This is a genomic window from Nostoc sp. DSM 114159 (assembly GCF_053470285.1).
Genome location: NZ_JBPFEH010000001.1, coordinates 4,615,302 through 5,076,674, shown reverse-complemented (window position 1 = coordinate 5,076,674; position 461,373 = coordinate 4,615,302). Strand labels below are relative to the sequence as shown.

General features: G+C 41.7%; 384 protein-coding genes, 1 tRNA gene and 5 pseudogenes (2 of these 390 running past the window's edge). 193 read left to right on the top strand and 197 right to left on the bottom strand.

What is annotated here, in order from left to right; translation table 11 throughout:
* The 7 genes from ureC to ACR5KR_RS21000 form a co-directional block, all read right to left on the bottom strand.
* Nucleotides 1-1,675: the 5' portion of an urease subunit alpha gene (ureC, locus tag ACR5KR_RS21030; protein ID WP_448267877.1), read on the bottom strand. The gene continues 41 nt to the left of window position 1, outside the view; the window shows 1,675 of its 1,716 coding nt (coding positions 1-1,675); its start codon is at nucleotides 1,673-1,675; the stop codon falls past the left edge of the window.
* Between the two features lie 63 nt (nucleotides 1,676-1,738).
* Nucleotides 1,739-2,044, bottom strand: coding sequence for an urease subunit beta (locus tag ACR5KR_RS21025; RefSeq protein ID WP_445630656.1), 306 nt, complete (start codon nucleotides 2,042-2,044; stop codon nucleotides 1,739-1,741).
* Between the two features lie 21 nt (nucleotides 2,045-2,065).
* Nucleotides 2,066-2,368 carry an urease subunit gamma gene (ureA, locus tag ACR5KR_RS21020; protein WP_445630657.1) on the bottom strand — a complete coding sequence of 101 codons (303 nt, stop codon included), beginning with the start codon at nucleotides 2,366-2,368 and terminating at the stop codon, nucleotides 2,066-2,068.
* A gap of 42 nt (nucleotides 2,369-2,410) precedes the next feature.
* The gene (locus ACR5KR_RS21015) at nucleotides 2,411-3,250 is read right to left on the bottom strand and encodes an urease accessory protein UreD (protein ID WP_448267876.1); all 840 of its coding nucleotides are present in this window, start codon (nucleotides 3,248-3,250) and stop codon (nucleotides 2,411-2,413) included.
* Nucleotides 3,251-3,323: 73 nt separating this feature from the next.
* A complete protein-coding gene (locus ACR5KR_RS21010) occupies nucleotides 3,324-4,610 on the bottom strand; it encodes a photosystem II assembly protein (protein ID WP_448267875.1) in 1,287 nt (428 codons plus the stop codon).
* Nucleotides 4,603-5,541 carry a radical SAM protein gene (locus ACR5KR_RS21005; RefSeq protein ID WP_448267874.1) on the bottom strand — a complete coding sequence of 313 codons (939 nt, stop codon included), beginning with the start codon at nucleotides 5,539-5,541 and terminating at the stop codon, nucleotides 4,603-4,605. The genes ACR5KR_RS21010 and ACR5KR_RS21005 overlap by 8 nt, the downstream gene beginning before the upstream one ends.
* A 60-nt stretch (nucleotides 5,542-5,601) precedes the next feature.
* Nucleotides 5,602-6,387, bottom strand: a complete 786-nt coding sequence (locus ACR5KR_RS21000; RefSeq protein WP_445630661.1) for a methyltransferase domain-containing protein — start codon at nucleotides 6,385-6,387, stop codon at nucleotides 5,602-5,604.
* Between the two features lie 118 nt (nucleotides 6,388-6,505).
* On the opposite strand from ACR5KR_RS21000, the gene ACR5KR_RS20995 reads away from it, so the two are divergent.
* A complete protein-coding gene (locus tag ACR5KR_RS20995; protein WP_445630662.1) occupies nucleotides 6,506-6,688 on the top strand; it encodes a DUF1902 domain-containing protein in 183 nt (60 codons plus the stop codon).
* A 75-nt stretch (nucleotides 6,689-6,763) separates the two neighbouring features.
* Here ACR5KR_RS20995 and ACR5KR_RS20990 read toward each other — a convergent pair whose 3' ends face one another.
* The 4 genes from ACR5KR_RS20990 to groES form a co-directional block, all read right to left on the bottom strand.
* Entirely contained in the window at nucleotides 6,764-8,740 is a 1,977-nt protein-coding gene (locus ACR5KR_RS20990; protein ID WP_448267873.1) for a 3'-5' exonuclease, read from the bottom strand.
* A gap of 15 nt (nucleotides 8,741-8,755) precedes the next feature.
* Nucleotides 8,756-9,571: an Rpn family recombination-promoting nuclease/putative transposase gene (locus tag ACR5KR_RS20985; RefSeq protein ID WP_445630664.1), complete on the bottom strand. Its 816-nt coding sequence runs from the start codon at nucleotides 9,569-9,571 to the stop codon at nucleotides 8,756-8,758.
* 81 nt (nucleotides 9,572-9,652) lie between these two features.
* The gene (gene groL / locus ACR5KR_RS20980; RefSeq protein WP_448267872.1) at nucleotides 9,653-11,287 is read right to left on the bottom strand and encodes a chaperonin GroEL; all 1,635 of its coding nucleotides are present in this window, start codon (nucleotides 11,285-11,287) and stop codon (nucleotides 9,653-9,655) included.
* A gap of 95 nt (nucleotides 11,288-11,382) precedes the next feature.
* Nucleotides 11,383-11,694: a co-chaperone GroES gene (gene groES / locus ACR5KR_RS20975; protein ID WP_335185436.1), complete on the bottom strand. Its 312-nt coding sequence runs from the start codon at nucleotides 11,692-11,694 to the stop codon at nucleotides 11,383-11,385.
* A 1,144-nt stretch (nucleotides 11,695-12,838) separates the two neighbouring features.
* Between groES and ACR5KR_RS20970 the strand changes: the two genes are divergently transcribed.
* On the top strand, nucleotides 12,839-13,516 hold the full coding sequence (locus ACR5KR_RS20970) for a response regulator transcription factor (protein WP_012407592.1): 678 nt from the start codon (nucleotides 12,839-12,841) through the stop codon (nucleotides 13,514-13,516).
* A 76-nt stretch (nucleotides 13,517-13,592) separates the two neighbouring features.
* Here ACR5KR_RS20970 and ACR5KR_RS20965 read toward each other — a convergent pair whose 3' ends face one another.
* The 3 genes from ACR5KR_RS20965 to cheB form a co-directional block, all read right to left on the bottom strand.
* Nucleotides 13,593-13,901, bottom strand: a complete 309-nt coding sequence (locus tag ACR5KR_RS20965; protein WP_448267871.1) for an NIL domain-containing protein — start codon at nucleotides 13,899-13,901, stop codon at nucleotides 13,593-13,595.
* Between the two features lie 258 nt (nucleotides 13,902-14,159).
* Entirely contained in the window at nucleotides 14,160-15,554 is a 1,395-nt protein-coding gene (locus ACR5KR_RS20960; RefSeq protein ID WP_448267870.1) for an ATP-binding protein, read from the bottom strand.
* Nucleotides 15,555-15,743: 189 nt separating this feature from the next.
* Nucleotides 15,744-16,727 (bottom strand): chemotaxis-specific protein-glutamate methyltransferase CheB, encoded by a 984-nt coding sequence (cheB, locus tag ACR5KR_RS20955; RefSeq protein WP_448267869.1) that lies wholly within the window; start codon nucleotides 16,725-16,727, stop codon nucleotides 15,744-15,746.
* 271 nt (nucleotides 16,728-16,998) lie between these two features.
* Between cheB and ACR5KR_RS20950 the strand changes: the two genes are divergently transcribed.
* Nucleotides 16,999-17,400 (top strand): hypothetical protein, encoded by a 402-nt coding sequence (locus ACR5KR_RS20950; RefSeq protein ID WP_448267868.1) that lies wholly within the window; start codon nucleotides 16,999-17,001, stop codon nucleotides 17,398-17,400.
* Nucleotides 17,401-17,639: 239 nt separating this feature from the next.
* Here the strand turns inward: ACR5KR_RS20950 and ACR5KR_RS20945 are convergent, their stop codons facing one another.
* The 7 genes and pseudogenes from ACR5KR_RS20945 to ACR5KR_RS20915 form a co-directional block, all read right to left on the bottom strand.
* Nucleotides 17,640-19,898, bottom strand: a complete 2,259-nt coding sequence (locus ACR5KR_RS20945) for a hybrid sensor histidine kinase/response regulator (protein ID WP_448267867.1) — start codon at nucleotides 19,896-19,898, stop codon at nucleotides 17,640-17,642.
* A gap of 378 nt (nucleotides 19,899-20,276) precedes the next feature.
* Nucleotides 20,277-21,020: a chemotaxis protein CheW gene (locus tag ACR5KR_RS20940; RefSeq protein WP_448267866.1), complete on the bottom strand. Its 744-nt coding sequence runs from the start codon at nucleotides 21,018-21,020 to the stop codon at nucleotides 20,277-20,279.
* 9 nt (nucleotides 21,021-21,029) lie between these two features.
* Nucleotides 21,030-22,796, bottom strand: a complete 1,767-nt coding sequence (locus ACR5KR_RS20935; RefSeq protein WP_448267865.1) for a HAMP domain-containing methyl-accepting chemotaxis protein — start codon at nucleotides 22,794-22,796, stop codon at nucleotides 21,030-21,032.
* Nucleotides 22,797-22,983: 187 nt separating this feature from the next.
* The gene (locus ACR5KR_RS20930) at nucleotides 22,984-24,645 is read right to left on the bottom strand and encodes a methyl-accepting chemotaxis protein (protein ID WP_448267864.1); all 1,662 of its coding nucleotides are present in this window, start codon (nucleotides 24,643-24,645) and stop codon (nucleotides 22,984-22,986) included.
* Between the two features lie 22 nt (nucleotides 24,646-24,667).
* Nucleotides 24,668-26,333, bottom strand: a pseudogene (locus ACR5KR_RS20925) (methyl-accepting chemotaxis protein).
* Between the two features lie 444 nt (nucleotides 26,334-26,777).
* Nucleotides 26,778-28,049 carry a CheR family methyltransferase gene (locus ACR5KR_RS20920; protein ID WP_445630675.1) on the bottom strand — a complete coding sequence of 424 codons (1,272 nt, stop codon included), beginning with the start codon at nucleotides 28,047-28,049 and terminating at the stop codon, nucleotides 26,778-26,780.
* Nucleotides 28,050-28,070: 21 nt separating this feature from the next.
* Nucleotides 28,071-28,547, bottom strand: a complete 477-nt coding sequence (locus ACR5KR_RS20915) for a chemotaxis protein CheW (RefSeq protein WP_445630676.1) — start codon at nucleotides 28,545-28,547, stop codon at nucleotides 28,071-28,073.
* A gap of 142 nt (nucleotides 28,548-28,689) precedes the next feature.
* Between ACR5KR_RS20915 and ACR5KR_RS20910 the strand changes: the two genes are divergently transcribed.
* The gene (locus ACR5KR_RS20910; RefSeq protein WP_448267863.1) at nucleotides 28,690-29,982 is read left to right on the top strand and encodes a WD40 repeat domain-containing protein; all 1,293 of its coding nucleotides are present in this window, start codon (nucleotides 28,690-28,692) and stop codon (nucleotides 29,980-29,982) included.
* 313 nt (nucleotides 29,983-30,295) lie between these two features.
* A complete protein-coding gene (locus ACR5KR_RS20905; RefSeq protein WP_448267862.1) occupies nucleotides 30,296-30,493 on the top strand; it encodes a hypothetical protein in 198 nt (65 codons plus the stop codon).
* A 281-nt stretch (nucleotides 30,494-30,774) separates the two neighbouring features.
* Here ACR5KR_RS20905 and asnS read toward each other — a convergent pair whose 3' ends face one another.
* Both asnS and ACR5KR_RS20895 read right to left on the bottom strand, forming a co-directional pair.
* Nucleotides 30,775-32,166 carry an asparagine--tRNA ligase gene (gene asnS / locus ACR5KR_RS20900; protein WP_448267861.1) on the bottom strand — a complete coding sequence of 464 codons (1,392 nt, stop codon included), beginning with the start codon at nucleotides 32,164-32,166 and terminating at the stop codon, nucleotides 30,775-30,777.
* A gap of 2 nt (nucleotides 32,167-32,168) precedes the next feature.
* Entirely contained in the window at nucleotides 32,169-32,531 is a 363-nt protein-coding gene (locus tag ACR5KR_RS20895; RefSeq protein WP_190729982.1) for a hypothetical protein, read from the bottom strand.
* A 44-nt stretch (nucleotides 32,532-32,575) separates the two neighbouring features.
* On the opposite strand from ACR5KR_RS20895, the gene ACR5KR_RS20890 reads away from it, so the two are divergent.
* Nucleotides 32,576-32,854, top strand: coding sequence for a DUF6439 family protein (locus ACR5KR_RS20890; protein WP_094328229.1), 279 nt, complete (start codon nucleotides 32,576-32,578; stop codon nucleotides 32,852-32,854).
* A gap of 83 nt (nucleotides 32,855-32,937) precedes the next feature.
* Here the strand turns inward: ACR5KR_RS20890 and ACR5KR_RS20885 are convergent, their stop codons facing one another.
* Complete coding sequence (locus tag ACR5KR_RS20885) at nucleotides 32,938-33,387, bottom strand: ATP-binding protein (protein WP_322669713.1); 450 nt, start codon at nucleotides 33,385-33,387, stop codon at nucleotides 32,938-32,940.
* Between the two features lie 427 nt (nucleotides 33,388-33,814).
* Entirely contained in the window at nucleotides 33,815-35,185 is a 1,371-nt protein-coding gene (rlmD, locus tag ACR5KR_RS20880) for a 23S rRNA (uracil(1939)-C(5))-methyltransferase RlmD (protein WP_448267860.1), read from the bottom strand.
* Nucleotides 35,186-35,408: 223 nt separating this feature from the next.
* Between rlmD and ACR5KR_RS20875 the strand changes: the two genes are divergently transcribed.
* Complete coding sequence (locus tag ACR5KR_RS20875) at nucleotides 35,409-35,894, top strand: allophycocyanin (RefSeq protein ID WP_445630682.1); 486 nt, start codon at nucleotides 35,409-35,411, stop codon at nucleotides 35,892-35,894.
* 878 nt (nucleotides 35,895-36,772) lie between these two features.
* Here ACR5KR_RS20875 and ACR5KR_RS20870 read toward each other — a convergent pair.
* From ACR5KR_RS20870 to ACR5KR_RS20860, 3 genes are all read right to left on the bottom strand, one after another.
* Entirely contained in the window at nucleotides 36,773-36,925 is a 153-nt protein-coding gene (locus ACR5KR_RS20870) for a hypothetical protein (RefSeq protein WP_448265190.1), read from the bottom strand.
* Between the two features lie 122 nt (nucleotides 36,926-37,047).
* Entirely contained in the window at nucleotides 37,048-37,311 is a 264-nt protein-coding gene (locus ACR5KR_RS20865) for a hypothetical protein (RefSeq protein ID WP_448270282.1), read from the bottom strand.
* 5 nt (nucleotides 37,312-37,316) lie between these two features.
* Nucleotides 37,317-37,613 (bottom strand): transposase, encoded by a 297-nt coding sequence (locus ACR5KR_RS20860; RefSeq protein ID WP_448265191.1) that lies wholly within the window; start codon nucleotides 37,611-37,613, stop codon nucleotides 37,317-37,319.
* Nucleotides 37,614-37,830: 217 nt separating this feature from the next.
* Between ACR5KR_RS20860 and ACR5KR_RS20855 the strand changes: the two genes are divergently transcribed.
* From ACR5KR_RS20855 to purF, 4 genes are all read left to right on the top strand, one after another.
* Nucleotides 37,831-38,145: a hypothetical protein gene (locus ACR5KR_RS20855; protein WP_448267859.1), complete on the top strand. Its 315-nt coding sequence runs from the start codon at nucleotides 37,831-37,833 to the stop codon at nucleotides 38,143-38,145.
* Nucleotides 38,132-38,524 carry a type II toxin-antitoxin system death-on-curing family toxin gene (locus ACR5KR_RS20850; RefSeq protein WP_448267858.1) on the top strand — a complete coding sequence of 131 codons (393 nt, stop codon included), beginning with the start codon at nucleotides 38,132-38,134 and terminating at the stop codon, nucleotides 38,522-38,524. Before ACR5KR_RS20855 ends, ACR5KR_RS20850 begins: the two co-directional genes overlap by 14 nt.
* Nucleotides 38,525-38,567: 43 nt before the next feature.
* The gene (purL, locus tag ACR5KR_RS20845; protein WP_448267857.1) at nucleotides 38,568-40,973 is read left to right on the top strand and encodes a phosphoribosylformylglycinamidine synthase subunit PurL; all 2,406 of its coding nucleotides are present in this window, start codon (nucleotides 38,568-38,570) and stop codon (nucleotides 40,971-40,973) included.
* 499 nt (nucleotides 40,974-41,472) lie between these two features.
* On the top strand, nucleotides 41,473-42,972 hold the full coding sequence (gene purF / locus ACR5KR_RS20840; protein ID WP_448267856.1) for an amidophosphoribosyltransferase: 1,500 nt from the start codon (nucleotides 41,473-41,475) through the stop codon (nucleotides 42,970-42,972).
* 341 nt (nucleotides 42,973-43,313) lie between these two features.
* Here purF and lysS read toward each other — a convergent pair whose 3' ends face one another.
* On the bottom strand, nucleotides 43,314-44,999 hold the full coding sequence (gene lysS, locus ACR5KR_RS20835; RefSeq protein ID WP_448267855.1) for a lysine--tRNA ligase: 1,686 nt from the start codon (nucleotides 44,997-44,999) through the stop codon (nucleotides 43,314-43,316).
* A 122-nt stretch (nucleotides 45,000-45,121) separates the two neighbouring features.
* Here lysS and ACR5KR_RS20830 point away from each other — a divergent pair, with 122 nt between their 5' ends.
* Nucleotides 45,122-45,679: a Uma2 family endonuclease gene (locus ACR5KR_RS20830; RefSeq protein WP_445630688.1), complete on the top strand. Its 558-nt coding sequence runs from the start codon at nucleotides 45,122-45,124 to the stop codon at nucleotides 45,677-45,679.
* A 247-nt stretch (nucleotides 45,680-45,926) separates the two neighbouring features.
* Here the strand turns inward: ACR5KR_RS20830 and ACR5KR_RS20825 are convergent, their stop codons facing one another.
* The 5 genes from ACR5KR_RS20825 to ACR5KR_RS20805 all read right to left on the bottom strand — a co-directional run bounded on the left by ACR5KR_RS20825 (nucleotide 45,927) and on the right by ACR5KR_RS20805 (nucleotide 49,611).
* Complete coding sequence (locus ACR5KR_RS20825; protein WP_445630689.1) at nucleotides 45,927-46,352, bottom strand: hypothetical protein; 426 nt, start codon at nucleotides 46,350-46,352, stop codon at nucleotides 45,927-45,929.
* Nucleotides 46,353-46,406: 54 nt separating this feature from the next.
* Nucleotides 46,407-47,528: a geranylgeranyl reductase family protein gene (locus tag ACR5KR_RS20820; RefSeq protein ID WP_448267854.1), complete on the bottom strand. Its 1,122-nt coding sequence runs from the start codon at nucleotides 47,526-47,528 to the stop codon at nucleotides 46,407-46,409.
* A 193-nt stretch (nucleotides 47,529-47,721) separates the two neighbouring features.
* On the bottom strand, nucleotides 47,722-48,270 hold the full coding sequence (gene frr / locus ACR5KR_RS20815) for a ribosome recycling factor (protein ID WP_445630691.1): 549 nt from the start codon (nucleotides 48,268-48,270) through the stop codon (nucleotides 47,722-47,724).
* Nucleotides 48,257-48,985, bottom strand: a complete 729-nt coding sequence (pyrH, locus tag ACR5KR_RS20810; protein ID WP_322669722.1) for a UMP kinase — start codon at nucleotides 48,983-48,985, stop codon at nucleotides 48,257-48,259. The genes frr and pyrH overlap by 14 nt, the downstream gene beginning before the upstream one ends.
* A 71-nt stretch (nucleotides 48,986-49,056) precedes the next feature.
* Complete coding sequence (locus ACR5KR_RS20805) at nucleotides 49,057-49,611, bottom strand: thioredoxin family protein (RefSeq protein ID WP_445630692.1); 555 nt, start codon at nucleotides 49,609-49,611, stop codon at nucleotides 49,057-49,059.
* 448 nt (nucleotides 49,612-50,059) lie between these two features.
* Between ACR5KR_RS20805 and ACR5KR_RS20800 the strand changes: the two genes are divergently transcribed.
* Nucleotides 50,060-50,959, top strand: coding sequence for an alpha/beta fold hydrolase (locus tag ACR5KR_RS20800; protein WP_448267853.1), 900 nt, complete (start codon nucleotides 50,060-50,062; stop codon nucleotides 50,957-50,959).
* 243 nt (nucleotides 50,960-51,202) lie between these two features.
* Here the strand turns inward: ACR5KR_RS20800 and ACR5KR_RS20795 are convergent, their stop codons facing one another.
* Both ACR5KR_RS20795 and ACR5KR_RS20790 read right to left on the bottom strand, forming a co-directional pair.
* A complete protein-coding gene (locus ACR5KR_RS20795) occupies nucleotides 51,203-51,682 on the bottom strand; it encodes a pentapeptide repeat-containing protein (protein ID WP_448267852.1) in 480 nt (159 codons plus the stop codon).
* Between the two features lie 221 nt (nucleotides 51,683-51,903).
* On the bottom strand, nucleotides 51,904-52,605 hold the full coding sequence (locus ACR5KR_RS20790) for a diacylglycerol/polyprenol kinase family protein (protein WP_448267851.1): 702 nt from the start codon (nucleotides 52,603-52,605) through the stop codon (nucleotides 51,904-51,906).
* 60 nt (nucleotides 52,606-52,665) lie between these two features.
* Between ACR5KR_RS20790 and yidD the strand changes: the two genes are divergently transcribed.
* The 3 genes from yidD (at nucleotide 52,666) to ychF (ending at nucleotide 54,423) form a co-directional block, all read left to right on the top strand.
* Nucleotides 52,666-52,902, top strand: coding sequence for a membrane protein insertion efficiency factor YidD (gene yidD / locus ACR5KR_RS20785; RefSeq protein WP_012412579.1), 237 nt, complete (start codon nucleotides 52,666-52,668; stop codon nucleotides 52,900-52,902).
* Nucleotides 52,903-53,085: 183 nt separating this feature from the next.
* The gene (locus tag ACR5KR_RS20780; RefSeq protein WP_448267850.1) at nucleotides 53,086-53,286 is read left to right on the top strand and encodes a hypothetical protein; all 201 of its coding nucleotides are present in this window, start codon (nucleotides 53,086-53,088) and stop codon (nucleotides 53,284-53,286) included.
* A gap of 45 nt (nucleotides 53,287-53,331) precedes the next feature.
* Nucleotides 53,332-54,423, top strand: coding sequence for a redox-regulated ATPase YchF (gene ychF / locus ACR5KR_RS20775; protein WP_448267849.1), 1,092 nt, complete (start codon nucleotides 53,332-53,334; stop codon nucleotides 54,421-54,423).
* Between the two features lie 276 nt (nucleotides 54,424-54,699).
* On the opposite strand, the gene ACR5KR_RS20770 is transcribed toward ychF, so the two are convergent.
* From ACR5KR_RS20770 to ACR5KR_RS20760, 3 genes are read right to left on the bottom strand one after another with little or no spacing between them, the layout of a single operon-like run.
* Nucleotides 54,700-56,982, bottom strand: coding sequence for a response regulator (locus ACR5KR_RS20770; protein WP_448270280.1), 2,283 nt, complete (start codon nucleotides 56,980-56,982; stop codon nucleotides 54,700-54,702).
* A gap of 5 nt (nucleotides 56,983-56,987) precedes the next feature.
* A complete protein-coding gene (locus ACR5KR_RS20765) occupies nucleotides 56,988-57,437 on the bottom strand; it encodes a response regulator (RefSeq protein WP_445630698.1) in 450 nt (149 codons plus the stop codon).
* A complete protein-coding gene (locus ACR5KR_RS20760) occupies nucleotides 57,431-59,992 on the bottom strand; it encodes a GAF domain-containing protein (RefSeq protein ID WP_448267848.1) in 2,562 nt (853 codons plus the stop codon). The genes ACR5KR_RS20765 and ACR5KR_RS20760 overlap by 7 nt, the downstream gene beginning before the upstream one ends.
* Before the next feature lie 1,133 nt (nucleotides 59,993-61,125).
* Between ACR5KR_RS20760 and ACR5KR_RS20755 the strand changes: the two genes are divergently transcribed.
* Nucleotides 61,126-64,023, top strand: coding sequence for a hypothetical protein (locus tag ACR5KR_RS20755; RefSeq protein ID WP_448267847.1), 2,898 nt, complete (start codon nucleotides 61,126-61,128; stop codon nucleotides 64,021-64,023).
* A gap of 69 nt (nucleotides 64,024-64,092) precedes the next feature.
* Here the strand turns inward: ACR5KR_RS20755 and ACR5KR_RS20750 are convergent, their stop codons facing one another.
* Together ACR5KR_RS20750 and ACR5KR_RS20745 are read right to left on the bottom strand one after the other, a co-directional pair.
* Nucleotides 64,093-64,524, bottom strand: a complete 432-nt coding sequence (locus tag ACR5KR_RS20750; protein ID WP_448267846.1) for a hypothetical protein — start codon at nucleotides 64,522-64,524, stop codon at nucleotides 64,093-64,095.
* 515 nt (nucleotides 64,525-65,039) lie between these two features.
* The gene (locus ACR5KR_RS20745; RefSeq protein ID WP_448267845.1) at nucleotides 65,040-65,534 is read right to left on the bottom strand and encodes a hypothetical protein; all 495 of its coding nucleotides are present in this window, start codon (nucleotides 65,532-65,534) and stop codon (nucleotides 65,040-65,042) included.
* Nucleotides 65,535-66,324: 790 nt separating this feature from the next.
* Here ACR5KR_RS20745 and ppk1 point away from each other — a divergent pair.
* Nucleotides 66,325-68,496, top strand: a complete 2,172-nt coding sequence (ppk1, locus tag ACR5KR_RS20740; RefSeq protein ID WP_448267844.1) for a polyphosphate kinase 1 — start codon at nucleotides 66,325-66,327, stop codon at nucleotides 68,494-68,496.
* 199 nt (nucleotides 68,497-68,695) lie between these two features.
* On the top strand, nucleotides 68,696-69,097 hold the full coding sequence (locus tag ACR5KR_RS20735) for a response regulator (protein ID WP_448267843.1): 402 nt from the start codon (nucleotides 68,696-68,698) through the stop codon (nucleotides 69,095-69,097).
* A gap of 117 nt (nucleotides 69,098-69,214) precedes the next feature.
* Here ACR5KR_RS20735 and ACR5KR_RS20730 read toward each other — a convergent pair whose 3' ends face one another.
* The 5 genes from ACR5KR_RS20730 to ACR5KR_RS20710 all read right to left on the bottom strand — a co-directional run bounded on the left by ACR5KR_RS20730 (nucleotide 69,215) and on the right by ACR5KR_RS20710 (nucleotide 70,851).
* Nucleotides 69,215-69,388: a hypothetical protein gene (locus ACR5KR_RS20730; protein WP_292732096.1), complete on the bottom strand. Its 174-nt coding sequence runs from the start codon at nucleotides 69,386-69,388 to the stop codon at nucleotides 69,215-69,217.
* 187 nt (nucleotides 69,389-69,575) lie between these two features.
* On the bottom strand, nucleotides 69,576-69,722 hold the full coding sequence (locus ACR5KR_RS20725; RefSeq protein WP_448267842.1) for a hypothetical protein: 147 nt from the start codon (nucleotides 69,720-69,722) through the stop codon (nucleotides 69,576-69,578).
* A 151-nt stretch (nucleotides 69,723-69,873) separates the two neighbouring features.
* Nucleotides 69,874-70,035, bottom strand: coding sequence for a transposase (locus ACR5KR_RS20720; protein ID WP_448267841.1), 162 nt, complete (start codon nucleotides 70,033-70,035; stop codon nucleotides 69,874-69,876).
* Between the two features lie 25 nt (nucleotides 70,036-70,060).
* Entirely contained in the window at nucleotides 70,061-70,285 is a 225-nt protein-coding gene (locus ACR5KR_RS20715; RefSeq protein WP_448267840.1) for a hypothetical protein, read from the bottom strand.
* Nucleotides 70,286-70,329: 44 nt separating this feature from the next.
* Nucleotides 70,330-70,851 (bottom strand): helix-turn-helix domain-containing protein, encoded by a 522-nt coding sequence (locus ACR5KR_RS20710; RefSeq protein WP_448267839.1) that lies wholly within the window; start codon nucleotides 70,849-70,851, stop codon nucleotides 70,330-70,332.
* Between the two features lie 105 nt (nucleotides 70,852-70,956).
* Here ACR5KR_RS20710 and ACR5KR_RS20705 point away from each other — a divergent pair, with 105 nt between their 5' ends.
* Complete coding sequence (locus ACR5KR_RS20705; protein WP_445630704.1) at nucleotides 70,957-71,526, top strand: DUF2854 domain-containing protein; 570 nt, start codon at nucleotides 70,957-70,959, stop codon at nucleotides 71,524-71,526.
* 329 nt (nucleotides 71,527-71,855) lie between these two features.
* Here ACR5KR_RS20705 and ACR5KR_RS20700 read toward each other — a convergent pair whose 3' ends face one another.
* A complete protein-coding gene (locus ACR5KR_RS20700; RefSeq protein ID WP_445630705.1) occupies nucleotides 71,856-72,116 on the bottom strand; it encodes a chlororespiratory reduction protein 7 in 261 nt (86 codons plus the stop codon).
* Nucleotides 72,117-72,754: 638 nt separating this feature from the next.
* On the opposite strand from ACR5KR_RS20700, the gene ACR5KR_RS20695 reads away from it, so the two are divergent.
* Nucleotides 72,755-73,780: a diguanylate cyclase domain-containing protein gene (locus ACR5KR_RS20695; protein WP_448270278.1), complete on the top strand. Its 1,026-nt coding sequence runs from the start codon at nucleotides 72,755-72,757 to the stop codon at nucleotides 73,778-73,780.
* Between the two features lie 45 nt (nucleotides 73,781-73,825).
* Here the strand turns inward: ACR5KR_RS20695 and ACR5KR_RS20690 are convergent, their stop codons facing one another.
* Entirely contained in the window at nucleotides 73,826-75,031 is a 1,206-nt protein-coding gene (locus ACR5KR_RS20690; protein ID WP_322669737.1) for a histidine kinase, read from the bottom strand.
* 1,632 nt (nucleotides 75,032-76,663) lie between these two features.
* On the opposite strand from ACR5KR_RS20690, the gene ACR5KR_RS20685 reads away from it, so the two are divergent.
* The 3 genes from ACR5KR_RS20685 (at nucleotide 76,664) to ACR5KR_RS20675 (ending at nucleotide 80,486) form a co-directional block, all read left to right on the top strand.
* On the top strand, nucleotides 76,664-78,055 hold the full coding sequence (locus tag ACR5KR_RS20685) for an S-layer homology domain-containing protein (RefSeq protein WP_448267838.1): 1,392 nt from the start codon (nucleotides 76,664-76,666) through the stop codon (nucleotides 78,053-78,055).
* A gap of 318 nt (nucleotides 78,056-78,373) precedes the next feature.
* Nucleotides 78,374-79,402: an SGNH/GDSL hydrolase family protein gene (locus tag ACR5KR_RS20680; RefSeq protein ID WP_448267837.1), complete on the top strand. Its 1,029-nt coding sequence runs from the start codon at nucleotides 78,374-78,376 to the stop codon at nucleotides 79,400-79,402.
* Between the two features lie 13 nt (nucleotides 79,403-79,415).
* Nucleotides 79,416-80,486, top strand: a complete 1,071-nt coding sequence (locus tag ACR5KR_RS20675; protein ID WP_448270276.1) for a M42 family metallopeptidase — start codon at nucleotides 79,416-79,418, stop codon at nucleotides 80,484-80,486.
* Between the two features lie 57 nt (nucleotides 80,487-80,543).
* On the opposite strand, the gene ACR5KR_RS20670 is transcribed toward ACR5KR_RS20675, so the two are convergent.
* From ACR5KR_RS20670 to ACR5KR_RS20650, 5 genes are all read right to left on the bottom strand, one after another.
* Nucleotides 80,544-80,894, bottom strand: a complete 351-nt coding sequence (locus ACR5KR_RS20670) for a type II toxin-antitoxin system PemK/MazF family toxin (RefSeq protein ID WP_448267836.1) — start codon at nucleotides 80,892-80,894, stop codon at nucleotides 80,544-80,546.
* Nucleotides 80,869-81,078, bottom strand: coding sequence for a toxin-antitoxin system, antitoxin component, Xre family protein (locus ACR5KR_RS20665; RefSeq protein WP_448267835.1), 210 nt, complete (start codon nucleotides 81,076-81,078; stop codon nucleotides 80,869-80,871). The genes ACR5KR_RS20670 and ACR5KR_RS20665 overlap by 26 nt, the downstream gene beginning before the upstream one ends.
* Before the next feature lie 165 nt (nucleotides 81,079-81,243).
* On the bottom strand, nucleotides 81,244-81,612 hold the full coding sequence (locus tag ACR5KR_RS20660) for a hypothetical protein (RefSeq protein ID WP_448267834.1): 369 nt from the start codon (nucleotides 81,610-81,612) through the stop codon (nucleotides 81,244-81,246).
* Between the two features lie 67 nt (nucleotides 81,613-81,679).
* A complete protein-coding gene (locus tag ACR5KR_RS20655; RefSeq protein ID WP_448267833.1) occupies nucleotides 81,680-81,910 on the bottom strand; it encodes a DUF5615 family PIN-like protein in 231 nt (76 codons plus the stop codon).
* Nucleotides 81,903-82,301, bottom strand: coding sequence for a DUF433 domain-containing protein (locus ACR5KR_RS20650; RefSeq protein ID WP_448267832.1), 399 nt, complete (start codon nucleotides 82,299-82,301; stop codon nucleotides 81,903-81,905). The genes ACR5KR_RS20655 and ACR5KR_RS20650 overlap by 8 nt, the downstream gene beginning before the upstream one ends.
* 548 nt (nucleotides 82,302-82,849) lie before the next feature.
* Here ACR5KR_RS20650 and ACR5KR_RS20645 point away from each other — a divergent pair.
* Nucleotides 82,850-83,287 carry a hypothetical protein gene (locus tag ACR5KR_RS20645; RefSeq protein ID WP_448267830.1) on the top strand — a complete coding sequence of 146 codons (438 nt, stop codon included), beginning with the start codon at nucleotides 82,850-82,852 and terminating at the stop codon, nucleotides 83,285-83,287.
* A 155-nt stretch (nucleotides 83,288-83,442) separates the two neighbouring features.
* Here the strand turns inward: ACR5KR_RS20645 and ACR5KR_RS20640 are convergent.
* Nucleotides 83,443-83,514: transfer RNA gene (locus tag ACR5KR_RS20640), tRNA-Thr, on the bottom strand.
* Between the two features lie 33 nt (nucleotides 83,515-83,547).
* Here ACR5KR_RS20640 and ACR5KR_RS20635 point away from each other — a divergent pair.
* On the top strand, nucleotides 83,548-83,841 hold the full coding sequence (locus ACR5KR_RS20635) for a DUF3493 domain-containing protein (RefSeq protein ID WP_445630710.1): 294 nt from the start codon (nucleotides 83,548-83,550) through the stop codon (nucleotides 83,839-83,841).
* A gap of 346 nt (nucleotides 83,842-84,187) precedes the next feature.
* On the opposite strand, the gene ACR5KR_RS20630 is transcribed toward ACR5KR_RS20635, so the two are convergent.
* Nucleotides 84,188-85,882, bottom strand: coding sequence for a DUF1565 domain-containing protein (locus tag ACR5KR_RS20630; protein ID WP_448267828.1), 1,695 nt, complete (start codon nucleotides 85,880-85,882; stop codon nucleotides 84,188-84,190).
* A 294-nt stretch (nucleotides 85,883-86,176) separates the two neighbouring features.
* On the opposite strand from ACR5KR_RS20630, the gene ACR5KR_RS20625 reads away from it, so the two are divergent.
* On the top strand, nucleotides 86,177-86,716 hold the full coding sequence (locus ACR5KR_RS20625; RefSeq protein WP_448267827.1) for an alpha/beta hydrolase: 540 nt from the start codon (nucleotides 86,177-86,179) through the stop codon (nucleotides 86,714-86,716).
* On the opposite strand, the gene ACR5KR_RS20620 is transcribed toward ACR5KR_RS20625, so the two are convergent.
* From ACR5KR_RS20620 to ACR5KR_RS20590, 7 genes are all read right to left on the bottom strand, one after another.
* Nucleotides 86,713-86,910, bottom strand: coding sequence for a hypothetical protein (locus tag ACR5KR_RS20620; RefSeq protein WP_322660560.1), 198 nt, complete (start codon nucleotides 86,908-86,910; stop codon nucleotides 86,713-86,715). The two genes, ACR5KR_RS20625 and ACR5KR_RS20620, sit on opposite strands and share 4 nt — an antisense overlap.
* Before the next feature lie 345 nt (nucleotides 86,911-87,255).
* The gene (locus ACR5KR_RS20615) at nucleotides 87,256-87,876 is read right to left on the bottom strand and encodes a low-complexity tail membrane protein (RefSeq protein WP_445630713.1); all 621 of its coding nucleotides are present in this window, start codon (nucleotides 87,874-87,876) and stop codon (nucleotides 87,256-87,258) included.
* A 105-nt stretch (nucleotides 87,877-87,981) separates the two neighbouring features.
* A complete protein-coding gene (gene infB / locus ACR5KR_RS20610; RefSeq protein WP_448267825.1) occupies nucleotides 87,982-91,146 on the bottom strand; it encodes a translation initiation factor IF-2 in 3,165 nt (1,054 codons plus the stop codon).
* Between the two features lie 479 nt (nucleotides 91,147-91,625).
* Entirely contained in the window at nucleotides 91,626-91,895 is a 270-nt protein-coding gene (locus tag ACR5KR_RS20605) for a YlxR family protein (protein ID WP_322669753.1), read from the bottom strand.
* A 137-nt stretch (nucleotides 91,896-92,032) separates the two neighbouring features.
* Entirely contained in the window at nucleotides 92,033-93,313 is a 1,281-nt protein-coding gene (gene nusA / locus ACR5KR_RS20600; RefSeq protein ID WP_448267823.1) for a transcription termination factor NusA, read from the bottom strand.
* Nucleotides 93,314-93,530: 217 nt separating this feature from the next.
* Nucleotides 93,531-93,992, bottom strand: a complete 462-nt coding sequence (gene rimP / locus ACR5KR_RS20595; protein WP_322697628.1) for a ribosome maturation factor RimP — start codon at nucleotides 93,990-93,992, stop codon at nucleotides 93,531-93,533.
* A 348-nt stretch (nucleotides 93,993-94,340) separates the two neighbouring features.
* Nucleotides 94,341-95,789, bottom strand: a complete 1,449-nt coding sequence (locus ACR5KR_RS20590; RefSeq protein WP_448267821.1) for a hypothetical protein — start codon at nucleotides 95,787-95,789, stop codon at nucleotides 94,341-94,343.
* A 645-nt stretch (nucleotides 95,790-96,434) separates the two neighbouring features.
* Between ACR5KR_RS20590 and ACR5KR_RS20585 the strand changes: the two genes are divergently transcribed.
* Nucleotides 96,435-97,142, top strand: a complete 708-nt coding sequence (locus tag ACR5KR_RS20585) for a peptidoglycan-binding domain-containing protein (RefSeq protein ID WP_448267820.1) — start codon at nucleotides 96,435-96,437, stop codon at nucleotides 97,140-97,142.
* A 31-nt stretch (nucleotides 97,143-97,173) separates the two neighbouring features.
* On the opposite strand, the gene ACR5KR_RS20580 is transcribed toward ACR5KR_RS20585, so the two are convergent.
* Together ACR5KR_RS20580 and ACR5KR_RS20575 are read right to left on the bottom strand one after the other, a co-directional pair.
* On the bottom strand, nucleotides 97,174-98,067 hold the full coding sequence (locus tag ACR5KR_RS20580) for an SDH family Clp fold serine proteinase (protein WP_445630718.1): 894 nt from the start codon (nucleotides 98,065-98,067) through the stop codon (nucleotides 97,174-97,176).
* 98 nt (nucleotides 98,068-98,165) lie between these two features.
* The gene (locus ACR5KR_RS20575; protein ID WP_448267819.1) at nucleotides 98,166-100,067 is read right to left on the bottom strand and encodes a protein kinase domain-containing protein; all 1,902 of its coding nucleotides are present in this window, start codon (nucleotides 100,065-100,067) and stop codon (nucleotides 98,166-98,168) included.
* 295 nt (nucleotides 100,068-100,362) lie between these two features.
* Between ACR5KR_RS20575 and ACR5KR_RS20570 the strand changes: the two genes are divergently transcribed.
* Nucleotides 100,363-101,283 (top strand): c-type heme family protein, encoded by a 921-nt coding sequence (locus tag ACR5KR_RS20570; protein WP_445630720.1) that lies wholly within the window; start codon nucleotides 100,363-100,365, stop codon nucleotides 101,281-101,283.
* Between the two features lie 177 nt (nucleotides 101,284-101,460).
* On the opposite strand, the gene ACR5KR_RS20565 is transcribed toward ACR5KR_RS20570, so the two are convergent.
* Both ACR5KR_RS20565 and ACR5KR_RS20560 read right to left on the bottom strand, forming a co-directional pair.
* Complete coding sequence (locus ACR5KR_RS20565) at nucleotides 101,461-102,708, bottom strand: protein kinase domain-containing protein (protein WP_448267818.1); 1,248 nt, start codon at nucleotides 102,706-102,708, stop codon at nucleotides 101,461-101,463.
* 579 nt (nucleotides 102,709-103,287) lie between these two features.
* The gene (locus tag ACR5KR_RS20560; protein WP_448267817.1) at nucleotides 103,288-104,151 is read right to left on the bottom strand and encodes a Uma2 family endonuclease; all 864 of its coding nucleotides are present in this window, start codon (nucleotides 104,149-104,151) and stop codon (nucleotides 103,288-103,290) included.
* A 471-nt stretch (nucleotides 104,152-104,622) separates the two neighbouring features.
* On the opposite strand from ACR5KR_RS20560, the gene ACR5KR_RS20555 reads away from it, so the two are divergent.
* Complete coding sequence (locus ACR5KR_RS20555) at nucleotides 104,623-105,090, top strand: hypothetical protein (RefSeq protein ID WP_448267816.1); 468 nt, start codon at nucleotides 104,623-104,625, stop codon at nucleotides 105,088-105,090.
* A 383-nt stretch (nucleotides 105,091-105,473) separates the two neighbouring features.
* On the opposite strand, the gene ACR5KR_RS20550 is transcribed toward ACR5KR_RS20555, so the two are convergent.
* The 7 genes from ACR5KR_RS20550 to ACR5KR_RS20520 all read right to left on the bottom strand — a co-directional run bounded on the left by ACR5KR_RS20550 (nucleotide 105,474) and on the right by ACR5KR_RS20520 (nucleotide 110,121).
* A complete protein-coding gene (locus ACR5KR_RS20550; RefSeq protein WP_445630724.1) occupies nucleotides 105,474-105,923 on the bottom strand; it encodes an HNH endonuclease in 450 nt (149 codons plus the stop codon).
* Complete coding sequence (locus ACR5KR_RS20545; protein ID WP_190948550.1) at nucleotides 105,916-106,155, bottom strand: hypothetical protein; 240 nt, start codon at nucleotides 106,153-106,155, stop codon at nucleotides 105,916-105,918. The genes ACR5KR_RS20550 and ACR5KR_RS20545 overlap by 8 nt, the downstream gene beginning before the upstream one ends.
* Nucleotides 106,156-106,367: 212 nt before the next feature.
* A complete protein-coding gene (locus ACR5KR_RS20540; RefSeq protein WP_448267815.1) occupies nucleotides 106,368-106,466 on the bottom strand; it encodes a DUF433 domain-containing protein in 99 nt (32 codons plus the stop codon).
* Nucleotides 106,467-106,687: 221 nt separating this feature from the next.
* On the bottom strand, nucleotides 106,688-107,014 hold the full coding sequence (locus ACR5KR_RS20535; RefSeq protein WP_448267814.1) for a DUF3368 domain-containing protein: 327 nt from the start codon (nucleotides 107,012-107,014) through the stop codon (nucleotides 106,688-106,690).
* A 3-nt stretch (nucleotides 107,015-107,017) separates the two neighbouring features.
* Complete coding sequence (locus tag ACR5KR_RS20530; protein WP_448267813.1) at nucleotides 107,018-107,176, bottom strand: hypothetical protein; 159 nt, start codon at nucleotides 107,174-107,176, stop codon at nucleotides 107,018-107,020.
* Nucleotides 107,173-107,421: a UPF0175 family protein gene (locus ACR5KR_RS20525; protein WP_448267812.1), complete on the bottom strand. Its 249-nt coding sequence runs from the start codon at nucleotides 107,419-107,421 to the stop codon at nucleotides 107,173-107,175. Before ACR5KR_RS20525 ends, ACR5KR_RS20530 begins: the two co-directional genes overlap by 4 nt.
* Before the next feature lie 42 nt (nucleotides 107,422-107,463).
* The gene (locus ACR5KR_RS20520; RefSeq protein ID WP_448267811.1) at nucleotides 107,464-110,121 is read right to left on the bottom strand and encodes a protein kinase domain-containing protein; all 2,658 of its coding nucleotides are present in this window, start codon (nucleotides 110,119-110,121) and stop codon (nucleotides 107,464-107,466) included.
* Between the two features lie 173 nt (nucleotides 110,122-110,294).
* Between ACR5KR_RS20520 and ACR5KR_RS20515 the strand changes: the two genes are divergently transcribed.
* Entirely contained in the window at nucleotides 110,295-110,579 is a 285-nt protein-coding gene (locus ACR5KR_RS20515; RefSeq protein ID WP_448267810.1) for a hypothetical protein, read from the top strand.
* A gap of 66 nt (nucleotides 110,580-110,645) precedes the next feature.
* Here ACR5KR_RS20515 and ACR5KR_RS20510 read toward each other — a convergent pair whose 3' ends face one another.
* Nucleotides 110,646-110,921, bottom strand: coding sequence for a hypothetical protein (locus ACR5KR_RS20510; RefSeq protein ID WP_448267809.1), 276 nt, complete (start codon nucleotides 110,919-110,921; stop codon nucleotides 110,646-110,648).
* A 344-nt stretch (nucleotides 110,922-111,265) separates the two neighbouring features.
* Nucleotides 111,266-112,792 (bottom strand): DNA repair protein RadA, encoded by a 1,527-nt coding sequence (radA, locus tag ACR5KR_RS20505; protein WP_448267807.1) that lies wholly within the window; start codon nucleotides 112,790-112,792, stop codon nucleotides 111,266-111,268.
* Between the two features lie 171 nt (nucleotides 112,793-112,963).
* On the opposite strand from radA, the gene rpaB reads away from it, so the two are divergent.
* Both rpaB and ACR5KR_RS20495 read left to right on the top strand, forming a co-directional pair.
* Nucleotides 112,964-113,692, top strand: a complete 729-nt coding sequence (rpaB, locus tag ACR5KR_RS20500; protein WP_292866575.1) for a response regulator transcription factor RpaB — start codon at nucleotides 112,964-112,966, stop codon at nucleotides 113,690-113,692.
* Between the two features lie 214 nt (nucleotides 113,693-113,906).
* Nucleotides 113,907-114,548, top strand: coding sequence for a cofactor assembly of complex C subunit B (locus ACR5KR_RS20495; RefSeq protein ID WP_445630735.1), 642 nt, complete (start codon nucleotides 113,907-113,909; stop codon nucleotides 114,546-114,548).
* A gap of 200 nt (nucleotides 114,549-114,748) precedes the next feature.
* Here ACR5KR_RS20495 and ACR5KR_RS20490 read toward each other — a convergent pair whose 3' ends face one another.
* Complete coding sequence (locus ACR5KR_RS20490) at nucleotides 114,749-115,663, bottom strand: M48 family metallopeptidase (protein WP_448267805.1); 915 nt, start codon at nucleotides 115,661-115,663, stop codon at nucleotides 114,749-114,751.
* Nucleotides 115,664-115,818: 155 nt separating this feature from the next.
* Between ACR5KR_RS20490 and ACR5KR_RS20485 the strand changes: the two genes are divergently transcribed.
* Nucleotides 115,819-116,337: a DUF456 domain-containing protein gene (locus tag ACR5KR_RS20485; protein ID WP_448267804.1), complete on the top strand. Its 519-nt coding sequence runs from the start codon at nucleotides 115,819-115,821 to the stop codon at nucleotides 116,335-116,337.
* A 548-nt stretch (nucleotides 116,338-116,885) separates the two neighbouring features.
* Nucleotides 116,886-117,566: a PEP-CTERM sorting domain-containing protein gene (locus ACR5KR_RS20480; RefSeq protein WP_445630738.1), complete on the top strand. Its 681-nt coding sequence runs from the start codon at nucleotides 116,886-116,888 to the stop codon at nucleotides 117,564-117,566.
* A 265-nt stretch (nucleotides 117,567-117,831) separates the two neighbouring features.
* Here the strand turns inward: ACR5KR_RS20480 and nblB are convergent, their stop codons facing one another.
* The 7 genes from nblB to dpsA form a co-directional block, all read right to left on the bottom strand.
* On the bottom strand, nucleotides 117,832-118,497 hold the full coding sequence (gene nblB, locus ACR5KR_RS20475; protein WP_445630739.1) for a phycobilisome degradation protein NblB: 666 nt from the start codon (nucleotides 118,495-118,497) through the stop codon (nucleotides 117,832-117,834).
* Between the two features lie 64 nt (nucleotides 118,498-118,561).
* On the bottom strand, nucleotides 118,562-119,026 hold the full coding sequence (locus tag ACR5KR_RS20470) for a CBS domain-containing protein (RefSeq protein ID WP_334853474.1): 465 nt from the start codon (nucleotides 119,024-119,026) through the stop codon (nucleotides 118,562-118,564).
* Between the two features lie 269 nt (nucleotides 119,027-119,295).
* Entirely contained in the window at nucleotides 119,296-119,712 is a 417-nt protein-coding gene (gene mutT / locus ACR5KR_RS20465) for an 8-oxo-dGTP diphosphatase MutT (protein WP_448267803.1), read from the bottom strand.
* Between the two features lie 542 nt (nucleotides 119,713-120,254).
* Nucleotides 120,255-120,599: a DUF760 domain-containing protein gene (locus ACR5KR_RS20460; protein WP_322698271.1), complete on the bottom strand. Its 345-nt coding sequence runs from the start codon at nucleotides 120,597-120,599 to the stop codon at nucleotides 120,255-120,257.
* Nucleotides 120,600-120,836: 237 nt separating this feature from the next.
* A complete protein-coding gene (locus ACR5KR_RS20455) occupies nucleotides 120,837-121,793 on the bottom strand; it encodes an RNA polymerase sigma factor, RpoD/SigA family (protein WP_322686662.1) in 957 nt (318 codons plus the stop codon).
* Between the two features lie 634 nt (nucleotides 121,794-122,427).
* Entirely contained in the window at nucleotides 122,428-125,709 is a 3,282-nt protein-coding gene (gene carB, locus ACR5KR_RS20450; protein ID WP_448267801.1) for a carbamoyl-phosphate synthase large subunit, read from the bottom strand.
* Nucleotides 125,710-126,298: 589 nt separating this feature from the next.
* On the bottom strand, nucleotides 126,299-126,853 hold the full coding sequence (gene dpsA, locus ACR5KR_RS20445) for a DNA starvation/stress protection protein DpsA (RefSeq protein ID WP_448267800.1): 555 nt from the start codon (nucleotides 126,851-126,853) through the stop codon (nucleotides 126,299-126,301).
* Between the two features lie 455 nt (nucleotides 126,854-127,308).
* Between dpsA and ACR5KR_RS20440 the strand changes: the two genes are divergently transcribed.
* The 3 genes from ACR5KR_RS20440 (at nucleotide 127,309) to ACR5KR_RS20430 (ending at nucleotide 129,015) form a co-directional block, all read left to right on the top strand.
* The gene (locus tag ACR5KR_RS20440) at nucleotides 127,309-127,566 is read left to right on the top strand and encodes an Asr1405/Asl0597 family protein (RefSeq protein ID WP_445630743.1); all 258 of its coding nucleotides are present in this window, start codon (nucleotides 127,309-127,311) and stop codon (nucleotides 127,564-127,566) included.
* A 63-nt stretch (nucleotides 127,567-127,629) separates the two neighbouring features.
* Nucleotides 127,630-128,301: a (2Fe-2S) ferredoxin domain-containing protein gene (locus ACR5KR_RS20435; RefSeq protein WP_448267799.1), complete on the top strand. Its 672-nt coding sequence runs from the start codon at nucleotides 127,630-127,632 to the stop codon at nucleotides 128,299-128,301.
* Between the two features lie 348 nt (nucleotides 128,302-128,649).
* The gene (locus ACR5KR_RS20430; protein WP_445630745.1) at nucleotides 128,650-129,015 is read left to right on the top strand and encodes a hypothetical protein; all 366 of its coding nucleotides are present in this window, start codon (nucleotides 128,650-128,652) and stop codon (nucleotides 129,013-129,015) included.
* 419 nt (nucleotides 129,016-129,434) lie between these two features.
* Here the strand turns inward: ACR5KR_RS20430 and ACR5KR_RS20425 are convergent, their stop codons facing one another.
* From ACR5KR_RS20425 to ACR5KR_RS20405, 5 genes are all read right to left on the bottom strand, one after another.
* Nucleotides 129,435-131,408 (bottom strand): hypothetical protein, encoded by a 1,974-nt coding sequence (locus ACR5KR_RS20425; protein ID WP_448267797.1) that lies wholly within the window; start codon nucleotides 131,406-131,408, stop codon nucleotides 129,435-129,437.
* Between the two features lie 932 nt (nucleotides 131,409-132,340).
* Entirely contained in the window at nucleotides 132,341-132,811 is a 471-nt protein-coding gene (locus ACR5KR_RS20420; protein ID WP_448270274.1) for a hypothetical protein, read from the bottom strand.
* A gap of 115 nt (nucleotides 132,812-132,926) precedes the next feature.
* On the bottom strand, nucleotides 132,927-134,177 hold the full coding sequence (locus ACR5KR_RS20415) for a Rid family detoxifying hydrolase (protein ID WP_448267796.1): 1,251 nt from the start codon (nucleotides 134,175-134,177) through the stop codon (nucleotides 132,927-132,929).
* A 109-nt stretch (nucleotides 134,178-134,286) separates the two neighbouring features.
* Nucleotides 134,287-134,718, bottom strand: a complete 432-nt coding sequence (locus ACR5KR_RS20410) for an NUDIX domain-containing protein (RefSeq protein WP_448267795.1) — start codon at nucleotides 134,716-134,718, stop codon at nucleotides 134,287-134,289.
* A 13-nt stretch (nucleotides 134,719-134,731) separates the two neighbouring features.
* Nucleotides 134,732-134,890 (bottom strand): hypothetical protein, encoded by a 159-nt coding sequence (locus ACR5KR_RS20405; RefSeq protein WP_448267794.1) that lies wholly within the window; start codon nucleotides 134,888-134,890, stop codon nucleotides 134,732-134,734.
* A 14-nt stretch (nucleotides 134,891-134,904) separates the two neighbouring features.
* Between ACR5KR_RS20405 and malQ the strand changes: the two genes are divergently transcribed.
* The gene (gene malQ / locus ACR5KR_RS20400) at nucleotides 134,905-136,419 is read left to right on the top strand and encodes a 4-alpha-glucanotransferase (protein ID WP_448267793.1); all 1,515 of its coding nucleotides are present in this window, start codon (nucleotides 134,905-134,907) and stop codon (nucleotides 136,417-136,419) included.
* Between the two features lie 155 nt (nucleotides 136,420-136,574).
* On the opposite strand, the gene ACR5KR_RS20395 is transcribed toward malQ, so the two are convergent.
* Nucleotides 136,575-137,387, bottom strand: a complete 813-nt coding sequence (locus ACR5KR_RS20395; RefSeq protein WP_445630752.1) for a helix-turn-helix domain-containing protein — start codon at nucleotides 137,385-137,387, stop codon at nucleotides 136,575-136,577.
* 29 nt (nucleotides 137,388-137,416) lie between these two features.
* Nucleotides 137,417-138,175 (bottom strand): pseudouridine synthase, encoded by a 759-nt coding sequence (locus tag ACR5KR_RS20390; protein WP_445630753.1) that lies wholly within the window; start codon nucleotides 138,173-138,175, stop codon nucleotides 137,417-137,419.
* Nucleotides 138,176-138,309: 134 nt separating this feature from the next.
* Between ACR5KR_RS20390 and ACR5KR_RS20385 the strand changes: the two genes are divergently transcribed.
* Nucleotides 138,310-139,023, top strand: a complete 714-nt coding sequence (locus ACR5KR_RS20385; RefSeq protein ID WP_445630754.1) for an LmeA family phospholipid-binding protein — start codon at nucleotides 138,310-138,312, stop codon at nucleotides 139,021-139,023.
* A 792-nt stretch (nucleotides 139,024-139,815) separates the two neighbouring features.
* On the opposite strand, the gene ACR5KR_RS20380 is transcribed toward ACR5KR_RS20385, so the two are convergent.
* Both ACR5KR_RS20380 and cbiT read right to left on the bottom strand, forming a co-directional pair.
* The gene (locus ACR5KR_RS20380) at nucleotides 139,816-140,703 is read right to left on the bottom strand and encodes a phosphatidate cytidylyltransferase (protein WP_445630755.1); all 888 of its coding nucleotides are present in this window, start codon (nucleotides 140,701-140,703) and stop codon (nucleotides 139,816-139,818) included.
* Nucleotides 140,704-141,220: 517 nt separating this feature from the next.
* Nucleotides 141,221-141,823: a precorrin-6Y C5,15-methyltransferase subunit CbiT gene (cbiT, locus tag ACR5KR_RS20375; RefSeq protein WP_322669798.1), complete on the bottom strand. Its 603-nt coding sequence runs from the start codon at nucleotides 141,821-141,823 to the stop codon at nucleotides 141,221-141,223.
* Nucleotides 141,824-141,916: 93 nt separating this feature from the next.
* On the opposite strand from cbiT, the gene ACR5KR_RS20370 reads away from it, so the two are divergent.
* From ACR5KR_RS20370 to tatA, 3 genes are all read left to right on the top strand, one after another.
* Entirely contained in the window at nucleotides 141,917-143,308 is a 1,392-nt protein-coding gene (locus tag ACR5KR_RS20370; protein WP_448267792.1) for a serine/threonine protein kinase, read from the top strand.
* A gap of 50 nt (nucleotides 143,309-143,358) precedes the next feature.
* Complete coding sequence (locus ACR5KR_RS20365) at nucleotides 143,359-144,753, top strand: serine/threonine protein kinase (protein ID WP_448267790.1); 1,395 nt, start codon at nucleotides 143,359-143,361, stop codon at nucleotides 144,751-144,753.
* 170 nt (nucleotides 144,754-144,923) lie between these two features.
* Nucleotides 144,924-145,097: a twin-arginine translocase TatA/TatE family subunit gene (tatA, locus tag ACR5KR_RS20360; protein ID WP_094348761.1), complete on the top strand. Its 174-nt coding sequence runs from the start codon at nucleotides 144,924-144,926 to the stop codon at nucleotides 145,095-145,097.
* Nucleotides 145,098-145,145: 48 nt separating this feature from the next.
* Here tatA and cphA read toward each other — a convergent pair whose 3' ends face one another.
* Together cphA and ACR5KR_RS20350 are read right to left on the bottom strand one after the other, a co-directional pair.
* Nucleotides 145,146-147,851, bottom strand: coding sequence for a cyanophycin synthetase (gene cphA, locus ACR5KR_RS20355; protein WP_448267789.1), 2,706 nt, complete (start codon nucleotides 147,849-147,851; stop codon nucleotides 145,146-145,148).
* A gap of 174 nt (nucleotides 147,852-148,025) precedes the next feature.
* Nucleotides 148,026-148,889 (bottom strand): cyanophycinase, encoded by an 864-nt coding sequence (locus tag ACR5KR_RS20350; RefSeq protein WP_322739152.1) that lies wholly within the window; start codon nucleotides 148,887-148,889, stop codon nucleotides 148,026-148,028.
* 654 nt (nucleotides 148,890-149,543) lie between these two features.
* Between ACR5KR_RS20350 and trmD the strand changes: the two genes are divergently transcribed.
* The 6 genes from trmD (at nucleotide 149,544) to argH (ending at nucleotide 155,703) form a co-directional block, all read left to right on the top strand.
* A complete protein-coding gene (gene trmD, locus ACR5KR_RS20345) occupies nucleotides 149,544-150,257 on the top strand; it encodes a tRNA (guanosine(37)-N1)-methyltransferase TrmD (RefSeq protein WP_448267788.1) in 714 nt (237 codons plus the stop codon).
* Nucleotides 150,258-150,458: 201 nt separating this feature from the next.
* Nucleotides 150,459-150,944 carry a 2-C-methyl-D-erythritol 2,4-cyclodiphosphate synthase gene (gene ispF, locus ACR5KR_RS20340; protein ID WP_445632060.1) on the top strand — a complete coding sequence of 162 codons (486 nt, stop codon included), beginning with the start codon at nucleotides 150,459-150,461 and terminating at the stop codon, nucleotides 150,942-150,944.
* A gap of 62 nt (nucleotides 150,945-151,006) precedes the next feature.
* On the top strand, nucleotides 151,007-152,788 hold the full coding sequence (locus tag ACR5KR_RS20335; protein WP_448267787.1) for an ABC transporter substrate-binding protein: 1,782 nt from the start codon (nucleotides 151,007-151,009) through the stop codon (nucleotides 152,786-152,788).
* A gap of 108 nt (nucleotides 152,789-152,896) precedes the next feature.
* Entirely contained in the window at nucleotides 152,897-153,685 is a 789-nt protein-coding gene (gene larB, locus ACR5KR_RS20330; protein WP_448267786.1) for a nickel pincer cofactor biosynthesis protein LarB, read from the top strand.
* Nucleotides 153,686-154,028: 343 nt separating this feature from the next.
* On the top strand, nucleotides 154,029-154,235 hold the full coding sequence (locus ACR5KR_RS20325) for a hypothetical protein (protein ID WP_094348493.1): 207 nt from the start codon (nucleotides 154,029-154,031) through the stop codon (nucleotides 154,233-154,235).
* Between the two features lie 82 nt (nucleotides 154,236-154,317).
* Nucleotides 154,318-155,703, top strand: a complete 1,386-nt coding sequence (gene argH, locus ACR5KR_RS20320; RefSeq protein WP_448267784.1) for an argininosuccinate lyase — start codon at nucleotides 154,318-154,320, stop codon at nucleotides 155,701-155,703.
* A 243-nt stretch (nucleotides 155,704-155,946) separates the two neighbouring features.
* Here the strand turns inward: argH and ACR5KR_RS20315 are convergent, their stop codons facing one another.
* A complete protein-coding gene (locus ACR5KR_RS20315; protein WP_167407613.1) occupies nucleotides 155,947-156,111 on the bottom strand; it encodes a hypothetical protein in 165 nt (54 codons plus the stop codon).
* A gap of 843 nt (nucleotides 156,112-156,954) precedes the next feature.
* Between ACR5KR_RS20315 and ACR5KR_RS20310 the strand changes: the two genes are divergently transcribed.
* Both ACR5KR_RS20310 and ACR5KR_RS20305 read left to right on the top strand, forming a co-directional pair.
* A complete protein-coding gene (locus ACR5KR_RS20310; RefSeq protein ID WP_335004540.1) occupies nucleotides 156,955-157,449 on the top strand; it encodes an NUDIX hydrolase in 495 nt (164 codons plus the stop codon).
* A 203-nt stretch (nucleotides 157,450-157,652) separates the two neighbouring features.
* Complete coding sequence (locus tag ACR5KR_RS20305) at nucleotides 157,653-158,495, top strand: alpha/beta fold hydrolase (protein WP_445630759.1); 843 nt, start codon at nucleotides 157,653-157,655, stop codon at nucleotides 158,493-158,495.
* A gap of 1 nt (nucleotide 158,496) precedes the next feature.
* On the opposite strand, the gene ACR5KR_RS20300 is transcribed toward ACR5KR_RS20305, so the two are convergent.
* On the bottom strand, nucleotides 158,497-159,348 hold the full coding sequence (locus tag ACR5KR_RS20300; protein ID WP_448267781.1) for a pantothenate kinase: 852 nt from the start codon (nucleotides 159,346-159,348) through the stop codon (nucleotides 158,497-158,499).
* A 109-nt stretch (nucleotides 159,349-159,457) separates the two neighbouring features.
* Between ACR5KR_RS20300 and ACR5KR_RS20295 the strand changes: the two genes are divergently transcribed.
* A complete protein-coding gene (locus tag ACR5KR_RS20295; RefSeq protein WP_448267780.1) occupies nucleotides 159,458-161,182 on the top strand; it encodes a diflavin flavoprotein in 1,725 nt (574 codons plus the stop codon).
* A gap of 160 nt (nucleotides 161,183-161,342) precedes the next feature.
* Nucleotides 161,343-163,055 (top strand): diflavin flavoprotein, encoded by a 1,713-nt coding sequence (locus ACR5KR_RS20290; RefSeq protein WP_448267778.1) that lies wholly within the window; start codon nucleotides 161,343-161,345, stop codon nucleotides 163,053-163,055.
* Between the two features lie 79 nt (nucleotides 163,056-163,134).
* On the opposite strand, the gene ACR5KR_RS20285 is transcribed toward ACR5KR_RS20290, so the two are convergent.
* Complete coding sequence (locus tag ACR5KR_RS20285; RefSeq protein ID WP_448267777.1) at nucleotides 163,135-165,054, bottom strand: M48 family metalloprotease; 1,920 nt, start codon at nucleotides 165,052-165,054, stop codon at nucleotides 163,135-163,137.
* A gap of 127 nt (nucleotides 165,055-165,181) precedes the next feature.
* Between ACR5KR_RS20285 and ACR5KR_RS20280 the strand changes: the two genes are divergently transcribed.
* Nucleotides 165,182-165,346, top strand: a complete 165-nt coding sequence (locus ACR5KR_RS20280; RefSeq protein ID WP_448267776.1) for a hypothetical protein — start codon at nucleotides 165,182-165,184, stop codon at nucleotides 165,344-165,346.
* A gap of 27 nt (nucleotides 165,347-165,373) precedes the next feature.
* Here the strand turns inward: ACR5KR_RS20280 and ribBA are convergent, their stop codons facing one another.
* A complete protein-coding gene (gene ribBA / locus ACR5KR_RS20275) occupies nucleotides 165,374-167,047 on the bottom strand; it encodes a bifunctional 3,4-dihydroxy-2-butanone-4-phosphate synthase/GTP cyclohydrolase II (protein WP_448267775.1) in 1,674 nt (557 codons plus the stop codon).
* 317 nt (nucleotides 167,048-167,364) lie between these two features.
* Here ribBA and argC point away from each other — a divergent pair, with 317 nt between their 5' ends.
* Nucleotides 167,365-168,423: an N-acetyl-gamma-glutamyl-phosphate reductase gene (argC, locus tag ACR5KR_RS20270; RefSeq protein WP_445630771.1), complete on the top strand. Its 1,059-nt coding sequence runs from the start codon at nucleotides 167,365-167,367 to the stop codon at nucleotides 168,421-168,423.
* Between the two features lie 87 nt (nucleotides 168,424-168,510).
* Here argC and eno read toward each other — a convergent pair whose 3' ends face one another.
* A complete protein-coding gene (eno, locus tag ACR5KR_RS20265) occupies nucleotides 168,511-169,800 on the bottom strand; it encodes a phosphopyruvate hydratase (protein ID WP_445630772.1) in 1,290 nt (429 codons plus the stop codon).
* Nucleotides 169,801-170,069: 269 nt separating this feature from the next.
* On the opposite strand from eno, the gene gloA reads away from it, so the two are divergent.
* The 12 genes from gloA to ACR5KR_RS20205 all read left to right on the top strand — a co-directional run bounded on the left by gloA (nucleotide 170,070) and on the right by ACR5KR_RS20205 (nucleotide 188,327).
* Complete coding sequence (gene gloA, locus ACR5KR_RS20260; RefSeq protein WP_322669818.1) at nucleotides 170,070-170,504, top strand: lactoylglutathione lyase; 435 nt, start codon at nucleotides 170,070-170,072, stop codon at nucleotides 170,502-170,504.
* A 598-nt stretch (nucleotides 170,505-171,102) separates the two neighbouring features.
* Nucleotides 171,103-173,745, top strand: a complete 2,643-nt coding sequence (gene clpB / locus ACR5KR_RS20255; RefSeq protein ID WP_448267773.1) for an ATP-dependent chaperone ClpB — start codon at nucleotides 171,103-171,105, stop codon at nucleotides 173,743-173,745.
* 771 nt (nucleotides 173,746-174,516) lie between these two features.
* A complete protein-coding gene (gene hpsA, locus ACR5KR_RS20250; protein WP_448267772.1) occupies nucleotides 174,517-179,463 on the top strand; it encodes a hormogonium polysaccharide biosynthesis protein HpsA in 4,947 nt (1,648 codons plus the stop codon).
* A 394-nt stretch (nucleotides 179,464-179,857) separates the two neighbouring features.
* Nucleotides 179,858-181,186 (top strand): IS4 family transposase, encoded by a 1,329-nt coding sequence (locus ACR5KR_RS20245; protein WP_448270096.1) that lies wholly within the window; start codon nucleotides 179,858-179,860, stop codon nucleotides 181,184-181,186.
* Between the two features lie 91 nt (nucleotides 181,187-181,277).
* Nucleotides 181,278-181,994, top strand: coding sequence for a hormogonium polysaccharide secretion pseudopilin HpsB (hpsB, locus tag ACR5KR_RS20240; RefSeq protein ID WP_448267771.1), 717 nt, complete (start codon nucleotides 181,278-181,280; stop codon nucleotides 181,992-181,994).
* Nucleotides 181,995-182,068: 74 nt separating this feature from the next.
* On the top strand, nucleotides 182,069-183,091 hold the full coding sequence (hpsC, locus tag ACR5KR_RS20235; protein WP_448267770.1) for a hormogonium polysaccharide secretion pseudopilin HpsC: 1,023 nt from the start codon (nucleotides 182,069-182,071) through the stop codon (nucleotides 183,089-183,091).
* A 38-nt stretch (nucleotides 183,092-183,129) separates the two neighbouring features.
* Nucleotides 183,130-183,807 carry a prepilin-type N-terminal cleavage/methylation domain-containing protein gene (locus tag ACR5KR_RS20230; protein WP_448267769.1) on the top strand — a complete coding sequence of 226 codons (678 nt, stop codon included), beginning with the start codon at nucleotides 183,130-183,132 and terminating at the stop codon, nucleotides 183,805-183,807.
* A 188-nt stretch (nucleotides 183,808-183,995) separates the two neighbouring features.
* The gene (gene hpsE / locus ACR5KR_RS20225) at nucleotides 183,996-184,955 is read left to right on the top strand and encodes a hormogonium polysaccharide biosynthesis glycosyltransferase HpsE (protein ID WP_448267767.1); all 960 of its coding nucleotides are present in this window, start codon (nucleotides 183,996-183,998) and stop codon (nucleotides 184,953-184,955) included.
* Nucleotides 184,956-184,976: 21 nt separating this feature from the next.
* A complete protein-coding gene (gene hpsE, locus ACR5KR_RS20220) occupies nucleotides 184,977-185,969 on the top strand; it encodes a hormogonium polysaccharide biosynthesis glycosyltransferase HpsE (protein ID WP_448267765.1) in 993 nt (330 codons plus the stop codon).
* Nucleotides 185,970-185,974: 5 nt separating this feature from the next.
* Entirely contained in the window at nucleotides 185,975-187,027 is a 1,053-nt protein-coding gene (locus tag ACR5KR_RS20215; protein WP_448267764.1) for a glycosyltransferase, read from the top strand.
* Complete coding sequence (locus ACR5KR_RS20210; RefSeq protein WP_448267763.1) at nucleotides 186,993-187,643, top strand: pilus assembly FimT family protein; 651 nt, start codon at nucleotides 186,993-186,995, stop codon at nucleotides 187,641-187,643. The genes ACR5KR_RS20215 and ACR5KR_RS20210 overlap by 35 nt, the downstream gene beginning before the upstream one ends.
* A gap of 30 nt (nucleotides 187,644-187,673) precedes the next feature.
* The gene (locus tag ACR5KR_RS20205) at nucleotides 187,674-188,327 is read left to right on the top strand and encodes a TIGR04282 family arsenosugar biosynthesis glycosyltransferase (protein WP_448267762.1); all 654 of its coding nucleotides are present in this window, start codon (nucleotides 187,674-187,676) and stop codon (nucleotides 188,325-188,327) included.
* 287 nt (nucleotides 188,328-188,614) lie between these two features.
* Here the strand turns inward: ACR5KR_RS20205 and ACR5KR_RS20200 are convergent, their stop codons facing one another.
* Complete coding sequence (locus ACR5KR_RS20200) at nucleotides 188,615-189,271, bottom strand: NAD(P)H-binding protein (protein ID WP_448267761.1); 657 nt, start codon at nucleotides 189,269-189,271, stop codon at nucleotides 188,615-188,617.
* Between the two features lie 178 nt (nucleotides 189,272-189,449).
* On the opposite strand from ACR5KR_RS20200, the gene ACR5KR_RS20195 reads away from it, so the two are divergent.
* Nucleotides 189,450-190,121: a DUF1997 domain-containing protein gene (locus ACR5KR_RS20195; RefSeq protein WP_448267760.1), complete on the top strand. Its 672-nt coding sequence runs from the start codon at nucleotides 189,450-189,452 to the stop codon at nucleotides 190,119-190,121.
* 81 nt (nucleotides 190,122-190,202) lie between these two features.
* On the opposite strand, the gene ACR5KR_RS20190 is transcribed toward ACR5KR_RS20195, so the two are convergent.
* The gene (locus ACR5KR_RS20190; RefSeq protein ID WP_448267759.1) at nucleotides 190,203-190,673 is read right to left on the bottom strand and encodes a DUF4079 domain-containing protein; all 471 of its coding nucleotides are present in this window, start codon (nucleotides 190,671-190,673) and stop codon (nucleotides 190,203-190,205) included.
* Nucleotides 190,674-190,859: 186 nt separating this feature from the next.
* Between ACR5KR_RS20190 and ACR5KR_RS20185 the strand changes: the two genes are divergently transcribed.
* The gene (locus tag ACR5KR_RS20185) at nucleotides 190,860-192,143 is read left to right on the top strand and encodes an ankyrin repeat domain-containing protein (protein WP_448267758.1); all 1,284 of its coding nucleotides are present in this window, start codon (nucleotides 190,860-190,862) and stop codon (nucleotides 192,141-192,143) included.
* Nucleotides 192,144-192,693: 550 nt separating this feature from the next.
* Here the strand turns inward: ACR5KR_RS20185 and ACR5KR_RS20180 are convergent.
* The 6 genes from ACR5KR_RS20180 to hpsJ-B form a co-directional block, all read right to left on the bottom strand.
* Complete coding sequence (locus ACR5KR_RS20180) at nucleotides 192,694-194,085, bottom strand: PP2C family protein-serine/threonine phosphatase (protein ID WP_445630788.1); 1,392 nt, start codon at nucleotides 194,083-194,085, stop codon at nucleotides 192,694-192,696.
* A gap of 1,356 nt (nucleotides 194,086-195,441) precedes the next feature.
* Entirely contained in the window at nucleotides 195,442-197,103 is a 1,662-nt protein-coding gene (gene ftsY, locus ACR5KR_RS20175; RefSeq protein ID WP_448267757.1) for a signal recognition particle-docking protein FtsY, read from the bottom strand.
* A 254-nt stretch (nucleotides 197,104-197,357) separates the two neighbouring features.
* Nucleotides 197,358-197,999, bottom strand: coding sequence for a transcription antitermination factor NusB (nusB, locus tag ACR5KR_RS20170; protein ID WP_445630790.1), 642 nt, complete (start codon nucleotides 197,997-197,999; stop codon nucleotides 197,358-197,360).
* Between the two features lie 271 nt (nucleotides 198,000-198,270).
* The gene (locus ACR5KR_RS20165; RefSeq protein WP_335004592.1) at nucleotides 198,271-199,035 is read right to left on the bottom strand and encodes a DUF502 domain-containing protein; all 765 of its coding nucleotides are present in this window, start codon (nucleotides 199,033-199,035) and stop codon (nucleotides 198,271-198,273) included.
* A gap of 639 nt (nucleotides 199,036-199,674) precedes the next feature.
* The gene (locus ACR5KR_RS20160) at nucleotides 199,675-200,583 is read right to left on the bottom strand and encodes a glycosyltransferase family 2 protein (protein WP_448267756.1); all 909 of its coding nucleotides are present in this window, start codon (nucleotides 200,581-200,583) and stop codon (nucleotides 199,675-199,677) included.
* Between the two features lie 127 nt (nucleotides 200,584-200,710).
* Complete coding sequence (gene hpsJ-B, locus ACR5KR_RS20155) at nucleotides 200,711-201,553, bottom strand: hormogonium polysaccharide biosynthesis protein HpsJ (RefSeq protein ID WP_448267754.1); 843 nt, start codon at nucleotides 201,551-201,553, stop codon at nucleotides 200,711-200,713.
* A gap of 787 nt (nucleotides 201,554-202,340) precedes the next feature.
* Here hpsJ-B and ACR5KR_RS20150 point away from each other — a divergent pair.
* Nucleotides 202,341-202,985: a glycoside hydrolase family 24 protein gene (locus tag ACR5KR_RS20150; protein ID WP_448267753.1), complete on the top strand. Its 645-nt coding sequence runs from the start codon at nucleotides 202,341-202,343 to the stop codon at nucleotides 202,983-202,985.
* A gap of 17 nt (nucleotides 202,986-203,002) precedes the next feature.
* Here the strand turns inward: ACR5KR_RS20150 and menH are convergent, their stop codons facing one another.
* The 5 genes from menH to metG all read right to left on the bottom strand — a co-directional run bounded on the left by menH (nucleotide 203,003) and on the right by metG (nucleotide 208,172).
* Nucleotides 203,003-203,821: a 2-succinyl-6-hydroxy-2,4-cyclohexadiene-1-carboxylate synthase gene (gene menH, locus ACR5KR_RS20145; RefSeq protein ID WP_448267752.1), complete on the bottom strand. Its 819-nt coding sequence runs from the start codon at nucleotides 203,819-203,821 to the stop codon at nucleotides 203,003-203,005.
* A 228-nt stretch (nucleotides 203,822-204,049) separates the two neighbouring features.
* A complete protein-coding gene (locus ACR5KR_RS20140) occupies nucleotides 204,050-204,451 on the bottom strand; it encodes a metal-sensing transcriptional repressor (RefSeq protein WP_448267751.1) in 402 nt (133 codons plus the stop codon).
* A gap of 93 nt (nucleotides 204,452-204,544) precedes the next feature.
* Nucleotides 204,545-205,756, bottom strand: a complete 1,212-nt coding sequence (gene lptC / locus ACR5KR_RS20135; RefSeq protein ID WP_448267750.1) for an LPS export ABC transporter periplasmic protein LptC — start codon at nucleotides 205,754-205,756, stop codon at nucleotides 204,545-204,547.
* Complete coding sequence (locus ACR5KR_RS20130) at nucleotides 205,756-206,385, bottom strand: LabA-like NYN domain-containing protein (RefSeq protein ID WP_094348455.1); 630 nt, start codon at nucleotides 206,383-206,385, stop codon at nucleotides 205,756-205,758. The genes lptC and ACR5KR_RS20130 overlap by 1 nt, the downstream gene beginning before the upstream one ends.
* Before the next feature lie 167 nt (nucleotides 206,386-206,552).
* Nucleotides 206,553-208,172 carry a methionine--tRNA ligase gene (gene metG / locus ACR5KR_RS20125; RefSeq protein WP_445630798.1) on the bottom strand — a complete coding sequence of 540 codons (1,620 nt, stop codon included), beginning with the start codon at nucleotides 208,170-208,172 and terminating at the stop codon, nucleotides 206,553-206,555.
* Between the two features lie 375 nt (nucleotides 208,173-208,547).
* On the opposite strand from metG, the gene ACR5KR_RS20120 reads away from it, so the two are divergent.
* The 12 genes from ACR5KR_RS20120 (at nucleotide 208,548) to ACR5KR_RS20065 (ending at nucleotide 222,901) form a co-directional block, all read left to right on the top strand.
* Nucleotides 208,548-209,273, top strand: coding sequence for a lysophospholipid acyltransferase family protein (locus ACR5KR_RS20120; protein ID WP_445630799.1), 726 nt, complete (start codon nucleotides 208,548-208,550; stop codon nucleotides 209,271-209,273).
* A gap of 158 nt (nucleotides 209,274-209,431) precedes the next feature.
* The gene (locus tag ACR5KR_RS20115) at nucleotides 209,432-210,217 is read left to right on the top strand and encodes an alpha/beta fold hydrolase (RefSeq protein ID WP_448267749.1); all 786 of its coding nucleotides are present in this window, start codon (nucleotides 209,432-209,434) and stop codon (nucleotides 210,215-210,217) included.
* Nucleotides 210,218-210,428: 211 nt separating this feature from the next.
* Entirely contained in the window at nucleotides 210,429-210,608 is a 180-nt protein-coding gene (locus ACR5KR_RS20110) for a type II toxin-antitoxin system PemK/MazF family toxin (protein ID WP_445630801.1), read from the top strand.
* Nucleotides 210,609-210,760: 152 nt separating this feature from the next.
* Nucleotides 210,761-211,927: an EcsC family protein gene (locus tag ACR5KR_RS20105; RefSeq protein WP_445632062.1), complete on the top strand. Its 1,167-nt coding sequence runs from the start codon at nucleotides 210,761-210,763 to the stop codon at nucleotides 211,925-211,927.
* A gap of 527 nt (nucleotides 211,928-212,454) precedes the next feature.
* On the top strand, nucleotides 212,455-213,936 hold the full coding sequence (locus ACR5KR_RS20100; protein ID WP_448267748.1) for a leucyl aminopeptidase: 1,482 nt from the start codon (nucleotides 212,455-212,457) through the stop codon (nucleotides 213,934-213,936).
* Between the two features lie 272 nt (nucleotides 213,937-214,208).
* Nucleotides 214,209-215,231 carry a phosphate acyltransferase PlsX gene (plsX, locus tag ACR5KR_RS20095; RefSeq protein WP_445630803.1) on the top strand — a complete coding sequence of 341 codons (1,023 nt, stop codon included), beginning with the start codon at nucleotides 214,209-214,211 and terminating at the stop codon, nucleotides 215,229-215,231.
* A gap of 220 nt (nucleotides 215,232-215,451) precedes the next feature.
* Nucleotides 215,452-216,444, top strand: coding sequence for a beta-ketoacyl-ACP synthase 3 (locus ACR5KR_RS20090; protein ID WP_448267747.1), 993 nt, complete (start codon nucleotides 215,452-215,454; stop codon nucleotides 216,442-216,444).
* A 101-nt stretch (nucleotides 216,445-216,545) separates the two neighbouring features.
* Entirely contained in the window at nucleotides 216,546-217,427 is an 882-nt protein-coding gene (fabD, locus tag ACR5KR_RS20085) for an ACP S-malonyltransferase (RefSeq protein WP_448267746.1), read from the top strand.
* Between the two features lie 491 nt (nucleotides 217,428-217,918).
* The gene (locus tag ACR5KR_RS20080) at nucleotides 217,919-218,557 is read left to right on the top strand and encodes a lysophospholipid acyltransferase family protein (protein WP_448267745.1); all 639 of its coding nucleotides are present in this window, start codon (nucleotides 217,919-217,921) and stop codon (nucleotides 218,555-218,557) included.
* Nucleotides 218,558-218,763: 206 nt separating this feature from the next.
* Nucleotides 218,764-219,801: an AI-2E family transporter gene (locus ACR5KR_RS20075; RefSeq protein ID WP_448267744.1), complete on the top strand. Its 1,038-nt coding sequence runs from the start codon at nucleotides 218,764-218,766 to the stop codon at nucleotides 219,799-219,801.
* A gap of 84 nt (nucleotides 219,802-219,885) precedes the next feature.
* Nucleotides 219,886-220,182, top strand: coding sequence for a DUF2288 domain-containing protein (locus ACR5KR_RS20070; protein WP_448267743.1), 297 nt, complete (start codon nucleotides 219,886-219,888; stop codon nucleotides 220,180-220,182).
* Between the two features lie 196 nt (nucleotides 220,183-220,378).
* Entirely contained in the window at nucleotides 220,379-222,901 is a 2,523-nt protein-coding gene (locus ACR5KR_RS20065; RefSeq protein ID WP_448267742.1) for an endonuclease MutS2, read from the top strand.
* A 154-nt stretch (nucleotides 222,902-223,055) separates the two neighbouring features.
* On the opposite strand, the gene ACR5KR_RS20060 is transcribed toward ACR5KR_RS20065, so the two are convergent.
* Complete coding sequence (locus ACR5KR_RS20060) at nucleotides 223,056-225,923, bottom strand: beta strand repeat-containing protein (protein WP_448267741.1); 2,868 nt, start codon at nucleotides 225,921-225,923, stop codon at nucleotides 223,056-223,058.
* A gap of 727 nt (nucleotides 225,924-226,650) precedes the next feature.
* On the opposite strand from ACR5KR_RS20060, the gene ACR5KR_RS20055 reads away from it, so the two are divergent.
* The 4 genes and pseudogenes from ACR5KR_RS20055 to ACR5KR_RS20040 all read left to right on the top strand — a co-directional run bounded on the left by ACR5KR_RS20055 (nucleotide 226,651) and on the right by ACR5KR_RS20040 (nucleotide 230,572).
* Entirely contained in the window at nucleotides 226,651-227,256 is a 606-nt protein-coding gene (locus ACR5KR_RS20055) for a DUF3038 domain-containing protein (protein ID WP_445630812.1), read from the top strand.
* A gap of 249 nt (nucleotides 227,257-227,505) precedes the next feature.
* Complete coding sequence (locus ACR5KR_RS20050) at nucleotides 227,506-229,116, top strand: DUF4335 domain-containing protein (RefSeq protein ID WP_448267740.1); 1,611 nt, start codon at nucleotides 227,506-227,508, stop codon at nucleotides 229,114-229,116.
* Nucleotides 229,117-229,185: 69 nt separating this feature from the next.
* Nucleotides 229,186-229,489 (top strand): annotated as a pseudogene (locus ACR5KR_RS20045) (IS1634 family transposase); the annotation flags it as partial.
* Between the two features lie 291 nt (nucleotides 229,490-229,780).
* Complete coding sequence (locus ACR5KR_RS20040) at nucleotides 229,781-230,572, top strand: IS5 family transposase (protein WP_448265250.1); 792 nt, start codon at nucleotides 229,781-229,783, stop codon at nucleotides 230,570-230,572.
* 57 nt (nucleotides 230,573-230,629) lie between these two features.
* Here the strand turns inward: ACR5KR_RS20040 and ACR5KR_RS20035 are convergent, their stop codons facing one another.
* From ACR5KR_RS20035 to ACR5KR_RS20025, 3 genes are read right to left on the bottom strand one after another with little or no spacing between them, the layout of a single operon-like run.
* Nucleotides 230,630-231,091 (bottom strand): ferredoxin, encoded by a 462-nt coding sequence (locus ACR5KR_RS20035; protein ID WP_322695179.1) that lies wholly within the window; start codon nucleotides 231,089-231,091, stop codon nucleotides 230,630-230,632.
* Nucleotides 231,091-231,477, bottom strand: coding sequence for a DUF1257 domain-containing protein (locus tag ACR5KR_RS20030; protein WP_445630813.1), 387 nt, complete (start codon nucleotides 231,475-231,477; stop codon nucleotides 231,091-231,093). The genes ACR5KR_RS20035 and ACR5KR_RS20030 overlap by 1 nt, the downstream gene beginning before the upstream one ends.
* 39 nt (nucleotides 231,478-231,516) lie before the next feature.
* Entirely contained in the window at nucleotides 231,517-231,726 is a 210-nt protein-coding gene (locus tag ACR5KR_RS20025; RefSeq protein ID WP_322673334.1) for a DUF2997 domain-containing protein, read from the bottom strand.
* 556 nt (nucleotides 231,727-232,282) lie between these two features.
* Between ACR5KR_RS20025 and ACR5KR_RS20020 the strand changes: the two genes are divergently transcribed.
* Both ACR5KR_RS20020 and ACR5KR_RS20015 read left to right on the top strand, forming a co-directional pair.
* Nucleotides 232,283-232,828 carry a protein-tyrosine phosphatase family protein gene (locus ACR5KR_RS20020; RefSeq protein ID WP_448267739.1) on the top strand — a complete coding sequence of 182 codons (546 nt, stop codon included), beginning with the start codon at nucleotides 232,283-232,285 and terminating at the stop codon, nucleotides 232,826-232,828.
* A gap of 45 nt (nucleotides 232,829-232,873) precedes the next feature.
* Nucleotides 232,874-233,578 carry an SAM-dependent methyltransferase gene (locus ACR5KR_RS20015; protein ID WP_448267738.1) on the top strand — a complete coding sequence of 235 codons (705 nt, stop codon included), beginning with the start codon at nucleotides 232,874-232,876 and terminating at the stop codon, nucleotides 233,576-233,578.
* A gap of 123 nt (nucleotides 233,579-233,701) precedes the next feature.
* Here the strand turns inward: ACR5KR_RS20015 and ACR5KR_RS20010 are convergent, their stop codons facing one another.
* Together ACR5KR_RS20010 and ACR5KR_RS20005 are read right to left on the bottom strand one after the other, a co-directional pair.
* A complete protein-coding gene (locus ACR5KR_RS20010) occupies nucleotides 233,702-233,887 on the bottom strand; it encodes a hypothetical protein (RefSeq protein WP_448267737.1) in 186 nt (61 codons plus the stop codon).
* Between the two features lie 84 nt (nucleotides 233,888-233,971).
* A complete protein-coding gene (locus tag ACR5KR_RS20005; protein WP_448267736.1) occupies nucleotides 233,972-234,799 on the bottom strand; it encodes a hypothetical protein in 828 nt (275 codons plus the stop codon).
* A gap of 529 nt (nucleotides 234,800-235,328) precedes the next feature.
* On the opposite strand from ACR5KR_RS20005, the gene ACR5KR_RS20000 reads away from it, so the two are divergent.
* The 4 genes from ACR5KR_RS20000 to ACR5KR_RS19985 are packed head-to-tail and all read left to right on the top strand — an operon-like array spanning nucleotide 235,329 to nucleotide 238,718.
* Nucleotides 235,329-236,180, top strand: a complete 852-nt coding sequence (locus ACR5KR_RS20000) for an ABC transporter ATP-binding protein (protein ID WP_448267735.1) — start codon at nucleotides 235,329-235,331, stop codon at nucleotides 236,178-236,180.
* Nucleotides 236,137-236,991, top strand: coding sequence for an ABC transporter permease (locus tag ACR5KR_RS19995; protein WP_448267734.1), 855 nt, complete (start codon nucleotides 236,137-236,139; stop codon nucleotides 236,989-236,991). The genes ACR5KR_RS20000 and ACR5KR_RS19995 overlap by 44 nt, the downstream gene beginning before the upstream one ends.
* A 19-nt stretch (nucleotides 236,992-237,010) precedes the next feature.
* On the top strand, nucleotides 237,011-237,484 hold the full coding sequence (locus ACR5KR_RS19990) for a MarR family winged helix-turn-helix transcriptional regulator (protein ID WP_100902601.1): 474 nt from the start codon (nucleotides 237,011-237,013) through the stop codon (nucleotides 237,482-237,484).
* Nucleotides 237,450-238,718, top strand: a complete 1,269-nt coding sequence (locus ACR5KR_RS19985; protein WP_445630819.1) for an MFS transporter — start codon at nucleotides 237,450-237,452, stop codon at nucleotides 238,716-238,718. The genes ACR5KR_RS19990 and ACR5KR_RS19985 overlap by 35 nt, the downstream gene beginning before the upstream one ends.
* Nucleotides 238,719-238,934: 216 nt before the next feature.
* On the opposite strand, the gene ACR5KR_RS19980 is transcribed toward ACR5KR_RS19985, so the two are convergent.
* Nucleotides 238,935-239,396 (bottom strand): hypothetical protein, encoded by a 462-nt coding sequence (locus tag ACR5KR_RS19980; protein ID WP_448267733.1) that lies wholly within the window; start codon nucleotides 239,394-239,396, stop codon nucleotides 238,935-238,937.
* 695 nt (nucleotides 239,397-240,091) lie between these two features.
* Here ACR5KR_RS19980 and ACR5KR_RS19975 point away from each other — a divergent pair.
* Nucleotides 240,092-240,766, top strand: coding sequence for a VOC family protein (locus tag ACR5KR_RS19975; RefSeq protein WP_445630821.1), 675 nt, complete (start codon nucleotides 240,092-240,094; stop codon nucleotides 240,764-240,766).
* A 37-nt stretch (nucleotides 240,767-240,803) separates the two neighbouring features.
* Here ACR5KR_RS19975 and recN read toward each other — a convergent pair whose 3' ends face one another.
* Complete coding sequence (recN, locus tag ACR5KR_RS19970) at nucleotides 240,804-242,552, bottom strand: DNA repair protein RecN (RefSeq protein WP_448270272.1); 1,749 nt, start codon at nucleotides 242,550-242,552, stop codon at nucleotides 240,804-240,806.
* Nucleotides 242,553-242,885: 333 nt separating this feature from the next.
* On the opposite strand from recN, the gene ACR5KR_RS19965 reads away from it, so the two are divergent.
* Nucleotides 242,886-244,877, top strand: a complete 1,992-nt coding sequence (locus ACR5KR_RS19965) for an ABC1 kinase family protein (protein WP_448267732.1) — start codon at nucleotides 242,886-242,888, stop codon at nucleotides 244,875-244,877.
* Between the two features lie 47 nt (nucleotides 244,878-244,924).
* On the opposite strand, the gene cysC is transcribed toward ACR5KR_RS19965, so the two are convergent.
* Nucleotides 244,925-245,491, bottom strand: a complete 567-nt coding sequence (gene cysC, locus ACR5KR_RS19960) for an adenylyl-sulfate kinase (protein ID WP_448270271.1) — start codon at nucleotides 245,489-245,491, stop codon at nucleotides 244,925-244,927.
* A 969-nt stretch (nucleotides 245,492-246,460) separates the two neighbouring features.
* Between cysC and ACR5KR_RS19955 the strand changes: the two genes are divergently transcribed.
* Both ACR5KR_RS19955 and ACR5KR_RS19950 read left to right on the top strand, forming a co-directional pair.
* Nucleotides 246,461-247,564: a TIGR03032 family protein gene (locus ACR5KR_RS19955; protein WP_448267731.1), complete on the top strand. Its 1,104-nt coding sequence runs from the start codon at nucleotides 246,461-246,463 to the stop codon at nucleotides 247,562-247,564.
* A gap of 64 nt (nucleotides 247,565-247,628) precedes the next feature.
* Nucleotides 247,629-252,359 carry a beta strand repeat-containing protein gene (locus ACR5KR_RS19950; RefSeq protein WP_448267730.1) on the top strand — a complete coding sequence of 1,577 codons (4,731 nt, stop codon included), beginning with the start codon at nucleotides 247,629-247,631 and terminating at the stop codon, nucleotides 252,357-252,359.
* Nucleotides 252,360-252,465: 106 nt separating this feature from the next.
* Here the strand turns inward: ACR5KR_RS19950 and ACR5KR_RS19945 are convergent, their stop codons facing one another.
* Nucleotides 252,466-252,900, bottom strand: a complete 435-nt coding sequence (locus ACR5KR_RS19945) for a hypothetical protein (RefSeq protein ID WP_094348415.1) — start codon at nucleotides 252,898-252,900, stop codon at nucleotides 252,466-252,468.
* A 163-nt stretch (nucleotides 252,901-253,063) separates the two neighbouring features.
* Entirely contained in the window at nucleotides 253,064-256,048 is a 2,985-nt protein-coding gene (locus tag ACR5KR_RS19940; RefSeq protein WP_448267729.1) for a valine--tRNA ligase, read from the bottom strand.
* A gap of 193 nt (nucleotides 256,049-256,241) precedes the next feature.
* On the opposite strand from ACR5KR_RS19940, the gene ACR5KR_RS19935 reads away from it, so the two are divergent.
* From ACR5KR_RS19935 to ACR5KR_RS19915, 5 genes are all read left to right on the top strand, one after another.
* A complete protein-coding gene (locus tag ACR5KR_RS19935) occupies nucleotides 256,242-256,553 on the top strand; it encodes a hypothetical protein (protein ID WP_448267728.1) in 312 nt (103 codons plus the stop codon).
* A 7-nt stretch (nucleotides 256,554-256,560) separates the two neighbouring features.
* A complete protein-coding gene (locus ACR5KR_RS19930; protein ID WP_448267727.1) occupies nucleotides 256,561-257,823 on the top strand; it encodes a glutathionylspermidine synthase family protein in 1,263 nt (420 codons plus the stop codon).
* Between the two features lie 30 nt (nucleotides 257,824-257,853).
* On the top strand, nucleotides 257,854-259,125 hold the full coding sequence (locus ACR5KR_RS19925; RefSeq protein ID WP_448267726.1) for an MFS transporter: 1,272 nt from the start codon (nucleotides 257,854-257,856) through the stop codon (nucleotides 259,123-259,125).
* A gap of 14 nt (nucleotides 259,126-259,139) precedes the next feature.
* Nucleotides 259,140-260,093 (top strand): N-acetylglucosamine kinase, encoded by a 954-nt coding sequence (locus tag ACR5KR_RS19920; protein ID WP_448267725.1) that lies wholly within the window; start codon nucleotides 259,140-259,142, stop codon nucleotides 260,091-260,093.
* 834 nt (nucleotides 260,094-260,927) lie between these two features.
* Nucleotides 260,928-261,173, top strand: coding sequence for a hypothetical protein (locus ACR5KR_RS19915; protein ID WP_448267724.1), 246 nt, complete (start codon nucleotides 260,928-260,930; stop codon nucleotides 261,171-261,173).
* Between the two features lie 190 nt (nucleotides 261,174-261,363).
* Here ACR5KR_RS19915 and ACR5KR_RS19910 read toward each other — a convergent pair whose 3' ends face one another.
* On the bottom strand, nucleotides 261,364-262,104 hold the full coding sequence (locus ACR5KR_RS19910) for a dienelactone hydrolase family protein (protein ID WP_448267723.1): 741 nt from the start codon (nucleotides 262,102-262,104) through the stop codon (nucleotides 261,364-261,366).
* A gap of 378 nt (nucleotides 262,105-262,482) precedes the next feature.
* A complete protein-coding gene (mnmA, locus tag ACR5KR_RS19905; RefSeq protein WP_448267722.1) occupies nucleotides 262,483-263,538 on the bottom strand; it encodes a tRNA 2-thiouridine(34) synthase MnmA in 1,056 nt (351 codons plus the stop codon).
* Between the two features lie 297 nt (nucleotides 263,539-263,835).
* Between mnmA and ACR5KR_RS19900 the strand changes: the two genes are divergently transcribed.
* The 4 genes from ACR5KR_RS19900 (at nucleotide 263,836) to ACR5KR_RS19885 (ending at nucleotide 267,470) form a co-directional block, all read left to right on the top strand.
* Complete coding sequence (locus ACR5KR_RS19900) at nucleotides 263,836-264,786, top strand: hypothetical protein (RefSeq protein WP_448267721.1); 951 nt, start codon at nucleotides 263,836-263,838, stop codon at nucleotides 264,784-264,786.
* A 146-nt stretch (nucleotides 264,787-264,932) separates the two neighbouring features.
* Entirely contained in the window at nucleotides 264,933-265,907 is a 975-nt protein-coding gene (locus ACR5KR_RS19895; protein ID WP_448267720.1) for a cysteine synthase A, read from the top strand.
* A 163-nt stretch (nucleotides 265,908-266,070) separates the two neighbouring features.
* Nucleotides 266,071-266,394 (top strand): (2Fe-2S) ferredoxin domain-containing protein, encoded by a 324-nt coding sequence (locus tag ACR5KR_RS19890; protein ID WP_445632066.1) that lies wholly within the window; start codon nucleotides 266,071-266,073, stop codon nucleotides 266,392-266,394.
* A 152-nt stretch (nucleotides 266,395-266,546) separates the two neighbouring features.
* Nucleotides 266,547-267,470, top strand: coding sequence for a DUF5331 domain-containing protein (locus ACR5KR_RS19885; protein WP_448267719.1), 924 nt, complete (start codon nucleotides 266,547-266,549; stop codon nucleotides 267,468-267,470).
* Between the two features lie 5 nt (nucleotides 267,471-267,475).
* Here ACR5KR_RS19885 and ygfZ read toward each other — a convergent pair whose 3' ends face one another.
* The 3 genes from ygfZ to ACR5KR_RS19870 all read right to left on the bottom strand — a co-directional run bounded on the left by ygfZ (nucleotide 267,476) and on the right by ACR5KR_RS19870 (nucleotide 269,918).
* The gene (gene ygfZ, locus ACR5KR_RS19880) at nucleotides 267,476-268,471 is read right to left on the bottom strand and encodes a CAF17-like 4Fe-4S cluster assembly/insertion protein YgfZ (RefSeq protein WP_448267717.1); all 996 of its coding nucleotides are present in this window, start codon (nucleotides 268,469-268,471) and stop codon (nucleotides 267,476-267,478) included.
* A gap of 444 nt (nucleotides 268,472-268,915) precedes the next feature.
* Nucleotides 268,916-269,686: an HNH endonuclease gene (locus ACR5KR_RS19875; protein WP_448267715.1), complete on the bottom strand. Its 771-nt coding sequence runs from the start codon at nucleotides 269,684-269,686 to the stop codon at nucleotides 268,916-268,918.
* The gene (locus ACR5KR_RS19870; protein WP_448267714.1) at nucleotides 269,679-269,918 is read right to left on the bottom strand and encodes a helix-turn-helix domain-containing protein; all 240 of its coding nucleotides are present in this window, start codon (nucleotides 269,916-269,918) and stop codon (nucleotides 269,679-269,681) included. The genes ACR5KR_RS19875 and ACR5KR_RS19870 overlap by 8 nt, the downstream gene beginning before the upstream one ends.
* Nucleotides 269,919-270,048: 130 nt before the next feature.
* On the opposite strand from ACR5KR_RS19870, the gene ACR5KR_RS19865 reads away from it, so the two are divergent.
* Complete coding sequence (locus ACR5KR_RS19865; protein WP_448267712.1) at nucleotides 270,049-270,960, top strand: DNA cytosine methyltransferase; 912 nt, start codon at nucleotides 270,049-270,051, stop codon at nucleotides 270,958-270,960.
* A 279-nt stretch (nucleotides 270,961-271,239) separates the two neighbouring features.
* Here ACR5KR_RS19865 and ACR5KR_RS19860 read toward each other — a convergent pair whose 3' ends face one another.
* Entirely contained in the window at nucleotides 271,240-271,728 is a 489-nt protein-coding gene (locus tag ACR5KR_RS19860) for a hypothetical protein (protein WP_445630841.1), read from the bottom strand.
* Nucleotides 271,729-271,891: 163 nt separating this feature from the next.
* On the opposite strand from ACR5KR_RS19860, the gene ACR5KR_RS19855 reads away from it, so the two are divergent.
* Nucleotides 271,892-273,820, top strand: coding sequence for a protein kinase domain-containing protein (locus ACR5KR_RS19855; RefSeq protein ID WP_448267711.1), 1,929 nt, complete (start codon nucleotides 271,892-271,894; stop codon nucleotides 273,818-273,820).
* 98 nt (nucleotides 273,821-273,918) lie between these two features.
* Here ACR5KR_RS19855 and ACR5KR_RS19850 read toward each other — a convergent pair whose 3' ends face one another.
* From ACR5KR_RS19850 to ndhL, 5 genes are all read right to left on the bottom strand, one after another.
* Nucleotides 273,919-275,460, bottom strand: a complete 1,542-nt coding sequence (locus ACR5KR_RS19850) for a tetratricopeptide repeat protein (protein WP_445630843.1) — start codon at nucleotides 275,458-275,460, stop codon at nucleotides 273,919-273,921.
* Nucleotides 275,461-275,574: 114 nt separating this feature from the next.
* Nucleotides 275,575-276,240, bottom strand: coding sequence for a heterocyst differentiation related protein (locus ACR5KR_RS19845; protein ID WP_445630844.1), 666 nt, complete (start codon nucleotides 276,238-276,240; stop codon nucleotides 275,575-275,577).
* Nucleotides 276,241-276,476: 236 nt separating this feature from the next.
* Nucleotides 276,477-277,304: a tryptophan synthase subunit alpha gene (gene trpA / locus ACR5KR_RS19840; protein WP_448267709.1), complete on the bottom strand. Its 828-nt coding sequence runs from the start codon at nucleotides 277,302-277,304 to the stop codon at nucleotides 276,477-276,479.
* 280 nt (nucleotides 277,305-277,584) lie between these two features.
* Nucleotides 277,585-277,896, bottom strand: a complete 312-nt coding sequence (locus ACR5KR_RS19835; RefSeq protein WP_322695024.1) for a DUF3007 family protein — start codon at nucleotides 277,894-277,896, stop codon at nucleotides 277,585-277,587.
* A gap of 24 nt (nucleotides 277,897-277,920) precedes the next feature.
* Nucleotides 277,921-278,133, bottom strand: a complete 213-nt coding sequence (ndhL, locus tag ACR5KR_RS19830) for an NAD(P)H-quinone oxidoreductase subunit L (RefSeq protein WP_445630846.1) — start codon at nucleotides 278,131-278,133, stop codon at nucleotides 277,921-277,923.
* A 1,056-nt stretch (nucleotides 278,134-279,189) separates the two neighbouring features.
* Between ndhL and ACR5KR_RS19825 the strand changes: the two genes are divergently transcribed.
* Complete coding sequence (locus tag ACR5KR_RS19825) at nucleotides 279,190-280,503, top strand: hypothetical protein (protein ID WP_448267708.1); 1,314 nt, start codon at nucleotides 279,190-279,192, stop codon at nucleotides 280,501-280,503.
* A gap of 18 nt (nucleotides 280,504-280,521) precedes the next feature.
* Here the strand turns inward: ACR5KR_RS19825 and ACR5KR_RS19820 are convergent, their stop codons facing one another.
* Nucleotides 280,522-281,442 (bottom strand): lysylphosphatidylglycerol synthase domain-containing protein, encoded by a 921-nt coding sequence (locus ACR5KR_RS19820; RefSeq protein WP_448267707.1) that lies wholly within the window; start codon nucleotides 281,440-281,442, stop codon nucleotides 280,522-280,524.
* A 342-nt stretch (nucleotides 281,443-281,784) separates the two neighbouring features.
* Here ACR5KR_RS19820 and ACR5KR_RS19815 point away from each other — a divergent pair, with 342 nt between their 5' ends.
* The 3 genes from ACR5KR_RS19815 (at nucleotide 281,785) to ACR5KR_RS19805 (ending at nucleotide 284,839) form a co-directional block, all read left to right on the top strand.
* Nucleotides 281,785-282,351, top strand: a complete 567-nt coding sequence (locus ACR5KR_RS19815) for a DUF6658 family protein (RefSeq protein WP_445630849.1) — start codon at nucleotides 281,785-281,787, stop codon at nucleotides 282,349-282,351.
* A 99-nt stretch (nucleotides 282,352-282,450) separates the two neighbouring features.
* Nucleotides 282,451-283,041, top strand: a complete 591-nt coding sequence (locus tag ACR5KR_RS19810; protein ID WP_445630850.1) for a hypothetical protein — start codon at nucleotides 282,451-282,453, stop codon at nucleotides 283,039-283,041.
* 469 nt (nucleotides 283,042-283,510) lie between these two features.
* On the top strand, nucleotides 283,511-284,839 hold the full coding sequence (locus ACR5KR_RS19805; protein ID WP_448270096.1) for an IS4 family transposase: 1,329 nt from the start codon (nucleotides 283,511-283,513) through the stop codon (nucleotides 284,837-284,839).
* An 83-nt stretch (nucleotides 284,840-284,922) separates the two neighbouring features.
* Here ACR5KR_RS19805 and ACR5KR_RS19800 read toward each other — a convergent pair whose 3' ends face one another.
* Complete coding sequence (locus tag ACR5KR_RS19800; RefSeq protein WP_445630851.1) at nucleotides 284,923-285,795, bottom strand: S-methyl-5'-thioadenosine phosphorylase; 873 nt, start codon at nucleotides 285,793-285,795, stop codon at nucleotides 284,923-284,925.
* A 423-nt stretch (nucleotides 285,796-286,218) separates the two neighbouring features.
* Between ACR5KR_RS19800 and ACR5KR_RS19795 the strand changes: the two genes are divergently transcribed.
* Together ACR5KR_RS19795 and ACR5KR_RS19790 are read left to right on the top strand one after the other, a co-directional pair.
* A complete protein-coding gene (locus ACR5KR_RS19795; RefSeq protein ID WP_445630852.1) occupies nucleotides 286,219-287,346 on the top strand; it encodes a metallophosphoesterase family protein in 1,128 nt (375 codons plus the stop codon).
* A 2-nt stretch (nucleotides 287,347-287,348) separates the two neighbouring features.
* The gene (locus ACR5KR_RS19790) at nucleotides 287,349-287,552 is read left to right on the top strand and encodes a hypothetical protein (RefSeq protein WP_448267706.1); all 204 of its coding nucleotides are present in this window, start codon (nucleotides 287,349-287,351) and stop codon (nucleotides 287,550-287,552) included.
* Between the two features lie 89 nt (nucleotides 287,553-287,641).
* Here the strand turns inward: ACR5KR_RS19790 and ACR5KR_RS19785 are convergent, their stop codons facing one another.
* Together ACR5KR_RS19785 and ACR5KR_RS19780 are read right to left on the bottom strand one after the other, a co-directional pair.
* Complete coding sequence (locus ACR5KR_RS19785) at nucleotides 287,642-287,836, bottom strand: hypothetical protein (protein WP_448267705.1); 195 nt, start codon at nucleotides 287,834-287,836, stop codon at nucleotides 287,642-287,644.
* Complete coding sequence (locus ACR5KR_RS19780; RefSeq protein WP_448267704.1) at nucleotides 287,818-289,050, bottom strand: FIST signal transduction protein; 1,233 nt, start codon at nucleotides 289,048-289,050, stop codon at nucleotides 287,818-287,820. Before ACR5KR_RS19780 ends, ACR5KR_RS19785 begins: the two co-directional genes overlap by 19 nt.
* 363 nt (nucleotides 289,051-289,413) lie before the next feature.
* Between ACR5KR_RS19780 and ACR5KR_RS19775 the strand changes: the two genes are divergently transcribed.
* From ACR5KR_RS19775 to ACR5KR_RS19730, 10 genes are all read left to right on the top strand, one after another.
* On the top strand, nucleotides 289,414-289,659 hold the full coding sequence (locus tag ACR5KR_RS19775; protein ID WP_445630854.1) for a Calvin cycle protein CP12: 246 nt from the start codon (nucleotides 289,414-289,416) through the stop codon (nucleotides 289,657-289,659).
* A 477-nt stretch (nucleotides 289,660-290,136) separates the two neighbouring features.
* The gene (locus ACR5KR_RS19770; protein ID WP_322673383.1) at nucleotides 290,137-290,733 is read left to right on the top strand and encodes a DUF3177 family protein; all 597 of its coding nucleotides are present in this window, start codon (nucleotides 290,137-290,139) and stop codon (nucleotides 290,731-290,733) included.
* Nucleotides 290,734-290,769: 36 nt separating this feature from the next.
* Entirely contained in the window at nucleotides 290,770-291,066 is a 297-nt protein-coding gene (locus ACR5KR_RS19765; RefSeq protein WP_448267703.1) for a DUF7734 family protein, read from the top strand.
* A 191-nt stretch (nucleotides 291,067-291,257) separates the two neighbouring features.
* Nucleotides 291,258-292,163, top strand: a complete 906-nt coding sequence (locus ACR5KR_RS19760) for a hypothetical protein (RefSeq protein WP_448267702.1) — start codon at nucleotides 291,258-291,260, stop codon at nucleotides 292,161-292,163.
* 90 nt (nucleotides 292,164-292,253) lie between these two features.
* Entirely contained in the window at nucleotides 292,254-292,592 is a 339-nt protein-coding gene (locus tag ACR5KR_RS19755; RefSeq protein ID WP_448267701.1) for a DUF433 domain-containing protein, read from the top strand.
* Nucleotides 292,586-292,936: a DUF5615 family PIN-like protein gene (locus ACR5KR_RS19750; RefSeq protein WP_448267699.1), complete on the top strand. Its 351-nt coding sequence runs from the start codon at nucleotides 292,586-292,588 to the stop codon at nucleotides 292,934-292,936. The genes ACR5KR_RS19755 and ACR5KR_RS19750 overlap by 7 nt, the downstream gene beginning before the upstream one ends.
* A gap of 157 nt (nucleotides 292,937-293,093) precedes the next feature.
* Nucleotides 293,094-294,209 (top strand): cobalt-precorrin-5B (C(1))-methyltransferase CbiD, encoded by a 1,116-nt coding sequence (gene cbiD / locus ACR5KR_RS19745; RefSeq protein ID WP_448267698.1) that lies wholly within the window; start codon nucleotides 293,094-293,096, stop codon nucleotides 294,207-294,209.
* A 223-nt stretch (nucleotides 294,210-294,432) separates the two neighbouring features.
* Nucleotides 294,433-296,052: a glutamine-hydrolyzing GMP synthase gene (guaA, locus tag ACR5KR_RS19740; protein WP_445630862.1), complete on the top strand. Its 1,620-nt coding sequence runs from the start codon at nucleotides 294,433-294,435 to the stop codon at nucleotides 296,050-296,052.
* 778 nt (nucleotides 296,053-296,830) lie between these two features.
* Nucleotides 296,831-297,235 carry a response regulator gene (locus ACR5KR_RS19735; RefSeq protein WP_448267697.1) on the top strand — a complete coding sequence of 135 codons (405 nt, stop codon included), beginning with the start codon at nucleotides 296,831-296,833 and terminating at the stop codon, nucleotides 297,233-297,235.
* A gap of 303 nt (nucleotides 297,236-297,538) precedes the next feature.
* A complete protein-coding gene (locus ACR5KR_RS19730; RefSeq protein WP_448267696.1) occupies nucleotides 297,539-298,372 on the top strand; it encodes a class I SAM-dependent methyltransferase in 834 nt (277 codons plus the stop codon).
* A gap of 201 nt (nucleotides 298,373-298,573) precedes the next feature.
* Here ACR5KR_RS19730 and ACR5KR_RS19725 read toward each other — a convergent pair.
* Together ACR5KR_RS19725 and ACR5KR_RS19720 are read right to left on the bottom strand one after the other, a co-directional pair.
* Nucleotides 298,574-298,843 (bottom strand): annotated as a pseudogene (locus ACR5KR_RS19725) (cation transporter dimerization domain-containing protein); the annotation flags it as partial.
* A 114-nt stretch (nucleotides 298,844-298,957) separates the two neighbouring features.
* Nucleotides 298,958-299,572, bottom strand: a complete 615-nt coding sequence (locus ACR5KR_RS19720; RefSeq protein WP_448267695.1) for a TetR/AcrR family transcriptional regulator — start codon at nucleotides 299,570-299,572, stop codon at nucleotides 298,958-298,960.
* 84 nt (nucleotides 299,573-299,656) lie between these two features.
* Here ACR5KR_RS19720 and ACR5KR_RS19715 point away from each other — a divergent pair, with 84 nt between their 5' ends.
* Together ACR5KR_RS19715 and ACR5KR_RS19710 are read left to right on the top strand one after the other, a co-directional pair.
* Entirely contained in the window at nucleotides 299,657-300,424 is a 768-nt protein-coding gene (locus ACR5KR_RS19715) for a 3-oxoacyl-ACP reductase family protein (RefSeq protein ID WP_448267694.1), read from the top strand.
* Nucleotides 300,425-300,749: 325 nt separating this feature from the next.
* Nucleotides 300,750-301,103 carry a hypothetical protein gene (locus tag ACR5KR_RS19710; protein WP_322682320.1) on the top strand — a complete coding sequence of 118 codons (354 nt, stop codon included), beginning with the start codon at nucleotides 300,750-300,752 and terminating at the stop codon, nucleotides 301,101-301,103.
* Between the two features lie 673 nt (nucleotides 301,104-301,776).
* On the opposite strand, the gene ACR5KR_RS19705 is transcribed toward ACR5KR_RS19710, so the two are convergent.
* The 3 genes from ACR5KR_RS19705 to ACR5KR_RS19695 form a co-directional block, all read right to left on the bottom strand.
* Nucleotides 301,777-302,013, bottom strand: a complete 237-nt coding sequence (locus ACR5KR_RS19705) for a DUF4327 family protein (protein ID WP_094347157.1) — start codon at nucleotides 302,011-302,013, stop codon at nucleotides 301,777-301,779.
* A gap of 929 nt (nucleotides 302,014-302,942) precedes the next feature.
* Nucleotides 302,943-303,362, bottom strand: coding sequence for a 30S ribosome-binding factor RbfA (gene rbfA / locus ACR5KR_RS19700; protein WP_445630866.1), 420 nt, complete (start codon nucleotides 303,360-303,362; stop codon nucleotides 302,943-302,945).
* A gap of 112 nt (nucleotides 303,363-303,474) precedes the next feature.
* Complete coding sequence (locus tag ACR5KR_RS19695) at nucleotides 303,475-303,681, bottom strand: DUF751 family protein (protein ID WP_335001152.1); 207 nt, start codon at nucleotides 303,679-303,681, stop codon at nucleotides 303,475-303,477.
* Between the two features lie 165 nt (nucleotides 303,682-303,846).
* Between ACR5KR_RS19695 and ACR5KR_RS19690 the strand changes: the two genes are divergently transcribed.
* Nucleotides 303,847-304,704, top strand: a complete 858-nt coding sequence (locus ACR5KR_RS19690; RefSeq protein WP_448267693.1) for a DNA adenine methylase — start codon at nucleotides 303,847-303,849, stop codon at nucleotides 304,702-304,704.
* Here ACR5KR_RS19690 and ACR5KR_RS19685 read toward each other — a convergent pair.
* The 3 genes from ACR5KR_RS19685 to ACR5KR_RS19675 form a co-directional block, all read right to left on the bottom strand.
* The gene (locus ACR5KR_RS19685; protein ID WP_445630868.1) at nucleotides 304,676-305,152 is read right to left on the bottom strand and encodes a PD-(D/E)XK nuclease superfamily protein; all 477 of its coding nucleotides are present in this window, start codon (nucleotides 305,150-305,152) and stop codon (nucleotides 304,676-304,678) included. The two genes, ACR5KR_RS19690 and ACR5KR_RS19685, sit on opposite strands and share 29 nt — an antisense overlap.
* Before the next feature lie 410 nt (nucleotides 305,153-305,562).
* Entirely contained in the window at nucleotides 305,563-306,780 is a 1,218-nt protein-coding gene (locus ACR5KR_RS19680; protein ID WP_445630869.1) for a HetZ-related protein, read from the bottom strand.
* Between the two features lie 405 nt (nucleotides 306,781-307,185).
* The gene (locus ACR5KR_RS19675) at nucleotides 307,186-307,845 is read right to left on the bottom strand and encodes an L-threonylcarbamoyladenylate synthase (RefSeq protein ID WP_322694998.1); all 660 of its coding nucleotides are present in this window, start codon (nucleotides 307,843-307,845) and stop codon (nucleotides 307,186-307,188) included.
* A gap of 186 nt (nucleotides 307,846-308,031) precedes the next feature.
* Here ACR5KR_RS19675 and larC point away from each other — a divergent pair, with 186 nt between their 5' ends.
* On the top strand, nucleotides 308,032-309,318 hold the full coding sequence (gene larC, locus ACR5KR_RS19670) for a nickel pincer cofactor biosynthesis protein LarC (protein ID WP_448270269.1): 1,287 nt from the start codon (nucleotides 308,032-308,034) through the stop codon (nucleotides 309,316-309,318).
* A 54-nt stretch (nucleotides 309,319-309,372) separates the two neighbouring features.
* Here larC and ACR5KR_RS19665 read toward each other — a convergent pair whose 3' ends face one another.
* The 5 genes from ACR5KR_RS19665 to ACR5KR_RS19645 all read right to left on the bottom strand — a co-directional run bounded on the left by ACR5KR_RS19665 (nucleotide 309,373) and on the right by ACR5KR_RS19645 (nucleotide 317,259).
* Nucleotides 309,373-309,906, bottom strand: coding sequence for an REP-associated tyrosine transposase (locus ACR5KR_RS19665; RefSeq protein WP_448267692.1), 534 nt, complete (start codon nucleotides 309,904-309,906; stop codon nucleotides 309,373-309,375).
* Between the two features lie 72 nt (nucleotides 309,907-309,978).
* The gene (locus ACR5KR_RS19660; RefSeq protein WP_448267691.1) at nucleotides 309,979-311,535 is read right to left on the bottom strand and encodes an NAD(P)H-hydrate dehydratase; all 1,557 of its coding nucleotides are present in this window, start codon (nucleotides 311,533-311,535) and stop codon (nucleotides 309,979-309,981) included.
* Nucleotides 311,536-311,612: 77 nt separating this feature from the next.
* Complete coding sequence (locus tag ACR5KR_RS19655; RefSeq protein ID WP_448267690.1) at nucleotides 311,613-313,019, bottom strand: family 2B encapsulin nanocompartment shell protein; 1,407 nt, start codon at nucleotides 313,017-313,019, stop codon at nucleotides 311,613-311,615.
* A 290-nt stretch (nucleotides 313,020-313,309) separates the two neighbouring features.
* A complete protein-coding gene (locus ACR5KR_RS19650) occupies nucleotides 313,310-314,719 on the bottom strand; it encodes a family 2B encapsulin nanocompartment shell protein (protein WP_448267689.1) in 1,410 nt (469 codons plus the stop codon).
* Between the two features lie 215 nt (nucleotides 314,720-314,934).
* A complete protein-coding gene (locus ACR5KR_RS19645) occupies nucleotides 314,935-317,259 on the bottom strand; it encodes a family 2 encapsulin nanocompartment cargo protein terpene cyclase (protein WP_448267688.1) in 2,325 nt (774 codons plus the stop codon).
* A 142-nt stretch (nucleotides 317,260-317,401) separates the two neighbouring features.
* Here ACR5KR_RS19645 and ACR5KR_RS19640 point away from each other — a divergent pair, with 142 nt between their 5' ends.
* Nucleotides 317,402-317,533, top strand: a complete 132-nt coding sequence (locus tag ACR5KR_RS19640; RefSeq protein WP_448267687.1) for a hypothetical protein — start codon at nucleotides 317,402-317,404, stop codon at nucleotides 317,531-317,533.
* Between the two features lie 560 nt (nucleotides 317,534-318,093).
* Nucleotides 318,094-319,269, top strand: coding sequence for a homospermidine biosynthesis protein (locus ACR5KR_RS19635; RefSeq protein ID WP_322682330.1), 1,176 nt, complete (start codon nucleotides 318,094-318,096; stop codon nucleotides 319,267-319,269).
* 114 nt (nucleotides 319,270-319,383) lie between these two features.
* On the opposite strand, the gene ACR5KR_RS19630 is transcribed toward ACR5KR_RS19635, so the two are convergent.
* Together ACR5KR_RS19630 and ACR5KR_RS19625 are read right to left on the bottom strand one after the other, a co-directional pair.
* Nucleotides 319,384-321,288: an adenylate/guanylate cyclase domain-containing protein gene (locus ACR5KR_RS19630; RefSeq protein WP_448267686.1), complete on the bottom strand. Its 1,905-nt coding sequence runs from the start codon at nucleotides 321,286-321,288 to the stop codon at nucleotides 319,384-319,386.
* A gap of 399 nt (nucleotides 321,289-321,687) precedes the next feature.
* Nucleotides 321,688-322,554 carry a hypothetical protein gene (locus tag ACR5KR_RS19625; RefSeq protein WP_448267685.1) on the bottom strand — a complete coding sequence of 289 codons (867 nt, stop codon included), beginning with the start codon at nucleotides 322,552-322,554 and terminating at the stop codon, nucleotides 321,688-321,690.
* Between the two features lie 435 nt (nucleotides 322,555-322,989).
* Between ACR5KR_RS19625 and ACR5KR_RS19620 the strand changes: the two genes are divergently transcribed.
* The gene (locus tag ACR5KR_RS19620) at nucleotides 322,990-323,217 is read left to right on the top strand and encodes a hypothetical protein (RefSeq protein WP_448267684.1); all 228 of its coding nucleotides are present in this window, start codon (nucleotides 322,990-322,992) and stop codon (nucleotides 323,215-323,217) included.
* A 151-nt stretch (nucleotides 323,218-323,368) separates the two neighbouring features.
* On the opposite strand, the gene ACR5KR_RS19615 is transcribed toward ACR5KR_RS19620, so the two are convergent.
* On the bottom strand, nucleotides 323,369-324,466 hold the full coding sequence (locus tag ACR5KR_RS19615) for a tetratricopeptide repeat protein (protein WP_448267682.1): 1,098 nt from the start codon (nucleotides 324,464-324,466) through the stop codon (nucleotides 323,369-323,371).
* Nucleotides 324,467-324,495: 29 nt separating this feature from the next.
* Nucleotides 324,496-325,239, bottom strand: coding sequence for a toll/interleukin-1 receptor domain-containing protein (locus ACR5KR_RS19610; protein ID WP_448267681.1), 744 nt, complete (start codon nucleotides 325,237-325,239; stop codon nucleotides 324,496-324,498).
* 260 nt (nucleotides 325,240-325,499) lie between these two features.
* Here ACR5KR_RS19610 and ACR5KR_RS19605 point away from each other — a divergent pair, with 260 nt between their 5' ends.
* Complete coding sequence (locus tag ACR5KR_RS19605; protein ID WP_448267680.1) at nucleotides 325,500-325,943, top strand: hypothetical protein; 444 nt, start codon at nucleotides 325,500-325,502, stop codon at nucleotides 325,941-325,943.
* A gap of 37 nt (nucleotides 325,944-325,980) precedes the next feature.
* Here ACR5KR_RS19605 and speB read toward each other — a convergent pair whose 3' ends face one another.
* Both speB and ACR5KR_RS19595 read right to left on the bottom strand, forming a co-directional pair.
* Entirely contained in the window at nucleotides 325,981-327,024 is a 1,044-nt protein-coding gene (gene speB, locus ACR5KR_RS19600; RefSeq protein ID WP_448267679.1) for an agmatinase SpeB, read from the bottom strand.
* 361 nt (nucleotides 327,025-327,385) lie between these two features.
* The gene (locus ACR5KR_RS19595) at nucleotides 327,386-327,688 is read right to left on the bottom strand and encodes an acylphosphatase (protein WP_445630884.1); all 303 of its coding nucleotides are present in this window, start codon (nucleotides 327,686-327,688) and stop codon (nucleotides 327,386-327,388) included.
* 240 nt (nucleotides 327,689-327,928) lie between these two features.
* Here ACR5KR_RS19595 and ACR5KR_RS19590 point away from each other — a divergent pair, with 240 nt between their 5' ends.
* On the top strand, nucleotides 327,929-328,303 hold the full coding sequence (locus tag ACR5KR_RS19590; protein ID WP_448267678.1) for a DUF1823 family protein: 375 nt from the start codon (nucleotides 327,929-327,931) through the stop codon (nucleotides 328,301-328,303).
* 482 nt (nucleotides 328,304-328,785) lie between these two features.
* Here the strand turns inward: ACR5KR_RS19590 and ACR5KR_RS19585 are convergent, their stop codons facing one another.
* Nucleotides 328,786-330,045 (bottom strand): ISAs1 family transposase, encoded by a 1,260-nt coding sequence (locus tag ACR5KR_RS19585; protein WP_448265261.1) that lies wholly within the window; start codon nucleotides 330,043-330,045, stop codon nucleotides 328,786-328,788.
* A gap of 185 nt (nucleotides 330,046-330,230) precedes the next feature.
* On the opposite strand from ACR5KR_RS19585, the gene ACR5KR_RS19580 reads away from it, so the two are divergent.
* The 4 genes from ACR5KR_RS19580 to ACR5KR_RS19565 all read left to right on the top strand — a co-directional run bounded on the left by ACR5KR_RS19580 (nucleotide 330,231) and on the right by ACR5KR_RS19565 (nucleotide 337,798).
* On the top strand, nucleotides 330,231-331,889 hold the full coding sequence (locus ACR5KR_RS19580; protein ID WP_448267677.1) for an alpha-amylase family glycosyl hydrolase: 1,659 nt from the start codon (nucleotides 330,231-330,233) through the stop codon (nucleotides 331,887-331,889).
* A 199-nt stretch (nucleotides 331,890-332,088) separates the two neighbouring features.
* Entirely contained in the window at nucleotides 332,089-333,147 is a 1,059-nt protein-coding gene (locus ACR5KR_RS19575; protein WP_445630887.1) for a 3-deoxy-7-phosphoheptulonate synthase, read from the top strand.
* 586 nt (nucleotides 333,148-333,733) lie between these two features.
* On the top strand, nucleotides 333,734-335,926 hold the full coding sequence (locus ACR5KR_RS19570) for a lytic transglycosylase domain-containing protein (RefSeq protein ID WP_448267676.1): 2,193 nt from the start codon (nucleotides 333,734-333,736) through the stop codon (nucleotides 335,924-335,926).
* A 495-nt stretch (nucleotides 335,927-336,421) separates the two neighbouring features.
* Nucleotides 336,422-337,798 (top strand): MATE family efflux transporter, encoded by a 1,377-nt coding sequence (locus ACR5KR_RS19565; protein WP_448267675.1) that lies wholly within the window; start codon nucleotides 336,422-336,424, stop codon nucleotides 337,796-337,798.
* Nucleotides 337,799-338,070: 272 nt separating this feature from the next.
* Here the strand turns inward: ACR5KR_RS19565 and ACR5KR_RS19560 are convergent, their stop codons facing one another.
* The gene (locus tag ACR5KR_RS19560) at nucleotides 338,071-340,461 is read right to left on the bottom strand and encodes a transglycosylase domain-containing protein (RefSeq protein ID WP_448270266.1); all 2,391 of its coding nucleotides are present in this window, start codon (nucleotides 340,459-340,461) and stop codon (nucleotides 338,071-338,073) included.
* 250 nt (nucleotides 340,462-340,711) lie between these two features.
* Here ACR5KR_RS19560 and folK point away from each other — a divergent pair, with 250 nt between their 5' ends.
* The 14 genes from folK (at nucleotide 340,712) to ACR5KR_RS19490 (ending at nucleotide 356,543) form a co-directional block, all read left to right on the top strand.
* Nucleotides 340,712-341,227 (top strand): 2-amino-4-hydroxy-6-hydroxymethyldihydropteridine diphosphokinase, encoded by a 516-nt coding sequence (gene folK / locus ACR5KR_RS19555; RefSeq protein WP_448267674.1) that lies wholly within the window; start codon nucleotides 340,712-340,714, stop codon nucleotides 341,225-341,227.
* Nucleotides 341,228-341,295: 68 nt separating this feature from the next.
* Nucleotides 341,296-341,844, top strand: a complete 549-nt coding sequence (locus ACR5KR_RS19550; protein ID WP_445630891.1) for an NUDIX hydrolase — start codon at nucleotides 341,296-341,298, stop codon at nucleotides 341,842-341,844.
* Nucleotides 341,845-341,856: 12 nt separating this feature from the next.
* Nucleotides 341,857-342,702, top strand: a complete 846-nt coding sequence (locus tag ACR5KR_RS19545) for an ADP-ribosylglycohydrolase family protein (protein ID WP_448267673.1) — start codon at nucleotides 341,857-341,859, stop codon at nucleotides 342,700-342,702.
* 146 nt (nucleotides 342,703-342,848) lie between these two features.
* The gene (locus ACR5KR_RS19540) at nucleotides 342,849-343,400 is read left to right on the top strand and encodes a hypothetical protein (protein WP_448267672.1); all 552 of its coding nucleotides are present in this window, start codon (nucleotides 342,849-342,851) and stop codon (nucleotides 343,398-343,400) included.
* Between the two features lie 171 nt (nucleotides 343,401-343,571).
* The gene (locus ACR5KR_RS19535) at nucleotides 343,572-343,703 is read left to right on the top strand and encodes a hypothetical protein (protein WP_448267671.1); all 132 of its coding nucleotides are present in this window, start codon (nucleotides 343,572-343,574) and stop codon (nucleotides 343,701-343,703) included.
* Between the two features lie 230 nt (nucleotides 343,704-343,933).
* Nucleotides 343,934-345,679, top strand: a complete 1,746-nt coding sequence (gene kdpA / locus ACR5KR_RS19530) for a potassium-transporting ATPase subunit KdpA (RefSeq protein ID WP_448267670.1) — start codon at nucleotides 343,934-343,936, stop codon at nucleotides 345,677-345,679.
* A 373-nt stretch (nucleotides 345,680-346,052) separates the two neighbouring features.
* A complete protein-coding gene (kdpB, locus tag ACR5KR_RS19525) occupies nucleotides 346,053-348,194 on the top strand; it encodes a potassium-transporting ATPase subunit KdpB (RefSeq protein ID WP_448267669.1) in 2,142 nt (713 codons plus the stop codon).
* A gap of 6 nt (nucleotides 348,195-348,200) precedes the next feature.
* Nucleotides 348,201-348,470 carry a potassium-transporting ATPase subunit F gene (locus ACR5KR_RS19520; RefSeq protein WP_445630897.1) on the top strand — a complete coding sequence of 90 codons (270 nt, stop codon included), beginning with the start codon at nucleotides 348,201-348,203 and terminating at the stop codon, nucleotides 348,468-348,470.
* Nucleotides 348,470-349,108 (top strand): K(+)-transporting ATPase subunit C, encoded by a 639-nt coding sequence (gene kdpC, locus ACR5KR_RS19515; RefSeq protein WP_448267668.1) that lies wholly within the window; start codon nucleotides 348,470-348,472, stop codon nucleotides 349,106-349,108. The genes ACR5KR_RS19520 and kdpC overlap by 1 nt, the downstream gene beginning before the upstream one ends.
* A 303-nt stretch (nucleotides 349,109-349,411) precedes the next feature.
* Entirely contained in the window at nucleotides 349,412-349,777 is a 366-nt protein-coding gene (locus ACR5KR_RS19510) for a TrkA C-terminal domain-containing protein (RefSeq protein ID WP_448267667.1), read from the top strand.
* Between the two features lie 129 nt (nucleotides 349,778-349,906).
* On the top strand, nucleotides 349,907-350,305 hold the full coding sequence (locus tag ACR5KR_RS19505) for a hypothetical protein (protein ID WP_448267666.1): 399 nt from the start codon (nucleotides 349,907-349,909) through the stop codon (nucleotides 350,303-350,305).
* 96 nt (nucleotides 350,306-350,401) lie between these two features.
* Nucleotides 350,402-351,862: a hypothetical protein gene (locus ACR5KR_RS19500; protein WP_448267665.1), complete on the top strand. Its 1,461-nt coding sequence runs from the start codon at nucleotides 350,402-350,404 to the stop codon at nucleotides 351,860-351,862.
* 175 nt (nucleotides 351,863-352,037) lie between these two features.
* Nucleotides 352,038-354,236, top strand: a complete 2,199-nt coding sequence (pabB, locus tag ACR5KR_RS19495; protein WP_448267664.1) for an aminodeoxychorismate synthase component I — start codon at nucleotides 352,038-352,040, stop codon at nucleotides 354,234-354,236.
* 522 nt (nucleotides 354,237-354,758) lie between these two features.
* Nucleotides 354,759-356,543: an iron uptake porin gene (locus ACR5KR_RS19490; protein ID WP_448267663.1), complete on the top strand. Its 1,785-nt coding sequence runs from the start codon at nucleotides 354,759-354,761 to the stop codon at nucleotides 356,541-356,543.
* A 255-nt stretch (nucleotides 356,544-356,798) separates the two neighbouring features.
* Here ACR5KR_RS19490 and ACR5KR_RS19485 read toward each other — a convergent pair whose 3' ends face one another.
* Complete coding sequence (locus tag ACR5KR_RS19485; RefSeq protein WP_448267662.1) at nucleotides 356,799-357,773, bottom strand: 2-hydroxyacid dehydrogenase; 975 nt, start codon at nucleotides 357,771-357,773, stop codon at nucleotides 356,799-356,801.
* Nucleotides 357,774-357,888: 115 nt separating this feature from the next.
* Between ACR5KR_RS19485 and ACR5KR_RS19480 the strand changes: the two genes are divergently transcribed.
* Nucleotides 357,889-360,471: a BsuBI/PstI family type II restriction endonuclease gene (locus ACR5KR_RS19480; RefSeq protein WP_448270264.1), complete on the top strand. Its 2,583-nt coding sequence runs from the start codon at nucleotides 357,889-357,891 to the stop codon at nucleotides 360,469-360,471.
* 272 nt (nucleotides 360,472-360,743) lie between these two features.
* Here ACR5KR_RS19480 and katG read toward each other — a convergent pair whose 3' ends face one another.
* Nucleotides 360,744-363,026 (bottom strand): catalase/peroxidase HPI, encoded by a 2,283-nt coding sequence (gene katG / locus ACR5KR_RS19475; protein WP_448267661.1) that lies wholly within the window; start codon nucleotides 363,024-363,026, stop codon nucleotides 360,744-360,746.
* 358 nt (nucleotides 363,027-363,384) lie between these two features.
* Between katG and ACR5KR_RS19470 the strand changes: the two are divergent.
* The 4 genes and pseudogenes from ACR5KR_RS19470 to ACR5KR_RS19455 form a co-directional block, all read left to right on the top strand.
* Nucleotides 363,385-363,592 (top strand): annotated as a pseudogene (locus tag ACR5KR_RS19470) (IS66 family transposase); the annotation flags it as partial.
* A 155-nt stretch (nucleotides 363,593-363,747) separates the two neighbouring features.
* Nucleotides 363,748-364,803 carry a glutathione S-transferase family protein gene (locus ACR5KR_RS19465; protein ID WP_448267660.1) on the top strand — a complete coding sequence of 352 codons (1,056 nt, stop codon included), beginning with the start codon at nucleotides 363,748-363,750 and terminating at the stop codon, nucleotides 364,801-364,803.
* A complete protein-coding gene (locus ACR5KR_RS19460) occupies nucleotides 364,800-365,684 on the top strand; it encodes an aspartoacylase (protein ID WP_448267659.1) in 885 nt (294 codons plus the stop codon). The genes ACR5KR_RS19465 and ACR5KR_RS19460 overlap by 4 nt, the downstream gene beginning before the upstream one ends.
* 465 nt (nucleotides 365,685-366,149) lie before the next feature.
* On the top strand, nucleotides 366,150-367,133 hold the full coding sequence (locus tag ACR5KR_RS19455) for a polysaccharide deacetylase family protein (RefSeq protein WP_448267658.1): 984 nt from the start codon (nucleotides 366,150-366,152) through the stop codon (nucleotides 367,131-367,133).
* A 183-nt stretch (nucleotides 367,134-367,316) separates the two neighbouring features.
* Here the strand turns inward: ACR5KR_RS19455 and ACR5KR_RS19450 are convergent.
* Nucleotides 367,317-368,705: pseudogene (locus ACR5KR_RS19450) on the bottom strand (hypothetical protein); the annotation flags it as partial.
* A gap of 221 nt (nucleotides 368,706-368,926) precedes the next feature.
* Here ACR5KR_RS19450 and ACR5KR_RS19445 point away from each other — a divergent pair.
* The 4 genes from ACR5KR_RS19445 to ACR5KR_RS19430 all read left to right on the top strand — a co-directional run bounded on the left by ACR5KR_RS19445 (nucleotide 368,927) and on the right by ACR5KR_RS19430 (nucleotide 375,774).
* Nucleotides 368,927-371,368: a dynamin family protein gene (locus ACR5KR_RS19445; protein WP_448267657.1), complete on the top strand. Its 2,442-nt coding sequence runs from the start codon at nucleotides 368,927-368,929 to the stop codon at nucleotides 371,366-371,368.
* Between the two features lie 116 nt (nucleotides 371,369-371,484).
* Nucleotides 371,485-372,510, top strand: a complete 1,026-nt coding sequence (locus tag ACR5KR_RS19440) for a S66 peptidase family protein (RefSeq protein ID WP_448267656.1) — start codon at nucleotides 371,485-371,487, stop codon at nucleotides 372,508-372,510.
* Nucleotides 372,511-372,710: 200 nt separating this feature from the next.
* Nucleotides 372,711-374,321, top strand: coding sequence for an NAD(P)/FAD-dependent oxidoreductase (locus tag ACR5KR_RS19435; protein WP_448267655.1), 1,611 nt, complete (start codon nucleotides 372,711-372,713; stop codon nucleotides 374,319-374,321).
* A 568-nt stretch (nucleotides 374,322-374,889) separates the two neighbouring features.
* Nucleotides 374,890-375,774, top strand: a complete 885-nt coding sequence (locus ACR5KR_RS19430; RefSeq protein WP_448267654.1) for a hypothetical protein — start codon at nucleotides 374,890-374,892, stop codon at nucleotides 375,772-375,774.
* Nucleotides 375,775-376,065: 291 nt separating this feature from the next.
* Here ACR5KR_RS19430 and ACR5KR_RS19425 read toward each other — a convergent pair whose 3' ends face one another.
* The 3 genes from ACR5KR_RS19425 to ACR5KR_RS19415 all read right to left on the bottom strand — a co-directional run bounded on the left by ACR5KR_RS19425 (nucleotide 376,066) and on the right by ACR5KR_RS19415 (nucleotide 378,719).
* Entirely contained in the window at nucleotides 376,066-376,332 is a 267-nt protein-coding gene (locus ACR5KR_RS19425; protein ID WP_179067371.1) for a hypothetical protein, read from the bottom strand.
* Nucleotides 376,333-376,766: 434 nt separating this feature from the next.
* Nucleotides 376,767-377,033, bottom strand: a complete 267-nt coding sequence (locus ACR5KR_RS19420; protein ID WP_445630915.1) for a hypothetical protein — start codon at nucleotides 377,031-377,033, stop codon at nucleotides 376,767-376,769.
* Between the two features lie 561 nt (nucleotides 377,034-377,594).
* On the bottom strand, nucleotides 377,595-378,719 hold the full coding sequence (locus ACR5KR_RS19415; protein WP_448267653.1) for a THUMP domain-containing class I SAM-dependent RNA methyltransferase: 1,125 nt from the start codon (nucleotides 378,717-378,719) through the stop codon (nucleotides 377,595-377,597).
* Between the two features lie 274 nt (nucleotides 378,720-378,993).
* On the opposite strand from ACR5KR_RS19415, the gene ACR5KR_RS19410 reads away from it, so the two are divergent.
* On the top strand, nucleotides 378,994-380,388 hold the full coding sequence (locus ACR5KR_RS19410) for a hypothetical protein (RefSeq protein ID WP_448267652.1): 1,395 nt from the start codon (nucleotides 378,994-378,996) through the stop codon (nucleotides 380,386-380,388).
* Nucleotides 380,389-380,541: 153 nt separating this feature from the next.
* On the opposite strand, the gene ACR5KR_RS19405 is transcribed toward ACR5KR_RS19410, so the two are convergent.
* Together ACR5KR_RS19405 and hemW are read right to left on the bottom strand one after the other, a co-directional pair.
* A complete protein-coding gene (locus ACR5KR_RS19405) occupies nucleotides 380,542-381,429 on the bottom strand; it encodes a sugar phosphate nucleotidyltransferase (protein WP_448267651.1) in 888 nt (295 codons plus the stop codon).
* Nucleotides 381,430-381,439: 10 nt separating this feature from the next.
* The gene (gene hemW / locus ACR5KR_RS19400; protein WP_448267650.1) at nucleotides 381,440-382,621 is read right to left on the bottom strand and encodes a radical SAM family heme chaperone HemW; all 1,182 of its coding nucleotides are present in this window, start codon (nucleotides 382,619-382,621) and stop codon (nucleotides 381,440-381,442) included.
* A gap of 429 nt (nucleotides 382,622-383,050) precedes the next feature.
* Here hemW and ACR5KR_RS19395 point away from each other — a divergent pair, with 429 nt between their 5' ends.
* Complete coding sequence (locus ACR5KR_RS19395) at nucleotides 383,051-384,127, top strand: PIN/TRAM domain-containing protein (protein ID WP_322714619.1); 1,077 nt, start codon at nucleotides 383,051-383,053, stop codon at nucleotides 384,125-384,127.
* Between the two features lie 60 nt (nucleotides 384,128-384,187).
* Here the strand turns inward: ACR5KR_RS19395 and ACR5KR_RS19390 are convergent, their stop codons facing one another.
* Nucleotides 384,188-385,006 carry an Rpn family recombination-promoting nuclease/putative transposase gene (locus ACR5KR_RS19390; protein ID WP_448267649.1) on the bottom strand — a complete coding sequence of 273 codons (819 nt, stop codon included), beginning with the start codon at nucleotides 385,004-385,006 and terminating at the stop codon, nucleotides 384,188-384,190.
* 518 nt (nucleotides 385,007-385,524) lie between these two features.
* Between ACR5KR_RS19390 and ACR5KR_RS19385 the strand changes: the two genes are divergently transcribed.
* From ACR5KR_RS19385 to ACR5KR_RS19375, 3 genes are all read left to right on the top strand, one after another.
* A complete protein-coding gene (locus tag ACR5KR_RS19385) occupies nucleotides 385,525-387,471 on the top strand; it encodes an amino acid transporter (RefSeq protein WP_445630922.1) in 1,947 nt (648 codons plus the stop codon).
* 410 nt (nucleotides 387,472-387,881) lie between these two features.
* Complete coding sequence (locus ACR5KR_RS19380) at nucleotides 387,882-391,124, top strand: PAS domain-containing protein (RefSeq protein ID WP_448267648.1); 3,243 nt, start codon at nucleotides 387,882-387,884, stop codon at nucleotides 391,122-391,124.
* 97 nt (nucleotides 391,125-391,221) lie between these two features.
* Nucleotides 391,222-391,794, top strand: coding sequence for a prolyl hydroxylase family protein (locus ACR5KR_RS19375; protein WP_448267646.1), 573 nt, complete (start codon nucleotides 391,222-391,224; stop codon nucleotides 391,792-391,794).
* A gap of 35 nt (nucleotides 391,795-391,829) precedes the next feature.
* Here the strand turns inward: ACR5KR_RS19375 and recR are convergent, their stop codons facing one another.
* Nucleotides 391,830-392,387 carry a recombination mediator RecR gene (recR, locus tag ACR5KR_RS19370; protein ID WP_322638705.1) on the bottom strand — a complete coding sequence of 186 codons (558 nt, stop codon included), beginning with the start codon at nucleotides 392,385-392,387 and terminating at the stop codon, nucleotides 391,830-391,832.
* Nucleotides 392,388-392,613: 226 nt separating this feature from the next.
* A complete protein-coding gene (locus ACR5KR_RS19365) occupies nucleotides 392,614-393,651 on the bottom strand; it encodes an aldo/keto reductase (RefSeq protein WP_445630925.1) in 1,038 nt (345 codons plus the stop codon).
* Between the two features lie 730 nt (nucleotides 393,652-394,381).
* On the opposite strand from ACR5KR_RS19365, the gene ACR5KR_RS19360 reads away from it, so the two are divergent.
* The 3 genes from ACR5KR_RS19360 to ACR5KR_RS19350 all read left to right on the top strand — a co-directional run bounded on the left by ACR5KR_RS19360 (nucleotide 394,382) and on the right by ACR5KR_RS19350 (nucleotide 398,461).
* A complete protein-coding gene (locus tag ACR5KR_RS19360) occupies nucleotides 394,382-396,274 on the top strand; it encodes a lipoxygenase family protein (protein WP_448267645.1) in 1,893 nt (630 codons plus the stop codon).
* A 51-nt stretch (nucleotides 396,275-396,325) separates the two neighbouring features.
* Nucleotides 396,326-397,675 carry a cytochrome P450 gene (locus ACR5KR_RS19355; RefSeq protein WP_448267644.1) on the top strand — a complete coding sequence of 450 codons (1,350 nt, stop codon included), beginning with the start codon at nucleotides 396,326-396,328 and terminating at the stop codon, nucleotides 397,673-397,675.
* 225 nt (nucleotides 397,676-397,900) lie between these two features.
* Nucleotides 397,901-398,461: a hypothetical protein gene (locus tag ACR5KR_RS19350; protein ID WP_448267643.1), complete on the top strand. Its 561-nt coding sequence runs from the start codon at nucleotides 397,901-397,903 to the stop codon at nucleotides 398,459-398,461.
* Between the two features lie 251 nt (nucleotides 398,462-398,712).
* On the opposite strand, the gene ACR5KR_RS19345 is transcribed toward ACR5KR_RS19350, so the two are convergent.
* Nucleotides 398,713-399,210 (bottom strand): N-acetyltransferase family protein, encoded by a 498-nt coding sequence (locus ACR5KR_RS19345; protein ID WP_448267642.1) that lies wholly within the window; start codon nucleotides 399,208-399,210, stop codon nucleotides 398,713-398,715.
* A 159-nt stretch (nucleotides 399,211-399,369) separates the two neighbouring features.
* On the opposite strand from ACR5KR_RS19345, the gene ACR5KR_RS19340 reads away from it, so the two are divergent.
* The 3 genes from ACR5KR_RS19340 to ACR5KR_RS19330 all read left to right on the top strand — a co-directional run bounded on the left by ACR5KR_RS19340 (nucleotide 399,370) and on the right by ACR5KR_RS19330 (nucleotide 402,756).
* Complete coding sequence (locus ACR5KR_RS19340; RefSeq protein ID WP_445630930.1) at nucleotides 399,370-399,960, top strand: flavodoxin family protein; 591 nt, start codon at nucleotides 399,370-399,372, stop codon at nucleotides 399,958-399,960.
* A gap of 248 nt (nucleotides 399,961-400,208) precedes the next feature.
* Nucleotides 400,209-401,570, top strand: a complete 1,362-nt coding sequence (locus ACR5KR_RS19335; RefSeq protein ID WP_448267641.1) for a protein kinase domain-containing protein — start codon at nucleotides 400,209-400,211, stop codon at nucleotides 401,568-401,570.
* Between the two features lie 166 nt (nucleotides 401,571-401,736).
* Nucleotides 401,737-402,756, top strand: coding sequence for a tRNA-dihydrouridine synthase family protein (locus ACR5KR_RS19330; protein WP_448267640.1), 1,020 nt, complete (start codon nucleotides 401,737-401,739; stop codon nucleotides 402,754-402,756).
* 331 nt (nucleotides 402,757-403,087) lie between these two features.
* Here ACR5KR_RS19330 and dpdE read toward each other — a convergent pair whose 3' ends face one another.
* Nucleotides 403,088-406,396, bottom strand: coding sequence for a protein DpdE (gene dpdE / locus ACR5KR_RS19325; protein ID WP_448267639.1), 3,309 nt, complete (start codon nucleotides 406,394-406,396; stop codon nucleotides 403,088-403,090).
* A gap of 300 nt (nucleotides 406,397-406,696) precedes the next feature.
* On the opposite strand from dpdE, the gene ACR5KR_RS19320 reads away from it, so the two are divergent.
* The 9 genes from ACR5KR_RS19320 (at nucleotide 406,697) to ACR5KR_RS19280 (ending at nucleotide 412,664) form a co-directional block, all read left to right on the top strand.
* Complete coding sequence (locus tag ACR5KR_RS19320; protein ID WP_448267638.1) at nucleotides 406,697-406,957, top strand: hypothetical protein; 261 nt, start codon at nucleotides 406,697-406,699, stop codon at nucleotides 406,955-406,957.
* 79 nt (nucleotides 406,958-407,036) lie between these two features.
* Nucleotides 407,037-407,291, top strand: a complete 255-nt coding sequence (locus ACR5KR_RS19315; RefSeq protein ID WP_322638696.1) for an RNA-binding S4 domain-containing protein — start codon at nucleotides 407,037-407,039, stop codon at nucleotides 407,289-407,291.
* A 47-nt stretch (nucleotides 407,292-407,338) separates the two neighbouring features.
* Nucleotides 407,339-407,755, top strand: a complete 417-nt coding sequence (gene arfB, locus ACR5KR_RS19310; protein ID WP_448267637.1) for an alternative ribosome rescue aminoacyl-tRNA hydrolase ArfB — start codon at nucleotides 407,339-407,341, stop codon at nucleotides 407,753-407,755.
* Between the two features lie 178 nt (nucleotides 407,756-407,933).
* A complete protein-coding gene (locus tag ACR5KR_RS19305) occupies nucleotides 407,934-408,110 on the top strand; it encodes a hypothetical protein (protein WP_335007267.1) in 177 nt (58 codons plus the stop codon).
* Between the two features lie 619 nt (nucleotides 408,111-408,729).
* Complete coding sequence (locus ACR5KR_RS19300; protein ID WP_445630936.1) at nucleotides 408,730-409,614, top strand: lipid kinase; 885 nt, start codon at nucleotides 408,730-408,732, stop codon at nucleotides 409,612-409,614.
* Between the two features lie 124 nt (nucleotides 409,615-409,738).
* On the top strand, nucleotides 409,739-410,344 hold the full coding sequence (locus ACR5KR_RS19295; protein WP_445630937.1) for an exopolysaccharide biosynthesis protein: 606 nt from the start codon (nucleotides 409,739-409,741) through the stop codon (nucleotides 410,342-410,344).
* A 630-nt stretch (nucleotides 410,345-410,974) separates the two neighbouring features.
* Complete coding sequence (locus ACR5KR_RS19290) at nucleotides 410,975-411,532, top strand: hypothetical protein (RefSeq protein WP_448267636.1); 558 nt, start codon at nucleotides 410,975-410,977, stop codon at nucleotides 411,530-411,532.
* Nucleotides 411,533-411,555: 23 nt separating this feature from the next.
* Nucleotides 411,556-411,768 carry a hypothetical protein gene (locus ACR5KR_RS19285; protein WP_445630939.1) on the top strand — a complete coding sequence of 71 codons (213 nt, stop codon included), beginning with the start codon at nucleotides 411,556-411,558 and terminating at the stop codon, nucleotides 411,766-411,768.
* A gap of 119 nt (nucleotides 411,769-411,887) precedes the next feature.
* Complete coding sequence (locus ACR5KR_RS19280) at nucleotides 411,888-412,664, top strand: SDR family NAD(P)-dependent oxidoreductase (RefSeq protein ID WP_445630940.1); 777 nt, start codon at nucleotides 411,888-411,890, stop codon at nucleotides 412,662-412,664.
* Between the two features lie 117 nt (nucleotides 412,665-412,781).
* Here ACR5KR_RS19280 and ACR5KR_RS19275 read toward each other — a convergent pair whose 3' ends face one another.
* The 3 genes from ACR5KR_RS19275 to ACR5KR_RS19265 form a co-directional block, all read right to left on the bottom strand.
* Nucleotides 412,782-413,561: a photosystem II S4 domain protein gene (locus ACR5KR_RS19275; RefSeq protein ID WP_445630941.1), complete on the bottom strand. Its 780-nt coding sequence runs from the start codon at nucleotides 413,559-413,561 to the stop codon at nucleotides 412,782-412,784.
* Between the two features lie 207 nt (nucleotides 413,562-413,768).
* Nucleotides 413,769-414,278: a hypothetical protein gene (locus ACR5KR_RS19270; protein ID WP_445630942.1), complete on the bottom strand. Its 510-nt coding sequence runs from the start codon at nucleotides 414,276-414,278 to the stop codon at nucleotides 413,769-413,771.
* Between the two features lie 459 nt (nucleotides 414,279-414,737).
* Nucleotides 414,738-415,115, bottom strand: a complete 378-nt coding sequence (locus ACR5KR_RS19265) for a hypothetical protein (protein ID WP_445630943.1) — start codon at nucleotides 415,113-415,115, stop codon at nucleotides 414,738-414,740.
* A 646-nt stretch (nucleotides 415,116-415,761) separates the two neighbouring features.
* Here ACR5KR_RS19265 and ACR5KR_RS19260 point away from each other — a divergent pair.
* On the top strand, nucleotides 415,762-416,541 hold the full coding sequence (locus ACR5KR_RS19260; protein ID WP_448267634.1) for an FkbM family methyltransferase: 780 nt from the start codon (nucleotides 415,762-415,764) through the stop codon (nucleotides 416,539-416,541).
* 247 nt (nucleotides 416,542-416,788) lie between these two features.
* Here the strand turns inward: ACR5KR_RS19260 and ACR5KR_RS19255 are convergent, their stop codons facing one another.
* The 4 genes from ACR5KR_RS19255 to ACR5KR_RS19240 all read right to left on the bottom strand — a co-directional run bounded on the left by ACR5KR_RS19255 (nucleotide 416,789) and on the right by ACR5KR_RS19240 (nucleotide 421,817).
* Nucleotides 416,789-419,056, bottom strand: coding sequence for a TolC family protein (locus ACR5KR_RS19255; RefSeq protein WP_448267633.1), 2,268 nt, complete (start codon nucleotides 419,054-419,056; stop codon nucleotides 416,789-416,791).
* A 103-nt stretch (nucleotides 419,057-419,159) separates the two neighbouring features.
* The gene (gene kaiC, locus ACR5KR_RS19250; RefSeq protein WP_448267632.1) at nucleotides 419,160-420,722 is read right to left on the bottom strand and encodes a circadian clock protein KaiC; all 1,563 of its coding nucleotides are present in this window, start codon (nucleotides 420,720-420,722) and stop codon (nucleotides 419,160-419,162) included.
* A gap of 76 nt (nucleotides 420,723-420,798) precedes the next feature.
* Nucleotides 420,799-421,113, bottom strand: a complete 315-nt coding sequence (gene kaiB, locus ACR5KR_RS19245) for a circadian clock protein KaiB (RefSeq protein ID WP_099099291.1) — start codon at nucleotides 421,111-421,113, stop codon at nucleotides 420,799-420,801.
* Nucleotides 421,114-421,226: 113 nt separating this feature from the next.
* Nucleotides 421,227-421,817 (bottom strand): KaiA family protein, encoded by a 591-nt coding sequence (locus ACR5KR_RS19240; protein ID WP_448267631.1) that lies wholly within the window; start codon nucleotides 421,815-421,817, stop codon nucleotides 421,227-421,229.
* A gap of 663 nt (nucleotides 421,818-422,480) precedes the next feature.
* Between ACR5KR_RS19240 and ACR5KR_RS19235 the strand changes: the two genes are divergently transcribed.
* On the top strand, nucleotides 422,481-425,711 hold the full coding sequence (locus ACR5KR_RS19235; RefSeq protein ID WP_448270262.1) for an ATP-binding response regulator: 3,231 nt from the start codon (nucleotides 422,481-422,483) through the stop codon (nucleotides 425,709-425,711).
* 86 nt (nucleotides 425,712-425,797) lie between these two features.
* Here the strand turns inward: ACR5KR_RS19235 and ACR5KR_RS19230 are convergent, their stop codons facing one another.
* Nucleotides 425,798-427,801, bottom strand: coding sequence for an ArnT family glycosyltransferase (locus ACR5KR_RS19230; RefSeq protein ID WP_448267629.1), 2,004 nt, complete (start codon nucleotides 427,799-427,801; stop codon nucleotides 425,798-425,800).
* Nucleotides 427,802-428,082: 281 nt separating this feature from the next.
* Nucleotides 428,083-428,721, bottom strand: coding sequence for a hypothetical protein (locus ACR5KR_RS19225; RefSeq protein WP_445630949.1), 639 nt, complete (start codon nucleotides 428,719-428,721; stop codon nucleotides 428,083-428,085).
* A gap of 725 nt (nucleotides 428,722-429,446) precedes the next feature.
* Between ACR5KR_RS19225 and ACR5KR_RS19220 the strand changes: the two genes are divergently transcribed.
* The 3 genes from ACR5KR_RS19220 to ACR5KR_RS19210 all read left to right on the top strand — a co-directional run bounded on the left by ACR5KR_RS19220 (nucleotide 429,447) and on the right by ACR5KR_RS19210 (nucleotide 432,105).
* Entirely contained in the window at nucleotides 429,447-429,779 is a 333-nt protein-coding gene (locus ACR5KR_RS19220; RefSeq protein WP_445630950.1) for a DUF565 domain-containing protein, read from the top strand.
* A gap of 15 nt (nucleotides 429,780-429,794) precedes the next feature.
* A complete protein-coding gene (locus ACR5KR_RS19215) occupies nucleotides 429,795-430,838 on the top strand; it encodes a glycerate kinase (RefSeq protein ID WP_448267628.1) in 1,044 nt (347 codons plus the stop codon).
* A 79-nt stretch (nucleotides 430,839-430,917) separates the two neighbouring features.
* Nucleotides 430,918-432,105 (top strand): GUN4 domain-containing protein, encoded by a 1,188-nt coding sequence (locus tag ACR5KR_RS19210; RefSeq protein WP_448267627.1) that lies wholly within the window; start codon nucleotides 430,918-430,920, stop codon nucleotides 432,103-432,105.
* Nucleotides 432,106-432,376: 271 nt separating this feature from the next.
* On the opposite strand, the gene ACR5KR_RS19205 is transcribed toward ACR5KR_RS19210, so the two are convergent.
* The 4 genes from ACR5KR_RS19205 to ACR5KR_RS19190 form a co-directional block, all read right to left on the bottom strand.
* Nucleotides 432,377-433,000: a Uma2 family endonuclease gene (locus ACR5KR_RS19205; protein ID WP_448267626.1), complete on the bottom strand. Its 624-nt coding sequence runs from the start codon at nucleotides 432,998-433,000 to the stop codon at nucleotides 432,377-432,379.
* Nucleotides 433,001-433,044: 44 nt separating this feature from the next.
* A complete protein-coding gene (locus ACR5KR_RS19200; RefSeq protein ID WP_448267625.1) occupies nucleotides 433,045-433,680 on the bottom strand; it encodes a restriction endonuclease subunit R in 636 nt (211 codons plus the stop codon).
* A gap of 149 nt (nucleotides 433,681-433,829) precedes the next feature.
* Nucleotides 433,830-435,353 carry a SulP family inorganic anion transporter gene (locus tag ACR5KR_RS19195; RefSeq protein ID WP_448267624.1) on the bottom strand — a complete coding sequence of 508 codons (1,524 nt, stop codon included), beginning with the start codon at nucleotides 435,351-435,353 and terminating at the stop codon, nucleotides 433,830-433,832.
* Nucleotides 435,354-435,815: 462 nt separating this feature from the next.
* Nucleotides 435,816-437,315, bottom strand: a complete 1,500-nt coding sequence (locus ACR5KR_RS19190; protein ID WP_448267623.1) for an ABC transporter permease subunit — start codon at nucleotides 437,313-437,315, stop codon at nucleotides 435,816-435,818.
* 76 nt (nucleotides 437,316-437,391) lie between these two features.
* Between ACR5KR_RS19190 and ACR5KR_RS19185 the strand changes: the two genes are divergently transcribed.
* Entirely contained in the window at nucleotides 437,392-438,147 is a 756-nt protein-coding gene (locus ACR5KR_RS19185; RefSeq protein ID WP_322692691.1) for an amino acid ABC transporter ATP-binding protein, read from the top strand.
* 92 nt (nucleotides 438,148-438,239) lie between these two features.
* Here the strand turns inward: ACR5KR_RS19185 and ACR5KR_RS19180 are convergent, their stop codons facing one another.
* Nucleotides 438,240-438,440 (bottom strand): hypothetical protein, encoded by a 201-nt coding sequence (locus ACR5KR_RS19180; protein WP_445630957.1) that lies wholly within the window; start codon nucleotides 438,438-438,440, stop codon nucleotides 438,240-438,242.
* A gap of 252 nt (nucleotides 438,441-438,692) precedes the next feature.
* Complete coding sequence (gene lipB, locus ACR5KR_RS19175; RefSeq protein ID WP_448267622.1) at nucleotides 438,693-439,397, bottom strand: lipoyl(octanoyl) transferase LipB; 705 nt, start codon at nucleotides 439,395-439,397, stop codon at nucleotides 438,693-438,695.
* A 620-nt stretch (nucleotides 439,398-440,017) separates the two neighbouring features.
* Here lipB and hpf point away from each other — a divergent pair.
* Both hpf and ACR5KR_RS19165 read left to right on the top strand, forming a co-directional pair.
* Nucleotides 440,018-440,665, top strand: coding sequence for a ribosome hibernation-promoting factor, HPF/YfiA family (hpf, locus tag ACR5KR_RS19170; RefSeq protein WP_445630959.1), 648 nt, complete (start codon nucleotides 440,018-440,020; stop codon nucleotides 440,663-440,665).
* Nucleotides 440,666-441,310: 645 nt separating this feature from the next.
* On the top strand, nucleotides 441,311-441,502 hold the full coding sequence (locus tag ACR5KR_RS19165) for a hypothetical protein (RefSeq protein WP_292860261.1): 192 nt from the start codon (nucleotides 441,311-441,313) through the stop codon (nucleotides 441,500-441,502).
* A gap of 40 nt (nucleotides 441,503-441,542) precedes the next feature.
* Here ACR5KR_RS19165 and ACR5KR_RS19160 read toward each other — a convergent pair whose 3' ends face one another.
* Nucleotides 441,543-442,400: a sulfurtransferase gene (locus ACR5KR_RS19160; RefSeq protein WP_448267620.1), complete on the bottom strand. Its 858-nt coding sequence runs from the start codon at nucleotides 442,398-442,400 to the stop codon at nucleotides 441,543-441,545.
* A gap of 440 nt (nucleotides 442,401-442,840) precedes the next feature.
* Nucleotides 442,841-444,415: an adenosine deaminase gene (locus tag ACR5KR_RS19155; protein WP_448267619.1), complete on the bottom strand. Its 1,575-nt coding sequence runs from the start codon at nucleotides 444,413-444,415 to the stop codon at nucleotides 442,841-442,843.
* 710 nt (nucleotides 444,416-445,125) lie between these two features.
* On the opposite strand from ACR5KR_RS19155, the gene acs reads away from it, so the two are divergent.
* From acs to ACR5KR_RS19140, 3 genes are all read left to right on the top strand, one after another.
* The gene (acs, locus tag ACR5KR_RS19150; RefSeq protein WP_448267618.1) at nucleotides 445,126-447,099 is read left to right on the top strand and encodes an acetate--CoA ligase; all 1,974 of its coding nucleotides are present in this window, start codon (nucleotides 445,126-445,128) and stop codon (nucleotides 447,097-447,099) included.
* A gap of 265 nt (nucleotides 447,100-447,364) precedes the next feature.
* Nucleotides 447,365-448,045, top strand: a complete 681-nt coding sequence (locus ACR5KR_RS19145) for a tetratricopeptide repeat protein (RefSeq protein ID WP_448267617.1) — start codon at nucleotides 447,365-447,367, stop codon at nucleotides 448,043-448,045.
* Between the two features lie 542 nt (nucleotides 448,046-448,587).
* Nucleotides 448,588-449,367 (top strand): Uma2 family endonuclease, encoded by a 780-nt coding sequence (locus ACR5KR_RS19140; RefSeq protein WP_448267616.1) that lies wholly within the window; start codon nucleotides 448,588-448,590, stop codon nucleotides 449,365-449,367.
* Here ACR5KR_RS19140 and ACR5KR_RS19135 read toward each other — a convergent pair.
* From ACR5KR_RS19135 to ACR5KR_RS19110, 6 genes are all read right to left on the bottom strand, one after another.
* Nucleotides 449,364-449,945 (bottom strand): Uma2 family endonuclease, encoded by a 582-nt coding sequence (locus tag ACR5KR_RS19135; RefSeq protein WP_448267615.1) that lies wholly within the window; start codon nucleotides 449,943-449,945, stop codon nucleotides 449,364-449,366. The two genes, ACR5KR_RS19140 and ACR5KR_RS19135, sit on opposite strands and share 4 nt — an antisense overlap.
* Before the next feature lie 48 nt (nucleotides 449,946-449,993).
* Nucleotides 449,994-451,589: a DHA2 family efflux MFS transporter permease subunit gene (locus tag ACR5KR_RS19130; RefSeq protein ID WP_448267613.1), complete on the bottom strand. Its 1,596-nt coding sequence runs from the start codon at nucleotides 451,587-451,589 to the stop codon at nucleotides 449,994-449,996.
* Nucleotides 451,590-451,771: 182 nt separating this feature from the next.
* Entirely contained in the window at nucleotides 451,772-453,031 is a 1,260-nt protein-coding gene (locus ACR5KR_RS19125) for an MFS transporter (protein ID WP_448267612.1), read from the bottom strand.
* Between the two features lie 559 nt (nucleotides 453,032-453,590).
* The gene (locus ACR5KR_RS19120) at nucleotides 453,591-455,057 is read right to left on the bottom strand and encodes an HlyD family secretion protein (RefSeq protein WP_448267611.1); all 1,467 of its coding nucleotides are present in this window, start codon (nucleotides 455,055-455,057) and stop codon (nucleotides 453,591-453,593) included.
* A gap of 159 nt (nucleotides 455,058-455,216) precedes the next feature.
* A complete protein-coding gene (locus ACR5KR_RS19115) occupies nucleotides 455,217-455,684 on the bottom strand; it encodes a MarR family winged helix-turn-helix transcriptional regulator (protein ID WP_445630971.1) in 468 nt (155 codons plus the stop codon).
* Nucleotides 455,685-455,761: 77 nt separating this feature from the next.
* Nucleotides 455,762-455,956, bottom strand: coding sequence for a hypothetical protein (locus ACR5KR_RS19110; protein ID WP_448267610.1), 195 nt, complete (start codon nucleotides 455,954-455,956; stop codon nucleotides 455,762-455,764).
* A 386-nt stretch (nucleotides 455,957-456,342) separates the two neighbouring features.
* Here ACR5KR_RS19110 and ACR5KR_RS19105 point away from each other — a divergent pair, with 386 nt between their 5' ends.
* Nucleotides 456,343-458,001, top strand: a complete 1,659-nt coding sequence (locus ACR5KR_RS19105; protein ID WP_448267609.1) for a hypothetical protein — start codon at nucleotides 456,343-456,345, stop codon at nucleotides 457,999-458,001.
* A gap of 10 nt (nucleotides 458,002-458,011) precedes the next feature.
* On the opposite strand, the gene ACR5KR_RS19100 is transcribed toward ACR5KR_RS19105, so the two are convergent.
* On the bottom strand, nucleotides 458,012-459,670 hold the full coding sequence (locus ACR5KR_RS19100) for an ArnT family glycosyltransferase (protein ID WP_448267607.1): 1,659 nt from the start codon (nucleotides 459,668-459,670) through the stop codon (nucleotides 458,012-458,014).
* A 128-nt stretch (nucleotides 459,671-459,798) separates the two neighbouring features.
* On the opposite strand from ACR5KR_RS19100, the gene ACR5KR_RS19095 reads away from it, so the two are divergent.
* Both ACR5KR_RS19095 and ACR5KR_RS19090 read left to right on the top strand, forming a co-directional pair.
* On the top strand, nucleotides 459,799-460,443 hold the full coding sequence (locus tag ACR5KR_RS19095; protein WP_445630974.1) for a class I SAM-dependent methyltransferase: 645 nt from the start codon (nucleotides 459,799-459,801) through the stop codon (nucleotides 460,441-460,443).
* Between the two features lie 134 nt (nucleotides 460,444-460,577).
* Nucleotides 460,578-461,033, top strand: coding sequence for an EVE domain-containing protein (locus tag ACR5KR_RS19090; protein WP_448267606.1), 456 nt, complete (start codon nucleotides 460,578-460,580; stop codon nucleotides 461,031-461,033).
* A gap of 59 nt (nucleotides 461,034-461,092) precedes the next feature.
* Here ACR5KR_RS19090 and ACR5KR_RS19085 read toward each other — a convergent pair whose 3' ends face one another.
* Nucleotides 461,093-461,373 carry the 3' end of a M90 family metallopeptidase gene (locus ACR5KR_RS19085; RefSeq protein ID WP_448267605.1) on the bottom strand. The gene runs 544 nt beyond the window's last position, so the window shows 281 of its 825 coding nt (coding positions 545-825); its start codon lies off the right edge, out of view — the gene reads right to left on this strand; it ends in the stop codon at nucleotides 461,093-461,095.

Genomic DNA, 461,373 nt, shown 5'->3' with positions numbered 1-461,373 from the left:
CAGGTTCACAAATCAGTAACTCACCATCTGCCCTAACTTGGTATGTTTCTGGATCAACTTCAATGTGGGGTAGTGCATCATTTAGCTTCATATCCCGTTTACTTAATTGGCGTGTTCCAGAAACTGCAACTGCTGCCTTTTGTAAACCTAGCTGGCTGGGAATTTCTTTCTCTAAAGCTGCTTGCGAAACAAAAGTTAATGATGTGGCATGACGCGCCCCTGCAAAACTACCAAACATCGGTCGCATATACACTGGTTGGGGTGTGGGAATACTGGCGTTAGCATCGCCCATTTGCGACCATGCAATCATTCCGCCTTTAATCACTATTTCTGGCTTCACGCCAAAAAATGCAGGACGCCACAAACATAAATCTGCTAATTTTCCCTCTTCTACTGAACCCACATATTGAGCAATTCCGTGAGCGATCGCAGGATTTATAGTATATTTAGCAACATATCTTTTTACTCTAAAATTGTCTGCTTGTTGCTCACTTCCTTGTGGATTAAGACTTCCCCGTTGCACCTTCATTTTGTGAGATGTCTGCCAGGTGCGAATTATCACTTCGCCTACCCTTCCCATTGCCTGGGAATCAGAAGAAATCATGCTAAATGCGCCTAAGTCGTGCAAAATGTCTTCAGCAGCAATGGTTTCCCGACGGATGCGAGATTCGGCAAAAGCGACATCTTCAGCGATCGCAGGATCGAGGTGATGGCATACCATCAGCATATCTAGGTGTTCATCTAAGGTGTTGAGGGTGTAAGGACGTGTGGGATTTGTGGAAGAAGGAAGAACATTCGCTTGTCCGCAAACTTTGATGATATCTGGCGCGTGTCCGCCGCCTGCGCCTTCGGTGTGGTAGGTGTGGATGACACGATTCTTGAAAGCTGCGATCGTATCTTCGACAAATCCGGCTTCGTTCAGGGTATCAGTATGAATCGCTACTTGCACGTCATAAGCATCGGCAACGCTGAGGCAAGTATCAATTGCTGCGGGTGTGGTTCCCCAGTCTTCATGCAGTTTTAACCCCATTGCACCGGCGGCTACTTGTTCTACAAGTCCTTGGGATTGACTGGCGTTACCTTTGCCCAAAAATCCTAAGTTGACAGGAAAAGCATCAGCAGCTTGCAGCATCCGGTAAATGTTCCAAGGGCCGGGGGTGCAGGTAGTGGCATTTGTACCCGTAGCGGGGCCAGTACCACCGCCAATCATAGTGGTAATCCCGGAAGCGATCGCCACTTCAATTTGTTGGGGACAAATAAAATGAATGTGGGCATCGATACCGCCAGCAGTGAGAATCATTCCTTCACCAGCTAAGGCTTCGGTTCCGGGGCCGATAATAATATCTATATTATTTTGAATATAAGGATTCCCGGCTTTACCAATTTTGAAAATCTTGCCATCTTTAATGCCAATATCTGCTTTGACAATACCCCACCAATCGAGAATTAAGGCATTAGTAATTACTAAATCTACAGCACCATCGGCGTTAGAAATAGGGGATTGCCCCATTCCGTCTCTGATAACTTTACCGCCGCCGAATTTTACTTCATCGCCGTAGGTAGTGAAATCTTGTTCAACTTCAATAAATAATTCTGTGTCTGCAAGTCGGATGCGATCGCCTACTGTTGGGCCATAGGTTTCGGCGTAGGCGCGGCGATCCATTCTGTAAGGCATATAAAATCCTTTTTTTTAACGCAAAGGGACGCTGAGGGAAGCGCAGAGGTACGCGGAGGGTTTTTAGAGGTTTCCGTTAATTTTGGCGTTGAAGCCGTAGATTTGGCGAGTACCAACGAGGGGGATTAGAGTTATTTCTTTTTCGTCGCCTGGTTCAAAGCGAACTGCGGTTCCGGCGGGGATATCGAGGCGCATTCCTCGCGCTTGTTCTCTGTCAAAGTTTAAGGCGGTGTTGACTTCATAAAAGTGATAGTGGGAACCAACTTGTATGGGGCGATCGCCTGTATTTGAAACTTGCAATTTTATAGTTGGACGACCAACATTTAGTTCAATTTCACCTGCTGGTGTGATAATTTCTCCAGGAATCATAATAAATTAAAATTTACAAAATTAACGAATTGGATTATGTACTGTCACTAACTTTGTTCCATCAGGAAAAGTAGCTTCTACTTGCACTTCATGCACCATTTCTGATATTCCTTCTATGACATCATCCCGCGTCAATAGAGTTGTACCATAACTCATCAATTCAGCTACAGTTTGCCCATCCCTTGCACCTTCTAAAATGGCAGCAGAAATATAAGCAACTGCTTCAGGATAATTCAGTTTTAAACCCCTTCCTTTCCGTCTTTCTGCTAATAAAGCAGCAGTAAAAATTAATAGCTTATCTTTTTCCTGCGGCGTAAGTTGCATTCTTGCCTTTTCCTTCGCGTCCTTCGCGCCTTCGTGGTTCGTTCAAAGCTGCCACACTCTTGGTATACAATTACCACGATTCAAAAAAGAAACTCGCAGCAATTGCCAAACATCAATAAACCAGTTTCTCACCTCAGATGTAGAAGCACCGCGATATCGACACAATAATCCATGTTGTAATCGACTAACACCCGCTTCACCTTCCCCGCCCCATAAATTTCGCGTTTTTTCGACAATCTCTGCTGAAACTGCACCACCAACCCAAACTAGACTACCTACTATTGGTTTTCCAGCCAAGCCGTGGGGACTGTGAAAAGTTTCTTCACTACCCCATAACCATTGCCGATCGATCCATAAGGGAATACCTTGTTGCCATATTTCCGTGTGCGATCGCCATTCTCCTTGCAAGAATTTTTCTCCTCTAGCACTGCGACCAAATCGGGTAATTTCCCAGCCTAAAAAGCTAGCCCCGGTTGCTAATTCTACCCGTAAATCTTGCCGATAAATCGCGTCGTTAAATAAAATTGTCTCTTGCGGCAACCACTCCAAACAAGCACCAGCATCAACTTCCATTTGGATGATTTGTCTGGCTTGTAAGCCATTGCTGCGATATATCTTGCTTGCAGCAGCTGTAGTGATTAGGGTTTGGGCTTGGGTTTGGAGGTGGATGTTAGAGGATAAGCGATCGCCTCCCACCATTCCCCCAGCTGTGTGTAAAATGACGCTATGACAAACTTTTCCCCCTTCTGGGTAAAATGGGCGCTGTACCTTTAGGGGTGCTTGATGGCGATCGTAAATTAACTGGGTTGTGTCCTGGCGATCGGCATAGACTAAATTAAGTTTGCCATGCCAACCTTCTGCTATTTGTGAGTTGCAGGTCATTTATAAATTCAAGGTTCAAGTTCAGATATCTTATATTTTTTTAATGCATTCTTTACTCTTTACTTGCAATTTATTATGACTTTTTCGCCAAAATTATATAATCATCTAATGTATAGTGTAACTGATGCTTTTGACCCAAATACTTTTTGAGTATTGGACTCATATACAGTTGTTTTGGTAACTTTTCTCGAGCAAATTTACCAAATTCAGCAATGGGCAAAGGTGTTCTTAAACCTGTTGAGGTTAGATATCTATACCACACAAACTCTAATCCCAATTCTGCCAGAAATTTATTCACTACGTTTTTTTCTTGCTCTTGGTTTTCAACTTGGTGAACATCGTAAATTTTAAATAACTTTTTATCTTGCACAATTAGTAGAATATAACCTGAACTTTTTAAGCTTGTGGCAAATATTTGCTTGTACGTATTATTAGCCTCAACCCTCTTAGCTGGATCTATAAAGAAGCAGTGGGAAATTACTATAAAGTCGAAAAAGTCTTTGGGTAGATTATTAGATTGAGTTTTCCAATTAAAAATATCAGTAGTAACAAAACGGAAATAAGCATTTACTGCGGTTAGGCGCGACTCTATATATCGTCGCCAAAACTGAAGTCCCCGAAACTGGAAAGCATCTTGTTTTTCTAAAGAGTAGTAAGATATGTGCATTTGTGGTATATCAAAAAAACCACTACTACTTTGAAGAAATAAAGCTAAACCATAAGCAACTGTTCCTGGGCCTGCTGCAATATCAAGGATATTAACCTTACTTAGTAGTAAAGCATCTTGGTAAATGAGAAACCAAGCTAAATATATACAATATACATTTTCTAAAAAATACTTCATAAAGTAGACATGAGGAGTTAGACTAAAACGATAGTCTGGATCTTGTCCATTTTTTAAGTTATTAATATCCTCAAGAGCGTCTTCTAACTTAATAAATAACTGTTTATCAGGAATTTTACTAAATTCTTCTTTGAGATATTCAACTAGCCTTGATTCAAAATCATCAAATATCCGTTCATCAATAGCAGTAGATTGCAGTTTATATTCATCATGCTGAATTAAATTAAAAACTTTATGGATATATTTAACAAATTCTTCATCTGGCATTAAGATGAAATTATCTTTTTGCTGAGACGTTTCTGTTAGTTGTTTAGTTAAAGTTTCTGTTTGTAATTTGTACTCTTGGGAATAACGTTCAAGTTGAAGTTTATCCCTAAATAGTTTTTCTAACCATGAGAATCTTGCACCTGATTTTTGAATCTCTTGTAAGAGTTTGACTGCACGTCGGACATCTCCACGTTTTAAAGATAATTTGAACTGTTGACTTCGCCACCAATTGACGATAGGATTATTCATAACCAAATCCCTGTTTACCTTCCATAATTTCTACACCTTGAAGCTGAGAAACTAACTTTTCCTTAAATTGCATATAGCTTAATTTCTCATTTTCATACCACCAAGCGTATTTTTGCTTAATTTCTTCAGCTTCTTTACGAGTTGAGGCGATGAGAGAACGGCGATCGCTAGAATGAAAAGCTTGAATTACAATCCTATCGGCGATGGCTAGTTTATCAATAAAAGCAGCTTCATCTGTTGGTAAAGTAGGAAGTAGAGGGGTAATTGTGATAGAAATTTTAGGAAGAAAACCTTTATAATAATCAATACTTTGTTTAATTTTAGTGATAGCATTTAGTCTAGCTTTAATACTAGGCGATCGCAATTCAAAATCTTTCCTCACTAATTCGCTACCAGTGGGAATGCTCATATTAATTCGCAATCGTTTAAATCGTTGTAAATAATCAATATCTCTAGTAATAATTGGGCTACGAGTTTGAATCACCAAAGTTGGAGTAGGATAACCGTCAATCCCCACATCAAGCATTACTTCTAACAATCGACGAGTCAATTGATGTTTAGACTCAAGTGGTTGATAAGGATCGGTAACGCTACTCATGTATATACTAGGAGGATTTTGGGGATTTTTTTCATACCACTTTTTTAATTCTTTCGCTAAAACTTCAGCAGAATTTTCCTTAAAAATTACCCATTTACCCCAATCTTCGCGCATTTGAGCATTAGGGGTAAATGCAGCAGCATAGCAATAGCTACAACCGTATTGACATCCCCTGTAAGGATTTAGAGTAAAATCATAATTACCAATAAAACCAGTAGCTTTTGTTAAGAGCGATTTCGCATTTTGTGCAAAAACATTAACATCTCCAAACTTTTCTTTGACTAATTTGGTAGGAATGCATTCACAATAACCTTCATATTTTGGTTGTGCCATATGAATCCTGATATTTATTGAGAGTGAATTAACGCACCCTACTTATTATGATTCTCATTTTTATTTTGAAATTACTTCACCAAGGTGTACGCTAGTACGATAGACCATATAGATAAAACCATCTCGATCGCGAAAGCGCTGATATAATTCTTGAAAATTATCAATAAGCTGTTCATATCCCAAGCCTTCACGCGGAAGGTAAGAAACACTCATTGCTCGGCCAATAAGTCCAGTTAAATCTAACTGTTGTCTATAAGTAAAATTATATTCACGGATGTTAATAAAATAGGGAGTTACTAACAATGGCTCTACCGACTGCATTCGAGATTCTGCTGGATGATTATTAGATGCTTCGCGGACTATTCGGCTATATTCTGTAGTTAATGCATCTTCTTTATCGCGATTATTCCACACCACAGCCAAGCGTGCTGATGGTTTTAAAATGCGGTGAAATTCCAACAAAGTTGGTTCGGGATTGAACCAGTGGAAAGCTTGAAAACAAGTAACTAAATCAACTGAATTATCAGGTAGTTGGGTAAATTCTGCTGTTCCATCACGGAACTCAATCAAAGAATGTGGTTTAGCAGCTTCTCGCATCGCCGCGTTTGGTTCTATGGCGATGACATTAACTCCCCGTTCAGCTAACAATCTTGAAGCAATTCCTGTACCTGCACCAATATCTGCTGCTACGAGTTGTGAATTTTCACCTAATCCTTTCAAGATAATATCAATTGCATCTGCGGGGTAACTTGGTCGATATTTTACATAATCCTCTGCTCTGTCAGAAAATCGATTGAGTGGGTTTAACGTATGTAAGGGGGTTGTTTCAGGATTAATTTGGCTCATGGGTTTTGATGTAAAAGTAGAAGTGCGTAGGCATAGCCCGTCCTATACATCGCTGTAGTTCATAAAAGCGATATCATAACAACTAAACAGCTCTAAACAGTAACATCTACATACGATAATGGAAAAACTCTTAAACATCCATATTGAAAAATTGCCTGAAGGCGTTTATTTAGTAACATCTGATGAGCTTCAAGGTTTAGTAGCTCAAAGACAGACTGTTGCTGAAACTTTAGAAATTGCTCGTGATGTAGCGATTAAATTAATGGAAGCACAGGATGGTAATTGTAAATTACCTGGGTGAAATTTTGGCGATCAGCATACATTAGGTTAAGTTTGCTATGCCAACTAGTAGAAATTTCTGGTTCTAGCTGAATGCTCATGCTTGTTTAACTGTAAAATTTCCACTGTACTGCAATTGTTGAAGTAACTTGGAGTTTCCAGAACCAAAAATGTATAGTACATTTTGGGCACGAGTCATAGCAACATACAGTCTTTTACAAGTCAAAATATCACTTTCTGAATGTGGAGGTATACTAAAATCCCAGTCTTGAACCCAGAGTATTAAAACGACTTTAAATTCTAAACCCAATGCACCAAGCGTATTAATAATTTTAATACCAGAATTTTTAATGTTATATTTTTTCTCAGACTCTCTATTTTCACTAACCCAATCTGTTTCAATTCCTACACTTTGCAATTTTTTAATCAAAGATTTTAATAATACCTTTTTTTGGTCATCTGCCATTCTATATAAAATAGCAATATCATTTAGTGGATAACCTAATCTTGCTAAATCTTTAACTTCATTAATGACAGATTCTACTTCATAAATTTCTGATGTTTCAATATGTAGAATTGGATTTACACCACGACATACAGCGTCTGTAGGCTTAACAATATCGAATGTTAAATTTTCTCCATCAATAACGTTACTAAATAAACTCCAGCCTGCTGCTAATATTTCCTGAGTATTTCTATAGTTTTTGTCAAGTTTTAATTTTTTGTTACTTGTCCGTCCAACTGCTTTGACTCCAACAGAATTCCAAGTAAAATTATTACGTTTATAAACGGATTGACGACCATCTGCCACAATCATAAGATTGCCATGTTCTGGGTCTTTTAACGCAGCTACACAACATTTAAACCACATAGGATCAAATGTTTGTCCTTCATCAACTAAAACTGCATCATATTTATGTTTGATCGGAGTATTTTCAAGTTGCTTTAGTAGTATTTCCCCTAAAATTCCATCATAATATTCTGTAGTAAAACCTAAAGGTGCTGGGATTTTTCTTATAAGCGAACTTACCCAAGCATAAAATGTCAACACCTCTATTTTGCTAGTGGAATTATACTGATTGGAATATTCATATATTAAAGACTTGAGATAAGCAGCAAGACTTCTGTTGAAACAAAGAATTAAGACTTTTTGATGAAGATTTTGTTTAACTAACAATTTAGCATGAGATAAGAGTATTAAAGTTTTTCCCGATCCAGCTACACCATAAATTATTCTATGTCCATCACCAATTGCTCTAACTATACATTCTTGACGATGATCTAACGTTTTAAATACATAACTTTCATTTTTTAATTCAATACCATTAGGAACACTGTGCAGAGATGCTGGTACAAGTTTAATAGCTATTTCTGGAAAAATAATAGCTTTTATAGTGTCAATTTGCTCATTAGTAAGATGAGGAAAACTAAAAGTATTAGTAAATATTTTTATCAATCTATTTACTAATTCATCACTACTAATACTCTGACTATAAAATAATTCATTACGATATATAATTTTTGATATAGATAATAATTTATCAATATTTTTTTCCTCTGCTTGCTCTGCGGTAATATTAGAAAAAAATAGACCATAGTTACAAGGGAATGCTAATTTTTGTTGATTATCTCCATTAAATTGAGTGAGTATTGGATATTTTTGTAATTTCACTAATAATTGATCTATCAACTCTTGATATGGATTTGTCCATACTGAAAAAGTATCTTCTTCCTCATTTATCTCTATAGAACGCTTACGAGTTCGTCTTCCCGGAATATCTGGACATGAAGGAGAATTTTTTAATTCTATTTTTTGATTTTTTTGTGGATAATTAAATAATTTAATTTTGTTAATATCAGTACTTTTAATTTGCGATGGATACCAAGTAATAACTTGAATTATCAATAGTCCAAAATTAGGTGCAATAATCAAGAAATCAATATAATTACTTTCAACAACTTGCTTATACCAAACCAAAAAGTCATCTGGCAATTTTTCCCGAAGTATTTTATATAAAATTTGTTCGCCTTGACTAGCAGATGATGATATAGATTCGGGAACCATTAAAGCCATAGTTTAATACCTATCTTATTTTTCTTCTTTCTGCTGCTCTAACCAAGCTATCAAATCAGCAACTTCAGAAAAATCAAGCAAATCTTCTCCCAACTCCTCTAACTGTTCAGCAGATAAACTCCGAACCTGTTCAACTAATGATGCATCAATATCACCAAAGCGCCGTTTAAGCTGACGACTAATCAATTTAAACGCTTCCTTTTGAACGATATCTTGATAAATTACAGACTCTTTCATAATATCCTCCCGTAAAAATTGCCGAACCAAATACTTTTCAAACCGCAAACCCGCCAGAATTTCTACACAACCCGCGATATTTTGTCGCTGCTCTCTATCTGAAATTGTAGCGACTTGTTCAGCTACTTGTGCCAGTAAAGTTTGCGGCGAATTAGTTCGCGTCAAACTTGCTAATGGTAACAGCGCCAGATTAACTAAAAATAGTGTTGAATCTTGCTTCCAAAGACGAACAACCTGATATTGGTGAATCGTTGTGTTGTCCCGATATTCTTCAGTAAAAGCCATTTCGTTAGTAGTTTCCTGCAAAAAGATTAGCACTTGCACTACAGAACAACGGTATTGACGCTTCAATCTCACAGAATAATCAAGCATTCGGAAATTAAGCGCCGGATTAGATTTCGCCAAAGTTTGAAATTCAATGTGCAAAATTTGGTTAGCTGCTTGCAAAAATGTCACCGAATCGGCGCGAATTGGCTCAAGCGTGAGTTCCGTTTTTAAGACTTCAATTTGTTGCACCTCTATCCCAAGCAACCAACGCACAAACTCGGCTGGGTACTGTTCAGCTAAATATTTACAAACGTTGTCGTAACTCACTATTTTCCTCTTCTCTTGACACAAAAAAACAGCCGCCTCCACAAGGGAAGCAGCCGTTTTAACAAATTATCTAACTACGTATTAGTAATCGAAGTCGCCGCCGCCAGCGCCAGCGCCAGCAGGAGCGGCATCTTTAGGCTCAGGCTTGTCAACGATGATACATTCAGTTGTCAACACCATACCAGCGATGGAAGCAGCGTTTTGCAGAGCAGAACGAGTCACTTTAGCAGGGTCAACAATACCAGCAGCTAACAAATCAACAAACTCGTTGGTTGCAGCGTTGTAGCCAATGCTGAAATCCTTCTCTTTGACGCGTTCAGCAATCACAGCACCATTCTGACCAGCGTTTTCAGCAATCCGCTTCAGAGGTGCGGGTAAGGCGCGAACCACAATCAAAGCACCAATCAACTCTTCATCCTTAAGGTTGCTCTTTGCCCAGTCTTCCAAGTCGGGAGCCAAGTGAGCCAGAGTTGTACCACCACCAGGAACGATACCTTCTTCTACAGCAGCTTTGGTGGCGTTGATAGCGTCTTCTAGGCGCAGTTTCTTGTCTTTCATTTCGGTTTCGGTCGCTGCACCCACTTTCACCACAGCGACACCACCAGAGAGTTTAGCAAGACGCTCTTGCAGTTTCTCTTTGTCGTAAGAAGATTCGGTTTCATCGATTTGACGACGAATCTGTTCGACACGAGCCTTAACAGCAGCTTCGTTACCTTCAGCAACAATTGTGGTGTTGTCCTTGGTGATGGTGATCCGGCGAGCTTTACCCAGGCTATCCAGCTTGGTGTTATCTAGCTTCAAACCAGCATCTTCGGTAACTAGTTGACCGCCAGTTAAAACAGCGATGTCTTCTAGCATAGCTTTGCGGCGATCGCCAAAGCCAGGAGCCTTAACAGCAGCCACGTTAAGTACACCGCGTAAACGATTTACTACCAAGGTTGCCAAAGCTTCTTTTTCAATATCTTCGGCGATAATTACCAAAGGACGACCAGCACGAGCTACTTGCTCTAACACTGGTACTAGGTCTTGTACCAAAGCGATTTTCTTATCAGTTAGCAGTAGGAAAGGTTCATCAAAAACCGCTTCCATCCGTTCAGCATCGGTAGCGAAATAAGGAGAGATGTAGCCTTTATCAAAGCGCATCCCTTCAGTGATTTCCAACTCGGTGAACATAGATTTCCCTTCTTCTAGGGAAATTACGCCTTCCTTGCCCACCTTGTCCATTGCTTGGGCAATCATCTGACCAACTTCTTCGTCGTTACCAGCCGAGATCGCACCAACTTGGGCAATGGCTTTGGAATCTTCCACTGGACGGGCGTGTTGAGCAATTTTGTCTACAAGGAAGCCAGTAGCTTTGTCAATACCACGCTTGAGGGAAATTGCGTTAGCACCAGCTGCAACGTTCCGCAAGCCTTCTTTGACGATCGCATGAGCTAAAACGGTAGCGGTGGTAGTACCATCGCCCGCTGCATCATTGGTCTTAGAAGCAGCTTGACGAATCAGAGCTACACCAGTGTTTTCAATGTGGTCTTCTAATTCGATTTCTTTGGCGATCGTTACACCATCATTGACGATTTGCGGTGCGCCAAATTTCTTTTCTAAGACTACGTTACGACCTTTAGGGCCAAGGGTAACAGCTACAGACTCAGCCAGGATGTCAATGCCTCGCTCTAGGGCGCGACGGGCGTTTTCGTTGTAGATAATGCGCTTTGCCATATTATTTGTCCTTTGTCATTTGTCCTTTGTCCTTTGTCCTTTGTCTTTTGTCCTTTGTCATTGGCTAATGACTAATGACCAGTGACTAATGACAATTAGATCACAACTGCTAAAATATCTTTTTCAGAAAGCAGTACATATTCTTCAGTGCCGAGCTTGATGTCAGTGCCAGCGTACTTAGAGTACAGCACCTTATCGCCGACTTTAATTTCCAATTCCTGACGGTTTCCATCGTCATTGCGCTTGCCAGGGCCAAGAGCCACTACTTCCCCTACTTGGGGCTTTTCCTTGGCGGTATCGGGCAAATACAGACCACCTGCGGTCTTTTCCTCAGAGGCGCTCACTTTTATAAAAACGCGATCGCCTAAAGGTTTAACTGTAGAAACGCTTAGAGATAAAGCTGCCATAATTATTTTCTCCTCTCCAGAGTTTAGCACTCTCAACTCCTGAGTGCTAATTTACCGAAAACTGGCGTCCAATGGCAAGAATGCCTTGAGTACGGGTTCCCGAACTAGAAAGTCATAGATGTACTTAAGTATAAATGCTTAATTATTTATACCTTGCGGGTTTTGTTCTGTAAGTTACGAAGAGAGTAGGGGGTGGGGAGTTAGGAGTAGAGACGCGATTAATCGCGTCTGTACAGGAGTTAGGAGTTAGGAGTTATAAGAATTTTTCCCCATTCCCCTTCTCAGTCAACTTTATTTGCAAAGCTTGCAAATTGTTATAGAACTGTAATCAGGGAGCCGCTTGATGAGTAACAATACAGTGATAGCGATCCAGTCCAACCATCAAATTCCTAAAAAACTCAATCTTTGGAACATAAGACCCTAAGTAATTGTGTAGAAAGTTTAGGACTTGCAAAAATTCAGCGAGACATTTTTATTTGCGCTGACCAGGCAATTGCTGCTCAAAACGAGCTAGTCTGGAATTCTGGAATTACTTAAAAAAGCGACTTAAAGATTTAAAACTCGATGAGCCGTACTAAAGTTATTCTATTTGCGTCTATAAAACTAAAGCCAACTGCTTGCGTGTTTCTGGTTCTAGATCCATAATGGTGATTTACCCTGATGGTGTCTGGTATCGCCAAGCAAACCCGGAAGTTACTCTGCGGATCGTCCGAGAACACTGAATAGGTAATAAGGTGGTAGAAGAATATGCGTTTTCAATCCATCTTTTGCCTGAAACTTCCTTAGTTTCTTGTGAACACCTCATAGAGGCTTAACAACGAAAGGATATGGTATAGCAGTAGGCTTTAAGAAAGTGCGGGTTGGTTTTGAGGTAGGGTCATCTTTAAGCCAATACTTACTTGTGAGTCCGAAAGATTATTATTTAATCAGTGTTTTTTACCCCGCCCCTTTCAAAGCGATATATAATAGCGCATTATAGATACTACTGCTATACGTATCCTTGCTGGACTTTTGCTATCGAGCTACTAGTCTATTGAAAGTGCTCGGCATTTTTGAGACTTCGAGACAGCAAAGGCAAGTTAAGTAGGAAAAAGGACAACATCTCGAATAACCCACCATACGAGGATAAATATTCAAGACTTTGATGGACCGAAGCGCGACAAGTGCCACTGCTATGAAAGAGCCCAGCATGAAAGATCACAAACGACTTCTATTGATTGATGATGACCCTAACCTCATCTTGCTGGTGAAGGATTACTTAGAATTCCGGGGATATGAAGTCATCACCGCTGAAAATGGACGTGAAGCTCTGGAAATTTTAGAGCAAGATGTTCCAGACATGATCATCTGCGATGTGATGATGCCGGAAATGGACGGATATACTTTTGTGGAACAAGTCCGGCAAAACGAACGCACCAGCTGGATTCCGGTTCTTTTCCTTTCAGCTAAGGGACAAAGTGCAGACCGAGTTAAAGGTCTGAACAAAGGTGCTGATGTTTATATGGTCAAGCCCTTTGAACCAGAAGAACTCGTAGCGCAAGTTGAGTCCTCGCTGAAACAAACTATCCGTTGGAAAGAACACCAAGCAAAAGGAGGCGAAAACGGTTCCCGTATCCAGGTTCCCTTCGATGTGCAATTAACCCCAACCGAACTGAAAGTAGTTCAGTTTGTTGCTAGGGGTTTAGCTAACCGTGAAATTGCTGAAGAACTCAATGTTAGTCAGCGCACGGTTGAAAGCCATGTGTCCAATATGTTGGGCAAAACCAATCTCCACAATCGCACTGAACTAGCGCGGTGGGCGATTGAAAATCAAATGGCTTAAACAAAGTTAAAAGTTAAAAGTTAGGAGTTATAAGTTATTAATTTTTTAACTCCTAACTCAATACTCCTAACTAAATCTACCAACCATCTTCTTCAGGGCTGGATTGGTGCAAAACTTCTAAATCCAGTTCATCCAGGTAAGTCAAGGCACTTTCAATCTGGGAAACAGTGCCCCGTAGTTCCAGCTCAAAACAGCTATATTGTGGCACGTTTGCGCTTATCTCCGCAGTAGCAATAATGACTGTGATACCATAGTGAGAAACCAGTCGTGAAATGACTGGTTCCTCATGCAAATCTTTAGGAATACGAACCTGGATGCGAGTTTGGGTGCGTCTATTATCTAAAATATCAATATTAGATTTTACTTGTTTATTTGGAATTGCCATTCTAGCTTCCTATTCGACTTCTGGGATGAGGGTTTGGCTTTGGACGACTTCTTTTAACACTAGCGTTACTCATCCTATGCAGGCAAACGGTAGCAAATGATTCATAATTCATCATCAAGATTCGATGAGATGAATTATAGATTACTATAAAAAAGTGCGATCGCATTTAAGTGAATTATAAACTTATTAACTTATAAGTTAACTTTGTTGAAAAATGAATAAACACTTTGGAGAATAATTTTCCGGTGAAATCTTAATTCAAGTGTTGCTTTTATGATTAACAGGTAATGCTATTGGAATTTCGATCGTAAATTCCGTTCCACGAGCAAGTTCAGACTTTAGCTGGATATTTCCCTGATGTTTCTCAATAATTTGATGGCTAATTGCTAAACCTAGTCCCGTTCCTTTGTTAATAGGTTTAGTTGTAAAAAAAGGATCGAATATCTTGCTTTGAATCTCGGAATCTATTCCATTACCGTTATCTCTAAATGTAATTATGACTGTTTCTAATTTAGTTACTTCAGTTTGAATTACAATTTGTTTTTGCATCTGATTATCCAGATCTAGTAACGCATCAATGCCATTACTAAGGATATTCATGAATACTTGATTTAGTTGTGCTGGATAACATTGAACTGGTGGGAGATTTCCATATTTTTTAATAATCTCAATTTTCGGTTGTAGCCGATGATTTAAAAGTAATAAAGTACTTTCAATTCCTTCATGAATATTAACAGCTTTTTTATCTGACTGGTCGAGTCTAGAAAAGTTTTTTAGGGACAGCACAATATCACGAATCCGGTCGGTTCCTATCCTCATAGATGAAAGAATTTTTGGTAAATCATCGCTGATGAAATCAATATTAAAGTCGCCAAATTTTTCTTCAAATAAAGAATAGGAATCTGGATGTTCTTGTTGATATAGTTGGATTAAATTTAAAAGACAGTTTACATGGTTATTCAGATGATTAAAATTACCGTGAATAAAATTAACAGGATTATTAATTTCGTGGGCTACACCTGCAACCATCCGACCCAAGCTAGACATTTTCTCTGTCTGGATCAATTGAACTTGGGTAGTTTGTAATTCTCGTAAGGTATTTTCTAACTGTTGTGCTTGAAGTTGGGCAGTAGCAGTTGCAGTAGTGAGTGCTTTGAGGTTACTGTAAGCTTTGGAATGATAACGAATGCGGGCAATTAACTCAACTGGATCTGGTAATTTGATTAGATAGTCATTAGCGCCTTCAGTAAAAGCTTCTGCTTTGAGCTTTGCTTCTTCTTTACTGGATAACATGACTATTGGTACATCACGAGTTACTGGATGAGAGCGAAACCAACGCAGCAACATTAATCCATCGATATCTGGCATGATCATATCCAAGAAGATTACCGTTGGTTCTATGGCGATCGCATCTTGAATCGCTTTAGCTGGATTGCTTGTGTAGTGAAGGGAAATATCTGTTTCTGTCGCAACTATCCGACGGAAGGCTTCGCTGATAATTACTTGATCGTCAATTAGCAAAAGCCTGACTGTGGATATTTTAGTATCCAGAATAAATGGCGCAGCTTGTGGAGTTTGTGGTTGACTCCAGTTTGGTGATAATCTTGCTGTCTTTGGAGATATTTCTAAGAGTGCTGTTTCTTGCAGGTTCATTTAGCACCTCTAAATAGGTCTTTGTTTTCAATACTACAAACTACTAAGTTAAATATACTAGTTTGCAATTGTCGCAATTATATCTCAGTAATTAAAAAGGTTGGTATTTTGCAATACTTCGTAAAGGTGTTTTAAGTATCTGCTTTCATATACACATTTTTATAGAAGTATAATAAAGTACTAATTAATTCAGCATTTTGCCGTAAATTTGATGCAGACTGATGCGATCGCCTCAATTGGCAAAACCTCTACCGCAGCTTTTAATTCCACTGCTACTTTCGGCATACCATAAACAACGCAAGTTTTGCAGTCTTGAGCAATAGTATGCCAACCTGCTTCGCGCAATTGTTTTAAGCCTTGAGCGCCATCTCCACCCATCCCCGTCAGCAACGCCCCAATTCCCTTTCCAGTCCAATTTTTAGCCACACTCTTGAAGAAAACATCAATTGATGGACGATAGAAAAAATGTAGTGGTTCTTTGTCATAGCCAAAGGTGAGGTCGGGACGCATCACTAAATGAAGATTTGTGCCAGCAAGCAGAACTTTACCAGGCTGTGGTGTAGAACCTGCGATCGCTAGTTGCATAGGCAGAGGAATTTGCTCATTCAACCAGGCGGCAAAACCTTGGACAAATTGGGCATCTATATGTTGAACAATAACCACAGCCGCAGGAAAGTCTTGGGGAAATTGGCAGAGAATAGTTTTCAATGCCTGGGGGCCACCCGTGGAAGCCCCGATAACGATTAGAGGTGGAAGTGATTTTGAGTGATGGACAGGCGGCGATCGCCGATATGAAGATTTACCAATTAAGCGGGCGATCGTGGCAATTTTATTTAGTAGCCCATCATCACCTAAAATAGGCGTATTGATGGCATCCAAGGCTCCATAGCCCATTGCTTCAAAAATCTTGGCTGCATAGCGATTAACACTAGCAGTTACCATCACAATCGCGCAGGGAGATTGCCTCATAATGTGCCGTGTAGCTTCTACTCCATCCATACTGGGCATCAGCACATCCATCAAAATCAAGTCAGGAGTATCAGCCGCACATTTACTCACAGCTTCCGCACCATCGTAGGCAACCCACGCCAGCTTGTAACCTGGGATTTTTACCACAGCTCGCCGCAGTACCTCTACAGCCATGAACATATCGTTAGCGATCGCAATTCTCACAAATTATGGCATTTCTCCAAAATAACGCGACAAATACAACAGATAGAAACCCAGATTAAATCTAGGATCGGCCCTTTCAAGGTGGTGAAATTTAAAACGAAAATTGCTAATTTCAACATTCAAAAAGCCCAAAATCTGAGCGGAGGATTCAAAATGGTAGCACTGAAACAACGTATCTTTGTTCGTCACCTTGAAAGGGCTAGTCCTATATAATTTAGATGCCTTTGCCATATAGTCTAAACTCCAGTTTATAAAGCATAAAGAGTAACCAATGAAGCACTTTACCCTATTTACTTTTCTGTATCTAGCAGCGGGAGCTTGCCTAACAGCGATCTTCTTTGGAAATTCTGACATCGCTCCAAACCTTAAAACAATTCTGCTAATTAATGCTGGACTGTTATACCTTACCTCTGTCCTAAGTACTTTTCCATTTTGGCGTAATCGCGTACTACGAAGCGAAGCCAGACTGCGCGATCAACCTGCTTGGGATCGGAATATTGTCATGATTCTACCAATCTTCATCATTGTATTGATGCTTGTTATAACCATCCCCGACCTGGTGAATCACAACTGGACAACTCCGGCAATCGCCAGAGCATCTATAGGGCTACTAGTCATCCTACTTAATGCAGAACAACTTTTTATCAGAAACCAAATTCGGCAAGAATCCTGATTACTAGACAGACAGTACAGGGAGATGGATGAAATTTTTTGTCAATGCCTAAGTCCTAGATTCAGCCCTTTCAAGGTGGTGAAACTTAAAACGAAAATTGGTAATTTCAACATTCAAAAAGCCCAAAATATGAGCGGAGGATTCAAAATGGCAGCACTGAAACAACGTATCTTCGTTCGTCATCTTGAAAGTGCTAGTCCTAAAATCTTACTTTCTTAATTACGAATTACAAATTATTATCAAGCCTCTCCAATTAAATCAATCACCGCCTTTAATAGAGTGTCATCATGAAAGCTGCTCTTAGTTAAGTAGTAGTCTGCACCTGCTTCTAACCCTTGTAGTCGGTCTTCTTCCCGGTCTTTGTAAGAAACGATAATCACAGGTGTTTGCTTCAACTTGGCATGAGTTTTGATCTGGCTAGTGAGTTCAAAGCCGTTCATTCGGGGCATATCAATATCTGTCACTACCAAGTCATAATCGCCGCTGCGGATTGCATTCCAACCATCAATGCCATTAACCGCCACTTCAGCTTTGTAACCATTGTTTTCCAAAAGTTTGCGCTCCATTTCGCGCACAGTGATCGAATCATCTACTACTAAAACTCGCTTGTAAGTTTTGGTAACTGCCTGATGAGCAGACTGATTTACCTGAGAAAGTTGTCCGCTAGAAAACACCTTAGCAATGGAACGTACCAAATCTTCGACATCGACAATCAACACCGGGGAACCATCATCCATCAAGGCGGCGGCACTAATGTTGGCGACTTTACCAAGGCGGGGATCTAGGGGGCGGACAACCAAATTGCACTCACCCAAAAACCGATCTACAACTAATCCATAACGGTTGAGGCGATCGCTAATCACAATCACTGATAACGATTCTATATTTACCGCAGGCGAGGCTAACTCTAAAACTTGACTTGCTAAAATCAACTCTACAGGTTGATTATTGCTCGTGAAAAATGGGCGATTTTCCGATACAGCAATCTTAGACTTCGGTAATATTAACACCTGTTCAATGCGCGTTAGCCCAAAAGCATAGGGTTCGCCAGCAATTTCTACCAACAAAGTGCGAATCACAGATAGCGTCAGGGGTAACTGCAAGTGAAAGGTCATACCCCTTCCCAACACAGAAACCGCCCGCAGCGTCCCGCCAACTTCCCGCACTGTGCTATGGGCGATATCCAGCCCCACACCTCTACCGGAAATTTCGGTGACAGTTTGGGTTGTGGAGAAACCAGGTAAAAACAAGAATTCCATCAACTCAACTTCAGTAAGTTGAGCTGCCATTTCCGGGTTTGTCAGTTGTTTGCCGATCACAACTTGGCGCAAAAACTCGATATCGATTCCCCGTCCATCATCTGCAACGCTGATAAACAGCATTCCGGCGCGATGGGTAACTTCAATCCGAATAATTCCTTCTTCTGGCTTTCCTGCTGCTAGACGTTCCTGGGGTAGTTCAATGCCATGATCGATCGCATTCCGCAAGATATGAGTCAAGGGAGCTTCCAAACGTTCTAGAATATCTCGATCTACCAAAGTAGACTTACCAACGATTTCCAGTTTCACCCGTTTACTCAATTGTCTAGCTAAGTCGCGCACCATTCGCGGAAATCCCTGTCCCCCATCGGCAAAGGAACACATTCGAGTAGCAATAACTTCCTGATATAAGCGATGGGCAAGATTAGCAGAACGCTGAGAAAATTGTTCTAGTTCGTTTTGGCGATCGCTTATCATCTGGTAACATTCGTGAGCTTTTTGATGAGTTGCACTCAAGGTTTCTTTAATTTGCCCATTCAGATGATAGTTGCCCAATAACTCTTGTAACTTCTCCAGCAGGTTGGACAATTCCCCTTGATTGCTTCTCAGTTTCAGCAAAGAGTTCGCAAATGGTTCTAATAAATTCGCTTCAACTAAAGACTCTCCTGCTAAACCCATCAAGCGATTCAAATTTTCAGTACTCATTCGCACCGCCCGATTTTGGGTGATGCCCAGTTCTTCTAATGGGGATGGGGAAATAAGGGTTGTCTGTTGGTTGTCTTCTAACTGTGCTGTTGTTATTAGGGGGTGAATTTCTTTTGAGGTTGGCTGTGGAGTTAGGATATTAGCGATCGCACTCACCAACGATTGAATGCCCAAATCTTCTAACATCTGCAAATTTGGGTTGGCTGTAACCCTTTGAGCGATACGCAAGAGCATATCTACCCCTTGCAGCAACACATCAATGCGATCGGCAGTTAAGGTAACTTTTTCCTCTTGAGCCGCCACAAAGCAGTCTTCCATGATGTGAGCAAGGTTGACAGCCGGATCGATTTGAACAATTCGCGCAGCGCCTTTGATGCAATGGGCTGCCCGCATTAAAGCTGCCAGTTCTGGTTGGGGATCGGGCTTCGTCTCCAGTGCCAACAGGCAATCGTTCAATACCACAACTTGAGCTTTGACTTCCATGTTGAATAAATCAAGCAAGGAAAGATTGCTGACATCAAATTCTTCTAACATTACTACACCTTCCTAGAACACCGATTCATTAATCTTGGAAGAACCTTTCCCCCAACCCATCTCCTACGAGGCTACGGTGTACACACAAGTCTCTCGATCTGCACCTTTGATGCATCGCCCTGCACGTTTGTTGTATCGACTCGCACCTTTGTTGCATCGACACCCACCCTACGTTCCGCAGCAACTTTAAAAGACTTGTGTGTACACCGTAGCTTCCCTACAAGGGAAGGGGTTGGGGGATTAGGTCTTTAGACTTCTTGCAGAAGTCGGGAAAAGGGGAAGGGGAAAGGGGGAAAGGTTTGGTATTTTCCCTTTCCCCTTTAACCTTTTCCCTTTTCCCACAAGAGTGCAAAAAGCACTTTTGCAAGAGGTCTTTGATTACAGCACCTTCCTAGCTAAGGTGGTGAATAACAATTCATCATCTAAATAACTGACACTGTGCGTTAGCGAAGCGCTGCCGCCAGAGGCAGATCGCTCCATTGGTGACACGCTAGGTTGCCAGTGAAATAATCCTTTAGTATAAGTTTGAGTCAGACTCTTGGGCGGATCTTGTAACTCATCCCGGTGAAATCGGTGTACTCCATAAAGTTCATCGACACCAAACACCCAAGTTTTATCTGTCTTTTCCAACACCACCATGCGCGAATACACTACTGGACTGAGGGTTTGTACTGCTGTATCGGCAGTTTCCAGATTCAAAAGATCGCTCAAAGATATACACAATAGTAATTCGCCTCGGATACTTACCAATCCCCGCAAGATTTGATTGCTGCGATGCGGTATGGTATGAACCACACTTGCAGGAGAAATTTCTTTGAAGATTTGGGCAGAAAGTGCCAGCCATTCCCGTTGCAAACGAAAAATCACAACCGTGATTTGAGTGGTGGCTAAAGTATGGGATATCTGGGAATTTTCATCAGTCCTAGATTTAGCCAGTAACTCAGTCCACTGATGGCGATAATCTTCAGGTATGGAGCGCTCTAGCAAATAGCGTCCAGCAGTAGAGTAAACGGGGCAATTGCGGCAATGGGTATAAGTGGCTAATTGCGGACAGGAGCGATCGCCCTCAATACCGATAAAATTCCAACAACGTTCAATATTTAATGGTGTAGCGGGGTTCATAAGGGCTGCTCAAGAGAATTGGTGCAGGGGTATAACGTCTTCTGCTTCCACCTGAAAGCGGGCAATCTCTTGACGCAATCCCTGCGCCACCTGGTTAAGTTGGGCTATGGCATGATTAATTTCTCGCAAAGAATCCGTACTTTGCACTGAAGTACTGCTCAACTGCACCATCGTCTCACTAATTTGTTGCGCTCCCACTGATTGGGTTTCCATACCCTGGTTAACAAACTCAAATCGCGGATTCAGGTCTTGCACTTGCTGGATAATTTGCCCAACCTGTGTACTAATACTGGCAACATCTTCTATATTTCGCCCAACTTCTGCGGCAAACTTGTCCATCTCCATCACACCTGTAGAGACTGACGATTGCATCTGCTTCACCATCTGCTCAATATCGAGAGTAGCAACAGCAGTTTGATCTGCTAGTCGCCGAATTTCTCTAGCAACCACAGCAAAGCCCAAGCCATACTCTCCAGCTTTTTCGGCTTCGATCGCCGCATTTAATGACAGCAGATTCGTTTGGTCTGCCACCTTGGTAATTGTGACGACGATAGTATTAATGCTATTTGCCTTTTGGCTAATTACTCCCAATCGGGCAGCGATCGCATTAGTGGCTTCTGCTAACTGCCGCATAGTGGTTTCCATCCGCACTATATCTTTTTGGCTATCATTGGCTGCTGTCGTTGTGATTTGGGAAATGGTTGCAACTTGTTCCATTGCACTTACTAATTCTCTAGAGGTGGCAGAAATTTGTTTGGTAGCGGCAGCTACCTCATTAGTAGAAGCTACTTGCTCAACCAGCGTCCCTTCTAATTGTTTACCCGAAGCTGCTATTTGAGTAGCTGAAGAAGTAACCTGGATGCCTGAATGCTGTACCTGACGAATCAGAGTGTTCAGATTCTGAGTCATAGTTTGGAAAGCAGTTAAAAGTCTATTCATTTCATCTTTGCTGTTCGAGTCAGTCGCAATTTTAGTTGTTAAGTTTCCCAGAGAAATTTGCTCTGCAACTCTAATCACACTAAAAATCTGAGAAGTAATTTGTCGAGCGATTACAAACCCAAGAGTAATCGCAGTTATGGGGCCAATGGCAATTCCTACAGAAATCCAGAAAATACTGCGACCCACATTCTGTTCGACTTCTTTTTGTGTATCTGATATAAAATTTTCATTGAATTTTACAACTTTGTTTGCTTGTTGTATAGTTGTTTTAAATAATGCTTCTTCCTGCTTTTTTATCTCAGAATCAATTTTATTGCGTAACTCCAACCTCTTTTGAATATTAGCTGGAATAGTTTCTGGTTGTCCTTGAAGAATTAATTCAAGCTGTTTTTTCCAAGGGTTATTAATTCCATCTTGATTTATTTTTTGTTCAATTTCTAATAATTTTTTATGGACTTTTTCCCAGTCTCCCAAGTTTTCTTTAAGTAAGTTATACTCTTTTAATTCTTCTTCAGTGGATGGAGTTGCGTCGTACTGTGCAATACCTTCGTTAATCTGTTTCCAAGCGTTCTGGATTTCAGCGATCGCACTCTCTCTTTCACTAACAGTAATTTCAGGATTAAATAATAATCGTTGTGCGGATTGAATTTGTATCTGTCCTTCCTTAATCTTCCATACCCCAGACAAGCTGGGGATGTCATTCAAGGTTAGTGAGTTAATTGACTGATTTAACTCGTTGGTAACAAACCATGCCACCAAGGCCATTACGAATACAATCAGTCCTATGAATAAAAATGAACTGATCAACCGTGTTTGCAAGGTGATGTTCTTGAACATTGAATATCCTACTGTTCCTCTGCTGCTGGAAAATGTATTCGTCTCTTAGAATTCCCAAATCACAAACAAGATGAACAGTTTGTATTTTTATTTTTAAACAAATTATTAAGTAGGCAGTTTAGTTCAGATACTAGATTTTACTGATGATGTAGAAGTCTTGAAATATTTCCTTAATTGTTGATTAGATTTATTGCTGACGAATTAAATCGGAATATTCTTTTTTCACTTGAAAGCGGGCAATCTCTTGACGTAATCCAAGAGCCACTTGATTGAGTTGAGCTATGGCATGATTAATTTCTCGCAGAGAATCGGCTGTTTGCACTGAAGTGCTACTCAACTGCACCATCGCATCACTAATTTGTTGCGCTCCCACCGACTGGATTTCTGTACCTTGATTTACTGCTTCAAAACGTGGTGCTAAATATTGTACTTGGTCGATAATTTGACCAACTTGAGTACTAATATTGGCAACGTCTTCTACACTCCGTCCAACTTCCGCAGTAAACTTATCCATTTCCATTACGCCTGTAGAAACGGAGGATTGCATCTGCTTTACCATCTGCTCAATATCTAAGGTAGCGACGGCAGTTTGGTCTGCTAGTCGGCGAATTTCTCTAGCTACTACAGCAAAACCCAAGCCATATTCTCCAGCTTTTTCCGCTTCAATCGCAGCATTTAAAGACAACAAATTAGTTTGGTCTGCCACTTTCGTAATTGTGACAACAATATTGTTAATATTGTTAGCTTTTTCACTAATTACCCCAAGTCTGACAGCTATAGAATTGGTGGCTTCTACTAGTTGGCGCATGGTAGCTTCCATCCGTAGTAAATCTTTTTGACTATCACTAGCTGCTCTAGTTGTGGCTTGTGACATTCCTGCCACTTCTTCCATCGTTTTCACCAGTTCTTTAGAAGTCACAAAAATTTCCTTAGCAGCTGCTGTAACTTCATTAGTAGAAGCTAATTGCTCAGTAATTGTAGCTTCCAATTGTTTGCCTGATGCTGCTATTTGAGTTGCTGAAGAAGTTACTTGTATGCCAGAGTGTTGTACTTGACGGATCAGTTTATTCAAGCTCTGGATCATATTTTGAAAGGCTTTGAGAAGTTGACCAATCTCCTCTTTAGTATTAGTCGTATCTTCAATAACTGTTTGTGTTAAATCACCAACAGAAATTTTGTTTGCTACTTCTACAGCTTTCCCAATTTTTTTACCCAAAACTTGGGCAATGAAAAAAGTAGCGGACAACCCAATTGCTAATGATAATAGTGATGCAATTACAGTTAATGAACTCAGAAAGAACAAAGCATATTTAGTTGAGCTTATACTTTGTTCCATAATTTGATTTTCATTCACTTCAAATTCATTACTTATTTTTTCAAATTCCTCAAGAATCGTCTTAGTTTTTTGTAAGAAAGCTTGTTGAATGACATTATTTTTATCTATTATGGCTTGCGGTTCGTTAACAAAATCATCTTTAAGTTTATTGTAATCAATATAAAATTGGTACATATTTTTTAGTCTTTCTTTTTGTTTGAGGTTCTCTATAGTTTTATTTACTAACTCGAATGCCTCTTGAAAGTCACGTTCATCTTTGTTATATAGTTCTAAAGCATCCTTATTTATTTGAGAGTCAAGTGCATATCTGCGAATTCTGCGATCCATATTGATCAGATCGATATACATCCGACTTTTCCCAGTGAGAGCAGTTTGTGAAATACCTACTTGTCTAAATGTCAGTGATATTTGATTAGAAGTTGTATACACCATGACACTAAAACCAATCATTAAAACTGTTGGAATAGAAAAACCAAGCAAAGTTAGGTCTTTGATTTTCCAATTAGTAAACATCTTATCTTTCCTTAATTGTTGATTAGATTGATTGCTGAGGAGTTAAAGTAGAATATTCTGTTTTCACCTGAAAGCGGGCAATCTCTTGACGTAATCCAAGAGCCACTTGATTGAGTTGAGCTATGGCATGATTAATTTCTCGTAGAGAATCGGCTGTTTGCACTGAAGTGCTACTCAACTGCACCATCGCATCACTAATTTGTTGCGCTCCCACCGACTGGATTTCCATACCTTGGTTCACAGACTCAAAGTGAGGGGCCATGTCTTGCACTTGCTGGATAATTTGCCCAACTTGAGAACTAATGCTGGCAACATCTTCTACACTTCGTCCAACTTCAGCAGCAAATTTGTCCATCTCCATCACACCTGTAGAGACTGACGATTGCATCTGTTTTACCATCTGTTCAATGTCGAGAGTAGCAACAGCAGTTTGAATCTGCCAGTCGGCGGATTTCTCTAGCAACAACCGCAAAACCCAAACCATATTCTCCAGCTTTTTCAGCTTCAATCGCTGCATTTAACGACAGCAGATTTGTCTGATCTGCCACTTTCGTAATTGTGACAACAATGTTGTTAATGTTATTTGCCTTTTCGCTAATTACTCCCAGTCGAGCAGCAATGGCATTGGTAGCTTCTACCAACTGCCGCATAGTGGCTTCCATGCGAACCAAATCTTTTTGGCTAGTGCTAGCGGCCGTCGTCGTGATTTGTGAGGTAGTCGCAACTTGTTCCATAGTATTTAGCAGTTCCCTGGAAGTTGCAGCAATTTCTTTAGCAGTAGCAGTTACCTCATTCGTAGAGGCTACTTGTTCAGAAATTGTCGCTTCTAATTGTTTACCCGAAGCCGCTATTTGAGTAGCCGAAGTAGTTACCTGAATCCCTGAATTCTGCACCTGACGCACGAGGGTATTGAGGTTAGCAATCATGTTTTTCAATGCAGCCATTAACTTGCCAATTTCATCATCTGAGGTAACTTCAACCTGGGTTGTCAAATCACCGGCAGAAACCTGCTCTGCTAGACTAAATGCTGACTGCAAAGAGCGACTCAAGGAAAGACTGAGAATGCGGACAATAATCACTGATACAATAAATGCAACAATCATAATACAGAAGAAAGTAGCTAAATTAACGGAGTTTGCAAATGCCTGAAATTGACTTGCTTGCTTTTGCCTCTCATCTAAAAGCTGCTCTTCGGTTTGCAGCATCTCATTAAGCTTTTGTCTGATTGCATCCATAATATTTTTACCTTTATCTGAAAGAATCAGAGCTACTAGTTCTTGCTCTTTACCAGCTTTTTTCAGAGAAATTGTTGTTTCTAGCTCACTCATCTTTTGTTGGGATAATTCCTCAAACTTATCTAAGTTCTGGACTTGTGTTGGATTATCTAAAATCTTCTGTCTTAAATCTTTGAATTTATCTTTTAGATTATTTTTAGCAATTTCATAAGGTTCTAAGTATTGTGGTTTGTTTGTAATAACAAATCCTCTTTGTCCAGTTTCAGCATCAACCAAGATTTTTTCAAGTTCTTTTAAATCCAATTTAACTGAATAGGTGTGCGTTATTAAAGTAGCGGAATTAGCTAGAGAATCGTTGGCTGATTTGGCGACAAAACTAGCAATGCCTGTTAATATTACAATAATTCCAAATCCACCCATGACAAATTGATTAATTCTGATTCCTTGTTGCATATAATTTTTAGATTTGAATTTTTCCAAATAGGTATATTAGAGAAAATGCAGTAGCCAGCTTTTTAAATTAGATGGACTCCACCTTCCCCTTTTCCCTAAAACCAGACAAGTATTGGAGTTATATGGGTAGGCTCATACAGATATACGCCTTTATGAGTGATTCATTTGTCGTAAAGATGTAAGAATTCAGTCCTTCTGAATTTGGAAGGACTGAATAGTTAAAGGATCGAAAGAACATTTGATGAATAAATATACCAATTATTCTAGATTCCTGAAAAATTCTGGCTTCTGACTCCTGAATGCTGAATTCTTACGTAAAGATTTTTGAACATGATGTCAAAAGTCTTTTGAAACACTTGCAATTCCTAGAGTTCCCAGATCGGAAACGAGATTAACAGTTTACATCTTCAATTTTGAAACAAATTATTAAGCAATATTCTGATTTCACTTCTTCTTTAGTCGGTGAATTCGCTGCCAAAGGATATTTGCGCTAGCAGTATTTCCTTGATGTTCTCTGAGTAATGCCAAATGAATAAGTGCCTCTTCATGAGTAGGTTGCAGGTAGATCGCTTTTTGAAAAGATTGTTCCGCCTGCTCATTTTGTGACATTGCTTGCTGTACCTGACCAAGTAGAAGATACGCTTCAATACTGACCTGATTTTGGTTCAGATAGTCGTTGCATAATTTAGCAGCCTCATTCAACTGACCTTGATTAGCTAAGTTTCTGGCTGTTTCTAACAAATTTTCCTTCAGGTCTTTTGGTAATATAAGGTTTTGAGAAGGAAGATTCAATCTCGCTTGTGCGGCAAACTTGGAATGGTTTTTGTTCGGTAGTTGTCGCTTGTTGAGAACATCGATATTTTTGCTTGTAAAGTCTTGTTTCTGAAGATTGGGACAATGATTTTTGCGAATATTCTCGCACGTTGGGGACTTTCGATGAGTAACTACTGAATCTTGACGAACTGAAACAAATTCAGTTTTCGATAGTAACCAAGCTTCAGCATGTCCAACAAATAGCAAACCTTGCGGGTTTACCAACCTTTTTAGAACTCTAATAGTATGTATTTTGGTGGCACTATCAAAGTAAATCAGCAGGTTACGGCAAAAGACAATATCATAGGGCGGCGTACCCAATAAAAAATCAGTATCTACTAAGTTACTGTTCAGAAAATTCACCATACATCTTACCCGTTCGCACAGGCGATATCCGGCCTCAGTTGCCTGAAAATAGCGCTCTTGAAACGATTGGCTATTGCCGCGAAACGAGTATTGATGGTAGATTGCTCGTTGAGCTTTTAGTAGGCATTGTTTGCTAATATCTACAGCATCGATGTGAATGTTTGTTGAATTTAATCCTGCTTCCAAAAGAGCGATCGCAATGGAATATGGTTCTTCACCCGTTGCACAGGGTACACTCAAAACCCGCAGTACACTTTGGGGATTTTTTGGCAACCATTCAGATAATACGTAATGCTTCAGAAATGCAAAAGACTCTGGTTCTCGAAAAAACCAAGTTTCTGGAACAATTACGCTGTCAATCAGTGCTTCCCATTCCTGGGTAGATACCTGTAACTTCCCCAGATAGTGAGCAATATCCGTGATGCCGCAATCTGCCATACGTTGATAAATTGCACTAGCGATCGCATCAGCACCAATAGAATTTGCATCCAAACCAATCTTGCTTTTTAGTAAAGCTTCAATAACAGATTGTGCCATTTATAGAGTCTTCAGACCAATCTAAAATCTAGTATTGTGATGACTTTCTGGCAAGAGATTGACTTGCTGTGCTTCTGACAACAAGTACTCAATGCGAAGACACTGAATCATCCCTCGATCATCTACAATCATTTTGCCCAAATATGGCGCTGTATCTATCTGGATGTTGGGATTAACAAATTCAGACTCAGACTGGTGTAATGTTTCTACAACTTGTTCTGTCATCAAACCCAAAATATGGGGAGCCTGAAGTTCTGTATTATTACTCCCCCAATAATTGACTAATACAATTCTAGTACTCAGGTACTCACTGGAAGGTTTACCACGCATCAACTGGCATAAATCGATTACTGGTACAATGCGTCCCCGATAATTAAAAACACCAGCGATATGCTCAGGCTGGTGGGGCAAAGTTTTGAGTACAACAAGTGGTATTACTTCTATAACCTGTCGGCTTTCTATGGCATATCGCTCATTCCCAATATTGAGAAGTAACATTAACACTAATTTACATCTCCAGTGCTAGCTTTTGTATTCCTTGTTGGCTTTGCAAGACATCTATTCTAGGGTCATTAGAAATTCATTGCAGGCATATTTTAAAAACTATATGCTACTTTGTCAGAGTTTTAGTGTTTGCGAGATGATTTCTGAAAAGCCCACAGATAATAGTAACGTGATGAGAGAACACGACCTAGTTTCTTCTTCTAGTCCAGCAATACAGGGATTAGAGGGCATTAGATATCGTTTGCGTGGTGCTTCTACAAAAGAAAAAGTGGATGCTCTTTTAGAAGCATTTCAATATGGGCACAAAGGAATTGATTTAGTAATCCAGGCATTGGGCGATGGCGTCAGAGAAGTGCGGGAATCAGCTTTGCTGTTATTGTCCTACAGCAGCGAAGCTACTGCTGAACAAGCCCTATGGAATTATCTGCCCTTTGCAAAAATGCAATGCCTGCATACCTTGACGAAATTTAATCTCGATTGTTACAAACCTGAACAACATCATCCATATTATTTTGCGATCGCCGACTACAATAACACCCTTATTTGCTATTGGGATCTGTCTTATAAGCAATCTTTCGTTAATATTTGGCATTTGGAAACAGGTCAAAGTAAGAAAGATTTTGATCTGGCGATGGCTCACGAATTTGGTTTAGGCAAAAGCGGGAAGGTGTGTATCATTAGCTTTCAGGACATTCTCTGGCCATTAGATACAGAAACACAAGAGCCGATTGGCACTTATCCCGATTACCTGATGAATACTGTTCAAACCGCTCCCCATTGCTTGGCTGTCTGCTCAACAAAGCAGCCATTACTTGCCACTGGCTATACTGTGGGGAAAACAGGAGAGCTAGAGATTTGGGATTATGAAACCTCTACTCGTCACTTCCATCATCAATTTCAGGATTGGGCTTTAGTACCTCTTGGGAATTTGCCTTTGGGTAACTATATATCACCCCTTCTCTTCACTCTTGATGGAAAACTATTGGTTGCATATTTTAAACAGAGATTGCAGAATAAGCTACACCTCTGGAATACCGAAACAGGAGAACTTATTCAAACATTGGATAATCTACCTGCTATGACAGTCAATGGACTTGCAAATCGCTTTGATGGGCAAATTTTGGCTTGCGGAATCCGGGAAAAAAAGGTGTGTGTTTGGGAATTGATCGGCGATCGCATTCTCTATACATCTTCGGGTGTTGCTCCTTGCCTTATGAGTTCAGATGGTAGAGTTTTAATCTACTGTACAGACAACTACGAAATAGTTGTTTGGGATTTGGCAATGAACAGAAAATTATGTACATTGCAGGGGCATACAGCGCCAATTGGTTATCTTGCCATGAGTAGCGATCGTAATTTCATTGCTAGTTATAGCATTGATAGGACAATTAAAATTTGGGGAGTGCCAGAGTCCCTTAAATACTTGTAGCGGCCTGTAAATAACGTCCGAAGTGAGAACACATTATTTACAAATAACTGATAGTTTAAGTTAAAAAATGCCATGAAGCACGCGCAAGAGTTGAACAGCAAGAACAGAATCGATGTAGACAAGAAGTACTTAGTAATTAGATGATATTTAAAATAGTGATATATCAACAGTAGGTTGGGTTGAAGCAATTAGCGTAGGCGTAGCCCGCCGCAGGCATCGCCAGCTACAGAGAAATATAGCTGCTGCCAGTGGCATTCTAGCAGGTCTAGTATTAAAGAAGGATGTAATTAAGAAGATTTTTAGGAGTGAGATTATGCGCGAATCAGTCATTTATCAAGAAATCCTAGAAGAAGGCGAAGCCAAAGATAAAGCAGAAGGTAAAGCAGAAACAACAAGAAAATTGGCTTTAAATTTGTTGCGAATTGGCATGAGTTTAGACCAAATTGCTCAAGTTACTGAATTATCTATTGAGCAAATTCAAGTTTTACAACAGGAGATTCAAAATCCTTAATTTTAATTAATTGCTTTAGAAAATACGTGCCTATACAAGCAAAACCCGCGAATGCGGGTTTTGGAGTTTTTATGAGTCAGTGCAGACGCAATACGGTTCGATGAGGGCTTTTTGATTAAAATTATAAATCACAAAGACGCGATAAATCGGCGTCTCTACAATAATCAATCCTTCGTCTTGACGGCGATTTATCGCGTCTCTTGGCTTAACCGAACCGTATTGAGCGCAGACGGGCTTGGTTTTTGTAGACGCGATTTTTTTAATCCCCTTATTTAATCAAACTAAAACTCAGCACTTTGTGGTGTACGCGGGAAAGGAATTACATCACGAATATTTCCCATACCTGTCATAAATTGCACTAGTCGTTCAAAACCTAGCCCGAAACCAGCGTGGGGAACAGTGCCATAACGACGCAAATCGAGATACCACCACAAATCTTCTGGCTTTAACCCCTGCGCTAACACACGGCGTTCTAAAACTTCTAAACGTTCTTCCCGTTGAGAACCGCCGACAATCTCGCCAATTTTGGGTGCAAGAATATCCATTGCCCGAACGGTTTTTTCATCGTCATTCAAGCGCATATAAAAGGCTTTGATTTGCGCTGGGTAATCTGTAACAATTACTGGCTTTTTAAACTGTTGTTCAGCTAAGTAGCGTTCGTGTTCTGATTGTAAATCTAAACCCCAACTTACTGGATATTCAAATTTAACATCAGCTTTTTCTAAAAGTGCGATCGCTTCTGTATAAGTTAACCGTTCAAACTGATTATTAATAATATTTTCGGCTGTTGCCAACACAGATTTATCAATGCGTTCATTGAAAAATTCCATATCTTCTGGGCACGTTTCCAATACATATTTAAAAATGTGTTTGAGAAACGCCTCAGCTAAATCCATATCGCCTTCTAAATCGCAAAAAGCCATTTCTGGCTCAACCATCCAAAATTCTGCTAAGTGGCGGGAGGTGTTGGAATTTTCTGCACGGAAGGTAGGGCCAAAGGTATAGACGTTAGAAAACGCCATCGCCATAACTTCCGCTTCTAACTGGCCGCTAACTGTTAAATATGTGGGTTTAGCAAAAAAGTCTTGGCTGTAATCTACTGCTTGATTATCTGTGCGGGGAATATTCTTTAAATCTAAACTAGTAACGCTAAACAGTTCGCCCGCGCCTTCGCAATCGCTAGCAGTGATGATGGGTGTGTGTACCCACAAAAAGCCCCTTTCTTGGAAGAATTGATGAATTGCTGTCGAACAAGCATTCCTGACGCGAAAAACTGCACCAAAGGAATTGGTACGCGATCGCAAATGTCCAATGGTTCGCAGAAACTCAAAGGAATGACGTTTCTTTTGCAGGGGATACGTATCGGGATCGGCTTCTCCGTAAACTTTCACGGACTCGGCTTTCAACTCAATCCGTTGTCCTTTACCAAGAGAAGCTACTAGTAACCCTGTCGAAACGACAGCAGCACCCGTATTTAATTTTTTCAATATAGCTTCGTAATCTGGCAAATCCTGATTAATGACGACTTGCAAATTAGCTAGTGATGAGCCGTCATTGACTTCAATAAAAGCAAACCCTTTGGACTCGCGCTTTGTTCGCACCCAGCCTTGCACTTGGAGGGACTCATCAGGTTGGCCACTTCGCAATATTTCTGCAATCCGTCGATTTACCATATTTACCCAGCATAAGACTTTAATATCCAGCCTATGATAACGCCCATTCCACCAAAGCGGACGACTTGCCAGAAAGGTTTTTTGAGGCTACGCCAAGAAAATAACTGGCTTTCTAAGTTCACTTCTAGCATTTCCAACTGCTGTTGAATGTGCCGTAACTCTGCTTTGATTTCTGGTGTTTGAGATTTATTATGCTTTAGTTGATCCCGGCGCTGTTGCCATTGTGCCTGTTGTTGGCGATCGCGTTGCACTTGATCGTAACGTTCTTTTAAGGATAGGAGCGATCGCTCTACTTCCTCTAGTTCTTGTTCAAAATCTGGTTCTGGATTTTCTGCTGACGGCTGTGATTGTTTTGGCGGCTTCATTTACAAGTAGTAAAGTAGAAGTAAATGCAAATGTGCCAATAGTTATGTCCCAATCTACCCAGCTGCCGAAAACCAGTCAACTGAATGAACTTAGTACTCTGGAACTAGCTCAAGCCCTCATGGAAAGACTAAGCATTTCCCCTAACGATTGGCATCGCCTCAAGTCTAACCGCAATTCTCGCGCTAATGAACAAGTGGCAGCAGCGATTGTGTATCTTTTAAAGAATCAGCCACAAGAAGCTCAAGCTAGATTAGAACAGGCAATTGGTTGGTTAGATCGCTCCATTTCTGCCCCTCCCTGTCCAACTCACGGAAAAAGTTAGAAGTGATGAGTAAAATTAGGAGTGATAAGTGATGAGTTAAAAGTTTTAAATTATTAACTCCTAACTCCTAACTCCTAACTACCCTACCGCCGCAAAGATAATCCCCGGCGATTTTCCATTTGTTTACAAAGCCTTAATTCTGTGCCTTTACGGTTCCACTCTACCCGATCAAAAATTTGATGCAGAAGACATAAACCACGACCATTTTCCGATTCATCTGGTGGAAGATAGTCTGTTGGTTCTTCATTACTAGTAGATGAAGGAGTAAAGCCACTACCTTGGTCTGATATTATCCACCAATATTGATTATCGATTACGGAAAAACGAACTACAACTGTTTTACTCGGATCGAGATTATTACCATGTTTAGCTGCGTTTACTAGGGCTTCTTGAAGTCCTAGCCGCAGTTCTGCTTGTAATCTTGCTGGAATTTCTGCCAACAATAAGTCTAAGATGGGACAAAGGTAGAGGGTTGAGGCAAAACTAATAGTGCCCCAATAACGTCCAACTGGACGGAGTGAAATAGTAATCACAAGAGAAACCCCATAGCTTTCAGTTAGCTAGACATCAGTTTGCTATTACAGTCACCCTGATAAAACTTGAGGTGGTCATGCTGCCTTCAAACTTGCGTCTTTAAAACTAAATTTTGAAAATGCTAGGGAGCATTGGCTCTATAGTTCTGAATTGGGATTGTTTCGGTATATATCGGCTGGAATAAATTTGATAATGAACTCAGCAAATTAAAAATATGCTGTTAATTTTAGAGAGTATTGGCATACTCTAATTAGTTGCCGATTTATAATTCACACAATCTTCTTCATGTTTTTCAGAACCTATGCTACTTGAATTTATTTAAACAAAATGGATTTTTATTTTTCGCTTAATTCAATTTTAGCATCTTTAGTATGCACTACACTAAAAATTTCAAATTTCAGTTTTTTGAAGGAATTACTAACCTTGTCAACAATGTGATAGCACAAGAAAGGCGGCAGCTTCAACATGAGCAGTTTGAGGAAAAAAATCAGCAGGTTGCACCCGTGTGATGGTATATTGCCCATCTTGACAAAGCAATTTCAGGTCGCGGGCGAGGGTAGCTACTTTACAGCTGACGTAAACGATCCGAGATGGTTTCAATTGCCGTAAAGTATCTATGACTGCACGATCGCACCCCTTACGTGGCGGATCGAGTATTACTACTTCTGGTATTGTGCCCATTTGGGGAAGCAATTTCTCTACTGCCCCGACAAGGAAAGTCACATTATCAATTCCGTTGCGGTGGGCATTCAAAATTGCCTGTTCTACTGCTGCTGGTTGCACTTCTAATCCTGTAGCAATACGTACTTTTTTGGCAAGGGGTAAAGTTAAAGTCCCAATACCACAGTAGGCATCAACTAGGAACTCATGCCCTTGAAGATTGAGTTCTGATTGAATTACCTGCAATAGTGCCTCTGCCGTTTCTGTATACACTTGGAAAAATGTATCTGGGCGTACTTGAAATTCCAGTCCAGCAAAATATTCATGCAGGTGGGGGACTCCAGCAATGCAACGGGTTTCTGATCCAAAGATAGCATTTGTGCGATCGCCATTGCGATTGAGCGACACTCCCACTAAGTGCGGATAGCGCTTTAACCATTCCTGGGCTTGAGTTTCAATTCCTGATAAATTCCAGTCCTTTACCACCACAGTCAGCAACATTTCCCCTGTGTGTCGGCCAATGCGTAAACCGAGATGGCGAATTTTTCCTTGGTGGCGGTGTTCGTCGTAAATTTGCCAACCTTGCTGTTGAATATCCTGCTTAACTTCGGCAAGTAAGGGATTTAATCGCGCATCTTGGACTGGACATTGATTTAAATTAATTAATTGGTGGCTACCTTTTTGATAGTAACCAGCTTGTACTTGTCCTGTTGCCGATAGCGAGAGAGGATATGTAGATTTATTACGGTAGCCGAAAGCAGAAGGGGCAGCAAGTACCGGATCTACCGGTGGTTGGATAAAACCACCAATGCGCTCCAAAGCTTGAATAACTTGATTTTGCTTGGCTACTAGCTGGTAATCATAATTAATATGCTGCCACTGGCAACCACCGCACTTATCCGCCACAATACAACTGGGCCGAACACGGTGGGGGGATGGTGACAATAGCTGTTGCAGCTTCCCGTGGGCGTATTTTGGTTTAACGTGTACTAAACGGACAATAGCGCGATCGCCTGGGACGGTATCTGGGACAAACACTACACGCTCATCAGCACGTCCCACACCATCGCCTGTATCGCTCAGATTAGCGATCGTCACTTCAATTAATTTACCCTGTTGCCAAATTATTTTTGTCATTGGTCATTAGTCATTAGTCATTGGTCATTGGGATTAGGGGAGAGGTAATAGGTGACAGATGACAGGGAATAATCTATACCCTGTAACCTGTCACCTATTCCTTTCTTCACTCTCCACTCTCCTGAAATAGATAAATTCAATACATAAGTAGCTCCTATCCCTTCACTTGTGTACCTCCAACTCGCTAAACTAACAGATAATATTTCAGGTGATTTCAATAATCATGACTGTAATTAGCCAAGTTATTCTCAAAGCCGACGACGAACTGCGTTATCCCAGCAGTGGCGAACTTAAAAATATCAAAGACTTTTTGCAAACCGGCGTACAACGGACGCGGATTGCGGCTACCTTAGCCGAAAACGAAAAGAAGATAGTTCAAGAAGCAACTAAACAACTGTGGCAGAAACGTCCTGACTTTATCTCCCCTGGAGGTAATGCTTACGGCGAACGCCAACGCTCTCTATGTATCCGTGATTTTGGCTGGTACTTACGCCTAATTACTTATGGTGTACTTGCCGGTGATAAAGAGCCAATCGAAAAAATCGGTTTGATTGGTGTGCGGGAAATGTACAATTCATTGGGCGTTCCCGTGCCTGGAATGGTAGAAGCGATTAATTCCCTCAAAACAGCCTCTATTAGCTTACTGAGTGCGGAAGACGCAGCCGAAGCAGCACCTTACTTTGATTACATCATTCAAGCGATGTCTTAAGACAAAGTGTGTGCTGGTTCTAGGAATATACTTTCGGTCTACTAGAGTGAGTGCGAGGTATTAGCACTCGATAGGCATAAGATACCCAATTTGATCGTACCTTCCCCACATTTGGTAGTGGCTGTGGCAAAATCTCTGTCAAGTTACCAACCAGTTGTGGGGAAATTTTATGGATATGGGTATGGGGCATTGGGCATTTGACCAATGACTAATGACTAATGACTAAGGACAAATACAAAAAACCGACAGTCCTTGATTAAGGCTGTCGGCTATTAAGTGTGTTCCCTATTAATGACTCGGCTAGAGTTCAGTTGTCATTAATTATGCCTAGTTACCAATCGCTGGGAGACGATCCTAATCATCAATATGTGTGATTCTCGTCACTTGATTGTTACATCTAAACTGCATATACCCGAATAATCTCTGAGTGAGGCTAGACTCACGTAAGTAAAGGAGCTAGAAATTTCACCAAGATTAAAAAATAAAGTTATCTTTATAGACTAAAGCATTTTGTATGCTAATGAGCTTTATCTTGTCTAGTTCATGGTCGGAATAATCCTGTTGAGTACATTCTGGGGTTGCACTACTCTTCCATCCAAGAAACAAGTTTGCTTGTAATAAAGGCTGCACAGGCATCTACTGCCAATATTTATCAAGATGGAAATACAGGTATTTAGAGCTAATTCGTAAACGAGAGTAAAGTATTTGTTTCGTTAGGGTTTCAGGAATTTGAGTCAATCAAGAGTTAATTCTCTGAAAGTCATGCCCAGCAATAAATGGGGTATCCTTAAGATTTTCTTTACGAATTAGCTCTTAGTTAAAGTTTAATTGAAGAGCGATCGCGCTTCAATCTATAGAACCCATTTGAGATCTTTTTGCTAGCTAGCAGCTAATCGTTTGAGCATCAATCGGATAAAACAAAGTTTGAGCTTGGCATTGGCACGAGCGAGTGTCCGGTCAAAGTTTTTGACTAAACTTTTACATCGCTCTACCCAAGCATTGGATCTCTCTATCACCCATCTCGCAGACACCGGAACAAATCCGGATTGACATGCAGGCTTCCTTTTCAGCTTTTGATGGCTTGGCAGAGAGTTCAAATTGGATTTTGGTCATGATCTGGGGATAAATTTGCTCCAAGGCCGGGATAATTTTTTCAGGATGATAGCCATGATCTACCAAGATAGTTGTTTTGGGCAATTCCAGTGGAATAGAATTGGAAATAATCGATATTTTGTGAGAGCATTTCAATCAACCCCTGGTCATCAGATACGTTGGCGGTGGTGCAGTGAGTGAAGAAAGGGAAACCCAATATATCCACTGCTAGATGTCTTTTAATCCCGTTGGTCGCTTTGTAAAAACAAAACCCTTTCGACTCAACACTGGCATTACAAGTATTTTTGACCGCTTGTGAATCAATCAGGATCAGGGTTGTCCACTGTGGGTTTTTTTTACTTTTTTACGCACTCCCTCATGTAAATTAGCCATAATTGAGTCCAGGACGCCATCTTCACACCACTGCTTGTAATGCCAGAACACAGTAGAATAGGGCGGCAAATCTCTGGGTAAGTCTGCCCAGTTGCAACCATTCTTAAGTTGATAAAATATCCCGTTCAATATTTGCCTCTTTGTCCACACAGGAGGTCTTGTTTTCTTCTTGGTCGGCAATAACGGCTCGATAATTTCCCATTCCAAGTCTGTCACGTCGCTTGAATATCCCATTTTTCGCCCTGACCTGATTCTATTCCACTGTTTCTGCCGATTTTACTTGTTCACCTCAAAGATCTCAAATGGGTTCTATAGGAAGTAAAAGTGCGTAGCTTGGCGCCGTAAGCATCGTGTTTTGCAACATAATGAGAGTCAATCACAATAGCGCGATAAGCTAAAGTTAGCAGCAGAAGTGATTCACAACTGGCAAAAAACCTAGCTTGGGGTAACGATGGCAACAGAACAAAAGCACAGCAATTATTTATCAGAAGCCGAAAGCCGTTTGCGTCAACTTTCTCTTGAGAAGTTGCGAGTAGTAGTTGCAATTATTGCTTATCTACAAAAAACAGAAGAAAACGAAGTTACTGAAAAATTATTATTAAATATTCCTGATTTTGCCCAATCGTTCCGTGAGATTGAACAAAATGAAGAAAAATTAGAAAATACTGCCTCAAATCAGATTGCCTCAGATGAAGAAGTATGGCAGGCTTACTTAGCAGTTGAAAAAAAATGGGAAGAGGTATTCCTTCAGCTTGCAGACTCCTAAATTTCTCACTATTTCTCAAGTCTTAAATATTCACCAACGCCAAATTCAAAGATTTGGTGGAACATCAGGTGTTAGAGACGAAGGTTTGCTAGATTCAGCACTGGCACAACCTCAAGCTACTTTTGGCGGTGAACTTCTCCATCCAACAATTCACGAGCAAGCAGCAGCGTACCTCTACCATTTAGCAATGAACCATCCGTTTATTGATGGCAATAAGCGTACCGCTTTCGCTGTTATGCTTACTTTTTTGAGCTTAAATGGCTACACTCTCAACCTATCTCAAGAGCAAGCTTACAACTTGGTGATTCAAGTAGTTCAGAAAGAAATATCCAAAGAAGAATTATCTGCATTTCTGGAACTGCACTTAGAGCACAAGTAAATCGATAGAATAATGCTCTGTCCCCCCAGAGTGCATTACTTCCATGACTGCAACCTCAAAACCAGCCTTTTCCCCCCAAGAAATTGCTGCTGAAGGTCTTAAACCAGAAGAATACGCAGAAATTGTCCGTCGGCTAGGCCGTCATCCCAACAAAGCTGAACTGGGAATGTTTGGCGTTATGTGGTCTGAGCATTGCTGTTACAAAAATTCTCGACCTTTACTCAAACAATTTCCCACCGATGGCCCCCGCATCTTGGTGGGGCCTGGTGAAAATGCTGGTGTTGTAGACTTGGGTGATGGACTCCAACTAGCTTTTAAGATTGAATCTCACAACCATCCCTCAGCAGTCGAACCCTTTCAAGGAGCTGCAACGGGAGTCGGAGGTATTCTCAGAGATATTTTTACAATGGGTGCGCGTCCCATTGCCCTATTAAACTCGTTACGCTTTGGTTCTTTAGAAGATGCCAAAACCCAACGACTGTTTAGCGGTGTGGTGGCAGGAATCTCTCATTATGGTAACTGTGTGGGAGTACCCACCGTTGGCGGCGAAGTTTACTTTGACTCTGCTTACTCTGGTAATCCTCTAGTGAACGTTATGGCATTGGGGTTGATGGAAACCTCAGAAATCGTCAAATCTGGAGCATCTGGTTTAGGCAACCCCGTGCTGTATGTTGGTTCCACCACTGGGCGCGACGGTATGGGAGGCGCGAGTTTTGCTAGTGCAGAATTGAGCGATCAATCCATAGACGATCGACCTGCTGTACAAGTGGGCGATCCCTTTTTAGAAAAGTCGTTGATTGAAGCTTGTCTGGAGGCGTTTAAGACGGGTGCAGTTGTCGCCGCCCAAGATATGGGAGCTGCGGGAATCACCTGTTCTACCTCAGAGATGGCGGCAAAAGGCGGTGTGGGAATTGAACTAGATTTAGATAAGATTCCCGTCAGAGAAATAGGGATGGTTCCTTATGAATATCTGCTTTCGGAATCTCAAGAACGAATGCTGTTTGTTGCTCATAAAGGGCGCGAGCAAGAATTAATTGACATTTTCCATCGGTGGGGACTTCAAGCCGTTGTTGCTGGGACAGTTATCGCCGATCCGATTGTGCGAATTCTCTTTCAGGGTGAAGTAGCAGCAGAAATTCCCGCTGAAGCTTTGGCGGAAAATACCCCACTGTATAATCGGGAGTTGTTGGCAGAAGCACCAGAATATGCGCGTCAAGCTTGGGAATGGACTGCTGACTCCCTACCTGCTTCCACAACTGCTGGAATAGAACTTCCAGGAGGACTGCAAAGTTGGAATGATATTCTCTTAACTTTGCTCGATACACCCACGATCGCTTCTAAAAATTGGGTATATCGTCAGTATGACCATCAGGTACAAAATAATACAATAATACTTCCAGGTGGTGCAGATGCAGCTGTTATCCGCTTGCGCCCCTTGGAAGAGGACAAGGGGACAAGGGGACAAAGAGGACAAGGAGACAAGGAAACCCTCAATGCCCAAAGTGGTGTGGCGGCCACTGTAGATTGCAATCCTCGTTATGTATATCTTGACCCCTACGAGGGAGCTAAGGCAGTGGTGGCAGAAGCTACACGCAATCTTAGCTGTGTGGGTGCAGAACCTCTGGCAGTGACGGATAACCTCAATTTTGGCTCTCCAGAAAAACCCATTGGTTACTGGCAATTGGCAGAAGCTTGTCGCGGTTTGGCGGAAGGTTGCCGAGAATTGGCAACACCAGTTACGGGTGGAAATGTCTCTTTGTACAATGAAACTCTTGATTCTCAAGGCATCCCCCAACCGATTTATCCCACTCCTGTTGTCGGAATGGTGGGCTTAATTCCTGATATCACCAAAATTTGTGGTCAAGGTTGGCAAGCATCCGGTGATGTGATTTATCTTCTGGGATTGCCTTTAGCATCCCAAATCAGTTTGGGAGCATCTGAGTATTTAGCCACCATCCACAATACTGTTGCCGGAAAACCACCACGGGTTGATTTTGACTTGGAACGCCGCGTCCAGAAAGTTTGTCGTGAAGGAATTCGTAATGGTTGGGTACGTTCAGCTCACGATTCTGCTGAGGGGGGAGTGGCGATCGCACTAGCCGAATGTTGTCTTGCTGGCAACCTTGGTGCTGAAATCAATTTAGAAATAGCACCTACACAGTTAAACCGCTTGGATGAGGTGTTGTTTGCCGAAGGTGGTGCCAGAATTTTAGTTTCTGTAGCATCAGCACAACAAGAAATTTGGGAATCATATTTACAGGAACATCTGAGTCAAGAATGGCAAAAACTGGGTGTAGTTGGTAATTTTGAGACGGGTTTGGGGGTTTTCACCACTGATAACCAAACCTTAATCAAAGTTAGTATCGAAGATATGAACGATCGCTATTTCCATGCGATCGCCAAACGTCTCGCCATCCATACCACTACTTCTGAAGAAGTTAGGAGTTGAAAGTGAGGAGTTAGGAATAAAATGCATAACTCCTAACCCCTCACTCCTAATTCCTCACTCTTTTATTAGCGTCTCTGAGCAAAATTAGGGTACTGTTTTAATGGATGGTTAAAGATTTGTTAAGAACTCCCCAGCCATCTATATAATCCCAGTGACTGACTACCAATTTGAGATTTTGAATTTTAGATTTTGGATTAGGGGCGTTGCTTCTAGTTCATATCTTGCTCTTACTGGGCAAAAAATCTGAAATAGCCATTCTTAAATCCCAAGCCGCATCTTTACTACGGTGCGATCGATCCAAAAAACGCTCTCTACAAGACGCTGCGCGTAGCTTGCAACTCTTACAGAGTACGCGGACTCGCTCTAAGCGAAGCCATGCCGTTGGCGCAGCCTCTCGTAGAGAAGGCTTTACGCTCCGCTATCGTCAATCGTTCGACTGAGCGTAGCTGAAGTCTCAAATCCAAAATTGATTGACCCCCCCATCAGGAGCAAAGCTAGCATGATTTCTATTCATTCTGTCACTTCGGATGAATACCCCGACCAGACCAACAACCCAATCAATAGTCATGAAAATCAGTCTGACAAGCCAGAAGAAGCTTGCGGTGTTTTTGGGATCTACGCCCCAGGAGAAAACGTTGCTAAACTGACCTACTTTGGATTGTATGCCCTCCAGCATCGGGGTCAAGAATCAGCTGGTATTGCCACCTTTGAGGGAACTCAAGTACATCTCCACAAAGATATGGGCTTGGTGTCTCAAGTTTTCAATGAATCTGTTTTGGATCAATTGCCCGGTAGTCTTGCTGTTGGTCACACTCGTTATTCCACCACAGGTTCTAGCCGCAAAGTTAATGCCCAACCCGCAGTACTAGAAACCCGTTTAGGTTCAATAGCGCTAGCACACAATGGTAATTTGGTCAATACCATACAACTACGTCAAGAGTTGCTTGAAAATAAATGTAACTTAGTCACCACAACAGACTCAGAAATGATCGCTTTTGCGATCGCCGAAGCCATAGATACGGGCGCTGATTGGCTAGAAGGTGGAATTCAGGCATTTCGACGTTGCCAAGGAGCCTTTAGTTTAGTTATTGGCACTCCCGTCGGCGTTATGGGTGTCCGCGACCCTAATGGAATCCGCCCCTTAGTAATCGGCACTTTGGCTGGTAATCCAGTCCGTTACGTTTTGGCTTCCGAGACTTGTGGTTTAGACATCATTGGAGCCGAATACCTACGAGACGTAGAACCAGGTGAATTAGTTTGGATTACAGAAGAAGGTTTAGCTTCTTATCATTGGAGTCAACTGTCCGAGCGGAAATTGTGTATCTTTGAAATGATTTACTTTGCTCGCCCTGATAGCGTCATGCACAACGAGAGTTTGTACAGCTATCGAATGCGATTAGGACACCAGCTAGCTAAAGAATCTTTTGTAGATGCCGATATTGTCTTTGGTGTTCCTGATTCTGGTATACCTGCTGCTATTGGATTTTCCCAAGCGTCTGGTGTCGCTTACGGCGAAGGACTGATTAAAAATCGCTATGTTGGGCGAACCTTCATTCAACCAACCCAAACCATGCGGGAATCGGGTCTGCGGATGAAACTCAACCCCCTCAAAGATGTGCTGGTAGGTAAACGAGTAATTATTGTAGATGATTCGATTGTACGGGGTACTACCAGCCGTAAATTAGTCAAAACTTTGCGTGAAGCAGGTGCAGTAGAGGTACACATGCGAATTTCGTCTCCGCCTGTAACTCATCCCTGCTTCTATGGCATTGATACCGATTCTCAGGATCAGCTAATTGCTGCTACCAAGTCAGTAGCAGAAATTGCCAAGCAACTGGAAGTAGACAGCCTCGCCTATCTAAGTTGGGAAGGAATGCTAGAAGCGACACGAGAAGATACTAATAGTTTCTGCTCTGCCTGCTTTACTGGAGATTATCCCGTGGTTATTCCTGAGCAAGTCAAGCGTTCTAAGCTGATTTTGGAAAAAGTAGTGGTGTAGGGGTTGGGGGGATTAGAGAGATGAGGAGACAAGCCCGCACTCAGACTTTTCGCTCCTGCTCTTGAGAGGCTTTGAATTCTCCTCCTTCTCTTGTCTACGGTGTACACACAAGTCCTAAAATCCTTGCTTGGTAAGATACAAGCCTTTCCTCGTTCCTATGCTCCGTATGAGAATACATTCTTCATGTGGCTGCTGACTCAATGTCTGATTGTAGGCAGAGCCTCTAATCAGCCATTCCCATGCTCTGCATGGGAACGAGAGACACTCCAGGCGAAACTCTTACCAAATCCGAATAAATTTGATGAATAGGGCAAGTCATTGCCCCATCTACCTTTGCTAACTCAACTTAATTGTTCAAACTTAAATTTCCCTTTAATAAACTTGTTAAAGTGTTGACCTATAGACGGTGCATTGTCTAAGTCTTCCTTGACACCAGGAGGTACTTTGAAATACTCGTAAACACTGCCACTGTCAAATTCAATAGTCAGTGTTTGAGTTGTTGGCTCATAGCGAAATTCCTTAATGAAACTGCCTTCAGGCTTGAGTAAGGGGAAGGCGATCGCATCCCGAATACTGGCACAATCGGTTAATAACATCACCAATCTATCAATCCCAATCCCTAATCCACCTGTAGGCGGCATACCATATTCCAAAGCTGTCAGAAAGTCTTCATCCACACCTTGGGCTTCTAAGTCACCAGCAGCTTTTCGCGCTGCTTGAGTTTCTAAACGCTCTCTTTGATCGATGGGATCGGTAAGTTCTGAGAAGCTGTTCGCTGTTTCTCGCCCGACTATAAATAACTCAAATCTTTCCACCAAACCAGGTTGAGAACGATGGGGTTTTGCTAAGGGCGAAATTTCTACAGGGTAATCAATTACAAAGGTAGGTTGAATTAAATTAGCTTCTACTTTCTCTTCAAAGGCTAAATTTAATAACTTACCAATTGATTGGGCTTCATCTATACCAGGGATAGCAGCATTTTTACTTGCTGTTTTTGCTTCTTCCAAGCTTTGGAACGAATTAAAATCCAAGCCTGTAAATTCTTTAACTAAATCGTGCATTGTCACCCGTCGCCAAGGTGGTGTTAAATCTATCGGTTCCCCTTGGTAGGTGATTTGCAATGTGCCGAGTACATCTTGTGCAACAGTAGTAATAATGCCTTCAGTCAGCGCCATCATATCGTTGTAGTCGGCGTAGGCTTGGTAAACTTCAATCGTCGTAAATTCGGGATTGTGTCGAGTCGAAATTCCCTCATTGCGGAAAATCCGTCCCAATTCAAACACCTTTTCAAAACCACCTACAATCAACCGTTTGAGATGGAGTTCTGTGGCAATTCGCAGATACAATTCCATTTCTAAAGTGTTGTGGTGGGTGATAAATGGACGTGCATCTGCACCCCCAGCTTCACTTTGCAAAACGGGCGTTTCAATTTCTAGAAAATCTCGTTCTTCTAAATAACGGCGAATCCCAGCAGTAATTTGAGCGCGACGGCGAAAAGTTTGCCGCACTTCTGGGTTTACAATCAAGTCAACGTAGCGCTGACGGTAGCGCTTGGCAACATCCGTTAATCCATGCCACTTGTCGGGTAGAGGCAACAGGGATTTAGTAAGGATAGTATATTGTTTAACGTAGACAGATAACTCGCCCTTTTCAGTCCGTTTAATAGTACCTTTAACTCCCAGGATATCGCCTGCATCTGTGAGTTGTTTTAAATGATTGAAGGCATCAGCATCAATATCTGCCATACCTTCTTGGATGCGATTTTTATCCAAATAAAGCTGAATCGTACCGGTTTCATCTTGCAAGGTGAAAAAAGCCAATTTACCAAAAACGCGACGCGCCATAATGCGTCCGGCTATGGCAACTTCCAAATCGACTTCTTCACCACTCGATAAATTGGCAAACTTTTCTTGCAACTGCGCTGCATGATGGGTGGATTCCCAACGATAGGCATAAGGGTTAGTCCCTAGCTGCTTGAGCTGTTCTACTTTCTCCAGCCTTGCGGCTCGGATATCTTCTTCCGACATGGTAACGAACTAAATAGGGCAAGATTAATTATAGATGCTGCCAAAGTTGAGAGTAAAAGATAATCGCCTAAAAGTGATGTGCGTAGGCGTAGCCCACTGTAGGTATCGCTAAAGGAAATACAATGACACAAACTAGAGTGCGCCTGTGGACTGTAAACGAATATCACCGGATGTTTGAAACGGGTATTATTACAGACGATGAACGGGTAGAACTGATTAATGGGCAAGTTATCCCGATGAGCGCCAAAAATCCTCCCCATGCAGCGACAACGCTGTGTGCATCTGATTATCTCAAGCGACTGCTAGCAAAAGTTGCCCTAGTTCGGGTAAAAGATCCCATTCAGTTGAGCGAATACTCGGAACCTGAGCCAGATATTGCTGTTGTTCAGATTGATGGGCGAAAGTATATCGATCGTCATCCTGCACCGAATGAAATCTTTTTATTAATTGAGGTAGCGGATACAACACTAGAAGCAGACCGTAAACACAAAGCGCCTCTTTATGCGAAAGCAGGAATTAATGATTACTGGATTTTAGATGTGAATCAGCGTCAGGTTTATGTTTTTCGCGAACCAAGCTTGAAAGGTTACAATCTTGAATTTATTTTGCAGGAGGACGCAACATTATCCTTGATTGCATTTCCAGAAATTGAAGTTATGATTAATCAACTATTTCCATAAGTCTCTCAGACTGTGGGGTATAGGAATAATAAAAGTGGGATTCTAAGAATAAGTTGTACATCGCATTAATAATTAAAATAATTAAGTTAAATAAAGTAACATAGCATTTCCTAAATTAGTTGCTTCTATGTAGTAAACAATTATCTCTTTGCCGTATTTCTTGATCGAATTGGTATGAGACAGCTAAAATAAAAATTGCTGGCGATCGCTACTAAAAAATTATTAGGCGATCGCTTCTTTTAAGCCTTTAATTATGTCCTATTTTTAGCAAATGCCTAGATGAAATAGCCTTCATTTTCAAGTTAGTAAATTGTACGATCGCCTTTACAAAATCTTGCTGTTCTGGTTGCAAATTTAGTTTTTCTAGGGCTTGCTTGATATTATTACCAGCCCGGAGATTGTGATTAAGTTGGGCACGCTGGGCTGAGTTTAATACTGCCTCAATTTCCCTGTTTCTTCTCTGACGCACAGCCTGAAGTTCTTGCCGTTGTAGGGGAGTCAGGTTAATCTCCGGCGAGGTGGAGTAGCTTACAGTTTTAGTAGTTTGGGCGAAAATAATACCAGAAGTAGTATTGATTTGAAGGGGTGCAGCTAAGGCAATTCCCGGCATAAAGAGGACAAGAGCAAGAATATTAGCGAACACAGATAGCCGTTTTGTCAAGTAAATTGCCATATTGAGAAATATCTAGTACACTGCGGCGGAAGTTTGCTTACTTTAACAAGTTGCTCAAGTTCCAAAACCAGGAATTAAACGCTTGATGGCACGACCGGCAACGTCGCCATAGCGCAGTTCTCCACACAGAATCTTACCCATGATTTTCGCACCGGAAGGACGCTTAACACCAACTTTGTAGCCAATGCTAGGAAAGCGATAAAATGCCCCACCTAATTTTTGTGCCCAAGCCATTTCAGTACCCCATTCTTCATTAATGGCTTCGCTATATTTTTCTAAAGCATTGATATCACCAGAAAGAGCCTCATTTATGGCTCCTGCTGCAATCAAACCGCTAAAAATTGACGGACGAATGCCTTCTGCTGTCATGGGATCGACTACACAAGCAGCTTCCCCAGCTAAAACTGCATTTTGAGTATGCAACTTTTGGTTGCCATCCCACAAGCAAAGAGGATAACCATATTGTTTGCCAGTTTTGATATCTACATTAAACGATCGCGCGTACTCATCTAAAATTTTCTTAAAATCCTGGGGTTTGCCGCCGACAAATGTACCGACACCAATGGAATAACCGTCCGCCTTCGGGAAGTTCCAAATGTAGCCGTTTTTCACCAAGCCAAACTCGAAGTGAATTGTAGATTTATCCTTGACCTCCGCGGCCACTTCTGCTTCTAAAGCTCCTGCTAAACGGCGTTTACGGTCTTTGAAGCCTAGCCATTTTGCCATTGGCCCTTTGACACCATCAGCCGCGATTAAGTAGCGACCTGTAACTGGGCCATTAGCTGTGTTAACTTGCCAGTAGTCGCTTTGAAACTCAATACCCGTTACTTCCGTATTATCTCGTAGTTCAGATCCTTGCTTTTGCCCTTGCTGCACTAGGAAATGGTCAAAAATATCTCGTCGTACCATCCAGACTGGTTCTTTTGTGGCGATTTTTGCTTCTACGGGGTCGCCCAAATTCCAGGTAAAGCGAAGGGAGTCGGCTTTTACAGAAATTACTGGGCTAAAATCAAAGTCGAACCATTGAGCGATCGCTGGAGATACACCACCACCACAAGGTTTATATCTTGGCAAAGATTCTTTTTCCAACACTAATACTGAGCGACCTTGTTTGGCTAAATGATATGCAGCTGTTCCACCAGCTGGCCCAGCGCCGACGATGATGCAGTCGTACATATTGAATTTTTGCTCCAGAATTAGTTTATTTTCTATTGAGAGGGGCAATTTAGGAATTGTTCCTACTTTAATTATTCATGTCTACTTACTTACTCGATCAATTTTTCTAGGATTTATGCAATAACTTAAGAAATGATAAAGGCTGAAGAATTTATCCATTATCCTTCAGCCTTTATACTTAAGACTTGAGACTTTAAACAGTCGTGATGTCTTTTTCTTTTTCTGCTAACAGCGAGTCTATTTTGGCAGTATACTCATTTGTCAGTTTTTGCAAGCTGTCTTGTTGGTCTTTTGATTCATCTTTGGAGATTTCAGAGGCTTTCTCCTGTTTACGAATGGCGTCTATGGCATCGCGGCGAATGTTGCGAATAGCAACACGACCCTCTTCGGCATACTTGGATGCCATTTTGACGAATTCTTTACGGCGTTCGCTCGTTAAGGGCGGAATATTCAACCGGATTACAGAACCGTCGTTACTGGGTGTTAAACCCACATCTGAGAGGGAAATAGCCTTCTCAATGATGTTTAGGGTGTTGCGCTCGTAGGGTTGAATTAAGATCGTCGTAGCATCCGGCGTGCTAATATTTGCCAGTGATTTCAAGGAAGTAGGCGAACCGTAATAGTCCACCAATACCTTATCTAATAGACTCGCATTGGCGCGACCAGTGCGAATCGAGTTAAAAGCTCGTTGAGTTGCCTCAACGGTTTTTTGCATCGTACTTTCAGCTTCAGCTAATTTCACAAGAACCTCCCACAAGGGTGCCGATGGATTCTCCCAAGACTGCTCGGTGGATATTTCCTCGCACCGTTAGGTCAAATACCAGAATTGGGATATTATTTTCTTTACACAAGGCGATCGCAGTACTATCCATCACCCGCAAATCTTGGGCTAAAACGTGCGCGTAGGTTAAGCTATTGTAACGCTTGGCGTCAGGATAAATATGAGGATCGGCATCATATACTCCATCTACTTTGGTGGCTTTAAAAATCACCTCAGCATCGATTTCTGCTGCTCTTAATGCCGCAGTCGTATCTGTAGTAAAAAAGGGATTTCCAGAACCAGCACCAAAAATTACCACCCGTCCTTTTTCAAGATGACGGATGGCACGACGACGGATATATGGTTCTGCTAATTCTTGCATAGCGATCGCGGTTTGCACCCGCGTCTGTACTCCTATGTGTTCTAGCGAATCTTGCAGCGTCATGGCATTCATTACCGTGGCAATCATCCCGATATAGTCAGCTGTTGCCCTGTCCATCCCCGCCGACGCTGCTTTGACGCCACGAAAAATATTGCCGCCGCCAACAACTATGGCGATTTGAGTACCAGTGGCTATCACTTCTGCTAATTCTTGTGCTATTCCTTTGACCACTTCTGGATCAATACCATAGCCCATGTTTCCCATTAAGGCTTCACCGCTCAGTTTGAGTAAAACCCGTCGGTAATTCGTTCCCATGAAGTTACGCTTTATCAAAAAAGTTGCAATTGCCTCCAATTTAAGATAGCAGTTACAGGGACTATCTATGTCTAGTTACGCCAAATCAATGTAGTCCCAACTGGTTCTGTTTGTGGTATGGCTATTTCTTCACCTTTAAACAGAGAAGCGATCGCAGTTCTCAAATAATCCTCTCCCACTGATAATGGATCTTGGGGATGATTATCAATTTTACCTTTGTAACGGACTATACCATTAGTATCTATGAGAAAGGCTGTTGGTGTTTTTGTTGCACCGAAACTACCGGTCACATCTTGGGTTGAGTCCCACAGGTAGGGGAAGTTCAACTGGTGATGTCGGGCAAAAGCTTTCATATTTTCAAAGCTTGACCTAGTGTCGTAGTCAACATTACTACCATTGAGTCCAATTAGTGTGAAGCTTTTTGGGGCAAATTCGGCTTGAATGTTTTTTAATCTGCCTAAATACCGATCGACATAAGGGCAGTGGTTACACATAGAAATAACGCCGACTGCTCGGAACTTCTCAAGATAACGCCTGAGATGGTGTACTTGACCATCAATTCCTGGCAATTCAAAATCTGGTGCGTAGCTCCCAACGGGAGTATCAATTGTTTCTAGTAGATTCATGATTTCTGGCTCGCAGAACTAGGAACAAGAAAAATATTGTTAAATTCAGCGTCAGTTTCCAGTTGCAAACCACCCCTTAGCCGATGCCTCATATTCGCCAATCTTATAGACCAAATTTGCGATCGTAAATTGTGAAACTACTGAATCTAGCACTGATGCTAATTCACTCACATCTAAAAAATAGCCCAAATATTACTCATATTAGAAACGTTATGATTTTTAATACTGACATAATCTCAGTTATGAGTAAATTACCTCTATCAATAAGATGAAAACTCTTTAGACTGGATAAAACTATTAGCTTAGAAGCTTTTGTGGTATATGTATAAGCTATCACTAGAGCCAAGGATTTATTTTGAAAATCTGATAAATTTTCTGCAAATTCAAAACAATTTTATTTGTACCTTGCTACTAAAAAGCTTTTAGGATTCTTTACGTAAAATTTACCATGACAACCTCAAGTTCAAAAACAGCACTTAACTTTACAAAAACCTGGATTTGGCAAGATTTTCCGATATGTTACCAAACCCAAGGAACTACTGGACCAGCTGTTGTCCTGGTTCATGGATTTGGTGCTTCTTGGTGGCATTGGCGAAAAAATATTCCCGTATTAGCGGAAAATTGCCGAGTTTTTGCTATTGATTTGATTGGTTTTGGTGGTTCCGCAAAACCTCAACCTGGTGAAAAAATTACCTACACATTAGAAACTTGGGGACAGCAAGTAGCAGATTTTTGCCGTGAAGTTGTCGGTGAGCCAGCTTTTTTAGTCGGAAATTCCATTGGCTGTATTGTCGCCATGCAAGCAGCAGCCAGCAACCCAGATATTGCCTTAGGAGTTGCTTTGCTCAACTGTTCTTTACGGCTGTTGCACGATCGCAAACGGGTAACTTTACCTTTATCTCGTCGTTATGGAGCGCCTTTACTGCAACGCCTGTTATCTATCAAACCAGTTGGTAATTTCTTTTTCAATCAACTCGCCAAACCAAAAACAGTACGGAAGATTCTTCTACAGGCATACTCGAATCCTGAGATGGTGACAGATGAGTTGGTGGATATTCTCATGTCACCAGCAAGCGATCCGGGGGCTGGGGCTGTGTTCCTTGCCTTTACTTCTTATTCTACAGGGCCATTACCAGAAGACCTTTTGCCACTATTACAATGTCCAGCGATTATCTTATGGGGAACAGCCGATCCGTGGGAACCAATTAAGTTAGGGAGAGAATTAGCTGACTTTCCACAGGTAGAAAAGTTTATTCCTTTAGAGGGAGTGGGGCATTGTCCGCAGGATGAAGCGCCGGAGTTAGTCAATCCGATTTTACTCGATTGGATTTTGGAGCGATCGCGGTAATAGACTCGGCTCAATTTTCACGTAATGGATGGTATTGAATATATTCAAAAAGATTTATTTTTTGTTGATTGAGCCGATACAAAAAATTGGCGGTTGACTGTGAATAAACTTGAAAATTTGACAGGAATAGACTTCTTTTCAAATATTCCTGAAGATATTCAAGAACATATTGAAGATTATTTGAGTCCTGTTCCAATACCAATCACTTCATTTCTCCTAGCCGATACAGAATCATTAGCTTACTCACTCAGTATCAAGGAACTCAGTTCTAACAGTACCATCTGGCATGATAGTGTTGCATAAAGTCAGGTATCTGACATTACCAGTAAGACTACCACCAGTCAAATCGGCATTAGTCAAGTCAGCTCCATACAATATGACGGAACTAAGATGGGCACTACGCAGATTGGCATTGATTAGTTTAGCACCTTCGAGATCAGTACAATCAAAATCCGCATCCCTCAAATCAGCATTAGTCAGGTTAGCAGAAGTCAAGGTAGCACGTCCCAGATAAGCACCACTGAGATTAGCACCACTCAAGTTGACGCATATCATGTTGGTTCTAGTCAAATTAGCACTACTCAAATTAATGCCGCTAAGATTATTCCTAGTGGGGTCGTATTCATCGAGTCTAGCAATGTTAAGGTTGACATAGCTCAAGTCAACACCAGAGAAATCTCTCTCCCCAGAAGCATAGCGCCTGTACAACTCTTCAGCATCCATAACCCAACCCTCACATTAACTAATACATATACTTTTTATTTCTTTCTTTGTGTACTTTGCGCCCTTTGCGGTTCGTTCCTCATCTGATTTGGAGCATCTTTATACAGAATTGGTATTACCCGTATTGGAATCAGATGAGAAGCGCTATATTTATTAACTAATAATAAATTTTTGGCATTATCTCTTGTTTGCTCAATTAGGAATAGTACTCAAGGCAATTACTAATTCAAAACTAACTGACTTAAAAAGAAGGCAAGGGCTGCACTGCCCAAAGGAACTGTCAAATTGTCAATACCCAAAAATGAAACAGCTTCTAAAGCAGTAGCTATAACTGCTACCACAAGTGATACTGCCCAAGTTTGCCAACTGTTTCCTTGAGTTCCAACTAAAATCAAACTACTGACGACATAGCTAACGAGCATCATAGTTAGGGAGCCTTCCCAACTTTTTTCTATCCCAAAAACTTTATACTTGTGTGTACCAAAACGTTGCCCAATTAAAGCTGCTAGTCCATCTCCCCAAGTCATCACCAAAATTCCAAGTGCTGCGTACTGGGGTTGTTGTAAATACCAGAACCAGGCAACTAAAATACCGAAACTGACAGAGTAAAAAAATGTCCCTAAGCTTTGCCGTCCAACGCTATTAATACCAGGAAGAATTGGTAATCGGTAGGATAATAAGGTGATTGCACTCGCTAAAATAGAAGCTGTAATCCCTACGCTAGCAGGAATATTTAGCCACCAAGCGATTAAAATCACATTACCAGTGCCAATATGAACTATCTTCCGCACGATTTCTGGCTCATCGGCGAAGCGGTTTACCACCCATGCAATCAGGAGGATGAGTAAAACCCAAATTGCAGCCGACGCAATTTGCAGCCAGAAAATCGGAATTGAGGTGAAGTCAGAAAATGTAATTAACAAAGATACGACAAATGAAAAGTTTTACCCTTGTTACTAATTTATAAGATTTGGGTAGCTGCAATGAAATTATTATTTATTTGGCTGATTCGGGGCTACCGAATGTTTATCTCGCCGTTGTTTCTCCCGACTTGTCGCTTTCAACCAACTTGTTCGATGTATGCTATTGAAGCTATTGAACGATTCGGAGTATTACGTGGTAGCTGGATGGCAACTCGGCGGATTTTGCGCTGTCATCCGTTTCATCCAGGCGGTTACGATCCAGTGCCAGAGGTGGTAGAAAAGGTGAAGGAGGAGTAGTTTGAGGATTAGAGTTTAAACGCAAAGGGGCGCAAAGGGAAGCGCAGAGGGACGCAGAGAATGAAAGGAGCGGTAAATTATTAAAGGATGTGTTCGTGGGTATAGATAGCTATTTGGGGAGATGTCAACAGATGAGGTTGTCATCTAGCGTGGGAAGGTTGAATAATTTAATTTGGACTTACGATGATTAAGCCTACTGCGATTTCTATACCTGAACCACAAATTCCTACTCCTGGGCCGAGTCCACTACCTAGTCCCAATCCTGAGCCGAATCCGTTACCTAGTCCCGAACCAGTACCGGGGCCTGTACCAGAACCAGTACCTGCTCCCATTCCTCAGACGGTTCCAGGGACAATTCCCCAAACCATACCGGAACCTGTTTAGATTACCTTGGTAATGTAATCCAAAATCTCAAATCTAAAATCCAAAATGCTAAGAGCCGGAATTGTCGGACTTCCCAACGTCGGAAAATCTACTTTATTTAATGCTGTAGTTGCTAATGCTAAAGCTGAAGCAGCTAACTTCCCTTTTTGCACGATTGAACCGAATGTCGGCGTTGTCGCAGTACCGGATGAACGGTTAAATGTTCTTGCTAAAATTGCCAGTTCGGCACAAATCATCCCGGCGCGGGTGGAATTTGTGGATATTGCCGGTTTAGTTAAAGGTGCTAGTCAGGGTGAGGGACTAGGAAATCAATTCCTGTCCCACATCCGGGAAGTTGATGCGATCGTCCATGTGGTACGTTGTTTTGAGAATGACGATATTATCCATGTTGCTGGTTCTGTCGATCCAGCGCGAGATATTGAAATCATTAATATAGAGTTGGGTTTATCAGATTTAGCACAAATTGAGCGGCGAATTGACCGTACTCGTAAACTAGCTCGTACCAGCAAAGATGCACAGTTTGAAATCACAGTTTTAGAAAAATTAGCTGCGGCTTTAAATGAAGGTAAATCGGTGCGTCAGGTAAGCTTGAATGAAGAGGAAGAAGTAATTATTAAAGGGCTAGATTTGCTCACTTATAAACCGATTATCTACGCCGCGAATGTATCTGAGGATGAGTTGGCAACTGGTAATCATTTTGTGGAAACAGTACGGCAAATTGCAGCAACAGAAAATGCCCAAGTTGTGATAGTTTCGGCTCAAGTTGAAGCTGAATTAGTGGAATTACCAGAAGAAGATAAAGCTGATTTTCTCGCGTCTTTAGGTGTGGAAGAAGGCGGTTTGAAATCGTTGATTCGAGCAACTTACACGCTTTTAGGTTTGCGGACATATTTTACTTGCGGTCCCAAAGAAACCCGCGCTTGGACAATTAATGCGGGAATGTCTGCACCTCAAGCTGCTGGTGTAATTCACAGTGATTTTGAGCGGGGATTTATTCGCGCCGAAACTGTTGCTTATAAAGATTTGGTAACAACTGGTTCGATGAATGCTGCGAAGGAAAAAGGGTTGGTTCGCAGTGAAGGGAAAGAGTATGTTGTGCAGGAAGGGGATGTAATGCTGTTTCGATTTAATGTGTAGATGTAATTAATAAGTGGCCGTTATCGATAAGATAATGGTCAACTTACACCAAGTTGCGTAGGCTTTGCCCGCACTTCGACAAAGCTCAGTGACCACCGTAGGCATCGCGATAAATAAATTGACAAATATTCTCTAATGTGCGTAAAAATATGCAAGGCGATCGCAAATAAACCAGCAATCCTCAAAATCTAGTAGCTACTTCCACCCACAATACAGCCAAGCTGTGAGTATTTTGTTGTAATCCAAAATACTAGTATACTTACGTAAGTATTTGATTCATGATAGTACTTTCTGCAAAGAAAGCAATAATTCATTGACAGTATAGGGCTTTGACAAAAACGTATTGACACCAATAGCTGCTACTGCACTGAGCTTCTTGTCGGACATAAGTCCACTGCTGGCAATAATTTTGACTTGGGGGTTGATTTTTTGCAAGGTACGTATGGCTGTTAAACCATCCAGTGAGGGCAGCATAATATCCATGAGGACGGCACTAATTTTGTCTCTATTTTGAGCATATAGCGCGATCGCCTCAATGCCATCACTGGCAACTAAGATTTTGTAGTTGTGAGCTTCTAGTGATGTTATCGTAATCTCTTGAATGGCTGCTTCATCATCCACAACTAAAATCAATTCTCCATGTCCTGTCTGTGGTGGCAAATCTTCGGGGCTAATTGTTTCTATTCCGCCCACTGCTGGCAAGTAAACCTGAAAGCTAGTGACACTTTCCGGTTCACTATACACGTTCACAAAACCTCCGTGACTTTTAACGATCCCCAATACTGTGGAAAGCCCTAAACCAGTGCCTTGTCCGACATCTTTTGTAGTAAAGAATGGCTCGAAAATTCTATCTAGCATTTGTTTTGGAATCCCAATTCCAGTATCGGAGACAGTAATCACTATGTAAGGCCCCTCTTTAGCTTCTAGGTTCATGCGGGCATAATTTGCGTCAATCAACATATTTTCGGCAGACATACTCAAAGTACCACCGTTGGACATAGCATCGCGGGCGTTAACGCAGAGGTTCATCAGCACTTGATGCAGTTGAGTACTATCTCCAGAAACCATCCACAAATCTTGCGGTACATTAGTGCTGATTTCTATCGATTTGGGAAAGGTTTCTTTCAGAATCTTGGCAATTTCTACAATTATATGTTTGAGTTGCAAAGTGATGTGCTTCCCTTCTACACCCCGTGCAAAGGATAGTACCTGTTTAACTAAATCAGCACCGCGTCTAGCGTTAATTTCTAAAATTTCTAGGAGATGACGAGTCCGCTCATCTACATTGGGAAATTTCAGCGGTAGCAGTTGCGCTCCTGCCAAAATCGGTGTCAGGATGTTGTTGAGGTCGTGAGCGATACCACTAGCTAAAGTGCCAATACTTTCCAAGCGTTGAGCGCGAAATAATTGGGCTTCTAGATGCTTTTTCTCGGTAATATCTGTGTCAACGGTGAGAATTGATTTTGGTTTTCCTTGTTCATCGCATACCAGAGTCCAGCGACTAGCCACAAGGACTTCTTTGTTCATTTTAGTAAGTTTTGTTAACTCTCCCTGCCACTTACCTTGACTAATAGCTTGCAATAGAGCCGCTTCAATTTCCGGTGAAGGTTCGTCATCCAAAAGTTCGCTAGCATTTTTACCGCAAGCCTCTGTAGCTTGCCAGCCGTAAAGTGTTTCTGCGCCTTTGTTCCAGAAGATAATTTGATTGTTTAAATCTCGGACGCAAATAGCATCTGTGGTGACATCTAGTAATGCTGCTTGTTCGCGAATTTTTTCTTCTGCTAGCTTGCGATCGCGTAGCGCAGCTTGTCGTTCGCTAATATCTATACTGGCGCATGTCACCCCGATAATTTCTTGGGTTTGATTCCGTAGTGGCTCGACAGTTAAATCGTAATATCGCGTTGTATCTTTGATGGTAATTGATACTTCCTCTCGCGTTCCGATGCCTGTAGTCAGCACTCTACGTTTAATTGCGATCAGATGTTGAGCATCTTCTACTGGGATGATATCTAAGTCTTGCTTGCCCAATATTTTCTCAACTGTCAATCCAGATGGGGGATTGTAAACCCAGGTGTACCGTAAATCTTTATCCTGGTTGTAGACAAAAATTGGAGAGTTTTTGAGAGCAACCCGAAATCGCTCCTCACTCTGCCGTAGTGCGTTGTCTGCCCGTTGACGTTCAATGGCATAACGCATAGATCGCACCAGCAAGTCACCAGTTACTTGTCCTTTCACTAAATAATCTTGCGCTCCTTGTTGCATTGCGCTAGTTGCTAGGGTTTCATCATTTATACCCGTCAGCACAATGATTGGAGTTGCTTTTGCCTGATTGTGAGCAATGACAAAGGTTTGTAATCCCTGGCTATCTGGCAGCGAGAGGTCTAATAAAATCACATCAAAAGTTTCGTTTGTTAGGTAGTTGACTGCTTCATAAAGCCGTTCAACGGGCATCAACTCAACTACAACTGCGATCACTTCCTTAAATAACTCTTGTAACAATAAGACATCACCAGGGTTGTCTTCTACTAACAAAACTTTAATAATATTTTCACCTGCCATTTCCACTACTCCGGTGGCAGTTTTACGATCGCAAACCAAAAATTTTCTATTGATTGGACAATTTTAACGAACCGATCGAAATCTACTGGCTTAGTTATATAACAGTTAGCAAAAAGGTTATAGGCTTTGAGGATATCTTCTTCAGCCTGGGAAGTAGTCAAAACTACTACAGGAATTCGTTTGAGGTTTTCATCTCCTTTTATTTCTGCTAATACCTCTCGTCCATCTTTTTTCGGAAGGTTAAAATCGAGCAGTACGATATCTGGATGAGGTAATTTAGCATATTTTCCCTGTTTTCGCAAGTATGCCATTGCCTCTACACCATCCTCGACTACGTTTAAGTGAATTGAGATTTTACTATCTTCTAGGGCGATGCGTGTAAGTTGGACATCGCCAGGATTATCCTCTACTAACAAAACCTCAATAGGCATAATCGCTGTTATGGTGTTTACCATTGCTTACCTGCTCTATCTGGAATTGTGAAGTAGAAAGTCGAGCCTTGACCCGGTTTCGACTCAACCCAAATCCGGCCCCCGTGGCGTTGGATAATTTTCTTACAAATTGCCAGACCAATTCCAGTACCTGGATACTTGTCTCTTGCGTGCAAGCGCTGAAAGATTATAAAAATACGTTCAGTATATTGGGATTCCAAACCAATTCCATTATCACGCACCCAGAACAACCATTCATCCTCTGAGGGGATAAAATTTAAATTTTTTCCATCTGATATATTTGTATCTCTCTTACTTACTCCAATGTGAATTAATGGCTGTTGACGATCGCAAAATTTGATCGCGTTGGCAATCAGGTTTTGAAATACTTGTGTCAATTGGGTAGCATCAGCCATCACTTGAGGTAGAGTATCGTAGGTGACTACTGCCTTTCGATCTGCGATCGCCACTTGAAGATTAGCAAGCACCTGTTCTAAGACAACACTACAATCAACTGGCACAAAAGGCTGTCCACGGGTGCTGACGCGGGAATAGTTTAACAAATCATTGATTAGGGTTTGCATCCGGCTGGCCCCATCTACTGCATAGGCAATAAACTGATCCGCATTGATATCCAGTTGGTTTTTGTATCTCCGCTCCAGCAGTTGTAAATAACTAGTTACCATCCGCAACGGCTCTTGCAAATCATGGGAAGCTACGTAGGCAAACTGTTCTAATTCCGCATTAGAACGAGTAAGTTCCTGACTTTGCTGGGTTTCTTTTTCTAATAGTTGTGCCTGAGATAAAGCAATCCCAATTTGGTTCGCTAATTGCTGTAACAAATCCATCTCAAACTGATTCCACTGTCGAGGTGCGCTACACTGATGAGCTAGCAATAAGCCCCAAATATCGTCCCTGACAAGAATCGGCACTACCAGATTAGCCTTAACAGCAAACTGCTGAAGAAATTCTCGATGGCATGGTTGGATATGAGCAGCTTCAATGTCTTCAATGGCACTTACTCTTCCCTGGCGATATCTCTCTATATATTCTTCTTTAAAGCAGGGGTCAAAAATATTTTCTCCTAGAATTACCGGCCAACCAGGCAGAACTGCTTCTTGTACAACTGTTCCCGAACCGTCTGGTTCCAGTCGAAAAATCAACACTCGGTCGGCTTGCAGTAGTTTTTGTACCTCTGTGACAGTGGTTTGAAGAATTTCATCTATTTGTAAAGATTCTCGAATTTTCAGGGTGATTTCGGCAAATAATTGCGATCGCAGATTTTGCCGCTTTAATTCTTCATCTGCCCGCTTCCGATCTGTGATATCAGTATAAGAACCAACCATCCGTACTATATCACCCAATGCGTCCCAAAGTGCCTGTCCTCGATCTAGAATCCATTTATAGCTGCCGTCTTGGCATTGGACTCGATATTCACAGACGTAAAACGGTGTTTTCTTGGCAAAGTGGTCTTGGAAAGCCTGAATTACCCAATCTCGCTCATCGGGATGGATTCGTCTTATCCATTCATCCCAATGGTTGGAAACTTCGTAGTCTTTATAGCCGAGCATTTCCTTCCATCGAGTTGAGAAGAACACTTCATTAGTCTTGAGGTTCCAATCCCAAATACCATCATTATTACCATGTAATGCTAATTGCCAACGTTCTTCACTTTCTCGTAGTGCTTCTGCTGTTTTCCGTCGTTCAGTAACATCTTGAAAATAGACAGACAAGCCGTCTTTTGCTGGATAGGCGTGGACTTTAAGCCACTGCTGTGGCAGATACAATTCCTCAAATTCGACACTAACCTGTTCTAAGATTGCCCTGCGATATTCACAATCAAATGTTGTGCCGATAATTTCTGGAAACACCTCCCAGATGTTTTTACCCAAAAGCTCATTGTGAGTTTTTTGCAACAGCCGTTCTGCTTGACTATTAATATAGGTGAATTGCCACTTTTGATCCAGGGCAAAAAAACCATCAGTGATACTTTCAAGAAGATTGGTAATGCGGGTTTTGGCGGCTTCAGATTGGGCACGGGCTGCTTGCTCGTGTGCCACTAATTTCTCAGTAACTTTAGATACCTCACTTACATGACGCCTGAGTTCGAGTTGGTCAATTACCAGGCGACTCAAACCCACAAATGCCTCCACTTGTTTTTGGCTTAGTTGTCGTGGAACTTGGTCAATCGCGCACAGAGTTCCCAGCATATCTCCCTGCGGAGTAATTAAGGGTACACCTGCATAAAACCGTATATATGGATAGCCAGTTACTACCGGATTACTTGCCAACTTCTCATCAACAAGGGTGTCAGGAATCACCACAACATGACGCTGCTCTTGGCAAAGATAAGATAACCCAACACTACGGGGCATTTCTGATACATCTAAACCTATTTTTGCCTTAAACCATTGACGGTTTTCATCAATAAAATTTACCAAGGATATGGGTGTGCCACAAATAAAGGCCGCTAACTGAGCAAGATTGTCATAGGCTTCTTCGGGTTCTGTGTCAAGAATTTGATACTGGCGGAGGGCTTCTAACCTCGCTACTTCTGTATCAATCTGTCTAGGTTTCATTAACTTTTTTTAATAAATCTAAATGTGATATCGAGTCATCAGTGTGATTATCTGAAAAAGAGCTTAACGTTTTTTAATAATTGTTAGCCCTTTCCTCACCTTTGGCTGTTCAGGAAAGTCTGTTAAAAGCGATTCTTAAAGGATGTTTGAAAAGTATTTTTCATCGCATCTAAGCCTTAGAAACTTAACTCTCTCAGCTCTCTTCCCCTACAAGAGAATGACTGTTTCAAAGCCTCTCTCCGTTTCAGGGAGAAGTTTGAATAAGGGTTTTGAGTATACTTTACAACTTTTTCAACAAACTATTATCAGCCACTGCCTGTTTACGCCGCAAAGTTATTGTCTAGGTCTAGCCCGCACTTCGACAAGCTCAGTGACCATCGTAGACATCGCCATAATCCTAGTGTAGACAAGTTTAGGACTGAGATTATTTACTATGCATGATTAGATTTAGTTATTAGACATAAGAGATTTAGTGATTTGACCAGAGTAATTTACTAGTCGGACTAAACCATTCTAGGTCGATGCGATCGTCTTCTACTGTGTCGAAATTCTCAGAAAAACTGGCTTTTACATTAATGCGAAATTTATCTACATCAGCATCGATGCACGGCGGCTGATTGTGAGATATGGCTCTAGTATTTCCAATACATGGCTAAGGGTATCCTCAATTAGCTCAATCAGTCTACTCCGGATGTATAAATAAACTCTACTAAAAAGCAGCAAATGTATCAAATTTGCCGACGAGAGCGAGTAGCCTGAAGTATATTTTTACTCCATTTTTTAAGTTAATAGTCTTTACTTACGTATTTATACGGCTAAATAATAGCTGAATTTTTGAGTTGTGGTGATTTTGCTGAGGTTGAATTTTTGCTCAAGAATTACACTCTTGTTGCAGTAAATCTGCTTAATCCTATTTTATTATTTGCCGACAGGATAAGAAAGAAAACTTTTTTGACTAACTATATTTACTGAAACACTGTTGAATCCATCCATCAAATCAAATAAATCAAAGACTAAGTATTAAATAATGGTTAATTTTCGACATTAGCCAATGCTCAAAAGTTTGAATAGCCAAAAAAATTATTTTGAAAACATTGAAAAATTCAAATCGAAGAACTATCAATATCTCCCTAATGAGATTCAGAAAAAGTATCAAGATTCTTGGTATCTGTTTGTTATTTTCAACAATTTTATACAAAATTGTATTTATTAAATTATCTGCGATCGCTCTAAGCATAGACAGGAATAATATTGATTTAATCGCTAATCATAACAAGTCATTACTAAATTCCGCTCGAAAAATAAATAACTTGCAAAACCAAGAACTGTTAAAACAGGCTTTAAGAAAGTCTAACTCTAACTTAGAGAAACCAAAACAGTTACGCAAATTCACTATTGCTGACGTTATCCCAATTGAAGAATACAAAGAAAAGCCTCCCCAGCTACCTGAAGAAGATCGAGAAAAGCCTCAACCAAATACAATTCAACCATCAAATTCAAATCCGTCCAAACCATACACACCCCAACAACAAATACTAATCGAAAAACTACGCCGAACAAAAAAGCAACCACAAGCAATCCAAAAGACAATAATTCTTGATGCCTTAACATTTAGTGCTAATAAGTATCCTTGGATTGTTAATCCTACAGATAATCTTACTTTTTCCACAGAATTATTTAAGCCAAATAAAAATGAAAATTATATAGATACTGATCTAAGAGTAAGATTTTCTGGAGAGAATCAGATTATTGATAAGTTCACTTATGCCAAATTTCCCAAGGCTGACCAGTTTTACTGGGTTTTAGATGGCAATAGAATAGTAGTTGAAACGAAAGGCTCCCAAGCCGGTATCATCTATCAAGGAAGACAAACTAATACTTATATTACCCAAAATGTTACTTCACAACAGGCATTTTGGGGATTGCAAAGTCTATTTGCTATACCGACAGATTTTCGAGAGTTAGCTGGAGAAGTTGATACTAATAACTTTTCTGTAACTTCAATAGCCGGACAATTGATAAATCCTGAAGGGATACCTGCTGGCAGAGTTATTATTAACAGTGGAATTGACTCAAACAATCCTAATGTTACAGTTCTAAAAAACCCTATTCCAGCTATTGGTAGTGGCTCTACTTTGAGTGTTGATGGTGGGCAAGCTTTATTTCAAGTTTTAGATGCTACTAATGCTCCCAAAATTCTACAAGGCTTTCCAACGACAAATATACAACCTTTGCTAGACGATGGAAACGTCAGGCTCCAAGAAGGCGAAATCATTCCTAATAGTGCCTTAGAAGCTGCTGGCATCTTTTGGGGAGATGTCTTAACGGGAAAAGGTTTTGGTTTTACTGCTCCTGTCTCTTCCTTTCCAGGTATTAAAGTTGCTCAACTTGGAAAATTTGATAACTTTGATTTGTTAAATGTAGCAGTCAATCCTTTTCTTTCTCAACCCGAAAAAGATTTTCATTATCTTAACTCTTTACAGTGGCTATCTTTAGGAAGAAGAGATCCTGTATTTGAGACACTATCTCAAACTCAAGAAAGTTCTGATTGGCACAGACTGTATGTTAGCCATCCTCATAATCGAAGCTTAATTCAATACGATCCAGTTGCCAGCAAAGCTACTTATTCTAATATTTTTTCTGCTCCAGGATTATCTCTAACAGCTAAATTTAGTGATGCCAGTATTGATGCTATCCAATCAGTAAATTCTACGTTAGGTTTGCTATTCGGTGGAATTTTTGAAGCTATTAAAATTGATAAGATTCAACAAGGTTTAGAAGAAGCTAGACAAAAACTAAAGAATGGGGAAGGTTTTGTTCCTTTAAATACATCTGTTACGGCTGAACAAAGAAGACAAATTAATAACAGGCTGAATCGCACTTTATCTTATGCCAATGCATCTAGTGGGTTAGAGCAGGTATCTGGAACTTACACATTTCCCAGTCAAGTCACTCCTAATAACTCTAATATCTTGCAAGTAAGAACAGGAAACCACAAACGAGCAGTTCAGTTTCTTGGAAGAAATATTTCTATTCTAGATGAAGGTGATACATTTTTTTCCGATCTCAGGCTCTCTAATGAAAAATTTGGCCCTCTAACATATATTGGGATTCCAATTCCTTTAAATGGTACTTCCATCGATCCGATTAACGAAGCCTCTGCTGTAGAAGTCATTTTAACAAACCCTCAAGGGCAAAGATTTGTACAAAAATTTAATTCAGCAGATTCAACGCTAGTACCACTGCAAATAAGAGCAGCCGATTTAGCATTCGATTATATGGAACTCACTAGAGTTAGCAAAATAGGTGTTGATTTTAATAGCTTTAACGGTTATCTATCTCTACCAACAGTTGAATTGCTAGCAGCAGGTTCTTCTGGAAATTTTAACTATAGTGCTAATTTAGGAACGTGGTTTAATATAGATGCTAACTCAGCACCAGGTGTTTCTAATAATAATTTAGGAACGGAAGAACCAACATTAGGTTTATATAGTAATATACTTCTCAATTATATTAAAACTGATATACGGTTAAATTCAGCCAAAAGACCTGTAGCTATCAATACTCACGTACCCTACTTGAGAGTTGATTGGAATAGTGCCTCTAATAAAAATAATCCTTTTTCTACTTATTTAAGTTATTTATATCAACACCAAGAAAGAAATTTTGGTTTTTCTTTAGCTCCTGGCATCGCTTTTATTGAGAACAATAGCAATGGGGAATTTTTGGGTCTTTTCAATGGGGAGTTTAGCACTAGTCATGGTTTGAATCTCAAGACAAATTTAGAGATGGGTAAAGAGTTCTTCTTTGAATTTCAGGGTTTACACAGAGTTAGTAAAAATATTTCTGCTGGTGTTTATCTAAAAAATTATGCTATTAATAATCTGGGCTTGAGTAGCCGAGTTTCTGGCTTTAATTATGGAGTCATTGTAAGGCACAATTTTCCTGATAATAGTGTGTTTATAGAAACTCAAATTGGTACAGGTGAGAATGGATTTGACTTAAAACTTCAAGGTGGTTATCGATTTTGACCTGACGATCAAATATCCCCAAATTTTCAAAAATTCGGGGATCTAAGATTTTTAATTTGCCAATTCTGTCTAATCTAAAGCACCTAAACCATTATTACCAGCACCTGCTTGGATTATAGATGTTAAATCTTCAACAGAATTACTATTATTTAATAAATTCGCTGCTGTATCAATAAATGGGTTTGGGTTAGAGATGATAGTAGTTTGAGCTACTCCTGGGCTTATAGTCAGACTAGTTATGGTTTCGTTATTTCCACCTGCTATACCTCCATAGGTAGGAGAAATTGTTAAACCTCCTTCATAGTAAGAGCCAGAAGGTAAAGTTACTTCGCCAGTGACACTGAGAAAAGTACCAGAAGGTCTAATAATAGTAACAGCGCCACGAGCAGTAGCTTGTTGTGCATTTGCCGGTGCTACTAAAAAATATTCTCCACTTACCAAACCTAATAAACAGATACTTCCTCGAATAATTACAGATAATTTTTTAGATAAAGTATTCATGTTTTATAAACTCCTCATATTGTTGTCTTAAGTTGTTTCCAGATTTTGCTTGAAAATGCAGAATATGCATCGGTCAGCAGAAATCGAGGCAGAATCTTTTGTTATCTAGCTTTTATTCTTTCAGTGTATAAAAAAATAAAACCTTTGTTGGGAGCGTTTTGTGAAAAATGGACATTTTCAAGCTTCGTATTTTTACGCAAGCTCTCTATTCAATATTCAGTCAGAGTTTCAGGGTTTATATTGATATCACTAAAGTTATGTAAAGTGATGATGAGGAGTTACATAGCAAATAATTTAGGCACAAGATGAAAAACCTATATAAAAAGATTCCCGACTTCTTAGAGAAGTCGGGAATCTGAGCCACAAAGAAGCGTCATACTATATATACAAATATAAATATAGGGAACAGATATAGCATTGCTATTTCTCCTCCCTACGATCTATTGATTTATTCAACTGTTCTGTCAGTTGCTAAAAATTTTGTAATTACTTACGAGTTAAAGCAAAAACTTAATCTATTCTAAACCGCCTAAGCCATTAGAACCAGCACCAGCCCGAATGATAGCTGCTTGTGCGCCAATGTCGTTAGCAGTTACAGCTGCGTCTAAGGCTGCTGCTGCTGAAGCAACGAAAGGATTGCTGCTAGTAGAGAGGTTTGTAACGTTAGGTGTGCCTGCGTCTACAGTTAAAACAGTTACAATTTCACTGTCTGCTTTTGGATCACCAGTAATGGTAGGTGTAATGGTTAAAATCTGATCGTAGTATGCGTTATTGGGCAAAGTTAATTCACCACTAACACTAATAGAAGCGCCTGAAGCTCTAACAATAGTTACAGCGCCACGGGCTGCTGCTTGACCTGCATTTGCTGGTGCAGCCAGGATATTACTAACACCAACCAAACCCAACAAGCAGATGCCGCCTTTAACGATCGCAGAAATTTTCATGATTAACAAACTCCCCGTGTTGTTTTTCTTTACGTTATCAATATAACCATTGTCTGCCAGAAACATCTCAGAGATTGTACTGAAGTTTTAAAAAATTGCAGAGGTCATAAATTAAAAAAACTAATAGATGGAAGTATTGGTGTAGCTCTGAATAAAAGCTTCAAATACCTCATAAAAATGGAGTTGCAGTAAGGCTTATGCCTACTAAATGCCTGTATAAGGATTGTAGTAATGATTACTCAATTTTGGGTTTGATAAAACCAAATCCATCAAGTCTTGGAGGTAAGCCTTTAGACTGCTTCCAATGTCCCAATACCCTGTAAACACTGCTTAATAATTCGTTAAAACTTGTTAGATATGACATAGCCATATCTTTGCTAAATCTTAAGTGCATCTTTATAGGTAATATGCTGTGGGCAACGATTTGAATCCCAGTCCGATCGCAGTTATTGTATGGATGCAATATTTTGAAAGGGCAGATAACTATACGCTAACACCATATTCCATAAAATTGAAAATGGCTATAAAATCTAGTTATAGGTTGGGTGGCTAGGGTGATTATCTGGAAGATAGCCAAGGCGATATCTACGACGGGCTATGCCTACGCGCAAAGCACCCAAAAATTTCTTAGGAATGTTGGCTTTCGTGCCTACACAAGTTAATTTTTGAGTCTTTGACTACAGTTATTTAAATACAAATAGATTTTTAAAATTCTGATGTCTGTCTTTTACCAGTAGTGAGCTAGATAATAAGCACAGCAAAAAATTGCCTCAGCGTTTTGCTCAAGCACCATTTAACCTACTATATTTATTGTCCCCCAGTTGAATGGGCTACATCTGCCTGGCATTAGGTCATTATGGCAAAATCTAAGAAAAGCGCTACCCCCATCAATCTCAGCGATCCACAATATTATCTTAACCGAGAGTTAAGCTGGTTAGAATTTAATGCCAGGGTATTACATGAAGCTTGTGACGATCGCACCCCACTTCTGGAACGTCTTAAGTTTTTGGGAATATTTAACTCTAATTTAGATGAGTTTTTTATGGTGCGCGTTGCTGGCTTAAAGCAACAAGTAGAGGCAAAAGTTAGCCTGTTAACTCCCGATGGTCGCACACCACAACAACAGCTAGACGATATTAGGTCTACCCTCATTCCCCATGTCAACAAACAGCACCAACATTTTGAGCAAGTGCTTCGTCCTCTACTAGTAAATCATGGCATTCATATTCTGAATTACATAGATTTAAATCAAAAGCAGCGGACTCATCTCAACAGCTATTTTGAAGAACAAATCTTTCCAGTTTTGACTCCTCTGGCTGTCGATCCTAGTCATCCCTTTCCGTTTATTTCTAATCTCAGTTTAAATCTGGCTGTTGTGGTCAAGAACCCAGACACCGAAGAAGAATTTTTTGCCAGAATCAAAGTCCCTAGCGTTCTACCACGATTTTTACCAATACCGCCTGAGTTGGGAGATCAGAATAGCGAAAAACCTGCCCATTGGACTGGAGTACCTTTAGAACAGGCGATCGCTCATAACTTGGAATCACTATTTCCAGGGATGAACATTCAAGAATATCATCCGTTCCGCATTACCCGTGATGCCGATTTGGTCTTAGAAGAAGATGAAGCAGATGATTTGTTGTTAGCGATCGAACAGGAATTGCGAAAACGGCGCCTGGGTGGTAGTCCAGTCCGGCTAGAAATTCAATCCCAGACTCCGGAAATAGTGCGATCGCGATTATTACATGATTTGGAATTAGCAGAAAGTGATGTTTACGAGGTAGATGGTCTTTTGGGACTGCGGGATTTAATGTACTTTATGTCCTTACCATTGCCGGAACTCAAAGATCCACCACGCCAATCTGTTGTACCATTACGCCTGCAAAGGCTGAGAGAACCGAGTTTAGACCCAGATGCGCTGGAGACGGACGAAGGAAAAGACTTTTTTGCTGTAATTCGGGAAAAGGATTTACTAGTACACCATCCCTATCAATCTTTTTCGGCTACAGTAGTGCGCTTTATTACCCATGCTGCCTACGATTCAAATGTGTTAGCCATCAAGATGACCCTTTACCGGACTTCTGGTGACTCGCCCATCGTCAACGCCTTGATTGCTGCTGCTGAAAATGGCAAGCAGGTATCTGTGCTGGTGGAATTAAAGGCGCGATTTGATGAGGAGAATAATATTTACTGGGCAAAACGACTAGAAAGAGTTGGAGTTCATGTTGTCTATGGTTTAGTTGGGCTAAAAACCCATAGTAAAACCGTCATGGTGGTACGGCGCGAAAAAGACCGGATACGTCGCTACGTACATATTGGGACTGGTAACTATAATCCTAAAACAGCACGACTGTATACAGATTTGGGATTGTTTAGTTGTCGTGAAGAGTTGGGTGCTGACATTACAGATTTATTTAATTTCTTAACCGGATACTCTCTGCAAAAATCTTATCGAGAGTTGCTGGTTGCGCCTGTGAATATGCGCGATCGCTTTTTGGCATTAATTCACCGCGAAATCGAAAATGTTCAAAATGGATTTTCTGGACGGATTGTCGCCAAAATGAATTCCCTAGTCGATCCAGAAATTATCGCCACTTTATATGAAGCTTCCCGCGCCGGAGTGCAAATCGACTTAATTGTTAGGGGTGTTTGTTGTTTACGCCCAGGAATCAAAGACATTAGTGAAAATATTCGCATCATCAGTATTGTCGGTCGCTTTTTAGAACACTCTCGGATTTATTATTTTCATAACAATGCCCAGGAGGAAATCTATATTGGCAGTGCTGACTGGATGCGCCGCAACTTGGATCGCCGAGTCGAAGTAATTACCCCAGTCAAAGACCCAGATATTGCTAAAGATTTGCAAGAAATTATGGGAATTATGCTCGCAGATAATCGCCAAGCTTGGGAATTACAAGCTGATGGTAGTTACATTCAACGGCGTCCTTATGATGATTCTCCAGAAGCTAATTCACAAAAAATTCTCATAAACATGGCATTACGCTCAACTGGTGTAGTCCCAACCTGATTGATAAAAAATAAGTTACTTATACCTTGACAACTAGCTCAACTTAGTTTTTTTTGGGAAAAATTGAATTTTTTGAGCAGTTGTCTAAGTTGTTTATCATAGGTTCACACAAGTTATTCAACCATAGGATAGAGTCAGTGCTGGCACTTGTTCTCATAAACTGGAGAGGTTATTCTGAATAAACTTGTCTTTCCCCTCAATGTTAATGTTATCCTGCGAGCTGTCTACCTTGCGTGTTTTAGTAGTTGACGATCACGAACTGACTCGTTTAACCTTACAATTAGTTTTTTCTTGCCAGGAAAATATTCAAGTAGTAGGTTTAGCCAGTAATGGTGAAGAAGCTATAGAAATGGTTAAACGTTGCCATCCTGACGTAATTGTTCTAGATTTACAGATGCCAGTCATGGATGGCTGGAGTGCGTCCAGTCACATTAAAGCTATATCTCCAAACACCCAGATACTTGCTTACTCCTCAGTGGAAGACGTAAATTTTCATGGGCAAAAGGCAATGTCTAGCTTTGATAACGTTTGCAAGAAAGATGTACCTACAAGCGAACTTATTGCCTTGGTTAGGCAGTTAGGTCAGCGTGCAGGAGATTGATTATCGCTTCGCCAACTCAAGCATAGTTCAATTTTGGGGATTTGAAGACATGATACTACTAAAAAACGTCGGTCTAGCCGGAAATTGAGGTTAAACCGACGTAAATTTTAATAAATTTTACTCTACCGGAATGGTGCGTGTAAATTCATCAATTAATTCATCCAGTTCTTCCAAAGCCTGATTTACATCTATTCTCAAAGTTCCCAGGTTTGGTTGCTCCAGTAAGCTTAATAGGTAATCGCGTTTATTTTGAACTGCGACAATTCGTTCTTTTATAGTCTGTAGGTCCATTATTTTTTTCCTATCTTTAACTACCTTTAAATTTAAAGTTAACTCAAAATCTAATATTCTGGGACACTATACACCTTATTAGTCAACTTAGTGCCACTTGCCTTCTGTGCGTGATGCTGCGCGAATATAGACTAAGGATAAATTGAGTGTTTGAAAACCACAAAGACGAAGGTGGGTAAAGTCTCGTTTAAACGAAGCCAGTGTTTTGAGCGACAATGCCTGATTTATTCGCTCTTGGTATGTTCCCTTCCCATTCATGAGCAACTGGCGTGCGGTTTCTAACCATCTTAATATGGCAATTTAGGGTTAGTTGAATACTAGCACCTGGAGACAATGTTTTTTCCTAATTTGTTGCTCATAGCCGATGATAATAAAACTAATACCAATTCTCTATGAAGATGCATAGAATAAAGCTTCATGAAAGAGAGTTTCGAGGATAAAATCATAACTTGTCAAAGAGGAGATTAATTTACAAGACATTTGAGCTAACTCATGTAGAATTCGTTGGCGCAGTTCTTGTAAATTAGAGAAACTTTCCCCTTGAACTGGCGTTTAATAAACTGCCACAATCGCTCAATTGGATTGAGTTGAGGACTATGAGCAGGTTGAAAGATAGGAATGAGATTTTCTGGCCAAGACAGTCCCAAGGCTTGATGTGCAGATGCTTGAACCCTAAAGCATTAGCGCCATATCATCACCCAGTTCTTGGGATAGAAAATTAAGGAATTTCTGAAAATTCTCACTGTCCAAATGAGGATATTCCTGGCAAAAATGCCATCCTATTAATGGTTCAACTACTCCATATAGCCAGAATGCCTCTCTTGGCCACTGCACAGTGACTATGGGTTTGATGCCACGAGCCGTAATCACTCGCCCAGTTTCCGTTTTCAACCCCAATCTGGTCTCATCTTGGCACAAATAACGCAGTCGCTTTCCTTGACCTAAGAGGTTTTGCAGAGTGACAAAGGCGTGGGGAATGTTTTTTTAAACAAATTCACAGCCTTTTCATCTTGTTGTTTGCTCACGGGTCGAGGAATTTTAAGTTTCGCTTGAAACTGATCGCGTACTACACGATAAACTGTCTTATATTTGACTTCTACATTCCATTCCTGTTTTAGCCACTCTACAATTTCCCCGTAGCTGCTAAATCCCTGCGGACATTGCAGTTTCTCCACAAGACTTTGCCGCACCTCTCCTTGAATTTTTGCGATCGCTCCTGGGGAAGTTTTTACCTCTAGTAGTTTTTCTAGTCCTCCTTGTCGATATCTTTGTAACCACCGTGTTACAGTTGAGCCATTTCTACCTAGTCTTTGGCTCAATTCTTGATGCTGTGTTACTTGTCCTGTTTTGACCCACCACAGAAGCAGCAATCGTTCTTTTTCCGCAGATGTCCGAGCCTTGCTCAGACTTTTGGACAAATACTCAACACTCTCCGATATTTCTAGATTGAATGGGCGTGCCATTGTTTGTTTCTGGTTTTGAGTCTTTCTCGCTCTCTATTCTACAGTTCTATGCAGCCTCACATAGAATTGGTATAAGGTATTCAGACTTTATCCTAATTTAAGCTCATGCTACGCCAAATCTCTTTGGGAACACTCGGTCTAACTATCGGCAGCATATTAACCATCATTGGCTTTGTCGCCTATGCTGATAATAATGCCACACTCAATCTTGTCGGATTTTTTTACGGAATTCCTCTACTATTGGGAGGACTGGCACTAAAAGCGAATGAACTTAAGCCAGTACCATTTACCCAAACTACGTCACCATCAGCATTGAAACTGCGCCAGCAGCAAGCAACTGAGACGCAAAATAAAATTCGCAAAGACATCACCCGATATTGCTACGGTCAAGATGCTCATCTAGATACAACACTTTCTTTTCTGGGTTTGAGTCCCACTGACCAAGAACGGCCAACAGTGACAGGGTTACGAGAAACGGAAGTTAATGGGAGCTATGCCCTAATTTTAGAATTTGATTCACCGCTAATACCGATTGATGTGTGGCAAAAAAAGCATGAAAAAATGACCAATTATTTTGGCCCTGGTTTGGAAATTCAAATAACGCAGCCATCTGAAAATACAATTGAGCTAGCGCTAATCAATACTCAAAAAGAATCACTAGTCAGTAGTCAATAGTCAAGAGTAAAAATTATCGTTACCCAAATTTCATCCCTTTATGACTTGTTGTTACCCATATTTTGGCAACAGTCAAAATAATTAATAGTTCATAATTATAATTAGTGGTATCTGTAGGCTCCATGCTCTTATTAACTACCAAATTTTTGATGAGCAGTGTGGATTAGTATACAGTGTCTTGAACTATGAATTATGAATTAGTAATTATCCTTTTTGGAGAATTCCCTTGACCAAGATTTAACTCCCCAACTTTTTGAAAAAGTCGGGGAGGTAGTCAGAAATTTTTTGTTAAGATTTTTTTGGGATTCTCTTAAGCATTTACCAAAAAGTTACTTTTCTAAACGAACTGCGTACCACTGTAAATATTTTCCCGGACCAATATCTAATTCGCAACTAGTGTCAATTAGATATTGGGCTTGAGTTTCCACAGTATTAAACTTTTGTAAGTCAGGCGGTAAATCTTGAATTATGATTTGCTGAAGAGTTATTTTGAGCTTTTCTAATAGCTCTGATGATGTCATGAATTGTTCTGGTTGGTTTGTTTCTAGAACAACAAAATTATCCTGCTGGTACATTAATGAGTCTGGCATTTTAAAGATTTAGCGAATGTCAATAGGTTTGGATGGTTTTTAGAATAACTTTTGCTTATTTGTGTAGTCAACTTTAGTTGTGGACAGTTTATGGCTAGAACGAAAGAGTTATGAAGTCACTTGAAAATAAAGTTTGGCACTAAGTTCTATCTCAATCTTATGTAATTATACTAAACCTCAACAAGCCTTGTCGGACAGAGTAAATAAATTTCAGTCATTAGTATTTAGTATTAGCTATCTTCTGAAGAGACTTTGGCGATTGCTTTTACTTGTCTCACTGGGTTTATAAACTAACTACATAATTAAATAATTAGGGTGTGTATTTGTAATTCTCAAAAAAATTGTAATTTGACTTTAACAATAGGGAAATATAAAAGTAACATTTTCTCCCATAACCATCGTTGAACAAAAAGGCAGCAATTGCCTTCGTGTTCAAATTACAGATTGTCTATGCAACTTATCTATCTACCGCTTGCTTGGCCCAACAACATTGGGCAGTCCATTGTCAAAAAACAGTTGATTGTGAAGCTAGACACGCCTTTGCCGCAAATCCTGGCATTGATGAAAATAGCGATCGCCCCCATGCGATTGAGTTGCACAGTCTTTTTCAGGATAGTCCTGCAAGTGGAAGGCAACTCATGTCAGGCATAAGCCCATTTTCTGTTTCTAAGCAACCACCACTGATTCTAGTGGCTGATGATGACAAGACCATCCGGGTATTGTTGCGTAAAGCAATGGAACAAGAAGGTTATCGAGTGGTCGAGGTTAATGATGGTAAGCAATGTTTAGATGCTTACGAGACTATCAAACCGGATATAGTTTTGCTAGATGCTGTAATGCCTGTGATGGATGGCTTTACCTGCTGTAAGCACTTGCTCCAGATGGCTAGGAATAATTTAATCTCAGCCCTTGCCACCTTTGATACTGACTCGACTCTTAACAATACGGTCATGTCTAAGATATGGGAACGCACTCCCATCTTGATGATTACATGCTTGGACGATGAGGAATCTGTAAACCGTGCTTTTGAAGCGGGAGCGACTGATTATGTCACTAAGCCAATTCACTGGCCTGTATTACGCCAGCGGTTGCGTCGACTGCTACAGCAAGCACAAGTATACAAACAGTTAGAGGCGGCAAACGAAGCTTTGTATCACCTTGCCAATGTAGATGGCTTAACTGAGTTAGCTAATCGTCGCCGCTTTGACGATTATCTCAATACTCAATGGATAAATCTCGCACAAGAGGGATTTCCTTTGTCAATGATTTTGTGTGATATCGACTTTTTTAAATTTTATAATGATAAATATGGCCATCCAGCAGGGGATGTATGTTTACAAAAGGTGGGTGCTGTCTTAAGCCTTAAGGCACAAAAACATCAGGATTTAGTAGCGCGTTATGGTGGCGAAGAATTTGCTGTGATTATGCCATACACTCCTGCATCTGGCGCACTTCACGTAGCCGCCGCAATTCGAGCGGGAATCAAAGATTTGCAAATTGTTCATGACGGTTCTGCGGTGAGTCAGCACGTCACTCTCAGCATGGGGGTGGCAACTGTTGTCCCGACTTGGGAATCTTCACCTTCAGAGTTGATCGTGCTGGCAGATAAAGCACTCTATCAAGCAAAGGCCGGGGGACGCGATCGCTTTGTCTCAAGTTCTTAATTGTCATTTGTCATTAGTCATTGGTTATTTGTCAATACCCATTACCTAAGAAGGATAAACTGGCAGTGTGAAGTGAAACCATGCTCCATTATTGGGGGCAGAGTCTACCCAAATTTGGCCATAGTGTGCCAGAACAATGCGTTGGCATAGACAAAGACCAATGCCGTAACCTTCTGTACCTTCATCCCGTTGCAGGCGGAAGTGGTTTTCAAAGATGCGATCGCGATTCTCCACAGGAATACCAGGCCCAGTATCGCCAATACTAAACTGAACTTTTTGGGTAGTGCGGTGTAATCCGGCGATGCTAATTTTGCCACCTTCTGGGGTGTATTTGATCGCATTATCCAACAGATTCACTAGCACTTGCCGGATGCGTTCTGGGTCAGCATATACATAAGGTAAGTCATTGGGAATATCTGTTTCGACCTCTTGGGATTTAGCGGTGTAGCGATCGCACAATTCTTCTAGTACATCTAAGCACAGTTTACCTAGCTGTAATTTTTGTGGTAAAATCGGAAACTCAGTATCTTTCCCCCGACCTACCTGCAAAAGGTCGGCAATCATCCGATCGATGATCTTAGTTTGATTGCGGGCTTGTTTTAATAGATGCGCCGTTAAGGATGGTTTAAGGCGCTGAAATTGACCTGTTTCTAAATTGTAGTTAGATTGGAGAGTTTCGATGGCGATCGCGGCGGCAGTTAGGGGATTGCGGAGATCGTGTGCCAGCATCGAAATCACCCGATCTTTAAACTGTAGCTGCTCTTGGAGGTTATCTTTTTCCTGTTTTAAGCGAAAAATTTCGTCTGAGAGTCGGATCAGTTCGGCAGAAACAGCAACTGAACGAATAGTGGATTTGGGTAATGTCACCCTAGCATTATCGTCTATCCGTTCTTGTAAGTCTTCCTGTAATTTCAAATAGGCGTCTACAGCGGCTTGCCAGCGAGGCCACCAGTTTTTCAATTGCGCGATGATATTACTTCCAGCCAAAACCTGCCGTGGTTCCGGGTGAATTTTAATTAAAGCTGGCGTTGCTACCAATTTAAAGTGTTCTGCTAAGTAAGGTTGTTGACCAACATCAATAGTTTGAAGTTCAAAACTATACTCAACCTGCAACTCTTTTAAGTAAGCACGTATTCGCTGCACCTGTTGACGGGACTTGGGACGTCCATCGACAAACAGTAACAGCTGGAGTGGAGCCTCAGAATAAATAGGCTGATCCTGGGAAACTTGCATGTAATCGTGTTTCAGCACTGGTAACAACCCGGTGACGCTTTACAGAAAGTAAAAAGGACTGACGGTTGTCGATGGTCGTTGTTTTTTCTTCTTAATATCTATTTTAGATTTTCATACTCCTATCCGATCTGCGTTTTTGACATCAAACGTGTCTTTTTCAGCCTTTTGCTCCCTTTTGGTGAACTTCATCTCCAATAAACACCTAAGCCCCTTGAATATAAGTCTTAATTTGCCCAGAATCAAAAATTTTCGTCAGAGCCAGCAGGTGAAAGGTTTAATACTATGTCAAATTGGCTAGTCCAGCACCATGTCAATTTGAATATTTGCTTTGAGCAAGCGATGTCTACGACGGGCTACGCCTACGCCCAAGAAAACACAGATGCTAATTGTATCTAATCTATCAGGAAGGTGTTAACTGTTCAGACCAAGTTTGTAGAGGTTTTTTCAACCACCAGTGCATTTGATGAAGTGTCTTTTTCGCCTCAAGCCAATCATTAACTAGGATTGGGAAAAACAGCCAAAGCCAACTATGTACTATTTCTATAACTTGCGAAGCGCACCTTCCAGCTTTCCTAAAAGAAGCACAGCCCTATCCAAGAATAACAGGGGATGGGTTGATTGAGGGAAAGTTTTGGATAACATAAAGGCGATGCCCTTCTCTACGAGACGCTCCGCGTAGCTTGCTTCCACGAAGTGGTACGACAGGCTCAGGGTAAGACCTACGGCGGTAAACTACGCACTTTTAGAGAAAGCACTCACTGCTTTCTAGGCTGTCAATAATTTCTTGACTACAGCACAAGTAGCACTTTCTCCAGAAAATCAATTTAGAGATACTAAGGAAACTGCTGCGACACTTGACTGCTTTACTGATTACCCCAATCGTCAAGAATAACGAACTTACGCTAAGTTACTGGAATTGTTTAACACTGGCATTTTTCAGCTATTGCCCGACTCACATTATCATCGTCAGATGAATAATTTTCAGAATCGATTGTTAGCCAGTGTTAGTGAACTCGCTCTATTCCCCTCTTTGGGTGAAGCTAAGGGGAGCTTTATTCTAAGTCTATCACTTCAGTTGCTTGGCGTAGGCATCGCGTTACAACTAGTGCATCTGGAAGTAGATTCAAGCTTTTGCTGGCTAAAATGTTTTTTGACCAGTTATCAATCAGTTATCTGCTCTACAACTTGGATGTTTAGATAACTCTCTAAAAGCTTGGTTCACAATCTAGTATCGCTCGGTTTGTAGTTGGTGACTCTCATCATAAATACTAAAGTCCTGACTACGAACTCTGAAATTATAAAACTCTTATCTAGCAATGATTTCAGGTTTATTTATATTTTTTTCCAAAAATGTTAGTTTTCCAGAATTTTAGGGAACTCTATAAATAAGCATAGGAATTATCAAAACCTAATGGCTGTAAAACGAAGACAATACGGTAGCTTTTGCTACCGTTTACTCATTTTTAGAGATATCATCACCAAAATAGACATTTACGAAGAAGACGTAGTGAGTCGGTAGTGTTTTTGGGTGATATAGAGAGTCAGAAAAGAGCAGGGGAATAAAGGAGAATAACCATGTCCCATGCCTCATTCCCATTTAATGGACAGTCTGCGCTAGGGTAGGAATTGAAACTCAATTTGTGATTTCCTGTGCTTCCCTGTAAACGTCCAGCTGTATTTCTCATTTGTGCTGTTATACTCACTTCGTTAACAGCTTGTGCTAATAGTCCAGTCGCCAAAAATCTTGAGGAATCTTTGGCGGCAGATCCACAACTGCAAAGCAATCCAGTTGTTTTTGGAGAATCTCAGAGTAACCAACCGCAAGCACAGCAAAACGAATCAACTGTTCAGTTACCAGTTGATTTTCCTAAAGATATCCCACTATATTCCAATGCCAAGCTACAGGAAGTTACCCCTGCTAGCGGCTCAGAAAACAAAATCTCAACTCGTTGGTTAAGTTCTGACCCCAGTAATTTTATTGCTAGTTTTTATCGCAGCCAGTTTCAAACAAATAACTGGCAGATTTTACAACAGCCAACAGATGATGCCGGAGGGGCTTTTGAGGCACGTCGCAACGATTTGCTGTTGAAGGTTTCCATTCAGCCCAAATCAGTTACTAACGCCACACCCAATCAACCCCAAACAGCGACTGAATTACTGATTGATTACGTACCGAATAGTACTGCAACAGCACAACCTACTTCAACTACAAATCCTAACGAAACTGCTAACGCTGTTCCTCAACCGGGAAATTCACAGTTCATTGGGCCAATACCACCGACAAACTCGGCAGCACAGCCACCAAGCACAGCTAATAACCAAACAATCCCTACAACCACCTCTAAATCTCAGGTATTCAACGATTTGAATAAGGCACCACAAGAATGGCAGCAACATATCCAGGACTTGGCTGCATTAGGTGTTTTATCTATAGAAACAAAGACAACTAAGAGCAATACTACTACAACTAATCAGTTTGAACCCAGTAAAATCGTTACACATCGAGAATATGCCCGTTGGCTGATTGCTGCTAACAATGCTGTATATACGAACAATCCAGCTAAACAGATTCGTTTGGCATCAGAAAGTACTCAACCAGCTTTTAGTGATGTGTCAGCAAAAGACCCTGATTTTCCTGCAATTCAGGGATTAGCTGAAGCTGGCTTAATTCCTAGTCCTTTGTCTGGAGATTCTACAGTAGTTTTATTTCGTCCTGATGCACCTCTAACGCGGGAACAATTGCTGCTGTGGAAATTACCCTTAGATACTCGCCAAGCTTTACCCTCTGCTAACTTAGATGCGGTTAAACAAACCTGGGGTTTCCAAGACGTAGCGAAAATTGACTCTAAGGCTTTAAGAGCAGTGTTGGCTGATTATCAGAATGGCGAACAATCGAATATTCGCCGGGTGTTTGGTTATACGACTCTGTTTCAACCCAAAAAACCAGTAACTCGTGCTGAGGCTGCTACGGCTTTGTGGTATTTCGGCAGTCAAGGTGAGGGTGTATCGGCTACTGAGGCTTTGAAATTAAAGCAAGGTTAAAGCTATGTCTACGACGGTCTACCTAATTTAGTTGCGGTTAGTCCAGCATCAGCATAAAAGTGAGCAATTCTGCCCTTTAGTATACAAATTTTGTTATTTCTTTGTAATATACCTATTTTTCATCAAGAAAATGTAAATCTAAGTGTTTTAAGCGTTTTTACCTGTGTTTCATAAATTTTTGAGGCATAGTTAAGTAAAACAACGTAAATTAACTCAATAGACGTACTTAGTTTTGAAGTATCTCAAAAGAGTAAGTTGTCAAACTATCGCCCTTTCATTGTTTTTAAACAAATTAAAAAGACCACAGGTAAAACAAATATGAAAAAACAAGCTGTAGCAGCAGGATTTGTTCTTCTATCTTTCATGTTGCCGACCAAAGCCTCGGCTGTGAGTTTCGATCGACTTTATGTATTTGGCGATAGTCTTTCCGATACAGGCAATATATACAATGCTACTGGGAAAACATTCCCTCAAAGCCCACCTTACTTTGAAGGACGTTTTTCCGATGGGCCGCTCTGGGTAGATTATCTCGGAGATCGGCTAGGGTTAAAGCCTACTTTATTCACTACTCTTCCTTCCACACCTGCTACTCAAGGGATAAACTTCGCTTTCGGTGGTGCTAGCTCTGGTTCAGGTAACGCTGTCGTTCCTAATCCAAATTTACCGGGAGTACTCAAACAAGTCCTTGGTTTTGCTGGAACTCTGCAAGCAAATAATCAAACTGCTGACCCAAATGCACTTTATACATTGTGGGGAGGTGGGAATGATTTCCTTTTTCTTAACCCCGAAGACTCTACCACGCCAATCAGTAATATATCCCTGGCGTTGAATACTCTGGTAGGAGTCGGCGCGAAAAATATTTTGGTGTTTAACTTGTCAGATTTGGGAAAGATCCCAGCAGCTACAATTGACGATCGCAACCCTGCAACCCTTAGTAAATCGACGAGTGAGTTTAACTTGGGTTTAGCAAAAACTGTGAGCGCTTTGAGTCAAAACCCAAATCTCAACATCATCTCTGTTGATACTTATTCTTTATTCAATCAGACAAGTGCATTAGGTTTTACGAATGTAACCGAGTCTTGTTTATCTAGGCTAGATATATGTAATCCAGGTAACAACAAGTTTCTCTTCTGGGACGATTTTCACCCAACGACTGCTGCTCATAAGTTAGTAGCAGACGCTGCACTAGCGGCGATTGATGCTAAGTCTGTTCCTGAACCTGCGACCGACTTGGGGATTTTAGCTCTTGGTGCTTTTGGTGCGGTAGGAGTGTTGAAGCGTCAACAAAAAAGGTCAGCAGGTCGGGTTTTTGATGCACAATTGTCTCATACAACAGTTGAAAACTAAACTAACTGTATTGATGTGGGATTACGATCGCTTATTTGAAATTATTGAAGAATTGGTTATGCACCATTCTCCGAGTGGTGCAGAAGCTGAGATTAACCAGTTGTTGATGAAACGATTTGCGGCGCTGGGTGTGGAAGTCTGGTGCGATCGCGCCGATAATATTATTGCCAAGATTCCAGGAAAAAATCAAGACCGAGCGATGTCTAACGACAAGCCGCTTCCCGTCTACGCCATCACAGCACATAAAGACGAAATTGGTGCAATTGTCAAGAGTCTCGGTGATGAAGGTCGTGTGGAAGTCCGCAAACTCGGCGGTTCTTTCCCGTGGGTTTACGGTGAAGGCGTTGTCGATTTACTCGGAGATAACGAAACCATTCACGGTATTCTCAGCTTTGGTTCCCGCCACGTTTCTCATGAATCGCCGCAAAAAGTCCAGCAGGAAGATACTACTGTGAAGTGGGAAAATGCCTGGATTGAAACGAAGCTGACATCTGCTGAATTAGAAGCAGCTGGTATTCGACCTGGAACTAGAATGGTAATCGGCAAACATCGCAAGTGTCCAATTCGGTTAAAGGATCATATTGCTGGTTACACTTTGGATAACAAAGCTTCTGTGGCGATTTTGCTAGCTTTGGCTGAAAACCTGAAACAGCCAGCAGTTGATGTTTATTTAGTAGCGTCGGCGAAAGAAGAAGTGGGAGCAATTGGGGCACTATTTTTCACTCAAAATCAGCGTTTGGATGCCTTGATTGCTTTAGAAATTTGTCCCTTATCTGAGGAATATCCTGTTAAAGATGGTAAAAGTCCTGTACTTTTATCTCAAGATGCCTATGGAATATATGATGAGGGACTAAATGGCCAATTGCGCCATAGTGCCAAGCAACTCGATATGCCGATACAATTTACAACTCTAAGTGGATTTGGTAGCGATGCTTCAATTGCGATGAAATTTGGTCATGTTGGGCGTGCTGCTTGTTTGGCGTTTCCTACCCAAAATACCCACGGTTATGAAATTGCTCATTTAGGAGCGATCGCTAATTGTATCGATTTGTTAAAAGCTTTTTGCGAAACGGAGTTTGAGTGATATGTAGAGGCTTTAATTTGAAGGAGCGATGTCTACGACGGGCTACGCCTACGCATATCAACCCAAAATAGCCAGAAAAAGGTTTTGCAAAGTCTGAAGGTCTGGTTCCTCAAGTCGTCCTAACTTTTTAATTACTAGCCCTTTATCTATGGTAGTCAAAACTGGTTTAATAATTGAAGGCTTGAGAAGACCAGCTACTCGCCATCCAGCAATTGTGATTTCACCAAAGGAAGTTGCTGGATTTGCTTGACTAGTAATGGCTATTAATATTAAATCCGAACGCTCACGTTGATAGCTATTAGAACTCACAACTACTGCTGGACGTTTTTTAGTTGTAGTCTGGTCAGTAAAGGGAAACGGGACTAAAATAACATCACCAAATTCATAGTGTGTCATATTCTGCATCATCAGGGTTATCCCAGATTTTGAGCAGAACTGGTTCAGAAAGTTTTGCTGCTGCAAAGGTAAGGCTATGATCTGTACCTTGCTGATCCAAAGAATCAATAAAATCTTCAACTAGCAAAACTTGTTCGGGAGGTAACTGGCGAATTTTTTGAAGTAACCTTTGCTTTGAAATGCTATCAGCCTGCATTGTTTAGATTCTCCTAATCTTGCCTATCTATGATTGGTTGCTTTATGCATTCATTATAGTTTTTGGTTGTCTCTAGCGATGAAGGCGATCGCTAATTGTATCGATTTGTTAAAAACTGATAACTGCTTAAAAGTTGTTTATCTAGGGTATTTGAAGAAATTTAAATTAGCTTTCATTTACAGAAAAGGCGTAGTTACCATCTGGAAATCGGATAACTGGAACCCAGAAAGGCACTCCATCCCAACCACCTTGAGGATCAACCTCACCTTTTAATCTAGTCATTAATAATGCGGGATAGTTGCGGTCAACTCCATAAGGTATTGTTCCCGCATCACCAGGTAAAACACTGCCAAGCTGAGTATAGTTTCTACTAGCGCTTTTCTTGAGATTAGAATCTAAATTGACAATTACTAATGTAGCCGTATTTTGGTATATCGGCTGATCTTTCAGGGCATTAACAGCTTGCAGTATCAAATCATCTTTCCACGCACCACTTGCTCCGGGTGTCCCATACTGAAAACTAACAATCTCCAAAAGATCATCAATTGTTATTGTGTATGGTTGTTTTAAATTTGGATACTTGGTATTAGACAGCAAATTATTAAGCTCTTGGGTTTGATTTCCCAAAATATAAGGACAAGAAATCTTTGATGTTGAAGGTAAAAATACACCGTCCGTTATCTGTGGCTTTCAGCAATTGCATTTCATCGCTAGCATCTTCTGGCATCCATTCATTGGGAGTGCGAGTCACATCATGACCACGAGCAACTAGAGCCGTATGCAATGCTTTAATGGAGGTGTCTGCATCTAAATGCAGCAGGAGTTTAGACACCAGCAGTTTCAATCGCTTGTTCTGTAGCGATCGCTTCATCAATCTCGGTACGATGGGCAGTGTAAAAACCCAGTGCATCATTGATCTGAGCTTTAGTAATACCATACTGTTGGACAATTTGCTCGCAAGACCAGCCCCACTGATGAGCAGCAATCGCTAGAGTTTGCACTCGAATTCCTGTACCACTAACAACGGGAACTTTTTGGCCACTGCTTCCAATGCGATAGCTAATCAAGGGAAAGGAGGGGTCGTTCAGTTGATGGCGAAGGGAGGCAACTTTTTCTGTTACTGCCCACAAAATAAATTGATCGAGGGAAATTCCTTGGCTAGTTGCCCATTGCTCTATCTCTTGCTGTAGTTGAACAGGTAAATTGACCAAGTACGAAGGCATTTGCTGAAGCTCAATGAATTTACTTTTCATTACTTGCTTTATTCTAAGCGATCGCCCCGTAGCAGTTTCAATTTATCGTTTGTGATTTTGGCGATGCCTGGGTTGGGCTACTCCAACGCATTTATCGATTTGGAGTACGCAATTGCTATTTCGGAGTACGCAATTGCTATTTCGGAGTACCCAATTGCTATTTCGGAGTATCCAATTGCTATTTCGGAGTACCCAATTGCTATTTCGGAGTACCCAATTGCTATTTCGGAGTATCCAATTGCTATTTCGGAGTATCCAATTGCTATTTCGGAGTACCCAATTGCTATTTCGGAGTACCCAATTGCTATTTCGGAGTACCCAATTGCTATTTCGGAGTACCCAATTGCTAATTGTATTTATTCTCAAACAAGAAATTGATATAAAAAATGAGTAAAAACACAGGGAAACTCGTAATTATTTCGTTTAACTTGTAATGAAATAAATCCACAAAACTACCCATCTCAGGCAAAAGGATACTCCACTATGTTGAGAAAGGAGTTATTAAAAAAGGATGTGTTATGTCTTTAAAAACTCGTGGATCTGCTGCTATTGACAAAGCCCAACTTCGTCTCGCCTTACTTAAATCTATTGATGAGAATCTGGATTTAGGACATGGGTTAACCATTGAAGCTTACAGTCAGTTAATCAACTCTACCCGTGCGATGCTAGAAGCTAATAATACACTGGTTTCCAATCTGGAAGAATCGCGTAAAACAGTAACCCAGATGGATAAAGCCCTTTCCGAAATGTCTGAACGAATGCTAAGTGGAGTTGCAAGTGTCTACGGCAGAAACAGTATAGAGTATTCCAAGGCTGGCGGCTCTAATCGAAGACGAAGTAAACAATCTAGTTCAAAAGTTACTCCACTTGTAGCGGTTCTTACTACTCAACCTACTGAAGCTGCAATTGCCAATGCCTCAACTAACGGTAATGGCACAACTTCTTTGCTGCAATAATTACATATCCAGTAGCAGCGATCGCCAGCATTGCTATAAAATCTACCAATGGCAGTAGTTTGTCACAACGAGATCGATGTGTCACCGACGACAGATAATTAATCACTGTACATGATTTATGTCAAACTCTAAATATTGAGGAATACTTTCATCAAAGCCGATGATGGGATTTGAACCCACGGCCTGCTGATTACGAATCAGCTGCTCTACCACTGAGCCACATCGGCGTACACAATCTAAAAGTATAACACGATTTAATCATGGTAGATCAAAATCCCAAAAATCGTCTTAATCCTGAACAGTATGCCAGTCTGAAAGCAGAAATAGCTGCTCCCTATCGCGGCTTCCGACAATTTTTTTACATTGCTTTCGGCGCTTCTGGCTTACTCGGTGCATTCGTCTTTTTCTTCCAAGTGCTTGCCGGACGCAATGTTGAGAGTGCAATACCAAGTTTAGCTCTCCAAGTCGGAATAGTTGCTTTAATGGTTTTCCTCTGGCGTTGGGAACAGCGTCAGCAACAACGCCCCAATTCGGGTAAAAATCCTAATTCTTAAAGGGGGAAATCTGAGCTAGTTAATTTTTGACTACTTTCTTTTGATATATCTTTTCTTCAAATTTATTCATGCTTTTATGAAGATTAAAATATCCAGAAAGAAAAAATAAAAAAATTATTAGGAAATCCCAAAAAGCAAAAATTTCTGTGAAAATAGAAATGATTGAAACGGGGTCAGCCAATATAAAGACCCTGACCATAAACCCAATCACATTCAAATGGGGTCAGCTATATTTAAAGACCCCAAATTTTATGATTCAAAAACCCTAAAATTAAAAAACCACTATATTGAAAGCGCCAGACTGATAATTTATTAGTCTGGCGCTTCCAATTTGCTAACTAGACATTTACTGAACTGTTACCAAATAAGATGAAGGAATTGGTTGGGCACGTCCAGCATTGACAAGTGCCTGATAAACAAAAGCAGCAACTTCGGCTCTAGTCGCTTCACGATTAGGATTGAGTTGCTTGGCTGTAGGATAGTTGATTACTAGTTGTCGTGCAGTTGCGGCGGCAACTGGTGCGATCGCATAATTAGGAATCTGAGCAGCATCGGTGTAAAAGGAAACGACATTTTGATTACTTGCAGTTAAGCCCAAACCATTAGCTAAAGAGACTAACGCCTGCACTCTGGGAATTTGCTGCTGTGGCTTAAAAGTGCCATCGGGATAACCAGAAACAAATTGACTCTGGTAAGCAGATTGAATGGCAGCGTAAGCCCAGAAATTGCTTGCTACATCCTTAAATTTAATTGCTGGGCGTTTAACTGCTGGCGTTAAAGCTTTAGTGACAATAGTGGCGAATTGAGCGCGAGTTACAGGTTCATTGGGTTTAAAGCTGCCATCAGGAAAGCCCGCAATAATATTTTGGGAGGCTAGAGCTTCGATGTAGCTTTTTGCCCAGTAATTTGCTGGTACATCTTTAAAGGCAACAGCTCCTCCAGGCGGTACATCAACACTGGCGGCAACAAAATCTACAGAGCCAAAAATCTTTTTCTGATCGATATCGTTGCCAACAGCGACAATTTTACTGGTTTTAGTGGCGTTGTTCACATCATAACGAGTGTTATTGCGAATAAGATTGCCACCAGGATTTTCGTTGGTGCCAAGGTCGGGTGAAGCGTTGACAGTTGCTACTACTCCATCCCGCTTATTATTTTGAATGACATTTTTACGCAATACGGGCTTCGCTGACTCTGAGATAAAAAGACCGTCTTGGTTTTCGATAATTTGGTTTTCTACAACTAGAGGTGTGGAAGTGCCACCGATCGCCAGACCAAAACCAGTATCCTGAAATAAGTTACTCCGAATTTCTCCTTGAGCAGCTTTAGCAATTGAAATCCCATTGCCTTTGTTTTGTACAAAGAGGTTACTTTCAATTTTGGGATTGCCTGTACCCGTGACAAAAACACCTTCTCTGACACTGTTAGTAAAAGTACTGTTTTTGATAGTCGGATTAGTTGACTCCACCCACACAGCCGTACCCCGGCTATTTGGGTTGGTGACGGTGACACCAGCGATCGTGGTATCTTGCTCGGCCAGGATGGTAATGTCTTGTCTGGCAAAGGTGCGACTAGTGTAGAAGCCTCCACCTGTAATCAATATCGCCTGACCTTTAGTAGCTTCATCACCCCGCAGTGTCACCCCTGGTTTAAGTAAAAGCGGGAAGGTTTCACCACTTTCTTGGTTATAGTTACCAGGTGCTAATTGAATAACTGCACCTGCTTGGGCTTGACTGAGAGCAAAACTTATGCTTTTGTAGGGTGCTGCCGAGGTGGCACCAGCACCAGCCCTATCTGCACCAGTTGCTGGATTAACGTAAATCGCTGCGGCAGTTGCAGGAGCTTGGGCTGTGCGAGTTGGGGCGATATTTTCTGGATGAGTCGCACCAGCATTAACCTCACTAGATAGTAGTATCGATCCACTAGAAACAACAAGTATTGCCGTTAGTCCGGCTCCTACGCCTAAAGTGTATCTCAGATGACTGCTGGAAAGAAGGCGAAAATTTTTCGCCAGAGTAATGTTAAAACCCCGATATTTCATTTTTTGAGTCTGTGATGTGCTGAATTACAGTATGTCGAACAAGGTTAAAGATAACAGCGTTGTAGCTGCTCTAAAACCCATGCAAAACTATACTGGATGATTAGCACTGATTCAGCTAAATTTACTAGAGAGGTTACAGAACTTATACATTAGTTATATTGGGTTATTCAGAAAAATTTCTTAGGGGCACTATGGGGATGAGGCGATTTTTAGTATTCCCTAAAGCTAGATGCTGCAACTAATTCTGCTGGAATATCATCACAAAAAAAGCAAACTTATTGGAAATCGAGAGAAATGCATTTTTATTTTTTATGGCTGCATCGCGTCTTAGTTTTAGTAAGCATTATCTGTCTTCTGTTTTTGTCCACTCCTGCTGCCTTTGCGGCAGAACGAGTAGTGCTGAAGTATGGTATTTTCCGTGAATCACTTTCTGTAGAGGAAATATCCACCTTTGCCCAAACAGGTGAACTCTCAGGTTTACTAAAAGTTAATGTAGCTTTGGCGCGACAAGACCCCAAAGCCATTCGTCAGTATTTAACACAGCCAATAAAGGTAAACTCTGAATTTTTAGATAAAGTGCTCAATAGCCAGATTGGTAATATTATTTTGGATCGAGTTAGTCAAGTTATTTCTACACCGTCTCAAAGAGCAAATCGGCAAGCTTTACGAGCCGCTTTGGTACTTGCTGCGAATCAAGACGGGCAAGTGTCGCTGATTGAAATTATTAAGAATTATCCCACAAATGAAGTGGAAGTTGATGGCGATCGCTTGCAGGGTGCATACCGTCAACTTCGCCGCTTGCAAACAAACCTACAAGATTTATTTGGTCTTTAGTAAGCTAAAGTTTCTAAAGTTTCTCTTAAATACCGTTGTACCTGATGTTCCAAGCGAATTCCCTCTAATTGAGCATCGCGTTCTAGTTGCCAGCGTTGAAAACCGGAACTAGTGGAGATCGCACATTTGAGGCTATACCAAATTTCAGTATCGGCAGAAAATTGGCGATCGCTAGAAGCTGGAATTTGAGCCATAGTTCCTCATTCCTTTGTTTTTCTTCAACGGTAACTGGATATTGGTAATGGGGCTTGGGCGTTAGGAGTGCTGTTAGCGTCAGCTCGGCGTTGAGCCAGTGCTGAGTTAAGAGTTAGTAGAGACGCGATTAATCGCGTCTGTACAAGAGTTAAGAGTTTTGTTTATCTCCTTGTCCCCTCACTCCCTCATCTCCCCGCTCCTCGTTCACTGAGCGTAGCCGTACCTCTCCGGGGAAGCAAGCTACGCGCAGCGTCTCGTAGAGAAGTGCTGCACCCCTGCATCTTCTGATTCTTCTGATACTTATTTGTAGCCCTTTAAAGTTAAATAATATACTTTACGGGCTGCTACGAATCTGTATTTATCTTAAACAAGGATTGTAATAATCGAGGCACGATTTGATTAACTCGCACCCCTAAAATTGTGAAATCTTGCTTAATCTTTTCTAAAGATAATGGTTCTATGCCAGCAAATTCTGTGTCATTCGTCACCAAAACTCGCATTACACTCACAGGTACTTGTAAAAATAGATTGCCACCCAAAAATGCTAATCCCGCCAGCACTAGTGCAAGACTGCGCCATTGTGGGAGAAATTTAGCTGAATCTGCTACTAATGGGGCAATTTGGTAAAGATACCACAGTATCAAAACCGACAAGGCTGCTGCCACCAATGCCAGAATCCGATTTACCTTTGTATTAATTAAACAGAGAATTTTTCGCTGCCGCTCAGTCAGATTTTCTGGTTTTTGGGCTATTCCTAAAAGAGCAAATATATAAAAGGGGCGACGCAACTGCATCCATAGCAGGGGGAGAACACCAATAGCGGCAACTAAGAATAGCTCCATCCAAACTGGTAAAAATGGCTCGCCTACAGACAAGAACAATAAGCAGAGTACTAAAAAAACAGGCAACGTCGCTAATCCAGCGACGTGAATCCACAAAATAGGTTCAGAGCGAAATGAATGCATATTTTAAAAAGTTATGAGTTAAGAGTTAGGAGTTGGGAATTAGCAGTCTTTAACTCCTAACTCTTAATTTATTACTCCTAACTTCTAACCATTTTACCCTGAACACTATCTCGTTAAGGTAAGAGTGCGGCGCTTCGTAACCATCTGATAGGCTTCGATGATATCACCATCAACCCAATCATTGAATTTATCGATACCAACACCGCATTCATAACCGGCGTTGACCTCACGAGCATCTTCTTTCATCCGTTTTAGGGAGTCAAGAACGCCTTCATAGATCACCTTACCGCCGCGTCGCACCCTGACTTTGCAGTTACGAACTAGCTTGCCAGATTGAACGTAGCAACCGGCAACCGCACCACGACCGACTGGGAAGACGGCACGGACTTCGGTTTGACCCAAGGGTTCTTCCACCAACTCTGGCTCCAAAAGACCTTCCAAGGCATCTTGGATATCTTCTAGGAGTTTGTAAATCACGTTGTATTCCCGGACATCAACACCTGCTTCATCGGCGGCTTGTCTAGCACCACTGGCAAAGGTGGTGTTGAAGCCGATAATTACAGCGTTACTGGCAGCTGCTAAGTCGATATCTGTTTCGGTGATTTCTCCAGCAGTAGCCAACAACATCCGAATTTGGACTTCGTTTTGCGGGATTTGCTTGAGCGCTCCCACAATGGCTTCTACCGAACCTTGTACATCTCCTTTCAAGATCAAGTTGAGTTCTTTCAACTCGCCTTCTTGTGCTTGAGCCGAGAGCGTTGTCAGGGTAACACGACCCTGTAACAAACGGGATAGGCGTTGTCTGTCGGCGCGATCGCTAGCAAGCGTTCTGGCTTCTTTTTCGTTCTCGAAGACCTCGAACTCGTCGCCGGCTGCTGGCACATCACTTAAACCTAGTACCTCGACGGCAAATGAAGGAGAAGCAATCTCTACTCTCTTGCCTCTGTCATCTACCATTGCCCGAACTTTACCGAAAGCCGAGCCAGCTACCAAGATATCTCCCACATGCAGGGTACCATTCTGAATTAGCAATGTAGCAACTGCTCCCTTAGCTTTATCCAGATGTGCTTCAATCACAGTTCCTTTGGCGGTACGATCTGGGTTGGCAGATAGTTCTGCAACCTCTGCTACTAAGAGAATCATCTCTAAGAGCGTATCCAGGTTTTCACCTCTGATGGCGCTCACGGGAACCATGATCGTATCACCACCCCAGTCTTCTGAGGTCAGACCATACTGAGTAAGTTCTTGTTTAACGCGTTCTGGCTGTGCCCCTTCTTTGTCAATTTTGTTAATTGCAACAACAATTGGCACTCCCGCAGCTTGGGCGTGGCTAATGGCTTCAATGGTTTGAGGACGGACACCATCATCGGCAGCTACTACCAACACGGCAATGTCTGTTACCCGCGCTCCTCTGGCCCGCATTGCTGTAAAGGCTTCGTGACCAGGAGTATCCAGGAAGACTATCTGCTGTGGTTTGCCCTCATGTACTACATCCACATGGTATGCACCAATGTGTTGAGTGATCCCACCAGCTTCGCCAGCAGCCACTTTGGTTTTGCGAATTGAGTCGAGCAGGGTTGTTTTTCCGTGGTCTACGTGACCCATGATTGTCACGACAGGCGGACGGCGGTGGAGATGTTCTAGGTCTTCTGCACCGACCATTTCCGTAATTTTCCGAGCTTCTGCTTCTCGTTCGGCGGTTTCGACTTCTATTTCTAGTTCTTTTCCTACCAGGGTAATTGTCGGAATATCCAGATTTTGAGTGATACTCACCGCCATACCTTTAAGGAACAGGATTTTCACAATCTCTGTATCGGGAACGGCTAATACGTCAGCCAGTTCTTGCACAGTCAACGGCCCTGTGATCGTCACTTTTTCGGGGCGTTCGCGCTTTGTCTCGCCTTCTTGGCGACGGTTTTGGTGATTGTCGCGTCCAGAACCAGACTTGGAACCAGACCTAGAACCAGACTTTTTGGCTCTTGCAGTTGGGGCGCTAGCAAGGGTTGCACCTGGTATCTGTACAGGTCGAGTCGCTTTCGGTTTGGGAGGACGAGCGATAGAAAGGCTGACTTGGACTGTGGCTGGTGAGTCGATATCGTCATCATCCAGCAAATCTTCTTCAAACTCATCATCCAGTATCGGCTTGATTCGCTTACCTTTGACGCCAGCTTTTGACTTCTCTTTAACTTCGTCAATTATTTCCTCTTCTACCCACTTTTTGCCGCCTTTGGTCGGTCGAGGTGGACTTGGGCGTTTCAAATCGAGGAGATCGGGTGTGACTGGTTCATCACCCAATCCTTGAGATTTGCTCGCTATGCCTGACATCTGCCTGGGGGGAGTAGCGATCGGCATTGCGGCTGCTACTGCTTCACTTGGACGTGCCGGTCTGGGTCGTTGCCCCTCTCCCAGTTGTGATGGAGCAGATGGTCTATTAGCTCTCTGCTCTGGTCTGCTGGGTGCAGGGGTGGGACGACTTGCCCTTTGTGGCGCACTTGGTGGAGACTGGTCTGTTGGCAGTTTAGCGACTCTCGGCTTAATTTGTTCGCGATCGCCTTCTGTGGGTCGTTGCCGTTGGTCGCGCTTGAGGATCGGTTTATCTGCCTGAGATACTGGCGGCTCATCTACCACCTGGGCTTCTTCTGCAGCAGGTCTGGCTGGAGGAGCAACTAGTTGTGGTTTGATCGGTTTTTCCGATTTTGGTCTAGGTGGAACTATTTTTTCCGGTTTTTGGGATGCTATTTTTTCCGGTGCCGGACTTGGATTAGGCGTTTGTTCCAAGTTAGCGATCGAAGGTTGCTCTTGAGTCTCAGATTGAGTCCGGGGCACAGGTCGAGTTGGTGCTGCCGGTTTTTGGGGTGAGACTGGTGTAGCGAAAGGCCGTGGCGGAGAGGGAGGATTAGCTTCAGACAAGGCAGCTTGGGTATTGTTAGCAAGTGACGCCTCTGGGGCGTTGGGAGTAGTATTTCTCAATATTTTGGGTTTGCGTATTTCCAAAATTTGCTGTTTGTGGGGTGCAGCAGGTCGGTTACGTCCGCCGTTGGGTGGTGAATTTGGTTTATGGCTGGTTGTACCTAGTTCCTTTTTGGCTGACACATTCGTGGCTGCTAGCTTTTCTGCTGCCGCCCGGATGCTTTCTGCCTCGGATTCTGAAATCGTGCTGCTATGACTTTTGACCGCAATATCGAGCTGGTCGCAAATTGCTAGTAGCTCTTTGTTATCCAAATTCAATTCCTTTGATAATTCATAAATTCTAACTTTGCCGTTGTTCATCCACTCTTCCCCTTTAATTTACAGTTTTAGCGGATGGTTGCCTGGTTTGCGACATCTCCATCCTTGGATTACTGTTTTTAGACTGCCGTTCAGTTTTTGCCGGTGCCTCCAATCAGGAAAGAGAGATGTTTCGGTTTAATAATGGCATCCCCACCAGGAATGATGGTTGAGGGATACCCATAAAAATTTCTTAAATAAAAGATTTTTATAGGAATCCTTGACGCCGAACTGCGCCTGAGCGCTACCAGGTTGCCATTTTGTAGTTTCTTGTTTTGTTGATTCTGAGTCTTCCACAACACAATCGATTACATTTTATTCTGGGAATGTTGCCTCGCCCCTCGTTATTGGAGAGCCGAATGCCTTTTACACCCATTTACTATTTTGGCACTAACCTTAACGATCGATAGGGAGTGTGATGAAAGCGCGACTTCGGCTTTTGACACAATTCCTTTAATGATTACGTCACAAAGTTGTTCCAATTAAATTTGGTTTTGGGTATTACTGCGCGCTAGACGTTGCGACAAGCTTTGGTACAGTGCTTCTGGCACTGATGCATGTAGCGATCGCCCTAGTCGATTTTTTTTTTGAGCCGCTTGTAAGCAACTCGTTTCTGGACAAATATAGGCAGAACGCCCCATGCCCTGATCCAATTGTACCTTTCCCGATGGAAAGACGCGGACAATCCGCCAAAACTGATCTTTTGAGCTTACTTTCCGGCAGCTAATACAGCGCCGATAATTTGGTTTCATCGGTTCTTTGCCATCTCAGTCCAGGATAATGGAAGTAAAAATAAGTTTATTATTACTATTTTTTACTTATACCAAGTAGCTTTTGAGACTAAGACTACAATCTTACACTATCAAAACTTTACAAAATTAATCAATTATTAATCATCGTTATTGTCAAAACTATCTTCCTCTTCTAATTCGTTCTGATTTTCATCCTCGAATTCTTCTTCAAAGTCCGGGTCGTCTTCTGATTCCTCTGATTGATATTTTGTTCTGACGGCTGCAAATTTGGTATCCTCTGCTGCATAGTCATACTTAGCTTTGTCTTTAATGTCTATTTTCCAACCAGTCAGACGGGCTGCCAAACGGACGTTTTGTCCTTCTTTCCCAATAGCCAAACTCAATTGATCTTCAGCTACAAGTACGTGAGTTTGCCGTGATTCAGGGTCCATCAAGCGTACTTCATCTACCCGTGCTGGACTTAAGGCATTAGCAATGTATGTTGCTGGGTCTGGCGACCAGCGAATTACATCTATTTTTTCACCGCGTAATTCGTTGACTACCACTTGAATTCGCGATCCCCTAGCTCCAATACAAGCGCCTACTGGGTCTACATCGCGATCGAGAGTATCTACTGCTATTTTAGTTCGGGGGCCGACATAACGGGAAGGGGGGTTTGCCTCCCTAGCTACGGCAACAATCCGTACCACTTCATCTTCAATTTCTGGGACTTCGTTGGCGAAAAGATAAACTACCAAACCAGCATCAGCACGAGACACAAGCAACTGTGGCCCTCGTTGCTGACCTTGGGAGACTTTTTTCAGATATACCTTGAAGGTGGCATTTGCCCGATAATTATCGTTAGGCAACTGTTCCCGCTTCGGTAATTCGGCTTCTACTTCTGGTTGACCAAAGCCGCTGCTAACTGCTAGAACCACTGATTGCCGTTCAAACCGCAGGACTCTTGCTTGGAGAACAGTTCCTTCTAAATCTTGAAACTCTTCTTGCACCATCTGGCGCTGTTGATCCCGTAATTTTTGCGCCAATACTTGCTTAGTTTGCATTGCCGCCATCCGACCAAATTCTCCTTGGTCGGGGGTAACATCCAGCACTACAGAGTCCCCTAACTGTGCTTCGGGAGCGACTTGTTGAACTTCGTCTAGAGAAATTTGGTGATCTGTATTATCTACTTCTTCAACAATGGTTTTGGTAGAAAGAACGCGAAATCCTTCTCCTTCAATATCGAGTTCTACTTCAAAATTTTCAAAATAATCTTCGTCAAACTGTTTGCGCTCTAAATTTTGGGCGCGGCGATAACGTTCATAGCCTTTAAGTAGTGCTTCTCTTATAGCTGATTGAACCGCAAGCCGGGGTAAATTCCGTTCGCGACTTATACTTTCAATTAATTCTTTTAATCCAGATAAAGTAACCATTGACATAAGCAATCTCCTTTAAAAATTAGGAACTAGAGACTGGGTGTTGGGCATTAGCATTGGGCATAGGGAAGAGGACAAGGGGACAAGGAGAATTAGGGACAAGGGGAAAAACTTGTTGCAAGTTCTCACCTCTTGTCACCTTGTCACCTTGTCTCCCTTGCTTCTCTGCTCCTCTGCCCCTCCAATACCTAGTCCCTAGCCTCTAGCCTTAGTAACTTGTTTATCGGCGCTCCTCTAACTGCACCTTAGTAATTAGGGAGCGGGGAATTTCGACTACACGACCTTTTTGATTTAAATAAAGTGCTGTCTCATCCCGACGAATCAACTGACCAATCCACTCTTGTTGTCCGTCGTAGGGTGGCGTTGTGGAGATAATAACAGGAAATCCTTTAAAGGAAATAAACTCCCTGTCTGTTACCAATTGCCGCGAAATACCAGGACTAGACACTTCCAAGACGTATGTATCTGGAACGATTTCCGCAGCATCTAAGGAGGCTTCTAAAGCACGGCTCATCCTCTCACAATCGTTCAACCCAGTGTCTTGCTCAGGATTGCGAATGTCTACCCGCAACACTGGTGGACTTTGGTTAGTATGAAAAACCACGCCAACCACTTCCAATCCCAGTTCTTCTGCAACTGGTGTCGCCAAATCAATAATTTGTGGAACTAAAGGATGAGCCATGAGAGAATTCAATAAAAAAAGTGGGCATCGACCCACTTCCTGCGATAGGTGTATCTTCCAAGAAGTCTTGTGACGAACCAAATTATGATTCGCCTAATTCGAGTTTAGCGCATTTCTTTTATAGTCGTGTATTGGGGATTGGGCATTAGACCTCTTGCAAAAGTAACTTTTGCACTCTTGCGGAAAAGGGGAAAGGTTAAAGGGGAAAGGTTTTTTATTCCTTTTCCCTTTTCCCTACTTCTGCAAGAAGTCTATTGGAAAAGAGGAGGCAGAAGGCAGAAGGCAGAAGTTCTTGAATTTTGAATGCGTGAATTTTGAATTGATTTCTCCCCTGCCCCTCTGCTCTCCCTACCCTTCCCGTATTTTTGGGAGAGTAGCACCTTTATCCACTACCACCGGAACTGATACTTGTGTTCTTAGCTGCCGGGTTTGCTCGATAATTTGGTCTATGTCTTCTTGGGATAAACGCTGGACGTAGTTGAGTTTGATTTCTTCTAAGAAGTCAAAAAGTAAACTCTGAATTTCTGAGAGTACATGTTTTTCCTTGATTTGAGATCCTAAGACCTTGGTGAAGCTTTCTAGTAATTGACTGGTGAGTTGTGCTCCTACAGGGTCTTCAACAGCGCCAACTAAAGTTTTGTAAAGATTAGTTGTGATTTGAGTCGCCAGTTGTTCGCTGAACTGGGTTTGAGCCTGTCCCACGCCAGGAAGATTCTGGAGGTTGCGGTAGACGGGGACTTGATGGAAGACGGTTTCGATGTTGTGGCGCAGAATGGCAACGATCGCAGGTTGGATATCAGGTAGCACTTGGTAGACAATTGTTTTTACCAAAAGACCTGCGATCGCTTCCACTTCATTCACATTATTAATATCTATGTAGGGACGTAAATTTTCTTGTTGCGAGAGCCAGTTTGTTAACTCACCCCGCTGAATTGAACCCTGAACCTGATTAATCACCCTCACCACGACAATTTCTGTCAGTTCTTCGGCAAAATTGGCAACAATCCCCTGATTAAGTTGCTTTCGCACTGGATGCAGATTCAATAACTGCGCTTGATCGAGGCGAATTAATACAGGTATGATTCGCAACCCTCGCCAAAATGGCAGTAGTAAAAATAAATCGTACCAACGCCACAATAGTGCTTCTAACCAGCTAAAACCGGGATGTTGGCGTCTGAGCCAGAAGGTGCGCCCCAGCAATTCTACGCCAAATAAAATCAGAAAAGGTAAGTCAATAAGCCAGAATTTATCAATAAAATCGCCATTTTCCCCGATTTGGCGGTAGTAGTTACTGGCGATCAAAGGGCGAATGCTTTTGTTAAAAAAATTAATTTCTTCAAGCCAGTCATTTTGTGATAAGTATGGCTGACTCCAAAAAGTAGCAAAGGATTGTTTTGCAGATTCTTTACCGATGTGCGATCGCATCCTTTGTTTGATTTTCTCCAGCGTCCCACTCTTATTCGCTCCTGCAAACGGATTACTGTCAATCATCTCGCTACTAAGACGACTTATTTGTATTAACCTGCTATTTACCTGAGGCGACTGTAACCCTGTTTGCCTAACTTGTTCCTCTAATGCGTCTACTGTTTCTAGATAACTTTTTGTGTCTCGATGACTTTCAATACCTTTAATTGGGTCATAAATCTTAGTAATTTGAGGAAGTTTTCGCAAGTAGATATCTCGCCAAGGTACGTAACTTAAATCAAACAACACTAAACCTAAATTTACTGTCGCAGCAATTGCCATAAATCTTTCAAACCAAAGATTACGCTGCTTATAAGATTTTATATTTTTCATTTCTTGTAATATATGATACTTATTGAGGTATTTAAAACATAAATTTTTTCATTTATTAATTTTTTGCTCTTTCTAACCAATTACAGCAATTTCCAGTCGAGTAGACCCCAGTAGAAGTACACATCTGTCATGGGTATCAACTTCAGCCCAAAACAAAACTCCTTTAAAACCTCTTTTCCAGTCATAGGCTGAAAATCCTCCTCATTGCAGCACAGCCACAGGTAAAGAGACTAGACTTCTTGGCATTTGTGGGGAATTGGGTTTGGGGTAAAGGGGAAGGGGACTTTTGCAGAACCTTTTCCCCTTCCCCTCGCCCCTTATCCCCTTCTTGGGGCCTCACTTTCCTCTTTTCCCGACAAATGCCAAGAAGTCTAATGCACAGATGTGATTTTCTAACGCAGTTTTGGGTTAAAAGGGTGGGTATATTCGCTTCAAATGATAACCACTGTATCTTTGCTAATACAAGATACTTCTTTTGATGGATGACAGAAATTGTTGTTTAAACATCTAGCTAAATTTAACAAAAAAAAATCACAATTTGTTCAAAATTCATTAAATAATCGTGAAAAAAGTTATTAAACAAACTTAAAATGCAGCTGTTAACGTTTATGATCCTGCTGATTTGACCCAAAGGAGTTTTTAAGTATGTGGTGTGGGTTTGGAAAATCAAGCGCAACCTTTGCTGTTACTTGCCTGATGACTGCTAGTTTGGTAATTGCAGACACAGGTTTTGCAGCCCCTCAAAAAAGTTATACGCCCCAGCAATTCCGTGAAGTATTGCGGGGATTAGGCTATAACGTCAAGGTAACAAACACCGCTTTGACAGACGAGGAAACTAAAAAGGCAATTCGAGAATTTCAGACTGGTTATAAGCTAAAACCAGTTGATGGCATCGCAGGGCCAAAAACCCAAAATTTCGCTGCTAACATCGTTCAAATTTTGCACATAAATTTAAATGCAGTGGTGAAGCCAAATCCTCCCCTACCGCGCGATCATTTTTATGGTTCCCGCACGGAAGAAGTGGTGAAGGAGTATCAGAAGAAATATCAGTTGCAAGAAACTGGAATTGCTAATTTAGCACTCCGCCAAAAGCTGAATGAAGAAGCAAAGACACTCTTCAGCCAGCCGACAACTAAACCAACAACTAAACCGACAACTAAACCAACACCAAGAGCAACACCGAGAGCAACACCGAGAGCAACACCGACAGCGACACCAACGGCTACGCCAACGGCTACGCCAACGGCTACGCCAACAGCGACGCCAACAGCGACACCGACAGCGACACCGACAGCGACACCGACAGCTACGCCAACAGCTACACCAACAGCTACACCAACAGCGACACCCTAGTTGCCAGAAAAAACTCCTACCCCAAAGCCGCTCAAGCGATCTGATTTGGTTCTTCTAAGGGTCTGCCCTTTGGTGTAGGTAGAATTGGACGGCGGTCATTGTAAGGCATAGGAATATACTGCACGCTGGGTCGTCCTCCTTGTGGCTGTGGGTACAGATCCATGAGATCATAAATAGAATGGGGCAGTCCGACGGTTACGGGCAGCCCCATTTCTGTTGCTTCTTCAATAGTGATGGGATAGTCATGGGTGACGCGTCCAGTTGTCAAGGCTTCAATAATCGGTTCGATATTTTCTGGCAAAACTTTTTGCTTAGGTATACTGTCTTTTAGCAAAGTTCGTACAAACCGCTGTACCTGCCCAATTGCTTTGCGTGATAGGTCGGCCATAATTAGGGTTTGGTCATCAATCTCACTGATGGGTTTATCTTCAACCACTTTCAGGATACTGGCTGCGGGGTAATTACCCAATTGGGGATCAACTGGCCCCAAGACAGCGTTAGCATCCATAATAATTTCATCAGAGGCGAGGGCAAGCATTGTACCGCCACTCATAGCATAGTGAGGTACAAAAACTGTGACTTTTGCTTGGTGGCGAATTAATGCTCTGGCGATTTGTTCCGTAGCCAAAACTAAACCACCAGGAGTGTGCAAAATTAAGTCAATCGGCACTTCTGGGGGTGTGAGGCGAATTGCTCGCAATATTTGTTCTGAGTCTTCGATAGTAATGTAGCGAGATAGGGGAATTCCCAAAAAGCTAATGGACTCTTGACGGTGAATCAGTAAAATCACCCGACTTTTGCGTTCCTGCTGAAATTCTTGCAAAGCACGCAAGCGCCGATATTCAATTTGACGTTTTTGCCAAAGGGGTTGCAAAGAAGTCAGAAGGAGAAAGATCCAGAATAAATCACCAATACCAAAGCCCATATAATTTATTTTTGTTCAAAAATAACGGTTGCCGTCATTATTGTCACAAATTTGGGGCGATCGCAGTTCTATCTGTAGATTTATAGAAAAATTACGAATTATTTACTACCCCTTCGCCAAATTTTAATCGTATCGTCATCACTACCGCTAACTAAGGTTTGGCCATCGGGACTGAAGGCGACACATCTAACATAGTTGGAATGCCCTGTAAGTGTGCTGATTTCTCTGCCACTGTGTATGTGCCACAGTTTGATTGTGTTATCCCAACTGCCACTAGCCAGAAATTGTCCATCCTGGCTAAAGGCGACTGACCAAACTGAATCAGAATGACCAATGAGAGTACGAATTTCTCTGCCTGTATTTACATGCCACAGTTTAATCGTGTTGTCACCACTGCCACTGGCGATAATTTCCCCATTTTTGCTGAAGGCAATACAGTTGACAAAGAAAGAATGGCCTGTGAATGTGTAAATGTTCCTGCCTGTATATACTTGCCACAATTTAATTGTGTAATCATTACTGCCACTAGCCACCAGTTGTCTATCCTGGCTATTGGTTGTAAACGTTCTCGGAGAGTAGGCGACTGACGAAACTGGGTCGGAATGACCTGTGAAAGTTTGGATTTCTATGCCTGTGTTTACCTGCCACAGTTTGATTGTGCAGTCAGCGCTGCCACTAGCCAAAAACTTGCCATCTGGACTAAAAGTAACGGAATTTACCCAATTAGCATGACCAGTGAGAGTACGAATTTCTTTACCCGTGTTGACATCCCACAATTTGATTGTATTATCCCAACTCCCGCTAGCTAAAATTCCCCGATTTAGGTCTGCAACTCCCGCAGATTTGCCGGATTCGCCTTGATAAGAAAGGTTTGAAGAGATTGGGATTGGGCTAAAGGCGACGGAATGAACCATACTGGAATGACTAGAATACCAACGACCCAGTTGACGCACTAGCTTGCCAGTGTTCACTTGCCAAAGTTTGATGGTCTTGTCATTACTGCCACTAGCAATAAATTGTCCGTCTGGGCTAATGGCGATCGCATGAACCATACTAGAATGACCTTTGAGGGTCTGTACGCATTTCCAGTTCTGCCGATCTAATACAATAGGTACAGGTAGTTGCTGCTTAGGGCTTATCACTAGAGTAGATGATGTTTTTGTTACATACCCCTCTGTCTCAGAGCCTAATAAATCCAACCACTCTTGCACAGATTGGGGACGATACGTTGACTCCAGATCCATACCGCACATAATAGCTTGATTTACCCTGTTGCTGATGTTGGGATTAAAATATTGTGGTGGTTCTAAATTGATATTGTGTCGTCTATCATCTGCACTAGTTGGTACAACTGCGGTAAGCAAGTTATACAAAGTAGCAGCTAGGGCGTAAATATCAATGTATTCTCCTCGCGGCGCTTCTGATTCATACTGTTCAGGTGGAGCAAAACCAGGAGTACGATACACTGTATGCCTTTGAATCGTATTAGGAATAAATTCTCTAGCGATGCCAAAGTCTATCAGCACTGCTTCTAATTTATCAATGCGGATCATGATGTTGCGTGGTTTGAGATCCCGATGCAACAGTCCTTTAGAATGGATTAGGGTCAAAGCATCGCCAATTTGCCGGATGTAAAGTAGTGCTTCTGCTTCTGATAGCACCCCTGTTCGCCTTAAGCGCTGTGCTAAGTCTTCCCCTTCGATGTAATCCATCACCATGCAGGGCAAATTCCCTTCATCAAAGATGGTTTCTATCTGTACTATATGAGGGTGGTGGCACACAGCCAGCCGAACTGCTTCATCACGAAAGTCTTGCCTTAACTTGTTTCGGTGGAGTATCCAGGCGGGGTGATTCAGGATTTCTTCTTTGAGGGTTTTAATCACTCGCTGTTGATTTCGTTGATTTCTGGCAAGATAAGTAATGCCAATTCCGCCTTCACCTAGTTGGCTTTCAATAATGTAGCGTCCCCCGAATAAAGACTTTCCTGCATTCCACACCATTAGTAATATTTGACAATTGCTGGTATTTATTTTGGCACGGTATCAGAACAGCCAACACGAATTTTTAGGAATTCCATTTGAATTGCTGTTGTAGCTTTTGAGAACTTAGTTACTTAGATAACATTTTGATTAACCTCAATAATTACTAATAGTATAAAGTTTGAATATACCCTCATAGTTTTGCCTAAACTATGCCCTTATACGAAAATATGAAACTTGATTGCTCATGCTAGAGTAAACAGTAACTTTAGATATATTTGTTCATAATAATTTGACTTGTAGGTAATCTAAAATTATGCTAAAGAATTTAAATTTGAAACAAAAATTTACAATTCTGCTACTAGTAATTTTGACATTTGGTTTGAGCTTGAGTGGATTTACTCTTTCTTCTCTACTGAGGGAGAATGCTAAACAAGATATTAGCTCCACTGGTCTCATGCTCATTCAAACAATGAGTTCTGTTCGTAAATATACCAGTACTCAAGTAAATCCAGAGCTAGTTGATAAATTGGCTACTGAATTTTTGCCGCAAACCGTTCCTGGATACTCAGCACGAGAAGTGTTTGAAATTTTACGGAAAACAACAGACTACCGTGATTTCTTTTATAAAGAAGCAACTCTCAATCCCACAAATCTTCGGGATAAGGCTGACGGTTTTGAGACGGAAATTGTAGAACAGTTCAGAAATAAATCAGACCTTAAAGAAGTTAGTGGATTTCGCTCAATTCCTGGTGGGGATATCTTTTATATTGCTCGTCCCTTAGCAGTGTCTGAACAAAGCTGTCTGGCCTGTCATAGCGTACCTGAAGCTGCACCTCAAAGTATGATTAGTCTTTATGGTGCTGCTAATGGATTTGGGTGGAAACTTAATGAAATTGTTGGCGCTCAGATTATATCAGTACCCGCCAAGAATGTCATTAATAAAGCAAATCAGTCTTCTTTACTAATTATCTTGATTGTATCAGCTATATTTATAGCGACTATCCTATTAGTCAACTTGTTCTTGAATCGACAAGTTGTAATTCCTCTCAAACGCATGACTCGTATAGCCGAAGAAGTTAGTACGGGACATATGGAAGTTGAATTTGAGCAGATGTCTAATGATGAAATCGGTAATTTAGCTAGAGCCTTTAAACGGATGCAGTTAAGTTTAGAAATGGCAATGAAAAGAATCAAACGTACTCAAGGAGGTACAGGCGATTACAATAATTCATAATGATGCTCTCTACGAGAGGCTACATTTAGCTTGCTTCTTTGCAAAGGTACGTGAACTATCTACTGCTACGCTAATGCAATGACTTCTGTAGAAGACCTTGCGTGTAGCTTTGCTAAAAAACCTTGTTACTTTTATGAAATCTCTTGACTTAAACTTACTTTCATAATGTCTATATCTCTATGAAAATAAGCTTTTTTTGAATTCAAAAGCTGCTTGAAAGTTAGGAATTTCCTTAGTTACAAGTTCAATGAATTGGTCAGCTGAAATATAAGGATTGTGAGCTAGTATTTCTTCTATAATCAGATTTGCCATTGGTCCGATGTGATAGGCTAATTCTTGCTGACAATGTTTGATAAATGCTGGTTGGAGTAAAGATTGTTGCTGTTGTTCAATTTTTCGCCCATTTTGTGGACTAGTAGGTGAATTAAAAATTGTTTCTTCAGGTTGGTTATATGACTGCGATATGGCTGACATAGCCTGAAATTCAGGGTTAAATACTGTAGCCGGCAAATCATCAACCATGAATGCAGAAGATATTGCTATTTCTGGTTCTCCAATACGTTCTAAATCTCCAAGAACTTCACTGGCTGTTTGGTATCGCTTGTTAGGTCTATCTTCCAACATACAATCAAGCACTTGAGCAAACTCATCAGTAACATAGGTATAATTACGCCAGTTCCATTCAAGTGAGTATTGATCCATTAATAAAGATGGATCTCTAGCTGTGAGTAATACAATAGCAGTTACACCCAAAGCATAAAGGTCACTGGAGGGCGAACATAAACCCAAACTAATCTGTTCGCGGGGAGCATATCCAACTTTGCCGACAAGGGACATTTTGCCAACAAACGTTACCTGGTGGTTGGAACTTCTTCCTTCGTTAATATCAGCAATTTGCTTGCCTACCCCGAAATCAATCAGCACTGGCAGATCCTTGCCATCGGGTAACATGATGTTGTCTGGAGAAATATCTCGATGGATAATGTTGTGCTGGTGAACATATTCCAAAACAGGCAGCAGATTCTTTAGCCACTGGATAACTTCGTCTTCAGAAAAATTTCTTCCTTGACGTTGCAGTTCTCCTAGCAGTCTTGAATATGTTTTACCGTCAACATACTCTTGTACTAGGAATAGCCGACCATCTCCTTCAAAGCAAGCCAAAAACTTAGGAATTTGAGGATGTTGCAATTGATGAAGAATTTTTGCCTCTCTTTTAAATAAGTTCCGATATTGTTCCAGTCCACTTTCGCCTGTGCCAATGGGTGCAAATTCTTTGAGAACACAGGCTTCATTAAACCGACGAGTGTCAAATGCTAAGTAAGTTCGTCCCAATCCTCCCTGTCCTAGAAGTTTTTGGATAATATAGCGGTTATCGATTAGAGTTCCAGCAGCTATTTCTGGTCTTGTCATAGGGGACTGTGACATCATCATCGCACTCCTAGCGATTTTGTTATTGATAAATTATCTAATTTGCTGAAAGTCAGAACTCTAGCAGATAAGGGCTGATAACATCCTTTAAATTGAGGTTAGCACCACTATCAAGCCAAGGAAATACACTTTTCTACAATTTTCTGATGGTCTTGTGTTACCAAATAGACGATTTTAACTTGAGTAATTCGATCGTAATACTAATACTTAAGTATTTTAGCCGCTGCAACATAATCAGTGTCTGCGGTAATATCTGCAAATGTTCAGGGCATCGCCTTTGAGATTTGCTGCTGAACCTTATCCCCATAGTTACCCAATTGAAACTGGGTTGAGGAACAGTAAGGATATAGCGTGACATCATAGTTTTTCATAAAAAATGAGGTTGCTATAGACTTGCTGAAAGAAATATTATATGTATTTCAAGTGCTAAATATGCGATCGCTCTCAAAAATTAATCTTTCTGAGAGCTAATATCATTATCAGATAGCGGCTTCGGTATCAGCTATCAAAGTTTTCATTACAAGTGATTCCTCAAAAGCAGAAAATGATGCTGCGTATCAGAAAAGACTCCTGAAGCTACAATAATTCATTTAGTTCGTCAGGATTCACGCCTAACTGACGCAAACGTTCTGCTAATTGTTCAGCTTTTCGTTTGGCTTGAGCAGCTTCTTGTTTCGCTTCTGTAGCTTCTTGTCTAGCTTCTGTAGCTTCTTGTTCAGCAATTATAGCTCGTTCAGTTGCAGCAGCAGCTTCCTCTGTGGGTGCGGGAATTAATTCTCCTGTCAAAGTGAACCACCTTAACCACAACTTTTCAATATCTCGAAATGAACCTTGCCATAAGCCTAAACTTAAATCTATCTCTGGCATTAGTAAGCGCCCTTCCGTCAAATTCATCGGTTCATAGTGACCGCCGACTAACTGAAAAGCCCGAAGTTCATTAGTGTAGCGACTAAAAACAATATAGTAGGGAATCCGCAAAATTCGCTCATAAACTTCCCATTTGCTAGGAGGTTTATCTGCTGCACTTTCTCTTCTTGTGCCTAAATCTTCGTCTTCCGTACCTGGAGATAATAACTCAACAACTACAAAGGGATTTGCTGGTTCTTGCCAAGTGACATAACTTAACCGCAAGTCTTGGCCTTTATACCCTTTATATAATTTTCCTACACCTACTACACCAAACCAATCTGGGCGTTTATACCACAAAGGATGCTGTAAATCATAATAGAGATTAAGGTCAGCCGCACTGTAAACTAGTTCGGGATTCCAGTTCATGGGCTGAAAAGTTAAGTATAAAAGTAAGGGTTGTAAAAAGTGGAAATCGTCTGGCAAGCCTGGTTCCTCTGGGTTGTCACTTGGTAAATCATACATTGTTGGTAGGGTTTCCCAAGGAGGAAGCGGTGGGTCAGATTGAGGGATGTAATGGGGAGAAGAAGTCATATTAAAAATTCAAAATTCAAAACTTGTACTGAGCGTAGCCGAAGTATTCACGCATTCAAAATTAATGTTATTCCACAACTAGCTGCGAAGTGTTCATGCACCGCTCTGCTAACGCCAAATTTGAAGATTACCTTTGCTACTATTATCTCTAAATGTTCGGCTTCCTTGGGTAAAATGCCACTCAATACTTTTCGGATAAGCCTAACAATCTCTCTTTTGGTCTGGGAAAAGGTTAAAGGGCAAAGGGGAAAAGGTAAATTCAAACCCTTTCCCTTTCCCCTTTCCCCCAAAACCCGAAAAGTATTGAAATGCCACTGAACTCTAATCGTGAAACTTGCTCAAGGTTGGTAATTAGCAAGATATCACTTATTTAAAGGTAAAAAAAATTTTCTTAATTGCTTATAAATAACTATTACTTTCTAAATTACTTGGGGAATACTGAAATTTAGTCCCATTAAAGGTGTATGAAAAATGGCAGATAATAAAGTCAGTGCAAAACTTTCCTCCGCAGACAGGGAAGCCGTGATGCAAGCTATTACTACTATCCGCGAAAAGTTACCGTTCTTGATTGATTTGACAACCGAGGAACGTAAAGCTTTACCCAAGCTGGGCGATAAGAGTCGGGCGTTTGTGAGTAAAGCTTTGGAAATCGCCACACAAAACCCTGACTTTTTACCGCGTTCTTTTGACTTGAATGAAATGCGTCAGGATATCGAACTATTTGAAGCCCTGTACCCCATTATGCTGTCGTTGACGCAACTGCAAGGACTGGTGGATGATACATCTGTGGCTGTTGGTAGCGAAGCTTATGCGGCGGGTTTGATGGTATATAACTATGCCAAAGTTAGTGGTAAAGGCGCGGGTTTAGAGCCAATGGTTGATGATTTAGGGCGAAGATTTGCGCGGAAAGCTAAAAAAGCGCAACCACAAACGTCGTAAGTCGAGAAATTAACTCGACGCTTGTACCTAAAAACATAAAACTTGCTGCTCTGAGCTTGGGTGTTTTCGTTTAAAGTGAGACACTCCGAGTTCAGAGCATTAATATTTTAGTTTCAAGTGAGAATGTTTTGGGTTGAAACGAGAACATTTCGGTTTCAAGTGAGAATGTTTTGGGTTGAAACGAGAAATTTTCGATTTGAAGTGAGAATGTTTTGGGTTGAAACGAGAAATTTTCGGTTTGAAGTGAGAACGTTCTGGTTTAAAACGAGAACATTGTGGTTTGAAGTGAGAATATTTTCGTTTAAAGTTAAAATTTTTGTGTTTAGAGCTAAATAGTAGTAGGTTCAAGAGCAATACGCTTCAGCTAAAGAGAATTATAGCGACTAGGTTTTTCGGCGATCTTCACTAGGAGGATGCAACCCAGCTTGAAACCAAAAACCTCGCGCACTCTGAATTGAGTCATCTTCTGGATAGCGTTCATCGTTCATATCAAGTCGCTTGCAGGTTGCTCTACCAGTGGGTGTAATTCCGATAATTGTCCTACCATCTGCTGACCAGAGAAAATGCTCTGACCAAATTTGTTGACGAGGATTAAAGAGGGGTACTACTGCTTGAGTCTCTGAGTCATATCCCGCGATAAAGTTGTAGCGACGTTCGTTACAACGGCGACAAGCCAAGGCTAAATTATTAATTTCATCATCACCACCAATAGACTTTGGTATCAAATGGTCTACTGTAAATCTTGTTGTAGAAATGCGTTCTGGAGAATGGCAATACTCGCACAAATAATTGGCGCGTTTTCGGACAATTTCTTTAGTAGCATCATCAATCATCTTTTTGAGCTACCAGCATCGCATTAATATGGGTAAAAATTCTATCTAGTTCTCCAATTTCTTCAAGTTCGATAACTTCTTCTGGAGTTAGTAAATCAGCTTTTTTGCGTTCTAAAAGTTCTTCCATCCGTGCTTGCAGTTCATCATTAAATTTGAACAGATTAAATTTATCCAGCTTTTCTATTCTGATACTGCCAATCAAGGATGAAGGTCTAGCGATTACGGTTGTCATAGTTAGGGCGATATAATTTATTGATATGTGCTTTTATTTTAGTGTTTTAATAGCTTGCTTCATAGGAAGTTAGGACATAATAGCCTAACTGGCGCAGTTCTCTGACTATATCCATTGGAAAATTCTCATTAGAGTAAAGCTTAACCATCATCATCCTCAGCGAACGTGATGATTGCTCGATTTAATTGTTCTTGGTGCTGTTCATAATAAGTCTAGGCAGCTTTTAGATCGTCATGGGTTAGGGTAGGGTAGTTTCGCAGTAACTCTTCCTCATTTGCTCCCTGTTGGCGAAAAGCCACCAACGTCCACACAGGGATGCGCGTATTGCGAATGCGTGGCTGTCCCCCGCAGACACCGACGTTACTTGAATTGGCTGGCTGCTTAGTCGCTGTTGCAGAAAAATGCGTTCTTCTGGGGTGAGGGATTCGATGATTTGTACCAGCGAATCGACTAATCGCGTATTCATTTCCGTTTTCTAAAATTATCCGTCCACAAGTGTTGCTCGTCTTGCATTGCTTAAACGGTATCTATGTTACTCTGCTACAGTATTTAAAATACGAGCGTAGAGATCGTCAGCAACTCTAAACTCCGCGTTAGCAATTAGCTCATCAAGTAGAGGTTTAACAGCTAAAATAAATCCCTTTTGTTTGGCTTCGATGAGAACACCTAACAACCCTGTAATCCGCAATCCTAAGCTATCAGCTTTTGCTCTACCTCGACGTTCATCAATAAGTAGCAATTCTGCCTTGAGTTCAATCGCAAGTGTAATTGCTTCGCATTCACCTTCATCCAATTGCTGTCGTAAAAGGGTTGTGACTAGGGAGCGATTTGTTACTTGGCGCATCTCAATCCATTTCAACGTTTACACTTCAATTGCACCAGGTACAGGTACACCTGTAGCTGTTAGTTCTTGATAAACAGCTTTCGGAATCAGGATTGTATTGTATAGTTGCCTAAGTAAGTCTAATTGACCTATTGCAGCTAGGTTGGTGATTGGCGAGGTATCACTAATTACAATCACAACCTGCCTAACTCTCGCAAGTTTTTTAAATCGAGTTCAAAATCTTCTATATCATAAGAGTAAAGCGGAATTTTGCGCTCTTTGAGCAGCTGTCGAAACTGTACTTTATCCATTTCTGCTAGCTTGCTGGCGTGTCCTAAAGGCAATTTACCAGACTGAAACAATAGCAATGCAATTTCCTGCTTAAATTCGGCTGCGGTCATCCCACAGGCATTTAAGGTTTCATCGGATATAATGACGCTCATATATATTAATTGTTTGCAAGTTCTAATATTATTGTGACGCTGTTATTCCACAACTAGCTGCGATCGCCATATTTTGATATTTCCGCTATTGTCTCCAGCAGCAAGCCAATTTTCATCGGGGCTAAAGGCGACGGAATTAACTGAGTCAAAATGACTGAGGGTAAGAATTTCTCTACCTGTTGCGACTGACCACAGTTTGATAGTTTTATCAGCACTACCACTAGCCAAGATTTGCCCATCACTACTAATGGCGACGGAATTAACCGAGTTAGAATGACCAGTTAGAGTACAAATTTCTTTACCTGTTGTGACTGACCACAATTTGATAGTGTTGTCAGCACTACCACTAGCCAGTATTTGCCCATCGCTACTTATGGCTACGGACATAACATGCCAAGAATGACCAGTTAGGGTAGAAATTTCTTTACCTGTTACCACTGACCACAATTTGATAGTGTTGTCAGCACTACCACTAGCCAGTATTTGCCTATCGCTACTCATGGCTACAGACATAACATACGATGAATGACTAGTTAAGGTGTGAATTTCTTGACCTGTTACCACTGACCACAGCTTGATAGTGTTGTCCGTACTAGCGCTAGCCAGAATTTGCCCATCACTACTAATGGCGATGGAAAAAAGTGATTTAGAATGACCAGTTAGAGTGCGAATTTCTCTACCTGTTGCAACTTCCCACAATTTGATAGTTTTGTCAGCACTACCACTAGCCAGAATTTGCCCATCCCTACTTATGACGACGGAATTAACCGAGTTAGAATGGCCACTCAAAATGAGAATTTCTCTGCCTGTGGCGACTGACCGCAGTTTGATAGTTTTATCAGCACTACCACTAGCCAGGATTTGCCCATCACTACTGATGGCGACGGAATTAACCGAGTTAGAATGACCAGTCAGGGTGTAAATTTCTTTGCCTGTGACTACTTCCCATAGTTTGATACTCCCATCCCGACTACCACTAGCCAGCATTTGACCATCACTACTGATGGCGACGGACAAAACCAAATCAGAATAGCCACTCAGAGTGCGAATTTCTCTACCTGTTGGGATTGACCACAGTTTGATAGTCTTGTCCCAACTACCGCTAGCCAGAATTTGTCCGTCACCAGTGATGGTTACGGGATAAACCCCGTCAGAATGACCAGTCAACGTGCGAATTTCTGTAACCTTGATCTTTTGCAGCCAATTTTTTGAGAGTTCCCACAGTTTGATGGTTTTGTCAGCACTACCGCTAGCCAGTATTCGCCCATCACTACTCATGGCTACAGAAAAAACATAGTGGGAATGACCAGTCAGTGTTTGAATTTCTCTACCTGTTGCCACCGACCACAATTTGATAGTCTTGTCCACACTACCACTAGCGACAATTTGCCCATCAGTACTGATGGCGACGGAAAAAACTGATTCGGTATGACCGGTCAGGGTACGAATTTCTTTACCTGTGGCGACTGACCACAATTTGATAGTTTTATCAGCACTAGCACTGGCTAGTATTTTACCATCATTACTAATGGCAACGGAATTAACAGCGTGGGAGTGACCAATGAAAGTGCAAATTTCTCTACCTGTTGCGACTGACCACAGTTTGATGGTTTTGTCTTCACTACCACTAGCCAGCATTTGCCCATCACTACTGATGGCTACGCCTGCGAAACCAACCAATTCGGAATGACCAGTTAGGGTGCGGATAAGTTCACCTGTAGTTGATGAAAACAAGTGAATAACTGAACCTGGCATACTTGCTAGGATATCTCCCTTGGGACTAAGGGCTATTCCAGAAATACCTGGGATGATGTGGACGCATTCCCAAGATAGGGGTGTTTGAGGAGAAGATATTACTGGTTGTGTTGGCGGTATGGGACTTGCACCCAGCAAATCCAACCACTCCTGTACTGACTGGGGGCGAAACTTGTAATTTAACGCCATCCCCCGCATAATTGCCTCATTCACCCGATCGCCCACACTCGAATTCAATTCTTTAGGCGATCGCATGGTAAAATTTTGCAGTCTGACTGGTACTGGCATCGGCAACTCTCCAGTCAGCAAAGAATATAACGTGGCGGCTAAGGCGTAAACATCAATATATTCTCCCCGTTCTGCATCAGGTAAATACTGCTCTGGTGGTGCATAACCAGGGGTAAGATTTTGTGTGTGTTGTTGAACTCCACCGGGAATAAATTGTCTGGCAATACCAAAGTCAATTAGCACTGCCTCTGGTTTACCCACACGCATCATAATATTACCCGGCTTTAAATCCCGATGCAGTAAGCCTTTGTCGTGAACCAGTATCAAAGCTTCACCAATTTGCCTGATATATTGCAGTGCTTCGGCTTCTGGTAAAGCCCCTTTTTCGGTTATTCGCTTTCCCAAATCTTCGCCTTCGATATACTCCATCACCATGCAGGGAAAATAACCTTCATCAAAAACGTTTTCTACCTGCACAATATGAGGATGGCGACACAAAGCCAGTCGCAAAGCTTCATCCCGGAAGTCATGCCGTAATTTATCTTGATGTGGTATCCAGTCAGGATGATTGAGGATTTGTTCTCTGAGGGTTTTGATGACTCGCAACTCGCCGCGTCGATTTTTTGCCAGATAGGTAATACCAACTCCACCCTCGCCTAATTTTCTCTCAATGATGTAGCGTCCACCAAACAACTGCTGCCCAGAATTCCACGCCATTAGTCAAAACCGTAGTTTCACTGATATTTTATTTTGGCACATCATAAATATCAGTTTTTGCCAAATATCTCGACATAGCAGCCAATAGCTGACTTGGCGTTGTTTAGGAAGATAAATTTAAGGCGATTCTCATGGAACTTACAATAAGCAGTGTATTTGATCGTAATCAACTTATGACACCACTAGTAATCAAACCTTCATCCTGGCTAGAGAATGGTATTCAACTTCAAAAAGTCAATAAACTTTATCTGTTTAAAATTACAGATGAAATGTCAGATCGAATGCAAGAACTTGTTGATAAAAAAACTGCTGATTCTGAAACACCAGAAGAAGCTGCTGAACTGGAAGCAATTGGAGAATTAGCGATAATTGTTAGCTACATCAATGGCATGATTGCTAATGAAGCACAAAAATCTAATGAAACAGGAAACCAGGAAGAAGGATTGGATAGGAACTAATCAGAATTCAGAATTCTGGATTCAGAAAAATTAGAGACGTTGCATTGCAACGTCTCTACATTTGGGTTATTGGATCGGGATTTGCCGGATTAGAATACTCATTACTTCATCTGGACTTCCCGTTGGTACCAGTGGACTCCAATCTCCTACGCTAGCGTAGCCAATTATTTGCAAATGGTGAATGGTACTGGTAACGGTTTCAAGAGAACCTATCAATATATGCTTGATAGGTTTTCTTTTGGGAAATGGGCTTTGAGTAAATTCTTTGGGAGCAGGTGTATTTAAATATTCACCTAAGAACTGTTCTAACTTTGACTGGGCGGAATCTTCGTGTTGTGCCATGATTGTATTTATCTCCTGATAAGGGGGCCGATAAGGGCGATCGCATTCATCTTTTGCGGGATTGGGCGATCGCCTTTATCATGGTTTTATACTAATGTATAAAATTATACTTTGTCAACTATGAATTCAAAAATTTCTATCAATAATTCCCAATTTTTAATGAGAATAAATTATGTCTAATTCGAGTTATTTAAAATTTTATTGCTATAAAAAAAAGCTAGATTTAGCAAATTTTTAACTAAATCTAGCAATCCTAAATTATTTACAAAAAGTCTAATTTTCAGGTTCAATTCCCGCAGCCCTGCCCCCTGCCTCATCTCCCTCATCTCCCTAGTACCCAGTAGTTACTCATCTTCATCGGGTTCTAAATCGTCGGCTGTCAATTCTTGATGCGGGATGGCGGCGATAATTGCATCTATTACTTTGGCAACGGGTAAAATCTCGATATCAAGATCGGGGAATTTTTGTCCTTTAGGGACGATCGCTCTTTTAAATCCCAACTTAGCAGCTTCTTTCAACCGCAGTTCCATTTGGGAAACCGATCGCACTTGTCCGCCTAACCCAACTTCACCGATTAATACTGTACCGGGATCGACGATGCGATCGCGGAAACTAGCGACAATTGCGATCGCAATTCCTAAATCTACCGCCGGTTCTTCCACATTCAACCCACCCGCAGAAGCAACGTAGGAATCCAACTTGGACATGGGAATTCCCACCCGTTTTTCTAAAACGGCGAGAATTTGCACCAAGCGGTTGTAATCTACGCCAGTTCCAGCACGACGGGGTGAGGGGTAGCTAGTGGGACTCACCAAAGCTTGCAATTCTACAACGATCGGGCGAGTGCCTTCACAAGCAACCACAATCGCAGTACCGGGTGCGGGATCGTCACGGTTGCCTAAAAATAGCTCTGAGGGGTTGGAGACTTCTCGCAATCCATCTGTCACCATTTCAAAGATGCCGATTTCGTGAGTTGCGCCGAAGCGGTTTTTGACTGTCCGTAATAACCGATGGGAAGCAAAGCGATCGCCTTCAAAATACAATACTGTATCGACTAAATGTTCTAAAACTTTTGGCCCAGCGATCGCTCCTTCTTTGGTGACGTGTCCCACAATCAGCATGGTGATATCTTCGTGCTTCGCCACTTTCATCAGTGCTGCGGTACATTCTCGTACCTGAGCTACTGAACCTGGTGCAGAAGTCAGCGCTGGAAAAAACACTGTTTGGATACTATCAATTACCGCCACATTTGGTTTGAGAGAGTCTATTTCTCGTAAAATTTCTTCTAAATCTGTTTCTGGCAGTACATATAAATCTGCACCTATACTGTCAGGGTCTATAGAAATCGTAGTATCTACTACTACTGTTACCTTCTCCTCATTTACCATACTTAGGGGTTTTGATACTCCCAACCGAGAAGCTCGTAATTTTACCTGCTGTCCTGATTCTTCACCAGTTACGTAAAGGATGCGATATTTCTGTGCTAATTGATTAGATACTTGCAACAATAAAGTCGATTTACCAATACCTGGATCGCCACCAATCAGCACCATCGAGCCAGGGACAACCCCACCTCCAAGTACTCGATCTAATTCTCCATAACCAGACTCCCAGCGAGCGATTTGGCGATCGGTAATTTGGTTAAATGTTAAGGAGGCTCGCGCTTTAGCTGGTTTAGCGTGAGATTTGCCATTGCCTTGAGTTGATTGCCAACCACTCACTCCTCCCCGACTGGGTACATCTACTGAGGATTGAATCGAAATTTGTTCTTCTAGAGAGTTGTAAGTACCGCAAGCTGGACACTTACCAAACCATTGGGGCGATTCTGCTCCACATTCATTACAAACAAAAAAGGTTTTTGGCTTTGCCATTCTTAAATCTTATTAAATAATCTTAATATTTACTTAATTCTTGAAAAAAACTAAAAACTAATAATATGTGGTATTTAGAGCTTTTTCCAAATCAATTCATGGAATGATATCTTAATATTATGGTATTAAAAATTAATCATGTAAATTTTTAGTCAAGGAGCCTAGAGAAACTTGGAAAGCCATAAAGAAAAAATCTTGGTGGTAGACGACGAAGCCAGCATTCGCCGGATTTTGGAAACACGCCTTTCCATGATTGGCTACGATGTAGTGACCGCTGGCGACGGGGAAGAAGCTTTGGATACTTTTCGCAAAACTGAGCCTGACCTGGTAGTTTTAGATGTAATGATGCCAAAGCTAGACGGCTATGGTGTATGTCAAGAATTACGAAAAGAATCAGATGTCCCCATTATTATGCTAACAGCTTTGGGTGATGTCGCCGATCGCATCACCGGGTTAGAATTGGGTGCTGATGACTATGTAGTTAAACCATTTTCCCCCAAGGAACTAGAAGCCCGGATTCGCTCGGTGCTGCGGCGAGTAGATAAAAACGGTGCTTCTGGTATTCCCAGCTCTGGGGTAATTCATGTCGCGAATATTAAAATTGATACGAATAAGCGACAAGTCTACAAAGGCGATGAGCGGATTCGATTGACGGGTATGGAGTTCAGCTTGTTAGAGTTGTTAGTCAGTCGCTCTGGAGAAGCTTTTTCTCGTTCGGAAATTTTGCAGGAAGTATGGGGTTATACACCAGAACGTCATGTAGATACCCGCGTAGTAGATGTGCATATATCGCGTTTGCGGGCAAAATTAGAAGACGATCCTAGCAACCCAGAATTGATTCTCACCGCGCGGGGTACTGGTTATCTTTTCCAGCGGATTATTGAACCAGGAGAGGAGTGAGGAGATGAGGCAGGGGGCAGGGAGCAGGGGAGCAGGGGAGCAGGTGGTCACTGAGCGTAGCCGAAGTGGGAGCAGGGGGAGAATAACTCCTAACTCATTACTCATTACTCAGCACTCCTAACGCCCAATGCCCCATGACGGCAGTTGCTCCACTTGGGGAGACCCCAAGACCGCACTGCCTCCCCAATGACAAATGACAAATGACAAATGACAAATGACTAAACCCGATCCTAATCGAGTTTTGCGGCGTCTGCCCATTGTTGTGGGTGGGCTAGGCGCTGTACTTTTATTGATTAACCGTTTATTAACACCGGAATTAACCCAGTCTCAATCGCGTGGTGATGTAGTGGGCGTGATTTTGAGTGCGGTGTTAATTTTGACAGGTTTAATTTGGCAGCAAGTTCAGCCGCGATCGCCTGATACTGTAGAACTAATTGGAGAAGAAGGTTTTGTACTCGCACCAGATTTACCCGAAACCGTGAAAACAGAGCTAGCCTGGGCATCTCATTTATTGTTGACTAATACAGTAACGCGATCGCTTGTGGTTTTTTATCAAGGTAAAGTTTTGTTGCGTCGCGGGATTCTGGGTACTAAATCTGAAGTTGTGCCAGGAGTAATCTTAAAACAGGTACTCGAAAAACAAAAACCGATTTATCTAGTTGCTCTAAAAATATATCCAGGTAGGCTTGAATTTGATTATTTACCAGAAAATACTCAAGGTGTAATTTGTCAACCTATTGGCAACCAAGGTGCATTAATTTTGGGAGCGAATGCTCCTCGAAGTTACACCAAACAAGATGAAAACTGGATTGCAGGAATTGCTGATAAGTTAGCCGTTACTCTTAGTTCGATTTGATCCAACCAAGTAACCTAACCTAGAATTGGGTCGATCGTCTGTCAGAATAACTCGTAATTTGTAATTATTAACTCAAATTAACTTACTTCTATCTATAGTTAATTACGAATTACGAACTTGTACTGAGCGTCTTGCCCTGAGCGAAGTCGTTGGCACAGCCTCTCGTAGAGAAGGGAGCCGAAGTATTACGAATTATTAACTCACCAAGAAGTCAAAAAATTCCACCCTTCCTTTTCTTCTAGTGTCTTTGCTTCTTTTTCTTCTAGTTCTGCCGCTGTCTTTAAATTTGTCTGTTGAATTAAATTATCATAAGCTCCTGAATCAACCCATTTTAATAATTCGCCAGCCCGCATAACTATCCAAGAAAGCCCAGGCTCTGTATAGCTTAATATTTTAGTGACTTTATCCACGCTATCAAAGTTATTGGATGCAAACTCACGGGCTTGAACGAGGAAATCTTCAATTACAGCACTAGTCAAGTACTCATCTGGTAAACCCGCAAGTTTCATCAGTGTAGTAGTTGCTACGTCAATATCCTGACAAGCTAGCATTGCAGCCCGATCGGCAGTGAACCTAGCCATCATCCGCCAATTATACAAACCTAATTCCATTCCACCAGCTACCAAGCCACCAACTCCCAGTGTGGTACTGCTCAACAAATTTTTCAAAGTTGGCATAACAATTGCCATTTGGTGATAAACCATATGCTGACTCTTGATTCGAGCAACTTCGTGTCCGAAAACATAAAGCAATTCATCTACGCCAAGCCACTCCATTGCATCTAAATTGATACCGACAATGGGTTTTTCCACGCCAACAATGTAGCTTTGAATGTGACCTGTGCCTCGAAATAGATACAATTCAGGAAGTGGAGCAACATCAAGAATTTGGCAGGTTTCTACAAATGCTTGATGTAATTCGGGAAAATTACGGGGCGAAATTCTGATTTCACTACCAAGACTTTGCAATCTAAGTAGGCGATCGATACCGTATTCGTTAATTTTTTTGAGTAGTAGTGAGACACCGGGCATATTTTGTAAAGAAGCCAAGGCCTTGCGATCGAAGGGGTGTTCGTAGGCTTCCGAACTTAGTCCAGTTAATATTTTTCTCGTCATAGGTTTTGAGCTTTTTAATAGCAGTTTAGAAGCATTAGGCAAACTTACACCACAGTGTACTAGGCATTTTTCGCTATCTTACCCAGATAGAATAAACAGTAGGGGCGCACGGACGTGCGTCTTTATGAGAAAATTTGGAAATTTACAATTAATCTATGCAAATTATTTATTGGCTATTAGTTGCTGTAATGCTTGTGGGTATTATTGGTGCTGTAGTTCCAGCCATTCCTGGTAGCAGCTTAATTTTAATTGCAATTATTGTCTGGGGCATTGTTAGTAGTTCCTTTGCAGCTATCAAGATTCCACTAATTGTGACAATTATAGTTTTACTGCTCAGTGTCGGAGTAGATTTTTTAGCTAGCTATGTAGGAGCAAAACAAGCTGGAGCTAGCAAGTGGGGGCAAATTGGCGCAATTGTTGGTTTAGTGGTAGGATTTTTGGGATTATTGCCAACTTTACCTTTTGGGGGGCCATTGTTAGGAATTTTACTAGGCCCGCTTTTGGGAGCAATTATTGGTGAGTACCTTTACCGACGTGAATTTGGATTGGCGATTAAAGCAGGTACAGGAATTGTAGTTGGGTCTTTGGTTGGAAATTTGATTCAAGGGTTGTTAGCGATCGCCGCAGTTGTAGTTTTTGTTATAACAACCTGGCCACAGGTATATGGCTCTTAGCATTTAAAAAATCTGACAGATTTGAGAACAGAGATAATAGCTAGCAACTAGCTGTTTGTTACAAAGATTCAAAAAGACTATTTATAGTAAACAAATACAGAGGTTCCTCCCATTTCTTCTATGAGAGGAACCGTTTCACTAAATATTTAGTAACTAGAAAGATTATAAATACACTTCATACTCCATTTATCTAAAATAGAGTTTAGCCGCTAATAGTATTTTTATATATTATTATAAGTATATTTACGTAAATACTTTTTCTTGAAGTTGGAGCTATTGCCAATAATTTCAACCCTAGAGAGTAAGAGATATACGAAGTGCAGATATGTAAGAAATTAAAATTTTATGAAGACTATTTGTTAATTGAAGATGTGATGAAGACCACTCAGTAAATATTGCAGGTTCTAAGTCTATGTGATTTTATGGAGATAAGAAATACATCACGCAAGTTTAGCTTTCACTGACAGTATTTTAAATAGATTACTGATAGTAAAAGTCAAGCAATTAATTTCTCTGTTCCAGGTTATTATTAGGACTCTCAAACACTCATGATTAATTTTAAATCTAAATTAGTAAACGCGACTTTGGCTGCTAGTTTTGCAATCCCCTTGACTACCGCTGGGATTTTCACATCTGCTAGTTCGGCTCAAGCTGTAACCCTGAACGGGAGTATTGGTCTTAATGGTACATCTATCGTTCCTAGTGATGGAATCAATCCAGCTAAGACTACCATTAAATTTGTCGATGTTGATGGTGTTGACACTGATGGTGATTTTAAATTCTTCTCACCAAATTTAAACCCAGGCGCAGGTATTACCATTAACCCTCTAACTTTAACCAAGATAGCTAATCTACCATCAAGCGGAACAACCACAAAAGCTACATACTCTACAGGGGTTTACACTCCATTCATTAATTTCGGATCGCGAACCCTGGGTTCTACTACTGCACTTCTTACCTTTGATCTAGATGATTCTGTAGTTACCAGAATTCGGAAATCGGCTACTGACATTAATGACGTAATATTGGATGGGATTACAGGGAACTTTAATTTCAATGGAAAAACTATTGCGAGTGGCAATTTGGGTGCTTCTCTTTCTGGAGCTACAAGCACTTACCACTTAACTCTCGAAGCAGTTAGCGTTCCTGAGCCAACCACAATGCTAGGTTTAGGTTTAGTTGGTGCTGGCATGATTATGTCTCGTCGTCGCAAAAGTGTCATTCAATAGTCCTATCCTAAATATAAAAAAGTTACTTTTAATTGCTAAAAGTAACTCTAATTAATCTATTTCGATCTGGCTGGAATGCAAAATTCTCCCAACCAGGTCGAATTTTTTATACTGCCAGATAAATCTATATGAATGCTGAATTTTCTTAACCTTATACCAATTCAATTAATGATTGCAACACATTCTTGGATAAAGACACGATTCATCGCATCTCTACAAATGGTCTATTTGTCGCATTCTTTTTTCAAATTGGTATTAGATAGACTTAAACAGACTGCAAAGATTGTTTCGCTTCGCTTGCGATCGCTTCTACTTCATCATTCGCCAGAGTTTCTAATATAGATTTAGCTTCTGGATTACCCAAACGAGCCAAAGCTTGTACAAGTCTGTAACGAATTTGCCAATCTGGGTTGGTAGCATAGGGAGCCAAGAGAGGAATTGCTTGTACATCTCCCAAGTCACCCAAAGAACTAATAGCAGCAGTTTGGACTAACTCGTTTTCTGATGAGAGTGCCTCTTTGAGTAGTTCAAAGGCTCGCGGATCGCCCAACTCTCCTAATGTAGCAACTATACTGAATTGTATTAGCCATTCACTGGTTGTATGATAAAGCTGCTGTAAATCTTCAAAAGCTTCGCTTAACTTGAGAGCGCCCAAACAGTCTGCTGCTGCTGCTTGTACATCTACTTCGGAGTCATGAAGCAAGCGATCGCGCAAGATATCCAAGGATATCTGTAAATCTTGGGTTCCGAGTGTATCCATTTGACTCACTGCTGAGTAACGAACACGGGAATTGCGATCGCCAATAGCACTTTGAATTAATTCAAAGCCAACCGCAGGTTCCAATTCGCGGATTTGATTTACAGCACGTAAGCGATCGCCTAAATCCTCAGAACTGAGCAATTGCTTAACAGACTCCGGAGTAATACTCATTTAGTTATCCTTGATTTTCAAATGTATAAAAGACAAACGCGATGAATCGCGTCTCTATTTTTGACTAATCTTGACTAGCAGCCATAGCCCGAATAACATCACCACGAGTCAGGATACCAATTACTTGGTCTGTACTATCAAGTACTGGCAAGCGGTGAACGCTGCGATCGTGCATGATTGTAGCTGCTTCTTTTAAAGTTTTATCAGGGGAAATAGCGATCGGGTTTTTACTCATCACCTCCCCAACGGTTTGCCCTAGAGCCTTGTGCAAATCACGGTCATACGTAGCAGGATTTTTTAAATAGATAACACTATCAAGAAACATAATGTAGGCAGGTGGAGTAACACCAGTTTCTTGCCACATCAAATCTGTTTCCGAGATAATGCCTACCAATTTACCGAGATCGTCCACAACAGGTAGTCCGCTGATATGGCGTTCTGCGAGAATTTGGATAGCTTCCTTGAGTGGAGTTTCCTCCCGGACAACAATAGGATCGCGGCTCATCACATCGGCAACGGTTTTAGGCATTTATTTGCTGACACCTTAAATCAAAGTCCCTGCGCCTATTGTAGAAAATTGCGGGACTCAACCTGATGCAATTAATAGATTGTTACGGGATTGGTTATTTGTCATTTGTCATTTGTCATTTGTCATTGGGTATGGGGCATGGAAAAGAGACAAGGTAGACAAGGAAGAGGGGGAAGACTTGGGAGAGATTTGTTCAATAATTCCCCCTTGTCCCCCTTGTCCCCCTTGTCCCCTGTGCTCCCTGCACCCTTTCTCCCTCTGCTTCTTTCCTAGCCCTCAGTCCCTTTTAATGCAGCAATAATTTGAGTATTTGCTTTCGGAAAAGTAAAATGCTCCAGTTCTTCCAAACTTACCCAGCGAATTTCATCGGATTCTAAAGGTTGGGGGACACCTGTAAGATGGCGGCAATGATGTACTATGAGGGTAACGCGCAAGTTTGTATAACTGTGGTCAATAGTAATCAGATGCTCTCCCACTTCAATTACTATTCCTAGTTCTTCAGAAATTTCCCGTTGGATACATTCTTGGATGGTTTCACCAGGCTCTATTTTACCACCAGGAAACTCCCACAAACCACCCATTGCTCCTTCTGGACGACGGCGGTCAATTAAAATTTGGTTTTGGTCATTCCAAATTACTGCAACACCAATGATTTTATGGGGTGGGAAAGAACTGGTTTCACTCATAGTTGAATAGGGAGATAAGAGATACTAACTTCTAATAACAAAACTCGGCAGATTAGTTGTAACTCTGCCGAGTTTAGATTTATTGCAAAGGTCATTTGGCACTATTCCTTTATCCACAAATGTGCATTAATCATTTATAAATAAGCCTTTATCTAATATCGTGTCCGGTTAAAGACTTATTATTCAGAGACCGCAGAAACTTAGAGGGAAGGAATTTTTATGCTTTCTGCATAGGTTCGCAAGTTATAACTAACTAGCCTGACATCATATAATTGATTGAATTAATCAAAAAATTACAGGAGTTCACAGAGAAGCGAAATCAAAGACTCCGCGTTCCTCTGCGTCAACTTCCGCGTTCCTCTGCGTTGAAATTTCAACCTGAATTCGTCACTATTTGGATATTTTCAAAAAACTTAGCTAATGCATGATTGAGAATTAGCGGCAAAGATTTCGCAGAGACTTATTTTCAATTCGTATTGCCGTAACTATGACTAGCTCTTGACTAGCTATCAACCCAACAATATTGAATTTATTTTACATTTCTAGTCAATTTCGCTGTTGTCAGTTTCAGATCCTTGTAAAGCCATTTCAAAGTTCATTCTCTGTTCGGCGTTACGTAAGAAATAACCACTAATCATCGCAGAAGCAAGAAGCCTACCTAGATTTTCCCGATTTGTGGTGACAGTAACACCAAAATGTTCTGAAGGTAGATTACCTAATAGTCCTGTAATATTCCGTTCCATCACCTGAAAGACTTCGGCAGACGTGGGTTTGGATAGCTGGGTAACTGTCTCTGGACTCAAGGATTTAACGTACTGCCATAGTAAATCGTTAGTTTCTGCTTCGCTATTAAAAAATTCTGAGACACGATTGGATGGGTTACTCATTTTTTAGCTCCTTAACTACCACTATTAGCTGCGGTGCTTGTGATTTGAATATTAAATGTTTGTTTTGGATTTGACTTAGTTATTTTGTCTTCCTGTCAACTAATGTAACAGCCTAGCGTCAGAGTGGAAGTAGGTGTAACCGTACCAAAGTCAGCGTATTTTCTCACAAATTGGTCAGTAGTCATTGGTCTTTAGTCTTTTGTTAATAACTAATGACAAATGACTAATGACAAATGACTAACTTGCCAAATATTCATCCATGTTGGCTTTAGACTTGCGAAGTTTGCTTAAGGCTTCGCGCTCAATTTGTCGAACTCGTTCTCGACTGATGTTCAATATTTCACCAATTCTAGCCAGAGTCAGGGCTTGCCCATCAGTTAAGCCAAAGCGCAGTGTGATTACTTCCCTCTGTTGTGGCGTGAGATCGCCCATCAGACGATCTAAGTCATAAGATAGAGAAGATTGCATCACAAACTCTTCGGGAGAAGCTCCTGGATCTTCCAGCATTTCTCCGAGTTCGGTGTCGTAGTTATCACCCAGCCGCAAATCCAAGGAAAGAGGCAAACGCGCCTTTTCTAAATACTCTCGCACTTGTTTGGGCGTCAATTCTAATTCTTGAGCTAGCTCCCCAGCCGTAGGAGCACGTCCCAACTTTTGAGACAATTGGCGCTGTGCCTTTTTAATCTTATTTAATTTTTCGGTAATATGGATCGGCAACCGAATGGTACGAGCTTTTTCAGCTATAGCACGAGTAATAGCTTGTCGAATCCACCAATAGGCATAAGTAGAAAATCTGTACCCTTTGGTGGGGTCAAACTTTTCTACGCCCCGTTGCATACCAATGCTACCTTCTTGGATCAAGTCCAATAAATCGACGTTGCGTTTGATGTATTTTTTGGCAACGGAGACTACCAGCCGCAAATTGGCTTCTACCATCTTACGCTTGGCAATCTCACCATCAGCGATCGCTTCGTTTAACTCTGCTGGTTCTAGGTTTGTTGCTTTGGCCCACTCTTCTAGAGTCGGTTGATAACCTAGCTGGGTGGCAAGAGATTCTCTTGATTCGTGCAAAGCGCAGGAACGTTGCACTTGTTTACCATAGAAAATCTCTTCCTCGTGGGTTAAAAGTGGCACGCGGCCAATCTCACGCAGGTAAGTCCGCACGAGGTCTGTGGCTGTCTGAGCGGTCTTCATGGCGCTACTCTTTGGTAATGATGGGGTTGGCGGTAGGGTCATTAAGGGATAGATGCTTTCTTTATTTATTAGGGTGCTACCCAGTCAGACTGGGAACCCATGCTATGGTTTGCAACTTACGCGCCTGAGAAACTCGGCTGCTCATAATAATCAAATTTAGGCTTCTTAACTGCTAAAACTACAGTTATTTTCTATTTTTCACAAGTATCTACAGTTAGATAAAAAGTTGCTTTTTAAACATTTTTTATGAAACTCCTATTAACAATTGTAACATTTATGAGAAGATTTTGGCTAGATGGCGACATGAAATTTCCTGGTTATTCCAGTTCATCGAATGTTGGCCTCTATCTTAAGGCTGACTAAAAGTTAATTTAAGAAAATATCTAATTCAAATAATTTTCCTCATATTTGTTAAAGTATCTCAATGAGAACTATATTCATTCTCTTCTAACAATTGTTTAATTTTTCTGGGAATTGTAAATCGGGAATTGTGTATGGGGCATGGGGCGTTAGGAGTGCTGAGTAATGAGTAATGAGTAATGAGTTAGGAGTTTTGTTTATCTCCTTGTCCCCTCATCTCCTCATCTCTCCTGCTCCCCTGCCCCCTGCCCCCTGCCCCCTGCCCCCCTACTTCCTAAAGAGGGCAATACTCTTGAATAGTTTTTACATCCAAAGTAGTATTTTGTAAGGAACGGATGGCGGCGACGGTAGCTTTTGCGCCAGCGATGGTAGTAATGATGGGAATTTTGTAAGCTAAAGCTGTGCGGCGGATTAACCTAGCATCAGTCTGGGCTTCTTCCCCGGAAGGTGTGTTGATAATAAGTTGGATTTTCTGGTTTTTGATCGCATCAAGAACGTGGGGACGACCTTCATGGAGTTTTAACACTAATTCAACATTTAACCCATGTTCCAGAAGAACTCGACGTGTACCAAGGGTAGCCATCACTGTAAAGCCCAAATCGATAAATTCTTTCACCACACCACTTGCAGCAGCTTTATCGCGATCGCTCATTGATACAAATACAGTTCCCGTTAACGGTAAACGCTCCCCAGCACCCATCTCCGCTTTGGCAAAGGCACGGCCAAAGTCGCTATCAATCCCCATCACCTCACCAGTGGATCTCATTTCTGGGCCCAATATTGTATCAGTTCCTGGGAATTTATTAAAGGGTAATACAGCTTCTTTTACAGCAATATGTATAGGAATGACTTCCTCTGTAAAATTTAGCTCCTCTAAGGTTTTACCCGACATAATTAAGGATGCTAGTTTCGCTAGCTGTACGCCCGTAGCTTTAGATACAAATGGCACTGTGCGAGAAGCACGGGGATTGGCTTCTAAAATGTAAACTTGGGGAGAATAACTGCTTGCACCGACAACGGCAAATTGAATATTCATCAACCCTACGACTGACAATGCTTGTGCTAGCTGTATCGTCCAAGTACGAATCTGATTGAGAACTGCTGGTGATAGGGAAATGGAAGGTAAGGAACAAGCAGAATCTCCTGAGTGAATTCCAGCTTGCTCAATGTGTTCCATAATACCACCAATTACCACTCTTCCTGTATGGTCGGCGATCGCATCGACATCGACTTCAATCGCGTTTTCCAAAAACTTATCAATTAAAATCGGATGTTCTGGTTCTACGAGTACCGCAAAGGTCATGTAGCGTTCCAACTCAGAATCGGAATAAACGATTTCCATCGCCCGTCCCCCCAACACATAACTGGGACGCACCACCACTGGATAGCCAATACGTTTGGCGACAACCAGCGCATCTTCATAACTCCGTGCAATACCATTAGGTGGTTGGGCAATATTCAACTGTTGGAGAATCTTTTCAAACCGCTCCCGGTTTTCTGCCATATCTATGGAATCTGGCGATGTACCCCAAATTTGAGTGCTGTTAGCGTCAGCGGGGCGTTTAGCCCGTGCTGAGTCCTGAGTGCTGAGAAACTGCTGGAGTGGGATAGCCAACTTTAGGGGGGTTTGTCCGCCAAACTGGATAATTACCCCGACTGGATTTTCAGTTTCGATGATGTTAAGGACATCTTCTTTTGTTAACGGCTCAAAGTAAAGGCGATCGCTGGTATCGTAATCTGTCGAAACTGTCTCTGGGTTAGAGTTAACCATAATCGTCTCATACCCCGCATCCTTCAAAGCATAGGCGGCATGACAACAACAATAGTCAAACTCAATTCCTTGTCCAATGCGGTTGGGACCTCCACCCAAAATCAACACTTTTGGTTTGGTTGCGGGCATTACCTCTGTTTCTTCTTCGTAGGTAGAATAGTAGTAGGGGGTAAAGGCTTCAAACTCAGCCGCGCAGGTATCTACGGTTTTATAAACTGGGATAATTCCTAGTGACTTGCGGTAGGCGCGAACTTCATCTTCAGTGGTTTTGGTGGCATAGGCAATCTGGCGATCGCTATATCCATCGCGCTTCACTTCATAAAGTTGCTCTTTTGTCAATTGCTGTAAAGTTGTCCGCTTCAGGAATTTTTCGATATCTAATAGTTGCTGAAATTTATCTAGGAACCACGGGTCAATACCAGTCAGTTCATATATTTCCTCAGCACTAATTCCTAGTTGCAAGGCATGGCGCACGGAGAAAATGCGATCGGGGTTAGGTGTCCGCAGTTGGGCGCGAATTTGTTCGCCACTGGGTAATTTTTCGGCTCCATCGCAACCCCAACCAGCACGTCCGGTTTCGAGCGATCGCAGTGCCTTTTGAAAGGATTCGTTGAATGTCCGCCCAATTGCCATTGCTTCCCCCACAGACTTCATTTGGGTTGTCAGCACTGGGTCGGAGCCAGGGAATTTCTCAAAGGCGAAGCGGGGGATTTTTGTTACCACATAGTCAATTGTCGGCTCAAAGGATGCGGGAGTTTTCTTGGTGATGTCATTTTTAATTTCATCCAAGGTATAACCTACAGCCAATTTTGCGGCCATTTTGGCAATGGGGAAACCCGTAGCTTTGGAAGACAAAGCTGAACTGCGGGAAACCCGCGGATTCATCTCAATTACAACCACATCGCCATTCAGCGGATTGATGGCAAATTGAATATTAGAACCACCAGTTTCCACACCGATTTCGCGGATGATTTTAATTGCCATATCCCGCAGCCTTTGATATTCTTTATCAGTGAGGGTTTGCGCGGGAGCGACGGTAATTGAGTCTCCGGTGTGAATGCCCATCGGGTCAAGGTTTTCGATGGAGCAGATAATCACCACGTTATCTGCCAAGTCACGCATCACTTCGAGTTCATATTCTTTCCAGCCGAGTAAAGACTGGTCAATGAGAATTTGCGAAACAGGACTGGCATCTATACCTACTTGTGCCATTTCTTCAAATTCTTCTTGGTTGTAGGCAATGCCGCCGCCACTTCCACCCATTGTGAAAGCTGGACGAATAATTAGGGGATAACTACCAATTTGGCGGGCAACAGCTTTGGCTTCTTCTAAAGATTCGGCTGTGTCGCTAGGACACACAGCTACTCCGATCTTTGCCATTGCTTCACCAAACAGCTTTCGATCTTCAGCTTTTTCGATCGCTGGGAGTTTAGCGCCGATTAATTCAACGCTGTACTTTTCCAACACCCCATTTTTGGCTAAAGCAACAGCGATGTTGAGGGCGGTTTGTCCTCCCATCGTTGGTAAAAGAGCATCAGGGCGTTCTTTTTCGATGACTTTTTCGACCAATTCCGGTGTCAACGGCTCAATGTAAGTGCGATCGGCCGTTTCCGGATCGGTCATAATCGTTGCAGGGTTGGAGTTGACCAAAACCACTTCATAGCCTTCTTCTCGGAGCGCTTTGCAGGCTTGAGTGCCAGAGTAGTCAAACTCACAGGCTTGTCCGATCACAATTGGACCAGAACCTAACAGCAGAATCTTCTGGAGGTCGTCACGGCGGGGCATAGTCGTTGCCTTGGAATACGAAAATAGAAATCCTGATCATTTTAAGGGTCTTTACCCCCTCTGGTGCTTTTTATTATTAAGTTTTCTAAGTTTGATGACAGGGAGGAGTGGGGAACGGGGACAAGGGGGACAAGGGGGACAAGGGGGACAAGGGGGACAAGGGGGACAAGGGAGACAACAGGACAAGTCTCTCCCTTGTCTCCCCCGTCTTCCTTGTCTACCTTGTCTCTTTCTCCATGCCCAATGATTATTTTGTATTTTTAATTTTATTTAATTATGATGCTCAAATTTCTAAAGCTTTTGCGAATCTTTATTATTTAATCTGATGAATTTTGTGATAAACGATCGTTTATTTTGGTATATATCTGTCTGCTTATTTATGCACAAATAGATTATTTAGATAAAAATTTATTTTAACTAGCTAATTGCTAAATATTTTCAACGTTAAATATTATATAAATATGTTTACTTAAATTAAAAATGGCAGAGAATAGGGATACTATTCTCTGCCATTTTTTATCTTATTTTAATAGTTGGTGCTGCCAAGTTTTTTTTCAGTCTAGGTAGACAAATCTAGATTATGAGAATTTTAGCTTTGAGCTGCTTGGACAAACCCTAAAGTTAAGCTGTCTTTGGCGAGGAAGTGAGATAAATGATAGGCACGTTCCTCAGTTTTCAACAAAATCTTTTCGTACAGATAGCGTGTGCCCCGATCGCCTAAACTCTCTGCCTGAGCAGCTTGGCGGCGAATTACGCCAATGATTGCTTGTTCGGCAGCTAGATCGTTTTCCACCATTTGGCGAGAGGAATATACGCCTTCAGATTCTTGCTCAAAACAGGTTAATTCTGCTAGTTTGCTGAAGGTAGCTACTGGTACACCACCCAGTCCATCTAAACGTTCTCCAATTTCATGAACGTGGTCTTGTACTTCGTTGTAGCTTGCGTTAAAAAACTCATGCAGAGAGTAAAATTCTGAGCCTTCAACTACAAAATGATGCTTTTGGTACTGCAAGTACAGTGCCTGGAAACTAGCTAATATAACGTTAAATCCTTCTGTAACTGGAGCAGTTACACTGCGATCCAGCAATACAGGATTGTCATATACATGACCAAAATTCCGTAACAAAGTTTGCGTTTCAGACATTGTTCTCCTCGCTATTTAGCAATTATAGATTTTAACTGCTTATTCTTTACATATTAACATTTTCACAATCAGAGCAAGCCAATTTGCCATTACAAGATTTTGTATTTTTGTTTACTAAAATTCTTAAGTTTATTGTTTGCTGGATTATGGCACGCTCATCGAGTTGTGTATCTTTCTCATTACTATTGACATGAACAGTTAAGTGTGTATACCTCCTGAGGGGAGTGAGGGGAGATAAAGGAGTAAATGCCTTCTCGTCCTAATACTCCTTGTCATTTACCGGATCTCTCTCATGGGATGATTGCAAGAATTTTATTTTTTTTGCAAAATTAATGAGAATTGTTTGCACTTAAGGTATGCTGGTTTTAAGAGGCTAGATTACTAAGATTTTCAAAAAGCAGGAAGTTAAATGGCCGTAGTTACTACAAGTTTGTTGCACTTTGAGGGCAATTCTCTTGAAATCGTATAGTTCAGAAATAGAAATAAACCACCTTGTAGAGGTGAATTGGGTAGACCGCTGGCAAGTCTATCAACGCTTAGAGGAGTTAGACATTCCTTGTATTTGTGCGGCTAACCAGCCATTAAAAGTTGAAATTAGCAATCCGACTGCGGCTGTTCAACTTTGGAGTGTAGTACGGCGATTTACAGCCTCTCGTCAAGACCAAATTTGGACTCTTGAGTGTTGCTGGAAAAGTCGTTATCAACAGTTCTAATTTTTTGCTACTGCTGAGAATATCTCGCTTGACAGCTTGTATTAGTTAAAAGGAGGTTAAAAAATGGGTGCATCTCACAATCTGGAAGTATCAAAATTTTGCCTTGAGGGCAGATTTATAGATTTTGTTATAAAAGACGGCTATAAGCTGAAAGGTTTACTGCTAAGTACTCATGAGGGTGAATGCTACGTTAAACTCGCTAAACACTTACGGGCTGCTTTTGATTTGCGGCTACCAGCAGGTACTTGGCTACAAGTTGTTGGTTATAAAGAATACGATATAAAAAAAGACAAAGTTACACTCAAAGCTGAACGTGTGATGGCGGCGCGTTCTGAAACAGCAACGATTCAAACGATCGCAGCACCAGTCCAAGAACCCCCATCTATTGATAATGTCAAGGTAAAACCAGCTAAGACTAAGGCCACGATTTTGGTGTGTCAAAAGTCTGATTGTATGAAACGCGGTGGTAAAGCAGTTTGTCAGGCGTTGGAGGCAGCTTTAAGCGATCGCGGTTTAGAAGACCAAGTTACAATCAAGGGCACTGGTTGTATGAAGAACTGTAAAGCTGGGCCGAATTTAGTAATGCCAGATAAAACCCGCCATAGCCGAATTCAAGCTGCACAGGTTCCAGCCTTGATGAATCAGCATTTTGGCGACAAAAATTTAGAATCACAGCCTGAGAATTTAAGGGAAGTAGCGATATCTAATGGCAAACTTTGGGGAAGTAGTTCATAAAATCTTGACATTTCGATGAGAAAGCTTAATAATATCTTCTCAAGTGTGTTCCGTTAATACTCGGCCGTAAAGCCCGCTAGAAGTTTGCAATCAAATCAAAAAACTGGCTTTAATTAAGGCCAGTTTTTTGAATGAAAAGGATTTTTATTAAGCAATTTTTGACTGGGATGCTTCGATAATTTAAAAAGATTCAAGGGAATGTGGTTGATTGATGAATACGTAGACGCACTGAGGCTTGTTGTTAGACATCGCTTACAGTGGAAGCGTCAATCATCAATGACTTAAAAGCAAATGCCACACACCCCGCAGTGGATATACATCGTTTTTTTCCCACTTAGCACGATAGTCATGATTTTTGTATTCCGTCATGACTGGAATCGCCTCGCTAAACTCTACAGCACTCAAGAAGCGCCGCCACAAAACTTCTCCCGAATGCAAAGCGGTTCTGTGGGTTTGGCGTATTACAAAGGAACTTTAAACGTTGGTACAAATTCTCAAGGGATTTATTTGAGTATTTTCCCGTTGTTTAGCTTTGGACTTACGCCGTTGTTGATTCCCTGGAGTGCCATTAGGAAAATTGAACCTGCTAACGAACTATTTATTGAGCGTTTTCGTTTGTATGTTAGTTCGCCAAAAGTCAAACTGATTTTAAGTAAAGATATTTTGGAACCAGCTAAAGAATTTTTAGCCACACAGGGATTTGAGTGGATTTAGACAAATCGCGTTTTTAGGGAACTCCAAAAAATAAATTGTCCAATTTTTGGAATCAAAACAACTTTTCCTCCCCCTGCCCCCTGCCCCCTGCCCCCTGCCCCCTCTGCCCTAAAAGCGATGGAATATTTTTTTATTTGGAAATCCCTTAGCTGGCTGATATCATTTTGAATTTTAAATTTTGGATTGTGTCTCTTACGGTGAAGCAAGCTATGCGTAGTGTCTCATTTAGATACAGAATTAGATTGAGCGATCGCAACACTTTTTCATGAGAAAGGAAAAACCGCTTCATATTTTTGTGTAATTGCGTTCAGCCGCCAGTCTCTCGAATGCAACTTAGCTGAGATATTGCGCTTACCCGTTTCTGTGCCAGAGGTGGAAATCCCAGGCTCATAATGCAAGTCCACTCAAATGGACTTGCATTATGAGAGAGGAAATTGATTAGCAGTTTGTTGTTGGGATTTGTGGGTTTCCTGGAGAGTAGGTTGCAAATTACATGACTTCGTTAGACAAAACAGCAACATCTGTCGGATGGATGTAGCTTGCAGATGGTCAGGGAAGAGAATTAAAAAGTTATTGAGGTCTTGGATAGCTTTACCAATAGATTCTGAAGAAGCACCCTCTGATAAGGCATGGCGATATAAGCGGTTTGCTTGTTGAGTGTATTGAGCAGCCAAATAGTAAAGGGCTAAATTAAAGGTATTACTCCAGTCTTTGGGATCTTTTTGACAATGCTCTGTAGCAAGCTTGATAGCAGGCACTATCACAGCCCGTGCTTTGTCTGATTGTTTAAGAGCTAAGTAGACTAAAGCACGATTATACACAGCATCTTCATAACGTTTTTCCTCATAAGCTTTTAACCCATTTACTAATTGCTTACCCCAACGTTGAACTTCAGCAGAATCCGCATCTTTACCAGCCTGAAGCATGATTTTTGCATATTGTTGAGCAAAAGTGGGTTGATTTTTGACCAGAGCAAGAAATTCATTAAGAGCTAGAAGTAAATTCTTTTGCGGTGACTGACATAATTTATGGTAGAAAATATTTAATGTGTGACTTTGCCAGCTAGGATCGCGCTGTTTCTGATCTTCCTCTAATTGCAAATCGTTTCGCAGGCTGTCATAATATTGAGCCAACTTACCATGTATATCAGCCCAACTCTGCGGTGATGAAAGGCGTTTGTGGCATAACATTTGGGCTTTGACGACATCATGATAAACCCAGCCGTTGCTACGTTCGTTGATAAAAGATGTTTCTTTGAGCCAAGTAAATAGCTCATCAGCTTCTTCTTCTGTTCTTAACTTGGCTATAACATCCCGGTTCAAGCACCGAGGAATGGCAGCATCAAGCACCACTTGTCGCCGTTTGGGATCGTCAATCCATCTTAAAAAGCTTTTTACAGCACTGCTGCTAGGCTCAATTATCTGGTTGGGGTGATTGGGATGAGCATCTGCTAACATTTCCATTAGCAGGGGTAAGTTTCCAGAAACGTTTAAAATTACTTCAACAATCCGACTGTCCGTAATGCCTTTGTGAGTTAGATATTGTTTGGCTTCTTCTTCTGTAAACGGTTCTAGAGGCAAACGAGCTATTAATCCTTCGTAGGATGCCCAGTCATTTTTATCTAATTCTTGCCGACTGGCAACAATCATTAATATATTGGCAGATACTTTACCGTGTTGATTCTCAAAAATTTCCCGTAGCCAGTTCTCTAGGAATTCTGCGGTGCGTTCTGAGGTATCGAAAAACAGGATAACAGTAGTTTTATCAGCAATTTTAGAAATATCTTGCAAAAATAGCGGGGTCAGAACTTCTTTAGGTTCTTTAACTAAATGCACCTCATCTTTATTGGTTATTTTCTTAGCAACATAAGATGCCCATTCTCCGGCTTGGGTGGCTAAAGCATCTTCATCTACAAAGTCAAATACAGCGCCGCCAACGGGAACTTGACGCGCCAGATGCACACCAGTTTTTACCATAGTTTTCCCAACAAAAGCGGAAAAACCTTGAGGAGCATCTGGATCTGTTTCTAATTCTTGGCACTTTTGGCAGTAGACTTTGTAGCGATCGCTAAACTGCGTTAGTTTGTAACCTTGCTGTTCTAACTCCTCAGCTATATGACCCATAACCTCTGGTATAGTTTTTTCAGCTTCATCAATGCAAGCCGAAATCATTTTTGCTTCATCAGCAATTTTCCGAAACTGCCGCAGCAAGGTAGTTTTACCAACTCCGCCTTGACCACAAACGTTAAACAGAAAACAATGGCGATCGTCTTCTACTGGTAATGTTAAATTTTGGCGAAATCGGTTTATTTGGTCTTCACGACCGACAAAATTTGATTGTTGACGTTGTTTAACAATATCTTGTAAACTCTTAGGCTTGTCTTGGGTATTCATAACAAGATTTAATTTTGAGGCGTTAATGTCTATAAACAGAACTACCAAATATACAAAGTGTATTTCGGAGTTTACTAAACTTTTTCGAGATAATTTTTATGTGTTGACCTTCTGAGGCTCGACGTTGACCTTCTGAGGCTCAATGTTGACCTTCTGAGGCTCAACTTTGACCTTCTGAGGCTCGACGTTGACCTTCTGAGGCTCGACGTTGACCTTCTGAGGCTCGACGTTGACCTTCTGAGGCTCAACTTTGACCTTCTGAGGCTCAACTTTGACCTTCTGAGGCTCAACTTTGACCTTCTGAGGCTCAACTTTGACCTTCTGAGGCTCAAAAATGCCTTGACGACTTAGCGCTTATCGATGGAGTCTAATATAGACCTAACCCCCAGCCCCTTCCCTACAAGGGAAGGGGAGTAAGATTTAAAGCCTTCCCCTTGTAGGGGCTACGGTGTACACACAAGTCTTTTACCCCACCCTAACCCTCCCCTTATAAAGGCTACGGTGTACACACAAGTGGTATCTGCAAGGGTTTCAGGCGTTATAGACCCCTTGAATTGTCATTACGAGCGGAGCGAAGTAATCGCATAATCCCGTAGTTAAAGCGATTGCTTCGTCGTTCCTCCTCGCAATTACAGGCTTTCGGAGCGATCGCACAATCCTATTGCTAGAGGACGAAACCAAGTGTCAGGTAGAATTTCACGACTTGTGTGTACACCGTAGCTTGTAGGGGAGAGGTTTGGAGAGAGGTCAAAGTGTATTTTAGATTAACGAGATGCACTATAGAAATCGCGGCTACACGAGACTTTACCCACCTGCGCGGGTTTCAAAAATCTTTAGATATAAAACGCGAAAAGGGCATAACAATGTTATGCCCCTACAAATGACGTGTATTTTACCAAGTTGACAACTGGTATAATTGCCTGTTTCAAGTTTTAGCTAACTGGGACTTCGGATTGCTTCTTCTTAGAACGGCGGTTAAACCTGCGTCCCATCTCATCAATTACTGCATCTAAACCTGCGACATCACCGCTAGCTTTGGCGTAGCTATATGCTAATGCTGCTGCGTATGCTTCACTAGCAGCAGCTATACAGGTATCATCCACCAATTCTTGCAGTTGCGTTAGAGACAACAGCACCGGATACAAGTCCTCATATATTTCTAAGTCCCGGCGCATTTCTTCTAAATCAAAGTAACGAGGCAAAAAGTTAGGGTTTTGTGTTGCCACTTGTAAAGCTTTGCTGACAAAAGCCCGACTTTTATCTCCCATTTTCAGCATTGTTCGCCGATCTTCAGGGGTCAAATCAACCAAAAACGGTAACTTTTCTCTAATTGTAGCGATCGCCTGCATGACTGCTTCTTTGTCTGCTGGGTCTAGGCTGGCACTGATACGATTTTCTGCCATTTTTAATACTCCTTTAGGGTACTTAATTTCAGTATTCCCAAAGTTGTAAAGGCGATCGCATTCATCAGAAGCGAACACTCAAAAATACTTACAATTGTCAATTGTTCTATTTTTCCTAACCGCCAATCACAGCGATCGCATCAATCTCTACCAACACATCTTTCGGTAAGCGCGATACTTGCACACAAGCCCGCGCTGGGGCTGTATCTTCCGGGAAATATTTAGCATAAACGGCATTCACCGCCGCGAAATCATTCATATCAGCTAAAAATACAGTGGTTTTCACCACATCTTGAAAAGTCGCACCAGCTGCTGTGAGGATGGCTTCAAGATTAGCTAATACCTGCTCAGTTTGTTTTTTGACATCATCAGTGTAGACGACATTACCAAGGCGGGGATCGATGGCAATTTGTCCAGCTATAAATACAAATTGACCAGAAGCTGCGATCGCTTGATTATAAGGGCCGACTGGTGCGGGTGCGTTATCAGTATTAATTACTTTACGGGTCATAGATATTACTTTCTCTAGCGATGTTTCCTGTTTATCGATTTCTACCTGAGAAGCGATCGGCTTGTAGACTTCTCCATCTGGCATTATCGCACCAGTCAGGTCTGCATCTTGCAGATTAGCTCCGTAAAGATTTGCTCCAGTTAAGTCAGCTTTTCTAAGATTTGCTCCGTTCAAATTTGCTTTCATTAAATCCGCTTGTTGTAAATCCGCTCTCTCTAAATTTGCCCCTTTTAGACAGGCTTTTCTGAAATTTACGCCTCTAAGATTTGCTGCACCTAGATCAGCTTCAGCCAGATTCATGCTTGATAAATCTTTTTGAGATAAATTAACACCCCGAATCTTGACTCCCTGCAAATTAGCATCTTTGAGTATCACACGTGTTAGGTTTGCTTGACTAAAATCAGCTTCAAACAAGTTAGCCCCACTTAAATTTGCATTACTAAGGTTAGCTCTCACGAGATTTGTTTCTTTCAAAGAAGCTTCAGTTAGATTGGCAGAACTTAGCGTAGCATCACTAAAGTTGGCATTATCTAGGTTGGCATTACTTAAATTAGCGCTATTTAAAGTTGCTCCACTAAAGTTGGCACTAGTTAGCTCTGCCCAACTCAAATTTAAATGAGAGCTTTCGACTAAACCACTAAAATTTGCACCTGTCAAAGATACTCTGGTAAAATTTGTGCTTTGAAGACATGCCTTACTCAGATTGGCATTATTTAAATCCGCTCCTGTCAAATCTGCACTTGTTAGGTCTATCCCACTCAGATTTGCACTTTTGAGGTCTACTCCTCTCAGATTTACTGAATGAAACTTTCGTTGACCTTGTGCATATTGTTTTAAAACTTCCTCAGCATCCATAATGCACCCTTAAATACCCTGACACAGTATAATCACAAAAACTTTGTGTCACAGATATTCCTCTCCCCTCTTCCCTTTGCGCCCTTGGCGTCTTGGCGGTTCGTCCCTCTTACCCTAACCTCGGACGTATCCCATAATGCCGATATCGCCAATAATCCCGCAGAATGCGATCGTGGTCAAAACATAAATTACCAGGGACACGCCAATACTCAAAAATGCCTACGCCCTTAGCATCATCTCCAGCCACCGGTTCCCCCGTAGCTGTCGCCAAAAACACAATGCTAATCGTATGCTGACGCGGATCGCGATTTGGGTCAGAATATACCAGTAATTGTTCAACTAATTCCACCTGTAAACCCGTCTCTTCCTGAGCTTCGCGCCGGGCCGCCACTTCCACCGCTTCGCCATAATCTACAAAACCACCAGGAATAGCCCAACCTAAAGGTAGATTATGTCTCTCAATTAACACTATTGGCCGATGAGGTCGATCTACTAGTTCAATAATGATATCAACTGTCGGTGTAGGATTTCGGTAAGTCATACAATTTTGGATTTTAGATTTTGGATTTTGGATTAATTAGGTGAGCATTGGGCATTAACCAAGAACAAATGACAAATGACAAATGACAAATGACTTTCCCCTGCAAATACCGTTCCGTGATAAATTCGATGCGATCGCCTAGCGTTTCCATCAGACAATTGCTCCCTCTCATAATTCAGGTTACTTATGCCTTTTCCTAGATCCAGTGGCATTTTGCTGCATCCTACCTCCTTTCCCAGTCGATTTGGCATTGGGGATTTAGGCTTAGAAGCCTATCGCTTCATTGATTTTCTTAAAGAAAGCCATCAACAATATTGGCAAGTTTTACCACTGGGCCCCACTGGATACGGCAATTCTCCGTATATGTGCTACTCAGCAATGGCAGGAAATCCTCTGTTAGTTAGCCCAGAAAAGCTTTTAGAAGAAGGTTTACTATCTGAGGAAGACTTTGCTAATTTACCAGAATTCCCGGTAGAAAAGGTCGATTTCGAGCAGGTTGTGCCGATTAAGATTGCGCTACTCAAAAAAGCCTGTGACAACTTTAGAGCCAATGCTACGCCCATTCAGCAAAAAGAGTTTGCAGGTTTTTGCGACAGTAAAGCTTATTGGCTAGATAATTACGCCTTATTTATGGCGCTGAAAGATGCCAACGACAATGCAAACTGGCACTCATGGAAACCAGAATTTGTCAAGCGCGACCCACAAGCATTGGAGCAAGTACAGCATCGGCTCAACGGAGAGATTTATTATTACAAATTCGTCCAATTTGAGTTTTTCCGCCAGTGGTCAGAACTAAAAAGTTACGCTAATATGCGCGGCATTAGTATTATTGGCGATATCCCCATCTACGTATCTCATGATAGTGCCGACGTGTGGGCGCATCCCAACATGTTTTGTTTAGATCCAGAGACAGGAGCTGCTGCCCTAATGGCAGGAGTTCCACCAGATTACTTTAGCGCCACCGGTCAATTGTGGGGCAACCCGGTTTATAACTGGGAGGAATTGCAAAAACAAGACTTTAAGTGGTGGGTACAGCGCTTTGAGGCAATGCTGGATTATGTAGATATAATTCGTATTGACCACTTCCGCGGCTTCGAGGCTTATTGGGCTGTGCCGCAAGGTGAAAAAACTGCCATAAATGGTAAATGGGTGGAAGCGCCTGGAGATGCTTTCTTTGAAGTGATTCGGCAAAAGTTGGGCAAGCTACCCGTCTTAGCAGAAGATTTAGGAGTAATTACACCAGGGGTAGAAGCGCTGCGAGACAAGTATGAATTTCCGGGGATGAAAATTTTGCAATTTGCCTTTAGTGCTGATTCCGCTAATCCATTTTTACCATTCAATTATCCGCACAATGCTGTAGTTTATACCGGAACTCACGATAATGATACAACTATAGGCTGGTTCAATACAGCTGAGGACGAGGAAAAGCAAAACTTGTTGCTTTATTTAGGTTCTATCAGCCCTGATGGCATTCACTGGGATTTAATTCGCCTAGCTTTGAGTTCTGTAGCCAACCAAGCGATTATTCCTTTGCAAGATATTTTGGGATTAGGAAACGAAGCACGGATGAATTTTCCCAGTGTTGCTGAGGGGAACTGGGAGTGGCGCTATCGAGCAGGAGCGATAACAGACGAATTGCGCGATCGCTTGAAAGCTCTTACTAAACTCAATGGACGCGCTCCGGAAGATCAAGTCCAGTAAGGAGTGGGGCTGAGTGAGCAGGGGAGCAAGGGAGCAGGGGAGCAGGGGGACAAGGAGATAAACAAAACTCCTAACTCTTAACTCTTAACTCTTAACTCCTAACTCCTAACTCCTAACTCAGCACTCCTAACACCCCATGCCCCATGCCTCATATTTTAAAACTTAGGCTTGGCAGCAATCCTAACTTCTTCCTCTTTCCCTGGCTCTCCCATTTCCTTGGCTTTCTCTTGATTGACGCTCACCAACACCCCACCAGCATTATCAGTTTTCACTGTCAGTTGCTCTTGGGCTTTCCAAACTCGGTGAGTTCCCTCTGGCAGAATACCCTCAAACTCGGTTTTACCATCGGCTACTATACGAATCCAAGATGAGGCTTTCAAAGTTACACCAACCTGTACAACCTGTCTCTTTTGGACACCGCTCAGGGTATCGCTGACAGGTTGTACCTGTGTTGACTCTTTTAGTTGAGCTATTTCTGGTTTAACAACAGACTTTTGTTTTGGATATTGCTGGTTTGGGCTATTACTTGCTTGTAGTAAGGCGTTATTTAATAACTGAGATAACCCATTTACAGAGCATACTATTAGGAATATGTAAAGAAAGTAAAGATGAATCGGACGCAGTTGAGCTAGGGGTGAAGTATTCCCCCTACTTAGAGGACTAACTTGTGCAGAACTGATCGGAAAAGTGCCAGAAAATTCTACTCCATTCAAGCCTAGTGCATCGGCAAATTGTCTGATCAAACCCTGAATATAGACTGGTTCTGGTAGATCGTTTAAATTACCTTCTTCGATCGCCTGCAATAATCGTCGGGGAATCCTGGTCAATGCAACCACTTGCTCTAGAGATAAACCCTGTTCTTGACGCAAAGCCCAAAGTTGAGCGCCTAATTCTGCCAACTTTTCGGCTCGTTGTTCCTCTAATGAAAGTGATGGCTGGTGCTTATTCTTCTTTCTTAGCCATTTCATGCCTACTGACACTCCTTAACTCCACTGAATCAATAATTAGGTTGCGCGATCTGATCTTGCAAAAAGTGAATTTCATAATCTTTGAGGGAACGATATTTACCCTCTGACAAAAAGGGTTCTTTTGGAGTTTGTAATTGAATTGGGCCGATAGCAGTCCGATGCAGCTTGATTACTGGGTATCCTAACTGTTGAGCTATCCGGCGAATTTGACGATTTCTTCCCTCCTGCAATACTATTTCTAAAACGCTTTCCTCGGTACGACGTTTTATGAGGCATACCTTAGCGGCTCTGGTTTTTCTACCCTCCAACATCACACCTTGACGCCACATCTGTAGTACCGTTTCTGGAGGATGTCCTTTGACCAAAACATGATATGTCTTGGAAATACTGTGACGTGGATGGGTTAGTCCAAATGTCAGTTCTCCGTCATTAGTCAGGATTAATGCTCCTGTAGAGTCTGCATCTAGACGACCAACTGGGTGAATACCTGAACCCTCCCGTAATTCTTTCGGTAGTAGATCCAGGACTGTTGGTCTGCGATGAGGGTCGTAGCAAGTAGAAACCACTCCCGCAGGTTTGTGCAGCAATAGATATATTAAAGCCGGACGCTGCTTTTGGGATACAGGCTGACCATCAACTGCGATCGCATCTTTTTCGGGATCGACTTTTTGACCTAAATGTGCCAATACTCCATTAATCCGCACCCGTGATTGCCTAATCATTTCTTCGGCTTCACGACGTGAGGCGATACCCCATTGAGCAAGAATTTTTTGTAACCGTACCTCCATGTGGAAATTGCTTATTTATTGTTATCAATTAAATGATATTTGCATTTTGTAGCGAGTAGGCATAAATGTTACATTTAAAGCTTATTTAATTTCGGTTCGGTTGTTGAGCAAATACTCTTAAACAAATTGGTTAAATGCCAGAGCAAAATTCCCAAACAACAAGTGGAAATAAAATCCGCATAATTACGCAGGTACTCACAACAGCAGTCAAGCTCTGGTTGAGATCGCAGACCAGCCAAATCTCTGAACTAGAAGTGGAGATTAAAGCTAGCGATCGCCAACTTTTCTCTGGACGCATTCCTTCGGTATCTGTTTTTGCTACTCATGCAGTTTATCAAGGTCTCCTAATTACGCAAATTCAATTAATAGCAGAAAATATTCGGATCAATCTCGGCTCCGTACTCAAGGGAAAACCCCTGCGATTGTTAGAGACAGTACCAGTGGTTGGCGATTTGATTGTAGATGAGAAGGATCTTAATGCTTCTCTCTCATCAGACTTATTATCGACTGCATTGAGCGATCTATTGGTTAAGGTTTTACCAACAAATTACCCCGAGTCACAACCAATCAAGTGGCAAGAAATTATCCTTGGGAACAACCAAATTATACTGCGAGGTTTGAGAGTCACCAATAGTGAAACAACGCCTCTAGAGATTTGTTTGGGCTTACAATTACTTAGTGGACATGAGTTGCAACTGGTACATATCCCAATCAAGCCAGACCAAGGAGATATATTAAAAAATAATTATGAGTACAATCTCGATCTTGGCTCAGATGTCGATATCCAAGAATTAACGCTGATCCCAGGAAAGCTGGTGTGTCGTGGGCGGATTAATGTTAACCCTTGACGGATCTCACAAATTAAAAAATATTAATACCCTATTTTAACGTGAGTTGGACAAGTATTATTTGACCTCTCCCCCAACCCCTCTTGGACACGGAGAGGAGAGCAAAAGTTGAATTTTTCATTGCTCCTGTCTTTGGGTTTTAAAGAGGAAGGCTGGGAAGGAGAGGTTTGTCGAACTCACGTTATTTTAAACGATCTGGCCCAATACAACTCTTAGAGAGGCTGCACTTCGACTCATTTCGGCTACGCGGTAATTGAGCGTAGTCGAAATTCAATGACCAACGCTCTGTTACCACGCCAACGACTTGGCGGTAGTTGAATCTCAACTTACTTCGACTACGCGGTAGTTGAATCTCGACTTACTTCGACTACGCGGTAGTTGAGCGCAGTCGAAACTCAGTACAAGTCGCTCGATTACCGCGCAGCGATGCACTGAGCGCAGTCGAAGTGTCGAAACTCAGTAAAAGTCGCTCGATTACCGCGCAGCGATGCACTGAGCGCAGTCGAAGTGTCGAAACTCAGTACAAGTCGCTCGATTACCGCACAGTCGAAACTCAGTATAAGTGCGCAATGACGGCAGTTGACGGCAGTTGCTCCACTTGGGGAGACCCCATCGCCCTTGGCGTCTCCCCAAGTGGAGAAGACCGCACTGCCTCCTCCCCTTGGGGAGACCCCAGACGCTTGTACCTCGCTTGCCACCGGCGCTATGCGCTAAAGCGTCTCCCCTTCTCCCATTCGTGAGAGGCTAGCGCCAAGGAAGAAGACCGCACTGCCTCCCCAATGCCCAACTTACCTATTTACTAAGTAGTGGCAAAAGTAATGTCACAAAATAGTAAACCAAAGGTGCTGTGAAAATATAACTATCGGTACGGTCTAAAATACCACCATGACCGGGGATTAATTGCCCAGAATCTTTAACTCCAGCATCCCGTTTGAGCATAGATTCAGTAAGATCCCCTAAAAGACTAGCAATGCCAATCAGCAAACCCAATGCTAAACCTGTGAAAGGAGATTTGGGCAAGTGGAGATAATAGGCTCCTGCTATGGCTACGGCAACACTTGAAGTAATACCAAAGACAGCGCCTTCAACAGTTTTTTTCGGGCTAATGTCAGATAGACGCGTTTTCCCAAAGAATTTGCCAATGGTGTACGCACCGATATCAGCTGCCCAAATACACAAAAAAGTTAGTAATGTGGCTGTAAAACCTTGTGCTAAAGAAGCGGAATTTGCTTTTTCCCAGAAATCTGTCCAGGTTGTGGGCCAGTAACCCCCCAAAGGGAGATTGCTAAAAGCAGCGCTATCAATTGCTCGTAATCGCACCCAGTAACTTGGTAAATAACCGACGTAAAATAGCCCCATAATAGAAGCGGAAACATCAGCGATCGTCGCAAATTTGGGTTGAAACAGCAGGTAAAAACAAATAAGAGTGCCAGCTATTGGCATCACAGCGTCAGCTAAACTGCCATCAAGGGTGCAAATCACCAGCAATACTTGGCTGACAGCCATAGTGGTTTTAGCGGCAGGAGCGATGCCTCTAGCTCGCACCAAATTAAAATATTCCTGTTGACCCAAAAAGATGATAACCGCAAAGATGATGGTAAAGTACCAACCCCCAAAAAGGGTTGCCCAAAGAGCAAGAGCGATCGCAACAATTCCACTAATAATCCGAGACCAAGGCATAGAAGTATTAAATATTGGGAATGGGGCATTAGGCATTGAGCATGGGGGATGGGGCATGGGGGATGGGGCATGGGGGATGGGGCAGAGAGGTAGAGAGGTAGAAGTTCTAAAATTTTTGAATGCGTGAATTTTGAATGCGTGAATTTTGAATTCATTTCTCCCCTGCTCCCCTGCTCCCCGGTCACTGAGCGTAGTCGTTCGCGCAGCGTCTCGTAGAGAAGGGCTGCTCCCCCTACTTCCTCATCTTTGTTTTCCTCCTTCCCTTGCCGCCTCTTTCAATGCCCTATGACGCCACTTGACGGCAGTTGACGGCAGTTGCTCCACTTGGGGAGACCCCATCGCCCTTGGCGTCTCCCCTTGGGAGAAGACCGCACTGCCTCCTCCACTTGGGGAGACCCCAGACGCTTGCGGACTCGCTTGCCGCCGACGCTATGCGCTAAAGCGTCTCCCCTTCTCCCATTCGTGAGAGGCTAGCGCCAAGGGAGAAGACCGCAGTGGCTCCCCTATGCCCCATTTCCTAATCCAGTTTCTCACCACTGAGGATAAAAATGGGATCGACGGCGGTAAAGGTTTGAGAAAAGCCGCGTGTCTCTAGGCGGTTAACCGCAGATTGGACGACTTCGATATTTCTAGCCCTTAATAGGGAAAAGCTTTGGGAAATAGCATACAGACTTTCTAGATTAGCAGCTGTGGCTACAACCCGACCGGATGGCGGCAAATAATGCCAAGCTGCTTGCAGTATTTCCTGAATGGGGCGACCTCCCTCAATACAAACGCGATGAGGGGTAATTTTCAGGTCATGTAAACATTCTGGGGCGCTGCCTTCAACAACTTCGACATTTTTCACATCAAAGCGATCGCAGTTACGCTTGATCAGACTAGCTACTTCTTCATCCCTTTCGATAGCGATAATCTGTCCGCCTGGACACAATAGCCCCACCTCTACCGGAATTGTACCCGTCCCTGCACCAATATCCCACAACACGGAATCTGATTTCAGCCGCAATTGGGCAATCAATAGTAGTCGGACTTCTCGCTGGCTCAGAGGAATTCCTGGCAAATGCTCGAATAATTCATCGGGAATACCGGGGGTAATATAAGGCCAAAGTTGGGAGGGCATAGAATTACGCAATTATACTAAAGATATCGATTTGCCAAATTGAAAAGCTATCAGTTATACAACTTTTCAACGGTAGCATTATAAGAAAACATAATGATTGGTGAAATATTAGGCGATCGCTACGAAGTTCAGCAGCTATTAGGAAAAAAAGCAGGGCGACGGACGCTATTAGCTCGTGATTTGCAAACTCAAAAATTAGTTGTCATTAAATTACTCTCTTTTAGTAGTGACTTTGAGTGGGATTCACTCAAGTTGTTTGAGCGAGAAGCTGAAACTTTAAAAAACCTAGCACATCCCTCAATTCCTGGCTATTTAAACTATTTTGAGGTAAATTTACCAACCATCAAAGGATTTGCTCTAGTCCAAACTTATATTCCTGCACAAACCTTAGAGCAATGTTTACAGACTGGGCGGATTTTTACCGAAGCTGAAGTCAAACAGATAGCCAAAGCACTTTTAGAGATTCTTGTTTACCTACATGAACTACATCCGCCTATAATTCATCGTGATATTAAGCCTAGCAATATTTTATTGGGGGAGCGTTCTGGAAATAGTGTCGGTCAAGTTTATTTGGTAGATTTTGGCTCAGTGCAAACAGTCTTGGCCAGCGAAACCGGGACAAGAACTGTGGTGGGAACCTATGGCTATATGCCACCAGAGCAATTTGGCGGACGCACTGTTGCAGCATCAGACCTTTATAATTTAGGCGCAACTTTAATTTACTTGGTGACAGGTACTCACCCAGCCGATTTACCCCAAAAAGATTTTCGCATTCAGTTTGAACAACTAGCTAATCTCAGTCCCAGCTTTAGCAATTGGTTAAAGTGGATGATTGAGCCTAATTTAGAACGGCGTTTGAGTTCTGCTGACCAAGCGATCGCAGCTTTAGAGAAACCACAACCAATAAACTTGCCGACTTTGGTTGTTGGCAAACCAGATGGGAGTAATATTCAACTAACCAAAAATGGGGATTCTCTAGAAATTATCGTTCCACCATCTGGTTTTGATTCATCAATAATATTTACAGGTTTGTTTGCGATCGTCTGGAATTCATTTATTCTCTTTTGGACAATTGGCGCACTTTCAGCACCTTTTCCTGTCAACATCCCCTTTGCGATGTTTTCACTTCCATTTTGGGGTGCTGGCTTGATGATGGTGTATAAATTTTTCTTTCATTTTTTTGGACGCATCTGCTTACGCCTGAATTCCAAACAAATTTCCCTAAGCTGGGAGTTGTTTTCTGGAAAATTTTCTCGTCATCGTGCATCGCCAAGACAAAGTATTAATAAGTTAGTTTATATTCCCAAACATTTTACTAAAGATTCTGAAGGCACGAGAATTGCCGTCCCCGCACAATTGGATATTTGGGTAGGAGTAAAAAAATATCAACTTGGTGGTAGTGATGGTGCAATTAAATCGGAAGCGGAACTGGAATGGCTAGCTCAAGAATTAAGTGATTGGTTACGTATGGATATTACCAAGTAGTATTTTATGTAATAGTTTTAAATATAATTAGCTAGATTGCAGTGCTGATTATGATTGGTCAAATATTCAGCGATCGCTACGAAGTTCAGCAGCTATTAGGTAAAAAAGCTGGGCGTAGAACTTTGCTAGCTCGTGACTTAAAAACTCAGGAATTAGTCGTCATCAAGTTACTCTCTTTTGGTAGTGACTCTGAATGGGACGATTTCAAGCTGTTTGAGCGGGAAGCCAAAATTTTAAAAAACCTAGCACATCCCTGTATACCTCGCTATTTAGACTATTTTGAGGTAAATTCACCAACCATCAAAGGATTTGCCTTAGTACAAACTTATATTCCAGCACAAACTTTAGAGCAATACTTACAAAGTGGGCGGACTTTTACCGAAGCTGAAATCAAACAGATAGCCAAAGCACTTTTAGAAATTCTGATTTATTTACATGGGTTGCATCCGCCTGTAATCCATCGTGATATTAAGCCTAGCAATATTTTATTGGGCGATCGCTCTGGTAATAGTGTCGGTGAAGTTTATCTGATTGATTTTGGTTCGGTGCAAACTGTCCTGGCCACAGAAACTGGGACTAGGACTGTGGTAGGAACCTATGGCTATATGCCACAGGAGCAATTTGGCGGGCGTACCGTTCCCGCTTCTGACCTTTATAGTTTAGGTGCAACTTTAATTTATTTAGTGACAGGTACACACCCAGCTGATTTACCCCAAAAAGATTTTCGCATTCAGTTTGAGGTAGCGGCTAATCTTAGCCCCAGCTTTAGCAATTGGTTAAAGTGGATGGTTGAACCCAGTTTAGAAAAGCGTTTGAATTCTGCTGCTGCTGCAATCGCAGCCTTAGAGAAACCACAGTCAATAAATTTACCTACTTTGGTTGTTGGCAAACCAGATGGCAGTAAGATTCAATTAACCAAAAATCAGGATTCTCTAGAAATTATCGTTCCACCAGCTGGTTTTAATCTATCAACAATATTCATGGGTTTATTGGCGATCGCCTACAATTCATTCTGGCTTTTTTGGATAATTTGCTCACTCTTGTTTTCTTCTAAGTGGTTAGCCTTGTTTTTTCTTCTCTTTTTGGGTCTTGGCTGTTGGTTGATATATGACGTTCTTCTCTTTAAGTTGTTTGGACGCACCTGTTTACGCCTGAATTCAGAACAAATTACCTTAACCTGGGAATTTTTTATTTGGAAATTTTATTGGCCGCGTCCGTCATCGAGACAAAGTATCAATAAGCTGATTTACATTCCAAAATACTTTCCTAAAGACTATCTAAGTAATAGAATTGCCGTTCCAGCACTATATATTTGGTCAGGAGGACAAAAATATCAGGTTGGTGCGAACGATGGCGGTATTAAATCTGAAGCAGAACTTGAATGGTTAGCTCATGAATTAAGTGAGTGGTTAGGTTTGCCAATTACTAATCCAATGGGAAGTTAGTTGCGCTGATTATTGACGAATTGATATCAATTCGATATCAGTTGTCTGTTGGAGCGATCGCCCTTATACCCTGTTTTTACAAAAGGGTCGAGCACTTATCAGTGGCGAACTTATCGGATTTGAGCCATCAATGTCTATATTTAATTACAGATGCCTTAGAGGAAATTTATATGTTTGGACTGGGATGGCCAGAAATAGCTGTAATTAGCATAGTCGCTATTCTAATTTTCGGCCCAAAAAAAATTCCCGAACTGGGGACTGCACTGGGCAAAACCCTACGAGGTTTTAAGGAGGAAATGAAAACTCCTAGCGAAGAAACCAATCAGGAAGAAGAAAAACAGTAATTAAAGGAGTCAGGAGAAGCCAGCGCCCTGCTTCCTCCTGATTCCTGACTACAGCAAGGTATTAACAACAGAAGAAGGTATGATTCCATTTTGGGAATCGATAACAGTTGTGCCGGGATTTTGTTGGTGTGTCTCTTCCTTGGCTAAACCACGCAGCTTAATTAACTTAATAGCCCTACTAACACTTTCTGGCAAAATGACCACTAGGCTGTTATCAGGAGCCATATCTAAGCCTTTATTGATTGCTTGGGTTTCATCCAGAATTGATTCATAGCGGCTATCAGGCTTAACTTCTGTGATGCCTTGAATAATCAACTGGGCGGCTGAACCCCGTAGGCGTCCGCGTGTATCATCGTCTTCTTTGATAATGATGTAATCAAAAATTTGCGCTGCTAATTTACCCAAAGTAACAAAATCTTCGTCGCGGCGATCGCCTGGTCCACCAATTACGCCAATTCGTTGTCCTGTAGTCCAGTTCCGCACAAAGGAACCTACCGCTTCGTAACTGGCTGCGTTGTGGGCATAGTCTACTAAAGCATGGTAGTTGCCCAAATTAAATAGATTCATTCGTCCTGGTGTTTGGCTAACTGAAGCTCGGAAGGTCTTCAAACCAGCACGAATCTGCTCAATTGTGACGTTTTGCACAAACGCTGCCAAACTTGCTGCTAAAGCGTTGGCAATCATAAACGGCGCACGTCCGCCCATTGTTAAAGGTATATTTTCTGCTCTTTCTATGCGGTGTGTCCAATCACCTTTAACAATTGACAAATAGCCATTTTCATATACTGCTGCTACTCCACCCTTTTGGATATGCTTCCGCACTAATTCCGAATCGGGGTTCATGGTGAAGTAAGCAATATTAGCTTTAGTTTTTTCTGACATAGCGGCGACGCGGCGATCGTCGGCATTGAGTACCGCATAGCCATCAGGGAATACAGCTTCTGCCACTACACTTTTGAGGTTAGCTAACTGCTCAATGGTATCTATATCGCCTATTCCTAAGTGGTCGGCCGCTACATTCAATACTACCCCTACATTTGCGGCTTCAAAGCCCAATCCAGAGCGGAGAATGCCACCGCGAGCCGTTTCTAGTACTGCTACTTCTACCGTAGGATCTTGGAGGATGACATAGGCACTTTGAGGACCTGTATTATCGCCAGCTTCTACTAAGTAATCACCGATATATGTTCCGTCGGTAGTAGTATAACCTACTACTTTACCAGTCTGTTTATAAATATGTGCTAGTAGTCGAGTAGTGGTGGTTTTGCCATTAGTACCCGTGATGCTGAGGATGGGAATTTGGCTAGATTGCTCGTTAGGAAACAGCATATCTATCACTGCACCAGCGACATTGCGGGGAATACCTACGCTTGGGGCAACGTGCATCCGAAAACCGGGAGCAGCGTTAACTTCGACAATCACGCCATCCACTTCCCGCAGAGGACGGCTAATATCTGTGGTGACGATATCGAGTCCGGCGATATCCAAACCGATTATCTTGACTACTCGTTGTGCCAACCACAGATTTTCTGGGTGAATTTCATCGGTACGATCGACGGCACTACCACCTGTACTCAAGTTGGCTGTTGCCCTGAGATAACAAATAGTGCCCTTGGGTGGCACGCTATTCAAGGTGTAACCTTGCCTTTCTAGCAGCTGGTAGCTGGTGCGGTCTAGTTCAATCTTGGTCAGGACGTTATCATGTCCTTCACCGCGATTTGGATCGAGGTTTGTTTCTTCAATCAGTTCGGCAATGGTGGATCTGCCGTTGCCAATGACATGAGCTGGGACACGTTCGGCTACTGCTACTACTTTGCCATTTACCACCAGTACCCTGTGGTCGCGCCCAACGTAATATCTTTCGACAATAATTGACCGAGAAACCTGTCTAGCAGCTTCATAAGCAGCCTCTGCTTCTTCCCAACTTCTGATATCAATGGTGATCCCACGTCCGTGATTGCCATCTAAGGGCTTGATGACGATGGGATAGCCGCCAACGAATTCAATGGCTTGTTCTAAATCGTCTAAGAAGTTGATTACTGTACCTCTGGGTACTGGCGCACCAGCAGCAGCAAGGATACGTTTAGTGGCTTCTTTATCGCAAGCTAGTTCTACGCCCAGAATGCTGGTGTTGTCCGTCATTGTCGCCTGCATCCGCTTCTGGTTCACGCCATAGCCTAGCTGAATCAAAAAGCGGGCTTCCAGCGCCATCCAGGGAATACCTCTTTTTTCTGCTTCTTTGACGATCGCTTCCGTAGAAGGTCCCAAGGAAGCATCACGGGAAAAATCTTTCAGGTCTTGGATATCTTGCTCGAGTTCTGCCATGGGATAACGGCCTCGATCGACGATACTCTGGCACAGCCGTACTGCGGCTCGTCCAGCGTAGCGTCCCGCTTCCTCATTCAGGTACTCAATTACTACTTGGTAAATTCCGGGTGTGGCAGTTTCGCGGGTGCGACCAAAGCCGACATGCATCCCAGCTAATTCTTGGAGTTCTAAGGCTACGTGTTCCACTATGTGGCCCATCATAGTGCCTTCTTTGACTCGCATCAGAAAACCACCACGACAGCCAGGCGAACAATAGTGGCCCTCCAGACTTGGCAGCGCCTCAACTAATCCTTCATAAAAGCCAGGGATTTCATTCGAGGGCGTCTCGCCAAGGTTTTCTAAATCGAGGCGCATGACGATCAGTTTGTGGCGTCGAATGCTCCAATAGTTTGGGCCGCGTAATGTCTGGATCTTGAGGATTCTCATGGGAATAGGTAGATGGAGATTCGGAACCAAAATTCTAGTTTCTTACTGGAATTGACCGCTAAACTGTTCACTAAAAACAGTTTTTTCTTTTTACATGGTATTCTTATCATTTTTCTACGGTAAGAAATAATAAATGTGCGGTCAACTCAGTGTAACCTCAGATACTCTATCCCGTCAGCTGGAGATTCGGTGTACAGCAGGCAATACAGTCCGCTGGTACAAGTGGAAGCGATCGCCTAAGCTGAGGATATGGAGACGTAAATTATGTACGGTTAAAGGTTCATTAGCACCGACATGGGGTTCGTTAGTATGGGTCAGTTCGGTGGGATCGACAATGGTGACACTGCCTTTGCCCATAACTTGTAGCCAACCATCACGTTCAAACACTGCACAAGTATCTTCGTCAATGCCAATACCTAAGCGATCAGGATGAGCTGAGATCGCACTAATCAGTCGCCCCATCCGATTCCGGTTGTGAAAGTGTTGGTCAACGATTACTTCGGGAATAAATCCCAAACCCGTTGCCATATCCACTAGGGAACGATTGGGCGTCTCTCCACTCCCGCCGCCAGCAATCATGTGATGCCCCATCACCGCCGCTCCTGCACTGGTGCCTGCTAACGTCAGTTGCCCCGCCCTCACCCGCTGACGAATAATTTCCATCGCTGGCGTATCTGCCAATACACCACAAAGACGTAGCTGGTCTCCTCCTGTCAAAAATACCCCACTACAGGCTTCTAAGGATGCTTTGATCTGGGAGGCTTCACACTGTTCTCGTTCGCGGATGTCTAAAATCTCTACCTTCTGGGCACCCATTTCTTCAAAAATGCGAATATACCGACCACCGATGATGGCAGGTTCGCGAGAGGCAGATGGAATAATTGTAATATAAGCCTTACTAGCACCGGCGCGTCCAAAAAAAGTTCGTAGGATTTCGCGCCCATGAACTTTATCTTCTGCACCTCCGATAACCAGAACGGCGGTTTTAGTTGCTTGGGGTGTCCTCATTTCTAGCGATTTAGCTTGTAATTGCGGCATTTTGGTTCTCCTGTCAACAACTTCAGGAGCCATCGCCTTGGTGTTCGCATAGCGTCTCCGTCAGGAGAGGCAGTCGCTCAGAGGGGGTTTCCCCCATGAACGACTGCCGTGCATGGTTCCCCGGCTTGTGGCGAATGGCGTGTGAATTCAACAAGGTTCAGTTGCTGATAATTTTTGCGCTTTGCAACTTTTGAGAGGACACTTTTTGGAAGTTTGGAACTGGGGAAAGCCACTCTCCAAATTCTCGCTTCACGCTCGCATTGCCTCAGTCTAAACGTGTTTGTTCCCATTCCTCTCTGGCAAGCGCCTTGTTTTTCACCTGTCCACTTGCAGCAGGGCAAAATAGTCTTTGAGTAGCTAGATTCCCCCTTTAGAGTTGGGGAAAAGCAGTTAAGACTACGCTTTTTTCTGAGGCTGGCTCGATGCATCCTGGAAGTTGTTAACTTGATATGATTATTAATTTAAATGTAGTTGTGACAACATTTAAACATAAATTAAGTAATTAGAAAAACTTTTGATCCCATCTAAAATCCAGGAGGTCTGGTAGTTTTAGATACTATTGATAAAGTTTAACTGGAGTTGAACCCGACCTTGGCTTGCTGGTGTTTGCTAGACATTCACTCTTTAGATTAGTGTCCTCGAATACGAATAACTGTGCGCTTTGATATAGTTACGCTTTTTCCTGACTGTTTTAACTCTGTTCTCAATTCTGGGCTGCTAGGTAAAGCCTTAGCCAAACAGATTGCCGAAGTGCATCTGATTAATCCACGGGACTTTACCACTGATAAACACCGAAAGGTAGACGATGAACCCTACGGCGGCGGCGTTGGGATGCTAATGAAGCCAGAACCTATTTTTACCGCTGTGGAGTCGCTGCCGATTCTACCCCGAAGAGAAGTAATTTTGATGAGTCCACAGGGTCAAACAATTAATCAACCTCTTTTGAAAGAATTGGCGACAAATTATGACCAGTTAGTAGTTATTTGCGGGCATTACGAAGGAGTGGATGAGAGAGTGCTGCATTTGGTAACTCGTGAAGTATCTTTAGGCGATTTTATTCTGACCGGTGGAGAAATTCCAGCTATGGCCTTAATTAATGGTGTAGTGCGGCTAATACCAGGGACTGTGGCCAAAACGGAGTCCCTGACAGCAGAAAGTTTTGAAGAGGGGTTATTGGATTATCCCCAATATACTCGTCCTGCGAATTTTCGCGGTTTGAAAGTGCCAGATGTCTTGCTCAGTGGAAATCACGCCGCGATCGCTCGATGGCGTTACGAACAACAAATTCAAAGAACCCGCGATCGTCGCCCCGATCTCCTAGAGAAATTGCAGGAAGGGGAGCAGGGGGGCAGGGAAGCAAGGGAGTAGAGGAGTAGGGAAGCAGAGGAGCAGGGGAGTGAGAGAGTGAGGGAGTGAGGAGACAAGGGGACAAGGGGACAAGCAGATAAACAAAACTCCTAACTCCTAACTCAGCACGGGCTAAACGCCCCGCTTCCGCTAACAGCACTCAGCACTCCCAATGCCCAATGACAAATGACAAATCACAAATCACAAATCACAACTGAACAAATGACTAAAATTCGTATTGGTAATGGCTACGATATTCATCAACTAGTGAGCGATCGCCCTTTGATTTTAGGTGGAATTCAAATTCCTCATGAACTGGGTTTATTGGGACACAGTGATGCTGATGTGTTAACGCACGCGATTATGGATGCCATGCTTGGGGCATTATCCTTGGGGGATATTGGTTATTATTTTCCGCCTAGCGATCCCCAATGGGCGGGAGCAAATAGTTTAGTACTATTAACTCAAGTACATCAATTGATTCGCGATCGAGGTTGGCAAATCGGAAATATTGACTCGGTGGTAGTAGCAGAACGTCCAAAATTAAAACCACATATTCACAACATGCGCGACAAACTAGCGGCAGTTTTAGAATTAGAACCAAATCAAATTGGCATTAAAGCTACTACTAACGAAAAATTAGGCCCTGTTGGACGTGAAGAAGGTATATGTGCTTATGCTGTCGTCTTGCTAGGTGCTTCAGAATAACTTTCTTTTAGCCTTTAATAAAGATATTCAAGACTGATTAGGATGGAAATAGATTAGTAATTATGAACTTTTTTAGAAAAATATTTTTGGCAATTAAACATTTATGGTTGCCAATAATTTTTACTTCAGCCATAACACTTACAGTTACTGCCTGCAACCCAGCTAATTTCAAAAGCCCTGCGGCTCAAGTACCACAATTGGTCAGTAGTATTCTCAGCGATCCTAAAACTTTTAACTACCCTTTGAGTCAAGAGTTTCCCAATGTTTTTCCTCTAATTTACGAGGGGTTAATCACCCAAAATCCAATCACTGCAAAAATCGAACCAGCATTAGCTGAATCCTGGCAAATTTCTGATGATAAATTAAAGATTGTTTTTACTCTACGCGAAAGCTTGAAATGGTCTGATGGTCAGCCACTAACAGTAGATGATGTAGTGTTTACCTACAATGATATTTACTTAAACGAAGCAATTCCTACTGATGTGAGAGATGGTTTGAGAATTGGTGAGAGTAGGAAGCTACCTACTGTGCGAAAAGTGGATGAACGTCGGGTTGAGTTTATCGTACCGGAACCCTTTAGACCTTTTCTACTAAGTACAGGTTCGCCAATTTTGCCCGCACACATATTGCAACAATCGGTAAAAACCAAAGACCAAAATGGGAGTCCGATTTTTCTGACAAAATGGGGTGTTGATACTCCTCCGAACGAAATTATTGTCAACGGCCCTTACAAAATAGAGCGCTATGACACGAGCCAGCGTGTGGTCTTCCGGCGCAATCCCTACTACTGGCGCAAGGATGCTCAAGGTAATTCCCAGCCTTATATTGAACGAGTAATTTGGCAAATTGTAGAATCAACAGATACCTCCTTGCTGCAATTTCGTTCTGGCGGGTTAGATACTGTAGGAGTATCGCCAGATTATTTTTCTTTGCTAAAAGTGCAAGAAAAGCAGGGTAATTTCACAATTTATAATGGTGGGCCAACATCGAGTACATCGTTTGTTTGGTTCAATCTCAATAAAGGTAAAAGGGACGGAAAACCACTAGTAGATCCAGTTAAATCTCGGTGGTTCAATAATGTAGAATTTCGGCAAGCTATAGCTTATGCAATTGACCGCCAAACGATGATTAATAACACTTTTCGCGGCTTAGGCGTGCCACAAGATTCACCGATTTCTGTACAAAGCCCTTATTATCTTTCCCCGAAAGAAGGGTTAAAAGTTTACGATTATAATCAGCAAAAAGCGAAGGAATTACTGCTAAAAGCAGGATTTAAGTACAACAACAATCAGTTAGTAGACGATCGCGGAAATCGTGTCCGTTTCTCTTTGCTTACCAATGCTGGAAATAAAATCCGTGAGGCAATGGGATCGCAGATTAAACAAGACTTGAGCAAAATCGGTATTCAAGTTGATTTCACTCCATTGGCATGGAATACTTTTACTGATAAAACTTCTAACTCGTTAGATTGGGAAGCTTCTTTGATGGGTTTGACTGGTGGATTAGAACCGAATGACGGTGCTAATGTCTGGGCACCTGAAGGCGGATTGCACATGTTTAATCAGAAACCCCAAGCAGGACAAAAACCTATTCAGGGTTGGGAGATTGCTCCTTGGGAAGCAGAAATAGGGAATCTTTACATTCAAGCTGCAAGAGAATTGGACGAAGCTAAAGTGAAAGCGATTTATGCCGAAACACAGCGGATTACTCAGGAAAATTTACCTTTTATTTACCTGGTTAATCCTTATTCAATGTCAGCGGTGCGTAATCGTTTTGAAGGAATTAAATTCTCTGCTCTGGGTGGCGCATTCTGGAATATTGAACAAATTAAAGTAACAGATTAGTCATTAGTCATTAGTCAATAGTCATTAGTTAGTAATTAGTGGTATCTAACAACTGACAACTGACAACTGACAACTGACAACTGATAAGTAACAAAGGACAAATGACCAATGACAAATGACAAAACTTTGCGATCGCTCCTAGAATCGGTTGCCAATGGTAAAGTTACGCCAGATACGGCATTAGACTCACTCAAAGACTTAACTTATGAATCTGTAGGTGAATTTGCCAAAATTGATCACCATCGCCAACTCAGAACTGGTTTCCCAGAGGTGATTTGGGGCCCTGGTAAAACTCCCGATCAAATTGCTCAAATTATCGAGGTGATGCGCCTCCGTAATCCTGTAGTCATGGCAACCCGCATTGAACCAGCAGTTTATACCACACTGCAATCAAAAGTTAACGGTTTGCGATATTATGAATCGGCGCGAATTTGTGCGATCGCTCCCCCTACCATCGAACCACAATTTCAGGGTGAAATTGGCATTCTTTCTGCTGGTACCGCCGATTTACCCGTTGCTGAAGAAGCGGCTGTCACTGCTGAACTTTCTGGTTTTAAGGTACAGCGCCTCTGGGATGTTGGTGTTGCTGGGATTCACCGCTTATTAAGTAACCGCCACCTGATTGAGTCAGCATCAGTGTTGATTGTCGTGGCGGGGATGGAAGGCGCTTTACCTAGCGTTGTTGCGGGTTTAGCGAGTTGTCCGGTGATTGCCGTACCCACCAGCATTGGTTATGGCGCAAGTTTTGGTGGTTTAGCACCACTATTGACAATGCTTAACTCTTGTGCTGCGGGAGTAGGCGTAGTAAATATCGATAATGGTTTTGGTGCAGCAGTGTTGGCGGGACAGATTTTGCGGACTGCCGAGAAATTGCGGTTGGCATCGGCTGCATCTTGAGTTAAGACATTGAAGTTACATCCAATATTTCAGTAAATATCAGTAATTAATATGAAGAAGGGGAAAGGGGAAAGGTGAAAGGGGAAAGGGAACCCCATACTTCAAAGCAGGGGTTTTAAATAAAGACGCTGATTTTTCTCTCTAAGAGAAGCCAAGGGCAACGCACTACGTGTCTCAAAATCTTCTTTTTTGTTCAACCTATTTAAAAATAGGGGCTTTGTACCTTGTGGGGAAAAGTTCTTTATTCCTGCCCTTTCCCCCTTTCCCTTTCCCCTTTTCCCCTTCTTGGTAAATAATAAACTGATGCTGAAATTTGCCACCCCTAACTTCTTAATCACCAAAGATGAGCAATTACAGCGATTTGACATCTCAGTTACTTTGGCATTTGCCTGTAAATTTGACAGCATTAGCACAAACAATCACCGATCCAAACGTTATGGGTCAGATGCAAAAAGCTTGGAGCCACTTTATACAAACAGGTCAAGTCTGGGCATTGTTGATTGGTTTAGTCATTGGCTATATGATTCGGAATCTAACTAGCTACGGTTAAAGTAATTTTAGATTTTAGATTTTGGATTTTAGATTGATGATTAATCTAAAATCCAAAATTGATGCCCACTTCCCTCATATTTATGACCAAAGAAGAAACTTGGAGCCAGCGGTTTGAATCAGCGTTACATCCAGCGATCGCTCGTTTTAATGCCAGTATAAGTTTTGATATTGAATTAATCGAATATGACCTCACTGGTTCTCAAGCTCATGCCAAAATGCTTGCTCACACGGGCATTATCTCCCCAGAAGAAGGAGAGCAACTGGTTGCCGGTTTAGAACAAATTCGCCAAGAGTACCGCCAGGGAAAATTTCAGCCTGGTATCGATGCTGAAGATGTACATTTTGCAGTTGAACGCCGACTGACAGAAATTGTTGGCGATGTAGGTAAGAAGGTGCATACAGCGCGATCGCGTAATGACCAAGTTGGTACTGATACCAGACTCTACCTCCGCGACCAAATCCAACAAATCAAAAGCGAATTGCGAGAATTTCAAGGTGTTTTGCTGGATATAGCCGAAAAGCACGTTGAAACCCTGATTCCTGGTTATACCCACCTCCAACGTGCCCAACCCGTGAGTTTAGCTCATCACCTCTTGGCATACTTTCAAATGGCCCAACGTGACTGGGAACGTTTAGGAGATGTTTCTCGCCGCGTGAATATTTCACCTTTGGGATGTGGTGCTTTAGCGGGAACAACTTTCCCCATTGACCGCCACTACACAGCCAAACTCTTGAATTTTGACGATATTTATGCTAATAGCCTCGATGGAGTGAGCGATCGCGATTTTGCGATCGAATTTTTGTGTGCTGCTAGCTTGATTATGGTTCACCTCAGCCGCCTTGCAGAAGAAGTCATTCTTTGGTCATCTGAAGAATTTCGCTTTGTCACCCTCAAAGATAGCTGTGCTACGGGTTCCAGCATCATGCCCCAAAAGAAAAACCCCGATGTCCCAGAATTGGTGCGGGGGAAAACAGGACGTGTATTCGGTCATCTCCAGGCGATGTTAGTGATTATGAAGGGGCTACCTCTGGCATATAACAAAGACTTACAAGAAGATAAAGAAGGTTTATTTGATAGCGTTAACACAGTCAAAGCCTCTCTAGAAGCAATGACGATTTTGCTCAGGGAAGGCTTAGAATTTCGTACCCAGCGGTTAGCATCAGCTGTGGCGGAGGATTTTTCTAATGCCACCGATGTAGCAGATTATTTGGCAGCACGGGGCGTTCCTTTTCGGGAAGCTTATAACCTTGTGGGTAAGGTGGTAAAAACTAGTATTGCCGCAGGCAAACTCCTAAAAGATTTGAAATTGGAAGAGTGGCAACAACTACACCCAGCATTTGCAGCAGATATTTATGAGGCTATTTCCCCCCGTCAAGTTGTTGCTGCGCGTAACAGTTACGGTGGCACTGGTTTTGCACAGGTAAACAAAGCACTCACAGCCGCCCGTGCTCAAATTGCTCAATAGAGGCATTGGGGAAGGTGAGGTCTCCTCTGGGGATAAGGGGTAATGGGGACTGGAAAGCAGGGGAGCAGGGGAGCAAGGGAGAATTATTGAACAAGTCTCTCCTTTGTCTCTTTTCCATGCCCAATGCCCAATGCCCAGTGCCCCATGCCCAATGCCCAATGCACAAAAATAAATAAGGGCGTACAAATAAATGTGCGCCCTAAAAGGTAAATAACCCAAACAATAAGGATTTAGGCAGGCAACTTATTCAGTGTCAGCTGCTGCTGCGCCTTCTTCTTCCTCACTCTTTGGTGGTCTTTGTTGGAACCTTCTCTGCATTCTTCCTGTCGTAGTCCGTTTACGAAACTTTCTGGCATACGCCTGGTTACGTAGCGCCTTTTCTTTTTTCGGGTTACGGCGCTTGGCCATGTTCACCTCTATTAATAAACAACAAAAAAGTAGCAACTAGGCATCACGTAGGCAATATTAGCTACCAATGTTATTGATATAATTTTAGCCTAGTGCAGCAATGAATACGCTTTAAACAGTGTACTAGTCTATCGCATTATATCTAAGTTTGTCAATAAAATTCTGAATTATCCTCGCCAGTAAGATGAAAAATATCTTTTCTGAGATTTCAATCTGTCAACTGATTGTAAATTAGCTCATTAGTTGTTGTTTTTGAAACTAACCAATATTATCAAAAAATAATTCAGGAGTGGGTTATAAAAACTCAAGAAGCATAGGTAAGTTTAAGCATAGAGTATAATTTTTGATTTAGTGGTCTTTAATTAATTGTAGGTTTTAAATCCTACTTAAGTGCCTATTATAAATTCAGAATTCCGAATTTGGAATTTTGACTTATTATTTATATTATTTTTTTGTTTCAGCAATACTAATGCTATAGCAGTCCTAAATCAATTGTGAAAACTTCTCTTTCTTTTCTTGGCGCTCTTGGCGTCTTCTCTACGAGACGCTTTGAGTTGGCAAAAGCCTATCGTAGAGAAAGCGGTTCGTTAATTTTCACAACTCAAATAGGATTGCTATAGCTATAAACTGCAAATTTACCTGCTTCAAGAAATATCATGTATATATAAATACAGTGCTTCTCATTAAACTTGATGTTAGAATTGATAATATTCTACGTAAATCGTGAGAATAAAATCTCAATCCACAAACATTTTTGTATAAAACAAAACTCAATAAAATTTTTATTAGTTGAGCTTATGTAAGTGGTAGGGAACTATAGAATACAACACAAAACTTTGAAGATTGAACGTTATTGCTTTTTTTCCGGCAGCTGTAGAGTCCACACGTAGCTTATGGCGTCTTGGACAAACAGTATTGGGTATAATATTTCGTCATCCCATTACTGGCACTAGTATCATCCCAATTTTACCCGATGGTCGGATTGTACTGATCCGACGGCGCGACAATGGTCTTTGGTCATTGCCTGGAGGGATTGTAGATTGGGGAGAAGATATTCCCAATACAGTGCGCCGGGAATTAATGGAGGAAACCGGGCTAGAATTGGTGAAAATTAACCGTTTAGTAGGAGTTTACTCTGCACCAGACCGCGATCCCAGAATTCATTCAATTTGTATTGTGGTTGAAGCCGAGGTGCATGGGACAATGGAGATTCAAGACACTTTAGAAGTTATGGAAATCCAAGCTTTCTCTCCCAGTTTACTACCTTCAGGAAAGATGTCTCACGACCATACTCGGCAGTTGCAAGACTACTTGAATGGCTTGACAACACTGGCTTAATAATATTTTGTCATTTGTCATTTGTCATTGGTTATTTGCCACCAAAGTTATATTTAAGGAATCCTTTCTTCTCTACGAGAGGCTTCCCCAAGGAGACGCTAAACGAATCGCACCACACCTTTGTGTTTGTAATTTAACTAATGACTAATGACTAATGACTAATCACTATTTATTATGATGCTAAAAGTTAACTACTAAATAAAATGGATACACTATTCCGTAACTCCCGGAGAAAGCTCTCTCAAGGGCTATTATTCTGGCGTGAAGTCGGTGAAAAAACTCCTATAATTTTTTTACATGGTGCTTGGAATGAGAGCAGTCAATGGTTATCTGTGATGGAATCTCTTGCACAAGATTTTCATTGTTTTGCACTCGATTTATTAGGATTTGGTGAATCAGAAAATCCTAATATCCATCATTCGATAGATTTACAAGTTGAGTGTTTAGCTGAATTTTTGCAAGCTGTGAAGCTAGAAAAAGTATATTTAGTGGGGCATTCTCTTGGGGGTTGGATTGCTGCTAGCTATGCTTTAAAGTATCCAGAGAAAGTTGATGGTGTGGTACTGCTAGCACCAGAGGGCGTAGAGATAGCAGGGCAAGAAGAGTATTGCCAGAAGATGCGGCGATTATTGAATTATCCACCACTAATAGTTAAATTTTTGCGATCGCTAACTCCCTTGACTAAAATCCTGGGTTGGCATGAAAAAATTGCACAAGACTTGCAGTTGCGTCAATCGCTATTGCCGTATCCTATAGGTTGCCAGTTACTTTTCAAACGGCGACAAGTAGAAATTGAGGCGGAATTACTGCAAAAGCAGCTTTATATGATCGATGTCCCAGCTTTGATTTTACAAGGTGGGCAAGATACACCAGATGCTTTAGCCAGAAGCCGTGTTTATGCTCAACTGATACCGAAAGTCGAGTTGAAAATGATTGCCCATGCCGGAAATGACTTGCCAGAAGCTTGTGCTGAGGTTGTGGCAAGCGAAATTCGGGAGTTTATTCAAGGTATTTTAAAAAGTCATAATTTCAATGAATTAAACTAGCTCATTCTGTGCTATCACCCATTACTATTTCGCGCATTCCCCAAAAAATCAAATTTGCTTCCACAACTAAACGTTCTACAATTTCAGGATATAAAGCTTGCAAATAGTTAATTAATAAAGTGCGATCGCCCCCTTTAATCGCAATTTTTCCATCAGGAAATAAATCCCACCACGCATTAATAAAATCTTTGATTCCAGCTAATACTGTGTAAATTACTCCGCTTTTAATTGCTTCTTGAGTATTGAGAGCAAAACGTGCTGGTAGAGACGGAAAATTTTGCATTTCTACTAATGGTAATTGTCCTGTTTGTTGACCGAGAGTTGCAAATTGCAAACCTAATCCCGGCAAAATTGCACCTCCAACTAGATACTCATTAGTATCCACAGCCGTGAAAGTTAACGCTGTCCCAGCATCAATTACCAACATCGGAAAACCCCAAGTTTTCGCCGCACCCCATAAAGCTAAAGCGCGGTCAATTCCCAATGTGGGATACACGCCTTTGAGTGGTATTTGCTCTAAGGTAATAACGCGAACGTTTGGGTAAGTTTGCCAAATAGCAGTTTGGCTGGGAACTACCGAGGCAAGGAGAAGAGGGCACGGAGGCAGAGAGACAAAAGCGCAAAGGGGTGGAGTATTTGTGAGAAAATTACTTTGTTGATGGCTTGGAGAAATTGCCGATAATAAATCATTTAGGGTTTGACATTCAGCTAGATGTCGGATGACAGACTCAGAAAAATAGTCGGTATCCCAAGCTGAGTAAAGTGTCTCGCCAATAAACAATGCCCAATGCAGCCGCGAATTACCAATTTCTAAGGCTAGCCAAATTTCCTCTCTGTGGCTCTGTGGTTTCACACTTTTAACTTTTTTAAGTCAACTATAGATTTTTTAATAAAAATTAACATTAAAGCCGTGTAACAATAAAAGAAGAGGAAGAAATACTCATTGTGTCAAGGAGGGAGTTATGGTAGCACTCACCGAAAAAACTGAAAAACGGCTCACCATACAGACTGTAGAGATTGCTCAAGAGACTACGGCTATTCGCTCTTTGGATTGGGATCGCGATCGCTTCGATATTGAGTTTGGTCTGCAAAACGGTACTACTTATAACTCGTTTCTCATTCGCGGGGAGCAGACTGCCTTAGTTGATACCTCCCATGAAAAGTTTCGTCAACTATACTTTGATACGCTTACTGGACTAATTAATCCAACAGAGATTGATTATTTAATTATCAGCCACACCGAGCCAGACCATAGCGGTTTAGTTAAAGATTTGCTGCAAATGGCTCCAGAAATAACCGTTGTCGGTTCTAAAGTGGCGATTCAGTTTCTTGAGGATTTGGTACATCAGCCATTTAAACGGCGGATTGTGAAAAATGGCGATCGCTTAGATTTGGGCAATGGTCATGAATTTGAATTCGTGATTGCTCCAAATTTACATTGGCCGGATACCATTTTCAGCTTCGACCACAAAACCAAAACTCTCTACACCTGCGATGCTTTTGGGCTGCACTATTGCTCAGATAGCACCTTTGATGAAGACTTAGCAGCGATCGAAGAAGACTTTCATTACTACTACGATTGCTTGATGGGGCCGAATGCCCGATCGGTTCTTTCTGCCCTGAAGCGGATGGCGGAACTGAAAACCATCGACACGATCGCTACAGGGCACGGGCCATTATTATCTCACAATGTTGAAGAACTAGTTGGACGTTACCGCACTTGGAGCCAAAGCCAAACCAAGGCAGAAACAACAATTGGGATATTTTACGTTTCTGAATACGGATATAGCGATCGCCTCGCGCAAGCAATTGCCAACGGTATCAGTAAAACTGGTGTCGCCGTGGAAATTGTCGATTTGGGATCTGAAGTCGATTTACAAGAACTGCGAGAACTAGTTAGCCGTTGTGCTGGACTAATCGTTGGATTACCTCCGGCTTCTGGTGCTGCGAATATCCAAGCTGCACTCAGCACAGTTTTAGGATCTGTCAAAGAAAAGCAAGCTATCGGCGTATTTGAAACCGGTGGTGGCGATGATGAGCCAATAGATCCTTTGGTGAGTAAGTTCCGTAATTTGGGTTTGACAACAGTTTTTCCACCAATTCGGATTAAACAAACACCCACAGAAAATACCTACAAGTTGTGTGAAGAAGCAGGTACAGACTTAGCTCAATGGGTAACACGCGATCGCAACATCAAAGCGATGAAATCCCTTGGTGCTGACTTAGATAAAGCACTAGGTAGACTTAGCGGCGGGTTATATATTATTACTGCGAAAAAAGGCGATGTATCCAGTGCCATGCTAGCCTCTTGGGTTGCTCAAGCTAGCTTCAAACCATTGGGATTCTCCATTGCAGTCGCCAAAGATCGGGCAATTGAATCACTCATGCAAGTAGGCGATCGCTTTGTTCTCAACGTTTTAGAAGAAGGCAATTTCCAACCATTAATGAAACACTTTTTGAAACGGTTCGCCCCTGGCGCAGATCGTTTTGAAGGTGTGAGAACTCAGCCAGCCGAAAATGGTGCGCCTATCCTCAACGATGCCCTCGCCTACATGGAGTGCGAAGTCATCAGCAGAATGGACTGCGGCGACCATTGGGCAGTATATAGCACAGTCTACGCCGGAGGGGTTTCTAAGCCAGATGCTTTGACTGCTGTGCATCACCGTAAAGTTGGCAACCACTATTAATTTTGGATTTTGGATTTTGGAATTTAGATTAATAATCCAAAATCCATAACCACTCAATAAAGCATTTGTTTAGTATACCCATGCCTACTTAATATCCAGAATTTGGATCTTTAATTAACAATCCAAAATCTAAAATCTAAAATCTAAAATTGTTTTACCTATGTCAAAAAATAAACCCCGTGACGTTCAAGTTTTTCCGATTGCTACAGATACAAGAGTACTGCGATCGCGCAGTTGGTCAAGGCTGAGATTTGAAATTGAATATGCTCTTGCTAAGGGTACAACTGCTAATTCTTATTTAATCGAAAGTGAGAAAACCGCGATAATCGATCCTCCAGGGGAAACCTTTACGCAAATTTATTTAGAAGCTTTGCAGCAACGTTTCCATCTTGAAGATTTAGATTATGTAATTTTGGGACACGTAAATCCTAACCGTGTTGCAACTTTAAAAGCTTTGTTAGAAATTGCCCCGCAAATCACCTTTGTGTGTTCTAATCCAGGAGCGAGAAATTTACGTGCGGCGCTGGAAAATTCAGATTTGCAAATTCTTGTGATGCGCGGCGAAGAAACTCTAGATTTGGGTAATGGGCATAATTTACAATTTATTCCCACTCCTAATCCTCGCTATGCAGATCAACTTTGTACCTACGACCCGCAAACAGAAATTCTCTACACAAATAAGTTATTTGGGGCGCACGTTTGTGGAGATCAGGTATTTGATGAAGGTTGGGAAGTATATAACGAGGATCGGCGCTATTATTTTGATTGCCTGATGGCTCCCCACGCTCGTCAAGTTGAAACAGCGCTGGAGAAATTAGCTGATTTCCCCGTGCGAATGTATGCCACTGGACACGGCCCTCTGGTACGCTATGGCTTAATCGACCTGACCAAAGCTTATCGAGAATGGAGTCAACAGCAAACTTCTGCTGACTTGACAGTAGCGTTGATTTATGCATCAGCTTATGGAAATACAGCCACATTAGCCCAAGCGATCGCTCGTGGCATTACAAAAGCTGGCGTTGCCGTAGAATCGATTAACTGCGAGTTTACTGAACCAGAAGAAATCCGGGCGGCTGTGGAAAAAGCCGGTGGTTTCATCATCGGTTCTCCTACTCTCGGTGGTCATGCACCGACACCTGTACAAACAGCTTTAGGAATTGTCCTATCCACCGCCACTAACAATAAACTCGCTGGTGCTTTTGGTTCCTTTGGCTGGAGTGGAGAAGCGGTTGATTTAATTGAAAGTAAATTAAAAGATGCTGGCTATCGATTTGGTTTTGATACAATCCGCGTCAAATTCAAACCCGACGATGCTACCTTACAATTGTGTGAAGAAGCTGGAACCGACTTTGCCCAAGCACTCAAAAAAGCTAGAAAAGTGCGATCGCCAAGTCAACCTGCAACAAATGTAGAACAAGCAGTTGGTCGGATTGTCGGTTCTCTTTGCGTTCTCACAGCCAAAGAAGGCGATCGCTCCAGTGCCATGTTAGCTTCTTGGGTGTCTCAAGCTAGCTTTAGTCCACCTGGTTTAACCATCGCCGTCGCCAAAGACCGCGCAGTAGAAACACTGACCCATACAGGAAACAAATTTGTCCTGAATATTCTTAAAGAAGGGAATCACTTGGGATTGATGAAGCACTTCCTCAAACCTTTTGGCCCAGGACAAGACCGATTTACTGATGTCGCCGCCGAAGAAGCTGAAAGCGGTTCTCCCATACTTACGGATGCTCTAGCATATCTCGAATGTTCCGTACAAAACCGAATGGAATCTGGCGACCACTGGCTAGTTTATGCGACAGTTGAGAGTGGCAAATTGCTAGATACAGATGGCGTTACAGCTGTGCATCATCGCAAGTCAGCAACTCATTATTAATTCAGCGTTTTGGATTTTGGATGAATTGATGAATTATTTAAAATCTAAAATCCAAAACAGTAATTTTAATCTCGCAAAATTACTGTTTGTAATAAATAAGAGATTGTTTTATTTGTTGCATCTTTTTGATAACTTTTGAATTGCCATTAGCCATGACTATAATCTCCCAATTGTGCTGAATGTTGAGTTTCTTTTTTAAAATTGTTGTTAGCTCTAAATCAGCATCACTAGACTCTAGTCGAAGGAAGCTTGAGTGGCGAACAATTCCCAGAACAAAAAAAGGTATATTCGAGAAGTGATTCATAACTTTTTGCACTAAGAAAGCTTTTTTAACTTGAGGACATTGGGATATCAAAGTGCAAATTTTGCGTATTTCAGTTTTTTCTAATCCGTGCTGACAGAAAGTGTCTTGATGACTCACAGCAGAACGTTCCTTCTTAGCTTTGCTCAATTGCTCATTAAAAGCATCTAGCCTATCCCGATAATAGTTATATTTTTTTACTTCACCACGTTGCCAAAACAATTCACACAGAATTTGTAGACAATGATTTGTTAAACTAACATCTTGGCTTAAAGCCGTTTCTAGGTGCTGTACTCCATCCAAATTATCTTGTTTGAGCAAAATCTGTCCTAGCAAGTAATGTACGCTCACATTATCCGAATCCACGATCAATAACTGATATAGCCTTTGCATAGCTAATTCTTCTTTGTTTACTTCTAAATTCAAATTAGCTAACTTCCAGATATCTTCTAAACTTAAATTATCCTGAGTTTCCTTTTCTTCCAAGATTTTGATTTCTTGCAAAACTTCTTGTACAACTGCATAACGTTGTCTCCAGTAACTCTCTATTTGCTGTTTCCAAACCTTATCTAAATCAAGGGTAAATTCTTGCAATGCCTGTTTACCCAATAGCACTTCTGCGGCATTTTCTTGAAGCACAAAACACTGTGAAAGAAGTTTCTGAGAAACTGAAGTAAAACCTAGTATTTTCAAACGTTCATTCAGACAAGGATGGGTATCTATATTATTGGTTTTGCGAGCTAAAGCTTGTTTAATAAACTTATAACTTTCCTGTAAGTTATTGGGTTGGAATAAAGCTGTTAGTAGTTTGGTGTATGCATCAGCAGGTGGTTGTGGTTTATGTTCTACCTGCTGGTATAGATTAGGCCAAAAAGTATGTAATGCAAATCCACCTGTTAACTGCATTTTAATAAGTGACACAGCACAAGTTTTAGATCCTGCTAACTTAAGAGCGCACTTGTCAGCATCATACTCATTAATTCGAGCAAGTACAAACGAATAAGCATTAAAAAACGGAATGTACCATTTAACAAAAGGTGTAATGAAGATAGAGGGATGTCCTTCATTGACTTGCTGCATGTGTTTAACAGTATCTGCTAAAGTTTGTCGCAACAAATAAATCCATCTATCAAATTGAGAATGATTTCCTGACAAATGTGCTAATTCATGAATCAAAACAGCCTTTAATTCATCGCACGATAGAGATGCCATTAAAGGAAGCCCCAAAATAAGATAATTATCATACCAACCAAATATCCCTAGTCTAGGAGCTTGTATAACAGAAGCATTAAATTCCGCCGTCAGTAAAACTTTCTTTAAGGAAGTAACTTTGACTTTGATTTGTAATTCATCAATCAAGCTAAATAGTTTTGGAAACTGGGAGCAACTTAGACATTTTCCATAAATTGGCGAACTATTTCTCAACAGAGCTGGTAGAGTTCCTATAGCAAACTGAACTCCAGGAAAACTAATAATAATTACATAAAACCATGCCCAAATATTGAAAGGCTGCTTGAGTATCACCAACCCAAGTACTAAAATTGCTGGTGATAGTAAAAAGACAAGCATAAACAGTAGATATCCATAACCCAGAAGGGCGAACAGAGCTACTTGTAATCTATATAAATTGGGATGCTTTCGAGCAAATATCTCTGTACGCTCAATCAAACTATCGAACTGAGCTGTATTCCAAAGCATTTTAGACGACTCCCTGTTAAACAAATTTCTTTGTTTAGAATTCCCTAAATCGGATACGATCTGGTCATGGAGTTCGAGTGGGATAAATCAAAAGTAGTCGCAAATTTGAAGAAGCACGGTATCAGCCTTGAAGAAGCCGAAACTGTATTTCAGCAATTCTCTGGCAGTCATCTTTGATGATGAAGTACACTCTATAAATTATTATTGGCTAACAACCCCGTTGCATCAAGCGATCGCAAGCGGCGCATTTTTTGATGTAGTTTGTCACGAAAAATATGACATGAGCGCCTAATGCACCGCTAGATAATATAATCTGTGGCTATTTGCTAAAGCTGTAAATTTGTTGCGTCTCCAAGCGATCGCTAATTGAAGAAGGCAGTGTACCATCCGCGAATGTCTGCCGATCTAGTTGGACTTGTAAATTACTCAAAGGATCGCAACCAGAAGAAATTAGAAATTCTAGTTTCTGGATGTAAGGCACGATTGCTAGGTTATCCAGAATTTGGAAGATTGCCTGTATGTAAGGATGACCACTCTGCTGATACCAATCACAGCTAGCAACTTTTGCCTGATCGAAACCCAAGTGTACTGTTAAAGATGGCTCGTCAAATATAGCGATCGCCAAGGGACGCGCTTCTTCCTGTAACAATAGATCGTTACTTCTGGCTAAGTGTCGCAGTTTTTCTAAGCGTTCATAACGTTCCGTCACAGCTTCCGGGTCATCTTGCCAGTGGATTGCCACTGTCACCAGATAAGTTTGTAACAGCATGTGACCCAGCTTTTTCGCCTTTGTCGCCAGATAATAGGAATTGTAGTCGTTTGCCTCAATTAACAATGGCACGCGATCGACTACTTCCAGCCCATAACCCTTGACACCTGCAATTTTGCGGGGATTATTGGTGATCAGACGAATCTTTTTAATGCCCAAATCCATGAGCATTTGTGCCCCCATACCGTAGTCTCGCAAGTCAGCAGGAAATCCCAAACGCTCATTTGCTTCTACTGTATCTAGTCCCATATCCTGCAAAGAGTAGGCTTTGAGTTTGTTAATCAAGCCGATTCCCCGCCCTTCTTGACGCAGGTATACAACTACACCTTGACCAGCAGACTCAATCATTTTCAGTGCAGCTACAAGCTGCATCCGACAGTCGCAGCGTAAAGAACCCAAAGCGTCACCAGTTAAACATTCTGAGTGCATCCGCACCATCACTGGCTCATCTTTGAAATTAGCTGGATCGCCCTTGACAATTGCAACGTGTTCTGTATTATCCAGAGTATGGCGATAGGCGTAAATTTCAAACTGACCGAATTGACTAGGCAGTTTGGTAATTACCTCACGATACACTAGGCGATCGTGCTGTAGGCGATAGCTGATTAAATCCGCAATGCTAATAATTTTTAAATTGTGACGTTTTGCGTATTCAACTAACTGCTGCAACCGCGCCATTGAACCATCGGAGTTTTGAATTTCACAAATTACACCCGCCGGGTATAGCCCTGCTAATCTCGCTAAGTCAACAGCCGCTTCCGTATGTCCTGCGCGTTTGAGTACGCCTCCAGCTTTAGCCCGAATCGGAAAAATATGACCAGGACGACGCAAATCGGTAGGTTTTGTGGCTGGATTGAGAGTAACCTGGATAGTGCGGGCGCGGTCTTCTGCTGAAATGCCTGTAGTGACACCTAATTCTGGTCCGGCATCAATACTGACAGTAAAAGCAGTTTGGTTAGTATCTGTAATGTTGCTTACCATCAAGGGTAAGTCTAGCTCGTCTAAGCGATCGCCTGTCATTGCCAAACAAATGAGTCCTCTTGCTTCCACCGCCATAAAATTAATCATGTCGGGTGTAGCAAATTGGGCAGCACAAATTAAGTCGCCTTCATTTTCTCTATTTTCATCATCTACCACTACAATGACGCGACCAGCTTTTAGGTCTGCTAAAGCGGCATCAATCGAATCAAATTTAAAAGCTTGGGTAGGATTAGGCTGTGACACAGAAGATTTCCAGCTATAAACGTAAATTTTTTTAACAATTTCTTCTTTTAGATTGTAGCTCCTTTATAAGGCAGAGAAGTAGACTAGCAATGATTTGATAACGGAGCAAAAATTTTTGCCATTAAAAATGGCGATAAAGTGCAGCGACAGTAAAGTACGAAGGAGATGAGGAAGCATAATAATCATTTGTTTGCTCCCCCATCTTCTAAAGAACAAAGTAGAGGGGTTTAAGACCTTTTGTGCGCTGCGCGTCTGGTCGCTGATATTGTTGATAGCTGAGAACGAATTAACCATTCATGGGATAAGGATTTGGGATCATGGGCAAATTTAGACGCGTACCCGTTGGGATTGTTGGCGCGTCGGGCTATGGTGGAGTGCAGTTAGTACGACTACTGATGGATCACCCAGAAGTCGAAATGGTTTATTTAGGAGGTGAGACTAGTATTGGGAAATCCTTTGGGGATCTCTACCCGCATCTGGCTCATGCAACTAACCTGCTAATAGAGGCAGTAGAACCAGAAATAATTGCTCACCGCTGTGAAGTAGTTTTCCTGTCTTTACCAAATGGTCTGGCTTGCCAAATCGCACCCAAACTTTTGGAAAAAGGATGTAAAGTACTAGATTTGAGTGCAGACTATCGGTTTAGTGATTTGACAACTTATACCAATTGGTATGGTACAGAGAGAAGCGATCGCACAATCGCAGCCACAGCAGTTTATGGATTACCAGAACTTTATCGCGATCGCATTGCCGAAGCTCAACTTATTGGCTGTCCCGGTTCCTATGCCACTGCTAGTCTTCTTGCACTTTCGCCACTTTTAAAGCAAGGCTTAATCAGACCAGAAACAGCTATTATCGATGCCAAGTCTGGCACATCTAGCAGCGGACGGCAGGCTCAAACCAACTTATTACTAGCTGAAGCCGACAACTCCATAACAGCTTTTAATGTTGCTCGTCACCGTCATACCCCAGAAATTGAGCAAATTTGCAGTGACTTAGCTGGTCACGAACTTATGATTCAATTTACACCGCACCTTATCCCAATGGTACGCGGTATTTTGGCAACAGTATATGCCACAATGAGCGACCCTGGTCTAGTACGAGATGATTTAATCACAATTTTCTCAGCCTTCTACCGCAACTCTCCTTGGGTAAAAGTCTGCGGTAGCGGCGTTTACCCTCAAACCAAGTGGGCTAACGGCAGCAATCTTTGTTACATCGGTGTAGAAGTTGACCCACGCACGGGTCGCGTAATTGTCATGTCAGCAATTGACAATCTAATTAAAGGACAGGCGGGCCAAGCTATTCAGTGTCTGAACCTGATGATGGGCTGGGATGAAACCTTGGGGTTGCCCAAGTTGGGGTTTTATCCTTGATTAGGGGAAAGGGAAAGGGAAAAGGGGACAGAGGACAGGGGACAGAAAATACCTATTCCCTGTAACCTGTAACCTATTCCCTATTCCCTACTTCGGCCCTAACCCCACAGCACCAGCATAAACGGCGCGATCGCCTAGTTCATCTTCAATTCGCAGCAAGCGATTATATTTTGCTACGCGTTCGCTGCGACACAGGGAACCTGTTTTAATTTGACCGGCACGGGTGGCTACAGCTAAATCAGCGATCGTTGTATCTTCTGTTTCACCGGAACGATGGCTAATTACTGAACGGATACTGTTGCGAGTTGCCAAATCAATTGTTTCCAAGGTTTCGGTGAGAGAACCAATTTGATTGAGTTTAATCAAAATGGCATTAGCGGCTTTTTCTTGGATGCCTCTTTGCAAGCGCGTAGCATTCGTTACAAACAAGTCATCCCCTACCAACTGCACCCGCGAACCTAACTTCTGGGTCAGTAATTGCCAACTTTGCCAATCTTCTTCGTGTAAGCCATCCTCAATTGACACAATTGGGTATTGGTCAACTAGTTGTCCTAAATAATCAATAAATTCAGCTGGGGCGTGAGGTTTACCATCGTAAACATACTGACCATTCTTGTAAAACTCGCTAGCCGCCACATCCAGCGCCAAAGCTACTTGTTCGCCTGGCTTGTAACCAGCTTTCTGAATGGCAGCAACCAGCAATTCCAAAGCCACCTGATTAGATTCTAGGTTAGGAGCAAAGCCACCTTCATCACCCACACCAGTAAGCAAACCTTTTTCATCTAATACTTGACTGAGAGTAGCAAACACCTCTGCACCCCAGCGCAATGCTTCTCGGAAGGAAGTTGCACCAATTGGGACAATCATAAACTCTTGAAAATCCACGTTGTTTGATGCGTGTGCGCCACCGTTAATCACGTTCATCAACGGTACTGGGAGCAAATTCGCTAAAGGGCCACCCAAATAGCGATATAGAGGAATTTCTAGAGACTCAGCACCAGCTTTAGCAGCTGCTAAGGAAACCCCCAAAATTGCATTAGCCCCCAAATTGGATTTGTTAGTAGAACCATCGATCGCAATCATTGTGCGGTCTAGCAGTTCTTGATTTAGGACATCCAAGCCTAACAATTGTGGTGCAAATGCTTCTTTGACGTTTTGTACTGCCTTGAGTACGCCTTTGCCCCCATAACGGCTTTTATCGCCATCACGCAGTTCGTGAGCCTCAAAACTGCCAGTAGAAGCACCACTAGGAACTTGCGCCAATCCGACAACACCGTTAGCTAAATGCACTTCGGCTTCAATTGTCGGTCTACCGCGTGAATCAAGAATTTCACGAGCTGCGATCGCCTCAATGGCAGTATCTAGAAATTTACTCATCTGTACTTTATCCTTTATTCGAGTGTGTTACGCATCCAGTCCAGTTGCCTAACCCAATCGCTAGCATAGGTGGTTAAGAGACTTTCTCGGCTGAGATTAAAGAAGATTTCCATTATAGGGATAGGGAGCAATGCCCAGAATGGGTAATTGTTTATTCTGTCCTCTCGGCTTTTAATTCTTTCTGTGACAGCATTTTTACCTTAAGACTTTGAGCTAGGTAAAATGTTTGCAGAGAATAACACTAAATCAATTACAGAGAAAAGGTCAATATGCGATTACTACACACAATGCTGCGGGTGGGCAACCTTGAAGAATCTTTAAAGTTCTACTGTGAAATTCTCAAAATGAAACTGCTGCGCCGAAAAGATTATCCAGGTGGAGAATTTACCTTGGCTTTTGTTGGCTATGGTGACGAAAGCGACAACTCGGTAATCGAACTAACCTACAACTGGGGTGTGGAAAAGTACGAATTAGGTAATGCTTACGGTCACATTGCCCTTGGCGTTGATGATATTTACGCTACGTGTGAAGAAATTCGCACTCAGGGCGGTAAAGTCGTGCGCGAACCAGGAGCAATGAAACATGGTTCGACGGTAATTGCTTTTGTGGAAGATCCTGATGGGTATAAAATTGAACTGATTCAATTGGGAACTCAAGGTTCGGCAGTCAAACAGGAATCACAAGAGCAACTTGTGAGTCAATAATTCGATCGGGGATTTCCAAAAAATTAATTATCCAGTAGGGTGGAATGTCATTTATCTAAGCTGGATTCAGATTCCCGACTTCTTTAAGGAGTCGGGAATCTGGGCAGTAATTTGTGCTTAAGAGCCATAGGAAAATCCACAGTGATGCCTTAAAAAGTTGAGCTAGAGAGAGATTGATTTTTCCTGCACACTGTCGTCTTGTGTCAGTAAACCCAGATGCACGAGACTTTTCCCTTTTTAGGCGGGTTAGGGGATCTCCTCTACGTAAATCCTATTTGTATTACTCCAATATTGCCCTTGATGAGCAACAGTAATAGCGACGCCGAATATCCCGTAGTAGACATCGCTCCAATAACACCATCGGGGAAAGTCTGCTCATAACAGTATTTTCGTTTTAAATTAGGAAATAGGCAATGGATTAAACTATCATCAATTGCCAATCCCAAATTGCCACCGGAGATACACGCGGATATCCGCCCAGAATGTTTGGATAATTATCTGGGTATTAAGGAGTAGGGTTACAACCACTTCCCACTCCCTACTCCCTTTAATAATCCCCAATCCTTAAACTAAAAATCCAAATTCTAAAATTCTAAAGATGCAACCTACAGATCCAAATAAATTTACTGATAAAGCCTGGGAAGCAATTGTTAAATCTCAGGATATAGTCCGTGCTTATCAACAACAGCAACTAGATGTTGAACATTTAATTATTGCCCTATTAGAAGAACCCACTAGTCTAGCAATACGTATCCTAGCTCGATCTGAGGTCGATCCAATCCGCTTGCAACAGCAGCTAGAAGCCTTTACCCAACGCCAGCCGAAAGTTGGTAAAAGCGATCAGCTTTACCTTAGCCGCAGTTTAGATATTTTACTAGACCGAGCCGAGGAAGCTAGAGCTAGGATGAAAGATTCCTACATTTCTGTGGAACACATACTTTTGGCCTTTGCTGAAGACGATCGCATTGGACGAAAAATACTCAAAGGCTTTAATGCGGATGCACCTAAACTCGAAGCTACGATCAAAACTATTCGCGGTAGCCAAAAAGTCACAGATCAAACCCCAGAATCCCGCTATGACGCCTTACAAAAATTTGGCAGAGATTTGACAGAACAGGCAAAAGCGGGAAAACTCGACCCAGTAATTGGGCGAGATGACGAAATTCGACGGGTAATTCAAGTATTGTCTCGTCGTAGCAAAAATAACCCCGTACTCATTGGCGAACCTGGGGTAGGTAAAACAGCGATCGCCGAAGCATTAGCACAACGGATGGTAAACGGTGATGTTCCAGAATCTCTGAAAAACCGCCAACTCATTTCTTTAGATATCGGTAGTTTAATTGCTGGGGCAAAATTGCGAGGAGAATTTGAAGAACGCCTAAAAGCTGTCCTCAAAGAAGTTACGGAATCTAACGGTCAAATTGTCTTGTTTATTGACGAACTACATACCGTAGTCGGTACAGGTTCTAGCCAACAAGGGGCAATGGATGCCGGAAATTTGCTCAAACCAATGCTGGCGCGGGGAGAATTGCGTTGTATTGGCGCAACTACCCTCGATGAGTTCCGCAAACACATTGAGAAAGATGCTGCCCTAGAACGCCGCTTTCAACAAGTATTTGTCGATCAGCCAAGTGTGGAAAATACTATTTCCATTCTGCGGGGGTTGAAAGAACGCTATGAAGTGCATCACAACGTCAAAATTTCTGATTCGGCGTTGGTAGCAGCAGCAACCTTGTCAGCACGTTATATTAGCGATCGCTTTTTACCAGATAAAGCTATTGACTTAGTAGATGAAGCAGCAGCACAGTTGAAAATGGAGATTACCTCCAAACCAGCCGAATTGGAAACCATCGATCGCCGCCTCATGCAGTTAGAAATGGAAAAGCTGTCATTAGCTGGCGAAGAAAAGGGTACTCCCCAAACGAAAGAACGTTTGCAGCGCATTGAACAAGAAATCGCCAATTTAACGGAAAAACAGCAAATATTTAATGAGCAATGGCAAGGCGAAAAGCAGTTATTGGAGGCGATAAGCGCCTTAAAGAAAGAAGAAGATGCGCTGCGAGTGCAAATTGAACAGGCGGAACGCGCCTACGATCTAAATAAAGCTGCCCAACTAAAGTATGGCAAATTGGAGGGAGTGCAGCACGAGCGTGAAGCTAAAGAAACGAGTCTTTTAGAAATTCAAAACCAAGGTTCCACGTTGCTGCGAGAACAAGTTACCGAAGCCGATATTGCCGAAATCGTCGCTAAGTGGACAGGAATTCCCGTCAATCGCCTGTTGGAATCGGAACGACAAAAATTACTGCAATTAGAAAGTCATTTGCATCAAAGAGTCATTGGGCAAGAAGAGGCTGTAGAAGCAGTAGCAGCCGCAATTCGCCGCGCCCGTGCGGGGATGAAAGATCCCTCTCGTCCCATTGGTTCATTTTTGTTCATGGGCCCCACAGGTGTGGGTAAAACCGAACTCGCCCGTGCTTTAGCTCAGTTTCTCTTTGATTCTGATGATGCATTGGTGCGCTTGGATATGTCTGAGTATATGGAAAAACACTCAGTTTCTCGCTTAGTGGGTGCGCCTCCAGGATACATAGGATATGAAGAAGGCGGTCAACTTTCCGAGGCGATTCGCCGCCGTCCTTATTCAGTGGTGCTGTTGGATGAAGTGGAAAAGGCGCACCCCGATGTGTTCAACATTTTATTGCAGGTGTTGGATGATGGGAGAGTTACTGACTCTCAAGGAAGGACGGTAGATTTTCGTAACACCGTCATTGTGATGACCAGTAACATTGGTAGCGAACATATTTTGGATATATCTGGTGATGATTCCAAGTATGAAACGATGCAAAAGCGGGTAATGGATGCTTTGCGATCGCATTTCCGCCCAGAATTTCTCACCCGCCTTGATGATATTATTCTCTTCCATGCCCTCAGTCGCACGGAAATGCGGCAGATCATCCGCATTCAACTCAAGCGAGTAGAAAATCTCCTGCGCGAGCAAAAAATCTTCTTTGAGATATCTCAATCAGCTTGCGATTATCTTGTTGAATCAGGCTATGACCCAGTTTATGGTGCGCGTCCACTCAAACGGGCAATTCAGCGAGAAGTAGAAAACCCCCTCGCCACCAAGTTATTGGAAAATACTTTTATCTCTGGAGACACGATTATCATCGACAAAAATGAAAACGGTCTATCTTTTAGCAAAAAAGTGCTGGTGAAGGTGTCAGTACCACAGATTGCTACATAGCACCTAGCGTCTCCCCTTCACTCAACGGTACGTACCTAAAGGGCTGTAGGGAGAAGACCAAACTGGCTTGGATACACAAACAAAATCTAAGAATAATTGAGGGTTTGAAACCCACAGATGTGAGTAAACCCCGTATAGTTGCGGTTTCTAACCATCCTTTTAACATTAATGTAACTGCGTGTTGCATCTATGATGCCTAGTAGCTTCTGCCACAGGGTACTAATTTTGCTGTATCTTGTGGCAGAAGCTTGCTTGTATTTAAAGATGGTAGTGGGATTTACGCCAAGGTGTACTAATGAGTAATTAGTAATTAATCAAAGCAATGTCAACAACAATATTCCCTACTTCTTTAATTAAAAAGTCGGGAATCTAAGCCGCACATCTGATTATTTTGCGCCTAACTGATATCTTTCCTTTAACAGATGGGTATTATAAGCCTACTCTGCTGACAACATCTTCATAAATTTGTCTTCAAATAAAACACATTTACGCAATTCTACTGTGAACTAATGCTCTTATTATTTATCAGACTGGAACTAAATAATTCTGAAAAAATCAGTGTTTACCGGAGCAAATGAACAATTCATAAATGATATAACTTTAATAAATTATCTTTTTTATAGCTACTTTAGTTTGGAAGTTAGTAAAACAAAATGTAGTCATTAGATAAATATCGTCTCATGCCATGCCTGTAACAATACTTGATAGGCATGACTTAAAACTTTGAAAAAATAGAAAATTCGCTATAATCCACTTGACCAGGAAGCAGATATGTCTAGAAAACGTCAGCTATTCAAGGTAATTCAAAAAACCTTCAGACAAATTAGCAAGCAGCTTTTATCTGCAATTAATAGACAACTTATATGGCTTTTGCGAACTATCTCTGGTACTCAAAGAAGACGCAGTTCGGTTAACTCTGGCTTTGTATTGCCAACAGTAGCGATGGTAGTTTTGGTAGTCGTACTGTTAACAACTGCAATTTTATTTCGGTCTTTTGAGCGTTCTAAAAATGCTAGTAATGTCCGCGTGAATGAAGCGACAATGCAAGCCGCCACCCCTGCTTTAGACAGGGCTAAAGCCAAAATAAGTGCATTGTTTGCTGACCCGACTCTACCACGTTCTGTCCCATCAAATCTAACCCTATACAATACCTTAGTTAATAAACTTTCTATCTATACATTCGGTGATGAAACTCCTATAACCCTGGCTTATAACCTTAATAAAAGTACTTCAAGTCCGATGATTGAAGCAAGTAGTAGTATGGCTTTAGAAAATCAAGAAAGCATACAAACAGCCTGGAAATTTCCTGCCGATACAGATAATAACGGTAAATTTGATAGCTTTATTCTCTATGGTATCTACTTCCGTACTCCCCCCCAAACTGGTACACTCCGAAGTAGAAGTCCATTAGATGCTAGAACCCCTCCGATGCTACTAGCTAAGGCAGGTGGAGCTTGTGATGTAGCTGGTGATACTAGTGCCAGCTTAGTAGGTAGTTCGGGTTGGTATAAACTACCAACTGGCGAATTGAAAAAAAGCTTTTTCGTATATGCAGTAACGGTTCCCATTAGTGATATTGCTCAAGCTACTTCTCTTGATACGACCAAATATGAGAAGTATCGAGGTAATAAGGGCTTTTCCGCATTAGAAATGCAACAAGATCGTAGCCAAGTTTCTATTACTAATAATGCCGTTGTTTATGAAGATGACTTAGATATTACACCAGGGCCGAGATTCCGTCTCAATGGACGCATCTTTACCAACAGTAACTTATTTACTGCTAAAACTAGTCAAGATATAACCCTATTTCAGGTCAGTAGTAGGTATTCATGTTACTACGAACGAGAAAATAGCAAGATAGTTGTTGGCGGCAATATTGCAACTAGTAGTCCAATCAGTACAAGTAATACAGGTGGAACATACGTAGATTTATTTGTAGAAAATGGTGCGCCTACTACAAATAAAACTTTAGCATCTACTAATAAAACTACCTCAAATAACTCAAATGACATTGCCTATAACACTCAGGCTTATGCTCAACGCATAGACTTGTTAGTGAAGGCACAACTTAACAATGCTACTACTACTGATCCTCAAGACATCAGAACTAATATAACCAACCGGATTCTAAACGATCCAAGTTTAGATGCGACTAAAGTACGCAAGGAAGAATTAGAAAACTGGTTCCGTAAACGTACTAGGCGTGTACCATTTCTAGAAGTTCCTTATGGTACTTCTGCTATTATAAAAACTGGCACTACTGAGTACGACTATATAACAGATGCAGCAACCTTTATGAAAGGTTCTGTTAATACGCTACGTCCAATGGATGCCTGGATTTATCCAACAGATACTAATACAACACTAACACTAAATACGGCACAACTACCTACTAGAGATCCAGACGTTGTAGATAATACTCCCGTAATAGAAACAGAGTTAGGCGATCGCATCGTAGTAGGCAACAACCTGCCTGAACTTATATGGGACAATACAAAAGGAGACTTTGTAGGAGACGATGAACCTCAAGCCATCACTCCTGCTGTGAAGTGGACAAGTAGCACTACCAAAGATCGAACTCGTACCACTCGCGTCAGACAGTTATCAGATTTAGGGGTAACAGGACGTGATGGTTTTTGGGAAATTTCAGCCGCTTCACCCCGATCTAATCCCCTTGATGTAGTTGGTGGACTGAGGGTGATTACAGGTGCAGGAGTATATACACCTACAGGTTCTGGACTAAGAACACTCGTCCAACCTACTCTTCCAACACGAGGAGGAAAGCCAGAACTGGTTGACGATCCTAGCACGTCGGGAATCAACGAAAGTTATGGCACTGTAGTGTGGCCTGATACTATGCCTATGGTTGTATCCGATCCGACCGATCCACTGAATGCGAGTAAACAAAAACGTGGTGATTTGGTAATGCGTGCCACGGTAGTGTATCACTACAAGTTTGATTCCTATAGTCCTCAGGCGAGTACACCAGACGATTATCAAACACCCATGGCCTGTGTAAGTAGCTACTACAACCCTACTAATCAGACAACAGCAACTACAAACACCTATAATCCCCTTGATTCGACAACAGTAGCAGCATCTAACAATGGGCTTGTTTATGCTGCTCCCGCTACTGCATCTGATGGTATAACTAGAGGACAAACAGTAGATGCCAATGGTTTTTTTACACCTGCGGCTAATGCTGATGATGTGACTAACACTGGTGTAAGTTTGCTAAATCGCTTGAAATATCAAGCTAACTTGGTATTTCCCAATGGCCGCCTTGTGAATCCTCTACTACGGCAAGCACTGGCAAAAGCAACTACCAGTAAACTCACTCTCTCTGAGCAATCAGCAATTGACTCTACTATCTGTGCAATACAGATTGCTGATGGCACTCTGAGTCGGAGTACTACCTACATTCCTGATGGCGTAATCAAAGAAATTACATTTCTTGATGCCCGACAAATTAAGGCTATAGATAAAGGTGGTACATTAACTGGAAACTACAATTTAGAAGTTGAACAGCGTCAGCCTCTAGAAATTCGTGCTACTACCATAGATTTAGGTCAGCTTCGCACACAAGCAATTGGCGCTGCATCGGATAACGAATATCTATTGCCCAATAGCGGCATTATCTATGCCTCCCGTGATGATGCTCAAAAAGATCGCAGTAACCCAACTAGTGAAAATATCAGCGCTAGTGACTACAATCTCGATCCAGAACGGCGACCTAACGCCATTATGTTGATTAATGGCACTAACTTGAGTCGCCAGACTAATTACAGAGCAGAAGAAAAAGGCTTAATTTTAGCAACTGAGCTACCAGTGTATGTTAAAGGCGATTTTAATCTGCACACTAAACAAGAATTCAAAACCCCGGATCTTTTACCTGCTCCCAGCGCTGCTAACTACGATACTAAATTTTACACTCGTGCTGCGGCAAATCGCGATCCTGACTTTGCTTGTCGGCCTAGTGACCCTAGACTACCCAATTGCACAACAGGCGAAACTTGGCGACCAGCATCAGTAATTGCCGATGCTGTTACCTTGCTCTCTGGTAACTTCCGTGAAGGTTTCCGCAATGAGGGTGATTACGATTTACGAAATAACCAAGGGAGCGATCCTAACGTCGTACTCAGCCGACTGAAGGTAGGTTTCTGGAATAACAACTTTCTCACTTCATCTAAATTCTTGACTGACTCTGGTGGTGATACCTACTATACAGGTACTCCCGCTGCTGCCGACTCAGTAAACAATAACAGTTCTTATGTGAACAACTTCGTCACGCCCATTCAGCGTCGAGGAAGTTTTCCAGAGTATGTAATGGAGATGTGCTTCAAAATACCAGTTTCAGAGTGTCAACCGGGTGACTGGTATGTGGGTTTAGATAGCGATCCTACTACAACCCATACTTTTGACCTAAACACAGAAATCCTAAAAAGGTCTAGTGATGTAGTTGGTGTAGCTCCCAACAGACTATTAGCTGGTACAACTGCGCGATCGCCAAGGGCTGATTTTGCTCAATTTGCTCGTAGGGTTGCGTTCAAACGGAAATACACACCAACGGGTGATGTTGATTTTGGTAAGCTTGCTAATACTAGTAACAACGCCATAAATTATACTAGTGCTAATCCCATTCCACTAGGTATTAAATTAGGTGTAGTAAGAGAATTGCCGCTAAATTTCATAAGTGGTGTGTTAGACCCGCTTAGTATACCTGACATAGCAACTAATGCTCTATGGTTTGCAACCACAACAAATACTAGTTCTCCTAATAGCCCACCACCATCGACACTGAGCGAGATCAAATACAACAACACCGATCGTGTATTCTACAGATACCCCAAACTACCGGCTTCTGGTTCGCTTAGGGATTTTCCTGGAGCCACAGACGCATCACTATTCAACCCTGCTTCACCCGCCAGAGATGCGACATACCAGCCTCTATTTGAACCTGTATTGCAATTACAAGTAACAACCTCAACACTACCTAATACTCTAAATTACGCCGCTTTAGCAGGAGCGTCTAGTGTCGTTAAAAACACTAGATGGTTGTCTCAGGCAAGTGCAACCAATTTTAATCTAGTAGTTGCGGGTGGTGATACTCCGGCTCGTGTGAGTTCAAGTACCTACGAAATCAATGGGGGTTTGCATAACTTTGTGCGCTTCTTAGAAAACTGGGATGGGATTGATGCCAATATCAACGGTTCATTCATCCAATTTAAACGCAGTATCTATGCTACTGCACCATTCCAAGCTCTTGTCAGACCAGGGCCAACAACTCCTCCTGCAACCACTTCTGACCCTAATGATACTACCGCTGCTAACATTGCTAAGAATAACAGTATCTTTTTCAGAGTTCTGAATTCTGCAAGACCTGGTTACACATCAGATAGTACTTACATTACTACTCCTAGTGGTGAAGCGCCTTATTATATGCCTCCTAACCGTAACTGGGGTTTTGATGTGGCATTATTGGCGCAAAACCCCGACTTGTTTGCCCAGCGCTTTGTAACTCCAGCAGCAGATCCCCCGAATGAATACTTCCGAGAAGTAGGTCGCGATGACCTTTGGGTAAAAACTCTGTTATGTGGTGTACAAACTCAAACATCGGACGGATTTGAGACTGCAGACACTAGTTACTTTGGCAGTGGTTTCAAATTTGCGCTACCTGCAACTGAACGTCCTACTAGCTGCCAACTCCAACCATCCTAAAGTGTTTAAATGAGAGTTTTTACATCACTTTTCGGGTGAATAGACCACGTTAACAGACCTAACTCCCTAGCCCCCTTCCCTAATAGGGAAGGAGGAAAATTCAAAGCCTCTCCCCTTGTAGGGGCTACGGTGTACACACAAGTCTGAAGTCGTTGATAAATATCGGTTTTACCCCACCCTAACCCTCCCCTTGCAAAGGGGAGGGAACCAGATTTCTTATTTCCCCCCAATGCATCCTACGGTGTACACACAAGTCCAAGTAAAGTAATAAGGGAAGGAGTTGTGGGGAGAAAAAGGTGATGGAAAATCCAATCAAAAGACACGCGCAAGCAGTTGAGGGAAAAGCATTTGGAGACCCGCGACTCTCTAAAAGGGGGCAGCATTGTACGAAGCTTTGGGAAAAAATCAATCAGTGAGCATTCGCCAAATAAGTAAAAATAGAGCCGAACAAGTAGGATACTATCGGTTTTTGGAGAATGAGAATGTGACAGTAGGGGAATTAGTGCGAAGCCTATCAGACGAATGCGTAACTCATGTAGAAGGAAAGCATATATTAGCTATCAGTGATACAAGCGAAATTAACTTGCAGTCTCATGTAGGCAGGTTGAAAGCAAAGGGTGTCGGTGTAGTCGGAAACAACACGGATGTAGGATTTTATATTCATCCAACACTAGTATTAGATGCAGCAAATGGATTTCCCTTGGGGATAAGTACAGTACAACTGTGGACGAGAGATATTAACCATCAGGATAAGCATGAGCGCAATTACAGCCGATTACCAATAGAAAAGAAAGAATCATACAAGTGGCTACGTTCTGCCGAAGAAACGCAAAGATGTTTAACTATTGGCAATGCCAAAATAGTGACTCACATCGCCGACCGCGAAAGCGATATGTATGAGGAATTTGCTACAGTCCCAAATCAAGACAATCATGTGTTGGTGAGAGCGCGCATTGACCGTCGCCTTGTGGGAAAAACCCAATCACTTTATACATACTTAAATGAACAGCCCAGTGAGGGTACTTATACAGTCAATGTGCCGTCAGATGCACGCCAAAGTAGAACAGCAAGGGAGGCATTATTAATTGTTCGCCGTGCGGTAGTGAAAATTCAACGTCCAGATAAGTTGAATGGGCAAGATTATCCCCCTAGTGTGACACTTTACGCAGTGGAAGCAGTTGAAGTCAACCCACCATCAGGTCAAGCACCGATTCATTGGCGATTACTCACTACCCACCAAGTCGTTTGTTTAGAACAAGCACTACAGGTGATTCGATGGTACACATGGCGATGGCGAATTGAACAACTGTTTGCCACACTCAAAACTGCCGGATTAAATCTCGAAGCCACCCAATTAGAGTCGGTTACCGCCATTCAACGATTAACTATATTAGCCTTGTCTGTTGCTGTGCGAATTTTACAACTGATTGGTGGACGGGATCATCCTGATTTACCGGCAAATATTGCTTTTTCTCATGAGCAACAGCAATATTTATCTACTATTGCTCCTACTTTAGAAGGTAAAACTCGACTGCAACAAAATCCCTATCCTCCTTCAACTCTTGCTTGGGCGACTTGGATTATCGCTCGGCTTGGTGGTTGGTCTGGTTACAAATCCCAAAAACCTCCCGGTATTACTACTTTGAGCCGCGGACTTGAGCAATTTGAATCCACCTTTTTTGGCTGGAAGCTCGCTCTGGGCAAACTTGTGTGTACACCGTAGCCTTGTAGGGGAGAGGTTTGGAGAGAGGTTACGAGAGTATTACACCCGATCGCAAATTACTTTAAAACATAGCCTTATTAAGAAATCGAGTATGAACCCACGCCAACTACAAGAATTATCTGCTCAATCTAACGATTCTGGTTTTACGATCGTTGAGTCGCTTGTGGCAATCCTCGTAGTTGCCATTTTGCTAGTAGCGATCGCACCTGTTCTAGTAATGTCAACAGCAACTCGCGTGCAAGCTAAACGGGTGGAATTGGCAACAGGAGCGGCTAAAGCCTTCATTGATGCTATTAAGTCTAAAACAATCTCAGAAGATCAAGTATCAAATACTACTTCACTTAGTGCTGCAACTGCTGCTGCACCTAGAACAGTATCAAGCTCAACTACCAGTGGCGACTATTTAATTAGTAGTGCGGCTGTTCCTGCAGACGCAACTAGTTTGTATTGCTTTCACAATGATGGCAAAATAAATCTACCAAGCGACTGTACAACCTACAAAACAACCAGTCCAGTTCAGTTTTACATCCAGGCTTTTGGCAATGCAGTTGGAACTATCAGCACAAGTAGCGCTCAAATTGATAGCGGTCAAAGCTATCGTTTGGGAGTTCGGGTATACCGTTCAGATGCTTTCATCGGTACTGGTAGCTTGAAAAAAAGTAGTGATAGCAATGGAAAAACAGCAGCAACATTCACCGGGGGACTAGGCGATCGCAAAGCACCCCTAGTAGAAATGACAACTGAAATTGTTAGGGGTCAAAGCTCCTATAACGCTTTGTGCGATCGCCTTGGTGGTTGTCAACCATAATTAACTCGGTAAACATAAATAATTTAAATAATTTCATGACTCAGTATCGGTAACTAAGGAAAACCTGTAGCAAAATGAATATATTAAGGTGGCTGTTAGGTACTCAGCTAAAACCCTCTCACAAGCAAAATAAAAATAGTGGTTTTACCCTGATTGAATTATTGGTGGCTATGCTCATTGCATTTTTAGTAATTACGCCGTTACTAAGTTTTATGATCGGTATTTTAAACACCGATGGTCAGGAACAAGCCAAAGCAACCTCTGAGCAAGAAATTAAAGCTGCGCTAGATTATATTACTCGCGATCTCCAACAAGCGATATATATATATGATGCTACTGGAATTGCTTGTCTAAGCGGTACTGTTGATGCTAGTACCGATAACACTTGCCCAAATGCAGGTACAACTGGGAATCAACTACCTAACGGAACAGATAAAGTTCCTGTGCTTGTTTTTTGGAAACGAGAATTAATTAATCAAGCAATTACAATTACAGGCACTCAAAAAGATGATACTTTTGTTTACTCATTAGTTGCCTACTATTTAATTAAAGATACTAATACTACTTGGTCTAACGCTGCACGCATCGCCAGATGGGAAATTAAAGATGGCGTTCCAAATAGTACTAGTAGTGCTAGAACTGATTGTCCTGGATTTACTACAGCCGACAAATATCTCCCATGTCCAGATAAAGGTTTTAAACCATTTGACTTGTCACAAAAAGGCATAACATTACAAGCAAAAATGAATAGTTGGGCAGGAGGGGGGAGTTACGATCAAGTTCCTGTGGTGTTGGTTGATTTTATAGATCAAACAACAACAGCACAGGAAACCCCAACAGCTACAGCAACTGTGACTTGTTCTACTGGCTTTAGCCAAGTTCCAGCAGTCGCAAACCTTGCTAGAAGAGGCTTTTATGCTTGTGTAGATTCAGTTAGCGCAGATAATAGGAGTGCTGCGGAAGTTTATTTAAGAGGTAATGCACAAGCTCGTTTAATACAAGATGAAACTAAAGCACGTTACGCGCAGAGTAAATCTAGTTATTTTCCGAGTGCAAACATTAAGGTTCAAGGAAGTAGCTTTATCTTTACCAAATAGCTTCTATCTTTGACAAATATTACTAAAAGCAGGATAGTATGGCGAATATTCTTAGTTTAAGATTATTAAATTATTTCCAGTTGCACAGCCAAAAAACAAAGCTAAAACAGCAATATTTAGCAAATCGACCCTCTACCGATGGCTATAATCAACAAGATGCTGGATTTAGTCTTATAGAGTTAATAGTAGTACTGCTGCTAGTAGGAATTTTAGCAGCGATCGCAGCTCCTGGTTGGGCTGCCTTTGTAAATCGGCAACGGATAAATAAGTTTAACGACACCGTTTTCGCCGCACTTCAAGAAGCACAGCGCGAAGCTAAAAACAAAAAACTTAGCTACAGTGTCAGTTTTCGGAAAAATAGCACAACCCAAGAGGTTGCTATTTATCGTACCGATATTGGAATCAGCACATGGAAGCCTTTAGGAACGGATGTAGGGGTCAGCTCTGATAAATTTTTGCTAGGTACAAATCTAAATAGCACTACTGAAAACACTGCCGATTCTACTGTATCCTATTCTTTAAATGCATCAGCAAAAATTACTTTTGACTATATGGGAACTTTACCCAATGCAAGCCTTGGAACATCTGGATTACAAATAGTGGTAGCTGTACCAAGCTCTGCAAATCCTGCATCGGCTAGTAGCGTAAAGCGATGCGTCATTGTGAAAACTCTCTTAGGCTCAATGGTGACAGCAAAAGATAATAATTGCAGTTAAGTGATTTGAATACCAAGATTTGTTTAAAAATACGTAATATTGCTGAACATAAAACTGCACGTTGATAGCAAAATTGAAACATCATGTGCAGTTTTAATATTTGATAGAGTTATTTAAGAGCCATTGATAAATTAGCCATTGCCTGAACATAATAAAAAGCGTCATCATCAAAATATACTTTTCGGAAAATGACTGAGAACCTTGACTTTACTGTAGCTATCCCAACTTATAACGGTGAAAGTCGTTTGCCTGAACTACTAGAACGACTAAAAAACCAACTTCACACCGAAAATTTATCTTGGGAAATTATAGTTGTAGACAATAACAGCACTGATAATACAGCTAAAGTTGTTCAAACCTATCAAAAAGATTGGCGATGTCCTTATCCTTTAAAGTATTGCTTTGAAGCAAAACAAGGCGCAGCTTATGCTCGAAAAAAGGCAGTTGCAGAAGCTAAAGGTAAATTCATAGGTTTTCTAGATGATGACAACTACCCAGTATCAAATTGGGTAGTCGCAGCTTATGCTTTTGGTGAAAAATATCCTCAAGCTGGAGCTTATGGCAGCCAAATTCACCCAGACTGGGAAGTAGAACCACCGGAAAACTTTAAGCGAATTGCTCCATTCTTAGCAATTACAGAACGGGGAAATCTACCGCTATTATATGAAGCATCTAAAAAATTGCTACCCCCTTCTGCCGGACTTGTTGTCCGTAAACAAGCATGGTTAGAAAGTGTACCAGATAAGTCGATTTTAACTGGTAGAGTTAAAGGCAATATGCTTACCAGTGAAGATTTAGAAATGTTATCTTACATCCAAAAATCAGGATGGCAAATCTGGTACAATCCAGAAATGGAAATATCACACAAAATACCCAAATTGCGTTTGCAAAAAGATTATTTGATTCCATTTTTTCGAGGAATTGGACTTAGCCGGTGTGTAACTAGAATGGTAAATATTAAACAAATATATAGACCATTTGCTCTTTTATCTTATATGCTAAATGACTTACGTAGAATTACGTTGCACTTACTAAAATATCGAACTAATCTAAAAGATGATTTGGTAGCTGCTTGCGAAATGGAACTTTTTTTAAGTAGTTTCATTAGTCCTTTTTATCTTTGGAAAAATGGATACTTTAAAAAATAAATTATTAAAACATTAGATATTATGACTGAATTAACAGCCGAAAATTTAGATATTAGCGTAGCCATTCCTGCATACAATGGGGCAACCCGTTTACCTAAAATTTTGGATAAGCTATTAACCCAGACAGGAGTAGAGCAACTTAGCTGGGAAATAATTATTGTGGATAATAATAGTTCTGATAATACATTTGAAATTATCCATAATTACCAAAAAATATATAATGGAAACTGTCATTTAAGATATTTTTTAGAAACCGAACAGGGAGCAGCTTTTGCGAGATTGCGAGCAGTACGTGAAGCCAAAGGGCAGCTAATAGCATTTTTAGATGATGATAATTTACCTGCACCTGATTGGTTATCAGAAGCATATAACTTTGGATTAGAGCATCCTCAAGCAGGTGCTTGGAGTGGACAGATTCATGGTGATTTTGAAGTAAATCCACCAGAAAATTTTGAAAGAATTCAAGCTTTTTTAGCTATTAGAGAGCATGGTTCAAATCCATATTTGTTTGACGCAGATAATTTAAGACTTCCTCCTGGTGCGGCGCTTGTTGTTCGGAAACAGGTATGGCGTGAAAATGTACCACAGCGGCCTAATTTAAGTGGGAAGTTGCCTGGTATTTTGGTACAGGGTGATGACTATGAACCATTGCTTTACATACATTATGCAGGCTGGCAGATTTGGTATAATCCTGCCATGCATACTTATCATCAAATACCACGCTGGCGACTTGAGAAAGATTATCTCTTAACTCTGGCACGCGGTTGTGGCTTGTGTATTTTCCAGTTAAGCTTGATAAATACTAAAAATTGGCAAAAACCAATAGTATTTATAAGAACTATTTTAGGTAATTTCCGCCGAGCATTAAAACACCTAATTCACTATAGAGGGCAATTTCAAAGTAATTTAATTGCTCTTTTCGAGATGGAGTTTTACTTGGCTAGCATGATGAGTCCTCTCTACTACTTAAAATGCCGTCTAGATAGAGTATTAAAAAACAAATTAGCCCTCTAAAAGCGATGAAAACCAGCAAACCAATACCAAAAATTTCTGTAATCATTCCCACTTATAACAATGAAAAGACTATTAAGAATACAATTCAATCTGTTTTAAATCAAACTTTTACTGACCTAGAATTAATTGTAATTAATGATGGCTCAGAAGACTCAACTCTAGAAGTTGTAACAAAAATCCAAGATTCAAGAATAAAAGTATTTTCCTATTCCAACGCTGGCGGAAACGTCAGTCGTAACCGAGGACTACATCATGCAGTTGGTGAATTTGTTAGTTTTTTAGATGCGGACGATCTTTGGACATCTGATAAACTTCAATCTCAGTTAAAAGCTCTACAAGAAAACGTTACTGCAAAAGTTGCTTATAGTTGGACTGATTATATTGACGAAAATGATCGATTTTTACTTTCAGGTAAGCGGATTAATGTAAATGGAAATGCTTATGAAAAACTGTTATTAAATAACTTTCTAGAAAATGGTTCCAATCCCTTAATTTCTAAAGAAGCTTTAATTACATTAAATGGCTTTGATGAATCTCTAAGTGCGGCTCAGGATTGGGATATGTGGCTGCGATTAGCCTCTAAGTTTGATTTTATATGTGTACCATCTGTACAAATCTTATATCGCATAAGCGCTAATTCAGTTTCTTCCAATCTTGTCAGGCAGGAAAAAACCTGCTTGCAAGTACTTAATAGAGCGTATAAGGAAAAACCTTCGACACTTAAGCAGAGTTGGAATATAAGCCTAGCAAATTTATATAAATATCTAACCTGCAAAGCTTTACAAAAACCATTCAATCGGCAAAAAAATCTAGCCGCTGTTAGATTTCTATGGAAGTATTTTCTTAACGATCCTGCAAGACTTCAAAATATAAATTTCACCCTAAAATTGTTCTTGAAAATTGTCATAATTTTTACTTTGCCCGCCTTGCTTTACAGTATTATTAATCAGCGCGAAGTCAGAAGCGAAGAAGCTGAAATGTTGCTTAACATCTGGGTAGTTGAAAATCGACCAGTAAGCAAAAATGGATATCCAGGTGCATTTACGATCTCTAGTTAATGCAAAAAATCTCTTAAGGAATAATCATTATAACAGTGGTTTTACCTTACCAGAGATGTTAGTAGTGATTGTATTAATTGGTATATTAGCTACGCTTGGAATATCCAATTGGCTGGCTTTTGTTGAGACTCGTCGTCTCAACACTACTCAAAATGAGGTTTATTATGCTATGCGCCAAGCGCAAAGCCAAGCCACTAAAGATAAATTAACCAGGCAAACCAGTTTTCGCATACAAAATGGTGTCGTGCAATGGGCAGTTCATCAAGCAGAGGCAGGACAATTCATTCCTGATACTGTTAAAAACAATGGCAACATATGGCATAATCTTGAGCCAAACATTCGCATTGATGAAGAGGAAAACAATAAAGGAAAAAAAGAGACAACTTTACTAAAACACCCTTCACAGCAAATGTGGCGAGTTTTATTTAACTATCACGGTTGTCCAATCTCTGAAATAGGAAATCAGTGTACTGTAGGCAGATTAGGACAGATAACCTTCTACAGCTTGAATGGTGGTAAAGCTAGACGTTGTGTCTATGTTTCTACTATTTTGGGGGCTATGCGGACTGGAAAAGATCATGCTAGAGCCAACGAAAACGACAAGTATTGCTATTAAGATATTTTTAGTTGTTAAACAAGGTATTGTGTGCTGAACTTACCAGCAAGCCCAAAACAGCACCTGATTATTTTTACTCGCTATCCAGAACCAGGTAAGACAAAAACCCGATTGATACCTGCTTTGGGAAATGTTGGTGCTGCCAATCTTCAACGGGAAATGACAGAACATACAATATTTCAGGTTCAAGAATTGCAAAAAGCCATTGACATATCTGTAGAAGTGCGTTTTGCAGGTGGCGATTTGCAACTTATGCAAGATTGGCTGGGGTTGGATTTGATTTACCAGTCTCAAGGTGAAGGGGATCTAGGTTTGCGGATGGCGCGATCGCTTTTTGATGCTTTTCAATCTGGTGCAGAAAAAGTAATTATCATTGGTACAGATTGTCCTGGAGTGAATGCCCAGATTTTAGCAACAGCCTTTGACAAGTTACACGCCTTTGACCTCGTACTTGGCCCTGCGATCGATGGTGGATATTACTTAATTGGTTTGCGCCAATTCATCCCGGAGCTATTCGTTAACATTGAGTGGGGAACTGCTCAAGTATTCCAGAAAACCGTGGATATTGCCCAGAAACTTAATTTATCATACGTGGACTTGTTGCCCTTAGCTGATGTTGACCGACCGGAGGATCTGCCAATTTGGGAACAAGCCCTTGCAGAGGAGATGGAGCGATCGCTTTAAGGAGCAAAATCAAGGGGCGAATTGAAAAAGTGTGTAGGTAGAGCCATAGGAATCACTAGACTTCTTGGCATTTGTCGGGAAAAGGGGAAGGCGGGGTCCCAACAAGGGGATAAGGGGCAGGGGGAAAGGGTAAAGGTTTTGTACTGTCCCCTTCCGCTTTAACCTTTTTCCTTTTCCCAACTCTTGCAAAAAACACTTTTGCAAGAGGTCTACTTTTCCATAAAGATGTGAGCCGACGATCTTGGGATGAGAATTAAGAGACAGAAGCAATAAAATCCTCTGCAATATTAGCACTGCTGAAATAACTCCTTAAAGCTTTTTGAGGCTGCTTCAGGTTTGGCAATAATTTCGACAATTTTATTGCGTGCATCTGCTTCAAACAGCGCCTCAACAGCAACTTGGGCAACTTTCTGTCTGGGAATACTACCATCAAATAGTGTATCTGCACTCTGCATTACGATACGGTCGGAGTTATCTTCATTCTTCAACCCACCAGGCCGAACAATCGTATAAGTAAGACCACTTTTCTGAATATACTCTTCAGCTTGTTTTTTCCACAACAAAATTAACCAAAACAAGTTCAGCGGATGGAAAAGCCGGGAAGTACATAAAGAAGAAACTAAGATGAGATGCTCAATTCCCTTTGCCTTAGCAACATCTACTAAATTTTTAGTCCCTTCAAAATCTACTTTATAGGGGCCAGTGGGGTCAAAGCTAGGTTTTGCCCCAGTCGCAACCAATAGAACTGTGCTATCTCCCAACGCAGCAGTTAAAGTTTCTGGTTGTAACACATCGCCTACGACTAATTCGGCTTCAGGAGACAGAATACCCCTAGCTTTCTCTATATCCCGCACCAAGGCTCGGACGGGAATATTCCGTGCGATCAATTCTTGCACAATTCGGCGACCTGTTTCACCTGTTGCCCCTGCTACAAATGCTTTCATGATAAATGCTATCCTGGGAAACTATTGTGTGCTTGTTCAGTTCTTTATTTTAGTAATTCTATGGAGTTACTCGCAGATTAATGAGGTTTCGGTCAAAATGGGATCTGAATGCGAAATGACCCAGGTGTGTGGGGAATCATTAATATAGACCAACGCCAAAATATAGAGTAATGCATTTATGCTTTCAAGAAAAGGCGAATATAAATCCTGGGAAATAACAGAAGCTGTTTTACCTGTAGTGTCCACTCAAGAAGCCGAGGACACATTAACAGAACCAAATGTAGCGACGCTGACAAAATTTTACGGTCGTTATCAAGATTTTATGGAAATGGCTGCCCCAGTAGAGAAGGTTGCTGAGTATCTCAATTCTCACGCCTCATGGTTTTCGCGCTGCGCTGAACCCATGAAGGTACAATCACTTGGGGAAAATGGCTATGCTTTAACAATTGGTCGTTTTGGTTCTTTTGGTTATGAAGTAGAACCGAAAATAGGTTTGGAATTGTTGCCTCCAGAGGAGGGTATTTACCGCATCCGTACAATTCCCATTCCTGACTACCAACCGCCTGGTTATGACGTAGATTATCGGGCATCTCTAGAGTTAAAAGAAACCGATGTTTCCACTAGCATTGACAAGGTTACAAGAGTTGAATGGGAATTGGATTTGATCGTTTATCTTCACTTTCCCCGGTTTATTCAGCGATTACCCAAGTCTATAATTCAATCTACAGGCGATCGCTTACTTAATCAAATTGTCCGCCAAGTCTCCCGCCGCTTAACTCGCAAAGTTCAGGAAGATTTCCATAAATCTTTGGGAATACCGTTTCCTGCTAATTTTAAGCAAAAGTGTTGATAGGGATTTTTAAAAAATCAATAATTCTAAATTATTTGTACGTTTGTAGGGTAGCACAGCTGTGCTACCCTACAAGGCTAACTATGCTTGAGTGAGAATTTTTTGGACAATTTGCACGCCAGTAACAGCCTGCCAAGCAAAAAGTCCCAAAAGGGTGAAATTTATTAAAATATGAGTTGCGCGCGCCCAATTTGCCCCTTTTTGCATATAAGGGGACAAGGCAGCAGAAAATGCAATCAAACTTGTCATACCCAGTCCTGCTAGTAGGTGAGGCCCGACAAATAACTTTTGGTTATTAATGTAAGTGACAGCCATCCCTCCGATCGCACCTGCTACCATCAAAGCTAGGAGTATAGACCCGATTTGGTAATGTCTGACGTTATATCTACCTTTAATCAATTCTTTTTTTTCTTCCCCCTGAGCATTTCTAGTACGCTGCAATTGCAGTCCTAAATAGGCAGCATAAATTGAGAGTACTAATAGCGCCCACATGAGCACCGGATGGAAGAAGTTTAGCCAATATTTCACCGACGTAGAAAGTTCCAGACTCATCGTGTTCTCGCCTAATAATTAAATCTTCATAAAAATTAGCATAACTCTATTTTCTGTGCTTAAATTTGCACAAATTAAAAGAGACTCCCCCGACTATTTTCCTTTACCCTCTTGCCAAAGTGGATAAACAATCTCAGACTAAATTTTGAGGGTAGACGAACAAAACCCCCTGTGTGGGTCTCATCCATGACTGAAAACAACGATACTTTGCTGCTCAAAGCTGCTAAAAGTGGTGATATTAAGGGTCTGTGTACGCTATTGGCTGCTGGTGCAAGGGTGGACGCGTGCGATCGCCAAGGTACCACGGCGTTAATGTTTGCTGCCAATTTAGGTTACACCGAAATTGTGCGATCGCTGCTTGATGCCGGGGCAAATATCAACTTGCCCAGAAAACTCTATGGTTTGACGGCTTTGATGTTGGCGGCTAGTGCCAAACAGCTTGACATTTTGCAACTTTTATTATCTAAAGGTGCAGATGTCAATGCCACTAATGAAGATGGCAGTACAGCATTAATGGCAGCAGTCCTCAAAGGTTATATCGATGTAGTGCGAGTTTTATTGGCTGCTGGTGCCCAAGTTAATATTGCTGATAAAGATAATGATACGGCGTTGAAACTTGCCGTTAAGCAGGGAAAAATAGAAGTTTTACAAGCAATTCTCCAAACTGGTGTCGATGTCAATATCCCAGATGAGGAGGGGGAGACACTTTTAATGCTAGCGGCAGATTTGAGACATCTGGAGATTGTGGAAGCACTGCTAGCAGCAGGAGCTGATGTGAATGTGAAAAACGCAGATGGTGGAACTGCCCTATCGGCAGCAGCAGCGGCTGGACACAGTGCGATCGTAGCAGCTTTACTAGATGGAGGTGCCGAGATTAATCTTCAAGATCGAGATGGTGAAACTGCCTTACACCTTGCCGTTGTGGAAGGCTACATTGATGTCGTGCAAATCTTACTTAACAAGGGTGCAGATGTCCAAATTAGCAACCACCTGGGCGATACACCACTGCTTGTAGCATCATTGCAGGGACATAGCCAAATTGTCGAGGCACTGGTACGTTCTGGCGGAGATATAAATGGGAAAAGTCTTGGTGAAGTACCTTTGACGTTGGCTGCATCACAAGGACACACCCAAACGGTGCAAGTGTTGTTAGATTATGGTGCTGATGTGAATATTCCAGGGGATGATGGCAAAACTGCTTTGATCAAGGCAACCGAACGCCAACACAAAGAGATCGTACATTTGCTGCTAGCAAAGGGGGCAGATGTGAATTTTCAAGACTCAGCAAGGGCCACATCATTGATGTGGGCTGCTTCAGCAGGTTATGGTGAAATTGTGCAGTTATTACTCCAAGCTGGGGCAGATGTGAATTTGAAAAACCGGGGCGGTTATACTGCTTTGATGATTGCAGAATTTAATGGTTATAAAAATGTGGTGCGGAGTCTACAAAAAGCTGGGGCGCAAGAATAGCAATCTCAATTCTTCATCTAAAAATATTTTCAGAAATATCTTGACAAATCATTAAAGGAAGTTTAAAAAAACCAAATCTGGGACGAAGAAACTAAGAAAGCAAAACTCCGTCGTAGCTGTTGTGAACTTGCTACGGCGGAGAAAGGAAAAATTAAAACGCCAAAAGGGAGCAGACCAAATGCTTGCGTCACAAGGATAGAAAGAAAGCAAAAATGAAGAAGTAAATTTACCTTTTACTTTTTACCTTGTACATTTTACCTTTTACCTGCTCTCCCCCTTGGCGTTTCCTACTGTGCTAGATGTGCAAAATATATAGTTTTTAATTGAACAGAAAAGTATTCTAAGGATCATTTTTTATGTATTATCCTAAAGGCTAAATACAAACAAGTTATCAAAAAAGGTTGATGTGCAACCATTTGGGCGATCGCTACGAAAATTAAAAGAAAAATAAATAAAAAATTAAATTTAGTGTAATCACTGTGGTAAATCCTCTCTCACCATAAACGCAAGCATTGATCAATGGACTCGATCGAGTATAAATAGCCAATGATTATAAGATTTGCAGAACAACTAGTGTCATATCATCAGTGTTTTGTTTATCAGCACCGATGAATTGCTGAACTTGGTCAAATAGGTAATCTACAATCTCCTCTGGCCCATTGCAGTATTTACAAGCAGTATTGAAGCCAGTAACAAAATTATCTTCATCGAAGCGATCGCCACCAGCAGCAGCGGCATCAGTTAAGCCATCTGTATAGTAAATAATTGTATCTCCAGGCTCTAACTGTGCCTGGGCATCTTCATATTGGCTATTAGCATCCAAACCGATTAACATTCCCAAAGTATCTAAACGGGTAACAGTTTTTGTCGCTGCGTGCCACCATAAAGGAGGATTGTGTGCCGCATTGCTATAAGACAGAATTCGGCTGTGGGGGTTATATTCTGAGTAAAATAGTGTTACAAAGCGATGGGAATTTTCCAAATCCGCATACATAACTCTATTTAAGTTTTGTAGAATTCCAGCTGGAGAATTACCATGTAGCACTTCTCCCCGTAGCATTCCCCGCATCATCGTCATAATCAGCCCAGCAGGGACACCTTTGCCCATGACATCTCCAATAACCAAACCCCAGCGACTAGTTTCGCTGCCACCTTTAATCTTGGGCTGAATCTTATTATGATTGGTAGCAATAAAGTCGTAGTAGTCTCCGCCGACGCGATTGGCAGGTTTACAGCGTGCAGCCAGAACTGCACCGGGAATTGTAGGGCATTGACGTGGTAGAAGTCGCCGTTGAATTTCTGCACCAATTTCTAATTCTTGGTCTAAGCGTTCTTTTTTTCTTAGTTCTACAGCTAGTTCATCGTTTTCGATCGCTACTGCTGTTTGGTCTGCCACTAACCTAACTAACTTTTGCCTGGTTTCTGTCCAACTATATTCTGGATCGCGGCTCAAGACATAGAGCCATCCCCGTTCTGTATGCTTTACCAGAATCGCCGTACCAAAGATTTGCACATCTGGCCCCAAATAACGATGCATCTGGTCATCTAAAATCCCCGTGGCATTCGCTAGGGGGGCAGTATTGGGTAAAAGCGTGATTTGACTACTGGCTATTTCTAGCGCTTTGCGGATATTCTTGCGCTGGCCACTATCTTGCCAATGTAACTGTTCTAACCTGACTTGACCATTAGGTTTGTAGAGAAACAGGGCGCTACCGTCTGCATCTGTCACTCTTGTTGCCATCAGCGGAATCAGTTCTAAAAACTGATTCAAATTATTGAAACTTCTCAGGGCAAATCCTAAAGAACTTAGCAAATCTTGAATTTTGTTCTGTTCCCGGTGCAACCTTGCCACGAGTTCTTTGAGTGCCACGACTGGTGTGACATCCGTCGCGGCACTACTACTATTATCAGTGGGTTGAGAGGGCAGTTGAGACACAGGCACGGGTATTATTGCACTTTATATTGGCAGATTTTAGATTATTTATAAATCTTTTGGCTTTGGCATTGCTAAACCATATTTAGACAAGACTTGCCATTTTAGCAAGAGTATAAAGACGTAACAGGCAAAATTTATAAGTATTTTATTTGCTTATTGTATTTTTGATGGACTATTAGTAATTTCAAATCATGTATTTTTAGTCCAAATTCTACCCGTAAAAATGACTAGTTTTGCTGATATATTAGAAAGTTTTTCATTTTTTCATAACTTAATTACCAAAGCATATCTCTAAAGTTAGAAAAATACTTTATTCAAAGAATAATTTCTAACGCTCTCAGAGGTACTGTTTGGGCAGAAGCAACTAGAACACTAGTAGTTTTTTGAGTAAAAACCTCTATAAGCGCTCAAATCGAGCTTGATTTGCTCAAAAACAGAACTACACTAGTTCCCAAACCTGAGAATATGTTAATAAGTTTCAAATACTTAATTTGTATGCCATAAATGCTTGGATAATCGCCAAGATTGAGCTTTTCCATTTTTAATTTCTCGTTTTGTGAATTTTGAGTTGCTGAATACGCAAAATTTAAATCCATCAAAACTGGATAAAAGTGAAGTAACTCTACCTTCTTAGTCAGAGGTAACAGAGTTAAACCATTAGCCTGTAATTTATTCTAGGGGTGAGTCATTTGGTAAGTGTAAGATATGAATAGAAGAGATGACACTAAAAATAGAAGAAATATCTTCTAAGAACTTTAAGTCAAAAGTCAGAAAGAGTCTTTTCATTTAACCATCAGAGTTTCAACCTTTCGATAGACGTTGCACGAGTAAGTCGCCATAGGCAACAGCAAACACCTACGGAGGAATAAACCTCCCGCAGCGCTGAAATCACTCGCGCTAGTTCCCCAACGTACTGCTCACCATTGGGACTGCTGTATCCCACAATAGAGCTGTATTTGTGGGGATGAGCGTCTCGATTGCCTTTTCAATTGCTGCAAGATGAAAATCTAGGGGATTTTGTATGTCGCAACTAAATACCGTGCTGCTACATTTAAAAAGCCCATTTCAGACCTCAAAAAGGGCATTAGCTAGAAATTTTAGCAAAAGTCACCTATTTATTGTGACAAATTCATAATTTTAGGACTTGAACTGTTTCTAGTTAGTTCAAGTGATAATACCAGATCGGTCATCCCTAAATTTATCAGTTTTAAGACTTACGCAAAAATAACTAAAAAGCTTAATTTATTGAACCTCCTTCTCTGTCAGAGACTGACGCCAACGCGCAGTGTCTCCCAGAGAATAATACAATATTGCGTAAGTCCTAAGTTTGGTAAGAAAAATTTTTAACTCGAAATTTTTCAATTAACCACTCAAAAGAGCTTCGACAAACTCATAGCTCGAAAAGGGGCGTAGGTCTTCAATTCCTTCGCCAGCACCAATAAAGCGAATGGGTAAACCTAGCTGCTGTACAACGGCAAGGGCAACGCCGCCTTTAGCAGTGCCATCTAGCTTGGTTAAGACAACACCACTGAGTTGGGCAGCTTGGGAAAAAACTTCAGCTTGCCGCAGTCCATTTTGACCTAAAGTTGCATCTAGAACCAAAAGAGATTCTACTTTGGCATCTGGGGCTTTTTTGTCGATAATTCGCCGGATTTTACCGAGTTCGTCCATTAAATTTTTTTTGTTTTGCAGTCGCCCAGCTGTATCTACCAGAAGTAATTCGGTTTGACGCGCTTGGGCGGCTGCGATCGCATCAAATACAACTGCTGCCGGATCTGTATTTTTTCCCGGATTGGCAATTACATCGACGCCACTTCTACTACCCCAAACCTTCACCTGTTCCACGGCGGCGGCGCGGAAGGTGTCTGCTGCGCCAATCAAGCATTTATAGCCAGATTTTTGTCCCAGATGGGCGATTTTGCCAATAGTTGTAGTTTTACCAGCACCATTTACCCCAGTGATTAACCAAATATTTAAGGTTTCTTTTTCTGGGGTAAAGGTAGTTTTGTGAGATGCAATGCTTGGTGCATCTAGCATATCTCGAAGGATTTTTTTCAGGAAAGCGATCGCTTCTTCAGGTGCGGTAACTTCTTCTCGCAGTTTTGTCTGTAGGGCATTGATAATAAAGTCTGTCGCCTCTACACCAACATCAGCTTGCAAAAGCAATGCCTCAATTTCCGTTACAGCAGCTTGGTTTAGCGGCCCTTGACCAACGATCGCCTTCAGTTGATTGAGAATACTACGGCGAGTTTTGTCTAATCCTTGCCGGAGCTTTTTCAGCCAGGTAATTTCTTCAATAGAAACGTCTTCTGCACTTCTACCTTGAGCTGCTAGAACTTTCGCCGACCAGACAAACCCATCATCAAATAGCAATCCGGGAATTTCCTCTCCTGTTTCTGAGGTTGTCGCTACTGGCTGTACTACCTCCGGTTCTGGAACTTCAATGGCGGTGGCTATTAGTTGTTCTAGCTTGGCTTGCCGTTCTGCCGCTGCTCGTTCTAAAAAGGATAAGTTAGCTGGTGCTATTGGCTGTGTTGCCTCTGGTGTAGCTAGTGGTTCGATGGGTGTTAGTTCAACTTCACTTGCCGTGAGTTCTGTGCTAGAAACATCTGGCTGTTCAGCAATTGCTGCCACTGAGGAATCTTCTGTAATTTCTTCCTCACTAGCAGCTTGGATAACTTCTGGCTGTGTAGTTTCTACGGTTGTATTAGCAGCTTCTGGTTCAGTGATTTCCGCAGTTACCGTTTCTGCGGTTTCAGGTTGTATTGCTGGTGCTACGGTATCTGCTGAATCGGGTGGGGTTTCTACTACCTCGACTTGCTGTTTTTGCTGAATATTTTTGTAGGCAGCTTTCGCAAATGCCAATAAATCTGCCGTTGTGTCTGGTGCAGTTTCAGCAGTTGGTGTTGAGGTTTCGGCTGGCTCTGGTTGGGGTTCTTTTGCAGGAGGAGTTTCTTCCTGTTTCTTATCAGAGGGAGTGTTAGAGGAATCGTTATGTTGACGACGGAACCAATTAAAAACCATTGCAGCAGTATTAGTTATATGAGTTATTAAGTTATAAATTATGAGTTTAATTTAACTTTGTACTTTTTCTTGGGGTGAAAACTTCCGGGTTATCCTCACCTTTCAACGCCAGTTGAAACAAAATCGTTATAATAAGAGGTTTCTTCTGTTTGCGCAGCATCTCCCTTTGGAAGAGGTTCCGCTTGGAGGAAGCCGCACAAGGGCTACAGACTTTTTTCTACGGCAGTAAAGAAATTATGAATTCCGCGGCAGTACTACGCAGTTTTTTTCTGCTCAGTGACTCGGCGCAAAACACCATTAATAAACCGATGACCATCGTCTCCACTGTAGCGTTTGGCTAGCTCCACAGCTTCGTTGATGGCGATACTGTCTGGTACTCCTAAGAACTTCATTTCTGCCACGGCGATTTGCAAGATATCGCGGTCAATTTGGGCGAGGCGAGTTACTTGCCAATCTACTAAGGCAGCAGAAATGAGTTCATCTATAATGTGTCGATTTTCGTTGACGGTAATCACCAGCTCTTTAGCGTAATTCCGAACTCCCTTATCCTGATTAGCTAACTGAATCAATACTGGGAAATCAACTGCTGTACCCAACTGATTGATTGCTGTCTGGGTACAGGCGATCGCTTCTTGAAGCATTGTTCTGGCAGTATTGAGGTCGGAGGCCCGAGTTTGGCTACTTAAGAGGCGATCGTTACTGCGTTGCAGCTCACCTGCGGCATTATCGAGGGTATCTTGTACTTCTGAGGTCAGAGTGCGTACTGCTCCTAGCACCAACTTGGATACTAGTTGGTCGTCTTCCAATTTCTCTAATTTCTTTGGGTTGACTGGCAATTGGCTAAGGCTTAAAAGCGCCAATTCACGAGCAATTTGCTGGGGTTTACGAGGTTGCATAAAACTGAGGGATGATTGTGCAAGAACTGAATTAACTAGGCAAGACAAACTTATAAGCCTATCAATTTTGGCACAGTTAAACAACATTACGCATTTGCTTGTGACTACTATGCCAGATTGATTCCAGAGAGGCAGAAGGCAGGAGGCAGGAGAAATAAGCTGTTACATATTTAAAGTTGCACATCAACTGGTGAGATTGTCATTTGTCATTTGTCCTTGGTAAACACAAATGACAAATGACTAATGACTAATATTGAACCTCCTGCCTTCTTCACGTTTCTTCAACGGGAATAACCTGCTGCTTAATCTCTTCGTGTTTCACTTCCAATGTGGACTCTTTGGGGAAAACCAAAGGCGTATTGGAGGCGACAATGCCACCTGATACAACTATTTTAAAGGCGTCTTCAATCGACATGGAGAGATTCACCACCTCGTCTTCAGGAACGACTGCGTACCATCCGGTAGTCGGATTTGGAGTGGTGGGGATAAAAACACTTAGTACAGGGCGAGACATCTGGGCTTGGATATCACTGCTGATTGCACCAGTAACAAAAGCGATCGCCCAAATTCCTCGGCGAGGATACTCCACCAAAATTACCCGGCGAAACTTGCCATTAGAATCTTTCAGTATTGTTTCTAAAAGCTGTTTGAGAGTTTTGTATACCTGTCCTGCTAAAGGAATTGCTTGTAATAATCGCTCACCAAAATCTAACAACCACCGCCCAGCTATATTTCGAGCCATCAAGCCCATCAGCAATATACTTAGTAGTGGTACGGCTAAACCTACTAATAAATTAAGTATATTTACCAAAAATGGGTTTAACCCATCAAAGGGATTTAATTGTTTGGGAATTTGGGTGAGAAAGTTGATTACCCAACTTGCAATGGTAATTGTCAGCCAGATAGTGGTTGCTAGGGGAATGATTACCAACAAACCAGCAATTAGGTCGTTTTTTAAGTCCTGTTTTAGGCGATCGATTACCAAGCCCCGATTCTCCTGTTTTAAGCTAGAGGAACTTTTGTTATTCGTATCCATACCAGCAGATTCGTCAAATTCCGAAGGCTTTAACTTTGGCAGATTCTGCCGCAAGTAACTGTCTACAACGCTAGCAAGTTGCCTGCTGCTGGAAATCAGCTATTTTCCTATAAGCATACACATAGACATTAACCAATCCGATGGCGACTGGTTATTCTTAGAGGATGTTACTTTTATTTATAAGATTTATAAAAATTTGTTGCAAATTCTTAGGTATTATTAATCTATCGGGCTTAATCAAAAACTGCTCATGATTGTGAAAGTACTACAGGATAAACTAATAAATTATTTTATCTGGTCAGTCACTCACATTTGAGTAAGGGTGGCTTTTATGAAAATATTCTGTTACAAATATTAATTTATTAGGGATTCTCAAGAAATAAATTATCCATCTTGTGGGGTGAGTATTCTCCCCACCCTGAATATAGAAGAGATGGGGACACCCGTCCCACAAAAGAATTTGGGATGTTTTTTATTTAAAAGTCTCTTTTATCTAGTCTTGAATTATGAAAAACAAGATCCCCGACAACTTTTACGAAGTCAGGGATTTGTGTAGCACATCTGTATGCCCTATGATTTTGCGTAGTTTACCGCCGTAGGCATCGCCATACAAGAAATCCTTCTAATCTCCAGCCCTGTTCACGCCACATCAACCTGTGTAGTTTCAGAATCCGCGCCCTGCAATTGTTGCGTACTCTCTTGTACCAAAATTGCTGTTGTATCTAAATTAGGTTTTGGCAGATACTTCATTTCCCAGACTTTGAGCAAAATCAGGTATTCGTAGAATGCCTGTAATGTACACCAAGCCACTCCGGCGCGTCCATCTAAACATCCGCCTAAAATAAAATACATATATATAAACCGTAGCAACGGTCTGGCGGGCAAACGTAAAGATAAATCTTTCAGGGCACGCCGTCTTTCGACTTCCGATTTGCCAAAGAATAAATCTTGCCAGTTCACCTTTCCCTGTTCTAACTGATACAATGTTTCTTGAGCTTCATCCGTAGAATAACGGTTGTGCTTGTCAATCCAGCGGCTCAAACCTTTGCTGCAAGTGTAGTGTGGGTATGTTTCTTTTAAAAAACTAGTTGCACCCTCACAAACTTCCCGCTCAGTATGGCCGTAATCTGTAAACCACACTTTCCCGTGGCGGAAAAGTCGCATTTGGTAACGGGGATACTGTGTGCTGTAGCGAATCCAACGATTCATGAACATGACGCGTTCAGCCACGTAGTAACCGATGTAGTCTGGATTCTGACTTGCCTTTTCGCATTCCGCAAACAGTTCTGGTGTCATACGCTCGTCAGCTTCAAGGATATAAACCCATTGATGCTTTGGGGGGATAGACTCTAACATCCAGGTACGTTGGCGTCCGTGGCTTTCAAAAGCGTGTTGGACAACGCGGATGGGATAGCGACTGGCGATTTCCACAGTGCGATCGCTACTGCATGAATCCACAACAATGATGTCATCTGATAACATCGCCGATTCGATACAAGCAGCAATATCTAGTTCTTCGTTATATGTCAGTATGTAAATTGAGAACATTACTCAAGTTTTATAGCGATTTTACTCAGTGATAATTGTCTTGTTATTAGTTATTAGCTATTAGGCGCATGGCAGTATCAGCCGTCAATAATTTTTGGATACTTCTTACTGCCATGCCAATAGTGGATTAGCGTGCAGCAGTTCTAGGTTTACCACCTTGTACACCACCACTACCTCTTAGGCTTGTCCAGCCGATGATAATGTAACCAATGGACAATAGCAAACTGCTAATACCAATCCGCAGCCCAGATTTCCAAGCAGTATCTTTAGCTTGTTGCAGTGCTTCGTCTCGGCGCTGGCGAACTTGGCTCAGTTGTTGAGTTTGCAGCGTTTGAACATCTGTTTGTTGTTCGATAGCTTTGTCAAGTACTTGGGGATTTGTTTTAGCCTTCTTCAGTAACTCTTTGATATTTGCGGGAATTTGAGGGCTTTCAATTGCTTGCTTATATTTTTGGTCATCTTTGAGGATTTCACTAAACTGAGCTTTGGTTTGGTTTCGCAGCTGTTCTAATTGCGCTTTTCCTTGGTCAGTATTCAGTTGTGCTTGCAATTGCGATAACCGAGTGTTTAGTTGAGTTTCTGCTTGGTCTGCTTCTTGGGTAATTCGGTTGAGTGTTTGAGTCTTGGCTTGATTGACGTTATTTAAGTGCAGGGGAAAAATCAGCAAGAACATCAACCCTAAAATACTGGAGATAATTGCGGCGGGAAATCTTAAATCGATACCTTGGGGGCGATCGCTTGCTGCATCAGCATTCTCAATCCAATAGGCAGCAAACAGAAGCCCCAAACCGACTAGAGGAACAATTCCGCGATCGACGAGCGCTGTTCCCAAATTGATTTGCCATACCCGATCGGTGGGTTGAAAGGGTAACAACAGAATCAAAAAGTCAACGAAAAACGACAAAATGCAGATTATTCCAACTACCTTAAGTGTGAGAGCAGTACTCACGGAAGTAAAACGGTTAACCATAATTTTTCAAACTGGTGGTGAATATGAGTGATTTTCATATTTCAAGCTACTTGAATATTGTGCCCATGACTATGACTATTGTGTAAAAACACAAAGCAGATTCAATATTGCTAAAGGCTATCTGCCTCTTGGTTTTCAACTAGCCCACAGTAACATTTGTTATCTACAGTGTCTTCAGGAAAATCCTGGTATTTTAAGATACGAAGTTGATGCGGGCTAGAGAAACAGACTGATTAATTACCCAATCTCCCTGATTGCAGTTCTCAATCGGTCTTAATACAGACCTTTTATAAGGGTTCACAGATGTGAATCGGTGTCAACTTAAATCTAAACCTTTGTCATCAGGTTGTATCGACTTATCGCCCAATTTGAGCAAGGAAGCAATTATTACCGAGAGTAGATGCTACTAAAAGTGATTGAGCTTATACAGGGTCGGGATTTTTGGGAGTATCTCGCTTGCTATACTTACAGTAGTTTTCTTTTGCATAAAGTAGAAAGCTACGGGTTTTGAGGCAGGAAGTAGAAACTCTTTATATCTGATGCGTTCCTGCATTTTGTATCTCAGTTACTTGCAAACTCCTGTATTTATACTCTTTTTTGCTAATTCCTAAAAAAATGAGCAAATCGGAAATAATAACTAACAATCAGGTGTGAACTTTACTGGAATCAGTTCGTCGGTGATTTTTGTTAGCAAAAAGAGTGAATTTGAAGGAGTTAGACTCTGAAAGGCTTTGAATTCAAAGGTGTTGAAAAACTTATCGGTCCAATAGCCGCGCTTCTCGGCTTTGTGTATTTGTTGCAATGGTATATTGGAGACTTGCGATCGCCTTCCGATCCCATCTTTGAAAATAAACAGCCGCCTTTGGTGATGAAAGAGGGCGACCCTTATATCCGCGCTTTAATGCGAACTATCTCGGCAAGTGAGGCTAGTGGAAACCGTCCCTATTCGCTGTTATATGGTGGACAGCAAGTCAACGACCTGAGCCGACATCCTGAGATATGCGTCACAATTGTCACAGGCCCCAATACAGGAAATTGTTCTACCGCTGCTGGCAGATATCAAATTATCAACATTACTTGGTATCGTTTAGCTCCTCTTTATCACCCAAAGCCGATGCGAATGATGTTTTGGACTACTTATAGTTTTGAAGCAGAATATCAAGATGTAGTAGTTTACCGTTGGTTAAATGATTCTAAAGTTTGGGGAACTGATATTTCGCAACTGTTACGTCAGGGAAAATTAAATGATGTTTTGCGGCGACTCTCTCCCACCTGGACAAGTCTGGGATATGGTATAGAAACTAATTCTGTTAGTAACTCTTTGCCTAAAGTTTATCAGAAAATGTTGCAAGAAGAATTAACCGCAGCTAAACAACCAACAGCCCCGATGCCACCATCCCCAACTCCTTCTAGCAAGGCACGAAAGAAGTAGTGAAGTTATCCTAATTTTTAACTTGCTGCGGATAAAAAAGTTTTAATATTTTCCACAAATGTCAAGGTATTTTCAAAATGAATATTATGCCCAGCATTGCTAATTATTTTTATCTGAGCCGATTCACATATTTTAGCTATTTCTGTATTAATAAATATAAATTTTTGATCGTATTCTCCGACTAGTAAAAGCATGGGAATTGTATTGAATTGTAGTTTTTCCCATAAAGAAGGTTGACATCCAGTACCCATAAAGCGCAGTGATTTATCTAATTCCTGTGGATTGTTCTGCAACCGACTTTCAACCATGCGATCGTATTCTGAATGATTTTTTATATCGCCAAAAATCGGTTGATTGTACCAATTTGATAGAAAAGCAGCAAAATCGCTTTTTTCAAAGGCTCTTGTTAATTTTCTACCTATTTGTGTATCAAGTTTAATCCGTTCTAATCGTTCTGTTGCTGTTGATAAACCTGGCGAAGCTGACTCTAGAACAACTTTATAAAAACGTTCGGGAAAATTCAGGGCTAGGTATAAAGCCAATCTTCCACCCATTGAATAACCAACTAAAAAGCATTTGGCAATTTTTAACTCATCCAGTAAGTTGATTAAAGCATGAGCAGTGTTTGCCATTGTATAGTATTCGTCCCCACCCAAAACTTGAGTTTTGCCATGTCCGGGGAGATCAATTGTTAAATAGGAAAATTCGTTAAATAGTAATTTTATAGCTTCATCAAATTCATTAATGTTACCCATGAAGCCATGCAAAAAAAGAATTAGTGGTTTATCTAGAGTGCTATTTAAAGAATAATGAAATTGATAATTTTTTAGAATCATAGTCTAGGTAAAAATCATCATTGCACAGCATATTATCTGATGTCATAAGTTTTTCCCTCGTTGCCTCTTAGAAAAAGTGAACAAAGGAAAGTCTATAAAAATAGATTGTCTACCAGTTGGCAATATGATGTCGCTGGAGTGAATGTCACGATGCACTATTAAATTTTGATATATCGCTGCTAGCGATCGCTAATTTGGCGAATGCATTTTAGATTATTTTTCTAATTCTTAAGGTAAAAATCGATCTAAAGCAGCTTTTAACTGTTTAATTTCAACGTCAATATTACCCTCTTGTGCGGCTCTAGCAATACACTCAGTTAAATGTTCATCCAAAACAATTCGCGCTACCCGATCCAATGCGCCCCGCACTGCGGCAATTTGCAGTAGAACATCAGGACAAGGGCTATTTTGCTCGACCATTGCCTTAATACCACGAACATGTCCTTCTATACGCGATAATCGATTGACAATTCGCCGTAAAGACTCTTCGCTATGGATATGGGGATGAGCCAACTCTCCAGTCCCATGAGTATCATCTGTATGCTCGTGGTCTGTATCGTGATAGTGGGAATGTTCTGCTTGCTGGGATGTTGGCAAGGATTTTTTACCTAATCGATTTGATCCATTCATGGGCTATCAAAAGGCTTGTATTACTAAGATCCTAGTCTAGTACTCGACCAACCCAAAACTTACGAGTGAAAGCAGGCCCCATTCACCCTAACTTTACTGCTGACGATTGGCTCTTTCTTGGGGAATAATCTCCGTTACTACCCTACCGCTAGAACTGCCACCTTTGACAACAATATTTTCTGTTTGCAGATTACCAACTGCTGTTTCACCCACAAAATTTAATGGTGGGTCAATTTGTCGGTAAACAACATTTCCCTGAGCTTCAACTAACTTATTGTCTAAATACCAAGTTAATGTATTGGATCTGAGAGACTGGCGACGCTGACCAACGGCGTTGACGTTACCTTTTAAGTAAACGGTTTTTTGCGGTATTTTCATTTCACCTTGATTGGCTGTCACTGTGACATTTTCAGCACGCTGGAACATTCGCGTAGGTGAGTTTGTAGTTACAGTTTCTGCGTTCATGTTCCAGGTCATAGAGTTACTAGCTATTTGCATTGGTGGGTCTAGTAATTCTAGTTGAGCATTCTTTTGGACAGTGGCAATTTTTGTTTTTAAGTTGACTTCGGCAGAATTACCCTTACCGCGATCGCTAATTTTATTATCTTTGTAGCGGTCAATTTCTAGAGGGCGATCGCCAATCAGTTTTTCTTCTTTAATATTCCAGATTAAATGTTCAGTTCTCAGTTGCATCTGGGGATCGATAGAATTTGCTACTACTCCTCCAGAAAATTCCATCCGTTGTTCGCGAGTTTTAACTCGCACTTCCTGCGCTACTGCTTGTAGTTGTTTATGAGTGCCGTTAATCTGGTTACGAACAATCAATAAATCTTCTTTGGGACGCCATTCTAATTCATTACCTTGCAACACAATTCCATTACTAGGATCTGTGGCAAATATCTTACCTTTCAAAAACAATTGTTTTCCATCTTGTTCAATGTCTGCTACATCTGCCTTGATTTGGTAAACAATTTTGCCATCTTGATATAATTCACCATAAGGACTTTCAGCCTGACCAATTTGTTTTTCTTTGGTGTATTTTGCGGTTTTAGCCCTGACTGTCCAAATTGGTCTTCCCACTTCATCTGCTTGTTCTAGGGTGACATCAAAAAAAGTCAAATTGCTATCTTTGTTAGATGAATCCGCAGTATTTTGTTGCGAAGTTGTAGGGGATTTGCCTCCACAGCCAACTAAACCAAATACTAATAAAAAGGTCAAAGGTAAAATAAGAAAGGAGGGAGTGGGGGAGAAATTTTGAATTTTTCTTTTTCCCCATCTCCCTCTTTTATGAAATTGATACGCCATTATTCTTGAATTTCTAGGTGTCCATCACTAGTTCTGGGGTCTTCCAAAAAACCGATCCCAGATAACGGTCGGTATGGATAGCTTTGGCGAGGAGTTTTTTGAATATCTTCTTTGATGGCTTCTAAATCAATGTAGCGATCGCTTACATTAATTAAGCTGTCACTGGTCATGGAACGCAAGCTCACAACTTCTACCCGCACACCACGATAGCTGACTGAATTAACCGCATAAGCTAAATCTCCATCACCGCTAACTAAAACTGCGGTATCATAAGAATCTACAAGTGCCATCATGTCTACTGCTATTTCTACATCCAGGTTAGCTTTTTTAGAGCCATCTGGTAGCTGGACTAAATCTTTAGCAATGACTCGATAGCCATTGCGACGCATCCACAGCAAAAACCCCTGTTGCTTCTCGTTTGTCCGATCTACACCTGTGTAGAAAAAAGAACGCAGTAATCTAGAACCTCCTGTTAATCGACATAATAGCTTCGTGTAATCGATTTCAATCCCTAATTGTAATGCAGCGTAAAATAAATTTGAGCCATCAATAAATATGGCGACCCTACCCCGATTCTCCAAAACTTGTTCTGGCGTAAATATTGAATCGTTTTCCAAATTATTCAACATCGTTGTGATACCTCAATTTTTATCCCTGTTATTTTTGATACAAATTACCAACTTTTAGATGCTAGTCACAGCGGCTTATGATAATGTTCCGCGGCTAATTTAAATTGAGCCACGATAAATTTTGTGAGAAAATAAAAAAATTGAACAAAATCAGAGTTTGATAAGGACTAATCGTTTTTCGGAGGTTCTATTCGCTGAAAAACAGGTTGGTGTTTACCCAACTGTTGTTTGCTCGATAGTAGCCCCCATTTAGCATGGATGGCAAAAGGAGCCGTAACTGAACTTTGTTTTTGATCGTTAAAATTTATTCTGAAGCCTAGCTGCTGATAAATATCGCTACTAATGTTCGGAATAATTGGGGATAGCAGATAAGCTGCTAGTCTAACTGATTCTAGAACTGCGTAGAGAACCTTTTCCACCGACTCCTGCTGTCCCTGTTTATATAATGACCAAGGAGCTTGTTCATCAATAAATTTATTACTGGCTTGCGCCAGTGAAAGGATAGCCTCACAAGCTTGACTGAAAGCTAGCTCTTGGTATGCTTGTTTCACCTGTTCCCCTAGACGTAAACCAATTGCTTTCAAAGGATTTTCGTCAGGAATCCCTTCATTGCCGATTGATGGGACATTATTCTCAGCACAGTACTTTTTCACCATGCTCAAGGTGCGATTGAGCAAATTACCTAAATCATTTGCCAAATCTGCATTCAGAACATTAATGAACCTAACTTCATTAAAATCTCCATCCTTGCCAAATTCGATTTCCTTAAGGAAGTAATAACGAACGGCATCACTACCATAGCTTTTAACTAATGCCACAGGATCGAGGGTGTTACCCAGACTTTTGCCCATCTTTTGCCCGTCTTTAGTCAAAAAGCCATGCCCAAATACTTTCTCTGGCAAGGGTAAGCCAGCCGACAACAGCATTGCTGGCCAGTAAACTGCATGAAAGCGCAGAATATCTTTACCAATTAGATGCAAGTTGATTGGCCACCATGTTTGTAACGCATTTGCTAAACTTGGTTCTGCATCTGGTTCTAGTAATGCTGTGACATAACCTAGCAGCGCATCAAACCAGACATAGAGAGTGTGCTTGGGATCGACTGGCACGGGAAAGCCCCAATCTAAATTCACTCGTGAAATGGAAAAGTCTTGCAGTCCTTGATTGACAAAGCTGAGGACTTCGTTGCGCCGACTTTCTGGTTGAATAAAATCCGGTTTAGATTGATAAAATTCTGTCAGCTTAGTTTGATATTTTGATAAGCGGAAAAAATAGTTTTGTTCGTCTCGCCACTCCACTTCTTTGTTAGTATGAATTGGGCAACGGTGTCCTTCTAGCAGATCCCGTTCTTCTTTGAATTCTTCGCAGGATACACAGTACCAGCCTTGTTGCTGTCCTTGGTAAATATCACCAGATTCCCAGACTCGTTCAAAGAATTCTTTAACGATCGCTTGATGATGAGGCGCAGTAGTCCGACTAAAGCGATCGTATTGAATATCTAATAATTGCCATAAACTCACGAAACTAGGGACAATTTCATCACAAAATTCTTGTGGCGCTTTCCCTAAACTTTCTGCCGATCGCTGAATTTTTTGCCCATGTTCATCTGTACCTGTAATTAGTAATACTTGATGTCCCAGTAATCTCTGAAATCGCGCCACTACATCCGCTGCGATCGTCGTGTAAGCACTGCCTATATGAGGGATATCGTTTACATAATATAGGGGTGTAGTCAGTGCAAATGTAAATTCTTTTTTATTCATCTTTTTTTCACTAGATTCATACAAAATAAAAATTAACTTATTAAAACGTTTTACATCTTACCTTTGATCGGTAAAACCAGGCAATTATACAACATTATTACCATTTTTTCCAATCACATCTTCATACTAGCGAGTCGATCGAGTCCAGAATTGTTTTTTAATACGCATCAATTAAACTCATTTTTACCTAAAAAATGGAAACTAACTAATCATAATTTTTTTGAATAGTTTATATTAGATATTATTGTGATCGAGAATACATAATCGAGAATACAGAAAATCTAATTACTCTTGTAGATTAGATATTTCTATCTTAAGACGGTCATGGCAATAGTAAAGAAATGTAAAAATCAAATTCAGACAAATTGCCATATTTACCGGAAAATATATTGATTAAGTATGAGTGGAAATAGCCCCCTAGAGATTTCTCGCGCTTTGGTGGCGGCATTCTCAACGCAAATGTTCCGCTATTACGAAGACCGCATTCCCCAGGATGCGAGCGTTTTGGTAGTCAGCAATCACCGCAGCTTTATGGATGCACTGATTTTAATGGCGGCGTTATCGAGTCCGATTCGCTTTGCTTGCCATCACTACATGGGACAAGTTCCAGTCATGCGGGAGATTGTCACCGGTCAATTGGGGTGTTTTCCCTTGGAAGAAACTCAAAACCGCCAGCAAAGCTTTTTTTCGCAGTCACAGGTGCTATTACAGTCCAAGCAGATGGTAGGAGTATTTCCAGAAGGGACTGCACCAATGGTGAAATTTACTCAGCCAAGCCAGGTGGGTGAGTTTCAACGGGGATTTGCCCATTTGGCATTGCGAGCTAATGTGCAGGATTTAGCTATTTTGCCGATCGCGATCGCTTCCTTAGAAGAAGTAAACACCAATGGCTTCCCATTAAGACTTTTGAGTGTATTCGACCCTTCAGAACCTTTATTTAAGCAAAATGGTTGGCATCCCTTGGTAATTTATCGTCGAGTTGCGGTGTTAATCGGTCGTCCTTATTGGATTACGCCCCAACATCATAAAAAATATCATGGTAAACACGCCAGAACTGTTGTGACTGAACTGACAGAACACTGTCAGGGCGAAATTAGCAATTTACTGCGTCAAGGTTGCTATTAGAGCCATTCGATTTGAAATTTTGGATTGTCTCCATGACTTTCACTAGCTTGTTCCGAGACTTTTTTGTTTTTGCTCAAAAGTACCAAAGCTCATAAAAGCAACAATTCAGCAGTCCAAAAGTTTTATACCATTGACCAATGACCAATGACAAATGACCAATGACTATCACAGAAGTTGAGCTAAATCCTTGTTTCCTGACTCCTAAACGAGTACAGCCAGAGTATCCACTTTTGGTCTATTTGCCAGGAATGGATGGAACTGGTCAACTATTGCGATCGCAAACTGCTGGATTAGAAGCTGGCTTTGATGTCCGTTGTTTGGCGCTACCCCGGAAAGACCTTAACACTTGGGATGTCCTAACTAAGAGTGTATTGGACTTGATCGACACCGAATTAGAAAAAAGCTCTCAAAGACCAGTTTACCTGTGCGGTGAGTCCTTTGGTGGTTGCTTGGCAATGAAAGTGGCAATCCAAGCACCCGATTTATTTAAGCGAATTATCCTAATTAACCCAGCTTCGTCTTTTCATCTTCGCCCTTGGCTAAGTTGGGCATCCCAATTAACTTACCTAGTGCCATCAGGATTGTATGATATTGGCGCACTAGGCTTGTTGCCATTTTTAGCATCTTTGTCACGCATTTCTCGCAGCGATCGCCACGATTTGCTAAAAACGATGCGTTCTGTACCGGCAGAAACCGTTCTTTGGCGGTTGTCTTTACTGCGAGAGTTTGATGTTGATGAGGAAAAGTTAAAGCGTTTAACTCAACCAGTTTTGTTGATTGCTGGTGCTAGCGATCGCCTTTTGCCTTCTGTAAGCGAAGTCAACCGAATAGGGAAAATCTTACCAAATAACAAGATTGTAGTGTTGCCCCATTGTGGACACGCTTGCTTGCTAGAGCAAGATACTAATCTCTATGAAATTCTTAAGGATAACGACTTTTTATAAAATCAAGCTGATAAAGGTAGAGTTAATAAGTAAAAAGTTTGATACACCTAAATTCAGAGAGTTCACAACCTTGATTTTGCTTTTTTTGGTAAGAAGGAAAAGTTAGGAATCCGATTTGATTAATGAACATATTTGCGTAGGGAGGTAACAGGGAACGGGGAACAGGAAAAAATTGATTTAGGAGTGTACTGAGTTTTTTCAGAAATCAAATATGAGTCCTATATTAATTCAAAGTGGTGAAGGTGGATTAGAACGGGATTCAGTTGCTCTTTGCCACCAATTGCGGGTAATTGATAAAACAAGATTGCAAATAAAACTGGGCATTTTGACTCCAGAAATACTCACTATTTTAGAAGCCAAAGTGTTGTTGACATTAGGTTATCAGTGGTAAAATTATAACCTTTGTCATCCATCTTATGTCTATAGTTAAAGCTCAGAATAATTCCTATTTACTCTGACGAATTGTACTTATCGAGAGATGTCAAAGCCACTCAGACTTCGCTACAACCAAAAGAAAGTGGCTTTACAAGATGGTGTCGAGCAATGGCAGACAAACTCCAAGACATAGAGGTGAATAAATTAGTTAATTCATCTAGAGAAACTTCAGAAGTAGCAATTCAGCCTAAATCATCAATAGACAATGAACCTTCTGTATTAGAGTCTTTTGTTAAAACTATTGCTGAGACTAGTCAAGCAGTTTTAGATACAGCAATAGGGGTAGGAGAAGCGACGGCAAAAGAAACACACAAGTTTATTGAGCAAACAACTCAAAACAGCGGTCAGCTTGTAAATCGCCTCAGCGAAAATTGGCTGATTAGAAAACTATCTGGAGTCTTAAATCTCAATTGGCTCATTAACGATACTAACCTTATTAATTTAGAACAAGCAGAAGCAGCGGTAAACAAGCTGAAGAAACAGTATCCAAATGAATCACCCAGCCAGCTTGCTCACCGAATCATGGTGGAAAAATCAACTAAAGCAGCCACAGTTGGACTAACCACTAGTATTTTGCCAGGAATAGCAGTGGCATTGTTGGCAATTAATTTAACAGCCACAACAAAATTACAGTCAGAAATGCTTTATCAAATTGCATCTGTCTACGGGCTAGATTTAAAAGATCCTGCTCGGAAAGGTGAAATTTTAGCAATTTTTGGGTTGGCTTTGGGTGGAGAGCGTTTGTTGAAAGCTGCGGGATTAGGCTTGCTGCGAAATGTGCCCTTGGCGGGTGCAGTGATTGGAGCTAGTTCAAATGCAACGATGATCTATTCATTGGGCTATGCTGCTTGTCGATTTTACGAAGCCAAGCTGGATGAATCCACTTCCTTAGCATCGCCACAGACATTAGCAATATTAAAAGCCGAAAGTGAAAAGTATCTAGAAAGTGCGATCGCTCAAGAAGCCGTCATGGATCAAATCTTAGTTCACATGATCCTAGCTAGTCATCCAGATAAGACTTTGGAAGAAATTTTGCCAGAATTACAAGCTGTAAAACTCAGTCCTACCTCGTTGGATGCCATTGCCCAAAATATCAAATCACCCAAGCCTTTGGATATACTGCTCAATCAGCTGGATCGTGATTTTGCTATACCTTTGCTCGTTCAGTGTAAAAAAATTGCCCAGCTTGACAATCAGATTACAGCAGTTGAACAAATAATAATAGAAGCGATCGCCAGCAAATTTGATATTGACACAAATAAAATTGGGGCATAGGGCATAGGGCATGGGGGAGGAGGTAAAACAGTAAAGTTCATAGCTTCATTAACGAGGATCAAAGACTCGTTAACGGAGTTCTGAGGTGGATTAACGAGGATCAAAGACTCATTAACGGAGTTCCGAGGTGGATTAACGAGGATCAAAGACTCGTTAACGGAGTTCCGAGGTGGATTAACGAGGATCAAAGACTCGTTAATGGAGTTCTGAGGTGGATTAACGAGGATCAAAGACTCGTTAACGGAGTTCCGAGGTGGATTAACGAGGATCGAAGACTCGTTAACGGAGTTCCGAGGTGGATTAACGAGGATCAAAGACTCGTTAACGGAGTTCCGAGGTGGATTAACGAGGATCAAAGACTCGTTAATGAGTGCTATTTATACTAATTCGTTAATTTATACTTACTGATCCCTGCTCCCCCATGCCCAATGCCCAATTTCCCATGCCCAATACCCACTCCCCTTAGCATGAAACAAGAATTTTGAGCAATACTGGTACAAGAAGGAATATTTACAGAAAATCCCAAAATGACAATTCAACCTAGTGATAAGCCTTTACTAGAGTGGGCAGGCGATAGTTTGGCAATTGGATTATTTGAAGATGCAGTAGAGTTAACCGGAGAACTAGCTACTTTAGATCAAAAGTTTTCTGGGGTATTAAAAGAACTGATTACTGAAGAAGAATTTAAAGGTAAAGCCAACAGTACAATCTTCACCCGTGTAAATGCTGGTAGCCCAGTGCGGAAATTGATTTTAGTAGGTTTAGGCAAACCAGAAGCGTTAAAACTAGATACTCTGCGTCGTGCTGCTGCGGCTGTAGCTAGGGTGGCAAAAAAGCAAAAAAGCAAAATTTTGGGATTTAGTTTTCCATTGTGGAATAACGATCCAGCAGCGAGTGCCCAAGCGATCGCAGAAGGTGTGGAGTTAGCACTTTACCAAGATATTCGCTTTAAATCCGAACCAGAAGATAAAGGTTCACAAATAGAAAGTATAGATTTACTGGGTTTCGGTGGACAAGAAGCCGCCATTACCCGCGCCAATCAAATTGTTTCTGGGGTAAATTTGGCACGGCAATTAGTCGCAGCACCAGCCAACGCAGTTACACCAATTACCTTAGCCGAAACTGCTCAAGCGATCGCCAAAGATTATGGTTTACAACTAGAAATTTTAGAACGAGAAGACTGTGAAAAGTTAGGCATGGGTGCATTTTTGGGAGTAGCCCAAGCTTCCGATTTGCCACCGAAATTTATTCACCTAACTTACAAGCCAGAAGGTACACCCAAAAAGAAATTAGCAATTATTGGCAAAGGTTTAACCTTCGACTCCGGCGGACTCAACATTAAAGGTGCTGGTAGCGGCATCGAAACCATGAAAATTGACATGGGCGGTGCAGCTGCCACCTTGGGTGCAGCCAAAGCAATTGCTCAAATTAAGCCAGATTCGGAAGTTCACTTCATCTCAGCAGCAACCGAAAACATGATTAGCGGTCACGCCATGCACCCTGGAGACATTCTCACAGCATCAAATGGCAAAACAATTGAAGTGAACAACACCGACGCTGAAGGACGTTTAACCTTAGCAGATGCCTTAGTGTATGCCGACAAATTAGGCTTAGATGCGATCGTTGATTTAGCTACCCTGACTGGTGCTAACGTCATTGCCTTGGGTGACGATATTGCTGGTTTGTACACTCCTGATGATGCTGTAGCCTCCCAGCTTGAAAAAGCTGCCCAAACTTCAGGAGAAAAGATTTGGCGGATGCCAATGGAAGAAAAATATTTTGAAGGGTTAAAGTCTGGTATTGCGGACATGAAAAATACAGGGCCGCGTCCAGGTGGTGCAATCACCGCCGCCCTTTTCCTCAAGCAATTCGTCAAACAAACCCCTTGGGCGCACCTAGATATTGCTGGCCCAGTATGGACAGATAAAGAAAATGGCTACAACAGCTCAGGGGCAACTGGCTACGGCGTTCGGACGCTAGTTGATTGGGTACTAGGAAGCGGGGAATAGGGAGTAGAGGAGACAAGGGGGACAAGGGGGACAAGGGGGATTATTAAATAAATCTCTCCCTTGTCTCCCCCCTCTTCCTTGTCTACCTTGTCTCTTCTCCATACCCCATGCCCTGTTTGGCCAATGCCCAATACTTAACAATTCGTGCTATCTTGAGCTTGCCAGTAAAAATTGTTGCAACAGTAACAGAATTAATTTGGCGCTCAGAAAATTAAGCTTTTTCGGGCATTGCCATCTGGTAAAATTTGTAAGGTTTCTAGAAGCTGTGAGCAATGGGATCGACTCGCGTACGGATCGCAATTGACGCAATGGGAGGGGATCATGCACCCGGTGAAATCGTTGCTGGCGCATTGCGAGCAAGAGAAGAATTGGGTGTAGATGTATTGTTAGTTGGCGATCCCCAACAAATAGAAGCTGCCTTGCCATCAAAAACAAGTTTAGGGCAGGTAGAGATCGTGACTGCTGAAGAAGCGATCGCTATGGATGAGGAGCCTTTAAATGCAGTTAGACGCAAACGCAAGGCTTCTATTAATGTAGCGATGGATTTAGTCAAGCAACAAAAGGCAGATGCCGTATTTTCGGCTGGTCACTCTGGGGCAGCGATGGCATCAGCTTTGCTCCGCTTAGGACGATTGCCAGGAATCGATCGCCCAGCGATCGGGACAGTTTTCCCCACGATTATTGCTGGGAAGCCAGTGCTAGTACTTGATGTCGGCGCAAATGTAGATTGCCGTCCCAAGTTTTTAGAGCAGTTTGGCGTTATGGGATCGGCTTACAGTAAGTATGTCTTGGGTACAGATGAACCGAAAGTGGGTTTGCTGAACATCGGTGAAGAAGACTCTAAAGGCAATGATGCAGCCGTCCGCGCTCACCAACTGCTACGCGAAAATTCCCAAATTAATTTTATTGGCAATGCTGAAGGGCGTGATGTGCTTTCCGGTCGCTTTGATGTAATTGTCTGCGATGGCTTTGTCGGCAATGTACTGTTAAAATTTGCCGAAGCCGTTGGAGAAGTGATTCTGCAAATTCTGCGGGAAGAATTACCCCAAGGATTACACGGTCAAATTGGTTCAGCACTCTTAAAACCCAACTTGAAGCGGATTAAGCAGCGAATGGATCACGCAGAACATGGTGGTGCTTTACTGCTAGGCGTGGCAGGAGTCTGTTTTATCGGTCACGGTAGCTCCCAAGCACCTTCAATTTTTAATGCAATTCGCATGGCAAAAGAAGCCGTTGACAACGAGGTGATACAACGAATTCAGTCCCAATATATCCTAGAGCGCGAAAGTGGTTAGTCATTGGTCATTAGTCATTGGTCATTAGTCATTAGTCATTGGTCATTAGTCATTGGTCATTAGTCATTTGTAAAGGACAAAAGACAAAAGACATAGACGCCCTCCGGGCGTCTTCCCGAAGGGTAGGACAAAGGACAAATGACAAAGGACAAATGACAAAGGACAAATGACAAAGGACAAATGACAAAAGACAAAAAGCTGATAGCTTGGGAGATTAGGAGTGCAAAACTTAGGCGTAGCAATTACCGGAAGCGGCTCGGCAGTACCAGCGACTTCCCTACACAACGAGACATTGAGCGAACTAGTTGAAACATCAGATGAGTGGATCGCTACAAGAACGGGAATTCGTCAGCGTCGATTAGCTCTGCCATCTGAGTCCTTGAGTGTACTCGCTACTGCCGCCAGCAGTCAGGCGATCGCCGCTTCAGGAATTAAAGCAGAAGACATAGACCTGATTCTGCTAGCGACTTCCACCGCTGATGATTTGTTTGGTAGTGCTTGTCAAGTACAGGCGCAATTGGGAGCTACTAACGCAGTCGCCTTTGACTTGACCGCTGCCTGCTCTGGCTTTGTGTTTGGTTTGGTTACAGCAGCCCAATACATCAGAACTGGTGTATATAAAAACGTACTTTTGATCGGGGCAGATATCCTCTCTCGCTGGGTAGATTGGGAAGATCGGCGGACTTGTGTATTGTTTGGTGATGGTGCCGGAGCAGTGGTGTTACAGGCTGCCAAAAGCGATCGCTTATTAGGATTTGCACTTAAAAGTGATGGTACTCAAAACCATTACCTCAACCTTGCTTATGCAGGTACTTCCCAAGAACTGGTGACTGATGTCAATATCACCAAAGGTACTTACCAACCGATTACGATGAACGGCAAAGAAGTCTACCGCTTTGCTGTCCAAAAAGTGCCAGAAATAATTGATAAAGCTTTGTTTCAAGCCAACCTTAGCGTTGACCAAATAGATTGGCTGATATTGCATCAAGCCAATCAGCGGATTATCGATGCCGTTGCCCAACGCCTGAACATCCCAGAACATAAAGTTATTAGTAATCTCGCCCATTACGGCAATACCTCAGCTGCTTCCATCCCCTTAGCTTTAGATGAAGCAGTACAACAAGGTAAAATTCAAACCAATGACATCGTTGCTACATCGGGCTTTGGTGCCGGTCTTACCTGGGGCGCGGCAATCTTTCAATGGGGAAGATAATATATTGTCCTTTGTCATTAGTCCTTTGTCCTTTGTTATTCACTAATAACTAACGACAAATGACCAATGACAAATGACCAATGACCACTGACTATTGACAAATGACAAAAACTGCATGGGTGTTTCCCGGACAAGGTTCCCAAACGCTGGGAATGGGAATGGATTTACTAGATATACCGTCCGCTAAAGACAAGCTTGCCAAAGCTGAGGATATTTTGGGCTGGTCTGTAACTGAAATTTGTCAAACTCAAGAAGAAAAGTTATCACAGACGCTGTATACTCAACCAAGTTTGTATGTGGTCGAAAGCATTCTTGCTGACCTGCTTCGAGAACGAGGACACCAGCCAGATTTAGTGGCTGGTCACAGTTTGGGAGAATATACTGCTCTTTATATAGCAGGTGTTTTTGAGTGGTCGGCTGGTTTATATCTGGTGAAGCGTCGTGCAGAACTGATGGATAGTTCCATCGATGGGATGATGGCAGCTTTGATGAACTTTGACCGCGAACAGTTAGAAAAAGTCATTGCTCAAATGCCTGATGTGGTAATAGCAAATGATAATAGTTCGGCTCAGGTGGTAATTTCAGGCACGACTGAGGCTGTACAAGCGGTGATGACTCAAGTTAAAGCAAAGCGTGCGGTTCCCCTAAAAGTTTCTGGAGCATTTCACTCACATTTAATAGCACCAGCAGCTGCGGAATTCCAAGACATTTTAGAATCTGTGGAATTTCAACCCGCAATTGTGCCAGTGCTGTCTAATGTCGAACCAATTCCGTCTATTGATGCTGAGATTTTAAAGCAACGCCTGAACGAACAAATGACTGGTTCTGTAAGATGGCGAGAAATTTGTCTGCAATTACCAGCCAACGGTATCGAGCGAGTAATGGAAATTGGCCCTGGTAAAGTATTAACTGGCTTGATTAAACGTAATAGCCCTGATTTGATTTTACAAAATATCCAGAAAGTTAGTGATTTACCTGTTTAATTTTTTTAGCTTTTAGAGGTAGGGTGACGACAAATTCTGTGCCCTTTCCTAATGTGAAATTATAATCATCAAGTTTACCTTAGACTTCTTGGTATTTGTCGGTAAAAGGGTAAAGGGGAAGGGGAAAAGGTTCTGCAAAAGTCCCTTTCCCCTTTAACCAAAACCTTTACCCCAAGAGTGCAAAAAGCACTTTTGCCAAGAGGTCTTTTGATGTAGTTCAGTCACAATTTTGTAGCTAATAGATAAATCTAATCCAGATCCTTTACCTACATCTTTAGTTGTGAAAAAAGTCAAATAACCTTGTTAGAGTAATTCGTTAATCTTGTATCCAAGAATACTGACTGTAGTGAGAAACATACTGCTAAATTCCAAAGATTTCTAGATTTAGTGTTCACAGAAGAGTGAAGCAATTCATATCTATAGCTTTTTTGCGTTTGATCTGGGTGTTGCGATCGCTTATGCTAAATTCAGTTTGATTTGCATTATCTTCTGTGGACAAAAACCGCGAACCGTTGATCAGTCTGGCACTTTACCACGCCTTTAAATGGTCAGTCGTCAGCCCCATGCTTCACGCTTATTTTCGGGGCCATATTTATGGTGCGGAAAATGTCCCCAAATCAGGGCCTCTATTAGTAGCAAGTAATCACGCTAGTTACTTCGATCCGCCGATTGTCTCTAATTGTGTACGTCGTCCGGTGGCGTATATGGCAAAAGAAGAGTTATTTAATATCCCCATTTTGGCGCAAGCGATTAAATTGTATGGTGCTTACCCAGTAAGTCGGGGAAATGCCGATCGCAATGCCATCCGTTCCGCCCTAGAATATCTCAATAAAGGTTGGGCTGTCGGTGTTTTCTTGCAAGGTACTCGCACCCCAGATGGTCGAATTACAGACCCCAAAAGAGGCGCATTGCTGCTGGCGGCGAAAGCAAAAGCCCCAATATTGCCGGTGAGTGTCTGGGGTACTGAAGGGATTTTACAAAAAGGAGCGTCCCTACCTCGCGCAGTTCCCATCACTGTCAGAATTGGTAACTTGATTGATCCTCCCAGTTCCAGTAATAAAGAGGAATTGGAAGCGTTGACACAAAAGTGTGCCACAGTAATTAACGAAATGCATGATTTAGGACGATGAATCTAGAGAAACTACAGATATATGCTTTAGGGAGGTAGCGATCGCGATTAAATTACTCTAATCTTAAACTCTATTCCTCTAGCAATAAAGTAAAGGGCTTCCAACAAATAACTCTCAATCTTACAGGGCGGCTAACTCGATCGCGCTAAACAACTAGCGTTTTTATGGCTTAATTACGAATTACGAATTACGAATTATGAATTATTATGAGCGGCTTTGAAGCCAAGAATTTTTGGGAGCGATTAAATAATCTGGCATTAGTTCGCTTTTTGCTTTTGGTTGCTTCTGGCTGGGCAATTGTACAACTTTTAGCTTATTTTGAATCGGTCATTGTTATTTTTACATTTGCAGCAATTTTAGCTTTTTTACTCAGCTATCCTGTACAAGGGCTACGGCGTTTTTTGCCCCACGGGATAGCTGTTGGTGTCGTTTTCTTGCTCAGTATTGTGATTATAGGCGGTCTGATAATTACTGTGAGCTTAACAGTTTTATCTCAAGGACAACAATTAATTAATAGTATCACTGCATTTTTAAATTCTTTAGTACCTTTATTAGAGGGACTAGAAGGACTTTTGCGAAACCGTAATTTACAGATAGATTTAAGTTTTATTGAAGAACAATTGCGAAATCAAGCTGTATCCACTCTTGTGACTAGTTTAGCCATTTTACAAGGTTTTATGACCAACTTTGTCACTTTTATCTTGATTGCAGTTGTGGCTTTTTTCATGCTATTAGATGGAGATAAACTTTGGAATTTTATTTTAAAAATAGTACCAAAACAACGTCGTAACAGATTTACAAATATAATCAGAAAGTCTTTTTTAGGATTTTTTAGAGGTCAGTTGCTCTTAAGCGCATTTTTAACAGTTTCAACATTCTTAGTGTTTTTACTATTAAAAGTACCTTTTGCTTTGAGCTTGTCAATAATAATCGGAATTGTTGATATCATTCCTGGCATAGGTGCGACATTAGGAGTAAGCGCAGTAACTTTATTTGTATTGTCTCAAGGTATTTGGTTAGCAGTCAAAGTATTAATAACTTGTATTGTCCTCCAGCAAATACAAGACAACTTGATTGCGCCCAGAATTATGCAAGGCGCGCTGAATCTTAATCCTGTAGTTGTGTTTTTTGCTTTATTAGTTGGGGCGAGAGTAGCAGGATTATTAGGTGTTTTTATATCTATTCCCATCGCTGGAGTAATTGTGTCTTTATTTGAAATTGATGAAATGAAATCTGAAGTTTAGTTATGAGTTATGAGTTAGGAGTTAGGAGTTAAGAAGTAGTAATTAATGTAAAATAGTTTGTTAGCCAAGACAAATTGAGAAATAATGTCGGATTTAAGAGCGGAATTAACAGAAATTTTGGATGAGGCAGAGTGGGAGTGGCTAATTCCTCATGTACAAAGAGATGCAGTAATTTTGGTAGCGCTTGAGCTAGACTTGGTGGATGTTGGAGTAGCGATCGCCAGTGATAACATTCCGCCAGTAGAACAGTGGATCGATCAACAATTAATTACCAAACCCACAACAGTACAAGTGGGAGAATGGAATGGCGATCGCACTAAACGATTTAATACTCTCATCGTTCAACCTTACGTTCTAGTCCAAGAAATAGTTGCTGCCTAATTTGTTTCGATGTTGTTTTCGATGGCAGTTAATATTGCGGTATTTTCTCAAAAAAGCTAGTCTAATGTGTCAGTTATTACTTAGCTATTGCCACGGACTATCTGGCTGATTGAATTAAAGCAAAATTTTCTCCTTTAAGATTTATCCATCTAGGAGCTAGAATTGTTACCATAATTTCAGATTAGATGTTGAAACCTTGATCCAATCTGAAACCTTAGAATTATTAGAATGGCATCGCCTGTGCCAGCACCTTGCCACCTTTGCCGCAACTAAGCTGGGGGCGACAGCTGCGCATCATCTGAAAATACCTGATTCTCAGACCCAAAGCGAACAGTTATTAGAGCAAACCAAAGAAATCTACCAACTGGAAAGTCGCCTGACCACGGGACTATCATTTGAAGGAATTCAAGATATTGGCGATTCTCTAGAACGAGCAGAACGCAGTGGAGTTTTGGCAGGGGAAGAACTGTTAGCGATCGCCACCACCTTAGCTGGTGCCAGAAATTTGCGCCGTGTCATCGACAATCAAGAAGATTTGCCGATATTGACTGATTTGGTTGCCGATTTGCGGACTTATCCAGAACTAGAACAGGAAATTCACCGCTGTATTGATGAACGGGCCCAGGTAACTGACCGCGCGAGTCAAAAACTGGGAGAAATTCGCACAGACTTGCGGCGAGTACGCAGCCAAATTACCCAAAAGCTGCAAAATATCTTACAGGCAAAATCTGGCGCAGTTCAAGAACAGCTGATTACGCAACGGGGCGATCGCTTTGTTATCCCCGTAAAAGCACCCCAAAAAGATGCTATTCCCGGTATAGTCCACGATACCTCTACCAGCGGGGCCACCCTGTATGTGGAACCGAATTCAGTAGTACCTCTAGGCAACCAACTGCGGCAAATTATCAGAAGAGAGCAAGCCGAAGAAGAAACGATTCGCCGCATTTTGACTGAACAAGTAGCCGCAGTTAAACCAGATTTAGAGAGATTGTTAGCGATCGCCACCACTTTGGATTTGGCAACCGCTAGATCGCGATATAGTTTCTGGCTAGGAGCGAATCCCCCGCGATTTATCCAGCGGGAAGACAGGGAAATGATTACCTTGCGGAACTTGCGGCATCCTCTGTTAGTGTGGCAGCAACAGCACGAACAAGGGCAACCAGTAGTTCCTGTAGATTTGCTGATCGGTCCGCAAATTCGGGTGGTGACAATTACGGGGCCTAATACTGGTGGTAAAACTGTAACTTTAAAAACTTTGGGGTTAGCAGCATTAATGGCCAAAGTGGGTTTATTTGTCCCCGCCCGCGAACCAGTAGAAATACCTTGGTTTGATAAAGTGCTGGCAGATATTGGCGATGAACAATCCTTACAGCAGAGTTTATCCACATTCTCTGGACACATCCGCCGGATTAGTAGGATTTTGGAAGCATTGGGAAATGAGGAAGTAGAGGAGCAGGGGAGCAAGGGAGCAAGGGAGCAGGGGAGCAGCACTTCTCTACGAGACGCTGCGCGAACGACTACGCTCAGTGACCGAGGAGCAGGGGAGCAGGAGACTGGAGTTATTTCTCCATCACTCAGCACTCAGCACTCAGCACTCGTTTTACTTGATGAAGTCGGCGCAGGAACCGATCCAGTAGAAGGTAGTGCCTTAGCGATCGCTTTGTTGCAATATCTTGCCAACCATGCCCAGTTAACGATCGCCACTACTCACTTCGGCGAACTAAAAGCCCTGAAATACGAAGACGATCGGTTTGAAAATGCCTCTGTAGAATTTGACGAAAGTACTCTGTCACCTACTTATCGTCTGCTGTGGGGCATCCCCGGACGTTCTAACGCCCTGACAATTGCCCTGCGCTTGGGATTAAAACCAGAAGTTGTACAACAGGCGAAAACCCAAGTTGGAGAAGCCACAGATGAAGTTAACCAGGTGATTGCTGGCTTAGAAGCGCAACGCCGCCGCCAAGAAACCAAAGCTGCGGAAGCCCAAGTTTTGTTGCAGCAAGCGGAACGTTTATACAAAGAAGTATCTGCAAAAGCCGCAAGTTTGGAGGAAAGGGAAAGCAGTTTGCGGGTTTCACAGGAAGTAGCAGTCCAACAAGCGATCGCTCAAGCAAAAGGTGAAATTGCCCAAGTAATCCGCCGTTTGCAGAAAGGTACGCCCACAGCCCAAGAAGCCCAGCAAGCCACCAATGCTTTGAATCAAATTGGCCAGCAATATCAGCCAGTAACACCAGCAAAGCCAAAAGTTGGGTTTATGCCCAAAGTCGGCGATCGCGTCCGCATTCCAAAATTGGGACAGATCGCGGATGTGATTACCGCCCCCGATGAAGATGGCGAGTTAAGTGTTCGCTTTGGGCTAATGAAGATGACTGTGAAGTTGCAAGACATAGAATCTCTAGATGGTCAAAAACCCGAACCAGTTGTTAAAGCCAAACCAGCCCCAGCAGCAGTAACCCCGCCACCACCAGTTGTCCCAGAAATTCGGACTTCCAAAAATACCATCGATTTGCGTGGTAAACGCGTGGCTGATGCTGAATACATTTTAGATAAAGCGATTTCCGAAGCTACAGGTCCAATCTGGATTATTCATGGGTATGGTACTGGTAAGCTGCGACAAGGAGTTCACGCCTTTTTGCAACAGCATTCCAGAGTGAACAACTACGAACCAGCAGAACAAGCAGATGGCGGTAGTGGTGTTACCGTTGCTCACATCAAATGAAGCTGCGGCGGCAGTCACTCATGGGGAAACCCCTGTCCCCGCCCTGCCTTCCTTTGCGTTTAAAATTTAACCCTCAACTCGCCACGATTTTCCCCTTTCTTATAGAATAATTGCGAGATGCCGAAAATAACACCTCGCAAACCCCTGATAAAGATTAAAAAACCACAAAATTGTTGTTAGTCAGTGACAATCCGGCAGATAATTGTGCAAATTGTACCTGAGTAAAGCCAGATCCACTACCATCTTGGTCAAAGAACAATTTACCTGTAGCGCTGTTGTAAATAAATCGCTGTTCGCTAGTAGTTGCAGATGTTCCGATGGTAAACTCAGAAGCCAAGAGCGAACCTTTTGATAACCCACCGCTAAAACCATAAGCCGATACCTGAATCACTTCATTAGTGGCGTTGAAGTCATAAAGGCTATTAACGCCTTGATTGTAACTAAAGAAAACAAAGGTATCAGTACCATCCCCTCCATAGAGGGTATCATTGCCAATGCCACCACCAGAGAGCGTATCATTGCCAGAACTCCCCACAATATTGTCATTGTAGGCTGTACCTGAGATATTTAATTGTTCGATATTGCTGTAGTTAACCCGACTCGTACCTGCTGTAATTGAGCCAATATTAGTGGCGGCATTAAAAGTTGAAGTAATCCCCTCTGTAACACTGGTGTAATCTACAGACAACAAATCGTTACCCTTACCCCCATCTATGGTATCTTTGCCACCAGATCCCGTGGAGAGGGTATCATTGCCGGATGTCCCGACGATATTATCATCCAAGGCTGTACCTGAGATATTTAATTGTTCAATATTTTTGTAACTAACCCGATTCGTGCCTTCTGTAATTGAGCCAATATTAGTGGCGGCATTAAAAGTTGAAGTAATCCCCTCTGTAACACTGGTGTAATCTACAGACAACAAATCGTTACCCTTACCCCCATCTATGGTATCTTTGCCACCAGATCCCGTAGAGAGCGTATCATTACCAGAGTTCCCCACAATATTGTCATCGAAGGCTGTACCTAAGATATTTAATCGTTCGATATTTTTATAGTTAACCTGACTCGTGCCTGCTGTAATTGAGCCAATATTAGTAGTGGCATTAAAAGTTGTAGCGATCGCTCCTGTAGCATTGGTGTAATCGACTCTCAACAAATCATCACCCTTACCCCCATCTATGGTATCTTTACCACCATTGCCCCCTGAGAGGGTATCATTGCCAGAGTTCCCTGCAATACTGTCATCGAAGGCTGTACCTGAGATATTTAATCGTTCTATAGACTTATAGTTAACCCGACTCGTACCTGCTGTAATTGAGCCAATATTAGTAGTGGCATTAAAAGTTGTAGCGATCGCTCCTGTAGCAATCTTGTAATCGGCGAACAACAAATCATCACCAGTACCCCCATCAAGTAGATTATCGCCTGTTGAACCGCTAGCACCCAATGTGTCGTTACCTGAGCCTCCATTAAGGGTGTTATTACCTATGGAGCGAGAGTCGAAGAAATCATAAGCTGATCTATAGCTGTATTCGCCAGAAATGTCAAGATAATCATTGCCATCGCCCCCAGAAAGCAGGTTATCGCCTGTTGAACCGCCAGCCCTTAATGTATCGTCACCTGCACCTCCGTTAAGGGTGTTATTGCCTGTTGAGCGAGAGTCTTTGTATTGGAAATCATTCTCGAATGCGCCGGAAAGGTCAAGAGAATCATTGCCATCGCCCCCAGAGAGCAGGTTATCGCCTTTTGAACCGCTAGCCGTTAATGTATCGTTACCACTGCCACCATTGAGGGTGTTATTGCCTGTTGAGCGAGACTCAGTGGAATAACGGTAGCTATAGGTCGAGCCAGAGACATCAAGATAATCATTGCCATCGCCCCCAGAGAGCAGGTTATCGCCTCTTGAACCGCTAGCCCTTAATATATCGTCACCTACACCGCCGTTAAGAGTGTTATTGCCTGTTGGACGAGAGTCGTAGGAGCTTTCACCACCCATATCAGAAATACTGAAGTACAAACCAAAAATGTCAAGAGAATCATTGCCATCGCCTCCAGAGAGCAGGTTATCACCTGTTGAACCGCCAGCGTTTAATGTATCGTCACCTGCACCTCCATAAAGAGTGTTATTGCCTGTTGAGTGAAAGTCGTCAGAGTAGAAGTACAAGTTGTCCTGGCCAGAAAAGTCAACAGAATCATTGCCATCGCCCCCAAAAAGCAGGTTATTACCTGATGAACCGATAGCACTGAATGTATCGTTACCAGTGCCACCATTGAGGGTGTTATCGCCTGTTGAATATTCCGCGTCCAAGGTATCGTTACCAGCGCCACCAATGAGAGTATTATTGCCTGCACCACCCCGCAGCAAGTCGTTGCCACTTTTACCGTCAATAATGTCATCACCCCCCTGACCATTTATGACATCATCTGAGTTGTCAAAGCCATTAACACTATTGTTCAGATCGTTAAAGAAGGTGACTGCGTTCTTCCTGAAGACTGTGCTTTGGGTGGAGTTGGGATTCAAGACATCAAAGCTATCCGTAATGGTAGTTTGTCCATAAAAGAGGATATTGCCTAAATCTACAGTGGCTCCTGTAGATTTGCTCAGGTTATCCAGATTTTCCAGAGCAAAATTTTGCAGGATGATTTTGTAACCGGCTTTTGCTCCAAAGGTGATTTCCAGATTGCTGCCATTCTGAGTGAGTACCATATTTTGGGGAGTGAAATTACTATTGCCTTGGAAATTTAGAGTGTCCACTTCGGCAATGGCTGCTGCTGTTGGGTTTGTTCCTTTACCTACGCCAGTAAAATCGGTGATGATACTGTAGTCGTTGTAGTAGTAACCTTGAAAAACAAATTGGTCTTTACCACCGCCACCAGTCAGGGTATCGTTGCCCGAATAACCTGTAATTGTATCGTTCCCTGCTTTACCATTAATCGTGTCAGAGTTGCCACTACCGCTGAATGGGTCGTCAGTACCGAATAGGGAATCGTTACCGTTGGTTCCAATGATGTTTGTCATAACTTTTAAGTATCTCAATCTAACTTTTCAGTAACTATTTCTAGAAGATTCATCCAGAGAAGGGCTATGACAAATAAGAAATGACTAAAATAAAAAAGGATACAAGCCCCTAAATTATTTTAGGGACAAGAAACAAGATTTATTTCGAGATACGTAGAAGATAAAATAATTAATTGTTGGGCGCAATTATTTTTATACCCTTTAAATTTCAAAACTTAAAACCGCAAATAAATTAGGAGGTATTCTAAATAACTTACTTAGCGATAATTAGCGGTTGGCATTCTTAACATTTATTACTTATGACAATTTTTTGTGAAGCTGCACAAAATAGACCTTGGTAAGACAAGAGGCTTAAGCCCCTTGTTCTATACAAGCTCACAGATTATTGGTATTAGGCACGACACGCTTTGGGCGTAATTGATGAATTGTCACTACCTAATAATCAGGGTTTTCGCTATTATTTGGCTAAATCGTAACATAGTTTATTTATACTCTTGTACGGAATTAGCACTGAAAGCCGAGTAAACCTTAATTAGAATTGATACTTTTCTACTTTGTCCTACTCTAGATTTTCATCTAGAGTAGGACAAAGATATATGCTGTTTACCAGATAGAAAAGCTAGCTGAAGCCTCCGGCTCATAGCTATCTATGGGAAACCAAGCTTGATTCTTAAGAGTCTGGTTTCAAAATGGGTAACAGCAACATCCCCTATCAGCTCGATCACCTATGCTAAAAGTTATGCACTCGGCCGCCAACTCAGCCACTCCAAATTCCCAGTGGGAGGATTTAATCAAGCTTCCAGCCCCAAACACAGTTCAATGGGACAATATCAAAACCCAATTAGACTTGGTGCTGTTAGCGCTAGAAACCTTAACTGGGATTGGTTCAGAGGCAATGCTTTCGGCGGCAACCGATCTGAATTTAGAGTCAAGAGTGCCAGACCGCGTAGCTTTATGGCGATTGCGCCAATCAAATCCTCTACGCAAAGGTCAAGGAGGGCGAAAAAAGCTAGATGTCGAAGAAGCGCGATCGCTTGTTTTGATCGTCTGCTACCTAGCCAAACAGCACCAGGAATTGATTCGCCGTGCTGTCGGTCTGTTAGAACAAATGGCAGAAAATAACCGGGAACCTCACCAGGCTGCTTTACTTGGAGACTATATTGATGCTTTTTGCAACACCTACCAAGAGCGGATGGAAGAGGACGAGCAAATCTCAACGGATTTACTAACTAACCTGGCCTTAAAACTGCTTGTAGATTTACTTTTTTACAGCGCTCCTGGTGGGCATCGCCGTCTCTGGCTAGCACTTATAGACCGTTCATCAAAATTTTAAATTTTAGATTTGAAATTCCTCAACCAAAATTCGTTTTCAAAAGTTTGCTAGGTAAGGATTCCTTTTTGATGGTCATTAGTTCTTGAGCGATGCACTATCAACAATGCTTCCTCCTTGCACGCCAGTTTGCATAACAGAAGGAACCTGACAAATTTCTGAGTGGAAGAATCCACCGTTCCAACTTTTCTTTGCAAGCAACTGGCTCAATTTTTGCAAAATCCCAATATAGTCTTCTTCGTAGTTCCTGTCATGCCTCTATCAAATTCAGTTATTCGTTGCTACACACCACCGACTTGCACGCTAGAAGTATTCGCGCAAAGCTCACCTCTGTCTCGTTGGATGGGGAAAACTGTCCTCAAACATCTGAGTTTTGAGCTACGTTTTGACGATCCTCGACTCCCAGAAGAACAAAGAGTTCCAATTCGGGGCGATCGCGAGCAACTCGAAGCTTTATGTGATGCTGTCACCAACTATGTACAGCAATTCCTCCAACAGTCTCCAGAAAGCTTTTGGGTCAGTTTCTCCAGTACTCAACAGTCAAGCACAGCACTGGATGATCCGGAATTAAAGTCTTCAACAACAACATTAAATGCTTTTAGAAACCAGATTCCAGGGGCAAATATCCACTTAGAACCAAGCAGCTATTTAACTCACAACCTATTTCTTGGTTCTCTGGCCAACCATTCATCTGGCCCCGTAATTCAACTTAGTTTGCTGCAACTATTCGATTTGGCAAGTGCTTTAGATGAATACTCAACTGATGTCATGGCACTTCCAACTTTCAACAGCACAGGTTCGACTCTGAGGTTTCCTGCTTGGGCGCCTGTTGCCGCAGTATTAGTATTAGGTGTAGGTTTTTTACCAGTTACTTGGCAATATGCTAACAATATTAGAGAAAAGCAACAGCAGACAGCCAAAACATCAAATTCAGAAGCAGTAAAGACTGCTCTAGAACCTTCATCCTCACTAAACTTTCCCACCCCTGAACCTGGGCTAACCCCTCCATCAAATAATTTGCTAGGTTCTACCCCTCCACTTTCCACATCCACTTTACCCCAAGCACCTCTAACAGCCCCTAGTTCTAGTAGTTTCTCTGCACCGCCACCAAATACATTGACAATACCTCAAGGGACGACTGCAACCATTCCTAGTAATCGAGCGATGCCTTCACCATCCAGCAAAATCCCAGGCCAGGAAATTGCCATATTACCAAATCTGGCACAGAATCCAACTGGGTCAAGTCCCCAAGCTGGTGCTGGTGCTATCCCTCAACTGCGGAATTTGCCACCCAGACTATCTTCTAACGCCAATAGCTTACCAACTAATATCTCACCAGTCCTCCCTCCATCTCTTAACACCATACCCAATAAGAATCGTGTCAATACCCCAGCCCAACCCTCCCCACTAACTTCACAACAGCTAGACGAAACAATTAGTTCTTTACAGCAATCTTCTGCTGGAGAGAAACCTACTTCACAACTTCCCTCCTCTAGAACTGCTGCTAATAATCCATTTATCGATCAATTAGGGGGCGCAAGTAAAAACCCCACATCTAGAGAAGTAGCTACTGGCACATTATTTGATACACCGCAAGTAGCAGAAGCTAGACAATACCTAACGAAGCGTTGGCAACCACCTACTGGATTGGGACAAACATTAGAGTACAGTTTGATAGTTGGTGTTGACGGCACAATTGAACGAATTTTTCCCCTTAATAAGGCAGCAAGAGAATTCGTTGATAACGCTGGGATGCCTGAAGTTGGTAAACCTTTTGTTTCCCCTAATAAAAATGGACAAAATGTCAGAATTCGAGTTGTTCTCAGTCCTGATGGCAAGGTACAGACTTTTCCAGATGAATAACTAAACTCATCCTTTTAATGCCACTTGTAAAACTGGTACAAATTTTGTGCCAGTTTTTACTGACTACCTGTGTTTCTAAATTCCAGGAAAAGAGTTGCAGCTTTGGCAATGGTTATGGGCTTGTGCTTACTGGTTTATAGCTTGGGTCAGAGAACATTGCGTCAATCCTTAAAGCAAGCATCCCAAACCATCCAAAATCAGTTAGGTAAGCCAACTGCCACTCCTACTTTGCGCCCTTGTGTTTCAATGTTTCATGTCAATTCATTTATTAGCGACCGCTGACTTAAAACAGATTTCCAACCTCACCGAGGAGAGATGTTGGATTCTAAATTTCTTTGATGCTCCTTGTCGTAAATATTATCTCTTTTGCTAATTAACCTGCGGAATGTGGGTTCAAATGAAGAGAGTTAGCTCTTATACCGTTTCACTTTAAAAATGATACAGATGGGCAAGCAGAGGAAGTGATTTGTATCAGTAATTTCGTGAATTGGTATTACAGGGAATTCAAAATTATCCTTACATCAAAAATTAACTACATAACGAAAAACAAAAGGACTGGATATTCCAGTCCTTTATTAGAGGATGTTTTAAAAGAGAGGGGCTGTTGTAAGAAAGCTCACAAGGCTTATGCTGAGATTTGTAGAAAACAGCACCTTGTGAGCGAATGACTAAAGCATACCGTAGCAATTTGACATGGGAACAGTGGGAATTAATTGCAGACCTATTCCCAGGAGCAAAGCCAGGTGGTCGTCCCCGAAAATTAGCCTTATTTGCGGTGGTGAATGCGATTCTCTATGTATTGTGTGAGGGGTGTACGTGGCGAGGTCTACCAGGTGATTTTCCCGCCTGGTCAACGGTTTATGGTTATTTTTGGAGATGGGGTAAAGATGGTACATGGTTGAAAGTTCACGATCAACTCTACCAGTGGGTGAGAGTAGACGCGGGGCGTGAACCTAGCCCATCAGAAGCAGCAGTTGATAGCCAGTCAGTAGAAACAGCAACGATGATCTCTATTGATGTTGGTTACGACGCAGGTAAAAAAATTCATGGGCGTAAACGCCATTTGAGTGTAGATTTACTGGGTCTAGTTTTACGGGTTTTGGTAACATCGGCTAGTTTTCCAGAACGTGAAGGCGCGAAAAAAGTCCTCAGCCGAGTTCACAATACAGGCAATCAAGTAAAACGGTTGAACACTATTTGGATGGATGGAGGATACCGAGGAGAAGAATTTATGCGGTGGGTGATGGATATGTTTCGCTGGATTGTAGAAATTGTTCTTAGACCCTTGGAAAAAAAGGGTTTTGTTCATTTACCAAAGCGCTGGGTTGTTGAGCGAACTTTCGGGTGGCTTAATTGGTGTCGGCGTTTAAGCAAAGATTATGAAAGATTACCTGAAACTTCCGAGATATTTATCTATATTGCCATGATTCGTATTATGGTCAGACGACTGGCATAATTTTTGACTGGTTTTGACTTTTAAAACATCCTCTTATATTGATTTAACGTTTTTATCTTAATAACGGGATTTTTTGGTTTTTGACTTTTGTTTTTTACGCCGACGTTGGCTAGCAGCAACTGCCTCTTCTACAGGATAACCTATTAAAGGAATTACCTGATATTTGCGTTCTTCTTCTAACTTTTTCAGTTCAGTGTAATCAACCCAGTGAATGCAATCAACCGGACAAGTGTCAATTGCTTCTTGGATAATTTCCTCAGCGTCCCCATCTTGCCGAACCACGCGCGATCGCCCATAATCTGGTTCAATATAAAAGGTGTTACGCGCAACATGAGCGCAATGCTTGCAACCAATACAGGTGATTTCGTCAACGTAAACACCATTTTGGCGCAGTACACCACCTAATTCCGGTTCCAAACCCGAACGTTCTGGGGCATCCCGTAAAAAACCCCCTAATTCTGGTTCCAAACCGGAACGGTTATCTTCTTGTTCTTCCGGCGACGGCAGAAAATCAGCCATTACGCACTCCAGCGCTGTACTACCAGGCGAATTGAACCATCTTCATTTTTTTGTTGTTCAGAAACTTGAAAGCCAACACGAGCGGTTTCTTTCAGAACTGTTTGATAAGCATAGCGCTGTGTTACCTGGCGCAAAAATCCGTCTACAGACAAATCTTGCTGCCAATATTGTAAGTCAGCCACCAATTCATATTCCTTGCCATTCCATCTAAAGCCGATGTCATAGCCATTTTCCTGCTCAATACTAACTTCCGCAGGATGGGTTTGACCGCGATAGCCACGAACTTCGCGCGGGCCGGGTTTCCAGTTTACGCCCAATTCAGTCAAAGCATCTTTCAAAGAATCAAGGTTACGGATTTGAGTCTTAATTTGGCTAAAGTGTGACATGGTGGTTGTGAATTAATAACACTAAACTACTGTGAAAACTTACCAATCGCTGTAAGTGGTATGTGTATTCGCCACATTAGGTTGCTGCACCTTAGCGGCGAAATATTCTGAGGTTGGCTCATGATTAAGTACTTGCCCCAGCTGTGCCTCTATTGCTGCTGTAACTTCAGCGCAAGAATTACCCACAATGCCAGTGACTTTCTCTTGTACCCGACCGTCTGGATAAATTATGAACTCTAATGTCTCCATTCTTTTGGCCAACCAGGATAAGTACGCTTAAATTCTACTGCCTTAGCAGAAGGCTACAAATATAGCCGTAGGAACATTTTTACTAGTTACTAGATATAAACTTGCCATTTGTTAACTAATGTTCCATCTTTCAACATATATTTTTCATAATCTTTACAAAACTTATTAATATTATAAGCACACACGTCAGTATTTAGTTAGTTTCTCTTAACCTCATTGATTAGTCAAGGTAACAACTGAAGCTTGCTAAGTAAGCTGCAAAAGTCCTAAAAACAAGCATTAGACGTAGTATAGCCAGCAAAGCAATTCACAAAAATATAAAATTTATTGAAAAACTTTATTCTTAGCATTCGTTCTACCTTATTATTCTGCAGGTAGATTTAGATGCAGTGCAGTATAACTCTAAAGTAATATAGTGTGTATACGTAGGTATTGTATTAGGCCTTTAAATATCAGTTACTTTAGCTGGCATCGGCTGTAGAAAGATTTTTAAACTGCGTTTGCTATTTTCTGCCATTGGTAAGATTTATCAACCTCGACTCTAGACATTTAAATTATGTATAAATTTGCCCCAGCTTGGGAGAAGGAGCAAATAGTCTTTGGTGCTGCGCGACCTGGATATTCTGATAAGAACGTTCAGGATTGGATAGAATTCATGAAGCGCCAAAATATCAAGCGTGTTTGCTGTCTTCTTGATGAACAACAGCTAGCTTTTTACTCTAATCTTCTAAACACATACAAACAAAAATTTGGGAATCAACTAGTTTGTTGGGCACCAATCGCAGATTTCCATTTAGCTGATTTAGAAAATCTCACACAGAAAATACTTCCTTTCTTAATAGAAGCTGATAAACAAAATGAGAAAGTTATTGTACACTGTTCTGGTGGAATTGGACGTACTGGACATGTATTAGCGGCATGGCTAGTTAGTGTCCGAGGATTATCAAATCAAGCTGCAATAAATGCTGTCAAAAAAACAGGTAGAAATCCTTATGAAGCTGCGATCGCTGCTGTATTTAGAGGTAGAAATCCCTTGACAGTGGTAAAAGAACTTAACGCGCTTCTGAATGATTGCCGTCTCATAATAAATAAAACATTTTGAGTTTACTATTATCTTGTTTAATCAGTCCTTTGTGAGGGAAATTATATGGCAATGGTTCTAGATAAAGTAGTTCCTTTTGGGAGGTCAATGGATGAATATATAAAAATATTCAATTTAACAAATGCAGATTTAAACAAAAGAATCATTGGGATTGGGGATGGGCCAGCAAGCTTTAATGCAGAAATGACACGTCAGGGTAAAAGTGTAGTTTCTGTTGATCCACTGTACCAATTCTCCAGTGATGAAATATTGCAAAGATTTAATGAAGTAGTAGATAACATCATTAACCAAGTCAAAGCTACAAAGAATGATTGGGTATGGAGCTATCACAAATCTCCAGATGATTTACGACACAATCGCGTGAAAGTTATTCAAGAATTTCTCTCTGATTATGAAACTGGCAAAAAAAGCAACAGATACACAGTCGGTGAATTGCCAAAATTGGCATTTAAAAATCAAGAATTTGAGATAGCTCTTTGTTCACATTTATTATTTTTATATTCAGACCATCTCGATTACAATTTTCATCTAGCTTCTATAGGTGAGATGCTGCGTATTGCTAAAGAAGTCCGAATATTTCCCCTCTTAACTTTAATGTGGAAACATTCACAACATTTAGATGAAATAGTAAAATATTACACTTCAAAAGGTTACAAGGTAGATATTGAAAAAGTTGAATACGAATTACAGCCTGGTGGAAACCAGATGTTGAAGATAACTAGAGATATTAACGTAATTAGTAATCTTTAACGCTCAATTCCTCAATAATTTTTAACGTGATTATCCCTTTATGGTCTATGCTTATTGGATCACTTTCTATTATTGCTTTATGAACTGATGGATATTATGAGATTACTTTTAACTTGTCACACTTCAACAGCTTGGTTTAAATGCTAAAATATCTGCAATTGCTTGAGACTCTAACTGCTTACGTGATTGAGAGGGAGATAGATATTTTGAAATTTCTTCAAAAATTACATCATATTTTTCTAAATCGCTATCTGTATAAACAATAACTATAATACCTAGTTTTCGGAAATATGATTTAATTTTCATCATTTCTTTTTCAAAATTCGCTTTTGCTTCCTCATTGATTACTTTTTGAGTTTTGTTTTTAGTTCCAGTTAGTTCACCATGAGTAGACTAAGGAGATAACTCAAACCCTACTTTACTTAGATTAAATGGATCGACGATTGTAAAATCTAGTCTATACTCATGTTTTTTACTAATTCCTCCATATCGCAATTCAGGAATTAGAAGAGGTATATTTTCTGGCTCATCTGCACTACGAACAAAATTACAGTATCTTTTAGCAATCTCCTTTTCATGAATAGAACCAGAATTTCTTACAAGTGTGTTTTGGAAAAATGTTAGATACTGTTCAATATCATGAAAATCTATTTTTTCATTTTCAAATGGTATTACTAAACCAGTTTTTAAAATATGTGATATTGTCCAATATCTGGGTTTAAAATGTCTAATTTCACTTTGATCATTTTCCCATTGACCATTTCCGAATCTTGGTGTAATAAACAAACCGTAAGAGGCATTTTCTTGACCAATCCACATTACTGATTCTTCAGCAGTTGGTCTGACTTTTGATAAAGATTCATAATTGCGTAAAAAAGTTCTTTTAAGAAATAGTTTTAACCACTCTCTAACCTCTTCATATTTAGAAAAGTGTAACCATTCATCAAAGTAATAATTACCAGGTTGTGCAAATTGATTAAGTGATTCCAATTTTTTGAGAAATCCTTGGCAATATAGGGAAATAAATTGTTCAGGTGTATCTATTACTTCATTCTTAATATCTATATAGTCAGCATACTTACCGCCATACTTTCCGTTTAACGAATGTAGGCTAGAACAACCTGTATATTTAAGCACGATTGATTCTAACTCTCTAATTTGTTCTGTTAAAGCAGCAATCTCTTTGTTTCTTTTAGTTGTCTCTGGATCTTTCTTTACCACACTGCGTCTACTCTCGTAGTGTATGACTATATAAATTCAGCAAATTTTATCAATGATATTAGCCAACATACTTAAGTTTTATTTCGTTTTGTGTATAATTTTTAATATGTATTTTAATAAAAGTCCTCGGCTCTACTTTTAGAACTAAACGCCTGAGAAAGCTTTTGTCAATTCGCTCTAGACGTCATATTTCAGTACATTAGGGGTTGAGGATTTTGAACAAGATATCAAGAAGTTGCGAGTGATGCGTAGGCTGCCTGCGATCATTCTTGGTCTTTCAGTTCTAATGCAGTGTTAAACGGTTGGTTGCTACCATTTCTTACAGCTTCTAACTTTTGACGAATAGCTGCCTGAACCTTTTCATCAAAATCAGAGCCTCTGAGAAATGTAACATCAATAACTTCGCCGCCACTCTACTGAGTTTCCTTTTACTTTGATTCAAATTTATGCCAGAAGTCTATTGACTTCTGGTATATCTATTGAGAAGCTAATAGTTAGTTTTACTAATTAATAGAGGTGCATCAAACTTGTGACAATACTGACGGGAAAAATAAATCGATCGCAACCTGCTAGCGAACCAAAACCGTTGATTTTGGAAACTCAGGGACTCACGCGCCGTTTTGGGAGGTTAACCGCAGTTAACAACCTGAGCATATCTGTAGAACAGGGCGAAGTATTTGGACTACTTGGCCCCAATGGTGCAGGGAAAAGTACAGTTATTAAGATGTTGACAACTTTGCTACCTATCAGTGCAGGGAAAGCAACTCTGGCTGGCTATGATGTGGCTCGTCAATCTAATCCTGTAAGACGGGCTATCGGTTATGTACCTCAAGCGCTATCTGCTGATGGGAGTCTCACGGGTTACGAAAATCTCTTAATCTTCGCCAAGCTGTATGGAATACCTGCCAAAGGACGCGATCGCCGCATCTATGAAATTCTAGAATACATGGGTTTGCAAGATGCAGCAAAGCGCTTGGTACGAAACTACTCTGGTGGGATGATCCGCAAGCTGGAAATTGGCATATCAGTTCTACATCAACCCCAAATTTTGTTTCTTGATGAGCCGACTGTCGGACTAGATCCCATCGCTCGAACTCAAGTATGGCAGCTTGTACTACAACTCTGTGCTGATTACGGCACAACTATATTTTTAACAACCCACTTTTTAGAAGAAGCGGATAGCTTATGTAACCGAGTAGCAATTATGCAGCAAGGTGAAGTCGTTACTACAGGTACACCAAGCGATTTAAAAGCTTCTTTAAATAACCCAAATGCAACTTTGGATGATGTCTTTATTCACTATACAGGCAACCAGTTAACATCAGGAGTCAACTACCGTGACACAGCAAGAACCAGACGTACTGCTCAACGGTTGGGTTAAATCACCACCCACTGTCCGAGGAAATTCGATCTCTGCAATTAAAGAGCTAGTTACGAAAACCCTGGCGATCGCAGAATTAGAAATACGTAAACTCCGCCACGATCCCACTGATTTAATAGTTCGAGCTGTGCAACCAACCTTATGGCTGCTAATTTTTGGGCAAGTTTTCACCCGAACTCGCGCGATTCCTACAGGGAACTTACCCTATTTAGACTTTATTTCTGCTGGCATCTTGGCTCAGAGTATTTTGTTTGTGGCAATTTTTAGTGGTGGGATGACGCTAATCTGGGAGCGAGATTTAGGGATTGTACATAAATTTCTAGCTAGTCCTACGCCTCGTGTGGCGATGGTGTTGGGCAAAGGTCTAGCATGTGGAGTAAGGTGCTTATCTCAGGTAATATTCATTTACGGATTGGCATTTTTATTAGGTGTCAAACTAAATCTTTATCCTCTGGCTATTCTCCAAGTATTGCTGCTAGTCATACTGGGGGCGGGAACATTTTGTATTTTTTCATTAATTATTGGCTGTTTGGTGAAAAGCCGAGAAAGGATGACGGGTATTGGACAATTGTTAACCATGCCGTTATTTTTTGCAAGCAATGCCATCTATCCGATTTCTTTGATGCCCAGTTGGTTAAAGTTCATTTCCCATTTAAATCCGTTGACTTATCTGGTTGACGGCTTACGTAGCACCATGCTGTTAAACGGCACTAGCATCTATGGCTTTGGTCTGGATTGTACAATTCTCTTATTAACATTAATAATTTTGGCCATCCTTGGTGGAAAACTTTATCCACGGGTGGCCATGTAACTAGGAGAACAACAAGCCCATGACCTTGGATAAACCTAATCAAGGTGCAACTTCCGAAGAATGTGCCGCTAGAGTAATGGAGACAGTTCCATTAGTGATGCGGTTTATCCGAGCGGATATGCGTGCCCATAGTGCCGCTTTTTTATCTATACCTCAGTTGCGATCGCTAGCATTTATCAACCGGAATCCTGGTGCTTCATTATCTGACTTAGCAGAGCATTTAGGTGTCACCTCTGCCACAGCATCAGCAACCATAGAACGCTTGGTACAACGCGACTTTGTGAAACGGATCGCTCATCCTCAAGAGCGGCGGCGGGTGCTGCTCAATTTAACTGAAGATGGAAAACATCATCTCAAGCAATCCCAAGATCAAACTCGCGCTCATATTAGCGATCTGCTCAAAGGTCTTTCAGAAGACCAAATTTCCAATATTGAAGAAGGCTTAACTCTACTAAAAAATGTCTTCGAGAAAACAGAACTCAAAGCCCCATAACTTTGAGGTTGCACAACACGATCCCTTTGCAGCCTTTAAGTTTCGAGACTATCGGCTATTTACCATTGGACGGCTGGTGCTGTTCGTGGGGTCGCAAATGCAAACTGTAGCGATTGGCTGGGAACTCTATGAGCGGACTAACTCAGCGATCGCTTTAGGTGGTGTAGGACTGGCGCAAGTCCTACCGATGATTATTCTCACCTTAATTGCCGGAGATGTTGCCGATCGCCGCGATCGCAAAGTGACCATGTTACTCTCGGTAATGTTGCTAGCCCTCTGCTCCCTAGCTTTAGGGGTACTTTCCTATACTCAGGGTGCAATTTTTCTAATTTACGCCTGCTTAGTATTAACAGGTGTCGCTAGGGCATTCCTTAAACCTGCCAGTGATGCTCTGATGTGGCAATTAATACCTGTCAGTGCTTTTACCAATGCAGCCACCTGGAATAGTAGTAGCTTTCAATTGGCTGCTGTTATTGGCCCAGCTTTGGGGGGATTTGGGATTGCGTTGTTTGGAAGCGCTACAGGAGTTTATGTAGTAGCTGCGATCGCCGCGTTAGCGTGTTTTATTTTAACGCTGGCGATCGAACAGCAAAAAGTCATCCGCGCAACTGAGCCAATTTCATTTAAAGCACTTGCAGCCGGTGCTAAATTTGTTTGGCAGAATCAGTTGATTTTGGCAGCGATTACATTGGATATGTTTGCTGTATTGTTGGGTGGTGCGATCGCCTTGCTACCCATCTTTGCCAAAGATATTTTACATGTGGGACCAGTGGAATTAGGATACCTACAAGCAGCCCATTCCATCGGTGCTTTGACTATGGCTATCGCCCTGGCATATTTACCACCACTACGCAAAGCAGGCCCAGCCTTATTATGGTCAGTGGTTGGCTTTGGGGTTGTCACAATTATCTTTGGACTTTCTCGTTCCTTTTGGCTGTCTATGTTGATGCTGATCCTTGGTGGCGCACTAGATAGTATTAGCGTTGTGATCCGCCATACATTAGTTCAAATCAGAACACCGGATCATTTGCGTGGTCGAGTTGCTGCTATTAATAGCGTGTTTATCAGTGCCTCGAATGAATTAGGAGGCTTTGAATCAGGCTTGACTGCTGCTTTATTTGGCCCGGTGATTTCCGTTGTGGGTGGTGGAATTGGCACAATTGTAGTGGTTATTGCTACGGCAATGATTTGGCCGGGAATTCGCAAGTTAGGAGCTTTGCAAGAGTATAAATAAATTTAAAATGGCAGTATTAGATGATGGAGTTATATCCACTACTAAGTCTTCCATAGATAATAAAAACCCCACCTACGCAAAAGCTACAAAATTGTAATTGTTATCTCTTGCTAGGGTGGGATTTTTGTTTAATGGAAGTTGCATATCGCTTAATTAAGAGGTAGACAAACCCAAAGTTTTAGGATTATGTCTAACTTAAATTTACCAATTGCCACACTAAGCAGTTGGGCTACTACCAATATTTGGTATACTGCCTCTGGTTGGAATACCATACTTAGAAGGGTCGAAGCTATCAGCCGTTGGGATACCATACTTAGAAGGGTCGAAGCTATCAGCCGTTGGGATGCCAGAGCTACCTAAACTAAAGCTGCCTTCTTTTGGAATACCATACTTAGCAGGATCGAAGCTGTCAGCCGTTGGAATGCCATACTTAGCAGGATCGAAGCTGCCTTCTTTGGGAATTCCATACTTATCAAAATCAAAGCTGTCAGCCGTTGGGATGCCATATTTAGCAGGATCGAAACTGCCTTCTTTGGGAATTCCATACTTGTCAAAATCGAAGCTGTCAGCCGTTGGGATGCCAAAAGCGCCTCCAGATGCGAAAGGATCGCTGGGGTTGCTAGTCTGACCACCACTATTAACGGGATTACCAAAAACAGAATTTGAATCAGATGCCATTAGAGTTAATTCTCCTATTAGGACATAAATTTTGCTTCATTAATAAATATCAAAAAGCACAATTAAGCTTCATATATAGCTTTATTATTATTTTTTTTTAATTGCTAATCTTGAGCTTTTTAAACTAAATTACAGAGTGTTTTTATGAAATTTAATAACTTTAAAAAAAAACTTGTAGTTAATGCTATTTATCTAAAAAATATATAAAACCTCACCGATCTATACAATGAAAAATCTTTAGATGCTTATGTCAAATCTTTAGATACTTTTTCTCTTGCAATTTGCAGGATAAACTCATTTAAATTTGTATAGATCGGACTTGACAAATGGGCTTCATGAGTAAAAAGGCTGTAATGCTGTATTTGAAAATTGCAAAGAACAGATTGCTCGTATACTTGAAAAATTACCTAGAGTGGGAGGGCAACAATGCTATTCCTTGCTTGCTAGGTGTAGTGTCTCGCTCAGAAGAATACAAAGAGGCAAGCTTACGTAGCTTTCATCGGGAATAAAAGGAAGAGATAAGTTAAGAATTATTCGGCGCAAGTTTAGAGACAGTTAGTATTATTAGTTACTATAATTACCTTACGGGTGTTTGAGATTAGCTCAAAGTATTTGAGTATAATAGTAGATATAAACCCTGTTTCTCAGCTTTAATTTTGAATAAATACTATAGATTGTTTTGATAGGTGAGTATTATGAACAATAACCTTCCATTAGATCCTAGAAAAGGTTTTAACTTAGCCAAAACTTCAATGAATCAGGAGTCGCCTTTTGTAGAAAATGATGGATTGCTATTGTATAAAGATGGGTGCAAGACTCCAGAATTTCTAGATTCATCTTTTTGCATACATCTCTTTGGTGAACGAGTTATCGTAGATCACTATGTACTGTTGTTTCCTGATTCAGAAGCTCTTACAGACTATGCTAAAGCTCTGATTAACTATGATGCCAAAATTACTGAAGGGCCAGGAAAATGGCCTGATGATTTTTGTCCTGAGCAAAATCTATTGCCTGAAGATGCTAGTATGTACTTTCTCTCAGCCTTAATGCCGTCAGGCATGATTTTGGTACTGCTTGCGCCTAACGCACCAGATGAACAGATTGCCAGCTTATTCCAACAGCAAGGTTTTAATACTGTCCATCACGTTGCTATTCTTGTTGATGATATCTATACAGCAGCAGAAGTATGGCAGAAGAAAGGTTTTATTCCTCTGTCTCTAACTCCTCAAGAAGATGATTCCTTGTGCCAATGGTTTTTCCGCAATTGGGCAGGGCAAATTATAGAGCTAATTTGTCGGCGATGTATGGGCAAAGAGACTTTTTCCTGCGAGAATATTGCTGGTTTACGGCTTTCAGAATTGGCAGCCTAAATTTATAATTCGTAATTCGTAATTCGTAATTATTTGGTCAAGTATGCTTCGCGCGACGGTGGTTAGCAGCTTGTAATAATAGAGATTCTGCAAAAGCGATCGCATCAGTTGCAGATTTACCACCAGCTAACTGCGCTAATTCTTCCCGGCGGGTGTTTAAATTATCCAAAGTAGTAACTCTGACAACGGTACGCTGTTCGGCATTATCATTGTTAGCTTTTTTACCTTTGCCTTGATTGATAGTTTGCTTATCTACACGAAAATGCCGATCGGCCATTGCCGCAACTAAAGGTTGATGGGTAACACATAAGACCTGATTGCGTTGACTTAGCTGGTATAATTTTTCCGCGATCGCTTGGGCGACTCTTCCCGAAACCCCAACATCAATTTCATCAAATACCAATGTCCCGGCTACATCAACCTGAGAAAAACAAGCTTTCAGCGCTAGTAAAAAGCGGCTCATTTCGCCACCAGAGGCAACTTCTGTTAAAGGTTGCAGTGGTTCTCCGGGATTAGAACTAAACATAAAGGTAATTTTGTCTGCTCCCATCGCAGTTGGGAAAGCTGGTAATATTTCAACCAGAAATTTCACCTTTTCCATCGCTAGGGGCTTGAGTTCAGCTATCAAACGCGATTCTAAATTAGCAGCCGCCTGACTCCGCAATTGAGTTAACTGATTACTTGCTTGGGTAAGTTTCTCAAAACACGTCTTTTCTTGCTGTTCTAACTTTTCGATAGATTGTTCGCTGTCGTTAAGTTGGGCTAATTCTGCTTGGATACGTTGGTAATAAGCGATCGCTTCTTTTAGTGTCGGTCCATACTTGCGGCAAATTTGTTTTAGCTCCTGAATTCGTTCTTCCACTTCTTCCAATCGCTGCGGATCGGCTTCTAAACCATCTCCATAAGCATTAATTTGCCTTCCCACTTCCATTACCGCAGCTTGCGCGTCCCGTACCAACTCCAATAAGGGTTGTAGTTGGTTATCGTATTCCACCATGTCATTTAATGTCGCCTCACTGTCTCCCAATAAATCACCTGCGGCGGGAGTTTCATGATCGTTTTGATACAAAGCCTGATAAACCTTGTAACTCATTTGTTGCAAATCGACGACATGATTCAGGCGTTCCCGTTCTTGTCCCAACTGTTCCAATTCATCCGGTTCGCTGAGATTGGCTGCTTTTAATTCTTGCACTTGATAAGTGAGCAAGTCGAGTTGTTGCAATCGTTCCCGTTCTGATGTCCGGCGTTTTTCTAGAGCTAAGTGCGCCTGTTGGTAACTACTAAAGCTTGTGCCGACTTTATGGCGCTGCTGCATCAGAGAGTCGCCGCCATACAAATCTAACCAGTCGCGAACTTGGGCAGATTGTCCCACTTGTACAGTTTGACCTTGGGCGGTGATTTCCACCAAGCGATCGCGCATTCCTGCCATGATCTGCCGATTTACCAACACACCATTCACCCGCGATCGACTGCGGACATTACTCGTAGTGGCTGTGATTTCTCGGCTAATGACTACAGAATTTTCATCAAGCAAATCTATTTCTTGTTCGGTCAACCAAGCGGCTAGGGGAGCGTTTGAGGTGAAAGTAGCTTCTACCATCGCCCGACTTGTCCCCGTGCGAATGACTCTACTAGAGACTTTACCGCCCAAAGCAGCATCAATGGCATCCAAGATAATCGATTTTCCAGCGCCGGTTTCACCTGTTAACACATTTAGTCCCGCGCCAAATTCTAATTCCAATTGGTCAATTAGGGCAAAGTTTTCAATTCGCAGGCAAAGCAACATCAAGCCAAATTCTCCATGAGGGCAGATGCCGGATACTTCTAATTTACAGGATAATAAGTCTCATCTTTGAGCAACTAGCAATACCTAATACTATTGAACTAGTATGCCCGTTTAAGTGTAGCAGACTAGTGGGGAGTGGGGAGCAGGGAAAGAAGCAAGGGAGCAGGCTTGCCGTGAGCGTAGTCGAACGAAAGCAGGGAGCAAGGGAGAATTGCCCCCCCGCACCCTGCCCCTTTGCCTCTTTTCAATGCTCAATACCCAATGCCCAATTCCCAATTTCTAAACATATTGTTACAATACTTAATGTGATCGTTCTGACTGGTGGCCTTCTTCATGATTGTTAAGACACTTCCCCCTAGTTCCCGACCGATTCAGGAGGACAGTCGCAACGGCACAAATCGCCGAGGCGACGAACCGGACGTTATTGATGTAGTGCCAAAAGATGGTACATCAAGCTTAGTTGTACGCTCGCCAAGACTCTTAGCAGCCCAAAAGGTGAGAATAGCAGCCCAACCTGAGACGCTTTACGATCCCGTGGGCATAGCGGCGCATTATCAAAATAGAAAAGTGCAAGTTTTACGGCGGATTTTTGCCGTGTTGAGGCCAACTCTATCCTTTGTGTTTGGATTGTGGTCGGATAGTAAACGGGGAATTGTCGTCAAAAATGACCGCCGCCGAGCCACTCAGCTACGAGTATTGCTGACCCAATTAGGTCCTGCTTACATCAAAATTGGACAAGCTTTATCCACCAGACCGGATCTAGTTCCTCCCGTATACCTAGAAGAATTAACTAAATTACAAGACCAATTACCGCCTTTTCCCAACGAAATTGCTTACCAGTTTATTAAAGAAGAATTAGGCGCACCTCCAGAAGAGGTTTACGCCGAACTCTCGGCGCAGCCAATTGCTGCGGCTTCATTGGGGCAAGTGTATAAAGGTAAGCTAAAAACTGGTGAAGAAGTTGCTGTTAAAGTTCAACGCCCCGACTTAAGAGAAGGAATCACCATTGACTTGTATATTTTGCGTAACCTCGCCGCTTGGGTGCAGAAAAAAGTCAAACGGGTAAGAAGTGACTTAGTTGGTATTCTTGATGAATTAGGCGATCGCATTTTTGAAGAGATGGATTACATCCATGAAGGTGAAAATGCCGAGCGATTTTTCGAGTTATACGGTCATATAAAAGACGTATATGTACCGAAAATTTACTGGGAATATACCAATCGCCGCGTCTTGACGATGGAGTGGATCAACGGTACCAAATTAACCCAGACAGAAGAAATTAGCGCCCAAGGGATAGATGCTCGTTACCTAATTGAAGTGGGTGTGCAGTGTTCCCTGCGCCAGCTGCTAGAACATGGATTTTTCCATGCAGATCCCCACCCTGGTAATTTGTTAGCGACAACCGATGGCAAATTAGCTTATCTCGACTTTGGGATGATGAGCGAGATTAAGCCACCACAGCGTTATGGTTTGATAGAAGCGATCGTCCACGTCGTCAACCGCGACTTTGAAGGATTAGCAAAAGACTATGTGAAGTTAGATTTCTTATCACCAGAAACCGATTTAACACCAATTATCCCAGCTTTTGCCAGAGTTTTTGCTGATGCCCAAGGAGCCAGCGTTGCCGAACTCAACATTAAAAGCATCACCGATGAACTATCAGCCTTGATGTATGAGTATCCTTTCCGCGTACCGCCCTACTACGCCTTAATTATTCGCTCCCTGGTGACGCTTGAAGGTATTGCAATATACATAGATCCAAACTTTAAAGTTCTCAGCGAAGCTTATCCCTACGTTTCTAAACGTCTGTTAACAGATCCAGCACCGCAATTAAGAGCATCATTGCAAGATTTGCTATTTAAAGATGGCAGATTTCGCTGGAATCGTTTAGAAAACTTGTTAAAAAATGCACGTAATAGTCAAGACTACGACTTTAATTTAGTGCTAAATCAGGGGATAGAATTTCTATCATCTGAACGCGGTGCTTTTATTCGTGACAAGCTAGTAGATGAATCTGTTAACGGACTCGATGCTTTCGGTAAAAATGTTTTGCATAACTTTACCTCCTTGTTACGAGAACGGGTAGGATTGACAGCAGTTAATAAAACTCCAGCAGCGACAGTTGAGCAACAACAAACCTTGGAGCATATCAAACGTATATTAGGTATTCTCCGAGAAACAAGAGGCTTTGACCCAGTGCAAATTACATCCCAAATTGCTCAGTTATTGGTAAATTCAGATGTACAACGTTTAGGTCAACAAATTGCCAACCGCTTCACGCAGAAAGCTGTGGCCAGGTTAATTCGGCAATTATTGGCATCTTAATAAAAGTTATGAGTTAAAAACTTTATTTAACTCATAAATCATTCATTCTAGCAACTATATAACTCAACATAACCTAACTCTTCTAGCTTTTCTAAGACCTTAGTTGCACTTTGAGCAACGCTTTCCTGGTTAGTTTTACATTCGACTTCAGGGCAGAGTGGTATTTCATAAGGATCGTCAATACCAGTAAAGTGCTTAATTTCTCCTGCTCTTGCTTTTTTATATAACCCTTTTACGTCTCGCTGTTCACAAACTGCCAATGATGCGTTGACGTAAACTTCAATGAAAAATGGAGTCATTTGGCGCACTTCTTCCCGAATTTCGCGATACGGTGAAATTGCCGAAACCAATACAATGACATTATTTCTGGCAAGAAGTTGAGCTACAAAGCCAATGCGCCGAATATTCTCTTTTCGATCCTCTTTACTGAAACCCAATCCTTTGCATAGGTTTTGACGTACCGCATCACCGTCGAGAACTTCAACTCTATATCCCTGTATCCGCAGTTCCTTCTCCACGAATTGACAGATAGTAGTTTTACCTGCACCACTCAAACCAGTGAACCATACTGTCACACCACACTCTTGTTGTCTCATCCTACTTTCGTCGTAAATTTTAAATGGCACACTAAAAAAGCTTTTTTAGGTAATTGTGAGTCAAATAGTAATTTTATTTTTATAATCCTTTTTTAGCAGGAATTTCAGCAATTGCAAGGGAAAACATGTCAAATTTGCTACTTATGCCTCTACTGGTTTCGAGTGAAAAATCGCATGGTTTATACGTATTTAGGCTAAATATTTAATACGAAGGATGGCGATGTATACGACGGGTGGTTCCTGAGCGCAGTCGTACCACTTCGTGGAAGCAAGCTACGCGCAGCGTCTCCGACAGGAGAAGGGCTACATCTACGCATTTTCTCTACCCTAACAACGCAATTTGCCGTTAAAGTAACAAAACTTGCCGATCGAGTTTTTAAATTATTGAAGTTTTAACTAATTTTTACATTCAGTATATATACAGTTTATTTTTAAATAAAAAAGTCTTTATTATAACAGTAGATTACCAAACAATATTTACCGCTAGGACATTATAAAAAACTAAGTTCAAAATATCTGCAAAGTTAGATCCAGTGCAGCTTTATGGCGGCGCGACCTATTTTCTGGGGTCGATTCCTTTAGGTACTGTTTCTGGTACAAGCTTGTTTATTGACAATGATGGCACGCTTAGTGGTCTGTGTCATCAATTTTGAGAGTTTCGTAGTGAACGATTTCTCAGTCAATTTCAAGGGTTTTAGCCCTGACTACAAACTTTCACAACTCATCAAAACTAATGGCATCAATCACTAGTACACTTTGGCATAAATTTGTTCACCTTTAATCAGTTACTCTGAGCAACTTGTCTGCTTAATTGAGGTGATAGCTGGATTTACGCCATGCTGTACTAGTGCTTTGTGCCAGTAATTTTCGAGGTTCGTAGTTAGTAATTAACCGCTCAATTTTAAGGGTTAGAGTTACTGAGTATATTTTGTATTTAACTAAGTCTAAAGTTCTTCAACAAAATTTGAAATTTAATTCAACTGATTTATGTTGTCCACTTTTCCTACTACTGCGCCAGAAGAGAATAACTTAATTCAATGTGATGCCGATGGGGGATTTATTTCCTGGCTAAGTCAAGCCGGAGGTTCAATTGCCATCACCACCTACCAAGCTGGAAAACTGGCACTAGTAGGCTGGAATGGGGAACAGATAACCATGCTGTTACGCCAATTTTCTAAACCAATGGGATTGGCAGTGAATGGTTCACGACTGGCACTGGCTACCCATCACGAAGTCTGTTTATTAGCAAATGCCCCCGCCTTAGCTTATGAGTTTTTAGAAGATCAGCCCGGACGCTACGATGCCCTTTATCTGCCACGGATGACATATTTTACAGGCGATCTGAACATTCACGACCTGGAATTTGGCAGAGAAGGGCTGTGGATTGTCAACACCCGCTTTTCGTGTCTTTCTGCTTTGAGTCCAGACTTTAGCTTTGTACCGCGCTGGCATCCGAAATTTATTTCTGAAGTAGTGCCAGAAGACCGATGTCACCTGAATGGATTAGCGATGGTGGATGGCAAACCCAAGTATGTGACTGCCCTCGGTGCGACAGATACCGTTGGAGGATGGCGTCCGGGTAAAGCCAATGGTGGAGTTGTAGTGGAAGTAGAGAGCAATGAAATTATTGTAAATGGATTATCAATGCCCCATTCCCCAATTTGGCATGACGGGTTTTTGTGGTTACTCAACTCTGGCGCAGGGGAAATTTGGCGCATTCATCCAGAATCAGGAGACCAACAAGTAGTTTGTGTACTCCCTGGATTTCTGCGGGGGTTGTGCTGCGTCGGGTATTACGCCCTAGTCGGACTATGCCAGATTCGGGAACGGCATATTTTCGGAGGGTTGCCCATAACCCAACGGTTTGAGAAGTTGCTCTGTGGTGTGGCAGTAGTGGATTTACGAAATGGGCAACAGGTGGGAATGCTGAAGTTCACCGCAGGCTGTCAAGAACTTTATGATGTACAGTTTCTTGCTGGTGTACAGCGTCCGATGGTTTTGAATCAGGAACGAAAAGAAATCCGCCAAGCATTTACAGCACCAGAGTTGAACTACTGGCTGCGACCGAGTGCAGTGATTCCTAATGACTAAGAAATCTGTTTAATCAGGCCGTAATTGTTGAAATCAAATTTTTAGTTTTTTCAGAGGTTTTTTCATGAATGAATTCAAAGTCAATACTTACACCAACAATGATCAAATTAATCCCGCAGTCGCAATGGATGCTGATGGAGACTTCATCATTTCTTGGACTAGCAATGGTCAGGATGGGTCTGGCTATGGGGTGTATGCTCAACGTTACAACAGTACTGGCGTGGCTGTTGGCGCCGAATTCAAAGTCAATACCAACACCAGCGGCTATCAACTTAACTCTACAGTAGCGATCGATGCCGATGGTGACTTTGTTATTTCCTGGGAAAGCCCAGATGGGTCTGGCTTTGGGATATATGCCCAACGCTACAACAGTACTGGAATGGCTGTTGGGGGCGAATTTCAGGTCAATAGCTCCACTAACAACAATCAAGTTAACCCCACAATAGCGATAGATACCAATGGGAACTTTGTCATTTCTTGGACTAGCAGTGGTCAGGACGGGTCTAGCTATGGAGTATATGCCCAACGCTACACCAGTGCTGGGTTAGCCATTGGGGGTGAATTTCAGGTAAATACCCACACCGAAAGCTCTCAATATAACCCCACAATAGCTATGGATGCCAATGGTGACTTTGTTATTTCCTGGCAAAGCTATTATCAAGATGGGTCTTACTTGGGCATATATGCCCAACGCTATAACAGTGCCGGGTCAGCTATTGGAAACGAATTTCAGGTTAATACCTACACTCAAGGCAATCAATTTAACCCCACAGTAGCAATGGATGCCACTGGGGACTTTGTAATTTCTTGGCAAAGCTATGGTCAGGACGGATCTGGGGATGGCATATATGCCCAACGCTACACCAGTGCTGGGGCAGCTATTGGCGCCGAATTCAAAGTCAATACCCACACCGAGGGCAATCAATTTAACCCCACAGTAGCAATGGATGCAGATGGGGACTTTATCATTTCCTGGACTAGCAATAGTCAGGACGGCTCTGGCTCTGGCATATATGCCCAACGTTACAACAGTGCTGGGGTAGCTATTGGGGGTGAATTTCTGGTCAATACCTACACCAACAACGATCAAGCTAACCCCGCAGTAGCAATGGATGCTACTGGAGATTTTGTAATTTCCTGGCAAAGCGATGGTCAGGACGGATCTGGCCATGGAATATATGCTCAACTAAACAACAACAGTGGGGCTCCCCCAACAATCACCCCTAGCTCTGCTTCTGCCCTGACATACACTGAAAACGCCACTACAACTATCGACTCAGGCATCACCGTCAGCGACACAGACTCCCCCAACCTGGCTAGTGCCACCGTCCGGATTACCAGTGGTTTTGTCTCTGCTCAAGATACTCTCGCCTTCACCAACCAAAATGGAATTACCGGCAGCTACAACAGCAGCACAGGTGTTTTAACCTTAATCGGCAGTGCCACCGTTGCTAACTATCAAGCTGCACTACGTTCTATTACTTATACCAACAGCAGCGACAACCCCAGTACTACACCTCGTACCATCAGCTTTATAGTTAATGATGGGACTGCTAATAGTACTGCCGTTACCCGCAATATTAATATTACGGCAGTGAATGATGCACCTGTTGCTACTGCCACCAACTCTGCCCTGGCATACACTGAGAACGCCACTACAGTCATTGACTCAGGTATCACCGTTAGCGACTTAGACTCTCCTTACCTAGCTAGTGCCACCATCAGTATTACCAGTGGTTTTGTCTCTGCTCAAGATACTCTCGCCTTCACCAACCAAAATGGGATTACGGGCAGCTACAACAGCAGCACAGGTGTTTTAACCTTAACTGGTAGTTCCACCGTTGCTAACTATCAAGCTGCACTACGTTCTATTACTTATACCAACAGCAGTGATAACCCCAGTACTACACCTCGTACCGTTAGCTTTATAGTTAATGATGGGACTGCTAATAGTACTGCCGTTACTCGCAATATTAATATTACGGCAGTGAATGATGCACCTGTTGCTACTGCCACCAACTCTGCCCTGGCATACACTGAGAACGCCACTACAGTCATTGACTCAGGTATCACCGTTAGCGACTTAGACTCCACCAACCTAGCTAGTGCCACCGTCAGCATTACCAGTGGTTTCGCCTCTGCTCAAGACATCCTCGCCTTCACCAACCAAAATGGGATTACGGGCAGCTACAACAGCAGCACAGGTGTTTTAACCTTAATCGGCAGTGCCACCGTTGCGAACTATCAAGCCGCACTACGTTCTATTACTTATACCAACAGCAGCGACAACCCCAGTACTACACCTCGTACCGTTAGCTTTGTCGTCAATGATGGGACTGTTAATAGTGCCACAGTTACCCGCAATATTAATATTACGGCGGTGAATGATGCTCCTGTTGCTGTTAACGACAAAATCACCACAAACAAAAACACACCCGTTATCATTAGCGCTACTAGTCTGTTAAGCAATGATACAGATGTTGATATTAGTGACGTATTGAGCATTACTGGCTTCACCCAACCTAGCCAAGGAAGCTTAGTTAACAACAACAACGGTACTTACACTTATACGCCTGGTCAAAACTATTATGGCTCTGACAGCTTTACTTACACCATAGGTGATGGACATGGAGGCAGTAGCACTGCTACTGTCAACTTGACCATTAGTGAAATCACCCCTCCGATTAATGGCACTTCAGGTGCAGATAACCTGACTGGTACAGTGAACGCCGATAGCATCTCAGGATTGCTAGGCAATGACACGCTCCAAGGATTAGGTGATAGTGACACACTTGATGGCGGTGATGGCAACGATTCCTTAGATGGTGGTACAGGAACTGATAGCCTCATCGGTGGTAAAGGCAATGATACTTATATTGTGGACAGCATCGGCGACACCATTACTGAAGGCTTAAATGCGGGCACAGATTTAGTCAAGTCTTCGATAAGTTGGGTGTTGGGAGTTAACCTGGAAAACTTGACTCTGACTGGAACTGACGCTATTGATGGTACTGGTAACAGCCTTAATAATATTCTGACCGGAAATACTGGTGCTAACATCTTGAGCGGAGAAGTTGGCAATGACACTTTGTTGGGTGGTGCAGGCAATGACACATTATTAGGCGGTGCAGGTAATGACACCTTGGATGGAGGTACAGGAGCTGATAGTCTTAATGGTGGAGTCGGCAATGACACTTATATCATAGACAACCTCGGTGATACGATTACTGAAGGCTTAAATGCAGGCACAGATTTAGTTAAGTCTTCCGTGAATTTTGTGTTAGCAGATAACGTGGAGAACTTGACCCTGACTGGAACCGACGCTATCGATGGTACTGGTAACAGCCTTAATAACATCCTGATTGGAAATACTGGTGCTAATAAGTTGAGCGGAGGAGATGGTAACGATAGTCTCTTTGGTAGCTCAGGCAATGACACATTATTAGGCGGTGCAGGTAATGACACCTTGGATGGAGGTTTAGGAGCTGACAGTTTTGATGGTGGAGCCGGCAATGACATTTATACTGTAGATAACCTGAACGATTCTGTTACTGAAGGCTTAAATGCAGGCATAGATTTAGTTAAGTCTTCCGTGAGTTTCGTGTTGACAGATAACGTGGAAAACTTGACCCTGACTGGAACCGGAGCAATCGATGGTAATGGTAACAGCCTTAATAACATCCTGATTGGAAATACTGGTGCTAATAAGTTGAGCGGAGGAGATGGTAACGATAGCCTCTTTGGTAGTTCAGGTAATGACAGTTTGTTAGGCGGTGCAGGCGATGATACTTTGGATGGAGGTGCAGGGATTGATACTCTCAATGGTGGAGCCGGTAATGACATCTACACTGTAGACAATGTTAGCGATATTATTGTTGAAGGCTTAAATTCAGGCACAGATTTAGTCAAGTCTGCTGTGAATTGGGTATTGGGAGAGAACTTTGAGAACTTGACCCTGACTGGAAGCGCGACAATTGGTACTGGTAACAGCCTTGATAACATCCTGGTCGGAAATGCTGCTGCGAACACCTTAACCGGAGGAGATGGTAACGATAGCCTTTTTGGTAGCTCAGGCAATGACACCTTGTTGGGTGGTACAGGCGATGACACCTTGGATGGAGGTACAGGAATTGATAGTCTCAATGGTGGAGTCGGCAATAACACTTATATCGTAGACAATGTTAGCGATATTATTGTTGAAGGCTTAAATGCAGGCACAGATTTAGTTAACTCTTCGGTAAATTGGGTCTTGGGAGATAACCTAGAGAATTTGACCCTGATTGGAGCTGGGGCAATCACTGCTACTGGTAACGGTCTTAATAACATCCTGATTGGAAATACTGGTGCTAATACATTATCAGGAGGAGATGGTAATGATAACCTCTTTGGTGGTTCAGGTAATGACAGCTTATTAGGCGGTGTAGGAAACGATAGCCTCTTTGGTGGAATTGGTAAAGATACGCTGACTGGTGGAGCTGGACAAGATAGCTTATATCTGACTGATACCCGCACTGGAGGTTATGATACTATTACTGATTTTACTGTTGGAGATGATACTATCTTCATTTCTAAGGCGGAATTCGGGCTGACCCAATCTCAGGATACGACACTCGATTCGGGCTTATTCCGACTTGGTACGATCGCTACAGCTGCAAGCGATCGCTTCATCTACAATCAAAGTACAGGTAATCTATTCTTTGATAAAGATGGATTGGGTGGTACAGCGCAAGTTCAAATAGCCCAGTTATCGAATCATGCACAGCTTAGTAGTGCAAATATTACTGTGATTGCCTAACTTTACTAAGACAATTAACCTAGCATAAACTTATGTAGAGACGTGGAATTTCGCGTCTCTATACGCCTTTGGAGTGCTGTGGCTTTATAAGCAACACAATTAGCTTTTAACTTTCCTCTTGAGAATAACCGTTTTTTTCGCGTTTAAGGCTTTCTTCTAAGGCTTGAATTTGTTCGCGACGAGCTTCCAATTCTAAGGAACGCCGCGCTAAGTCTTGATTTTGTAATGTTAGGGATTGTCGCCAATGTTCTGCTCTTTCGGCTTCATGCTGCAAAAATTCCGGGGTAATGCCGATGGTGAGGTAGTTTTGTACCAGGTGGAGTACCCAGTTGGTGGCGTCTTCTAGTCTTTCAATGTCGCCTGTAGGGGAAAGTTCTACTAGAACAAGCAAGTTCTCACTCATGATCTTTCCCTTTCCCAGCAGAATGAAAGCTTCTTCGGGAATTATCGCCCACAAGTTATCAGCTTCTTGACGCGCCAATAAGCGTAACTGGTGCTGGTCTAAAAAATCGTTTTTACGCACCTGGGCTAGATATAGCATGAGGGTCGCTTCGCTCCAATTCAAAATTCAAAATTCAAAATAATTTAATAAAAAAATAAGTGCCAGAATGGATATTTGGATCTTGTTAATTGATAATGGGTAATTGGGAATTATTAACACTTCCATTACCCATTACAGTTATCCTAAGCCACACAGACTATGCCTACGATAACCCCTTGAGGCGATCGCGCAAAATTTCAGCTTGCTTTTGTGCTTCTGCTAATGCATCCCGCGCCCCTTGTACCACGTCAGGTCTAGCTCTATCTACGAAACTAGGATTGTTTAATCTGGTACTCAGGGATTGAACTTCGGCTTCAGCTTTACTCAAGCTTTTTTCTAGCTTGGCACGGACAACTTCAATATCTACCACACCGCTTAGAGGAATTAGCACCTGTATTGTACCAATTACACCTGCGATCGCATTTTCTGGTTCTTGTGGTTGTTCTAATTCTTTCTGCGGAAACAACTGTCTCCATAACTTTTGTCTAGCTTGAGCAGTGAGGAAATTTTGGCTAACAAACCACGCTGTGTAACCAAAACCAACTAGTTCAAAGAAAGTTCCGACGATGGGAATGTCATCAATGGCATTTCCCACAGCTAAACCTAATCTACCAAAGACAATGGCCACAATAATTAAGCCAATTGTCTTCAAACCCCTCTGAGGTTTTTTAGCAGTAACAGTTTGGTTTTTTTGCTTGTCAGTGATGGTTAAAGTCTCAACCTTCGCCAAATCTTTAATATAAGACTGTCCAGCAGTGAGAATTTCCCGCTCTTTCTGGCTTTGAGTTTGCAAATTCGCTGTCACTTTTATGCCTGGTTTAATATCCGCTTCCGCCCGCAAATTCCGAATTGTGCGGATAGTAGCAATTAGTAATTCAAACTGTTCTTCTAAAGCTGAATCAATCAAGTTTGCATCTATCTGAGGATAGGTTTGCAGGGGTAAAGTTTGCGGTGAATTTGCTGGTTGTTGAGTGAGAGTCTGCCAAATTTCTTCGGTAATATGAGGCATGAAGGGATGAAGCAGTTTCATAATCCCTTCTAATATGTAGCCAAGGGTTTGTTGTGCTACCCGCCGCGATACTGGATCGGCATCTGCTTGCAATCTGGATTTCACTAGTTCAATATATTGATCGCAGAAATCACCCCAAATAAACTCGTAGAGTCCTTTTGCAGCTTCCCCTAAACCGTAATTATCAATGTAATTGGTGGTTTCTTTGACAACTTGATGATACCGCGAGATAATCCAGCGATCGCTCAATTCTATCGCTACCGGATTCCCCAATTGTTGCGGTGTTTGTCCATCCAAATTCATCATCACGAACCGGGCAGCATTCCACAACTTATTTGCAAAGTTGCGGGATGCTTCCACCGATGCCGATTCATCCTTTTTGCGATCGTATTCTAAGCGGATATCTTGACCAGCACCAGCCACTTCCCTAATTAAGGTATACCGCAGGGCATCAGTACCATATTTGTCAATTAATAACAATGGGTCAATGCCATTACCTTTGGTCTTTGACATCTTCTGACCTTTTTCATCCAGCACTAAGCCGTGGATGTAAACCGTTTGGAAAGGCATTTGCTGTGTAAAATGCCCAGCCATCATGGTCATTCTGGCTACCCAGAAAAAGATGATGTCAAAGCCTGTCACCAAAGTAGTAGTCGGGTAATAAGTTGCTAAATCCTGAGTTTGTTCCGGCCAGCCCAAAGTCGAAAACGGCCACAGTCCAGAAGAAAACCAAGTATCTAGCACATCTGGGTCTTGTTCCAACTTGACATTTTCGCCAAATTGTGATTTTGCCTTCTCCCAAGCTTCGGTTTCCGATTTCGCTACTACAAAGGGCGTATTATCGGTAATTTGTCCATCCGTTTCACTGATAGCGTACCAAGCCGGAATTTGGTGTCCCCACCATAACTGGCGAGAGATACACCAATCAGTTAGTTTTACTAGCCAATCACGATAAACCTTAGTCCAGCGTTGGGGAACAAACTCTGGAGAAGTTTGCTGGTCGAGGAATTCGAGAGTGTTGTCAGCTAGGGGGCGAATTTTAACGAACCACTGAGTTGAGAGGAGAGGTTCAATAGGTACTTTACCGCGATCGCTGTAGGGAACGGTATGCTTGTAATCTTCTATCTTCACCAAAAAGCCATCTGCTTCTAGGCGAGAAACCACATTTTTTCTAGCAACAAAGCGGTCTTGGCCTTGAAACTCCCCAGCATTGGCGTTGAGAGTGCCGTCTTTGTTCATAATGTTGATGAACGGCAGATTGTGACGCTTACCCATGTCAAAATCGTTCGGGTCATGGGCGGGAGTTATTTTCACGCAACCCGTGCCGAAAGTCGGATCGACATATTCATCGCCAATGATGGGAATTTCTCGTTGTAGAATGGGCAGAGTTAAAGTTTTGCCAATAAGATGTTTGTAGCGATCGTCATTGGGATTAACTGCTACAGCCGTATCACCCAGCATCGTTTCTGGTCGAGTTGTCGCCACCTCTACAAAACCGGAACCATCGGTGAGGGGATAGCGGAAATGCCAGAGATTTCCATTCACCTCTTGATTTTCTACTTCCACATCAGACACCGCCGACTGAGAAGCAGGACACCAGTTAACTAAATATTCACCACGATAAATTAAGCCTTCCTCGTAAAGACGAGTAAATGCCTCCACAACAGCCTTAGATAAACCCTCATCCAGGGTAAACCTTTCCCGTGACCAGTCCACCGAGACACCCAAGCGTCGTAGCTGATTCAGAATCGTTCCCTCAGACTCCGCCTTCCATTGCCAAGCGCGTTCTAAGAACTTCTCGCGCCCCAATTCGTAGCGGGTCTTACCCTCAGTTTTGAGTTGCTTTTCCAGCATAGTATGCACAGCAATGCTGGCGTGGTCTGTTCCTGGTAGCCATAGGGTATTGCGTCCCTGCATCCGGTGGTAGCGCACGAGGGTATCAATTAAGGCACTTTCAAAAGCGTGACCCATGTGCAAACTGCCAGTGACATTCGGCGGTGGAATGACGATGCAGTAGGGTTCGCCGCCTTTGGTGGGGTCAGCTTTGTAAATTTGGTTGTCTTCCCAGAATTTTTGCCACTTGGCTTCAGTGGAAAAAGGGTCATAGAGACTGGGGAGATTGGGAATAGTTGCGGTCATGCGGGGCAAACTAACTATGGAAGGACTCTAATAAATTTTGCCACAGGGTTGGAGAGGGTTTGTTTAGCAATTCTCTAAATCGTGGATATACCCTGAAAAAATCTATCTGGAAATGCGAAATCTATTTTTGACCTTTGTAGTTATCTTGCATAAATTCCGTAACTGACATTTGTATATTCATCCAGAAAAACTCATGAAATTGAAACCAGGTTTATTTCAACTCATAGTGTTCGTTATGACTGTATCGCTACTTGCTTCTTGTGCGACAACCCCAGAAGCAAAACAGTCAGATTGCATCTCCACAACATCGCCAAACGCTAAACAACAACCCAATAACTGTTCACCCTCATCTAATGGTAGCGGCAGATCGAGTGGTTACTCTGGTGGGAGTAGCATTAGAAGCTCCGGTTTTGGTGATTCATCGGAGGCCGGGACTTCCAGAGGTTCTGCCAAGGGCCGTAGTGGTTTTGGCAGTTTCGGTCGCGGTGGTCATGCAGGTGGATAAGAGAGTTATGAATATTTTCAACAGTCCTGAACGAAAGCGTCTATTTCAGTCGATGAAAATGGGTTGGTACAACTTTGCTCCTATTGAAGAAGGAACAGGTATACCTCTAACTGACCAAGAAACACCTTACGCTCTTTATTATTGCCATCAAGTTTTACCGCAGACGATACAAGAAATCCAGCAAGCATCGGAATTAGTCGGTAGTGTTTTAACCCAAGCGTGGGAAATTATTCGCACTCTTGATGAGGATACACTATTTTACTATGGATTTCCGGAAGCTACCATCAAGTTAGTTAAATATGACTTTCTCGCACCATTTTGTATGCGTCTTGACTGGTGCTGGAATCAAGAAACGGGGATAAAAAAGGTAGTAGAAACTAATCCCCAAACTCCTAGTTTTTGGTTTGAGTGTACGGATGGCAATAATAAAGTCGCCAGACATTTTGGATTGCAAGAACCAGGTTTAGATGCTCAAAAAATCTTAAAAATAACACTCAATCAGCATGTAAATAGAGCCGCATTAAATTTGGGTAAACCAGTTAGAGACTGTTGCGTAGCATTTACAGCTTTGAATAATGCCGAAGATTTAGGTACTATGCGATGGTTAAGCAAGTACTTGGAGTCCAAAAGTACCATTTTACCCTTAGAATACCTTGGCATCAAAGATGGTGAGTATCTATTTGACCAGAGAACAAAAAAACCAATAGATATACTCTTTATGTGGTATCCAGTGGAATGGCTAATCCATGATACTGATGAAAAAGGTGAAAGATTATGGCCGGCTCTAGAGCAATTAATTTTTGAGAAGAAAATTGTGATTGTCAACTTTGGTTCTGCCTTTGCACTGCAACCAAAGAGTGTATTTGCCCTAATTACAGATTTGGGATATGACTTTTTTTCTGGCAAAGATGCTGGGACAGTCTGGGAATATTTTCCGAAAACATCACTGAGTGCAACAGCAATAGGTAATTCATACTTTGCCAAACCTATTTTAGGAAGAGAAGGTGAAGGAGGATTTGCAGTTAATTCAGGAAATATTTCTGTGCGTAGTAGTAATAATGACCCTTGGTATACACAACAGAATTATGTCTATCAAGAGTTATTAGAATTTCCTAAATTAGAAATTGATGGCAAGTTAATGACTCAGGTTTGGGGAGCATGGCTATATAACAATGGTAATGACAAGTTTATATCTGGAGGTGTAGGAATCCGCCTGTCTGAAGGGGAAATTACAGATAATTTATCCTATTGGTGTCCTATTGGATGCTAATTTTAATAACACCGATAATTAGAGGCAAACATGAAACCTCAAACTACCACTGCTTCGCCCTGGACATACATACCCACCCTCTACTTTGCCTCTGGCATACCTTACATCATCATCAATACAGTTTCCGTAATCTTTTACAAAAAGCTCGGAATAGATAATACTCAAATTGCCTTGTGGACAAGTTTTCTCTATCTACCTTGGATCATCAAAATGTTTTGGGGCCCAATTGTCGATATTTATTCTACCAAACGTCAATGGATACTTTATACCCAATTTGCGATGTTCGCTTGTTTGGGTTTGATAGCCTTCTCCTTGCAACTGCCAAATTTCTTTTTCATCTCCCTTGCAACATTAACAATAGGAGCATTTATTTCTGCAACTTATGATATTGCTACCGATGGCTTCTATCTGTTGGCTTTATCTCCAGAGCAACAAGCCTTATTTGTTGGCATTCGCTCGCTGTTTTATAGAATGGCTGTCATTTTTGGCTCTGGAATATTAGTAGTCTTAGCAGGTCAGCTTGAAGTATCTCTGAATAACATTCCTTTAAGCTGGACTGTAACTATTGGTTTCTCAGCTTTAATTTTAGCAATTCTGTTTATTTTCCATCGCCTAATTTTACCTTTACCTGAATCAGATAATCAACGACAAATACAAGCTAGGGAAAATATACCTTTTTGGTCAATCATTAGCTCATATTTTGCTCAAGATAAAATTATAAATATTTTAGCATTTATATTGCTTTACAGACTTGGTGAAGCAATGCTTGTGAAGATAGCCTCGTTATTTTTATTGGACAAACCAGAAGTAGGAGGTTTAGGGTTATCAACATCAAATGTCGGATTAGTCTACGGGACATTTGGGGTAATATCCCTAATCTGTGGAGGAATTTTAGGAGGCTTGCTAATTTCTAGATATGGATTAAAAAAATGTTTATTTCCTATGGCTTTAGCATTGAACTTGCCGGATATTTTTTATGTGTATATGGCTTACACTAAGCCTTCCTTAACATTAGTGTATCCCTTGGTTTCCTTGGAGCAATTTGGCTATGGTTTTGGATTTACAGCTTTTAGTGTTTATTTAATGTATATTTGCCAAGGCGAATATAAAACTTCTCATTTTGCTATCTCCACTGGCATTATGGCTTTAGGAATGATGTTACCAGGTTTAGTTAGTGGTTATCTGCAAAAAGCACTTGGCTATCCATTATTTTTTGTCTTGATTTGTTTGCTGACCATTCCTGGAATGATTGCTTTATTTTTTATTCCTTTAAAAGAAGAACCGAAGCGTCAAAATAAGTAATTTTCTTACAACTCATGAGTTATGTTTTGGGAATAGATGGTGGCGGTAGCAAAACTGTTTGTGTCTTGATGGATGATTTGCGTCAGGTGCTAGGCCGTGGTGAAGCAGGCCCATCTAATTATCAGAGTATAGGTATCGAAGCAACTTTACAATCTATTCAATCTGCAATTTACAATGCGGTTGAGGCAGCAATAATTACAAATACTCTAAAGATTGACGCGATATGTCTGGGTTTAGCAGGTGTAGGTCGTGTAGCAGATATCGAAGTAGTGAAAGGTTTAGTTAAAGAGTTACAGAATAACAAATTGCCTATTACTTGGGCATTACAGCCAGTCAATATTGTAATTTGTAACGATGCTTTAATTGCTTTAGTTGGTGGAATTGGTCAGCCTGTAGGAATTGTGGTTGCAGCCGGTACTGGTTCGATAGTTTTCGGACGAAATCATGAAGGACATACTAAGCGAGTCGGCGGCTGGGGGTATATTTTAGGAGATGAAGGTAGCGCTTATAAAATTGCGATCGCAGGCATGAATGCAGCATTAAAATCTTATGATGGGCGAGAAATATCAACGAGTTTGATAGAGGATTTCAAACAGCATCTTGATTTAAAAAATATAGAAGATTTAATAGAAGTAGTATATCGGCGAGAATGGGGAGTTAAACAGATAGCTGCTTTAGCACCAGTTGTAGATTTTGCAGCAGCGTCAGGTGATATAGTAGCGAATATCATAATTGATGATGCTGTCAAAGAGTTAGTAAAAGCTACATCTACAGTAATTGATGCAATTTTTAGTGCTGACTCAGTTTTGGAAGTAGTTACTACAGGAAGTGTCTGGCGGGGTAGATGCAATATCCATGAAAGATTTGCAGCGTCTCTTGTTAAGAAGTTTTCTAATGTAAACGTAATTTTTCCGAGCTATGAACCTGCTTATGGTGCTGGTTTATTAGCATTGCAGAGGTTAGCGTGAGAAAGTAGTGATTATTACCCTAATTAAGGGAATATCAACTAAGTAGGCAAGTACTCAATTTTGCTACAGGATAAAAAAGCTTGAGGCAAATTAAATGGAGAGGTTAGCTTATGCTATGAGCAGATATTTAACCTCCTTGAGGAAGTTACGAGTCCGAAGTTGTGTAATACAGCGACTTGGGCGCATCAGCCCAGTTGATGTTCTCCTTGAGGAAGTTACAAGTCCGAAGTTGTGTAACCGTGTAATTGCCAAATTATTGCTGAGAGAGACTTTGAAAGCTAGGTTGCGCGGATGGATGCTGAAATATGGCAAAATTTATATCTAAAACCAGGAATTTTTCTATTATCAAGCAGTAAAAGGCAGATGCAGTAAAGAATTCCTAATTTGCGCGAATCTCTAATAATGTAGTAAAATCCCTATTAGGGATTGAAACTATAAAAAAATTCAAACCCAAAACCTCTGACAGGGATCTGAACTGCTACAAAGCCCAATAGCTAGGTTAGTTAGCAAAATTAAATCAAGCTCCCTATTAGGGAACGAAACCGCTCTAAAAATATATGTTTGCTTTCTGATTGGTACTTAGAAAGCTGTTTTATGATTTTAGGTGTTTTAGAGCGTCACAAAGCGAAAAAATAAACATTTGGGGTGCTAAAGCAGCTTTTTAGAGTAAAAAGGCTGTTTTAGTGCTGTTTTTTTTGTTGACTGTTCTAGTAAGCTGACTGTAGCATTACGTTAAAGCTTTCCTGTCCGCTCATAGGGAGTACCACCCTTGATAGTCAAGCTTTTATTCCGCTTTGTGATACTCATAAATCTCTAACACCTTAACCAAAATGTATGAAACAAAAAAATTCTCATGATGCTTTGGGGTTGCTGGCAAAGCTACTAGACCATCCTCATGGTTTGGAATTGGCAAGTGTGGTTTATCAGCTGCACAAAGCTGTGCAAACTGATACACACTCAAATTCTCAACTTGTTGCAATAGCTCTAAATAAAGCCAAAACTCAGGGGCTTAATTACATCCCATATTTCAAGCAAATGACTAATGATGAAATTCGGATGTGGATTACTCAAAACTCCTAATTTAATCATCTGAAGAGATAATACCTTCAATAGCATTTAATCAGTTTATGTGTGGTGCGTTAAATCTAATTAACGCACTTTCATGTATGAACAAGTTATTTAGAATTTAAATTACCCACTGAAAATTCTAATTAAACTCAAAATTGACGGACTACTAACTGTCAAGCGAAGAAAGCAATAATAGGAGTTTTCACTCTGCGAATACGCGCCCCAAGAAAGTTACTATTTCAGACCAAGCTGCGGTGCTAGCACTAGAATCATAACGATAACCGTCGTCGCGCATGAATGTATGCTCTGCTTCATACAAGAAAACTTGGTGAGGGATGTTAGCATTCTCAATTGCTTTTATTATGATTTGGCGATCGCTATCTGGTATATGAGGGTCAAAAGTACCGAATACCATTAGCATTTCGCCTTTGATTTCACTTACTCTCTGGATTGTATCGGCTATCTCTTTACCCAGTTTACCACTAGGAATACCAGTAGGGTAACAACAGACAGAAGCCCTAATTTCGCTTTGAAATGCTGCGCGGAAAGCTAAATGTCCGCCAATACAAAAGCCGAGAGTGCCTATTTTATCTGGAGAAACCGCACTCTCTGTTTTCAGAAATTCAATCACAGCAAGGCAATCGGCATCATAATCAGCTACGGAGGTTCGACGCGCATCGTCATTTCCCCGCATCCTTCCGAGATCGTCTGGCTCAATTACTAAACCAACTGGCTCAATTCGGTGAAAAATTTCTGGCGCTGCTACTACATAGCCGTATCCTGCTAAGTAGTTAGCTAGACGAATCATTGGATCGCCTAACTGATAAATATCACTGTAGAAGACAATACCAGGGTATTTTCCTGCTGCTTTGGGAGTCGCTACATAAACACGCATTAAGCTGCCATCTACTCTTAACTCAACATTGCGCTTAGTGATTTGCACTTTTTTGTCTCCGTGTTCCGCTTGCTGTCATTAGCTTCTACACTATAGCGCCGCAGCATCCGGTTACTTTCAAGCTACAATTTAGCGTTTTTCTGCCATGACTGCGATCGCTTAATATTCCTAATGCAAAGTTTGTTGCGATCGCTTTAATACACTGTATGTACACCCTAGCCTTTTAGGAGAGAGATTTTCCAAATACGGTGAGAAGTCAGGTTGAGCATTTGGCAATTCTATAAAAGGCGATTATTACGAAAATTATGGTTTTATTGATGAAAAGGGTGTATCATCCAAGACGGTTCGGTTAAGGGGAGAGACGCGATGATGGTTCGGTTAAGGGGAGAGACGCGATAAATCGGCGTCTCTACAAAGGGGTGATTCTTAACTAAACTGTTCAATAATTCCGCCACCTAACACTTTCTCACCGTCGTACCATACCGCCGCTTGTCCTGGGGTGATACTGATTTGGGGTTCATCAAACACCAAACGCACACGGGAGTTTTCCAACGGAATTACTGTCACTGGTGTAGCCGTTGAACGATAACGAATTTGCACTTCGGCATGAATTGGGGTGGATGGTTCGGCAATGGAAACCCAATTTACCCGATTTACAGTGCATTCTGGCTGAGTTACCTTAGTGCGATCGCCTACTACTACTTTATTATTTTCCGCATCTAATTCAATCACATATAACGGTTCGGCAGCAGCAATCCCCAAGCCTTTGCGCTGTCCAATGGTGTAGTGATGCACACCATCATGCTGTCCCAAAACTTTGCCTGTGGTATCGACAATATCGCCTGTTTTGGGAGCTAAATATTTATCCAAAAATGCCCGCATGGAACCGTTACTTTCCACTAAGCATAAGTCTTGACTTTCTGGTTTATCAGCAGTTTTCAATCCGTATTCAGTTGCAATCCGGCGCGTGTCAGTTTTTTCGAGTTCGCCCAGAGGAAATATAGTTGCTGCAAGTAAATCTTGAGACAAATCATAGAGAAAGTATGACTGGTCTTTGTTGCGGTCAACAGCCCTTAATAACTGGTAACGTTTAGTTGCTTCGTCATAGCTAATTCGGGCATAATGACCAGTGGCAATGCGATCGCACCCCAATTCTTCACGAGCATACTGCACCATTGGCCCAAACTTCACCGTTTTATTGCACTGGGAGCAAGGCAAAGGTGTAATCCCAGCACTGTAACCAGTCACCAGGTAATCGACAATATGCGTCTGAAAGACATCCCGAATATCTACAACCTGATGGGGAACACCCAATTGTTCGCAGATATCAGCCGCGTCGATCATACCTTCAGAGCAACATTGACCTTTGCCTTTCATTAGCCAAAGAGTCAAACCAATCACTTCATAGCCCTGATGGTGCAGGATAGCTGCGGCGGTGGAACTGTCAACGCCACCAGAAAGACCAACGACGACTTTTTTCATACAAAGCACGACAAGCTGCGTGGTTGTCCAATTGTAGCATACACTCTTTCATTGCCTTGCTACTAAAGCGCTTCAGTTTTAAAGGCAGGAGACAGGAGGGAAAAGGATTTGACTCTTCCATCCATAACGGAAGCAAGCGTGTCCGTAAACAGCTTTCATCTAAGATTAATTACAGATGTATTTTTTGCCACGCAGATGAGGTAACTTTACGTTAACGCTATATAGTTGCTACAACGGTGAACTAATTAGTTCTTGATGGAAATTACCTAAAAATACTTTGACTACTTTCTAATTATTATGTCGAGAGGAATATCAAGTAAATTTATCCCATTTCAGATGTTGCGCCGAGGTTTTGAGGGTTGGAAGCCCACTATTAGACTTCTGTTTTTGTTAGTGGGAGGATGGTTAGTACTGATTCCCGACTCTACCCCAGCACAAGCACAAATCTCCAACAGCAACGTGCTATTGGCTCAAGAAACTGGTGAGATTTTACCGCCACCGCCAATTCCCTTTGGTCAACAGCCATCACCGCAGTTACAACCAAGTCAAGCACAGGATTTCAATCAATCGGAAGTTAACTTTCAACCTACCCAAACAGTACAAGACACTCAATTTGAGCAAAATTTTCAGCCCTCTCAACCATTACCGAACAATCAATTTGAGCAAAATTTTCAGCCCTCTCAACCCCCACAGTTTAGTCAATATAACCAGAACTTTGAGCGCTATTTAGTTTATGTTGATGGTAGTGATTTTCAGACATTACAAGCAATACGTCAGATTGAACCTAGTGCTTACATTCGCCAGTTCCAAGGCCGAACTGTAATTCAGTCAGGAGTTTTTAACAGAGTCGGCAACGCCCAACAACGGGTGAATGAGTTACAGTCACGAGGCATATATAACGCCCGAATTATCAGCTTTGGTAACGGACAGGAAATAAATGCAGATAATGGCAACTATAACTATAGAGACGATCGCAATAATATAAATGCTAATAGGCGAGTCTCTAGATATTATGTCGCCATTCCCACCACTTCTGAACAGTTAAGAGCGATCGCAGCACAAATTAGGCAGAATTTAAGCCAATTTACGCAAGATTTAGGACGATCTGGCGGAGTCCTCGAAAGGACGCAACCACGAGGCCCACACGTAGCAGTCGGGCCTTTCCAAAATCGATTCCAAGCTGAGGAATGGAACAAATATATCCGAAATATCGGATACGGTAATGCCAGAGTTTACTACGGAAAGTGAATAAGTCGGGAGTTAGGAGTGAGGGAAGTACACCAACAGCAAGCGCTCCAATGTAAGTATCATAGAATTTTAGGCAAATCAGTTGTAAATCATGTGACAGCTTATCAGCCAAAATTTTTATAAAGACTCATACAAGTACAGTCAAAATGGATATAAAGAATGGCTTCGTTGGCGCTGTTGGCAACACCCCTTTAATTCGCTTAAACAGTTTTAGCGAAGAAACAGGGTGTGAAATCCTTGCGAAAGCAGAATTTCTCAATCCTGGGGGTTCCGTCAAAGACCGCGCCGCACTTTACATCATCGAAGATGCAGAAAAGAAAGGTTTACTTAAACCTGGTGGTACTGTTGTAGAAGGGACCGCTGGTAATACTGGCATTGGACTAGCACATATTTGCAACGCCAAAGGCTACAAATGCCTAATTATTATTCCTGATACCCAGTCACAAGAAAAGATAGACGCGCTGACAGCATTAGGAGCAGAAGTTCGTCCCGTCCCCGCCGTACCTTACAAAGACCCCAACAACTACGTTAAGCTATCGGGCAGAGTAGCTGCTGAGTTGGAAAATGCCATTTGGGCAAATCAGTTTGATAATTTAGCCAACCGCCTCGCCCACTACGAAACCACAGGGCCGGAAATTTGGACGCAGACAGATGGTAAAATAGATGCATGGACAACTGCAACTGGTACTGGTGGTACTTATGCTGGTGTAGCATTGTATTTAAAAGAAAAAAATCCAGCAATTAAATGTGTTGTAGCCGATCCGCTGGGTAGTGGACTTTATAGCTATGTCAAAACTGGCGAAATCAAGATAGAAGGAAATTCCATCACTGAAGGCATCGGTAACGGTCGGGTCACAGCCAATATGGAAGGCGCACCTGCTGATGATGCCATCCAAATCGATGACCAAGAAGCTTTGCGAGTAGTTTACCAACTGCTGAGGAAAGATGGATTGTTAATGGGCGGCTCAACGGGTATTAATGTTGGAGCAGCTGTTGCCTTAGCGAAGCAATTGGGGCCAGGACATACCATTGTCACCATCTTGTGTGATAGTGGTTCTCGGTATCAGTCGCGGATATTCAACCCTGAATGGCTAGCCTCAAAGGGACTTTCAATAGATTAGTTATTAGTCATTAGTCATTGGTCATTAGTCACTTGTACTTAGCGTAGTCGTAAAGCTTGCTGCATAGCTACGCTTAGGGCGCAACCTCTCCAAGAGTTTATTGGTCATTAACTTTCGACTTTTGACAAAGGACAAATGACAAATGACAAATGACAAAGAACAAATGACAACTCAACCATCAGACTTGCCAATAATAGATCGAGATTCTCCTAAATGTGTGCGGGTTTGTCAAAATCGTACTTGTAAAAAGCAAGGTGCAGCCAAGGTTTTAGCAGCTTTTACAGCTTTGCCAATCCCTGGTGTAACTGTAACTGCTAGCAGCTGTTTAGGACAATGTGGCAATGGCCCAATGGTGCTGATATTACCCGATATGGTCTGGTATAGCGGCGTTCACCCTGATGAAGTATCTCTACTGATAGAAAATCATTTGCTAGGTGGTGAAAGAGTCAAACAGATGCTCTATTATCGGTTTCATCCCCAGAAATAAAGCTATAGCCGTAGTCACACAGGTTAGGACATTTGGAAAGAGTGAATGCTAGAGTTAGCAATAGTTTTACCTCCTGCCCTCTACCTCCTGCCTCCTGCTATAAATTTTCAATATCAAAGTCTGCAATCTTGTTGACTGAAGTGAGGCATCCAATGAATATCCAGCAGCTGCGTCAATCCTTAAAACAAAAGTGGCTTTTTTACTACAAGCAAAATATTTCCTGGCTGGTTAAAATGCGAATTTGGGCCACTTACGATGGTCTGCGCCGCCCTTTGTCCGGTTTTATTTTGGCAACACTGTCTGTTTTGGAACCCCAGTTTGATGAAATACTTTCTTTTATGGTGGAGTTGAATAACGATCCAGATAAAATAGTCGCTGCTTTAGGTCTTAACTTCAATCCCGATCAAGAGTTATGTTTAATAAAATCAGAGCATTCAGTTATAAACCAAGTTGAAAGCGAGTTGCCAGATGAAAAGTATTTTGAGGATAAACATCTGTCATCGGTTGTAACTGCCAGCAAGATTGCCTCTCATTCTCTTGCCAATACTCTAGATTCCAACTTGTCACGCGCAGATGAACTTGTGCCATCGATTACAGCTACTACTGAAGTAGCTCGCATACGCAAACCGGAGTTGGTAGTAGCTGCAACTAAAATTGCTCCAGACACTCCGGCAAAAACGCCATCCTCCGATTTGCCAAGGGAATATCAACCAGTACGCTGGCACTCTGGTCAGTTACCTTCACGAGGATCGGCGACAATGACTAGTGAGGTTAACAACAAAGCCAAAACTATGCCATCTGTGGCATTAGCTACTGAGGTTAAAAGCAACGCACCACCTGTCCGAATCCCTGTGGGCGCATCATTGGCAATTACCACTGAGATTAATAGTAATGGCAAAGCAGTGCGATCGCTAGCAATTACTACTGAGGTTAAAAGTAACGGCAAACAACCGAATATTCAACCACAAGAGGGTAAGAGCAAAATAATACCAACTACAAATGCCCGTAGTATAGCTTCTTGGGTAGATGAATTTTGTTACGGTGCTAGGGAGAAAGAGAAAGATATCTTGATTTGAATTACTTACGGATATTCGTGAGAAACAAACGGGATTTCTATGACTTCACCTTCAGTTTCTCCCACTTTGACTTTTAAACCTACACCACCAGCTTTGGTGCGAATGTAACCTAGTCCAAAGTAACCATCAGCGGTTTGGGTGTAACTAGTAAGTTTGCCAACCTTTTCATCTGCAACTGCGATCGCACTTCCAACTTCCACAGGGGCATTGAGACGGATACCTAAAAGGTGTTGTTTTACACCTTTATATGTATTTAACCGAGCAATAGTTTCTTGCCCAATATAGCAACCTTTAGTAAAAGAAATTGTTTGCCACAAACCCACTTCTAGAGGATTGTAATCATCTGTGAGTTCCGCATCTGGGGCGGGGCGGCCTTGTAAAATTCGCAAGGCATCCCAAGCGCGATCGCTCATCTCTACCGCCCCAGCTTCTAATAATTTGTTCCATACTGTTTCTTTGTCAGTATAGGGGAAAGTTAAGGTGTATCCGGGCGCAGCTAACCCGCTACCTACAGCAATTCGCACGCCCTCAGCCGGAGCGATGGTGTATACTTGGTGACTACCGTAAGGTTGGCCGATGAGTTCGCCAATACCCAACTTTTCTAAAACAGGGTCGCTTCCTGGACCAATCAGGCTGAAGGTGTTGGTGTATTGGGTAATATCAGATAATTCCACCTTATCTGCATAGAAAATATATTTATCCAGCCATTCCATCAAAAACTGGCGACGGTTAGGTGAAACCAGCAAGATTACCGCATCTTCTCTAACGTAGGCGGTTACTAAATCAATTGTTCTGGCTGTGGAAGTAACAAAAACCGTATCACAACCTTGTCCTGGCTTGAGTATTTGGAAATTGTTAGTACTTTGGTTGTGTAAGAAATTGAGGCGATCGTCGCCAGCTACTTTAATCCGTCCCCAAGCGGTGCGATCGCAGATTGCAACCCCAACTCTGGCGGCTTGGATAGCTGCTGCGTCTTTATCGTCAAGTGTAGATGTTGGCATAGCGATCAGAAGTTGCCCTGTTTGAATGTTGTCGCACTGGAAATCTTAGCAAATAACCGTTTGCGGCTTCAATCTACCTCCGGTTTTCTTCTAGCGTCTAATCAAAATATTATCAACATCGCGATTGGTGAAGAAAATTAAAGCTGTGGCTAGCAAAATCATTCTTTTGTTGATGAAAATCGCGATTTTGTAAAGAACATTTAAGCTGTGGTTAGCAAAATCATTCTTTTGTTGATGAAAATCGCGATTTTGTGAAGAATGTTAAAGCTGTGGTTAGCAAAATCATCTTTTTATTGATGAAAATTGTGATTTTGTGAAAAATATTAAAGCTGTCGCGACTTACTTAACTTTAGCAAGGCTTGAGGTGATATATCTCGATTATCTGCAACTTTTTCGAGGGATTTTAATGCATTTTCGCTTACTGCATTTTACTGTCTAGACAATCTAATTCTCAAAGTATTTTTGAATGATTTCGTTGAGTATAAGTTCTGGCAGAACTTTTCTTTCAAGGGCAAGACTCCTTATCCTTAAAATATTAATTGATGACATCTTAACAGGTGCATATTCTTCAGGAAATGCCCAAGCACACTGGTTACAATCAAGCTGGCAACCACGACACGAAGTACTTTTAAAGTTATTACATTCTCCACACAGTGGTTGGCAGTTTTCTAATTCATCTCCTCCTCCTCTGGTACGTGGAACTTTGTGATCTTGCTCAAGTCTTACATCAGGCTCTTGTCTTCCACAAACTGCACATCTGTGTTTGTACGTTTCCAAAACAACATCCCAAACCTCATTTATGAGTTTGACTCTTGGTTTTCGTTTTTCAGCAAGGGTTAAATTTACTAATTGATAAGTATTTCCCTCTCGCGCAATACCGACAACTCCTTCCTCACCTTGGAGTTCACGCACTCGGCGGAATACATCAACATAAGGCTTGTATGGAGCATCTCCAGTATGCTTACTTAATCTATACCTGTTTACAGCCTCACGTAGTTGATTTGTTGTAATATAGGGGCCTGGAATACCGCGATCACTGGGCCAAAGCTCCTCTAGTAAAACTCTGTAATATTCTCTGTTGGCACGACTTGGAGACACAAAACCAGCACATACTTCTTCTATCCACTGCTCTCTATAAAAGTTTCCCAAAACAGAATCCTGATTTACTGGCTCTAGGGAAAGGAATCTTTGCCTACCACGATTTTTTCTAGGCATTAAAATTGCCCCCACGTAGTAGCCAAACAGGATCGACATCCAATGCCAGTGCGATCGCATTTAATTCATAATCTTTTACACCTCGGACTTGTCTTTCTATTTCTGAGATATCTGACTGTTCAAGCTTGATGTTGAAGTCTACAAAAAGGGTAGCTGCCAGTTCAACCTGATCCCAGCCACGTTTTTCTCGTGCTTCTCTTACTCTGGAACCAACTATATTTGCAACACTCATAACTAAGAGCTTCTATCCAACATTTAGGATGTTAGCGACAAGTAGTATATTTTGTAGACGATAATCGTCTACAATTAAAAAGTATCAGAGAATTTCATAGTTTAATTTTCTCTTTGCTATATTGAACGTTATGATACGTGTTGCCTCATTTTTTGCAGGAATTGGTGGTTTTGACCTCGGTTTTGAACAAGCAGGAATGCAGGTTGTTTTTCAATGTGAAATAGATGAATTTTGTCAGAAAATTTTGAAACGTCACTGGCCTCTTGTACCCATACATGCAGACATCAGAACCCTATCATCTTCAACTATCCCTGCCACTGACTTATGGTGTGCAGGATGGCCATGCCAAGACCTTAGTAACGCAAACACAAATCGCCAAGGACTTGCAGGAGAGCGAAGCAGCTTGTTCTACAGGTTTATGGAACTTGTTGCAGAAGTTCAGCCAACGTGGTTGGTCTTGGAAAATGTGCCTGGTTTGCTCTCAGCAGAGCAAGGAGCTGCCCTTGAGGCAGTTACCGACACGTTGGAAGAGAATGGGTATTTGGGGGGATGGTTATCGTGTAACGCTCTCCATACGGGTATACCTCACAACCGAGACAGAATATTCTTTATCGCCAGTTTTAGATCAGAATGTGCCTATAGAATCTTTACTGACAGCAGCGAATTGTCTGGGGATTCTGCGGCGCGAAAATCGAGCCGGACGCAAACTGGATCGAGCATTTGTCAAAGCACTTTCAGAGACACTCCGCTTGTGGTACAACGTCGCGGTGGCTTCGGGTACACTCTGGCAAAAAGCATCTGCCCCACGTTACGTGCCCAAACTGGAGGACATCAAGGAGGTCATTCAGACCGACCAATACTCTGTGGCGAGAAACTTGACGTGGACAGAGTGGGAGAGGCTAATGGGATTTCCCCCAGGATGGACGGTCGCCGAGGGCGACTCCTTGGTAACGCCGTTGTCCCAGCAATCGCCAAATGGATTGGAACAAAGATCATAGAAGTCGAGAGTGATTTAAATAATGTACCAAATGTCCCAACTTAACACTAAACCTAAATACTGAAGCACTCTTGCGAAAACTACTTCTTTACAATCCGCGTGACATGACTATCAGGATATCTCACCAAAAAACTCTTTTTAAACCCCAATGTCTGCCCAGGAATCGCCACAACAACAGGACAAACAAACGCACATTAAATTAAGTTAATGTAAATATTATTTCAATTTTTACAAATAGGGGTTTGAACAACTAAGCGATCGCCCTCTTGGGATAATGAGAGAGCGATGTCTACGACGGGCTATTAAGTGTCGCACTTAATTTTGTCAACTCTCTGGCAATTTAGCAAACGCCTGCTCAACTAACTCCTTTGACTTGGCATCCAAACGCAGCCAATCCACTTCACCGAATTCATCGATTAAACTAGTATCAATATCAGCAACTTCCAACTCTGGGCTGTATTCAAGAAAACACACCTGATAACACAGTTCCCACAAATCGATACTTGCTTCTTGCTGTTGACGCTGCAAACGTAGATGATATCCTGGATGGGGCATCGGCAGACGAGCCAGAGTTCCTCTGATTTCATCTGCTTCTTGGGGCGTTGCAGTTTCGATTGCTTGCAATAGCTCACTCACCAATGCTTTGATTTCATCAGTGGTGCTAGGCGGCCAAATCAGGACATCATGGTAAGTTCCCGTCCAGGAAGATTCATCAAGCTGCTTGCGGATATTGTCGATAACGCGAATGAAAGCAGGTTGCATGAGGATTTCAGCCTGCTGCCATGCAACTGGATTTGTTATTTTAGGTGGCATTGGTAATAAACAGGGGCACTAAAAGAAAAATAAACAGTCTGCGTTTATTAAAAAGCTGCGTTTTTAATCTAAATCTTTTCTCAAGATAGCGGATTTCAATGAAGAAAATTTGGAGATATTTATTACCAGCTGGAAAATTAGGTAATAACTCTGGGGAGAGAATATGATCGGCAAGCTACTAGACCATCGTTACCAAGTAATTCGAGTCCTCGCGATGGGAGGATTTGGTCAAACCTACATTGCCCAAGATACTAGGCGACCAGGCAATCCTATCTGCGTTGTCAAGCATCTCAAACCCGGAACTGACCCCAGAGTTTTTGATACTGCTAAACGCTTGTTCAGCAGTGAAGCTGAAACTTTAGAAAAACTGGGCAACCATGACCAAATACCGAGGTTACTGGCGTACTTTGACGAAAACCAAGAATTCTATCTAGTACAAGAATATATTGAAGGACATACCCTAGCTGAGGAACTTATACCTGGTAAGCGCTGGAGTGAAAACCAAGTAATTCAACTGTTGCAAGAAGTTCTAGAAATTCTGGAATTTGTCCATCGCCAAGGCGTGATTCACCGCGACATCAAACCGGATAATATCATTCGCCGTGCCTCAGATAATAAGTTAGTTTTAGTTGATTTTGGAGCAGTAAAGCAACTGCGTACACAACTGGTAACAGTGGGCGGACAAGCATCTGCGACAGTAGTTATCGGTACTCCTGGCTATATGCCTACAGAACAAGGGCAAGGTAAACCCCGTCCCAACAGCGATATCTATTCCCTTGGCATCATCGCCATTCAAGCATTAACAGGATTACAGCCAACAGAGTTGCAAGAAGACCCGGAAACAGGGGAAGTTATCTGGCAGCATTCAGTAACCGTGAACCATCGATTGGCAGCAGTATTGTCCAAGATGGTGCATTATCACTTCAAAGACCGCTATCAAAACGCCACGGAAGCACTGCAAGCCTGTAAAGACGCGATTAATCCAGTACCTGCACTTTCTACACCTCAAGAAGTCGCTAACAATTCTAGTTACCAAGCAGCCAAATCTCAGCCTCAAGTATCTCGGCTGCAAACTATTGCAGTTGCACCAGCAAATCCTATCCCTGTCAAACCTGCGCGTCAAGACTCTAGTAAATCCGACCCCTGGCCGATATTAATTGGTATATTACTGGCGGGTGGTGCAGCTGCTTTGGTAGCAAATGTATATCCTAATGTGAAAAATTTTGCTTTAAATCTTACAGGTAAGGATACGACTTTAGCAAACAAATGCTCGGCTGTTGTTGTCGGAAATTCTAATATTCGTTCTGAACCTAGTTCGATAAATTCTGATAATATTGTGCAAACTGTTGCTAATAACACCAATTTCGAGGTGACTGGCAAGCGAACAAAAGCAGGTTGGATAGAAGTTAAGCTTAAATCTGGTCGTTTGGCTTGGGTACATCCGACCGTGATAACTAATAATCAGGAATGGAGTTCTTGCCTACGCGAAAAGGGCATTGCAACTAAGATTGTAGATGATAGTAGCTTGATTGCGACTCGAACTATTCCCCAGCCAAAACCAAAATCTAAGGATGTGGTAACTCCATTACCAGAAAAGCCAAAGGGGTCAACTGACGATGCAAAGAAATCACAACGATCGCAGCCTAATGATAACAGTGCCAATATTGTAGAACAAGCAAAAAATAAGTATGATTCAGGGGATATAATTGGAGCGATCGCACTTTTAAGATCGGTTCCCGCAAATGCTGCTTCTGGTATCCAAGAGACGAGCAAAATGATTGCCCAGTGGCAGTCAGATTGGGCAAAGGCGGAGGCATTATCTAACGAGATTAATAAAGCAATAGATGATGGTAAATGGGATAAAGTTTTAGATTATAGAAACCATCCAGAAAAGTTGCCTAATACTAAATACTGGCGAAATAGAATCGAACCATTATTTAAACAAGCAGCCGAAAATTTGGCAAAACAGGCACTAACTCAGCTAGAAAATCAAGGTAATCAAAAAAATACCCAACAGCAACTTCCCGATACTAAGCAACCTGCCACTAAAGAGAGTCCTAATGCTACAGAAACTCCTAAAGGCGGTTTGTGAAATCAAAGTTTGTTAATTATAATGTTTCAGCATATATTGGTAATAAGTAATAGATAATCTTATTACCTTTACCTATTGATGTTGAACTAATTTATTTTTTATTGATGTATATTTTCTGCAATTTGAAGTGCTTGTGCTAACAATTGTTCGCTTTTATCTTTTTGTTTTAATTGTGCGTACCCAATAGCGATCGCAGTTATCACCTTAACTTTCTTATCACGGCTTTTAGTAGTTTGAGCAACTTCAAGTGCTTGGGATAATACCTGCTCTGCTTTAACAGATGGTTCTACTTGAGTAGCTTGCTCAACAATTTTGGGCAAAGCTGAGACTTTGACATATTCAGAATCATAAAAAAGCAACTCTTTGATAGAGTCAGACTCTGACGAAAGCAAGGCTTTTTTATAGTCAGACTCAGCATCCTCTTTAAGTAGTTGAAAAGCCTGCTCGTATTGACTCTTTTTTGCGTACTCAACAGCAAGTACACTCAATGCTTCCCTTTTATTGTTAGAGTACTTTGTTTCCTCGATCGCTTGCAGGGCTTGCTCATATTGCTCTACTACTGCACACGTCATAGCAATTTCAGCAAACACATCTGAAGAATCACCAAGAATTAAACCATCATGAGTGATATAAGCGTCTTTAAATGCTTCATAATCAGGGTAATCCTTTATTGATTTGGCAATCACAATAGATTGGTTGCATTGCCCCAGTTCTGCATAATCAACAGCAATATCAGCTAAATAAAAATTTTTTATGCTATCATATTTTTCCTTTTTAATACTTTGAAGGGCTTGGGCTAACAGCTGTTCTCCCTTAGCCTGTTGTCCTACTTGTGCATACTTAACAGCCACTTTAGCCACTTTGGCCACTTCAGCGTTATTATCTGGATATTGTGCATTTTGTGGGGCTTGCGCTAGCAGTTGCAATGCCTTTGCTTTTTGTCCAACTTGTGCATATTTGAGTGCAATTTCAACCATCTCATCACTGGTTTTAGCTTTTTGAAGTGCTTGTACTAATATCTGTTCTGCTTGAGCCTTTTGCCCAGTTTGTGCATACTTAAGTGCAACTTCAGACATTACTATAGATTGAGAAATAATGTAATCTTTTCCATTTAAAAACCCCTTTGTCACATTTATTGATATTAATTTGGCAACTTGAAGGGCTTTTTCGTATTGCCCCACTTGTATTAGGCAAGTAGTAATATGTTTCAACCCAATATCACTGTATTTTGGCTCGTATACTTGAAGAGATTTTGCTACTTGAAGTGCTTTGTCGTATTGTCCCATTTCTACATAAATAATTCCCAATTGCTCCAATAATTTGAGTCTAATGTAAAAAGACTCACTTGTTTTGATAGACTCATTTATTTTGATAGTTTGAATAGCTGGGGCTAATAACCTTGAGGCTTTATCCTGTTGTCCTAATTTTGCATATCCGACAGCAATTTTAGCTAAAAGTTCTGCTTGGAGTGGTTGCTTACCATTATTTTTCTCGTAAATGGCAACCTTATCCACAGGTTGACAAGCTACACTAAATATGATTAATAATACTGCATGAGCGCAGGTGGTCGTACTCCTACGGAAAAGCAAGCTACGCGTAGCGTTTCGCAGAGAAGACATCGCCAGTTTTTTGAGTTTCATCCGCTTTTTGAGCTTGATTAATCACTCATGTACAAAAAAAGCATCTAGGCAGTATTTTAACAGTGTTACCCTGTATATCTCTTACCTAGATGCTTTGTGCGATATTTTTTATTGTTACTGCATTTCGTCGTATTCTGGGGCTTCAACTCGTCTTGCTTCCATCCGCGAAGCAGGCAGAAACTCAGCACGACGGACTGGAACCAAGGGTGGCGTATTTCCTTGGTAAGGGTGAATCACTTGTACAGTACGGGCTGGACGCTGCCGTGGTGAGAACAAAGCCAATACTCCAGCGACAACAACACCACCACCAATAGTGAGAGTTGCCCCTCCCACAGCCCAAAGCACAGGTGAAGACCACCAATTATTTTGCGGCTGGAATGTTGCTGCTGATTTTTGTTGGTTATTTTGCTGGGCTAATTGCCACTGCTGCTGAGTATTGAAATTTTGAACTTGGCCTTGGAGTTGTTGATTTTGCAACTTTAGCTGTTCATTGTCGTTTTTTAAACGCTCCAGTTGCATCTGCGTGTTCAGCTTCTCCATCTCTAAGCGCTGGTCATTATTAGTACCAGTCGGTGGTTGAACCTGATTGGGATACATTGGTTGCCCATAAGGCCCGTAAGGATACATTTGTGGTTGCATTCCTTGAGGCGCGACTACACCTGGGATTTGTGGAGTAACAGCAAAGTTAGGTTGTAGAGGGGTATTTGTTCCTTTGAGCAATACGAGAGCCGCCAGCCCAGCTACGGCAACCCCACCGATAAACGCCATACTCTCACTCATCGCCTTTGCTCCTCGATTGCGACGTAACTATAATCATTTGTGACCGACTCACTCTCACACTCATAAATTATGCCTAGTTAATTTCACATAATACTCAAACTATAAGCAACTCTATCAGCTAGTTTTTTTACATCATCATATCTGATGTTAATATTCAAGACCATAATGGTCAAATTGTCTATCAAATAAGGAGAGAAAAACTACACTGTTATACTTTTTTAATCTACTTTCTGGGTCTAATCAAGAGGAGTATTTGTGCTGGTGTTGGTCGGTTTGATGGCTGCTTTGAGACTTTGGCAAAATTCGGCGATCGCCGAAAGTCCCTGCTCTGGTGTGCCTTGGGCTAACCGTTTGACAACAGCGCTACCCACGATCGCACCATCTGCGCCCCATTCTCTTACCTGTCGGGCTTGTTCGGCTTCAGATATGCCAAAGCCAACTGCAATCGGTTTATCAGTAACACTACGAATTTGTTTGAGTAAATCAGACACGCGGTTTTCCAGTTGCGATCGCACCCCTGTTACTCCAGTGACGCTGACTAAATAAATAAATCCTTGGGAAGAACGAGCGATCGCTTCGATCCGTTGGGTAGAACTGGTGGGAGCTACCAACAAGATTACGTCAATTCCCATCTCACTCGCTGCTTGCAACAATCCTGCTGCTTCCTCCAAGGGCAAATCAGGTATTATTAATCCTGCTACCCCAGCAGCAGCAATTTGCTCAAGAAATTTTTCAATTCCCCGGTGCAAAATTGAGTTGTAATAGAGCAACAGAACAATCGGCGATCGCAATTTGGGAGTAATCCCTTGCAGCATTTCTAGTACCTGCTCCAATTTCGTACCCCTTTGCAAGGCGCGAGTAGCAGCAGCTTGAATGACTGGCCCATCAGCCAGAGGATCGGAATAGGGTATACCCACTTCTATAATGTCGGCTCCACTACGATCTAGAACCTGCAAGGCTTTTGCTGTTGTTTCTAAATCTGGATCGCCAGCAGTCACAAACGGAATCAGAGCGCATTCACGATTGTGCTCAAGAGTTTTAAAGCAATCAGAAATCGCAGTCATTGGTCATTGGTCATTGGTCATTGGTCATTAGACCTCTTGGCATTTGTGCTTTTTGCACTCTTGGGGAAAAGGGTAAAGGTTAAAGGGAAAAGGGACTTATGCAGAACCTTTTTCCCCTTCCCCTCGCCCCTTATCCCCTTCTTGGAACCCCACTTTCCCCTTTTCCCAACAAATGCCAAGAAGTCTATTGGTCATTGGTCATTGGTCATTGGTCATTGGTCATTAGTAAAGGACAAATGACTAATGACAAAGGACAAATCACAACTGACCAATGATAACTTTACACCTGAGATTGCTTTTCTTGTTCTATTTCGGCTTGAATTCGTGCTAGTTCTTCGGGAGTAAGCTCGTCTAGCCGCTTTTGCAGAAAGTCTTGCTCATACTGTTCCCGCTGTTGGTGGTAGGTCATTTTTTGTCCCACCGCACGGAAAAAATAGGTGGCTAACCAGCCAACTAAGGCACTGACTAGCAAGACTTGGCTCCATATACCAGCTTTTTGATTATCCAAACCAACTAGCTGTAATCCTAAGTATGCCAAGCCGCCGGCAATAAAAACACCTAAGCCAATTCCAATCGCGTCAATCCGTCGCATGAGAGTTATGACCTACCAATCTCGTTAAACTTGAATTTGTCGCCGTTGGGGTCGAAAATTTGCAAACGGCGATAGAACCAACAGACCCGGAAAGAAGAAAAACACCAAAAAGTACATAAAGACACGCTCAATGGAGCCACCCACATACCAACGCTGCTTCAGATACAGCAAAACAGCAACGGGGATTACTAGAAGGTAAGCTCCAGCCAAAATCAGATATAGCAGGGCGACAATCATAACTTTCAAGTCTTAAGCATCTGTTTTCCATCATAGGCTGAAGAGACAGACAAGAGAGAAGTTTAGTCATAATGCTTTCAACATAACTGCGCCAAAATTCCTCGAAACCGCAGCTTTGGCGGGCTGGAGTACTTTTACTGAGACGATTCAACGGATTTCATTACAAAAGCTAATATCATGCTATTATGTGAATCCACTAGCAAAAAAATGCTCTAGTCAGACAAAATCGAAAACCTTTCTGAAGCGATCGCCCAATCTGGAAAAAATATTTTCAATCTAGTTGGACAAAAGACACAATTGATGGTGGAATAGATAAGGAGGTATTTGCTACCTCTAAAAAATAACTAGTTACACTAGTTGCCAAACACCTTTGGGGGTGTGGCGGAATGGTAGACGCTACGGACTTAAATAATTGAGCCTTGAAGGAGAAATCCCTCAAGTGGAAGCTCTCAAACTCAGGGAAACCTAAATCTGGTGACAGACATGGCAATCCTGAGCCAAGCCCAAAAATTTTAGATTTGGGATTTTAGATTTCCGATTAATCTTCAATCCAAAATTCAAAATCTAAAATCCAAAATTGAGGGAAGGTGCAGAGACCCGACGGGAGCTACCCTAACGTTAAGTCGAGGGTAAAGGGAGAGTCCAATTCTCAAAATCTGAGCAGGCTATTGTTATCAGGTAGCAGTGAAAACTGCGGGAGAATGAAAATCCGTTGACCGTAAAAGGTCGTGTGGGTTCAAGTCCCTCCACCCCCACTAAAAATTTAAAATACCTAAAGGCTTCGGTAGAAGGTATGAGCGGGTTGTATCTAAATGTATAGATCGACTCGCTTATATCTATTTATGTATGATATTTTCTGGTTATAAATAAGTAATTTTACTGAACTATTTGATGAAGAACTAAACAATTTATCTTTAATACTTTATTTATAACCCTAGTTAATCAAATTTATGTAAAAAGATGACTGAATTTCTGAAGAAGAGATTGATGCTCCTGTTCGCCAAGGTTAAGCTAGTAATAATATGAACAGGAACCCTTTTTGTCCTGATAACTGAAATGACCGCTAATCGTTTATCAATTAGTCAGGAAAATTCCCATTATGTTACGTCTAATACTAGACAATTAGATGTGCAAACTGCCCAAGAAGAGGTTTATAGCTTCTTTGTGGAAATTGTCAATAAATTGCCACCAGAAGATGTTTTACGAGAATTCAAAACTTTATTTATAGACGGTCTTGATTGCGAATATTCCGATTATATACCTGGAATATATAGTGTGTTTTTAGATGATAATGAAGAAGAATTATACAATACACTGAAGCGGTGTTGCTATATCATAATTAATAATTGGAAAACTAACCGAAAAGACAAATATATCCAAGACTTAGTTAATTTATTTGTTCATGAAAATCTGAAAATCAAAGACAATAATCCTCCAGTAGTAAAAACTTGTAAAATCTGGCTAGAAAAGTTTGCCAACAGCAAAGATTACAAGGATCTGAAATTATTTGTTACTAAATATGAAGAATCATCTAAAGGTCATTGGGCTAATCGCTATACTTCCTATTTATTGATCGATCAATCTGTTAATAATAAGAACCCTAAAGAGCAACAAGAAGCTGCTAGAAGGCTTTCTAAACAGATGAAAGACAAATTTAAGTTTGAACTAGCAATGTATATTGCTCGTTCTCAATCTGCTGTCTCAAGCACAACACGCTATAAAAATCCCAGTATTTTGGGAGATCAAGCTCTGCGTTTAATAAAAGCAATTGTCTTAAAGAAAGGCGTATTTAGCCATGATAATATCGCCCATATATTTATCAAACAAACGAAAAATCAAACTCTGAAAGAATTTAAAAAAAGCCTAGAAAAATACTTATTTTTTCCTGTAGAAAATCAAGAATCAGTCGAAAATTGGCGGCGACAGTTTGCACATAGTTTATCGTTATGGAAGACAGATTATAATCAAGAAATTATCACTAAAGAATTGTTTTTGAGAACCTGTAATCGAGTGATTGATTACTTGACAACCGAAAACTCTAAAGAACCTTCGCAATTATTTATTTTATTAATTGGTCAAGGTCATGCTCTGACCCTGGTAATTATATTATTAAAGATTATTTTGATTTGTAGAAATTCTCGAAGACATTTAGAAACTCGGATTGCTCATTTGATTCGTTTTTACGAAAAATATTCCGAAGATGAATGCAAAGGGGTAATAAATTTTATCGAAATTTTTAATATTACGTTCGCCATTTATGCAGAAAATGTAGAATATAACTTAATTAAGATGGAAGAAGAACAAAGCAGTAATCAGCAATTAAATCTGGATAGCTATCGTGTGTTTTCACAAATGAAAGTAGATAGATAAAAATGAGTTTTGCTTAATTCAGGATTTCGCAAGGCGTTCATCTAACCAAGCTAAGGCAGCACCCGCAGTTTCAGCTAAAATACTAATGAGACGATATAGAGCGATCGCACTAAATACTAAGGCAGATGGAAAGTGGTGTCGTAAAAGTTCATACGCAGTCGCTTCAAACACACCTAACCCACCAGGCGCACCAGGTATAATAAACCCCAACAACCAAGCGCAACTAAAAGCCCCGAATAACAAAGGAATTTGATTCCCATTCAACGAACCTAAGGCGAACATAGTTAGTATAAACCCAGTGGCGCGTAGTCCCATAAAGCCCACTTCTCCTAACAAAGGGCGCAAAGGGTAGCTTTTAACACTGAAGGGAACAGTTGATTGAGTGGTAGCAGCAGACTTTTTTGCTTTTAATTTATACAAAAAACGAATTACGGGATTCAAAAACCACGGATGAATCGCACCAAGAACTACAGCTAAACTCAGAAATTGTAGTATTTGGATAACAAGGGTAATATTCGCTGCTGCAAATTGGCTACTACATAAGACAATGATGATTAAAGCAGCCGCTAGCATGAGTAGCGGTTCCAACAAAACGCTTAAGGTGGCTGCACCTGTCGGAATATTGGCATTTTTAGCGGCGACAATTCGCCCGTAGTGATGCCAGATATTACCTGGTAAATACTTTGCGATGTTCGTTTTTAGGTAAACTTGGATGAATTGGATAGATGATACAGGTTGATTTAACTCTTGCAGAATCCAAGTCCAGATCCAGCCTGCCCAAGTATGAGCTAGTAAAGTTACCCCACAAGCGATCGCCATAATTGCCCATCCTACGTCATCAATGCGGATAGCTGTCACCTCAATCCAATTATCCTTCAGAGCTTTTCCTAAAAAAAACAGCGTTCCCCCCAAAATTATCCAGCGTAAAAATTGCTTCATAAATTTAGTCATTTAACGTTGAGAGCAACAAGGGCTGAATACCTCAAATTTTATGATGTATCAGCTATATATCAAAAGCTTTTGAAGTATCAAACAACAATATGTAGTTCTGTTTACGAAAAGTATATTACTTTATTTTATATCTCTCTAGAGTTAGATAAAGATATTGTTTTTGTACTCATTAAAATGTAGCCTGCGCTAGAGGTAAATAGCATTTTATTATTCATATCCTGAATAAAGGTTATCAAAAGTGAGCGAACCAAAACAAGCACAATAACTTGCTGACCAATCCAATGATTCAGCAAATTCTTAGTTTATTAATATTTTGGTAAGGAGGACTACGTGAACGCTGTAAGAGTATTCTTGAAACAAATAAGATTGCGCCAGATATTAACTATCTTTTTAGCTGGACTATTGTTGATAGTTAGCACTGCTTGTAGTGGGGCAAATGCTCAAGGTGCAAATCCACAAAATCCTGCTGTACAAGCCGGTGGAGCAAACAACCCTTATAAAAATGGTGGAGACAACTATAGCAACTACAGAATGTCTACCGATCCGAAAATAGCAAACCCAAAAGCCAATCAGGGACGTGACCAAGCTAGCTTACAACCAAGTTCGCAATTGTTGATTGCTACAAATACAGAATCTGAGATCCTTTATCCTGGTGGCGAGACACCAGCAGGTCGAGTCCAGAAAGAAGCAGAACTGCCATTCATCACAGATAAAGACTTCCGCCAGCCTGAACCCGGTGGTTTGATTCAGAATGAATCAAGTGTAGGAGAGCGGGTTAAAGATCGGCTTGAGACTGTAAAAGAAGCTGTTGAAGAAGCTTCCGGTTTTTTGAAGAACAAGGCAGATGAAGCTAAAGCAAGACCTGAATTACAGCCAAATCCAGCAGTAAACAGATAAAAATCTTGTTTTTTCTGGATGCTTTGGATGTAAGATTAATTCCAAATGCCATCTTGGTTGAAGTTTAACTTAGTCACGAAAATGCAAGGACTTAGAACTATGAAAAAAGCAATGAATTGGCTGAAAAATATTCGTCCCTTGAAAGTTGTAACTGTTTTTTTAGCAGGAATCTTTCTATTTATGGCACAGGCTTGTGGTGCTCCAGGAATAGCAACACAGCCACCACAACCTGGCGATCAAGCACCTAATATTGAACGATATGATGCCACAAAAGATTATCCTCTGAATTCTCCTACTGGCGGAATGAATAACTTTAGTGATGTAGATCCCAGAGCGCAAGATGAAAAGGCAGCTAATGACAGAGCTAAGGCCCTAGTAAAAAATGCTCAAAAGAATATCGATCAGAAGGGAATTGACAGCCCAGAGCAATATGGTGAAAATTACAAACAAGGCACATCCCTTGGTGGAAGAGTCAAGAACCTGGGTGAAGATATAGGTAGTTCAGCTGAAGAACTTGGCAAAGGTCTTGTTAAGGGAACTCAGCGAGGAATTGAAAATATCAAGGGTAATACCCAGAATGCTGCCGAAGACGTGACAAAAAATGTTCAGCGTGGAGCTGAGGATGCTGGTAAAAATGTTAAGCGCACAGCTGAGGATGCAGGCAAAGCAGTTAAGAACACAATCGATTGAAATTAAGCTGATGCGCTTCTAGATTGTAAATTTTGACGTTAAGACTGTCCTAAGTCAATTGGTCATCTGTCCTTTAAAAACAAATAACTAATGACAAGGATCGTTCCTTTAATATACAACTTGAATGCGTAACAGCTTAGTCATTGAATCTCTTGTAAAAATATAAAAGCGCCCACAGATTAAAGTCTGGGGCTACTAAAATAAAGCCTGCATATGCAGGCTTTATTTTAGTTTTATGTGGACAGGATTTAATATCATGTGAGTTTGACGAGTGCTATTTTGACCTCTCCCCCAGCCCCTCTCCTACCAGGCTACGGTGTACACACAAGTCCAAGTAAAGTAATAAGGGAAGGAGTTGTGGGGAGAAAAAGGTGATGGAAAATCCAATCAAAAGACACGCGCAAGCAGTTGAGGGAAAAGCATTTGGAGACCCGCGACTCTCTAAAAGGGGGCAGCATTGTACGAAGCTTTGGGAAAAAATCAATCAGTGAGCATTCGCCAAATAAGTAAAAATAGAGCCGAACAAGTAGGATACTATCGGTTTTTGGAGAATGAGAATGTGACAGTAGGGGAATTAGTGCGAAGCCTATCAGACGAATGCGTAACTCATGTAGAAGGAAAGCATATATTAGCTATCAGTGATACAAGCGAAATTAACTTGCAGTCTCATGTAGGCAGGTTGAAAGCAAAGGGTGTCGGTGTAGTCGGAAACAACACGGATGTAGGATTTTATATTCATCCAACACTAGTATTAGATGCAGCAAATGGATTTCCCTTGGGGATAAGTACAGTACAACTGTGGACGAGAGATATTAACCATCAGGATAAGCATGAGCGCAATTACAGCCGATTACCAATAGAAAAGAAAGAATCATACAAGTGGCTACGTTCTGCCGAAGAAACGCAAAGATGTTTAACTATTGGCAATGCCAAAATAGTGACTCACATCGCCGACCGCGAAAGCGATATGTATGAGGAATTTGCTACAGTCCCAAATCAAGACAATCATGTGTTGGTGAGAGCGCGCATTGACCGTCGCCTTGTGGGAAAAACCCAATCACTTTATACATACTTAAATGAACAGCCCAGTGAGGGTACTTATACAGTCAATGTGCCGTCAGATGCACGCCAAAGTAGAACAGCAAGGGAGGCATTATTAATTGTTCGCCGTGCGGTAGTGAAAATTCAACGTCCAGATAAGTTGAATGGGCAAGATTATCCCCCTAGTGTGACACTTTACGCAGTGGAAGCAGTTGAAGTCAACCCACCATCAGGTCAAGCACCGATTCATTGGCGATTACTCACTACCCACCAAGTCGTTTGTTTAGAACAAGCACTACAGGTGATTCGATGGTACACATGGCGATGGCGAATTGAACAACTGTTTGCCACACTCAAAACTGCCGGATTAAATCTCGAAGCCACCCAATTAGAGTCGGTTACCGCCATTCAACGATTAACTATATTAGCCTTGTCTGTTGCTGTGCGAATTTTACAACTGATTGGTGGACGGGATCATCCTGATTTACCGGCAAATATTGCTTTTTCTCATGAGCAACAGCAATATTTATCTACTATTGCTCCTACTTTAGAAGGTAAAACTCGACTGCAACAAAATCCCTATCCTCCTTCAACTCTTGCTTGGGCGACTTGGATTATCGCTCGGCTTGGTGGTTGGTCTGGTTACAAATCCCAAAAACCTCCCGGTATTACTACTTTGAGCCGCGGACTTGAGCAATTTGAATCCACCTTTTTTGGCTGGAAGCTCGCTCTGGGCAAACTTGTGTGTACACCGTAGCCTACCAGGAGAGGGGAGCAAAACTGTATTAAGAAACTGCGTAAACGTAGCCCGTTATAAACATCGCTTATTCATCAGCAACACTACAAATACTTCTGCAACAATAACCCTAACTTTTCCTTCGTCGCTGCTGGTGCTTTGTCCAATTGAGTCAAAATTGCATACTGCAACGCCGAATGCGCCTCACTGGTTGGCGGATTTTCACTCAAGCGCCGCACAGTTTCTTGAATCACTTTTTGAGCATTCACAGCATTCCGCAGCAAATTTCCAATCACCATCTCCACCGTCACACTGTCATGGTCTGGATGCCAACAATCATAGTCTGTCACCAGCGCTAAGGTTGCATAAGCAATTTCCGCTTCTCTTGCCAACTTTGCCTCTGGTAAATTCGTCATCCCAATGATTGTTGCACCCCAACTGCGGTAAAGATTCGATTCTGCCTTAGTGGAAAAAGCTGGCCCTTCCATGCACACATAAGTACCGCCGCGATGGAGAGTAACTTCTGGTAAATTGAGAGATGCGATCGCATCTGCCAACACAGCAGCCAAGTTCTTACAAATCGGATCGGCAAAGGCAATGTGAGCCACAATTCCCTCACCGAAAAACGTTGAAATCCGATTTTTCGTTCTGTCGATAAACTGATCTGGCACTACCATGTCCAGTGGTTTCGCCTCTGACTTCAAGGAACCTACAGCACTAGCTGAAATTAAATACTTCACACCCAATTGCTTCATCGCATAGATATTAGCGCGAAACGGTAACTCAGAGGGTAAAAGCGTGTGATTGCGGCCATGACGCGCTAAAAAAGCTACCCGTGTATCATCCAAAGTCCCCAGAATCAAAGCATCAGATGGTGAACCAAAAGGAGTCTCGACTTGCACTTCTTCGACATCTTTAAGCGCATCCATTTTGTAAAGACCGCTACCACCTATAATCCCAATACTAGCTTGAGCCATGATTCCGAACCTGTTTTTTACCGATCTGCTCAGTTATTTTATCGAAAAGGGAAGTAGCAGAAAACAAAGCGATGTCTACGATGAGATATGCGTAGGCGTAGCCCGTCGTAGACATCGCATTTCGTGCTACTAACACTATTGAATTATTATCTATTCATTTCATTATTTATTCAGGTACAAATAGCAGCGATCGCCCAGTTATTCAAGGCTTAATTAATAATTTTTAGCAATCAAATTTACGATAATTTTTAGAAATAAATGGTTATGATTAGCCCTAAAGTTAATCGTCACCATAGTATGTAATCAATGCTTAATGTATATAAATATTAAGTATACGCACTCCTACGCAGGGAAACAAAGCAAGCGTTATACTTTTGGGAAAAGGCTTATTTTAACCTCTGCTTTTAACATTTTCATAAATCAATGACTCTCAATTTTCGCTTTGCGGTAGTCAGCGACTTACACCTGGCACTTCCTCACACAATCTGGGATCACCCTAGCCGGTTTCATCTGGTAGAAGTAAGTATCTCAGCATTTAAAAGTGTACTAGAACATTTAACACAACTAGATTTAGATTTCTTGTTGTTGCCAGGAGATTTAACCCAGCACGGCGAACCAGAGAACCACACTTGGTTACAACAATGTTTAGCCCAGCTACCTTTTCCCGTCTATGTTGTTCCTGGTAATCATGACGTTCCTGTGTTGTTAGGCGATCGGCAATCGATTGCTTTTGCCGATTTTCCCTACTATTACACAAAGTTTGGCTACGAAGATCCGCAGCAGATTTACTACATTCGTCAGTTATTGCCTGGAGTTAAGCTGATTGGACTGAATTCTAACTCCTTTAACGATCGGGGAGAGCAAGTGGGGTATTTGGATGCCAAACAGCTACGGTGGTTAGAAGAGGTGCTAGCGGCATCTGGTGATGATTTAGTTTTGGTGATGGTGCATCATAATGTAGTGGAACATTTGCCCAATCAATCGAACCATCCACTGGCAAATCGCTATATGTTGTCCAATTCAGCAGAACTATTGCAGCTGCTGAGGCGCTACGGAGTCAAGTTAGTATTTACAGGGCATTTGCACGTTCAGGATATTGCTTACTCAGATGGGGTATATGATATTACCACTGGTTCTTTAGTTAGCTATCCTCACCCTTATCGAGTGCTAGAATTTCATCGAGATAACCAAGGTAAAGAATCGTTGCAAATTTTATCCCATCGCGTAGAGTCACTGCCTGAGTTCCCCGACTTGCAACAGTCATCAAGGCAGTGGATGGGCGATCGCTCTTTCCCTTTTTTAATTAAGCTACTAACTCACTCTCCATTAAACTTACCATTATCACAGGCAAAAGAATTAGCTCCTGGTTTGCGCGATTTCTGGGCAACTATTGCCGATGGGGATGCGGTGTTAGATTACCCTCATTTTCCTCCAGAAGTGCGGCGCTATATTCAGACATATAGTGCATTACAACCTCATCCAGGCATTGCCACTGCTGGAAATTTGACGATGATTGATAATAACAGCACACTTGTACTGAATAAGAGTTAGGAGTGATTCAATTTTGGATTTTAGATTTTAGATTTTTAGTTCAATCCCTTCGGGTTCAGCAATCACTCATGGGGGAAACCACGCCAGATGCTCCACTTGGGGAAACCCCAGACGCTCGCGGACTCGCTCTAAGCGAAGCCATGCCGAAGGCTTTACGCTACGCTATCGCCCTTGGCGTCTCCCCTTCTCCCAAAGGGAGAGGCTAGCGCCAAGGGAGAAGACCGCACTGGCTCCCCAAGACCGTGCTGCTTCACCAAAATCCAAAATTCAAAATCTAAAATTGGTTTAGCACTGATTACTGATTTTGGCGACAAATTCCAAATGCTGAAGTGTAGGCGTGTAAAAAGGTTCTGCCACCAACAGGGCCGATTTCACCGCCACAGAAAAAGCCACCTATAGGAATATCGTTAAGGTAGCGCTGAAATAATTCCGAAATCCAAAATTCAAAATCTAAAATTGGTTTAGCACTGATTACTGATTTTGGCGACAAATTCCAAATGCTGAAGTGTAGGCGTGTAAAAAGGTTCTGCCACCAACAGGGCCGATTTCACCGCCACAGAAAAAGCCACCTATAGGAATATCGTTAAGGTAGCGCTGAAATAATTCCGAATCGAAGTTAGGTTTACCATAGAGTCCTTCACCTCGTCCCAGACAAGAAAACATCAAAGCAGCTACAGCCGAGGGTTCAGATTCTCGTTGATGTTGATAACTTTGCAGGAGTAATTCGAGGTCTTCAGCAGAGGCTTGGGCATCGCGGAGGTGGAATTGCAGCCTTTGACCAGGACGGACGCGATCGCCAATTGCGATCGCCCCAGCATTTGGATCGACTCCAAGAATACCACGTATTAAAAAGTCTCCTTGCTGCAAAGTCAGCTTAAATTCATCCATTGCCACACCAACAAACAGAGAATGCTGTGCTAAAATACGTTCTTGTTCGCTCAGACTAGCAATCAAATCTCGCAACACCACTAGAGGCACTTGCTCATCTAACTCTAGAATGATATTGCGATCGGCTTTTGTAACTTGCAATGGCTTGCCAATCGGTCGGCATCCTTGAGCGACAATCGTTTCCAAAACAATATTGCCAGTCAAAGCTATACCAACAGTGCCCTCACGATACAAATTTTGCTGTTCCTCACCGTTAGTATCGTTACAAAAAAGGGCAACACGACCGCCCATACCTCCACCACTAGCCTGTCCCCCGACGATCGTCGATCCTGGATAAGCAAAATCCAGCCCCTGCAACAAATCGTTGATTCCAGAGGCGAAAGAACTAGACAACAAGATGAACTGCGGTGTCGGTGATGCAGGTACACCAATCAAATCAAGCCAAGCATCTGGCGAACTGTCTAAGTCAGGTAATTCTTCAGCAACAAGATGAAAAACTTGAATCTTCACCCCTGGAAGGTGTGCTAAAGTCAAGCTAATAGCTGGTTCAGCTTCTAATTCTTGGGTTTCTCCGCTAACTGTCGTCCCAATTACACCACCACCACTACAGCCAATTAGCACAGGCACAGAAAGTTTCTCAGCTAACAAGGGTAACAGTCGGGAATACTCACTCGTAAAAGCAGACGAAATGAATACCAGTCCTAAATCCGCAGGTGCTGTTAACGATGAAACAGCTCGTTCCACCACATCTGTAACAGCGGCTTCCAGAGAATGACGGGTTGATAGGGCATTGGCCCACTGCATTTGGTCTGCCATGAGTTTTGAGCTTCTTTCTCTATTTTTGGCTAGTAGATTTTGACTTTTTATTTTGGGAAGAATTGCATCTGACAATAATTGATGCCAACCCTTTGTCTCCTCCATCCCAAGAAGCTGGAGTTGTCATTCCCTAATATAGGCATCTAAATATATTGTATGATTATTTATCTATGCTACTAATTCCACAAAATCTTAAAAAATAAAGGTAAATGCATTATAGATAGAGTAGCTTGCTGTATTGGTTATAAATCAATGGCTAAAAAACTAACTTCCCATCGGCTAAATGGTTAGAATGGTTATTAATCAAGCGAAAAACTGCCATTTTCTATACTAGTATTAACAACACACAACGAGATTAAAGCAATGACCAACATCCAAGAAACAGCAAAAAGCAATATCCAAGAGCAAATCCAACAAGAAGTGGAACAAGCGCGTACTGTCTGCGATCTTAACGGTAGTAACTCACCAGAGTGTGCTGCGGCTTGGGATGCAGTAGAAGAATTGCAAGCCGAAGCTTCCCACAAGCGCCAAAACAAGCCCAAAAATTCTCTAGAACAGTATTGTGATGACAACCCAGAAGCAATTGAATGCCGGGTTTACGACGACTAGAAATTGAGATAACTGGATTTTCTGTTGTTTGGTGAGCAAATAACCAGTATTGACTAAAAAAGACGCCTAGAGTGGAGGACGTGGAAACTCACCAATGTCCTCCACTCGCAAGCGTTTTTGGAGCTACTGATTTGAGTCGGGGAAACAAAAAATAAATTTCTTATTTGAATCAATAGGTTTCTTCCAAAGGGATAAGTTGCGATTTTCATCAATTAAACAACCAATTAATTGGCACTAGGGGCGTACATGTGTACGCCCCTATAAATTTTTTGTAATACTCGTGACTTCTAGTCATACGAGGTTCAATAAACTATTATCAAGAAGAATTCAGGATGAATTGGAGTCCGACTGACTCCTGAATAAAAGGGTTTAATACCCCTGCCTTATTTAGTAGTCTACAATCAGGTATTAGTATAAAATCGAACTTGATTTATTCAGACTCCTGACTTCTTCTTTATCTATTGTTTGAGAAAAAATATGGACTATGATATTTGGTTTCGACCTTTCGTCTGGATTGATTACCGACTGGCAGTATTATTCCTGGTAATTATTCCGCTAATTCTTCTAATTTGGGCATTTGTACAAAAAGCGGAAGGCATACAACGCTTATTGGCTATATACTGGCGAGTATCAAGCTTGGTGGCAATCACGGTTTACTTAATGATTGCCCAGTATCCAGTTAGCTTTATCTCTGGGTTGATAGCTCAGATTTTGATCCCGATTTCGTTGTGGTTCTGGGTGGATATCAACGACGAAATTGAGTATCAAACCAGTGGTTCTTTGAAATTGATTTTTACTTCTTGGCGCTGGGCGACAACTGTTTATTGTTTTTTGGGCGCACTAGCATTTATACCTTTTTTGGGTTGTGCTTTTTCTGGCAATATGCTGAAGACTCCCTATTGTCGTGTCTGGTTCGAGGCTCCGTTGCTATTCAAAGAATATTTTCATGCTAACAGCAAGGCTGAGTTTTTAGGTTTTCTTGGCATAACTAGTTTAGTAATTTATGTGCTTTACTTGAGCTATTTTGTTTTGATTAAGCTGGGCAAACAAGGACGTTCAGCCACACCACAGTAACCGTCGTTGCGCCACCATACCCCTACTCTAAAAAAAATGAATTCCATTGGTAAGCGACTGGAACAATACACCGCTAAACGCACCAAAGAAGTCCTACTTGTAACGGTGGAAATTGCCGATGAGCAAGATACGATTGCTGTTTTCAAAGGCTTTTCCAGTTCTTTGATGCGTCCAACGGCATTTGATGCAGATGTACCTGTTCTACCAGATGGGGCAAACATCCTCAACATTGACCGAGTAGCCAGTCCTTATAATCCTGAAGCACCCCGTTATATTCAACAAGGAATTTCTTGGGAAGCTATGGAAGTTCTATTATCAGAAGTAGGTGTTTAACTAATTCGTAATACTTCGGCTCCCAACTCTTGGAGAGGCTGCACTTCGACTACGCTCAGTGACCACGCCAACGACTTCGCTCAGGGCAAGACGCTCAGTACAAGTTCGTAATTCGTAATTCGTAATTTTGCCAAAAGGCCTACTCTATTCTGTCATTATTTTAGTTCAGTGACGATCGCCAGTTGCAAAAAATGCTTCCGCTATCACCTATTGCTGAATTGAATTCCGTTGTAACCGACGGAAACATTGTTGCATTCAATGTTGGTTTCGATGAAATGGTTTATGTCGTGCTTGCTGTTCAACCACTCGATTACCGGACTGAACAGCCAGGATGGGCAAGCTTTGCAAAAACGACTCCAGATACTCCGCAGAGTTACCGCATAATCGCTTTTCAAGAAGATAGGCTAACACTCGACATCGATATTGCAGAAGAACAATTTAACATTCACGATATTCAACCTCTTCCTGCAAAAGAGATACTGCTTGTATGTGCCCGTTGTCATTACAAAAGTCCGAATGATTTTGAAAGAAACGGTCGTATTTATAGCCTTGGTGGAAAATTTAGTCGAGAAATCCTGCTTGGCGATGGCATCCAATCTGTTCAAGCAACTTCAAACGGAACCATTTGGACTAGTTTTTTTGATGAAGGAGTTTTCGGGAATTTTGGTTGGGATGAGCCAATTGGATCGTCTGGGCTTGTTGCATGGGATTCAACGGGAAATAAAATATACGATTTTCAGCCAACGGATGGCTTAGATTCCATTTGTGATTGTTATGCATTAAATGTGGAATCTGATACAGATGTCTGGTTGTACTATTACACAGAATTCCCACTCGTTCATTTACATCATAAGAAAATTCAGTCGGTGTGGAATATGCCTATTTCGGGCAGTGATGGTTTTGCTGTTTCTGGTAGTCGAGCCTTATTTCGTGGAGGATATGATGATCGAGATACGTATCATTTGTTTTCTCTGAACAACAATGGCAAGGTCAAACTACTCAAACAACTCAAGTTTACAGATGAGGCAGGACAAACAATTATTGCAGAAAGTGTTGTAGGTAGAGGAGGATCTCTATATATTCTCAGTAATGGATGAGTGTATCGGGTATTTGTATGGGCAGTCTAACAATGTGCTTTCAGCAGACCAAGGTTTGCTACTATCAAAGCAATGAATTGGAAGGCATTCATGACACTATCGATTATGCCTGAAGTTGCTCCTCTAAAATCGAATGAGGATGGTGTAGTTCTCGTCAGTAAAACCCGCGTTACATTAGACACTGTGGTTGCTGTCTTTAAGCAAGGCGCGACAGCTGAGGAAATTGTTTATCGCTATCCGTCGCTCAATTTGGCTGACATTTACGCTACGATCGCCTTCTACCTCAATCATCAACTGGAAGTAGAAGCCTACTTGCAACAGCGACGCCAGCAATCACAAGAGATTCGGGCAATAAATCAAGCGAATTTTGACCCACAAGGCTTACGCGATCGCTTGCTTGCCCGCAAAGCAGCACAGGAAGCATGTTAAAATTCCTTGCGGATGAAAATTTCGATAATACGGTTGTTAGAGGATTGTTCCGCCGTAGCCCGAAAATCGACATCGTTCGTGTACAAGATGTTGGACTATCAGGCAAAGACGATCCAACTATCCTGGATTGGGCAGCCCAAGAAGGATGTATCCTGCTTACCCATGACGTTTCTACAATTACTCGCTATGCATACGATCGAGTTAGGCAAGGTCAGACCATGCCAGGAGTTATCGAAGTCAGCCTAGATGCACCCGTCGGGCGCGTCATTGAAGATATTCTTGTACTTGTAGAGTGTAGCCAGGAGGGAGAACTAGAAGGTCAAGTTCAGTATCTACCCTGGTAAAGCGGTCTAACAAAGCGATGAAGCGGACACCAAAAGCCGTTGGCGTGGATGCAAAGAATATCTGCTGCCGATCGTCTTAGCCGTTATCCTGAAGAAAGCAAGCTATCTGAAACTGTCTTTAATTTTGAACAATTCTTTTGACTGTTGAATTTACAAAATGTCCCGTTCTGGATACACACTACCAGTATTTGCCTGCGCTGCTGCTGTCGCTGCTTTACATTGGTTACACGATCGCAAATCCCTAACTTTTGCCTCTATAGATTTGATTGAACCGGCTCAAATAGCCGAAATCCCCATTGAACAGGTAGCAGGACTGTCTAATAATACAGCTTTGGCGATCGCTCGCAGCGATCCCGGTGATAATCTCGATTTAACTAAAGATACACCCATTTGGGCATTGGTGGAATGGCGAGAACAGGGTGATGATGCTGTCATTATTAAAGGTGGGGAAGGAATTGGCAAACAGGCGAATGCTGATGACAAACCAGCTATTTATGCTTATGCTCAAAGGCTCTTAAAAGAGAATTTGCAACGGATACTAGCACCAGGGGAAAAAATCACGGTGACGATTATTCTACCCGAAGGGCGATCGCTTGCTGTGCGAACTTCAAATTCTGCTTTTGGTGTGGTTGAAGGACTTTCCCTTTTAGGCACAACTGGTATTTCTCAACCCTTAAGTACGCCAGATCAGCTTGCGGTTTTTCGGGCGGAATTACAAAATAAAGCCAGTCGTTTTACAACTTTAGTATTCTGTATTGGCGAGAATGGCCTAGATTTGGCGCGTAAACTAGGGATTAACCCCGAACAATTGGTCAAAACTGCTAACTGGCTGGGCCCAATGTTAGTAGAAGCTGATCTGCTGGGTGTAAAAGAAATTTTATTATTTGGCTATCACGGTAAGCTGATGAAGCTGGCTGGTGGGATTTTTCATACCCATCACTACTTAGCTGATGGACGACGGGAAATTTTGGCAGCCCACTGTGCGATCGCTGGTTTAAAATCACCAGATATCCAAGCTGTATTTAACAGTGCAACTGCTGAAGCAGCACTAACACACCTAAAATCCTTAGATACTGCAACTGGTAGTGATTGGGTAAATAAAGTTTACAGTGCGATCGCCGAAACTATCGATGTTCGTGCCCAAGAATACATTCAAAGTCATAGCGAAAGCGGCAAAAAAGTAACAGTTTGTGGCTCTATTCTCTTCGATCGCGATCGCAAAATTATCGTGAAGAGTAAAACTGCTCGTCTGTTAATGGGAAAATTATGTTAATTTATTATGAATAATCGTAAACAATCCAAATAAATAATCCTTTAAGTAACCACTCTAGGGTAAGTTATCGTTTTAATACCATCTCCGACTCAGGGAATAGACAAACGCACATAAACTCGCGTTTGTAAAGGCTCTCTATACCATTATTAGCCTACCCAGGCTAAATAATAGCATCATCATAGACCACAAAGCATCTACCCTTTACAGACATAACACTCCCGTCATGAATACAGCGGTGATACCAACAGAACAAGCGCCCCAAACATTGGAAACTTTTGGGCGGCTCGATCGCCAATTGATTGTAATTCTGGATTTTGGCTCTCAATATTCTGAACTGATTGCCCGTCGCATCCGCGAAACTCAAGTATACTCGGAAGTTTTATCCTATCGCACTACTTCTGAACATTTGCGCCAACTCAATCCCAAGGGAATAATTCTCTCAGGTGGCCCAAGTTCAGTTTATGGTGATAACGCTCCCCATTGTGACCCAGAAATCTGGAATTTGGGAATACCCATTTTGGGTGTTTGCTATGGGATGCAATTGATGGTAAATCAGCTTGGTGGAGAAGTGGCAAAAGCCGATCGAGGTGAATACGGCAAAGCTTCATTATATATTGACGATCCCACAGATTTGCTTACTAATGTTGAAGATGGCACTACCATGTGGATGAGTCATGGAGACTCAGTTATCCAAATGCCATCAGGGTTTGAATTGTTAGCACATACAGAAAATACTCCCTGTGCTGCTATTGCTGACCACGAAAAGAAACTTTACGGCGTTCAGTTCCATCCAGAGGTAGTGCATTCAGTTGGTGGTATAGCATTAATCCGTAATTTTGTCTACCATATCTGCGATTGCGAACCCACTTGGACAACAGCGGCTTTTGTTGAAGAAGCAATTCGAGAAATTCGCGCCAGAGTTGGTGAAAAGCGAGTGCTATTAGCGCTGTCTGGTGGAGTGGATTCTTCTACTCTGGCTTTCTTGCTATACAAAGCGATTGGCGAGCAACTGACTTGCGTGTTTATCGATCAAGGCTTTATGCGAAAATATGAGCCAGAGCGATTGGTAAAGCTATTTCGAGAACAGTTTCACATTCCTGTTGAATATGTTAACGCCCGCGATCGCTTTTTGGCTAAAGTTGCTGGAATCACCGATCCTGAAGAAAAACGCCGCCGCATCGGACACGAATTTATCAGTGTATTTGAGGAAACATCCAAGCGCCTCGGTCACTTTGACTATCTAGCTCAAGGAACTCTTTATCCAGATGTGATCGAATCTGCGGACACCAACGTCGATCCCCAAACTGGTGAGCGGGTAGCGGTGAAAATTAAGAGTCATCACAATGTTGGCGGTTTGCCTAAAGACCTAAGATTTAAATTGGTCGAACCACTGCGGAAACTGTTTAAAGATGAAGTCCGCAAACTTGGACGTTCCATTGGTTTACCAGAAGAAATTGTTCAACGGCAACCTTTTCCTGGGCCTGGTTTAGCAATTCGGATTCTGGGGGAAGTTACATCTGAGCGGTTAAATATTTTGCGCGATGCTGATTTGATTGTGCGGCAAGAAATTAACCAACGCGGTATGTATCATGATTTCTGGCAAGCATTTGCTGTATTGCTACCGATTCGTAGTGTTGGCGTTATGGGAGATCAACGTACTTACGCTTACCCCATTGTTTTGCGGATTGTTACCAGTGAAGATGGCATGACTGCTGATTGGGCAAGAGTGCCTTATGATGTCCTGGAAGTGATTTCTACTCGAATTGTGAATGAGGTAAAAGGGGTGAATCGCGTGGTTTATGACATCACCTCTAAGCCACCTGGAACCATTGAATGGGAGTAATCAAGTTTTGAGTTGACTTAACTAAAAGCTGATTACTTTTTACTACGGTTCAGATTACTTGCAGGAGTTGAGATTCACATACAGCAGTTTGCAAGTTAATAGTTAGGTGCATTACTTCTGACTCTTAATTACTAACTGAATCTAGAGCCTCTGCTGCTTCATTTCAATAAGCTTAAGGTTTATTGATGTAGATAATTGGTCTTTAAAGATGCGAGAAATTGCGTCTCTACATCTAGGTTTTGAGCCGATCTGAACTGTATTGATTTAAAAATGACAATGCCAACTTGACTAGTTTTAAGATTCGGCATTGTCTATTTTTTTGACTTTTTTCAAGCTCCATCAAAATCCAAACCCAATACTTTTCGGGTTTTGGGGAAGAGAAAGGGAAAGGGTTTGAATTTACCTTTACCCCTTTGCCCTTTTACCTTACCCCAGACCAAAAAAGAGATTATTGGGTTTATCCGAAAAGTATTGAATTCAAACCTGTTAGTAATAAAGCAGTCAGTAATTAGCAAGATTATTTTTAAAATTTAACGAATAGTTAAAGTTAATTTTTTAATGTAAAGGAATTTAAACAATAACATAATTTTATCCAGTCAATAATTATAAATATCAGTGAATAATTAAGCATCAATTGGATGGTGACTAGACAAATTAAGTTATATTTTAGGAAAATAGGCGCGATCGCAGTAAAATTACCAATGGTATGGTGATAGAGATAAAAAATAAATAGCTTATTAGAAATACATTTCATTCGATCAACATTAATGGAGATGTTATGGAACCTGCCCTTTCCCTTGCTGGCTTAAACATCCTCGTAGTTGATGATGATGATGATAGCCGCTTTTACATTACTACTGTGTTGGAAGCTGATGGAGCCACCATTATGGCAGTTGCATCGGCAGCGGTAGCATTGAAAGTATTACCTGAGCTGCAACCAGATGTCTTGATTTGTGATATTGCAATGCCTGATGAAGATGGCTACACCCTTATCCGCAAGATCCGGGCACTAAAGCCTGATATTTATGGAAAACTTCCAGCGATCGCTTTAACTGCTTATGGTGATAGCGAATATCGTAGCCGTGCTTTGGAAGCGGGTTTTCAGACTCACGTGGCTAAACCTGTCGATCCTGGAGAACTAGTTGCGATCGTTGCAGAATTGGTTGCTTCTTATGAGAGTTAATACAAATATGCAGTCAGTTGTTGACAACTATTTATCCGAACATGATATAAGTCAAATTTTCGTCTTTAGTCAGAGGTAGAAGGTTTTTGATCGCAGATTTGCATGACACTAATCAAATAAACATTACCTACTTAATAATCCCAATAATGCTTATCCTATAAACACTGTAAGCCAAAGCCTTCAGCATTGTTTCATCCCCGAAAGCTGATTATTTTTTAATAGGATAAAATTATCAATTGCTATTGTTACTGATGTCATGTATAAACTAAAAGTAGCTTGTATTGTCGTTGGAGAGTTTAACTTATGGTTAAGGAAACTTTTACAGATCCCTCTGCAAACTACAAATTTACTGAAGATAATTTTGCTGTACCAGATGAAGCCTTTTCCCTGAAATACTTTGAGGCACAAGTCATAAAATCCGAACAGTACTGGAGTCGCTTTGGTGGTCGTCCAGACTTATCCGGTAAAGTTGTCCTTGAGATTGGCTGTGGACATGGCGCACTGTGCATTGATGCAGCCATTTCTGGAGCGCGACGGGTAATCGGTCTTGACCTCATAAGTAGCCGGATCGATTTTGCGCGCCGTATCGTAGCGGAACGCTACCCAGATATTGCCAACAGAATAGAGTTTCATCACTTGAATATTGACAATCTGACGACCCTTGACGGCCAGGTTGATATTGTAATTTCCAAAGACACTTTTGAACACATTATGGGCATAGAGCGAGTTCTTCTTTCAATAAAACGAGTTCTACGGCAAGGTGGCTTATTGATAACTGGTTTTAGTCCGCTTTACTACAGTCCTTTTGGCGATCATGGATATCACGCAATCGGAAAGCGCATCAGGCTACCGTGGGCGCATCTCATTATTGGCGATGAGCGTGTTGTTGCAGCTTATAATAAATATCATCCCGGAATCGAGTGTCATTCGATCTATGACCTTGGACTCAATAAACTCAAGCGCCGCGACTTCCTGAAAGCCTTCGATCAAGCCGGATTTGTGATTGTTAGCGAGACTACAAATGCTCTTAAAGGGGCTTCCAAATTGATGCCGTTGTTTCGCTTTCTGAGTAAAATTCCTGGACTCGAAGACTATACAACAGTCAACAATATGTACGTTATAGCCCGTAAGACCTAGTAACTCATCTCTATGGTGTACGCACAAGTCTTAAAATCCTTAATTTGATCAGATGCAAATGTTTAGTAACCAAAGTTTTGAGTTTATTATCAATAATCTGACATTATTGATAATAAACTTAACGGAAAATCAAGTATTTTAAAAGTAATTTTCTGTTCTTTTCCCTCTATTTGATTCCCAACTCGACTTGTGTGTACACAACTATTTAGATCCAGTTTCAAAACTAATTTGCTCAGATTTATATGCTGGTGGCTCGACGTGAATTAAAATTCTCACTGGACGAAATCGTTCTTCTAATCGGCTTTCTACTTCTTCAGCGATCTGGTGGGCAGTTTCTACATCTGATGCATCCACTATTAAATGCATTTCAATGAACACTTGACGACCAAGAAGGCCGCGAGAAGCGATCGCGTGACAGTTAATTACACCTGGAACAGAAGTTGCGATCGCGTGTATTGCTTCTGGTGCGAGATAAGGATAAGAAAGCTCATAGTTTATTCAGAAAATGGTCAAAATTTGAGCAGCGAAATCTGACAGTTTCCACCTTAAATGTCCATACAATATCAAATAGGTGTTATATGTAGCCTATTGAGGCCATGCTTGCAACGCTGTCTCCACAACCTGCAGGAGTTCCGTTCGGGTAGCTCCGGTTGCCGCCAGAACTGATATTCCACAATTGACTGTCACGACAAAGCGAGCGAGAGCCGCTGGATCGGAATCAGCCGACAAGTCCCCCTCCAAAATCGCCTGCTCGAAACGCTTACGCACAGAAGCTTCACTCGATTCTCGGCGTGCAGACAATTCCTGCCGGATCGGATCGGCTGGATCTCCGCATGAAAGCGTGCCATGAACCCAGAGACATCCGGGTGGATTGTGCGGATCGGTTCCTAAGTCAACGACCCCGTGCATCATCCGCTCGGCGACCTGGCGCGCAGTTGGCTCTTTGAGAGCCTCACGAAGATAGGCTGATGGCCCGTCGGCATAACGAGCCAGCACTTTGCGAAATAGAGATTCTTTGTTCCCAAAGGCAGCGTAAAGGCTAGGACGATTAATGCCCATAGCCTCGGTCAGATCCGAGAGGGATGTGCCTAGATAGCCCTTGCGCCAGAACACATACATTGCACGATTGAGCGCGTCATCGGTATCGAACTCGCGGGGTCGGCCTATGGCCGCAGTGATTTTTTCCTGTTTCATACTCATCAGTATAATAATTTCTTGACAGGCTTACCCCCATGCTTTATATCTATACCAGACGATACAAAACTTTAATCACAAAAGAATCCTATGAGCAACAAAAAACTTAATGGGAAGGTGGCATTGGTAACAGGTGGCTCACGCGGTTTGGGGGCAGCGATCGCTAAACGTTTAGCACAAGATGGGGCAGCTGTCGCCCTCACCTACACTAGCTCGCCGCAAAAAGCCGATGAGGTGGTGCAAGCGATCGAAACAGCAGGTGGACAAGCCAAGGCTCTTCGCGCCGACAGTGCCAACGCTGAAGCGGTGAAAAATGCTGTCACCGAGACTGTAAAAGCTTTTGGTCGTCTCGATATCCTCGTGAACAATGCCGGGATCGCCACCTTGGTCCCAATTGACCAGTTCTCACTGGATGATTTTGACCGAATCATCGCAGTTAACATTAAGGGCGTGTTTGTGGCAACTCAAGAGGCTATCCGCCATATCGGCGAGGGCGGACGAATCATTATGATTGGCAGCGTCAACAGTGACATCATGCCATTTGCTGGTGGTTCCGTCTATGCTTTGACCAAGGGTGCGATGCCTACGGCGGGCTGCGCCAACGCTAGTTTTACACGCGGTCTTGCCCGCGATCTCGGCTCTCGTGGCATCACGGTAAACAATATCCAACCCGGCCCGGTAGATACCGACATGAACCCCGCAGACGGTACATTTGCCGACACCATGAGAAGTATTACTGCCCTCCAGCGCTATGGTCAAAGTGAAGAAGTAGCCGACATGGTTTCCTATCTCGCCAGTGCAGAAGCCGGTTTCGTTACTGGTGCAAGTCTGAAAATTGATGGCGGCTTCGCAGCCTGATTCAGCGGTAACAAAACGACCAAGTAATACTGTGATTGCAAGCTAATGAAAGCCTGTTACGTAGTAAGCATTTCAGTGCAAACGGGTTCGTTAGTCGCTCATGGGGGAAACCCCTTTGGCGCTAGCCTCTACTCTTGGGAGAAGACCGCGCTAACTCACTACAAACTTATTTACCCAAGACAAAATACTTGTCTTGACAGACTAACGAATTACGCGCAATGGTACTAATGGTCTTGCAAGAAGACACCGCAAACTATCAGAGTGGGATTCAGACCCCTTCTTCCGGTAATATAACTACTTATCAAGAAGTTTTAATAAAAAAAATATGTCTTCAATTCCTCTAACATTGAATTTAATTGAGGGTTCAGTCTCTTTCAGTTTTTCAGCCCAAGCAGCACGAGAATTAAAGGCAGCAACGGATCAACTGATGGAACGCCTAAAAGCGATCGCCGCTAAACCTACTCCTGGCGGTGGTAGAGTCACTCCCCAGCCTCCCCTGGAATATCGTTATACGGGTGAAGTATTTTTAGAAGTTTTTTGTAATCCTAATATCTGGCCAACACCCTTCGCAGCCAAAGTTTTGCTGACTGTCCGCAATGTCAACATTCGCTTGACTACTGAGGCTGAACTTACTCGCATCATTGAAGACATTAATCAATATTTAGAGCAAGTAGGATAATAATCAAGTGAAGGAGGCAGGAGGCAGGAGAGGGAGGCAATACTGCACGCTTTGTGGATTTTTAATTCAGAATTGGGTTTTGGGAAAAGGTTAAAGGGTAAAGGTTAAAGGTTTTTTCTTTCCCCTTTCCCCTTCCCCCAAAAATGTCAAGATGATTTTTTATGCTTTGCAAGATTTTTTCTGAAAAAATACTATAAAAATAAAAATTTTGAATTTTGCGAAAGTTGAGCCAGTTGCTTGCGGAGGTTTCCTGTATTATCGCAACTGCTGACGGTTAGCCTTTACTTAGCAAACTTTTCAAGGCTGATTTTGGCTTTTAACAGCAAGCAGACAATCGCTTCCTTTAAGTCAGGGATGCAATAAATTGCGAGTCAAAAGCGAAGTTCCTACACTTCTATCGGATCGATGTAGGAACTTCGCAGAATCTATATACTAAACTCAAGCTGTGACACCAGATGTACAGAACAAATGGTTTTGATGCCTTCTTTAACTTGAAAAGTTGTATAAGTTCAGACTCAAATGCTTCTGTATTAATCAAAAACGCAAGATTCTGTATAGGGCAATGCTCATTCAAAACTAGAGATTATCCGCCAGATTGAGTGTTGAATCTTTGATGGCGACATCCACACATCAAAAACAAACTCCCAATCCCAAACCGGAAATCCAACATTGATTAGTCGTTGTCCCACTGTTCGCGACCAATTAGGTCGCCAATGCGATCGCGTAACAAAAAGTCACATTTCTCTAATTCACATTCAACGCAAACCCACTCTCTCGCTGGAATGTATTGGCAGAGGCTATATATTGGCTGTTGTCGGCTAACCATTCCCTTTTGCACCAGTCGGCGTGCTTCGTCTTGAATCACATCTAGAGAGTAGTAATTGATAGAAGGCACCGTATTCACACTCATGGTTTTTACTCACAAATTAACACTTACGATAGTGTTCCCGTTAAAAATTAGGAACAAACATTACAGAAATTAGACTTGTGGCTAACATTTTGTAGTTTGCTATACGGAACTATTTTTATTTTGACGCTACATCTCCTGAAATTATCTCAAGAAATGTTAAGAAAGTCAACGAATCCTGACATTCGTCGAAAATCCGCTTTACAAAAAAAATTCCAAGTAGTTAACTTAACCTGCTTATGTAACTGTATGGTTTTGATGCCACAAGTCTGAAAGTCTTGCCATTAGTGTATTTAGGCAAGATTTGGTGGGTGGAAAGGGTTTATATCGTTATCGCTTACATATCAAATAATCACCTTAAAAGTTGGATCTATAACTGCGGGTATTCATCTAAGGTAAGCAACACAATAATATTTGTCAGTTATTAGGGTATAAATTGTTGCAAAACATAACGGACAAAGTATACTACGAAGGCTTGAACCATAGCATCTGCTAACAATTTCTTAAGTAAGCCTGTAATTTCTTAGTTAATTTCAGCACTAACACCATCCAATTTTCTTTTGAAAAACATCTGTAAAAGGGTCGAGTAATACTCTAATTCATAATCAGGACACACATAAACAGGAGTCAGAATTTCAGAATTAGTGAATATTCCACCGATCGAGGAATGGAGTTTTAGCAAGGAAGAATAGACATCTTGCCAAAGTAGCTTTTGCTTTCCGGTTGGAGAAAGGTTAAAGGTTACTGGGTTTGAGAAAATTCCATACCTTTACCCTTTAACCCTTCCCCTTTTCCCCGACAAATGCCAAGAAGTGTTTTGCTGAATTAGGTTATGTTCACATTAAAACAGACGCGATCTAGTCACGTCTGTAAACTGTTTGGCGGATTTGCTGAGATTAATTGTTCTGAAGTTACATTGTTGTTTTAGTTACTTATTCGGAGAATTCTTCATCATTTTGAACAGCGCTGTCTTCTACTGCTACCAGATTTTCTGACGGGCGATCGTGGTTAAGTTGGTTTAGTAGTGCCAATACTTTATTACCGCGTTCTATAGAGCGATCTTCGAGAAATATTACCTCTGGTGTACGACGTAGCCGTATCCGCGCCCCTAGTTCGCTGCGGACATAACCTGTCGCCGACTTTAAACCGGCCATTGTTTCTACCTTAGCTTCATCCGTACCATAGATGCTGACGTAGATTTTGGCGTGTTGGAGATCGCCGGAAACATCAACATCAGTAACACTGACCATTCCAGTACCCACACGGTCATCCTTAATTCCGTTAAGCAGCATTTGGCTAACTTCCCGTTTGATCAGTTCAGCAACGCGGGAAACCCGACGATTTGTAGCCATAAAAATTTCGCCTCATCACAGAGGTTGTACGACAAAATATAAATGCAAGTTGGGTTGACAGTACTTAGCGAGAGCAACCGTCTATGGGGCACAGCCCCTATATAACCCTAGTCTAGATTGGACTCAAGCCCAGCATTGCCCGTAGGGTAAAAGTAAGGAAGACTAGGCCGCTCACAAATAAACCCAAGATAGCGATCGAGGTGACTGGGCGTTTCAACAATGGCACTAATGGCGCAAAGGTGTTCAGAAACAAGCCTAAGACGATCGTAATTAAGTATCGGGGGTAGCGAAAAACGTTATCCCAAAATCCGTCAAACATCTGAATGTAAACTGCCTTGTTATATACTTACGTTTGTTTTGATATGCTTTATCTACTCAATTGTAATATATGCGGCTAGAAAATTAGCCAGTTAATCTAAAATTTGGCTTGTCGGTTATATTGGCTTTATTTAGTCATGATTATTTTCCGTTAAATTGTAAGTAAATGGTTATTCAAGTCTCAAAGGAAACTAGCCCGCGTCCATTTTTGAAGTGGGCAGGGGGTAAAAGTCGGTTGATACAGCAATATATTCCTTATTTTCCTAAGAGTTATAAAAATTACTATGAGCCATTTTTAGGTGGGGGTGCTGTTTTTTTCTATCTTCAACCAAGTGCAGCTATTTTAACTGATATTAATGCCGAATTAATTAACACTTATTGTTGTGTTAGAGATCGGGTTGAGGAATTAATTTCTCTATTAAAACAGCATAAAATCCGACATAATAAAGATTATTACTATAGTATTAGAAATAATTCTAGTGGTACTGATATAGAAAAAGCTGCTCGTCTAATTTATCTTAATAAGACTTGTTTTAATGGTCTGTATCGAGTCAACTCACAAGGTAAATTCAATGTGCCATTAGGCAGATATGAAAATCCCAATATTTGTGCTGAAGTTTTACTAAAAGCAGCCTCAGAAGCACTTTCCCATGCAGAAATTAAACAAGCAGATTTTACAGAAGTCCTAAATCATGCGACTAGCAGTGATGACTTTGTATTTTTCGATCCGCCCTACCATCCTATTAGTGATACTAGCTATTTCACTGCTTATAGTCAAAATTGTTTTAGTCAAAAAGACCAAGAACTTTTAAGAGATACTTGTGCAGAGTTAGCAAGTCGTGGTGTCAAAGTTATGGTATGCAATTCTGATAGCGAATTTATTAACAAAATTTATGCTGAGATCAATTTTGAAACCTATAAAATTAAAGCAGCACGTTCAATTAACTCGAGCATCAAAAATAGAGGACTGATTAACGAACTATTAATTACATCTTTTAAAGATTTTTATTTGCCCAAGCAATGAATCTATCTAAGCTATAAACTGCTAATAAATTATGGTTATCATCAACTCTTGCTTTTAGCCATTTACTTGCGCCTTCTCGCATACCTTCACCGCCTAAAATTACGATAGTTGGTGCTGGGTAATAGTGCTGAATATTCATGTTCAAGTAAGGAAATTTTTCATCAACTGAACCAGGGCTTTCTTGCCATTTGCACTCAAAAATTAAACCAGATGGCATTACAGATGAGCCAATAACATAAAAATCGACCTTCAGATAGGTATGATAAATTCCAGTTCCAATATAAACTTCTTTGCCATAACGTTTTGGCAATAAAGTAGCATTTAGTATAAATTCTTTTTGGACATAGTTCCCTACTTGGAAATAATTATGCCCATGCAAGATTGCTTCTACATTTGCTTCTAAAATATTCCCAGACTTATTTGCCCGTCCGCCTTGAGTCAGAGCCATCCTAAATTCCTCTGCCAAAAGTCCTGCTTATTATAGGATTTCACAGAAGCAGGAAAAAAGGGGCAGTTGCTTAATATGAATTTTTGATTTTGACGTAAACAAGGTTGGATTAATGGGTGCAAAATCGGAAAATATTGGTATTTTTGTACTAAATAAATACAAATGTATTAATAATTTGGATGAAGAAGGAGTTAATAATTTAGATAAATTCAGATAAGAGTTATTTGTGGAAGATTCCGGCGAATTGAGGGGTGAAATTTAAACGCAGAGAGGCGCAGAGGGAAGCGCAGAGGTACGCAAAGAATTCGCTACGAATTAATGAAATTTTCTCCTTTGTCTATAAGCTAAATTCGCGCTCCTCGTCCCAGTCATAAGCTTTGATAATGATTTTTAGTTATTTCACTTTGGCTTCAACCTGTTTGTGCTTCAGTATGACCGTTGCGGATAGACCATGCTAGTTCTAAAAGTTGAGTCCAGCGTTTTTGTAGCTGTTTGGGGGTGCATTTGATAGCTTTGGCGATCGCAACGTCGTTTTCCCGTGCAGTTTTTAACTCTAATATTTGCTGTTGCTGTTCTGTGAGTTGATTTACAAAGATTTCCCACTGCTGGGAAGATAAACCCAACTTTTGCTCTAAACCCGCGCCTAACCATTGATGTACTAATTGCCAATGGTGTTGTTTGGCAAACTTTTCTACGTGGTATTTAAACCGTTGTTGGAGATAATCGCGCTGACGGCTAGTTAAACCGAGAATTTGGTCAATTTCTGGAGCTGAGAGGTCTTGAAGTTTCAAGCTGAGGTAGTTCATACAATCAGATTGACCTTGAGACTCCAGATATTTCATCAATTCAGTGATGACGCGATCGCGTTCTGATTCTTCAGATGGATCGAAATTAGTTTGGGCAATCATTTGCGATCGCAGTTGTTGCACCGCCGAGTTACGCTGGTAAGATTCTGCTTCTTCACCCTTAGCAGACTCTACCGCCATTTCAATATCCACGGTAGTTTCTTGGGGCTGACGACGAGCAAAACCTTGGGCGCGCAAGATAATCAATTGCTGATTTGCACCACCAGGTAAATTGATCCGGCGTTTAGCATACTGTTCTGTAAAAGCCATATATTCAGCTAATTGCAACTGAGTACGCGGCGTGTGATTCTCTGGTAGTTCGTTTTCTCTACGGAAAGCTTTGATGGCTTCGATATAAAATGCTTGTAAAAAATCTTCAATCAGGCTGTAACGAGCATCAAAGCCCAACTCCGAACCGGATATAGTGACATGACGGTAAACCATAGCACCCAAATTGCTATGTAATTCCACCCGCCCTTGTTTGGAACCTAGTTGGTAGTAACGTAAGCATTTTTGCATCCGATGCCTTCCCAACGTCATCTGCCAGGACTTGATTTCCCCAGATGTTTGAATGCGGGAGCTTTTATCGCAAATGCGTTCTACTTCTACGGCTATGCGCTTTGCTAAAGCTTCTACACACTTGGGTGTTGCTTTCACTTGTGCTTGCATTTCCTCAGACAGCAATCGAATCAAGCGATTGCTGCTATCTGAAGATTCTTCATTTGAAACGTGGTTCTCAAAAATGGGTGTAGAGTTTGGTAGACTGACGACGTTAGCTTTCATGACTTTTCCAGTAGTATTGCACCGTAATTACAACGCAGACACAGCAATCAAGACCGTCCAAGGCTTGTGAATTTTTAAGCATTCATCCATCAAGACTTGCCGTATATAATGCTCACATCTAAAGCTCATATATCAAAACTATAGGAAATACGAAAGAGTTACAGTTATGGCAATGTGTCGCTTTTCTTCACAAGCCACCATCTCAACGCTGGCACACGAGTACCCGCCATTTTCTGAAAGTTGTCAAATACCTTACTGTGCCAAGTTTTGCCACCATCCTCTTATATCCACTGCCTCACACAACAGCCGATCGTAGACATCGCTTTTAAATATGACAATTTTAAAACTGGAGTTATTTCGATCGCAATTTCCGAAACCGAGAGGTGCGCCTGTGAAGTGGAATTCTTATACCCATGCTGCTGCTGTTTCCCAACCTAAACCCCTCCGTATAATTGCTGCTTCGTCTCCGGTCATATCTAAGATGGTAGATACTTCAAATGTAGGTTCCTCGCCAGTGTCTACAATTATGTCTACCAACTTGTCCAAACGATCGAATAGCTCTACCCGCGACTGAATCGTTTCAGGATCTATCCGAATCATGCCATTATCTGCTTCATCTGGTGGCAGATGTGCTGAAGTTGAAATAATCGGATTGCCCAAGGCTGCCAGCAACTCCAAACACACAGTATGGTTTGGTACTCTAATTCCAGTAGTTTTCCGCTTGGGGCTTTGCACCAATCGCGGTACTAACTTCGTAGCTGGGAGTAAAAACGTGTATGGTCCTGGAATCAGGCGTTTCATAATCCGATAGGCTGTGTCACTTACGAAGGCATAAGTTGCCACATTTGAAAGCGAGGGACATAAAAATGTCAATGGTTTATCGTTTGCTAGCTGTTTAATTTGCCGCACTCGTTCTACCGCCGACTTGGCATTCAAATCACAACCGATCGCATAGACTGTATCAGTAGGGTAAAGCATGACTGCGCCACTAGAGAGCGCCGACTTTATTTCCTCTATTCGGCGAATTTGAGGATTATCCGGATGAACTGGGAAAATTTTTGCCATAACTCGGTGAGTGGGATTGGGGAGGGGGAGCAGAGGGGCAGAGGGGCAGGGGAGACAAGGGGACAAGGGGACAAGAGGACAAGTTTCTCCTTTTCTCCCCCCTCTTCCTTGTCTACCTTGTCTCTTCTCCATGCCCAATGCCCTATGACTAATGACAAATAATTAATGACTAATGACAAATTTATTATGAATAAAATCGCTTATCTTCAATGTCCGACAGGAATTTCTGGTGATATGTGCCTGGGTGCTTTGGTAAGTTTGGGTGTTCCTGTGGAGTATTTAATTGAAAAACTTAATGGGTTGGGTATTGAACAGGAATATCAGTTAAGGGCGGAACTTGTCCAACGGAATGGTCAACAGGCAACTAAAGTCCATGTGGATTTAGTACGCGATCGCCATCACCACCATCACCACGATGGCGAACACAGTCACCATCACACACGCCACTTGCCAGAAATAGAGCAGATGATTTTCAAAGCTCAGTTGCCATCAAGGGCAGAAGCTTGGAGTTTAGCGGTATTCCAACAGCTAGCGGTGGCAGAAGGGGCGGTGCATGGCATTGCACCTGAAAAAGTTCATTTTCATGAAGTTGGTGCTATAGATGCGATCGTAGATATTGTGGGTACTTGCCTGGGGTTGGATTGGTTGGGGATTGCGAGCAATGATCAAGGATTGCCCCTACTTTACTGCTCGGCGTTCCCGACTGGTGGCGGCACTGTTCGGGCTGCACATGGTCAGATGGCAGTACCAGTCCCAGCGGTATTAAAGCTGTGGGAAATGCGGGGTTGTCCAGTTTATAGCAATGGCATTGACAGAGAGCTAGTAACGCCAACAGGAGCCGCGATCGCCACTACTTTGGCAAGAGATTTTGGTTCACCACCTGCGATCGCTATCAAGCAGATAGGGCTGGGAGCGGGAACCATAAATTTACCCATTCCCAATATTTTACGCCTCTGGTTGGGTGAAAGCGCAAGTTTACAGTCAAATTTCAGTGATTCTGAAGAAACTAGCTCCAATTTGGAAACCATCTCGGTATTAGAAACCCAAATTGATGATTTAAGTCCACAAGCTATTGGCTATACGTTTGAGGCGTTGTTTGCTGCTGGTGCGCTGGATGTTTTTACCCAAGCGATCGGTATGAAAAAGTCCCGTTCGGGAATTTTGCTAACTGTGATTTGTCATCCAGAAAATTTACTCAGTTGTGAAGCCGTTATCTTCCGCGAAACTACAACTTTAGGTATTCGGCGAACAACTCAGCAACGCGCCATTTTACAACGGGAAATTCACCAAGTGGAAACGGAATATGGCAAAGTGCGTGTCAAAATAGCATGGAAAGGGCGATCGCCAGAAAAAGTTATTGCAAATGTGCAGCCCGAATATGAAGATTGTGCAGACTTAGCCCGAAAACATAATATTCCCTGGCGCGAAATTCAGCGATTGGCTCTACAGCGTTGGTATTCAGTCAACAGTTAATTCCTCGTTCCCAGTCTCCGACTGGGAATGCCCTCCTCAAGGCTCTGCCTTCTCTCACACATCAATCAACTCTACCTGTAATAAACCTATTTGCCCCATATAATTGCGGCAACTAGAATACCTCCAATGCACGGGATCATCCACATAACCACGCCTGACTGGATTGTTGTGAATATAATCTAACTTTTGTCTAAACATTTCCTCATCTAGAATCACCTGCGGATGAAAACCTTCTTGCCAAAGCTGATATTCTTGTTTTGTCTTATGTTTTAGTTTATAAAGCTTAAGCTGATTAAGTATGTAGTTAGAATTATTTTTCTCAAGTAAATCAATAATAGAGTGAGCCGTAAACGATTTAAAATTTCCTATTTCCTTGGATAAATTGGCAGCAGAGGCGATTAGATGGAGATGATTTTCCATAATTACGTAACCGTATAAGGTTAAACGCTGCTGACGTTGCAGAAAATTTAGAGAATTTAAAATAATTTCTGTAAATTCAATTTTGCCGAATAGTGGTATCCAATTTATAACTGTGCAGGTGAGAAAGTGTGGCTGGGTTCCTAGTACGTGGTAGCGGCTACGTCCCATGATGTTATTTGAATTAGAGGCTCCGCCTCTAGGATGGCATTCCCAGTCGGAGACTGGGAACGAGGAATTTGACTAAGTTAGAGCCTTCATCAAATATTGTGTCAAAGTAAACGCATCTACACCTAATTCGGTACGTTCTTGGGCGGCTATTATACCTGCTTGGGAATGCCACCATGCAGCAGTTGCCACAATATCTTCTACGGAAATCTGTTTAGTTGCTGCTGCTTGCGCTAACAGTCCACCCAGTAACCCAGTTAACACGTCGCCGCTACCGCCACGGGCTAAGGCGGGTGTACTTTCAGGAACAATCCAAACAGCACCTTGAGGGTTGGCGATCGCAGTTCTTGCTCCTTTCAACAACACTATCGCCTCACTTTGGGCGGCAGCTTCTTGTACGGCTTTCACTCTGTCATGTTTGGCATCGGCGACATCAGGAAACAATCGTTCAAATTCGCCAGTGTGGGGAGTGAGTACGGTTACTGCTTGGCGTTTTTTTAATGTGGCGATCGCTCCCATTTGTGCCAAGATATTTAAACCATCGGCATCGAGAAGCAAAGGGCGATCGCTCTTAATCACCTCTTGCACAATGGGCGTAGCATCTCGTGTTAAACCGGGGCCACAAGCGATCGCATTGAAGGAACTTAAATCGGTTTTTTCTGGTAATTTTAATTGAGCTATGGCTCCAGTTTCCGTCTCTGGACAACCGACAATTAGCGCTTCTGGTAAGTGTGACACCAAAAGAGATTTCAGAGATTCGGGTACGGCAATCGAAAGCATCCCGACACCACTAGCCCTAGCACCCAAACCAGTTAAAATTGCTCCACCTGCATAACGCCGCGAACCGCAAATCAGCAGTAAATGTCCTTCCTTATATTTGTGAGTAACTGCTGGACGGGGTAAAGGTAAAGTAGCAAGTGCCTTGGCTCGTGTAATAAGTTTAATTTTAGGTGCATCTTTGAGAACAGCTTCCACATCAGCCAAAGGAATATCGAAATCGATTAACTCAGCTTTACCGAGATATTCCAACGCCCGATCTTGGAAGAAAGCGAGTTTCCATAAACCTAAGCAAAATGTGTGAGTGGCGCGAATGGCAGTTCCCAATACAACGCCAGTGTCAGTGTGTAAACCTGAAGGTAAATCGATACTATAAATCGGTATAGATAATTCATTTAACTGATTAATTGCAGAGGCAATGGGATCGGTCAGGTTTCTTTCTAAACCAAGCCCAAACAAGCCATCAATCAACAAATCGGAATCTGGCAGTTGCTCAATTGTTTGATAAATTGGAATACCCAAACTCTGGGCATATTGCAAGTGCTGCGAAGTTAATTCTTTAAGCTGAGAAAAAGGAGAATAAATCCAAATTTCACACCCGCGAAAGTATAATTCACGGGCTACGACTAAAGCATCGCCACCATTATGACCGGGGCCGACAAGAATTCCTACACGAGACCCCCTTAACAAAGGGGTATTTCCAGGAATCTCTGGAATGCGACGAGCAATTAGTCCCGCCACCTTTTCCATCAAAGCAACTACAGGCATTCCCACTGCAAAGATCCGCTTTTCAATATCGCGCATCTGCCCAGCAGTCACTACCACTTGCGAAATTTGTTCTTGCCTATCTTGCATCAGTCCTGAGTGGTGAGTTATGAGTTTCAGGGTAACTGAAAGTTTAGCAAAATTGACTCATATTCCACTCAAAAAAGTTACAAACCGATTTCCACATCTTCAAGGATGCCAAGTGCATCGGGGATGAGGACAGCTGCACAGTAGTAGGCGGTGACGAGATAGGAGATAATGGCCTTTTCGCTGATGCCCATGAATCGGACGGACAAACCAGGTTGGTATTCGTCCGGGATACCAGTTTGATGTAAGCCAATCACGCCCTGGTCTTTCTCACCAGTGCGGAGTATAAGGATAGAACTGGTCTGGTTCTTGGTAATCGGGATTTTGTTACAAGGCAGAATCGGTACATTGCGCCACGTGATGATTTTGCTCCCATCCATATCGATGGTGTCTGGATAGATGCCTCGCCGGTTGCACTGGCGACCGAAGGCTGCAATAGTGCGGGGATGAGCTAGGAAGAACCTCGACTTCCGCCGACGAGTGACTAATTCATCAAGGTCATCGGGAGTGGGGGGACCACTGCGGCTGTAAATGCGCTGTTTGAGGTCGGCGTTGTGCAACAATCCAAATTCGCGGTTGTTGATCAACTCGTATTCTTGACGTTCCCGCAATGCCTCAATCGTCAGCCGCAATTGTTCTTCCGTCTGGTTGTATGGTTGATTGTACAGATCCGCAACGCGAGTATTTACTCGCAACACAGTCTGAGCAATGCTCAACTGATATTCGCGGGGTGAAAGTTCGTAGTCAACAAATGTTCCCGGTAATGTCGTCTCTTGACTATGACTGGTTGACAACGCGATCGCAGCTTCCCCATACTTGTTTTGTGGAAGTTCAGCGCGAGTCCTAAACTGCTCAAGTTGAGCCTGCAACGCCTGCGACTGGTTGAGCAGTTCCTGAAATGCTTGTTGTGGTAGCGCCAATACTGTGCATCGGGTCACAGCCTTGACCGTGAACTTCCAATTGCTTTCTGACTCCACCAACACGCGATCGCCAAAATAATCACCGTCAGCTAGCGTATCCAACAAAGGCTGCTCGTCATACTTACCAATACCAATCTTGTTCGCTTTGCCATGTGCGATCAAGAAAAGCTGATTGGCTGGCTGACCTGACTGGACTATGATATCACCAGGTGCAAACTCCTGCTGAACAAACTGACTTGCCAACGCCCTCAGCACCTCGGTATCGTCAAATCCTCGCAGCAAGGGCAACTCACCAAGTTCTTGAGGAATCACCTGCACCTCAGCTCCGGTGTTAGAGAAACTTAACCGTCCATCACCCACCGTATAGGTCAACCGACGGTTCAGCCGATAAGTCCCACCCTTCGTTTGCACCCACGGCAACATCTTCAACAACCACCGCGAGGTAATTTCCTGTGTCTGTGGTGCAGATTTGGTGGTCGTGGACAAATTACGCGCAGCATCTTTACTCAAACTCAGTTGAGGTTGTCCACTCTCAATATTTGAATTTGATTCAATAAAATCCGTCATCAACCGATCCTCTAGTTACTAATAAAAGTGCCATTCAGTACTGAGTGCTGAGTTCCATTAGCGGATAGCTAACAGCACTCAACACTCCTGATAGAATGGCACGCTTGTTAAGATACAGCCCTTATCCTGACTGGTTTCCAGCTTCCAGGCTGGGAACTCATTCTGGGAGGCTCCGCCTCCATAGCTTGACAAGAGGTAGAACCTCTTTTGAATACATTCCCAGCCCGGAGGCTGGGAACGAGGCTACACAAGCTTTTGGGCTTTACAAGCGTGCCATTCACTCCTGATATTTAGCGCCCGATCTCAACATCTTCGAGGATGCCAAGTGCGTCAGGAGTGAGGACGGCTGCGGAGTAATAAGCAGTCACGAGGTAGGAGATGATTGCCTTTTCGCTGATGCCCATGAATCGAACAGACAAGCTGGGTTGGTATTCATCGGGGATACCAGTTTGATGTAAGCCGATTACCCCTTGTTTTTCTACACCAGTGCGGAGCAAAAGAATGGAACTGGTGCGGTTATTGGTGATGGGGATCTTGTTGGAAGGAAAGATCGGTACGCCACGCCAAGATGTGACCTGAACGCCGTTCACATCTACGCTTTGTGGATAGAGACCCAGGCGGTTGGCCTCACGACCGAAGGCAGCGATCGTGCGGGGATGAGCCAGGAAGAATCCCGGCTCCTTCCATACTGTCGCCAACAGTTCGTCTAAGTCGTCGGGGGTAGGTGCGCCGCTACTGCTGTAGATACGTTGTTTCAGGTCGGCGTTGTGCAGCAACCCGAATTCGCGGTTGTTGAGCAACTCGTATTCTTGACGTTCCCGCAATGCCTCAATCGTCAGCCGCAATTGTTCTTCAGTCTGGTTGTATGGTTCATTGTACAGATCGGCTACCCGCGTACTTACTCGCAACACCGTTTGAGCAATGCTCAACTCATATTCTCTGGGTGTGAGTTCGTAATCGGCGAAGGTTCCCGGTAACTCAGCCTCTTGGGGATGATCGGCTGCCAGTTCAATAGCAGCTTCACCTTGGGGAGTCTGTGGCTGGTTTAGGCGGGTGCGGAACTGTTCAACATGGGTTGCTAACGCCTCAGACTGAGCGATCGCCGTCTCAAACGCCGCTTGGGGCAGCGACAAAACGATGGTTCTGGTAATCGCTTTGAGGGTGTACTGCCAAGTATCCTCGGATTGCACCACAGTTTCATCGCCGAAATGGTCGCCGTCAGCTAGCACATCGAACACGATCTGCTCGCCATACTTGCCAATACCAATTTTGTTTACTTTGCCACGAGCAATCAGAATCACGCGATCGGCAGGTTGGCCAAGTTCAACAATTACATCATCTGGGGCGTACTCCTGCTGCTCAAACTGGTTTGCCAAGGCGGTCAATACGTCAAGGTTGTTAAACCCCCGCAGCAAGGGCAACTCAGTAAGTTCCAGGGGAATCACCTGCACCGCAGCTCCAGTGTTGGTGAAAGTCACCCGTCCATCACCCACAGAATAACTCAACCGTCGGTTGACTCGATAAGCGCCACCTTTTGTTTGCACCCACGGCAACAACTTCAATAACCACCGCGATGTAATTTCCTGAGTCTGTGGTGCAGATTTGGCCGTTGTCGCCAAATTACGCGCCGCAGCTGTACTTAAAGTTAACTGGGGCAGCCGATCTTCTTCGTTCAAATTGGGATCGTTAGAATACGTCACAACTTAATCCTCCACTTTTTAGTTACTAAAAAAATTGATCTCACGCGATCGCACACTCACCTTGAATTAACCAATACGGTTCAATTAAGTGCTACTGGCAAGAATTTTGGGTTTTGGAGACGCGATAAATCGCCGTCTCTACAGGTGTTTTGTTGCTCATTCTGAACTGTATTGTTGAACTAACTCACCGACACTTCATTGACCAAGTAATGACCTTAAACTCTCCTTACCGATCCAATACGCCTAGCTGAAGTACCCAGCCCTCTAGGCCCGCTAAGTAGTCGCCCTGCTAAGGAATTACGCAATTCAAATTCCTTATAGCGGTCTACTGTTATATGCCACTTGAGGACGCCACACATCCACTGCTCTAGTTTCTTGACGTATCCGAGCAGTTTCTCGCGGGTACTTGTATCCAGGTCGAAATCATCGAAAAGAACTGGCAGTTCGGTAGCGACGATCAGTTGAAACTGGAGCGCTCTAGAGGTCATTAGATTGTTGACAACTTCAACAGCCTGTGCCTTACCGCAATTGAGGAAATTTTGAACGACCAGCACACAGTTATGGATTTCGCCCTCGAATTCGATTTCTTTCTGATAGGAGAAGATATCGTTGGTAAAACAGGCGAAGTCGGCGGCAGAATTATCCAGCGATCGCATCGTTCGGGTGCGGTAAATCTCCTGTGGGATCTCGTTACCCTGAGCTAGTCGCGACAGACTCATTGTTAGATCCGAGCCAAAGGTCTTACGGCGCATCTCAATATAATCTATCGGGTCGGGAATCCGATTTTGGATTTGGTTGGCGAGTTCCCACACCCAGCTGTCAGTCATATCCTGAATCGCCCGGCGGAACTGAGTCCGCGCGTTTAGGGACATAGGGCCAGCTGTGCGAGACCAAATATCTGCCAAGCCGGCTTCTACCGGATTGGTCGGAACCTCGCTGGGGGTGGAGTCATCCAGAGGCATAAACGCTGATAGTCGGGCATTGAAGACTTTCGCACCAGCTATGTTGCGGTTATTGCCGTAGAGTGCCGGAAAGTAATCATCGGCATAGGTTCCCCAAACCAGCCAGCAGGCGGTCAAATTCAGCTCGTGACCAGATCCATTCGGATGGATCAACGCACCGCATAGGGCTACATCGGCAACATCAAACTTGTGGTCATCCCAGATGACGGCATCAGGAATCCCAGGTAGCGATTCCAGCATTCCCATCTGGCGCGCCCATTCCTTGGAATGCTTCCGCGCAGCATTCAGATGGGGATTCAAGCTTGTAGTGAAGGGCATGTAAAACTTCGGCAGTGTTACTGGCCCGACAGCCTGGTATGGAACGTGAGTAAAGCTCTTGAACCTTCCCAAACCCAAGGCGGCGTATAGCGATTCAATCCGCGCAGCCGATGTGCCTAGCCCTGTAGGGCCTCCTAGAAGTGTGGATGTCGAAGAATTGTTTCCTCCCTTATTCATGTAACGGCTCGATCGCATGTGCCACTCGTGACCGCCCGATTGCCAGTCTTGGAGTCCTTTGATGTAAAGGAGAACATTCACACGAGCCACTGGATCTAGTCCGTACTCCTCAAACAGGGGAGGTAACTCAGTAACGGCAGTGTTATCAAACTGGTATAACCGCGAAGTTAACAGTTCGTTGGTAAGGTTAGCCGCCTCCTGAGTACTGACATTTAAAAAGCGCTCCAACACCAGCACGCAGTTGGCGTTTTCACCTTCATCCTCCACTTCTCTCTGGTAGGAAAATAAGTCGTTGCGAAGATGCACTCCATCGGCAAATGTGTCTTTGAGGATACGCATTGGCCGAGTTGAGGCGATTTGGGGCGGAATTTCTATAAATACGGCGTGTTCGACGAGATCCGCTGACCACGGAGCGCCACCAACTTTGCGGCGCATCTCAATGTATTCGATGGGGTTGGCGACCCGATCTTGGTTGATATTGGCGAGTTCCCACAGAGACTCTTCTAAGAGGTTCTTGGTACTCTCGAAGAATCGAAGTCGCCAGTCCACAGATTTAGTAAAAGCAGTGCGAGACCACAGGTCAGCCAAACCGCGCTCTACTGGGTTGGTCGGAACGGAAGGGGTATCAGTGGGATGCACTGGCATAAACGCTGGCAGCCGATCGAGATACTCCTTTGCCCCAGCCATGTCTTGGGTGCGCTTATAGATTTCCAGGAAGTGATCGTCGAAGAAGAACACCCAAACATACCAGTCGGTTACTAAGTCAAGCTCCGTTCCTGGTGCATCTGGATGGGTATACGAGCAAAGCAAGGCATAGTCGTGAGCATCGAATGTGCGCTCGTCCCAGATAACCGAGCTTTCCGCTTCCTCTTCTGAGCCAAGTATCCCCATCTCGTAAGCCCACGCTTTGGAATGGACTCGTGCCGCTTCCAGGTTTGGGTTCAGCCGTGCGGGCCAAGGCGTGTAAAATTCTGGCAGTTCAAAGGGTTGCATGATCTGCGCTAAACCTCCTCTGGAGTCTTCTTCTATCTTTATTTCGTGGCCGATCTGAGCATTGTTGCAATTTACAAGTATGAATGGCACGCTTGTAAAGCTATAAGCTTTGCCCTAACTGGTTAAGAGCCTGGAGGCTCTTAATCCATTCTCGGAGGCTCCGCCTCCAGTGGCTTGACCAGAGGCAGCAGCCCTCTTGAAATACATTCCCAGTCTTCAGACTGGGAACGAGGTGACACAAGCCTTTCGCCTTTTCGTTAGTGCCATTCTCACAAGTATCATCACTACCCAGCTAGATCCCCACATTTGGTTTGCTCGTGGTGGCTCGTTTCAAGGCGATAGTATTAAGATGCTCATAATCTAAATAACGAGCTATGTACGTTTTATTTGAAGTTTTTGGCAAATCAATTTTTAATACTGAATCTTGGTGCTCTCATAATTTTTCATAGTTGTAAATAAAAAGCAATCCGTAGATTCAAGCCGTTAAGCAAATAGTTCAATCAAAAATTGAATAATTAGAAGACAGTTAAGACAGTTAAACAAATAGTTAAATCAAAAATTAAAGAATTAAAAGACAGTTAAGACAGTTAAGCAGATAGTTAAAAGATTTAAGATAGTTATTAAAGAAAAAATACTAATTGTTAATTCTTTGCAACTAATGTTTATTAAGGCATTAACATTCCAAAACCGAAAAAGCGATCGCACACACTGAATTACAACCCAGTGTTAGTCAAACTATGGTGCGATTTCGCAGCAATGTGACTAATATGCCTGTAATCATCGAAAAATCCCAAAAGGGCTGAAAAAGTCTTCTCCTACTCCTCACTTACTTTTTCAAGCTAGTGGTAAAAAAATATTGCTGTCACTTTGGCTGAAAGCTAGATACCATTAGATTCGGCGTGTTTACTGTTCGGGAGTGCCAAAATGTCTAAACAGCTGGGTCAAAAAATTGCACCAACACCTATATCAAATGATATCAGTGTGGTGGATTTGATCGATCGATACTTCACCGCTTACAACTCAGCGCGGTTGCGGGAAATCTGCCAACTACTGAGTCGCGATGTCCTAACAGAAGGTGTCACGGTGGGAGTTAGCCTTTCCGGTGCGATGACGCCAGCAGGATTTGGGGTTTCAGCGCTTGCACCTTTGATTCGCAACGGCTTTATTGACTGGATGATTAGCACTGGTGCAAATCTTTACCACGATATGCATTATGGTTTGGGTTTTGAACTCTTTGCTGGTAATCCGTTTTTGGATGATGTGAAACTGCGTCAAGAAGGCACGATCCGCATTTATGACATTATCTTTGGTTATGATGTGCTGCTAGAAACTGATGCGTTCATCCGCAAGATTCTCCAAGGAGAAGCGTTTCAGAAGCGGATGGGAACGGCTGAGTTTCACCATTTACTAGGTAAATATGTCCGAGAAGTAGAAAAACAATTGGGTGTGCAGCATTCCTGCTTGCTAGCTACAGCTTATGAATATGGCGTACCGATTTATACGTCTTCTCCAGGAGATAGCTCAATTGGGATGAACGTAGCGGCTTTAGCATTGGAAGGTTCGCAGTTGGTAATAGATCCATCAATTGACGTGAATGAGACAGCAGCGATCGCATATAATGCCCGTGAATCAGGAGGTAAAAGTGCGGCTGTAATTCTTGGTGGCGGTAGTCCTAAAAACTTTTTGCTACAAACTCAACCGCAACTTCACGAAGTTTTAGGGTTGGAAGAACGAGGACACGATTATTTTGTGCAGTTTACCGATGCACGTCCAGATACAGGCGGTTTATCTGGGGCGACCCCATCGGAAGCTGTCAGCTGGGGTAAAATTGACCCGGATGAGTTACCTAACACAATCGTTTGTTATACCGATAGCACGATCGCTTTACCACTGGTGAGTGCGTATGTGTTAAACAAATGCCAGCCTCGTCCCCTGAAGCGTATATACGACAGGCGAGAAGCCATTTTAGATAAACTGCAAAAAGATTATCTAGCAGCCAAAACCCAACCATCAGATCGGGTTCCAGCAGCGGTTGCTGAAAGTGCTTCACAGCCAACAGCAACTTATCCCTGTGGACGACTGATTCCGAATACTCACTAAGGGAATAGGTAGAAGGGCAGGGGGGCAGGGGAGACAAGGGGACAAGGGGACAAGGGGGAATTATAGAACAAGTTTCTCCCTTGTCTACCTTGTCTCTTCTCATGCCTAATGCCCTCATCCCTTGCGTCCAATCAACAAATAAGTTGTCATCTTCCCTTTGCCTTTAACTTCAATTTCGCCTCGTTTTTCAAATACAAATTGATCGCACAAGCACTTATAAGTATTTTCTGTAACTTGGATTTTACCAGCAATACCTTGGGATTCCATAGAGCGAGCGATGTTTACTGTGTCTTTATATTCATAAGTAAACTTATTCAGATCGATGACTTCCCCAACTATCGAACCGCTATGGATGCCGATACGGGTACTGAAATTTTGGTTATTCTCAGTATTAAATAGAGCGATCGCAGTTTGCATATCCAGTGCCATCAGAGCGATCGCTTGAGCAGGATCTTGGCGGCGTGTAGGTAAGCCACCAACCACCACATAAGCATCGTTAATAGTTCTAATTCTCTCTAAACTATATCGTTCGGTGAGGCGATCGAAAACTGAGAAAATTGGGTTGAGTAGGTTCAGCAGTTGAATTGCACTCATAGAAGTAGCAATTTCGCTGAAGCCAATGATATCTGCAAATAAAACTGTGACATCAGCAAAATCTTCGGCAATTTTAGCTGGTTGTTCTTTGACTTCTCTAGAAATTGCGACTGGCAAAATATTCAGCAATAAACGTTCGGTTTCTTTCTGCTGATAGCGAAGTGCTTCTTCTGCTGCTACTCGCTGGCTGACATTGCGAAAAATGCCGCGAATCGCAACTGGATGACCTTCAACAAATTTACAATTAATATTACCTTCTAAAAAGATTGTTTGACCGTCTTTAGTAACGAATATAGCTGTTACTTGCCCAAGGTTTTCTCCTGATAGTACGCGATAAAATCTTTGCAAACAGCTTTGTTTAAACTCTGGATGTATAATATCGAAAATACTCATATTCGCGATTTCCGCTTCGCTATATCCCAAAGTTTCTCGCCATGCACGATTGACATACAAAAAACGACCAGATGGATTGACACATTGAATCAAGTCATTAGCATTTTCAAATAAATCTCGATATCGCTCTTCACTTTCTACAAGAGCGTCTTCTGCTTGTTTGCGTTTGATAAATTGGGCAATTTGGCTACCAATAGAACCCATCATTTGCAGTAGGTCTTTATCTTTTGGTAGTAACTCCCGACTAAAGAAAACCATCACTCCTAAGATTTCACTATCGTCTAAAATGGGAAAGCCAAAAGCTGCGTGCAATCCAGCCTCCGCAGCCAGTAGCGATCGCCTTTGATCTCCATCTACTGTGATATCTTTAATCCATAAAGGCAAACGCCCGATCCAAATTCGACCAGGTAAGCCAACCCCAGGTGTATAAGTAGTTTGCCAAGTGATTGCTTTAAACTCTCGGACAGAAACTAATCGACTTGACCAAATTTCTACACACCTTAATACTGCATTAAGACTATCTCCTTGTAAGGAAGTGCCAATATATTGGCTTGGTGTCCAAAGTTCGCCTAAATCCCATCCCAAGTTTTGACAAATCGACTGCAAAATTTGGGGAATCCCCTGTTTTATGCTTTGTGATTCTGATAATATGCGAGTAATAGAATACTGGGCACTTGTACGCTGTTCTCGGCGTTGCCAAGCAGTAATATCCCGACCAATATAGACAATATCTTCTAGTCCTTCTGTTTTTTTGGGAATCACTGAACAAGAAAAAGCAATCAACAGTTTCTCTCTAGTTTTGGTTCGACAAACCACTTCTAGATTTTGGGCATTACGTTTTAAATAAGAATGTTGACAAATAGCTTTAATTAAAAATTGATCTTCGTCAATAATTAATGATATTGGTTGATTTATTAATTCTTCTTCCTGAAAACCAAATAATTCTTGAGCAGCATGATTTACTTTTTTTATTTTTCCTGAATTACTGGTTACTAACAAAGCATCTGCCATTGAAGTAATGACTTGTTCCATGTAATTAATGTTTGATTAATATACAAGCCTGTTTTTCCAAAAATTATAGAAAGCTTGATTAATATTTTGAATATACTTCTTTTGGATGATTGACAATTTAATATAATATTGCTGTTTGAGTAGCTTATTGTTAACAGTTGCCTTCATGTTTCATTTTAATCCTATGTGGTATTTTCCAAAACGGCGAATTAGATAAGTATTTCAACCAAATATTGCTGTAAACACCTTTCATTAGTTTTGCTATCTTGAAAGTTGATTTTTCAAGATAGCGCGTAGGCGTAGCCCGTCGTAGACATCGCCAGCATTTAGGAAATTTGCAACTCGTCACTTGATAAGAGAGTGGCGATTCTGTAGCTAGGTTCCCGCTACTTTCTTATTCTTCAATTCCATCAATGAAGTTTATGATTGTGCGCTGGCGACAATTTGATTCCAGGCTTTGACTGCTGTCTGTAAATTCTTTGGCAGGTTATTTTGAGAAATATCGTTGTACTGAACCGTACCTTCTTGGCTGGTGAGGGTGTAGGTGATATAATCAGCAGCACCACTGGGGGCTGGGTAACTCAAATTCCGAAATTTACTAAACTGAGAACGTTCTAGCGATCGCACAAATTGTTGTACCTGTTGCACAGAAACGCGGCGAACACTACGTTCAGAATCATTGGCATCACCAATCCGCACACGAATCAGCCGCCCATCTTTGAGTAAAACAGTCTCGTAGGTTCTGCCAGCAAAACCCCCACTGGAGATTTGGCGAAATACTATATCTCGATCTAACGGTGGTGGTAACTCGCTGGCTGGAATTTGCACAGGATTCAGTGTACTTTCATTAGCCTTTTGATTTAGTCTGACTGCGGAACCTGTTTGATTGGTATGATAAATCCAGTTTTCTTTGCCATTAGATACCACAATCCGCCAACCAGGAACTAAGGCTTGGGTACAGAATTCATCAGCTTGAGGCAGTTCCAAGCAACCATTGCGCCAAGTCTGTTGATTGTAGTTAATAATTTGCAGTTGTCTAGTAGAAATTCCCTGCCTGCGGGCTAAATCGCGCAGTACCGCATTAGCTACTGGACGTGGCAAACGGTTTGGTTTAATATTGTCTTTGATAATTTCATTGCTTGTTTCTAGCGATAAATTAAGAGAAGCCCCCGCCGCACCTTTTACAAGTGTTAAACTGCTAGCAACAGACAAAATTCCAGTCAAAATCAAAGCAGTGAAAATTCGCCCTTGATTGGTGTTAAAGTAGTTTTTCAACATGATTTTCATAGTAAAATAGAACTAAAAAATAATATCCAGCCACTAATGGACAATAAAGTATATAATTCCAGAACTTCACCAGTTGGAATTACTTTAGTAGCTGTGTTCTGAAACAGATATAGAGACAGACGCTGATATACTGATTGTTTGTTCCTGATACAAATTCTGGATGAAAATGCACTCAATCAAAATGCCCTATACTCTTACGGTAATCAACTAAGAACTCAAAAGTTTAGGCTTCATTAATATCAGGTTTAGTTAAACACTTATGATATTTGTAGGTTGGGTTGAGGAACGAAACCCAACATGAACAAGGATAGATTTTATTATAAGTAATCAAGCAGACATCATATATAGCGGTTCTCGTTTACGTGAAGTACACCCGTAAGGGCACGGTACTGCCGTGCCCCTACACCTGTTGATGTAATGTTGTACCGCATCTGAATGGGAACCGCTATAAGTAGGTGGATTGTCCAACTCACCAACTTACGATCGCTCGACCTGTACAATAATCGACTCAGCAGTCTGCCAACGGAAATTGTCCAACTCACAAACCTGCTAAAAGACATGAACACGCTGACTCCTGATATTCACAGCGAATCAGACTTTGAGAAATTGTTGAATACGATCGCACACCTAAATTATTATCTCATTCAGGATTACAGCAAATAATTTGGCGATCGCTATTGACCAATTCTCAAAACAAACAAAGCCATGTCTCCTAGTACACAAGACTCTCAGCGATCGCATCGTCAACAACAGGCGATGTCTACGACGAGCTACGCTAACGCACATCGTTTAGATGAATAAGACTGAGAATATTTTACCCACCAAATAAACGTCCCCAAAAACCTTTCTTCTCATTTCTATAAATCTCTAAGTTGTCACGAAACAGAGCGCGACTAGGATCGAGGCGAACAGCTATTTCTAGTTCTGCGATCGCTTCTTCTAACTTCCCTTGATTTGTCAGCGCATTCCCCAGGCTATTGTGAGCGTTTGCATAGTTTGGGTCGATTTGCAGAGCTTGTTGGTAGGCGGCGATCGCTTCTTCTAACTTCCCTTGATTTGTCAGCGCATTCCCCAGGTTATTGTGAGCGAATGCATAGTTTGGGTCGATTTGCAGAGCTTGTTGGTAGGCGGCGATCGCTTCTGACAACTTCCCTTGATTGTACAGCGCTAACCCCAGGTTATTGTGAGCGAATGCATAGTTTGGGTCGATTTGCAGAGCTTGTTGGTAGGCGGCGATCGCTTCTGACAACTTTCCTTGACCGTACAGCGTAATCCCCAGTTCATTGTGAGCATATACAGAGTTTGGGTCAAGGCTTAGGGCTTCTTTGTATTTGAGGGCTGCTTCCTCTAACTTTTTAGCTTCGCGCAAACGATTGGCTTCGTTGATCAGGCTTGTGACTCGATATTGACGTTCTTCTAGTTCTTGGGTTGTTTGCTTGGGGGGTGAGGAATTGGAGTTTGCAATTAATCGTACTGCCTCCCGAATCCCCTTAACAACTTCTAAGAATGCCTCGTCTCGATCATTCCAGCTTTTTATCGGTTTGCGATTACTAGGCAGTGGAGACAGTTCATTAATGGGAGGAGTTTCCCAATCCGCATAGCGTAGCAACACTGGGATAACACGAGCCTTTTCAGTTGCATTCTGTTCTAAGGCTCGTGTAACTTCAACTGTCCAGTGATAATCAGAATTCATAAAATCAGGGCTGATTAGTAGTAGGATCAGTCCAGCCTGGTTTAAATGCCGATCAATTTCGCCTTTGATTTCTTGCCCAGCAACGATTTTACGATCGTTCCAACTTGTAATAATGTTTTCCCGACGCAAAGACGCTAAATGCTTCTCTAACTCTTGGCGCAGTTCTTCATCTTCCTGGTGGTAAGAAATAAAAACTTCAATAGACTTTATTGGGGGCATGGCGATACTGTCGCTGTTTTAAAATATAACTACAAAAGCTTTTGCTCGATTTCTTCAAGCTGCCGATCTAATCTATTTTGTTCTGTTTCGGCTGACTGAATTTGCACTTCTAGCTTCAGCTTTGTAGATACATCGGTTTCAATGGGGTAAGCTTGGCGCAGCCGACTTAATTTTGTGCTAACCAGGTCATACTGTTGTTGCAGTGAATCCCGTTCTTGCTCTAATCTACGACGCTGGCGCTCAGTTAAACCCCCACTCGTTGCAGCAGGGCTGGAAGTCGCAGGTGTAGTAGTTCCAGAAGCGGCTGAGGAGGAGGGTTTTGTTTTCGCCATTTCCTCAACTACTCTGCGAATCCCTTGAGCGACATTTAAAAAAGCCTCATCTTGGTCTTGCCAGCTTGTGACAGGTTTAGCATTTTTGGGTAATGCTTGCAGTTTCCCAAAAGGCGCACCATTCCAGTCTGACGGCTTAAGAATAATCGGAATTACACGAGCTTCCCGCGTTTCGTGTCGCTCCATTGCCCGTGTCATTTCTTTGTCATAGCAGTAATCTGAAGCCAGAAAGTTAGCACTCACTAGCAGCAGAATGATATCTGCAACTTCAAGATTGTCATCAATGGCATTTGCCCATTCACTCCCAGCACTGATTTCGCGATCGTGCCAAGCTTCAATCACTCCTTGACGTTTCATCATGCTCAGATGAGTTGCCAACTCGTCACGTAACGCTTCATCTTTGTGGGAGTAGGAAAAAAATACTTTAACTGGATTAGACATATTCTTGAATCTACTTAATTAAATAGCTGTATGGGAGTATATAAATTAATTTTCCTAAAATAAAAGCCCAAATGGAGAATATTTATTTATTCTCTGCGATCGCACTGCGGTTCGTTACTAAGATAAATCCATCAAATTCACCAGCTTGCAAACAAGCCGCGCACCTACATTGTTATCCCATTTAGGATTACTAACTTTACAGATATTAAAGGAAATAATTTTGCGATCGCTATTAGCCAATTCCCAAAAAAGACAAAGCGATGTCTTTGATAGGCTACGCCTACGCCTTTTTACTCAACAACTTAAATTCCAAACTGCAACTTCCGGCTTCTGAACTCAACGGTTCGAGCAAAAAGGTGCAACTTCCAACTTCTGAACTCGACAGTCCGAGCAAAAAGGTGCAACTTCCGAGTTCTGAACTCCAACCATCAGGCTTTTACAGCTATTTTCAGGTAAATAGACCACGCGGTAGGGGAGCAAGGCCTTGCACCCCTTCGAGAGGTATGGTTCAAATACCTGAAAATAGCTATAACTCGACAATTCGTGTTCTAACTACGAATTACGAATTGGTCTTAGCCACCCAAAAACCTGCTCAACTGTCAAATCCACTGTTAAAAACTTTGATGTGGCAAGGCGTAGGTTTCTGGCAGTTTGAGGAATTCTTCGAGGGTAAAAGACGGGATTTGCTGTTGTCATCGCCTTGAGTTCAGTATCATTGCCACTCTGCCAAAATTTTATCGTTTATATTTTCTGCTGAGATAAATCCATCAAATTTGCCAGCTTGTAAACTACCCGCGCCCCAACATTACCATCCCACTCACCATCCCCGACTTCGCAGATATCAAAGCCAATAATTTTTCTCCCACTATTAACCAATTCCCGGAACAGACAAAATGTTTGCTCTAATTCCAACCCACCTGGAACAGGAGTACCTGTACTCGGACAGAGTTTTGGATCTAAACCATCTGCATCAAAGCTAATGTAAACATGCTCCGGTAAATGATTGATAATTTCTCGGCATAAATCAAGCCAAGTTGTTCCAGAGTAAAGCTTTTGCTTAATAGCTGGGTCGTAATAAGCAATAATGCGACTATCAGATTCGTCAATCATTTGCACTTCATCATGACTAATATCACGCAAACCCACCTGCACCAGTTTGGAAATTTGCGGTATTTTCATTGCATTAAACATAATCGACGCATGGGAAAACTCAAATCCCTCATAAGCATCGCGTAAATCTGCGTGAGCATCAATGTGCAAAATGCCATAGTTTGGATATTTAGCTGCTAATGCTTGGAAATAACCTAAAGGCGAACTGTGATCTCCACCTATGACTGCAACTCGCTTTCCATTATTAATTGCTGCCTGACAATTTTCAAACAGCCATTGATTAACCTGTTGACCAGCCTGATTAATTTCTGTGAGGACAGATGTTAAATCTGGTGTATCTGAAAGTTGTTTACCTTCGGCTAATCGCCCGATAATTTTTGCTGCCAAAGCGCGGTAGTATGTGTTTTTCTCTAAAATATCTTGGGGAATTTCTTCCATAAAAATTCCCTGCTTCCAACCATCAGGGTGATCGAAATCGAACAAATCTAATTGAGTTGAAGCATCTAGAATTCGCTGTGGGCCATTAGCAGTACCTGCACCATAGGAAACAGTGACTTCCCACGGCACACCAAAAACAATCAAGTTTGCAGACTCATAATCGCAGGGCAAACCTAAGAGGTTGCCATTTATTTCACCTACGCCGCTGGGATTGTAGTCTTTTAATTGATTACTCATTGAGTATCTTCTGGATTTACGTGGATAGACAGCACGCCGCCTAGTTGACATCTGCATTGTAATCAAAATTTTTCACAGTCGGTATAGCGGTCTGTCAAGTTGAAATTGATGGGTAAACAAGCTCGTAGTAAGGACTTTAGTCCTTATTTTTAAGCACTTCGTGCTTACTACAAACCCTTTTACACAGCTTAGACATTACACTAGGATATTTATTTGTATTTAACCAATGAGCGATCGACAAGCGATAGTTGAATCTCGACTTACTTCGACTACGCGTTAGTTGAGCGCAGTCGAAACTCAGTACAAGTCGCTCGATTACCGTGCAGTCGAAACTCAGTACAAGTGACCAATGACTAACTATTTACTCAACCCGCTTCACTTCAAATCCCTGTAACCCTTCCGGTTCCTCATATTCAACTACAACATCTTTAACTACAGCAGCAGGTGGCCCGGAGTGACACCAGCGAACCATGTTCTCTACAACCTCTCGCACCCCTTCAAAAACTGCCTCTACTCGATTATCGGGGAGATTCCGCACCCAACCGGTTAATCCCAATTGCCTAGCTGTATCGACAGTGGAATAGCGATAACCCACTCCTTGGACTCGCCCAGAAATGAATACATGGGCGCGGATAATCTTTGGCAGTGCTGTAGAATTCTGCATAGACTGGTCTAATCTTTACGATATCCAGTCTACCTACTTTGTGTATACACAATCTGTTTTTAACTCCAACTCGCGAAATTAATTCCAGTCTTTCTTAATACCTACTAGTTTTTGTATATTTCCAGCGCTTTTCAAGTAATTAAACTACTCTACTCCTAATTTAAGTCCTAGTCTAAATACTTGAAAACTGCTGTAATTTAAACAGTAGTCAGTTATTCCACTTGGAATTTTGAATTGTTTATGTCTAACCTGCCACCACTTAATACAGAAACAATTTGGGCAATTCTTGACGATAAACTTGATGATGCCACAGTCAATCAGTTGCTATGGCATTATTTAGGCTATCGCTATGACTCCTCAATTGCACAATGGGATACTAACCAAGTTGCACCAGAATGGCATAATGAGTACCCACAACCACCAGATTTCATTGCATCTCGCCCCGCAACTGTCAAATTGACTCGTTCCATTCCTGCTGAAAATAAACAAATGCTAAAAGAAAAACTGGGTTTCAAAGGTTACAAAATTGGAGAATTTGGGCCTAGGCAAACTCGTAGGGCAACGGCAGCAAATTGGTTATTAAGTTATCTACAACAAGTCAACAAAAAAGAGTAGTTTTACAGGATATATTTGGTAAAAAACATCCTAATTTTTACCAAATATATCTGCTATGTTTCAATCTCAAAAAACAATTGGTTTTATTTAATGATTTTTTTATAGTTACAGTAATTTGTAAGTCAAGAAGGTACAAAACGTAGAATGATAAATCAGATATAAACAGTTTCTACCTCTACCTTCTGTCTTCAAATCCGTAACTTGTACTACATTCATCCAAAAGAAAACTGCTGTATATATAATAGTGTTAAAAACATATTATGTTTATAAACGAGATTTACTATGTAGTAAATCTGTATTTTAGCCAAGGAATAAATACTGTAAACAGCCAAAAATGAAAAACATATTGTTAATTTTTATAAATAATTCATAAATTATTCCTGAAGATAGAAGCACTGCCGAGCTAATTATTTCTCTAGAACGATTTGTAAATTAAATTAGTATCAGAAAATACTTCTATTACCAGGGTAAGAGCATCTCAATCAGGCTTGACGCAAGGAATCGGAAGAACCTAATATATTGTCAATCAAACAACAACTAAGAACCTGAATCATATAGTTATTATCCATAGCAGTGCGTTTCATTTTTTGACGAAGACTACGTTTGTAAGTTTGTTCAAGGTTAAGGGCATTGAGAGCAAAGCGTCTTAAAAGCGCAAAATTCTGGGGACTATGAAAAGAACGAATGCGACAAGCATCCTCAGCAAAAGTACAGTCGAGAGTCCAATGAGCCTCGTTTTCAATGCCCCAGTGTTTTCGGATAGCCCGACCGATAAGTTGAGCATCACTGTTTAAAGAGGTGAGATAAAACTGAACTTCACGGGTAGTTTCGTTCCAAAGATGACGCACACGAACTACCATCACTAGGGTTTTCAATCCTGCCCATAATTTGGGTTGATAAAGCTCGCCAATAGCAGCAACAGGTACAGTCCAAACTTCACGAATTTCTCGGCGATGATGTGCTTTCTCAATTCGTTTGTCATAACTGACATCAACGCCTCGGAAATTATTGGCTTTCTCAGTTTCAAACCATTGTTGTACTTGAGAGTGGAGAGTGGGATGATTAGCTTTAAGTGCTAGGACATAATCAGCTTTTTTAGCGACAATCTGTTTGGCAATTTCAGTTTGTGTCCCCATTGCATCAATGGTGATGATAGCACCTGTGATATCTAGTAACTCTAATAATGCGGGAATCGCCGTAATTTCATTAGATTTATCTTCTACTTTTACCTGTGCCAACACTAAACGTTGTTCACTTGCCCAGGCACTTATGACGTGGAGTGCGCTTTGACCCTGATTTCGGTCATAAGAACCTCTAATGGTCTTTCCATCTATGGGGATAATCTCTCCCCCCATCGAACCAACCAGGGTTTCCACCCATTGCAGAAAACATTGATTTAATACTTCTGGGTCGATGAATTCAAATACTCGACGAAAGGTGTCATCCGATGGAATACCGTTTGGTAATGCCAAAAACTCTTCTAACCACTGTTGCTTGCTGATGCCATAATTCTCAATATCTTCCCACCCTTGCGCTCCAGCGATGATGGCTAAAATCGCAATTACTAAAATATCTGTGAGTTGATGTTTTTTGGTTCGATCTACTCTTGGGTCTTTGATATCCCCAAAATGCTCCATTAAACTCTGTTGAATACTGCCGATGTCTGCTATTTCTTTTGACTTTCGCTGACTACGTGCGTTTTGAAGTTCATCCGCAGATTTTGTTTCAAAGCCCTGTGACATCAACTTGGCTCCTGAAGATTTTGGGACAACAGTATTAAAGTCTTCTCATTGATCTTGTTCTTAAGTCAAGTGCATTTTTTCCGCCTTTGTTTATGCTTATCTTACTTAATTTGTCAAGCTCACCCTATACCAAATTAGATGAGCTTACCCTGCTTCTATTACCCCTTGATATTACAAACACTTCTATGGCAAAGCCAATTGAATTTAGTTTATTTGCACCTTATAACAAAGGAGCAGCATTAATTGGTTCTTTTTCTGATTGGCAAGAAATTCCAATGGAAAAAGGTGATGATGGTTATTTTCGTACAAGTGTTGAACTAGAAGACGGCATTTATAAATATAAATTCCGCGTTCAATCAAATTCATGGTTTTTTGAACCAGAGCAATGGGTTGATGTTACAGATCCTTATGCAACTGATATAGATGAACAAAGTGGAAATGATGATGGTATTGTCCGGATAAAAGATGGGCAAAGGATTACCGATACTTATGTTTGGCAACATGATGATAAACCTTTACCTGCTGACCACGAATTAGTAATTTATGAATTGCATGTCGGTGACTTTTCTGGTGGCGAGGACGACCCTTATGCACGAGGCAAGTACAAACACGTAGTTGAAAAGTTAGACTATTTATGTGAACTGGGAATCAACGCTATTGAGTTGATGCCACTGAAAGAATATCCTGGTGATTATAGTTGGGGTTATAATCCCCGTCACTTCTTTGCAACAGAATCAAGTTATGGTTCTACTGCTGAGTTAAAAAATTTGATTGATGAGTGTCATGGTAGAGGCATTCGTGTAATTATTGACGGAATTTACAATCACTCAGAAGCAGCTGCTCCTTTAACACAAATTGACCACGATTACTGGTATCATCACGAGCCTCGTGACCCTGACAATAATTGGGGGCCTGAGTTTAATTACGAACATTATGATGAAAAATTAGATATTAAACCAGCCTGGAAATTTATTGGTGATACAATTCGTTTTTGGATTGGAGAATATCATCTTGATGGTATTCGCTATGATGCGGCGCGGCAAATTGCTAACTACGACTTCATGCACTGGATTGTTCAGGAAGCCAAAAAAACTGCTAGCATGAAGCCTTTTTATAATGTTGCCGAACACATTCCTGAAACTACCAGCATTACCAATGTAGATGGGCCAATGGATGGCTGCTGGCATGATAGTTTTTATCACTGCATTCTAGAACACATTTGCGGTGATACATTTGATTTAGAGCGTCTCAAAGATGTGATTGACTGCAAGCGCCAAGGCTTTTTGGGTGCTACCAATGTAGTAAATTATCTCACCAACCACGACCATAATCATGTCATGGTTGAACTGGGAAACCGTGAGATTTTTGACGAAGAAGCATTTCGGCGGGTCAAATTAGGAGTAGCCATCCTAATGACTGCTGTTGGTGTGCCTTTGATTTGGATGGGAGAAGAATTTGGCGAGTATAAACCTAAACAACCTGAATCATCGAAAATCGATTGGACACTGTTAGGTAACGATCTAAATCGTAGTTTATTTGAATCATACAAAGGCTTAACCAACCTGCGGAAAAGCAATCACGCTCTCTACACAGAAAATATCGATTTTATCCACGAAAATCCTGAAGCAAAAGTATTAGCTTATACTCGTTGGAATGATGAAGGTTCTCGTGTAGTCGTAATTGCAAATTTCTCAGAAAACTTCTTAGCTGACTATCACGTTCCTAACTTTCCTAGTGCTGGTACATGGCACGAGTGGACAGGCAATTATGATGTCGAAGCTGGTGATGATGGTATCATAACTGACTTAGGACCATACGAAGCTAAAGTGTTTGTATGGCAGTAACTATCTACATTACTGCTTAGTCAGTAGTCTAATAGCAAACAAAAGGGGGAAAATATTTCCCCTTTTTCACTTAGAATTTTACTCATCTACAGTTTAATTAGAAATTTGTCAAGCAGAAAATAAGCTATTTTAAAATTTCACCAGTTTATGTTACACTTTTGAGTTGAAGTGCGTCTATAGAATTGCCAAAGCATCCCCCATGCACAACAAATTATTTAATAGTAATATCGATAACGCTAATATTGAGAACGATCGCATTTTATTAACTCCCAATGAAGTCAAGTCAAAATTACCTTTAACCCAATTAGCCGAACAAAGAGTTTTAGCATATAGACAAGAAATAGAAGATATCCTCGATTTTAAGGATCGCCGGAAATTTATAGTAGTTGGGCCATGCTCAATCCACGACCCAAAAGCAGCGCTCGAATATTCTGAGAGATTGAAAATATTGGCCGAGCAAGTCAAAGATAACTTGCTACTAATTATGCGAGTGTATTTTGAAAAACCAAGAACAACCGTAGGCTGGAAAGGGTTAATTAACGATCCAGATATGGATGATTCTTTCCATGTAGAGAAAGGTTTATTAATTGCACGGGAGCTACTATTAAAAATTACAGAGTTGGGATTACCTGCTGGTACAGAAGCGCTAGATCCAATCATCCCTCAATATATCAGCGAACTGATTACATGGTCTGCCATTGGCGCACGCACAACTGAATCACAAACTCACCGCGAAATGGCCAGTGGACTTTCGATGCCTGTAGGTTTTAAAAACGGTACTGACGGCAATATTCAAGTAGCTTTGAATGCCCTACAATCTGCTGGAAACCCGCATAATTTTCTGGGAATTAATCAAAACGGTCAAGTCAGCGTCTTTCAAACTAAAGGTAATCGCTACGGTCACGTAATTTTAAGGGGTGGTAGTCAACCCAACTTCGATCCAGCAAATGTCAAACTGGTAGAAGAGAAATTAAAACAGGCAAATTTACCACCGAGAATTGTTATCGACTGTAGCCACGGTAATACCAATAAAGATTACAAATTACAAGGTGCTGTCTTAGAAAATATTATTCAGCAAATAGTGGACGGTAATACATCAATTGTTGGCATGATGCTGGAATCGCATTTGTATGAAGGTAGTCAACCGATTACTGGTAAACAAGAAGAATTAAAATATGGTGTTTCTGTAACTGACAAATGTATTAGCTGGGAAGAAACCGAAAAAATTATTTTGGCTGCTCACGAAAAACTTAAATGAGAAGTCAGAAGTCAAAATTCAGAATGCGATCGATGGGGAATTTAGAGAATATTTGTTAAGTATTAATGTATACTAATAAACTTCGCTCCATTTATCTCACTGTTTCGGCAACGGTGTACGCGCAAATTTCAAAACCTGCTCTACATTAGCTTTAATTTGCTAGGGTGCGTTAAAACTAAAGTCCATAACGCACGACAATTCCTGACGGTGCGTTAGACTGAGGCGATAACACACCCGACAAAACTGGAAAATACACAAGTGGTGGCGACGTAATTTATCTATCGAGAGAAGAGTTTCAGATTTGCACTGTCGTGTCAACTTCTTGTAGGGTAAGGGAATTCAGTCGTACCAAATTAGTAGAAGTCGAATCCCCAACTAAGGGCTACCTCCTACCATCTTTAAGATATACCCAAGATAGATGTAATAGGATTTAATATGTGCTAATTACTCAATACTACCAACTGAAAGATTGAAAATGAGTATTTTTCTACATAAAATAAAAAATCTAAAATTAAAAATTGGTAACACTGATGGTTAGGAGTGTTAGAGTTTCAAGAAATTCACCGAAACTTTTCAGCGGGTATTCATGCTGAAGAAACTACAGAAAAAGCAAATTTCGATAATTGCGGGTGCGGCACTGTTTGCCTTTTTAGCTGGGGCAATGGTATCAGCACCTCAGATTGGCAAGTCTCTGGGGAAATGGCTCAAACTGAGTCAGAATCAAGCAGAGCAAAGATCGGACGGTAGTGTTGCCCAATCAGCCGTTTTTGGGCTGATATCGCAATCGCTGCCAGAACGGGCGGCAAAACTAGCAGCGATCGCTGCCGAATCGCGATCGCCAGATCGGAATCGCGCTCGTTATCTTTTGGCGAGTGATTATATTGAAAGAACCCAAGGGCAAAAAGCTCTAGTTTTACTCCAAGGACTAGAGAAAGACTATCCGCTCCTGGCGCCCTACATTTTGCTCAAACAAGCCCAGGCAGAGGATATGCTGGGCGAGGACGGTAAAGCCTCGGATCTCAGGCAAAGGGTGATAAAAGAGTATCCCAAAGAACCAGCCGCAGTCAAAGCGCTATATCTAATTGCCCAACCGAAGCAACAAGAAACTGCGATCGCTCAATTTCCTTCCAATCCGCTAACTTGGGAAATTATCCGCAAACGCTTGCAAGAAAATCCCAATCAGCCACAATTACAATTGATTTTGGCTAAATATGCCTACGATCAACCAGGAATAGTGGGCGTTTTGGATCAGTTAGCAAAACAGACTACCCTCAAACCCGAAGATTGGGAACTCATTGGTACTAGCTATTGGGAAAATAGTCAATTTTTGAAAGCGGCTAATGCTTACGCCAAAGCACCCAAAACATCGCGCAACCTCTACCGGACTGCACGCGGCTTACAGGTGGGAGGCAAAGATAAAGAAAAAGCGATCGCCATCTATAAACAATTAGTGCAGCAATTTCCCAATAGTGAGGAAACTGGGACGGCACTACTGAGATTAGCAGAAACCGCAAAAACACCTAAAGACGGCTTACCCTATCTTGACCAGGCAATTAATAAATTTCCCAAACAAGCTGCTACTGCACTAGCGCAAAAAGCCAAAATCCAAACTCTCAAGGATCAAAAGTCAGCTAGCGCGGCGTGGCAATTACTCATAAGTAAATACGGTAACTCTGACGAAGCAGCAGAATACCGTTGGAAAATCGCCCAAGATAAAGCCGAAGCCAAAGATTACGTCGGTGCTTGGCAATGGGCAGAACCAATTGTCACTAATAACCCCAATAGCATTTTGGCTCCAAGAGCAGGCTTTTGGGTAGGTAAATGGGCGGCTGCACTGGGGAAACAGCAAGAATCTAAAACTGCTTATGAATATGTGGTTAGCCAGTTTCCCTACTCTTACTATGCGTGGCGAGCCGCGACAATGTTGGGGCTAAATGTCGGCAACTTTGACAACGTGCGCGTCATGAACCCGGAAGTAATCGCACCCCAGCGTCCATTACCGCCTGCCGGTTCTGAAACTTTCAAAGAATTGTATCTGCTAGGTCAAGACCGCGATGCCTGGTTACAATGGCAAACAGAATTTCAGAACAAAATTCAGCCAACGGTAGCAGAGCAATTTACTGAAGGGTTGGTGCGGCAGGCAAGGGGAGAAAATCTCATCGGAATTGATGAAATTTCTAAATTGGAAGACCGAGAAATACCAGCCGAACTTGCCCAATATCAGACTTTGAGTAAACAAATCACCTACTGGCAAGCGCGTTATCCATTTCCCTATCAGCGAGAGATTGAAAAGTGGTCTATCGATCGTAAACTTAATCCTTTGCTAGTAACTGCTTTGATGCGTCAAGAGTCACGGTTTGAACCAAAAATCAAATCTGTCGCCAATGCTACTGGTTTAATGCAACTGTTGCCGAGTACAGCTAAATGGATCGCCCCACAAATCAAAGTGGATTTCAAAACAATCAACTTAGAAAATCCCAACGATAACATCATGCTGGGTACATGGTACTTGGGTCATACCCACGATCAATATAACAATAACTCTTTGCTGGCGATCGCTAGTTACAATGCTGGCCCCGGCAATGTCTCTAAATGGTTGCAAACTCTAACTACAAAAGATCCAGATGAGTTTGTTGAAGAAATTCCCTTTGATGAAACTAAAAACTATGTGCGGCAAGTATTTGGCAACTACTGGAATTATCTAAGGCTTTACAACCCGGAAATTTCTGGCATAGTGACAAAGTACTCGACCACACACCCACAACTACCAACGCGATAATCTTAGAAAGTTATGAGTTGTGAGTGTTGAGTTCAAGCAATTTTTTAATTCAAAATTCACAACTCATACGGGAATCCGGTTTGATTCGGAGAATTTACTTGTGTAGGCAGGGAATAGGGAACAGGAAAGAAAGCTTTTTAAGATGTACTGAGTTTTTTCACCCAATCAAATATGAGTCTTATAGTGATATCTGTTTAGCTAATTACTAATAGGTATTACTTTCAATACTAACTACAATACTGTTATTACAACCATAAATGCTGGTAGATTAAAGCCGGACATAGGTAATAGCAAAGCCTGGTCAAAAGCATCATTTTTACCCAGGTTGACAATGTGCTATTAGTGACACTTGAAGATAGTCAATAACTTGTCATCTGCTGGAAATGGGGTTAGGAAACACAATTTTTGGAGAGGCGATCGCTAATAGCTTGAGTTGATTACACCTGTGGCGTTAATATATCTTAATGTATTCAGTATTGCTTTTTTAGCGCCCCAATGGAGTTAACCTCAAAAGAATTTAAGTCAGAACTGATATTAGAAGTCCAAGCCTGCCTGCTATTAGCAGTTCCTTTGGTAATTACTCAAATATTAGAAGCGGGCATTCCTTTATTGGATGGGGTGATGATGGGCTTACTTAACAGCCAAGCTTTAGCTGCGGGTGCTTTAGGTGCTGTTACCTTTTCTACCCTAGCTTCCGTTTGTCGTTCTGTTCTTTCAGTCGCAGGTGTGAGTGTCGCCAATGCTTTTGGTGCAGGAAAGATAGACCAAGTGAGCCGTGCTACCGGTCAAGGAATTTGGTTAGCCGTGACAATGTGCTTACCTGTGATGTTTATCATTTGGCACTTTGACTATATCCTGCTGTTAACTGGTCAAGAAGAAAGCAATGTATTATTAGCTCAAACATATTTGCGGTCTATTGTTTGGGGTTTTCCGGCTGCACTCGGTTTTTGTATCTTAAAAGAAGTTAGCTCTGCCCTCAATCGCCCCCAATTCTTAACAGTAATTACGGTAGCTGGACTATTATTAAATACGGTTGCTAATTACCTGCTAATGTTCGGTAAATTTGGTTTACCAGCCCTTGGTTTAGCCGGTATCGGTTGGGGAAGCACACTCATTTTTTGGCTAAATTTTATCGCTGCCGCCAGTTGGATTTGCTTTGATAACTACTTTAAAGACTATCAGCTTGATTGTGCTTTGCATCAGTTCAATAAAGATATGTTTATAGATATCTTCCAAACTGGGTGGTTTTTGGGGTTGCAGTATGGAGCAGAAATTGGAGTATTTACTGCCATTGCTTTAATGATGGGCTGGTTTGGAACAGAGACGTTAGCAGCACATGAAATTACCGTTGAGACAGAAAGTTTTGTCGAAACAGTATCTATAGGTATTTCCTATGCCGTCACGATGAGAGTAGGACAGTTGAGGGGACAAAAGGATCTCAAGGGTGCAAGCACAGCGGGACTAGTCTGCATTGCGCTTGTTACTCCTTTTGTAAGTATTGTGGCACTAATTTTTTGGCTGTTTCCCAACTATATTGTGGCAATGTATTTGAATACCAGTAATTTAGATAATATCGAGATAGTTAAAACGGCAACTTCTTTCCTAGCTGCGGGGGCAATAGTCCAAATATTTTATTCTATTCAGACTATTGCTGCTGGTGCTTTAATCGGCTTGAAAGATACCAAAGTGCCAGTGTTAATTACTATGTTCGCTTACTGGATAGTAGGTCTAGGTGGGGGCTATCTAATGGCATTCACTTTCGGCTGGGGTGCTATAGGTTTATGGTTGGGTTTAGTACTAGGGCTACTTATGGGTGCAGTGCTTTTAACTCGGCGTTTTTATCTTTTGACTTCTGAGATTGAGTCTGATTGACTAAAGAGGACTTGGGGACAAGGGAAAAGACTTGTTGCAATACTTGTCGGTTAAGGGGAAAAGGGGAAGGGGAAAAGGGAAAGAAAAAACTTTTAACCTTTACCCTTTAACCTTTTCCCCAAACCCAATTCCGATTTAAAAATGCTTAACCGAGCAGTATTGAGACTTGTTGTAAGTTCTCACCTTTTGTCACCTTGTCCCCTTGTCCCCTTGCTCCCCTGCTCCCTGCCCCCTACCAAGTTGTGCATAGTATCAACAATGCCCACTTCTCGTTACTGTTGAGAAGGTCTAAGTCTTTCCCGCCAAGATGGTTGTTCTGACGATGAAGAACCTGAAGAACCAGAACTATTTGCAGGAGACGACTCTCGCCGACTTCTTCGAGGCGGGGGTGAATCAGATTCTACTCTTCTAGAGCGTCGCCGTGGAGTAGATGATTCTGAAGAAGAGTTACTAGAACTTGATTCGCTGCGATCGCGTCTTCTCCGTCTTGGAGTATAATCGCTCGATTGCTGTTCTTCTTGAGAATAGCTTCTCCTTCTTCTACGTCTCCTAGATGAACCACTCTCTTCAGAATTAGAATTTCTCGCACTTTCCCCTTCTGAGTCATCATCATCTTTAGAGGCAATAGAACGATTCAGCACTTGTTTGGGCTTGATAGACTGGGCTTTGATAGTGCCTTTGCGACCCTCTAACTTGGGTCGTTTGGGAAACTTTTCTACAGGCATCCCCTCTACCGCTTTTTCCATAAATTCGTGCCAAGTGTAAGCGGCACTACTACTACTGCCATAAGTGGGGCGGTTGTCATCGTTACCTAGCCATACCCCTGTCACCATCTGAGGAATGTAGCCAATAAACCATAAATCGCGGGCTTCGTCGGAGGTGCCGGTTTTGCCGGCAACTGGTCTATTATCTAATTGGGCAGCACCACCGGTTCCTGCTTCGACGACATTGCGTAGCATCCAAGTCATGATGGCGGCACTATCAGCGTCCAAGGCGCGTTTTGACTTGAAATTCGCTGACCAGATGACTTTGCCTTGGCGGTTGAGGATGCGGGTAATACCATGAGGTTCTGCGTGCAATCCCTGAGTTGCAAAACTACCATAGGCGCTGGTTAACTCTAGCAGATTGACTTCATTTGAACCAAGAGCCAAGGAGTAGGTGGGCTTGAGTTCAGATTTTATCCCCATATCATGGGCAAGTTTAATCGTTGGTGTAAATCCCACATCAATCAACACCTTCACCGCAATAATATTAACAGAGCGGGTAAGGGCATCTCGGATGTTCATTGAACCGTGGAAGTTTTCACTATAGTTTTTCGGTTCATAGCCGTCTACAACAAAGGGTGCATCCTCGTAGCTATCGTAGGGGCTTTTACCGGTAGCGATCGCAGTGGCATATACAAACCCTTTAAATGTCGATCCTGGCTGCCGTTGTGCTTGGGTAACTCGATTAAACTGGTTTTTACCAAAGTCTTTTCCCCCCACCATTGCCTTAATTTCACCATTTCGGGGGTCTATAGCCACCATTGCCGCTTGCTTAAAGTTTTCCCAGCGTCCTTGATTTCGCAGGGTTTTGGCAACCGCCTCTTCTGCGACTTTCTGCCAAGTCGGGTTCAGCGTAGTTTCTACTACTAATCCCTCACTTTTTAGCACGTTGGGAGAAACGTACTTCGGCAATTCTTTTTGGATGTAGCTGGTAAAGTAGGGTGATTCTATTTCCAGTCGCTTAGGTAAACTGGTTTTGAGAATTAATGGTTCTTGGGCTGCTGCCTGCCTTTGTTCTGGTGTAATTACTTTATCTTCTTGCATCCGTTGCAATACCAAGTTCCGCCGCCGTTTCGCCGCTTCGGGATTTTTGTCTGGGGCGTACAAGCTAGGAGCAGGAGCTAATCCAGCAATCGTAGCCATTTCTGCAAGGGAAAGCTGGTCTGGCGTTTTACTAAAATATACCCAGGATGCATCTGCCACACCATAAGCTCCAGATCCCAAATAAACCAGATTTAGGTAACGCTCTAAAATCTGATCTTTGGTTAATTCTTGCTCCATTTTTTGGGCAAGGCGGACTTCCTTGAGTTTGCGCCAGATTGTCTGCTCTTGTTTCAAAAAGAGAATCCGCGTTAGCTGTTGGGTGATGGTGCTACCACCTTCTACCACACCTTGCGATCGCAAATTATTCAAACCCGCTCTGACAATCCCTTGCGGATCGACTCCATTGTGTTGCCTAAATCTTCTATCTTCTGAGGCGATAAAAGCTTTTTTTAAATTATCTGGTATTTGTTCTAGCTGTAGCTGTTCTCTGGCCGTTTCACCTTGTTGTTGTAATATTGTGCCATCAGCAGCTTTAATGGTCAGTGTTTGCTCTCGCAACACAGCATTCAACTCGGACTGATCTGGCAAAGTCCGATCTATTAAACTGATACCGTAGATCGAGGCAGCTATCCCACCACCAATACCCAAACCTGCCCAAAACCAGAAGCGGCGATAGAGTGGTCTAGCGCCAGTTGCCCGATTGACCCTCATTCTAGATGGTAAAATTTTCATTTTGCTCAGTAACTGCCTCGTCTGCGCCAGATGTGCTGGTGGTAAGCTCTCATTCGTTCCTCCTCGTCCAGAGTCACTCAAATTAGTTGGTCTTCGCTTGAACCAGGAGGTAAGCTTCCCCACGTCAGTTCCTCGCTCAAAGTAGTAAGTAATTATAACCACCATCAATCAACTTTGGGGTTATAGCACTACCATTGTGTTAGTATAATATCCTATAAATAATTAACTGAATTCACTAGAAAATAATGTTTTTTAAATTTGGTTAATTTAGTTTTGTAAAAAATGCGGTAATTTTGATAACTACTACGAATCTAAAAGCTATTGACAAGTATCCGCAAAGACAGCCCGAAAACGGCTGATTTCAGAAAGTATAATGTCTATACCTGGCTACGACGAAGCAAAGCTAAGACGAAGCGCCGTTGCTCTTGGTAGTAATATTGGCGATTCTCAGACAATTTTATCAGCAGCTATAGAGACTTTAGCCCAAACGCCAGGTATTCTTTTAGAAGCCAGATCCCATTGGTATCAAACCAAAGCTGTCGGGCCACCACAGCCAGATTACCTCAACGGCTGCGTCACATTGCAGGTAGAAATACTCCCCCAGGAGTTATTAGAAATTTTGTTAGGAATTGAACAACAATTTGGGCGCGTGCGTCAGGAACGCTGGGGACCACGAACCCTAGATTTGGATTTGTTATTATATGATGACATTACTTTGGATACACCAAATCTCCAGATTCCTCATCCACGAATGCGGGATCGCGCCTTTGTGTTAGTCCCGCTGGCAGAAATTGCCCCAGATTGGATAGAACCAGTTTCCGGGTGTGTGATTAAAGAGCTGCTGAAAGAGGTAGACTGTTCTGATGTACATTTATGGATGGACAATTAAAATTACCATCCTTAAAAGCAGAAGAACACTGATTTTGCCTCTGTATTCACAGATAATCAGATTTTACTATGCCATTAGGTAGAGAATTACCACAACTGCTAAGACAACGCCTGTTTCATAAAGGACGCAAGTTTGATTTTGAAGTTAATCGCTTGCGTTTGCCGAATAAATCGGAAGGAGAATGGGAATGTATTCGTCACCCTGGCGGTGCCCTAGCTGTACCAGTTACATCGGAAGGTAAACTTATACTGGTGCGCCAGTATCGTTTTGCAATTCAGGGACGGATATTAGAATTTCCGGCGGGGACATTGGAAGGAAAAGAAGAGCCTTTAGAAACAATACAACGTGAAATTGCCGAAGAAACTGGCTATAGTGCCCAAAAATGGGACAAATTAGGCGAATTTTTCCTAGCTCCTGGTTATTCTGATGAAATTATCTATGCTTTTCTGGCACGAGATTTAGAAAAGCTGGAGACACCACCACCACAAGATGGAGACGAGGATATCGAAACTGTGTTTATGACTCCTGAAGAATTAGAAAAAGCGATTCTGGAGGGAGAGGCGGTAGATGCTAAATCGGTTTCTAGCTTTTTTCTGGCGCGTCCGTTTTTAATTTAATACTCTTTTCTTATGCTGCTAGAGTTAGCGATTGCAGATGCCTACGGTGCAGGCTTTGAATATGCAGACGAAGCGATCGCTAACAACGATTTGAGTCGATACGTCGAACATCCGCGTTTTCGACTCAATCCTGGCAGCTACACCGACGATACCCAGATGAGTATTGCCATTGCGGAAGTGATTGTTGCTCAAGCACCGTGGACGCCAGAAGTTTTAGCCGATAGTTTTGTTAGAGCTTTTAAACGCGATCGAAGAGAAGGTTATGCTCGAAGATTCTACCATTTTCTATTAGAAATTCAGGATGGGGAAGAGTTTTTAACCAAAATTAACCCTGATAGTGACAAAAGCGGGGGAGCAATGCGTGCAGCACCCATTGGCATCTATCCCACACCAGAAAAAGTGATTGAGGCGGCAACAATTCAAGCAGCAATTACCCACAATACAACCGATGGGATCAATGCTGCCGTAGCGGCTGCCTTAATGTCGCATTATTTTATTTATCGACTGGGAGCAAAAGGCAAATTAGGACGGTTTCTCGAAGGTTATGTATCTGGAGAGTGGAATAAACCGTGGGAAGGTAAAGTCAAGTCCAAAGGCTGGATGAGTGTCAGAGCAGCGATTACTGCGGTGATGCGAAATGACAGCATGAGCGAACTTTTACAAGATTGTATCGCTTTTACTGGGGATGTAGATACAGTAGCCGCGATCGCTTTGGCTGCTGGTTCTTGTAGCGAGGAAATTACTCAAGACATTCCCAATCATCTTGTCACAGGGTTAGAGAATGGAGCTTACGGTAGAGATTACCTCATCGAACTAGATAAGCAGTTAATGAGTTTGGTGGATAAAAAGATCGGCTAAATCTAATATATCAGAGTAGCGCTAGGTAATCTGATTTTTCTAATTTTGGAGCGAGTTAAGTTCAGACGCTCAAAAGGCTATATTTTAGTGTTTAATTTTAAGTTAGATAATCGAAAGCATATTTCAAGCCAACCAAGCCAACATTGATGAATCATACTCTAGCTGCTACTTTAGGAGAACTACAAACAAAAATATATTGGCTACATGATGCTGAAAAATTTGCTGAATTGGCAGAAGCAGCAACTCAAATATATATTAAACTTGGATATGACCAACAAAAAGCAGAAAATGTTGGTCATTTAATTAGTGAAGCCTATCAGTTATCTGATGATGCTGATTTAGCATACAAGGCTGGAGAAATTGAAAAAGAAATAAAATTTTATAATCAAGTCAAAGATAAATTTATAGAGATTGAGGCTATATTAGGTCTACAAAAAAGTATAGCCGAACATCAAACAAAATGGTGGATACATTTTCGCCATAGACATAAATCTCAAGTTATATATCACCTATTTTGGCAACATTTCAAACCTTTGGGTTTAAATTATTTATTTATAGCTATACAACTAACATATTATATGTTAAATGTAGGCAAAGGTCATAATTTGCGCGATATAGAAATAACTCAAAAAAACGCTACCAAATATTGGATGCAATTATTGAAATGTAATGTTACCAAATATCCATATTTAGGTTAATTTTGTGTTTTGTAAAATATTTAAAGAAGCAACGTGTAACATCTCGTAGAGAAAGTGGTTTGATAAATTAAGCTTTTTGACGAATTGCGCGTAAATCGTGGTTTTGTTTGTATCGTTGCAGTTTATAACCACCCTTTTTAGATTCTTAAGTAGGAATGTAGGTTGGGTGGAGTGAAACGCAACCCAACATTACCACCAAATTTTATGTTGGGTTACGCTATCGCTGCACCCAACCTACAAAACTACAGTTCTCAAGGCAGACGAGGTTTAGCCGTCTTTGTATATTTGCAGATATATATATAGATAAACACTCTTATACATAGAAACATATATTTCTTATATAACCTAGTTTAAATATCAATTTATACCTTGTGTTCTTTCAAAAAAAGCTCCATGATTGATTTAGAAAGCCCATATTTATAGGTTGGTTAGTTAATAATGATGCCGATATAAATCATAAATATTTCCGATTCATAACAAGAAAATATTTGATATTTATCTCAAATTTACTTAGGTTGGAGTTTGATTAACTCATGCTAGAAGGATGGATTCAAATTATATTAACGCTACTAATTGTAGTAGCAATTACTCCTGTTTTTGGGCGCTATATGGCGCGGGTTTATCTAGAGCAAAGTACTTTTCTCGACCCGATTTTGAATCCGGTTGAGCGAGTGCTTTATGCTTTGGTTGGCGTTAAAACCAAAGAAAATATGACCGGCTGGCAGTATGGGCGGGCAATCTTATACAGCAACGTCGCAATGGGGTTGCTGATTTTCTTGGTAATTATGAATCAAGGATGGCTGCCATTAAATCCAACTAAGATAGATGCGCCAACTTGGGATACAGTGCTGCATACGACTATTTCTTTTATTACTAACACTAACCAGCAGCACTATTCTGGTGAAACCTACATGAGCTATGGCAGCCAAGTGTGGGGACTTGGTTATCATATGTTTACCTCTGCTGCTACTGGTTTAGCGGTGGGAATTGCCTTTATTCGCGGATTGACTGGTAGATCGTTAGGCAATTTTTATGTAGATTTAATTCGCTCGATTACGCGAATTTTACTGCCTATTTGTATTGTGGGCGCGATCGCTCTTATGGCTGCTGGCGTTCCTGAAACACTGGGGGGTGCGGTTGTATTCCCCACTTTGGAAGATGCGAATATTAGTCAAGCGATCGCTCGTGGCCCTGTTGCCCATTTTGAAATTATCAAACAATTAGGGGAAAACGGTGGCGGCTTTTTTGCCATCAACTCGGCACACCCTTTTGAAAATCCTAATGGATTCTCAAACTTGATTCAGATTGTCGCCATGCTTGCGATTCCAACTTCCCTAATCTACACTTATGGGTTGTTTGCGAATAACACTAAGCAAGCTTGGTTAGTCTACGGTATGGTAGGCATTCTCTATTTAGTATTTATCATCGTCACAGCCATTGGTGAATACAACGGTAATCCGGCTGTGAATGGACTGCTTGGTAGTCAGCAACCGAATTTGGAGGGTAAAGAAGTCCGGTTTGGTTGGGCACAATCTGCACTATTTGCAACCACTACAACTGGTACTATGTGCGGTGCAGTCAATAGTTTACACGACTCCTTCATGCCCAATGGCGGTTTTATTACCCTTTCCAATATGTTCCTGCAAATTATTTGGGGTGGACAGGGTACGGGAACCGCTTATTTGTTCGCTTATCTAATTTTGGCTGTGTTTGCCACAGGGTTGATGGTGGGACGCACACCCGAATTTCTCGGACGCAAGATTGAGAAGCGCGAGGTTGTCCTTGCTAGTTTTTTAATTCTGCTAGTTCACCCGATCGCAATTATGATTCCCGCAGGTATCGCCTTGGCGTTTCCCGATCAGCTATCAGGAATTAGTAATCCCGGCTTCCACGGCTTTGCTCAAGTTATCTATGAATACGCTTCGGCTGCTGCTAACAACGGTTCTGGCTTTGAAGGTTTGGGAGATTCACAACCTTCTCCTTTGGCGATCGCTACAGGTACAAAAACCACTGCAACCGCTTTGTGGTGGAACTTGAGTACTTGCTTCAGTTTAATTGCAGGACGCTATATTCCCATCATCGGTTTGCTGTTTTTAGCAGATAGTATGTCTCGCAAACAAGCTGTTCCCTACACAACTGGGACATTAAGAACCGATACCGGATTATTTACAGGCGTTACCGCAGGCGTGATTTTAATCCTGGGCGCACTTACATTCTTCCCAGTTTTAGCATTAGGCCCCATTGGTGAAGCTTTCTTTATCGCTAAAGGTATCGGCTAGGGATTGAGGAGTGCGAGGAAGCGGGGGAGAAATTGCACTCATCAACGGAGTTCAAAGACTCATTCACGAGTATCAAAGACTCGTCAGCGAGTATCAAAAACTCATCAACGGAGTTCAAAGACTCATCGGCGAGTATTAAAGACTCATTCACGAGTATCAAAGACTCGTCGGCGAGTATCAAAGACTCATCGGCGAGTATTAAAGACTCATCGGCGAGTATTAAAGACTCATCGGCGAGTATCAAAGACTCGTCGGCGAGTATCAAAGACTCGTCAGCGAGTATCAAAGACTCGTCGGCGAGTATTAAAAACTCATCCCCTATTCTCCATGCCCCATGCCCAATGCCCAATTCCCAATTCCCAAAATTTAATGTATGCCAATTACTACTGATTCTCCCTCCTCTCGTATTCCATCTGGAACTCGTGACTCGCGCAAACACACTCCCAAAGCTGATATGCGGGGACTTTACCAAAGATCAATTCGTGAGTCATTTGTCAAGCTCGATCCGCGAATTACTGTCAGAAACCCAGTAATGTTTGTTGTTTGGGTGGGGACAATTGTCACCTTGCTTGTTACCCTAAACCCAAATTTGTTTGGCACCATCCAGGCAGATGTTAACCAACAACGCGTTTTAAACGGGTTGATTACCTTTATTCTCTTTTTCACCCTTGTTTTTGCTAACTTTGCCGAAGCCGTAGCTGAAGGACGCGGTAAAGCACAAGCTGATTCATTAAGATCGACGCGATCGGATACGATCGCTAATAAAATCCTCCCTGATGGTTCGATAGTAAAAGTCAATTCTACAGAACTGCGACGGGGCGATTTGGTAAAAGTCAGTGCAAATAATATGATTCCCGCCGATGGAGATGTAATTAAAGGCATCGGCTCGGTGGATGAGTCGGCAATCACTGGGGAATCTGCCCCGGTATTGAAGCAACCAGGTACAGATATTGCTAGTTCGGTGACAGGCGGTACACGCTTACTCTCCGATGAGTTGACAATTCGCATTAGTGCCGATCCTGGTCAAGGCTTTATCGATCGCATGATTGCCTTGGTAGAAGGGGCAGAACGCAGCAAGACTCCCAATGAGATTGCTTTGACGGTATTGTTGGCTGTGTTAACGCAAGTATTCTTGATTGTGGTGGCAACTATGCCCCCATTTGTCGGCTACATCGCCAGTTTTATCAGCACAGCCTTTGGTGTTGAGGCGGGGAACAGTTTACGGGCGGGTGCTAGCGTTGCGATTCTCATCTCGCTACTGGTAGCTTTAATTCCCACAACTATCGGTGGTTTGCTCAGTGCGATCGGTATTGCCGGGATGGATCGAGTTGCCCAGTTTAACGTTATCGCTACCTCTGGTCGAGCAGTAGAAGCTTGCGGTGACATCAATACCTTGGTGCTAGATAAGACGGGCACGATCACCTTGGGAAATCGGATGGCTGACGAGTTTATTCCCCTGGATAACCACTCAATAATAGATGTGGCGCGAGTTTCCTTAGCTGCTAGCTTGTTTGACGAAACGCCAGAAGGAAAATCGATCGTGATTTTAGCCGAAAAAGCCCAGGCTGGGGTAGACTTTAACATTGACAAAGCCGAAGGTGTAGAATTTTCTGCTAAAACCCGGATGAGTGGCACGAATTTACCCGATGGCAAACAAATCCGCAAAGGTGCGGTGGATGCGATTAAGGGATTTGTCCGTTCTCGTGGTGGTAACGTTCCTGATGATATAGATGCAGCTTATGAGCGAGTTTCCCGGTTGGGCGGTACACCCTTAGCTGTTTGCCAAGATGACAAAATTTATGGTGTCATCTACCTGAAAGATATTGTCAAACCTGGTTTGCGGGAGCGATTTGACCAACTCCGCCGCATGGGTGTTCGCACGATCATGCTCACAGGTGACAACCGGATTACCGCTTCGGTGATTGCCGAAGAAGCTGGGGTGGATGATTTCATTGCCGAAGCGACTCCAGAAGACAAAATTGAAGTGATTCGCTCGGAACAATCTCAGGGTAAACTGGTGGCAATGACCGGGGATGGTACTAACGATGCCCCTGCCTTGGCTCAAGCAAATGTGGGTGTGGCGATGAATTCTGGGACGCAAGCTGCCAAAGAAGCTGCTAACATGGTGGACTTAGATTCAGATCCCACAAAGCTAATTGACTTAGTAACCATAGGTAAACAGTTGCTAATTACTCGTGGGGCGTTGACAACATTCTCCATTGCTAACGATATCGCCAAGTATTTTGCAATCATCCCTACTATCTTCGCTGCCGCAGGAATCGGCGCACTTAATATTATGGGATTAAAGAGTGCCCAATCTGCGATCGTCTCGGCGCTGATTTACAATGCTCTGATTATTCCGGCACTAATTCCGCTAGCACTCAGAGGGGTGAAGTTTTTACCTTTAACAGCAGATCAACTGCTACGTCGTAACATCTTCATCTTTGGTCTTGGCGGTATCGTTGCTCCCTTCATTGCCATCAAACTGATAGATATAATCCTACCTTTGTCTTAATTTACTATGAAACCTATTCAGATCCGCCGCACTATTCTTGCATCCCAAGTATTAGAAGAAATAACTGAAATCTGGTGTCAATGGCAAAGACAAAAGCTACCACTGTATTTGTTCTTGGCGATGTGTTTCAACCTAGTGGTTGCACCTATGGTTTATGCCGCTACTAATGAACAACTTTCCCGCAGTCAATCTTGGGGATTGGGACTGTTAGGACTAACGACACTGGGACTTTCCATCTATTTATTTTTTGTCATGTTTGTACCGGAGAAATTCTAATGAGTTTTGCACGCGAAGCTGGTAGAGCTGTTCGGTCTACCTTAGTACTTTGGGTTATTGGAGCGATTATTTATCCTTTTGCGATGATTGCCATTGGGCAGATTGTGTTTCCCTTTCAAGCAAACGGTAGTCTCCTGAAAAATGCTACAGGTCAAGTTGTTGGTTCTGCTTTGATTGGTCAACCTTTTAGTAGCGATCGCTATTTTAACAGCCGTCCCAGTACCACCAGCTACAGCACAGCCGACCCGAAAAAAGATGATGCGGGAGTTTTGAAAACTGGGGTTTCTGGCGCTAGTAACTTGGCTCCCAGTAATCCGGCATTAATGGAACGCATCAAAGGTAAAGATGACCCAGACCCCAGCAAAAAAGTTGAGGGTGATTTCAATCGTTTGAAAAAAGCAGGTGTGCAGCCGACTGGCGATTTAGTCTACACCTCTGGTTCCAGCCTTGACCCGCATATTACCCCGGAAGCTGCGATCGCACAAGTTGCACGAGTAGCCAAGGCGCGGAACGTTCAACCAAACCAACTCGAAACTTTAATTTCCCAAAACACCGACGGCCGCTTTCTCGGCATCTTTGGCGAACCTGGAGTTAATGTGTTGAAGCTGAATTTAGCTTTAGATAAGATTAAGGGATAAAGGCTTGAGAGAGTGCTGCTGATTCTTGCTATGCCTTCTATTCAAAATAATTATCTATAGTAATCCTTAGTGATTACTTTAAATCTAAATGTTGGATTCTCGGCTTAATTTAATAAGTCGAGAATCTGATTTTTAGTAGGTATATCTAAAACCTATATCTCTAAACATATACCTGTTTAGCTAATTACTAAATACCTACTCTATTTAATTAATACATTTTATATATCTTCAAAATATATCTCTGCAACAGCAGATTTTTCTCGGTAAGTATTAGACAATACTATTAGAGTTAAAAAACATTTTGTGCTAAAAAATAAAAAAGCTTTAGAACCAAGCTTGTTTGGTGTTTTTATCGAAGATAATAGCATTTACTGTGGCATTCATTTAAGTGATATTAAGTTACCGAGTAAATGCGTTTTTCTAGGAGTTTTAAGAGAAACTCAAGTTATTTCAGCAACAGATAATCCTAGTATTTTTGCTGGAGATTACATTTTAGCAATAGCAACCCATCCTATGATGGTTCCCGCTCTCAAAGTGACTCTTAAAAAAATCCATTCTGTTTACTATTCCCTCAACAGTTGCTTATTGGAAGCTCGGCTAAAAAAAAGTCAATCTGTTAATTCAAATTACCCAGACCTATCAAGTACTTTCAATTCCACATATTATTAGACAGATGAACATTTCTCAAATAAAGGCAGAAGGCAGTTCGAGCTTGCAGCAAAAGTAAGAAGATATATTTATACCTCCTGCCTCTTTAACTTTACTGGATCTGAGTTCGACTAGCTAAAGGTTTTTAATATGCATACTTTGGAGCTTTTCCGACTTTATGTATCCGCCCAAAAAAGTGTTCATCAGTCCACCCTGATTGAAGCTAACTTGTCTAAGGCAACACATAGTGACACCAAACCACATAACGGAGACATTCCCTTTGTAGCAGTGTTTTTGGCTCACATTTATTTCATGATTGTTTGGGCAATTGTTGTTTTTCTAGTTTCATCTGTCTGCAAAGCACTAGAAGATCCCCCAGAAAATGCAGCGCCAGATAAAGATGAAATAGTAAGCATTAAACATTTAGAGCAACATACCTGTAAAAAATGCCAATTTTTTAACAATAACTATTTTCTAAAGTGTGCAGTACATCCTACCACTGCTCTAACAAAACAAGCACTCAATTGTTCTGACTACAGCCCTAAATAGATAGGTAAGTTTATCGCTATATATCAAGCGATCGCTTTATCCCATACTTTCCAATTACGATCCAAGGCTTTGTGCTGAAAAACCCAAATAAATTTTATGAAACAAAAAGAAACAGTATTTGTTATTCCAACTCATCGATTGAGAGATGTTGCACAAACTATCGAAAAGTATGATGAGAATTTCTGGGCAAATGGTCATGCTTTAAAAATTATCGTTTTTGACGATTCCAGCATTGCCAATCATGAGAAATATTATCCACTTTTAGAGCAGACTAAGACAGTCAATGATGTGTTTTATGTTGGGCCACAACAGAAAGAGCAATTTATTACATTTTTAAACGAAAGACTGCGCGATCGCAAGCTAGAATCACTAGTCAAAAATTTATTTCGACCTAGTTATGGAGGAAATCGTAACTTCACACTCATGTATACCCTTGGACATTTAATGGTTAGTGCAGATGACGATATGCGTCCAGATGCATTAATTGAAACTAGCCCAGAATCTTTATCTGGTGATGAAATATGCCGAGGAAAATTAATTAAATCTAACCAACAAGGTGGCTACGTCCATAAATCTTTTGACTTACTCACAGCTTTTGGTGATGTTTTAGGTCAAAAAGCTAGTCATGTACCAGAAAACTTTGAGACTGGAGAATTGGTACTTGATACAGCAATGGATTTAGAAACCAATACAACTAAAGGCTACTTTCGAGAAAACAGCCTTTTATTACAACAGGGGAGAGTCTTGAATAATGCGATCGTTAAGATTGCCCAAACTTTTCGCACAGGAACTAATGATATTGATACCCTTGATTTTGTTCACATGTATCTCAATGATGAGAATCAAATTAGCCCCAATGACCTAAATGATTTTTATATTCTTACCAATTTTAGACCCGTTATTACTAACAAAAACTGGAGAATGGATTGTGGAGTTGCTGGATATGATAATCAGCTAGGTTTACCACCCTTCTTTCCAACTCGGCTCAGATTTGAGGATTATATATACAGGATTTGGATACAGCAAGAAGGAATTGCAGCTGCACACGTTGATGCTGTACAAAACCATATTAGAAATAACTATATGCGTAATCCTCTCGCTAGCGAACTATTTAATGAAGAAATATGTAGCTTGCTGAAAAAGAAAATTAAAAACAGTGTTTATCATCTTGACGATTTGGGAATAAAGTTTGATTACTCAGGCGAAGTCACTTTACAAGATTCTGAGGAAATCCTGGAAAAAATCTCTGCTATCCACAGGCAAGTAGTCAAAGCCTCAATCTCTACCCAGAATGAAGAACGCAAGCAGTCACTTCAATTATTTGCTGAGAATTTATCGAGAGTCTTCTATGGATTTGAACCAGACTTTTTTCAGCAAAACGTTTCCAGAATTATCGATGATGTTATTAGCCAATTTCACGGTTCTCTAGAAATATGGCCAACTCTAGTAGAAATCTGTTACTTTTACAAAGACAAAAAAGACCTACCACAAATCAGGGTTAAAAACAAGAAGGTAAAATCTAGAAATGGCACAAAATCGAGTGAAATTCTTGTATAAATGTGACCTTTGGCAAACAAGCCATCATTCATCCAGTAAAGTTTTTTAAAACCCTTTATTTTTGAAGATGTGCCTATAGAACTTAAGCCAGATCCCTGACTTCTTGAAGAAGTTGGGGATCTAATTTTTCACGAATGATTTAGGATTGCTATATGTGCTAGTTAAGTGACTATGTATGCAAACGCTAATTATTGATAACTATGACTCTTATACATTTAATCTTTACCAAATGATTGCCGAGGTAAATAGGGAACTACCTCTAGTAATTTATAACGATCGCCTTAACTGGGATGAATTAAAAGAAATTGCTTTTGACAACATTGTGATTTCACCTGGCCCCGGTCGTCCAGAAAGGTCAGAAGATTTTGGAGTCTGTCGGCAAATAATTGAGAATGTGAATGTACCCTTGTTGGGAGTTTGTCTGGGACATCAAGGACTTGGCTATCTATATGGTGGAAGAGTAATTCATGCACCGGAAGTTCGACATGGCAGACTCAGTAAAATTTATCATAATAATTCAGAATTATTTCAAGGTATTCCTAATCAGTTTTCTGTGGTGCGCTATCACTCGTTATTAGTTGCTGATGAACTACCTGAATGTTTAGAAAAAATTGCTTGGACAGAAGAAGGATTGGTGATGGGATTGCGTCATCTACATCTACCTTTTTGGGGTGTGCAGTTTCACCCAGAGTCTATCTGTACAGAATATGGGCAAAGATTATTAAAAAACTTTCGAGATATTACGCAGCAATTTACAGAGAAATCGTTAAGGAGGCAGGAGGCATCAAGAAGTCCACAAAAGCAATATTGGATTGGATATGGAGATGTTACTCCTGTTGTGGATCGACCCTGCCAAGAACAGGAAGAGAAGTTTGAATTGTATACGCGCAAGTTAGATATCTGCCCAAATACAGAACAAATATTTGTACAGCTATTTGGGAATGCAACAAACGCTTTTTGGCTAGATAGCAGCCGTGTGGAATTTGGTCTATCTCGCTTTTCATTTATGGGTGATGGAAGCGGGGTTAACAGTCTATTGGTACGATATAATACCGAAACGCAAGAAATCATCATTACACAGTTAGATACCGTAACTCGTCGCACCGAAAGTATTTTTGAGTATTTGAAGCGAGAAATAGACTGCCGAAGTTGCCAAGCTGATGATTTACCGTTTGATTTTAACTGTGGATTTGTGGGCTATTTTGGCTATGAACTCAAGAGAGAGTGTGGATCGTCATTGGTGCATTCTTCACCATTACCTGATGCAATTTTCTTACTTGCCGATCGCATGATTGCGATCGATCATCAAGAACAGTGCCTTTATTTGCTGCAATTAATCAAAAAAGGACAAACAGAACAGGTAGAAACTTGGTTTGATACAATCCAACAACAACTCGAAACTCTAGATCCTCTTTTTTCTCTGATACCCCAAGAAAGTTGTCAGCCAGTTAAGTTCCGTTTGAGTCGCACTTACCAAAATTACATCCAAGATATTCAGCAATGCTTGGATGAAATTCACGAAGGGGAAACTTATCAAGTTTGCTTGACAAATCAGCTGCATACCGATGCAACCCCCGATCCATTGACGTTCTATCGCACATTACGTAAAATCAATTCGGCTCCTTACTCTGCATTTTTACGCTTTGGTGAAATTGCGATGCCTGCGGCGAGCGTTGCGATCGCCTGCTCATCTCCAGAAAGGTTTCTACGGATCGATCGCCAAGGTTGGGTAGAAACTAAACCCATCAAGGGAACCCTACCACGAGGAGAAACTCCCGAAGCCGATTTTGTCCTCCGTGAGAAGCTACGCAACAGCGAAAAAGACCAAGCTGAAAATCTGATGATTGTTGATTTGTTACGCAATGATTTGGGACGAGTCTGTGAAATTGGTAGCATTCACGTACCAAAATTAATGGATGTGGAAACATACTCAACAGTACATCAGTTGGTAACAACAGTACGCGGGCGATTACGTTCAGATTTACAAGCGGTGGATTGCGTGCGAACTGCATTTCCCGGAGGATCGATGACTGGTGCGCCCAAAATCCGCACCATGCAAATTATCGATCGCCTAGAACAAGAGGCGCGAGGAATTTATTCAGGTGCGATCGGCTTTTTGGGTTTGAATGGTTCAGCCGATTTGAATATTGTGATTCGGACTGCTGTTTTGACTCCCAATCAAACTTCCATTGGTATAGGTGGTGGAATTGTAGCCCTTTCTCAACCGGAGATGGAGTTTCAGGAAACGCTGCTTAAAGCCAAAGCCTTAATCGACGCTCTGCTTCTGACGATGTATGGAACCTCTGAGTCAAAGAATTATGACATTCTGGGATTAGAAACAATCGCCGATAGTTATGAAAAATTAACTGCTTAAATTAGGGAACTAAAAAAAATAAAAATGTGTTTTGGGTGGGATATAGAAGTAATCAGTCATGAATCAAATCGAACAGTTTAGATAGATAATAAATCGCTGACTTATCGCTTCATTGTAGTGCTTTACGTACTGTTTACCTCGACTTTAAACCGATATTCCGCAGGTTGTAGGGTCAAAGTTATTCATAATTAATAATTCTTAATTACTAATTAAAACCCAATACAGAAATGCACTTTCTTGATTTAGCAATAAATTTAAAGATAAAAACTATCTAGCAAATCAAGGTTAAAAACAAGAAACCAAAGTTCATAAATCGCGCAAAAACGCGCAACAATACCTTATAATCACGACCTTTAGTAAACATACATCTGCAAGAGTTTACGATTCTTCATCCGATAAAACTATCTTAGATATGGCTTAGGTAACAGCAATCTGATAAGATTTCTAACAAGTAGAATAATTGCTTGTTCTCTTTTTCTTAAACCAACTGATTTAGGTTATTTTTGGGAAAGGAAAATAAAAATGTCTGATTTATTGTGGAAAACTCTGGTACTAAGTCCAGTAGTTTTGGGAGTGACGGTGTTGGTTTCCGCAAGAGCTATAGCTGCTGAAGGAGCAAGCTCTTTTGAAGATATAAAGTTAAAAGCTGCTCAGACAGAAGCACCAATAACTTCTAATGCTTCAATATTCATTCAAACAGAGCAACGAAAAGTTAATCAGCAGTTGGTCGCCCAAAAGGCTGATGAAAAGAAGGTTTTAGAAGATGTTAATCGCTACAGCAACGAAGGCAAGAACCAGAATTCATTGTCTCAAGTCACATCAGTTTCTCAATTTTCTGATGTACAGCCGACTGATTGGGCATTCCAAGCTTTGCAATCCTTGGTTGAGCGCTACGGTTGTATTGCTGGATACCCAAATTCTACTTACCGAGGCAATCGGGCACTGACTCGTTATGAGTTTGCCGCAGGTTTGAATGCTTGTTTAGATCGAGTTAATGAACTGATTGCGACCGCAACTGCTGACTTGGTGACAAAACAGGATTTGGCGACTCTCCAGCGTTTGCAAGAGGAATTCTCGGCAGAACTGGCAACTCTGCGCGGTCGAGTAGATTCTCTAGAAGCACGGACTGCGGAACTAGAAGCTAATCAGTTTTCTACTACCACAAAATTGGTGGGTGAAGCTATTTTTGTCGCTACTGATATTTTTGGCAATAATACTGGCGATGCGAATAATACCGTCTTCCAAGATAGGGTACGTTTAGATTTGCAAACCAGCTTCACGGGTAAAGACGTTTTACACACCCGTCTTGCAGCCGGGAATGCACTAGCCTTTACACAAGTAGGGAATAATGGTGTTGGAATCGATACTGCTGAAGGTACGCAAACATTTCAAATCGGCAGCACTAGTAACAACAGTGTGATTATCGACTGGTTGGCGTATTACGTACCTATAGGCCCAGCCCAAGTCTACTTTGCAGGCACCGGAGGTATTCATAGCGATTATGTTGCTACTAACAACCCTTACTTTGAGGACTTTGATGGCGGTAATGGTGCTTTGTCTACCTTTGCTTCTGAAAGTCCGATTTATCGCATTGGTGGTGGTGCAGGTGCAGCACTGACTTTACCCTTTGGTAAGGGTGGCAGTATTTTGAGACCAAGTTCGCTGACTATTGGTTACTTGGCATCAAATGCTAATAATCCTGGGGCAAATCAAGGTTTAATAGATGGTAACTATGCAGCCTTGGGACAGTTGAACTTTAGTGTTGGCGATCGCTTATCTATAGCTGCTACCTACGTTCACGGTTATCATGGCGCTGGAGGTGGTAATTTATTCGATCTAGGTGGTGGTTTGGGTAGTACTAACCGCGTCGTAGGTACTGGTCAAGCTAACACCCTAAGTACTTTAAACGGATCTTCCAGTAATTCTTACGGTATAGAAGCAGCTTTTAGACCCAGCGACAAACTGTCAGTCAGTGGCTTCGTTTCTTACCACGATATCACAGGCTTTGGTGCTGGTGATGATTATCAAGCTTGGAGCTACGGTCTGGGAGTGGCCTTACCCGATCTCGGTAAAAAGGGTAACGTTTTAGGGGTTTTTGCTGGTGCAGAACCTTATGCCCGTAACCGAGGCGGAGTTTTTGCTGGTACTGGTAATGATATACCTTATCACTTTGAAGGCTTTTACAAGTATCGCGTGTCAGATAATATCTCAATCACCCCTGGCGTCATCTGGTTGACCTCTCCTGGTCAAAACAGCAACAACGATGATGCAATTATCGGTACGCTGAGAACAACTTTCACCTTCTAAAGGTTTACCAATTTGCTTTAGGGACGCATAACTATGCGTCCCTTTTAACTTCCGCCTTGCAGTACTAGATTGAGGGCGTTCATAATTCATATCAGGTTCGGTTAAACACTTATACTATCTGTAGGTTGGGTTGAGGAACGAAACCCAACATTTGCTCTATGTTCATGTTGGGTTTCACTGGCGTTCAACCCAACCTACGATTGATAGATTTTATTATAAGTAATCACCCGAACTTGATATCACGCCTGATGTGAATTATGAATTATAAATTTCAGGGTTGACACAATTAGCCAAGCGATCGCCCCTTAATCCTGCGATTAAATTAGCGATCGCCATTGAAGCCATTTTTGAGCGCGTTTGACGGCTGGCACTGCCAATATGCGGTGCAATAATGAGATTATCTAAGGTTAACAACAGGCTATCGCTGGGAATCGGTTCTGGTTCGGTGACATCTACAGCCGCAGCCGCGATTTGAGCGTTTGCAAGGGCGCGATACAGAGAATTTGGATCTACAATAGTTCCCCGCGCCGTGTTAATCAAAATAGCCGATCGCTTCATCAATTCAAATTGGCGATCGCTAATTAAATGGTAAGTATCACCAGCCGATGGTGTATGTAGTGTCACGAAATCCGACTCTTGCAGTAAGTATTCTAACGTAGCAAACTTCACACCTAGAGATTGTTCTAATTCTGGACTGCATCGTTGCCTACTCGCATACAATATCTGCATTTCAAATCCTTTGGCACGACGAGCAACTGCTTGTCCAATGCGCCCAAAACCAACAATCCCCAAGGTTGCACCCGTAACATTTGACCCCAATAACAAATCTGGTTCCCAAGTCTGCCACAATCCTGCACGAGTAAATCGATCTGCCTCCACTACGCGCCGTGCAGCTGCCATTAACAAAGCCCAGGCAAAATCTGCGGTAGCATCTGTTAACACCCCAGGAGTATTACCGACGGGAATTTTTTGTGCCGTGGCTGCGGCAATATTAATGTTATCGTAACCTACCGCCATTTGACTGATGACTTTGAGTTTCCCAGACTCGATGAGTTGGCGATCGATTTGATCGGTCAGCAGACATAGCAATCCATCTATTTCCTTAACTTTTTCTAGTAAAATTTCGTAGGGAGGGGGTTGACGTTCTGGCCAAACTTCCACCATCGCGAGCGATCGCAGTTGCTCTAATTCGATGGGTAGGCGACGAGTAACGAAGACTTTATGAAGCATATTAAAATAATTTCTAGATAAAGAAACGCTTCTGGCATCAGTTTCTCCCTAAAATATCATGGCGGAAATTCAAAACCTGATAAAGTTGGTTTTTATTCTGTGAAAATCAGCCGTGATGTTCCAATCAAGCAGTAGAGAGTCTAGAGAAAATCATCACAAGCCGTTGGAATTCAAAAGCTTGTCAAAATGTTCTGTCAGAAACTTACTCGATGAAGTAGACCTTCTGAGGATTGCTGCAAGCTTGAAACAGGATCAAAAGCAAAAAGGAAAACTAGGTCAATTTTTGACACCTGCTCCAGTCGCAGAATTAATGGTTGGGATGTTTGGCAAACTCGATCTTCCTCAAATATCTCTACTTGATGCTGGAGCAGGAGTTGGCTCATTACTTGCAGCCTTTGTGGCTAAACTTTGTCACAGCCAAAAACGCCCAGCCAATTTAGATATTGTTGCCTATGAAATCGATCCTTTTTTGATTGGGTATTTGCATCAGACATTGAAATTATGTGCCAGAGAATGTCAAATAGCTAATATATCTTTTAACTATGAAATCCGGGATACGGATTTTATTGAGGATGCAGTCAGACTTCTTCAGCCTAGTTTGTTTGATAATCCTGACAATTGCAGGTTTACCCACGCTATTCTCAATCCCCCATATTTAAAAATTAACGCTCATTCCAAAGTTCGTTATTTGTTACGTTCTATAGGATTAGAAACCAGCAATCTATATACAGGTTTTATCGCTGCTACAGTTCAACTTCTTGAATCAAGAGGGGAGCTTGTAGCTATTTCGCCGCGTAGTTTCTGTAATGGGCCATATTTTAGAAATTTCCGCAAAATGTTTTTGGAAATCATGGCTTTAGATCGGATACATCTTTTTGATTCTAGACAGGAAGCTTTTAGTGATGATGAAGTTTTGCAGGAAACGATTATTATTCATGCTGTTAAACAAAAATCAAAATTTAACAATGTAATCATTAATACAAGTTCAAATGCTGATGATGATTTTATTCTGTCAAATTCCTTAGCTTATACAGAGATAGTTCTTCCCAACGACTCGCAACAATTTATCCACATTATTCCAGATACGCTCAGTCAGCAGGTCATTCAACAAATGGCTAATTTTAGCTGTACATTAAAAGACCTAGAATTGACTGTATCAACCGGACGTGTTGTAGATTTCCGTGCTAAAGAATATCTGTGTTTAATGCCAAAAGAAAACACTGTTCCTTTGATTTATCCATTGAATTTATCAAGAGGATATGTTGAGTATCCCAAGGTAACTAAAAAACATCAAGCTTTGGTATATACAGAACAGACTGTCTCTCTTTTAGTCCCAAATGAACATTATGTTTTAACTAAACGGTTTTCTTCTAAAGAAGAAAAAAAACGAGTTATTGCCGTTGTATATGATGCCAACCAAATTAATTGTTCTTGGGTAGGTTTTGAAAATCACCTGAATTATTTTCACAAGGATGGAAGAGGGCTTAATCTTACCCTAGCACGTGGTCTTGCTGCTTATCTTAACTCTAGCCTCGTTGACGCATTTTTTCGGTTGTTTAATGGACATACTCAGGTTAATGCAACCGATTTACGAAATTTAAAATATCCGACAATAGCACAACTAATGACTGTAGGGCTATATATTACTGAGCATTTGCCATCACAGAAAGAAATCGATCAATTTTTGCAAAAAGAGTTACTGACTATGAGCAATCAGTCGGAAAACAACCCCTTAATAATTAAAACCCGTATTGATGAAGCACTACAAATTTTAATTGAACTTGGACTTCCACGGGCACAACTTAATGAGCGTTCAGCCTTAACTTTACTGGCTCTACTTAACTTAAAACCAACAGATCCTTGGGAAACTGCTGCATCTCCCCTAATGGGAATTACGCCAATGATGGAATTTATAGCACTGCACTATGGCAAAACATATAAACCTAATACGCGGGAAACTGTTCGCCGCCAAACAGTCCATCAATTCTTAGATGCGGCTTTGATAATTGTAAATCCAGATGCACCTGAACGCCCCGTTAACAGTCCGAAAACAGTATATCAGATTGAAGAAAGTGCGCTTGAACTCTTACGTACTTATGGAACTAATGAATGGAAAAAGAGCATTCATACTTACCTGGCTTCAGTTGAAACTTTGAAAAAACGATATGCTCAGGAACGGGAACTATCACGTATTCCGATATTAATTGAGGGAGAGGTAAAAACTCTATCGCCAGGTGGACAGAATATTCTGATTGAAAAGATTATTAAGGAGTTTGCAGAACGTTTTACACCAGGAGGAAAACTGATTTATATTGGTGATACAGATGAAAAGTTTGCGCATTTCAATGAAGTGGCATTGAGAGATTTGGGTGTTACTATCGATTCTCACGGAAAAATGCCTGATGTGATTATCCATTATCTAAAAAATGATTGCCTAGTTTTAATTGAAGCTGTAACTTCTCATGGGCCAATTAACCCTAAACGGAAGAAAGAACTTGAAGTTATCTTTGCAGATCTAAAAATCCCCCTTGTCATGGTGACAACTTTTTTAAGCCGAAAAGCGATGGTAGAGTATTTGGCTGAAATTGCTTGGGAAACCGATGTTTGGGTTGCAGAAGATTCTACTCATCTCATTCACTTCAATGGAGAATATTTATTACAGGCTTACAAAATGGATAGAGATTCTGAAACGGAATAAACTATTTTTAATTTTTGATCATCTGTGTAAAAAGAAGCGTTAAGGTGATATCAGTATCCACAATATCAATACCTTCGCCAATTTACGAGGCTGAGTTGATATATCGCCATTTTTGGAGGCAATCTTCAGTGCGCGTCAATATTTAGCTAGTGGTCTATCGCATTAATTTTGCTAGGTTTGTAGTGAGCGATTTATCGCTCAAATCAAGGACTAAAGTTTTTACTACGAACTTTTATAACCCTTCAGAATTAATGAGACAGACCACTAGTCTGTTAAGCGCAAACGTCGAAGCGATCGAGCATCATTACCTTGTTCCAGACCGCAACGAAGTCCTTGACCATACGCTCGTGACCGTCATCAGCGCCATAGACTTCAGCAATTTGACGAAGTTCCGCGTTCGAACCGAAGATGAGATCGCAACGTGTCGCGGTGAACTTCGTTTCGCCCGTTTTGCGATCGCAGATGTCAAAAAGCATCTCGCGATTGTCAACAGGCTTCCACTCGTAGTCCATACTGGTCAGAACACGGAAAAAGTCATTGGTCAAGACACCCGGTCGGTCAGTGAAGCTACCGTGCTTTGAATGATCCCAATTCTGATCGAGCGCGCGAAGTCCGCCAACTAGAACCGTCCATTCGGGCGCGGTCAGCGTCAGGAGCTGCGCTCGATCCAGGAAGATACGCTCTGGCTTCACCTTATAGCCAACCGCCTCATTGTGATAATTTCTGAAACCATCCGAAACTGGCTTCAGCCAATTAAACATTTCAACATCTGTCAGATCCTGAGTCGTATCCATCCGCCCCGGAGTAAACGGGACGGCAACAGAAAGTCCAGCCTCTTGTGCAGCCTTCTCGATCGCAGCACAACCACCGAGGACGATTAGGTCTGCGATCGAGATTTTTTTGTTGCCCGACTGAGCGCCGTTAAAGTCCGCCTGAATTTGCTCAAGGGTCGATAGCACCTCGCCGAGTTCCTGCGGGCGGTTCATTTCCCAGTCTTTCTGAGGATTGAGGCGAACGCGCGCCCCATTTGCGCCGCCGCGCTTGTCGGAATGGCGGTGACTCGATGCCGCTGCCCAAGCGGCTGACACGAGCGCCGAAACAGAGAGTCCACTTGCTAAAATTTTATCCTTGAGAGACTTGATATCGGCGGCATCAACGACATCATGATCCAGTGCCGGAATTGGATCTTGCCAGATCAGATCTTCCTCTGGGACTTCCGGACCAAGATAGCGCGTTTTCGGACCCATGTCTCGATGGATCAGCTTATACCAGGCGCGCGCGAACGCATCGCTGAAGTAATCAAAGTCACCCAAGAAGCGCTGACAGATTTCGTGATAGGTCGAATCGACCTTCAAGGCAACGTCCGAAGTCATCATCATTAACGGATGTTCAACGCCCGGTTGATGGGCATCCGGTGTCTTCGGCGCATCAGGATTGCTTGGCTTCCACTGAATCGCACCTACTGGACTTTTTGTCTGTTCCCAATCGTACTTAAAAAGATTGGTTAAGTAACTGTTGTCCCACTGGGTTGGATTTGGAGTCCACGATCCTTCGATCCCGTTCGTCATTGTATATTCGGCAAACCCAGTGCCTTCAGGGTTCTGCCACCCTAAGCCCATCGCCTGAATCGGCGCGGCTTCCGGTGCTGGACCGATCTTGTCCGGCGAGACCATGCCGTGACTTTTGCCAAAGGCATGACCACCTGCAATCAGCGCGACAGTTTCTTCGTCATTCATGCCCATACGCGCAAACGTCTCGCGAATGTCTCGCGCTGAGCCATGAGGGTCGCCTTCGGCGTTTGGACCTTCTGGATTGACGTAAATTAGCGCCTGGTGCGAAGCTGCTAGCGGGTTCTCAAGGTCGTAGTATTCCTCGTTCGGCTTCCCAACCCACCGAATCGTGCGAGTGACCATCTCGTCAGGATGACCAGGGTGTTCCTTGATATCGTCAACCGGATCGCCGTTCCAGAACTCCGGCCCCCAGTATGTCGCGCGATCTGCCTCCCAGGCATCAATGCGACCGCCACCAAAACCGAAGGTCTTAAACCCCATGATTTCGAGCGCGCAGTTGCCAGTCAGACTCATCAAATCAGCCCAGCTTATTGCCGCACCATATTTCTGCTTGATGGGCCAGAGCAGCCGTCGTGATTTATCTGTGTTCCCATTATCCCACCACGAATTGATTGGTGCAAAGCGTTGCATACCCTGACTCGCTCCGCCCCGACCGTCTGCGATCCGGTAGGTGCCTGCTGAGTGCCACGCCATGCGAATCATTTGAGGTCCATAATTACCATAGTCGGCTGGCCACCAGTTCTGCGAATCGGTCAGCAGCGCTTTGATATCGCTCTTCAACTGTTTGAAGTCAATCTTCGCGAAGGCTACTTTGTAATCGAAATCTCGCAGTGGGTTAGCTTGGGGCAAATTTTGGTGAAGCAGTTCGACCTGAAGTCGGTTCGGCCACCAATCATCAGTTTGCGGCTTGGAACCGAGCGCACCGCCAATGCGGCTTCCACGGAAAGGACATTGTGCAGGAGGGGTGACAGGGTTGTTATTCATAAAGTCCAATCTCTTCTCAATACCGTTGCCAAAATAAGAGGATGAAGAGGTAGGGCGTTTCGTAGTAGAGTTATTGTCTCTCACAACGACAACTCAAAAACCACTTGCCGCCCATGCCCGATATCTTATCATTGTTACAATGCCTGCTGCCGCAGATAAACGCTACAACGATGCGTCGTAAGGATTCAGGTGGCAGAGTATTAACAAAGCGGACGCTTGGGGTAGAGTATCACAATCATCAACCTCAACGCGCCTCAACAAATCGACCGGGAAAGTCTTAACTAGCTGTCCAAAGAAGAGTTGGTGGATATCATCATTGAACAGGCGATCGCTTTAATATTCATATAGATGAAACACTGAACGCTCTCTTCGTTTGGCTGTGACAAAACGTAAGATTAGTGGTGGTTCCCGTTCGATGGAGCGGTTTTGTCATACTGCTAATTTGTTGACAGTGGTGCAGACTTATCGCCGTCAAGGTAGGTCTGTTATTGATTTTTTTTGCACAAGCTCTAATTGCTGACTTTAATAATTGTCTGTCTTGCCCTTCTTTACTTCCCCAATATTAGACCTGAATCCTTACATAGATCCGACAGTTCAGGCAAAGCGTAGTAAAGTAAAGTAAGAAATCTCAAGGTGCGTATAGGTATGAGAACCTACGGATTATAAATTTAACAGCATATACAGCAGTAACGTCGATCGCTCCCAAAGCAAAATTGTCGCCATGACTAACTCAACTCCAATGGATGACGAGAAAAAGCTCCCCAAGAAGAAAGGCAAGTCGCTTCCTCCCAAACTGATTATCTGGCTAGGAAAGTTTGTTTGGACGACTATGTGGCGGATAATGATGTCAAATCTGGCTCCTCGCAATCAGTCGGGAGCATATATTCGTCCTAATAGCCAGTTTCGCAAGTTCATCGGTACAGAATCAGGGAATCCACACCCACCAGCAACGGGGCGCTACAAACTTTATGTTGGGCTGGGCTGTCCTTGGGCGCATCGAACTTTGGTTGTGCGATCGCTCAAAAAACTCGAAGCGGTAATATCAGTATGTATCGTCTCTCCTTCTCCCATTGAAGGCGGTTGGATATTTAACGATGAAGTTGAAGGTTGTCGCACACTGGCTGAATTTTATCAAAAGGCAGAACCGGGCTATAGTGGACGCTCGACAGTACCAGTATTATGGGATAACCAAACAAAAGCGATCGTCAATAATGAGAGTTCAGAGATTATCGTCATGCTGAACTCTGAGTTTAACGAATTTGCCAACAATCCGACGCTAAATCTTTACCCAGAAGAACTTAAAGAGAAAATTGACTGGTGGAATGAAAAGATTTATCACACGGTAAATAACGGTGTGTATCGCTGTGGCTTTGCCCAAAGTCAAGAAGCATACAATCAAGCCTGTAATGAACTGTTCGCAACTCTTGATGAGATTGAACTTGCATTGCAGACTAATCGCTATCTCTGCGGTGAACATCTGACACTTGCAGATGTGCGGTTATTTACAACATTATTTCGGTTTGATAGTGCCTACTATGGGCTGTTTAAATGCAATCGGCAGCGAATTCTAGACTATCAAAATCTCGGAGCTTATCTGCGTGACTTGTATCAGCTTCCGGGTGTGGCTGACACTTGCGACGTAGAAAGCGTGAAGCGGGACTACTACGGAAACCTATTCCCACTCAATCCCGGCGGAATTATCCCCAATGGCCCTGATATGTCCTATCTTAATCAACCACATGAGCGCGATCGCATTGGCAAAGTGAATGCTTCATGAACCAGATTAATCGAGTTGCAATTGTCGGTGGAACTCATGGCAATGAGTTTACAGGAGCCTACCTAATCCAAAAATTTGCCCAGTTTCCCGATTTAATTACTAGACCGAGTTTTGAGACAGTCACACTGTTAGCAAATCCTCATGCTTTTGCCGCCGGGAGACGATATCTTGAGAAAGATTTAAATCGCTGTTTTCTCAAGCAAGATTTACAAGATCCGACTTTGAATAGTTACGAAGATTTGCAAGCTAAATTAATTCAGGATACCCTAGTATCAAATAAGGATAAACAAGCAGATTTCATCTTAGACTTGCATAGCAGTACAGCTAATATGGGTCTGACAATTATTCTTGATAACAGTCATCCCTTAAACTTGAAATTGGCTGCTTATCTGAGCCAGATTAACCCTTTAGTTAAGGTTTATCGCTGTTCTTTTAAATCAATTGCAGAAAACCCATTTGTAAATTCTCTGTGCGAATTAGGTTTTGCATTCGAGGTTGGCCCAATTGCCCAAGGAGTTTTAAAAGCAACGCTGTTCCAACAAACAGAGGAACTTGTTCGCGCGCTTCTGGATTACATAGAGCAGTTTAACCAGGGTAAAATTCCATCAAATAATGAAACGTTGATTCTCTATGACCATTTATCAGTTGTAGACTACCCAAAAAAACCCGATGGTACAATCTTTGGAATGATTCATCCAGAGCTTCAAGATAAGGATTATCAAGCCTTGAACCCAGGAGATCCAATTTTTCTAACTTTTGATGATAAAACAATTGTTTATGAGGGAGGATCTACTGTTTGGCCAATTTTTATTAATGAGGCAGCTTACTACGAAAAGGGAATTGCCATGTGTTTAACCCAAAAGCAGCAAATCAACATCTAAGATGTGGATAAAGTTTTTGGATAATTGCTTTTAATCGAAATGATGATAAAAATTGAAGATAAAAATTATTAATAACTTCATATATTTAGCGCAATCACTAAAAACTATTTATGTTATATATATCTTAGTTATAATCTATTACCGCTCGGTAATTAAGTATCAGGGTAAAAAGTCGTCAAAAGGTTTGATAAAATCGATATCAAAGGAGCGTTGAAAACCTATTATCTAATCGATAGGCAATATTTTTTAGAGAAGTAAATATAAATCTAATCCACTAATCTAGGCAATGTCTATGAAATACTGCTTTGAAAGTAACTCTTTGTTTTAAAAAGGAGGAAATGCAAACATTCAGGCTTGAGCTTTATTTTAAACTCAGCCCTGAGTCGAACTATGGAAATTCACTGATAAAATTCAAATTTAACAATATAATTTACGCTTAAAATTGTCTAAATACTTGAACTCATAATGAAAATTAAGCAAAAAAGAAACAAACCAATAGCCAGTCTTTCCTTAGATTTAGATAATATTTGGTCTTATTTAAAAAATCAGGGCGCTCCGGGTTGGCAGACTTATCCTTCTTACTTGGATATCGCAGTACCTCGTTTCTTAGATATTCTCAAGCAATGGGATTTGACAATCACAGTATTCATTGTCGGTCAGGATGCAGCGCTAGAAAAGAATACCAAAGCAATACAAGCGATCGCTAGCGCCGGTCACGAAATTGGCAACCACTCATTCTATCACGATCCTTGGCTACATCTGTATTCAGAGAATGAGATTGAAGAAGAGGTGGCACTGGCCGAAGAACATATCAAGCGCGTCACTCATCAACATCCTATCGGCTTCCGGGGGCCAGGATACAGTTTTTCTCCAGCAGTTTTGAAAGTCTTAGCACGTCGGGGATACGAATATGATGCTTCGACTTTTCCTACATTTTTGGGCCCCATAGCACGAGCATATTATTTAATAACTTGTAAATTGAGCAAGGAAGAACGTAAAAAACGGGAAGCGCTGTTTGGCGGTTTTAAACAGGGTTTGCAGCCTCTAAAACCTTACCAGTGGAAACTAGATAAGGATAAGCTAACTGAGATTCCCGTTACCACCATGCCAATTTTTAAAGTGCCAATTCACTTCAGTTACATAATGTTTCTGAGTACATTTTCTTCGGAAGTGGCGTTACTCTATCTGCGAATTGCCCTGTGGCTGTGTAAAGTTACACGCGTCCAGCCTTCTTTGCTACTCCATCCTACAGATTTTGTAAGTCAAGAAGATGTGCCAGAACTCTCATTCTTTCCAGGTATGAGTGTTCCTACTTACAAAAAGCTGGCAATAGTGAACAAAAGTTTAGAAATTATATCCAGTCAGTTTCATGTTTTGACTGTTGGACAACACGCTAAATTTGCAGCCGATGCCCCGAAACTACCTGTATTAGTGCCTCAAAAGAGGTAAAAATATCATCTATGCGATTATATTAAAAGAATTCAAAACTCAGTTGTCGTAGGGATACAGCATTGCTCATTGGTGTCAACTTCAGCTAAAAGCTAGTTTTAGGCTGGCTTTGACGCTAAGTTGCAATGAGTATTGCTGTGCCCCTACCACATGGTATATTTAATATTTACCTGAGAATAGCATCTATTGCACAACAAAATCTGATGCACTCAGAGTTGGCGCACCAATCAGAGTTGCAAATAGACCGCCACTACCAAAACCAGCCGCACTACCATTTTGGTTGTAAAATAGCTCTCCACGAAAAGCATCGTAAATAATTTTCGCTGTGCTAGTTTCCCCATTAGAAATGATTTGAAAATCACTCTTGTTACTAAAACCTGTTCCAGCAGTTGAAGCGATCGCACTAAAGGTAGTTTTATCTAGGACAATCTTATCAGCTTGGGAACTGTTAAAGTCACTAATGGCATCTACACCAACAGCAGTCAGACCAAAAACTGCATCGGTGTTGTAAACGAAAGAGTCCGTGCCAGCACCACCGACAAGAGTATCATTGCCAGCACCACCCACAAGAGTATCATTGCCATCACCGCCTCGCAATAAGTCATTGCCACTCAAGCCATAGATAATGTCATTACCCCCTTGAGCATTAATCACATCGTTGGAGTTTTCAAAACCTGTGATGCTGTTATTCAGGTCATTGAGGAATGTGACTGTGTTCTTGTTGAACAGGCTAGTTTGAGTAGAGTCAGCATCGAACACATCAAAGCTGTTGGTGATGTTAGTTTGCCCATCAAATAGGATATTGCCAATCGCAGGTGTTGCTCCAGAAGCAGGCAGATTATCGAGGCTTTCTAATTTGAAGTTTTGCAGAATGATTTTGGTATTATCAACATTTTCAAAGGTAACTTCTAAGTTATTAGCATTTTGAGTTAATTGCAGATTTTCGGCAGTTAAACCCGAACCGATAAATTGTAAAGTGTCTAAGGAGGCGATCGCTGCTGTCGACGGCTTTGTGCCTTTACCAATGCCACTAAAATCGGTAATGGTATCATTGCCATCGCCAAGGCGAAACACAAATTTATCTTGACGGCTGTTAGTCGTCAGGATTAGATTACCAGGAGTTACCGTCGGGTTAAAGGCATCGTCACTGTTTATATTCGTTCCTCCAAACACCACATAGCTTTGCCCAGCACCAGTGTTGCCGTTAGAGGAGGCACTATATGCGCCAATAATCAGGTCGTCAATACCATCGTTGTTAATGTCCCCCGCATTGCTGACTGAGTTGCCTGAGTTGTCACCTGCTGCAATGGGACTAATTATAAAGCCATTAGTGCCATTCAAATCAGAGAGGTTGAGGGTGCCGCCACTTCCCACATTGGTTTGCCCAAATACTACATAGCTTTGCCCAGGATCGGGGATACTGTAAGGGTCGTAATTCTTTGCCCCAATAATCAGGTCGTCAATGCCATCGTTGTTAATGTCCCCCGCATTGCTGACTGAGATGCCTGAGTTTTCCTGTACTGCAATGCCGTTAATTATAAAGCCATTTGTGCCATTTAAAGAAGAGAGGTTAAGCAGGTTGAATGATGAATTAGCCATAATTTTCTCCTGTGTTTATTCGTTGTTAGTCAGCGAGTGGGCTTTAAGGTTTTATGCTTGAAGTTCCATGTTCTAAGTAGGGGTGTATAGATTATCCAGCAGCTAAAGTACATTAAGATTCTCAGAAATTTTACTGAACCATTGACACAATAAATATTAATAAAATATACATAAATATTATCAGGATGCTGAATATGTCAGATTTACCGCTTCAGTGTAGAAATTTGAAAGAGCAGGTTGAGTCTATATTACAACTGTTACAACAAGAACCAACGTTACGTTCCCAAGATATTACACCTGTACGAACTTCTTTAAGTAAAGCGATTTCTCCTAAGTTTGAAATTGTATTTGCAGGTGCTTTTAGTGCTGGGAAATCAATGCTAATTAATGCACTATTAGAAAGAGAATTACTCTACAGTGCAGAGGGACACGCTACAGGTACAGAATGCAAAATCGAGTATGCAGAAGTAGATAAAGAACGTGTTGTTTTGACATTTTTAAGTGAAGCAGAGATTCGAGAACAAGCAGTTTCTTTGTGTCAGCAACTAGGATTTAAAACAGTAGCTAATATCAACCAAGCTGAGGTAATTAACTTGCTACGTCAAGGTTCTGAAGCGATTATTCAGCAGGAGGGTGGTGAGAGTCAATCAGAACGTGCAAAACAGGCGAAGGCGTTAATGTTGTTGCTAGAGGGATATATAGCAAATAGCGATCGCATCAGCACGGTAACTAATGCTACATATTCAATGGAGCAATTTAACTTTTCTAACCTTAAAGAAGCGGCTGGATATGCGCGTCGTGGAAGTAATAGTGCGGTATTGAAGCGAATAGAATATTACTGTAATCATCCTTTGCTACAAGATGGAAATGTAATTATTGACACACCTGGCATTGATGCGCCAGTAGAGAAAGACGCACAACTCACTTATGCCAAAATTCAACATCCTGATACGTCGGCGGTGGTGTGTGTGCTAAAACCTGCTTCTGCGGGTGAGATGACAAAAGAAGAAACAGAACTTTTGGAATTAATGCGGGAGAATGGGGGAGTACGCGATCGCGTTTTCTATGTCTTCAACCGGATCGATGAAACTTGGTATAATACTCAGCTTCGGCAACGATTGGACGATTTAATTAGTGGGCAATTTGCCAATTCCAGGAAAGTTTATAAAACCAGTGGATTATTAGGATTTTATGGCAGTCAGATTAAACAAGCAAGCTCACAAGATAGATTTGGTTTAGATTCTGTTTTTGCAGAAAGTATTAAAGGTTTAGATGGTAAAGAAGAAACACCACAATTTGTCTATGCGTTTAATAACTACTGTGTAAATTCCGGAAAGTTATCTTCCAGTAAATTCCGTGTTTCAGTGAACGGCTATGAAACTCCAAATCAAAATTATGTGCGGATTCTAGGCGAGTGGGGAAATGAACTGATTGAAAAGCTAATTCAAGATAGTGGAACTGAAGAATTTCGCACAGCTATTACTCGTTATCTTACCGAAGAAAAGCGTCCCCAATTATTTAAAAATCTTGCTGATGATTTGGAAGATGTTTGTATTAAGCTCAAAAAACATTATCAGAACGTCCAACGCGATTTAGATAGTCAGCCCCAAGAAATTGAGACGATGAAGGCGCAAGAGTTGCAACACCTAAATCAGCAACTACAGCAAATTGGCAGAGAATTTAGCGAGCATATCAACGAAGAAGTTAACCATGTAATTAATAGTTCTTGTGATGCTTTTGAAGCAGATTTTAAGCAATTGCAATCACGAATGATTCGCCGCTTAGATGAATTGCTAGATACTTTTTCTGTAGCTTCTGCTTATCAACGTGCAACCATCAGTCATCCTCGCAATGCTACTGCACCTTTAATTGCTATTTTAGTAGAGGCATTTTATTACTTAGCAAATCAATTAGAAGATATTTTGATTGAATCTTCTCAGCAAGTAGTTGCAAATTATTTTCAGCGATTGATTGAAAAAGTTCGCAAGTCAGAATATTATCGCCAACTGTATCGTTTATTAGATAATGATGGTGGTATTGAACAAGAGATCAGAATTTTAGAAAAAGGAGTTGCTCAAGCATTATTTAGTGCAGCTAGTGTGGAGTGCGATCGCTTTGTGCGAGAAAGTCCTAGATTTTACGATGAAGGCACTTTTTCTATATATCAGTTTCGCCAAACTTTATCACAAACTTCTCAAGGTTACGACGCCGAAAGTATCGTGGAAGCAGAACCAGCCATTAGGCAGTTATTGAAATTAGATTTTGAACCAAAAGTTTCTCATACTATTCGTAAATCTTTCCGTCAAACCATTAATCAAACATTGAAAACTCAATTGATACCAATGGCAGATCGGCAAGCAGACGAAATTTTGCAACAATACCCACAGGCACGCGCTTATTTAGAGAAAATATTAGAACAAGAAGCTGAAGAAAAAATTGCAAATAATCGCCGCTTGTTGAATATTGTTGACGAAAATATTGCCGTATATAATTCGGCAGTTTCTAGCATTAATAGTTGTTTACAGGCAATGCAATTATACGATCGTCTTTTGCCTGTCATTGGTGATTTATTTGCTACTGATGCTAAATTCGCTAATAATGGATTTGTGATTTCAGATATGGTACAAAAGGTTTAATTTTATATATCGCAATCCTATTTAATTGGTGAAAATTCGCGGTATCCAGATCCCCGACTTCGTAAAAGTTGTCGGGGATCTAACTTTTTAGAATCCTAATCCCCAACAAAATAGTTATGAATATCAAGCGTCGGCAATTTCTTGCAACCTGTGGGCTGGCTACCTTAGCTACTCAAATACCAACACTTACCGCCCAAGGTAAGCCATCTCTAAACACCATCCGTAAGCCGCCCCGTCTACAACCTGGCGATACCGTAGGGTTAATCGCCCCTGCGGGTATCGTTGACGCTAAAGACATTGAAGCAGCCAAGAAATCGATTTCACAGTTAGGATTAAAAGTCAAGCTGGGGAAGCATATTTTAGATCGTTACGGCTATTTAGCGGGTAAAGACAGCGATCGCGCCCAGGATGTAAACTTGATGTTTAGCGATCGCACCATAAAAGCAATTATTCCGATGCGTGGTGGTTGGGGCTGCAATCGCATTTTACCTTTACTCGATTACTCGCCGCTCCGTTCCCATCCAAAAATTATCATCGGTTACAGCGATATTACAACGCTGTTGTTAGCAATTAATGCCCGTAGTCAAATGGTTACTTTTCATGGGCCAGTTGCTACGTCTACCTGGAATCAATTTACAGTGGATTACTTCCAGCGCATCCTATTTAATGGTGAAGCTGTGACTATGCAAAATCTCAACCCTAGCGAAGTGCGGCTGGAGATAATCGCACCGGGAAAGGCGAGGGGTAAACTGGTGGGTGGAAACTTGTCAGTCCTATCAGCGATGGTAGGTTCACCTTACCTACCTACTTGGAACAAAAGCATTCTGTTTGTGGAAGAAGTTGGCGAGGATGTTTATCGTATAGATAGGATGCTGACGCAGTTAAAAACTGCTGGGATACTTAATCAAATTGCTGGTTTTATCTTTGGACAATGTACTAAATGTAGTCTTGGAGACGAACCGTCATTTACGTTAATGCAAGTATTGCAACAACACATACTTCCTTTAGGTATTCCTGCTTGGTATGGTTCAATGATTGGTCATATTAAGGATAAATTTACCTTGCCAATCGGTGTAGAAGTAGAAATAAATGCTGAACTTGGGACAATACAAATGTTAGAGGCGGCTGTTAGTCTTGTTTAACGCGATACAATATCTTATCTATCGAATTAGCCATCATAAAAAGACCTCTCCCTGGTTTTACTACGCAAAACCGTCCCTCTCCGAGTCGGAGAGGGACAGACTTGAACTTTAGTTCAAGGCAGGGAGAGGTTTAAGGAAATCAGCCGCGCCATAGTAATTTTGATTAAGATTTTGATAGACAGTATGCATTTCTCCTCGCTATGTTACGCCTAACAGAAGTAAAGCTCCCGCTCGATCATCCTGAAGATGATATCAAGACTGCCATCCTCAAAAAGCTGCAAATTACAGATGAAGAATTGATCGGCTATTCCATCTTCAAGCGTAGCTACGATGCCCGTAAGAAAGGAGAGATCGCTCTTGTTTATATTCTGGATGTAGAAACGACTCAGGAAACCCATCTACTCAAGCGCCTGAAAAAAGATCCCCATGTCATGGCTACGCCAGACATGAAGTATCGCCCAGTGGCAAAAGCACCGAGCAATTTGACAATTCGCCCCATCGTGATTGGTACTGGGCCTTGTGGCTTATTTGCAGGTTTGATGCTGGCACAAATGGGCTTTTGTCCGATCGTTTTAGAACGTGGCAAACAAGTCCGCGATCGCACCGTTGATACCTTTAACTTTTGGAAGAAAAAATCAGATTTCAACCCAGAATCCAATGCCCAGTTTGGCGAAGGTGGTGCGGGTACATTTTCTGATGGCAAACTCTACAGTCAAGTCAAAGATCCTCAGCATTATGGGCGTAAGGTACTAACCGAACTTGTCAATGCGGGAGCCTCACCAGAAATTCTCTATATTAATAAACCGCATATCGGCACCTTCAAACTGGTGGGAATCGTCCAAAGTATGCGTGCCAAAATCGAATCCCTCGGTGGCGAAATTCGCTTTCAAAGCCTAGTGGAAGATATTAACATCGAAAATGGACAGGTGCGGGGAGTCACCCTCGCCAGTGGGGAATATATCGCCAGCGATTATGTAGTTCTGGCGGTAGGTCATAGCGCCCGCGATACCTTCCAAATGCTATATAATCGCGGGGTTTACATCGAGCCGAAACCTTTTTCCATCGGCTTTCGGATCGAACATCCCCAGACTCTCATCGATAAATGTCGTTTCGGCGCTCAGGCTGGTCATAAGCTTTTAGGTGCTGCTGATTATAAACTGGTTCATCACTGCCAAAATGGTCGTTCCGTCTACAGTTTTTGTATGTGTCCGGGAGGTTTGGTGGTTGCAGCTACATCAGAACCGGGGCGAGTCGTCACCAATGGGATGAGCCAATATTCTCGTAATGAGCGTAATGCCAATAGTGCGATCGTTGTGGGCATCACTCCCGAAGATTATCCAGGAAATGCGTTAGCAGGAATTGACTTCCAACGACGCTTAGAAGAAAAGGCTTTTGAATTGGGCGGTGGAACTTATGAAGCTCCAGGACAGTTGGTGGGAGACTTTCTCAACCATCGTCCATCTACAGCATTTGGCACGGTTAAACCGTCCTATACGCCAGGGGTGCGTTTGGGCGATTTGAGTCAGAGTTTACCAGATTATGCGATCGCCGCCATTCGTGAAGCCCTTCCCGCTTTTGACAAACAAATTAAAGGATTTGCAATGGATGATGCCGTGTTGACTGGGGTAGAAACCCGCACATCATCACCGATTCGGATTAAACGCCAAGAGGATTATCAAAGTTTAAATACCGTCGGTCTTTATCCAGCTGGTGAAGGCGCGGGATATGCAGGGGGAATTCTCTCGGCTGGTATCGATGGTATTAAAGTGGCGGAGGCGGTAGCTTTAAGTATTTTGAAAAATTGTAATTAGTAAAATCTAAAATAGTGAATGCGATGCCGAAGGCGGTAAACTACGCAGTCTCAGCATCCGATTTGGAGTTGAGAGGGAGCATAAAATAGTTCTAATCTAACCTGAAAAAGAATCTATAGTTTTGTAGGTTGGGTGCAGCGATAGCGTAACCCAACATAAAATTCGGTGGTAATGTTGGGTTGCGTTTCACTCCACCCAACCTACAAAAATATATGTTTTAAAAAACTCTAGGTTTCAACGTAGATGAGGTTTAATTGGCTTACTGAGTATAGATATTCCTGATTTTTACAGAAATGACTTCTATATTGTACTAGCCCTAATGTCTTTTTTTAGTCAATACATTAAGTGCATTTATAATAGCTTGATTTAACTATTGATAAGTTCTGGCAGCTTGCGAACGTAATACGAATTATTTAGCCTTGGGTGTTTTTATTCTTATTTGTACCCCCTGAACATTTACAATTAATTTCATGACAACCTAATTAATGCCTCACACACTTACAGGTGTGATGCATATAAACTCCCAATTCACTGGGGAAATTAATTTCATGGCAACAGAATTATAGGAATGATGAACAAATTCAAATATTTTTCTATCTTATTTTTATCTATCGTTTTGATGGACGGAGCGACTATAAATATTTCTGCTCAGGCTGCTGGAACTAAAGTTTTAGTAACGGCTCAAAACGAATCTCTTAACAAATCTGATATTGACAAAATTATCGCTTTTTACGAATGGGCTTTTTCAGGAAAATTCACTAACGAACAGCGTAATGAATATCAGTCAATAAAATTAAATGAGTTTCGCAAAGACCCAGATGGAACTAGAAAAAGCATTGACAATCTAATTTCCAATTATACACAAGCTCTTGCTAAGAACGAAGAGGAACAAACCCGGATTCGGCAGGCATTTAACAAAGAATTTATCGGGCAATTACGAAATTTACCGAATGATGCGGAAGCTAAACTTTTGCTGTCTGTTTACGATAGCGCCCACGCGGGCGAAACTGCTTCAAATGATACTGATGATTCATCCAGTAGCGTTGGAGATATCTCGTCGTTAGTTGGAAAATGGGTTTGGACGCGTACCGGAAACAGTGCTATAAGTACGAATGGTACATATATCGGATCGAACGGTTCGCGTTTCACTTATCAATTTCTGCCGAACGGAACGGTCGAATTTACAGGAATAATGAACGTAATGAACGGCAGCTGCAACCAGCAAATTTTCCAATCTCGAAAAGGAAAAGCCAGTCTGAGCGGTAGTACGATGACAATTAACTGGTTTCCAGCAACTTTCACTCGTGACTTTTCGTGCGACAGAGCGAATAACTACACGAAAACTTTGCCTGCGGAAAACGAAACTTATCAGGTGAAATTCAAAACCGATCTAGGTCAGAAACAGCTTTGTCTGATCGGCAAGGATGAAACCTGTTTCAGCCCGACAAATTAGGCCAAATAACAAAGCCAGCTTTATTTGTTTACTCAAGTAGCTAGATTGGAACGCACCATCAACTAAGCTTGCGGCTCATGTCAATTTTATAGCCGTAGTCACACAGGTTAGGACATTTAGAAAGGGTGAATGCTAGAGTTAGCAATAGTTTTACCTCCTGCCTCCTGCCCTCTGCCTCCTGCCTCCTGCTATAATATCAAGCCCCACCTAGATACTTTCGAGGTAGGGCTTTTATTTTTATGTCTGGAGTCAATATGCAATCATGTATCAAGCGCGATCGCACTGGAGAATTTAGCCGAACGTTAAAGCTGGTTCTTCACAGAAGTTAAATAAGGCTGACTCACTTTCTGATTCATCTTCAAAGACAGCAGATATGTACCATTCACAGGGCGAATCATTCGTATATTCAGCCCAAGCAATTGTTACTGTTTCACCCGATGGAATCCCTGAATCACTCAAGGTAAATGAGGCCCACTCTTCATCATCGACAGATACCCACAACTCTGTAATTGCTTGTTCGGTATCATTGGTAACAGTAAACGTGAATTGATCTGACATAAATAGCCCCTTAGCTATAAATAAATTGCAGGTTGTCAGTCACCGATTATACTGTCACTTTTTTAAAACGTTGTCATGCAAACTGCCACAATATAATCCCAGAAGTAGTTTCAAGTTTTTTTTGACTAAATTTAAATTTGTTAAAGAGTATTAAAAATATCACAGGTAAGACGCGGTGAATCGCCGTCTCTACGATCTAACAGAAATAGTTGAGAGCGATCGCTTCTCCAAATAGGCGCAGTCAGGGCGTTTCACAGGCTGTCCCTAACTTCTTCGAGCAACTTCTCTAAAAGGGACATGTTAATTCTAATATCAAGCCCCACTTAGATACTTTCTAGCTAGGGCTTTTGTTTTTATGTCTAAAGTCGATATGCAATCATCTATCAAGCGCGATGGCGTACACGCCCTTTCCGGTGGCGATCGCAGTGCAGAATTTATTTGATTGTTAAATCTGGTTCTTTACAGAAGTTAAATAGGGCTGACTCAGTTTTTGATTCATCTTCAAATACAGCAAAAATGTACCATTCACAGGGCGAACCATTCGTATATTCAGCCCAAGCAATTGTTGCTGTTTCACGTGATGGAATCCCTAACTCACCCAAGTTAAATGAAGCCCACTCTCGATCGTCGGCAGATACCCACAACTCTGTAATTGCCAATTCAGTTTTATTGGTAACGGTAAAGGTGAATTGGTCTGACATAAATAGCCTTGCCTTCTAACGATAAATAAATTGCAGATTGTCAGTCATTGATTATACTGCCACTTGTTTCAAAAGTTGTTACACTAACTGCCAAAATATAGACTTACAGATAGTTTCAAGTTTGTTTGACTTAATTTAAATTTCTTAAAGAGTATTAAAAATATCATCGATTCAAATTGAGTTTATCGAGATAGCCGGTGCCATGCAACAACAGATTTAGGTCGCGGTTCTCACAAACTCCGACAATACAACACATCCCCAGTGTCATAAAATTTTCAGGCAATGTATTTTTTACTCAGCAGAAGTAGTTGAGAGCGATCGCCTTAAAGATACTACAAACCGAAAATCGCAAAATCCGATCGATTGTGTCTTAATACAGTTTTGCATAAAAGCGTAGCATTTTTAATGTAAGGGGATGCATCGACATTGCATCGGGATGCATCGACATTGCATCGGGATGCATTGGCATTGCAGGGGAATGCATCGACATTGCATCGGGATGCATTGGCATTGCAACGTATTGCCAAATTTAGTTTGCTACGAATTAATGAAATGCTGTACTTAATACAACTCATACTTCATTAACTGACAAGGCAGCGTTCCGTTATACACCGCAATTCGCCGGGATGATTTTAATCCAATCGATTGAGACAGTTCCTTGTTGCCACTGAGGACAAATGCAGTCCAGCCTTTGAAGCGTTGTTTCAGCACATCGCCCAAAAGTTTGTAAAATGCCCCTAAATCGCTATCTCGCCCCAGCCGTTCGCCATAAGGTGGATTGCAGAATAAAATCCCACTATCTGCGGGGGCGACAACATCAGCAAGTTCCATTTGAGAAAACCATACATAGTTATCAACACCGCAGTTTTGAGCATTGTTAATCGCTTGCTCGATTATATTTTCATCGCGATCGCTTCCCCAAATAGGTGCGCTCAGACTATCAAGTTGGCTGTCCTTTGCTTCTTGGAGCAGCTTTTCTAAAAGGGACAGGTCAAAATCTAGCCAATTTTCAAATCCAAAGGATTCACGAAACAACCCTGGTGCGATGTTCAGTGCCTTTAAGCAAGCTTCCAGGGGTAAAGTGCCAGATCCACACAGAGGATCGTAGAACATTTGGTTTGGTTGCCAACCCGAAAGTTGAATCAGGGCAGCAGCGAGAGATTCCTTCAGAGGGGCTACTCCCACCGCCGGACGGTAGCCTCGGCGATGCAGACTATTTCCCGAACTGTCGAGTTTAACGGTACAAAAGTCGCGTTCAATATGAACATTAACCCGCACATCTGGATCGTGAAGCTCTACATTTGAACGCTCGCCCAGATTTTCTTTTTGTTGGTCAACGATCGCATTTTTCACCTGGAGAGATGTAAAGTGGCTGTGGTTGAGGCGATCGTTTTTGCCCGTGACATTCACCGCCAGCGTCATATCTGGCGTAAGATAGTTTTGCCAATCGATAGTTTGGATACCGCGATAGAGATCCTTGGCATCAAGGCATGGAAACTCATGGATATTTACCAAGATTCGGAACGGCAGCCTAGCCCAGAGATTGACGCGATAAAGCAAAGTGCGATCGCCCTCAAAGGCTACACCGCAAAACCCCGGCTCTACGGAATGGGCACCCAGTTGCTCTAACTCCTGAGCCGCGAGGGTTTCTAATCCGCGAGCAACCGTTGCAAAATACTGATTCATCCTCTAATCCAAAGCATTATCTTCACTGCTCACCGATTGACGCACTTTAGCTTAACTTATATCTTGTAACATTCTCTCTCGTGAAGTCTGCGATTAAAACTTTATTAGGGTAGAGGCAGGAGTCAGAACACAGCAAATATTTTTTCAAAGAGATTATATTTTCTTCAATTTAAGTACTATCTTAAATCAATTAACCCTGCTAATATCAAGCTGAAATAGCATTCAGGCACTTTGCAATACAACCCATCAATAAAAATAATCAGAGGGAAAAACTGTGAGTTTAGTATCTGATATTGTTCTGCTGCAAGACTTAACATCGTCATCTAATGAAAATTTAGTCCAACTGAAAACCGTACTTCCGGCGACAGTAAATCGCTTAACCAACCCGACATTAGCAAATATATTTGGTGACGATCTGAAATTTGGTATTGCCTCTTTCAAGGATAAGCCACTTGCGCCTTTTGGGGGTTACGCTGACTATGTATATCAACCAGAAGTCGCTTTGACAAATAATGTCACAACAATTAAAGACAAAATCTTTAACTTTCAAGCTTTTGGTGGCAATGATGGCCCAGAATCACAATTATTTGCACTGTTGTTCGCAGCTTTAAATAGCGGCAGTCTTGGTTACAGAGTCGGTTCATTTCGTGTTGTTCTAATAGCCACCGATGGTACTTATCACGTTGCAGGCGATCGCGCCGCAGTTATTCCAAGTGATACTATTGCCAATAATGGAGATGGGATAGCTGATGCTTTTGAAGATTATCCACAGGTCGGACAAGTAAAAACTGCGCTAGAAGAAAATAACATTATTCCAATTTTTCTAACTACGAGTAATGTTGCAGCCAATTACGAGACATTAGTTACCCAACTTGGTCGAGGTAGCGTACTTACTCTTGGTTCTACAAGTGAAAATCTTGCTGATGTCATAAAAGAAGCAGTTGCTCGAGCTAGAAATGCGATCGGTACTGATGTCGCTACAACCAAGGGAGACGACACCTTTAGTTCAGCGAATTTTTCAGCTGGCGATAAGGTTATTTTTGCTGGGGATGGCGATGACAGTATTTCGCTTTCTGGTGTTATTGGTAATCATTACATTGATGGGGGGGCAGGTTCTGACATCCTTTTTGGTGGATCTGGTGCAGATATCATAGATGGGGGTAGTGATGACGACAACCTTCTGGGGGGCAGAGGTAATGATATTCTTTTTGGTAGTAGTGGCAAAGATATTCTGAGCGGGAATCAAGGGAACGATTACCTACAGGGAGATAGTGGGGACGACTTACTAGAAGGAGGCGCAGGTTTAGATAAGTTTGCATTTGCAACAGGATCGAAGTTTAATATTAGGGAACTCGGAGTTGATGTTATTAGTGACTTCAATCCTGAGCAAGACAAAATTCAATTATCTAAATCTACCTTTACAGCTCTAAGTAACTCGGTCTTTCCGACTCAATTAAATTCCGCAGACTTTGCCACAGTGACAAACGATACTTTAGCTGCAAGCAGTAGTGCCGCGATCGTTTATAATAGCGCAAATGGTAGTCTATTTTATAACCCTAATGGTTCGGCGGATGATTTTGCTGAGATTAATTCCGGGGGTAAATTTGCCCAATTGGATGCTATTTCTTTTCCGACTCTAACTACCGCTAGTTTTGAGGTAGTTTTGTAAGGTTTGTGTCTGATTTCGAGTCCTGCATTTTGTAACTCATTTACCTAAAAACTGCTTTAACAAAAAAAGAGGCGATCGCCAGGAGCAAATTCAACGGTATATTTTCAAGATGCCTCTGCTTAACTCAAACGAATTGAACTGAGATTAATCTATCTATATTTTTCTAAAATCAATCATTGTCTGCCGATAAGCATCTGGCAAACCTGTATCAAAACACTTGCCTTTAACAACATATCCTGTCATTCCCTCTTGCTGGCGCAATTGTTCAAGACAAGATGTTAACTGAAATTCACCTCGTTCTCGAAAATTTTGGTTGATATGTTCTGCGAGAAAGTCAAAAATTTTCGGTGTTAGTAAATATAAGCCAAATATACATAAAAAATTATTTTCTGACATTCCTTCTACACGTAAATGCTGTTGTGCATACTCAATAGTCGGTTTTTCATACAGTTGTGTAACCGACAAAATCGAGTTTAACTCTTGCCAAACTCCTGTTACACACCCAGCTTGATGAATAATTTCTGCTGGCATTGTAGTTAAGCCAACAACGTTTTGATTAACTTGTTCGTAAACATCTAAAACTTGACTAGCACAAGATTTTTCCATGTCAGATGCATAAATGTGGTCGCCCAACATGAGCAAAAACGGCTCATTTTGTACCCAATCCTTGGCACAAAATACTGCATGACCATAACCTAATTGTTCCTCTTGTAACAAAATGGTAATTTTGCTACCTAAATCTTCGAGATATCGGCTATATTCTTGATTTTGTGGTGAAAGTTTCTCTAAAAGTTCTTTTTTGGGTGGGTTTTTCAAGAAATCTGCAAATATTTCTTTGTCATCTGGCTGCACCACAATCCCTACCTCTGTAATTCCAGCACTAATTGCCTCTTCAATAATGGCAAGAATCACAGGTTTTGCCCTACCATCTCGATCGATAATCGGGAAAAGTTCTTTTTTGACAACTTTAGTAGCTGGAAACAAACGAGTACCGAAACCAGCTACCGGAATTACAGCTTTTCTAACTTTATTTTTTTGCATAAACAGTTCGTCAGCCCAACTTCTCAAACAATTCTGCCAACACCACATTAGAAAATAAAAACCCTTGGGGATCGATCAAACGCAATCTTCCCTGTGCAACTTCCACCCAACCTTTTTCAAAATACTCTTGCAAACACCGACAAATCTTCTCCACCTTCTCTTCGCCAAACGCCTCTACCAACGCCGCCAAACTCAAACCTTCTGCTAAACGCAACCCCAACATTAACGTTTCTAACAATACTTCCTTTGGGGGGGTAACATCACAATCAATCACACCGCCAGCTTGTACCCACTGGTAATACTCCTTCGTTTTGCGCGGACGAGTGAAGCGTTTCCCCTGAACATAACTCGCCGCACCCATACCAAAGCCGTAATAAGGGCGATTTTCCCAATACACTCGATTATGCCGACATTGATGGCCAGGTTGAGCGTAATTAGAAATTTCATAATGCTCATAACCTGCACTAGTTAAAATCTGCTGCCCCATCTGGTACATTTTGACTGTGGCTTCATCCGTGGGTAAAGGAGTATCGCCAGGTTTGTAGTAACGACCAAAGGCTGTACCTGGTTCAATGGTGAGGTCGTAAATGGAAATATGAGTGGGTGTTATCGCTACCGTCTTTTCTAGGGAATCCTGCCATTGATCTAAAGACTGATGCGGCAACCCAGAAATTAAGTCTAAGCTAAATTCGGGAATCTCGACTTGGTGGATTAGTTCCACAGCTGCAAAAATATCCTCAACTGAGTGCGATCGCCCCGCCCTTTGCAATAATTCTGATTGAAAGGCTTGTACGCCCAAACTTACCCGGTTCACGCCTGCACGGCGATAGCCTGCTATGTGGGCTAAATCAAAGGTACCTGGGTCAATTTCCATAGAAATCTCTGCCCCAGACGCAATCCCAAAATGCTTCTGTAGTGCTGTCAGTATCCGTTGTAACTGCTCTATTGAGAGCAACGATGGAGTACCACCACCGAAGAAAATTGTCTTCAGGGGTTGACCAAATGCTGGTGTAATGGCAATTTCTTGACATAGCACCTCAACATATTGGGAGATAGTACCAGATGTTTCGCCCCGCAAGCGATCGCCCACAACAGATACCGGGAAATCACAATAAAAACATCGTCGCCTGCAAAAGGGAATATGCACATAAGCAGAACTCGCAATTCCAGAAATAGTAAATTTTTTACTCATTTTGAGAAAAGTTTTAAGTTAATCCAACTGCGAATTAGAGGCAATGAAAATGAGGAAAGAATTCAGGAGTCAGGTGGTCACTGAACGTAGTCGAAGTGAGTCAAAAGCCAGAATAATTGTCAAATCAAGCGTGTAATCACTTCTTGATTTTATTAAACTTATTAAGTTTAGGTATCAAAGTCTTCTTAATTCTGACTTCTGGATTCTGGATTCTGAATTCTTACAAAATAAGTAGTTTATTTACAAGTTTTTGTCGTTTTACAACAAAACAATGAAAAATATTAAGATAAAAGCCTTTGGTTATAATAATTGCAGATATTGTCAGCCTAAACCCTTAGTGTAAGTCAATATCGATCATTTTATCTTACCGATGAGATAAAAAATACTTAACTTTATCGGTTAACACAGTTGCAGGAAAACAAGACAACCATGCTTGACGCCATTATTATTTTCTCATTTATCCTAGCAGCGTCGGGAATAGGGTTCTACAGCATTGAACTACTACCCAATGGGACGCTAGATCAAGTAACGAATCTAGAAGCTTTACGCTTAGTTGTTGCCGTCTTTGCCGCTATTATTGGTGGTGCGATCGGGCTGAGTTTCCAGACGACATATCGTCGCCTAGAATCACAAGTCAAAGAAATGCCTTTAGAAGCGATCTTAACTCGTGCGATCGGCTTAGTGATTGGGCTATTACTAGCTAACCTGATGCTAGCCCCATTATTTTTGCTGCCGATCCCGGCGGATTTTGGATTTATTAAGCCATTGGTGGCAGTTGTCGGTAGTATCATCCTCTCCGTCACTGGCATGAATTTGGCAGATACCCACGGGCGAGGTTTATTGCGGTTCATTAATCCCAACACTGTCGAATCATTAGTAGTGGAAGGAACATTAAAACCAGCCAATACCAAAGTTCTAGATACTAGCTGTATTATTGATGGTCGTATTGAAGCCTTACTAGAAACAGGGTTTTTAGAAGGGCAAATTCTCGTACCGCAGTTTGTCTTGCAAGAACTCCAACAAGTAGCGGATGCTAGCAAAGACCAAAAGCGGGTACGCGGAAGAAGAGGACTAGAAATTCTCAACCGTATTAAGGAAGATTATCCCGATCGCATCCTGATTAATGCAGTTGACTACGAAGATATTCCCACAGTGGATGCTAAGTTAGTGCGCTTCGCCCAAGAAATTAGCGGCACATTGCTAACCAACGACTACAACTTGTCTAAAGTCGCCAGTGTTCAAAAAGTACCTGTTTTGAATGTGAATGATTTAGTGAATGCCGTCCGTCCCAGTTATTTACCTGGCGACAACCTGGATTTAAAAATCCTCAAGGAAGGCAAAGAACCCAGTCAAGGCATTGGCTATCTAGATGACGGCACAATGGTAGTTGTAGAAGAAGGTAGCAGTTATGTGGGTGGTGAACTGCGAGTAGTAGTTACCAGTGCTTTACAAACTACAGCAGGAAGAATGATTTTTGCTAAACCCCAAGCTTCAGCATTGGCGTGAAATGGGATGTTCAATTCAAGTAACACTTACTAATCGGTGCAGGTTGACTGCACCGATTATTTATTGATTGGACTCACGAGACTCACTTACCTGTAAATACTGTAACTGCTCAATTGATAACCCCGTCACCCTGGCGATCGCCTCTAATGGCATACCAGTACTAAATAGATTTCTTGCCACTTCGAGTAACGCTTCAGCCTTACCTTCAGCCTTACCTTCGGCCTTACCTTCGACCTTGCCTTCAGCTTTACCTTCTTGTAGAATATCTTGATAAATCACTGACTCGCGCATAATATCTGACCTCAAAACTCGTTTAATAACCTCTTTATCTAATACTAAACCAGCTAAAATCGCTGTAGAGGCAGCAATATTACTTTGAGTTCTTAATTCTGTAATCCCGTTAATCTCTCGTGCAACTTCGGTAAGTATAACTTCTGGATCAATTGTATTGCTTAAGACTGCTAAAGGTAAGAGTCCAGGTGTTCTCAAAAATACTTCTGTAGGTTGTTCCCAAAGTCTGATAACTGCAAATTCATGTCGTGTCCCAGGAATTGTAAATGTATTTTGTTGCACCAAATTTGAATTTGTTGGCTTGAGATAAATTACGACTTGATGCATTGCTTTGTCTGGAAAGCGGCGATATGCTCGTAATCGATAGTCAATCATCCGAAAAGGAATTTCTGCATCGACTTGGGTTTGAAATTCTAAATGCAATATGCTTTGCTCCGACTGCAACAGAATTAGAGCATCAGCCCGAATGGGTTCGAGAGATAATTCTTTTGGACTTAGTTCTGTTAAATTAATAGATTCGCCTAATAACCATGTAGCGAAGTCACTGGAGAAGTTCTCAACTAAAAACTTGCAGATATTGTCAAACATCTGAATTAGTGTAGTTGGTGCAGATGGGTTCGCATGATGCTAGAAACCTATCTAATACATTGTTTGTATATTATGTACGACTATATGTCTATAATTCTATCAAACTAAAGTCTGCGGCTAGACAAACAGAGTTATAGATTAGCAGGCTAATTATTTTATAGTCATTTACACAAACATCATATAACTAGAAGTGACTTTTATTTTAGAGCTGATTTGTTGATTGCGTACATACCAAGTTTCGCAACGACGTTTTTTATAATTTATACGGCTTAAAGCTGCTAAGAGTACAAAAGCGTTAATCCCAAAATATACGGTTGCAGTATTGATGATTCTTATACCAAAATCTGCAAACGATCTTGATGTGGTAGACGACTACCAACTGCTGCTATATATTTTGTAAATCGGACAGGATGCTTAACATACAATAATAGTGCTATGCCTTTGTAGTTAAAAATTTTAATAAACCACGAAGGCTTTAAAAAATCACAAAGCCGACTTTTGCAACACAACCGTATTTGATGGCTAAATCAATTGTTTCAACAAAACGGCTCGGCAGCCAGTTAATCCATTGGTTGCTTGAAGAAGACCGACGAGAGAAAAAAGGGCCTTACCGCAAGGAAGAAGCACATCGCCAGCATTCTTGGTGGCAGGTGATGTGCTTGACTGGTGTAGATTATTTCTCGACCCTTGGCTATCAACCAGGGATTGCAGCACTGGCGGCTGGCGCTCTTTCTCCTATAGCTACCCTGGTTCTGGTTTTGCTGACGCTGTTTGGAGCGTTGCCAATCTATCGGCGCATTGCTGCCGAAAGCCCTCATGGTGAAGGGTCGATCGCAATGTTAGAGCGTTTACTTTCCTGGTGGCAAGGCAAATTACTTGTACTGTGCTTACTTGGGTTTGTGGCAACTGACTTTATTATTACCATTACCTTGTCAGCAGCCGATGCCACAGCCCATATCATCGAAAATCCGCTGACACCAATTTGGCTTCACAATCAGCCGATCGCAGTTACCCTGATATTAGTTGCACTACTAGGTGCAGTCTTCTTGAGAGGTTTCCGAGAAGCCATTGGGATTGCAGTAGTTTTGGTGGGAGCTTATCTGCTGTTAAACTTCATTGTCGTTGGCGTTGGCGCGTATCAGATATTAAATCACACAGAAACGATCCCGAATTGGCAAACTGCACTTTTTGCACGCCATTCTAACCCTTTGATGCTAATCGGCATCTCTTTGCTCATCTTCCCAAAACTCGCGCTGGGATTGTCAGGTTTTGAGACAGGTGTTACCGTTATGCCCCTGGTTAAAGGTAGCAGTAACAGCACTTCGCATCATCCCAAAGGGCGGATTCGGAATACACGCAAGTTGCTCACCACTGCTGCTCTAATTATGAGCTTCTTTTTGCTTACCACCAGTTTTATAACCACTCTATTGATTCCAGCCGCAGAATTTGCATCAGGGGGCAAAGCTAACGGACGGGCCCTTGCTTATTTAGCACATCTATATCTAGGCAATGCCTTTGGCACAATTTACGATTTAAGTACTATTTCTATTTTGTGGTTTGCAGGTGCATCTGCAATGGCAGGGCTATTAAATATCGTGCCTCGCTACCTACCACGCTATGGCATGGCGCCCAATTGGGCACGAGTAACCCGACCTTTGGTGTTAGTCTACACAGCGATCGCTTTTGTTGTCACAATTATCTTTAAAGCAAGTGTAGAAGCCCAAGGTGGGGCTTATGCAACTGGTGTACTAGTGTTGATCACCTCAGCCGCCTTTGCCGTCACCTTATCAGCCCATCGTCACCGACAGAAGCGGGCCAGACTCGTTTTTGGCATCATTACACTGTTATTTTTATATACCACCATTGTTAATATCATCGAAAGACCAGAAGGGATTAGGATTGCTGGGTTTTTCATCGGTGCGATCATTTTTACCTCGCTGGTTTCTCGTGTTTGGCGTTCAACGGAACTGCGAGCAGAGCGAATTGAAATTGACGAACTTGCTAGACAATTCTTTGCCGAAGATAGCCAGGGGACAATACGACTGATTGCAAATCGGTTGAATACGGGCGATGTCCTAGAGTATTTTATGAAAGAGAAAGAGGTACGCGAAGACAATCATATTCCAGCCAACGATCCAGTTCTGTTTTTAGAAATTCATGTATCCGATGCTTCGGAATTTGCGGATGCGATCGTAGTAAAAGGGGTACAAGTTGGTGACTATCGCATCCTCCGGGCTGAAAGCGCAGCAGTACCGAATGCGATCGCAGCTTTACTACTTTACATTCGCGACCAAACAGGTAAGATTCCCCATGCTTACTTCGGCTGGGTTGAGGGAAATCCCATACAATACCTATTGCGTTTTATCTTGTTTGGCGAAGGTGACATTGCTGTAGTTACCCGTGAAGTACTGCGGCGGGCTGAAAAGAATCCCGATATGCGACCTGGTATTCATGTTGGGGGTTGATTCACGGAAGAGGACGAGTGGACAAGGGGACAAGGGGACAAGGGGACAAGGGGACAAGTTTCCCTTTGTCACCCCATCCCCCCATCCTTTCTGGGGCAGGTTTTTTTGATTAGACAAATTTTTGGGATTTTAAAACCAAAACCATTGTCTGAGAACTTAAAACTACGTTCAATAATTGAGAACATTCTCAACTATTTATCGAAAGCCTAAAAACCTGCCCTTGAAAGATCCCCCCATCCCCTTGTCCTCTTCTTTTTCCCCTTGTCCTATAAAGATGTGGCAAAAAATAAACCAATGATAGAAGTAGCGATCGCAGCTTTTACCTCAAATTTGAACGAATTGCCTTAAAATTTATGTAAAGATGAGTCGCTTAATCTGAGATTAACTTTAAAATTATTTAACTTTTTAGAATGCCAGACGCGGAAAAGTTGCACAACCAGCTGGGTAATCACAAGCTGCTGCATCGGCAAGTTAGTAAAAAGGCAAATTCTTCGCTAGTAGCCAGTCAAGAAGAAGGAATGGTGCTTCAGTTGCCTGATGGCACTATCCAGGCTTGCAATGCCGCTAGCGATCGCATTTTGGGACTGACCGCCCAACAGCTTGTAGGGCAAAATTTGCTCGATCCCAAGTGGCAATTTATTCATGAAGATGGCTCTCCTTTACTCAGTAAAGCTCACCCGACGAGGGTTACTCAAAATACAGGTAAACCTTGCTTAAATGTGGTGTGTGGCTTTTATAAGCCAAATGGTGAGCTAGTCTGGCTATTGTTTTCCTCGCAACCCCTGTTTCAAACTGAAGGAAGCAATCTGTATGCGATTGTGACAACTTTTTCGGATATTACGGAATCTAAGCACGCTCAGTCAGAGGAAGACTGTAATTGCGAACAAGATACTCAACGATTTGATGCAGATGAATTTCAAAGACTGTGGGATAGTCATCGTCTGTTTCAACAAATTGCTGGCACTCTTCCGGGGATAATCTACATTTATGACTTAATTGAGCAGCGAAATTCTTACGTTAATTACGAAATTGCTCAAAGTTGGGGCTATACACCAGTAGAAATCCAGGCGATGGGAAAGGAGTTATTTACTCAACTTCTACACCCTGAAGATTTGGCTCGACTCCCTAGCTATTTAGAACAATTTAATTCTGCTTATCAGGGTGAAGTCCTCAGCTTTGAATACCGAATTCGACACGCTAATGGAGAGTGGCGCTGGTTTTGTAGCTATGATACTGTGCACAGCAGAACTGCTGATGGATTGCCGCAATATCTTTTGGGGATCGCTTTTGATATTACAGAACGACGACACATAGAAACTTCTTTGCGGCAAAGTAACGAAAGGTTTGAGCTAGCTGCGGCGGCGGTTAATTGCCTAATCTATGACTGGGAGATTAGCAGAAATACTGTGGAAAGAACTCAGGGTCTAACCCAGGTTTTTGGCTACACCCAAGAAGAAACAGAACCGACTTTCGAGTGGTGGCAAGAACGCATCCACCCCGATGACCAACAAAGAGTTAACGATCAGTTCATCGCTAGTATGGCCAATGGAAACCGTTATCGGATTGAATATCGAGTGCGTCACCAGGATGGCCGTTATTTGTGGGTGGTAGATCAGGGGTTTGCAGTCCGGGATGAAAATGCTCAAGTGGTTAGAGTAGTTGGTGCAAGTACTGATATTACCGAACAGCAAGCGGCTTTATGGGAACGTCAAAAAATTGAAACAAATCTGCGCGAGAGTGAAGAACGGATTCGGTTGGCGACTAATGCTGCTGAACTGGGTATGTGGTTTTGGAATATCACCACCAACGAGGTAATTTGGACAGAGAAATGTTATCAACTGTTTGGAGTGTCTTTAGAAGCCGAAATTAGCTTTGAGATTTTCCTCAACACTGTACATCCAGAAGACCGCCAATGCATTCATGAAGCGATCGCCCGCTCTCTGGAGGAAAATGTTGAGTGTGACATCGAATACCGCATCCCTTGGTCTGATGGTAGTATTCATTGGATTGCTGCTAAAGGTCGCGTCTTTTATGATGCCAAGGGTAAGCCAGTACGAATGATGGGTACTACCCAGGATATTACCCGACGCAAACAGGTAGAAAATGATTTGCGCCACCGCGAAACTCAATTAAGGCGCTTAGTTGATTCCAACATTATTGGCATTATGTTCGCCACTCCTGATTACATTACTGAGGCGAACGAGGCTTTTTTAGAAATGGTGGGTTATACGCGAGAGGAACTATTGACAGGTAAGATCCGCAGACAACACATCACTCCACCTGAATATCATGCTCTCGATCGGCAGGGGCTAGAACAACTTTTAACGGTTGGGCTATTTACTCCCTTTGAAAAAGAATACATTCGTAAGGATGGTTCCCGTATTCCGATACTAATTGGTGGTGCCTTGGTGGAGCGAGATCCCGCATCTTGGATCTGTTTTATTCTTGACTTAACCCCCAGGAAACAATTAGAAAAAGCACTTAGGCAACAAGCAGAGGAACTCAAACAGGCAAACCGGAATAAAGATGAGTTTCTCGCAATTCTCTCTCACGAATTGCGATCGCCTCTCAACCCAATTTTAGGGTGGTCATCGCTACTCAAAAGCCGCAAATTTGATGAAGTGACTACAAATCGTGCTTTGGAAACCATCGAAAGAAATGCTCAATTGCAGATTCAATTAATTGATGAGTTGTTGGATGTCTCCCGAATTATTCGCGGTAAGTTAAACCTGACTTTTGCCACTGTTAACTTAGTAGCTGTAATTGATGCTGCATTAGAAACAGTCCGGTTAATTGCCGAAACCAAATCTATCCAGATTAAAGTACAGCTCGATCCCAATGTTGGTAAAGTGTTAGGCGATTATAATCGCTTACAGCAAGTTGTTGGGAATTTACTCTCGAACGCAGTCAAGTTTACTCCCTCTCGTGGTTCAGTGGAAATCAGTTTATCATTGAGTTGTGAATTAACTTTCCCCTCAGCACTAATTCAAGTTAAAGATACAGGTCAAGGTATTTCCCCAGAGTTTCTACCCCACGTATTTGAATATTTTCGTCAAGCCGATAGCAGCACAACCAGGACATTCGGCGGACTGGGACTGGGATTGGCAATAGTTCGTCACTTAGTAGAATTGCATGGTGGTACTGTCAGAGCAGCTAGTCCGGGAATTGGACAGGGAGCAGTTTTTACTGTCAGACTGCCCGTGATGAAGGAAACTGACGGTGCAGAGAAAGCAGGAGGAGCGGGCGAGAAATTTAACTCGTCAGTTCTGCGTGGACTACGGGTATTAATTGTTGATGATGATGTTGACACACGAGAGTTTTTGCACTTCTTGCTACAACAGAATGGGGCGTTGATAACTGCCGCAGCATCAGTAAAAGAGGCGCTGATGATTATAGCACAGGCTGTACCTAATTTATTAATCAGTGATTTAGGAATGCCAGAAATGGATGGCTACAGCTTGATTAAGATGCTCAGAGCCATGCCGAAAGAGGAGGGCGGGGAAATTCCGGCGATCGCTCTTACCGCCTATGCTGGAGAAAGCGATCGCGATCGAGTTTTAGCAGCTGGTTTTCAGAAACACATTGCCAAACCAGTACAACCAACTGAATTACTCACCTCAATTACAGAATTGCTAGGGCAAAATCATCGCTAAAACTCTATTTCTGTTTATTAGATTTTAGGCTCAACTGAACCGTATTGAGTTATAAGGAATACACTATCATCAAGCTTAAATCTCAATCAACTTAACCATGACCAAGAAAGATTTGCTTCGCAACCAAATTTTCACGTTGGAAAATATTCTTTCGCCAGCAGAATGCGCTGAGTATATTACTTTAACAGAAAACATCGGTTATACAGATGCTCCTATTACTACCCACCGGGGTTTTAAAATGCGTCCCGACATCCGCAATAATCAGCGCGTTATGCTAGATGATCGCGAGCGTGCTTTTGATTTATGGCAGCGTGTGTCAAATTATATCCCCAAGACCATTGGTAGATGGCATCCAGTTGGGCTGAATGAGCGTTTTCGCTTCTATCGCTACGATCCAGGTCAGAGGTTTGCACCTCACCATGATGGTGCTTATCGACGAACCAACGGTGAGGAAAGTTTATTGACTTTCATGATTTATCTGAATGAAGGCTTTGAAGGCGGTGAAACCCGCTTTTATCTTTCTGAGTACTACGGAGATTTATCTAATCTAGCTGTGCTTCCAGTCACAGGTATGGCTTTGTGTTTTGTCCACGAACTAGTACATGAGGGCGCTATTATTATTCAGGGGCGAAAGTACGTCTTGCGATCGGATGTTATGTACAGTCAATAGTCGAGAAAGTGATTAACCAGCAAAATTAACAAAATTTAATCTAACTCCCGACGGCCTTCCAACGCCCTCGCCAAAGTAACTTCATCTGCGTACTCCAAATCGCCACCTACAGGTAAACCAAAAGCAATCCGTGTCACCTTAGTAAATGGTTTCAATAGCTGACCGATATACAGGGTTGTGGTCTCCCCTTCTACACTCGGACTAATTGCCAGAATTACTTCTTGAGGTTTTTGCTGACTCACCCGACGCTGCAAAGCTAGTATATTCAGCTGGTCTGGGCCAATTCCATCAATTGGCGAAATCACCCCGCCCAAAACGTGATACTTACCTTTGTATTCGCGGGTTTTTTCTAATGCAATCACATCACGAGGATCTGCAACAACACAGATAGTGTTATTGTCACGGTTGGCATTGCGGCAAATTTCACAAACAGGTTCAGCAGATAAGTGAAAGCAAACAGAACACAAGCCTATCTGTTTTTTTGCCTCAACTAAAGCTTGTGCCAAAGCTTCTACTTCTGCTTCTGGTCGCTTCAAAATATGCAAAGCCAGTCGTTGGGCACTTTTGGGGCCAACTCCCGGTAGGCGTTGCAATTGTTCAATTAACCGTGCTAAAGGGCGTGCGTAAACCGTTGTCTTGTCTCCAGAATGTTTTCACTTTAACTATGATGACATTTTTTGAGTACTTCCATCAGGCGCAACACTTCCAACTCGCGATCGCTCAGTTCTGGACTTTGCAGCTATGCCAGTTTTGTGTCCACAGCAGGATATACGCTTGTTTGCTGTGAACCTTAGTTTTCAAACACGCCCTAGCAAAAACTTATCCCAACCACTCAGGATTTTTGGCTGTACTATCAAATTGGTTAGTAGTTTTAAACAGTTCATATTGACCTTTGAGAGCAGCTTGGCGAGTCCGATTCAGTAATGCTTTAACTTGTTCCTGACTCATGGGTGTAAAAGTACGTACTGCCTCGAAAGCCTGGTTTAAGATGGGCATACTTTCAATGCCTGTAATCACCGTTGAAGTTGGCAGATTCATTGCGTAATGCAGACATTCGATCGGTTTGACCACATTGCTTTTGAGAATGTTTTGGTCGCCCATTGATTTCATCCCCAGTACAGCAATTCCGTCTTGAACCAGTCTGGGTAAAACTTGCCTCTCAAAACTGCGGAAATGGGCATCCATCACATTTAATGGCATCTGCACTGCATCAAAACGGAAGTTATTTTGATTGGCAACTTCCAACATTCTCAGGTGTACTAAAGGATCTTTGTGTCCAGTAAAGCCTATGTAGCGAATCTTGCCAGCTTTTTGTGCTTCCACCACTGCTTCCATCGCACCACCAGGGGCAAAAATCCGGTCTGGGTCTTCCATACGAATGACTTCATGATGCTGCAACAAATCAATGTGGTCTGTTTGCAAACGTTTTAAAGATTCATCAATTTGTTGAGCCGCCGCCTTTTTTGTGCGCCCGTCGATTTTAGTCATCAGAAAAGCTTTTTGACGATAGCCATTTTGCAAAGCTTTACCCATGCGAATTTCGCTACCTCCATTATGGTAGTCCCAGCTATTGTCCATAAAATTGATCCCGCGATCGAGAGCAGTACGGATCAGATTAATACCCTCTTGTTCATCTTTTGGTCTACCAATATGATGACCACCTAGACCAATTACAGATATTTGTTCTTTGGTGCGTCCTAGTTGCCTGTAGAGCATTTCCCCTTTTTTTGTCTGGAGTGGGGTAGACTGATTTTGCGCTAAAACCTGTTTGGTTAAACCTTGTAAAGCAAATACCCCAGCTCCACCTAAACCAGAAGCAGAAACTACCTTCAGTAAATTTCGTCTGCTAATATCCACAAATTTATCCTTTGACCACAGTATGAGAACTTTCTTTCATAGCTTTGCATGGAGCAAAATTCGTTGCTTCTAACTCTTGAAGGATAAAGGCACTGAGGTAGAGATAGATTTTTGATAGAGGGAAGGTAATAGAATATAGCGATTACCTGTTACGTGAGGTACAGATAATATTTTGAAACGCAAAGGGACGCAAAGTAAAGCGCAGAGGTACGCAGAGATTTGTACCTCAACAGACTAGGAAACGCTATAAGATTTTATCGTTGTGTAAGTAGAGGAAGCATTGGAGACATCGGCAGCAGAGGAAGAATCCGATCGTTGTATTCCCGCTCTCGTTTCAGTAGTTAAAATGTCAACTCCAACACAATACTTTAGTCCGAAAGTTTTCTTTGAGAATTGTTTCTAAATCTTGGCAAATATTATTTGTATTGCTAAATATTTTTTGCAAGATTTTTAAACCAGGACTTACGCAAAAATAGCCAAAAAGCTTAATCGATCGTAGACGCTTTGCGGCTTGTCGAAGGCTACCATCAAGACGCCAATAACGCCGATAGTTCGTAGAGTTTGCGTAAGCCCTAAAACATTTAGTGCGTGGTTTAAGAGTTGATAAATTCGAGAAAATTTATTTAGAAAAATCGGAATTTAAAACTTGATTGCGATAATACGTTTAGGTAAATCAAACCTGTTTATCTTAAACTATTAAAGTTCCCCGTACTAAACATGAGTAGAGTCAATGACTGCTTCATCACCAGAAAATTTAATCAGTTCATCAAGTACTCATACTTTAGATATAGCTAGACAAGAGTATCAATATAACTACATCCATATTCCATCAATTGCAATGCTAGATCGGCTTTCTCTTGCCGAAGAGTTCACCACTAACTGGTATTTTTTATTAGCCCAGCAGTTACGAGTTGTGTTTATCAATACCTTGATTGTCAATAGAGGCAATCAAGGTTCTAAATCGATTCGTGATGATGTCGCAAGGTTTATTTTAGAAGCCTTGCTCAAGGGAGCAGTACCAATAAAAATCAATATTCTGGCAAGAATCCTGCAAATTATCCCTCAGTTTTTACTCAAAGGTATATCTAAGGATGTTAGAGAACTCGACGATCTTTTTTATTCTATTCTGAAAGAAAACGGACTTGTGATCCTCAGAGATGCTCTAAATAGGATAATTAACCTTTTATACGAAGGACAGCGGACAGGACATGCAACCAGTCTCAAGGACTACGAAAATTTGTTTCAAGTGATTGGTGTGCCAGCGATCGCTAAAACTTACCAAGAAGATGAAGTATTTGCCTATATGCGAGTCGCTGGCTACAATCCCGTGACGATCGCGCGAGTAAATACTCCAGGCGATCGCTTCCCAGTCACAGACGAACATTACCAAGGCGTGATGGGAACTGACGACTCATTAGCAGCAGCCGGACTTGAAGGCAGACTCTACTTAGCTGACTATAAAATTTTAGATGGTGCAGTCAACGGTACATTCCCACACGAGCAAAAATATCTCTATGCTCCTTTAGCACTGTTTGCCTTACCCAAAGGCTCAGACCCCAACCGTTTATTGCGGCCGATAGCCATTCAATGCGGTCAAACCCCAGGCTCAGATTATCCAATTGTTACCCCTAACTCCGGTAAATACTCTTGGCTTTTTGCCAAAACAATTGTCCAAATAGCAGATGCCAACTACCACGAAGCTGTCACTCATCTAGCAAGAACTCACTTGTTAATTGGTGCTTTTGCGATCGCCACCGCAAGACAACTACCACTTACCCATCCCCTAAGAATTTTGTTGCGCCCGCATTTTGACAGCACCTTAGCAATTAACGATGCCGCCCAACGGATTCTCATAGCTCCAGGCGGTGGTGTCGATAGATTACTCTCATCATCAATCGACAACTCTCGCGTTTTAGCAGTGCTAGCCTTGCAAAGCTATGGTTTTAATAGTGCCATCTTACCTAAGCAATTCCAACAGCGCGGTGTAGACGATCCCAACCTCTTGCCTATTTATCCTTACCGAGATGATGCCCTACTAGTCTGGAATGCCATTCATCAATGGGTTGCAGACTACCTGAACCTTTACTACACCACGGATGAAGACATTCAAAAAGATAGAGAATTGCAAGCGTGGGCAGCCGAAATCCCAGCTTACGATGGTGGTCGCATCCCCGATTTTGGCGAAGATGGAGGCATCAAAACGCTCAATTACCTGATTGATGCCACGACGCTGATTATTTTCACTGCCAGCGCCCAACACGCTGCGGTTAACTTTCCGCAAAAAGATTTTATGGGCTACGCCGCAGCCATACCATTGGCAGGTTATTTACCAGCTTCAACTCTCAAAAGAGAAGTTACTGAGCAAGACTACCTTAATTTGCTCCCTCCCTTAGATCAGGCGCAACGGCAATACAACCTACTCAGCTTGTTGGGGTCTGTGTATTACAACAAGCTGGGTGATTATCAGCAAGGATACTTTACAGACCAAAAAGTCAAACCATTGCTACAAGCATTCCAGAGCAATCTTCAGCAGGTAGAAGATACCATCAAGCAACGTAATTTACACCGTCCACCTTATGAATATTTACTTCCTTCTAAAATTCCTCAGAGCATCAATATCTGAATTGAAAACAAATGACAAATGACAAATGACAAATGACCCAAAATAAATACCATGACACTTAAAGATAAAGTCCTCAAAAATCACGATCGCCAGCTTTGGCTTGCACCGATACTAGCCAAAGTAGGTTACGATACTGCGATCGGCAAGTTTCTCCGCTTGATTTTTTATTACATGGATGCGTCAATCATGCTCAACGCATGGCGAGACTTTCTCTACATCCGTAAAGAAAATATTGGAGACAAGTATTTTGCAGTAGACCAAGCAATTATGCATTCCTCTCACTCCCAGGTAAGAGAATTAATGCAAACCCAACCACAACTGCGGGGAAATGATTTAGGCATCATCAGAATATTAGCTCCAAGCTACCTGCTGGATAATCCTCTGAGCCTGGGAACAAACGGTAACGAACACACAGGATTACGTACTGTAATCTTACAAGCCTTACCGGAACCGTCTCAAAAAATAGACTTTTTAGGGAATCTAGTTGAGGAAAGCCTGTTAGAAGCTGCTAAACAAGGCAAATTACACATCGGCAACGATTTGCCAAAGATTATGCTATCGAGTTTGCATCAACTGGTTTTTCAGATATCTTTATCTGAGGAAGAAATCACAGCATCCGATAGTTACATTAAAGGTTTGGCTCTTGCATCCTTGCCTAATTTTATCAGCAAGTATCTGCTGGCAATATTAACAGCGCCAAAAATTCGGCATCGTCAATATTTAATTAACCGATATAAACAATCACCTAAATGGGCATCTTACTTTGAAACAGGCGCTCAGTATCAGTTGAACGAACACCAAATTGCTAATACCCTTTTCGATATGATTCATATCGCCGGAACTGCCGGCACGAGTGCGCTTTTAGGATCTGTGATTGGTGTTCTTTGCTTAGATAATACTCTCAGAAATGATGTAGTGTCAGAAGTGAATGCAGTCTGGAATGGCAAGAAAACTTTAGACTCAGACGCTCTAGAACAGTTAACACTTCTCAATCAAGTGATTTTAGAAACGGCTCGTCTCTATCCACCTGTGCGATTTGTTAGCCAACTCACTACTGAAGCAGGTGAAGTTGAGATTGGAAAACAAAAATGTCCATTCCAAAAAGGTACTCGCTTGCTTGGCTCTATTCTTACAGCTAATCGGGATGCCAATAGATACCAAAATCCAGATTATTTTGACCTAACACGGAATTTTTCAGATATCTTATCTTGGAATGGCGAAGAGCATGAACGAGCTTGTCCTGGGAAATCCTTATCAATTGGCTTTATCAAAATTTTCTGTTTACATCTGCTCCACAACTATCAATGGGACTCAATTACAGAAGTCAAATGGGATTTTGAAAAAGTGACTGCCGTTACTCCTAATAATTTAGTACTACAAGGTTTTGCTCAACGACTGTGAGTAAGAGACTTACAGTAGGGGCGCACAGATGTGTGCCCTTACTTCTCGTGCTCGATTATGTAAGCTTAAAGCAAGTGGCATTCCTGAATTATAATTTGGTAATTGTTCTGGATTTTTGAGTTGATTTTACTCTTTTTCTAACGCCAGATTACTCATCTTTTCTCTGACTCGGTTCGTTAAAAATTTAGGTATTATTTTAGCACAAAGGAAGTAATTACAAATTATATGACTGAATTAATTGAAAAAAAGCAACTTAATAATATTGCAACCTGGATGATTCCAATCAAAGAAACAAACTTACCATCTGTCCTTAAGGGTGTGTTTTTTATGGATGGCAATCCACTGCCAGATACTTGCATTACTATGTACAATTTAGAATGGGATATAGAGAATAGAACTTTGCTTTTACCGATATTTGCCCCGTTACAGTGGACTTTTCATGACTCGATTGCTGGCTGGATATTACTACGTTCAATTCAATGGTTTAAAGTAAGTTACAAAATTCGGTTTGAAGATGAAACTTTGCAACAAGCTCAAGTCACACCTGTTTTTCTAGGAATATCAGTTCCAAAATCGATTGTCAGTTTCACAATGTCCCAAGACAAAAATTCTCTCAATGGAGATATCTGGCACAGAAAGAACGTTTGGTTTGGCGGACTTTCTCGGGCTGGTGAGTATACTCTCCGTAGGGTTGTTGATAAAGATGGTTCTTATACTCCTGCTTTTAACGATATGCTTACCAGAGTACAAAATGAATGTTTAGTAATTGAACGCCACTCAAATTGATTCGGCTTAGGTTAGTCAGCTAAAGCTTAGAGCCTTATCGCCCTCCCATCACTAACTCTTGTCACATTCCAGATTAAGCAAGTAGTAAATAACTAAACGATCCAGATTAGCTACTCAATTTAATTTTAAAGAGAACCTATCAATTAGTTATACCATTTGGAAAAATGATTGCGACACATGGATTCACACCAAGCCAGACGCACCAAGGCAATTCCCAATCCAAAATCTCAAATCCAAAATCTAAAATGGTATTAGCTATTATACGCGAATATCAAAAATTCAGTGCCTTCATAGATGAACTCTGCCATCTTGCACATACCCATCTTTTGATGTGCTTGAAGTGATGCTTTGTTATTTGCCTTGATGAACAGTATTCCTTCCTGCTTTGGTAGCAAATCTTTCAACTTAGCAAACATTCCCGCAGCAATACCTTGCCCACGCATCGTTTCATCAACACAAATAGGGCCATACAAGTAAGCATCTTTTGTACCAGGATAGGTTTGTAACATCACCTTTATAATTGGTAGATTAGCAGTTGTCTTTGACCAACTGAGTAAAAATCCCACAACTTGACCATTTTTTCGGGCTACAACGCTTGGCATTTGAGAGATAGTCATCATCACAGCCTCTGGCTCAAGATGACCTAATAACATACCACCATGTTCTGCGTCATTGGCTTGGGCCAACTTGACGATTCCAGTAACATCACTGGGGCTGGCACGGTCGATCGCTACATCATTGAGACACATACCTGGTTAATATAAATTAGGAGAAAGACTTGGAGCAAAAGAATTTTCTTTTAGAAGAATAACAGAAATGACTTTAAGATTGACTACTTTACTTTATAAGCCAGTAGTCTTTATGATATTTCTCGTTCAGTTTCAGTCAAAATTTTAACTAAACCTCCTATGCCCACCGTTGCAATTATCTATTTTTCTGGTGCAGGTCATACTCATCTTATGGCCCAAGCTATTGCTGAAGGTGCAAATAAAGTTAAAGACACCACTGTTGAACTGCTACGGGTTACTGGAGAGCAGATAGTCAATGGTCGTTGGAAGAATGATGAGGTAATAGCAACTCTCAATCAAGCTGATGCAATTGTTTTTGGTTCTCCTACTTATATGGGTGGTGTTGCGGCTCAGTTCAAGGCATTTATTGATGCTGCTAGCGAAATTTGGTTCCGACACGGATGGAAAGACAAAATCGCTGGGGGTTTTACCCATTCCAGCTCTCCTAGTGGCGATAAACAAAGTACACTCCTCTATTTAGCTACCAACGCCGCCCAACATGGCATGATTTGGGTAAATGTGGGAGACTTGCAAAGCTTTTTATCTGGTAAAGATGATGGGGTAAATCGACTCGGAGGATTTCTAGGTGTAATGGGTCAAAGTCAACTCGATATGAGTGGCAAAGAACCAGTGCTAGATTCGGGCGATTATCTGACTTCACTGCGCTTTGGGGAACGGATTGCAGAGGCAACTAAACGTTGGGTTAAGTAGCTTTGGACACTTGTATTTGGTTATAGCACGCTTGTATTTGATAAAAAATTCAAAGAGTCAAAGTTGCACCAAAGCAGCGATCGCTTGCAACAGGCACTACACTGCTACTATGCCAACCAAAACTTCTAAAGTGCAAAGTGCGTAGGTGTAGCCCAACCTAAGCATCGCTGTTTTTTCTACTAGTAAGAGTGCTTTTCTAATGGGAATACTTTATATATAGTAATTCCAACAAATAGAACTCCTGTAGTATGAGCTACTGTACTAATATTGATTGCCTACGTCCACATAATTCTGACAGTTCTCGTTTTTGCAATAGTTGTGGTCAGGAATTATTACTTAAACAGCGATATCGTCCACTCGCGGTCATTGGAAGCGGTGGCTTTGGGAGAACGTTTTTAGCTATTGATGAACATCTTCCAGATCAACCCAAATGTGCAGTCAAACAACTATGTTTTCAACAGGAAAATACTGAGACTTGGCACAAGGCAGTCAATTTATTTCATCAAGAAGCGCTTCGTCTCAATGAACTAGAACACTCTCAAATACCCAAATTACTAGCGCACTTTGAACAAAATCAAAAGTTTTATATCGTTGAAGAATTAGTCGATGGACAAACACTCGCTCAGGAATTACAAAAACAGGGCGTTTTTCAAGAACCGCAAATTTGGGAGATATTAAAAAGTTTATTGCTCACATTGCAATTTATCCATTCTCGACAAGTAATCCACCGAGATATTAAACCGGAAAATATTATGCGCCGTTCGGGTCGAGGAGACCTGGTATTAATCGATTTCGGAGTTGCTAAATTCGCCAATAACATGAAGCAGCTTCGTACAGGCACCATAGTAGGTAGCCCAGAGTATATCGCTCCCGAACAAATGCGAGGAAAGGCATTGCCAGCCAGCGATCTTTACAGCTTGGGTGTAACATGTATTTACTTACTTACCAATGTTTCTCCCTTTGATTTATTCGATATTGCTAGCGATCGCTGGGTATGGCAAGAACATTTACCAGCATTCAATACTGTTAGCGTTCACCTCTGTGAAATCTTAGATAAACTTTTACAAAATGCCGTTTCGCAACGCTTCCAATCGGCAACAGAAGTTTTACAGACACTGGAGCAACAACCAAAGAAATTGCTAAATATTTCTAATTATCGTACAGTAAATACTATTGATTATACACATTTACGTGATTTATTAGCAAAAGGAAAATGGGAATCAGCAGATAAAGAAACTTGGGAACTAATATGTCAAGCGCTAGCAAAACCTAGTGGGAGTTATATATTTAGTAGCGATCTTGAGAAACTTCCCTGTGAAGATTTGCAGACTATTGACTTTTTATGGGTAAATTACAGTCATAAACGCTTTGGTTTTAGCGTACAGACACTTATTTACAAAAACGTGAATGGAGACTATGGAGTTTTTTGTAATCAAGTTGGTTGGCATATATACAATTCTAGTTATGCAAATTCGGAATTCAATTTTAGTCTCAAAGCACCAATCGGTCATTTACCCTCACGTCTTTGGATTGGTGGTTCTCAACTGTGGCGCTACCCCGATGCTTTAGCTGTAAAATTAGCAGCTTGTGGTATTAATCAGTTTCTCTAAAAAAAATTGTTGAATAAGATTACTAATAAACTCCTAGTTTATAGTGAGCAATTCATTGCTCAAAGCAATGATAATTAGGACTAAAGTCCTTACTACAAACTTTAATTGATTTACGTCTAGCTATTTATAACTTAACAGTGAGCTTTGTCGATCGCTCTTCATCTTTATGCCCCAGGTATCTCTCCCCCAATCGTTCTATCCACACTTACCCCTCACCGCTCTTGCGCCCATGCAGGATGTAACAAACCTCTGGTTTATGAAGGTGATTGCCCACTATGGCAGCCCTGACTACTTCTTCACCGAATATTTTCGCGTCAATGATACCTCACGGCTCAATCGTAGCATTCTGGCAGCAATCACCGAAAACGATACAGGTCGTCCCGTTTTTGCGCAAATGATTGGCGAAAGTATTCCAGATTTAGTAAGAACAGCAAAGGAACTTTGCAACTATAATATCGCTGGAGTTGACTTGAACATGGGCTGTCCAGCACCTAGAATCTATCGCAAAAATGTTGGGGGTGGATTGCTGCTCTTGCCGGAAAAAGTGGATCGGATTTTGGGAGAATTACGGCAAGCAGTCAACGACCGACCTTTAACCGTCAAGATGCGCGTAGGCTTTGAAAATACAGATAATTTTTACAAAATTCTAGATATAATCAATCGCCACAACATTGATTTGCTCTCTTTGCATGGTCGCACTGTCAAAGATATGTATCACGGGGCAGTGAAATATGATTTGATCGCTGAAGCAGTTAGACGAGTCCATTGTCCAGTGCTTGCTAATGGCAATATCAACTCGGCGACAACTGCTGTTGAAGTGCTTTCTCAAACGGGCGCGGCGGGTGTGATGGTAGGACGCTGGGCGATTGGGAATCCTTGGCTTTTTAATCAAATTCGGCAAGCTTTGCGCTTCGAGACGATCGCGCCCGTTCCTTTAGCGGAGGTACGTAACTATATCGATCGTTTATGGCAAACCCCCACAGCAGCAACTATGCCAGAGCGATCGCGCATAGGCTACCTGAAAATGTTCCTCAACTACATTGCCCTGAGTGTTGACACTGAAGGTCATTTTTTACGGTTGATGCGACATACTTCTACTGAGGCAGAACTGTTTAACCTGTGCGATCGCGTTCTTCTTAGTGATTTGACAAAAACTTTAGCCCTAGCACCTTCCTTGAGCGTGTAATATCGTGTCCGGCTAAAAATTTATCCATTTAGACCGTAGGGGCAGGGGGAAAGAGGCTTTTGCGATTTTTGCACAGATGCGGTAATCATAAGTGATACCAGTAATTGGAAAAAAGAATGCGACAAATAGACCATTTGTAGAGACGCGATTCATCGCGTCTTTACCTAAGCATGTGTTGCAATTTGAAACATAGTGTATATGTTTTTACAGCAATATCATCAATAACACCAGAATAAAAAGATCCCCGACTTTTTAAAGAAGTCGGGGATCTCAAGCTCTCAATCTGTGCAAATCAAATAGAATTACCCAAGCTATTTAATCGCACACAATATCACTCAAATTGCACAAGCGATCGCCCCGATACTACAATAAAACCCACAGAATCAAGTCTCAGAAGCGGCTGGCGAATTCCTTCGAGAATGGCTGCATTTAAAGCAGTTTCTATCTTCAATTCTTCAGCTAATGCGTTATCCCAACTTTGCTGATTTAAACGTAGTCGTAATTGTTCTACTCTATTGGCTAATTTTTTTTCGGCTATTTTAGCACAACTTTGACATAAATCAATAAAATCGGGACGATTGGCAAGTAATTCTGAAGAAGCGTTACGCACTTGATAACAAAAATTTTGCCATTTACTAGGGTCAACAAAATCGTCAATAATTCCTAAGCGCTCTTTTGCTAAGTTGTAATCTCGTCCTTGATTATTGTTTTTATCTTTATATGGACGTTGCAGAATACTTAAGAGTGCTTTATCCTCAACAACCCGGATTGGCTGCTTGCGACCATCAACATAGATAGTTTCTATGATTGGTGGAAATAGAGCATCAACGCGGCGCTGCAAGTTTTTGAATTGAGAATTATCTAGTTTGTTATCTAGTAAAACTTGTTTGGCAATTTTTAAATTTGCCTCGACTACATAATTGCATTGAAAACCGAACCACTCTTTCCCTTCTTTCGCGTCCCAAGATGCATCAGTGCGCCATAGAGCAAAGGCTTCACCTCGGTCATCCCAGTTAATATAGTTCAAGAGTGCTTCGATAAATCCTTCGCCAACTCGAAAGAGTTTAACACCAGCATTCTGGTTTGCCACTCTGCGATTATAAGTACCAAATTGGTCTAGATAACTCTCTGCAAAACGGTCTTTTAACTCATTTATCGGCACCAATGTCCGCGTTGTCGGTTGATAACGTCGCATCTCTGATGAATCGGGGTTATTCAGTCCTCTGAATCCCAGCGCGTCACAAATCCAGCCTTCAATTGCTCGTTTAATTTCTAGATGACGAGCATCGTAATTATCTAGGTCTTGAAAATACTCGGTAGCAATTTCATCGTTTGCATCAATTTCATCTAGAGCATTTTGTTCGCTAATTTTGGCGATTTCTGCTTCAATTTGCTCTTGAATTGGTGAAACCATCTCTAACAATCCAGCCGCACCTGATTTAAACAAAACTGTTTCTAATTCTGCAAGTTTCTCATCAACATAAAACTGGAGACTGGCAATTGATTGTTGAAAAATACCAAAGCCATCTTTCAATACTTTATACCAAGCATTGTGAGGGCTATCTTCCAAATAGGGGCCAATCAAGGCACTAGATTGGATGCCAATTTTGCTGCCAATGCGGTCCAGTCTGCCAATTCTCTGCTCTAATTGATTAGGCGACCAAGGCAGGTCAAAATGAATTAACCAATCGGCAAACTGGAGGTTACGCCCTTCTTCTCCAGAGCGATCGCATACTAAAATAAAGCAGTTGGGGTTATTCTTGAACCGATTTAAGCCTTCCTCAACTTTGTCTGGCGATTCTCCCAATTGATGGCTAGCTATTGTCTCTGCACCAAAGGTATTAGATAAATATCGGACAATTTCGCCACCGGTTTGCACAAAACTGGTAAATACAACAAATTTGGGCAGAATATCGCCAGTAATTGGTCTTTTGATTCTCTGCTGTATTCTGGTGATGAACTCCTTTTGATTCTTCCGAACGTTTGCGGGAATTTTGAAATAAGTACCTAGCTGATTCAGCAGCACTGTTTTTAAATTTTCCGTCCGTTGTCCGTCCTCTTGAGGTTGACGAATAATTTTTAGTAAGGATTGCAGAATCTCTTCTTCGCCTGAGAATTTGGGGGTTGTAGTTAATAGGCGAATATCATCTTCTTTAAATTCCTGGGTGAGTTTAGTATGAGGTTTACCAGTTAAACGCGCTGTAATTACCTGCTCTAAAATGCCTAACCAAGTTCCAGCAGCGAGAAATAACAACAGAAAAATTCGCTGATATTGCTTTTCATCAGGAGCAACACTTTGCCATTGATTGAGTAGTTCGTGGATATCAAGCGATCGCTCGTCTAAATCATACTCTTCTTTCGGCGTAAAGTTACGGTCAAAGATCACATCTTCCACCGCAGCGCGACGGTTGCGAAGCATTCGCCGATGTAGTCGATAAATATCGCTGACATGGACGCGAATTGCTTGGACGATTTGCTCTTGTTCAGGAGAATTTGCTGGTAAATTTTCTAAATCATCCGCCAGCTTCAGTAAATACTTATCCTCAGCCAAGAGTTTTCGTAGTTGCTGCAAGTTGCTTTTGAGAACCTCTGGTTCTGCACCTTCTTTAAAAGAAAGCAGAAGTTTACCAATTTGCTGACGGCTTTCAACTTTGGTGCGGAAACCTGCTAAATCGCCCAATTTATAGGTTGTCGGGTCGAGTAAGTGCAACATCGCCAGAAAATCCTGTTCGTGATTGAGAACCGGAGTGGCAGATAATAAAAGTAAGCGATCGCTTTTATGAGCAAGTTCTTTGCAAGTCTGAAAACGCTGGCGCACTGTTGCATCCTTAGAGGTTGCCATTGCTGCAATATGATGAGCTTCATCTAAAATTAAGCAGCCTATCCTTGCTTTCAGGTTGATTTTATGGATATCTTCAACCGCCAGCACCGCTACCCGTTTGCCAAAATGGGAGATGTAAAACTTGTTTTCTAACTCAGTCCGCCATTGTTTGAGCAAATATTGCGGAACTATCACCACCGCACCTTTTTTCGGTTCATCGAGAAGAAATTGACGCAGAATCGCACCCGCTTCGATGGTTTTTCCCAGTCCCACCTCATCTGCTAACAAGTAGCGTTGAATTGGGTCTTCTAGTACCCGCCTGACTACTTCAACTTGGTGAGGATAAAGATTAATATTTGCCGAAATCAGTCCCGTCATCCCGCGACTCACAGCGCGTTGCTGAGTCAAGGATTTCACGAAAGCCAATCTTTTGTCGTGGAAATAGGGCGTTTCGTGACCCTTCATCGCCAGAGTTTGGATGGGGTCTGTATTTGGTAGATTACACCGAACGTAAATATCTTCAACAGATGCGATCGCAGTTTTCTTATCTGGTAAATCAATTTGATACATTTCTGTATCATCATCCCAGATAAAAACTCTGCCAACTATCCACTTATCCTGAGTTTGAGACTTAATATAGCATCGAGCCTGGGGTTCTAGCTTGACTTGAGAGAGCGAACTTAAAGGTAAAGTTTTTTGGAGACGTTGGCCTATAGAGCAGAAATACTCCACATTTGCATTGGTATCAGATATTTCCGTAACTTTTCCGATACCCAAAGAGTTATTCTGGGACTGTACCAATAAACCAAGCTTAATCATAGATCCAGTCCCCTGAACACACTAAAAGAACCTTCCAGACTAGTTTTTAGCCCATATCTGGCAGTTTTATCGATCAACATTATAAATAATAAACTGGTATTACAGTTTTTGTTAAAGCGATATCTACGACTGGCTATTGGGCGTTGTACCACCATAGGCAATTAACAAAATTAGCAATTTTTAGCTAAATACACCATGTAGTAGAGATACAGCATTGCTGTGCTTCTACTACGATATACGGTTCAATTAAATAAAAACTGGTGTAAATTCACATTTATCAGTAAAGCGTAACGTTGTTAAATGCATGACGCATTGGCATTGTCAGCCGATGCAATCGCATTGTTTGCCGACGCAATGGCATTGTCAGCCGATGCAATGGCATTGTCAGCCGATGCAATGGCATTGTTTGCTGATGCAATGGCATTGTTTGCTGATGCAATGGCATTGTTTGCTGATGCAATGGCATTGTTTGCCGATGCAATGGCATTGTCAGCCGACGCAATGGCATTGCAGGGATTGCCAAATTTAATTCGCTACGAATTAATGAAATGCTGTACTTAGCTGATTATGTGGTGTAACAGATTTCCCATTTAGCTTGAGAAGGCCACGATACAATTAAGATTGTGTAGATTTATTTACGATGAAGAAAATTAGAGACAACACAATTAAGTTAAATCAATTTTTAAAGTTGATGGGTATAGTGCCAACTGGAGGTCAAGCCAAGCTGATGATTCAAGGTGGCGATGTCCAAGTAAACGGGATGCTGGAAACTCGACGAGGACGGCGACTAGTACCGGGCGATAAAGTGACAATCCAAGGACAGACTTTAGAAGTGAATTTGAACAACAATGAAGACCCAGATGTAATGATAGATTTAACCGAACAAACCGAGTAAAGAAAGTTGATTCCAAAGTTACAAGTTTCTTTTTTACCTTGTGAGTAATGCTGCAAATTTCCACTAATGTTATTATCCCACAGACTGAGATTGAAATTACTGCGATTCGCTCCCAAGGAGCAGGAGGTCAAAATGTAAATAAGGTTTCTACCGCGATCCACTTGCGCTTCGATATTGCAGCTTCATCATTACCCGATTATTATAAACAACAGCTTTTAAAGTTCAGCGATCGACGCATTAACCAAGAAGGAGTAGTTGTAATTAAAGCTCAGGAACATCGAAGCCAAGAGAACAATCGCGAGTCAGCCTTGAAACGACTTCAAGAACTCATTCAAAGCGCAGTAGTCGTGACAATCAAACGCAAACCCACTAAACCAACCCGCAGTTCTCAAAGAAAACGCCTTGACCACAAAAGTAAACGCGCACAGATTAAATCTAACAGAAGACAGGTGACAGATTGTTAATTCATCGATTATTTATAGAGAACATAAGTAGATAGACATAATTAAATATCAAATCAACTCCTAGTTTTTCGTGAGCGATTTATCGCCCAGAGCAAGGATGATCGGGGCTAAAGTCCTTACTACAAACTTGAAATTTATTTATGCCTAAATACTTACATATTATTCAATATCAAAAAAGATGAATAAGACATTACTAAAGATTTTGATGTTTGCGCTTTTAATCTTGTTTATCATCTCTCCCTTTGCGGCCCTTGCAGGTTTAATGCTTGTAGTGTTAGTTGCAGCATTTTTCTTTTTACTAGGGGACGTGTTTCAAGCAATTATTGGTGGCGACACCGACCCGAAAAAGTCATAAAAGCAAAATTCCAAATGAACATAGGGATTTCTTGCCGTTAAGCAAGCAACTAGCACTGTATTAGATTCAACATAGAAGCCCTATAAACAGCATTTGTCTCGTTCCCAGTCTTAGGCTGGGAATGCTGTTCTAGAGGCTCCGCCTCTCTTGCTGGCGGCAGCAGCCCAATTGAAGTGTATTTCCAGCCCAGAGGTTGGAAACGAGAGTTTGACAAAGCTTTTAGCTTAAGTTGACACCTATGAATATTGTGATGCCCTTACAATAATCTGTACATCATAAAGTTGCAATCTGCTGTAAATGTATTTATTTTAATGAAAAATATCTCTTATGTTTGGCATAATAATATTTGAACAACTCGCTATTTTATAAATAAAAACACCTAAAATTCATTTATCTGAGGAGTAATAATTATATTTGTTGAAGATAAACACACTGAGGGCTAGTAGAGCTAAACTAAAGAAAAAGAAAAATTAAAAATTAGTAGTCACAATATAATAAGTGTTATGAAAATGAATTTTTGATAACTTTCATCACAGCATAAACACTTTTTTCTAGTCAACATCAAGCAGAATACATAGATGCGGATAATTGGACATATCAACAACAAAAGGTACCACCCATGAGTTCCCGCGCACTGCTGTTAGTAAATCGTCATGCTCGCCAAGGGCAAAAGGGTCTATCGGAAGCGATTCAAAGTCTGAAAACATTTGGCTTTGATTTAATTGAGGAGTCTACAGAAGATCCCAAACATCTTGTTGAAGTTATACTTCGCCATAAGGATCGAGTTGACTTGGTAATTATTGGCGGAGGAGATGGTACTCTAAATGCTGCCGTAGACGCTTTAATTGAGACTCAATTACCTTTGGGAATCTTGCCTCTGGGAACTGCCAACGATCTAGCGAGAACTTTGGAAATCCCTAATTCCCTCAACGAAGCTTGCAAAATTATTGCAGATGGACATTTACAGCGTATCGACTTGGGTTGTGTGAATGGCAAGCACTTTTTTAACGTTGCCAGTATGGGATTGAGTGTAAAAATTACCCAACGACTTACCAAAGAAGTTAAGCGCCGCTGGGGAGTATTTGCCTATGCTGCCACTGCATTGCAAGTGCTTTTGGAAGCTAGACCTTTTACAGCAGAGATTGCAATTAACGGTGAATTGGTTCGCGTCAAAACAGTGCAAATTGCAGTCGGTAACGGCCGCTATTACGGTGGTGGTATGGCAGTGGCTGATGATGCCACAATAGACGATCAAAGGCTAGACCTTTATAGCTTGGAGATTGAACACTGGTGGCAGGTTGTATTGTTACTACCTTCAATGCGACAAGGGCGACATATACATTGGCAAAGTGTACGCTCCCATCAAGGTCAAGAAATAGAGATACATACTCGCAAACCTCGCCCTATTAATACAGATGGTGAAATTACTACCTACACACCTGCTCATTTTCGGGTTATACCTAAAGCTATAGCTGTTTTTGTACCCCCAGAAAGCAAGAGTTAGGACTCATTCAATTTTAGATTTTAAATTTTCCTTAAATTCAAAATCTAAAATTGGCAGAGTTTAGAAGTTATTCTCTCTCATCTTCCTCTACTACAAAGTGGGAAATCGCATCAACTCACGCCAAATGCATCTGAGATTTTCTCAAGATATAAAATCCCTGTTGCAACGCCTAGCTGAACAACCGCTGACTCTAGGCGATATTCTGACAGAAACCTCAGAACGGGGTTTCAGTCTGGTAATTACATTATTAGTTTTGCCTTTTTTGCTTCCTATGCCACCGGGATTAACTGGCCCATTTGGTGGTGCTTGTTTACTGTTGTCAGTGCAAATGGTTTTAGGAAGGCGATCGCCTTGGCTACCGAAAAGAATCGCTAACTATAAATTTCCTCGTTCTTTCGCTCAGTTGCTTTTGCAAAATTTGGGAAGGCTTACCAAAGTTTTCCAGAAAATCGCTCGTCCTCGATTAGGAAAAATAGCTCATAATCCTTTAGTTTGGCGAATTAATGGGTTTTGTATCTCTTTATTAACAGTATTACTAATATTACCAATTCCACTTACAAATCCTATTCCTACTATCGGTATTTTACTTTTGACTGTTGCCACCATCGAATCTGATGGTTTATTAATTTGCATCGGTTACGGCATTACTGCTCTAATTACCTTGCTGTTTGGATTTATTGGTTATGCAGTGTGGTTAGCTCCCAGTTTGCTGCCATCGATATTGAAATAAAAAAAGCCTCCAGCTTTTGACTGAGGGCTGTAATTCTTAGGGTGCATCTACCATTTATTAATCCGCTTTATTTATTGCCATATCCGGGAAAATTAGACTTTTAATCAAATTTATTTTCTTCGCAAAAAAGTATGAGCAATAAAAAAAGCCTCCAGCTTTTGACTGAGGGCTGTAAATTCTTAGGGTGCATCTACCATTTATTAATCCGCTTTATTTATTGCCATATCCGGGAAAATTAGACTTTTGAGCAAATTTATTTTTTTAAGAATAAAAAAGTATGAGCAATAAAAAAAAGCCTTCAACTAAAAGCTGAAGGCTGTGATTTAATTAAGGTGCATCTACTATTTATATATCCGCTTTAGTTATTGCTGCATCAGGAAGAATTGAAAAAAATGGATAGCTGTGTAATTGATTTCCTTAGCTAAAACGGTAGTACTGGCATCAATGAGGATTACCTACGGTATTTGACTAGGTAATGATTGACTAACTTCACATTAATTTTACAATTATCGCAATTTTCCTCTAAATACACAAAGTTTCTGTTAATATCTCTGATTCGATATCCGCAATAGTACGAATTTAGTTTATTAGTTGGGTATATGACTATGAAAGTTAGATACACCCAACTTGATGAAGCGATCGCAATTTCTATTAGCCCTTGCTAGTCTTAGTATTGTCGGGGGAAGCTTTTTTCTAAGAACAACTTTTAGCAGTACTAGCGAGCCTAAAATTATAACTGATACATCACGCTACAAAGAAATTCGTAATCAACTATGGTCTGAAAATAACCAAATAAAACATTTTCCTAATGAAATTCCCCTTGATGCTAAAGACGTTCGTATTGCTTACTCTCCCAAAGTTTTACAAGGAAGTAGTTTTTTTCAAATTAGGTTAAAAGAGCCACCAAAGAAGATAGAAAAATTACTTTCACAATATAGAAATAGTGCCAAGCACAAATATATAGGTGGTGACACAAACGACCACATAAACCAACCTAATGGTGTGCCGACAACTTTCTTCTATACTAGTGATTCTCCTACAGAATCTTTTCCAGCTACTTATGAAATATTGGTATTAAATACAGATGACAAAGGTAGACCTGGTTTTAAGTGGAATCATGGAGACAGCTACGGCGTTGCTATTAATAGTTCCACTTCAGAAATTATCTATTGGTCTGAAAAATGGTAATTGGCAATTCAAAATGAATTTGAATGGCTATCAGAAAAATCATTAGTTGTGACCGAATTAGACAAAGCCAATGGAAGCAGATATTTTCTCATCTTAAGCATTTGGACTCTAAAATTGTATTTGAGTGGTCGCGCCAAGACGCAGAATTACTAGAAAAAATCGACTCGTCTATTCAATATACAGATGAAGAAGATTTAAGAATCTCCCATATTGGTATATCTGGAGAATTAATATAGTTTCCAAAAGTCACTAAGTGTTACTTTTACCCTTTTGGATATATCACTTTGGGTAGTTAAAACTTATAGTCAGCATAGCTAAGATTTATAAGTGCTTAAAAATTATCTGAATATGTAGAATGTCAACTGCTTTAATTACTGGTGCTTCTAGTGGTATTGGTAAAGCCTTTGCTCAAGAACTAGCTGCACGCAAGACAAATCTTGTACTCGTTGCTCGTTCTGAAGAGAAACTAAACCAATTAGCTAAACAACTACAAGAACAACACAACATTCAAATAGATGTTATAGTAAAAGACCTCACAGAACCTAATGCAGCAGCCAGTGTATTTGATGTCACAAAATCAAAGGGATTAACCATTGACTTATTAATCAACAATGCTGGTTTTGGTTACTATGGCGATTTTGCTGAAGGAGATGGAGAAAAACAAGTCAAAATCGTACAATTAAATATTTTAGCATTGGTAGATTTAACCCATAAATTTCTACCCTTGATGCGGCAACGCCGTTCTGGAAGTATTATTAACGTATCCTCGATTACCGCATTTCAACCAATACCATACCTTTCTGTTTATGCTGCTAGTAAAGCTTTTATTCTCAGCTTTAGTGAAGCATTATGGGCAGAAAATTATCAATATGGCGTCCGTATTTTAGTCACTTGTCCAGGGCCAATAGAAACAAACTTTTTTGCAGAAGCTAATTTTCCTCCAGCGCTGGCAGGCAGTACAGATAAAGTCTATTCTTCCGAAAAAGTGGTTTGGGAGTCTTTAGAGGCTTTAGAAAAAGGCTATCCAACTGTTATTAGCTCTGATAGTACTACTCAAATTAGAAGCAAATTATCTCGGCTTGTACCGCGCAAACTTCTACTGAATATGTTAGCGAAACGCTTTAAAGCCTAAGTATTAAGTATTTATTTAGGAGTAAAGACATGATGAATCGCGTCTGTACAAGAGTTTGAAGTTAAATAAACTGATGTATTTAAAACTCCTCACTCCTAACTTTTCACTCCTAACTTATTACATATATCTTGTTAATTGAACTCGGTAACGCTCTTTTTTGGTAACGGCTATTTCTCCAACCTCTAAACGCCCTTTAGAGCGAATGGCGATTAAGTCGCCTGATTTGACTTGAGAACTAGCTTGGGTAACTTCTTTCCAATTGACGCGAACATCACCAGCATCGATGAAATCAACCATTTTGCTGCGGGACATCCCAAAACCAGCAGATGCGATCGCATCTAATCTTAAAGAAGCCTCCACAGTAGTTAATTCTTTTTTCTTGGGTTCCCGAACCTTTAATTCTGTTAGCTCAATCTGCTGAGTTTTCACAGGAACCGATCGCACCTGTTTGAGGTTCATTGACAAAAATTCTACCAACTCTGGTGTAACAATCGCCTGTGCCCCTCGTTCTCCTAAGACAATCACATCTCCCGTCTTTTCACGAACAATTCCCGTCCCTAACATTGCGCCTAAAAAGTCGCGGTGAGAGGCGGTATCAAACAGGAAATTACCAGCAATTTCTATGGCTACAAGGCTGACTTGAGATCGATCTAAGGGAAGTTCCGAACGAGCGATCGCTATTCTTTGGCGTTCAGCTTGCGGATATCCACCCCACGCCACCAATTGCACTTCTGTTAATCGGTTAAACACCCGTTGAATTTCTGCCAATTCTGGGGGAGACAGAAAATCTGTCAAAACCACTTCCCAAGTTTTGATCGCTTGCTCTGCTTGATCGATTGCACGAGCTACACTATCTCGATTTTCAACACCTTTTAAAAGTTCTTCTCGTGGCAACATTCTTAAAAATTATCAGTTATTAATTGAGAATTAATTTGCTAGAACTATCTTGATTCTAGCTTTAATTCCCATTTCTACAGTTTCTGTCCAGATTGGGTTAGGCTTTCTACTTGAGATTTGTTGGCGATCGCAGCGACTTACGCCATCTCCAAAGAATAGGAAAGTAACTCAAGCCGCTGTTGTCGCGATCTGTAAACTATGATTTATTCAATACACAGTATTTGTATCGGCATAACCTTGGATATTTTCTGGATCGAATTGACGTAATATTTTGGTTGCTTGGCGAGTCAGAGTTTCAGAACCTTGAACGACGACTAAATATTTACCTGCATCTAAGCGGTTGCGATAAGGTAAAGCATCACCACCACCTACAAGTAAACCGACTCCGCCACCAACAAACACACCACCCATTGCACCACTAGCAGCACCCAGCAGTCCGCCAACAATGTGATTGCCAACTTCACCTGCCCAGGCAAAAGTATCTAAACCAGTAATCAGGCTGAATGTAAAACCTGCAAAAAAGCCAAATGGTATCAGCCAGGTTGCCATCTGTTTTGCTTGCTTTTTAGCCTGGTCTTTGGGGTCAATTAAGCCAAACTCGTCAGCCGTTTTATACCCCCTTCCCAAAATAGTGCTATTAATGCCTTCTTTTTCTAAAGCTAAGTAAGCAGCTTCGGCTTGAATGCGGTCTGGTAATACGGCAACAAGGTAATTCATTGATTTTACAATTTGTCCAATAGAAGTTTTGCCTTAATTAACAGCGTATCAGTCCTGGTGGATTGAACCTCGCATGACTAAAAGTCATACACCTGAATTACTCTAAGACTTACATCAGAAGTTAGGAGGCTCACATCTTGCACCAAAGCACTAGTAGTCTGCCAACTCAAAATTGTTAGGTGAGGGCTGGAGAAAGGGAAACGCCTTCGGCTGGGGAAAGGGGAAGGGGTAAAGGGGATTTTCTTCCCTTTCCCCTTTAACCTTTAACCTTTTCCCTCTTCTTCCTTTACCCCGCTTGCGTTACGAAAGCGAACTACTAGAAGGACTACACAAACGCAGTGAAATTCCCACAGGCTAGTCTGTCTGCACGGACTAAGATCAGATTAAGGGCTTTGAAACCGCTTTACGTCTATGTTTGCGTAGCCGCGATTTTAATCTCACGATTAAAATATGGGACGATCATTTTAGCAAATCTAGTGGCTCACAAAAATTGTTTACGCCTTGCTTGAGGACATATAGCAAAACTGGCGCTGCCAAAATCTTAGGAAATGTTGGCGTTGTTTTTAGATGTTCCATCATCTTCACAAGAGAAGTATTAAGCAAATCTTCTCGATATTCTTGTTCGCAAATGACCACACGCCATTTTCTAGCCAAGGCATCTAACCACTCAGAATTTGCTCTTTCTGGTTGTTGTCCTGCTCGGATAGCTAGCGTCATCGCTGCATCTTCCAAATCTCCATCACAGTCTTCAATTAAATCCAGCGCTTCCATGTCGCTAGGATCGTCTGCCAATTGAGAGCGAAACTGTGCAATTTCTTGAGATGTTACTTTAGTCATGAGTCTTTGACAAGGCAAGCGAGCGAACACTCAGTTATGTTAGTCCAAATTTGACTATAGCGCTTCTCTGTTAAGTCCAGTACATATCTCACAAAAATAACTCCTTCTCTACTACCTCTCCCTAACCCTCTTTTAAAAGGAGCGGAAAAACTTTTGTTACTCGAAGAAGAAGAGTAAAATTCTTATCCTAGAATAGTAGTATATTCTCGATAGACTCAAAAGCAATCTTAGAGGATGAATGAACAAGTATTTTTCATCACATCAAAGCCTCGGAAATCTAACCCCTTAGCCCCCCAACACTCACGAGAGAATGGGGGTTTCAAACCTCTTATTAACTCCCGCTTATTGCTAAAGTTTTAAACGTCTTTAAATACCCTATCCTAGACATCGTTTTGAGTCGCGCAAACAAACCAAACGATAAACCCTTATTTTTTCGTTGATTCTTAACATTAGTTGCGATCGAGAGTAATTTTAGATGCATTTGTCTTGAAAACTATCGGTTGAAAACCTTACTTTGTGTTTTTTGTAAAACTACAAAATGTTTCCGATTTTTTGAAAATAAATTATTGTTATATTGATTATTTGGGAAAACATAGCATAAGTTTGATAATTTTGAGTTAAAATTGCTGATTGAGGTAAATACAATATGCAATTTGCTGCAATAAAATCTATTCTTAAGGACTTTTCCATATCAACTGGTCTATATAGACCAATTAGGAATTTATATCGCTTTTTAAATCAAAAGCAGTTAAAAGATAGTTTAAATTATTTTCAAAAAGAAGTTTATTTCTACTCCAAACTCTTAGATTCTAATCATCTTTGCTTCGATGTTGGTGCAAACATAGGTGCAAAATCAGAGGCATTTCTGATAGCAGGTGCGAGAGTTGTGGCATTTGAACCACAGCCCAAATGTATGAGAGAATTGAGAGCTAGATGTAGTCATTATCGCAGTAAGTTTCATCCTGTTCAGAAGGCTGTTGGTGCAGAACCTGGAGAAGCAAGGTTATACACTCGCGAACGAAGTGGAATTGCAAGTTTTTATGAGGATTGGATAGGTACTGTACAAAGCAGTATTCAAGTTTCTATCACAACTCTTGACCAGGCAATTGATGAGTTTGGAAAACCAGATTACTGCAAAATTGATGTTGAGGGGTGGGAATTTGAAGTTTTAAAAGGGCTGACACAACCCATTTCTTTGATGTCGTTTGAATATCATATAACAAAACGCGAAATTAATACTACTGCTGCTTGTATAAATTACCTATCCAATCTTGGAAAAATATTGATTAATGTTGTACCTGCTGAAATGCATTCATTTGTATTTCAAGAATGGTTGTCTCCAGATGAGTTTCTAAAGCGCTTTCCTGAAGATGTAGCAGACTTTGGGAAAGACGGCTACGGTGAAATTTGGGTTCGTAGTTGCTAATCAAATTTTGTTGGCATAATTATGAAAGCGATCGCTTTCATAATTTCTCAAAAATTATAATTTACAATACTGCTTTTTGGACTAAAAAGCCTCATCTTCCCAGTTAATACACTGAATAAATGAGGCTTTTAGCTAGCTTTTTATCAAAAACGCTACTGGAATCTGCGATCCTCTAAATAGAAGGTGCAAAGTGGATTATAAAACACAACAGCAGTCAAAAATACTGATTCAATTGAGTTTCAGCTAATTAGCGGAATGCTCTGAGGGTAACAGACCGTTGTAACTGAGCTAAAGCGCGGTTGTAATCCAAAATTGCTGTAACTCGATTACCTTCAGCTTGTGTGAGGTCATTTTCAGAGTTAATCACATCAGTTTGAGTACCTACACCAGCTTGGAATCGCAAACGCGCTAAACGTAAAGCTTCCCTGGCTTGTTCTAAAGCGGTATTAGCGGTTTGAACATTCTCCAAACTAGATTGCTGGGTAGAATAGGCTTGTTCTACCTGAAACCGAATTTGGTTGCGCTGTTCAGCAAATTGAGTTTCTGCGATCGCAATGTTAGCTTCCTGTTGAGCTGCTCTTGCTCTTGCTGCTCCGCCATCAAACAAATTTAGGGTTGCCCTAACTCCGAATGAATAACCATCAGTAACGCTGACATTATCATTGAACTGATCGAGTAGGTCGTAGCTGGCGACCAAACTAATTTGGGGACCCAGTTCTGCAAGAGCCTGTCTACGCTGTTGCTCACTAGTATTGCGTTGTGCTAACTGCTGTTGCAGTTCTGGACGATTTTGATAAGCCAACACAATACTTTGTTCTAGGGTTGGGTTCCAAAGACCAGCTAACTGTACAGGGTCAGCTGCACTGATATTTATTCCTTGCGGCAAACTGATCCGAGTTGCTAATTGACGACGGGCAATTAACTGCTGGGATCTCGCATTAGTTAAATTTTGTTGGGCATTTGCTAAATTCACCTGCGATCGCAACACATCGAACCGCGTACCAACCCCAGCTCGCTCTAAAGCTTCTGCATCACGCAAACTAGCTTCAGAGTTCACCACAGCCGACTGACTAATGCGTACTTGTTCATCCGCTTGTTGCAAATTGTAGTAGTCTGTGGCAACATTCAAACGGATTGTCTCAGACTGAGTTTCTACAGCAAGCTCATAGTAACGTACCTGTTCTTCAGCCGCTCTGATGGTAGCTTGCACTCTCCCAGAAGTATAAAGGTTATATGAAAGTTGTGCTTGACCAGAAAAAGATGTACTGGGTCGATCTTGGTTAGACAGTAAGCCATTTCGCCCGTTTAATTCGTCCTGAAGCTGACTGCTAGAAGACTGACCACGAGTCAGATCCGTGCTAAGTCCCAGAGTGGGCAATAAAGCAGCTTGTGCCTCGCGTAGAGCCGCTCGATTGCGTTCTAGCTCCAATAAAGACACCTGTAGATCGCGATTGTTACGCCGTGCCAACTCCAGAGCCTGTGCCAAAGTAATCGGCTGATTTCCTTGAAGTTGCACCTCCTCCGGTTTGGTGGGAAATTGCAGGGGATTTGAGTTAGGAATCAGGTTCTCTGGAATTTGCACCGACCCTGACGGCACAGGAGTTACGGTTCCTGGCACAGTAGAAGGTTGCACCGACCCTGACGGCACAGGAGTTACAGTTCCTGGCACAGTAGAAGGTTGCACCGACCCTGACGGTGCAGGAGTTACAGTTCCTGGCACAGTAGAAGGTTGCACCGACCCTGACGGTGCAGGAGTTACGGTTCCTGGCACAGTGATTGGCGTCGAATCTGCCGGAATCGTGGTATTATTCTGAGCCAAGCTACCAATAGCATTTTGTTGTAAGCAGGTGCTTGAGGTTATTAGCACAGCCAAGGAGTCAGTTTTACTTTTGCTCAACTCCTGTGGACACCTCTGCGCTGACAACAGTTTTGCTGCTCCTGCACCTGTAGCTGAAGTTTGTAAAAATGTTTGCAATTGAGTAACAGTATTTTTCTTTTGAACCACTGGCTGCTGTGCAGAAGACAGGGACAAAATTTCTTTTTGGACAGAAAGGGGTTTTGAAGTGTAGTTGGGAACTAGTATCTTCTTTAATTTCTGCCCAGAAGCACTCGAATTACTCTGTTTTTGGTTCTTTTGAGCTTGGGAATAATTAGAGGTAGGTGTCAAACTCAAAAATCTACCTTTATCTTTCTTAAGTAGTTGTTTTATTGGCACAACAGTATTTTCAGCCGTAAATACCGGAATACTGTTATTACTTAAAGGTTTTACACTAAGTTTAGTAAAACCCAAAGCAGGTATTAGAGTTGGAACACTAACATTTGCACTGTTAGGCAGTTGCCTATTTTTTATGGTATCCACAACCAAGCCTTGACCATAAGTAGAAGTCAAAACACTAGGAGAAGATGCCAGTTGTATCCCAGTTAGTTTCGCAGTAGCAGCCCAAGCAGGCTGAGTTGTTAAAACTGCTGCCGTTACACCAGGTAAGAAGCTATAAAATAATTGCTGTCCTTTCACCGCATCCCTCACACGAAAATCAATCTAGCGGCAGAAAACCTTTCTTCACCACAGAATATAGCACGATACTAAACTTAGGAAAGAATATACTACGATACTAAATTTAGGGTTCGGAACTCTGTTTGTCTTCAAAACGTCTAACAATGCGAGAAAGTTCCGCCTTTTCATCGATATTAACGCGAGTAGGAGCACCGCTGATAATCCGTTCGTAGTTTCGGAAAGAATCTTTAATTTCGGGCCCATCAGCAGTAATATTATACTCACGAATGCCTTTATCATGCCAAGACCCGCGCATTTTGAATACGTTAATTGCCCGCGACATTTCTCCGCGAATTTCTACGTACTGTAGCATCAGAATTGTATCGGTAATCGTGGAAATGTGAGAGTCAGTAATCGAATGCGCTCCGAGAAATTGGTCGGTTGTGTTAGTAAAGAAACCAGTAATTTCTTCTTGTTTAGCATAACCTGTCACACCAATTACAAACTGCCGAAATGCATTATTCGTAACTCCTCTAGCTAGTGCTGATAGAGAATCAATAGCAATCCGAGCGGGTTTGAAAATAGCAATTTCTGATTTAATAATTTGTAAGTGGTCTTCTAAACCAGTTGATTCAGGATAGGTACAAATTATTTTGAGTAAACCTTGATGTTCTAATTCTTCAAAATCAATTCCCCAAGAGGAAGCATTACGAGATAGTTGGGCGCGTGACTCTTCATAAGCAAATAATATCGCTTGTTCTCCATTGAGACAGCCATCTTGAATAAATTTGCTTACTAACAGGGTTTTACCAGTACCTGTAGCTCCTGTCGCCAAAATAATTGAATCTTTAAAGAAACCCCCACCGCACATTTCATCTAAAGTTTTGACACCAGAAGATACCCTGACATTAGAAGAACGTTGAGTCAAGCGCATTGCTCCGAGTGGGAAGATGTTAACTCCTTCATTAGTAATCGTGAAGGGATACTCGCCTTTCATGTGAGTTGTGCCGCGCAATTTGAGAATTTCAATTGTGCGACGGCGGCGTTCTCCTTCTAAAGCGTTGCGAACAATTACTACATTATCGGAAACAAATTCTTCCACTCCAAAAGAGGCAACAGGTCCATATTCTTCACTACGTTCAGTGGTAATTAGAGTGGTGACACTTAGTAGTTTAAGACGTGCTACTAAACGAAAAATTTCGCGTCGCACTACTCCCATCGCTTCATACTGCTGAAATACTGCTGTTATTGAGTCGATTGAAACTCGTTTAGCTTTGTATTTGCGGATGGCATATTGCAAGCGCTCAATCAGTGCAGAAAGGTCAAAATTCCCCACGATATCTTGACCTTCTGGATCGGGAGATGCATCAAGAATAAACAACTTGCCTTCTTCAATTAAGCGGGGCAAGTTCCAACCAAAAATATTAGCATTTTTGATAATATCGCTCGGTGATTCCTCAAAAGTTACAAATACTCCTGCTTCATCAAAGTAGGTGATACCGTTATAAAGAAACTGAAGAGAGAATAAGGTTTTGCCTGTGCCGGATGTACCACTAATCAAGGTAGTTCTACCAATTGGCAAACCACCATGACTAATATCGTCAAACCCTTCGATCATCGTCCGAATTTTTTCTACACCCCTAATTATTGGTGGTTGTTTTGGTTCTACTTGCTCGTTTTCACTCATTGCTTGATAACAAAAGGGGATTAAAACCTGTTTTTTTATTACTAAAGTCTTGAATTAATTTTTGATGATTAAAAATTTACTCTTCAAAGTCTTCTTCACTCAGTTCTTCATAAAGCAAATCCAATCCAATCAACACTCTTTCTCTATCTGAAAGATCCCCAATAATTTTGCGAACGGGTGGAGGCAAAATTTTAGATAATGTTGGTGTAGCCAATATTTTATCTTCTTCCGCTAGTTGTGGGCTTTTCAGTACATCGATCACTTTTAAAGCATAAACACCTTCAAACTCCTGTTCTAAAATATCTTTGAGTGTTTTTAATGCCCGGACTGAATTAGGAGTGTTACCTGCTACGTAAAGCTTGAGAACGTAAGTTTTTCTGGCTTTATTCATATACTTAATAACTAGTCATAATCAGAGAAAGACAATATTTTTCTATGCATCGTTACTCACTCACAGTTGTAGCTTGTTCCAAGTTGAACACAGAGCAATAAATTTAATTTATTTTATCTAGAAATCGAACTCCTATAGACTTCGCACAGGTGAGCTAAGATATCTATTAACGTTAGGCGGTAATCAAGTAAAGTTTCATTGCTCCTACCTTCTATTTTTAGCTGGTTAGAAAATTCTTCAATTATATCCATGTGAATTTCGATTATTTGGGGCACAGGAATATTAGCATAAAATATAGTATTGATAAATTTATCAATTTTATCTTTGAGTGTTTTGTCTGTAGTAAAATAATCTATAAGAATCACGCTATAATCTATTTTAAGCTGTCTTAATAATCCTTCTTTTTCTGCTGGAGTCATCTCCTGAAAATACTGCTGGCTTTTTTGCATCTGACTGGCAAATACATAAACGTACTGAAGAGTGTATGCCTTACTTGGATTTAGTAGCAGCCAATTTGGTAAATAGTTGATTGTGTTGATTGTTCCAGAGCTTGTTACAGCAACAGGTAAGTAGCAAAATTGGGCAATAATTGCGTCTATTAATTGCCCCACCCACGTACTCAAACCTTTTAGGTTGGCTAAGTCAACTGGATTATTTAAGCATTTGTTAACATGAGATTGCAGAATCAATATCGGTAATAACATCTATTCTTGAATATATCTCCTCGATCGCCCCGACCAAGAAACGCGGGCTGATAAGTTTGGTTAACGCTTGTAGGGGAATACTGCGTGTGCAGTAAACTGCTGATTTAACCCCAAAATAACGCTCTATGCAAGCAGATAGTGCTAGGCACTCAACATTCTAGTGGAGCAACTAACTGGTAAAACTTAGTAGGTCTTTGATGATGAGGTATCCGTCGGCATAGCAAGACACAATAATTAACTCATGATTTACATATCTATGTATACAAATAGATAGATTTTTTTATTTTGCTCCTTGATAAGATACTTAAACGAACTTAAAGGATTGTCGCATTCCAAATCATTATAATTCCTCAAGGTTCTAAAGCGAATCTTTGGGGCCATAATTGTTTTAGCCGTCGCGCTATCGATGAGGAGTTTAAATACCAGTAAGACACTGGGGAGGCTGGCTAGTTGTTAAAAATTAGAAACGTCGCCTCTTGGAAAAATGCACTCGTTCGCAATTCCCGTGTCCGTTAGAGGAAATCCCGTTGTTTTAATGGCGTTGAAATAACCAGAGTTGCTTATATGAGTCTTCTTAGAGGATATGACTTCAGGCGAAAAGACCATCAACTGGCAGATGGAAATGCCCGAGGGTTCCACAGGAAGAATGACCCCCAAATCCCTATGTTAATGCTAGATTACCCGCTTTATGACTTTCAGGCAACCGTACCTAGCTGCCCCCAAACAAGTTCTCTGGCAGTGGTGTTGGAGATTTTTGAGCAAGAGCAGTGCGATCGCTTGGTAGTAGTGAATCAACAGCAATGCCCCATCGGATTGCTGTATTCTGCCCGTTTAATCCCAAAATTATTAGCCCAAAGTGACGATAAAAATTTAAATTTACAGCAATCGCTCTCAACCTGGGGTCAAGGTCTAATTGAGCCAATACAGACAATATCAGCTGCGGAGCGTGTAGAGCGATTAAGCTTGCGCTGGTGCGATTCACAAGTCGAAAAACCCCAAAATTTAGATTGGGCGCTGATTGACTCGGAGGGTCGATATTTGGGGCTGCTAGATAGTTCGCGCCTGTTGCGATCGCTGGCTCAGGAACGGATGGCTGGCTTACAAAAGTCTAGCGAGCATCGTCATGAGTATGATGGTGCGCCAAATGAACCCAAGTCATTAGGACACCAACCACTGGTACACTTGCTAGAAAGACTGCCTTGGCCTTTGATGTTGCAAACGGGTACTGGCGAGGTAGTAGCGCGAAATCCCGCCTGGTGGCAGCAATTAGGAAGCTTAAAAGATCCAGAAGGAGTTAGGCAACAGGTGGAGGCAATACTTGCCCCTAAACGCTCCGAAATAGCAGAATATGTCACCCAACCAGCAATCAAGGTTCATCCCAATGGTAGGGAGAATGAGCATAGTGATGAAGAAGCACTACAGCAAGAAGCATCAAGTGATGCTGCATACAGCCGATGCTATTTAGATAGTCAAGTGGGTACTTGTACTTGTGTTGTCGAAGTGCAAAATGGTCAAGAGCGAATCTGGCAGTTTGCCAAAATTCCCTTAGATAGTCCTGAGTTTCAAGTGATGAGTGCCGAAGAGGAAATTGCACTCAGCACTGATTTGTGGTTGGTTTTAGCTACTGATGTCACTGAACAGCAGCAACTTTGTAAAGAATTAGCAGCCAAGAATGCCGATTTAATTCAACTAAATCGGTTAAAAGACGAGTTTTTAGCTTGTATTAGTCATGAACTCAAAACTCCCCTAACTGCCGTTTTGGGATTATCGCGCTTGCTCGTGGATCAGCAGTTGGGAGAACTCAACGAGCGTCAAGCCCGTTATGCAGGACTGATTCATCAAAGCGGACGCCACCTGATGAGTGTGGTGAATGACATTTTAGATTTGACCCGGATGGAGACGGGACAAATGGATTTGACGCTGACTCCGGTGAAAATTCGAGCTGTGTGCGATCGCGCCCTATCGGAAGCCAAAGCTATCCACACTCAAACCACCAAAGCAACATCTGCCCCACCACCTGCAAATGCCCGTTCATCTGCTCCTCAATTCTGTCTTTCCATTGAACTAGGTTTAGATCAGATGGTGGCAGACGAATTGCGCTTACGTCAGATGCTAGTACACCTACTTTCCAACGCCTTTAAATTCACCGAAATATCTGGCGAAATTGGGTTGCGGGTAAGTCGTTGGGAAGGATGGATTGCCTTTACAGTTTGGGATACAGGCATTGGCATTCCCGAACACCAGCAACACTTAATCTTTCAAAAATTCCAACAACTAGAAAATCCCCTCACCCGCCAATTTGAAGGCACTGGTTTGGGGCTAGTATTAACCCGCGCCTTGGCTCGCCTCCACGGAGGAGATGTCAGCTTCTTATCGCGTGAAGGTAAAGGTAGCCAGTTTACCCTACTTCTGCCGCCTAGTCCCCCGAAAACAGGCTTTTCGGAACCAGATATGGGAATCAGAGAAGACGAGGAGACACGATACCAACCAACACGGGAAAACTCCGCCGCTCGTCAGCAAGTTAGTACGCCCATACAGCATCATCTTGCAAGTTCGCAACGGTTGGTCTTGGTAGTTGAGGCAGTAGCTCGATATATTGAAGACTTGACCGAACAACTCAAAGGTTTAGGATATCGGGTAGTGATTGCGCGATCGGGGACAGAAGCAGTCGAAAAAGCGCGGCGCTTGCAACCAATAGCAATATTTTTGAATCCGTTGCTACCCCTGCTATCAGGCTGGGATGTACTGACTTTACTAAAATCTGACACCGCAACCCGTCATATATCTGTAATTGTCACCGCGACGGCAGCCGAAAAGGAGCAAGCATTTGCTAACCGAGCCGATGGTTTCTTAAGTTTGCCAGTAGAGCGTCAGGTCTTAGCACCGGTTCTCGAAAAATTATGTACTATACAAGCAGTTTTGCAGATAGGGTCAAATAATAGTGCGATTATCCCAACAAAAACCCCACTGCGAATTCTCAGGTTGGTGAATCCCCAGTTAGAATCGGTCAATCCCCACCCCTCACTTCGAGAACACCGAGTGATTGAAGTAGATGACCTGGATCAGGCAGAACTTTTGGCGCGGGTATGGCAGTTTGATGTGATTTTGCTAGATGTCGAAAGTACCACCGCCCAAATTTATTTGCAACAACTAATTGGACATCCACGTTTAGCAGCTATACCACTGGTTACTTGCGATGTTGCGACTACCCTAATCGCTTCTAAAATACCAGGGTTATCTGTATTTCCTTACTTAACACCATTTGCCAAAGATAACAGCAGTCGCACCGAGAAAACAGATGCTTTACTATCAGTACTAGAAATTGCTTCTGGTATTTGCTGCCCTCCCAACATCTTAGTAGTGGATTTAACAATGCTGCGGGATTTACCCCAGGTAAGACGTAAGCCAGCTAAGGGTTATCGGACAGAAAAAAATTGCTCAATTAGTAGTGAAACTGCTGAACGGGGATCTGAATGGTTCCAAGCTTTAATTCAATACCTGCAAACAGCAGGCTTCAAAGCGGCGATGAGTCCTTGTTGGGCAGAAGTGTTGCAACAAATTCGCCACGAAAGCGTTGACTTATTGCTAATTTGTTTAGGAGAAACCTCTATCCACAAAGATGTGCTCAAAGCACTGAAAACATTAGGAGATTCGCCTTTAAAGTTGCCACCAATTTTGGTACTAAATCAGCGATTAAATCGCTCACAAACCAGTTCCCAGGATGGGGTAGCTTATCAGGAAATTGACAAGCAGAAGAAGAATAGTGTGGAATCGATAGAAACTGTTGTTGGTGCGATCGCTACCCAAATCTTACCGCGATCGATATCAATGGAAGACCTTTTAAGCCAGATAAATCAAGCTTTAGCTATCAATGGTTACAATAACAAATGTTAATGGGGTCATTGAGCGTTGGTTTTTTGTCATTAGTCATTTGTCCTTCGTCCTTTGTGAATAACCAATAACTAATGACTAATGACAAATTATGATATGTCGATTTTTTGATTCTTCATTTTCTTAAAAGGAACTCGAACCAAGTTATAAGCACCCTTGGTTGATAAATTCTTGTAATCATCTGGCTGTAAGTCCATTTGCAAAAACTTTTTCTGTTCGGCTAATAGCAACACTGAGGAAGGTTTTAATCCTTTAGCAGCCTGGGTTTTAATATGCTCTACAGCCTCTTGGGGAAATTTTAAATAATTTACATGGATGTGGCTGTAAAATACTACACTCGGCTTTTTGAAGCCAAGCATAATCAATTCTTCGTTTGGTTGTTTTGTTTCTAAAATCACCGCAGACAATTCCCTTAAGGGTAATTGACGTTCTCGATCGATAAAGAACGAAGCAGGCGTTAAGACAAAAATTACAAACGCCACAAACCCGATTAAATTAATACCGATAATGTAGTTCCAGCGGCGACTCAATAATAAACCCGCGACCAAAACAGCAGAAACTAGCCAAATTATACCCGCAATTACTGGTAAACCAGATTGTTCAATTAATTCGTGGAAGTTACTTATAGCTGGATCGGTACCTAATATGTGGGTGATGTTGAGCAGTGCTGTTGCCAGAACTGATAAAAATACTACATTCACCCAACCACTCATGCGCAGCAAAGAGGCGGAGATAGACAGAGTGGGAGAGGGGGAAACAGGAATTGTTTGCCGTGTCTTTGTATCTGAAAAAATGTCGCACCACAACAAGGCTACCAGGATTGCGGCTGCTGGCATTAAAGGTAATACGTAGCTAGGGAGTTTAGTAACGGCAATGCAAAAAAACGCAAAGATGCTAGCAAACCAGAACCAGGCAAATAAACCAAATTGCTGAAAACGTTCAACAGATCGCCAATGCGATCGCTGCCAAAATTTTAGTTTGATTATAGAAGCTGGTAAATACACTGAGTATGGCGCAAAACCCAACAGCACGACTACAAAGTAAAAATACCAAGGTGCTGAGTGACCATTAACTACTTCTGTAAAGCGTTCCAGGTTGTGATAACCAAAAAAGGAGTTAATGTAATCCCAGCCATTGCGCCAAATTACTAAAGCATACCAGGGCACTGACAAAGCGAGAATTATCAGTATACCTACAAGAAGGTGCATTTCTCGCAACACCTCTCGCACTTTACCCACGTAAAGCAAAAAGGCAGCAACAATTAGCCCCGGCAAAACAATTCCCACTGGCCCTTTGGTCAAAATTGCGCCAGCAATCAGCACATAAAAAGCTAAGTACCATTTGTTAGGGAATAGGGCATGGGGCATTGGGAATTGGGCATTGTTGATTAATTCTGCTCCCCTGCTCCCCTGCTCCCCTGCTCCCTGGTCACTGAGCGTTCGCGTAGCGTCTCGAAGAGAAGCCGAAGTGCTGCTCCCCTGCTCCCCTGCTCCTCTACTCCCCTGCTCCCTACCTTCCTTCCCTGCGTATCCTAGAAAGAAACATAACAAAGCCGATGCCATACATCCGGTGAGCAGCATATCAGAGACACCCGTTCTCGCCCAAATAATAGTTTCGGGATTGAGTGCCATCAACGCTGCTGCTATAAAAGATGTTAAGTAGCGACGAGTGGGACGTGAAACTTGCTCTAATTCGTCTTGTTTAGCCAAATACCACTGGATGGTATAAAAAGCTAAACAAACTAAGCCGAATGCGGCGATCGCAGAAGGAAGGCGTACTGCCCATTCATTCACACCAATCAGATGATATGCGATCGCCTGACACCAGTAAATTAAAGCAGGTTTATCGAAACGAGTGTCACCATTGAAAAATGGGGTAATCCAATCACCTGTAACGAACATCTGGCGGGAAGCTTCGGCAAAGAGCGGCTCTGTCTCATCAATTAAGCCAATGTTGCCCAAATTCCACCCAAAAGCCACCCAACCAACCACTATCAACCACAAAATCGACACAGTTAGACTCAGGGCTGGATTTTTTGCTATTTTGTTGAACCACCGATCGACAGTGTGCTTAACACTCAATTTCATTCTCATTTAGTCAATAGTCAACAATCACTAATCAATAGTCGTTGGTTATCTATCTTTTGTTCTTCAGAGTTTTTAATTCAACAATTTTCCTCTATCCATTACTTAACACTTTACCAACTGTAGGGTAAGAATGTAAAAATAAAGGTTTGAGCATATTTATTAGGCTTCTTGGCATTGTGCGAAAAGGGTAAGGGGGAAGGGGAAAAGGTTCTGCAAAAGTCCCTTTCCCCTTTCCCTTTAACCTTTACCCTTTTCCCCCTCTTGCCAAAAGCACTTTTGCAATAAGTCTATTGACTCAGCACAAGTTGCCATTCTCTATTTTGGGAATTCCACTTAGGTAATTGAGTTTCACCAATAATATAAGGGCCCCAGTAACGACGGGAACCATCTTGTGCAAAAGCAACTAAAACATCTCCCTTTTCCAGCTTTAAATTATTTTGAGGTAGGGATAGAACCAGTCCCTTCTCACTACCTTCTTCGGGAGCAAAATCCCAATGTGCCGGTACATCGTAGTGAGTTTGTTTTTTACTAGCTCCTTTTGCTACTGACTCTCTTGCCAGTAGAACCAGCCGCACAGGCTGATTTGTTTGATTGCTCATTCGCAAAGTACCTCGATCCTTGGCAATGCTTGTTGATTTATCACGCTCTGCCAAGACAGGATAAGTATTCTCTTTAATGCTATGTTCTACTCGATTGGTTGGGGTAGGTACTGGAGTAGATAGACTAGTGGAAATACTTTTTTCAGGTACAACCGAAGTTGTATGCCACTCTTGAGTTTTTGTTGGCAGTTGTGAAGATGTGTCTGGGTTTGTATCTGGGTTAGTGGACTCAAAGGATACGCTCAGTCCAAAGCATCCCACCAGAGCAACAAGCAGTCCCAAGCACAAAGCTGTAATACCGACGTTCCGATACACTGAAGATTTCATATTGATAGTTATTTAGAAATAAATATTTTGTCTAGGCTTGACCAAATAGTAGCCTATTATCCCAAAAGGCAATCATACAGATAGCCGAATATAGACTTTCCTCAAATTAGGAAGAGGAATGTATGATAAATATCATTTTGATTAGAAAATATTTGAAGGATATAATCTCTTTGATGTTTGAAAAACAAGAGATCCAGACATCCATTACTTTGGTTTTTTACCGTAAGTATGGATAAAAACAAGATAATTTTATACCTATTGAGCCAATTCATTTCTATAAAAAAAATAAAAGTTTCCTGAAACCGTTAGCAGCCTCAACAAGGCGTCCTTTGCTAAACGTCAGTGCTTAAAGATCCTCCTTTCTAAATCTACGCAAGTTTATTCTCCTGTTGAGAGACGCTACGAAAAGCTTACTTCCATACATGAATACAAGTCAGCAAACGCGCTTAACGAACTAGCTTCCTTAAAAAAGGAGAATTTTGAATCATTTTCCCATTTTTTCAGGCTTGCTCGTGAGGATCAAACTAAATATTTATTGTTTCCAAACATCTTCTAAGAAACTGTACTTCTAAAGAAGATGATAGAATAGTCAAATTTGAATAAACACTGCAATTCCAGTAGATATCTACAATAGTAACAAACAAGCTGATGCTAAAACCAATATCCTTCTTACATTAATATAGATATATTTCAAGATATCTTGACTTTTCCCAGAAGTCCCTTTGATGCAAAACACTCGTCTCAATAATTTGTTCGATGCTATTGCTACACGCTTTGGGCAATGGTTTTTAAATCCTTGGCGACGATTATCGTTGCTGATAATTAGTTTTTTGTTCGGTTTTTTTCTGGGAAACGCAGTTTCCACTACAGCTGGACAACGGGCAGAGTTGGACATTGTAGCAGCTGGTTTTTTAGTACTGTTAACGGAAATTACCAGCCGGGTATTTTATAGTCGCAGCTTTTTGGATCGGCGATCGCTCTTGATAGACTCACTAAATCTCCTCAAAGTTGGTTTCATCTACAGCCTGTTTCTCGAAGCTTTTAAGCTGGGATCGTAGTCAGATGGAGAATTTATGAATTTGTGGCTGAGTGTTTTGGCAACCAATGGGCCGGGGGAAACTTGGAAGCAGGAAGCAAGAGAAGCAGCACTGGCAGATCGGTTAAGGGCTAAAGCTTTTGGGATCGCGCCGGAAAATGTTGATGAAATGATCGAAAGGCGATCGCATTTACTAAAATCTGTCTTTCCAGCTTTTAGCGAATTCTGTCAAGCAACTCTCCAAATACAACCCCAGGAAATGTTACAGGTATTGTGGGACTTGTGGCTGCCTTTGGGAATCAAACTAGCATCGCAGCGCCAACAGTTGAGACGCCCCCTGATTCAAGGAATATTGGGAGGACAAGGTACTGGTAAAACCACAATGTCCAAAATTCTCATTTTGATTCTCGATCATTTGGGATACAGGACTGTGAGTTTATCTTTGGATGATTTGTATAAAACTTACAGCGATCGCTTGCTTTTGACACAGCAAGATCCCCGCTTGATTTGGCGCGGGCCACCGGGAACTCACGATCTAGACTTAGGCTTAAATGTACTAGATCAAATCCGTGAGTTACAAAGCCCGGTGATGCTTCCCCGGTTTGATAAATCAGCTTATGGAGGTGCTGGCGATCGCACTAATCCAGAAATGGTTACGGATGTAGATATTGTACTATTTGAAGGTTGGTTTGTGGGTGTGCGACCAATCGACCCTGATTTATTTGATACTGCACCGCCGCCAATTGTCACAGATGAAGATAGAGCATTTGCCCGTGAGATGAATCTTCGCCTCTACGATTATTTACCACTGTGGGAGCGATTAGACAGTTTAATTGTGCTTTATCCCACTGATTACCGCTGTTCTTTGGAGTGGCGCAAACAGGCAGAACAACAGATGATTGCTGCGGGAAAATCGGGGATGAGTAATGCAGAGATAGAGCAATTTGTCAATTATTTTTGGCGATCGCTGCACCCGGAATTATTTATCACGCCGTTGGTAACAGATGCGACAGCGGTTGATTTAGTGATTGAGATTAATCCCGATCGTAGTATTGGTCAAGTATATTGCGATCGCACTTAGGGCGTTAGTTCTCAAGCAAATCAGCTAAAAACACTATAATTTGCTTAAAGCGTGATTTATCCTACTCCTTAGACCAAAAATGCCAGAGGAATCGTTAAGGCTTTTCTTTTCTTACTCTCACAAAGACGAAGCTCTACGGGATGAACTAGCTAAACACCTGACCATATTAGAATGGCAGGGCGTGATTTCAAGCTGGCACGATCGCAAGATACTACCTGGAGAGGAGTGGGATTACCAAATTAATGATAATCTAAACACCGCCGACATCATTTTGTTGCTCATCAGTTCAGATTTTCTTTTTTCTAAATATTGCTGGGATGTCGAAGTTAAGAGGGCAATAGAACGTCACTATGCTGGAGAGGCTTGTGTTATCCCGGTTATTCTGCGAAGCGTTGATTGGAATGGCGCACCATTTGCAAAACTTCAAGCTTTGCCTAAGAATGCTGAACCTGTAGTGTCAAGGAATTGGCATAATCAAGATGAAGCCTTTACAGATGTAGCTAGAGGAATTCGGGCGGCTGCGGAGAAGCTAAAGAAGGAAAGAGACGAACCAAGGCAAAAACAGGAAGCAGAAAGGCTGCGACTACGGGAACAAGAAGAGGAAAATAGAAAATTACAACAACAGGAAGTAGAAAGGCTGCGGCTACAGGAACAACAAGAAGAAGCAAGACTACAAAGACAGGAAGCAGAAAGACTACAAAGACAACAAGAACAAGAAGAGGCAGATAAGCTACAAAGACAACGAGAACAAGAAAAAGCCGATAAGCTGCGACTACAACAGCAATCTAGTGGTAATGATCTCCTCTCTGAGAAAGGCGTAGACTATAGGCGGTTGCGCGATTTACTTAAAGCAGGGCAGTACAAAGAAGCAGATCAAGAAACTCTGGCTGTTATGCTCAAAGCATCAGGCAGAGAACAACGACGCTGGCTTGATAGCAAATCTCTTAGCAATTTTCCTTGCACTGACTTACGCACCATTGACCAACTGTGGGTAAGATGCAGCAATGGACGCTTTGGGTTTAGCGTGCAAAAGCGCATTTGGAACAGTGTCGAAAAAGACTACGAAAAATTCAGTGATCGTGTCGGATGGCGAAAAGGAACGTATTTTAAATACTGGTTATCTTACTCAGACCTGACCTTCACAACAAATTCTCCACTGGGACATTTGCCAACTAAATTCTGCCGACGTTACGGAGACTATGCTACATACGTAGCAAAGGTTCCTCGGATGAGTTTGGTCAGTTTCTTCTCTCGTATGGAGACTTAGAAAGCCTAATATATAACGCTTACAGGAAATTGTAAAAATTCACAAACAAGTCATTTCGCACGAAGTATTCCGGTTTTTACGTTTCCGTTACCTGGTACTGTTATACTTGTAGTACAATGCCAAGTTTTTGGCTGTCATAGCAATTAGCAAAGATAATTTGCTCGCTACTTTTTCTATTTCTTGGTTACTTGCTTCCCATTCATCCCAAGGCAGTCTCATACTAATTCGTAATTCGTAATTAGATAACTTATAAAAAGCTTTTTCGGTAAATTTAACAACTTGGGATATCTCCAGCTTGAAAAATCTGTTCGGCGGTTAAATTCAATTCTGGGAAAGTAGGCGAGACTATGCGATCTGTACCTCTAAATTGAGTAACTTGGTATTCACCATCGATTAATTGATAAATAGACATAGTAGGCTGTTTGGGGTTGCCAGTGAACTTTTTAGCGCCTAAACCGAGATAATCTACAACCCAATATTCAGGAATTCCAATAACCTCATATTTACCTTGTTTTGTGTAGTAGTCATCATCCCAATTGGTACTAACGACCTCAACTACCAAGGGAATTGATGCCGGATATGATACAGTTGATTCTTTTTTCCATAGCGGTTCATTCACTAAATTAGAACGATTTAATAGCAATACATCTGGAGAGTAGGCAGATAACGAATTAGAAGGCTTTATCAGCGCAGTTTTAGGAATTGTATAAGGTAAATTTAATCGGTCAAATTCTACTGTTAGTTTTCTAGCGATAAAACCAACAACATCTTCATGTTCGCCAGTTGGTTGGGGCATTTCAACAATCACACCATCATGTAATTCGTATCTTCCGCCTTGAGGACGCCAAGCTGCAAAATCTTCAAAGCTTACTAGTTTGGGTATGGCTTGAGTCATAAATTTTTACCTTGGCTTGTATGTTGTTTTAATCATCAATGCTTTTAAAGTTGACAAATTGCTTTTAAAACTTGTAGCAACTGACTTGAACGCTCTCTTTCCATTAAATTTAATTCTGGCAACAGATAATAAATAGGGGGATTTCCTTGTTCTATATAGACAAACTGATAACTTCTACCATTAGTCGTTAATCCCCAAACTGATTTTTGGTTATCTAAATTTTTATAAGCATAAGTAAGTAGCTGAGACAAACCTGTTGATATATCAACTTGACAGTTTTTAGATTCAATCAACAGTACCCAAAAATATGTTTGAGCTTTTGTAGTTTTAGCTTTATTAACAGCTAAAATATCAAATCTTCCTTTAATTTTTATATCTTCATCTTCAACTTCAATATTAGCAATATTCTCCTCCAAAATAATCTCTATCGGATAGCGATAAAAACCAGCTAATCTTAGTAAAGGTGCAACTGCAAGAAACTTAACCTGACCTTCAGAAACTTTACCTATTGTTAGGTATCTATCAAAGTCATGCTGAATTTGTTTTAGTTCCTGCTGTTCTGCTTCCGTAAGAGGTTCCAAAGATAAGTAGTTAGAAAATGAATCATTATACTGTCTTTGAAAACCAAACAGACGATGAACTTCTTCTAAGGATAAGTTACGAGCGTTGAGAATTGTCATATATTTTTGGTTAATTCAGGTGCAACGCAATCCAAATTCCCTATATAAAACCTATTTTAACCCCTGGTTGATTACATAGAATACAAACAATTGGTAGGGTAGCACGGCTATGCTACCCTACGCGAGCAAAATTCAATCTAGCTGGAATTCTACAGAGTAAATGGTTTGCGATTACGATCTATCAGACGATCCCATTGCATAGTTAAAGTGCTTCCCATTTTTTCCTGTTGTTTTGCCCACACCGATAGTAAGTCTAGACAAGAGTGATCTATATAAGCCAAGTCTTGCATATAAACATGCAATTCACTTCCTGGAGGCACCAGTTCTAAAATATTCGCCAATTTTGGTAGCCTTACAAATGTTGCCGCACCTTGTAAATAAATGTCTATTCGCTGATTATCTTCGTGCTTAATAACTTGGATATTCAACACAGACATTTTGTGAATTAGTAATATTCCTGTCAACAAAATACCAATTAAAACACCTGTGATGAGGTCAGTAACAACAATCCCGATTAAAGTGGCAGCAAATATTACCAGAGGAAAACGTCCATACTTTTTTAACTGGCGAATATGTTCTACTTCGATTAGTTTGTAACCAGTAACAACTAGAATTGCTGCCAAACTAGAAATGGGAATTATTTTCAGCAAGGTTGGGGCTGCAATTACTAAAATTAACAGCCATAAACCGTGAAGCATCGTCGATAATCTAGTTTTAGCACCAGCTTCTACGTTTACAGAACTGCGGGCTATCACTCCTGTCATCGGCAAAGCACCCAAGAACCCACATATAATGTTGCCAATTCCTTGGGCTGTTAATTCGCGATCGAAATCGGTTCTTGTCCCGGTATGCAATCGATCTACTGCTACGGCTGAAAGCAAACTTTCTGTACTAGCAATGAATGCGATCGCGATCGCATCTAGCAAAACTGGTGCCTGAATTAAGCGTGGTAAGCTGGCAAATGTTGGTAATTGAATTGCTTGTGCTAGATTTCCAGGTACATCAACATACTGAATCGGTAATCGATACACTGTAGCGATAACGGTAGCAATGACAACGCCAACAAGCGCGCCAGGTATCAACTTTAAACTATTGGGTTTAAATTTTTCCCACAGCAGAAGACTGATAATAGTTATTACACCTATGAGTGCCGCAACGTGATGAACGCTACCATCAATAGGGAAGAAAGCTTTGTAAATCGTGTTGGGAATAGAAATTAAATTCTCAATGCCGTGTATACGCGGTTGATCGTCTAGCATGACATGAAATTGGGAAGCGAAGATTAATATCCCAATACCTGCAAGCATTCCATAGATGACAGCCGGTGACATGGCGCGAAACAACTGACCAACTTTAAATATACCTGCGAGTAATTGGATTAAACCCGCTAGCAGCAGAATTGGCCCAACCATTTCAATGCCATATTGTTGAACTATTTCTGCGACAATCACAGCCAGCCCTGCTGCTGGGCCACTGACTAGCAGTGGAGAACCGGAAACAGCACCAACAATAATTCCGCCTACTATTCCTGTAACTAAGCCGCGAGATGGCGGAAGTCCCGAAGCGATCGCAATACCCATGCAAAGAGGAAGGGCGACAAGAAACACCACAAATGATGCCGGTACTTCACTAGTCAATGAGGATTTGTCTATGATTGCTTTCAAATTTCTCATTTGCTTCTCCTCTTATGAAAAGTTTTTAATTTTTGGCTGCCAAGGTGAACTGTTACAATGCAGCCGAAACTAGACTTGCATTGAATAGTTCAAACCTATTCACTGAGTTTTCATTGCAACGGAATTGTACTGCCATACTCAGCCCTGAAATAGCAAGCACAAAATCATTAAGTTAAATTGACTTACGGTTATAGTTACTATTTACATTTCTTAATGATTACCAGTCTATGATAACAATAGTGTTATCTGATTGACGTTACATAACTTTTTTATTGGATTCGCCGCAAAATATTAATTAAAATTAAACAATAAATTTTAATTAAATCAAAAAAGGTATAATTATTCACTTCATTTTAATTTTCTCAGGATTTTAACGTACAATTGCTAAATATCCCAAAAATCAGCTTTACAAGTATATTTACGATCGTTCTCTGGATTTTGAGAAATTATTTTGAAAGTCTCTTAGCGCTTGATGGGATTCATCCAAGCTTCTAATCGGCTAAATGCTTGGGAAGAAAGTAGCGTCAAACACAAATAAACCACTGCTACACCTGCGTAAATTTCAAAAGCGCGATAGTTATCAGCAACAATTAGCTGTCCTTTACGCAGTAATTCTTCAAACCCAATCACAGAAACTAAGCTAGTATCTTTCAACAAACTGATAAACTCATTACCCAAAGGTGGAATCATCCGCCGGAAAGCTTGGGGAAAAATTACATAACTCATAGTTTGCACAGAACTCAAACCTAATGATTTTGCTGCTTCTGCTTGTCCTGGTTCAATTGATTGAATTCCAGCACGAACAACTTCAGCAATGTATGCAGCGCTATTCAAACTTAAAGCAATTACCCCAGCGCTGAGACGATCGAAAGAAAATGTCCAACCAAATTCTTGTAAAATTGCTGGTAAACCAAAGTAAATCATAAAAATTTGCACTAGCAAAGGCGTTCCTCGAAAAAAATCTACATACGCCCTCGCCAACCAACGCACAGGTGCAATATGAGAAAGGCGAACAATACCAATTAAGCAACCGCCAATTAAACCAAATACTACCGAAAGTATTGTCAATTGCAACGTTATCGATGCACCCTGCAATAGACTTGGAAAAGCCTGCAATATCACGCTAATTGAAGTTAATATTTTAGATGCACCAGCGTTAGTTTGATTCTCAAATGGTGATTTAGCTGGTAGTGATGGTGGTTCAACTTTAAACCATTTCTGGTAAATTTGGGAATAAGTGCCATTTTTCAGTACTCTATCCAAGCCATCATTTATCAATGTCAAATTTGGCGAGTTTTTAGCTGTAGCAATTCCATAAAACTCCTCCGTCAGCAATTTTTGTACTACTTTAATTCCCTGAAGATTGCCTGTATTAATTGCATATAAAGTCACAGGTGCATCATTAATTACCGCATCCACATTACCGTTGAGCAATTCTTGCAGGGCTAAGGGTGCAGAATCAAAACTGCGAATTTGTACCCCAGAAATACTCTTAGCCTTTGCAGCCCCAGTTGTGCCAAGTTGTACTGCAATTTTTTTATTTTTGAGACTGTCAAAACCAGTAATATCTTGATTATCTGCACGAGTTGCGATCGCTAACCCAGCCTTAAAATAAGGACGGGAAAAAGAAATCGTCTTCGCCCTCTCCTCAGTAATCGTAATCGAACTAATAGCCGCATCTACCGTTTTGGCTTGCAAAGCTGGGATAATGCCATCAAAAGGCAGACTTTGAAAATTCACTTTAAAGTTAGCAGAAGAAGCGATCGCATTCATCAAATCAATGGAAAATCCCTGCAACTCGCCACCTTTTCCTTGAAACTCAAAAGGTGGAAACGCCGGTTCTGTAGCAACCCGCAAAGTTTTCCCCGCGCTAGAGTTCCCAGCACAGCCAGCCAGTAACAAACAACTAAAACCTACGAAGACACATAAATACAGCCAACGCATAAAACCAACTTTAGCCATATTATTTTCTCTCCTTCTGTGCCTTTGCGGTTTCTTAAAATATTACAATCAACTGTAGAGCAGCTTGACATAAGTAATGGATAATACCATCCCTGCGATTATTTTTGAGAATATCGAAAAAAACTTTGGTTCCCTAAAAGTCCTCAAAGGAATTACTGGCGAAATCAACCGAGGAGAAGTTGTTGCAGTTATTGGTTCCTCCGGCTGTGGTAAAAGTACCCTACTACGTTGCTTCAACCGTTTAGAAACCATTGACAAAGGGCGTTTAATCATCAACGGAATTAACTTATCCCGGCCCACTGTCAACTATAGCCAACTGCGGCAACTACGAACGCAAGTAGGCATGGTGTTTCAACAGTTCAACCTGTTTCCCCATCTCAGCGTCTTAGAAAATATGACACTCGCACCGCGTAAAGTCTTGGGTAAAACACCAAAAGAAAGCGCCCAACTAGCGAGATTATATTTAGAAAAAGTTGGTTTATCTGACAAAGCCTCTGCTTATCCCGAACAACTTTCTGGCGGAGAAAAGCAACGAGTAGCGATCGCTCGTAGTTTATGTATGAATCCCCAAATCATGCTATTTGACGAACCCACCAGCGCCCTAGATCCCGAACTCGTCGGTGAAGTTCTGCAAGTGATGCAACAATTAGCCACAGAAGGCATGACAATGGTGGTTGTCACCCATGAAATGCAATTTGCAAAAGAAGTAGCCCATCAAGTGATATTTTTAGACAAAGGTATTGTCACAGAACAAGGCCCAGCCTATGAAGTGCTGACCAATCCCCAAAGCGATCGCCTACGTATTTTCCTAAGTCGCCTCAACGTTAGATAGTTAGGAGTTAGGAGTTAGGAGTTATAAATTAAAGGCTTCTTTTGAACTCATAACTCATAACTCAGCACTCATAACTCAGCACTCAGCACTCTTTAAAGGTACTCGCGCAAAAAATCAAAGGGATCGTCTTCCCAACAAGGTTCAGGTATTAGCCAAAATAAACTACCGCTGATGTCGGCTTCAATTTCATCACCGTCGTCTCTATCAAATAGTTCTATCAAAGCTGTCCAATCACGTTCTCTGAGAGATGTTATCGATGGGGCATCTAGCTGGAGATTATTTGAGTAATTCACGCGCAAAGTTGTGCTTGACAGCCGTAAAAAGTTAGTCTAGAAGTCTAGAAATAATCAGATTCTAGCTTTGATAATCGCAGTTATACTAATTCAAAATACAAAAAGTATGATTTAATCTGGCTTTTTAGGTTTATATCGATCGCATTCTTTTTTTTAATGAGTATTAAATAGTTATTTTGATACTATTAAATATGGACTACTCTTATAAGTGTCTCACAATTTAAATAGGACTGCTATAGTATTTATTACATATTACAAGCGGAATTTACTCAAGCTAGAAAAACCTTGAGGCTGAGATTCTACTAATTCCACGCCAAAGACTTCCGCAAAAGATTGTGCTATATAAAAACGCACTTCTTGGCAGGTGATACCTGGAATCCATTCGGCTAAACTGCCTACAGGTTTGTCAGAAATACCACAGGGGACAATGCGCTCAAAGCCTGTCATGTCTGGACAAACATTTAACGCAAAGCCGTGCATAGTAATCCAACGGCTGACTTTAATACCAATAGCCGCAACTTTTCGCCCTTGCAACCAAACGCCAGTAAAAGCCGGAATTCTTTCTCCTTGCAATCCATAAATTGCCAATACGCGAATTATTACTTCTTCGAGTTGCCGTAAGTACCAATGGAGGTCTTTGCGATAACGTTGCAGATTTAAAATTGGATAGCCCACGAGTTGACCGGGACAATGGTAAGTAACCTCACCGCCTCGTTCAACTCTATGCACATCGTATTCACCTTTGTCAATCTCAAATTTGATAAAGTCTGAGTTGCTTCCTTGTCCCAAAGTGTAGATAGGTGGATGTTCTAGCAAAATTAACACGTCATCTAGACTTGGGTCGTGAATGCGCTCGCTTAGAAGCGATCGCTGCCATCCATGAGCTTCTAAGTAAGGCATTAATCCTTGATTATACAGCAAACAAATTTTTTTTTGCGATCTGATACTATGGATCATCCCAAAATTCAACCGTATAAAGAACTAAATATATTTCAAGTTACATAATGAGAATCAAAAATTGTCAAGCTTTGCAAAGGATTTTAAAGGAAAGTCAAGGGAAGATGCATTAGAAAAAACAAAGTGCTAGCTTGAATATTAACCTCAATAGGTTTTAGGAGGAATTCTCTGCAATAAGCATTATGCCAAGACAATAAGGAAGAATGTACTGGCTGATGACTTTAATATCATTGTTTGCATTTCAAACAGAATCAAACTTCCACAGAACCTTGTATTCTTGAACAACAGCAAGCAAACCTCAATCGAACACAGAAGGAGCAAATATCAACAGTTCTGTAAGCATTCCTTTAAAGGAAAAGGTAGTCATAGGAGCTACAATTAGATTTTCTCAACTCTTGAGTGCTAATTGGATATACAATAAGACATCAGCGCAGAGATGAGGAGGTAAATCAAGGGTATACTTGACAATTCCTCAGATGCAGCAACCTGAGAGATAGCTTAACAGCAGTAGATACAATATAGTTCACAATTTGTTTTGGCGGGAGTAATAAACCTTACCGCAATTTCTTTTCATACAAAGCAAATTCACACATCTAAAATATTCAGCGGGAGAGTATTACATGAAGCTTGTCATCCACGGCAAAAATATTGAAATCACCGATGCGATTCGTGAGTATGTACATCAAAAAATTGAAAAAGCAGTTAGTCACTTTCAAAGCATTACAAATGAAGTGGATGTGCATCTTAGCGTCGCCCGGAATCCCCGAATTAATACAAGACAAGCGGCTGAAGTAACTATTTATGCTAATGGTAGCGTTATTCGTGCCGAGGAAAGCAGCGAGAGCCTATATGCCAGCATTGACTTAGTTGCAGATAAAATTGCGCGTCAACTGCGGAAATATAAAGAACGGCGTCAAGACCACAAAACTCACGCTCAACCAACAGAAGTAGTTATTCCAGAGTCGATAGTAACAGATTTAATTGGCGATCGCACCGCCGAATTGCCCAACGAAGTCGTCCGCACCAAATATTTTTCTATGCCGCCGATGACTGTTGCAGAAGCTCTAGAACAACTGCAACTCGTAGGACACGACTTTTATATGTTCCATAATTCTGAAACTGGAGAGATTAATGTAATTTACGAACGTAACCACGGCGGTTATGGTGTCATCCATCCCCGCAATGGTAACGGAAATACTAACGGCAAAAATGGCAAGGCAAGCCATACTAATATAGTCATGCCGGAAAAGTCGCATTCTGGTAAATAGGCACTGGAGAATAGGGAGATCAGGAGAGGAGGGGAGAAGTTGCAGTAAGTCTTTCTTCTCTCCACCTCTGCCTCTTCTAATGTCCATTTCCTCATTTCGCAAACTTTTGCTAAGTTTTCAGATATTTAGAAAAGATTTTCACTTTAAAATAGCAAACTTATCCATAACTTTCTAGATGATGTCTGCACAAGCTAGATAGTAAAGATTGACAGTTTCTCTAGTTTGGAAGTAGACATCAGACTTTTGTGTTGTACTGCGCAAAACATAGCCACATCTGCTTCACTTTGCATCCATAGTACCGAAGGAATTTTTTATCGAACATAATTCAGGAGTCAGGAGCAAAGCCAAAGAAGCTCCGCCTCCGATAGAATATAGCCCATCACATGACAACTCATACTTTTTATTTATCCAACCCTATTTTTAAGTTAGATACAAAATTTGAGAAAGTTGTGAGCAAATATTTCAATTAAACAGTTTTTTCATCTATTAAAAATAAATTTTCAAAATTGAGTATTCAGAATAGGTTAAACTGCATATATAAGCTGACAGAATATTAGTACCATTGTGCAACAAATCTTAATACATAGGTTAAGAATAAGTGGGTTTTGTTGGCATATATTGAATGACATTAAGGAGGTAAATATCATGCAAAAAGAATATATGGAGATTTTAGAATCATTAATTAATCAACTGACATTATCTGCAATATTAGAAATGTTAGAACGAATATGTCACAAAAAAGCGGAAAATCTGAGAACTCATTGGCAAGATGAGACTTCAGCAAAGCTTTGGGATAAAGCCGCTAGACAGATAGAACAGATAAATGTTGATGTCTGATTGAAGAATAATTCAGAATTCAGGAGTCAAGTTTATACCCTTATTGCATAACTCTGCTATCAATTGGGAGCGAAAGATCGCGAGACCATTCATTCCAAGAGCCAAAATAATTTTTAGCAGAAATTCCTGCCTCTTCAAGGGCTATTAATGTATTCGCAGCCCTTGAACCCTTAAAGCAGTAAATGTACACAATTGACTTTGAAGTAATACCTACTGACTGACAAATTTTTCGGATTTCATCTGGCGATCGGAACGTAGGGATTTCCGATTCAGAATTCATCAGATGATGCCATTCTAACCATACAGAGTTAGGGATTCTACCTTTGCGGGGACAAAAATCAGGATGGTAAGGAGAAGAACTCAACCCAAGCCATTCGTTGCGATCGCGCACATCTAATTTAATAATTGCTGGATTCTCAATTGCTTGCAACATCTCTGTGGTAGTCACCATTATGTCAGCATTGGGATGCAATCTAAATATGCTGCTTTCACGCTTCGGTACTTCATCGGTAGTAGGTAATCCTGCCTTGAGCCATGCTTTATATCCTCCATGTAAAATAGATACCTGAGTGCAACCCAAATATTTCAGTAAGAAAGCTGCTCGACAAGATTGACCATAACCTTTATTTAAAGCATCTTCATACACAATTAAATGTTCTGCACCAGATATTCCTACCCTGCTCATGATTTCTGCAAAATACTCTTGTAATTCCTTCAATCCTGTTGGGGAGGAATTCTCTAAAAGATAGGTGAAAAAATCTCTAATATTTATGGCTTGATAAATATGAGAAATATCATAATCTTCTTGACTTCGTGTATCGATAATCACAGTTTGTGATGATTTTTCTGCTAACAGTGACGTGACTTCTTGAGGAGAAATGAGGAGTTTTTTATTCACGCTTTCATGCTTCTGTTATGTACCATTAGGCATTATCGCCCTTGGTAGATTTGCATTTTGGAGTGCAAATTACAGAAGAATAAATGTTGAATGTTACGAGAGAACTTGCATTGGAGAATTTTCAGTCAGAATTTCGGCACTAATTAGCGTTAAATGTTGATCGCGCCCTACTTACAGCAACCTTCTAAGTACTTCAGTTTCTAAACCTTGACATTGGTAGCGATCGCTAACTAACATTGCAAACTCATAGCAATTCTCTATGAAGATGCGCCTAATTATTTTGCAACATAGCGAAATTTCTCTAAAAAACCTCTGCGTGCCTCTGCGTTAACCTCCGCGTACCTTTGCGTTGAAAAAAAGTTAGGATTTAGCGCAGCTTCACAAATAAACGGTATCAGCTTCATTTGTACCGCGCAATTTACTTAAGCTAGCAATGGCTATCAAAGCCAGTTCTGCAATGGCTCAAACCGAGCAAACTCCGACTCTAGCTGCCATTGAATCCGCGCGCGATCGCTCTTTTGCAAAAAAGCACTGCACCCTTGAGAAACAGAGGTTTCACCAGGGGTATCGCTTGCACAAGCTCCAACCATTGCCTTAAACTCAGGCGACTTCCAGAGACTATTTCCCGGAGCGAAACTATATTCTAAGCTATTGCGAGCCAGTCGCTTGAGGTCTTTATATCCCAGTCCATATCTCGTTGCTGCTAACAGATATTCATGACTCAAATCAATGCGGGAAATGCCTTCATCATCTGAAGCAAGGGTCATTGGTACTCCAGCCTTCCAATACTCCCTAAAAGGATGCTCATCTCCCTGGACATTCAAAATGACCTCATTACTGGTCAGGCAGATTTCGACCAACACGCCGAGTCGCCGCATTTGCTCCATCAACTCGAAGGGACGCTCCTCAAAAAGAATATCCACGCCATGTCCGATGCGAGATGCCTGTGCCACTTCTACAGCTTGCCGAATATGAAAACGTAAATCCTCGGTCGGAACCAAACCGAGGGTTAACTCTCCTGCATGGAGTGCGACCTTGACATTGGGATATTGGCGTTTGAAAAATTGCAGCATTTGCATTTGCAGAGTGTAGTCGCGCAGTGCAATCGGGTTGTCTTCTGGGGCGACGAGATTAATGCCAACTACCCGCGAATCCGATGAAGCTAGTGCAAAGGCATAAGCTAACTGAGCAAACACTTCAACGGGCGACTTTGTTCTTGTCGTTTGCTGCAAATAGCGCACCGTCACTGCACATCCAGGCTGTGCTGATGGAGTGCCGCAACCGAGTGTTTTCGAGACTTCGCTCTCCAACTGTGCAAATTGCTGGCTGCCCAGTGTCACTAGCTTGGTTAATCCTCCTTTGAGCAATTGACGGTGCATCTCTTGCAAATCTTTATTCCAACCAACTTCACGCCCTAGCTGTCGAACCTCACTCCCCTGAACGGTAAGCATTAACTCTAGATAATTAATATGCTGCGAAGCTGCCCGATTTGCTACTTCCGCGACCATATCATCCCGACGGCTCATAGAGTCTGATATTGGCCCAAAACCACTAAAAGCTGCAAAAAATTGGTCGTGTCCTGATTTACCAGCAAATTGGAGGTTGCGAGTAGACCAACGATTTATTAAGGAATCATAAACAGATGTTCGGTTTAACAATTCTGAAGCTGGAAAATAGCTACTGTCCTGACCGCAAGCTTTAGGTTCAACTAAAGTCCCTACCTTTGGATTCACACAATACCCATCGGTGGCAGCCCACTCTAGATAGTGTTCTGCGTACACAGCCCCGCTTAGATGACTGTGGATATCTCCTCCCTTCGGCATTCGCTGTACAAATGCTCGTAAAGCGCCTGACTGTGCGCGATGGGCTTCAAACCAACTAGCAGCTTGAGCTTCACTCCGAGTCGAGGTTTGTTGCGAATTAGATGGGACTTGGGCTGCTACACTGAAGATAAAACAGCTAGAACTCGTTAATACTCCTAAAAACAAATAATATAAGGGCGCTCGTCTACGCATATAGATTTATTTTTTTGTAAAACATGGCCAGTATGAGTGTAGTTATCATGCTGTTTAAAACTATCAACTATCAATCTTTATAAGCCAAATAAACTATAACCTAAGATAGATACGTATTAATTAATTTTATTTAGTTCAATCAGAACTTATCATTTTTTAACATTAGGATTGCCAGCACATCCGCTTACTTCGCGCCCACTCGAACCAAGTGCTGACATCGATAGTCACAGTGTTCTTACTTTTCTTCCTACTTTTGCAACAGTTTCATCATTATTCATTCAAAAGTGCTTTTTGCACTCTTGGGGAAAAGGGTGCATGTTATTGCGAGCGAAACAAAGTGAAGCGATCGCGTAGCATCTCGTAGAGAAGCAATCGCAAAATCTCCAACTAAGAACTAGTTCATGCGATTGATTGTCTGCGACACGCACTTGCGTTCGTAGTTCCTCCTCTCTACAAGAGGCTGCGCGATCGCAATGATAGTTATTCTTTCAGTGCAAAATAAAAACTGGGATGCATTCCTTAATAACTCTATTGCATCTGGGGATTCATTCAGACTCAATAATGGTATTAACTGATTAAGTTCTAGATGAAAATGAATGTAAACTAAATAACTCGGCAATTTTTATCTAGCTTAACGAAAATCTAAATAGCGTCTAGCCCAACTAAGCTAAAAATAGTTTTCAGTAACAATACCGTTCGTAAATGTAATCATGTCTCAACCAACTATAGAATCAATCCTACAAGAAAACCGCCTCTTTCATCCTAGTTCAGAATTCTCGCAGAACGCCCATATCAAAAGTCTGGATGACTATCAGCGTCTCTTTGACAAAGCTAAAGCCGATCCGCAGCAATTTTGGGCAGATTTAGCTGGAAAAGAATTAGAATGGTTCCAAAAATGGGACACAGTATTAGATTGGCAACCACCTTTTGCTAAGTGGTTTGTTGGCGGTAAGATGAATATTTCTTACAACTGCCTTGACAGACATCTCACTACCTGGCGCAAAAATAAAGCCGCATTGATTTGGGAAGGAGAACCAGGTGATTCCCGTACCCTTACCTACGCCCAACTGCACCGGGAAGTTTGCCAGTTTGCCAATGCATTGAAGCAACTAGGCGTACAAAAAGGCGATCGCGTTGGTATTTATATGCCGATGATTCCCGAAGCTGCGATCGCGATGTTAGCCTGTGCCCGAATCGGCGCACCCCATAGTGTGGTATTTGGTGGTTTTAGTGCCGAAGCTTTGCGCGATCGCTTAATCGATGCTCAAGCTAAACTGGTAATCACGGCTGATGGTGGTTGGCGCAAAGATGCGATCGTTCCTCTCAAGGCACAGGTAGATAAAGCCTTGGCTGATGGTGCTGTTCCCAGCGTTGAAAATGTCCTCGTTGTCAAGCGCACCGGACAAGAAACTTATATGCAGTTGGGCGGACGCGACCATTGGTGGCATGATTTGCAAAAAGGTGTATCAGCCGATTGTCCCGCCGAACCGATGGACAGTGAAGATATGCTGTTTGTCCTCTACACTTCAGGCAGTACGGGTAAACCGAAGGGCGTAGTGCATACAACTGCTGGTTATAATCTGTATACCCATATCACCACCAAGTGGATCTTTGACCTGCAAGACACAGATGTATATTGGTGTACTGCCGATGTCGGTTGGATTACGGGACACAGCTACATTGTCTACGGCCCTCTTTCCAACGGTGCAACCACGATAATGTACGAAGGTGCGCCCCGTGCTTCTAATCCTGGCTGCTTTTGGGATGTAATTGAAAAATACGGCGTGAATATTTTTTATACAGCACCTACAGCAATTCGGGCATTTATTAAGATGGGCGAACAACATCCGAATGCGCGAAACTTGTCTTCGTTGCGTTTGCTGGGAACCGTCGGCGAACCGATTAACCCCGAAGCTTGGATGTGGTATCACAAAGTTATAGGTGGAGAACGTTGTCCAATAGTTGATACTTGGTGGCAAACGGAAACCGGCGGTATCATGATTACACCGCTACCAGGAGCAATTCCCACTAAACCCGGTTCGGCAACCCTTCCCTTCCCTGGAATTATTGCAGATATCGTGGATTTAGAAGGAAACACCGTACCCAATAAGGAAGGTGGTTATCTGGCGGTGCGCCATCCCTGGCCAGGAATGATGCGGACAGTTTACGGCGATCCAGAACGCTTCCGCCGCACTTATTGGGAACACATTCCGCCCCAAAATGGTAACTATACTTACTTTGCTGGTGATGGCGCAAGACTTGATGAAGACGGTTACTTTTGGGTAATGGGTCGTGTGGATGACGTGTTGAATGTATCAGGACACCGACTCGGTACAATGGAAGTAGAATCAGCCTTAGTTTCGCATCCAGCAGTTGCAGAAGCGGCGGTAGTGGGTAAGCCAGATGAACTTAAGGGTGAAGAAGTAGTGGCTTTTGTGACTTTAGAAGGCACTTATCAGGGAAGTGAAGAACTGAGTAAAGAACTCAAGCAGCACGTTGTCAAAGAAATCGGTGCGATCGCACGTCCGGGAGAAATTCGCTTTACAGACGCTTTGCCCAAAACGCGATCGGGTAAGATTATGCGGCGCTTGCTGCGGAATCTAGCCGCCGGACAAGAGGTATCTGGAGATACTTCGACATTGGAAGATCGGGGTGTGTTGGATAAGTTACGAGAAGGTGTGTAAATAATTCCAAATTAGCTTAATAAGGGCGCATATCAATACTGGACGCTTTGTGGATTTCTAACTCGGAATTGGATTTGGGAAAAGGTTAAGGGGTAAAGGTTAAAGGTTTTTTCTTTCCCCTTTCCCCTGCCCTTTTTCCCCAAAATCCGACAAGTATTGGGGCGCATATATATGTGCGCCCTTATCGTCTCTCTTGTGATGCATTACGCGCTAACGCAGGCCAATTTATCATAAAGATTAGAACATTATTGAGGCATTCAGGGCGATGAAGGTGAAGTGCAAATCCAAATCAGCATTTGTTCAACCTGTTGGCTGCATGATGCTGAGTATTTTCAGTGTAATGGGGATATCACCATTAGTGTTAGCGGTTCCTGGAAAAGTTTCTTTGCATTCGCCAGAACAGCTTGCACAGAGACAACCACAAAAAATCGCCCAATCTTCAGGTACAGATACACCAGAGCGATCGCAGCTAATCCAACAAGCTAATACTCTGTATAGTCAAGGAGACTTTAAAGGTGCAGAAGAAAATTTACGCCAATTTATTAAAAAATTCCCAGAAGATGCTTTTGGGCACTTTCAATTAGGAAATGTGCTTTTTCAGCAAAAAAAATCAGAAGAAGCAATTAGCGCCTATCGAGAAGCCATTCGTCTGAAGCCAAAATATGCTCTAGCCTACAATGCAAGCGGTATGGTTTACGCAAGTCAAAGTCGCTGGCAAGAAGCCATTACTGAATATAAAAAAGCTCTGGAAATTAATCCTAATTATGGCGAGGCACTGACTAATTTTGCGCTAGCAATGTGGCAAACAAATAAAAAAGATGAGGCGCTATCTTCTTTAGAAAAAGCTTTAAATATTTTCAAATCACAGAATAGAGGTGAAAAAGTTAACCAAGTAGAACGAATTTTAAAAGAGATCAAAACTGCTGATGACACTGGTGTTTCATGAAAATCATAGTTAAGAAGAGTTGCTGCGATCGGCTTTAAGGATGCTTTGCCTGAAATGCGATCGGGTATTATGCGTCTATTACTGCGGAATTTTGCATCTGGTTTGTAATGATTGTGGGGTGGGCTAGCCCACCCTCTAAAAAGTATCGAAACAAAATATTAGATTGTAATGAATGAAATATTTCTGTTAGACAGAGAAACTGTAAGAGTGATTTTTCACATGGACGGGAGATACACAAGGGTAATCTGGGAACGTTCTGAAAATACTGTATGGGCAGGCATAGGATGGATTTTTGATATACCAACTGATGTAATACCATACCATTTACGAGCAATAGGTTCTCATTTTCTATTATCTATAGTTAAGCCGAATGCGAATGATTATGAGGATATAGAAAATATGCGCAGTAATCGTAATAGCTTTTTTCATATAGAAAGATTGACTTTTGTTATATAAATGGCATCTAACCTAGTAGCGCGTCTATTCAAAAATAGTAAAATAGCAATCTAAAATAAAAATTAGACAAACCTTCGTTAAAGCCTATGACTTCCCTATCGGCATTAACTTTACCCGACCACACCCAGTTACCAGACTCAGACGGTACATTCGTGAAAAATCTTCAGGAGCATCCGCAAAGTATTTTAATCACAGATTCAATTAAACCTATTTTAGAGAAACTTCATCCTGACGGTCAATATTGTATTGGACAAGATTCTGGGATCTACTGGCGATTGACAGAACCTCCTGAAAAAGGAGCTGAAGCACCAGACTGGTTTTATGTACCCAATGTACCACCGACACTTAACAGTAAAATGCGCCGTTCTTATGTGCTGTGGAAAGAGTACGTCGCGCCCTTGATTGTGATTGAATTTGTCTCTGGAGATGGTTCAGAAGAACGAGATAACACACCGCCATCTCAAGGTGAAGGTGGAAATGTTGGTAAGTTTTGGGTTTATGAGCAGGCTATTCGAGTGCCTTATTATGGAATTTATGAAGTAGCAAAAGCACAGGTTGAAGTGTATCACCTAGTCGATAATACTTATCAACTGATGCAACCCAATGAACGAGGACATTACCCAATTGCTCCTATGGGTGTAGAGTTAGGAATCTGGCAAGGATTTTATCAAAATGCAGAGTTACCTTGGTTGCGGTGGTGGGATGCACAAGGAAATTTACTGCTAACTGGTGAGGAACGGGCGGAAGTTGAGCGACAAAAGGCTGAAACTGAACGACAGAAGCGGCTTTTAATTACAGAGAAGTTGCGTACTCTGTCTCTTGAACAACTCAACGCTTTAGGAATTGACCCAGAAATGTTAGATTAGAAAATATTTTCATCTGTCAATATTACATCTTCATATATTTCTGCGATCGCACACCGAAAATCAACGCTAGCTAAATGCACTTCTCCCTCTTGTTCATAAGGGTAAAGTACCCACTGTCCTTGTTCGTTGCGGCGGAAGCATTCTACATTCATTCTGTCTGGTGAAATTAGCACATATTCTTGCAGCGATTCTAAGTGTCGGTAACTAGCAAATTTCTTCCCTCTATCATAGCCTTCGGTTGATTCAGAAAGCACTTCAATAATTAAGCAAGGATGGGACTTAAAATATTCAAATTCTTTATCTCGTGTATCGCAAGTCACCATTACATCGGGATAAAAATAGCGATTTATAGCCTCGATTTGTGCTTTCATATCTAACATATAGACACGGCACCCAGTACCCCGGAGATGGTTTCGCAGCAGTACAAACAAGTTTCCTACTACAGTTACATGAGCATCACTTGCCCCTGCCATTGCGTAGACTTGCCCATCAATATACTCGTGTTTGATTTCGCTTACTTTCTCGCCTTCTAAATATTCTTCTGGGGAGATATAGTACTCACTTTGGCTAATGACCATTTTAGTACCTTACTAGTTTGATCAAACATTTTAACTTATAGAACAAATCTAATGAGCAACAGCGCCACCAGTTGGCTTCACCTTTTTGAGGAATAAAATAGCAATCCCACTAACTAATAAAGCAATACCAATAAAGTAGAAACAATCGTTAAAAGCCATCACAAATGCTTCCCGACGGACTATATTGGATATAGATGCGATCGCTTGATTTTGTGCTGTACTTAAATCTGCTCCGCGACTAATAAAATACTGCGTCATTTGGTCAATTCGCTGTTGAGTTTCTGGGTTATATAAAGATACTCCATCACCCAATCTATTCGAGTGGAATTGCTCTCTATTTGCTAATAAAGTTGCTAAAGAAGCAATTCCAATAGAACCGCCTAGATTCCGCATCATATTAAATAAACCACTTGCCGATCCTGCTTCTTTCGGATTCAAACCAGCAGTAGCAATAGAACTAAGCGGCACCATAATTAGGGGTTGTCCCATTGCGCGCACAAATTGCGACCAGCGTAATTGATCTAACCCTGTTTCATTAGTCATTCCAGAGTTCATAAATGCACTGATGGAAAACAAAGTCACACCAAAAGCTACCATGAAACGCACGTCAAAGCGTTGCATCAATTTTGGTATGAAGGGAATAATAAACAGTTGGGGAATACCGGCCCAAATTAATACTTCACCAATTTGCAGAGCGTTGTATTGTTGAATTTGAGCGAGATACAACGGTAAAATATAAATTGAACCATACAATCCTACTCCCAACGACACATTAACAATACTGGCTAAACCAAAGTTACGTCTAGATAAAAGCCGTAAATTAATAAATGGTTGCTTACGAGTTAATTCTATAAAGAAAAATATCGCCAAAAAGATTACTGCTACTATACTTAAGCGCACAATTAATGCTGAACCAAACCAATCTTTACGACTACCTTCTTCTAAAACAACTTGTAATGAACCTAAGCCAATAGCCATCGCAATAATTCCCCACCAATCACCTTGTTTCAGTAAATTAATTTGGGGTTTTTCTTGCTTAATTCCATACCAAACACCAGCCAGCATTAATGCGCCTGGAATTACATTGATATAAAAATTGTATTCCCAACCAAAATTTTCGGTTAACCAACCTCCTAATGTCGGGCCAATTGAGGGTGCAAAAACTGCACTAAACCCAAATGCAGCCAGTCCGACTGATTGTTTTGATTGAGGTAAAGTTGTTAAGACAACTGTCATAGCAGTGGGAATTAAAACTCCTCCGCTAAAACCTTGCAAGGCACGAAAGAAAATCATGGAATTAAGATCCCATGCCCAAGCACAGCATATAGAAAAGAAAATAAATAGTGCAGTATTCACTAACAGATAACGCTGCAATGAAAACACCCGTGATAACCAGCCTGTTAGAGGAATTACCACAATTTCTGCTACAAGATACGCGGTAGAAATCCAAGAACCTTCTTCGAGAGTTGCTCCTAAACTTGCTTGAATATCTTGCAGCGAAGCATTAGTTATTTGAATATCCAATACCGCCATAAATGCACCAAGCATACTGGCTAATACACCAATCCAAGTTTTTAGCGGTACACGCTCTGGTGGTAAAGCAGGATTTTGCCCTTGCTGACGAATTACACCTGTATTAGCCATAACTTTGTTCCAGTTTCAAGGTTAAGTAGCAAAAAATTTTATTATTAAATCTTATACCAATATGTTCTTTGCCGCGTGAGCTTGAATCAGCAACGCTAAAAATTATAAATTCATTGCTATAGAAAGCCCAATTAACATAAATATAATATATAAATTCATAAATTTAACTACGGTTATTTATCTTAAACTTCTGGATTCGTAATAATCCCCTTTTGCTCATAAATTGGACGCATTATTTTCCTTAAAGCAGGTAACTGTCTGCTAAAAATAATTGACCCTAAAATACAAGTTATTCCATCAATAATTAAAGTGTTGGGAGCGCCAATATGGCTTGCTAAAAAACCTCCTAATAAATTACCTACCGGAATCATTCCCAAAAATGACATTGTGTATAAGCTCATCAATCGCCCGCGTTTATCGTCTTCAACAATGGTTTGCAAAAATGTATTGCTAGCAGCAATTTGGAGAATTGTTCCTAAGCCAACAAATAACATGGTAAATAAAGAGAGTGGTAAAAATCGAGACAAAGAAAAGGCAATTAAACCAGTTCCTAAAATTGCTGGAGCTAAGGCAATCAATTTACCAATTCCTAAGATTGTTTGGCGCGTAGCTAGATAAATACCACCAGTTAAGGCTCCAACTCCAGATGCCGCCATCAAAAAACCCAAACTTTCTGCACCACCTTTGAGAACTTGTTCGGCAATAACGGGGACGAGAATAGTGTTTTGCAGTCCCATCAGGCTGACTAAAGCTGATAGCAACAAGATAGATCGAATGGGTGGGAAGCTAAAGGCATATACAAATCCCTCTTTGACTTTTTGTAAGGGATTACCGTCAGTTACCGAATTTTTCCAAGGTTTAACTTTCATTGCCAATAAAGCGGCGATTACAGCAACGTAGCTTAAACCATCAATTAAAAAACAATAGCCAGTTCCAACCCCAGCAACTAATAAACCTCCGATCGCAGGGCCAATTAATCTAGCACCGTTAACCATCGTAGAATTAATCGCGATCGCATTGGCTAAATCTTCTCTGCGTTCAACCAATTCTGGCACAAAAGCTTGACGGGCTGGCGCATCTAAGGCGTTAATAAATCCTTGAAACAAACTCAAGGCGATGATATGCCATACATCAATCATTCCAGTTAGCGCCAGCGCTGCTAATGTTAACGATTGAATCATCGCCAAGACTTGCGTACCAATTAAGGTACGATACCGAGAAAAGCGATCTACAAATACTCCACCAAAGGGAGCTAAAAAAAAGTTAGGAATTTGACTAGAAAATCCCACAACTCCCAGCATAAATGGGGATTTTGTCAAGTCATAAACTAGCCAAATTGTGGCAAGTTGCGTCATCCACGTCCCAATTAGGGAAATACCTTGCCCAGCAAAAAACAGTTGGTAGTTTCTTGACCTTAATGCAGGTAGTAGCGGTTTTTTCATCTCAGGCTTGCTTTATACCAATCTGCTTTCATAGATATCATCTCACCTCATCTCTATACGCCTCTCTTTAGATGTAGGAGAATGTCATAAGCAGAAAGAAGTTTTTCATCTTGTTTACAGGCAATTTCGTATTTAATGATGTCCGGTTGATTACTTACTAAACCCCAAGAATCCCACCCCGCAAAAGCTACGCTTTGTCTCCCCTCCCCGCAGGCGGCTACGGTGTACACACAAGTCTGAAATAGTTTACTCACCTAGTTTCCACGTCAGTTGTATTGGAGAGGGAACTAGATTTCCTCTTTCCCCCCAATACATCGGGGAGATTAAAGGGACGTGAGTTTGACAAGACCTTTTTTGACCTCTCCCCCAACCCCTCTCCGACACGGAGAGGGGAGCCAAAACCGTAATTTCTCGTTGCTCCTCCCTTGATCCGTGGGAGAGAGAGGTTGTCCGGGAGAGGTTCATCGAACTGACGTTAAAGGGGGTAATTGAACTTGTGTATACACGGAGGGACTGGGGGTGGGGTTCTTTGATTATGGGTAATTTGGGAAACATGGTATTACTTGACTTCCACCGCAACCTCCGCAGACATCCCAGGAGTAATCCGCGATTCATATCCTTGAATGCTCTTTTGGTCGAAAACTACTTTTACTGGAATGCGTTGGACGACTTTAGTAAAGTTACCTGTAGCATTATCCGGTGGCAATAAAGCAAACTGAGCGCCGGAAGCTGGCGAAATACTGTCAACACGACCCGTAAAGGTGTGATGAGGGAAACTATCTAACTTGATCTCTACTGGCTCTCCTGGGCGCATCTTTTCTAATTGAGTTTCTTTGAAGTTCGCAACTACCCAATAGCTGTTATCGACGATCGCCATTAATGGTGTTCCTGCTGCGACGCGGTTGCCAACTTCCACATTTTTCCTACCTACCCGTCCAGCACTGGGGGCGGTAACATTTACATAAGATAGTTGCAATTGCGCGTCTTTGAGCGATGCTTCTGATTGGGCGATCGCTGCTTTTGCCGCTTCGTATTGACTACGCTTAACTGTGGTATCTTGTCCGCCGGCGGTAGCTTGTTGCAATCCTCCCTTAGATGCTGCCAATTTAGCTTGAGCGTTAGTGACATTTTCTTGCGCTTGTGCTAATTGAGACTGGGCTTTGGCGACACCAACTCTTGCAGAGGCTAACCTGGCTTGAGCTTGTTGTACTCCCTGAAGAGCAGCGTTCCTTTGTGCTGTAGCCACGTTAAAAGCGGCCTTGGATGCGTCTAGCTGCTGGCGAGCGATCGCACCTGATTGATACAACTGGTTGTAACGATTGTAATCTGCTTGAGCATTTTCCAAATTCGCATTTGTTTGCGCTACCTGCGCTTGAGCGGCAGGAATCCCTGCTTCGGCTAGTCTGACTTCAGCTTGCGCTGCTGGTATCCCAGCTTGAGCTTCTTGTACTGCTGCTTGGGCTGTGGAAATTGCTGCTACTGCACCACTGACATCTCCTTGTGCTTGAGTTGTCTTACCAGTGGTGGTTTGTGAACTTAAAGCAATATTTGCTTGAGCAGCTTGCGCTTGACCACGAGCATTTTCGAGGGCGGCTTGTGCTTGTTGCACCTTACTTTCATAGTCCCGTGGATCTAACTTCACCAACAATTGTCCCGGTTGCACTAGTTGGTTGTCATTCACCAGCACTTCACTTACAGTTCCGGGAATGCGACTACTAACTTGGTGAATATTTCCCGCGACGGTGGCGTTGTCTGTTTCCTGGTGGGTAGAAGCGTATTGCCAGTAGTGAAGACCAAAAGTACCTGCGGCGATCGCACCCACGCCTAATCCTGCCAAAATTAAACCAGTCGGTCTTTTCCGCTTCGGTGGAACTTCTTTCTCGATCTCAGGAGTTACAACAGGTGCTTCTGCTGTTGCAGGTGTCTCTGCTGTAACAGTTTCTAAAGTCTCAGTATCAGGAATCAATTGTTTTTCTAAAATTAAAGTTTTGTGTCCGTTGCGTCCGTTTAAAGTATTAGCACCCATATTCTTAGCTCTCTTCTTCGTTCAATAATTTGATTGACAATCGTTTATTTAGAATGCGTAGTATTTCCCGAAAAATTTTTATTTCCTTAGTATGCGTAATATTATCTCAAAATAAATCTTTATATAGCCTCCCCCGGTCGGGTGATTATAAAATCATCTTTAAGATAGGTTAGCGATCGCCCGATTCAAGATTTGGGAAAACAGTTCTCGATCGGCAAAGGAAATACCATCCATCGCTTCATCACGCACGGCTGCGGCGATTGGTGGTAAAACAGCCTCTAGTTCCTTTCCTGCATCCGTGAGCCAGATTCGCCAGATGCGCCGATCTTGAGTGTCGCGTTCGCGACGCACCAAACCGCGTTCTTCCATCCGATCTAGTACGCCTGTTAAAGTACCGCCCACTTGTTTGAGTTTGTCTCCAATACTAGAAGTAGGTAAACCATCTTCTTGCCAAAGACAGCACAACACCAACCAGTGAAATGGCGTCAGTCCAAAGGGTTCTAGCTTCTCAGTAAACTTGCGACTCAGCAGTTGTGAGACTAATTTGATTCTGTAGCCCAAATTGTATGGTGCCAGATTGTGCTGCCACGACTCTAAGGTTGGGGAGTGATTAGATGTAGAAACCATTTAGCAAAATACTTCGTACACGTACTATTATCATAACTAAATTAATCTTTTTTAGCAATAGTTGCTTTACATCTATCTTAGGGAAGAGTTTGAATCAACTGGTACTCTTTTACTGTACCAATAATGCGGTAAGACCGAGGCAATTTAGGGGACTGGTCAGCATAGATCCAAGCATAGCTCAAAACTGGTATTTGCGAAATAGAGCCTACTTGTTGGGTATGAATGGGAGGATAGAAATCAAGTATTACTTGGGTTTTCTTGTCAATTTGCACATATTAGGTAGGCTGAGAATGGAGCGATCGTTCTCTCGATACACCCCTGAACGGCTACGATGATTTGTCACATTAAACCCAGCATATTGCACAAGTTCTAGCTGAAATCTTGCATAGGCAAGCGACACTCCATCCTTTTAATCTAGATAGTTCGGCTTTCATAACCTTTCGTTCTGGGTAAAAAACAGAGCGTTGCTAGAAATATTGGCTTGATAAATGACCGCTCAGTACTTGAAGATTGTACAATCAGAAAAATTGAAAAAAGCTTTTGATTTTCCTAATTAACATAATTTATTCAGACATAGACGCGTATAATGCTCATTTCACTATTACAAAAAGTTTTAACAGCACCTATTATTCAAAAAAGCAAACAAAATCAATCTAGATTGACTGTTATTTTTTGGTACAGTCTCAGTCTAACTTTTGCTGTTGGTTATATTTTTATGGGGCTGCGACAAGCTTTCACCAGCAAATATATAGTGAGCGACGATGCACGGGAATATATTTCTTGGGTCTATCGTTACTTTAACCCAGATTTATTTCCTGGGGATTTAATTGCCGATTATTTTCAATCGGTGACACCAATTGGGTATGGTATTGTTTATAAAATAATTGCAGCTTTAAATATAGATCCAATTTTATTTGGCAAAATTTTTCCATTAGTACTAGGACTAATTACAACTAGCTATTGCTTTGTGGTTTGTATGGAGATATTACCAGTACCAATGGCAGGGTTTCTCGCTTCTTTACTTTTAAATCAAAGCCTTTGCCTTCATGATGACCTATTTTCTGCTACACCTAGAGATTTTATTTATCCCCTGGTTTTAGCTTTTATATATTATTTAATCCGGTCTTCTGGATTTGGTGTATTAATTGTATTTGCCCTTCAATGTTTAATATACCCTATCATAGGTTTTATCGATTTATTAATTTTACTTTTGAGATTATTTCGCTGGCAGAATGGGCAGATAACTATTTCTCATAACCGAAAAGATTTTATTTTATTTGTAGCAGCCACTATAACTGCTGGTATCATAATTTTACCTTATACTATTCAATCATCACAATTTGGCCCAACAATTACTGCTGCTGTTGCGAGAACTATGCCAGAGTACTGGGATGGAGGAAGATTCAGGTATTTTACTCATAATATTATTAGTTATTGGTTTGATGGTAGAGATAGCGGTTTTTTTGCTTTAATTGCACCCCCTCAACTATTATTTGGTTTATTATTACCAATTATCCTGAAATTCCAGTCTCACTTTCTCCTAACCAAACAAGTAAAGGATGAAGTCAAACTATTACTACAGGTAGTAATAGCTAGTTTAATCATGTTTTTTACTGCCCATGCCTTAGCTTTTAAACTGCACTGGCCTAGCCGCTATACCCATCATACTTTTAAGATAGTACTTGCTCTTGCAGCAGCAATTTCTATTACCTTAATTTTAGATGCTACATTTCGATGGTCGAGACAAAATGGCAGACAAATTTTAATCTTGGGGACTATTACGATCCTTGGTGCAGGACTCGTTTTGTACCCTAGTAGCTTAAAAGTTTTTCCCAAAACCCCTTATTTAGAAGGTCAAGCCCCAACATTATATAATTTTTTGCAAAAGCAACCGCAAAATATTGTCATAGCCTCTACTTCCCAAGAAGCAGATAACATACCAATCTTTGCTCAAAGAACAATTTTGGTGGGTAAAGAATATGCATTACCAATCCATACAAAATATTACGCTCAATTTCGCCAGCGGATGATTGACCTTATTAATGCCCAATATACTGATGATATTAATCAGGTTAAAGATTTTATTCAAAAATACCACGTAACTTTTTGGTTATTAGAACGTTCTGCATTCCTTCCAGAATATATAACTAAAAACACTTGGCTACAACAATATCAGCCAGCGGCACAACAAGCGAACGCAAATTTACAGAAGGCTCTACCTGTTTTAGCAACATTAATTAACTCTTGTGCAGTTATTGAGACCGATAATTTAGTCCTTCTCAAAACAGAATGTATCAAAGCAGTAGCGAAGACTTGAATATAATGTCTTAAGGAAGAACTTCAATCAACTGGTACTCTTTGACAGTGCCGATAATGCGGTGAGGCCGAGATAATTGAGAGGATTGGTTAGCATAGATCCAAGCATAGCTCAAAGCTGGTACTTGGGAAATAGAGACTACTGGTTGAGGGCGAGTAGGAAGATAGAAATTAAGTAGTACTTTTGTTTTAGCATCCATTTCCACATAGTAGGTAGGATGAGATTGGAGAATTGAGGCGATCGCACTTTGTTGTAAAAAAGTTTTTAAAGCAGGATTATAATCGCTCAAAAGCCCTATACTACCCATCGCCGCCAAAGCCAACCAACAGGGAATTAGCCAACCTGCAATCCAATAACGCGCTGTGAGAAGCTTTTTGTCAAAGTGGTAACGAGCAATCCACACCACAGGTAAAATTAACCAACCCAAGCCCATAGCCAAGCCAATACTTGCATACTTGCGGATATCAGAACTACCCCAGCTAAAAATGCCAATACTCGCTATAACAAGTAAAACACCTAATCCACCCAAGCCATAACTGAGGTTTCGGGGAAAATGATTTCTTGCAAAGAGGTTCAATATCTTTTTTTTACTTTTTTGAAGAGGGAAGTGTGCGGGAATTTCTGTCTGGTAAATATTGCCTAACCAACTTAAACCCACAGATGCAAACAAAGCGATGAACGGATAAAGGCAAAGACTATAGTGAGATAAACGAGTGCTAAAAATACTAATTTCTATAAAGAAAACAAGTGGAAAGCCAACTAATATTAACTGGTAACGAGGAATGGGACGACGGAGAGTTAAAAACAAACCTAAAAGTCCAAAAAAAGCCCAAGGAAATGCTTTTACAGGAATATTCCAGACATAGAATAGTAGCCCATTAGAGTCCCGTTCTTCAGAACTTAGTTGTACAACAAACTTAAGTAACTCCTCAAAACTATTATTTCCGTAGTGCAGCCAGCTTAACCACAGCCAAACACAGGTAGGTATTAAACCTACGAAAAAACCTAAATATAAAATTGGGTTAGTAAGATGACGATGACGGCGATGTTCCCAAATTAAGTAAGGTAATAAAGCTATAATTGGCAAAAAAATCATAAAGCTTCTAACTAAGAAGCCTAAACTTAAACTTAAACCAGCTAGAAAACTCCACCAGTAGCGATATTTGGGATGTAACTCCGTTTTAATTAAAGACAAAATAGCTAAAAGCACCAAGAGAACCATCGGTACATCAGGTGTACTTAAGCGAGAGTATTGCAACCAGAGAAATTCCACACTTAAAATTGCAGCAGCTAGCCAACCTAATTTTTTGCCTAGCATAATTTTGCCAATTTCATACACAAGCCACAAACTAAAAATGGCAGCAATCATACTAGGAAGACGCGCACTAGTATCACTGATACCAAACAGCTTATAAAAACTGGCAATTAACCAATAAGGGCCAGGAGTTTTATGATGTGCTGTTTCCCAAGGAGTTATCCAATTACCAGAATCAAACATCAGACGGGCACGTGATGCGTAAAGTCCTTCATCATGTGCCATCAGGCTATTATGTCCAGAAGTAAATAGTAATAAGGGCAGTATCCAAACTAACAAACTAAAATAGGGTAATGATGCGATTAGGCGGATTTGTCGCCAAATATGCTGTAAGAAGTGTAGTTTATATAACATTAAATTGATAAAAATTGAATGCTGCTATTTAGGTATGCTGCTGTTATTAAAATATGTTACATAGTGTTTGTGAAAAAATATCTGAAATTGCCGCAAATTTCGGAAACAGTACTCCAAAACAGAGATTTATGCAGTTAAGACCGAATCAGCGCCTGAAATTAGATGACACAGACGATAAACTGTTCTACGCCTATCCTCGCTTCGTCACCCATGTTGATGAAGGATTTATTCAACAGCTAACGGATTTATACCGCGATCGCCTCAAACCCAACACTCGCATTTTTGATATGATGAGCAGTTGGGTGTCTCATCTACCAGAAGAGATGCAGTTTGACCATGTGGAGGGACACGGACTCAACGCTGAGGAATTAGCACGAAATCCCCGCTTAAATCATTACTTTGTGCAAAATCTTAACGAAAATCCCCAGCTACCTTTACCAGATGGAGATTTTGATGCTGTTCTCAATTGTGTATCTGTGCAATATGTGCAATATCCAGAAGCAGTATTTTCCGAGATTTACCGCATCTTGAAACCCGGTGGTGTTGCAATTATCAGCTTTTCTAACCGGATGTTTTTTGAAAAGGCGATTCAAGCTTGGCGGGAGGCTTCAGAGGCGCAGCGAGTAGAATTAGTCAAAGAGTATTTCGCCTCAGTTCCAGGATTTACAACCGCAGAAGTGATAGCTCATAAATCAACATTACCGAATATCTTACAGTGGTTGGGTGCAGCTGGAGGAGATCCGTTTTATGCCGTTATAGCTTACCGTAGTTAAGCCAAATATTCACTAGTACAAGAGGGTTTGTAGTAAGCACTTTAGTGCTTAAAAGATAAGGACTAAAGTCCTTACTACGAACTTATTTACCTGCTCAAAATTCAAATGCTTTTGTATATAGATAATTTCTGTAGATGAATTATTGGTTAATGAAATCAGAACCAGAAGCCTATAGCATTGTTGACCTTCAACAGCAGAAAGAGACTATCTGGGACGGCGTTCGCAATTATCAAGCTCGCAACTTTTTGCGCCAAATGGATGAAGGAGACTTAGCTTTTTTCTATCACTCCAGCACGAATACTCCCGGTATTGTTGGGTTAATGCGTGTAGTGAAAAAAGATATTGCTGACCCGACCCAGTTTGATCCAGAAAGTAAATATTATGACCCAAAATCAAGTTCTGAATCGCCTCGATGGCAAACAGTTGTAGTGGAATTTGTTGAGACTTTTTCTAATCCCATCTTGCTATCAATACTCAAAGAGAAGTTTAGCGGCGAAGAGTTTATGTTGGTGAAACAAGGAAATCGATTATCAGTGATGCCTGTCCCTGAAGCAGTGGTTTTGAAGATTCTAGCGATGAAAATCTCCTAGATATAAAGCGTGTTTTACTCCTGAATTCTGAATTCTGAATTCTGAATGCTGTATTTAGTTCACACCCATTGCACAGGATCTAATTGATAGTAACGTTGTAATTGCTCATAAAGTGCCGGATATTCGGATAACAATTGGTGTGGTTTCTCAAAGAATGTCTCAGTCGCTACGGCAAAAAATTCTGCGGGATTTGTTGCGCCATAGCTATCCATTACCGTCTTTGCACCTTGGAGAACATCATTGCAAAGTCGCTGATATGCTTCTGTCATCACCTTCGCCCAAATAGCATAGTCTGAATTGTTTTGCAGTATCGGAACTCCTTCAGCTTTACCATCTTCTT

Bases quoted from the DNA above. Each gene is read 5' to 3' on its own strand.
- ACR5KR_RS20945 (WP_448267867.1), bottom strand. From the start codon at position 19,898: ATGTTAGAAGAATTTGATGTCAGCAATCTTTCCTTGCTTGATTTATTC.
- ACR5KR_RS19820 (WP_448267707.1), bottom strand. From the start codon at position 281,442: ATGAAGCAATTTTTACGCTGGATAATTTTGGGGGGAACGCTGTTTTTT.
- dpsA (WP_448267800.1), bottom strand. From the start codon at position 126,853: ATGTCTGAAACGCAAACTTTGTTACGGAATTTTGGTCATGTATATGAC.
- ACR5KR_RS19215 (WP_448267628.1), top strand. From the start codon at position 429,795: ATGAATTTGTGGCTGAGTGTTTTGGCAACCAATGGGCCGGGGGAAACT.
- ACR5KR_RS20760 (WP_448267848.1), bottom strand. From the start codon at position 59,992: ATGAAACCTAGACAGATTGATACAGAAGTAGCGAGGTTAGAAGCCCTC.
- ACR5KR_RS19430 (WP_448267654.1), top strand. From the start codon at position 374,890: ATGATGAACAAATTCAAATATTTTTCTATCTTATTTTTATCTATCGTT.
- ACR5KR_RS19275 (WP_445630941.1), bottom strand. From the start codon at position 413,561: ATGTTGCCACGAGAAGAACTTTTAAAAGGTGTTGAAAATCGAGATAGT.
- ACR5KR_RS20960 (WP_448267870.1), bottom strand. From the start codon at position 15,554: ATGAACCTGCAAGAAACAGCACTCTTAGAAATATCTCCAAAGACAGCA.
- kdpC (WP_448267668.1), top strand. From the start codon at position 348,470: ATGAGTTTTGCACGCGAAGCTGGTAGAGCTGTTCGGTCTACCTTAGTA.
- ACR5KR_RS20410 (WP_448267795.1), bottom strand. From the start codon at position 134,718: ATGACTTACCGAAATCCTACACCGACAGTTGATATCATTATTGAACTA.
- ACR5KR_RS19675 (WP_322694998.1), bottom strand. From the start codon at position 307,845: ATGGCAAAAATTTTCCCAGTTCATCCGGATAATCCTCAAATTCGCCGA.
- malQ (WP_448267793.1), top strand. From the start codon at position 134,905: ATGCCTTTTCCTAGATCCAGTGGCATTTTGCTGCATCCTACCTCCTTT.
- ACR5KR_RS19695 (WP_335001152.1), bottom strand. From the start codon at position 303,681: ATGTTTGACGGATTTTGGGATAACGTTTTTCGCTACCCCCGATACTTA.
- ACR5KR_RS19455 (WP_448267658.1), top strand. From the start codon at position 366,150: ATGAAAATTAAGCAAAAAAGAAACAAACCAATAGCCAGTCTTTCCTTA.
- guaA (WP_445630862.1), top strand. From the start codon at position 294,433: ATGAATACAGCGGTGATACCAACAGAACAAGCGCCCCAAACATTGGAA.
- ACR5KR_RS19195 (WP_448267624.1), bottom strand. From the start codon at position 435,353: ATGAGAAATTTGAAAGCAATCATAGACAAATCCTCATTGACTAGTGAA.
- hpsE (WP_448267765.1), top strand. From the start codon at position 184,977: ATGACTGAATTAACAGCCGAAAATTTAGATATTAGCGTAGCCATTCCT.
- ACR5KR_RS19550 (WP_445630891.1), top strand. From the start codon at position 341,296: ATGCCATTAGGTAGAGAATTACCACAACTGCTAAGACAACGCCTGTTT.
- ACR5KR_RS20100 (WP_448267748.1), top strand. From the start codon at position 212,455: ATGACAATTCAACCTAGTGATAAGCCTTTACTAGAGTGGGCAGGCGAT.
- ACR5KR_RS19945 (WP_094348415.1), bottom strand. From the start codon at position 252,900: ATGCTATATCTAGCCCAGGTGCGTAAAAACGATTTTTTAGACCAGCAC.
- ACR5KR_RS19825 (WP_448267708.1), top strand. From the start codon at position 279,190: ATGACCGCTAATCGTTTATCAATTAGTCAGGAAAATTCCCATTATGTT.
- lipB (WP_448267622.1), bottom strand. From the start codon at position 439,397: ATGATCCATAGTATCAGATCGCAAAAAAAAATTTGTTTGCTGTATAAT.
- ACR5KR_RS19210 (WP_448267627.1), top strand. From the start codon at position 430,918: ATGCCAGAGGAATCGTTAAGGCTTTTCTTTTCTTACTCTCACAAAGAC.
- ACR5KR_RS20120 (WP_445630799.1), top strand. From the start codon at position 208,548: ATGAGTGGAAATAGCCCCCTAGAGATTTCTCGCGCTTTGGTGGCGGCA.
- ACR5KR_RS20705 (WP_445630704.1), top strand. From the start codon at position 70,957: ATGCTACGCCAAATCTCTTTGGGAACACTCGGTCTAACTATCGGCAGC.
- ACR5KR_RS20055 (WP_445630812.1), top strand. From the start codon at position 226,651: ATGCTAAAAGTTATGCACTCGGCCGCCAACTCAGCCACTCCAAATTCC.
- ACR5KR_RS20335 (WP_448267787.1), top strand. From the start codon at position 151,007: ATGAACTTTTTTAGAAAAATATTTTTGGCAATTAAACATTTATGGTTG.
- ACR5KR_RS19440 (WP_448267656.1), top strand. From the start codon at position 371,485: ATGAATATCAAGCGTCGGCAATTTCTTGCAACCTGTGGGCTGGCTACC.
- ACR5KR_RS20855 (WP_448267859.1), top strand. From the start codon at position 37,831: ATGGCAACAGAACAAAAGCACAGCAATTATTTATCAGAAGCCGAAAGC.
- ACR5KR_RS19580 (WP_448267677.1), top strand. From the start codon at position 330,231: ATGGCAAAGCCAATTGAATTTAGTTTATTTGCACCTTATAACAAAGGA.
- ACR5KR_RS19860 (WP_445630841.1), bottom strand. From the start codon at position 271,728: ATGCCACCTAAAATAACAAATCCAGTTGCATGGCAGCAGGCTGAAATC.
- arfB (WP_448267637.1), top strand. From the start codon at position 407,339: ATGCTGCAAATTTCCACTAATGTTATTATCCCACAGACTGAGATTGAA.
- ACR5KR_RS20185 (WP_448267758.1), top strand. From the start codon at position 190,860: ATGACTGAAAACAACGATACTTTGCTGCTCAAAGCTGCTAAAAGTGGT.
- ACR5KR_RS19765 (WP_448267703.1), top strand. From the start codon at position 290,770: ATGAATTCCATTGGTAAGCGACTGGAACAATACACCGCTAAACGCACC.
- ACR5KR_RS19540 (WP_448267672.1), top strand. From the start codon at position 342,849: ATGAATCATACTCTAGCTGCTACTTTAGGAGAACTACAAACAAAAATA.
- ACR5KR_RS20830 (WP_445630688.1), top strand. From the start codon at position 45,122: ATGACACAAACTAGAGTGCGCCTGTGGACTGTAAACGAATATCACCGG.
- ACR5KR_RS20575 (WP_448267819.1), bottom strand. From the start codon at position 100,067: ATGGTGTGGAATGCAGGAAAGTCTTTATTCGGGGGACGCTACATTATT.
- hpsC (WP_448267770.1), top strand. From the start codon at position 182,069: ATGAATATATTAAGGTGGCTGTTAGGTACTCAGCTAAAACCCTCTCAC.
- ACR5KR_RS19240 (WP_448267631.1), bottom strand. From the start codon at position 421,817: ATGTTATTACCGATATTGATTCTGCAATCTCATGTTAACAAATGCTTA.
- ACR5KR_RS19465 (WP_448267660.1), top strand. From the start codon at position 363,748: ATGACTAACTCAACTCCAATGGATGACGAGAAAAAGCTCCCCAAGAAG.
- ACR5KR_RS20860 (WP_448265191.1), bottom strand. From the start codon at position 37,613: ATGGGATATTCAAGCGACGTGACAGACTTGGAATGGGAAATTATCGAG.
- ACR5KR_RS20555 (WP_448267816.1), top strand. From the start codon at position 104,623: ATGGCAGATAATAAAGTCAGTGCAAAACTTTCCTCCGCAGACAGGGAA.
- ACR5KR_RS19315 (WP_322638696.1), top strand. From the start codon at position 407,037: ATGAAGAAAATTAGAGACAACACAATTAAGTTAAATCAATTTTTAAAG.
- ACR5KR_RS20545 (WP_190948550.1), bottom strand. From the start codon at position 106,155: ATGACAACCGTAATCGCTAGACCTTCATCCTTGATTGGCAGTATCAGA.
- ACR5KR_RS19500 (WP_448267665.1), top strand. From the start codon at position 350,402: ATGAAACAAAAAGAAACAGTATTTGTTATTCCAACTCATCGATTGAGA.
- ACR5KR_RS19875 (WP_448267715.1), bottom strand. From the start codon at position 269,686: ATGCCTAGAAAAAATCGTGGTAGGCAAAGATTCCTTTCCCTAGAGCCA.
- ACR5KR_RS19165 (WP_292860261.1), top strand. From the start codon at position 441,311: ATGCAAAAAGAATATATGGAGATTTTAGAATCATTAATTAATCAACTG.
- ACR5KR_RS19890 (WP_445632066.1), top strand. From the start codon at position 266,071: ATGACAACTCAACCATCAGACTTGCCAATAATAGATCGAGATTCTCCT.
- ACR5KR_RS20030 (WP_445630813.1), bottom strand. From the start codon at position 231,477: ATGTCACACTTTAGCCAAATTAAGACTCAAATCCGTAACCTTGATTCT.
- ACR5KR_RS19425 (WP_179067371.1), bottom strand. From the start codon at position 376,332: ATGTCAGATCAATTCACGTTTACTGTTACCAATGATACCGAACAAGCA.
- ACR5KR_RS19355 (WP_448267644.1), top strand. From the start codon at position 396,326: ATGACACTTAAAGATAAAGTCCTCAAAAATCACGATCGCCAGCTTTGG.
- asnS (WP_448267861.1), bottom strand. From the start codon at position 32,166: ATGGTAAATCGACGGATTGCAGAAATATTGCGAAGTGGCCAACCTGAT.
- plsX (WP_445630803.1), top strand. From the start codon at position 214,209: ATGGGATCGACTCGCGTACGGATCGCAATTGACGCAATGGGAGGGGAT.
- ACR5KR_RS20060 (WP_448267741.1), bottom strand. From the start codon at position 225,923: ATGACAAACATCATTGGAACCAACGGTAACGATTCCCTATTCGGTACT.
- ACR5KR_RS20910 (WP_448267863.1), top strand. From the start codon at position 28,690: ATGATTTCTGAAAAGCCCACAGATAATAGTAACGTGATGAGAGAACAC.
- ACR5KR_RS20695 (WP_448270278.1), top strand. From the start codon at position 72,755: ATGTCAGGCATAAGCCCATTTTCTGTTTCTAAGCAACCACCACTGATT.
- ACR5KR_RS19230 (WP_448267629.1), bottom strand. From the start codon at position 427,801: ATGAGAATGAAATTGAGTGTTAAGCACACTGTCGATCGGTGGTTCAAC.
- ACR5KR_RS19865 (WP_448267712.1), top strand. From the start codon at position 270,049: ATGATACGTGTTGCCTCATTTTTTGCAGGAATTGGTGGTTTTGACCTC.
- ACR5KR_RS20905 (WP_448267862.1), top strand. From the start codon at position 30,296: ATGCGCGAATCAGTCATTTATCAAGAAATCCTAGAAGAAGGCGAAGCC.
- ACR5KR_RS20050 (WP_448267740.1), top strand. From the start codon at position 227,506: ATGCCTCTATCAAATTCAGTTATTCGTTGCTACACACCACCGACTTGC.
- argC (WP_445630771.1), top strand. From the start codon at position 167,365: ATGGGCAAATTTAGACGCGTACCCGTTGGGATTGTTGGCGCGTCGGGC.
- ACR5KR_RS19665 (WP_448267692.1), bottom strand. From the start codon at position 309,906: ATGGGACGTAGCCGCTACCACGTACTAGGAACCCAGCCACACTTTCTC.
- ACR5KR_RS20965 (WP_448267871.1), bottom strand. From the start codon at position 13,901: ATGGCAATTCCAAATAAACAAGTAAAATCTAATATTGATATTTTAGAT.
- ACR5KR_RS20470 (WP_334853474.1), bottom strand. From the start codon at position 119,026: ATGCCTAAAACCGTTGCCGATGTGATGAGCCGCGATCCTATTGTTGTC.
- purL (WP_448267857.1), top strand. From the start codon at position 38,568: ATGACTGCAACCTCAAAACCAGCCTTTTCCCCCCAAGAAATTGCTGCT.
- ACR5KR_RS20745 (WP_448267845.1), bottom strand. From the start codon at position 65,534: ATGTTTCTGGCAGACAATGGTTATATTGATAACGTAAAGAAAAACAAC.
- ACR5KR_RS19850 (WP_445630843.1), bottom strand. From the start codon at position 275,460: ATGAAACTCAAAAAACTGGCGATGTCTTCTCTGCGAAACGCTACGCGT.
- ACR5KR_RS19615 (WP_448267682.1), bottom strand. From the start codon at position 324,466: ATGCCCCCAATAAAGTCTATTGAAGTTTTTATTTCTTACCACCAGGAA.
- ACR5KR_RS19265 (WP_445630943.1), bottom strand. From the start codon at position 415,115: ATGACTAAAGTAACATCTCAAGAAATTGCACAGTTTCGCTCTCAATTG.
- ACR5KR_RS20405 (WP_448267794.1), bottom strand. From the start codon at position 134,890: ATGAGAGGGAGCAATTGTCTGATGGAAACGCTAGGCGATCGCATCGAA.
- ACR5KR_RS19520 (WP_445630897.1), top strand. From the start codon at position 348,201: ATGAAACCTATTCAGATCCGCCGCACTATTCTTGCATCCCAAGTATTA.
- rimP (WP_322697628.1), bottom strand. From the start codon at position 93,992: ATGGCTCATCCTTTAGTTCCACAAATTATTGATTTGGCGACACCAGTT.
- ACR5KR_RS19125 (WP_448267612.1), bottom strand. From the start codon at position 453,031: ATGAAAAAACCGCTACTACCTGCATTAAGGTCAAGAAACTACCAACTG.
- ACR5KR_RS21000 (WP_445630661.1), bottom strand. From the start codon at position 6,387: ATGAGCCAAATTAATCCTGAAACAACCCCCTTACATACGTTAAACCCA.
- ACR5KR_RS19330 (WP_448267640.1), top strand. From the start codon at position 401,737: ATGCCCCAGGTATCTCTCCCCCAATCGTTCTATCCACACTTACCCCTC.
- ACR5KR_RS20040 (WP_448265250.1), top strand. From the start codon at position 229,781: ATGACTAAAGCATACCGTAGCAATTTGACATGGGAACAGTGGGAATTA.
- ACR5KR_RS20935 (WP_448267865.1), bottom strand. From the start codon at position 22,796: ATGTTCAAGAACATCACCTTGCAAACACGGTTGATCAGTTCATTTTTA.
- ACR5KR_RS19380 (WP_448267648.1), top strand. From the start codon at position 387,882: ATGCCAGACGCGGAAAAGTTGCACAACCAGCTGGGTAATCACAAGCTG.
- cbiT (WP_322669798.1), bottom strand. From the start codon at position 141,823: ATGCCCTCCCAACTTTGGCCTTATATTACCCCCGGTATTCCCGATGAA.
- ACR5KR_RS19770 (WP_322673383.1), top strand. From the start codon at position 290,137: ATGGACTATGATATTTGGTTTCGACCTTTCGTCTGGATTGATTACCGA.
- ACR5KR_RS19975 (WP_445630821.1), top strand. From the start codon at position 240,092: ATGAACAATAACCTTCCATTAGATCCTAGAAAAGGTTTTAACTTAGCC.
- ACR5KR_RS19270 (WP_445630942.1), bottom strand. From the start codon at position 414,278: ATGAATTACCTTGTTGCCGTATTACCAGACCGCATTCAAGCCGAAGCT.
- ACR5KR_RS19490 (WP_448267663.1), top strand. From the start codon at position 354,759: ATGTCTGATTTATTGTGGAAAACTCTGGTACTAAGTCCAGTAGTTTTG.
- ACR5KR_RS20750 (WP_448267846.1), bottom strand. From the start codon at position 64,524: ATGAATACTTTATCTAAAAAATTATCTGTAATTATTCGAGGAAGTATC.
- ACR5KR_RS19505 (WP_448267666.1), top strand. From the start codon at position 349,907: ATGCATACTTTGGAGCTTTTCCGACTTTATGTATCCGCCCAAAAAAGT.
- ACR5KR_RS19965 (WP_448267732.1), top strand. From the start codon at position 242,886: ATGATTGTTAAGACACTTCCCCCTAGTTCCCGACCGATTCAGGAGGAC.
- ACR5KR_RS20565 (WP_448267818.1), bottom strand. From the start codon at position 102,708: ATGTCACAGTCCCCTATGACAAGACCAGAAATAGCTGCTGGAACTCTA.
- ACR5KR_RS20115 (WP_448267749.1), top strand. From the start codon at position 209,432: ATGACTATCACAGAAGTTGAGCTAAATCCTTGTTTCCTGACTCCTAAA.
- ACR5KR_RS19780 (WP_448267704.1), bottom strand. From the start codon at position 289,050: ATGGCAGACCAAATGCAGTGGGCCAATGCCCTATCAACCCGTCATTCT.
- ACR5KR_RS20105 (WP_445632062.1), top strand. From the start codon at position 210,761: ATGGCAGACAAACTCCAAGACATAGAGGTGAATAAATTAGTTAATTCA.
- ACR5KR_RS20510 (WP_448267809.1), bottom strand. From the start codon at position 110,921: ATGGCACAACACGAAGATTCCGCCCAGTCAAAGTTAGAACAGTTCTTA.
- ACR5KR_RS20350 (WP_322739152.1), bottom strand. From the start codon at position 148,889: ATGCCGCAATTACAAGCTAAATCGCTAGAAATGAGGACACCCCAAGCA.
- ACR5KR_RS20710 (WP_448267839.1), bottom strand. From the start codon at position 70,851: ATGGCACGCCCATTCAATCTAGAAATATCGGAGAGTGTTGAGTATTTG.
- ACR5KR_RS20795 (WP_448267852.1), bottom strand. From the start codon at position 51,682: ATGGATGCTGAAGAGTTGTACAGGCGCTATGCTTCTGGGGAGAGAGAT.
- ACR5KR_RS20590 (WP_448267821.1), bottom strand. From the start codon at position 95,789: ATGAAAAATATAAAATCTTATAAGCAGCGTAATCTTTGGTTTGAAAGA.
- ACR5KR_RS19100 (WP_448267607.1), bottom strand. From the start codon at position 459,670: ATGTTATATAAACTACACTTCTTACAGCATATTTGGCGACAAATCCGC.
- ACR5KR_RS20140 (WP_448267751.1), bottom strand. From the start codon at position 204,451: ATGAATGGATCAAATCGATTAGGTAAAAAATCCTTGCCAACATCCCAG.
- ACR5KR_RS19135 (WP_448267615.1), bottom strand. From the start codon at position 449,945: ATGGTCATTAGCCAAAGTGAGTACTATATCTCCCCAGAAGAATATTTA.
- ACR5KR_RS20305 (WP_445630759.1), top strand. From the start codon at position 157,653: ATGGATACACTATTCCGTAACTCCCGGAGAAAGCTCTCTCAAGGGCTA.
- ACR5KR_RS20930 (WP_448267864.1), bottom strand. From the start codon at position 24,645: ATGTTTACTAATTGGAAAATCAAAGACCTAACTTTGCTTGGTTTTTCT.
- ACR5KR_RS19625 (WP_448267685.1), bottom strand. From the start codon at position 322,554: ATGAAAATCATGTTGAAAAACTACTTTAACACCAATCAAGGGCGAATT.
- ACR5KR_RS19225 (WP_445630949.1), bottom strand. From the start codon at position 428,721: ATGAAATCTTCAGTGTATCGGAACGTCGGTATTACAGCTTTGTGCTTG.
- ACR5KR_RS19205 (WP_448267626.1), bottom strand. From the start codon at position 433,000: ATGACTCAAGCCATACCCAAACTAGTAAGCTTTGAAGATTTTGCAGCT.
- infB (WP_448267825.1), bottom strand. From the start codon at position 91,146: ATGAACAACGGCAAAGTTAGAATTTATGAATTATCAAAGGAATTGAAT.
- ACR5KR_RS19915 (WP_448267724.1), top strand. From the start codon at position 260,928: ATGAAACAAAAAAATTCTCATGATGCTTTGGGGTTGCTGGCAAAGCTA.
- ACR5KR_RS19485 (WP_448267662.1), bottom strand. From the start codon at position 357,773: ATGCTTCATAAAGTCTTCGTTACTCGTCGCCTACCCATCGAATTAGAG.
- purF (WP_448267856.1), top strand. From the start codon at position 41,473: ATGATTTCTATTCATTCTGTCACTTCGGATGAATACCCCGACCAGACC.
- hpsB (WP_448267771.1), top strand. From the start codon at position 181,278: ATGAACCCACGCCAACTACAAGAATTATCTGCTCAATCTAACGATTCT.
- ACR5KR_RS20490 (WP_448267805.1), bottom strand. From the start codon at position 115,663: ATGACGAGAAAAATATTAACTGGACTAAGTTCGGAAGCCTACGAACAC.
- folK (WP_448267674.1), top strand. From the start codon at position 340,712: ATGTCTATACCTGGCTACGACGAAGCAAAGCTAAGACGAAGCGCCGTT.
- ACR5KR_RS19095 (WP_445630974.1), top strand. From the start codon at position 459,799: ATGCAGTTAAGACCGAATCAGCGCCTGAAATTAGATGACACAGACGAT.
- ychF (WP_448267849.1), top strand. From the start codon at position 53,332: ATGCTAAGAGCCGGAATTGTCGGACTTCCCAACGTCGGAAAATCTACT.
- ACR5KR_RS20560 (WP_448267817.1), bottom strand. From the start codon at position 104,151: ATGACTTCTTCTCCCCATTACATCCCTCAATCTGACCCACCGCTTCCT.
- rbfA (WP_445630866.1), bottom strand. From the start codon at position 303,362: ATGGCTACAAATCGTCGGGTTTCCCGCGTTGCTGAACTGATCAAACGG.
- ACR5KR_RS20425 (WP_448267797.1), bottom strand. From the start codon at position 131,408: ATGAATACCCAAGACAAGCCTAAGAGTTTACAAGATATTGTTAAACAA.
- ACR5KR_RS19885 (WP_448267719.1), top strand. From the start codon at position 266,547: ATGAATATCCAGCAGCTGCGTCAATCCTTAAAACAAAAGTGGCTTTTT.
- groES (WP_335185436.1), bottom strand. From the start codon at position 11,694: ATGGCAGCTTTATCTCTAAGCGTTTCTACAGTTAAACCTTTAGGCGAT.
- ACR5KR_RS19435 (WP_448267655.1), top strand. From the start codon at position 372,711: ATGTTACGCCTAACAGAAGTAAAGCTCCCGCTCGATCATCCTGAAGAT.
- speB (WP_448267679.1), bottom strand. From the start codon at position 327,024: ATGAGTAATCAATTAAAAGACTACAATCCCAGCGGCGTAGGTGAAATA.
- ACR5KR_RS20780 (WP_448267850.1), top strand. From the start codon at position 53,086: ATGATTAAGCCTACTGCGATTTCTATACCTGAACCACAAATTCCTACT.
- ACR5KR_RS20680 (WP_448267837.1), top strand. From the start codon at position 78,374: ATGAAAAAACAAGCTGTAGCAGCAGGATTTGTTCTTCTATCTTTCATG.
- ACR5KR_RS20025 (WP_322673334.1), bottom strand. From the start codon at position 231,726: ATGGAGACATTAGAGTTCATAATTTATCCAGACGGTCGGGTACAAGAG.
- ACR5KR_RS20625 (WP_448267827.1), top strand. From the start codon at position 86,177: ATGCATTTTTATTTTTTATGGCTGCATCGCGTCTTAGTTTTAGTAAGC.
- hemW (WP_448267650.1), bottom strand. From the start codon at position 382,621: ATGAGTAAAAAATTTACTATTTCTGGAATTGCGAGTTCTGCTTATGTG.
- rlmD (WP_448267860.1), bottom strand. From the start codon at position 35,185: ATGACAAAAATAATTTGGCAACAGGGTAAATTAATTGAAGTGACGATC.
- ACR5KR_RS20325 (WP_094348493.1), top strand. From the start codon at position 154,029: ATGAGCAATTACAGCGATTTGACATCTCAGTTACTTTGGCATTTGCCT.
- ACR5KR_RS20580 (WP_445630718.1), bottom strand. From the start codon at position 98,067: ATGGGCTTTGGTATTGGTGATTTATTCTGGATCTTTCTCCTTCTGACT.
- ACR5KR_RS19685 (WP_445630868.1), bottom strand. From the start codon at position 305,152: ATGGCTCTGACTCAAGGCGGACGGGCAAATAAGTCTGGGAATATTTTA.
- ACR5KR_RS19705 (WP_094347157.1), bottom strand. From the start codon at position 302,013: ATGAGTGTGAATACGGTGCCTTCTATCAATTACTACTCTCTAGATGTG.
- eno (WP_445630772.1), bottom strand. From the start codon at position 169,800: ATGAGTAAATTTCTAGATACTGCCATTGAGGCGATCGCAGCTCGTGAA.
- hpf (WP_445630959.1), top strand. From the start codon at position 440,018: ATGAAGCTTGTCATCCACGGCAAAAATATTGAAATCACCGATGCGATT.
- pabB (WP_448267664.1), top strand. From the start codon at position 352,038: ATGCAAACGCTAATTATTGATAACTATGACTCTTATACATTTAATCTT.
- ACR5KR_RS19720 (WP_448267695.1), bottom strand. From the start codon at position 299,572: ATGAGTATGAAACAGGAAAAAATCACTGCGGCCATAGGCCGACCCCGC.
- ACR5KR_RS19930 (WP_448267727.1), top strand. From the start codon at position 256,561: ATGAATATTTTCAACAGTCCTGAACGAAAGCGTCTATTTCAGTCGATG.
- ACR5KR_RS19575 (WP_445630887.1), top strand. From the start codon at position 332,089: ATGCACAACAAATTATTTAATAGTAATATCGATAACGCTAATATTGAG.
- ACR5KR_RS20950 (WP_448267868.1), top strand. From the start codon at position 16,999: ATGAAGCACTTTACCCTATTTACTTTTCTGTATCTAGCAGCGGGAGCT.
- ACR5KR_RS21015 (WP_448267876.1), bottom strand. From the start codon at position 3,250: ATGACCTGCAACTCACAAATAGCAGAAGGTTGGCATGGCAAACTTAAT.
- ACR5KR_RS19120 (WP_448267611.1), bottom strand. From the start codon at position 455,057: ATGGGTGCTAATACTTTAAACGGACGCAACGGACACAAAACTTTAATT.
- ACR5KR_RS19115 (WP_445630971.1), bottom strand. From the start codon at position 455,684: ATGGTTTCTACATCTAATCACTCCCCAACCTTAGAGTCGTGGCAGCAC.
- dpdE (WP_448267639.1), bottom strand. From the start codon at position 406,396: ATGATTAAGCTTGGTTTATTGGTACAGTCCCAGAATAACTCTTTGGGT.
- ACR5KR_RS19660 (WP_448267691.1), bottom strand. From the start codon at position 311,535: ATGCAAGATAGGCAAGAACAAATTTCGCAAGTGGTAGTGACTGCTGGG.
- ygfZ (WP_448267717.1), bottom strand. From the start codon at position 268,471: ATGCCAACATCTACACTTGACGATAAAGACGCAGCAGCTATCCAAGCC.
- ACR5KR_RS20550 (WP_445630724.1), bottom strand. From the start codon at position 105,923: ATGATTGATGATGCTACTAAAGAAATTGTCCGAAAACGCGCCAATTAT.
- kaiC (WP_448267632.1), bottom strand. From the start codon at position 420,722: ATGAGTGAAAACGAGCAAGTAGAACCAAAACAACCACCAATAATTAGG.
- ACR5KR_RS20290 (WP_448267778.1), top strand. From the start codon at position 161,343: ATGTCAAAAAATAAACCCCGTGACGTTCAAGTTTTTCCGATTGCTACA.
- kdpB (WP_448267669.1), top strand. From the start codon at position 346,053: ATGCCAATTACTACTGATTCTCCCTCCTCTCGTATTCCATCTGGAACT.
- ACR5KR_RS20520 (WP_448267811.1), bottom strand. From the start codon at position 110,121: ATGGCGTGGAATTCTGGGCAGCAGTTGTTTGGTGGACGCTACATCATT.
- ppk1 (WP_448267844.1), top strand. From the start codon at position 66,325: ATGGCAAAATCTAAGAAAAGCGCTACCCCCATCAATCTCAGCGATCCA.
- ACR5KR_RS19925 (WP_448267726.1), top strand. From the start codon at position 257,854: ATGAAACCTCAAACTACCACTGCTTCGCCCTGGACATACATACCCACC.
- ACR5KR_RS19870 (WP_448267714.1), bottom strand. From the start codon at position 269,918: ATGAGTGTTGCAAATATAGTTGGTTCCAGAGTAAGAGAAGCACGAGAA.
- ACR5KR_RS20995 (WP_445630662.1), top strand. From the start codon at position 6,506: ATGGAAAAACTCTTAAACATCCATATTGAAAAATTGCCTGAAGGCGTT.
- ACR5KR_RS21010 (WP_448267875.1), bottom strand. From the start codon at position 4,610: ATGAATAATCCTATCGTCAATTGGTGGCGAAGTCAACAGTTCAAATTA.
- ACR5KR_RS20380 (WP_445630755.1), bottom strand. From the start codon at position 140,703: ATGCCTTGGTCTCGGATTATTAGTGGAATTGTTGCGATCGCTCTTGCT.
- ACR5KR_RS20805 (WP_445630692.1), bottom strand. From the start codon at position 49,611: ATGAATCTACTAGAAACAATTGATACTCCCGTTGGGAGCTACGCACCA.
- ACR5KR_RS19460 (WP_448267659.1), top strand. From the start codon at position 364,800: ATGAACCAGATTAATCGAGTTGCAATTGTCGGTGGAACTCATGGCAAT.
- ACR5KR_RS20630 (WP_448267828.1), bottom strand. From the start codon at position 85,882: ATGAAATATCGGGGTTTTAACATTACTCTGGCGAAAAATTTTCGCCTT.
- lysS (WP_448267855.1), bottom strand. From the start codon at position 44,999: ATGTCGGAAGAAGATATCCGAGCCGCAAGGCTGGAGAAAGTAGAACAG.
- ACR5KR_RS20415 (WP_448267796.1), bottom strand. From the start codon at position 134,177: ATGGATGCTGAGGAAGTTTTAAAACAATATGCACAAGGTCAACGAAAG.
- pyrH (WP_322669722.1), bottom strand. From the start codon at position 48,985: ATGGGAACGAATTACCGACGGGTTTTACTCAAACTGAGCGGTGAAGCC.
- ACR5KR_RS20990 (WP_448267873.1), bottom strand. From the start codon at position 8,740: ATGGCTTTAATGGTTCCCGAATCTATATCATCATCTGCTAGTCAAGGC.
- ACR5KR_RS19950 (WP_448267730.1), top strand. From the start codon at position 247,629: ATGAATGAATTCAAAGTCAATACTTACACCAACAATGATCAAATTAAT.
- ACR5KR_RS19385 (WP_445630922.1), top strand. From the start codon at position 385,525: ATGGCTAAATCAATTGTTTCAACAAAACGGCTCGGCAGCCAGTTAATC.
- ACR5KR_RS20820 (WP_448267854.1), bottom strand. From the start codon at position 47,528: ATGTACGACTGCATCATCGTCGGCGCTGGGCCAGCTGGTGGAACAGCT.
- ACR5KR_RS20485 (WP_448267804.1), top strand. From the start codon at position 115,819: ATGCAAATTATTTATTGGCTATTAGTTGCTGTAATGCTTGTGGGTATT.
- ACR5KR_RS19140 (WP_448267616.1), top strand. From the start codon at position 448,588: ATGACTTCCCTATCGGCATTAACTTTACCCGACCACACCCAGTTACCA.
- ACR5KR_RS19220 (WP_445630950.1), top strand. From the start codon at position 429,447: ATGCAAAACACTCGTCTCAATAATTTGTTCGATGCTATTGCTACACGC.
- ACR5KR_RS21025 (WP_445630656.1), bottom strand. From the start codon at position 2,044: ATGATTCCTGGAGAAATTATCACACCAGCAGGTGAAATTGAACTAAAT.
- ACR5KR_RS20800 (WP_448267853.1), top strand. From the start codon at position 50,060: ATGACAACCTCAAGTTCAAAAACAGCACTTAACTTTACAAAAACCTGG.
- ACR5KR_RS20395 (WP_445630752.1), bottom strand. From the start codon at position 137,387: ATGAAATGGCTAAGAAAGAAGAATAAGCACCAGCCATCACTTTCATTA.
- ACR5KR_RS20370 (WP_448267792.1), top strand. From the start codon at position 141,917: ATGATTGGTGAAATATTAGGCGATCGCTACGAAGTTCAGCAGCTATTA.
- cphA (WP_448267789.1), bottom strand. From the start codon at position 147,851: ATGAGAATCCTCAAGATCCAGACATTACGCGGCCCAAACTATTGGAGC.
- tatA (WP_094348761.1), top strand. From the start codon at position 144,924: ATGTTTGGACTGGGATGGCCAGAAATAGCTGTAATTAGCATAGTCGCT.
- hpsJ-B (WP_448267754.1), bottom strand. From the start codon at position 201,553: ATGGTTAACCGTTTTACTTCCGTGAGTACTGCTCTCACACTTAAGGTA.
- ACR5KR_RS20620 (WP_322660560.1), bottom strand. From the start codon at position 86,910: ATGGCTCAAATTCCAGCTTCTAGCGATCGCCAATTTTCTGCCGATACT.
- ACR5KR_RS20920 (WP_445630675.1), bottom strand. From the start codon at position 28,049: ATGGCACAATCTGTTATTGAAGCTTTACTAAAAAGCAAGATTGGTTTG.
- ACR5KR_RS19235 (WP_448270262.1), top strand. From the start codon at position 422,481: ATGTTAATGCTAGATTACCCGCTTTATGACTTTCAGGCAACCGTACCT.
- ACR5KR_RS20130 (WP_094348455.1), bottom strand. From the start codon at position 206,385: ATGTTGAATAATTTGGAAAACGATTCAATATTTACGCCAGAACAAGTT.
- ACR5KR_RS19585 (WP_448265261.1), bottom strand. From the start codon at position 330,045: ATGTCACAGGGCTTTGAAACAAAATCTGCGGATGAACTTCAAAACGCA.
- ACR5KR_RS20420 (WP_448270274.1), bottom strand. From the start codon at position 132,811: ATGGCAGAAAATCGTATCAGTGCCAGCCTAGACCCAGCAGACAAAGAA.
- ACR5KR_RS20010 (WP_448267737.1), bottom strand. From the start codon at position 233,887: ATGATGAAAATTAAATCATATTTCCGAAAACTAGGTATTATAGTTATT.
- ACR5KR_RS19655 (WP_448267690.1), bottom strand. From the start codon at position 313,019: ATGACGGATTTTATTGAATCAAATTCAAATATTGAGAGTGGACAACCT.
- ACR5KR_RS20670 (WP_448267836.1), bottom strand. From the start codon at position 80,894: ATGATGCAGAATATGACACACTATGAATTTGGTGATGTTATTTTAGTC.
- ACR5KR_RS19715 (WP_448267694.1), top strand. From the start codon at position 299,657: ATGAGCAACAAAAAACTTAATGGGAAGGTGGCATTGGTAACAGGTGGC.
- ACR5KR_RS19680 (WP_445630869.1), bottom strand. From the start codon at position 306,780: ATGAAAGCTAACGTCGTCAGTCTACCAAACTCTACACCCATTTTTGAG.
- ACR5KR_RS19480 (WP_448270264.1), top strand. From the start codon at position 357,889: ATGTTCCAATCAAGCAGTAGAGAGTCTAGAGAAAATCATCACAAGCCG.
- ACR5KR_RS20525 (WP_448267812.1), bottom strand. From the start codon at position 107,421: ATGAGCGTCATTATATCCGATGAAACCTTAAATGCCTGTGGGATGACC.
- ACR5KR_RS20895 (WP_190729982.1), bottom strand. From the start codon at position 32,531: ATGAAGCCGCCAAAACAATCACAGCCGTCAGCAGAAAATCCAGAACCA.
- ACR5KR_RS19935 (WP_448267728.1), top strand. From the start codon at position 256,242: ATGAAATTGAAACCAGGTTTATTTCAACTCATAGTGTTCGTTATGACT.
- ACR5KR_RS19335 (WP_448267641.1), top strand. From the start codon at position 400,209: ATGAGCTACTGTACTAATATTGATTGCCTACGTCCACATAATTCTGAC.
- trpA (WP_448267709.1), bottom strand. From the start codon at position 277,304: ATGACTGCGATTTCTGATTGCTTTAAAACTCTTGAGCACAATCGTGAA.
- hpsA (WP_448267772.1), top strand. From the start codon at position 174,517: ATGTCTAGAAAACGTCAGCTATTCAAGGTAATTCAAAAAACCTTCAGA.
- ACR5KR_RS19920 (WP_448267725.1), top strand. From the start codon at position 259,140: ATGAGTTATGTTTTGGGAATAGATGGTGGCGGTAGCAAAACTGTTTGT.
- ACR5KR_RS20390 (WP_445630753.1), bottom strand. From the start codon at position 138,175: ATGGAGGTACGGTTACAAAAAATTCTTGCTCAATGGGGTATCGCCTCA.
- ACR5KR_RS20480 (WP_445630738.1), top strand. From the start codon at position 116,886: ATGATTAATTTTAAATCTAAATTAGTAAACGCGACTTTGGCTGCTAGT.
- menH (WP_448267752.1), bottom strand. From the start codon at position 203,821: ATGATTCTAAAAAATTATCAATTTCATTATTCTTTAAATAGCACTCTA.
- ACR5KR_RS20890 (WP_094328229.1), top strand. From the start codon at position 32,576: ATGTCCCAATCTACCCAGCTGCCGAAAACCAGTCAACTGAATGAACTT.
- ACR5KR_RS19990 (WP_100902601.1), top strand. From the start codon at position 237,011: ATGACCTTGGATAAACCTAATCAAGGTGCAACTTCCGAAGAATGTGCC.
- argH (WP_448267784.1), top strand. From the start codon at position 154,318: ATGACCAAAGAAGAAACTTGGAGCCAGCGGTTTGAATCAGCGTTACAT.
- ACR5KR_RS19130 (WP_448267613.1), bottom strand. From the start codon at position 451,589: ATGGCTAATACAGGTGTAATTCGTCAGCAAGGGCAAAATCCTGCTTTA.
- ACR5KR_RS20215 (WP_448267764.1), top strand. From the start codon at position 185,975: ATGAAAACCAGCAAACCAATACCAAAAATTTCTGTAATCATTCCCACT.
- clpB (WP_448267773.1), top strand. From the start codon at position 171,103: ATGCAACCTACAGATCCAAATAAATTTACTGATAAAGCCTGGGAAGCA.
- radA (WP_448267807.1), bottom strand. From the start codon at position 112,792: ATGGCAAAGCCAAAAACCTTTTTTGTTTGTAATGAATGTGGAGCAGAA.
- ACR5KR_RS20675 (WP_448270276.1), top strand. From the start codon at position 79,416: ATGTGGGATTACGATCGCTTATTTGAAATTATTGAAGAATTGGTTATG.
- ACR5KR_RS20730 (WP_292732096.1), bottom strand. From the start codon at position 69,388: ATGGACCTACAGACTATAAAAGAACGAATTGTCGCAGTTCAAAATAAA.
- ispF (WP_445632060.1), top strand. From the start codon at position 150,459: ATGACTAAAATTCGTATTGGTAATGGCTACGATATTCATCAACTAGTG.
- ACR5KR_RS19320 (WP_448267638.1), top strand. From the start codon at position 406,697: ATGCATGACGCATTGGCATTGTCAGCCGATGCAATCGCATTGTTTGCC.
- ACR5KR_RS20285 (WP_448267777.1), bottom strand. From the start codon at position 165,054: ATGCTTTGGAATACAGCTCAGTTCGATAGTTTGATTGAGCGTACAGAG.
- ACR5KR_RS20195 (WP_448267760.1), top strand. From the start codon at position 189,450: ATGCTTTCAAGAAAAGGCGAATATAAATCCTGGGAAATAACAGAAGCT.
- ACR5KR_RS19295 (WP_445630937.1), top strand. From the start codon at position 409,739: ATGCATCTGAGATTTTCTCAAGATATAAAATCCCTGTTGCAACGCCTA.
- ACR5KR_RS19445 (WP_448267657.1), top strand. From the start codon at position 368,927: ATGTCAGATTTACCGCTTCAGTGTAGAAATTTGAAAGAGCAGGTTGAG.
- ACR5KR_RS19635 (WP_322682330.1), top strand. From the start codon at position 318,094: ATGTCTAAACAGCTGGGTCAAAAAATTGCACCAACACCTATATCAAAT.
- ACR5KR_RS20110 (WP_445630801.1), top strand. From the start codon at position 210,429: ATGAGTCCTATATTAATTCAAAGTGGTGAAGGTGGATTAGAACGGGAT.
- ACR5KR_RS19190 (WP_448267623.1), bottom strand. From the start codon at position 437,315: ATGGCTAAAGTTGGTTTTATGCGTTGGCTGTATTTATGTGTCTTCGTA.
- recN (WP_448270272.1), bottom strand. From the start codon at position 242,552: ATGTTGCTTTGCCTGCGAATTGAAAACTTTGCCCTAATTGACCAATTG.
- ACR5KR_RS19285 (WP_445630939.1), top strand. From the start codon at position 411,556: ATGGCTATCAGAAAAATCATTAGTTGTGACCGAATTAGACAAAGCCAA.
- ACR5KR_RS20940 (WP_448267866.1), bottom strand. From the start codon at position 21,020: ATGAACCCCGCTACACCATTAAATATTGAACGTTGTTGGAATTTTATC.
- ACR5KR_RS19590 (WP_448267678.1), top strand. From the start codon at position 327,929: ATGTCTAACCTGCCACCACTTAATACAGAAACAATTTGGGCAATTCTT.
- kaiB (WP_099099291.1), bottom strand. From the start codon at position 421,113: ATGAATAAAGCCAGAAAAACTTACGTTCTCAAGCTTTACGTAGCAGGT.
- ACR5KR_RS19835 (WP_322695024.1), bottom strand. From the start codon at position 277,896: ATGCGACGGATTGACGCGATTGGAATTGGCTTAGGTGTTTTTATTGCC.
- kdpA (WP_448267670.1), top strand. From the start codon at position 343,934: ATGCTAGAAGGATGGATTCAAATTATATTAACGCTACTAATTGTAGTA.
- ACR5KR_RS21005 (WP_448267874.1), bottom strand. From the start codon at position 5,541: ATGGCACAACCAAAATATGAAGGTTATTGTGAATGCATTCCTACCAAA.
- ACR5KR_RS19800 (WP_445630851.1), bottom strand. From the start codon at position 285,795: ATGGCTCAAGCTAGTATTGGGATTATAGGTGGTAGCGGTCTTTACAAA.
- ACR5KR_RS20570 (WP_445630720.1), top strand. From the start codon at position 100,363: ATGCTAAAGAATTTAAATTTGAAACAAAAATTTACAATTCTGCTACTA.
- ureA (WP_445630657.1), bottom strand. From the start codon at position 2,368: ATGCAACTTACGCCGCAGGAAAAAGATAAGCTATTAATTTTTACTGCT.
- ACR5KR_RS19185 (WP_322692691.1), top strand. From the start codon at position 437,392: ATGGATAATACCATCCCTGCGATTATTTTTGAGAATATCGAAAAAAAC.
- larC (WP_448270269.1), top strand. From the start codon at position 308,032: ATGAATAAAATCGCTTATCTTCAATGTCCGACAGGAATTTCTGGTGAT.
- gloA (WP_322669818.1), top strand. From the start codon at position 170,070: ATGCGATTACTACACACAATGCTGCGGGTGGGCAACCTTGAAGAATCT.
- ACR5KR_RS19730 (WP_448267696.1), top strand. From the start codon at position 297,539: ATGGTTAAGGAAACTTTTACAGATCCCTCTGCAAACTACAAATTTACT.
- ACR5KR_RS20385 (WP_445630754.1), top strand. From the start codon at position 138,310: ATGCCAGAGCAAAATTCCCAAACAACAAGTGGAAATAAAATCCGCATA.
- larB (WP_448267786.1), top strand. From the start codon at position 152,897: ATGACAAATGACAAAACTTTGCGATCGCTCCTAGAATCGGTTGCCAAT.
- ACR5KR_RS20755 (WP_448267847.1), top strand. From the start codon at position 61,126: ATGAGATTCAGAAAAAGTATCAAGATTCTTGGTATCTGTTTGTTATTT.
- ACR5KR_RS20165 (WP_335004592.1), bottom strand. From the start codon at position 199,035: ATGGATACGAATAACAAAAGTTCCTCTAGCTTAAAACAGGAGAATCGG.
- mnmA (WP_448267722.1), bottom strand. From the start codon at position 263,538: ATGAAAAAAGTCGTCGTTGGTCTTTCTGGTGGCGTTGACAGTTCCACC.
- ACR5KR_RS20435 (WP_448267799.1), top strand. From the start codon at position 127,630: ATGGGTGCATCTCACAATCTGGAAGTATCAAAATTTTGCCTTGAGGGC.
- ACR5KR_RS19855 (WP_448267711.1), top strand. From the start codon at position 271,892: ATGATCGGCAAGCTACTAGACCATCGTTACCAAGTAATTCGAGTCCTC.
- ACR5KR_RS19710 (WP_322682320.1), top strand. From the start codon at position 300,750: ATGTCTTCAATTCCTCTAACATTGAATTTAATTGAGGGTTCAGTCTCT.
- ACR5KR_RS20460 (WP_322698271.1), bottom strand. From the start codon at position 120,599: ATGAGTAACCCATCCAATCGTGTCTCAGAATTTTTTAATAGCGAAGCA.
- ACR5KR_RS20495 (WP_445630735.1), top strand. From the start codon at position 113,907: ATGACTAAACCCGATCCTAATCGAGTTTTGCGGCGTCTGCCCATTGTT.
- ACR5KR_RS19760 (WP_448267702.1), top strand. From the start codon at position 291,258: ATGCTTCCGCTATCACCTATTGCTGAATTGAATTCCGTTGTAACCGAC.
- ACR5KR_RS19545 (WP_448267673.1), top strand. From the start codon at position 341,857: ATGCTGCTAGAGTTAGCGATTGCAGATGCCTACGGTGCAGGCTTTGAA.
- ACR5KR_RS20970 (WP_012407592.1), top strand. From the start codon at position 12,839: ATGGACCGAAGCGCGACAAGTGCCACTGCTATGAAAGAGCCCAGCATG.
- ACR5KR_RS19280 (WP_445630940.1), top strand. From the start codon at position 411,888: ATGTCAACTGCTTTAATTACTGGTGCTTCTAGTGGTATTGGTAAAGCC.
- ACR5KR_RS20230 (WP_448267769.1), top strand. From the start codon at position 183,130: ATGGCGAATATTCTTAGTTTAAGATTATTAAATTATTTCCAGTTGCAC.
- ACR5KR_RS20605 (WP_322669753.1), bottom strand. From the start codon at position 91,895: ATGAAACCAAATTATCGGCGCTGTATTAGCTGCCGGAAAGTAAGCTCA.
- ACR5KR_RS20455 (WP_322686662.1), bottom strand. From the start codon at position 121,793: ATGAAGACCGCTCAGACAGCCACAGACCTCGTGCGGACTTACCTGCGT.
- ACR5KR_RS19405 (WP_448267651.1), bottom strand. From the start codon at position 381,429: ATGCAAAAAAATAAAGTTAGAAAAGCTGTAATTCCGGTAGCTGGTTTC.
- ACR5KR_RS20160 (WP_448267756.1), bottom strand. From the start codon at position 200,583: ATGTTCTCAATTTACATACTGACATATAACGAAGAACTAGATATTGCT.
- ACR5KR_RS20365 (WP_448267790.1), top strand. From the start codon at position 143,359: ATGATTGGTCAAATATTCAGCGATCGCTACGAAGTTCAGCAGCTATTA.
- ACR5KR_RS20915 (WP_445630676.1), bottom strand. From the start codon at position 28,547: ATGTTACTTCTCAATATTGGGAATGAGCGATATGCCATAGAAAGCCGA.
- ACR5KR_RS19565 (WP_448267675.1), top strand. From the start codon at position 336,422: ATGGAGTTAACCTCAAAAGAATTTAAGTCAGAACTGATATTAGAAGTC.
- ACR5KR_RS20515 (WP_448267810.1), top strand. From the start codon at position 110,295: ATGACACCACTAGTAATCAAACCTTCATCCTGGCTAGAGAATGGTATT.
- ACR5KR_RS19145 (WP_448267617.1), top strand. From the start codon at position 447,365: ATGAAGGTGAAGTGCAAATCCAAATCAGCATTTGTTCAACCTGTTGGC.
- ACR5KR_RS20765 (WP_445630698.1), bottom strand. From the start codon at position 57,437: ATGGTAAACACCATAACAGCGATTATGCCTATTGAGGTTTTGTTAGTA.
- ACR5KR_RS20875 (WP_445630682.1), top strand. From the start codon at position 35,409: ATGACTGTAATTAGCCAAGTTATTCTCAAAGCCGACGACGAACTGCGT.
- ACR5KR_RS20210 (WP_448267763.1), top strand. From the start codon at position 186,993: ATGGATATCCAGGTGCATTTACGATCTCTAGTTAATGCAAAAAATCTC.
- ACR5KR_RS20700 (WP_445630705.1), bottom strand. From the start codon at position 72,116: ATGCCAGACTCATTAATGTACCAGCAGGATAATTTTGTTGTTCTAGAA.
- ACR5KR_RS20315 (WP_167407613.1), bottom strand. From the start codon at position 156,111: ATGGCCAAGCGCCGTAACCCGAAAAAAGAAAAGGCGCTACGTAACCAG.
- ACR5KR_RS20295 (WP_448267780.1), top strand. From the start codon at position 159,458: ATGGTAGCACTCACCGAAAAAACTGAAAAACGGCTCACCATACAGACT.
- ACR5KR_RS19630 (WP_448267686.1), bottom strand. From the start codon at position 321,288: ATGGAACAAGTCATTACTTCAATGGCAGATGCTTTGTTAGTAACCAGT.
- yidD (WP_012412579.1), top strand. From the start codon at position 52,666: ATGAAATTATTATTTATTTGGCTGATTCGGGGCTACCGAATGTTTATC.
- ACR5KR_RS19895 (WP_448267720.1), top strand. From the start codon at position 264,933: ATGGATATAAAGAATGGCTTCGTTGGCGCTGTTGGCAACACCCCTTTA.
- ACR5KR_RS19955 (WP_448267731.1), top strand. From the start codon at position 246,461: ATGTTGTCCACTTTTCCTACTACTGCGCCAGAAGAGAATAACTTAATT.
- ACR5KR_RS20070 (WP_448267743.1), top strand. From the start codon at position 219,886: ATGTCGGATTTAAGAGCGGAATTAACAGAAATTTTGGATGAGGCAGAG.
- ACR5KR_RS20430 (WP_445630745.1), top strand. From the start codon at position 128,650: ATGATTTTTGTATTCCGTCATGACTGGAATCGCCTCGCTAAACTCTAC.
- ACR5KR_RS20200 (WP_448267761.1), bottom strand. From the start codon at position 189,271: ATGAAAGCATTTGTAGCAGGGGCAACAGGTGAAACAGGTCGCCGAATT.
- ACR5KR_RS19775 (WP_445630854.1), top strand. From the start codon at position 289,414: ATGACCAACATCCAAGAAACAGCAAAAAGCAATATCCAAGAGCAAATC.
- ACR5KR_RS19350 (WP_448267643.1), top strand. From the start codon at position 397,901: ATGACTGAATTAATTGAAAAAAAGCAACTTAATAATATTGCAACCTGG.
- ACR5KR_RS19750 (WP_448267699.1), top strand. From the start codon at position 292,586: ATGTTAAAATTCCTTGCGGATGAAAATTTCGATAATACGGTTGTTAGA.
- ACR5KR_RS19415 (WP_448267653.1), bottom strand. From the start codon at position 378,719: ATGAATCAGTATTTTGCAACGGTTGCTCGCGGATTAGAAACCCTCGCG.
- ACR5KR_RS19345 (WP_448267642.1), bottom strand. From the start codon at position 399,210: ATGTGTCTCAATGATGTAGCGATCGACCGTGCCAGCCCCAGTGATGTT.
- nusB (WP_445630790.1), bottom strand. From the start codon at position 197,999: ATGCAACCTCGTAAACCCCAGCAAATTGCTCGTGAATTGGCGCTTTTA.
- carB (WP_448267801.1), bottom strand. From the start codon at position 125,709: ATGCCCCGCCGTGACGACCTCCAGAAGATTCTGCTGTTAGGTTCTGGT.
- ACR5KR_RS20770 (WP_448270280.1), bottom strand. From the start codon at position 56,982: ATGGCAGGTGAAAATATTATTAAAGTTTTGTTAGTAGAAGACAACCCT.
- ACR5KR_RS19900 (WP_448267721.1), top strand. From the start codon at position 263,836: ATGTCGAGAGGAATATCAAGTAAATTTATCCCATTTCAGATGTTGCGC.
- ACR5KR_RS19610 (WP_448267681.1), bottom strand. From the start codon at position 325,239: ATGTCTAATCCAGTTAAAGTATTTTTTTCCTACTCCCACAAAGATGAA.
- ACR5KR_RS19980 (WP_448267733.1), bottom strand. From the start codon at position 239,396: ATGGCATCTGATTCAAATTCTGTTTTTGGTAATCCCGTTAATAGTGGT.
- mutT (WP_448267803.1), bottom strand. From the start codon at position 119,712: ATGAGTGAAACCAGTTCTTTCCCACCCCATAAAATCATTGGTGTTGCA.
- ACR5KR_RS19735 (WP_448267697.1), top strand. From the start codon at position 296,831: ATGGAACCTGCCCTTTCCCTTGCTGGCTTAAACATCCTCGTAGTTGAT.
- cbiD (WP_448267698.1), top strand. From the start codon at position 293,094: ATGTCCCGTTCTGGATACACACTACCAGTATTTGCCTGCGCTGCTGCT.
- ACR5KR_RS19605 (WP_448267680.1), top strand. From the start codon at position 325,500: ATGTCTTTGATAGGCTACGCCTACGCCTTTTTACTCAACAACTTAAAT.
- nblB (WP_445630739.1), bottom strand. From the start codon at position 118,497: ATGAGTATTACTCCGGAGTCTGTTAAGCAATTGCTCAGTTCTGAGGAT.
- ACR5KR_RS20645 (WP_448267830.1), top strand. From the start codon at position 82,850: ATGTCTTTAAAAACTCGTGGATCTGCTGCTATTGACAAAGCCCAACTT.
- ACR5KR_RS19300 (WP_445630936.1), top strand. From the start codon at position 408,730: ATGAGTTCCCGCGCACTGCTGTTAGTAAATCGTCATGCTCGCCAAGGG.
- ftsY (WP_448267757.1), bottom strand. From the start codon at position 197,103: ATGGTTTTTAATTGGTTCCGTCGTCAACATAACGATTCCTCTAACACT.
- hpsE (WP_448267767.1), top strand. From the start codon at position 183,996: ATGACTGAGAACCTTGACTTTACTGTAGCTATCCCAACTTATAACGGT.
- nusA (WP_448267823.1), bottom strand. From the start codon at position 93,313: ATGTCAATGGTTACTTTATCTGGATTAAAAGAATTAATTGAAAGTATA.
- ACR5KR_RS19155 (WP_448267619.1), bottom strand. From the start codon at position 444,415: ATGCGTAGACGAGCGCCCTTATATTATTTGTTTTTAGGAGTATTAACG.
- ACR5KR_RS19360 (WP_448267645.1), top strand. From the start codon at position 394,382: ATGACTGCTTCATCACCAGAAAATTTAATCAGTTCATCAAGTACTCAT.
- lptC (WP_448267750.1), bottom strand. From the start codon at position 205,756: ATGGCGTATCAATTTCATAAAAGAGGGAGATGGGGAAAAAGAAAAATT.
- ACR5KR_RS19570 (WP_448267676.1), top strand. From the start codon at position 333,734: ATGCTGAAGAAACTACAGAAAAAGCAAATTTCGATAATTGCGGGTGCG.
- ACR5KR_RS19690 (WP_448267693.1), top strand. From the start codon at position 303,847: ATGGTTATTCAAGTCTCAAAGGAAACTAGCCCGCGTCCATTTTTGAAG.
- ACR5KR_RS20735 (WP_448267843.1), top strand. From the start codon at position 68,696: ATGTTAATGTTATCCTGCGAGCTGTCTACCTTGCGTGTTTTAGTAGTT.
- ACR5KR_RS19795 (WP_445630852.1), top strand. From the start codon at position 286,219: ATGACTCTCAATTTTCGCTTTGCGGTAGTCAGCGACTTACACCTGGCA.
- ACR5KR_RS19390 (WP_448267649.1), bottom strand. From the start codon at position 385,006: ATGTTTGACAATATCTGCAAGTTTTTAGTTGAGAACTTCTCCAGTGAC.
- ACR5KR_RS20650 (WP_448267832.1), bottom strand. From the start codon at position 82,301: ATGCCTTCGTACTTGGTCAATTTACCTGTTCAACTACAGCAAGAGATA.
- ACR5KR_RS19305 (WP_335007267.1), top strand. From the start codon at position 407,934: ATGAATAAGACATTACTAAAGATTTTGATGTTTGCGCTTTTAATCTTG.
- ACR5KR_RS19420 (WP_445630915.1), bottom strand. From the start codon at position 377,033: ATGTCAGACCAATTCACCTTTACCGTTACCAATAAAACTGAATTGGCA.
- ACR5KR_RS19940 (WP_448267729.1), bottom strand. From the start codon at position 256,048: ATGACCGCAACTATTCCCAATCTCCCCAGTCTCTATGACCCTTTTTCC.
- ACR5KR_RS20615 (WP_445630713.1), bottom strand. From the start codon at position 87,876: ATGCATTCATTTCGCTCTGAACCTATTTTGTGGATTCACGTCGCTGGA.
- ACR5KR_RS19090 (WP_448267606.1), top strand. From the start codon at position 460,578: ATGAATTATTGGTTAATGAAATCAGAACCAGAAGCCTATAGCATTGTT.
- ndhL (WP_445630846.1), bottom strand. From the start codon at position 278,133: ATGATTGTCGCCCTGCTATATCTGATTTTGGCTGGAGCTTACCTTCTA.
- katG (WP_448267661.1), bottom strand. From the start codon at position 363,026: ATGAATAACAACCCTGTCACCCCTCCTGCACAATGTCCTTTCCGTGGA.
- ACR5KR_RS20825 (WP_445630689.1), bottom strand. From the start codon at position 46,352: ATGGCAATTTACTTGACAAAACGGCTATCTGTGTTCGCTAATATTCTT.
- fabD (WP_448267746.1), top strand. From the start codon at position 216,546: ATGACAAAAACTGCATGGGTGTTTCCCGGACAAGGTTCCCAAACGCTG.
- ACR5KR_RS19375 (WP_448267646.1), top strand. From the start codon at position 391,222: ATGACCAAGAAAGATTTGCTTCGCAACCAAATTTTCACGTTGGAAAAT.
- ACR5KR_RS19260 (WP_448267634.1), top strand. From the start codon at position 415,762: ATGCAATTTGCTGCAATAAAATCTATTCTTAAGGACTTTTCCATATCA.
- ACR5KR_RS20635 (WP_445630710.1), top strand. From the start codon at position 83,548: ATGGTAGATCAAAATCCCAAAAATCGTCTTAATCCTGAACAGTATGCC.
- ACR5KR_RS20020 (WP_448267739.1), top strand. From the start codon at position 232,283: ATGTATAAATTTGCCCCAGCTTGGGAGAAGGAGCAAATAGTCTTTGGT.
- ACR5KR_RS20665 (WP_448267835.1), bottom strand. From the start codon at position 81,078: ATGCAGGCTGATAGCATTTCAAAGCAAAGGTTACTTCAAAAAATTCGC.
- ACR5KR_RS19985 (WP_445630819.1), top strand. From the start codon at position 237,450: ATGTCTTCGAGAAAACAGAACTCAAAGCCCCATAACTTTGAGGTTGCA.
- ACR5KR_RS19620 (WP_448267684.1), top strand. From the start codon at position 322,990: ATGGGAACCGCTATAAGTAGGTGGATTGTCCAACTCACCAACTTACGA.
- ACR5KR_RS19290 (WP_448267636.1), top strand. From the start codon at position 410,975: ATGAAGCGATCGCAATTTCTATTAGCCCTTGCTAGTCTTAGTATTGTC.
- ACR5KR_RS20190 (WP_448267759.1), bottom strand. From the start codon at position 190,673: ATGAGTCTGGAACTTTCTACGTCGGTGAAATATTGGCTAAACTTCTTC.
- ACR5KR_RS20075 (WP_448267744.1), top strand. From the start codon at position 218,764: ATGAGCGGCTTTGAAGCCAAGAATTTTTGGGAGCGATTAAATAATCTG.
- ACR5KR_RS20015 (WP_448267738.1), top strand. From the start codon at position 232,874: ATGGCAATGGTTCTAGATAAAGTAGTTCCTTTTGGGAGGTCAATGGAT.
- ACR5KR_RS19755 (WP_448267701.1), top strand. From the start codon at position 292,254: ATGACACTATCGATTATGCCTGAAGTTGCTCCTCTAAAATCGAATGAG.
- ACR5KR_RS19340 (WP_445630930.1), top strand. From the start codon at position 399,370: ATGCCCACCGTTGCAATTATCTATTTTTCTGGTGCAGGTCATACTCAT.
- ACR5KR_RS20585 (WP_448267820.1), top strand. From the start codon at position 96,435: ATGTGGTGTGGGTTTGGAAAATCAAGCGCAACCTTTGCTGTTACTTGC.
- ACR5KR_RS19595 (WP_445630884.1), bottom strand. From the start codon at position 327,688: ATGCAGAATTCTACAGCACTGCCAAAGATTATCCGCGCCCATGTATTC.
- ACR5KR_RS19845 (WP_445630844.1), bottom strand. From the start codon at position 276,240: ATGAGTGAGAGTATGGCGTTTATCGGTGGGGTTGCCGTAGCTGGGCTG.
- ACR5KR_RS19395 (WP_322714619.1), top strand. From the start codon at position 383,051: ATGCTTGACGCCATTATTATTTTCTCATTTATCCTAGCAGCGTCGGGA.
- ACR5KR_RS19810 (WP_445630850.1), top strand. From the start codon at position 282,451: ATGAAAAAAGCAATGAATTGGCTGAAAAATATTCGTCCCTTGAAAGTT.
- ACR5KR_RS20035 (WP_322695179.1), bottom strand. From the start codon at position 231,091: ATGGCTGATTTTCTGCCGTCGCCGGAAGAACAAGAAGATAACCGTTCC.
- acs (WP_448267618.1), top strand. From the start codon at position 445,126: ATGTCTCAACCAACTATAGAATCAATCCTACAAGAAAACCGCCTCTTT.
- groL (WP_448267872.1), bottom strand. From the start codon at position 11,287: ATGGCAAAGCGCATTATCTACAACGAAAACGCCCGTCGCGCCCTAGAG.
- ACR5KR_RS19200 (WP_448267625.1), bottom strand. From the start codon at position 433,680: ATGACAATTCTCAACGCTCGTAACTTATCCTTAGAAGAAGTTCATCGT.